Genomic DNA, 447,081 nt, shown 5'->3' with positions numbered 1-447,081 from the left:
CGTGGCCACTTACAGCGCGACCAAGTCCGCGGCCTGGTCGCTGAGCAACGGCCTGCGCAACGAACTTGCAGCGCAGGGCACGCAGGTCACAAGCTTGCACATGGCGCTGATGGACACCGACATGGCCGCGCATCTGCCCGGTGACAAGGTCTCGCCCGACAGCGTGGCGCGGCAGGCGCTCGAAGGCGTGGAAGCCGGCAAGGTCGAGGTGCTGGCCGACGAGGTCTCGCGCCAGCTGAAGCAGGGCTTGTCGAGCGCAACGCCGCCCTACGCGGGTGCGCCCGCCGCGGCCTGAAAAAAGAAACCGGGCGCGCGGCCCGGTGTCTCGAGATGAATGCCCGCGGGTTGCGGGATCAGTAGCGGTAAGGATTGTTGGGGCGGCGGTCGTAGCGGTTGGGCACGCCGTCGCCGTCGTTGTCCCTGCGGCCGTAGCGGCGGCCGTCGTCCCAGCGGCGGTCGCGGTAGTGGCGGTCGCCGTGGTAATGACGCGGCGGACCGTAGTAGCGCGGCGGCGGTGGCGGTGCGTAGTAGCGGCGCGGCGGCGGAGGCGGCACGACGTACACCTGCGCCTGGATGAACGGGCCGCCTGGCTGGGCCTGTGCCGGTGCGCTCAGTGCGGCCAGCGAGAGCAGGGCCGCGGCGCCGAATGCAAAAGTAAGCTTTTTCACTTGATCCCCCGGTATGTGGTTGGAAGCCTCATCCTCGCGGCCTTGTGTGAAGCTTCTGTAAGGCTGGAGCGAATTCGGATGAAGAGCTGTAAGCCCGTGCGCGGGCATGCCCCGATCCTAAAGGTTCGACACCCTGCAAGGCGCCCCGCCGGGCGCCATTGGTTGTAGGCCGTCGGCTCAACCGCGCGGCGGCGGCAGCATGCGGCGCAGGGCCTCGAAGAACAGGTCCGACTGTTCGCGCTCGCCCTGGATCTGCGCCGCCACGTGCGCAGCCAGCTTCGCATCCACCGGCACCAGCGGGCGCCAGGTCGACTGCGCGATCACCTGGTGCAGGCACGCGCGCTCGAGGTAGTAGAGGTCGTCGTAGGCATGCGCGATGGTGCCGCCCGCCACGATCACGCCGTGGTTCGCGAGAAATGCCACGTCCTTGCCGGTCATGGCGCGGGCGATGCGTTCGCCCTCGGCGTCGTCGAGCGCCAGGCCGTTGTATTCGGCGTCGATGGCGATGCGGTTCATGTAGCGCATCGCGTTCTGGCTTGCCGTCGGATCGAGCGCGCGGTCGACCGTGAGCGTGAGCGCCGTGGCGTACGGCATGTGGCAATGCAGCACGACCGCATGGCCCGTAAGGCGGTGCACCGCGCCGTGGATGAAGAGGGCGGTCGGCTCCACGCGGTGGCGTCCGGCCAGCACCTCGCCGTGCACGTCGATCAGCACGATGTCGTCAGGCCCGATCTCGCTCCAGTGCAGCCCGCGCGGGTTGATGAGGTAGCGGTCCTGGGCACCCGGCAGCATCACGCTGAAATGGTTGCACACACCTTCGGACAGGCCGTGGTGCGCGGCCGCACGCAGCGCGAGCGCGAGGTCTTCGCGCAGCTTGCGCACGGCGGGGCTGGCGTATTCGGAATCGGCGGACATCGTGGGGTTCTCCGTTGTTCTTGTGAAGGACGGGTCAGGACGGGATGGGGCTTGCAAGAAGCCGGCCGGGTCAGGCGAGGACGGTGCCGGTCCAGGCCGAGATGAATTTCTTCGCGTCTTCGCGCACCGCGCCGGCCTGCTTGCCGGGCTTGTAGAGCGCGGACCCGATGCCGAACCCGGCCGCGCCCGCGGCACGCCATTCGGCCATGTTCGTCGGCGTGATGCCGCCCACCGGCATCACCGGCGTGCCGGCCGGCAGCACGGCCAGCAGCGCCTTCACCACGGCCGGCGAGGCCAGTTCGGCAGGGAACAGCTTGAGCCCGGTGGCGCCCGACGCGAGCGCGCCGAAGGCCTCGGTGGGCGTCATGACGCCCGGCAGGCAGACCATGCCGAGGCGTGCGGCCTCGGCGACGACCTCTGCGTTGTAGTTGGGCGAGACGATGAGTTCGCCGCCGGCGGCGTGCACGTCGCGCACCTGCTGCGCGGCGAGCACCGTGCCGGCGCCGACCAGCGCCTGCGGAAAGCGCCGGCGCATCAGCGCGATGCTCTCCAGCGGCTGCGGCGAATTGAGCGGCACCTCGAGCAGGCGGAAGCCGGGCTCGACGATGGCGTCGCCCACGTCCGCAGCCTCGGCGGGCGTGAGGCCGCGCAGGATGGCCACCAGGGGCAGCTCGCGCATGGCGGCATTGAATCTGTCGAGAGGAGGCGTGGTCATGCGGGAATCCGGTCGGTATCGAGGAAGGCGGACAGCGCGTGCAGTCCGGCCCAGGTGGCTTCGGCGCCCAGCGTGCGCGTGGCAACGCCGGTGGCGCGCAGGGCGAGCGTGTAGCGCTGGGTGAGTGCGGAGGAGCCGATCAGCACCACCTCGCCGACCGCCTGCAGCGACTGCGTGCGCAGTTCCTCGCCGATCAGCAGCCCCGAGAGGTAGCTCGCCAGCTCTTTCTTCGGCATGCGGTCGAACAGCGCCAGCGTGCGTGCGCCGAAGGCGTTGTGCAGCAGGCCGTGCCCGTTTTCGGAGCGCGTCACGCCTTCGAGGAAGGCGGCCTCGTCGAGCGGCGCTGCCGCATCGAGCGTGCGCGAAAGGATCGAGTGCTGGCTCAGCAGCGCGTAGAACTCGCCCGTCATGTACGTGCGAAAGCCCGCGACGCGGCCCTTCTTCACCGTGACCCATTTGTTGTGCGTGCCGGGGAGCACGAAGACGCCGTCGTCCAGGCCGGTGATCGACATCGCGCCGAAGATCTGCACCTCTTCGCCGCGCATCACGTCGGGCACGCCCGCATGCTCGTCGCTCAGGCCAGGCACGATCGCGATGCGCGCACCCGGGATGGCGTCGATGTCGATGATCTTGCGGCCCACTTCGACGCGGCCCGCCGGGCATGCGCAGTACGGCGCTTCGACCCAGCCCTGCTTGCTGCCGGCCATGCCGGAGATGAGGCAGCGCGCGCCGTCGAGGCGCATCCAGTCGCCGAACAAGGTGTCGAAGACGGCAGGAAAGCCGCCTTCAGGCACCGTGAGGATGCCGCGCGCATCGCTGCGCTCTTCAAGTACCTTGCCGTCGGCGTCCAGCAGTGCGCCGCGCAGTGAACTCGTACCCCAGTCGATTGCTGCCAGTCTTGTCATTCAATGATTGTCGCGCGGCACGAATGCCCCGCGCCGGCCGCGCAGGAAAGCGAGGTCGGCTCCCTGGTCGGCCTGCAGCACCGTGTCGACGTACAGCTTCCAGTAGCCCGAGTCGAGCGGCGCGGCAGGCGCGACCCATTTCTCGCGGCGCTTCGCCAGTTCCTCGTCGCTCACGTGCAGGTGCAGCCTGCGGTTGGGCACGTCGAGCTCGACGATGTCGCCGTCCTGCACCAGCGCCAGCGGCCCGCCGGCCGCGGCCTCGGGCGCGGTGTGCAGCACCACGGTGCCGTAGGCCGTGCCGCTCATGCGCGCGTCGCTGATGCGCACCATGTCGGTGATGCCCTTGCGCAGCACCTTCGGCGGCAGCGGCATGTTGCCGGCCTCGGCCATGCCGGGGTAGCCCTTGGGGCCGCAGTTCTTGAGCACCATGATGCAGTGCTCGTCGATGTCGAGGTTCTCGTCGTCGATGCGCTTGTGCAGGTCTTCGGCGCTCTCGAACACCACCGCGCGGCCCTTGTGCACCAGCAGCTCGGGCGTGGCCGCGCTGGGCTTGATGATCGCGCCGTTGGGCGCGAGGTTGCCGCGCAGCACGCAGATGCCGGCCTTGTCCTTGAAGGGCTCGGCCTGTGTGCGGATGACCTGCGGGTTGTAGTTCTCGGCGTCCTTCACGTTCTCCCAGACGCTCTGTCCGGTGACGGTGAGGATGTCCTTGTGCAGGTGATCGGCAATCTCCTTGATGACCACCGGCAGGCCGCCCGCGTAGCAGAAGTCTTCCATCAGGAACTGGCCCGAGGGCTGCAGGTTGACCAGGCAGGGCAGTTCGGAGGCGAGACGGTCGAAGTCCTCCAGTGTGAGCTCGACGCCCATGCGGCCCGCGATGGCCAGCAGGTGGATCACGAAGTTGGTCGAGCCGCCGATGGCCGCGTTGACCTTGATGGCATTCTCGATGGCCTGGCGCGTGAGGATCTTCGACATGTTCATGTCTTCATGCACCATGCCCACGATGCGTCGGCCCGCCTGGCGCGCGAGCACGTTGCGGCGGCCGTCCACCGCGGGGTAGGCGGCATTGCCCGGCAGCCCGATGCCCAGCGACTCGACCATGCTGGCCATGGTGCTCGCGGTGCCCATCGTCATGCAGTGGCCGTGGCTGCGGTGCATGCAGCTCTCGGCCTCGAAGAAGTCCTGCAGCTTGAGCGTGCCGGCGCGCACCTGTTCGCTCATCTGCCACACGCCGGTGCCCGAGCCCAGCTCCTGGCCGCGCCACTTGCCCGAGAGCATCGGGCCGCCAGACACGCCGATGGTCGGCAGGTCGACGCTGGCCGCGCCCATCATCAACGCGGGGGTGGTCTTGTCGCAACCCATGAGCAGCACCACGCCGTCCAGCGGATTGCCCCGGATGCTTTCCTCCACGTCCATGCTCGCGAGGTTGCGGTACAGCATGGCGGTGGGGCGCAGCAGCGTCTCGCCGAGCGACATCACCGGGAACTCGAGCGGGAAGCCGCCCGCTTCGTACACGCCGATCTTCACCTGTTCCGCGAGCGTGCGGAAGTGCGAGTTGCAGGGCGTGAGTTCGCTGAAGGTGTTGCAGATGCCGATGACCGGGCGACCGTCGAACTGGTCGTGCGGAACGCCCTTGCCCTTCATCCAGCTGCGGTAGATGAAGCCGTCGCGGTCATGGCGGCCGAACCATTGCTGGCTGCGCAGTTCTCCGGGTTTCTTCTTGGGGGGAATGCTCATGGGGTGTCTCCGTCTTATGGGCTCCAGCAGCCCCGAACCTCAGGGTTTGTCCTGCCGAAGGTCGATTTCAATCATCATATGATAAGCGCGGATCGAACGCCGGAGCCTTAGTGTTTTCGAGCGTCGCGATACCGAAATCCACATCCCACATGATCAAGAACATCCACGGTCGCACGCTCGAGCTGCTCGGTGAAGCCGTGGTGGCGGGGCGCTATGCGATCGGTGCGTCGATCCCCGCGGAGCCCATCCTCGGCGAGGAGCTCGGCGTGAGCCGCACCGTGGTGCGCGAGGCCATCAAGTCGCTCGCGGCCAAGGGGCTCATCGTCACGGGGCCGAAGGTCGGCACGCGCGTGCTGCCCAAGGACAAGTGGAACTGGTTCGACCCCGACGTCATCACCTGGCAGGCGCGCGCCGGCCTCACGCCCGAGTTCCTGCGCGACCTGCAGGACCTGCGTCGCGTGGTGGAGCCTGCCGCGGTGCGCCTGGCCGCCGAGCGCGCCACGGCCAGGGATATCGAGGAAATCGAAAGTGCCTTCGCCGGCATGAAGGAGGCCGTGGAGAACGGCGGCGACTACGTCACCTTCGACCTGCGCTTTCACAACGGCCTGCTGAGTGCAGCGGGCAACCGGATGATCGCGCAGATGAGCAAGGTGCTCAACGCGCTGCTTCGCACCAGCTTCGAGATATCGACCACCAAGCCCGACGGGCCCGCGCTGTCGCTGCCGCTGCACCGCGCGGTGCTCGACGCGGTGATCGCGCACGACCCGGCCAAGGCCGAGCTCGCGATCATCCGGCTCATCGACGGCGCACGCCAGGACATCGAGGACGTGCTCGGCTCGCGCCGCCGCCTCCCGCGCCTGAGCAGGCCGCCGCCCAGGCTCAAGGCCAGCTGATCGCACGGAGTTTCGTGCTGGCCGTCTAAGCGTTTTTCCGCAGTTCGCATCCGGTCCTTTCAACCTACGCTCGCGCCCCGAGCAAATTCCACCAGAGAAGAGAAGGAGACAAACCATGAAACTTGCCAAATCGCTCATTGCACCGACGCTGGTTGCGCTGGGCCTCATCGCGTCGGGCAATGCCTTCGCGCAGGAGAAGCTCACCGTCTGGTGGGTCAAGGGCTTCTACAAGGCGGAGGACGACGCGCTGTTCGCCGCCATCAAGAAGTTCGAGGAAAAGCACAAGGACGTGAAGATCGAGCTGTCGCAGTACCCCGTGCAGGACATGATCCCCAAGACCGTGTCCGCGCTCGACTCGGGCAGCCCGCCCGACGTGGCCTATGCCGACGTGTACGACTTCCAGGTCACCGGCAAGTGGGCGTTCGACGGCAAGCTCGAGGACATCGGCAGCGTGCTCACGCCGATGAAGGACCGCTTCGCGACCAACACGATCGAGACCACCTTCCTCTACAACGACCAGACGAAGAAGAAGGCCTACTACGCCTTCCCGATCAAGCAGCAGACGATGCACATCGAGTACTGGATCGACATGCTGACCGAGGCGGGCTTCAAGGAGTCGGACATCCCGACCACCTGGAAGGAGTACTGGCCCTTCTGGTGCGAGAAGGTGCAACCCGCGAGCCGCCAGAAGAGCGGCAAGCGCACCTTCGGCATCGGCATGCCCATGGGCGTCGATTCGAGCGACGCGTTCTATTCGTTCCTGACCTTCATGGACGCCTACAACGTGAAGCTGGTCGACGACAACGGCAAGCTGCTCGTCGACGACCCGAAGGTCCGCACCGGCCTCATCGCCGCCATGACCGACTACACCAAGCCCTACCTGACGGGCTGCACGCCGCCTTCGTCCACCAGCTGGAAGGACCCGGACAACAACGTCGCCTTCCACAACAAGACGACCGTGATGACGCACAACGCGACCATCTCGCTGCCGGCCAAGTGGCTCGACGATTCCAACAACGCCTCGCTCACGCCCGAGCAGCGTGAAGAAGCGAAGAAGAACTACACCGAGCGCATCCGCACCGCAGGTTTCCCGAGCAAGCCCGATGGCGGGAAGATGGTCTACCGCACGGCCGTGAAGACCGGCGTGGTGTTCAAGGACGGCAAGAACAAGGCGCGCGCGAAGGAGTTCGTGTCCTTCCTGCTGCAGGAGGAAAACCTCACGCCGTACGTCGAAGGCTCGCTGGGCCGCTGGTTCCCGGTCACCAAGGCCGGACAGGCCAGCCCGTTCTGGCAGGCCGACTCGCATCGCAAGTCGGTGTTCAACCAGTACGCCGCCGGCACCGTGACCTTCGAGTTCACCAAGAACTACCGCTTCACCGTGATCAACAACGAGAACGTCTGGGCCAAGGCCATGAGCCGCATCGTGACCGACAAGCTGCCGGTGGACAAGGCGGTGGACGAGATGATCGCGCGCATCAAGACGGTGGCGGCGCAGTAGGCGCGGCGCGCTCCACGAACGCACAGCAGTTGATGCCATGAGCTCGACCGTTACCGTCTCCGACGCCGCTGCCGCGGCTCCCTCCGCGGCACCTGCGGCCAACCTGGGCGCGCGCCACGCGCGCTGGCAGTTCTGGGGCGCGGTGATGGTCGTGCCCTACCTGCTGGTGTTCCTGGTGTTCGTGCTGTACCCGGTGGGCTACGGGCTCTGGCTCGCCCGCCATCCGCAGAGCTACGTGAAGCTGGTCGAAGACCCAATCTTCTTCCGCTCCGTGATCAACACGGCCGTGTTCCTGGTCGTGGCCATCAACGTGAAGATGCTCGTGGCGCTGGTGCTGTCGGGCTTCTTCGTGACTTCGCGCTGGTGGATCAAGATCGTCTCCGCGATCTTCATCCTGCCGTGGGCGATGCCGTCGATCCCGACCATCCTGTCGTTCCGCTTCATGCTGAACCCGGAGTGGGGCGTGATCAACACCACCATCTTCCGCCTGACCGGCGCCGATGGCCCCAACTGGCTCAATGATCCGACGCTCGCCCTGGGCTTCGCGATGCTGGTGCACGTCTGGAAGTCGCTGCCGTTCTGGACGCTGATTCTCGTGGCAGGCCGGCTGGCCATTCCCACCGAGCAATACGAAGCGGCCTCGGTCGACGGCGCGTCGTCGTGGCAGAAGTTCCGCTTCGTGAGCTGGCCCGCGCTCAAGACGCTATACGTCACGTCGCTCATCCTGTCGATGATCTGGACGCTCGGCGACTTCAACAGCGTCTACCTTCTGACCGGCGGCGGCCCGGCCGACCTGACGCACGTGCTCGCCACGCTGGGCATCCGCTATTTGCGGCTCGACCAGGTCGACCTGTCGATGGCGTCCATCGTGGTGGCCATGCCGCTGGTGCTGCCGCTTGTCTACTTCATGATGAAGAGGCTCTCGAAATGAGCCCCCACGTTCATCACTTCGTGTATTCACTGCCCCCCGGGGAGGCGCTCGCCTCCCTGGAGGCGGCTCGTCGGAGGTCGATATGAAGCGCTGGACCCCCAAGGCCGTGCTGACCGAGGCCAGGCTGCTGCTGATCGGCATCCCGGTGCTGCTGTGGACGCTGATCCCGGTCTATCACATGGCGCTGTTCGCCTTCTCGACCAAGGACTCGGCCACCTCGGGCCACCTGTGGCCGACCACGCCGACGCTGGCCAACTTCAGCACGGTGTTCCACCAGAAGCACTTCTACCTCGATCACTTCTGGGTGCAGCTGGGCAACTCGCTGGTCATCGCGCTGTCGGTCGGCGTGCTGACGCTGTTCGTCGCGACCACGGCCGCGTTCGCCATCAGCCGGCTGCGCGTGCGAGGCGGCCGCACGGTGATGAACATGGCACTGTTCACGTACTTCATTCCGGCGGCCTTCCTGGCCGTGCCGATGTACAAGACCATGGGCAACTACGGTCTGCTCAACAGCCAGTGGGCGCTGATCCTGGCGATGGTGACCATCGCCTCGCCGTACTGCATCTGGGTGCTCAAGCAGGCGTCGGACAAGCTGCCCTACGAGCTCGACGAGGCGGCGCGGATGGACGGCGCGTCGCCGCTGCAGCTGTTCCGCCTGGTGTACCTGCCGCTGATGGTGCCGTCGCTGGTGGCCGTGGGCACCTACTCGCTGCTGCTGGCCTGGAACGAGTACCTCTATGCCTTCCTGCTGCTGTCGAACGACAAGAGCGTGACGCTGGCCGTGGCGCTCGGCAATTTCCTGTCGGCGGACGATTCGCCGTGGGAACTGCTGATGGCGACCGGGCTCATCTACGCGCTGCCGCCCGCCGCCATCTACTACGCATTCAAGCGCTACATGGTCGGCGGCATCACCGCCGGCGCGGTCAAGAGCTGACCCCAGGCTTCGCGCACTTCGTGTCGCTTCGCCAACCCCCTTGATAGGGGGCAACACCAGCGGCCCGGCAAAGCCGGTTCCGCGGTGTTCCGCGAAGGACCCCAAATGCAAACGACACACTGAAGAGAGATCCCCATGGCATCCGTATCCTTTCGCAATATCCAGAAGTCCTTCGGCAAGGTCGAGATCATCAAGGGCCTGGGCTTCGACATCACCGATGGCGAGTTCGTCGTGCTGGTCGGCCCCTCGGGTTGTGGCAAGTCGACGCTGCTGCGCATGCTGGCGGGCCTGGAGGACATCAGCGGCGGCGAGATCGTGATCGACGGCCGCGTGGTCAACGACCTCGAGTCGAAGGACCGCGACATCGCGATGGTGTTCCAGAGCTACGCGCTCTATCCGCACATGACGGTGGGCGAGAACATGGGCTTCAGCCTGCGCCTGCGCAACGCGGACAAGTCGGTGACCGAAGAGCGCGTGACGCGCGCAGCGAAGATCCTCAACCTCGACGCGCTGCTGGGCCGCTATCCGCGCGAACTGTCGGGTGGCCAGCGCCAGCGCGTGGCCATGGGCCGGGCCATCGTGCGCGACCCGAAGGTGTTCCTGTTCGACGAGCCGCTGTCCAATCTCGACGCGAAGCTGCGCGTGGCGATGCGCGCCGAGATCAAGGCGCTGCACCAGCGGCTGAAGACGACCACCGTCTACGTGACGCACGACCAGATCGAGGCCATGACCATGGCGGACCGCATCGTCGTGATGCATGACGGCATCGTCGAGCAGATCGGCACGCCGCTCGACCTCTACGACCGGCCCGACAACCTGTTCGTGGCCCAGTTCATCGGCTCGCCGTCGATGAACGTGATCGAAGGGACCGTGCGGCGCAGCGGCGGCGAGTGCTGGGTCGAGTCGCAAGGTGCACGCTGGCCGGTGCCATCGGCCACGTCGGTGGCCGATGGCCAGCCGGTGCACTACGGCATCCGTCCCGGCGACATGACGCTCGGCGGCGGCACGCACGGTGTGGAAGCCACCGTGGTCGTGGTCGAGCCGACGGGTGCGGAGACCGAACTGCTGGTGCGCGTGGGCGAAGCCAGGCTGGTGCTCGCGGTGCATGGCCGCGTCGATGCGCGTCCCGACGAGTCCGTCCGGCTTGCGATCGATGCCGAAAGCGTGCACCTCTTCGACCGGCAGACCGGCCGGCGCATGGGCTGAGCCTGGTCCTGCGTCAGTCCGTGCGCAGGCGCAGCAGCGCGCGCACGAAGCCGTGGTCCGAGCGCGAGCGGTCGCGCCCTTCGTGCAGGTGGTCGTTGAAATAATCGACGCGCCGCACGTCGCCCAAGCTGCGGCGGCTGGAGGCGACGAATTCCTCGCTCACCAGGATCTGGTCGAGCACGTCCGGAAAGCCCTGGTGGATGTGCGAGTACGCCACGTCCTTCTTGAGCGCCGACTCGCCCTGCATCTCGTAGGCGTTGAACAGCGCCACGTCGCGCGCCGACTTGTCGTAGGCGACTTCGGAGGTGGCCGCCACCAGCTGCGTGGTCACGCTGTGCGGGTTGTCGTTGAAGTCGCCCATCACCACCAGCGGCGTGTGGGTGCCCTGCAGCAGGTCGATGACGATGCAGCGCAGTGCGGCGGCCTCGGCACCGCGCATCAGCAGCGAGCGCAGCGAGGCCATCACGCCCACCTTGCGGTCGTCGCGGTCCTCGAGGTGGTTGCCCTGGGCGTCCTGCAGGAACTTCGGCCGCTTCGACTTCAAATGCGCGGTGAGCACGTGCACCTGCTGGCCGTGCTTCATGCGCACAGTGGCCAGCAGCGGCGGCCGCTCGAAGCGCGTGTGCGGGCCCAGGCCCGGCACGTCGACGCCGAAGCCCGGCGGGAAGTCGGTGAAGGAGCGCAGCTCGTCGACCTTCAGCCGCGTGGCGATGCCCACGCGCGGCGTGCCCTGCGCGCCGGGCAAGGACGGCGTGCCCGGCGGGCTGCCGGTCGGCGGCTTGTTCTCGGCGCCCGGCACCGAAACGAAGTCGTAGCGCAGTCCGCTTCGCGCAATGGCGTCCTTGAGCGCCGCCTCGTCCCACACCTCCTGCACCGCGAGCACGTCGGCATTGAGCGCGCGAAAGCGCTCGCCTGTCCAGTCGATCTTCCGTTCGTACTCCCGCTCCGTGTAGGCGTCCTGGTTCTCGTAGTACACGCGGTTCGGGTTCGCGAGGTTCAGCAGGTTGCAGGTGGCGACGAAGAGGGTGGCGTAGTTGGGTGGGATGTATTCCATGGCGACACGATTGTGGACTGCGTGACATTTGCAGCCGCGATGTTGCACAACGCGGTGCCGCATGGCGTCTGGACCCAAGGCCGGCCGCAACGAAAAAGGGCACCGAGGTGCCCTTTTTCATGTCTGTCGTGTGACGGGCAGCCGAGCTGCCCGAGGCCCTCAGCGGCCGAACGAACGACCGCCGCCGCCCGAGCGGTTGCCGCCGCCACCGCCGTAGCCGCCGCCACCCGAGCGGCCACCGCCGCCCGAACGGTTGCCGCCACCATAGCCGCCGCCGCCCGAACGGCCGCCGCGTCCGCGGCCGCCACCCATGTGGTCGACGCTCGTGCGCAACGGATCCGGCTGGCCTGCGCCGCCCGCGACCGCTTCGGCGCGCAGGTGCGCGACTTGGTTGGCTTGCGTCGGGCTGTGGCTGTTGCCGTGATGGCGCGGTTGGCGCTCGTCATGCGGCTGGTGCTGGTGAGGTGCGTGGTGCGGCGCGCGTGCCGGACCTTGCGGACCCCGGCCTTGCGGCGCGCGCGCACCGGACCGCGCGGTCCCTGGCCTGGCGCCTGGCCACCGCCGTTGGCGCTGCGGCCTTGGCCGCCGCCCTGGCTGCCGCCGCGGCGCTGACCGCCGCCGTTGCCGCCACCGCCATTGCCACCGCCCTGGCCGGCCTTGTTCTCGCGGATGCGCTGCAGCATCTCGGTGCGCGCAGCCTTGGCGGCGGCCTGCATCACGTCGCGGCTCGGCGGACGGCCGGCACCGCCCCAGATCGTCTGGCGACCCATGGCGATCGGCTCGGCGCGTTCGCCTTCTTCCGGACCGAAGCCCTCGACCACCTGAACCGGGATCGTCTGCTTGGTGAAGCGCTCGATCTCCTGCATGAAGCCTTCTTCGTCCAGGCACACGAAGCTCACGGCCTCGCCGCTCGAACCGGCACGGCCGGTACGGCCGATGCGGTGCACGTAGTCTTCGCTGACGTTCGGGATCTCGTAGTTCACGACGTGCGGCAGCTCGTCGATGTCGATGCCGCGGGCTGCGATGTCGGTGGCCACCAGCGCGCGGATGGCGCCGGTCTTGAAGCCGGCCAGCGCTTGCGTGCGCGCGCTCTGGCTCTTGTTGCCGTGCAGCGCCAACGCCTCGATGCCGTTCTTGGTGAGGAATTCGGCCACGCTGTTGGCGCCGAACTTGGTGCGCGTGAACACGAGCACCTGGCTCCACTTGTTCTCGTTGATGATGTGCGCGAGCAGCGCCTTCTTCTTGCCGCGGCCCACGGGGTGGATCACCTGCGTGATGCGCTGCACGGTGGTGTTGCGCGGCGTGACCTGGATGCTCTGCGGGTTCTTCAGCAGCGTGGCGGCGAGGTCGCGGATCTCGTCGCTGAAGGTGGCCGAGAACAGCAGGCTCTGCTTTTCCTTGGGCACCAGCGCCAGGATCTTCTTCACATCGTGGATGAAGCCCATGTCCAGCATGCGGTCTGCTTCGTCCAGGATCAGCATCTGGACCTGGGCCAGGTCGAGCATGCCCTGCTGCTGCAGGTCGAGCAGGCGGCCGGGAGTGGCCACGAGGATGTCGACGCCCTTCTTGAGCTTGCTGATCTGGGGGTTCATGCCCACGCCGCCGAAGATCACGGTCGATTCGAGCTGCAGATACTTGCCGTAGGTGCGGACCGACTCTTCGACCTGCGCGGCGAGTTCGCGCGTGGGGGTCAGCACGAGGGCGCGGATGCCGGTGCCGCCAAACTTGTTGGTGGCGCTGCGGCTCATGCTGAGCTTGTGCAGCATCGGCAGGGTGAAGGCCGCGGTCTTGCCCGTGCCGGTCTGCGCGCCGCCCAGCAAGTCATGACCTTCGAGCACTGCGGGGATGGCTTGCGCCTGGATGGGGGTGGGGGAGTCGTAGCCGTGCTCGTGCACAGCCTTCAAGATGGCGGGGGCCAGCTTCAGTTCATCAAAATTCATTGGAAACAATAAGCGCCATACACGGCGCAGTGGCATCGGCCCGCCAAGCGTCTTTTGGCAACGCGAGGCCAGTCAAGGCAGATGAAGGTCAGGGGTGGGAGCCGGAAAGTCCGCCCTCGCAAAAGGGTTGAAATGGCGCTTTCTTCGTCCCCGGCAGAGAGCCGGTGTCGCGGGCAACTGGACCCGGCAACGGTGGCCATTGTCGCATGAGTCGATAATCGGTGGTTTGCCGCGCCCGGACCCGCGTTCCGGCGGCCGCGCTTTCTGCCCACTTTCCGCTACCCGAGGTAACCACCCACACATGGCTCAATACGTCTATTCGATGAACCGTGTCAGCAAGACCGTGCCGCCCAAGCGGCAGATCTTGAAAGACATTTCGCTGTCCTTCTTCCCCGGCGCCAAGATCGGCGTGCTCGGCCTGAACGGCTCTGGCAAGTCCACGCTGCTCAAGATCATGGCGGGCGTCGACAAGGAAATCGAGGGCGAAGCGCTCCCGATGCCCGGCCTGACGATCGGCTACTTGGAACAGGAACCCAAGCTCAATCCCGAGCACACGGTGCGCGAGTCGGTCGAGGAATCGATGGGTGCCGTCAATGCGGCCAAGAAGCGCCTCGAAGAGGTTTACGAGCTCTACGCCGCGGAAGATGCCGATTTCGACGCACTTGCCGCCGAGCAGGCCGACCTCGAGGCCATCATCGCCACCGCCGGGACCGATTCGGAGCATCAGCTCGAGATCGCCGCCGATGCGCTGCGCCTGCCGCCGTGGGAGGCCAAGATCGGCCTGCTGTCCGGTGGCGAGAAGCGCCGCGTGGCGCTGTGCCGACTGCTGCTGAGCAAGCCGGACATGCTGCTGCTCGACGAACCGACCAACCACCTGGACGCCGAATCGGTCGAGTGGCTCGAAGTGTTCCTGCAGCGCTTCCCCGGCACCGTGGTGGCCATCACCCACGATCGCTACTTCCTCGACAACGCTGCCGAGTGGATCCTGGAACTGGACCGCGGCCGCGGCATTCCATGGAAGGGCAACTACAGCACCTGGCTCGAGCAGAAGGGCGAACGCCTGGCGCAGGAACAGAAGAGCGAAGAAGCCCACGCCAAGGCCCTGAAGAAGGAACTGGAGTGGTCGCGCCAGAACCCGAAGGCCCGCCAGGCCAAGAGCAAGTCGCGCCTGGCCCGCTTCGAGGAGCTGAGCGACGTCGAATACCAGAAGCGCAACGAAACGCTGGAAATCTTCATCCCGGTGGCCGAGCGCCTGGGCAGCCAGGTGTTCGAGTTCAAGAACGTCAGCAAGTCCTTCGGCGACCGCATGCTGATCGACAACCTGAGCTTCAACATCCCGGCGGGCGCGATCGTCGGCATCATCGGCCCGAACGGCGCCGGCAAGTCGACGCTGTTCAAGCTGCTGGCCGGCAAGGAAAAGCCGGATTCGGGCGAGGTCGTCATCGGGCAGACCGTGAAGATGGCCTTCGTCGACCAGTCGCGCGACGCGCTGGGCGACCAGAAGACCGTTTGGGAAGACATCTCGAACGGCCTGGACATCATCAACGTCGGCAAGTTCCAGATGGCCAGCCGCGCGTACGCGGGCCGCTTCAACTTCAACGGCGCCGACCAGCAGAAGAAGGTCGGGACGCTGTCGGGCGGTGAACGCGGCCGCCTGCACCTGGCCAAGACGCTCATCGCAGGCGGCAACGTGCTGCTGCTTGACGAACCGTCGAACGACCTGGACGTGGAAACGCTGCGCGCGCTCGAAGATGCGCTGCTCGAGTTCGCCGGCACGGTGATGGTGATCAGCCATGACCGCTGGTTCCTCGACCGCATCGCCACCCACATCCTGGCGGCCGAAGGTGACAGCCAGTGGACCTTCTTCGACGGCAACTACCAGGAGTACGAAGCCGACAAGAAGAAACGTCTGGGTGAAGAAGGCGCCAAGCCGAAGCGCATGCGCTACAAGGCGTTGAAATAAGGCTCGCCCCCAGGCTTCGCGCACTTCGTGTCGCTTCTCCTTCCCCCTACCGGGGGCAACACCTGAGGCCCGGCGAAGCCGGTTCCTCGGTGTTCTTGACTCGCCCCCAGGCTTCGCGCACTTCGTGTCGCTACTCCTTCCCCCTGCCGGGGGCAACACCTGAGGCCCGGCGAAGCCGGTTCCTCGGTGTTCTTGACTCGCCCCCAGGCTTCGCGCACTTCGTGTCGCTACTCCTTCCCCCTACCGGGGGCAACACCTGAGGCCCGGCGAAGCCGGTTCCTCGGTGTTCTTGACTCGCCCCCAGGCTTCGCGGCACTTCGTGTCGCTTCTCCTTCCCCCTGCCGGGGGCAACACCTTCGGCCCGGCAGAGCCGGTTCCTCGGTGTTTCTGGATTTGCTTCCTCGCCTGCCGGCGAGGGTCGCGTGGGGGTCCAGCGGTCTACGGGCGCGCGGTTTCGCAAGAGGCCGCGCGCTTTTTCATTGCGGGCGGCTCAGGCCCTTCGGGCTCGATGCTCTTGCGTGATGCGGCTGTCGCGCGTTACGCGGCTTTGGTGGCCGCCTCTGCCGGCCCGGTGTCCATCGGCGGCGTGGTCGGAGCGCCCCGCGCCAGCACGCGCTTGCGCACGGCATAGATGTTGTTGCGCAGCGCATAGAGCTCGTCCGCATACGACAGCGGCACCGCGACCTTGTTCACCGTGCGGTCGAGCTGGTCGAGGTCGTCGAGCAGCGCTTTCTGCTCGCTTTCCTTGATCTCGCCCTTGGCGTCGACCTTGGCCTCGATGTCGCGCAGCCGCGCATACCAGCGGAACACGCGACGGCGCACGCGGAACTGGTAGAGCGGGGGCACGACCCGGCTCAGGGGCAGCATGAGCACCAGCAGGCCGCCGAGCACCAGCCACATGCGCTCGATAAGGTTGCTGGCCCAGAACGGCAGGTAGCGCTTCCACACCGGCGGCGTGCCGTTGATGGCGCGATCGCCTTCGGGGCTCACGGGCAGTTCGCTGGTGCGGGTGTTCGGAAAATCGCGCGCGCGGTTGAACCAGCCGGCGCCGCTGTGCACCGACTGCGCCGTCTCGGCGAACAGCTGCCGCAGGGCCGGGTGCGTTTCCTCGCGCGACAGCAGCGAGGTGGTGGCTGCGAGCAGTGTCACATCGTGCGGCGGCAGGTCCTTCGACAGGTCGACGACGCCGCGCGGCAGCGTCACGGGCGACAGGAACGGAAAGCGCCGTGAATAGGCGTCGGCCTGGCCGAAGTCCATCAGCTTGATGTCGTCCGAGCGCAGCATGCGCTGCACCTGCGGCGACTGCGGCGCCGACGACAGCACGATCACGTCGAGCAGTCCGGCCTCCAGCGCGCCAACGGCCGCGCCCTGCTCGAGGTTCGACAGCAGCAGGTCGTCGGGCCCGAGCCTGTTGGCCTTGAACAGGCGTTCCATGATCTCGGGCAGCCCGCTGCCCTGCAGGTCGACGTTGACGCGCAGGCCGCGCAGTTGCGTGAGCGAGGTCAGCGTCGCGGTCTTGCGGTCGATCTGCTGGGCGGTGTCGGCGCGGTAGAACAGCCAGATCGGTTCGTAGAACAGGCTGCCCAGCGAATTGAGGCCGGCGTCGTCGTCGGCCTTCGGGTCGGCACTGCCGCCGCGCACGAAGCCCACGTCGGCGCCGCCGCTGCGCAGCAACTGGAGGTTTTCCGTCGAGCCGGAGGTGGCCTTCAGCTCGACCTCGATGCCCGTGTTCTTCAGCGCGGCCGCATAGCGCTTGCCGAACTGCGCATAGGCGCTGCCGGTGGGGCCCGTGGCCAGCGTCACGTGCTTGGGCGGCTGCGGCTGCAGCCACCAGTAGGCGGCGATCAGCAGGCCGATGACGATGAACACGATCGGGCCCGCCGAAGCAATCAGGTCCCGGATCGACAGCAGGATCAGCTTGAGTGTCTTGGGCATGGCCATGGTGTGTGTTCTCTCAGGCGCGCTGCGCCGCGATGTCTGCCGCGCAGGGAATGTGCAGCTCGCCCACCGTCACCGTGCGCGCTGCATGCACCGCGCGCAGCGTGGCGATGGCCACCGCTTCGGCCGCCATGGTGCTCAGCACCGTCATGCCCGGTGCGCTGCCTTCGAGCGGCACGCGGCCGGTGGCCAGTGCGAACAGCGTGTCGCCGTCGCTCATGGTGTGCACCGGGTTGATGGCGCGCGCGAGGCCGTCGTGCGCCACGGTGGCGAGGCGGTTGGCCTGCACCTTGGTGAGCACGGCGTCGGTGGCGATCACGCCGATGGTGGTGTTGGTGCCGGCCAGCAGGGGCTTGGGCAGCTCGCCGCGCAGCAGCGCGCGGCGCGTGTCGAGCAGTGCCTTGCCGTCCTCGGTGCGGGCGCCGGCCACGGGCTGGCCGGTGTTGTGGTCGATCACGTCGCCCAGCGAATTGACTGCGATGAGCGCGCCCACCGTGACCCCGCCGACCGTGACCGAGGCGGTGCCGACGCCGCCCTTCATCGCGCGATGCACGCCGAACAGCTTGCCGACCAGCGCACCGGTGCCTGCGCCCACGTTGCCCTCGGCGGGCGCCGCGTTGCTCGCGGCCTCGCATGCGGCGTAGCCGGCAGCGGCGTCGGGTCGGATGCGCGCGTCACCCATCGGCAGGTCGAACAGCACGGCGGCCGGCACGATCGGCAAGGTGCCGAAGCGCACGTCCATGCCGATGTTTCTTTCCTCCATCCAGCGCATCGCGCCTTCGGCCGCGGCCAGGCCCCAGGCGCTGCCGCCCGCGAGCATCACGGCGTGCACCTGCTGCACGAGGTTGCCGGGCGCGAGCAGGTCGGTCTCGCGCGTGCCGGGCGCTGCGCCGCGCACGTCCACACCGCCCACGGCACCGTCGCGGGCCATGATCACGGTGCAACCGGTGGGGCGGCGGGTGTCGGAGAAATGGCCGACCTCGATGCCTGCGACATCGGTGATGGCGCCGGCGGAAAGGGAGAGGTCGGAGGAGCGGGATGAATGAGGGGAGGCGGACATGGCGGCCGATTATGAGACCGCACCCCCTTCGGTCCGCCTCGCGACGGTTGCAAGAAGTTTCCCGGCGCGCCTCAGTTCGCGGGTGCGATCGAGATCACGGTCAGCGCCCCGTCGACCTTGTCCGCGGTGAACTGCACCTTGTCGCCGGGCTTCACCTGCGTGAGCAGTGCCGGGTCCTTCACGCGGAAGACCATGGTCATGCCGCTCATGTCGAGGTTGGGAATGTCGCCGTGCTTCAGCGTGATCTTCTTTGCGTCGGCGTCGACCTTGCGGACTTCGCCTTCGACGGACGGCAGTGCTGCCTGCGCGAACGCGGCGGCGCAGAGCAGGGCGGTGGACAGGGCGATGGCGAGCTTCTTCATGAGTGAGTTTCTTTCCTGGGTGGCGGTTCGGTTGTTCATCGGTAGGCTTGATAGACGCGCGTGCTGCCGTCGGCCAGCACGAGCAGCACGTCGTAGGGGTCGCGCCGGCCGCCATACGCCGGGCCGTCCATGCCGGGCGATCCGACCGGCATGCCCGGCACCGCGAGGCCCACGGCCCTGGGCTTTTCCTTGAGCAGCCGCTGCACTTCTCGCGCGGGCACGTGGCCTTCGATGGCGTAGCCGCCGACCAGGCCGGTGTGGCACGAGCCCAGGCTGGCCGGCATGGCCAGCCGCTGGCGCGTGGCGCCGTTTCCCTCGTTGTGCACGCGGGTGGCAAAGCCGCTTCTGTTGAGGTGCTTCACCCAGTCCTGGCAGCAGCCGCAGTCCGGGTCCTTCCAGATCTCGACCATCGGCGCAGCGGCCAGTGACGCTCCGGTAAAGGAGCCGATGGGCAGGCCGGCGGCCAACGCGAGCAGGGTTCTTCGTTGCATGTCGTGTTTCTCCTCAGTGGTTGTGTGCGCCGTGCCCGGCGGGCTTGCGCACGGTGGCGTCGGGGGTGCCGGTGGCATCGCGTGCGCCGTTCGCCGATGGCGCAGGCGCATGGCGGGCGGCCGGTGGCACGCCGGCGCCCGGAACTTCACGCGCCACCGTGCCGGCCGGGTGCCTGAACCAGCCCGGATCGCGGTAGTCACCGGGCTTCTGGTCGCGCCGCACCTTCAGCAGCGTGAACATGCCGCCCATCTCGGCCGCGCCGAACGGGCCGGTGCCGGTCATCATGGGCAGCGTGTTGTCGGGGATGGGCATTTCCATCCCGCCCATGTCCGCCATGCCCTTGTCGCCCATCACCATGTAGTCGGGCACGAGCTTGCGAATCTTCTCGGCCACGCCCTTGTGGTCGACGCCGATCATGGTCGGCACCTCGTGCCCCATCGGACCCATGGTGTGGTGCGCCTTGTGGCAGTGCAGCGCCCAGTCGCCTTCCTCGTCGGCAATGAACTCCATCTGCCGCATCTGGCCCACGGCCACGTCCACCGACACCTCCGGCCAGCGCGCGGTGCGCGGCACGGGCCCGCCGTCCGTCCCGGTCACCTCGAACTCGTGGCCGTGGATGTGAACCGGGTGGTTGGTCATCGTGAGGTTGCCCGCGCGGATGCGCACGCGGTCGCCCTTGCGCACATTGAGCGTGTCGATGGCGGGGAACACGCGGCTGTTGAAGCTCCAGATATTGAAGTCGGTCATGGTGTTGACCTTGGGCGTGGCGCTGCCGGGCTCCACGTCGAAGCTGCCGAGCAGGAAGCAGAAGTCGCGCTGCACCGGGTCGATCAGCGGATGGCTGTCCTTCGGGTGCGTCACCCAGAACCCCATCATTCCCATCGCCATCTGCACCATCTCGTCGGCATGCGGGTGGTACATGAAGGTGCCGGGCCGGCGCGCGGTGAACTCGTAGACGAAAGTCTTGCCCGGCGGAATGTGCGGCTGCGTGATGCCGCCCACGCCGTCCATGCCGTTGGGCAGGCGCTGGCCGTGCCAGTGCACGGTGGTGTGCTCGGGCAGCCGGTTGGTCACGTAGATGCGCACGCGGTCGCCCTCGACCACCTCGATGGTCGGGCCGGGCGACTGGCCGTTGTAGCCCCACATGTTGACCTTGAAGCCGGGCGCCATCTCGCGCACCACGGGCTCGGCGACGAGGTGAAATTCCTTTACTTGACCGTGCGGGCCGGCGTTCATGCGCCAGGGCAGCGTCCAGCCGTTGAGCGTGACGACGGGGTTGTAGGGGCGGCCGTTGGGAGGCGCCAGCGGCGGCGCGGTGGCGGTGGAGCTTTGCGAGACCGGCTCGGGCAGCGCGGCCATGGCCACGCGGCTGACGGTGGTGGCGGCGACCGCGGTGGCGGCGCCTGCGAAGAAGTTGCGGCGGTTCATGGTGTTTGCTCCTTCCCCCTCTGGGGGAAGGTTGGGATAGGGGCTCGGCTGCGGTTGGTTTGTTGGCGGTGCTGCCGGTGCGAAGGCCGCTGCCCCCACCCCAACCCTCCTGGAGGGAGCGAACGCGGATGCAGGGGGCTCATTCGGTGTTCCCTCCCGTGGCGGTCGCAGCCTGCAGCGCCGTCATGCCGCCGGGCGAACTGCCCGTCAGCACCAGTTGAAGGTCGGTGTCGGCCAGCCAGAAGTCGCGCTGCGCCTCGATACTGGCGCTCACCGCGAGCATGCTGGCGCGTGTCTCGCCCAGCAGTTCCCAGACGCTCGCGAGCATGCCGTTGTAGCGGAGCACCATTTCCTCGTTGACCTTCCTGCGCAGCGGCAGCACTTCGTCGCGGTAGCGCCGCGCGATGCCGTAGGCCGTGTTCCAGCCTTGCCAGGCTTCGCGCGCCTCGCTCGCGGCCAGCACGCCCACGTCGCGCACGCGTGCCGCCGACTGCAGGTACAGCGCCTCGGCGCGGCCGTTGCGCGCCTGGCCCCAGTCGAACAGCGGTATCGGCAACTCGAGCTCGAAGCCGCGCTGCGTGCGGCGCGATCGGTCGGGACCGTTGTCGAAAGTGGTGTTGCGCGCCACGCCCAGTTCCATCGCGTTCACGACACCCGTGGCGTGCGTGAGTCCGAGCGATCGGGCCGCGGCGGTGTTTTGCGCCTGCGCGGCGCGCACGTCGAGCCGGTCGCGCAGCGCGAGCGCCTGCACGTCGCCCGGTTCGGGCGCGGCGCCGGGCAGCGGCGGCAGGCGGTCGGGCAGCACATAACGGGCCGCACGCTCGCCGTTCAGGCCGAGCAGCCGCGTGAGCTGTTCGCGCGAGGCGACCGCGGACTGCTCGGCGCGTGCCAGTTGCGCGGCGGCATCGGCCAGCAGCAGCTGTTCGCGCGTGCGCTGAAGCGCGCTCCAGTTGCCGGCCTGCGCCATGCGGTGCGCGAGTTCGGCGCCGGCTTCGGCCGCCTCCTTCGCGTCACGCAGGTAGGCCACGCTCTGCTGTGCGGCCACCGCACGCACCCATGCGCGGCGCGTGTCGGCGGCCAGCACCAGCACGCTCTGCGCTGCCTGCAGCCTGGCCGATTCATGGCGCTCGCCGGCCCAGCGCGCCCGCCACGGCAGCGTGAGCAGGCCTATCACGTTGAAGCTGATCAGCCGGTCGATCTCGCGCTCGCTGCCTTCGGTGAGACGGCCAAAGGCGAACACCGGGTTCGGCAGGCTCGCGGCCTGCACGCGGTCGGCGTCGCTCAGTTGCAATGTGGCAAAGGCGTCCTGGACGCGCGGGCCGTTGACCAGCGCGATGCGCACGGCGGCCTCGGCGTCGAGCGGCCGGGCCAGCAGCTCGTCGATGCGCTGCTGCGAGGCCGCGTCGGGCATGCGTTGCGCGGTGGCCCCTGCGAGCAGCGGGTTGGCGCCGACCAGCGCCTGCACGTCGGTGCTGCCGCCGTCAGGCGAGAGGCTGGCGCAGCCCGCGAGCACGGCCGCCATGGCCAGCGCGGCCGCCGGCCTTGTCGTAAATGACGCGGGGTTCCGGCGCGCGCCGGAGGTACGCATGTCGCCATGTCCTGCATGGCGTGTGCGCATGTCGCCATGTCCTGCATGGCGTGTGCGCATGTCGCCATGTCCTGCATGGCGTGTGCGCATGTCGCCATGTCCTGCATGGCGTCGGATGCCGGCCCATGGCCAGCCAACAAAGGGGTTCACGCTCGATCTCCATGAGCAATACGACCAGCGCCGCGAGCCTGGACAGGCTCACTGCGGACGGACTACGGGCAGGGAGATCAGGAAATGGGTGGCTTCAGGCCCTGGGCGGGCTCTGCGCTGGCGAAGCGGGCCGTGCGTGCGGCGGGCGTCGCCTGGGGTACGCCGGGCACCGTATCGGCAAGGGGCAGGCCGCCGAGCGCCACCGTGTGGCAGACCTGGCAGGCGGTACAGGTGCCGCAGCCCTGATGATCGGCGCTGCCGGCAGTGGGGCTGTTGTCGTGGCCTGGCATGTCCATGGCCGTGTTCGTGCCCACGGCGTCGTCGGCGCCCATCGCGCTCATGTCGTTCATCGCGCCCATGGCATCGTGGCAATGGGCTTCAGCGGCCGCGCCGTCCGCCGAGGCCGCCGCGGTTGCCGGCAGCGAGTGCCGCACCATCTCCACCGCCATGGCATCGCCGATCCAGCCGCGGATGGGCAGCAGGGCGATCATGAGGGCGAGCAGCAGGGTGCGCATGGGGCCGGATGATAAACGCGGGTGCTAAGCCACCAGCTGCGCGCGGGCCTTGTCCACCCACACCTGCAGGTTGTCGAGCAGGTCCTTCTGGCTGAACGAACAGCTCTCCTCGCTGAAGAGGGCGCTCGACTCCAGCCTGTCGAGCAGGTTCAGCAGCACTTCGCCATAGCGCGGAGGCAGCGCGGCGAGCAGTTCGGCGCTCGCGCGCGCCTCGTTCGACAGCGCAGTGACGGTGTCGCCGCCGCCGCGCAGGGCCGACAGGCGCCCGGCGATGCCGTCGAGTTGCAGCGCCGCGCTCATGGCGAGCTCTTTCCGGGAGGTGGCAGCGACAGCTCGCGCTCGCGCATCAGGTCGCGCAGAACGTCGGGGTAGTCGGTGATGATTCCGTCCGCGCCCGCGTCCATCAGCCGCAGCATGTCGGCGCGCTCGTTCACGGTCCAGGGCAGCACCTTCATGCCGAGCTTCTGCGCTTCCTTGATGACAGCGGGCGTCAGGCCGGCGTAGGCCGGCGACCACGTCACCGCACCCGGCGCGTTGGCCGAAGCGGCCCGGACCATCTGCGGCACCGACGCGAAGCTGGCCGCGTCGAGCCCGGCCGTCCAGCGGCTGTCCTTCAGCGTGCGGGGCGTGGTGAGGTAGGCGCGCGGCAGCTGCGGCGCGAGCTGGCCGACCAGCGCCAGCGTGCGCCAGTCGAAGCTCTGGACGGTCACGCGATTCGCCATGCCCGCCTTGTCGATCTCCGCCAGCAGGGCGCGCACCATCGGCTCGGGCGCCGCAGTCTCGGCAGGCCGGGTCGGATCGATCTTGGTCTCGATGTTGAAGCGCACCGTGGCGGCTTCCGCACCGCGCGCCTGCACCCGCGCGAACAGCGCCGCCAGTGTCGGAATGCGTTCGCCGTCGCGACCGCGCTGCAGCGCGAACTGCTTGCCGTAGTTGCTCGACGGGTTCAGCCGGCCTACGTCGTAGGTCTGCAGCTGCGCCAGCGTGAGCGTGCGGATGGCCGCGCCGCTCTTCGGCGCGAGCCAGTTGCCGCTGGCATCGCGCGTGTGGTCGGGGTTGAGCGAGGTGTCGTGCGAGATCACCACCACGCCGTCGGCCGTGAGCCCGATGTCGAGTTCGAGCGTGCTCACGCCCAGGTCGATGGCATTGTCGAATGCCGCCAGCGTGTTCTCGGGCGCCAGCCCGCGTCCGCCGCGGTGGGCCTCGAGGTCGAAGTGCTGCTTGGCGGCGGGCGCGATGGACGCGCAGCCGGCGATGAGCATGGCGGCGGCGAGAAGAGCGGTTTTCATTTGAGTTGGACCTTGATGCCGTTGTCCTGCACCGTGATGTCGCCGATCTCGTAGGTCTTGCGGCCTACGGTGAGTTCGTCGGCAGTGAAGCTGCGAAGCACCTGGCCTTGCAGCAGTTCCTGCGCCACCACCGCGCCCACGCGCTGCAGCCGTTCGGCGTCGCGGCCCTCGACGCCCTGCAGCTCGAGCCGCTCGGCCTTGGGCTGGTCGAGCCGCAGCGCGCGCGCGGCTGCGTCGTACCTGAGCGCGCTGCTGACCGACACGATGCCCTGCACCGGCGAAGCCGCCAGCAGCGGGCTGGCGATGGTCAGCGTCGCCGTGATGGCCGCGCGGTTGTCCTGTGCGTTCAGGCCCAGCTGCGGATCGCGCAGGCCGACCATGAAGATCTCGGCATAGCGCTCGGCCACGGGAAAGCGCTTGGCGATCTGCGCCTGCAGCTCGTCGCGCGTGGCGGTGTATTCGCTGGTGAAGAAATTGAAGCCGGCGAGCGCGGCGAAGGGCGCTTGCAGGGCTGCGGCGCCCAGCAGCGCGCGCAGCACCCGACGGCGCGGAGGGTGGGTGAGACTGGGGCGGATGTGCATACCGCCCAGAGCTTGCCACAGCCGGGCAGTTTGCGGCGGTTCGCCGAAAGATGTCGCCGGCTGCCTCAGAGCGGCCGGCGCCGTGCGTACCGCACCACCGTCACGCCCGGCTTGGCCTGGCGCGTCGAGGGCATCACCAGCACGCAGTCGTCGTAGGGCGTGGCCACGGGTTCGCCGTCGTTCCAGCCGATGACGGTGCCGGCCTTCTCGATCACCTCGAGCCCGGTGAAGGGCCTGGCGAAGCGGAAGTCCTCGCTTCGCGCGACCACCGGGCCGGTCACGTCCAGCGCCCACTGGCGTGGCGCATCGGGCTGCAGCCAGCCGGGGAGCAGGCTCGCAATGGCCGCGTTGTCCAGTGCGCCGGCCGCGCGCAGGAAGCGCGCGCACTGGTCCTGCGCCACGGTGCGGCTGGCCGGGTCGCCGTGGAAGCCGCACTCCACCAGCAGCGCCATGGCGTCGGTCGCCGGGTCGGCGTCGGGTGCGCCGAAGCGGCCGAAGTCGCGCATGCGCACGCCGTCCTTGTGGCCGGCGTCGATCACGATGTGCTCCGGGCTGCGCAGCTGCCGCGCCAGCGCCAGGTTGCGCGGCTGCATGCCGGTGAGCGTCAGGGGCGCGGAGGGCTCGTGCATCGAATGCAGGTCGAGCAGCCAGTCGGCCTGTGCCACATGAGGCTGCAGCGCCGCGGCACGCCGCCGCTCGCGCGTGCTGCCGGCCGCGAGGCGGTCGGCGGACCATTGGCGGTTGAGGTCTTCGTCGACGAAGCGCGAGGCGTCATGGTCGTGCGGATCGAAGCGCCCGAAGGCCTCGAGGTTGCAGAACGCCAGGGTGAGGCGCCCGCGCTGCGGGCGCACGCCGGCTTCCAGCAGGCCCTTGAGCGCCCAGGCGCCGCAGACTTCGTTGCCGTGCACCAGCGCACTGATCATCACGTGGCGCCCGGGCCGTTCGGCCTCGAAATGCCAGACGCCCTCCGTGCCGGTATTGCCGGCGCGCCAGGCCGAGATGTCGGGCGGGGAAAGTTCGAATGCGGACACGGACAAGCTCATTCCTTGATGTTGGCGAATTGCACGATGTCCCGGTATTTGGCGGTCTCGGTGACGAGGAAGCGCTCGATGTCCAACGGCGCCAGTGGGACGACCGAGCTGGTGGCTTCCATCTTCTTGCGGAAGTCGGGCGACTGCAGCGTTTCATCCAGCGCCTTTCTCAACCGCGCCACCACCGGTTCGGGCAGCTTCGCCGGCCCCATCAGCGCGAACCACACCCCGATGTCCATGCGCTGCAGCGCGGGGGTCTCGCCGAGCGCGGGCAGGTCCGGCGTGATGGCCGATCGCTTCGCCTCTGTGGTGCCCAGCGCCACCATCTTGCCGCTGCGGATGTAGGGCAGCGCGCTCGAGAGCACGAACACGCCGAAGTCGATGTTGCCGCCCAGCAGGTCGTTGGTGAGCGGCGCCACGCCGCGGTAGGGCACGTGCGTCATGGCCACGCCGCCCTGCTGCTTGACCATCTCGCCGGCCAGGTGCAGCGAGGTGCCCACGCCCGAGCTGCCGTAGCTGTACTTGCCGGGATTCTTCTTCAGCAGCGCGATGAACTCGCCGGTGTTCTTCACGCCCGCGCCGGGCGCCGCCACCAGCACCAGCGGCTGCGACGCGATCAGCCCGATCGGCGTGAAATCCTTCGGCTCGTAGCGCACGCTGGCGTTGACCAGCCTGTTGATGGCGATCTCGTTGTTGGCGCCCGCCAGCAGCGTGTAGCCGTCGGGCGCGGCATTGGCCACCTTCTGCGCGCCGATCGCACCGCCGGCGCCGCCGATGTTGTCGATGATCACCGGCACGCCGAGCCGGTGCGACAGCTCCACGCCCAGCGCGCGCCCGGTCAGGTCGGTCGAGCCACCCGGCGGATAGCCGACCACCAGCGTGATCGGTTTGCTGGGATAGGTGTCGGCGAGCGCGGGCGCCTGTGCGGCAAGGCCGCAGAGGGCCAGCGCAAGGCAGGAAGAGAAAGCACGCGGGAAGATCATCGTGGCCTCGGGGTTTGGAAGTGAACCCCTGAATTCTGCGAAGCCGCTGCCCGGCTGGTGGTGCCTTGCCGGCACCAGGCCGTGCCGATTGGGCCAGGCAGGCGCGCGCTGGCTAGCGCGCCGCCATGGCGCGCCAGACGTCCTCGGCCAGCGTTCCCAGCCGGCGCTTGGGGCGGTACAACCGCACCTCGAAGCGCACTTCCATGCGCCGGCCGCCCGTGGGCACCAGCCGGCCGGCCTTGCAGTCGGCCTGCACCATCGACCACGGCAGCCACGCCACGCCGAGGCCGCGCAGCACATATTCGTAGAGCGCGTCCGCCGAATCGCATTCGATGCGGCGCTTCAGCCGCGGCGCGTGCGGGTTGTTGGCCAGCAGGTCTTCCACCAGCCGTCCCATGGCCAGCGTGCGCACATACGAGAGAAACGGCACGTCGCCGGGGCCGTCGAAGCTGTGCGCCGCTCGGCCTTGCGCATCGGCGCGCGAGACCGGCACCAGCTTGTCGGACGCCACCGTGACGTGCGCGAACTGCCGCCCGTCGAGCCGGAAGGTCAGTGCCGGGTGATGGAAGATCAGCGAGAAGTCGACCTCGTTGTGCTCGATCATGCGCACCGTTTCGGCCAGCGCCCCGGTCTGCACGCGGATCTCGCCGCCGCGCAGCACCGGCTGCAGCCGCACCAGCCAGTCGGCCATCACCGTGCGTGCCAGCGTGCGGCCCGTTACGAGCGTCACCGTGCGCACCTCGCGGCCGGCCACGGTGTGCAGTTCCTCGCGCGAGCTTTCCACGCCGCGCACCATCTGGCTCGCGTTCTCCAGGAAGCTCTCGCCGGCAGGTGTCAGTGCCACCGGAGAACTGCCGCGCTCGACGAGCGCCGTGCCGGCCCATGACTCCAGCGCACGGATGCGGCGGCCGAAAGCCGGGTGCGTCACATGGCGCAGTTCTGCTGCGCGCGTGAAGCTGCGCGTCTGCGCCAGCACGATGAAGTCTTCCATCCACTTGAATTGCATGGCGCGGGCGGGTGACGCAATTACCCGGCGAAAGTCGCCACGGGCAGTTCGAAGCGTGCGAAGGCGCGTTCGCCCTTGTGGATCACGCTGTGCAGCGAGAAGCCGTTGCGCTCGTACAGCGCGCGCAGCGGCGCGCGGTCGGCCACGCAGTCCAGACGCAGGAACCCGCGGCCCAGGCGGTGTGCGCGCTCGCGGGCGAAGTCCAGCAGCAGCGACGGCACACCGTGGCCTGCAAACGCGCGGCGCACTGCGAGCTTGTGCACGTAGAGCGAGCTGCCGCTTTCGATCTCGGGCCAGAAGTGCGGGTCTTCGAGGTCGAGCCGCACGACACCCGCCACCTCGGCGCGGCTGCGCGCGATGAAGTAGCCGCCGGCTTCGGTGTCGCGCCGGACGCGCTCCGGCGCGATGTCCGCCGGGGTCCACAGCGGTCGCCCTTCCGCGGCGATCCACCGGGCGGCTTCGTTCAATACGGCCGCGACGGTGGCGGCTTCGGAGGGCTGGGCTTGTTCGATCTGCATCTTGCCCGAGCATAGCGGCGGGCAGGCTCAGACATGTCGCAGCACGGCGAAGCCTTCGTGCGGCAATGGCGCCACGAAATGGCTGCTGATCAGGTCGAATTGCGCATCCGTCGTCTCGAACGGATGCTCCCCGCTCGCGTTGCGTGCGTGCAGACGTTGCTTGCAGACCGCGTCGGGCACGTCGAGAAAGTGCAGCGTGTGCGCCGCGCCAGCGGCCTCGAAGATGCCGCGCATCCAGTTGCGGTTGCTCACGGTGTTGGCGGGAAAGTCGAGCACCACCGACACGCCGGCCTCGAGCAAGGCCACCACATGGCCTGCCATGGCCTGCTTCAGCCGGCCCGCGCTGCGCACGTAGTCGGGCAGCTCGTGGATCTCGCCCGGGTACAGCGCGGCGAGCCACGTGTCCTCGTTGATCAGCACCGTGGCGGGTGCCTGGGCAAGTTGCCGCATGAGCGTCGACTTGCCGGCGCCGATCTTGCCGCAGACCATGTGAAGCATGGGGATGGATGTCAATTCGTTTCTCCTGTCGGATGGGTTTGGAAGAGAACCCCAGGAAACGAAAAACCCGCCTCGTGGGGCGGGTCGTGTGGCGTGTACTTCTGGAACCGCGCGCTAACCCACCATTTTTCGGAGGGTGCGAATGATCGGCGCGGTGTGCAGGCAAGCCATGGACCGAGGATAGCCCAGGCCGGCCACTTCAGTCATGCAGCGACGACAGGAACTGTTTCAACTCCGCCGTCTGCGGATTGCCGAACAGGTCCGCCGGCGGCCCCATCTCGTGCACGCGGCCCTGGTGCATGAAGATGACACGGTCGCTCACCTTGCGCGCAAAGCTCATCTCGTGCGTGACCATCAGCAGCGTCATTCCCTCGTCCGCCAGCGACTCCACCACGCGCAGCACCTCTCCCACCAGCTCCGGGTCGAGCGCCGAGGTGATCTCGTCGCACAGCAGCACGGCCGGCTCCATGGCCAGCGCGCGGGCGATGGCCACGCGCTGCTGCTGGCCGCCGGAGAGCTGGTCGGGCATGGCGTCGAACTTCTCGGCCAGGCCCACGCGCGTGAGCAGCTTGCGCGCCTGCGACGCGGCTTCCATGCCGCCGCGCTTCTTGACCAGCGTGGGCGCGAGCATCACGTTCTTGCCGACCGTGAGGTGCGGGAACAGGTTGAAGCTCTGGAAGATCATGCCCACGCGCTGGCGCAACTCGCGCATGGCCATGGCGCTCTCGTGCAGCAGCGGCTTGCCGTCCACGGTGAGCGCGCCTTCCTGGAACACCTCGAGACCGTTGATGCAGCGCAGCAGCGTGCTCTTGCCCGAGCCGCTCTTGCCGATGATGGCGATCACCTCGCCGCGCTTCACGTCCAGGTCGATGCCCTTGAGCACCTCGTTGGTGCCGTAGGACTTTCGCAGCGCGGTGATGCGCACGATGGGCGCGCCCACCGAGGTGGCGGGCTGTTGTTGCGATTCGTCAAGCACGGCGGCCATGGGTCTTCCTCTCGAGGGTCTTGGCGTACAGGCTCACGGGAAAGCACAGCACGAAATAAAGCAGGGCCACGCAGCTGAACACCACGAAAGGCTTGAAGGTGGCGTTCGAAATCATGCTGCCGGCCTTGGTGAGTTCGACAAAACCGATCACCGACGCCAGCGCCGTTCCCTTGATGACCTGCACCAGGAAGCCCACGGTGGGCGCAATGGCGATCTTCACGGCCTGCGGCAGGATCACATGGCGCATCTGTTCGCCGAAGCTCAAGGCCAGGCTGCCCGATGCCTCCCATTGGCCCTTGGGAATCGAAGCCACGCAGCCGCGCCAGATCTCGGCGAGAAACGCGCTGGTGTACAGCGTGAGCGCCACGCTGGCGGCCGTCCATGCCGACACGTCGATGCCGAACAGCGCGATGCCGAAGTAGGCCAGGAAGAGCTGCATCAGCAGCGGGGTGCCCTGGAAGAGCTGCACGTACAGGCCCACCGCCCTGTTCGCGGCCTTGCCGCCGCGCAGCCGCAGGAACAGCAGCAGCGCGCCCACGAGGCCGCCGCCTACGAAGGCGATGAGCGAGAGCACGACGGTCCAGCGCAGCGCCATCAGCAGGTTGCGCAGGATGTCCCAGAGAGAGAAATCGACCATGTCCACAGGCTCCGGTGTTCGCTCAACGGCCGAAGAAGAACTTCGGCCCCGCCCAGTCGAGCAGCCGGCGCAGCGCGACCGACAGCACGAGATAGATCAGCGTGGCGATGATGAAAGCCTCGAAGGCGCGGAAGTTGCGGCTCTGGATGAGGTTGGCGGCGTAGCTAAGTTCCTCGGTGGAAATCTGCCCGCACACCGCCGAGCCCAGCATCACGATGACGATCTGGCTCACCATCGCGGGCCACACCTTCTTGAGCGCCGGCGGCAGCACCACGCGCAGGAACACCTGCGCCTTGCTCAGCGCCAGGCTCACGGCGGCTTCGATCTGGCCCTTGGGCGTGGCCTCGATGCCGGCGCGGATGATCTCGGTGGAATACGCGCCCAGGTTCATCACCATCGCGATCACCGAGGCCACTTCCGGCGAGAGCTTCACGCCCGCGGCCGGCAGCCCGAAGAAGATGAAGAACAGTTGCACGATGAAGGGTGTGTTGCGGATCAGCTCCACGTACGTGCCCACCACGAGCCGCAGCCACTTCGGCCCGCCCGATCGCGCCCATGCGCAGAAGGTGCCCACGACCATGCCCAGCACCGTGCCCACGGCCGTGAGGCCGATGGTCCAAGCCACGCCGCGCAGCAGCAGCGGCCACTCGGAGAGCACCGCACCGAAATCAAACTCGATGTTCATAGGTCAGTCTGTTCGTGGAACGCCGCGGAACCGGCTTCGCCGGGCCGCAGGCGTTGCCCCGGCGAGGGGGTGTGCGCAGCGACACGAAGCGCGCGAAGCATGGGAAGTGCCCGTTCAGACGGGGAGGTCGCCGGCTGCCTTGCCGAGCCACTTCTTCGACATGGCATCGAGCGTGCCGTCCTTCTTGGCCGCCGCGATGATCTCGTTGACCTTGGTCTTCAGCGCGGTCTCGCCCTTGGCGATGCCGACGAAGCAGGGGCTGTCCTTCAGCAGCAGCTTGAATTCGGCGCTGACCTTCGGGTTCTTGGCGAGCATGTCGCCGGCCACGGCCGCGCTGGTTGCGATGGTCTGCGTCTGGCCGGCCACGAAGGCGGCGATGGTGGCGTTGTTGTCCTCGAAGCGGCGGTAGTCGACGTTCGGCGGCGCGACCTTGTTGAGCTCCTGGTCTTCCATCGCGCCGCGCGTCACGGCCACGGTCTTGCCTGCCATGTCGGCGAAGCTGGTGAGCTTCATGCTCTTGCCGGCGTACACGGCCTGGAAGAAGGGCGCATAGGCCGACGAGAAGTCGATCACCTTCTCGCGCTCCGCGTTCTTGCCGAGCGTGGAGATCACCAGGTCCGCCTTGCGGGTCTGCAGGTACGGGATGCGGTTGGCGCTGGTCACCGGCACCAGCTCGATCTTCACACCCAGCTTGGCGGCGATGAGCTCGGCCATCTCCACGTCGAGGCCTTGCGGCTTCATGTTCCTGTCGACCGAGCCGTAGGGCGGGTAGTCGGTGGGCACGGCGATCTTGATGGTCCTGGCCTTGAGCACGTTGTCGAGTGCGTTCTGGGCCTGGGCGGCACCGGCGGCGGCCAGCATGGCCAGCGAGGCCACTGCGAGCGCGAGGTGGCGTTTGGAAAGCGGGAAGGTCATAGCAGGGCTCCTAGGTAGGTCGAAGAGTCGGAATCGGAATCGGTGGACGGGGCTGCCTTGCGGCGTTTCGGTGCGGGCGATGGCGCAGCGGTGTCGGGCAGCGGCGCCAGCGCATCGCGCAACTGCGCCAGCGGGTCGGTGGGCGCTTGCACGCGCAGTGCCGACTGCACCGTGCCGATGTGCGCCGCCATCAGCGACTCGGCGGCGGCGTGGTCGCCGCGCTCCAATGCCGCGACGATCTGCACGTGGTCTTCGCACGACTGCACCGCATCGTGCGTGGACTGATAGAGCATGGCGATCAGCGTGGTGCGCGCCGTGTAGTCGCGCAGCGTGTCGGCCAGCAGCGAGTTTCCGAGGCATTCGGCCAGGCAGACGTGGAAGTCGCCCAGCAGGAAGCTGCGGTTGCCAACGTCGCTTTCCTTCAGGGCCGCCTTCTCGCGCTGCAGGTGCACCTTGAGCTGGCGCAGCGCGGTCTTCGCGAGCTTGCCCGCGCCTGCACTCCGGATGAGGCCCAGTTCGATGACGCGCCGCGCCTCGAAGGCCTCGCGTGCCTCGTCCTGCGACGGCTCGATGACGAACCATCCGCGGCGCGCGCTCACGGTGACGATGCCGCGCGCTGCCAGCCGGGTGAGCGCCTCGCGCACGATGGTGCGGCTGCAGTCGAAGAGCATGGCCAGCTGCTGCTCGCCCAGGCGCGAACCCGGCGCGAGCTTCTGCGCCATCACCGCTTCGACGATGCGTGCACTGATTTCGGATGCGGAGATGGCCATGGGCCTGCATACCAGCAGCTTCTGTGCCAACTGGTATGCAAGGCGTGTGCACCGAAATGGATCAGGCGTCCGGGTCCCGTCGCCCGGCGATGGGGAGCGCGCTCAGTGCCGTGCGCGGCCCAGTGCGCTGTCGGGCAGCGCCACGAGCATGAGCAGTGCCGACAGCACGAGCGCGCCGCTCAGCACGTACAGGCTTGCGGTGAACCCGCCGGTCATCGTCTTGAGTGCGCCGACCATCATCGGTGCCACCAGGCCCGCGCTCCCTCCGATGGTGCTGATGAGTGCGATGCCCGCCGCCGCCGCGCGCTTCGTCATGAAGCTGCCCGGCACCGACCACAGCACCGTGAAGGCGGCCGAAATGCCGATGGAGGCGAGTGCCAGGCACAGCACGGCGGCAAGGGGTTCGTGCATGAATAGCGTGGTCAGCGCCAAGCCGGCCGCGCCCGCCACCGCGCTCAGCGCGAAGTGCCAGCGGCGCTCGCGGCGGCGGTCCGAGTGCCTGCCGACGACGATGTTGGCCGCGATGCCCGCCACCGCCGGGATGACCGCATAGAAGCCGATCTGCAGCACGCTCAGGCCCATCGACTTCAGGATGGTCGGCTGCCAGAAGGACAGCGCATAGATGCCGAGGATGATCAGGAACGACATGAACCCGATCAGCCACACGCGCGCATCGCGCATGGCCGCGCCGAAGGTGTGGCGCCCGCCGGCGTCGTGCGCGGCATGGTCGTCGGCCAGCAGGCGCGCGACGCGCTGCTTCTCGGCGGGCGAGAGCCATGCTGCCTGCCCGGGCCCGTTGGACAGCCACGCGAAGGCCGCGATGCCCAGGAGCACGCTCGGAATGCCTTCGAGCAGGAAGAGCCACTGCCAGCCATGCAGCGACAGCGCGCCATCGAGGTAGGTCATGGTCAGTCCGGCGATCGGCCCGGCCACCACCGGTGCCGCGCCGAAGGCCATGAAGAACAGCGCCGTGGCCTGCGCCCGCCGGTGCGACGGGAACCACAGCGTCAGGTAGAACAGCACGCCCGGCGCGAAGCCGGCCTCGAAGACGCCGATGAGGAAGCGCAGCACGTAGAACTGCGTGGGCGTGGTGGCGAACATCATCGCGGCGGAGGCAGTGCCCCACAGGCCCATGATGCGCAGCAGCGTCGCCCGCACGCCGATCTTCGCGAGCATCAGGTTGCTCGGGATCTCGAACACCGCGTAGCCGATGAAGAAGATGCCCGCGCCCAGCCCGAACACCGCGTCGCTGAAGCCCAGTTGCTCCTTCATCTGCAACTGGGCGTAGCCCACGTTGGTGCGGTCGAGGTAGTTGAGCACGTAGCAGGCGCACAGCAGCGGCATCAGGCGCCAGGTGATCTTGCGGAAGAGCGCGGCGTCTTCCTGCGCGGCGGCATCGGCCTGCGGGCGCGCGGCGGTGTTGTCCAGGGCGGCGGTGTTCATCGTGGGTCTCCTTCTGCGTTCCTTGCCGGCGCTCAGGCGCACGTGGGCGTGCCGAAGCAGGTCTCGCCCCACAGGTGGCTGGTGGGCGCACCCGGAAACAGCCAGTGCGGCGAGCATTCGCTGGAGGGCACCACGTTGCTGAAGCCGTGCGTGGCCGAGGTGCCGGCCAGCGTCTTCTCGAGCACCATCGACAGGTACTGGTCGTTGCTGCCTTCCTGCGTGTTGCCGTTGAGGATCACTTCCGCGCCCGTGGCCTGCGCATGGCGGCGGATGCCGTTGTGCCGCGACTGCAGCGGCGACCAGCTGTCGGCCGACACGCCGTTCTCGCTGCTCACGCGCAGGCCGTCGGCGGTGCGGTAGACCAGCGAGTGGTTGCCCTCGGTGTGCCCCGGCGTGTGCACCAGCGCGACGCCGCGGCCGAGCTGGATGCTGCCGTCGAAGGCCACGATTCGTTCAAGAGGCACGCCGTCGAGCCCGTGCGGGCAGTACCAGTCGGCCTGCAGCGGCAGCAGGCCCTGCACGCTGGCGAGTTCCTGGCGATGCACCAGCAGCTTCGCGTTCGGCAGCAGGCCCGGTATGCCGGTGCTGCCGAGCCATCGGCGCACGTCCTGTGTGTGCAGGTGGTCGTAGGTGATGTAGTCGACCTGCTCCGGCGACACGCCGCAGCTCGCCAGTGCCTGCGGCACGGTCCGGTAGACCGGCGCAATGGTCTTGTGCAGGAACTTCGGCGTCTGTTCGCCCAGGCGCTTGAAGTAGGGCGTTTCGTTGCCTGCCTCGAAGTCTGCCGGCGTGAAGAGCAGGGTGCGAAGGCGGCCTTCGAAGTCGTCGTACTGGACCAGCGTGGTGCGTGCCAGCAGGTGCACCATGTGCGGCTTGAGCAGCTGCTGCGAGTACAGGCCGGTGAAGGCGAACCACGCGGGATACGGAATGCGCAGCAGGTCGAAGCTGCGCGCGTAGCGCACGGGCGGCGCGTCGAGCAGTTGTTCGCGCATCGCTTCCGCGCCTCGGCGGATGGCGCGCAGGCGGTCCTGCGGCACGGCGGCGGTGCGGGTGCCGTCGAAGTGGGCCAGCTGTGCGAAGCCGGTGGGCTCGGGGTCTCGTGTCATCGTCGTCTCCTGGAATTCGTCGTGATTGGATTCGTCGAGTGCGTCGTTCAGGGGCGTGCTTTCCGGCGCCGCAGGCGCGCGCTGTGCCGTGCACGCGCCCTGAACAGCCGCGCTCAGTACATCGACCGCCCGCCGGATATGTCGAACACCGCGCCGGTGCTGAACGAACAGTCGTCCGACGTCAGCCAGGCGGCCATGGCGGCCACTTCATCGACTTCGACGAAGCGCCCCATCGGCACGCGCGACAGGAGCGCCGTGCGCAACCGCTCGCGGTGCTCCGCGGGCACGGCCGCGAACACTTCGGTGTCGGCCGCGGACGGCGTGATGCAGTTCACCAGCACGCCTGCCGACGCCAGCTCCTTGCCGAGCGACTTGGTCAGCGCGATGAGGCCGGCCTTCGACGCCGAGTAGGCGGCGTTGAGGCCGTTGCCTTCCTTGCCCGCGACCGACGCGATGTTGACGATGCGCCCGCGCCGCTGCGCGAGCATCACCGGCGCCACCGCACGGCAGCACAGCCAGGCGCCGGTGAGGTTGACGTCGAGCACGTTGCGCCACTGCGCGGGCGTGTGCTCCCACGCCGGCACGGTCGGGCCGAGCACGCCGGCGTTGTTGACGAGGATGTCGATGCCGCCGAAGCGTTCCTGCGACCGGCAGGCGGCGCGGGCGACCTGTGCCTCGTCGCGCACGTCGACGACTTCGGCGGTCGCCGTGCCGAGCGGCGCGAGCGTTTGCTGCGTGTCCGCGAGCGTCGCGGCATCGAGGTCCCACAGCGCCACGCTCGCACCCGCTGCCAGACAGCGCCGCGCGATGGCGAGCCCGATGCCGCGCCCGCCGCCCGTCACGATGGCGTGGCGGCCGCCGAGCGCGTCGCTGCGCAGGGCCGTCATGCGGTGGCGGCTTCGGCGGCAGTGGCGGACGCGGGCTGGCCCAGCAGGCTGCCCACCAGCGCGCCGACCTGTGCCGCCGGCACGCCGGCCAGCAGTTGCCGCAGCATCGTGAGGGTGTCGAAGTACACGCGCTCGCATACCAGCCGGTCGCCCTCGAAGATGAAGAAGGCGTTCATGCGGCAGCGAAAGCTGTTGCCGGTGGGCGGAATGCCCTTGAGCGGACCGCGGTGCGTGCCGAGCAGCCAGAACTCGACGATCACCGAGTCCTCCGCGTGCCGCAGCTGGATGATCTCGTGGCGCTGGTCGGGGAAGGCGCGGCGCGTGTCGATGTAGTACTGGCGCACGTCGGCAACACCGTCGTGCACTTCGCCGCTGGGAATCAGCTCGTAGTGCGGATGCGGGAAGGTGCCGAGCACGGCGTCGAAGTCCTGGCGGGTTTCGTCGGCGAAGTGGTCGAGCACCAGGCGCTCGCGGCGGGCTTGAAGTTCGGTGTGGGCGTTCATCGGGGTGTGCTCCATGTGACAGTGAATGACCGGTCCCCGGGTTGCTGCGAATGCACCGCGCCGGGCTCGCTGCGTACTATCGGCAGGCCCCGAAAACAAGACTGTCCGGTGTTGGCAATCGCCGCTCCGGAGAAACCCGCGATGCCACGCACGCCCACTGCCCCGCGCAATCCCGAGCCGGACGTCCAGCCCTCACCCGTGCACAACGGCGACATGCGGCTGGCCGACGATGTGCAGCAGCGCCTGCTCGCCGTGGCGCACCGGCGGACGCTGGCGCGGGGCGAGTCGCTCTTTCACAAGGGCTCGTCGCCCGATGCGCTGTTCGGCGTGGTCGGCGGTTCGCTGCGCGTGAGCGTGGTGGCGCCCGGCGGGCGCGAGGCCGTGATCGCCATGCTCGAGCCCGGCCACTGGTTCGGCGAGGTGTCGCTGCTGGTGGGGCGCGAGCGGGTCTACGACACCTGCGCGGTCGACACCACCGAGATGGCGGTGGTGGCGGCGTCCGACTTCCACCGGCTGGTGGCCGAGCACGCGGACGTGCACATGGCCTTCACGCGGCTGGTGTGCCTGCGGCTGCGCCAGGCGCTGGCGTGGATCGACGACGTGATCCTGATGCCGCTGCCCGTGCGGCTCGCGCACCGCCTGCTCACGCTCGACGCGCACGGCTCGGCGCCGGGCGAGGGCGGCGGCACGCTGCTGGGCGTGTCGCAGGAAGACCTGTCGTTCATGCTGGGCGTGTCGCGCCAGAGCGTGAACCGGCAGCTGAAGCTGTGGGAGGAAGACGGCACGCTGCGCGTGCGCTACCGCAGCATCGAGCTGCTGAACCGCGCGCAACTGGAGCGGCACGCGGCCACGCCCAGCTGAGCGGCGGGCGTCAGTCCATCCGCGCGCCGGAGGCCTTCACCGCCTTTTCCCAGCGCGGCGTTTCCGTGGCCAGGAAGCGCGCGAAGTCCTCGCTGCCCAGGAAGGCCGGGTCGGCGCCCTGGCTCACCATGCGTTCGCGCACCTCGGGACTCGTGAGCACCTGCCTGAACGCATCGCTCAGCTTGGCGACCACGTCCCTATGGGTGTCCTTCGGCGCGAGGAAGCCGTAGAAGCCCACCACCTCGAAGCCCTTGAAGCCCGACTCGATGACGGTCGGCACGTCGGGCAGCGCGGGGTTGCGCTCGCGGCTGGTCACGGCCAGCGCGCGCACCTTGCCCTGCTTGTGGTAGCTGGCGGCCTGCGGGATCGACTCGGCCATGAACTGCACCTGCCCGCCCATCAGGTCGGTGAATGCCGGGGCGCTGCCGCGGTAGGGGATGTGCACCATGAAGATGCCGGTGGCGGTCTTGAACATCTCGGGCACCAGGTGGCTGATGCCGCCGTTGCCGGCCGAGCCGTAGTTGACCTGGCCGGGCCGCGCCCTGGCGTAGTCGACAAACTGCTTCAGATCCTGCACCGGCAGCTTGGGCGTGACGAGCAGCGCCAGCGGCTGCATGGCGGTGCGCGCGATGGGCACGAAGTCGCGCTGGGTGTTGTAGGGCAGCTTGCTGTAGAGCGCGCCGTTGATCACGGCCACGCCGGTGTTCGCCAGCATCAGCGTGTAGCCGTCGGCGGGGCTCTTGGCGACCGCGTCGGCACCCACCGAGCCGCCCGCGCCGGGCTTGTAGTCGACGATCAGCGGCTGGCCGAGCACAGCCTGCAGCTTGTCGGTGAGCAGGCGCGCATGCTGGTCGAGCGGACCGCCGGCCGGGAAGCCGATGACGACCTTGATCGGCTTGTCGGGGTAGGCCGCGGTGGCGGCCGGGCCCGCGGCCGCGCCCAGGGCGAAAGAAAGGACCGCGGCTGCGGTCCTGGCTGGCTTGTTCATGATCCGTCTCCTTTTTTATGAGGAGACGATCATAGGCAACGCGATCAGCTGGCCAGCGTGGCCTTCAGCGTGATCTCGGGCACGCTCGCCAGCGCCTTCGACAGCGGGCAGCCGGCCTTGGCGGCGGCCGCGATCTCCTGGAACTTCGCTTCGTCGAGGTTGGGCACCGCCGCGTCGAGCTCGAGCTGTATGCGGTCGATCTTGAAGCCGGCGCCGTCCTTGGCCAGGCGCACGGCGGCCTTGGTGTCGATGCGGGTGGCGGTCAGGCCCGCCGCCTCGAGCGCGAAGGCGAAGGCCATCGTCAGGCAGGCGGCGTGCGCCGCACCGACGATCTCCTCGGGGTTGGTCCCGCGCTTGTCGTCCTCGAAGCGGCTGGCGAAGCCGTAGGGATAGTCTTTCAGGGCGCCGGTCTCGGTGCTGATCTGGCCCTTGCCGGTCTTGCCGGCGCCTTCCCAGTGAACGCTCGCGTGCTTGTCTGCTGCCATGTCGATTCCTTCGGTCGGTTGGTGGTTGGAGGGAGCGACAGGTATCGCCGGTAAAGCGCCGGCTGTCTGTAGTCGCACGTCGCATGCGGGGTCGCCCGGAAGGGGGGGGTACCGCACCGCAAGAGCCGGAAGAAAGTGCGTCACCTAGGCGACGCCCCGGGGGCTTCCCCGATGGGAGCGGCGGCCCCGGCGGCTTAGGCTGGCGGGCAATCGCCTTGCGGCGCTTTTTCCTTTGTCTTTCCCTTTCCCCCGCCTGTTCCCACCATGCAACAACGCCCGCATTACAAGTTCTGGCCCAAACGCCTCCCGCACTCCATCACCGTGCCTGCGACGTCGCTCTGGCACAACCTGGCCACCTCGGCCGCGCGCTACCCCGACAAGCCCGCCCTGGTGTTCTTCGGCCGCGTACTGAGCTATCGCGAGTTCGCGGCGCAGGCCGAGCGCCTGGCCGGCGCGCTGCACGCGCTGGGCGTGAAGCGCGGCGACCGGGTGATCCTGGACATGCAGAACTGCCCGCAGCTGGTGATCGCGCATTTCGCGATCCTGCGCGCCAACGCGGTGGTGGTGCCTGTCAATCCGATGAACCGGGCCGAGGAGCTCAAGCACTACATCACCGACCCCGACGCCAAGGTAGCCATCATCACCGGCGACCTCGCCGGCGAACTCGCCAAGGCCAGCAACGCGCTGCCGCCCGAGCAGCGGCTCGCTCACATGATCGTGACCCAGTTCACCGATGCGTTCGATGCCGACGCGTCGGGCGACGACGCCCCGGCGCCCGCCTGGAAGGACTGGCTCGGCACCCGCCACCCGCTGCCCGCGCTCGAAGGCGGCCAGGCCATGGCCTGGACCGACGCCCTGGCCGCCGGCCACGCGCCGCCCGAGCACGTGGTGGGCGCCAACGACATGGCGCTGCTGCCGTACACCAGCGGCACCACCGGCCTGCCCAAGGGCTGCGTGCACCACCATTCGAGCCTCATGCACAACGCGGTGGCCGGCCAGATGTGGGGCGGCTCGACCTCCGAGGCGGTGGTGCTGGCCGTGGTGCCCATGTTCCACATCACCGGCGTGGTGAGCATGATGCACACGGCGGTGCTGGCGGCGGCCACGCTGATCATCATGCCGCGCTGGGACCGCGACGTGGCGGGGCGGCTCATCTCGCGCTGGAAGGTCACGGCCTGGACCAACATCCCGACCATGGTCATCGACCTGATGGCCAGTCCCAACTTCGCCAGCTACGACCTCTCGAGCATGAACTACATCGGCGGCGGTGGCGCCGCCATGCCGCAGGCGGTGGCACAGCGCCTGTTCGAGCAGTACGGCCTCAAGTACCAGGAAGGCTACGGCCTGACCGAGACTGCCGCGCCTTCCCACACCAACCCGTCGGACCATCCCAAGCAGCAGTGCCTGGGCATTCCGTTCATGAGCACCGACGCGCGCGTGGTCGACCCCGACACGCTGGTGGAGATGCCGGTTGGTGAATCGGGCGAGATCATCATCCACGGCCCCGAGGTGTTCCAGGGCTACTGGAAACGCCCCGACGCCACGGCGGCCGCCTTCGTCGAGTTCGAGGGCAAGCGCTTCTTCCGCTCGGGCGACATGGGCCGCATGGACGAGGACGGCTACTTCTTCATCACCGACCGGCTCAAGCGCATGATCAATGCGAGCGGCTTCAAGGTGTGGCCCGCCGAGGTCGAGCTGCTGATGTTCCGCCACCCGGCCATCCAGGAAGCGTGCGTCATCTCGACCCGGGACGACTACCGCGGCGAGTCGGTCAAGGCCGTGGTCGTGCTGCGCCCCACGCACAAGGACACCACCGAGCAGGAGATCATCGACTGGTGCCGCGAGAACATGGCGGTCTACAAGATCCCGCGCAAGGTGCAGTTCGTCGATGCGTTGCCCAAGAGCGGCAGTGGCAAGGTGATGTGGCGCCTGCTGCAGGAGGACGAGAACGCTGCGAAGTGAGCCTGCTCACTTCCGTCCGAGCGACTTCAGCAGCTTCCCCGCTTCCTTCCTGCCATCCTCGCTGACGCCCGACGAAGCCACCGCCTTCGTCAGGTAGTCGACCACCTTGCGGTGGTTCTGGTTCGGGCCTTCCCAGAGGAAGAGGCGGCCGAGCTCGAGGGCGGCGTCGCCGTCGCCCTGCGCGTAGGCGCGCTCGAACCAGAAGCGCGCCCATCGGAAGTTGCCTTCGTCGCGATAGCAGATGGCGAGGTTGGCACATCCGGCCACGTCGCCGGCCTTGGCGGCCTTGCGGTACCAGTCGCGCGCGGCGGTGCTGTTGCGCGCGACGCCGATGCCATGGTCGAGGAAGTAGCCGACGCTGTTGAGCGCGTGGGTCTCGCCCGCGGCCGCCGCCTTGAGGAAAAGCGACAGCGCCTTCTTGTGGGCGCCGGCGTCCCATGCGTCGTTTGCCGCGAAAAACCAGTCGTCCCGGGTGGGTTCCTGCATGGTGAGGTGTCTCCTTCGAAGCGCGGTTCGGAAGAAAGAAAAAAACTGTGTCCCGATCCCTCCCCGCGCGTGGATCCCTTAGCCTCGATCGGTCCGGCCATTCTGCCTATCTCCGGCTCTTTCATGCACTTTCGCGCGCTGTTGTCCCTGTCCTGCCTCCTGGCCTCTTCCCTTTCCCCCGCTCTTGTCCACGCCGCTCCCCGCTCATGCCTGGTCGTCGGCATCAGCGACGGTGACACGCTCACTGCCCGCTGCGGGCGCATCGGCGCTTACGAGCGCGTGAAGGTGCGCATCGCGGCCATCGACGCTCCCGAGAAGACGCAGCCCTACGGCCAGCGCAGCAGGCAGGCGCTGAGCAGCATCTGCTTCCAGGAAAAGGCGCTCATCACCGAGATCGATACCGACCGCTACGGCCGCACCGTGGCCGACGTGCGCTGCAACGGAGAGGACGCCGGCAGCCGCATGGTGGCCGACGGCTGGGCCTGGGTGTACGACTACAACCACCTCGCCACCAAGCGCGGCGGCGGGCTGTTCAAGCTGCAGGACGTCGCACGCGCACGGCGCGCCGGCCTGTGGTCGGACGCCGGCCCGACGCCGCCATGGGAATGGCGCAGGCAGCATCGCAGCGAACACCCACACTGGGGCGGCTTCTTCTGAGTCGCAGCGGCTGGCGCCGCGACCGTGTCACGGCGGATTCACGGGGCGGCGACACCATCGCGGGTCCTCGCAATCGCGGCGAGAAGAACATGGCCAAGGACTTCGACCGCACGGACGACTCCGACCTCCGCGGCGATCGTGGCCATCACGAAGAACGACGGCGGGGCGATCGGCCGCTGAGGCCTCGAGGCGCGCCGGTCGTCAGCAGCCGCCGCCGGCCCAGCAGCGCAGCCCTGGCACGAACAGGCCCGCGACGAAGCTGACGGCGCAGAACACCAGCAGGATCAGCGCCGCCATCTTCAGTCCTTCGGCGCTCCACCGCGGCGCGAAGCTGCCGAAGAGAACGCCCGAGGTGAAGGTGCCTTCGAGCCACTCGGCGCCTCCCCAGCGCAGCACCCAGAGGCACAACAGCCCTTCGGCAGCGTGCACGGCGATCCATGCGATCAAAGACACGGGGCTCGCCAGGCTGTCTGGCCGTGCTTTTGCATGACGCACGGTGCATGCAAGCGGCGCAGCCTGTTCGCGGGACACCTCGTAACCTGCTTCGCCGTGCCGCCGGTGCCGCCCCCGGCGAGGGGGTTGGCGAAGCGACACGAAGTGCGCGAAGCCGGGGGGCGTCTCATGATCAGGATTCGCTCCTGCCTTGCACGTCGGCGACCACGCGCGCATTGCGCTGGAAGCTCCAGTAGGCACCGGCCCAGTCCATCATCACGACGATGCGGTTGCGAAAGCCGATCAGGAAGTAGGCGTGCGCGAAAAGCCAGAACAGCCACGCCAGCCGGCCGCTGAAGCGAAGCGGCCCGAACGGCGTGCCCAGGTCGACCACGGCCGAGTTGCGCCCGATGGTGGCAAGGTTGCCGTAGTCGGCATAGCGGAAGGGCACCGTGGGCCGGCCCGCGATGCGGCGCAGGATGTTGGCGGCCGCGGCGCGGCCCATCTGCTTGGCGCCGGGAGACACGCCCGGTACCGGCCTCGGCGGCTTGCCGGGTGCATGGCTCATGGCGGCGGCAAGGTCGCCGACCACGCTGATCTCGGGGTGGCCCGCCAGACTCAGGTCGGGCTCGACCTTGATGCGGCCCGCGCGGTCGCACTCGACACCGGTGGCCGTGCCCAGCATTCGGCCCAGCGGCGAGGCCGCCACGCCAGCCGCCCAAACCACGCAGCTGCTATCGATTCGGTAGCTCTCGGGCGGCGCACCGTCCGTGCCGCCGCCGGCCTGCACCTCGAGCCCGGTGGCGTCGATGGCCGTCACGCGCGCATTGAGCCGCACCTCCACGCCGAGTCTTTCGAGCTGCTCGAGCGCCTTCTGGCTCAGCGACTCGGGCATGGCCTGCAGCACGCGCGGACCGCCTTCGACCAGCAGCACCTGCGAGCTGCCCGGATCGATGTGGCGGAACTCGCCCGACAGCGTGTGCTTCGCGATCTCGGCCAGCGTGCCGGCCATCTCGACGCCGGTGGGACCGGCACCGATCACCACGAAGGTGAGCAGGGCGCGCCGGCGTTCCAGGTCGGCGGTGATCTCGGCGGTCTCAAACGACAGCAGCACGCGGCGCCGGATCTCGAACGCATCGGCGAGGGTCTTGAGGCCCGGTGCCATCGGTGCCCATTCGTCGTGCCCGAAGTAGCTGTGGGTGGCGCCCGCCGCGACGATCAGGTGGTCGTAGGGCACGCGGTCGCCGTTGGCCAGGTGCACCGACTGGGCGGAGGGATCGATGCCGCTCACCTCGCCCAGCAGCGTCGTGATGTTCGGCTGCTTGCGGAACAGCGAGCGCACCGGCGCTGCGATGGATGGCGCCGCCAGTCCCGCCGTGGCCACCTGGTACAGCAGCGGCTGGAACAGATGGTGGTTGGTCCTGTCGATCACCGTCACGTCGACATCGGCGCGCTGCAGCTTGCGTGCGGCTTCGAGCCCGCCGAATCCGCAGCCGACGATGACGACCCGGGGCCTGCCCGAAGGGTTGGTCGTTTGCATGCGACGGATGATACGCAGCCGCTCTGCACGCCAGCGCATCTTGTGCCACAGTGGCTGCCCGCCGATCTTCGGTCGATGGCCGGCGGGACCTTGTCCTACGCACTGCCGCAGCCTTGATGGGCTACAACTTGCGGCTGACCCGACTGGAGATCCCATGACGCTTTCCCGGCCGACCTCACAGGCGGCAGGCGCACTGCGCGACAAATTTCGCGAGGTGCGCGCCACCAGCCTTGCACTGGCCGCCCCGCTGTCTGCCGAAGACCAGTGCATCCAGTCGATGCCCGATGCGAGTCCGACCAAGTGGCATCTCGCGCACACCACCTGGTTCTTCGAGACGGTGCTGCTGGAGCCGCACGTTGCGGGCTACGTGCCTTTCGACGTGCGCTTCCACTATCTCTTCAACTCCTACTACGAGGCGCTCGGCCCGCGCCATCCGCGCCCGCATCGCGGACTGCTCACGCGGCCGTCGATCGACGAGGTGCATGCCTACCGCAGGCACGTCGACGAGGCCGTGGGCGAACTGCTCGGACAGGCCGACGGTGCCGTCGACTGGAGCGTGATCGAGCCGATCGTCACGCTCGGCCTGAATCACGAGCAGCAGCACCAGGAGCTGCTGCTCACCGACATCCTGCATGCGCTGTCGTGCAACCCGATGCTGCCGGCCTACAAGCCCGCGAGCAGTCCCGCGCTGCGGCTGGCCGCCGTGCCGCCCGCCGTGCGCTGGATCGAGCAACCCGGCGGCGTCGTCGAGGTCGGCCATGCGGACGACGGCCTTTTCGCCTTCGACAACGAAACGCCGCGCCACCGTGCGCTGGTGCAGCCGCACGCCATCGCGGACCGGCTGGTGAACTGCGGCGACTTCGCGCAATTCATTGCCGATGGCGGCTACCAGCGGCCCGAGCTGTGGCTGTCGGACGGCTGGGCCGCGGTACAGGCCCACGGCTGGCGGCATCCGGCGTACTGGCTCGCGGCAGACGATCCACGGCTTGGCTTCGGCGGCGCGTCGCAGAACGCGAGCGGCTGGCATGTGTTCGGCCTGCACGGCGTGCGCCCGATGGAGGCCGACGCACCCGTCTCGCAGCTGAGCTTCTATGAAGCCGCCGCCTATGCCGAATGGGCCGGCGCGCGCCTTCCGACCGAGTTCGAATGGGAGGCCGCCTTCGACGCACCCGGCATCTCGCAGATGACCGGGCACGTCTGGCAATGGACGCGTTCGTCGTACGACCCGTATCCCGGCTTCCGTCCCATGCCGGGCATTGCGGCCGAATACAACGGCAAGTTCATGGTGGGGCAACTGGTGCTGCGCGGCGGCAGCGTGGCCACGCCCGCGGGCCACACGCGGCCCAGCTATCGCAACTTTTTTCCGCCGGCGGCGCGCTGGCAGTTCACGGGGCTGCGGCTCGCGAAAGACCTCTGATCATGCGCAATCCAACCTCTTCTTCCTCGCTGTCGTTCGTGCCTGCAAAGGGCCGCCAGAAGCCGAGCGTGTCGTCGGATTCGCCGTCGTCCGAGCGGGCCGTCGATGCCGCTGCGCCGCGCTCGGAGTTCGGGCGCGAGATGCAGGAGGGACTCGCGCGTTCGCCGCGCAGCATCTCGCCGAAGTTCTTCTACGACGCGGCAGGGTCGCAGCTGTTCGACCGCATCTGCGAGTTGCCGGAGTACTACCCGACGCGCATCGAGCTGAAGATCCTTGGCGAGTGCGCCGGGGAGATTGCCGGGCAGATCGGTCCGAACGCGGAGATCGTGGAGTTCGGGGCAGGGTCGCTGACGAAGGTCCGGCTGCTGCTGGACGCGCTCGAGTCGCCGAAGCGCTATCTGCCGATCGACATTTCCGGAGAGCACCTCGAAGCGGCTGCGCAGCGCTTGCGCACGGATTACCCGGCGCTCGCCGTTCAGCCCATTGCCGCGGACTACACCATGCCGCTGGTGCTGCCTGCGCCGATGGCTGGGGCAGGGCGCCGCGTCGGATTCTTTCCGGGTTCGACGATCGGCAATTTCGAACCCGACGAGGCGTTGGCGTTTCTTCAGCTGGCTGCGCGGATGCTGCGTGGAGGCGGGCTGCTGATCGGTGTGGACCTGGTGAAGGATCCGGCGCGCTTGCATGCGGCCTACAACGACGCGCAAGGCGTGACTGGCGAATTCAACCTCAACCTCCTGCGTCGAGCCAATGCCGAGCTGGACGCCGACTTCGACCTCGACGGGTTCTCGCATGCCGCGTTCTACAACGCGCCACGGCGGAGGATCGAGATGCACCTCGTGAGCCGGCGGGCACAGGTCGTTTCGCTGAATGGCGAGACGTTCGGGTTTGAGGAAGGGGAGACCATTCACACGGAGTACTCGCACAAGTTCACCGTGGAAGGGCTTCGTGCGCTGGCTGTGCGGGCGGGGTTTCGGCCGGGGGCTGTCTGGACTGATCCTGAGCGGCTGTTCAGCGTGCATTGGTTGTTGGCTTAGTTTTTTTGTTTTCCGGGGCCGGGTCTCGGCCCGGCGGCCGACCTGCTTTCTTTTGCTTCGCCAAAAGAAAGTAGGCAAAGAAAAGGCGACCCCACTGTCTGCGACCCTCCGCTTCGCTACGGGCAACCTGCGGTGCTCGCGTTTCGCGGGGTCCGCAGAACTCGCTTCGCTCAAACAGCTGCGGCCCTGATCCGCGAAACGCTGCGCTCCTCGGCGCAGCCAGAGGGGGTGGGAGCGGGAACCACACGGGCCATTGCTTCGCTCGGCCCGGGGTCACTGCAAGCGCTGTGCGCCTGCAGTGCTTGGGCCAAGGCCTCGGGTTTGCTCATGCGCGGACTCGATACGCTGCTACTGCTACTGCTACTGCTACTGCTACTGCTACTGCTACTGCTACTGCTACTGCTACTGCTACTGCTACTGCTACTGCTACTGCTACTGCTACTGCTACTGCTGCCACTGCCACTGCCACTGCCACTGCCACTGCCACTGCCACTGCCACTGCCACTGCCACTGCCACTGCCACTGCCATTGCCATTGCAATCTCCGCCGAGCAAAGCGAAGGCCAGTCTGGGCTGTTGAAAAGGCCGAGCGCAGCGATGGCCTGTTTGGTTTCCAACCCCTTCTGGCTGTGCCGAGGAGCGCAGACGCAGGAGGGATGAGGGCCGCAGCTGTTTGAGCGCAACGCAGTGGAGCGAGTTCTGCGGACCCCCTCCTGCGTCGAGCACCGCAGGTTGCCCGTAGCGAAGCGGAGGGACGCAGACAGCAGGGTCGCCTTTCTTTTGCCTACTTTTCTTTGGCGAAGCAAAGAAAAGTAGGTCGGCCGCCGGGCCGAGACCCGGCCCCAGTCCTCAATTCAAAAAACCGAAACCCGACCCAAAGAACCACCCCCCAAAAGGGCAGCTAAGACAACACAAAAAGCCGTACCGACAACCAGCGGCACAATACCCACGCCCCCCGCGGCAGCGCAAATACCCGCGCCCGCAACCCTCCCCCTGGAGACCAAGACATGAAAGCAACCTGGAACGGCGTCACCATCGCCGAAAGCGACGACACCGTGCTCGTCGAAGGCAACCACTATTTCCCGATGAGCGCGCTCAACCGCGACTACGTCACGTTCAGCAATCACAAGACCACCTGCCCCTGGAAGGGCACCGCGAGCTATTACTCGCTGCTGGTCAATGGCGAGCTCAACACCGACGCCGCCTGGTACTACGCCGACCCCAAGCCCGAAGCCGAAGAGATCCGCGACCGCGTCGCGTTCTGGAAGGACGTGAAGGTCAGCGCCCAGTGACCACGGCCGCCTTCACTCCTCCCTTCACGGCTCCCGCGGAACTCACCGCCGCATTGCGCGACCAGGGCTATGCGGTATTGAGCCCGCAGGGCGTTTCCGAGTGGCTCGGCGTGCCGCTCGCGGAGCTGGATGCGCTGCACGCGGACTGGAACGATCTCCCGCCCGACGAATACCTGAAAGACGGCGGCCGCTACCGCACGCGGCGCCACGCCTGCTTCACCGTCGAGCCGGACGAGCAGGCCACGCTGCAGCAGGTGCCGCACCGCGCGCACTGGCAGCCGGTCGAATACAACGCGCTGCACGGTGGCATGCAGCGCTGGTTCGCGCCGATGCTCGACGCCACGGTGGCAAGGCCGGCATGGCAACGCCTGCTGCAGAAACTGGGCAAGGCCAGCAGCGAGATGCGCGGAGCGCCGCAGCGCTGGTACGTGGAAGCGCACCAGTTCCGCATCGACACCGCCGGCGGCATCGGCCGCCCCACACCCGAAGGTGCGCACCGCGACGGCGTCGACCTGGTGGCGGTGGCGCTGCTCGGCCGCCACGGTATCAAGGGCGGCGAGACGCGCGTGTTCGAAGCCAACGGCCGCCGCGGCGAACGCTTCACCATGACCGAGCCCTGGAGCCTGCTGGTGCTCGACGATGCACGCGTCATCCACGAATCCACGCCGATCCAGCCGCTCGAGGAAGGCGGCGAAGGCTGGCGCGACACGCTCGTGATCACCTGCCGGGCCGAGGGTTTCCAGGGGGACTGAACCCCCGCCAGATCGGCCAGCCGCACGCGCGTGCAAGCGGCACGCGGTGGCTGGCCCGAGTCCTACAGTCCGGCTGCGCAACAGCGGTTAAATTCGAGGCCCGGTTCGATGTGCGACTCCACACCGGTCCGTGTCTGTCTGCGAACGAAAGCGAGGTCCCGCCATGTTCAATCACATCCTGGTTCCGATCGACGGCTCCGAAACTTCCATGCTCGCCGTCAGCAAGGCCAGCGGCCTCGCGCTGGCTTTCGGCAGCCGCATCACGTTGATCCACGTGATCGACAACTACCCCTTCATCGGCGTGGGCGCGGACTACGCGCTCGGCCAGAACGAATACCTTGCCGCCGCCACGGCGAGTGCCAACGCGGCGCTTGCACGCGGCGTGGCCGCGCTGGCGGCCGAGGGCCTGCACAGCGACCAGCGCGTGATCGACGGCCATGTGGTGCACGAAGGCATCGTCGACACGGCCATCGCCATCGCGGCGGACCTGATCGTCATGGGTTCGCATGGCCGCAGCGGCATCGAGAAGCTGCTGCTCGGCAGCGTCACGCAGCGCGTGCTGCAGGACGCGAACATGCCCGTGCTGGTGGTCAAGGGCGGCTTCAACTGACCGGCTGAACGCCGTCCGGGCGAGGGATCAGTCCGGCGCGAAGTCGGCTGGCCGCCGGAAGAAGAGCGCCTCCTGCGTCACTGGATGCACGAAGCCCAACTCGCTCGCATGAAGCAACAGGCGCGGTGCACGCGCCTGCAATGCCTCGTCGCCGTACAGCGCGTCGCCGAGGATCGGATGGCCGATCGACAGCAGGTGCACGCGCAGCTGATGCGAGCGGCCGGTCAGCGGCTCGAGCAGCACGTGCGTGGCCGCAGGTTCGCCGGGCCGCAGTGACATCGCCTTCCATCGCGTGACGCTGGGCTTGCCCTCGGCATCGATCTTCTGCAGCGGGCGGCGGGGCCAGTCGGGCATGAGCGGCGCGTCGATCACCGACCATTCGTCGCGCAGCGGCATCGCGCCGTCGACCACGGCTTCGTAGCGCTTGTGCACCCGCCGCTCGGCGAACGCCGCGCTGAGCGCGCGCTGCATCGCAATGTCGCGCGCCATCACCACCAGGCCGCTGGTGCCCATGTCGAGGCGGTGCACGATCAGCGCGTCGGGCCATTGCCGTTGCGCGCGTGCGCTCAGGCAGTCCTGCTTGTCGTCGCCGCGGCCGGGCACGCAGAGCAGGCCGGCGGGCTTGTCGAGCACCAGCAGGTACGGGTCGTCGTGAACAGGTTGCAGCTCGGGCAGGGCGGTCATGGATGCGCAGAGTTTAGAGAGCGCGACCAGGGGCGCTGTTCGGGCGCGCATGACCTGCTCACGGCCCGCTCATGCAGCCTCGGATATCCTCGAGCGAATGTCCGGCCCCGCTCCCGTATCCCCTTCCGCGGCTTCTCCCGCTACCGTTTCCGCTTCTCCTCCCAGCTTTTCCGACCTGACGCGAGAGCGCCCGTTCATGCAGATGTGGACGGCGCGCCTGTTCGGCACGGCCGCATCCCAGATGCTGCTGGTGGCCATCGGATGGCACATGTACGACCTCACCGGCAGCGCCTGGGACCTCGGCCTCGTCGGCCTCTACCAGTTCGTGCCGGCGCTGCTGCTCGCCTTGCTGGCGGGGCACATCGTCGACCGCCATCATCGCGGCCGCATCGTGGCGGCGTGCTTCGCCGTGCAGGGCCTCGTGGCGCTGGTGCTGCTGCTGGCGGTGCTGCAGAAGCAAGACACGCGCGGCCTGCTGCTGGGCCTGTCGCTGGTGCTGGGCGCGGTGCGCGCCTTCCAGATGCCTGCACAGCAGGCACTCACGCCGCTGCTGGTGCCTCCGACCATGCTGGCGCGCGCGATGGCCTTCAGCTCGGCCGGCATGCAGGGCGCGATCATCGGCGGGCCGGCGCTCGGGGGGCTCCTGTTCGTGGCAGGCATGGCGGTGGTCTACGGCGCCAGCGTGGCCTGCTTTGCCCTGGCCTGCGGCCTGGTGCTGCGGCTGCGCTATGCCTACACGCCGGCCGCGCGCGAGCCTGTCACGCTGGGCACGGTGTTCGCCGGCGTCGACTTCATCTGGAAGCGCAAGCCGGTGCTCGGTGCGGTCTCGCTCGACCTGTTCGCCGTGCTGCTCGGCGGCGCGGTGGCGCTGCTGCCGATCTATGCCAAGGACATCCTGCACACCGGCCCGTGGGGGCTCGGGCTGCTGCGCGGCGCGCCTGCCGTGGGCGCGCTGGTGATGTCGATCGCGCTCACGCGGCGGCCGGTGGAGCGCCACGTGGGCCGCACGCTGCTGATGGCCATCGCGCTCTTCGGGCTGTGCATGGTGGTCTTCGGCATTTCGAAGAGCTTCATCGTGTCGCTGATCGCATTGGCCGTTTCGGGCGGCGCGGACATGGTCAACGTGGTGATCCGCCAGACGCTGGTGCAGCTCGAGACGCCCGATGCCATGCGCGGGCGGGTGAGTGCGGTCAATTCGATCTTCATCGGCGCGAGCAACCAGCTGGGCGAGTTCGAGTCGGGCGCCACGGCCGCATTGCTCGGGCCGGTCGGCTCGGTGGTGGTGGGCGGCGTGGGCACGATGCTGGTGGCGCTCGCCTGGTTCAGGCTGTTCCCTTCGCTGGCGCAGCGCGACCGGCTGGTGGTGGCCGCGCCCTCGGCACAGCCCCTGCGGTCCTAGTCGTCGAAGAGCGAGCGCGCCCCCGGAGCCTCGAGGGAGAGATCGCCGAGCGCTTGCGCCACGCAGGGCAGAATCCATCCTTCGGCTTTTTCCTCGGCGCTCAGGCCGGGCCATTCGATGGTGTGGCGGGTCTCGCCGGACAACCGCAGGCAGATGCAGGTGCGGCAGGTGCCGTTGCGGCACGAACTCGGCAGTTCGATGCCGGCTGCCTCGGCGGCTTTCAGCAGGGTGGTGCCGGCATCGGTCTCGAAGTCGAGGCCCGAGGGCTCGAGTCGGACCTTCATGGGAGGGGCTGCCGGCCCTGTGGTTGCTGCTGCTCGCGGCGTTGCTCGCGCAGCATGAAGAGATACAGGCTTTCGACCTTCTCGCGCGCCCACGGCGTCTTGCGCAGGAACTTGAGGCTGGAGCCCACGCTCGGGTCGATCGCGAAACAACGGATGGGAACGAGTTCGCTCAGCTGCTCCCATCCGTAGTGGTCGGCCAGCGCGGTGACGATGGCCTCCAGCGTGAGCCCGTGCAGCGGGTTGCGCGGCTGGGCCTGCCTGGCCGGCTTTGCCGGCTGCGTGTCGGAGGTGGCCGCCGGAGCCGGGACCGGTGCCGGCGCGTCGTTCGTCACTTGTTCTTGAGCTTGCCGCGGGGAATGACCGCCGTCGTGATCGTGCGCACCGGCTCGATGCCACCGGTACTGACGGGCTTGGGCGGCGAGGTGTCCTTCTTCGGTTTCTTCGCTTCCTTGGTGCTGCGTTGCTGACCCTTGGCCATGTCGGTTACTCCTGTTGTTACGACGGATGCAGCGGGCAGTTTAGCGGTGCGGCGACAATACGAGGTCCCATTGATTTCCCCGCATTCATGTCAGATTACGAAGTTCGCCCCGCCACCCTGCGCGACGCCAAGGCCGTCGCCGAAGTCCATGCCCTGGCCGCCAAGGCCGCCTACCAGGGCATCCTCCCCGAAGAAGAACTGCCCGTGGTGGCCCCGGCCGCGCGCGAGGCCAAGTGGCGTGAAGCCATCGAGTACAGCGAACCGCAGGTTCGCGTGGCCGTGCTGGGCAGCGAAATCGTCGGCTTCGTGGGCTTCGACCGCTCGCGCGACCCCAAGACCCCGCCCACCACCGGCGAGATCTGGGCCATCTACGTCAAGCCCGAGCACTGGGACAAGGGTGTTGGCGTGGCCCTCTGGGACGCCGCCCGTGAAGGCCTGGAAGAAGAAGGCTGCACCACCGTCACGGTGTGGGTGCCCATTCGCAACGACCGCGCGCTGCGCTTCCACGAACTCGCCGGCTTCAAGCGCGAGATGAAGACCGCCAAGACGACCGCCATGGGCTCCGTGCGCGTCGAGGAGATCCGCCTCAAGCGCAACGTGATCTGAGCCCGGCATGAGCACCGAAGGCACCACCCTCGACCACGCCGCGCGCGTGCGCGCCCACCAGCGCCGCACGGCCGCGGTGCAGTGGATCCGCCGCACCCACGGCTGGTTCGGTCTGTGGGGCGCGGTGCTGGGGCTGCTGTTCGGTTTCAGCGGCATCTGGCTCAACCACCGCAACGTGCTGAAGCTGCCGCAGGCCCAGGAGCGCACCCGCGCCCAGCTGGCGCTGCCCGACCCCGTGCCGGAGACGCCCGAGGCCATGAGCCAGTGGCTGCAGGGCGCGCTGCGCATGAGCGGGCCGCCCAACAGCACGCGCATCGAGGCGGCCAGGCCCGTTGCCTGGGCCGACAGGAGCGACAAGACCGCCCCGGCGCTCACGCAGCCCGCGCACTGGGTGTTCAATTTCGGCGGTCCCAACGAAATCGTGCAGGCGGAGTACTGGCACGGCAACCGCTCGGTCGGCGTGGCCACCACCCACAACGGCTTCGTCGCCACGCTCACCAACATGCACAAGGGCGGCGGCATGCCGCTGCCCTGGATCCTGCTGGTCGACACGCTGGCCGGCAGCCTGATCTTCCTGTCGCTGTCGGGCGTGGCGCTGTGGATGCTCACGCACCGTCGACGCCGCGTGGGACTGGCCCTGTTCGGCGCGTCGCTGTTCGCGGTGCTGGCCCTGGCGCTGAGCGCCCTCTAGCCCCTCCGGGGTCCGATTCGAGAGACTGAAAGTTTGCATTCCGGCCGCGGCTCGCCGCGTTCGGGGCTCGTGCGTACGGGTATTGCAAGGGCGGCTGCCGGCTGCGGCTAAGCTCGCCGCTTCATTTTCAGCCCACCTTTTCCATGGCCACCAGCCTTCTCCTGCTGCTCGACGATATCGCGACCGTTCTCGACGACGTGTCGATCCTCACCAAAGTGGCCGCCAAGAAAACGGCCGGCGTCCTGGGCGACGACCTCGCGCTCAATGCGCAGCAGGTGACCGGCGTGAAGGCCGAACGCGAGATCCCGGTGGTCTGGGCGGTGTGCAAGGGCTCCTTCATCAACAAGGCCATCCTGGTGCCCGCGGCGCTGGCCATCGGCACGTGGCTGCCCTGGCTAGTGACGCCCCTGCTCATGGTGGGCGGCGCGTTCCTCTGCTTCGAAGGCTTCGAGAAGCTCGCCCACAAGTTCCTGCACAGGAAGGAACACGACGCCGGCACAGAGCGCCACGAGAAGGCCGTGGCCGATGCTTCGGTCGACGTGGTCGCGATGGAGAAGGACAAGATCAAGGGTGCGGTGCGCACCGACTTCATCCTCTCGGCGGAAATCATCGCCATCACGCTGGGCACCGTACAGGGCCAGCCTTTTCTGACGCAACTGAGCGTGCTGGTCGGCATTGCACTGATCATGACCATCGGCGTGTACGGCCTGGTGGCCGGCATCGTGAAGCTCGACGACGCGGGCCTGTACCTGAGCCAGCGCGCAAGCGCCGCATCGCAGGCTCTCGGCCGCGGCATCCTGTGGGCGGCGCCCTGGCTCATGAAGGCGCTGTCGGTGGCCGGCACCGCCGCCATGTTCCTCGTGGGCGGCGGCATCCTGGTGCACGGCGTGCCGGCGGTCGGCCATGCGGTGGAAGACTGGGCCAAGGCCACGGGCGGCGTGTTCGGCACGCTCGGCTCGATGGGCGTGAACGCCGGCGTGGGCCTGGTCGCCGGCGCGGTGGTGCTGGCTGTGGTGGAACTGGTCGGCAAGCTGCGCGGCAAGAAGGCCTGAGCGGGCCGGCCAGTCCGACGAAACCCGCCGAGAGGCGGGTTTTTCGTTTTCTACTGGCGCTTCCTGCCCAGCTTCAGCAGCTCGACCACAATCAGCACCGCGCCCAGCACCAGCGCGAACCAGCCCACCAGGTAGGCGCCAGCGACCATCTCGAACCAGCGCGTGCCCTGCAGGAAGCGCGGCCCCAGCAGCACGGCGGCGCCGATCACCAGGCAGAGGATGCCGCGCTCGAGCGTGCGGAGTTGTCGTTTGGGTTGCGCCATGGCTTCTTCGTTCGGGGGAAAGTGGATCAGTGCGTCATTGTCCCGCGCATTGCCGCGGGATGCCCCTGCAGCGGCACCGACTTGCCCGTGGGCACGAGCGTGTCGCCGTCGAGCCGCAGGATCGAGATGTCCTGGTCGATGAAGTTGCCTACGTAGAGGTACTTGCCGTCGGCGCTCCATACCGCGCCCTCCGGCAGGCCGCGCACCACCACCTCGTTGGCGCGCGTGACCTTCTTGCCGTCGATCTTCAGCAGCACCACGGAACCGTCGCGGTTGTAGAAGTAGGCGTTCTTCGCCGAGTTGCTGCCGCGCAGGATCACGGCCACCGCATGCCTGCCGGTCGGGCTCACCGCCAGGCCTTCGGGACCGTCGCCGACCACGACCTTGTCGACCACGCGCGGCGGCGCGGCTTCCATGTCGATCACGCTCACGGTGTCGACCTGCCCGTCGGACGCGCCCGAGTTGCCGTTGTCAGCCGTCAACGCCAGCTTGCCGTCGGGCGTCACGTCGACGTTGTAGGGCCACAGGCCCGCCGCGAGGTCGACCTTGTTGTAGCTGACCTTCTCGCCGTTCACGTCGAGCAGCGCGATCTTGTGGCTCGGAAACTTCGCGGCCAGGGCGCGTTTGCCGTCGGGCGTGAAGCGCACGTGCGCCACCGAGTCGCCCATGGCGACGGTGTCGATCGGCGTCACCTTCTTGCCCGCGATGCGCAGCACGCTCACCGAGTTGTCGGCGCGGTTGGCCACCAGTGCCAGCGTGCCCGCACGGTTGATCGACAGGCCCGACGGCTGCTTGCCGAGCTGCAGCGTGTCGAGCAGCTTCGGCGGCGTGGTGGTCAGGTCGATCACGAACAGGCGGTTGTCGGGCACCTGCTTGCGCACGCCGTTTTCCTCGATGACGTTGAGCGAATTGGCCACCAGGGCCAGCGTCTCGCCCGGCGTGATCGCGAGGTTGGTCGGCGGGCCGGCGATGGTGTTGTCCAGTTGCAGCGTGCCGAGCACCTTGGGCGCGAGCGGGTCGGTACCGATGTCGAGCACCTGCACCGTGTCGCGGCCCATCGGGCCGAGCATCACGCCGCCGGCGTCGTTCCACGACTGCTTCTCGTCGTTGGCGACCAGCATCAGCTGCCGCTGCGGCACGGTCGGGGTCATGTTCGTGCAGCCGGCGATGGTGGCGAGCGCGAGGGCCGCGAGCGCGGCAGTGCGGGTCTTCATGTGTCTGTCTCCGGTGTTGTTGTGTGGTGCGCATGGTAGCGAACGGCACACCCGGAGACCGGGCGCAGTTTCGTCGCCGGGCCCGCGCCCGGCACAATCGACCGACCGAACTCCTGAGGCACCGGAACCCATGACCATCGAGATTTCGAAGGAAGCGCGCCAGCAGGCGATCACGTCCATCGAGCGCTATTTCCGCGAGAACATGGAAGAGCCGATCGGCAACATCGCCGCGGGCGCCTTGCTCGGCTTCTTCCTCGAAGAGGTCGGCCCGCTGGTCTACAACAAGGCCGTGGCCGAGGTGCAGGAACGTCTGCAGTTGCGCATCTCGGAGATCGACCTCGAGGTGCACGAGGACGAATTCCAGTACTGGCGAAAGTTCGACAAGCAGAAGAAGGGCAGGTAGGCGCGTTGCAGGGGTGCGTCGCGTGCGCGCATCGCGGCGCATTCAAAAGTGCTTCAAAACGTTGCAAAATCCGTCGCCATGCATCTTCACCGCACGCCCCTTCGTTCCGCGCTCAACGGCGTCCTGCGCACCCTGGCCGCGTTGCCTCTTGTGCTTGCCGCATCGCAGGCCGGTGCACAGCAGAAACCGTCCGACTTCCCGCTCGATGCCGTCGGCTACCTGAACGAGGAGCTGCCGCGCATGGAGGCCGCCATCGCGGCGAAGGACCGCAGCTTCTTCCACGGCGCGATGGTCCGCACGGTGCAGTTCTCGGAGCGCTGGGGCTTCAAGGTCACGGCCAACCCCGACCTCGCGGCTTACCCGATGTGCACGGCCGCCGTGATGGACTACGCTGTGGTCGGCATGTGCAGGCTGGCGCCATCCGACGAATGCGAACCGGGGCTTCCCTCGCGCTTCGATGCGAACGTGCAGCGCTGCCGCGAAGTCGCCACCAGGAAATAGCCGAAAGACACAACCCGCCATGGACTACGCCGCCCGCTACCAGACCCTTGCCATCGAGCGCCGCGGTGCGAACGGCGCGGTGCTCGACATCCGGATGCGCGCGACCAACGGCAAGCTGCCCACCGCAGGCCACGACGGCCACAGGGAGCTCGCGGAGATCTGGCGCGACGTGTCGGCCGACGACACCGTGCGCTGCGCGGTGCTGCGGGGCGAGGGCATGGGCTTCTCGGGCGGCGGCGACCTGGCCATGGTGCAGGACATGACCACCGACGACGCGGTGCGCCAGCGCGTCTGGAAAGAGGCGCGCGACCTCGTCTACAACATCATCAACTGCGACAAGCCCATCGTGAGCGCCATGCATGGCCCGGCGGTGGGCGCGGGGCTGGTGGCGGGCCTGCTGGCCGACATCTCCATCGCCACGAAGAACGCGAAGATCGTCGACGGTCACACGCGCCTGGGCGTGGCCGCCGGCGACCACGCCGCCATCGTCTGGCCGCTGCTGTGCGGCATGGCCAAGGCCAAGTACCACCTGCTGCTGTGCGAGCCGGTGAGCGGCGAGGAGGCCGAGCGCATCGGCCTGGTGTCGCTCGCGGTGGACGAGGCCGAGCTGCTGCCGCGCGCCTACGAGGTGGCCGACCGTCTTGCGGCCGGCAGCCAGAGCGCCATCCGGCTGACCAAGTACGCACTGAACAACTGGCTGCGCCAGGCCGGCCCCACATTCGACGCCTCGCTGGCGCTCGAATTCATGGGCTTTGCTGGTGCCGACGTGCGCGAAGGCGTGGCCTCGCTGCGCGAGAGGCGCGCGCCGAACTTCGGCTGATTGCCGGAGGTTCTTCGCAGGACACCACGGAACCGGCTTGGCCGCGCCGCAGGTGTCGCCCCCTGAAAGGGGGCTGGCGAAGCGGCACGCAGCGCGCGAAGCCCGGGGTCAGCTCGACTTCAATCCCTGCAGGGTCTGCAGCAGCACGACGCGGGTCTGCCCGAGGATCATCCCCTTCCATTCGTCGTTGTCGCAGTAGAACGCGTCGCGCAATTGCTGGCGGATCTCGCGCTTCTGCGCATCGGGCGCCTCGGGATGGCGGCGCAGCCAGGTGTCGGCGCGCAGGCGCGTGAGCACCTCGAGGTCGGGCAGCGTGCCGAACTCCAGACCCATCGGCGCGATCTTCGCGTTCGGGCATTCGTCGTACGCGGTCGAGATCACCGGGCCCGACACGTCGGCCGAGGCCGAGTCGCCGGCGAACGGTGCGAACACGTCGGCGCCCCACCAGGCGTGCGCCCGCGCGAGGTCTTCGGGCGTGTTGCGGCCCGGGTAGATCTTCTCGCCGTGGCCGTAGGGGCCCAGGCCGGTGTGCACGTCGATCCAGCCGATGTGCGTCGCCGACGCCGCGTACTTGCGCAGGATCGCGCGGATCGTGCCGTTGCTCCACGACGGCGCAGTGCCGCCGTAGAACACGCCATCGGGCGAGGTGTACTGGCCCTTGGTCACGGCCGCGCGGAAGGCGCGCATGCCGTGCTTCTCGACATACGCGGCGACGGCTGCCTCGTCGGCGGGCGTCGGCGGCCAGGAGGCCGGCAGCACCAGGGGCTCGACGTCGGCGTACTCGGCGTTCACCGGCAGCGGTGCGCTGAAGTCGATGTGGTTGCGGTTGAGGTCGATGTTGTCCTCGTTCGTGCGGTGCAGGTGCGAGAAGCCGTGCGGGTTCACCGCGTGGACCAGCAGCAGCGCTACGCCCGCCTGCTCGAGCCGGGCGAGCAGGTCGGCGTCGTTCAGGGTGGCCACCTGCGTGCCCGAGCCGCAGAAGCCTTCGGGGCCGTGCGTGCCCGAGGTGACGAGCAGCAGCTTCTTCGCGTCCTTCGCGCCGATCAGCGCCACGTCGGTGGCGAGTTCTTCGCCGAGCGCACCGCGATGCGCGTCGAGCACGAACGACTCGACGGCCGCGCCGCGCTGGGCGGCGGCCTCGAGGAACTTGGCGCGGGCTTCGACGTACGTGCCCGAGAAATACCGCGCGGCGGCGGAACGTTGCGTTGGCATGGTGTGGGGTTCCAGTGTTTTCGTTGAACGGAAAAGTCGTCGGTGCGCGTCAGGCCGCGGCGTGCGCGCCGGCCGCATCGATGTCGCGCCCGGTGTGGTCGCGCAGCCAGAGCAGCCCGAGCAGCGAAACCACGGTCATCGCCACCAGGTACCAGGCGGGCGCCAGCTTGCTGCCGGTGGCGTTCAGCAGCCAGGTGCTGATGAAGGGGGCGAAGCCGCCGAACAGGGCCACGCCCACGCTGTACACGAGCGACATGCCGCTCGCGCGCACGGGTTTGGGGAACATCTCCGGCAGCATCGTGATGCCGGGCACGGTCTGCACCACCAGGCCCACGCTGAACACGCCGAGCACCACGAAAAGCACCGTGGGCGTGGGCGAGGCGTTGAGCCACAGGAAGCCCGGATAGATCAGCGCGGCCAACGCGATGCGGCTCCACACGATGAGCGGCTTGCGGCCGACCTTGTCCGACAGAGTGCCGACGAAGGGCGCGAACGCGAACGAGATGAGGCCGGTGAGCGCCGCACCGAACAGCGCCACCGACGGCGTGAAGCCGAGTTCGCGCACCGCGTAGGTCGGCATGTAGAAGGTCACCACGTAGGCCGCCGTGGTGCCGCCCACCAGCGAAAGAATGGCGGCCAGCACCGTCTTGCCGTGCCGCGTGCAGACGATCTTCAGGCTGCTCTCGCGCGGTGCGGCGGCTTCGGCCGGCGAGATGTGCAGCGATTCCTCGAGGTGGCGGCGGATGTACATGCCCACCGGCGCGATCAGCATGCCGATGACGAAGGGCACGCGCCAGCCCCAACTTTGCATCGCCTCGGGCGACAGCGCGGTCGTGAGCACGCCCACCACCACCGCGCCCATCAGCACGCCCAGGCCCTGGCTGGCGAACTGCCAGCTCGCCATATAGCCGCGGTTGGCCGGCGTGGCGTGCTCGACCAGCAACGTGGTCGATGCGCCCACCTCGCCACCGGCCGAGAAGCCCTGGATGAGCCGCGCCAGCACGATCACGATGGGGGCTGCCACGCCGATGGCCGCATAGGTGGGCGTGAAGGCGATCATGGCGCAGCCCAGCGCCATCAGGAAGATGGTGAGGGTCATGGCCTTCTTGCGGCCCGCGCGGTCGGCATAGGCGCCGATCACGATGCCGCCCAGCGGACGCATGATGAAGCCCACGCCGAAGCTGGCCACGGTCAGCAGCAGCTGGCCGTACGAGTTGAAGGTCGGGAAGAACAGCTTGCCGATCACCAGTGCCAGGAAGCCGTACACGGTGAAGTCGAAGAACTCCAGCCCATTGCCGATGGTGGTGGCAACGATGGTCTGGCGCCGCCGCGCTGGCGAGGAAGATGACGGCGAGGGCGGGTGGCTAGGAATGCTCATGTCTTTCCAGTTGTGCTTTTCGAGGGGTCTGTCAGGAAGAGGGTTCGGCCTGACCGCGCCGGATGCTAGAGACTCGATGCTGTCATGAAAAGACAATAATTGGGGCGGCAAGATAACTTTTGGTTGTCATGGAAAAAACCCTGTGACACCGCGCAGCAGCCGATGAAACCCAACCAGTTGCACGCCTTCGTGGCGGTGGTCGAGCAGATGAGCATCCGCGCCGCCGCGCGCGTGCTGGGCATATCCCAGCCGGCGGTGACCAAGATCGTGCGCGAACTGGAGCGCGAGGTGGGCGCGCCGCTGGTGGAGCGCAGCGTGAAGGGCGTGCGCCTCACCGAGTTCGGCCAGGCCTTCGCCCCGCGCGCGGCTGCTGCTGGCCGACATGCAGCGCGCCCGGGACGAGATCGCGCAGATCCGCGACGGCGCCACCGGCTCGGTGTCGCTGGCGGTGAGCGCCTCGTTCGCGCTCACCGTGCTGCCCGCGGCCTTCAAGGACTTCCACAGGCGACTGCCCGCGGTCGAGGTCCAGTTCAGCGAGGCCGTGCTGCCCTGGATGCTCGCGCGGCTGCGCGACGGCTACCTCGACTTCGCGGTGGCGCACGTGGTGCCGGGCACGCTCGACCCGCAGTTCGAGGCGCTCGAGCTGTTCCCGGTGCAACTGGTGGTGGGCATGCGCAACCGCCACCCGTTGCGCGGCGCCCGGTCGCTCCTCGACCTCTACGACGCCGAGTGGATCCTGCCGGGGGACGACCACCGCGGCCGCGATTCGGTGGCTCCGCTGTTCACCCCGCTGGGGCTGCCACCGCCCGCGCGCATCATCCAGGGCCAGTCGGTCACCGTGGCGCTGGCGCTGGTGGGCAACATGGACCTGATCGGCCTGTTCGTCGAGCCGCTCCTCAAGCTCACCTTCAAGCGGCACGGGATCCGCCGCGTCGAGGTCGAGGAACACCTGCCGATGCTCAACGTCTGCGTGGTGCGCCGGCGCGGGCAGCCGACGACGCCTGCGGCGCAGCACTTCATCGAGTGCATACAGCGGGCCTCGCTGGCGGCCGCGGCGCCGTAAGGCAATTCGGCAGGGCGGCTCAGGGCCAGTCAGGGCGGCGGAGGAAAACCGACACCCGGTTCGCCGCTCTTCCAGGGTGCGTACTTGTGCATGGCGCGCTCGAACAGCGCCGAGCCGGTCCATGCGGCCAGCCATGCCTGCAGGCGCGGCCAGGGCTGCGCACCGAACCATGCGGCGTCGACCATCGCGAACTGGCGCACGAAGGGCATGAGCGCCGCATCGGCCAGCGTGGCATGGCCGCCGGCGAGCTGCGGCGAATCGCCCAGCCGCGCTTCCAGCCCAGACAAAAAATGCGCGCCGCGCCCGCGCGCCAGCTCGCCGCCCTCGGCGTGGCGGTCGGGGTACTTGTAGCGGTCGAGCTGCCGCTTGAATTCGCCATCGCATTCGGCGACCAGCGCCAGCATGTCCTGCAGCGTGCCGCTGGCGGGCTGCAGCCAGCGCTGCGGGTCGTTGCGCTGCAGCGCCCACAGCATCACGTCCAGGCTTTGTTCGATCACCGAGCCGTCCTCTGCCAGCAGCACCGGCACCGTGCCCTTGGGCGATGCCGAAAGCATCTCGGCGGGCTTGTTCTTCAGCGCCACTTCGCGAAGCTCGCAGGCCTGTTCGCTCACCATCAGCGCGAGGCGGGCGCGCATCGCGTAGGGGCAGCGGCGGAACGAGTAGAGGACGGGGTGCGCGGCGGGCATGCGGTGGACCGGTGGGCGAAGCGGCCGATTTTCGGCGACCGTGCGTCGCTCGCGTCGCCTCGGGTTTTTACACACAATCGCCGCATGAGCGAACGCCTCTTCCTCCGGCTCGACGACGACCCGTTGCACGGGCCTGAATCGGGCGTGCCCGCCGGCACGCTGCGCGCGTTCCCGGTGCACGCGTCGCTGCGTGGCAGCGTCGCCCACATCCTGGCGTACCGCGAGACTTTTTCCGAAGGACATGAGACCGATGAGCGCGTGGTGCCCGACGGTGCGGTGCGGCTGGTCTTCAACCTCGGCGATGCACCGTCGGCCAATGGCGTGCCGGGCCGGGCGGTGGAGGCCATCGGTGCATCGGCCACGCCGGTGGTGGTGCGCATGCGCCGCAGGGTCGAGGGTCTTTCCGTCACCCTGAGAACCGGTGCCGCCGCGGCACTGCTGGGCGTGCCGGCCGGCGAGATCGGCGGCAGCGCGGTGCACCTCGATGCGCTGTGGCGCGGCGAGGGGGCGTCGCTGCTCGAGCGCATGGCCGATGCACCGGGCGACGCGGCCAGGGTCGCGGTGCTCCAGGCCGCGCTGCAACAGCGGCAACGCAGCGACGCGATCGCAGTCGGCGCTGTCGCCACGCATGCCGCACAACTCATCGTCGCTTCGGGCGGGCGGCGCGCGCTGCGCGAGGTGGCCGCTGCGGTCGGTGTCGGCGAACGGCGGCTGCAGCAGCTCTTTCGGGCACACGTCGGCCTTTCGCCGAGGGCCTGGAGCCGGCTCGCGCGAATGCACGCATGCCTGCGCGCATTGCGGACGCAGCCCTCGCCAGCCTGGGCCGAGGTGGCGCTGGAAGGCGGCTTCTACGACCAGCCGCACCTGGTCAACGAGTTCCGCGCGTTGTGCGGCGTCACGCCGACCGAGTTCGTGGGCCACACCATTTCGGGTTCTTCCAAGACGGTGGGCTGAAGGCGGCCTATCTTCGGCCGCTCCAGACCACATCCACCGAAGGAGCGACGAAGAAGATGCAGAACGACCAACCGGCAAGCCGCCCGCTGAAGGATCGTGTGGCCGTGGTGACCGGCGCGAGCCGCGGCGCGGGGCGCGGCATCGCGATCGAGCTCGGTGCCGCAGGTGCCACGGTCTACGTCACCGGCCGAAGCACGCGCGCGCAGCCTGCCGCGAGCTACGGGCAACTGCTGGCGCTGTCCGGCATGGAGGCATTGCCCGGCACCATCGACGCAACCGCCGACGAGGTCTCGCGCCAGGGCGGTCGCGGCATTGCGGTGCGGTGCGACCACGAGAGCTTCGACGGCGTGTTCGAGGCGCCGTTCTGGACGCACCCGCTGGCCCACTGGGATTCGATGTTCGATCGCGGCGTGCGCAACCACCTGCTGGCCAGCCGCTGCGCGGCGCCGCTGATGGTGCGGTGCAGGCAGGGGCTCATCGTCACCACCACCTTCTGGGACCGCGGCCACTACCTGCGCGGCAACCTGTTCTACGACCTCGCCAAGGCGTCGATGACGCGGCTGGCCTTCGGCATGGCGCAGGAACTCGCGCCGCACGGCGTGGCGTCGGTGGCGCTGTCGCCGGGTTGGATGCGGACCGAGTTCGTGCTGGCCGGCCACAAGACCGACGAGGCGCACTGGCAGGAGCGCCCGGAACTGGCGCGTACCGAGTCGCCGCGCTACCTGGGGCGCGCGGTGGCAGCGCTGGCGGGCGATGCGAAGGTGCTCGACAGGACCGGCGAGGTGCTGCGCGTGGCCGACCTGGCGCGCGAATACGGTTTCACCGACATCGACGGCCGGCAGCCTGCACCTTTCGAGATGGCGCAGGACGCCCCGTAGGACAAGTACGCGGCCGACTGGAGAAAACCGCGTACCGGCAATGGACCGCGCACGGGCGCACGATGGGTGCCGGTTTGTTGATCACTCAGGAGGTGACCTGCCATGTCCGCCACAGTCGCAAGCGCCGAACTGGCCTCTGCCAGCCGGCTCGCCCATGCCAACACCGTCCGGTTCCCCGGCGAGAGCGTGGCCTACCGGCGCGCGCGCACCGAGCTTCTGGCCGAGGAGATCGATCTGCGCCGCCGCATCGAGCGCGTGGCGGAAATGCGCCGTGCGCTGCCGCCGGGCGGCGAGGTGCCCGAGGACTACGAGTTCCAGGGCGTCCATGGGCCGGTCAGGTTCTCCGAGCTCTTCGGCAAGCACGACACGCTGATCACCTACAACTGGATGTTCGGTACGAAGCGCGAGCGGCCGTGTCCCATGTGCACTTCGCTGCTGAGCGCCTACGACGGCGAGATGCCCGACATTCTCCAGCGCGTGTCGTTCGCCGTGATCGCCACGTCGCCCATCGAGCGCATGAGCGCGTTCGCCGCCGAACGCGGCTGGCGCCACCTGCCGCTGTACTCGTCGGCCGGCAACGACTTCAACCGCGACTATGCCGGCGAGACCCCCGACAGCGGGGACAACGCGGCGTTCAACGTGTTCCGCCGGGACGGCCGGACGCTGCGCCACTTCTGGGCCGCCGAGATGGGTGCCGGCTCCGCCGACCCCGGCCAGGACCCGCGCGGCGCGCCCGACCCGATGCCGATCTGGAACCTGCTCGACATGACGCCCGAGGGGCGGGGCAAGGACTGGTATCCGAAGCTGAGCTACTAGCATCGGGCGGGGCTGCGCTCCGCAGCGAGAAACGTCGGTGTGCTCCATCAAACGCAACCGTGTTGCATTGGTTTCTATAATGCAATGCTGTTGCAATACATGGAGCCTGCCTCATGGCCGACCGCCTTCCCGTCACCGTGCTTTCCGGCTTCCTGGGCGCCGGCAAGACCACGCTGCTGAACCACATCCTCCACAACCGAGAAGGCCGCCGCGTGGCAGTCATCGTGAACGACATGAGCGAGGTCAACATCGACGCCGCACTGGTGCGCGACGGCGGCGCGAAACTGTCGCGCACCGAAGAGAAGCTGGTCGAGATGAGCAACGGCTGCATCTGCTGCACCCTGCGCGAGGACCTGCTGGTCGAGGTGCGGCGGCTCGCCAGGGAAAAGCGCTTCGACCAACTGGTGATCGAGTCCACCGGCATCTCCGAGCCGCTGCCCGTGGCCGAGACCTTCACCTTTGCCGGCGAGGACGGCAAGAGCCTGGGCGACGTGGCGCGGCTCGACACCATGGTGACGGTGGTCGACGCCTTCAACTTCCTGCGCGACTACAGCTCGGCCGACAGCCTCGGCCAGCGCGGGCAGTCGCTCGGCGACGAGGACACGCGCACCGTGGTCGACCTGCTGATCGAGCAGGTCGAGTTCTGCGACGTGCTGGTGGTCAACAAGACCGATCTCGTCAGCGCCGAAGAGCGCGAGCGGCTCATGGCCATCCTGCGCAGCCTCAACCCGCGTGCGCGCATCGAGGTGTCGGCGTTCGGCCGCGTGCCGCTCGACAGCGTGCTCGACACCGGCCTGTTCGACTTCGAGCAGGCCGAGCAGGCGCCCGGCTGGCTGGCCGAGCTGCGCGGCGAGCACGTGCCCGAGAGCGAGGCGTACGGCATCCGCAGCTTCGTGTATCGCTCGCGGCTGCCGTTCCATCCGATGCGCTTCTGGAAGCTCGTGCAGAGCGAATGGGAAGGCGTGGTGCGCTCGAAGGGCTTCTTCTGGCTCGCCAGCCGCGCGACGCGGGCCGGCTCGTGGTCGCAGGCCGGCGGTGCCTGCCGCTACGGCGCAGCCGGCTTCTGGTGGGCGGCGGTGCCGCGCGAACACTGGCCGACCGAGCCCGAGGCGCTGGCGCTGATCCACGCCAACTGGGACCCCGCGACCGGCGATGCGCGCCAGGAACTGGTGCTGATCGGCATCGGCATGGACGAAGCCGCGCTGCGCGCCCGGCTCGACGCCTGTCTGCTCACCGAGGACGAGATGCGCTTCGGCGCCTCGTGGTGGCAGAACTTCCCCGATCCTTTTCCATCCTGGAACCAATGAACGCGTGAATTGCGCGAATTCCGCGGAACCGGCTTCGCCGGGCCGCAGGCGTTGCCCCCTGCAAGGGGGTTGGCGCAGCGACACGACGTGCGCGAAACCTGGGGGTTGGTTCTATTTGCAGTCGCCGCACGTGCCGTGCAGCGTCAGGGCCGTGTGGCGGGTGTCGATGCCCTGCTTGCGCAGCGCCCGTCCCAGCCGGCCCATGACCTTGGGCAGTTCCGGGTCGGACGGCAGCGCCAGCACCTTGTGGCACTGGTCGCATTCGAAGGTGTTGCCCGACGCAGCCTCCACATGCCGCGAGAAGCGGTTGACCCGGTCGGCGCCCACGCGGCGGTCGCACAGCCCGGCGTCGACCAGCCGGTCGAGCACGCGGTAGACGGTGACCCGGTCGGGCGCCTCACCGGTGGCGGTGGTGTAGGCCGCGGCCACTTCCTCGTGCGTCAGCGGCTGCGAGGTGTACTCGAGCAGCTGCAGAACGGTCTGCGCCGCACGCGTCACGCGCAGGCCGGCGTCGCGCAGCAGCGATTCGCTGTCGAACGCAGCGGCAGGAGGGGGCTTCGGGTGCGAGGGCGTGGTCTTCATGCGAAACGCCATTGTGTTGCATCCGGCCGTGCCGCGGTGGGGCCGCGGGCAATCGCCCGGTTGCCGTGCCAGATAATCGGCCGCTTCCAGACAGACCACGACCACCGGGCGGCACGAACAGCATGGACACAGGGCGCGACGGCGACGTACTCAGCCATGTGCTTGCGACATACAGGTCCGAACGCGCGGTGACCGCGCGCTTCTCGCTGTCCGCGCCCTGGGCGCTGCACTCGACCGGCGTGGACGGCCCGCTGATCCGCCTGTGCACCGGCGCGCCCTATTGGATCGCGGTGGCGGGCGCCGAGCCGGTGCAGGTGGCGCCGCACGACATCGCCATGCTGCCGCAAGGCGGCGCGCACACCGTTTCTTCCGCACCGGGACTGGCGCCGGCGCCGTTCCGCACCCTGATCGAAGCGCATTCGGTCGGCCGCCACGGCGACCATCCGATCGTCTTCGCGCACGGCGGCGGCGGGGCCACGACCGAGCTGTTCTCGCTGCACCTGTGGATACCGGCGCAAGGGCTGGGTTCGATCATCGCGAGCCTGCCGCCGCTCATCGTGCTGCGGCAGGCGCAGATTCCCACGACCGCGTCGCTCGCCCAGGCCATGGAAACGCTGGTGAACCAGACGGTGGCGCAGCGGCCGGGCTGGCAGCTGTCGGCGGCGCGCATGGCCGACCTGCTGCTGGTGCACATCCTGTGCGAGCACCTGCATGCCGCGCCGCACGAAAGCTCGCCTGCCGACCCGGCCAGCCGGGTCGGCAGGCTGCGCGGGCTCGACGACGAGAGCATCGCCCGTGCGATGTCCCTGATGCACGAGCGACCCGGGCACCCCTGGTCGGTCGCCACGCTGGCGCAGGCGAGCTACCTGTCGCGCACCATCTTCAGCGAGCGTTTCCGCGCGCTGGTGGGCGTGACGCCCATGCACTACCTGGGCTCCTACCGCATGACGCTGGCTGCCGAGAAGCTCAGGAACCGGCAACTGAACCTGCACCAGGTGGCCGAGTCGGTCGGGTATGCGTCGGAGAAGGCGTTCTCGCGCGCCTTCCAGCGCTGGACCGGGCTCACGCCCAGCGCCTACGCGCGGCGGCACGGCGCAGGCTGACGCCGCCGCACCGCGCGTTCGCCTCGCCCGCTGCGGACGAACGGTGCCCAAATCCGGCGTGCCGGAGGTTGAGGCTGCCGCGCGCGAACCGAACAATCCGTGCATGCCCATCCCACGCCAACGCGTCATTCCCCAGGTCCGCGACCCGGCGCTCGAACTCTCGCTCGTGAAGCCGATCGCCACCGGCGACAACCGGCAGCGCGCCGCCACCGTGCAGGCGACCGACGGCGAGCCGATCGTGTCCTTCGAGGGCACCAGCAACCCCTATCTGGAGCACCAGCGCAACGACCTGCTGCTGAGCCTGCAGCACATGCGCAGCGAGGGCCACGACGAAATGGTCTTCATGTGCATCACGCACTGCAAGGAACTCACCTTCAAGGCCACGCACTACGAGCTGGCCAACATGCAGGCGCGCATCCGCGGCGGCGAGGTGGCCGGGGCGCTGCAGCTCGTGCCGCGCGTGCGTGCGCTGCTCGAGTTCCTGGGCAAGACCTGGGACGTGCTCTCGACCATCACGCCGCACGAGTTCAACCAGTTCCGCAACACCCTGGGCATCGCCTCCGGCCAGCAGTCGTACATGTACCGGCACGTGGAATTCATCCTCGGCAACAAGTCGATCGCGCTGGCGCGGGCGCATGCCAACAACCCCGACGTGTGGCCGTACATGGAGCGCGCGCTGAACTCGCCGAGCCTGTACGACGACGTGCTTGCGCTTTTGCACCGCAGCGGCGTGGCCATGCCGCCCGAGGCGCTGGCGCGCGACTGGTCGGCGTCGTACGCGCCCAGCGCGGGCGTCGAGGCGGCATGGCTGCAGGTCTATGGCGACCCGACGCCCGAGAACGACCTGTACCGGCTCGGCGAGGCGCTGATGGACATCGCCGACGTCTTCTCGCAATACCGGTGGCGTCATTTCGTGTCGGTCGAACGCATCCTGGGCTTCAAGCCGGGCACCGGCGGCTCGGCCGGCGTGGGCTGGCTGCGCAGCGTGGTCGACCACCGCTTCTTTCCCGAGCTGTGGTCCGTGCGGACGCGGCTGTGAGCCGTTCATTCATTTCTGGAGCCCGTGTGTTCGATCGATTGCCGGCGTACGCCGAAGACCCCATCCTCGGCCTGTTCGAGGCCTTCAAGGCCGACCCGCGCGACCGCAAGATCAACCTCGGCATCGGCATCTACTGCGACGAAGAGGGCTGCGTGCCGGTGCTCGCGTCGGTGCGCGCGGCCCAGGCTGCGGGTGCGGGTCTGCAAGGGCCCAGCACCTACCTGCCGACCGAGGGCGGCGAGGCCTATCGCCGTGCGGTGCGCGAACTGGTGTTCGGTGAAGCGGATGCGGCCGACATCGTGGTGGTGCAGACGGTGGCCGGCACCGGCGCGCTGAAGGCCGGCGCCGACCTGCTGAAGGCCCTGCAGCCGGACGCTGCGGTGTGGATGCCCGACCCGACCTGGGCCAACCACGCCGCCATCTTCGGCGGCGCCGGCCTGCGGGTGGAGCGCTATCCCTACTACGACAAGGCCACCGGCGGCTTCGACCTCGCGGGCGCGCTCGCCACGCTGCGGAAGCTGCCGGCCGGCAGCGTGGTGCTGCTGCACCCGTGCTGCCACAACCCGACCGGGGTCGACCCGTCGCAGGCCGAGTGGCATGCGCTGCTCGATGCGATCGGCGAACGCGGCCTGCTGCCGTTCTTCGACATGGCCTACCAGGGCTTCGCGCAGGGCGTGGACGAGGACGCCTGGGCGGTGCGCGAATGCGTGCTGCGCGGCGTCGCCTGCCTGGTCGCCAGCTCGTTCTCCAAGATCTTCTCGCTGTACGGCGAGCGCGTGGGCGCGCTGAGCGTGCATGCGCCGGCGGCAGACAAGGCGCGGCTGCTCGGGCAGATCAAGCGCGTGATCCGCCGCAGCTACTCGTGCCCGCCCGCGCAAGGCGCCGCGCTGGTGGAGGCGGTGCTGTCGAACCCGGCTTGGAACGCGCAGTGGCGTGGCGAACTCGACGGCATGCGCCGGCGGCTGCGCACGATGCGCATCCGGCTGCACGGCCTGCTTGCCGAGGCCCTCCCGCAGAAGGATTTCGGCTTTCTCACGGCGCAGAACGGCATGTTCAGCCATTCGGGCCTGCGGCCTTCGCAGATCGAAGCGCTGCGCACGCGTTTCGGCGTGTACCTGGTGGCGTCGGGGCGTCTCTGCGTGGCGGGGCTGAACGATGCCAACCTCGACCATGTAAGCACGGCGCTGGCCGAAGTGTGCGCGGGCGAGGTCGGGCCATGAGGGCCGCCGGCACGGTGCTGATCGTCGGCGCGGGCATCGCGGGCTGCTCCGCCGCCATTGCGCTGGCCGACCGGGGCTTCGAGGTCATGCTGGTCGAGAAGCAGGCCGAATGGCGCTTCCAGAGCTCGGGCATCTTCATCTACGGCAACGGGCTCGAGGCGCTGCGCAGGGTCGGCGTGCTGCCGCAGATCCTGGGCGCGGGCTTCGTGATCGAGGATGGGCGCAACGTCTACCTCGACCATCACGGCGCGCCCATCGTCGACGTGTTCTATCCGCGCTCCAGCGGCGGCGCGGCACCGATCGTGGGCATCAAGCGCGCCGAGATGCATCGCATCCTGGCCGCGCGGCTCGAGGCCGCGGGCGTCGAGATCCGGCTGGCGACCACGGTGGCGGCGATCAACGCGCCGGCCGGGGGCGCGCAGGCTGCGGTGGTGTTCTCCGACGGTTCGGCGCGGCGCTTAGACCTGGTCGTGGGTGCGGACGGCATCCGGTCGCAACTTCGCGAGGCCGTCTGCGGGCCTGTCGCGCCGCGCCACACCGGCTTCGGCGTGTGGCGCAGCGTGCACGAGCGCCCGCGCGCGCTCGTCGCGAAGATCATGCAGATGGGCATCGGCAAGCGGCTGGGCATCATGCCGATCAGCGACGACCGGCTCTACATCTTCGGCACGGTCAGCGAGCCGGCCGGCCACTGGCATCCGAAAGAGACCTGGCCGCAGCGCATGCGCGAGTGCTTCGCCGAGTTCGGCGGACCGGCGCGACAGTTCCTCGACGAACTCGGCACGGATTCGGAAGTGCTCTATACCGCCGTCGAGGAGGTGCAGGCGCCGCTGCCCTGGCATGCGGGCCGCTTGCTGCTGATCGGCGATGCGGCACATGCATCGACGCCGTTCATGGGGCAGGGCGGCGCCATGGCGGTGGAGGACGCGGTGGTGCTGGCGGAGATGCTGTCGGCGAACGGCATCTCCGGCGCCACGCTGCGCGCCTTCGGCGAACGCCGCTTTCCGGTGTGCCGCTTCGTGCAGGACGCCTCGCGCAGGGTGGGAGAGGCGGGCGCGCTGGAAGACGCCGCCAGCTGCGAGCGGCGCAACGGGGCGATGCGCGACGGTGCGCAGCAGCAGGTCGATGCCTTCTACCGCCAGATGGACGCGTTGCATATGCCCGAACGCGACTAAGCATCTGACGAATGAGTCGTTCGCTTGCCGCGGAAGGCGCGACAGAATCGCGCGCTTTGCCTCTTGCAACCGAAAGTTCACCATGCGCGTGCCCTCCCTTCCGAAGCTGCTGCAACTGTCCGGGCGTGTGCTTGCTCTCTGCGCCGGCGCTTCGTTCGCTTTCGCCGCGCTGGCCCAGCCTCAGAACCAGACCCAGGCCGCCTACCCGTCGAAGGCCGTGCACATCACTGTCGCCAACACACCGGGCAGTTCGCCCGACGTGCTCGCGCGCTACCTGGGCCAGCGCCTGTCGGAGCAGTGGAAGCAGCCGGTGGTGGTCGACAACCGCGCCGGCGCGGCCGGCATCCTCGCAGCCGACGGGCTGGCCAAGGCGCAGCCGGACGGCTATTCGCTGCTGGTGGGCGCGGACGGGCCGATCACCATCCTGCCCAACATCCAGCAGGGCCTGCCCTACGACGCGCGGCGCGACCTGGTGCCGGTGGTGTCGCTCGGGCAGATCGACTTCGTGCTCGTCGCCAACCCGAAGACCGGCTTCCACTCGGTTGCCGACTTCGTGCGCGCCGCCAAGGCGCACCCGGGCCGCATCAACTACGCCTCGGCCGGCAACGGCAGCCCGCAGCAGCTCAGCATGGAACTGCTCAAGCAGAAGGCGGGCATCTACGTGACGCACATTCCCTACCGCGGCGGGCCGCTCGGCATGCAGGACGTGATCGGCGGGCAGGTCGACGTGATGTTCATCGCAGTCGGCCCCGCGCTGCCGCACATCCGCAGCGGCCGGCTGGTGGCGCTGGGCACCAGCGGCGAGAAGCGCCACGCGCTGCTGCCCGAAGTGCCGACCGTGGGGGAGACCTATGCGGGGTACCGCTCGGGTACGTGGTTCGGCCTGTTCGCGCCGGCCCGCACGCCGCAGCCGGTGCTGGACGCCATCGCGGCCGATGCGGGGCGCATCGTGCAGGCGCCGGCCACGCGCAGCGAATTGGCGGCGCAGGGCATCGAGGCCACCGGATACCCGCAGCGGCAGTTCCAGGCGAGCGTGGCGGCCGAGTACGAGCGCTATGCGCAGATCGTGAAGGCGGTCGGCATCAAGGCCGAATGAGGCGGCCCGCCCGCATCACCTGAGCGATCGGCCCAGCGCCTTGGCAAAGGCCTGCACGTCTTCGTCGCGGCACACCTCCGCGGCCAGCGGGGCATGGCCCTGCGCCACCGCGGCCAGCGCCATCGCCTTCTTCGGGCAGAGGCCCAGGCAGCTGCACTGCACCACGCGCAGGCGCACCGGCAGGCCCGACAGCCCGTGCTTGAGTTCCTTGCGGACCTGCCTGGCCCGCAGCCTGGACGGCCCGTCCTTGCGTTCTTCGCACTCGCCGCAGACCAGCACGACGCCGGCCAGCTTGGTGTCGACCAGGGGAGGGGATTGGCTCACGCGGGTTTCCTTTTTTCCGACGGGCTCGATGCCCTTGCGGTCCATGTTGGGCGCGGCGCAACGATGTGCAAGTCAGCCAACCGGCCGTTTCCATGCCTCTGGCAGGCCTCGAATGCGCTAAGGTCCGGCCATCCGCGTTCCTGAATACCTTTGTCCGACCATGTCCCTTGCCACCAGCGCTCCCATCGAGATCGAAACCGCTCCCAACCCCACCGCCACGGTGATCGTGATGCACGGCCTCGGTGCCGACGGCAACGACTTCGTGCCGATCGCCAATGAACTCGACCTGTCGTCCGTGGGCCCGGTGCGCTTCGTGTTCCCCAACGCGCCCGTGATTCCCGTGACCATCAACGGCGGCTACCGGATGCCCGCCTGGTACGACATCGCCGTGCCCGACCTGGCCGCGCAGGAGGACGAGACCGGCCTGCGCCGCTCGCAGGCGGCCATCGAGGCGCTGATCGCCAGCGAGAAGGCACGCGGCATCGCGGCCGGCCGCATCGTGGTGGCGGGTTTCTCGCAGGGCTGCGCCATGGCGCTCATGACGGGCCTGCGCCACACCGAGCGGCTCGCCGGCATCGTCGGTCTCTCGGGCTACCTGCCGATCGCCGCCACCACCGCCGCCGAACGCCACGCCGCCAACCATGAAACGCCGGTGTTCCTCGCCCATGGCCGCCAGGACCCGGTGGTGCCGCTGGCCGCGGCCGAGCGCTCGCGCGACGCGCTGGCCGCGCTCGGGCACCCGGTCGAGTGGCACGAGTACACGATGGCGCACTCGGTGTGCATGGAGGAGGTCGCGGATCTCAACCGCTTCCTGCTGCGCGTGCTCGGCTGACGGCCGCCCGGCGACCGCTGCAACCTGAAGGAGACAAGAATGATCCTGGTCATCGGACACGCACTGGCCAAGCCCGACACGCTGCAGGCGATGCTGGCCATCAGCGTGGAGCACGTGCTGCGCTCGCGCGCCGAGCCCGGCTGCATCTCGCACGAAGTCACCACCGACGCGCAGCAGCCGCTGCGCCTGACATTCGTGGAGCGCTGGAGCGACATGGGCGCGCTGCAGGCGCACTTCCGCGTGGATGCGTCGCGCGCCTTCGGCAAGGCGCTGGCGGGCATGGCAGACGGCATGCCGGAGATCCACGTCTACGAGTCGCAGGAGATCGACCTGTCGGCGGGCCGCGCGAAGGCCTGATTTTCACAAGCCGTTTGCGGCCCTCACGAGCATGTCCTCTATGCGAACAGCTATCAAAAAAATAGCACTGGACAGGATGGAGAATGCCGGGATTCCCTGCGCGAGCAGTGCCCGCGCGCCCGTGCTACCTTCCAGCCCCTCAGAAGATTGATGGGTCATAACAATATGAGCAACAGATTGCAGGAGAGGTTGGGTGCACTTTCAGCCGCACGACTGAAAGGCATGCGACGCGGTATCGAGAAGGAAAGCCTGCGCGCGCTGCCGGACGGCAAGCTTGCGCTGACGCCGCACCCGATCGCCCTGGGCGCCGCGCTCACGCATCCGCACATCACGACCGACTTCAGCGAATCGCAGCTTGAACTCATCACCGGCGTGCACGCCGACGTCGACTCGGCCCTCGACGAGCTCACGCGGGTTCACCAGTTCACCTACCGCGTGCTCGACACGCTCGGCGGCGAGCGGCTCTGGGTGTCGAGCATGCCCTGCGGCCTGCCGACCGACGAGACCATCCCGATCGGGCGCTACGGCTCGTCGAACGTGGGCCGCGCAAAGAGCGTCTACCGCATGGGCCTGAGCCACCGCTACGGCCGCCGCATGCAGACCATCTCGGGCATTCACTACAACTGGTCGCTGCCCGATGTGTCGAGCGAGCAGTACTTCGCCCTGATCCGCAACTTCCGCCGCCACGCCTTCCTGCTGCTGTACCTGTTCGGCGCCTCGCCTGCGCTGTGTTCGAGCTTCGTGGCGGGCCGCCCGCACGAGCTGCAGCCGCTGGGCGACGGCAGCATGTTCATGCCGCACGGCACGTCGCTGCGCATGGGCCGCCTGGGCTACCAGAGCGAGGCGCAGGCGTCGCTGGCGGTGAGCTACAACAGCCTCGAGGGCTACGGCGCCTCGCTGCAGGACGCGCTCACGCGCCCGTGGCCCGCCTACGAGGCCATCGGCATCCGCAACCTTGGCGGCGACTACAACCAGCTGGGCACCAGCCTGCTGCAGATCGAGAACGAGTTCTACGGCACCATCCGCCCCAAGCGCGTCATCAACCCCGGCGAGCGCCCGCTGCATGCGTTGCGCGAGCGCGGCGTGGAGTACGTCGAGGTGCGCCTGATGGACCTCGACCCCTTCGAGCCCGTGGGCATCAATGCGCAGACCATGCGTTTCATCGATGTGTTCCTGCTGCACTGCCTGCTCAGCGACAGTGCCGACGACACGCCACAGGAAATCGCCGAACTCGCTCAGAACCAGCACCTCACCGCGGCGCGCGGCCGCGAGTTGGGGCTGCAACTGCTGCGCGGCGGGCGCGAAGTGGGGCTCGCCGAGTGGGGCGCCGAGCTGGTCGAGCAGTGCATGCCCATCGCGGCGGCGCTCGATGCGGCACAAGGCAGCGGCACGCTGCACGCCGATGCCGTGCTCGCAGCCAGGGCTGCACTGCAGGCGCCCGACAGCCTGCCCTCGGCACGCGTGCTGGAGGCCATCGAGAAGCAGCACGGCAACTCCTTCGTGAGCTTCGTGCGTGCCCGCTCGGAGCAGACCCGCACCGAACTGCTCGCGCTGCCGTTCGCGCCCGCGCTGCAGGCGCAGTTCGAGCAGATGACGGCCGAATCCATCCAGGAGCAGAAGCGCATCGAGGCGGCCGACACCATGCCCTTCGAGATCTATCGCGAGCAGTACGTATCGCCCGCGCGCCTGGGCATGGCCCGCGGCCGCATGGCGGTCGCGGCCTAAGGGCTGCAGCACAGTTCCGGCCGCCGGCGCCGCAGTGCTTCGCGCCGCGGCGCCTTCGCCAGCCGACAGGTGCGGGGGCCGATGGCCTACAGGCATTGGCCCGACTCGCCCACCGCGCGCCCGCGACGCCTCGCGACGATGGCGGACATGACATTCAAGGCCTACCTCGTCGAAGACAGTCCGGTGATCCGGGAAAACCTGGTGGGTTTCCTGGAGGACGTGGCTGACGCGCAGGTCGTGGCGTCGGCCAGCACCGAGGACGAGGCAGTCACGTGGCTGCGCATGCACACCGACGAATGGGACCTGACCATCGTCGACCTGTTCCTCAAGCGCGGCAACGGCCTCGGCGTGCTCCACGCCTGCCGCAACCGGGCACCGCACCAGAAGGTGATCGTGTTGAGCAACTACGCCACCCCCGACATGCGCGAGCGGTCCGAGCAGCTGGGCGCCGATGCGTTCTTCGACAAGTCGGCCGAACTCGACGAACTGGTGGCCTATTGCGAGCGGGTGGGAGCCTCGCACGGCTGACCCGCGAGGCCGGCCGGGGCTGACGCCAGGGCGACTTGTCCTCCCTGCGGTGGACTGCGCGCCGCTGCCGTTCTGGGTTAAAACGCCACGCTGCAGCCTTCGGCGCGGCAACGGAACAACGGCAACTCCCTAGGAAAGCGACAGAGAGACATGAGCAGCAGCAACAGCACCATCGACTTCAAGGGCCGCGTGGCCATCGTGACCGGCGCGGGCGGCGGCCTGGGCCGCCAGCATGCGCTGGCCCTGGCGGCGCGCGGCGCGAAGGTGGTGGTCAACGACCTGGGCGGCGCACGCGACGGCTCCGGCGGCTCGGTGAGCGCCGCGCAGGCGGTGGTCGACGAGATCAAGGCGGCCGGTGGCGAGGCCATTGCCAACGGCGCCTCGGTGACCGACTTCGAGGCGGTGCAGGCCATGGTGAAGCAGGCGGTGGATGCCTGGGGCCGCGTGGACATCCTGATCAACAACGCCGGCATCCTGCGCGACAAGAGCTTCGCCAAGATGGAACTGGCCGATTTCAGGCTGGTGGTCGACGTTCACCTCATGGGCGCGGTGAACTGCACCAAGGCCGTCTGGGCGCTCATGAACGAGCAGAAGTACGGCCGCATCGTGATGACCACGTCGTCGTCGGGCCTGTACGGCAATTTCGGCCAGAGCAACTACGGTGCCGCCAAGCTCGCGCTCGTCGGGCTGATGCAGACCTTGAGCCTGGAAGGCGCGAAGAACGACATCCGCGTGAACTGCCTGGCGCCCACCGCCGCCACCCGCATGACCGAAGGCCTGATGCCGCAGGAAGTGCTGGACGCGCTCAAGCCCGAGGCTGTGGTGCCCGCGATGCTGGTGCTGGCCGCGCAGGACGCGCCCAACCGCACCATCCTCTGCGCCGGTGCCGGCACTTTCGAGGCCGCGCACATCACGATGACGCAGGGTGCCTGGCTGGGCATCGGCCCCGATGCGCCGGAGCAGCTGGCCGCCCGTCTGGCCGAGGTGACGTCGCGCGAAGGCGAGACCGTGCCGCAAAGCGGCGCGGCGCAGGGCACCAACGAAGTCGGCAAGGCCATGGCGAACGCCAGGCGCGGCTGACCGGGCCGCCGTGTTCACGGCGCTTGACCTCGAGTGCACTCGAGCATTTCCAATGAATCCACCGCGGGCCCGATCGGGCTCGCGGGCCATTCAACCGAAGGAAACCAAGCCATGAACACGATCGACAACAAGGCCCTCGTCCGGCACATCCACGCCGAGCTGGACAAGGGCAACGGCAGCGTCTTCGTCGACAGCCTCGCGGAAGACGCCAGCTGGAAGCTGGAGGGCAGCACGGCGTGGTCGCGCACCTACGTGGGCAAGAAGGCCATCCGCGAGGAGCTGCTGGCGCCGCTCTTCGCACAGTTCGCCGGACCCTACGCCAGCAAGACCGAGCGCATCATTGCCGAGGGCGACCGGGTGGTGGTGCTGTTCAGCGGCGACGTGTCCACCAAGGCCGGCAAGCGCTACAACAACCGCTATTGCTACGTCTACCGACTCGAAGGAGGCAAGGTGAAGGAGCTGACGGAGTACTTCGACACCGCGCTGGTACAGGAGGCACTCGATGCGCCCTCCATGCAGTCGACACCTGCGGTCGTCGCAACCGCCCATGCCGGCTGAACGGGGAACCCCCTTCCACATCGGCGAGCTGGCCTCGCGCACGGGCCGCACGGTGCACGCCATCCGCTGGTACGAGACGCAGGGCCTCGTGCCCGGCGTGGCGCGCGACGACGGCGGCCGGCGGCTCTATGGGGAGATGCACGTGGGCTGGCTCGACCTGATGGAACGGCTTCGCCGCACCGGCATGTCGATCGCCGAGATGCGCGAATACACGGCGCTGGCGATGCAGGGCAAGGTCACGCTGCGCGAACGGCGCGACATGCTCGCCGCGCACCGCGAGCGGGTGAATGCGACCATCGCGCAATGGAAGCGTGCGCTCTCGCTGGTCGACCGCAAGATCGATTTCTATGACGCCTGGATGGCGAGCGGCCACAGGCCGCCGCTCATTGCTGAGGAAGCGCCCGCCGAACTGCCCGCACTGGATGCGCCGAAGGCGCGCCAGCGCGGACGCGGCCGCGGATCGGCAGCCGCCGGCAAGGCCCTCACTCGGCGATGAAGCCCGGGTCGGTGCGGATCGAGCCGCGATCGCGGTGGTTGTGAAGGCGCCCCAGCGTGTTGTCGAGCAGGCGCTTGAGCTTGTCGGCCGCGCCGCGGAAGGCCTCGTCCAGGCTTGCGGCGTGTTGCGTGACTGCCAGCGGCTGGTGGTGCGCGAGGCGCGCTTCCATGACGCAGCACTTGTCGGCGCCGCCGGTCTTGTCGTGGTTCTCGTCACTCAGGTGCACCTCGACGCGCGTCACGTCCTCGACGAAACGGCTCAGGTGCTGCTTGATCTCGGTGTCGGCCCAACGCTCCAGCGCGTCCTTGTTGGTGATGCCGTTGCTCGTGTTGACCTGAATCTGCATGTGCAATGTCCCTGCTGGATGGATGAACGAAGGCCCACTGTGCGCCCGCAACCCCCGCATTGCGCGTAGGTCGATTCCCTACCCATGCGCCGGGCAGGGTCCGCAATGCGCCGGACTTGCTCAGCTCTGGATGTACGTGGTCAACTGCTCGATGGTCGCCTCGTGGTCCGAGATGATGTCGTCCATCAGATCCTGGATGGAGATCATGCCGACCACCTTGTCGCCGTCGACCACCGGCAGGTGGCGGAACTTGCGCTGGCTCATGAGCGTCATGCAGGCGCGCGTGCGGGTCTGCGGGGTGACGGTCATGACGTCGGGCGTCATGATCTCGCGCACCTTCACTTCCTTGGAGTTCTTGCCCTGCAGCGCCACCTTGCGGGTGTAGTCGCGCTCGGAGAGAAAGCCCACCAGCTTCTCGCCGTCCATCACCATCAGCGCGCCCACCTCGAAGCGCGCCAGCGTGGACAGCGCGTCGAACACGCTGGTGTCGGGGGAGGTGCGCCATGCTGCGGAATCATGGCGCTTGAGCAGTTCGGAGACGGGTTTCATCGCGGGTAACTCCATCGAAGGGTTGTCGATTCGACCGACGCTCGGGCGCCGCACTCGGTCAAATGATAGGGGCGATATCCGCCACCGCGATGCAAAAACCTCTAGGGGATTGCATGTGTGTGCAACACATGCGCGATGCGCGAGAACTTAAGGCTGAGCCGCCGCGCCCCCCGGGGCCGCGAGCATGCGGCTGAGCGTCACCGGGTCGCCCACCACGGTCTTCACGAGGCCCTTGTCGTCGAAGCTCACCTGGAACTCCGACCAGCTGTCCCGCCAGTAGCGCCAAACGGGCGCGTCGAGGCTGGGGTTCTCGCTGGCCACGGGATAGCCGATGGCCATCAGCACCTGCTCGCGCGTCATGCCGGGCATCACCTTCATGGCGAGGATGGCGTCGCGCACGGCGGGCGCGAAAGCGGCCATCTTCTGCTTCGGATCTTCGGTGACCACGTAGCGCTGCGCGAACGCCGGCAGCGTGAGGTTGCGGCTGTAGTCGTTCTTGATGCGTTGAGGCTTGCCCGCGATGTCGGCGTCGAACCAGCGGAAGTCGTAGGCCGTGATGCGCGCCGGCGAGCCCACCGCCACGATGCGCGTGCCCTGCTCGTCGTAGTTGATGTCGCTGATCGAACTGCCGTACGTGCGCATGTTGCAGCACAGGTAGCCATTGGTCATGGGCCCGGCGGGCGCGGAGGGCCGCTGGGCATGGGCAACGGTCGCGGACACGGCGGAAGCTGCCAGCAGGGCGGCAGCGGCAAGGCGCTTGGACATGGATTCCCTCGATGATTTGTTGGAATGGCTGCGCGGGCAGCGCGCGGATTCTAGGGGGCGGATACGGTTCGACCGAAGGCAGAATGCCCGCTTTCAGCTATCAAAAGCGTAGCGCGCAGTGGCCGTTCAGGTTGCGGGGCCACAATGCGCACCCGTCCCCTGCGGATGGCATCCGATACCGCACACCAGCACAAGAACAGAAAAGGCACCCACCGATGGCGATCCAATGGTTTCCCGGTCACATGTATTCGACCCAGAAGGCCCTCGCCGAGCGGGTGAAAGACATCGACGTGGTCATCGAACTGCTCGACGCGCGTCTGCCCGGCTCGAGTGCGAACCCGATGCTGGCCGAGCTCACCGCGGGACGGCCCACGCTGAAGGTGCTCAACAAGCAGGACCTCGCCGACCCCGAGCGCACCGCGCGCTGGCTCGCGCACTACAACGCACTGCCGGGCACGCGCGCCATCGGTCTCGACGCGAGCCTCGCCACGCCCGCGCAGCAGCTCGTGAAAGGCTGCCACGAACTCTCGCCCAACCGGGGCGGCATGGCCAAGCCGATGCGCGTGCTGATCTGCGGCATTCCGAACGTGGGCAAGTCGACGCTCATCAACACGCTCACCGGCGGGCGCAAGGCCAAGACCGGTGACGAGGCCGGCATCACCAAGCTCGAGCAGCGCATCACGCTGGCCGACGACTTCTACCTGTGGGACACGCCCGGGATGCTGTGGCCGCGCATCATCGTGCCCCGGAGCGGCTACAACCTCGCCGCCAGCGGTGCGGTGGGCCGCAATGCCTTCGACGAGGAAGAGGTGGCGCTCGAGCTGCTCGGCTACCTCAAGGGCAACTACGCCGCAGGCGTCTCGGCGCGCTTCAAGCTGGTGGAACTCGACGACGAGGCCATGGCCGCCATGAAGGACGAAGACCTCCTGGACACCATCGGCCGCAAGCGCGGCGCGCTGCTCGGCAAGGGCAGGGTCAGCATGCAGAAGGCGGCGGAAATCGTGATGCACGAGTTCCGGGCGGGCAACCTCGGGCGCATCACGCTCGAGACGCCGGAAGAGTTCGCGCAATGGCTGGCCGACGGCCAGCGCGCCGACGCCGAGCGCGCCGCGAAGAAGGCCGCGCGCAAGAAGCGCAAGCCGGGCGGAGAGCCCGCGGGCGACGACGCCGCAGCCTGACCCGGGCTGTGGCTCAGTCCAGCGCGAACAGGGCGGCGGCTGCCTCGTTCAGCGCAGCGGTGCGGCGCGTGTCGGGGCGCGGTCCTGCGGCCGCCAGCGCGCGCTGGTACATCGCGATGCGCGTGGCCGACACCGGCCGGCACAGCGGACGCCCCACGGTCTGCGCGAAGCCCCGCTCCGGCACGACGTAGCGCCCCGGCCCCAGCCGCGCGAAGCGGATGTAGGCCTGCAGCGCGTAGAGCATGTCGGCGTGCAGGGCGTCCATGCGCTTCTCCGCGTCGCTGCCGATCTGCGCGTAGCCCTTCGCGTCCTTGGTGACCTTCAGGCCCAGGATGTCGGCCATGTCGATCTCGTAGTGCGTGAAGTCGCCGTAAGGGCGCTTGCAGTCGATCATGAAGGTGCGCCAGTTCGCATGCTGCAGCAGCCGGATGTGCTCGTCGGTCACGTCGAACGCGTTGCGCTTGCCAAAGGGCGGCAGGAAGCCGTAGTGGCCCGGCGCGAAGCTGGCATGCAGGAAGAAGGCTGCGCTGACCTTCACGAAGCGGTCGATGACCGGCGAGGCCGTCGTGTCGCCGGCTTCGAGCGCATCGCCGAACTGCTCGAGCGACAGGTCGGGCGGAACGATGCCGGGGGCACCCGATTCGCAGGGAATCCATTCGGCCGTGCTGCGGCGGAACCAGTCGATGTCTTCCTGCGTGATGGCCACGCTGCCGGGAGCCGGCGATGCCGCAGGGCCGGCCGTGGCCGGGGCGCCTGCGGACGCCGGTGCGCTGCGTTGCCCGCAGCCCGAGGCAGCGAGCAGGGCGGAAGCCGCGCTCGCGGCCGAGAAGGCCAGCGCGCCTCGCCGATGGATCCGTCTCACGTTCTTTTCTCCCATGGTATGCAGTCGATCGGGCTCCAGAGGATGCCACGCGGGCCTGACGTCCAACTGAGGACATCCGCGCCGTGTAGCCTTGCCCGTCCGATCCACCGCCCCCATCACTACAAGGAGCCGCATGACCGAAGCCACGCACGACCTGTCCGACGACGCCGAAGACCTGTCGCCGGGCTGGGACGCCATCAGCGCAGCACTCGACCGCCTCTACCCAGGACAGGAACCAAAGCACTATGCGACGCTCGTCAAGTGGATGCTCGGCGGCCCCGACCCGCTCGACGGCGTGAGCGCGTGGAAGCGCCTCTCGCCGGTGCCGCACTGGCACTTCGTGACCTACGGGTTGAGCGAGCTGTACGCGAAGGAGTCGGACGACGCGGACACCAGCGGCTACGGCTTCGAGCTGACCTTCCGCCTGGCCTGCGAACCCGGTGAACCCGCCGATGCCGAACCGCCCGCTTGGGCAATCAATTTCCTGCAGAACCTCGCGCGCTATGTGTTCAAGAGCGGCAACGTGTTCGACGACGGCCACTGGATGACGGCCAACGGTCCCATCGCGCTGGAGCGCGACACGCTGATCTGCTCGATGGGCTTCGTGTACGACCCCGAACTGCCCGCCATCGACACGCCGAACGGCCGCATGCACTTCCTGCAGGTGGTCGGCCTGACGCAAGAGGAGGAGCGCGCCGCCAAGCAGTGGCAGACGCGCAAGCTGCTCGACGCCCTGCTGCCGAAGATGCCGCTGTGGGTGACCGACCTCGCGCGCCCGTCGCTGCTCGGCGATCCGGAAGTGCGCGCCCGGGTGGACGAGGGCGCGCGGCGCGACGGCTCGTCGAGCGGCTTCCTGTTCACCGACGTGCTGGGGTGGAAGGTGCAGAAGCGGCTGCTGCGTTCGCCCGTCACCGACATCACGTTCGGCGCGCTGCAGGTCGATGAGCTCACCACGCTGCTGCCGCTGCGCCTGCCGTTCGGCCGCGGCTTCAGGCTGGCCGGCCGCGAGGGTTCCGTGCTGTTCGAGCGCGCCGATGCAAGCAGCGCGAGCGAAGGCGAGGACGGCCTCACGCTTCGGCTGACCGACGCCGCCGTGCACGAACTGGCCCGCACGCTCAAACCGCTGGCAGGCACCTACGTGCTGGGCAGCCTCGACAGCGTGCGCTTTCAGGTACAGCAGACGGTCATCAGGGACGCCGAGGGCAAGGTCGTTCGCACGGTCGGCTGATGCCCTGCGGGGAGGCCCACTATCATCGAACGATGCAACGTCTCACGCGCCAACGCAACGCCGTTTTCTCCGCCTTCAGCGACGCCGGTCGCGTCCTGACCGCTCCTGAAATCCTGGCGCACGCGCGCGAGATCGTGCCCGAGATCAGCCTGTCGACCGTGTACCGGCAGGTGTCGCTGCTGCTGGCGGACGGCGAGATCGCCAAGGTCGAGCTGCCGGGCGAGCCGGCGCGCTACGAGGTCGCCTGCAAGCCCGCCAGCCATGCGAAGCACGATGGCCGCGAGGCCGACCACCACCATCACTACTTCCACTGCTCGAGCTGCGGCCAGGTCTTCCTGCTGCACGCCTGCCCGGGTCCGATGACCGACCTCGTTCCGAAGGGCTTCCAGGTGAAGAGCCATGAGGTCACGCTGCACGGCGTGTGCGCGTCGTGCGCCGGCGCTTCGCCCAGGCGCAGCGCCGGCAGGGCGCACTGAGGCCGCCGCGCGGCAGGTCGGCTGCCGGTCAGTGTTCGGCGTTATTGAGAATGAATTTGCAATAACGTATAGTCGCGGGTCCCGAAACTCCGAGGCCCGTGTACAGCCATGCAAGTCCTTTCCTCGCTCAAGGAAGCAAAGAAGCGCCACCGCGATTGCCAGGTGGTGACGCGGCGAGGCCGCACCTACGTGATCTGCAAGTCGAATCCGCGCTTCAAGGCCCGCCAGGGCGGCGCGAAGAACAAGAACAAGCGCTGAGCTGAAGCGCTGCCGGCGCGCATTCCCCACGCACCGCGCCGGCTTTTCCCAAGAACACCGAACGAACGAATGCCACGGCGCACCCGCGCCGGCGCGAGCCTGCGCGCAGCTTTCTCCAACCTGGGTTTCCTCCATGCTCCGAGCCACCGGCCTCACCAAACAGTACGGCGCCCACACAGTGCTCGATCGCCTCGACCTCGACATCCGCGCCGGCGACATCTACTGCCTGCTCGGTGCCAACGGCGCAGGCAAGACGACCACCATCAACCTGTTCCTGAACTTCATCGCGCCGAGCGGCGGCACGGTCGAGATCAACGGCACCGACGTCACGCGCCACCCCGTGGCCACCAAACAGGACGTGGCGTACATCCCCGAGCAGGTCACGCTGTACGGGACGCTCTCAGGGCTGGAAAACCTTCGCTTCTTCGCCGGCCTCGCGCTGGGCCACGAACTGCCGCGCGAACGCCTGCTTGCGCTGATGAGCGAGGTGGGGCTCGACCACGCTGCCGCCGACAAGCGCGTGTCGGCCTACTCGAAGGGCATGCGCCAGAAGGTGTGGATCGCGGTGGCCATCGCGAAGCAGGCCAAGGCGCTGCTGCTCGACGAGCCGACCTCGGGGCTCGACCCGCACGCCGCCGCCGAGTTCTCCGACCTGCTGCGTCGCGCGGCCGACAGCGGCGTGGCCGTGCTCACCACCACGCACGACCTGTTCCATGCACGCCAGACCGCCACGCGCGTCGGGATCATGAAACGCGGGCGGCTCGTGGAAAGCCTCGACGGCGAAGCGCAGATCGCGCGCACCGACCTGCAGTCGCTGTACCTGCAGCACATGAGGAGCTGACATGGAACACCCCCTGTCTTCGCGCACTTCGTATCGCTTCGCCGACCCCCTCGCCGGGGGCGCGCACCGCATGGGAGTGTCGTCATGCTGACAAGCTGGATCGCACGACGCGAATTTCTCGAACGCCTGCGCGACGGGCGACTCTACTGGGCCGGCGGACTGGTCGTGGTGCTGCTGCTCACCGCGCTCGCGGTCGGCTGGGCGCACCAGCGCGATGCGCGTGCCGAACAGCAGGCGGCGCAGGCCATGGACTACCACGACTGGCTGCACCAGGACCGCCGCCATCCGCACGACGCGGCGCACCAGGGCATGCATGCCTTCAAGCCCGAGGCGGCGCTGGCCATGATCGATTCGGGCATCAACCCGTTCATCGGCAGCACCGTGTGGCTGCAGGCGCACCGCCAGAGCGAGGTGAAGTTCAATGCCGCGCAGGACGCCACCGGACTGCAGCGCTTCGGCAACCTGTCGGTCGGCTGGATATTGCAGGTGCTCGGGCCGCTGCTGGTGATCGTGCTGGGCTTCAATGCCTTCGCAGGCGAGCGGGAGCAGGGCATCCTGCGCCAGACGATGAGCCTGGGCGTGGCGCCGATGCGCCTGCTGGCCGGCAAGGCACTGGCACTCGCGGGCTCGCTGGCGGTGTTGCTGCTGCCGGCGGCCGTCGTCGCGGCCATCGCCGTGACCGCCGGGGCGGGCGAGGGCGAACGCATCGACGCGCTGCTGCGCTTCGGCACGTGGTCGTTCGGCTACGCGGTGTACCTCGGCATCTTCGTCTTCGGGGTGCTCGGCGTGTCGGCCGCGTCGTCGACATCGCGCATGGCGATCACGCTGCTGCTCGCACTGTGGATCGCGCAGGCCGTGATGGCGCCGCGCGTGCTTTCCGAGCTGTCGCGCGCGTGGTTCCCGAGCCCGACGCGGCTGCAGTTCAACCAGGCACTGGGCGCGGAACTCAAGGCCGTTTCCGACCGGACCTGGCAGGAGAACTTCGGCACCACCGAGCGCTGGGGCCGCGACGTGCCACTCGCCAAGTGGGGCCTTGCGCTGCGGCTCGACGACCAGGCTTCGTACCCCGTGTACGACCGTCACTACGGCCGCCTGTGGGACACCTGGGAGCAGCAGCAGGAGGTGCAGGAATGGAGCGGCCTGCTGCTGCCGCTGCTCGCGATCCGCAGCTTCTCGATGGGCATGGCGGGTACCGACTTCGCGCACCACCGCAGTTTCACGACCGCGGCCGAACTGCACCGCCGCCGCATCCAGGACCTGATGAGCGCGGACCTCGTGGCGCATGCCGACCCGATGGGCGACCGCCACTTCGCCTACCAGGCCTCGCCCGGCCTGTGGGCCACCGTGCCGCCCTTCGACTACCGCCCACCGGGTGCGGGATGGGCATTGACGCACCAGCTGCGCAGCCTGGCCGTGCTGTGCGCCGGGCTGCTGCTGTCGATCGTGTTCGCCGCTGTCGCCACGCGGCGGCAGCGCGCGCTGTGAGGAGCCACGCATGACCAAGATGCTTTCCGATCCTTCGCAGGGCCGCCGCCTGCTGGCGGTGATGCGCCAGGAGTGCCGCCTCATGCTGGCCGAGCGCGCGCTGTGGGCCGTGGGTGCGCTCTTCCTGGCGTTGGTGGCCTACGCCCTGGGCAACGGGCTCGTGCAGACCGCGAACCGCGACCGCGCGCAGGCCGCCGTCGCGCAGGCCGACCGCGACACCCGCGCCGCGCAGCGCGTGTTGCTCGAAGGCATCCTCGCGGGCACCGCACAGCCCACGCCGTTCGAGAACCCGGCCGATCCGTCGCGCATGGCGAGCGGCTACGGCGGGCATCACGCCATCCTGCCGACGGCGCCGCTGGGCCCGGTCGCGCTGGGCCAGAGCGACCTGTACCCGAGCCAGTACCGGGTCACCGGCCAGAGCCGCGTGGTGTTCATGAACCCGAGCGACATCGAGAGCCCCTGGCACCTGCTGAGCGGGCACTTCGACCTGGCCTTCGTCATCGTCTATCTGCTGCCGCTGCTGATCTTCGCGCTCAGCTACAACCTGCTGTCGGCCGAGCGCGAGAACGGCACCTTGCGGCTGCTGCTGTCGCAGCCCCTGCGCCTTCGCACGCTGCTCGCGGGCAAGCTCACGGTGCGCGCGGCGGTGCTCCTGGGGCCCGCGGTGCTGCTGCCCGTGGCGGTGCTGCTGGTGGCGCGGCAGGCGGGACTGGCCGGCGCATCGGGCGCCACGCTGTGGTGGACCTTGCTGGTCGGCGCCTATGCGCTCTTCTGGTTCGCGCTCGTGGTGGCGGTCAATGCCTTCGGCGCGTCGTCGGCGACCAATGCCATGGTGCTGGTGATCGCGTGGGTGCTGCTGGTGCTGGTCGCGCCGGTACTGCTGAACCTGGCCGTCACGCAGGCCAGTCCGGCGCCCTCGCGCACCGAACTCGCCACGCGCCAGCGCATCGTCACGGCAGAGGCCATGAAGACGCATGCCGCGCCGATGAGCACCGACTACCAGCACGTCGGCCGCGGCACGGTGCTCGTGCCGCAGAACGGCAAGATCGAGATCGCGGGCCGGCTGCTGGGCAGCTACCTGATCGAGAGGGACGTCGACGACGCCATCCGGCCCGAGCTCGACCGCTTCGATGCGCAGCAAGCCAGGCAGCAGGTGCTGCTCGGCCGCTTCAGCGCGGTTTCGCCCGCAGCCGTCGCCTATGAAGGCATGACCGCGCTCGCCGGTACGGGCAGCCGCCGGCAGGCACGCTTCGAAGCGCAGACCGTGGCGCACCACGAGGCGTGGAAGCGCTTCTTCTTCCCGCGCATCGATGCGCGCGATGCGCTCACCCCGGCGGCGTTCGACCGCATCCCTGCCTTCATGTGGCATGAGGAGCCGGCCGGTCTCGTGCGCGGCCACGCCGCCCGGGCCGTGCTGCAGCTCCTTGTGCCGAGCCTGCTGCTGTTCGGGCTGGCCGCATGGCGCCTGCGCCGTTTCTCGGTTTCCTAGCCGCGCTTCCCTTTTTCCTTTCGCAATCCAAGCAAGCAATCCAATGACCATGTTCATCCGTACGGCCATGGCGGTGGCCGCCGCCACCGCCTTCCAGGCGTCCTACGCGCAGGGCGATGCCGAGCTCGGCACCGTCACCGTCGAAGGCAGCCGCGACGCGAGCAGCCTGCATCTGGAGGAATCGAGCGGCACCGCGTCGCGCCTCGGCCTCTCGGTGCGCGAGACGCCGGCTTCGGTCGAGATCCTGTCGCAGGACGCCATCCAGCAGCGCGGTGCGCGCACCTTCAGCGAGGCCCTGCGCGGCGTGGCGGGGCTGTCGGGCGGCGGAGCGCCTTCCGCGCCCACCACCTTGTCGACGCGCGGGTTCAGCAACCTCATGTACCTGTACGACGGCGTGCGCAGCTCCGGCGCGGGCGTGACCAACCGCGTGCAGGACACCTGGAACTACGACCGCATCGAAGTGCTGAAGGGTCCGGCCTCGGTGGTGGACGGCGAGGGCGCGATCGGCGGCGTCGTCAACTTCGTGACCAAGAGGCCCGACCGCGACAACCCGCACAAGGAGGCCTTGCTTTCTTACGGCAGCTACGGCTCCACGCGAGCGGCCTTCGGCTTCGGCGGTGCGCTGGGCGATGCCAGCGCCTACCGCATCGACTACAGCCGCAACGACAGCAGGGTCGGCACCATCGAACGGAACGGCGAGCGCATCGACCACTTCACCAGCGGGTTGATGGTCGACTTCGGCGGCTCGGTGAAGCTGGACCTGTCCTTCGACTACCTGCGCGACGACAACCAGGCCTACTGGGGCACGCCGCTGGTGCCGGCGAGCTTCGCCACGCAACCGACGAGCGTGGTCAGCACGCCCGACGGCCGCGTGATCGACCGGCGGCTGGCACGCAACAACTACAACGTGCCCGACGACGCGAACAGCTCCGAGACCTACTGGCTGCGTGCGCGCCTCACGGGCCACGCCGGCGGTGGTTGGTCGTGGCGCAACGAGTTCTCGGCCAACAGGTCGAACCGCATCTTCCGCAACTCGGAAAGCGCGGTGTTCGTGGCACCGGCCAGCATCGCGCGCGACCAGACGCTCATCACGCACGACCAGGACTTCTGGCTCGACCGCTTCGACGCCACGCACAAGGGCAATCTCGGCGGCATGGACAACCGCTTCGTGGTGGGCGGCGAGTACAGCGAGACGCGCTTCGGCAGCCGGCGCCGCTTTTCCGACAGCAGCGCGGCCACCGCGAACCTGCTGCGTGTTCCGGTGTTCGATCCCTACCTGGCTCCGTTCGACGAGAACCCCGCGCTGAGCACCGGCGGCGGGAATCGCACCAACACCCTGTCGAACGTGAAGGTCACCTCGGTGTTCGTGGAAGACGCGCTGAAGCCGCTGCACAACCTCACGCTGGTGGGCGGCCTGCGGCACGACCGCACCGAGGTCGAACGCGGCATCGCCGACCTGAACCTGGGCAGCTACACGCGCTTCGGCACGAGCTACCGCGCGACCTCGGGCCGCATCGGCGCGGTGTACGACCTCACGCCGCAGTCGAGCGTGTACGCGCAATACACCAACGCCACGCTGCCGGTGAATTCGCTGTTCCTGCTGTCGGCCTCGAACGCGGCGTTCCCGATGTCGCGCGGCAAGCAGGCCGAGGTGGGTTTCAAGCAGAGCCTGCCCGACGCGAACCTCGAGTGGACGGCCGCGGCCTACAGGATCGAGCTGGGCAACGTGCTTTCGCGCGATCCGAACAACCCCAACAACACCGTGAACAACGGCAGCCAGTCGTCGCGCGGCATCGAGCTGTCGGCCGTGTGGCGGCCCGCGCGCGAATGGACGCTGGCCGGCAACCTCGCCGCGCTCGACGCGCGATTCGACACGCTGGTGGAAGCGGGCAACGTCTCGCGAATGGGCAAGACGCCACCCAACGTGCCCGAGCGCGTGGCCAACGTGTTCGCCACCTACCGGCCCGACGGATCGAAGTTCGAGTACTTCGCCTCGTTGAACCACGTGGGCCCGATGTACACCGACAACGCCAACCAGATCCGCATCAACGGCTTCACCACGCTCGACGCGGCCGTGAGCTACCGCATGCGCAACGCGCTGCTGAGCTTTCGCGTGCGCAACCTGACGGACAAGCTGTACGCCACCTGGGCCGGCCGCGCGACCAGCCAGGTGCTGCTGGCGCCGAGGCGCACCTTCGAGCTGTCGGCGAAGTTCGATTTCTGACCGGGCGTGTCGCCAAGGTAACCGCCGGCGCATCCGGGGTCGCACGCGCGACGACGGATGCAGGCGGTGCTTTCTAGAGTGGCTGCATTCACACCACCGAGGGATACCGCCATGCTCGACACCATCCAGGCCATCAACAAGACCGCCGGCTTCAACCGCTGGGCCGGCTTCGAGGTCACCAGCGCTGCCGAGGGCGAGGCCGAATTGCGCATGGACTTCCGAGAGGAAGACATGGGCCAGTACGCAGGCTTCCTGCATGCGGGGCTGATCGGTGCGCTGCTGGACACCGTGAGCGGTTTCGCGGCCGCCACGGTGGCCGGCCGCGTGCTGGCCTCGCACTTCTCGGTGAACTGCATCTCGCCCGCGGTGGGGCAGGCGTTCGTGGCGCGCGGACGTGTGGTGAAGGCCGGGCGCAAGCAGGTGTTCGCGGCGGCGGAGCTCTACGCGCAGGGCGAGGGTGCCGCGCTCAAGCTCGTGGCGACGGGGAACGCCATCCTGGTTCCGGTGGAAGAGGCTGCGGCGAAGGCCGCTTCGTAGCCTTCAGTCCGAACAGCGGCCGGAGGAAGCCGACGCGTCGGATCAGCCCGTCCGTCAGCAGCCAGCAGCCGGCCAGTGTCAGCGCCACCAGCAGCGCAGGCTCTGCGACCGGTCCCAGGGCCAGCGGCGCGAGCACGGTGATGGCCACGACGATCAGCGTCTGGTGCAGCACGTACCACGGGTACACCGATTCGTTGGCCCAGCGCAGCCATCGCCACGGGCGGTTCAGGTGGCGGTGGCCATGGCCGAGGATGGTGGCGACCATCAGCCACAGGTAGAGCACGCGCAAGGTGTCTGTCAGCGGACCTGGAGCCGGCCACCTGCCGCTCGCACGCAGCGCGAAGAAGACGGCGATGACCGCCACGGCCAGCGCGAGCGACACGCGGCGCAGGCGCTCCAGCTCCTTCCACACGCCGGTGTCCGTGCCCATCCAGTAGCCGTAGAGGAATAGCGTGAAGTAGATGCTGTGCAGATGGAAGTCGCGCACGAGGTTGTGCGTGGCGGGAAAGCGCGCGGCCAGCAGCATCGTCCACAGCAGCAGCGGCATGGCGGGCAACAGCAGCAGCTTCCAGCCGCGCAGGCCGTCGAAGGCGCGGCGCAGCCATTGGCCGGCGGCCGAGTTCCACAGCGGCAGCGTCAGCGCGACCAGTGCGGTGTAGGTGAACAGGTAGGGCAGGTACCAGAGGTGGTTCCAGGTGATGCCGAATTCCGCGCCGTCGAAGGCCTGCTTCGGCCAAGGCGCGCTCATCGACAGGTAGCGCAGCACAAAGGCGCCGAAGCCCGGCGCCACGTAGCCGCTGGCCACGCCCTGCGCGTAGGCCTGGTACGGCACGATCACCGCCATGCCGAACGCCAGCGGCAGCATCAGCCGCAGGCCGCGGCTTCGCAACAGGCCCCAGGTGCCCTGGCCCCGACTCAGGAAGCCGAGCGACACGCCCGAGATCAGGAACACCAGGTCCATGCGCCAGAGGTTCAGCGCCACCATCGGCCACTGCAGCCATTCGGCGGCGTGCGGACTCTTCAGGTGCCAGTGCCAGCCCGCCACGTAGTACATGCCCACGTGATAGAGGATGACGAACAGGAAGGCCAGCGCGCGCAGGGCGTCGATGTCGTGGCGGCGGTCGGAGAGGGTGGTGGTGCTCATCGCGGGCTCCTCGAAACAGGAAGGCCGCGATGCTCGTCCCGGCACGGCCCGCGTGGCGCAGCCGGGGGACGGATCGCCCCCGGTTTGTGACGAACGGTGGCCCCGAGGGACGAAAAAGCGCGAAAGCAGGCCGCCCCCCGGGCCTGTATTCGCGAGAATTCCCGCCATGGGCGACCCTCGCAAGAACCTCTACGAGCGCTACGAGCCGGTGCGCCGGTACGTCGAGGTGGGTTTCTGGATCGTCGTGATGGCGGTGCAGGCGGTGTTCAACACCACGGTGGCGCTGGTCGACGCGCGCACCCGCGCCGCACCGCCCGCCACCTGGGAGATCCTGGTCTGGGAGTGCTCCAGCCACCTGGTGCTGCTGGCGCTGGTGCCGGCCATCGTGGCGGTCGAGCGCCGGCTGTCGCCCCTGCCGCGCCTGCACCTGCTGCGCTACCTGGCCGGCCATGCGCTGGCGAGCGTCGCTTTCAGCGTGGTCCACGTGGTGGCCATGTTCGGGTTGCGCGCGCTCGCCTACATGGCCGTGGGCGAGCGCTACGACTTCGCGGGCTGGAGCGGGCAGTGGGGCTATGAATACCTGAAGGACGTGCGAGCCTACGTGTCGATCGTCTTCGGTATCTGGGCCTACCGGCTCTTCATGCTGCGGCTGCAGGGCGAGGCGCGCGTGCTCGATGCGCCGGAGGAACGGCCAGCGCCGCTGCCGCCGCCGGAGATTTCGCCGCAGCCGGCAGGCGTCGAGCCTGCAATGGCGCAAGCGCCTCCGGCGCCCCCGGCACCGCCCCCGGCGCCCGTTCGGCCCGAGCGTTTCCTGGTTCGCAAGCTGCGCCGCGAGTTCCTCATCGCCGCCACCGACATCGACTGGCTGCAGGCGGAGGGCAACTACGTCGGCCTGCACGTGAACGGCCACGACTACCTGCTGCGCGCAACGCTGACCGACTTCCTGACCCAGCTCGACCCCGCTGCCTTCGTGCGCGTGCACCGCAGCCATGCAGTCAACCTGGGCCGCATCAGGGAGATCGAGCCGCTGGACGGCGGCGACGCCCGCCTCCACATGCACGACGGCACCACGGTGCCCTGCAGCCGCCGCTACCGCGACGCGCTGCGCGCCGGCGCGGGCTGATCCGGTGCGCGAGAGGGCTCCGGCAGGCCCTTGTTTGGTTCATTCCGCACCATCAGCGAGCCTTGGGCACCATTTTTGCTTTCTTTGGCCGCCGCGCGACTGATTCGGGTGCGGCGCACCAATTCAAATCAAAAACTGCAAGAAGCTCCAATGGACGCACTCAAACAGGGCGCAGATGCGCTGTTCATCCTTCTCGGCGCCATCATGGTGTTGGCGATGCACGCCGGTTTTGCTTTTCTCGAACTGGGGACAGTGCGCAAGAAGAACCAGGTCAATGCGCTGGTGAAGATCCTCGTCGACTTCTCGGTCTCGACCATTGTTTACTTCTTGGTGGGCTATGGCGTGGCCTACGGCACGCATTTCTTCGTGAGCGCCAGCGAACTGTCGGCAAGAAGCGGCTACGAGCTGGTGAAGTTCTTCTTCCTGCTGACCTTCGCCGCAGCCATCCCAGCCATCATCTCGGGCGGCATTGCCGAGCGGGCCAAGTTCTGGCCGCAGCTGATCGCCACTGCGGTGATCGTCGGGTTCGTCTATCCCCTTTACGAGGGCATCGCCTGGAACGGGCACTTCGGAATCCAGGGCTGGATCGCCTCGCTCACGGGCCACGAGTTCCACGACTTCGCGGGCTCGGTGGTGGTCCACGCGGTGGGCGGCTGGCTGGCGCTGCCGGCGGTGCTGCTGCTGGGCGCGCGACGCAACCGCTACCGCGGCGACGGCTCGCTGAGCGCACATCCACCGTCGAACATTCCGTTCCTGGCGCTGGGTGCGTGGGTGCTGTGCGTGGGCTGGTTCGGCTTCAACGTGATGAGCGCGCAGAGCATCGACAAGATCTCGGGCCTGGTGGCCGTCAACTCGCTCATGGCCATGGTCGGCGGCACGCTGGTGGCGCTGGCCATGGGCAGGAACGACCCGGGCTTCGTCTACAACGGCCCGCTCGCCGGGCTCGTTGCCGTGTGCGCCGGCTCCGACCTGATGCACCCGCTGGGCGCGCTGATGGTGGGCGGTGTGGCCGGCGCCATCTTCGTCAGGATGTTCACGCTGGTGCAGAACAGATGGAAGATCGACGACGTGCTCGGCGTGTGGCCGCTGCACGGCCTGTGCGGCACCTGGGGCGGCATCGCCGCCGGCATCTTCGGCACCCAGGCACTGGGCGGCATCGGCGGCGTGAACCTGTGGGCGCAGCTCATCGGCACGCTGATGGGCGTCGCCTGGGCCGGGCTCGCCGGCTGGGCGGTCTACGGCGCGCTGAAGAAGGCGGTCGGGTTGCGCCTCACGCAGGAGGAGGAATACGACGGGGCGGACCTGTCGATCCACCATATTTCGGCGACGCCGGAGCGGGAGGTGAATTGGTAGCCGGCTCGCAGTGAACGTATTTGCCCCTAACGGGCGTGCGCGCGGTCCAGGGGCCGCCGGCGCAGTCACTTGAAGCACGAACGCGCGGCCTGTAGCAAACTCGCCGCACCGTTCCGCTCATTCATACCTGCAGGCCCCATGACCCAATCGCCCCCGCCCTCGAAGTCCTCCCCCGCGATCTCTCCGCCTACCGCAAAGGCAACACCGGCATCGACTACGTGCACCGGTTCGAGTCGGGCAAGCCCGGCCCGCACGTGCTGATCAACGCGCTCACGCACGGCAACGAGATCTGCGGCATGACGGCGGCCACGCATCTGCTGGACAACGACGTGCGCCCGCAGATCGGCACGCTCACCGTGTCCTTCGCGAACATCGACGCGTACGAGTCGTTCAAGGAAGAGTCGCCGTACGACAGCCGCCAGATCGTGCACAACCTCAACCGCATCTGGTCGCCCGAATGGCTGGACGGCAGCGAAGACAGCCCCGAGCTGCGCCGCGCGCGCATCCTGCGTCCGGTGGTGGACGCGGCCGACCACATCCTGGACATCCACTCGACCAGCCAGCCCGTGGTGCCGTTCTGGGTCTACCCGGCCTTCGAGCGCAACGCCAAGGTCGCGCTGGCCATCGGCCGTCCGTCGGTGCACCTCGTGATGCCCGACGGCCTGGGCTCGGGCACGCCGCTGATCCAGTACGGCAGCCACGGCGGCCCCGACGGCAAGGGCGTGGCGATGGTGGTCGAGTGTGGCCAGCATTTCCTGCGCTCCGCATCGGATCTGGCCACCGCCGTCACCTACGACTTCCTGGCGTACTTCGGCCTCGTCGAGAAAGACCCGGCCACGCCGGCGCCCGAGCCGCAACGCCGCTTCGAGCTGCTGCAGACCTTCGTCATCAAGTCGGAAGACTTCAAGTTCGTGCGCCCGCTGATCGGCTTCGAGACCTTCGCCAAGGGCGAGCTGATCGCGACCAACGGCGACGAGGAGATCCGCGCGCTGTGCGACGACTGCACCATCTTCATGCCCGCGCAGCGCCCGATCGTCGGGCGCGAGGCGGTGTACCTCACCAGGCCGCTCTGAGGTCCGAGGGTTGAACGAGGCACCCGCCATGAGCCGCTGGCGCGTGGCGGGCCTCGCGTTCGTCTTCCTGTGGTTCGCCATCGGCGGCGTCGCGCATTTCGCGTTGACCGAGACCGAGATGCGCATCGTGCCGCCGTACATCCCATGGCCGCGCGCCGCGGTGCTGGTGAGCGGCGTGCTCGAACTGCTGGGCGCGGCCGGGCTGCTGTGGCGCCCGACGCGGCGCGCCGCAGGCATCGGCCTCTTCTTGCTGACGCTGGCCGTGACGCCCGCGCATTTCTACATGCTGCAGCGCCCGGAGCTGTTCGCGGGCGTGCCGTACTGGGCCTTGGTGGTGCGGTTGCCGGTTCAGGTGGCGCTGCTGGCGCTGATCGCGTGGAGCACGTCGGCGGGGCCGAAGAACGCGGTCAGCAGATGAGCAGGTGGCGCGGCGCGTCGGCGGTGCTGTAGTCGGCGTGCCAGTAGTGCGGGTCGTCGCATGGGCTGAAGACGGCCTCGGCGCTTGCATGGCGGCTGTCGAATCGCCGCGAGAGCGTGACATGCACCGAGCCCGCGTCGGGCCAGTCGACGCCGGCGTCCGTCACGCGGTTGCCGGAGGCGACTTCCGCGGCGAGGATTTCCTGCAGGGCAGGGTGCAGGCGGGTGTTGAGCAGGGCAAGGATGTCGCTTCGCGAAGTGCGTGGAACGGAGGCGGCGACGCAGCTTTCGGTGAACGGCGGCTGATCGGGCATTTGCCTTCGGGATTCAGTCGGGGCTCGACAGATTGGAGATCTGTGTCCGCAATGGCTGCAAATCGTTCTGGACGGTTTGCCAGACGATGGTGTGATCGACAGAGAAGTAACCGTGCGACAGCGCGTTCCGCATTTCGTAAGCGATACGCCAAGGAACCTCGGGATGTGTTGCAGCGTATCCCGGGTGATGCTTGACGATGTTGTTGCTGGCTTCGCCAATGACCTCCAGATTCCGGACCACGGCATCCTGTGTCTTCCGGTCGATCAGGTATCCCGCCAGCGTTGCGCCAGCTGTGTATTCGAGGATGTTGTCGATGGCCTGAAGGATGTGACCCAAATAGTCCGCAATCCGACGCGGATCACCTCGACTCACAGAGGCACCGCTTCGCGCAGGACGCGGTCGCGAAACTTGAGTGGCAGTCCGGCCGGCGTGAGGACATCCACCTCTATGCCCAGCAGGGTCCTCAGCTCGTACCGGATGGCACCGATGTCCATCAACGTGGTTTGTGCGGTGGGCTCGACCAGCAGGTCCAGGTCGCTGTCGATACCGTCCTCACCGCGCGACGCCGAGCCAAACACCCGGACACCGCTGACGTGGTGGCTCAGCGCAATCTCGCGGATGCGGGCGCGGTGCATGGACAGGGCTTCGGAGGGGCGCATGGGCGCAGTGTAGTGCGGCAGCGTTGCGCGGTCTCAAGCCGCGATGAACAACGCCGGATCCACCATCGCCCGGTTCAGCATCACCGACCAATGCAGATGCGGCCCCGTCACCCGACCCGTCGCGCCCACCGCGGCCAGCGCTTCGCCGGGCTTGAGCACATCGCCCACCTTCACGTCGACACGGCTCAGGTGGCAGTACATCGTCAGCAGCCCGCCGCCATGGTCCATCCACACGGTGCCGCCATTGAAGAAGTAGTCGCCCGTGTCGATCACCTTGCCCGGCAGCGGTGCGAGCACCGGCGTGCCGGTGCCGGCGGCGATGTCCATGCCGCTGTGCGGATTGCGCGACTGGCCGTTGAACACTCGGCGCAGGCCGAAGGAACTGGAGCGGCGTCCCGGCACGGGCACGCGCATCTGCAGCGCGGCGTCGGGGCGCATGTCGCTGAGGGTGGCCATCACGCCGCTCAGGTGGTCGCGCTCCTTGACGTAGCGGGCCTCGTCTTCGGGCGAGAGGTCGACCGTGCGCGGCGCTACGGTCAGGCGCTGCTCGCGGTACTGCTTGGGCGACACGGTGTAGGCGACCTGGCGTTCGGGCTTGCCTTCGGCGCGCACCGTGATGCCGGCCTCGCCGGGTTCCGCCGCGAGCGGAATGCCGACCAGCGCGGTCCACTCGATCGGGTCGCCGACAACCAGCACCGGCACCTCGCCCGCGAAGGCCTGCGGCCGTCTGGCCGAAGGGCCGAGCGACAGGCGCGCCACGCCGCCGGGCACCTGCGAGGCGTGAGGCCAGACGTCGGGCGCAGCCGGCTTCTTCTTCGTCTTCGCGGGTGCTGCCGCGCCTGCGTTCGTGGCCGTCAGCGCGAGCCAGCCCAGGGTGCCGAGCACCGCGCCGCGGCGGCTCAGTGCGAGGGAGGAGAGATCGGAAATGGGAAGTGTCTTGTGCATGGGATGAGTTCGATGAGGGTTCTTTCGGTGGCGGCGTCGATGCCCGTCAGTCCAGCCAGGTTCCGGGCGCCAGTCCGTCGAGCGTATGCGGCCCGATGGCGGCGCGGATCAAGCGCAGTGTCGGCAGCCCGACGGCGGCCGTCATGCGCCGCACCTGCCGGTTGCGGCCTTCGCTGATCGCCAGTTCCAGCCACGCGGTGGGAATGCTCTTGCGTTCGCGGATCGGCGGCTCCCTGTTCCACACGGCAGGCGGTGGATCGAGCAGCCGGGCCCTGGCCGGACGCGTGGGGCCGTCGTTGAGCTGTACGCCGCTGCGCAGCGCTGCGAGCGCCTCTTCGGTGGGCACGCCTTCCACCTGCACCCAGTAGATCTTCTCCATCTTGAAACGCGGATCGGCAATGCGCGCCTGCAGCTTGCCGTCGTCGGTGAGCAGCAGCAGGCCCTCGCTGTCGGCGTCGAGCCGGCCGGCGACGTAGACGCCCGGGATGTCGATGAAATCCTTCAGGCCACGCCAGCGGCCCTCGGGGGTGAACTGGCTGAGGACGCCGTAGGGCTTGTTGAAGCGGATCAGGCGGGACGAGGTCGGCAGATTCATGGTTAGGTGGCATCGCGCGGCGCATTGGCCAACTGCGGCAGGTAGTCTCGCACCAGTTCTTCGACGGTTTCTGCCTGCAGCGTGTCGCGTCCCGACTTGAGCGGATCACGGTCGGGGCGATGCGCGAGCCACCGTTTGAAGCGTGCGAAGGCCAGCGGATGCACGGTGTTCATGCGCGCCATGTGCCCGGTAGCCCCGACCACGACGGCGGAGAAACGCGGGGCGCTCACCAGCTGTTCCGCGTTGCGTGCCTGCACGACCCAGAAATCGTCGGCGGCTTCGCTCAGCTGGGCAGGGTGAGGGTCTTGCTCCTGCACCTCGCGTCGCAGGATGTCGACCTCGAAGCCTTTGCTGTTGACCGCCGTGTAGCGCTGGTCGTCGATCAGCGAAAACGTCTTGTCGACCTTGCGCAGCAGTGCCAGCATGGAGGAGTCGAGGCGCTTGAGCTGGGTGGCCAGCCTGAAGCGCTTGCGCGTGTCCCAGAGCAGGTCGACATCGCGCGTTGCCACCGCTGCGCTTCGCAGGCGAACGCCCGCTGCCGTTTCGTAGGCATAGAGCGCATGGGTGCCCACCACTGTGAAATGCTCCGAGATGTCTGCGCGTTTCAGCATGTCGAGAATGTCGACGACGATGGTCGGAGTGCGCCCCACGAACAAGGCTCGGTTCATGCGCTGATGGCGTGCCACTGCCTCGCCCAGGTCCTTGACCCTGTGTTGAGCTGCTTCCTTTCTTTGGACGAAGCTGTTGTGGATGGCTTCGGTTTCAGGGCTTCGGGCGCCCAGGCTTTTTTGTGCGTTGCGGGTGCTGGTGCGGATGAGATAGTCGACACCGTTGACGGTTTTCCAGTACATGCCGCCGCGCACCCCCGCGGCCTGGGTTTCTGCGGCTTCGAGCGCTTCGAAGGTGGCCCTGGCGTCGATGTACTGGCGGCGCGCGTCATCGCCGATGTCGTGAAAATCCATTGGGTTTCCGTACAAATTCTATAAGTCCAAATTTATACGGAAAACTTATTCATATCAATGAGTTACGTTCCCTTCGACTCAAAGGTCGTCGCCTCGTTTTTCAAAAGGCGGCGACGAGCCACATGCAGGTGAGCGGCTGTCCTTCATCTCGACACCCGCGGACGAGCGCCAATGGATTGGCGAGCAAATACCAGAAAGCCGAAATGACAACGCGAAAACTGATCCAGATCGCAGGCATGGGAGTTGCATTCTTGCTGGCCGCATGCAACAGCACCTCCCTGCGCGTCGGCGGCGCGCCCGAGGCGAGCATCAAGAACTGCGTGACCGCGGCTTCACGCGAACTGCGGGTGCCGCCGGGCGCCATCGTTGTGGACAGCGGCTCGACGCCGCGAGACGGCGTCTACACGATCAACCTGAAGGTCGGGCCGCAAGGCCGGTCGGCCGTCTGCACGACCGACGAAAACAGCGCGGTGCTGGGCGTGGTCTACAAGCGCCCCGAATGACCCTGGGCTGAAAAGAAAAAGGCCGGCGCCATCATGGCACCGGCCTTTCGGATCACTGGATGCGGCTGCCTACTTGCCCCAGCTGTCCCGCATCCCCGCCGCGCGGTTGAAGACCAGCTTGCCATCGGCGCCGCCCTTCGAGTCGCGCACGAAGTAGCCGTGCCGCTCGAACTGGATGCCCACGCCGGGTTCGGCCTTGGCGAGCGAGGGCTCGACGAATGCCGAGCACACTTCCAGGCTGGTCTTGTTCAGTTCGTCCAGCAGCTCGCCGCTGCCCGGATTGGCCTCGGAGAACAGCCGCTCGTAGAGCCGCACTTCGGCCTGCACCGCGTCGGCCGCGGCCACCCAGGTGATGTTGCCCTTGACCTTGATCGCGTCCGCGCCGGGCGTGCCGCTCTTGGTGTCGGGCACCAGCGTGGCCTGCACCTCGACGAGCTTGCCGCTCGCGTCGCGCGTGGCGCCGGTGCACTCGATGACGTGCCCGTACTTCAGGCGCACCTTGTTGCCGGGGAACAGGCGGAAGAAGCCCTTGGGCTGCACGTCTTCGTAGTCGGTGCTCTCGATCCAGACCTCGCGGCCCAGCTTGAACTCGCGCTTGCCCATCTCGGGGTGGTGCGGGTGCACGGGCGCGGAGCAGTCGTCGAGCATGTCGTCGCCGCCCATGAGTTCGCCCCAGTTGGTGATGACGAGCTTGACCGGATCGAGCACGGCCATGGCGCGCGGGGCGACGGGGTCGAGGGTGTCGCGCAGCGCGGCCTCGAGGCTGGCGTAGTCGATCCAGCCGCCCGACTTGGTGGTGCCGCTGCGTTCGCAGAACAGGCGCAGCGCCTCGGGCGTGTAGCCGCGGCGGCGCAGGCCGGCAATGGTGGGCATGCGGGGGTCGTCCCAGCCGTCGACGTGCTTGTCTTCGACCAACTGGCGCAGCTTGCGCTTGCTGGTCATGACGTGGGTGACGTTCAGGCGTGCGAATTCGTACTGGCGCGGGTGCGGGCTGGCGATGAGGCCGCCTTCGGCCAGGCGGTCGAGCAGCCAGTCGTAGAACGGGCGCTGGTCTTCGAACTCCAGCGTGCAGATGCTGTGGGTGATCTGCTCGAGGGCGTCCTCGATGGGGTGCGCGTAGGTGTACATCGGGTAGATGCACCACTTGTCGCCGGTGTTGTGATGCGTGGCCCGACGGATGCGATAGAGCGCCGGGTCGCGCATGTTGATGTTGGGGCTCGCCATGTCGATCTTCGCGCGCAGGATGGCGGCGCCGTCTCCGAGCTTGCCGTCGCGCATTTCGCGAAAGCGCGCAAGGTTCTCTTCGGGCGTGCGGCTGCGGAAGGGGCTGTCGGTGCCGGGCGTGGTGAAGTCGCCGCGGTTGGCGCGCATTTCTTCGGGGGTCTGCTCGTCCACGTAGGCCAGGCCGGCGCCGATCAGGTATTCGGCCGCCTCGTACATGAAGTCGAAGTAGTTGCTTGCGAAGTACTCGTGCGGCTGCATCGTGCCGGGGGCGCTCGGGCGGTCGGCCAGGTAGGTCTCGTAGCCGAGCCATTTCACCGCGTCGCGGATGGAATCGACGTACTCCTGGTCTTCCTTCTCGGGGTTGGTGTCGTCGAAGCGCAGGTGGCACACGCCGCCATATTCCCTGGCCATCTCGAAGTTGAGCCAGATGCTCTTGGCGTGGCCGATGTGCAGGTAGCCGTTGGGTTCCGGCGGAAAGCGCATGCGGACCTTGGCCGGGTCGGCCATGCCCTCGGCGTGATGGGCGGCGTTGCCGGGCGATCCACCCCACTTGCGGCCTGCGTAGGCGCCTTGCGCGAGGTCGTTCTCGATCACGTGGCGCAGGAAATTGCTCGGTGCAACGGCCGTCTTGGCGCCGTTCTTGTCGGTCGGTGAGGTCATTGCTTCATTCTAGTTTGCGCCCCTCGAGCGTTACCTTTGGCAACGTTCTTCACATTGCCCGGTGCACCCCCTTTGCAATTGGCGCGTTCAATACACACATGGGCGGTCCAGACCGGACCGGGCCCACCGATTCAAGGAGTCCAACATCATGAGCCTTACACGTTCCAATTTCCTCAAATGGGCCGCCGCAGGTGCCGTGGCTGCCGGTGCACTGTTCGCCGCCACTTCCGCCAGCGCCCGCAGCGACGTGAGCTGGTCGATCGGTGTCGGTGTGCCGGGCGTGGCAGTGGGCGTCGGTGCCCCGGCCTACTACCCGGCTCCGGCTCCGGTCTACGTGCCGCAGGCCCCCGTGTACTACGCACCGCCGCCGCCCGTCTACTACCGCCCGCCGCCGGTGTATTACCGTCCGGCCCCGGTCTACTACGGTCCCCCGGCCTATTACGGCCCGCGCGGCTACTACCGCGGCCACGGCCACTGGCGCTGATCTGCCACACCGTTTGTGACTGAATGAAAAAGCCGGCTCCTGAGGGGCCGGCTTTTTTTATGGGCACTGCGCGCCCGCCATTTCACATGGCGCGAAACAGGTGGGCGTACAGCCGGCTCACCGGGATCTTCTCGGCCCGCCCGCGCAGCGCCAGGTGCATCTTGCCGGCGTCGTCGCGATGCACCGACTCGATGGCCGCGCTGCGCACCACCACCGCACGGTGCACCTGCCAGAAGGTGTCGGCGTCGAGCTGAGGCAGCAACTGCTTGAGCGGTGTGCGGATCAGGTACTCGTGCGCGGTGGTGAGCACGCGAAGGTATTTGTCGGCCGCCTCGAAATACAGCACTTCGTCGATCGGCACCATGCGCACCGTGCTGCCGCCGGCGTCGCTGGCCGCAATGATGCGCAGCGGCGCGGCCGCCGGTGCCGCGGCAGCCGCGCCGGCACCCGCAGCAGCCAGCACCTGGCGCCATTGGCCGAGTGTGCGTTCGAGTGCTTCGTCGGCCATGGCCGGCGTGGGCGAAGGCGCGTGGGCCGCCAGCGCCTGCTGCAGCCGCGCGACGGTCCTGCGCAGCCGCTCGGGCTGGACGGGCTTCAGCACGTAGTCGATGGCCTGGGCCTCGAAGGCCCGCGCGGCGTATTCGTCGTAGGCGGTGACGAACACCAGCTGCGGCATAGGCGCCTCGTCGGTGGGCCAGCTGTCGGCCAGTTCGGCTGCGGCCGCCAGACCGTCGAGGCCGGGCATCCGGATGTCGAAGAACAGCACCTGCGGCAGCAGGCGCAGCGCCTCGCGCACAGCGCTGCGGCCGTCGCCGGCGGTGGCCACGACCTGCAGTCCGGGCCAGGCGGCGGCCAGTTCGGCCTTGAGGGCCTGCGCGAGCAGGGGTTCGTCTTCGGCGATGAGGGCGGTGGCTTGCATTGGTGTGGATGGCTCTCTTGTTTCTTGTCACGCCGCCAGGGGAAAGCTCAAGGTCGCGCAGGCGCCGCCGTCGGGGCCGGGCGCGGGCGACAGGCTCATGCGTGCCTGGTCGCCGTACACCGTGGCGAGCCGCTCGCGCACCTGCTCCATGCCGAAGCCGCCGGTGTCGTCCGAGGGGGCGGACGCGTCGAGCCCCACTCCGGTATCGCTCACTTCGATGACCAGCCGGCCGCCGTCCCGGTGCGCGCGCACCGCGATCCGTCCGCCTTCCACCTTGGGCTCGAGCCCGTGGCGGATGCTGTTTTCGACCAGCGGCTGCAACAGCAGCGGCGGCACCGGCACGTCGCGCAGGTCGTCCGGCAATTCGAGCGTGTAGCGCAGGCGTTCGCCCATGCGCACCGACATCAGTTCCAGGTAGTCGCCGAGCCGGTCGAACTCCGCAGACAGCGGATGCGACAGCGCGCGCGAGCCGCTGAGCGTCATGCGCAGGTAGCTGTTGAGCCGGTCGAGCATGGCCACCGCACGCGGCGGGTCGACGGCGATCAGCACGCGCAGGTTGGCCAGCGTGTTGAACAGCATGTGCGGCTCGAGCTGGGTCTCGAGCAGCTTCAGCCGCGCCTCGGTGGCGTCGCGCTGGGCCAGGTCGATCTGGCTCTGCAGGTGCTTGCTCTTGCCCAGGCTGTAGAAGAAGAAGCACATGCCGACGGTCGCGGCGATGGTGATGACCACCGCGGTGGCCAGCTTGTGGCCGGTGAAGTCGAGAAAGTCGAAGGCCGGCGCGCCGATCCAGGCGTCGCCGATCAGGTTGCCGCCCATGAAGCCGAGGACCACGCCGATCACCACGATCAGATAGCCCCGCACGCCGAGCGGCCAGCGGATCTCGCGGTGGCCGGTCATCAGCAGCCGGGTGATGTCGATGAAGAGCCAGCTGATGAGGCCGATCGACAGCGAATAGACCAGGTGCGGCGCCCAGCCACCGCCTTCGGTGATGGTCAGGGCGATGGCGATCAGGCAGCAGAAGACGGCCGTGATCAGGCCGTGCCGCAGCATGTCCCGCAGGTTCTCGGAACGGAACCTCGGGCCGTCCGCGGTGGTGTCCAGGCTCATCCGCGGTCCCGGCCAGCCAGCGCGCGCCGCTCGCGTTCCACCAGCCGGTCGTAGAAGCCGCCGCCGGCCACGAACCAGATCACGGCGCCATGGATCAGCAGGCCCAGGCCCCAGCCCATGAGCGGGTACATGGCCCAGCTGTGGCCCCTGGCGGCCGAGAGGGTGACCAGGCCGAGGTTGACCACCACGTAGACGAAGGCGTGGATGTACCAGCCCATCTTGGCGCCGGCGCGGCGGCGGGCGAGGCGCTCGACTTCAGAGGGCGAGCGGGAGGAATTCAGCGTGGTGGGGTTCATGACAGTTCCTTGTTGTACTGCACGGGAATGAAATCGGAAGGGGCCTGCGCCGTCGGCGCGGCCGGCGGAGCCACCTGCAGCGCAGCGCGCTGCCGCAGTTCCTCGGTGGTGTCGCCTGGCCCGTCGGGCTTCCAGCCCGGCGGCTTCACGAGGTAGCCGGCGAAGGCGCGCAGCGAGCGGGCCGAGGCCAGGTCGCGCCAGAGGGCGCGCCACTGGCTGAACTCGATCTCCAGCAGGTTGTGCGAGGTGATCGGGTTCACCAGCCCGTAGCGGCAGGGCAGGTCGGCGCGCTCGGGGATGTAGGTGCCGAACAGGCGGTCGAACACGATGAGCACCCCGCCGTAGTTGCCGTCCAGGTACTCGAGGTTCGAGGCATGGTGCACACGGTGCGCCGAGGGCGTGTTCAGCACCCATTCCAGCGGGCCGAGGCGCGGAATCCAGGTGGCGTGGATCCAGAACTGGTACAGCAGGTTCAGCGTGAGCATCAGCAGGATCACCTTCGGCGGCATGCCCAGCAGCGGTGCCAGCATGAAGAAGGCCAGCGTGCCGGTGAGGCGCCCGGTCCAGCCGAAGCGGTAGGCGGCCGACAGGTTCAGCTGGTTCGGCGAATGGTGGATGGAATGCGTGCACCAGAACCAGCGCACCCGGTGGGCCGCGCGGTGGTACCAGTAGTAGCAGAACTCCTGGCCGATGAAGCAGGCAGCCCAGCCGCTCCAGTGGTCCATCGGCAGGGTGAAGAGGCGGTGGGCGTAGAACCAGTCCATCGCGCCGGTCCAGAACGCCAGGGGCAGCAACCAGCGCAGCGGGTATTCGCGCACCAGGAAGTCGACCACCGAGATGCCGGCCGCCTTCCAGTCGTAGCTGCGCCAGCCGTTGCGCAAGGACAGCACCAGCGCCTCGGCGATGGAGGCGACGAGCACCACCGTCACGGAGATCTTGAGGACCAGCAGGAGGGCGTTCATGGCGGCGGTTTCCTGGTTGGCTGGGGTCGGCCGCGGAATCTTAGGCGGGGCGGACGGCGGCCGACATGGCGTCAGTACGGATGGCCAGCTTCCACAGGCGCACGGCGCGGGCCGCGAACACGCCGCTGAAGGCGCCGTACAGGACGGGGGTGGCCAGGCCGAAGACCGCACCGTGGCGCAGCTCGGGGTGCATCGCCAGTGTGGCGCCCACCACGTACTTGGTCAGGAAGATGCCCATCATCAGCATCAGGGGCACCGGACTGCCGGCCAGGTGGAACTGCCGCTGCGCGGCGTCGTAGCGGGTGGTGGCGGGCAGCGGGCGTTGCAGCACCAGCGCCAGCATCGCGACCGCGGCGGCGGCCCAGCCCAGCAGGGCACCGAACGAGTCGCCGAAGACGGAGACCACGCCGTAGACCGACAGCGCGCCCATGGCAACGGGCATCAGCGTGACGCGGGTCAGGCCCACGCTGTTGGACAGCAGCTGCTTGGCGCCGATCCAAAGCAGCAGGAAGAACACGGCGAACACCCACTTGGGCGTGTGAAGGATGATTTGCATCAGCATGGTGGCGCTCCGTTGAAGTGAAGGTTGAATCGGGGGCAGGACGGGAATCGATGGGCAGACTGTGCCGCCGCCCGGGCACGCCGGCCACCGGCGTGCGACGGAATGCCTGAGGGCGGCGCGAATTGCAGCCGGGCGGCGTGAATGGCGGACGGTGGGGGGCAGAGATGGGCCGCCAGGGGGCCGGCCAGGGCGTCGGAGCAGGCAACATGTGACAGCTTTACCGCCGCTTTACGGCCCAGCAAACTGCCCGACTACCATTCCGCGTGTACTACGCTGGTTCGCACCCCTGCACCTGCACCTTCCGCAAGCACCGTCCATGGAACAAGAAAAACCGACCGAGCCCCTGCCATCCAACGTGTCTCCGACACCCCCCCCGGTGCGCAGGCGCCGGTGGGTGGGCGGCCTGCTGACCCTGGTTCTGCTGGCGGCGCTGGGCGGCAGCGCCTGGTACCTGATCCAGCGGTCGAAGACCCCGGTCGCCGGACCCGGCGCAGGGCCGGGGGGCGGCGCCCGGCCAGGTGGCCCGGGCGGTCCGGGTGGCCCCGGCGGCCGCGGAGGCGGCCCGGCGTCCAGCACGGTGGGCATCGCCACCGCCAAGCAGGCCGACATCCCGGTGCAGCTCGAGGCGCTGGGCACGGTCACGCCGGTGGCCAACGTGATCGTCCAGCCGCAGGTGTCGGGCGTCCTCACCGCGGTGCTCTTCCAGGAAGGGCAGATGGTCAGGAAGGGCGACGTGCTCGCCACCATCGACCCGCAGCCGTTCCAGAACGTGCTGGCGCAGGCGGCAGGCGCGCGCCAGCGCGACGAGGCCCAGCTGGCGGCGGCGCGCGTCACGCTGCAGCGCTACCAGACCCTGCTCGGGCAGGACTCCATCGCGCGGCAGGACGTCGACACCCAGGCCGCACTGGTCAAGCAGCTCGAGGGCACCGTCGCCATCGACCGCGCCAACGAGAACACCGCGAAGCTCAACCTCAACTGGAGCCGCATCACCGCCCCGGTGAGCGGGCGCATCGGCCTGCGGCCGGTGGATGCGGGCAACTACATCTCGACCGGCACCACGAACGGCGTGGCGACCATCACGCAGATCGCGCCGATCGACGTCGAGTTCTCCATTCCGCAGGACCGCGTGCCCGAGGTGCAGGAACGCCTGGCGCAGGGAGCGAAGCTCGATGCCACCGCCTTCGACCGCACGCGCACGCGCCGGCTCGCCGCCGGCATGTTCGCCACGCTCGACAACCTGGTCGACACCGCCACCGGCACCGTCAAGGCCAAGGCGCGCTTCGTCAATGCCGACAACGCGCTGTTCCCGAACCAGTTCGTCAACCTGCGGCTGCTGCTGCGCACCGTGAGCGGTGCTGTGGTGGTGCCGGTGACCGCGCTGCGACACGGCCCCAACGGCGACTACGTGTACGTGCTCAACAGCGACAGCACGGTGTCGCAGCGCACCGTGACGCGCGGCGAATCGAGCGTCGACAACGTCGCGATCATGTCGGGCCTGGAAGCCGGCGAGCAGGTCGTGACCGAAGGCGGCGACCGGCTCAAGGACGGCGCGCGGGTGCAGACCTCGGTCGACCGCCCGGCGGTGCCGGCGTCCGGCGCGGCCTCGGGTGCGCGGCGCGGCAACCGTGGCGAGCGCGGCGAGCGCGGTGCAGGCCGCCGTGAAGGCGCGGGCGGCCAGGGAACCCATGCGGGCCAGGGTGCAGCGGGTGCTGGAGGCGCCAACGGCGCCCGCAGCGCGCCGCCGGCCGAATCGCCCCAGTCGCCGCCGGCCACCTCGGTGCCGCCGGCCGCGCCCGACCTGAAGCCGGGCACCCCGCCACCCGCCCCGGGCGGCGCGATCCGCTGATCCTTTTTCCCGAGCGCCGCGCCCGATGAGTCCCTCTCGCCCGTTCATTCTTCGACCGGTGGCGACCTCGCTGCTGATGGTCGCCATCGTGCTGGCCGGCCTGGTGGCGTTCCGCTTCCTGCCGCTGTCGGCCCTGCCGCAGGTCGACTACCCGACCATCCAGGTTCAGACGCTCTACCCCGGGGGCAGCCCCGAGGTCATGAGCAACACCGTCACCGCGCCGCTGGAGCGCCAGTTCGGCCAGATGTCGGGGCTCGACCGCATGAGCTCGACCAGCGCCGCGGGCGTGTCGATCATCACGCTGCAGTTCTCGCTGGGCCAGACGCTCGACGTGGCCGAGCAGGAAGTGCAGGCCGCCATCAATGCCGGCGGCTCGCTGCTGCCGGCCGACCTGCCGGCGCCGCCCGTCTACGCCAAGGTCAACCCGGCCGACGCGCCGGTGCTCACGCTGTCGATCACGTCCGACACGCTGCCGCTCACCGAGGTGCAGAACCTCGTCAACACCCGTCTCGCGCAGAAGATCAGCCAGGTCTCGGGCGTGGGGCTGGTCTCGCTCAGCGGCGGGCAGCGCCCGGCGGTGCGCATCCAGGCCAATACGCAGGCGCTGGCCGCCAACGGCATCGGCCTCGACACGCTGCGCACGGCGATCAGCGCGGCCAACTCCAACGGTGCCAAGGGCAGCTTCGACGGACCGAAGCGCGCCTACACCATCAACTCCAACGACCAGCTGCTCACGGTCGACGACTACAAGAACCTGATCGTCTCGTACAAGAACGGCGCGCCGATCCGCATGGTCGACGTGGCGCAGGTGGTCAACAGCGCGGAGAACAACCAGCTCGCCGCCTGGGCCGGCAACAAGGCCGACGGCACGGCCCGGCTGTCGCCCGCGATCATCATGAACGTGCAGCGCCAGCCCGGTGCCAACGTGATCGCCACGGTCGACGCCATCAGGAAGCAGCTGCCCGAGCTGCAGGCCGGGCTGCCCGCCGGCCTGAAGATCGAGGTGCTGAGCGACCGCACCGCGGGCATCCGCGCGTCGGTGCAGCACGTCGAGATGGAACTGGTGCTGGCCGTCGTGCTGGTGGTGCTGGTGATCTTCGCGTTCCTCGGCAGCCTGCGTGCCACGGTCATCGCCAGCATCGCGGTGCCCATCTCGCTCATCGGCACCTTCGGGCTGATGTACCTGCTGGGCTACAGCCTGAACAACCTGAGCCTGATGGCGCTGACCATCGCCACCGGCTTCGTGGTGGACGACGCGATCGTCATGATCGAGAACATCGCCCGCTACATCGAGGAGGGCGAGAAGCCGCTGCAGGCCGCGTTCAAGGGCGCCACGCAGATCGGCTTCACCATCATCTCGCTGACCGTGTCGCTGATCGCGGTGCTCATCCCGCTGCTGTTCATGGGCGACGTGGTGGGTCGGCTGTTCCGCGAGTTCGCGGTGACGCTGGCCATCACCATCCTGATCTCCGCCGTGGTTTCGCTCACGCTGGTGCCGATGATGTCGGCGCGCTGGCTCAAGCACGAGCAGAGGAAGGACCCGGCGGCCCACGGATTCGGTGCGCGCGCGCAGCGCTTCTTCGACGGCGTGATGGTGCGCTACGACCGCTCGCTGCACTGGGTCATCGCGCACCAGCCGCTCACGCTGCTGGTCGCGCTGCTGACCATGGTGCTCACCGTGGTGCTGTACCTCACGATTCCCAAGGGGCTGTTTCCCACGCAGGACACCGGCCAGCTCCAGGGCCGCGTGCAGGCCTCGCAGGACGTGTCCTTCGACCGCATGGCTCAGCTGCAGCAGCAGGCGGCGAGTGCCGTCCTCGAAGACTCCGACGTCGAGAACCTCAGTTCGTTCGTCGGCGTGGACGCGGCCAACAACACCATGCTGCACACCGGCAGCATGCTCATCAACCTCAAGAAGGGCCATGACCGCCAGCAGGACGTGATGGAGCGCCTGCGCGAGCGCGTGCGGCAGGTTGCCGGCGTGACGCTGTACCTGCAGCCCACGCAGGACCTGACCATCGATGCCGAGACCGGGCCGACCGAGTACCGCGTGTCGCTCGAAGGCGTGGACAGCGCGGCCATCACCGAGTGGATGAAGAAGCTGGTGGCGAAGCTGCAGGACTCGGACAAGGTGCGCAACGTGAGCAGCGATGCCGGCGCGCAAGGCCTGGCCGCGTTCGTGAACGTGAACCGCGACACCGCGGCGCGGCTCTCGATCACGGCGAGCACGGTGGACGATGCGCTCTACAGCGCGTTCGGGCAGCGGATCGTGTCGACGATCTTCACCGAGACGAACCAGTACCGGGTGATTCTCGAAGCCCGCCCCGGCATGGTGAACACGCCGCAGACGCTCGGGCAACTGAACCTGATCGCGGGCTCCGGCACCGCCACGCCGCTGTCGGCGATTGCCGACATCTCCGAGCGGCAGGCGCCGCTGCAGATCACGCACGTTGCGCAGTACCCGGCGAGCACGCTGAACTTCGATACCGCGCCTGGGGTTGCGCTTGGGGCCTCGGTCGACGCGATCCGGGCGGCCGCGAAGGAGATCGGATTGCCCGGCAGCGTGACGATGACCTTCCTCGGGGCGTCCGGTGCGTATGAGCGGTCGCTGTCGAACCAGCTGTGGCTGATCCTGGCGGCGGTCGTTTGCGTCTACATCGTGCTGGGGGTGCTGTACGAGAGCTACGTGCATCCGCTGACGATCCTGTCCACCTTGCCTTCGGCCGGCGTCGGCGCGCTGCTGGCGCTGATGATCACGGGCAACGACCTCGGCGTGATCGGGATCATCGGGATCATCCTGCTGATCGGCATCGTGAAGAAGAACGCGATCATGATGATCGACTTCGCGATCGATGCTGAAAGGACGCAGGGGAAGTCGGCTCGCGAAGCCATTCACCAGGCGGCGCTGCTGCGGTTCCGGCCGATCCTGATGACGACGCTGGCGGCGCTGTTTGCTGCTGTGCCGCTCATGTTGAGCTTCGGGGAAGGGGCCGAGTTGCGGCGGCCGCTGGGGCTTGCCATCTTTGGCGGGCTGATCGTCAGCCAGCTGCTGACTCTGTTCACCACGCCTGTGATCTACCTGGCGTTTGATCGGTTGGGTGGGGGGAGTGCTCGGCGGGATGTGCTTGAGGAGGAGGCGGTTTGACCTGGTTCGCCTGTTGCCGTTTTGTTTTCCTTGGCCGGGTGTTGGCGCGGGTTAGCTGTTTTTTCCCGTGTCTTTATGGTGAGGGTGGAGGCCGGGTCTCGCCCCGGCGGGCGACTTACTTTCTTTTGCTTCGCCAAAAGAAAGTAAGCAAAGAAAAGGCGACCCTGCTGTCTGCGTCCCTGCGCTTCGCTCCGGGCAACCTGCGGTGCTCGGCGTGGAGGGGGGTCCGCAGAACTCGCTTCGCTCAAACAGCTGCGGCCCTGATCCCTCCTACGTCTGCGCTCCTCGGCGCAGCCAGAAGGGAGCGACACGCGCCATCGCTTCGCTCGGCTTCTGACGGGACTGGACAGGCCTTCGCTGCGCTCGGCGGTGAGGCAGGGTTCGACCGCCTGAACAAACATTGCAGCTCGGTCAAAGCACCGTACGCGCAACACGCACGACAGATGCAACAGGCATCGCAGATGCGGCAGGCACGGCGGGCACACCAGCTACAGCACACGCAGCAGGCACAGCACACACTGCAAGCCGTGCAAGCCGTGCAAGCCGTGCAAGCCGTGCAAGCACAGCAGGCACAGCAGGCACAGCAAGCCCAGCAAGCCCAGCGGGCGCTGCGCGCCTGCTGGGCATCGGTGGCCGAGCGAAGCAAAGGCCTGTGTTGTTCCCGCTCCCACCCCCTCTGGCTGCGCCGAGGAGCGCAGTGTTTCGCGGATCAGGGCCGCAGCTGTTTGAGCGAAGCGAGTTCTGCGGACCCCGCGAAAAGCGAGCACCGCAGGTTGCCCCGTAGCGCAGCGAAGGGGTCGCAGACAGTGGGGTCGCCTTTTCTTTGCCTACTTTCTTTTGGCGAAGCAAAAGAAAGCAGGTCGGCCGCCGGGCCGAGACCCGGCCTCTGCCCTCCGCAAGGAAAGCAAAAGCCAAGACCAGATCTCTGCCCTAAGCAAGCAGCGCAAAAGCCGAGACCAGATCTCTGCCCTCCGCAAGGAGCGCAGCAATGAACCTCTCCAGACCCTTCGTCCGCCGCCCCATAGGCACAGTACTGCTAACCATAGGCGTAGCCCTCGCCGGCATAGCCGCATTCTTCGTCCTCCCGGTCTCCCCGCTCCCCCAGGTCGACTACCCCGTCATCTCGGTCAGAGCCTCGATCCCCGGCGCAAGCCCGGAAACGATGGCCACCAGCGTCGCAACCCCGCTGGAGCGCCACCTCGGCACCATCGCAGGCGTCAACGAAATGACGTCCACCAGCTCCGTCGGCTCCGCCCGGGTCACGCTGCAGTTCGACCTCAACCGCAACATCGACGGTGCCGCGAGGGAAGTGCAGGCCGCGATCAACGCCAGCCGCGTGGACCTGCCCGCCACGCTCCGCAGCAACCCGACCTACCGCAAGGCCAACCCGGCGGCGTCGCCGGTCATCATCCTGGCCCTCACGTCCAAGACCAAGACCCCCGGCCAGATCTACGACGCGGTGTCGAACATCGTCAGCCAGCGCCTGTCGCAGGTGGACGGGGTGGGCGACGTGGAAATCGGCGGTGGCTCGCTGCCGGCGGTGCGCATCGAGCTGTTGCCGTTCGCGCTCAACCGCTACGGCATCAGCACCGACGACGTGCGCGCGGCGATCCAGGCTTCCAACGCCAACCGGCCCAAGGGTACGGTGCAGGGCGACGGCCGCAAGCTGCAGATCTACACGCAGACGCCGGCGCTGCGTGCGAGCGACTACGCCTCGATGGTCATCGCCTGGCGCAATGGCGCGGCGGTGCGGCTGCAGGACGTGGCCGAAGTGCTCGACGGCGTGGAGGACACGCGCACGCTGGGCCTGTTCAACGGCGAGCCCGCGATCATCGTGCTGATCACGCGGCAGCCTTCGGCCAACATCATCGAGACCGTCGACAGCGTGCGCGCGCTGCTGCCCGAACTGCAGGCGCAACTGCCGCCAGACGTCACGCTGCAGGTGGCGTCGGACAGCACGAACTCCATCCGCGGTTCGCTGCGCGAGGTCGAGCTCACGCTGGTCATCTCGGTGATTCTGGTGGTGCTGGTGGTCAGCCTGTTCCTGCGCAGCGTGCGCGCGACCATCGTGCCGGCGGTGGCCACGGTGGCGGCGCTGCTGGGCACTTTCGGGGTGATGTACCTGCTGGGCTTCAGCCTCAACAACCTGAGCCTGATGGCGCTCACCGTGGCCACGGGCTTCGTGGTGGACGACGCCATCGTGGTTCTCGAGAACACCAGCCGGCACATCGAGTCGGGCATGACGCGCATGAAGGCGGCGCTGCTCGGCGCGAAGGAAGTGGGCTTCACGGTGCTGTCGATCAGCGTGTCGCTGGTGGCGGTGTTCATTCCGCTGCTGTTCATGGGCGGGCAGGTGGGGCGGCTGTTCCGTGAGTTCGCGGTGACCTTGTCGGCGGCGGTGCTGATCTCGCTCGTCATCTCGCTGACCACCACGCCCATGATGTGCGCCTGGATGCTCAAGCGTGGCGGCGAACACGACAAGGACAAGCCGCAGGGCAGGTTCGGGCGCATGGCCGCGCGCAGCTACGACTGGGTGCTCAAGCGCTACGAGACCAGCCTCGACTGGGCGCTCGACAGCAAGGGCCTGGTCATGCTGATCCTGGTGGCGGTGGTCGGGCTGAACGTGTACCTGTTCAGCGCCGCGCCCAAGGGCTTCTTCCCGCAGCAGGACAGCGGGCAGCTCAACGGCGGCCTGCGCGCCGACCAGAGCATTTCGTCCCAGGCGCTGGCCGCCAAGCTGCGACAGGTTGTCGACATCATCCGCAAGGACGAGGCGGTCGACACGGTGGTGGGCTTCACCGGCGCCGGCCGGGCAGGCGGCGGCTTCATGTTCGTCAACCTGAAGCCGGCCAGCCAGCGCAAGGACAGCGGCATGGCCGTCATCGCGCGGCTGCGGCCGCAACTGGCCGAGGTGACCGGCCTGCGCGTTTTCCTGGGTACGGTGCAGGACGTGCGCTCGGGCGGCCGCTCGAGCAATTCCACCTACCAGTACACGCTCAAGAGCGACAGCCTGACCGACCTGCGGACCTGGGCGCTGAAGCTGTCCGACGAACTGAAGCTGCAGCCGGTGCTGACCGACATCGACACCGACCAGGATCAGAATGGCGTGGAGACGGTGGCCAAGGTCGACCCCGACAGCGCGCGCCGGCTCGGCCTGACCTCGACCTCCATCGACAACGCGCTGTACAACGCCTTCGGCCAGCGGCAGGTGGCCACCATCTACACCGAGCTGAACCAGTACCACGTGGTGATGGAGTGGGCGCCGCGCTACACGCGCAGCCCGAACTCGCTGCGCGACATCTACGTGCCGGCCACCAAGACCTCGGTGGTGGCCGGGCAGACGGTGACTATGCAGGTGGCGGCATCGGCCGCGACGGCTTCGACATCGTCGTCCTCGACCGCCAGTTCGAGCGCCGCCAGCACCGCGGTGCCCGTGTCCGCCAACCCCGCGCTGCGCAATGCCTCGTCGGGCAACGTGCTGAGCAACACGGCCACCAACCTGGTGCCGCTGTCGGCGGTGGCGAAGTTCGAGGAACAGTCGGTGGCCACCTCGGTGAGTCATGAAGACGGCGAACTGGCCACGACCATCTCGTTCAACCTGGCCGAGGGCGCGAACCTCGGGGACGCACGCGAGGCCATCGCCAAGGCCGAGGCCAACATCGCCATGCCGACCAACGTGCGCGGTGCGTTCGCCGGCACGGCGGCCAGCGCCCAGCAGTCGCAGAGCCAGCAGCTCATGCTGATCCTGGCGGCGCTGGTGGTGATCTACATCGTGCTTGGCATCCTGTACGAGAGCCTGGTGCATCCGATCACGGTGCTGTCGACGCTGCCGTCGGCCGGCGTGGGCGCGGTGCTGGCACTGCTGATGTTCCGCATGGAGTTCTCCATCATCGCGCTGATCGGCGTGTTCCTGCTGATCGGCATCGTGAAGAAGAACGCCATCCTGATCATCGACTTCGCGCTGGAGGCCGAGCGCTCGCGCGGGCTCACGCCGCTGGAGGCGGTGCGCGAGGCCTGCCTGCTGCGCTTCCGCCCGATCCTGATGACCACGCTGGCCGCCGCGCTGGGTGCGCTGCCGCTGGCCATCGGCTTCGGCGAGGGTGCCGAACTGCGCCGGCCTCTGGGCGTGGCCATCATCGGCGGCCTGATCGCGAGCCAGCTGCTCACGCTGCTGACCACGCCGGTGGTCTACCTGCTGCTCGACAAGCTGCGCCGCCGAGGCAAGAACGAACACGAACTGAGCCGTGCAACGCCCGTCTGAGAACCACACTGCCATGAACGCACTGCTTTCCACTTCCCGTTTTTCGCTTTCGGCACTGGCGCTGGCGGCTGCCCTTGCGGGCTGCGCCGTCGGTCCGCGCTACGAGCAACCCGCGACCGCCGCCTCCGCCGGCTGGAAGGAACAGAAGACTGCCGAGGGTTGGCTGCCGGCTGCGCCGGCCGACGCGCTGGACCGCGGCGAATGGTGGAAGCTGTTCGGCGACGCCACGCTCGACGAACTGGCCGGCCGCGTGCAGGTGTCGAACCAGAACATCGCCGCTGCGGTGGCCAACTACACGCAGGCCCAGGCGCTCGTGCGCGGCGAACGCGCGGCGCTGTTCCCTTCGGTGTCGCTCGACGGTTCGGGCAAGCGCACGGGCACCGTGGGCGGCAATGCAAGCGCCAATCCGTCGAATGCCTTCGGCGCCACGCTCGGCGCGAGCTGGACGCCCGACGTGTGGGGCCGCCTGCGCGAAGCGGTGAGCAGCGCACAGGCCAGCGCGCAGGCCAGCGAGGCCGACCTGGCCGCTGCGCGCCTGTCGGCCATCGGCGACCTGGCCATCAACTATTTCTCGCTGCGCGAGGCCGACGCCGAGATCGTGCTGCTCGACGAAACCATCCAGGGCTACCAGCGCGCCTTCGAGATCACCAGCAACCGCTACGCGGCGGGCATCTCGGCGCAGACCGACGTGCTGCAGGCGCAGACCCAGCTCGTGAATGCCAAGGCCGAGCGGGTGGGGCTGCAGCGCACGCGCACCACCTACGAGCACGCCATTGCCACGCTGCTGGGCGTGGCACCGGCCGACTTCAGTCTGCAGGCGGCGAAGTGGACACCGGTGGTGCCAGGCGTTCCGCTGGGCGTGCCGTCGACATTGCTGCAGCGCCGGCCCGACATCGCTGCCGCCGAGCGCACCGTGGCCTCGGCGAACGCGCAGATCGGCATTGCCCGCGCGGCGTATTTCCCCAACATCAACCTCACGGCCTCGGTCGGCAGCAATGCCAGCCGGGTGAAGGACCTGTTCGGCTCGGCGAACTCGCTGTGGTCGCTGGGCTTCTCGGTGGCGCAGGTGGTGTTCGACGCGGGAGCCATCGCCGCCAACGTCGACTCCGCCAAAGCTGGCTACGAGTCGAGCGTGGCGCGCTATCGCCAGACGGTGCTTACCGCCTTCCAGGCCGTAGAAGACCAACTCACTGCGAGCGCCGCGCTGGCCGAGCAGGAAGGGCTGCGCCGCGAAGCCTCTCTCGCGGCGGACAAGACCGAGCAGCAACTGCTGAATCGCTACCGCGCGGCGCAGGTGAGCTACACCGACGTGGTTACGGCGCAGGCCGCAGCGCTCAACGCGCGGCGCACGCTGGTGCAGCTGCAGGTGAATCGCCAGACCACCGCCATCGCCCTGATCCAGGCGATGGGCGGTGGCTGGCAGGCGGGGTGGATGGGGGCAGCATCGAACGCGGACCAGGCCACCGCACCCCGCACGCAGTGATCGGCTGATCTTGCGGATGAGCCGCGGGGCTCATCCTTTCGGCCCGGGCGCGCGGCGCCCCGGCCTTCTGGTGTCACGGCGCACCGGTGGTCAATGCGCCGGACGATCGATCGCGTGGCCCAGATAGTCCTTGTCGGTCACCAGCACCCACAGCGCGAGCACCAGGATCACCGCGGCCACGAGCACCGCGTTGACCAGCGCCGCTTCGACGCCACGGAAGCCGGCGACCCACGGAGAGACCGCGAGCCACGCGGCAAGTGCCACCTCGGTCCATTCTTCCCACTGTCGAGGCACGAAGGTCGCACCCAGCGCCACCGCACCGAGCACGATACCGGTGGCCACCATGGCCCACATGGCGGGTGTCATGTCCGAAAAGCCCAGGACCCAGGGCGAGACGATCAGCCAGGCGCCGGCGACGGCGTTGACGGGGTCTTGCCAGTGCTTCACTTGCTTCATGGTCATTACCTCCTGTCGCGGCAAGGCGCTGCGACAGCGGTTCGACTCGAGGTCCGGGGCCGGGGTTCCGTGGCTGGAAAACACGGCGCTTGCCGATGGCCGCGCCGTTCCGACCAGCAAGCAACTGCCCGTTCACGCTTTAGACGCGTTCAGCCGGTCTCGAAAATGCCGTTGGAGACTTGCAACGAAAAGTTGACAACTGTTAACGTAAGTTAGGAAATTTTGCGTATTTTTGCAAAAACTGCCGCTAATCCTATTTTTACGGAAATTGGGTATATGAAGTAACGATACGCCGCCGTACCATCGCCCGCGGCCTCTGTCGGGCCACCCCTGTTTTCCGACCTCGATGAATCCCCCAGATCCCTCCCGGACACGCGCGTTGTCCGTGGCCGAGACGCTGCGCAACCGCATCTTCGACGGCATCTTCTCTCCCGGTTCGCACCTGATGGAGATCACGCTCGCCAACGAGCTCGGCGTGTCGCGCACGCCCGTGCGCGGCGCGATGGCGCGCCTGGCCGACGAGGGGTTGCTGGTGTACGTGCCCAACAAGGGTTTTCAGGTGCGCCGCTTCAACGCCAAGGACGTGTTCGACGCCTTCAGCGTGCGGGCCAACCTCGAGGCGATGGCCTGCCGCCTCATCGCGGAACACGGCCTGGAGCGCGAGGCGCACGAGTGCCTGCAGGGCATGCTGGATGCGCAGCGCGCAGTGCTGAAGGAAAAGCAGTGGGACGACGACCGCGCGCTGTGCTGGCACGACCTGAACCTGGCGTTCCACCACAAGCTGATGATGCTGGCGGACAACCGCTGGCTGACCGAAGCGGTGCACCGTGCCCGGCAGTTGCCGATCATCTTCGACAGCAACCTGCGTCCGCACAACCGCGAGGCCTCGATGCTGCTCTACCGGCGCGAGCAGGCGCTGCTGGCCTTCGAGGATCACACCCGCCTGGTCGAGGCGCTGGGCCGGCGCGACGCCGCCGAAGCCGAGGCCATCATGCGCGAGCACATCACGTCCAACCGCGACCTGCTGGTGCTGCACCTGCGCAAGAACGCCGATCGCACCCGCACGCTGGCCTGAGCGGCCTGTTCCCCGCCGACAGGCTTGATTAGCTGCCGCGCACCGGCGGCGGCATGAGGTACGCGCCCGACTCGAACAGCTGCGCTTCCGCCTGGTCGATGCGGCGCACCACCGGCTTGCCCGCGCGGCTGGCAAGCAACTCGACCAGCGCCTCGGTCAACGCCACGCCCGCCGCGACCGATGGAAAGAACGACGGGCTGCTGATCGTGAACAGCAGCGTTTCGTCCGCCAGCAGCGACAGCGGCGAAGTCACGCTGTCGGTGATGGCCACGATGCGGCAGCCGGCGTCCTTGGCCGCCTGCGTCACCTGCAGCGCCTCGCGCGAGTAGGGCGCGAAGCTGGCGACCACCAGCGCGTCGCCCTTGGCGAAGGCACGCTGCTGCATTTCCAGCGATCCGCCCTGGCCGTCGACCAGGTGCACGCTGGCGCGGAAAATCCGGTACACGTAGACGAACGAGAACGCGATCGGAAAGCAGGCCCTGAAGCCCGCCGCATGCACGGCCGGCGCCTTCTCGATCAACGCGCAGGCCTTCTGCAGCGCCTGCTCGCTTTGCTGGTGCGTGGCCTCGAGGTTGCGTCGCTGCACCTCGAACATCTCGCCGGCCAGGCCGTTGTCCTTCGCGCGCCCCACGAGTTGCTTGGCGCGCCCGCCGTAGGTCGCACTGCCCAGCCCCATGTCCGCCGCGAAGGCTTCCTTGAGCTGCGGCCAGCCCTCGAAACCCAGGTGCTGCGCGAAGCGCACCAGCGTGGCCGGCGTGCTCTGCGAGCGCGTTCCCACGTTGCGCATCGAGCCGGTGACCACCTCGTTCGGATGGTCGAGCACGTAGCGCGCCACCTGCTGCAGCGCAGGGCTCAGGTCGTTGAAACGCTGGCGGATCTGGTCTCGGGCGCCCATGGCGTGTGCCTCTCTTGGGGGATGTCTGCGGTGCTGTCTGGAACAAATGTACCGGACGTGGTTTCGAAAGACAGTTGACGGAACAAATGTTCCAAACAATAATTCGATCGAAACGTTGGTTCCAGCACCGCAAGACCCGGAGCCGCGAGCACCGTCCCCAGCCGCCGTAACCGCACGAATTGCCCGAATCGCCATGACGCACGTCTTCCATCGCCACCTTCGCCAGACCCCGCCCGTTGCCGCCGGCTCGCACGGCATGTACATCCGCGACGCCGAGGGCCGCGAATACCTCGACGCGTCGGGCGGTGCGGCGGTGTCGTCGCTCGGCCATGCCCATTCCGAGGTCATGGCCGCCATGCACGCGCAGATCGACAAGCTGGCCTATGCGCACACCAGCTTCTTCACCAGCGAAGTGGCCGAACAACTGGCCGACGAGCTGGTCGGCGCGGCGCCCGAGGGCATGAGCCACGTCTACCTCGTCAGCGGCGGTTCCGAGGCGGTCGAGTCGGCGCTGAAGATGGCGCGCCAGTACTTCGTGGAAGTCGGCCAGCCCCAGCGCACGCACTTCATCGCGCGCCGCCAGAGCTATCACGGCAACACGCTGGGCGCTCTGGCGGTGGGCGGCAACGCGTGGCGGCGCGAGCCCTTCGCGCCGATCCTGGTGCCCGCCACGCACGTGTCGCCGTGCTACCCGTACCGCGAACAACATGACGGCGAAAGCGACGAGCAGTACGGCCTGCGCCTGGCCGCCGAGCTCGAGGCGGCCATCCTCGCGCAGGGCGCGGACCGCGTGATCGCCTTCGTGGCCGAGACCGTCGGCGGTGCCACCGCCGGCGTGCTGACGCCCGTGCCCGGCTACTTCAAGGCGGTGCGTGCGGTGTGCGACAAATACGGCGTGCTCCTGATCCTCGACGAGGTCATGTGCGGCATGGGGCGCACCGGCTCGCTGCACGCCTGCGAGCAGGAGGGCGTGGTGCCCGACCTGATGACTGTCGCGAAGGGCCTGGGTGGCGGCTACCAGCCGGTGGGCGCGGTGCTGGCGCAGCGCCGTATCGTCGAGGCGATGTCGGGCGGCAGCGGCTTCTTCCAGCACGGCCACACCTACCTCGGCCACCCGATGGCCTGTGCGGCGGCGCTGGCGGTGCAGCAGGTGATCCGGCGCGACGGACTGGTCGCCAAGGTGCGCGAGGACGGCGTCGCCTTCGGCGCGATGCTGCGCGAGGTGCTGGGCGCGCATCCGCATGTAGGCGACATCCGGGGCCGCGGCTTCTTCTGGGGCCTCGAGCTGGTGGCCGACCGCGCCAGCAAGGCACCGTTCGATCCGGCGCTCAAGGTCAATGCCGTCCTCAAGAAGGACGCCATGTCGCGCGGCCTGCTGTGCTATCCCTTCGGCGGCACCGTCGACGGCCGCCAGGGCGACCACGTGCTGCTGGCGCCGCCTTTCATCGCGACGCGCGACGACCTGCGCCTGATCGCCACGCGCCTTGCCGAATCGATCGATGCCGTGACGCGTGCCGCGGCGCGCTGAGCGCACTTTTTCCCTTTCGCGTTTCCCCCCCTCCACCGTCCTTCACAGGAGCGTTCCATGCCCAAGCCACGTCCGTTGTTTTCGTCTCTTGCCGCCGCGCTCGCCGTGGCCTTCGCGGCGCTGCTGCCGCATGCCGCACAGGCGCAGGAGAGCGACACGCTCGCGAAGATCAAGGCCAGCGGCGCCATCACCTTCGGCTACCGCGAATCGTCGTTCGGCTTCTCGTACCTCGACGGCAACCTGAAGCCGGTGGGCTACAGCATCGAGATCTGCAACCGCATCGTCGAGGCCGTGAAGAGCGAGCTGAAGATGCCCGCCATCGAGATCAAGTACCAGGCCGTCACCTCGGCCAACCGCATTCCGCTGGTGCAGAACGGCACGGTCGACATCGAGTGCGGCTCCACCACCAACCTGGTCGACCGACAGAAGCAGGTGGCGTTCTCGCCGGACATCTTCCGCTACAACGTGCGCATGCTGGTCAAGGCCGATTCGGGCATCAGGAGCATCGCCGACCTGCAGGGCAGGACCGTGGCGACCACCAGCGGCACCACCTCGTTCCGTCTGTTGCGCGAGGCCGACCGCGGCCGCAACCTCGATGTGACCAACCTTGCGGGCAAGGACCACAGCGACTCGTTCCTGCTGGTGGAAAGCGGCCGCGCGCAGGCCTTCGTGCTCGACGACATCCTGCTGGCCGGGCAACTGGCGAACGCGCGCAACCCGAAGGATTTCGTCATCACCGGCGAGAGCCTGCGCACCGAGAACCAGTCGCTCATGTTCCGCAAGGACGACCCGGCCTTCAAGGCGCTGGTCGACCGCGTGGTGTCGGGCATGATGAAGTCGGGCGAGATGGAGAAGCTCTACAACAAGTGGTTCATGGCGCCCATTCCGCCCAAAGGCATCAACATCAACTACCCGCTCAACGCCGAGACGAAGGACGCCTTCGCGAATCCCTCGTCGAAGGGCATCTGAAGCCGACACCGATGACCCGCATTGCACTGATCCACGCGCTCTCGCACTCCGTCGCGCCCATCAACGACGCGTTTTCGCGCGACTGGCCCGAGGCGCAACGCATGAACCTGCTCGACGACAGCCTGTCGGCGGACCTCGCGCGCAGCGGCAAGGGGCTCGACGACGCGATGCACGAGCGCTTCCAGCGGTTGGCGCAGTACGCCGTCGACACCGGCGCGCAGGGCATCCTCTTCACCTGCTCGGCCTTCGGGCCGTGCATCGAGGCGGTGGCGCGGTGGCACGCGGGCATTCCGGTGCTCAAGCCCAACGAGGCCATGATCGACGAGGCGGCCCAGGGGCAGGGGCGGCTCGGGCTCGTCGCCACGTTCGCGCCCACGTTGGCGTCGATGCCGCCGGAGTTTCCGGCGGGCACCGAGCTGGAGACTGCACTGGCCGACGGCGCGCTCGATGCGCTCAACGCCGGCGACACGCAGCGGCACGACGCGCTCATCGCCGCGCAGGCCGCGTTGTTGCGCGAGCGCGGCTGCACGCGCATTGCGCTGGCGCAGTTCAGCATGGCACGCGCGCGTACCGCGTGCGAGGCCGCCAGCGGCCTGCCGGTGCTGACCACGGTCGACAGCGCCGTGCGCGCGCTGCGGCGCCGGGCACGCCCGGGTTGAACACGCGCTTCAGCGCGAAGGCGAAAATTGAACGCGCCCTTCAGTGCGCGCGGGTGTTCTCGATGATCGCGAACAGCGCCGTGATCGCGATCTGCGCCGCATCGCCGCGGCCCAGCTGGCGCGTGAGCATGGTCTCGCGGTCGGTCCCCTGCAGGCCCTGCGACAGGCGGCGGTAGATGTCGGCCGACGGCATCGTCGCCGCGGTGCCGAGGGCGTCGCAGTAGGTGTCGGTGAGCGTGTTCGTGAGCTCCTCGCTCTGCGCGTTCGACAGCTTCATGGCGTTGCCCGGGAACGTGGCGGCGATGCAATGCATCAGGTAGGCCTGCGTCTCGAGCGAGAAGGACTGCTGCCGCACGTAGCACTCCACCGCCGCCCAGAACAGCGGCTCGGACGTGCGGCGCCAGCTTTCGAGCACCTTGCGTGCCTTGGCGACCAGGTCGGCATGCGTGTCGCCGGGCTCGCTCGGGCGCAGCGCCAGGCCCTGCAGGGTGAGCGCCGCGTCGGGGGCGGCGGCGCCGAGCATGAAGCTCCAGAACTTCCAGCGCGCGTACCACTTCTTGTCGTGTGCCGGGTCGAGCGGCTCGAGCAGCCAGAAGTCGATGCTCTGCACCGCGTCGGTCCGCTGCCCGGCGATGCTGCCGTTGCCCATGTCGAGCAGCGGCATGCCCGACTGCATGCGGTCTGCCGCGATGTGGCCCTCGGCGACGATGCCGGCGCTCGAGCCGGCGAGTTCGATGTCGAGCAGGCGCTGCATGAGCCGGCGAAGCTCGTGGGCCGAGGCGCCGGTGGCCTGGGCCACGCGCCGCATCGACTCGCACTGTTCGCGCTCGATGTCGTGCATGTCCTTGCGCCGATCCTCGCCGTGATCGTCGACGGTCGAGACATGCTCTTCGAGCCCGTTTCCAGGTAAGAAAGTTCGCGTTGGCAAGACGGTTCCTTTGAGCCCCGCGAGGGCTGCCGGCCACTATGTGCCAATGCGCCGGTGCCGAACATCACCGGAACTGGGTATCCTGAACGCGACCTGACGCGGGCCCTCGCGATAATTGCCGCTCTTTCAAGGAGTACGCGTGGACATCGTTTTGCTGGTCAAGGCCGCCATCATGGGCATCGTGGAGGGGCTGACCGAATTTCTTCCGATCTCTTCGACCGGCCACCTGATTCTTGCGGGCTCGCTGCTCGGCGGCTTCGGCGACAACCGGGGCAAGGTCTTCGAGATCGCCATCCAGACCGGCGCGATCTTCGCCGTGATCCTGGTTTACTGGCAGAAGATCCGCTCGACCGTGGTGGCGCTGCCGCGCCAGCCCAAGGCGCAGCGCTTGGCGCTCAACATCTTCATCGGGTTCCTCCCGGCGGTGGTGCTGGGCCTGCTGTTCGGCAAGGTGATCAAGGCGCACCTGTTCATCCCGACCGTGGTGGCGAGCACCTTCATCATCGGCGGCTTCATCATCCTGTGGGCGGAGAAGCGCCCGCCCGGCTCGGTGCGCGTCGAGCACGTGGACGACATGACGCCCTGGGACGCGCTCAAGGTGGGCCTGGTGCAGTGCTTCGCCATGATCCCGGGCACCAGCCGCAGCGGCTCGACCATCATCGGCGGCATGCTGCTGGGCCTGTCGCGCCAGGCGGCGACCGACTTCTCGTTCTTCCTGGCCATTCCCACGCTGATCGGTGCGGGCGTGTACAGCGTCTACAAGGAGCGCGCGGCGCTGTCGATGGCCGACCTGCCGCTGTTCGCGGTGGGCCTGGTGTTCTCGTTCATCAGTGCCTGGATGTGCGTGCGCTGGCTGCTACGCTACATCAGCAGCCACAGCTTCGTGCCCTTCGCCTGGTACCGCATCGCCTTCGGCATCGTGGTGCTGGCCACCGCGTGGAGCGGCGTGGTGGTCTGGGCCGACTGACCCTGCGCGCCAGAAAAAGTCAGGCCGAGGCGCCCAGCAGGGCGCTCGCAGCCCGGGCCTCCTGCCGCACCGCCACGGCAATGGGCCCGTCCACCGCGGGGTCGAACCCGCCCGTGGCGCCCAGCGCGGTGATCACCGCGCTCACCCGGCCCGCATAGTCGTACACCGGCGCCGCCACGGCGCTGATGCCGCGCAGGTAGGTGTCCTTCACGCTGGCGCAGCCGGCCTCGCGCACCGCGCGGCGCAGTTCGCCGATCGGGTCCGCCGCGTCGAGTTGCGCGCGCATGTCGGGCGTGGCGTCGCCCAGTTCCTGTTCGGCCAGCGCCAGCACGCGCGACTCGTCGAGCAGCCCCAGGAAGGCCCGGCCGGTGGCCGACCACAGCATCGACATCACCGAGCCGACGCGCACGTTCACCGTCACTGGCAGGCCGGGCTCCTCGAAGCGCACGATGGTCGGCCCCTTGTTGCCCATCACCGCCACGAAGCAGGTCACCTCGAGCGATTCGCGCAGCCGGATGAGGCAGGGCTCGGCCGCGCGGATCGGGTCGGCCTGGCGCATCGCCGCCAGTCCGATCTGGATGGCCTCCGTGCCCAGGTAGTAGTGCTGCGATGCGGCGTCCTGCAGCACCAGCCCTTCTTCCATCAGGCTGGCGAGGTAGCGGTGCACCTTGGCCGGGCTTTCACCGACATGGGCCGACAGCGCGGTGAGGCTGCTGCGTCCGCCCAGGTGCGCCAGCCCCTTGAGCACGGCCATGCCGGTCTCGGCGGCCTGCACGCGCTGCCGGCGCTCGCGGTTGGGGACGGGTGATTGTTCGGGGGATGAGCTCATGTCGGCTGGATGTTAGGCGCTCGGGTCGCGAACGCGGGTAAACCCGCGAGCAGTTGATTACGCAATGCGTATGATAATTACGCAATACACAACATCCAATCCGGAGACACCCCATGAAGAAGCAGATTGCCCGCGGCCTCGCCGTTCTTTCGTTCGTCGCAGTGGCGAGCACCGGTGCCGGCGCACAGACTTTCCCCGCCAAGCCGATCCGCTGGATCGTTCCCTATGCAGCCGGCGGCGGCTCCGACTTCCTGGCGCGCACGGTGGCGCAGACGCTGTCCACGCAGGTCGGCCAGCCCGTGCTGGTCGACAACAAGCCCGGCGGCAACACCGCGCTGGCCGCCGCAGAAACCGCGCGCTCGCCGGCCGACGGCTACACGGTGCTGTCGGCCGACAACGGCACGCTGGTCTTCAACCCCGCCCTCTACAAGTCGCTGAGCTACAGCCCCACCAAGGACCTCACGCCCGTCACGCTGATGGGCAAGTTCCCCATGATCCTGGTGGTCGGCACCAACTCGGGCTTCAACACCGCCAAGGACTTCATCGCGCAGGCCCGCGCCAAGCCGGGCGGCATCAACTACGCCTCGGCCGGCGCGGGCAGCCCGCACCACCTGGCGATGGAGCTGCTGAAGGTGGAGGCCAAGCTGTTCATGGTGCACGTGCCGTACCGCGGCGCGGCGCCCGCGCTGGCCGACGTGGTCGGCGGACAGCTGCCGGCCATGATGGTCGACCTGGCCGCAGGCTCGGGCTTCATCAAGGGCGGCAAGGTGCGCGCGCTGGCGGTGGCCAACCCCACGCGCCTGCCGCAGCTGCCCGACGTCCCCACCTTCGCCGAACTCGGCTACAAGAACGTCGAGGCCGCCGCGCTGGTCGGCGTGGTGGTGCCCTCGGCCACGCCGAAGGATGTGGTCGGCACGCTGAACCGCCAGCTGGTGGCGGCCATCAACGAGCCCTCGGTGCGCACGCGCATGATCGACTTCGGCGTGGAGCCCGTGGGCAACACGCCCGCGCAATACGCCGAGCTGCTCAAGAACGAAACCGTGCGCTGGCACAAGCTGATCCACGACCTCAAGATCACCCTCGACTGAGCCCCACGCCATGGCAGACACCGCACATCCCGCGCCAGCGCAGCGCACCTCCGGCTGCCCCGTCGCGCACGGCGCGCTGTCTTCCGAGCGCACGCCCACCGGTTGCCCGGTGAGCCTGCGCGCCGCCGACTTCGACCCCTTCGAGGACGGCTACCAGCAGGACCCGCCGGAGTACGTGCGCTGGGCGCGCGAGCAGGAGCCGGTCTTCTGGAGCCCGAAGCTCGGCTACTGGGTCATCACGCGCTACGACGACATCAAGGCGGTGTTCCGCGACAACATCACCTTCAGCCCGTCGAACGCGCTCGAGAAGATCACGCCCACCGGCGACGAGGCCAACGCGGTGCTGGCCTCGTACGGCTTCGCGCTGAACCGCACGCTGGTCAACGAGGACGAGCCCGCTCACATGCCGCGCCGCCGCGCGCTGATGGACCCGTTCACGCCCGAGGCGCTGAAGCACCACGAGCCCATGGTGCGCGAGCTGGCGCGCGAGTACGTCGACCGCTTCATCGACGACGGCCGCGCCGACCTCGTCGACCAGATGCTGTGGGAGATTCCGCTCACCGTGGCGCTGCACTTCCTCGGCGTGCCCGAGGAGGACATGGACACGCTGCGCAAGTACTCCATCGCACACACCGTCAACACCTGGGGCCGCCCCAGGCCCGAGGAGCAGGTGGCGGTGGCGCACGCGGTGGGCAACTTCTGGCAGTACGCCGGCAAGGTGCTCGACAAGATGCGCCAGGACCCCGACGCGCCCGGCTGGATGCAGTACGGCATCCGCAAGCAGGCGCTGCATCCCGAGGTGGTGACCGACTCGTACCTGCACTCGATGATGATGGCCGGCATCGTGGCCGCGCACGAGACCACGGCCAATGCCACCGCCAATGCGGTGAAGCTGCTGCTGCAGCACCCGCAGGTGTGGCAGGAACTGTGCGAGGACCCGGGCCTCATTCCCAACGCGGTGGAAGAGTGCCTGCGCCACAACGGTTCGGTTGCCGCATGGCGGCGCCTCGTCACCAAAAACACGCAGGTCGGCGGCGTCGACCTGCCCGCGGGTTCGCGCCTGCTCATCGTGACCTCGTCGGCGAACCACGACGACAGGCATTTCGACGATGCCGACCTGTTCGACATCCGCCGCGACAACGCCAGCGACCATCTCACCTTCGGCTACGGTTCGCACCAGTGCATGGGCAAGAACCTGGCGCGCATGGAGATGCAGATCTTCCTGGAGGAGTTCACGCGCCGCCTGCCGCACATGCGGCTGTCGCCGCAGCGCTTCACCTACGTGCCGAACACCTCGTTCCGCGGGCCCGAGCATCTGCTGGTCGAGTGGGACCCTGCTGCCAACCCCGAGCGCGCGAACAAGGGCCTGCGCGACGTGCAGGTGCCCGTTCGCATCGGCGAGCCGTCGGCGCATGCCATTGCGCGGCCGGTGGTGGTCGAGTGCGTCACGCCGGTGGCCGAGGGCATCGTCAGGCTGCGCCTGGCCTCGCCCGACGGCAAGCCGCTGCCGCGCTGGACGCCCGGCGCGCACATCGACGTGGAATGCGGCAGCCCCGAACGCTCGCGCCAGTACTCGCTGTGCGGCGACCCCGACGATGCCGGCGCATTCGAAATCGCCGTGCTGCACGAGCCCGAAGGCCGTGGCGGCTCGGCGTGGGTGCACGCCGGCGTGAAGGCCGGTGACCGGCTGCGCATTCGCGGACCGCGCAATCACTTCCGGCTCGACGAGTCCGTGCAGAAGGCGATCTTCATCGCCGGCGGCATCGGCATCACGCCGGTGAGCGCGATGGCGCGCCGCGCCAGGGCGCTGGGCATCGACTACGAGCTGCACTACAGCGGCCGCAGCCGAGCGACCATGGCTTTCCTCGACGAACTGGCGGTGCTGCATGGCGAACGCCTGCATGTGCACGCCGCCGACGAAGGCCGGCGCAACGACCTGCAGGCGCTGCTTGCGCATCCCGTGCCCGGTGCACAGGTGTATGCGTGCGGCCCGCTGCGCATGCTCGAGGCCCTCGAGGATTGCTGCGCCGCGTGGCCCGAAGGCGCGCTGCGCGTGGAGCATTTCGAATCGACGCTGGCCACGCTCGATCCGTCGAAGGAACACGCCTTCGAGGTCGAGCTGAAGGACTCCGGCCTGGTGCTCACCGTGCCGCCCGACCAGACGCTGCTGACCGCGCTGCGCGCCGCGAACGTCGACGTGCAGAGCGATTGCGAAGAAGGCCTGTGCGGCTCCTGCGAGGTGCGCGTGCTGGCCGGCAAGGTCGATCACCGCGACGTGGTGCTCACGCGCAGCGAGCGCGATGCCAACACCAAGATGATGGCCTGCTGCTCGCGCGCGTGCGAGGGCCGGCTGGTGCTCGAGCTTTAGCCAGCCGCAGGCCCGGCCGGCGCTCAGGCGGCCAGCGGCATGCGCAGCGCCACCTGCGTTTCGCCGGGGCGCGACTGCAACTGCAGCTCGGCCCCGAGGCGGCGTGCGCGCGCGCGCAGGTTGCGCAGGCCGGCGCCGCTGTTGCCGGCGGTGCCCGTCTGATCGACCACGAAGCCGCGGCCGTCGTCGCGCACGCTCAACTGCAGCTCGGCGCCGGCGCGCGCCACGGTCACGTCCACGCGGCGGCTGCCGCTGTGCTTGAGCACGTTCGTCAGCGCCTCCTGCAGGAAACGCATCAGGTCGAGGCTTTTCGACGGCGGCAGCTCGAGCGTGTCGATGTTCGACACCGTCCACCGGCAGTCGATGCCGTTGGCATCGAGCAGTTGCGCGCTGCGGTGGCGCATCGGCGCCAGCAGCTCGCCCAGCGCGCGGGCGCCGTCGTCCCGGCCGGTGGCGTCGATGATCAGCCGCAGGTCGTCGCGCAGGCTCTTGAGCATCGCCAGCAGCTCGGGCGCGCCGAGGTTGCCGGGCTGGCGCTCCAGCGTCGCGATGCTGCCCAGCAGCATGCCGCCCAGGCCGTCGTGCAGGTCGCTCACCAGGTTCACGCGCTCGCCGATGCGCGCATGCGCCAGCTCCAGCGCATGCTGCTGCGCCAGCGTGGCGGCCAGTTCGGCCTTGGCGGCGTTGACTTCCTCGATCAGCTCGGTGTTGAAGTTCTCGATGCGCCGCAGGCTCTGCGCGAAGCGCGCGGCCTGCGCCAGCGCCATGCCCAGCAGCAGCACGTACGACGACATGTTGGTGTAGTAGACGTTGCTGTCGATCACCTGCGTGAACACCAGCAGGTCGTGTGCGCCCATGGCCGCCGACAGCGCCATGAACGGCGCGATCGAGCGCAGCGGGCTCCCGCGGTGCCGCCACGCGTGGACGATGGCGGTGCTGTTCACCACGATGACCGTGAGTCCGCCCACCAGCGTCCACACGGCGCGGTGCGCGGCGAGCTCGGCCAGCGGCGCCAGCCACAGGTCGAGCACGCCGGCCGCCGCCACCAGCAGCGCCGCGACTTCCAGCCTCGGCATGCGGCGCCCGCCGTAGCGCAGCACGAACACGAGGTACGACACGCTGAAGGTCAGCAGCAGCGAGGTATTCAGCGCCTGCCAGCCATGGTTGGAGCCGAAGGGCCACGGGCTGGTCGCGATCTGGTTGTAGGCGAACAGCAGCCACAGCACCGACATCGCGGCGAACCAGCCATAGGCCGTCTCGCGCCGGCGCAGCCACCACCACGCCGCGAAGAAGGCCGCCACCGCCGCGCTGACCGCCAGGCCCAGCATCTGCAGGTCGCGGCGCACCAGCCGCTCCCGCTCGAAACGCGCTTGCATGGCAGCCGGCGTGCCGAGTTCGACCGGCCCGAGGCCCGCCTGGTAGGGCGCCAGGCCCGACACGCGCACCAGCAGCACGTTGGTGCCGCCGTGCAGCAGCGGCGGCGCCAGCAGCCAGTAGCGTGGCGTGTTCCAGGCGCGGGTGAGCGGCTCGACCAGGCTGTCGTCGCGCGAGATGACGGTGCCATTGAGCGACACCTCGCCGGCCATGTTGAGGTAGTTCAGCAGCAGGCCCGCCTCGCGTACCTGCCCGGGCTGCTGCCAGGTCAGCCGGTACCAGACCACGCCTTCGAACGCGGGCCAGCGCGTGTCCCAGCTGTCGGGCAGGGTGACGGGCGTCCAGCCCTCCGCGGGGGGGGCCGTGTCCTGCCAGCCGGCGGCGCGCACGGCCTCGACCTGCAGCGCTTGCGCGGCGGCCGGGCCGGGGGCGGCCGCGAGCAGGAGAAAAAGGAAGAGGAACGCCCCGGTCAGCGCAGCAAGCCGTGCCGCCGCGCCTGGAAGACGGCCTCGGTGCGCGAGTTGACGGCCAGCTTGCGGTAGATGTTCTTGGTATGGCATTCCACGGTCAGTCTGGAGATCGACAGCGACTCGGCCATCTCGCGGTTGCTGAGCCCCTGCGAGACGAGCTCGAGGATCCTGTTTTCGCGCCGCGTCAACGCGTTGGGCAGGGCGGTTTGCCGGGCGTCGGCTTCGTCGGTTGCCGCTTCGGTCCCTGGCGCGGTTTCTTCCGCTGGCTGCGGCGCGGCGGCCTGCGTCTGCGTGGTCGCCAGCCAGGCCAGGATGCGCCGCGCGATGGTCGGGTCGATCGGCGCGCCGCCTTGCTCGATGCTGCGCAACGCGATGCTCAGCTCCAGGTCGTCGCGTTCCTTCAGCAGGTAGCCGATGGCGCCCGCGCGCAGCGCCGCGAAGATGATCTCCTCCGTGCGCCAGGCCGAGATGACCACCGCCGGCACGCGCGGATGGTGCGTCTGCATCCAGCCGATGAGTTCCACGCCGCTGCCGTCGGGCAGGCCGATGTCCACCAGCATCACGCCGTAGGCGCGCTCGCCGAGCAGGTGCTGCGCGCCCGCCACGCTGTTGGTCACTGCGATGCGATCCTCTCCGCAGCCGAGTGTGGACAGCACATGGCGCAGCCGCTCCTGCATCGCCGGATCGTCCTCGACGATGAGTGCGGGAGAAAGCAGGACGGGCTCGGCGCCTTCGATCAGGGAAGAGGACATGGAGCGGAGTTGTCGGCCGATGAGGAAGGCCGGGGCCAGGACGAATCTACATATTTTCAGGGATTGTTGCCAAACATTGCCGGTTGTATCCCCGGCTCTTCCCGGGGCGGGTTGAGACCGGGCGCCGGGCCTGCGGTTCAGTCCGTGGCCGGCACGGGTGCAGAGGGCGGGCGGCACATGATGAGGTACTCGAACCGCCGACCGGCTCGCGGTGCGCGGCTTCGCGGCGGAAGCCCAGCCGCTCGTAGAAGCGCACGCTGGGCGGCGTGAAGGTTTCCAGGAAGCAGGGCACGCCGGCTGCATCGGCCTCGGCGAGCGTCGGCGCCAGCAGCCGCGTGCCCAGCCCGCGGCCTTGCGCGGCGGGCGAGATGGCGAGGATCGACAGGTACCACGCGTCCGCCGGCACCACCGCCGGTGCGCGCTGCGCCATGAACGCGACGATGCGGTGGTAGTTGGCGTGGCCCAGCGGCCCGAGCGTCGCCGCCAAGAACTCGTTCTTCGCCGCCGACTCGGCGGCATCGACCGGGTCCGCGCGCGGCAGCAGCCACGCCGCGGCGCCCAGCGCGGGGTCTTCCGGCAGCAGGCAGCGGCCGGTGCGCTCGGCCTCGCCCAGCGAATAGGCGAAGTACGCGGCCAGCACCGCCTTGCGCTGCGGCATGTCGTGCGCGAAGTCGGCGGAAATCGCGAGATAGAAAGGATCGACGATCAGCGCGTCGGCGAGGGCGAAGGTGGGCTGGGACAGGTGTTCGGTCGGCATGCGGGGCAGGGGAGAAGGCGATCCCGCGGGATTCTAGGGAGCAGGCCTTCCCGGCCGCGGCAAGCCGTCAGACCTGCGGCACCCGGGCCGGCAGCACGCCCGGGTCGTACCAGGTCACGGGCCGGATCTCGAAGATGCCGGTGTCGAAGGCCAGCCGGTGCGCGAGATGCGTGGCCTCCTCGGCCGACTCGCAATCGACCACGTAGAGGCCCATCAGCTGCTCGCGCGTCTCGGCGAACGGTTCGGTCGTGACCTGCGGATGCAGGTCGCCCGCATGGCGCACCGTGATCGCCGCGTCGGGCATCAGGTGCAGCACCGCGCCCAGCCGGCCCTGCGCCTGCAGGTCCTCGCGCAGGTCGGTCTCGCGCTCGAGCAGGTCTTCTTCGGCGTCGGGGTCCGCTGCTGCCATCGCAGCTTCGGAACCGTGGATGAGGATCGCGTAGAGCATGGTCTTCCTTCGAAGGTTCGCAGGCCGGCGGGAGGCGGCGGCGCAGTGCGGTGGTCGCTTGTCCCACGAATGCGCTCGCCCAAGCACGAACGAGTATGCGGCTGTCCGGCACGCTCGGCAAAATCGGCTGCGCAGTTTTCTAAATGTCCTTCAAAGAAATGGAACGCGCCAGATGACGCTCGCAATGAGTTGGGAAGAATGGGCCGCGCACGACGGCATCGGGCTGGCCGAGCGGGTCCGCAAGGGCGATGTGTCGGCCGCCGAGCTGGCCGCGCAGGCCGCCGCGGGCATTGCCAAGGTCAACCCGCAGCTCGACGCCGTGGTCGAGGTGTTCGACGACGTCGTGGCCGACCCGCTGAAGGACGGCATGAACCCCGAGGGCGTCTTCGCCGGCCTGCCGTACCTGATGAAGGACCTGGGCCCCACGCTCAAGGGCCGCCTGCAGGAGTTCGGCTCCGCGATGATGCAGGGCGAACGCCCGGCGGCCGACAGCTTTCTCACGCAGCAGCTGCGCAAGGCCGGCCTGAACATCGTGGGCCGCAGCACCACGCCCGAGTTCGGCGTGTGCAGTTCGGTGGAGAACGCGTTCAACGTCACGCGCAACCCCTGGGACCTCGACTACACCACCTGCGGTTCGTCGGCCGGCACGGCCGCCATCGTGGCGGCGGGCGTGCTGCCGCTGTCGCATGCCACCGACGGCGGCGGCTCCATCCGCATTCCGGCCGGCGTGAACGGCAACATCGGCCTGAAGGTGTCGCGCGGCGTGTTCTCGCTGGCGCCGGGGCTGTCTGACCTGTCGGGGCTGGTGTCGATCCAGGGCTGCCACAGCCGCACCGTGCGCGACACCGCGGCCTTCGTCGACCATTGCCGTGGCGGCGCGCCGGGCGAATTCATGCCGTTCTGGTCGCCGGCCGAGCCGTACAGCCAACTCCTGCGCAAGGACCCGGGCCGACTGCGCATCGCGCTGTCGCACGAGTGGGGGGACTTCCGCGCCACGCCGCATTTCGTGGCCGAACTGGAGCGCGTGGGCAGGTTCCTCGAGGGGCTGGGCCATCACGTGGAGTGGAAGCTGCCCGAGGTTGACTTCCAAACGGCCTTCGCCGCCCAGACCACCTGCTACATCAGCAACTTCGCACAGGTCATCGACGGGCACCTGCACCGCCTCGGGCTGGAGCGGCCGCCAGTCGAGCTGCTGGAGCCGATCAACATCAAGATCTGGGAAGCCGGCCTGCACACCTCTTACACCGAGCGCTCGAAGATGCAGGCGGTGTTCAACACCACTTCGCGCGCCTTCGGCAACTTCTTCCAGCAGTGGGACATCATCCTCACGCCCATCACCGCGCTGCCGACGCCCAGGGTGGGCACCAGCGAGTACCTCACGACCAGCACCAACCCCTCGGTCCACGACTGGTTCGCCAACCTCTGGCAGAACTTCGCGTATACGCCGCTGGCCAACCTGTGCGGCCTGCCGGGCATCTCGCTGCCGATGGCGAAGCAGGAGAACGGCATGCCGCTGGGCATCCAGGCGCAGGCGGCGCAGGCGAACGACGGCTTGCTGCTGCAGCTGGCCGCGCAGATCGAGCGGGCACTGGACGGCAAGTGGAACGCGGGCGAGCGGCCCGGGGTGCACGTCGCGAGCAAGTGAGGCGACGCGGGCTGAAATGAAGTGAGTGATGGGTGGCGGCCCGGCCGCCGCCCCTCACATCAGGTTGCGCAGCGCCGCTTCCACCGCCGCCGCGGTCGCCAGCGGCTTTTCCATCGGGAACAGGTGGGTGCCGTCCATCATCGTGATGCGCCCCTTGGTGACGATCTGCGTCATCGCCATGCCCACGCGCTTCATCTCGGCCGACTGGCGCCCGCCGATGAACGCGGCCTTGCACTTGAGCGGATGCGCGCGCAGCAGTGCGCCGAGGTTGTGGGGCAGGGTGTTGTAGATGGCGGTTTCCACGTCGCGGTCGAAGCTCAGCGCGCGGGTGTCGTCCGTGTCGAAGGTGCCGTGGTCGATGTAGTCGTGCAGCACCTGCTCGTCCCACTTCGCGAACGCCTTCTTGCTGCGGAAGTGCTCGAACACCGCCTCGCGGTGCTCCCAGCTGTTGCGACGCTTGCGGCTGATGGCGCCGGGCGAGATGCTCTTCATGAGCGGCGTGCGCTTCACCATGTTGAGCGTGTTCGCCCGCCAGCCGCCGAGGATGGGCGAATCGATCAGCACCACGCCGCGCGCGAGTTCGGGGTGCCGCGCCGCGCACATCAGGCTCAGGAAGCCGCCCAGCGAATGGCCGACCAGGAACACCGGGGCGCCCGCGCGGTCGGCGCGCGCCTTGGCGAAGTCGGCCAGCTGCTGCACCAGGTGCGGCCAGTTGTCGGTGACGGGGTACTTCGGGTCGTGCCCGAACTTCTCGATGGCGTCGACCTCGAAGCCACGGTTGCGCAGGCTGTCGAGAACGACGCGGTAGGTGCTGGCAGGAAAGCTGTTGCCGTGCGAGAAAACGACGGGAGGCACGGGATTCAGATGAGCTTTTCGTACGGGGTGGAAATCTTGCGCAGCGCCCCGTGGCGCGTGGCGGGCATCTTCAGGGGATGCTCGGTATGGCTGTCGTCCCATACCGGGTCCTCGATGCTGTCGAACACCTCGCGCAGCTTCTGGCCCCAGCTGTTGTGCATCATCCGGTAGTAGGGGTTGTCGGCATCGATGCAGATCACGCGGTCGGTCTCGAGCTTGTTGGCCTCGTACACCACCAGGTCGAGCGGCAGGCCGACCGAGAGGTTCGACTTCATGGTCGAGTCCATCGACACCAGCGCGCACTTGGCGGCCTCGTCCAGCGGGGTCTCGGGCGTGAGCACGCGGTCGAGAACCGGCTTGCCGTACTTCGACTCGCCGACCTGGAAGTAGGGCGTCTCGGTGGTGGCCTCGATGAAGTTGCCCGCGGCGTAGACCAGGAACAGGCGCATGCCCTCGCCCTTGACCTGCCCGCCGAAGATGAAGGACACGTTGAAGTCCAGCCCCGCATGCTTGAGCGCCTCGGCGTCGCGGTCGTAAACGTGGCGCACGGCCGAGCCCAGCACGCGGGCGGCGTCGAACATGCTTCTGGCGTTCCAGATGGTGATCGGGTCGCCCTGGGAGCCATCCTCGCGGGTCTCGCGCAGTTCCTCGATCTGCAGGATCTCGCGCACCGACTGCGAGATGCTCAGGTTGCCTGCGGACAGCAGCACCATCACGCGGTCGCCCGGCTGCTCGTAGACGATCATCTTGCGGAAGGTGCTGATGTGGTCCACGCCCGCATTGGTGCGCGAGTCGGACAGGAACACCAGGCCGGCGTTGAGTTTGATGCCTACGCAGTAAGTCATGAGTTCATCTCGCATGAACAGTGCCTGCTCAGCCGGCGGCCTGTTCGCGTTTGTTCAATTTTTGAAGGGCGTACAAGGCGTCGAGCGCCTCGCGCGGGCTCATGGCGTCCGGATCGAGTGCAGCCAGCGCGGATTCTACGGCGCTGGCCATGGGGGTCTCGGCCACTGGAGGCGGTGCGAACAGGTCGACCTGGGCACGTGTCTGCGCATGCTGCGACTCGAGCGCCTCCAGCGCCTGGCGTGCATGGTTGACCACCGCCGCGGGCATGCCCGCGAGGCGCGCCACCTGGATGCCGTAGCTCTTGCTGGCCGGGCCGGGCTGCATCTCGTGCAGGAACACGATGTCGCGGCCCGCCTCGGTGGCGCTCACGTGCATGTTCACCGCGCCGTGGTGCGTGGCCGGGAACTCGGTCAGCTCGAAGTAGTGCGTGGCGAAGAGCGTGAAGGCCTTGCTGCGGTCGTGCAGCTGGGCTGCGATGCCCGCGGCCAGCGCCAGCCCGTCGAAGGTGCTGGTGCCGCGGCCGATCTCGTCCATCAGCACCAGCGACTGGGCCGTGGCGCTGTGCAGGATCTGCGCGGCCTCGGTCATCTCGAGCATGAAGGTCGACTGCGCATTGGCCAGGTCGTCGGCCGCGCCGATGCGGGTGTGGATCGCGTCGATCGGACCCAGCCGGCAGGCCGCCGCGGGCACGTGCGAACCGATGGAAGCCAGCAGGACAATGATGGCCACCTGCCGCATGTACGTCGACTTGCCGCCCATGTTGGGGCCGGTGATGACCTGCATGCGCTGCTGGGGCCCGAGTTGCGTGTCGTTGGCGATGAAGCCGCCGGACGACTTCTCGGCCAGCCGCGCTTCCACCACCGGGTGGCGGCCCTGCGAGATCTCGATGCACGGGTGAGACACGAAGCTGGGTGCGCGCCAGTGCAGCGTGTGCGAGCGCTCGGCCAGCGCACACAGCGCGTCGAGCGTGGCGATGCCGCCGGCCAGCTGTGTCAGCGCGGCCACCGAGGGCTGCAGCGCGTCGAGCAGCTGCTCGTACAGCCATTTCTCGCGCGCCAGTGCGCGGTCCTGCGCGCTCAACGCCTTGTCTTCGAACGCCTTCAGCTCGGGCGTGATGAAGCGCTCGGCGTTCTTCAGCGTCTGGCGGCGGCGGTAGTTGTCGGGCACCTTGGAGAGCGCGCTCTGCGTCACCTCGATGTAGAAGCCGTGCACCCGGTTGAACTGCACCCGCAGGTTGCTGATGCCGGTGCGCTCGCGCTCGCTCACCTCGAGCTGCAGCAGGAAGTCGTCGCAGTTGTCGCTGATGGCGCGCAGCTCGTCGAGCTCGGCGTCGTGCCCGGTGGCGATCACGCCGCCGTCGCGCACCAGCGCCGACGGGTCGGGCTTGATGGCGCTCACCAGCAGGTCGGCGCAGCCGGGCGGTGGCGCCAGGCGCTCGGCTATGCGCGCCAGCAGCGCGGCGCCCCCAGGGAGCGCGGGTGCGAGCTGCTCTGCTTTCGATAGCGCCAGCCGCAGCGCCAGCAGTTCGCGCGGACGCACCTGGCGCAGCGCGATGCGCGCGGCAATGCGTTCCACGTCGCTCGTGTTCTTCAGTTGCTCGCGCAGCGTGCGCCAGGGCGCGGCGGTGCCGCCGAGCACCGTGGCCTGCAGCGCGCCGATGGCTTCGAGCCGCGCCTGCGCCTCGCTGCGGTCGCGCCGCGGCGACAGCAGCCAGCGCTTGAGCAGGCGGCTGCCCATGCCCGTCATGCAGGTGTCGAGCAGCGAGAACATGGTGGGCGACTCTTCGCCGCGCAGCGTCTGCACCAGCTCGAGGTTGCGCCGCGTGGTGGGCGGCAGCTCGATCAGGTCGCCGTCGCGCTCCACCGACAGGCGCTGCACGTGCGACAGCGCCCGGCCTTGTGTGTGCTCGGCATAGCCCAGCAGGGCGGCGGCGGCGGCATGGGCGTTGGCCAGCGACTCGGCGTTCCAAGCGGCGAGGCTGTTGCTGCCCATCTGCTCGCTGAGCTTGCGCTCGCCCAGTCCGCCGTCGAACTGCCACGCGGGCCGGATCGACAGCGTGAACGGCGTGGCGCTGCGCGCGGCCTTCAGGCGCTGCTCGAAGGCGGGCGTGACCTCGGCGCTGTAGAGCAGTTCGCTCGGCGCGATGCGGGCGATCCAGGCTTCCAGCGCATCGGCGGGGCACTCGGCCAGCCGCAGCTCGGCGCCGGTCACGCTGAGCCAGGCCAGGCCGCAGAAATTGCGCGCGCCCGCGTGCACCGCGAGCAGCAGCGATTCGCTCTTGTCGTTGAGCAGTTCGGAGTCGGTCAGGGTGCCGGGCGTGACCACGCGCACCACCTTGCGCTCGACCGGCCCCTTGCTCGCGCCGACCTCGCCCACCTGTTCGCAGATGGCGACCGACTCGCCCAGCTTGATGAGCCGGGCCAGGTAGGTATCGACCGCATGAAAAGGCACGCCGCACATCACCACCGGCTGGCCGGCCGACTGGCCGCGCTGCGTGAGCGTGATGTCGAGCAGCCGCGCGGCCTTTTCGGCGTCGGCCCAGAACAGTTCGTAGAAATCGCCCATCCGGTAGAACAGCAGGGTGTCCGGATGGTTGGCCTTCAGGCCGAGGTATTGCGCCATCATCGGCGTGTGGGCGGAATTCAGGGCGCCGCCAACAGCTTGATCTGATTCGACTTTTTTCATTAAGTCGTTGATCCCATTCCAAAATTTGGCGCATTCGCCGTTCTGACAGTCATCGCTTCACTTCTCTAAAACGCCTCTACACTCCGTTCGTCGGCGTAGGTTTTTGAAGCCTGTCCGGTGCGGGTTACGCCGAGGGGGCGTCCCGGCCATCAGGAAAGCTACGCCGCAGGAGAAGTGAATGCAATTCGACGCTCGAGCAGCCAAGCTGTTGAAGCCGGGCGAACACATTATGGTGGACGGGTGTCCGGGCCTTCGGCTTGTCGCTTCTGCCACTAGGCGGACATGGATCTACCGGTTCAAGTCACCCGTCGACGGCCGCATGCGCCAGAAGGCGATTGGTCAGTGGCCGGCGTTGAGTCTGGTTGCGGCGGCCGCAGCCTGGGAGGCGTTGCGCAGCCAGCGGGCAGCGGGCGGGGACCCGGCCATGGAGAAACGCGAATCAGCGGCGAAGCGAAGGCCTGCCGCTGCAGCAGGCTACACCGTCCGTCAGCTTTGCGACGACTACCTCGAGGGGCACATCCGAATGCACCGCGCGCCGGCGGGCATCAAGGAAACAGAACGGCTCTTTCGCAAGCGCCTCGATGACATCGCAGGCAAGCAGGCAGCCGCACTAACGCGGGCCGAGGCGTTCAAGCTCCTCGAGGACCAGTCTGGCACGCCGGTCAGTACCGGCCAGTTGCGTGGAGAACTTGCCGCGGCCTGGGACTACGCGCTGGACGCGGGCCGGTTACCAGAAAGCTCCCCCAACTGGTGGCGACTCATTATGCGGGGCCGGTTACGGAGCAAGGGGAAAGTCGTCGAGGGCAAGCATATTGGAGTAGTCAAGCGGGTCCTGTCGGGGGTGGAAACAGGGCAGCTCATCCGGTGGTTGCCGCACTTCACGAGCATTGTCGATGACGCTCTCACGCTATATCTGTGGACCTGCACACGCGGCGCGGAGATTTGCGCAATGGAAGCAAAGGAGATAACTCACGAAGCAGATGGAATGTGGTGGACCGTGCCGAAGGCGAAGACGAAAAACGCTAGGCACCCCCTAGCAACTGACCTCCGTGTGCCGTTAGTAGGCCGCTCAGCCGCTATCGTTCGGCGCCGCATGGCCGACTACTCCGGGTACTTGTTCCCAGCACGGGACAGCGGAGGCAAAACGCACACTCAGCAGGCAGTGATTCAGACGCAGGTCCATTACTACCAGCCCTACTCAAAAACGCGGCCGGAGCACGTGAGGCCGCGCTTGCCAGTCTCGCATTGGGCGCCTCATGACTTGCGACGGACGAGCCGCACTCTTTTGGCGTCGATGGGATGCCCGGATAGTGTGGCGGAGGCGATTTTGGGTCACGTGCAGCCCGGGATTCAAGGAACCTACAACAGGCATGGTTACGACAAGGAGCGCCGTCAATGGTTGGTGGCGTTGGATAAAAAGCTCGAGGAACTCGCGGCGATGCCGGCAAGTTCTCCGCGCTAGTCGAAAGCGCGTCAAGCCGCAGAAGGCCCGATGTCTACGGCGACTGAGCTGGCAGGCGCGCCTGATCCATACTTTTCCAAATTAGCAGCGTGCTTTTTAGACCGTTTTGCACTCTTATCTTCTGGGCCGTGAAAGAGTCGAACGCATACGTGCCAAAGCTTTAGCGGTAGACCTGATTCCTTGTGCGTATGAGAACTGTTGAAGCCAAACGGGCCAAGCAGCTCACAATCTTCCACGGCCGCATTAGTCGCCTGTTCAATCTCGGCAAAATGGCTTCGCCAGTCGTTCATGCACTCAGCCGCGTTCGGGCGTCGCAGGTAGCCGATCATGCCCCCATAGCATGAACCCTCGTTATCGTCGCCTGGTACGTATCGGGTCGAAAGTTGAACGAAGCCGTCTCGCATGCTGCCAATGTCGTCGAACTTTTTCGCCTCTGCTATCCAACGGAATCCTCGACGAATTTGACGCACCGTCACATCAATGTTTCCGCCTCCTGCATTGTTGTGATCGGCTGTGTACCCCATTCCTTTGAGGACAAGCAGGAGCCGCGCGGTAGTTGCGTCCTCAGATTCATTTAAGAAGAGCTGTGGATTTAAAGCAAGTTCTTGAACCGCTAATGCAATATCTGCGCGCAACCGTGCGAGAAACTCCGAATACGTCCGAGCGAGTCGCCGTTCCAGCAAACCCTGAATGTATATATCTTCTTCAATAAGAAATTGAAGCCTTTCAACGGTCAAAGGGCTAGTCAATTACGGCCCCTTGAAGGCGTTCGTTTGTGCCCTCTTCGGGGGCAAAATACATCAATATTTTGCTCCGTATGTCCACCTCTTCGTGGCCGGTAAGTGGATTGATTCCAAGTTCAATTGCAGCGCTCAGCTCGTCGTCGGTCAGGTCATGAGGAACATTCTCACTGTCGAACAATTCAAATCTAGTATCCAAAAGTCGCAGATGCTCGCCTGCCAAGACTTGCAACGTCTTAATGATCGCTCTATCTAATTCTCCGCGTTCTGCGCCAGGCGTGAGCTGTCGTACCAGTTGAATCGTAATGTGCTTCGTGTTGGGTTTCTCTTCGAGAAACCTGATAACTTCTTTTGCGATTCCACGCTCCGCTCCGCCTCCCAGCACTTGAGCGACGTATTCAAGAGCGTACTCTCTCAGAAGCATCAGGTTGAATAGCTAACCAGCTTATTTATGACTGAGACAATCGCAGCATCATCCTTCGCAGAAGAGATTCGAGCTGACCTCACAAAGCTACCTTCGACTGAAAGCGAACCGACTGGCGCTTGGATTCTGACGCTGGCGCCAGAAGAGGCGTTGATGAAGCTGTCCCAAACGATCGTTACATCGTAGGGGGTGATTGTGCCGACTGCCTTGATGCCCGCTTCGTGAAATGGCTCTTTACGCAAGTCGTCATCCGAAGAGACCGTCTCTCGTTTTAGAGACTTGGAGGGCGCACGAAAAGATAAGCGCTGTACTCGCCCCTCTCGAAAATTCGAGTAAAGCGAGTTTATACATGGAAAGAGGTTGACGGGAGTGTTTTGGTTGTACAGCGCGTCAATCGCGGGAGATTGACCGTGCAGAGCAGCGAAGAGCGCAAGTCCGCGATCCTCTACGGTCTCAGGCTCTCGAATTTTCTCTGGGTGATCTACGAGAATTTCAAGTCGGTTCAATGATTTTCGAATGGTTATTACATCGAAAATTTGATATTCATTCTTTTTGATTGCAATAAATTCTTCATAGCCTTGAAATGAGTTTCTGACTGCCTCGGTCACTTGGCCAAGGCTGAAGTGTTCTCTGTCAATCTCGGTTCGGCATGCGCAGAAAATAAGGCTGATATCCCCGTTTTGATGCGTCACTTTATGCGTCAGCAATAGCTCGGGCCCGGATGCGCGAAGTTGCGTGGAATTTGCAGCGAGGGGGAAAGCCGCGCGAAATGCAGACGCCACGGGTTCAATCGAGGAGAAGAAAATCGCAATCTGTTCACAATCCTCCGGCGTCAATACAAAGACTTGAGCATCTTTGCTGCCAGCCAAAACCAAATCGTTGTGGACTTTTAGTAGTACGGCATGAAACGCGTTAGCCGAGTCCATCGTGCCAGATTCAATTTTCTCTATGAGCTGTTTCCATCCCACAGCAGTTGCTAGATCGTTTCTCTTTAAGACTTCTCTCAATTCATGAAAGTTAATCTTGTGCTCAAGAGCTAAGAGCATCTCGTTAACTCTTGCGCGGTCTTTTAACGGTTCAGCTTTAACGGTAGTGCTAGGCATATACGCTCTTGTATCGCGGGCAACGGGGTACTCGCGATGTACGTCCGTGGGCGCGAGCACCGTGAATCGTAACCGGGCGCAACACTCGCGTGACCATCGACTTCCCTGAGATGCGCGGCTTTTCAAGAAGCCGCCGATGCGTTGCGTTTGCTGGCTCAAGCTAGAGCGCGTTCACCTCGGCCTTTCCGAGCGCTCGTATTCGGAGGTGGTGGCAAATTGGAAATCGGTCTACTTTCGGCCCAAACCTCGACCTCTCGCACCAGCCACGCCACGCGCCGCCCGGAGAGAATCCGTGGCTTCGGAAACCCGTCCTCGCGCACCAGGCGTTCTACTGTCGTCTCGGAAAGCGCGACAAATACTGCAACTTGTGACTTGTCGAGATACAACGGTCGCGCACTCATGGCCGGGCCTCCCGCGATTCTTTTCCTTCTTGCTGGTACCTGAAAGTCATGCGCTCACACTCGAGCCCGAACTCGCGAGCGATCATCAGCGACAGTACCTCGTCCCGCAGATGGTGCACATCGTGCCTGTTCACAATGACTGACTCAGGATCGAAGCGACTTCCGTCTGTCGCGCTGACGTGCTCTCCCTCTGCCGCACCGCTGTGACCTGGGCGCGTGACCTGCCAGAGCACGGCGCCGGCCATGCGAAGCGCATGGGCCTCGTTGTCGAAGCGCACGTCGGTGACGACGAAGCGCGTTTCGCCTTCGCGGCGGTAGTACGCGAGGCGCTTGATGAGCTGTTCGGTCCAGTAGCTGGGCTTCTGCGCGCGGCGGTACTCGGTCCCCCACCATTGCATGATCTGTCGCGGGGTGCGCGGCTCTTCGAGCCATTCGTCGCTGAGCGGCGTGCGGTGGTCGGGTGCGGCAGCGCTCAACGACAGCACGACGGCCGCGAGGAAGTCCAGCGGGGCGCGGCGCATGCGCAACGCAACGGTGGGCACGTGCTTGAGGTTCTGCGAGTTGAGGTCGTTGAGAGAAACGCCGAAGGCGTTGGAGATTTCGCCGCGCAGCGCGTCGGCGAAGGCGAGCTTGCGAAAGCGCGCGTGTGCCACCAGCACATCGGCGGCGGTGTCCTTGCCGGCGCCGGCGCGGCCGGTGAGGGCCACGAGGTGTTGAAGCGCAGGGCGCTTCACGGGGGATGCGAGAGTGTTCATGGTTGCGGGGCGTGCCTATGCGGCTTGGGGTGCAGCGGGCGCGCGGGCTGGCAGCAGCTCGCACGAGGTGATGACGGCGTGCGTTTCGGGCGACATGGCGCCGGGCATCGCGCGGGGGTTGGTGAGCACCAGGCGCAGCGCATCGCCGGCCTTCAGTGCGGTGTGGCTCGCGCGCCATGCAGCGGCGGCCGGGCCGGTCCACCGAGTCACGTAGACCTCGACGGCGCGCGGCCCTTGGTTGTCGATGAGGCGCATCTTCAGAACGAACTCGCCCGCATCGGACTTGTGCTCGGTGACGGCGGGCCGCCCGGGGCGGTCCTTGCTGACGAAGAAAACGCCGGTCGTTGTCGTTGTCATGGGGTGCTCCAGCCATAGACGCACATCGCGGCGAGCACGATGGGCAGGACGATGAAGACCGCCACGGCTGCGACGGTCGCGAGGGCGCGCGGGGAGGGCGCGACGGGCGATGTCCTCATGAGGCCAACGCCGGTTTCTTGGTGAAGGGGCGAGCGCACGGCCAGCCTTTCAGAAAGGGCAGTGCGCAGCGGCACGGCCCGGGGTGGTCAAGATGATTTCGAGCGCGATGTCGGTCACCTCTTCGTCGGAGGCGCCATATCGGCTCGCGAGCAATGCCGCGCTCATCGGGTTGCGTTCGCAGAAAGGCGAACCCGGCCGGTGCGCGTAGTGGTAGCCACCGCAGCGGCACGGGCGATGCCCGGATTCGCGCAGGTGCTGCGTGAACAAGGCATGGCTGTGGCGCCGCGTGCGGCATTCAGGGCAGCGAAACAGGAAGGCCATCACTCGCCCCTCTGTGCCGCGTCGAAAGAGGCCTCGATGAGCGCGATGGCCCGCTGCAGCCGCCGGGTGACGCCTGGCCCGTGGCCGATACGCTGGTAGTTGGCAGAGGCGAGGCGCAACTGCGCGCACGCCCGCGCAAGTGCGAGAGTCCCGAGCGTTTCGGCGAGGTTGTCCGCCTCGAGCGATGCGCTCACATCGAGGGCCGAGAGGCCTTCGGGCTGCTCTGCGAGCTTGACGGGCTGCGCAGCGCTCATGCCGGGATGACCTCCGCGCTCGGTGCTGCCGCGGGTGCGGCAGCCTTGCTCACGTCGATTCCCAGCACGAGGGAGCGACCAAACTTGAGGGTCACCATTTCCTCGCCTCGCCCCCAGTCGCGGCGCCCGATTTCGCGGAAGCCCACGGCGAGCAGGGCCTCATGCAGCGTGTTGTCGCGGGTCAGTGCGCAGGGAAGCATGCGCAGCGTTTTGCCGCCGTTGTACGTTGTGAAATCGCGATGGGCGAAGACGACACCGCGAGCGGCAAGGGCTGGCACGAGTTCATCGAGCAGCGCCAGCTTCGTGCTGATGGCTTTGATTTCAGCTACGCGGCGGTGGTAGTCGTAGCCGGCCTTCGCGAGGGCCAGCTCCTGAAGCGTGCGAGGCTCGCGGCCGTCGATCTTCAGATGCTTCTGCCATTGGCTGATGAGGCGAGGGCGAGTCGTCATGCGCCCCCCGTGGCTGCGAGGTTGAGGGCGTTGATTTCGCTGTTGAGTGCACGAGCGCGCTCGGCGAATTCGGCCGCGGCCGGGTGGGCGGGCTCGCCTTCGGTGTAGGCCGCGACGGTCGCGTCGGCGATGCCTGGCAGGCTGATGCTGCCGAGCTTCAGCGCCTTGTTGGCGAGCGGCACGCCGATGGCCTGCCAGTTCGCAACGCCGGCGGCGCTGCAGCGGTAGAACGCCTGGCGTCGGCCGCGGATCGTGCGGACCCAGATGTCTACACGCGCCGAGTTCACGGCTGCGTGGCGGGCGGCGGCGCGGCTGTCGCTCGCGTGGTTGATCTGCGCGCGTGCCACGCTTCAGCCTTCGATGCGGGTCGCTTCGATCACCGGGCAACCGGTGACTTTCTGCGCGAGGTCGGTGGCCTGCTCGGCGTTCGCCGCACGGAACTGCACAAAAGGTGCGGCGCCGGTGTCCGAGGGATTCAGGTGGCCGAGAGCATCGCGTGGCGTGTAGCTGCAGCGATAGCGGCGGTGGGTATCAGCCTTTGCGGCGGATGCGAGCGCGCCGCGGTGGGGCGTGCGCGAAGAGTGTTGACGTCCAGCGAGGTCCATTGCCATCTCCTAGTTGAGAGGGCTGGATTCTCACGAATGTGATTTCCTGTGTCAACACGAATGTGACAATTTCTCCTTTTCGTGATTGATGTGCGGTATCAGCTAAGGGCGCACTACCCGTCTTCCCATTTGCCAATCACGGTGCCGAGGACGCGGAAGGGCTGGCGGATGGGCTCGTGCGAGGGATTTAGAGGTTGCAGCCATTGCCTGCCGTCCTCATTCTTGTAAACCTTGAACGTGACTTCGTTTTCGCCTTCAAGCTTCGCGACGATGCGTTCGCCGTTCAAGGGTAGACGCTTCTCTGGGTCGACAAAAATAAGACAGCCCTCGGGATAGGTCCGTGTGTTCCCGTGCGGCGCAGTCATGCTGTCGCCCTTGACTCGCAACACATAGGTGCTGCTGCTGTGAGGCATTGGGCACCCGAGCCACGTCTCGGCTTCGCCTGGCAAAAAAGGATCGTTGGCATCGTCCCAGTTTCCCGCGCGCACCCACGAAATCAGCGGGACGCGACCGCGGATGTCGGGGCCGGACTCGACGTTCGCATCGTTGTCCCATGTGCCGCGCCCAGATTCGAGCCAATTTGCCGATGCCTGAAGAGCACGAGCAATCGAGTTCAGCTCGCGCGGCTTGTCGCGCAAGCCCGACTCCAGGTTTCCGATGGTGCTTGTGGAGACGCCGGCTGCCGCAGCGAGTTGCTGCTGCGTCATTCCGCGTTGCTGCCGTGAGTATTTGATTCGTTCGCCGATGGTGTTCACGTTTGTGATTGGAACGCTAGCTTGCATCACGTTGGTGAGAACGTCATAATCACGAAGGTGACAAAAGGAATCGAGCATGGAGCCTGTGCCTGAAGGAATCGTCGCGTTGAATGAAGCGATCGAAATCGCCGGTGGAGAACGCCGCTTAGCCGAGCGAGTCGGTGCGTCGCACAACGGCCCGTACATGTGGCGGCAGCGCAAAAAGGTGCCGGCGGACTACTGCCCTGGCATCGAGCGGGAAACGGGTGTGAGGTGCGAGCGGCTGCGCCGGGATGTCCCTTGGGGTGTCCTGCGCGGCACTGCTGTGCATGACTAACCGGCCGCGCGCGAGGGCGCGCACTACGAAATCCATCCATTCGCCGGCCGTAGCACGTCTACGGCGGGCGAGAGCACGCGCTCGCACAGTTGCTCCATCGCGGCGCGTTGACGCAGCGCCTGCAGCCCTTGGGCGCCTGCGCTTGCCGTCATTTCCTCCATCCATGCCGCGACGTTCTCGCGATTCAAGTCTGGTTCGACCTCCAGCAGTTGCAAGAGCTGCTGCAGGAATTGCTCGATGGCGTCGATGCGCTCCACCAGCGTCGGAGCAGGACTCGCAATCGCGAGGCTTTGGCTGTTTTTCTCTGAGGTCTGCATGAGAGCGACTATCTCAATCGATGAAGCGCACGGCTATGGCGCCGACGAGCCCGTGCCCGACAAGGTGCGCGGCCACGATGCCGCGGTCGCGGCCTACGACACCGCGCACGGTTACGAGGGTGGCATCGCCGCGCTTGCCAAACGCATGGGGCAGAACCCCAACACCCTGACTCACAAGGTCAATCTGCAAAACACAACGCATCACCTCACGCTGCGCGATGCCATTGAGCTGCAATGGCAGAGCCGTGATTTCCGCATCCTGCACGCGATGGCGGATGAGCTCGATCATGTGTGCATCCGTTCGACGCCAGCGCACTCTGAGGGCGACCCGCTCGACACCTTGATGCGTCTGCAAATGGACTTTGCCGACTACGTGCAGGCGCTGGGCGAGGCGTTGACACGTCGGCAGGGCGGCGTGTCGCGCAATCAGATGCGCAAGGCCGAACACCACGCGGCCGAGGTCGTCGCCAGCGTGGGGCACGCGCTGGCGATGCTGCGCGGCCTGATGCGCGAGGAACCGAAAGCATGAGCGCAGCGGTTCCACCTGGCGGGAGAGGGCGCGCGTCTCCATGAGCATCAAGGTTATGTCGATGGTCTTCGACCGCTACCCCTCAGGCGGTATGGAGCGCTTGCTCGCGCTCGCGATGGCCGACCATGCCAGCGACGACGGGCGCCGCATCTGGCCGTCCGTGGATGAGCTGGCGCGCAAGACCATGCAGAGCCGCAGCAGCGTGCAGCGGCAGATTCGCCGGATGGTCGCGACCGGGTGGCTGATTCAGGTCAAGACGGCGACTGGCCGGCCGGGCGTCACCAACGAATACCGCATCTGTCCCGAGTGGATCGAAGGCGGCGAAGTGCCCTCGCCTGAGACGGGTGTCAATTTGACACCCCTTGTCGATGAGCCTCCAGCCAAAGTTATCCACACGGGTGTCAATCTGACACCCCTCGAAAAGCCCGAGAGGGGTGTCACCGCAGCCGAGAGGGGTGTCACCAGAGACGAGAGGGGTGTCACAGCTATGACACCCGAATCTTCAGAACCATCAATGAACCATACCCCCCTACCCCCCGGCGGGGGGGCGACCGGGTTCGATGAGCTTTTCTCGATCTACCCGAACCACGACAACCGCCGGAAGGCCGAACGCCGATACCTCCGTCTGTTGCCGAACGCCGCGCTGCAGCAGACCATGCGCTCGGCCATCGAGGCCCAAAGGCTTAGCAAGAGGTGGACGAAGGATGGCGGTGAGTTCGTGCCCGAGTTCGCCACCTGGCTGCGCAACGAGCGTTGGCTGGATGAGCCTCGCGCTGTAGCCCCTGCTGCAGGGCCGTGGCATGAGACCCGGCAAGGCATCGATGCGAAGGCGCGTGAGCTGGGCATTGCGGCATGGGACGAAGCGGCGTTCAACCTCGGGCGCGGCCCGAGCTATCCGGCCTTCACCGAGCGGGTGCGCCGCGCAGCGGCAGCAGCAGGGGAGGCGGTATGCGCGTGACGGTGGGTTTCAATGGCAGCGGTCTCGCCAGCGTGCAGCAGCAGCTCGCGAAGCTGTCCGGCCAGCAGGCGAAGCAAGCCTATGCCGAAGGCCTGAGCGATGGTGGCTTTCGCACTCGGCGGGAGTGGCAGCGCGAAATGCGCGAGCAGTTCGACCGCCCCACGCCCTACATCCTCAAGAGCGTGTACGTGCGCAAGGCCACGCCCGAGCGGCTGAGCGTGGACATCGAGCCGACCTACTTTGGCGGCAAAGGTGTAGACCCGCAAAAGATTCTGCAGGCGCAAGAGTTCGGCGGTGCGCGCCGGGACAAGCGCAGCGAGGCGGCGCTGCGGCGCGTGGGCATCCTGCCCGCCGGCTACCAGACGGCCATTCCTTGGACGCCATTCCCGGGCAGTGACGACGGCCGCGGCAATGTGCGGGGTGGCTTCCTTGTGCGTCTGCTGTCCTACTTCCAAGCGATGGGAGAGCAGGGCTACAAGGCCAACATGACGGACAAGCGCAAGGCCCGTTTGCACAAGGGCACCAAGGACCGCGAGGGCGTGCGCTTCTTCGTGTCGTATGGGCGCTTGCGCAGTGGCCCGACACAGCACCTCGCACCTGGCATATGGGCGGCCACGGGCACGCAGGGCGGCGTGGTGCGGCCGGTGCTCATGTTCGTGCGCGATGGAAGCTACGACGCACGCATCAGCAGCGAGCGCGTGGCCGAGCGTGCAGACCTGCAGGCATACATCGAGCGACGCATTCGCTATCGCATTCGCAAGGCGGTGGGCGAATGACGGCGCATGCATCACAGGCTGAGCGCGCCCTCTGCCTGATGCCGCAGAAGAAGTACGAGGACCGGTCCTCGCGCCTCGCGTCCTTCATCGGTGCGCCGGCCGCGAGTGCCGCGGGTCCTTCCGCAGACCTGTGCTGTACGGGTAATTCGAACCCCGAACTTGGACTGTTCGGCGGTACTGCTAAGGGGGTTAAGTGAAGGCTGTTGAAGCAATGAGGCAGGCGATTTCGCAGGCCGAGTTTGGCGCGTGGGTCGGCGTCAGCGAAGCGCGCGTGAGCCAGCTCATGGCCGAGGGCGTGCTGACGCGCGGCGAGTCCGGCCATGAGTGGCTGATTGCTTACTGCGAGCGCATGCGCGATATGGCGGCCGGGCGCGCCTCGTCGGAGCTGGGCGGCCTCGACCTCGTGCAAGAGCGCGCGGCGCTGGCGCGCGAGCAGCGCCTCGGCATCGCGATCAAGAACGCGGTGGCGCGCGGAGAGTACGCGCCCATCTCGCTGTTGGCCGAGGTGCTTGCGACTGCGAGCCAGTCCGTGTCCGAGCGATTCGAGCAACTGCCCGGCCTGCTTCGCAAGGTGTGCCCTGAGCTTCAGGACACGGCGCGCGACAAGCTCATGTCTGCCATCGCCGATGCGCGCAACCAGTGGGTGCGCGCGACGGCTCGGCTCGTGTCGGAAGCGGTCTCGCCGCCAGAAGACGACGAGCCGGAAGAGGGCGAGGCAGCATGAGCCTGGCGCCCAGCGAAACACAGCGCGCCGTCATCGCGGCGACCGTGACCGGCCTCGGGCCGCTTAAGATGGAGCGCCCTCAGCCGCTGAGCGCATGGGCCGAAGACAACTTCTACCTGTCGCCCGAGGCAAGCCACACACAGGGCGAATGGAAGGCCTACCCGTTCCAGAAGGGCTGGATGGATGCCTTCAGCAATGACGACATCGAAGAGGTGACGGTGCGCAAAGCGAAGCGTGTCGGCTACACGAAGACGCTGCTCGCCTTCATCGCCTACAACGCGGCGCACCGCCGGCGCAAGCAAGCGCTGTGGATGCCGACCGACGACGACCGCGACAGCTTCGTGAAGTCCGAAATCGAGCCCATGCTGCGCGACGTGACCGCGCTCAAGGCCGTGACAGTGCCGGGCAAGGAAGACACCATGAAGCTGAAGAGCTTCTTCGGGTCGGTCCTGCACCTGCTCGGCGGCAAGGCAGCACGAGCCTATCGCCGCATCACGGTGGCCGTCGCGATCCTCGACGAAGCCTCTGCCTTCGATGCCAAGATTGAGAAGTCCTCGGACCCGATCACGCTCGCGCGCGGTCGCCTCGAAGGCGCGCCGTTCCCAAAGCTGGTCGCAGGCAGCACCGTGCGTATCAAGGACTTCGACCACATCGAGTACCGCGAGAAGAACGCCGACGTGCGCATGCGATACAACGTGGTGTGCCCGCATTGCGATGCCGAGCACCCGCTGCTGTGGGGTGGGAGGAAGGTGCGCCACGGCTTCAAATGGGACGGCTACGACCATGACACCGTGCGCCACGTCTGCCCGCATTGCCATGAGTCGATCACACAGGCCGACTACCTGCGCATCTGGGACACGAGGGCAATGTGGGTCAGCGAGTGCGGCCGGTATCGCTACGACCATGACCTGCACGTCTGGACGGACGCGCAGGGCGTTGTCATCCGCGCGCCGAGGCATGTGGCCTTTGTCGAGATGTGGAGCGGCTACAGCCCGCAGCGCGCGTGGTCCGACATCGTGCGCGAATTTCTGGAAGCTACAACCAAGGCCAAGGCCGGCGACACCGCGCCGCTCGAAGGCTTCATCAACGAGACGCTGGCGCAGTATTGGGAAGCCGTTGTCGAACGCGCCGACGAGCACGCGCTTTCACGCCGTGCCGAGGCCTATCGCCGCTTCACGGTGCCGTATGGCGGCCTCGTGCTGGTCACTGGCGTGGACGTGCAGGACAACCGCTTCGAGGTAGTGACCTGGGCGGTTGGCCGCGGCGAGGAAATGTGGTGCATCGACTACAGCGTCATCTACGCCAACCCGGCCGATGAACGCGATTGGGCGCACCTCGACGCTTACCGCCAAACAATCTTTCAGCACGCCAGCGGGCAGGCGATGAAGATTGAAGCCATGGCCGTGGACACCGGTGGCCACTTCACGCACCAGGCCTACAACTACTGCCGCCAGCGCGAACGCGAGCGCGTGTTCGCCGTGCGTGGCGACCCGCAGCCCAGCAAGATGGTGAAGAGCAAGGCCACTGTGCAGGACGTGAATTGGGGCGGCAAGATCATCAAGAAAGGCGTGCGCCTGTGGTACGTCGGCACCGACACGGCGAAGGACTTGATCTATGGCCGTCTGTGCGTCGAGAAGCCGGGCGCCGGCTATGTGCACTTCAGTAAGGACTTGCCCCACGAGTTCTACACGCAGTTGACGGCCGAGGCGCGCGTGCCGCAGCGCGTCGCCGGCGGCGAGGCCTATCGCTGGATCAAGGCACCTGGTGCGCGCAATGAAGTGTTGGACTGCACCGTCTATGCCGTCTTCTGCACGCACATGCTCGGCCTCCATCTCTACACCGGGAAGATGTGGCAGCGCCTGGAGTCCATCGTGCAGCCGCCGAACGGCGACCTGTTCGCGGGAAGCCAGCAACAAGAGACGGCGCCTGCTGATGTTTCACGCGAAACGCACGTGCCCGAGAGTGCTTCAGAAAATGTTCCACGCGAAACGCAATCGCTCGAAACCGCTCCAGTGGATGTTTCACGCGAAAAGCATCCAACTCAACTAGCACCCGCGCCCTCTGCTGTATTGCCGCCGGTGCCTTCGCCTGCTGCGGCGCCGCTGCCCTCATCGGCGCCCGCAAAGCCGGCATCCGTCCGCCGACCCATTCAACGCCTATCACGACAAGCCTTTTCCCCTAAATCATGGTGAGCAACACAAACAGAAATGACATCGTTCTCGACATCCTCGAGCGAGTGCGGGAAGCGCTTGCGGCAGCGAAGGGGGACCTGACGCCAGAGCTTGTAAAAAGCGTAGAGGCAGACGTTCGAGCCGATTGGGGCGGCGACCGGGTGTTTATCGCGAAGCGCCGCAGCGAGGGCCACAGCAACCGCAACAGCCGCATCTTCCGTGACTACCTGGCGGGCGAACGGGTCAAACTGCTTTCTCGTCGCTATGAGCTTTCCGAACGTCAAGTTTTAAGAATTGTCAAATCTATCTAAAAATGAAATGGCAATTGGCGCTCAAATAGATAGCTTTTTTTCAAATAGGTATCCGTACATTCTGTCGCCTAGTTCAGCGACCAATAGAGGCGCCGAATGGATGGTCTTGTAATCGTGAAATAAAACATTTCGGATCTTGTAAATCATGTCCGGGAACAGCATTTTAGTTCGATCAATGTTTAGTTCATCAAGCAGCAGTTCTGCGAGCGGTGCGGATTTCGAGCATATAGGCTGCAAGATCGCCCGTATTCTGGAGTCTTCCTTGACGCTAGATGTGAAATCTTGAATCCAATCCCTGACTTCGGTAGTTGAGGGGTCTTGGGCGGCGTTTAGCTTCACACGCAACTTTTCGAGGAATTTATCGAATTCCTCTGACATAAGGTGCTCAATGATCTGGTATAGGTAAAAAAACCGTAGAAACGGGTTTTCTGTGAAAGGGAAAAGCCTTGTTAGTAGTGTGCCAATATGCTCGGGATACTTTAGGGCAGAGTGAAGATTGATTTGCTCTGTGGCCGGGTCGTAAATAAGCGGAAGAAACAACGGGCGGGTCTGTTGTTCCGTGAGAATTAGGCCGCGTTTGGCAAAGCATAAGGAATATGCTGCGATGAAATTTTGTGAATCTGGGATTTTTTTGTCCCAAGTAACAAGGTAATAACAATCTTGTGCAAAGACCTTTTCGGCGGTTTGCGCATCTCGATATTTGGGATCGCATAGATCAAAGTTATTTTGCAAAGCTCGTGTGCAAACCAGATATGCGACGATTATGCGGTAAGCGGAGTAAACGCTGTTGGCGTTCTTTTTGTTTTCTTTAGATAAGATTGCCGCCCCAGGAATAAGATATCCCACGCCCCCGCCCCCATTTGGCAAACCAATTGAAGCGCATTCTGCTTCTGAGATGTCACGGTTTGGGCGCACTAATCGGATCGAATATTCATTGAAATTTATGCGACTGACGAATGATTGATCCATCGAGGCCGGAACCGGTAAGGCTATGACATTCCCATCGGGTCTTCGGAAGTCAAACCTTTTAAATCGAGCGATTCGCATTGCTAAATACCTATCCGGAGTGCGCCCTTGTAGCCTTCCTCTAGTGCCTTAGACAGGTTTAGGTAGCATCCGGATTGTTTCCAGAAAAGCATTCTAAAAAACTGCCTAAAAAATAGTCGCTGCGCGTTGCCAATTCTTTTGGCTTTTGAGTTTATGGCTTCAATGATTTGGTTAAAGTTGACCATAAATTCATCTGGCTCCGCCCCTATTACAATTAATTCGAGTTCGAGATTGTCGAGTGCTACTTCTGGATCGTCGTCGCGGAGCAAACCGATTGCGGCTCCAAATCCCGAAACAGCCTGCGCTTTCTTAAATATCTGCACCCCAGTTGCGCCCCAGAGCTGACGAATAGAATCCTCAAGTTCGTCTGAAGAGTCTTCGTCAGATTCGGGATACTCCAACCCAAGAGTGCCGATTTTCAGAATAAAGGCATGCCACGCAGAAAGGAAAATTCTAAAAATGTCTCTACCATCATTTTCTTTTGCTAGATTTTCAAGGCTAGCAATATTTTCAAGAACGTCACCGCGATCAAGTTGTGATTCGTTTCGATCGAGATAGGAATTGAAGCCTTCGATGATTTCCCTGAAGTTATAAGAATTGGGCTGTCGTGCTCTTCCTTCGTCAACTTCTCTTACTAAAGTAATTCCGTCGGGAGAAGTATGTAGAAAGTCTTGATACATGATCTCGATTTGATGTCGAACCGACATAGACGTTTGACCTGTATTTAAGGTGAGCATTCGATACAAGATGCCGATGCGATTGATCCCTTCATAGATTTCGCATCTAATCATCCTGTCTAGAAATTCGTTCTGAACGTTAGAGCCTTCAGTAGTTTCGGCTTCTATGTCCATTAGGGTATAGCTTCTTTGGAGGCCGTCTAACAAAACAAAGTGAGTGCCGTCGTTATTTATTGCTTGTTCTAGATCGCGTTCAAGTGTTCCTTTGTCCCGCGTGTAGGCCAAGACAATGGGCGGAATTACACATCCATGAAGGATGTCCCTTTTTAATAGCGAATAGACAGACTTGGAGTTTCTTACGCGCTTTCGCTGGAACTCGTTATTTTTGTAAATTTGCTTTGCGAGTTTGAGATAGTCTCTGATTGAAATTTCGATCAGCACGCTTTGCGCTGCGACTTTTCTATCTTCGAGAATTGATTTAATTTGCATGAGATGACAGGAAATGATCTACGTTTTTTGGCTTAAATGGTCTAAGGTTGGTGATCGCGTAAAGATTTCTACCTATCAAAAGATGGTAGGACTCTAGGGGCCAAGCTAGCTTCCGGCAACATCCGTAAGCGCCTCCTGCGAATCCAAGTGACATGCCTTGCCTTGTGAGTGTCGGCGTTTCTCTTCGATAGTCCGGTCAACACTGACCCAAGGTCTAGCCGTGACAATCGAAGCACCCAACACCGAACCCAACTCCATCATCCCTGGCGATACCGTCAAATGGGCACGAAGGCTCTCTATCTACCCGGCCTCGGCCGGATGGGCGCTGAGCTACGAGCTGCTCAACGCGATGCATCGCTACGAGATTCCCGCGACCGCTCACGGAGATGCTTTTCGCGTCGTCGTTTCGGCGCAGACCTCGCAGGGCTTCGTGCCTGGCTCCTATGACTGGCGAGCGCGCGTCACGAATGCTGATGAGGTTTACACGGTCGCCAATGGGCGTATGACTGTGGCGCCGTCCTTCGGTGCTGCTGGCGACGTTCGCTCGCATGCCCGCCGGACGCTCGACGTCATCGAGGCGGTGCTTGAAGGCCGGGCCACCAGCGCCACCGCCGAATACGAAATCAACGGCCGCCGCCTGAAGTACATCCCGCTCAACGAGCTTCACGCGATGCGCTCGAAGTATCAGAGGGAGGTTGCAGCAGAAGAGGGCAAGAGCGGGCCACGGGGCGTTTCGGGCCGCATCATGGTGAGGTTCGGCGTATGAAGGCCCCGGCATTCCTACGCAACCTCTTCGGAAGCAACTCCCTTACGAAGAAGAAGCAGACCCGCCGCTTTCAGGCGGCGCGCATCGACCGTCTCTCGGCCGACTGGATCGCCACCTATTCGAGCATCAATGAAGAGCTGCGCGGTGACCTCGACCGGCTTCGCGCGCGTGGGCGGGAGCTGCGCAACAACAACGACTACGCGCGCAAGTTCTGCGGCATGGTCGAAACCAACATGGTGGGGCCGGCCGGCTTCGTGATGCAGGCGCGCGTCGAGAACGCGCCGGGCAAGGCCGACAAACTGGCGAACGATGCCATTGAAGCGGCGTTCGTGCGCTGGCAGTCCGTGTGCGATGTCACCGGCCGGCAGTCGCTGCGCGACATGTGCGAGACGCTGGTCGGTGGCCTGCCGAGTGATGGCGAGTTTCTGGTGCGGCTGGTGCGCGGGCCTGACGCGCGAAACGAATTCAACTTCGCGCTGCAGCTCATCGACGTGGACCGGATCGATACCACGTTCAACGGCGTAGAGCACTCGACCGGTAACACCGTCATCATGGGCGTGGAGGTGGACAACTATCGCCGGACGGTCGCGGTCCACATCTTCGAGGCGCATCCGAACGATGGCCCGCGCACGTCGCGGCAGCGTGTGCGGCTGGCGGCCGAGGACATCATCCACGGGTTCAAGGTCGAGCGCGCGGAGCAGGTGCGCGGCATCCCGTGGATGGCGCCCGGGATGCTGAGCCTGCATCACCTGGGCGGCTTCATGCTGGCCGCCGTGCTGGCCGCCGAGCACGGCGCGAATCACTTCGGCTTCTTCACGCAGAACCAAGACGCCGCACCGGGCACGCTGCCCATTGGCGAGCGCGACGACGACGGGGCCACGATCACCACCAGTCAGCCCGGCGTCTACGACACGTTGCCGCCTGGCTACGACTTCAAACCGCACGAGAGCAAATATCCGAATGAGGTCTTCGGCCCGTTCGTGAAGACCGCGCTTCAGCGTGTTGCGAGCGGTTGGCGCGTGTCGTACCACGCCCTCGCAAACGACCTCGAAGGCGTCAACTTCTCCAGCATCCGCAGCGGCACGCTCGATGAGCGGGACCGGTGGTCATCGGATCAGCAATGGTTCATCGACATCCTGCTCAAGCGTGTGCGTGCCGAGTGGATGGTGATGTCCCTGCTGTCGAACGCGATCACCATGCCCAACGGTAGCCCCTTGCCCGCGGCGAAGGTCGCGAAGTTCGCGCCGCACGACTGGCTCGGCCGTCGCTGGGAGTGGGTGGACCCGCTCAAGGACATGAACGCGCGCATTGCCGGCGTGGGTGCAGGTCTCGTTGCGCCTCAAGACCTGAGCGCGCAGATGGGACGTGACTTCTACGACACCATGCTGAAGATCAAGGAAGCGCAAGACCTGGCGAAGCAGCTCGGCATCGTGCTGCCTGCCTATGCAATGAAGGTCGCGACACCGGCGCCGAAGGCTACATCGAGTGGTCGCCCTGCCAGTGTGGAGGAAGAAAACGAAGAGGAAGAAGTCGCCGCATAGTGACATCACTCGCCTTATAAATGTCAGTGCCGCGAAGTTGCAATAGCGGCATGACTTCAAGTCTTCCTCAAGCTCTTCGCGAGCATTTGCCCACCGGGCAACTCAAGCGCGCCTTCATCGTGGAGCGCGCTTCCATTGACGAAGAAGCGCGCACCGTGAAGCTCGCTTTCGCGAGCGAAACGCCCGTCAATCGCGGCTGGTTCACCGAGGTGTTGGACCTCAGTCGCAAGTCAATGCGCACCGGCCGCCTAACCGCCGGCGCGAACCTCCTTTGCGACCACGACACACGAGATGTTGTCGCGGTCGTTGAGTCTGTGGAAATCGGTTCGGACAAGGTAGCCCGTGCCGTAGTGCGCTTCGGTCGAAGCGTGCGCGCAGAGGAAGTCTTTCGAGACGTGATTGACGGCATCCGCGTCAACGTTTCGGTGGGCTACATCATTCACGAAGCCATTCTTGAAGGCACGAAGGACGGGTCTGACACCTACCGCGTGACCGACTGGGAGCCCTTCGAGCTGTCTCTGGTCAGCGTGCCAGCGGATGCGACTGTCGGTGTCGGCCGCAGTCTCCCCGCCGAGCTGCCGGCCGTTCCTTCTCTTCCTTCCCTTCCTCTCGTTACCCCATCTTCTACGGAGAACCGCGCCATGACGACGCCCGCAACCACGCCCGCCGGCACCCCGGCCCCCACCATCGAAACCACGGCGCAGCGCAACCACGCCGCCGAAATCAGCAAGATCGCCGCCGCCATGCCTGGCGGTGCCGAGCTGGCGATGCGCTCGATTCAGGCCGGCCACACGGTCGAGCAATTTCAAGCCGAGGCCATCCGCACGCTGTCGAACAAACCCGTGCCCACCGCCGACATCGGCCTGACCCCGAAGGAAACGCGCCGCTTCAGCATGGTGCGCGCTCTCAACGCGCTCGCGAACCCGGGCGATGTCACTGCACGCAATGCAGCCGCCTTCGAGTTCGAATGCTCGAATGCCACGGCGACGAAGCTCGGCAAGACCTCGCGCGGCATCCTGATTCCCTTCGAGGTGCAGAAGCGCGACATGGTGGTCGGCACGGCAGCGGCCGGCGGCAACCTCGTGGGTACCGACCTGATGGCCGGCGACTTCATCACCATCCTGCGTGATGCGATGGTGCTCAACACGCTCGGCGCCCGTTTCCTGTCGGGGCTGGTGGGCAACATCGCGATTCCGAAGCAGACGGGCTCGGGTAGCGCGTACTGGGTGGCCGAAGGTCAGGCGCCCGACGAAAGCAGCGCGGCCATCGGGCAAGTGGCGATGTCGCCGAAGACGGTCGGCGCCTTTACCGACATCAGCCGCAAGCTGCTGCTGCAGTCGAGCATCGACGTGGAGAGCTTCGTCTCGTCCGACCTGGCGATGGTGCTTGGCCTGGCAATCCAGCGCGCGGCCATCGCCGGCGGCAGCGTGGCGAACGAGCCGAGCGGCATCCTCGCGAAGATCGCGGCGAGTGTCCTCGGCGGCGCCAACGGTGGCGCACCGGACTGGGACAGCGTCGTGGACCTCGAAACCGCGGTGTCGGTCGCCAATGCCGACGTGGGCACGCTCGCCTACCTCACCAACGCGAAGGTGCGCGGCAAGCTGAAGAAGACCTTTGTCGATGGTCCCGGCACGGGCGAGCGTGTGTGGCAGAAGGGCAGCGAGCCGTTGAACGGCTACCGCGCGGCTGTCACCAACGGCGTGCCGAGCAATCTCACGAAGGGCACCGGCACCAACCTGTCGGCGCTTATCTTCGGCAACTTCGCCGACCTCGTGATTGCCATGTGGGGCGGCCTCGACCTGATGGTCGATCCGTACACGCACAGCACCACGGGCACGGTGCGCGTCACCGCGCTGCAAGACGTGGATGTCGGTGTGCGCAACATCGAGAGCTTCGCCACGATGGAAGACGCGGCCACCGTCTAAGCCCATGTTTGCCGAAGACCTGTCCGCCTTCTTCAGCGACTTCGCGGTGAGCGCTTCGTTCACCGTCGAAGGCGTGACGAAGACCGCGCGTGTCCTGTTCGACCGGCCTTATGCGGCGCCGTTCGGCATGCAGGCCGATGCGTCCGCGCCGGCCTGTCAAGGCGCGACGGCGGATCTGTCGGGCCTGCGCCGCGATGACGCGATCACCGTCGATGGCATTCGCTTCGATATCGATCGCGTCGAGCCGGACGGCACCGGCGTAACGAACCTCGTGCTTCGGGGGCGTTGATGCTTGCACTTGAACCCGCCATCGTTGAGCGCCTGCGCGGCGAGTTTCCCGAGACGTGGAACGTCAAGGGCATGTTCTCCGACACCGGCGAGCGCGAGCCCGACCTTCTGGGTTCTGTGCTGTTCATCGATGCCAACGTGCCGGTGAGCGAGGCGCCTGGCGCGCTCGTGCGTCCCTTCTGGGCCGTGACGTTCATGGCCCGACGCGGTGACCCCGGGGCCCTCGTGTTGCTCGATGACGCCTTTGCGCGTGCCGTTGAAGCGTTGCACGGATGGGCTCCGGGGCAGGTCGCCGGCCGGCGCTGGGAGCGGCTGCAACTGGTGAGCGTAAAGCCGCCGCCATATCCCGAAAACGGCCTCGTCGGCATTGAGCTTGTTTTCTCTACATCCGCCCGTTTCGACGGGCAACCCTGAAAGGAATTCTTGTGCCCATCGTGCATACCAAAACTGAACTGTCGGCTCCGCGTGGCCGCCTTCGCCTCGACATCTTCAACGCGCTCGAAGAGGTGACGGGCGAGGAAGAAATGGGCAACTGCCCGAGCTTCGTCCTCACCATCGACTCCGAGAAGGCCGAGGAATTCTCGGCAGAGACCGCCGGCAGCGAGCTTATCGGCACGCTGACGGGCAAGGTCAAGCGCACCGCAAAGATCACCTGCAACAACATGAGCATGGCGACCTATCAGCGCTTTCTCGCCGCAACGAGCGAGGTCGTGGTGCAGTCGGCTGTTGCCGTGACCGGCGAGCTGCGGACTGTCACGCCGGGCAAGATTTACCAGCTCGGCCAGACCGCGGCGAATCCCATCGGCGTGCGCAACGTCACCGCCGTGAGCGTGAAGACCGAGGACGGCACCACGCCCTATGTCGCAGGCGAAGACTTCAATGTCGATCCCGAAACCGGCGCCGTGCAGATCATCGCCGGCGGCGGCATCACCGCAGGCGTCGTGCAGTTCGGATACACGCCCGTCGCAGGCTCGTACACGCGGCTGAAGACCGGCGGCAACACGTCGTTCCTCGCGGCCGTGCGAGTGGTCGCCGACAACGCGTCGGGCAGTAACAAGGACTGGTACATGCCGCGCGTGAGCATGACACCCTCGGGCGACCTTCCCATCGTGTCGAACGAAGTCGAGTTCGTGAAGGTCGAGTTCGATGTCGATGTCCTGAAGTCGGCCAACGCGGAAGCGGTCTACGTGGGAGGCCGTCCGGTCGCCTGATGACCTTCTGCCTGGCCTTGCATCGCGGGGCCGGGCGGTGACGCATGCGGCTTCGCGCAGAGGCTGCATGCGCCTCCCTTCATTCCTTCCTCCCGATCCCCCGTGGCAAAGCCCATTCAGATTCTCATCAACGCCAAGGACGATGCGTCCAAGGTGTTCGACCGCCTGCAGCAGCGCGTGATTGCGTTCGCGGCCCTCGTGGCGGGCTACTTCGGTATTCAGCTCTTTGCCGGCTGGGTCAAGGGCGGCGCTGACTTCGAGCAGGCGATGAGCCGCGTGCAGGCGGCCACCGGCGCCAGCGCGGCAGAGATGCGCTCGCTGCGCAAGGCGGCGCAGGAAGCCGCGGCGGATGTGCGCTACGGCTTCACGGAGCTGCAGGCGGCAGGCGCGCTGGAGAACCTGGCGAAAGCCGGTCTCAACGTGAGCGACGCCATCGCCACGCTGCCGGCCGCGATGCAGCTCGCCCGCGCCGGCGACGTGGAGCTCGCAACCTCGGCGGAGTACCTGACGAAGATCGTCAATGGCCTGGGCTTGGCGTTCACGGACTCGGGCCGTGTGGCTGACGTGCTCGCCAAGGGTGCCAACGCCACGAACACCAGCGTGTCGGGTCTGGCGCAGGCGTTGAGCTACGCCGCACCGCTGGCGAACACCCTCGGTCTGAGCCTCGAAAGCACCGTCGCCATCATCGGCAAGTTCGCCGACGCCGGCATCGATGCGAGCCGTGCCGGTACAGCGTTGAACAGCATCCTTGCGCAGTTCTCCGACCCGGCCAGCAAGTTCCGCACAGAGCTGGCGGCGGCGGCCATCACGACGGGCAATTTCGAGACGATGCTGCACGAGCTGGCCGCGGCCGGACCGGCCGGGCAGCGTGCCATCGCTGCGGTGGGGCAGGAAGCCGGCCCGGCGCTGCGCGCGCTGCTCAATCAGGGTGTGGACAAGCTCGACGAACTGAAGAAGGCGCTACAGGGCGCCACGGGCAGCGCAGCCGAGACCGCCGCTGTCATGCAGGCGAATCTCAATGGTGCGCTCGCTGGCCTGCGCACCGCATGGGATTCAACCATCAACGCGCTCACCACGCCGATCCTTCCGGTGCTGAAGCAGGGCGTCGAGCAGTTGTCCGGCGCGCTGCGCGCGGCGGTGGCCGATGGCACGGTGGGGCGCTTCGGGGCGGCGCTGGCGACCGCCTTTCAGAACGGCATCAAGTGGGTGCAGGCTTTCGTCGCCAGCGTCGATGTGCCGGCCCTCGTGGCGAAGGCGCAGAACCTGGCCGACCGCGTGGGCGCGCTGCTCGACAGTTTCGGTCAGAAGGCGCAGAGCACGGGCAATATCGTGCAGACCGTCTGGGGCGTGGCGAGCGCAGGCGCGAACACGCTGATTGCCACCGTCTTCCGTGTCGCCGAGGCCTTCGCCGGCGTCACGCGCGACATCCTGAGCGGCACGGCGGCCATCATCGAAGGCTTGTCGAAGATCAGCTTCGGCAGCGTGTCGGCCGCGTTCAAGCAAGCCGCGGCCGAGGTGCGCGAGTCGGCGGCCGGCATGGAAGGCGTGACCGACGCTTTCGGGGAGAAGGCTGTCGAGGCCTTCGACCGCGCGACGGTGGGCGCGGAACAGGCGCGCGCCGGCTGGGCCGGCCTGACGGGCGCGGCCGACACGACGACGGCGGCAGCGGCCAGCGGCGCCGCTGCGTTCACGAACATGGCCGCAGAGATGAAGGCCGCCGGCGACGGGGCGCACGAAGCGGGCCAGAAGGCCGCCAGCGCGGCCGAAGCGCAGAAGGTGAAGGCAGAGGAAGCACGGGAGGCCGTGAAGCGCCTGCATGCCGAATACGACCAGGCCATCGCCACCGGGAATCTGGAGCTGGCGGCGCAGAAGCTCGAAGAGCTGAAGAAGGCCAATCTCGCCGCGGCCGATGCAGCCGTGACCAACAAGAAGGCGCAGGCCGACGCGGCGGCCGAGATCGACGCGGCCTTCCAGCGTGCCGGCGTGCAGACGAAGGCGCAGCTCGACACCATGGCGAAGACCGCGCTTCGCGACTTCGAGCTGATTCGCGACAGCGGGCAGGCCACCGCCATCGGATTGGGCGAGGCGTGGAAGCGTGCGGCCGATGCCGCCATCGCCGCGGGCAACGGCGTGGCGCCGGGCTGGGTGCAGGCGCAGGCGGCCATGCGCGGCTTTGAGGTCGTGCTCGACAGTGCAGGCCGCTCGACGCTGAAGCTCAAGGAAGTGCAGGGCGACGCCACGCAGGCTGCCTACGGCCTGGCCGGCGCGCTGCGCGAGGTCACCAGCGCGCGAGAGCGGGACATCGAGGCCCGTGAGAAGGCCATTCAGTTGCAAGAGCGCGAAATTGCGCTGGAGAACAAGCGCCTCGGCCGCGATGCCGCCGGCTTCTCCACCGACAAGACCGGCAAGACGGTGAACGCCGGTAGCGACCTGGGCACCCTCACGGGCATCGCCGCGTTCCTGAAAAACGCCGGCGTCAAGGACGATGAGACGGCGCGGCGCATCGCGCGCGAGTTCGCCGATGAGAAGGGCAATGTCCAGTTCTTCAACAACCCGGGCCAGAAGAAGTACGGCGGCGACACCCTGAGTTACGCGCTGCTCAAGGCGGCCGAGAAGGTGACCTTCTTCGGCGACGGTGGCACGCCCACCAGTATCCCGAAGCCCGAGTCAAACCGCACCGTCAATCTGCAGCTCAACCTCAACGGTCGCGATTACGGGCGCGTCAGCACGGACGCCGCCGGCGCCGATGCCATCGAGGGGCTGCTCGCGCAGCTCGGCGCCGCACGCGGCACGTCTTCCATTCGTCCGGGGGCATGAGCGTGGCGACACCCAAGTTTCACGCGCTCGGCGCGCTGCAGATTCCCCGCGGCATGGTCTGGGCCGATGAGTTCGGATGGAACCCGGTCGAGAAGAGCCTCGACTACTCGGTGACGGGCGCCGCCCTCATCGATGCCGCCGTGCGCCTGGCAGGCCGGCCGATCACGCTGCAGGGCGAGGCCGATGCCGGATGGATCGCGCGCGGCGGGCTCTTGGCTCTGCAGGCGCTCAACGCGGCCGACGCAGTGGGCGAGCACGTCCTTGTGCTGGCCGATGGCCGCTCGTTCGCTGTGCAGTTCGCCCCTGGCTTGGCTGTCGAGGCCCGGCCTGTCGCTCGGCCCGAGCTGCCCGTCGAGAAACACCCCTACGTCGCGACCGTGCGACTCATCACCGTTTGACCCTTCCGCCTCATGACCATCCTCGAGTCCGATATCAAGTTTGTTACCACACAGGTCATGGATGACGTGCCCGAAGGCGGCGGCGCACCGACCGCGAACGTCATCGCTGACGGCGCGAGCAATGCCGTGTTCAAGGACGTGTCCGCCGTGGACCGCGCGCGCGGCGACGTGTCGATCATGAAGATCGCGGCCACCATCCAGACCCTGAACACCGACACCGCCCTCGGCGGCCTCGTCATCATTTCGCGCGCGCCGGCGGACCCGAACGTGAGCCCGGCGCTGTTCTACACCGGCGACTTCTTCGACCGGCGCGCGAGCATCCAGAACCGGATCGAGGCCTACACCTCGCCCGGTGAAGAGTTCAACGGCTACATGCTGTCCAACCACGTGCAGGGACAGCGCTCGCTGCAGATCTTCCAGCGCCCCGGCGCCACGCCGCCGACCGTGAACGGCACCCTGCAGATCAGCGGCGGCGGCAAGACGGAGTACGTGCGCGTGTCCGATGTTTCCATCGAGCAGCGCACCTACAGCTACAGCAACGGCGGTGCCTTCGTGGACTATGCCGCGCAGGTCTGCGTGTGCGAGCTGGTGGACGGCCTGAAGAACGACTACACCGGCACGCCGGCGAATCGCCTCTTCGAGCGTTCCTCGACCGCGGCGGCGGTGAACAAGATGCTTGTCGCGAACGCCTCGAAGTTCTACGGAATCGCCAAGCTCGTGGCGCCCGTGAGCACGGGCGACCTGTCGGCGCAGGTCAACACGATCAATACCCAGCTCGTGCCGAGCGCGACCACGGAAATCCCGCTCACGGACATGTCGGCGGCCGGTTCCTCGACCACGCTCGTTGCGTCCGGCTCGGGCACGGTCTCACTGACCACGGGCGTTGCCTTCGGGCCGAATGCCATCATCGGCTTCGGCAACCCGGCCTATCCTGGCTCGCTGTCGGTGGCGACCTCGGCGGGCACGCTGACCGACGACGGCGGGCGCTTGAAGCTGGGCGCACTGACCATCGGCGCCGTCAACTACGCCGGCGGCTCGATGACGTTCGCCAGCGATGCGCCCGCCATCGGCGGAAACAAGACGATCACCTTCCGGCCGGCCGGCGCGCCCATCGAGCTGGCCGATTCGGCCTCCATCGCGGTGACCGTCGAAAGCCGGCGGATCAACTACCCGCTGACCATCCTTCCGCCGCCGGCGCCCGGCTCGCTGCGCGTGGCCTACCGCGCCGGCGGCAACTGGTATGAACTGGCCGACGACGGAGGCGGGCGCCTGTCGGGCACCAGTTCCAGCATCGGCAGCGGGACGGTGGATTTCGTGACGGGGACCGCGCTGCCCACGCTTGGCACGCTGCCCGATGTCGGCAGCGAAATCATCTTCACCTGGGCGGCGAAGTCGAACTACAAGGACCGCAGCGGCACGCTCACCGCCGCGGTATCCATCATGCTCGCCCTCGACAACCAGGCGGCGCAGTCGGGCACGGTGTCGGTGGACTGGAACGACGGCACGGCGCGCCACGCGAGCGACAACGGCAGCGGCGCTCACGGGCGACGCCACCGGCCCGGTGTCCTATACGGCGAGCACCATGGAGGTGAGGCCCAACGTGCTGCCGGCCTCGGCCGTGGCCTTCACGGTGGGCTACAGCCACGGCGAGCCGTCCTCGAAGGCCTTCCCGGCGCCGGCGCGCGATGTCGATGGTGCGATCACCCTCAACCTCGGCAAGACCAACATTGCGCCGCGGTCGCTCTCGCTCGACTGGAACCTCGTGCTGGAGTCCACCGGAGGCGTGCCGGCCGACCAGTGGGTGCCGCAGAACTTCGCGGCCACCAAGACGGTGACCGACAACGGCGCAGGCAAGCTGGTGGACGGGCTCAATGTGGAGTTCGGCACCATCGACTACACCACCGGCGTGGCGAAGCTGTTTCCTGAGGCCGTCGTCAGCGTGGCCGTGCCGCAGTGGGCCGTGAACCCGCTCGGCGTGCTCGGCACCGTGCTGTCGCCGAACCTGCCGGGCTTCTACCGCAACACGGTCACGGGCTACACCTATGCGGTGCTCGCGGCCTCGCTGCCCACCGACGCGACGGCGCTCGTGAATGCCAATTTCCGGGTGGTGGGCGCCGGCACGACGAAGAGCCAGACTTTCAATCAGCCCAAGCTCTCCATCAAGCTGCTGCCCAGCTTCAGCGAGGCCGGTGTGCCTGGCTCGGTCAACTTCACGATGGGCGGCAAGACCTACTTCGACCGCGCCGGCAGTCTCTACACCGACCTCGACCCGGCCACCGGCGCGGCCACGCTGGCGGGCACCTACGACTACGCCACCAACGTGGCGGCGCTCACGACCTGGCCGGCCGCGGCCTCGACCTCGGTTGTCGTCAGCAGCCTGTTGACCTCGCTCGACGGCCAGCCGGTGGAGTACGTCGTCTTCCGCACGCCCGTGGCGCCGGTCAGCCCGGGGACGCTGCAGCTTCTCGCAACGAAACTCAACGGCGGCACGGTCAACGTCACCGCGGACGGCTCGGGCCTCATCAACGGAGCGAACGTGCATGGCACCTTCGACGCGGCGACGGGTGTCGGCAAGGTGCGCTTCGGCGACTGGGTGACCGCGGCGGGCAACGAGGGCGCCATCTGGTATTCGGCCGACGCCGTGGGCAGCGACGGCAAGATCTGGAAGCCGGTCCCGGTGTTCGCCAGCACCATCCGGTACAACGCCGTGGCCTACACGACGTTGCCCGTCGATGCCACGCTGCTGGGTCTCGATCCGGTGCGCCTGCCGTCTGATGGCCGCGTGCCGATTTTCCGCAAGGGTGAACTCGTCGTCATCCACAACACGAAGCGTCTGCCGGCGGCCGTGGTCTCCAACGGCCAGACGCTCGACACCGGCCGCGTGCGGCTCTCGCGTGTGCGGATCGTGGGCGCTAACGGCCAGACCATCGAGACCGGCTATACCCGCAACCTCGATGCGGGCACCGTCACGTTCTCGGACGTGTCGAGCTACGCGCAGCCGGTCGTGGTCGAGCATCGCATCGAGGACTTGCTGACGGTCTCCGATGTGGGTATCGATGGCCGCCTCGCATTTGCGGGCCGCGTCACGCACGACTACACCGCGGGCGACACCTGCGTGAGCAGCGCGCTCCCTATGGGTGATGTGAAGGCACGCGTGTCGCTGCTGTTCGATCAGCAGACTTGGAGCGGTGTGTGGTCGGACAGCCTCATCGGCAACGCCGCGGACCCGACGTTCAACGACATCGACTATCCGATCACGGTCACGAACAAGGGCGCAGTCACCGAGCGGTGGCGCATCCAGATCAACGCAGGCGGCACCTCCTACAACCTCATCGGCGAGCACGTCGGGCAGATCGTGACGGGGCAGAGCCTCACGGCGGATTGCTCGCCCCTCGGCCCGTCTGGCGTGCCGTACATGACCATCCGCGCCGCTGGCTTCGGCTCGGGCTGGGCCGCGGGCCAGCTCATCCGCTTCAACACCGTGGCGGCGACGTTCCCCTTCGTGCCGATTCGCACCGTGCAAATGGGTGCTGAGACGGTGCTTGACGACAGCTTCGAAATCTCGGTCCTCATCGGCGTGGACCGTCCCTGAACACAGCGCAACAGAGAGCCAAAAGCACATGACTTCCGTAGTCGATACCAGCGTCAAATATTTTTCGAGCCTCATGCCTGGCGCACCCGCGCTGAGCGGCACCGTGGGCGCGCTCATCAACCTGCTCGATGCGTGTCTGAAGGATGGCTTCGACCTCAAGTCGCTCACCTCGCTCACCGTGGCGGGCGGCGTCGCGACAGCGGCATTCACGGGCACGCATTCGGCGCAGGTCGATGCCGTTGTGCTGATTGCCGGTGTGACCGGCGGCCCCAGCGGGTGGGCGGGTCTCAACGGCGAACAGAAGGTCACGGGCAAACCGGGCGCCACGTCCGTGACGTTTGCCACCAGCCTGCCGGACGGCAGCTACACCGGCGCCATCACCATGAAGATGGCGCCGCTGGGCTTCGCGAAGATTTTCAGCGGGACGAACCTGGCGGCCTACCAGTCGACGGACCCGCAGAGCACGAAGATGATTCTCAGGGTGGATGACACCGGCACGACCACCGCGCGTGTCGTCGGGTGCGAACAGATGAGCGACATCAGCACCTACTCGGGTCTGTTTCCCTCCGCTGCACAGATTGCAGGCGGTGGATACTGGCCCAAAAGCAACAGCGCGAACAGCACGGCCGTGCAGTGGCTGCTCGTGGGCGATTCGCGCGGCTTTTACATCCACGTGTGCACTGGCTATGGAGCCAATTCGCAGTTCATCCAAGGCTTTACGAAGGCCTTTGGCGATGTCGTGGTGTTCAAGCCGGGCGGCGATGCCTATGCATGCAGTCTGGCCTATTCGGCGATAACGACTGCCTCTTCGCAGGTCGATGGTCAACCGGAATACGCGCAGCAGGCCCAGAACGCGTTTCCCAGGGCGTACACAGGTCTGGGTTCATCGCAGTTGAGCTACTGCCTGCCCTACACCGGAACGACCAACTCGATGTCGGGCGCCGACACCAACTTCGGCAGCTTCCCGAATCCGGTCGATGGATCGCTGCGCATGTCCAAGCGCTACTACGCGACAGCGACAACGGGCAACGCGCCACGCGGCGAGGCGCCTGGCATCTTCTCGGTGCCGCACTCGATGGTGTTGGACTCCTTCAGGTTCAACGACCGCGTGGCGGGCAGCGGTCCGCTCGCGGGAAAGAACTTCATCGTGGTGAATCCGAGCAACACCAATACGACCGGCGTTCCGTCCACGACGAATGCAGGTGCGACGTTCTTCGACATCACCGGTCCTTGGACGCGCTGAGCAATGGCTGCACATCGCTACTGGCGAGCCATCGGGTTGGAGAGCTACGGCGAGGCGCTGGAGCTGACCGAGTTTCATCTGCTCGGTGCCGGCGTGCGCGTCGATGCGCCGGCGGTGCTCACGTCGAGCATCGCGCCGGCCGCCGGGTCGCCGGCAAACCTCAAGGACGACAACCTCTCGACGGGCGCCTCGTGGACGGGCGCGAGTGTGGCGGCGCTGGTGCTGTCGTGGGACTTTGGCGCCGGCGGCTCTGCGGATGTGACCGACATTCGCCTCGGCTCGGCAGTGGATGCAGCGAAGTTTCTGCTTGCGGGCAAGCTGCAGTATTCCGACGATGCAACCACGTGGGTTGACGCATGGACGCCGTTCGCCGGTGTCGCCTGGCCGGGACCGAGGGCGAAGACGACTTCGGAGGCCATCGGCGGTTGGCTGCGAGGATTCAAGAACGATGTGGACCTGAGCGCGGGCGGCAGCATCGCGACGCTGAAAACCGCCAGTGGCGTGAGTCCTCGCGTCGCGACGGCCGGACGGACGGCCGGTGTGCTGCAGGTTGAGTTTGAATGGCTCAACGTATCTCTCACAGGCGCTACGACAGCAGTCGGCGTCATGGGCGCGGCCTCCCTGCCAACGTCTGGCGCTACCGTCGTTGGTAACGCGCTTGATTCTTGGGCATACACGAATACGGGCACAAGGCGAACCAATTCCGTTGGGGTCGCTTACGGGGCGAGCTACACGCTGGCTGACGTGATCGGGATGGTGGTCGATTTCGCGGCGGGATCGATCACCTTCTACAAGAATGGTGTGAGCCAAGGCGTCGCGTACTCGGGCCTGTCGTTCGCGGAGCTGTTCGCGGCGGCGCAGATGTACAACTTCGGACAGAACTGGCAGGTTCGCATCCGCACGAAAGGCTTCATCTACCCGGTGGCGGGCGCGACGCCGTGGGAAGAGCGCGACTCGGCGATCACACAGAACGCCTTGAGAGGGAAGACCAGAGCTGCGGCGGTGGCGGTGGCGCCCACGCCAACGACGGTGCCGGTGGACTTCGGGAATATGCGGCTCTCTCCGGTCTACCAGGCGCGAGGGGACTACCTCACCGGCGTGATCGGCCGCGGCACGGGTCGCGTGCGCGGCTTCACGCTCGACTACGTGAACCCGCTGAACAAGCCTTACCGCTGCCGCGTGCGGCTGGTGCGCGAGTCGGATGGCCTGCAGTTGCGCGAAGCGTGGAGCGCGGCAGATGGCAGCTACGACTTCCAGTATGTCGATGAGCTGCAGAGCTACACCGTCATTGCCTACTATGAGGCGCATGGCAAGCGTGCCGTCGTGACCGATGGCCTGACCCTCGCCAATGGCAAGGTGGAGCTGATGGCATGAACGTGCTCGCCATCAACGCCATGCTGGGCGGCCTCGTGGGTTACCTGGGCGCGGGCGCGCGGCTGCTCGTGTACGGCGGTGTGCAGCCTGGCGAGGGCGGCGCTGGCACCACGCTGCTGGCCGCGGCCGTGCTCGCGCTGCCGGCGGGCGAGGTGACGGACGGGCAGCTCTCGCTCGTGCAGGCGGACACGGCCGGCGACCTGGCTGTCGCAACCGGCATCGCCACATGGGGCCGGCTCGAAGTCGCCGGCGGGCCGTGGGTCGCCGACTTCAGCATGAGCGGTCCCTCGGGCGCCGGGCAGGTCAAGCTCGTGGTGCAGAACCCGCCGGAGGGCGACCCGGAGGCAAAGCTCTATCAGGGCGGCACCTTCTTCATCGGCGAGGTGGTCATCGGTGGTTGACGATCTTCTCTTTCGTCAGCCGCCGCTCGATGGGCCGCCGAACATCCTCGTGTTCGGCGAGCCTGAAGAGCCCGCCAGCGGCGCGGCCTATGCGCTTGGGCGCATCCCGCTGCCGCTGTTCGGGGTGTCGGGCGCGGCGATGGTCACCATGCCGCCGCTCGCGTGGGCCACCGGCGCCATCGCGCTGCCGGGCTTCATGTTGCGCGGCGCGACACGGTATGCGAGCGCGGTCTCTCGGCCGCTCATGGGCAAGACCTCGGCCGCCTGGCAGCTTGCCGCGAAGGTCGAAGGCGGCGCCAGCATGAAGCATCAGAACGCGCTTCCCGCGCGAGTGGGTCGCGTGACGGCCTGGCAGAAGGCGACGCCACGCGCCTGCGCTGCCTCGGTGGTCTGGCAAGACGTGATGGCATCGCGCGCCGCGGCGGCGCTGCGCCACCAGGCCGCGCGCGAATTGCAGCAGGGCGCCGGCGTGCGCCATCAGGACGCAACCCATGCGCGCACGGTCGCTGCACTGTGCTGGCAGGAAGCGCAGCGCCTGGCGCCCGGCCCGGTGGGTGTGCGGTATCAGGAGGCCGAGCGCATGCGCCGCATGGTGCGTGCGCGGTGGCAAGAAGCGGCACGCGCGCAGGCGCTTCACCGCGATGGCTTCGGCGCCGCGCAGCAACTCGACATCGGCATGGTGTCTCGCTGGCAGGCGGCCATGTACCCGCTGCCCGGGCGTTCGGTCATCGGCCCGCCCGGCGGCGAGAACCCTTGCTACACGCCTTCGACAACGCTCGTCTTCCGCGAGCGGCAGCAGCACAGCACCACGCTGATTTTTGTTTGCGAGCGGCAGCAACTGCCGCCGGGCACCGGCGAAACCGTCGTCGTGCCGACTCTGGAGGTCTACACCGTGCAGAACAGCATCAGCCTCGTGCGCCTCGACAGCGGCGAGCCCTTGGAGGCGCTGGCCTTCTCCATGAGCCTCGATGCGGACTCGTGGACGTGGCGATGGAATGCGACGCTGCCGGGCGCGGCGTGGCCGATCATCCGCCGCGGCATCAGCGCGGCGCCCGTGGAGCTGCTGGCGACGGTCAACGGCGTGCCGTACCGCCTGAGCGCGACCGACTGCAGCCGTGACCGGCGCTTCGCCGATGGGAAGGTGCAGGTTCAGGGCAAGGGGCGCGCGGCGATGCTCGATGCGCCCTATGCGCCGACGCTCAACCACGCCGCACCGGCGGACCGCAGCATTGCGCAACTGCTCGACCTGGCGCTCACATACAACGGCGTCAACGTCGGGTGGGGCATCGACTTTGGCCTCACCGACTGGGCCGTGCCTGGCGGGACGTGGGCGTTTCAGGGGAGCTACATCGGCGCGGTGCTCGACATCGCGAGCGCGGCCGGCGCCATCGTGCAGCCGCATGCGACCGATGCCACGCTGCGCATCCTTCCCCGGTATCCGGCCGCGCCGTGGCACTGGGCCTCGATGGCGCCCGACTTCGTGCTGCCCGCCGCCGCGGTGGCGGTGGAAGGCATCCAGCTGAAGACGAAGCCCGACTACAACCGCGCGTTTGTCGCCGGGACCACCGCCGCCGGCGTGCTGGGCCAGATCACGCGCAGCGGCACCGCCGGCGACAGCGTGGCCACCATGGTGACGCACTCGCTCATCACGCACAGCGATGCGGTGCTGCAACGCGGCCTTCCGATCCTCTCCGACACCGGCGCGCAGGCCGACGTGACGCTGAGCCTGCAGGTGCGCCCGGAAACCGGCGTCATCGTGCCGGGCTCGCTCGTGCAGTACGAGGAAGGCTCCGAGACCTTCCTCGGCCTCGTGCGCAGCGTAGCGGTGAACTGGCAGCGGCCCGTCTTGCGCCAGTCGATCACCCTCGAAACCCACGCGGAGGCCTGAGGTGTCCACGAACCTTTTTACCGCCTTCGTCGCGTTGCTGCCGAGCTACCCGCTGCAGCTCGCAACCATCACCGCCATCGAGGGCGAAGTCGCGCAGCTCGTGCTGCCTGGCGGTGGCGTGCTCACGGCCCGCGGCGCCGGCGCCGTGGGCGATCAGGTCTTTGTGCGCGATGGCGTGATCGAGGGCCAAGCGCCCGACATGCCCTTCGTGCAGGTCGAAATCTAACCAGACAACGAAAGAGAGAGCACTTCATGGACATGGGCGACATCGCCGGCAATCCGATCGCACAGCTTGCGTTTCTGGTTCTGTCGGCGGCCGGTGGATACAAAGTCTGGCGCGCACAGCAGCCGACCGAAGCGAAAGAGCGCGCGGACAGCTCTGGCCAGATCGCGGCGCTTGCGACGTGGAAGGAACTGCTCGAAGGCGAGCGGGCCGCGCGTGTGAAGGCCGAAGAGCGCGCCGACAAGTTCGCGGCCGAGCGCAACGAAGCGCTTGAACAGGTCTGGGAAATGAAGGGCCAGCTCAAGGCCATGAACGAGAACCTTGCCACGCACATGGCCGAGCTGGGCTCGCTGCGCGATCAGGTTCGCCAACTTCAGGAGCAAATCCATGCGCAATGACAGCGCGCCGCTCGATAAGCAACCGCGCATGCGCGTGCCGCGCCAGTGGCGCCGCCTCTTCGAGACCGTGGGCGTGGTCGGGAGCCTGTTCCTCGGCGGCTTCGGCTCGGGCTACTTCTGGGCCACGCGCAGCGCGGAAGCGCAGATCACGCGCCAGCGTGATGACCATCTCGCGGAAATCGACCGGCTGCGCGATGCGTTCGGGGACCGCCTCAGTTCCCTTGCCGGCCGCGTCAACGAGGCGGCCGGCACCGCGGCGGGCGCCGCGCAGGCAGCGGGTGAGGCCGCCAGCACTGCACAGACCGCCGCACAGACCGCCAACCAGGCCGCGAAGACCGCGGCAAAGGAGTTCAAGAAACCATGATCGACACACAGACCCTCATCGACTGCACGGGCGCCGCGCGCGCCGACGCCGAACGCTACGTCCTGCACCTGGCGGATGGCATGAACCGTTTCGGCATCCACTCGGACAACGCTGTAGCGGCCTTTCTCGGGCAGCTCACCATCGAGTCGGATGCACTCGCGAAGGTGGAGGAAGGGCTCTACTACACAACGGCGGCACGCCTGCGCGAGGTCTTCCCGAGCCTGTTCGTGCAGGGCGGCTATCGGGCCGAGGACTACGTGCGCATCCCGAAGAGCTTGAGCGCGCTGCGCTACAAGGGCTTCCATGGCCGCGGCCTGATTCAGTTGACCTGGGAGGATGCCTACATCGCAGCGGGGCGCGCCATGGGCGTGAACTACCGCGACAACCCCGAGCTGCTGCTGCAGCCGCAGCATGCCGCGCTCTCGGCGTGCTGGTTCTTTGCCGACTTCAAGGGCTGTCTGCCGGCGGCCGAGCGTGGCGATGTCTACGAGATCACCGGGCGCGTCAACGGCCCGAAGCGGCTGAAGCTCGCCGAGCGCAAGGCGGCCACGGCGCGCGCTTACAAGGTGCTGACGAAATGAGCTTGATGCAAGCGCTGTTGGCTGCGCTCGGCGTCAGCTTGTCCGCGAACGCCGGCCTCGGCTGGGCATGGGTCGGCGCGCGAGAGAAGGCGGCCACATCGATCCTGCAGCGCGACGATGCGAGGGCGGCGGCCTCGGCCTGCAGCGATGCGACCGACGACCTTCGCACGCTGGCCGACAAGCGCGCCGCGGAGGCGAAGAAGGCGCAGGCGGCGGCGCGCGACAAAGCAGTAATCCATCAGCAGGCGGCCAACACGATCCTGAGCACGCCGGCGGCTGTACCGGCTGATGCCTGTGCAAGCGCACAGGTTCGCATCGACTCGTGGTTAAGAGGGAGGGTGCAGCCATGAGGTTGTGCGCGCAAATGGTGGCCCTCGTGGCACTTACTGCCTCGCTCGCTGCGTGCGGGGTGGCCCCGATCCAAGCCGTGAAGGTTCCCGTCCCGGTGGAGTGCCGCGTAGAGGTCCCTGCGCGGCCTGCAATGCCGACCGAGGCGCTTTCCCCGGGGGTAGACCTTGATCGTTTCAGCGCGTCGGCTCTTGCAGAGATTGAGCTGCGGGAGGGCTACGAAAGCGAACTGCGAGCAGCGCTAGCCGAATGCGCCAATCGGCGATGACCTAGGCGTTGTCGTTGGCTCGCCACTGGCTGGTGAGCTTCTCAGTCATCGCGGGGTAAAGGGTCGCCGTCCGGGGATTGCAACGCCGCGCTGAGGGCCATAAAATTCAGCCGCTCGGGTTCATGCCCGACCGTGCATTTCTTGAATGCACCCGCCGAAAGCTCTTTGCCCGGCGCCCGCACTGCAGCTCATGCAACCGGGGACTTCCAAAGTTCAACCTTAGGAGTTCCCATATGCGGAAATCCCACCTTCGACTTCAGTTTCTTCGTCGCTGCGCCTGCAGAAAGCAGGACGGCCGGTGCTTCTACTGTCTTAAGCCCATGGGCCGCGATGTCACCGCCGAACATCTGGTGGCTCGCATGGACGGTGGCAATGACACGCCTGCGAACATCGTCGCGGCATGCCGGCGATGCAACGCTGCGCGGCATCAGGAAGATCAGACCGACGCGCCAGACCCGGCCACGCACCAGACGTTCGTTTTGCTGATCGCTGCCGCTGGCCTCGACCTTGGTCTCCGCCGCCACGGCGCGAAAAAGAAGCCCGCCGAAGCGGGCTGATGCTCAATGCGCGGGAGGCCCGATCTCTGCTCGCAGCAGGTTCCGCTGCTGGATTACGTCCACCAGATTCGTGTGGAAACCCTCAACATCTGGAAGCCGGAACCCGAGCCACCCGAGCCCGGGATGACGGAAGTTGAGCACCAAGCTGCCGTCGCCCTCAATGGACCATTGCCAAGCCGGGCCGTTGACTTGCGGCGGGTCTTTGATAACCAACGGCAGTTTGGGCGGAAACGCCGGCTCCATCGTCTTCCTCGTCTCGGCCAAAACGCGGATGAGCCTATCGATCGCGTGGGCGGGCACGACTTCACCCGTGGTTGACCATGCGGCGAAGTCCGTTCCGTCCTCGTGCGTCAACTCGACTGTGATCAACTTCATGCCTGCGCCCTTTCTGGTGCGACCGTTGATGCTGGATGCTCGCGCGTTCGACACATTTTGGCAACGGAGCTTCTAGTCGCGCCCATGAAAAAGCCGCTTCGAAGCGGCTTGGGCTAGGTACTGGCGTGGAGACCAACCGGCGCTATTTGCCAAACTTGCCGGTACTCGGCAATGCCGCCATCCTGTGTTTCGATGCTTTCTTCTATCGAGTGTAGGTCGCTTTCAGCTCCCTCGCCATGACGGCAAATCCCGCGGATACATAGCCCTTCGGATATGGCACGTAGACGATGCCGGAGAGATTCGTCGGCACACTCACTCCGTCTTGGTGAAGCAAGATGACGTTGGCTCGCCCATACTTTCCGTGAAAGAAGCCGATCTCGTGCATCACGTTCTCTCGGGCCCGGACCTGACCTCCCTGGTCAACGTCATCGCCGCTCATGACGATGACGGCCGAGTTGCACCGAGCAGCATTCGCTTCCAGCTTCTCGATTATGGTGTTCCCAGTGCTTGCTTCCTGGGACAGTTCCAGCGTTTGAAGTGCTAGATCGCGCTCAATGTAGGCTTGGACTTCCAGCCAGTCTTTGGCATGGCCATGGGTAATGAAGACACGGTTAGGAGATTCGAGGGCCGATGAGTGGGCATGCTGACTGTTGGCACGGATCTCAAGGACCTGCTCGATATCGCGGGCAAGGCGAGTCATCTGGGCCCGAGAGTAAACGACGTGATCATTTATCAGTTTCTGGCTCGGTTGCTGAAGTAGCGGAGGAAAATCGTCGAAGAAATCAGGTGCTACCGCGCGCAGTACGTCCAACTGTTCGTCGGCCCGGTAGAAGTAGTTCCTGAAATGCTCTGGGTAAAACGACTGCCGTAGCTCAATCGCATTGGGGTTAGAGAGTCGCGAGGCGTTCTCGGAAAGCGCGCTGCGCACCGCGCCCAAGATTGCGGCGAGTTTTGCGAGAGCGACGGTTGCACCTTGCATTGAAACTTCCTGTAGTTGGCGTAGCTTTTGGCGTAGCTTTTATCGAGAGACCTAATATTTCCTTACGGAAGGCACTCCGCCATCATGGGCGTGTGGCCCGAGAAGTCGCTGGCGGAGGGTGCTTGGTCTTGCGTGGTTTTCACCGGCACGTCGTTGAATCCATGGGAGAGAGAAGATGCGCTCGGAAACACCGGGGCCGGCACATTATCGGGGACGCCCGCTGCAGGAGCAGGCCCATGGCACCATCGGATGTGTTCATCAATGTGAATTCCGCGGGGTACCGATGCTCATCAACTGCGTCGTCTATGAAAACGGCTCCAAGCTCGCCGACATTGCGGTCGACGACATCAGCGACTACATCACCCGGCCCGGTTGCTTCGTGTGGGTGGCGCTCAGCGATCCGACCAACGAGGAGCTGGACCACATGCAGATGGAATTCGGCCTGCACCCGCTGGCGGTCGAAGACGCCCACCACGGCCACCAGCGCCCGAAGGTGGAGGAATACGGCGATTCGCTGTTCGTGGTCATGCACCTGGTCGAGCCCTCGACCGAGGGGGAGCACTGCACCAACGTGGGCGAGGTCGACGTGTTCGTGGGCAGCAACTACGTGCTGTCGGTGCGCAACCGCAGCAAGCAGGGTTTCCTGGGGGTGCGCGAACGCTGCGAGCGCGAGCCCGAGTTGCTGCGCAATGGCGCGGGGTTCGTGCTGTACGCGCTGATGGACGCGGTGGTCGACCGCTACTTTCCCGTCATCGATGCGCTGGAAGTGGAACTCGAATCCATCGAGCAGCAGATCTTCGGCCAGGGCGGCACGGCGCGCAACAAGATCAAGCAGCTTTACGACCTCAAGCGCCGCAGCATGATCCTCAAGCGCGCGGTGGCGCCGCTGGCCGAGGCCGCGGGCAAGCTGCACGGCGGGCGCGTGCCGCAGATCTGCCTGGGCACGCAGGACTACTTTCGCGACGTGGGCGACCACCTGGGGCGCATCAACGGCTCGATCGACGCGATGCGCGACACCATCGGCACCGCCATCGCGGTGAACCTGTCGATGGTGACCATCGAGGACAGCGAGGTGACCAAGCGCCTGGCCGCATGGGCCAGCATCTTCGCGGTGTGCACCGCGTTCGCCGGCATCTGGGGCATGAACTTCGAGCACATGCCGGAGCTGAAATTCCACTACGGCTATCCGGTGGCGCTGGCGCTCATCGCCTGCACTTGCGGCTACCTGTATTACCGCTTCAAGCGCGCGGGCTGGTTGTGAGTTCGCCGCGCCGCGCGCCGATACACGGCGCCGACTAACCCGAAACTAATAAACATGTAGATAATCCAGTCCCTTATGAAAAGGGACTTCACCCAGCGTTTCGGCTTCCTCGTCAAGAGCGTGGGCAAGCTCTACAGCGAAGAGTTCGACCGTCTTTCGCGGGAGCGCATCGGCCTGTCCAGCGCTCAGTGCCGGCTGCTCGGCGCGCTCGCAATGCACGGCGACGAGGAGCCGCTGTCGCAGGCCGAGCTCGCCCAGCGCCTCGACCTCACCCCGATGGCCGTGGCCGGCCTGTGCGACCGCATGACGGCCGCCGGCTGGATCCGCCGCGAGCCCAGCCCCCGGGACCGCCGCGTCAACAATATCCTGCTGCAGCCCAGTGCCGAGAAAGCGCTCGACGCCGCGCTGAGCATCAGCGACGGCCTCAACGCGCGCGTCATGTCGGTGCTCACGCAGGCCGAGCGCGCGCAGCTCGTGGCGCTGCTCGGCAAGGTGCACGGCAGCCTGTCCGACATCGCCTCGGGCGGGGGCCAGAAACCATGAGCGTCGCGCCCGGAACGACGGTGCCGCACAAGGGCATGATCACCATCTCGATCATGCTGGCGACCATCATGCAGGCGCTGGACACGACCATCGCCAACGTCGCGCTGCCTCACATGCAGGGCAGCCTGCAGGCCTCGCAGGACCAGATCACCTGGGTGCTCACCTCGTACATCGTGGCCTCGGCCATCGCGCTGCCGCTCACCGGCTGGCTGTGCGGACACTGGGGGCGGCGGCGCGTGTTCATCATCTCGGTGATCGGCTTCACGGTGGCCTCGGCGCTGTGCGGGCTGGCGACCTCGCTGGTCGGCATCGTGGCGGCGCGGCTGCTGCAGGGCATCTTCGGCGCGGCGCTGGTGCCGCTGTCGCAGGCCGTGCTGCTGGACATCAACCCGCGCGAGAAGGTCGGCCAGGCCATGGCGATCTGGGGCGCGGGCATCATGGTCGGGCCCATCCTCGGGCCGCTGCTGGGCGGCTGGCTCACCGAGAACTTCGACTGGCGCTGGGTGTTCTTCATCAACCTGCCGGTGGGCATCTTCGCCTTCTGGGGCATCGCGCGCTACCTGCCCGAGAGCCGTCCGCAGGGCGAGAGGCTCGACATCTTCGGCTTCGTCACGCTCAGCCTGGCCATCGGCATGCTGCAGCTGTTCCTGGACCGCGGCGAGCAGCTCGACTGGTTCGACTCGTGGGAAATCAAGCTCGAGGCCGCCGCCGCGCTGGTGGCCTTCGGCTTCTTCGTGGTCCACACCTGGACGGTGCAGGGCGTGTCCTTCTTCGACCGCGACCTGCTGAAGGACCGCAACTTCGTCACCGGCCTGCTGTTCGCGTTCATCGTCGGCATGATCCTGTTCGCCACCATGGCGCTCCTGCCCAACTTCCTGCAGGGACTCATGGGCTATCCGGTGATCTACACCGGCGAGGTGACCGCGCCGCGCGGCGTGGGCACGATGATCGCCATGATCATCGTGGGCCGGCTGGTGCAGCGCATTGACGTGCGCGCGATCATGGCGGTGGGCTTCGGGCTCACCGCGTTCTCGCTCTACCAGATGACGCGGCTCACGCTGCAGATGGACAGCACGCTCATCATCGTCTCGGGCTTCATCCAGGGGCTGGGCATCGGCTTCACCTTCGTGCCGCTGTCGACCGCGACCTTCGCGACGCTGGCGCCGAGGCTGCGCAACCAGGGCACGCCCATCTTCAGCCTGCTGCGCAACATCGGCAGCAGCGTGGGCATCTCGATCGTGCAGGCGCTGCTGACCGAAGGCTCGAGCAAGGCGCATGCGCAGATCGCGGCGACCGTGGCGCCGGGCAATCCGGCGCTGTCGACCCTGCCGCAGATGATGTCGCCCGACTCGATGAACGGACTCGCGCTGCTGAATGCCGAGGTCACGCGGCAAGGTGCGCTGATCGGCTACCTCGACGACTTCGCCATCATGATGATCATCACCGTGCTGGCGATTCCGTTGCTGCTGCTGATACGCAGCCCCAAGCGCAACGCGGCGACCTCGGGCCCGGCCGAAGTCCCGCACTGACTTCGGTGTTTCTCCCTCCCCCGCCGGGGGAGGGCAGGGGTGGGGGCAAGCGGCGCGTATGTCGCTGGCTGCGGCTTTTCATGGGCCGTCTGCCCCCATCCCAACCTTCCCCAGAGGGGAAGGAGCATGGCCTCCCGCGACAGCAGGAGCAACTCAATTCACTCGTCGTGCGAATCGTGCGTGGCCGCCGCACCCTTGCGCCAGTAACCCGAGGCCCGCGTCCATTTCGGGTTGGCGCCGCGCTCGCCCACCAGGTGCGCGCGCAGCGCCTTGGCGATCGCCGATTCGCAACCCACCCACGCATGGAAGTCGCCAGCCGGCAGCTTCGCGGCCTTCAGCGCATCGACCAGCACGGGGCTCGTGCCCGGCTCGGCGCCGCGGCGGTGTACCCATTGCAGCGTGAGCTCGGCCTGCGTCTCGAACGGAATCTCGTCGGCTTCGCCGTCGACCTCCGCCAGCACCACCGCGCGCGCGCCGGCGGGCAGTTCGGCCAGGCGGCGAGAGATCGCGGGCAGCGCGGTGTCGTCGCCGATGAGCAGGTGCCAGTCGAACTCCATCGGCACGATGAACGAGCCGCGCGGGCCGCCCACGCCGATGACATCGCCAGGCTTGGCCTGCTCCGCCCATTGCGTGGCGGGGCCGGCGTCGTGCAGCGCGAAGTCGATCTCCAGCGTGCCGGCCTGCGCGTCGTGGCGGCGCGGCGTGTAGTCGCGCATGGTCGGGCGGCCGCTTGCGGGCCACACCGGGCCGTCGGGGCCGGCCGTGGGCAGCGTGAGCTTGCCGGTGGCGGCGTCGGGAAAGAAGATCTTCGCGTGGTCGTCGAAGCCGGGGCTGGTGAAGCCGGCGAGGTCGTCGCCGGTGAGCGTGACGCGAATCAGGTGCGGCGTCACGCGCTGCACGGTCTTCACCGTCAGTTGGCGAAAGCGAAGCTCGTGGCGCACCCGGCGCGGCGTGCGGTCGGGAGCGGTGGACGCAGATGAGGTGCTGAGGTCAGTCATTGCATGAATCCTGTGTGAGCAGGGCGGGTTGAGATTCGGAGCGCGCAGCGGCCGCGGCGGGCAGGCTGCGCAGGAAGTCGATGTCCAGCGGCTGCGGCGTGCCGAGCCACATCGCGCGGTGTACGTGGTCGCCGGCCTCGTCGCCCGTCAGCGGGTGCACGAGCACGTCGAGGCCTTGCCGGTTGAGCATGAGCCACGGCACCACGTGGTCGAACTGGCCCGGCGTGAAGCCGAGCTGGAACGAGCCGCTGGAATGCGGCCCGCCGGGCCCGTCGTGAAATACGCCCACCTGCACCGCGAAGCACCCGGTGAGCGCCTGTCGCACCGCGAGCGCAGTGGCGCGCGTCGAGGGGTCGAAGCAGACATGGGCGCGATAGCCCCGGATGACGGCGATGTTGTGGAACACGACGGTCATGGCGGCAGGCGGCGGCCGGATTCAGATCTTCTCGATCTGCTGCGCGGCGCTGTCGAGCACGGCCGCGAAGTCGTGCGCCTGCTGCTCGGTCAGCGGCGTGCCCGACAGGCGCATGCGCATCGCGAGCTTGAGGTTCTCGATGGCGCGCGTGACCTGCGGCGGACGGCCGCCGCGCGGGCCGGCACCGTCGACGCCGCCGCTCATGCGGGCCATCATGGCGTCGGCCATCTCGCGGTTGGCCGCCAGGAATTCCTGGCCGCCGGGCGTGATGCTGTAGCGCTTGCGCCCGCCACCATCGGCGGTTTCAACGCTGAGGTGGCCGAGCTCCTCGAGCAGCGTGAGCGTGGGGTAGACCACGCCCGGGCTCGGTGCGTAGCTGCCGCCAAGGCGGTCTTCGATGGCCTTGATCAGTTCGTAGCCGTGGGACGGCTTGTCCGCGATGAGCTGCAGCAGCACGAAGCGCAGGCCGCCGTGGCCGAACACGCGTCCGCCGCCACGCCCGCCGCGCGGGCCGCGGCCGCCGGAGAGACCGTCTTCATGCTCGCCGCGGGCGTTGCGGCAATGGTGATGTCCGAAATGGCCGAGATGGAAACGTCTCATGTTGGGCACCCTTTCTGATGTGTGTCGGAATTATTTTAGATATATCTAAAACAAAGTCAAACCGATACACCAGAAAAGGCGTGCCCGCCCAGGGCGGACCTGGGAAGCTGGAGGGGAAAAGGACGTTCAGTGCGCCGCGTTGACCGGCGCGTTCTTCTGGTCGGCGTCCGTCAGCGTGCGCAGGAACGCCGCCACGTCGCGGATCTCCGCCTCGGTCAGCGCCGGCTTGCCGCCGCGCTTCTGGCCGAAGGGCATGTCGGTGTTGAGGTTGGCGTGGTACTGCACGGGCAGGTCGTCGTACTGCTGCACCACGCCCTTGGCCGAGCGCCCATACCAGCGCTCGGGCGAGGTGTCGCGCTGCGCATAGAAGCGGATGGCTTCCTCCAGCGAATGGAACACGCCGTTGTGGAAGAAGCTCTGGCGCACCGCCACATTGCGCAGCGTGGGCGTGCGGAACAGGCCGCAGTACTCGGGGTGGTCCTTCATGTCGGTGCGGTACGGGCCGCACAGGCCGAGGTCGTGAAACGCCGGGTCGGCATTGGCCTTGAGCTTGCGGTTGCGCGGCACGCCGAGCGCGATCAGGCCGTAGTCGGTGAAGAACGGAAACGCCCCGTCCTGCGTGCGTTCGCTGATGTGGCAAGAGGCGCAGTTGCCCTTGTCCTCGTCGTTGAACACGCGCAGCCCGCGCGCCTCGGCAGGGCTGAGCTTCGCGGTGCCGCGCAGCACCTCGTCGTACTTGCTGGAGAACGGATAGAACTCTTTCGGCGACTGCTGGAACACTTCCAGCGCGAGGCCGGCGGCCTTGAAGGCAGCGCTCGGGTTCCCGAACAGGTCGTCGCCGAAGGCCTTGCGCATGTCGTCCGCATAGGGTGTGCGCGCCAGCTTGGCCGATACGTCCGCCTCGGATCCATTGGCCATTTCGGCGGCCGACAGCAGCGGCATGGCGGCCTGCTCGTGCGCCGAGCCGGCGCGGCCGTCCCACATGTGGCCGCCGGTGGGGCCGGCGTCGATGCTGTCGTCGCCGTCGTTGTCGTGGTGATGCTCGGTGAAGGCGACGAGCGTTTCGAGGTAGCGCAGCGAGGGCGCCGCGCGCGGGCCTTCCTGCTTGCCGTCGGCGCCGGCGAGCTGTACCGACAGCGCGTTCGGCGGCCCGAATGCATGCTGCGGATCGTGGCAGCTCGCGCACGAGGCCTTGCCGGAGGCCGAGAGGCTGGCATCGAAGAAGATGCGCCGGCCGAGCTCGGTGAGCTGCGCGGCACTCGGCTGCGGGCGGCCGGGCACGGGGGCGTAGGTGGCGCCCACGTAGGCGGGCTGCGCCGGCGGCGTCGAAGATGCGGCCTGTGCGGCCTGTGCGGCCTGCGCGGCCTGTGCGGCAGGCGCAGGCGCAGGCGTGGGCGCGGCCTGCGGTGCCGGCGCGGGTGTCGGGGCGGTCAGCGAATCGGGCGTGCTGCGTCCGCAGGCGGCGAGCACGCCGCAAAGCAGGGGAGCCGCGGCCAGCAGGGCCAAGCGGCGAAGGAGTCGGGTCGTCGGGGGCACGTGGAGAAGGGGTGTGCAGTACGGGCTGCGCCGCGGGGCGCCGACGAGGATCGGTTTCGCGCATGTCAGCGGCGTGACATGTGCCGGCGGATTTCTTAGCCCTGAATTAGCACGCCGCGATGTACGACGAATTGCAACGTGGCTGTCACGCGGCACGCAGAGCATCACGCCGCCCGACCACCGGTCTGGTTCATCCACACCTCATAACTCCACACATGATGACCCCCTCCCAACGTAGCAGCGTGTCCGCGCGCACACGCAATCTCGCACGCCACCTCACCCCCTGGCCCACCGCCATCGCCGCGGCGGCGATGATGGTTGCCTGCGGCGGCGGCGACAACAGCGGCCCGGGCTTCTTCGGGTTCCCCTCCGGCGGCGGCAACACGGCAACGACGACCACCTCGGGCGTGGTCACCGGCAGCTACTACCGCAACGCCAAGGTCTGCATCGACACCAACAACAACGGCCGCTGCGACACCGGCGAGGCCAGCACCACCACCGATGCCAACGGCGCCTTCACGCTCACCGGCCAGGGCGCCGTGGTGGCAGAGATCGGCACCTCGAGCAAGCGCTTCGACCCCGACACCAACACCGAGACCCCCGTTACCCAGCCGCTGGTGTTCCGCGCGCCGGCGGGCGCCAACGGCGTGGTCAGCGCCATCACCACCGAGCTCGTGGCGCTCATGGACGCCAACGGCGGCGACCTTGCCGCAGCCCGCACCGCGCTCGCCGCACGCCTGGGCGTGCCCGAGGCCCAGCTGCTGGCCGACCACAACAAGCAGACCGATGCGGCCGTGAAGACCGCGCTGCAGAACGAGATCGACCAGGCGATCGAGCGCATTGCCGAAGCCGTGGCCGAGGCCGGCGCGGGCGGCGACGTGATCGCCGCGCTGCGCAACCGCTTCGCGCTCGACCAGATCACCAACGTGGTCGTCATCTACGCGGAAAACCGCGGCTTCGACAACCTGTACGGCCTGTTCCCCGGCGCCAACGGCATTCCCGGCGTGAACCCGACCTCGTCGACCACCACGCCCGAGCCGCAGAAGGACTTCGACGGCGCCACGCTGCCGACGCTGCCGCCGGTGTGGGGTGGCGTTACGGCCGCCGGCCAGACCACCACCATCACGCAGGCGCAGACCGTGGGCATGCCCAACAAGATGTTCCAGATCGACGCCGAGGCGGGCTTCTTCAACACGGGAACCGTGGTGCCGCAGACCGTGATCTCGCGCGACCTGGTGCACCGCTTCTACAACAACCAGATGCAGATCAACGGCGGCAAGAACGACAAGTTCACCGCCTACTCCGACGCCGGCGGCCTCAGCATGGGCTACTACGACGGCAGCAAGATGCAGCTGTGGCAAGTGGCCAAGAACTTCACCCTGGCCGACAACTTCTTCATGGGCGCGTTCGGCGGCTCGTTCCTGAACCACCAGTACCTCGTGTGCGCCTGCGCGCCGCTGTACCCCAATGCCGACAGCGCCGACTCGCCGGCCAGGAAGTCGATCTCGGCCATCGACACCGATGCCAACGGAAACTTCGTGCGCCTCACGCCCGCTGCCGACGCGCCGACCTCGGTCCTCAACGCGGCTCCGAAGTACCTGAACGACAGCACCATCACGCCGAAGGACGCCGCCGGCAACTTCTACGCGGTCAACACCATGCAGCCGCCGTACCAGCCCAGCGGCAACGCACCGGCGTCCGCGGACAGCAGCAAGCTCTTCGCCGACCCCACGGCCGCGACCACGCTGCCGCCGCAGACGCAGACCACCATCGGCGACCTGCTCACCGCCAAGGGCCTGAGCTGGGCCTGGTACGGCGGCGCATGGAAGGACACCACCGCCATCGCCACCGGCGACCGCAAGTTCCCGGCTGCCGTGCCGCCCGCCGCGCAGACGCCGAACTTCCAGTTCCACCACCAGCCGTTCAACTACTACGCGGCCTTCGACCCGAGCGCCCATCCGGACGCCCGCGCCGCCCACCTGAAGGACTTCGACGCCGACTTCCTGAAGGACGCCGCCGCCGGCACGCTGCCCGCCGTGAGCTTCTACAAGCCGCAGGGCAACCTGAACCAGCACGCCGGCTACGCCAGCGTGGCCGACGGCGACGCGCACATCGCCAACGTGCTCGCCAAGCTGCAGGCCAGCCCGCAATGGAAGAACATGCTCGTGGTCGTCACGTACGACGAAAACGGCGGCTTCTACGACCACGCCACCGTGCCGAAGGGCGACCGCTTCGGCCCCGGCACGCGCATTCCCGCGCTCATCGTCTCGCCGTTCGCCAGGAAGGGCTTCGTCGACAAGACCCAGTACGACACCGCTTCCACGCTGCGCTTCATCACGCACCGCTGGTCGCTGCCGCCGCTGAAGGGCCTGGTCGACCGCGACGCCGCACTCGTCAAGAACGGCGGCCACCCCATGGGCGACCTGACTGGCGCGCTGGTCTTCAGCAAGTCCTGAGCGTGCAGGCCCTTCGGGGCTCGAACGAACCAACGGGGCGCCTCTTGCGGGGCGCCCCGTTTTTCATCGGGCAGCGTCAGCCCGCCACGACGTTCGCGCCGCGCGCGTAGTGGCTCGGCGCTTGCCCCACGTGCCGGCTGAACGCCGTGCTGAACGTGCTCGCCGAGGCATAGCCCACGCGCTGCGCCACTTCGCCGATCGCCAGGTCCTGGCGGCGCAGCAGGTTCCTGGCCAGCGCCATGCGCCATGCCAGCAGGTATTCCATCGGCGGCAGGCCCACCGCGCGCGTGAAGCGCTCGAAGAAGGCCGAGCGCGACAGCGCCGCCTTCTGCGCGAGCTGCGTCACCGTCCATGAGCGGGCAGGGTCCCTGTGCAGGTGGCGCATGGCCAGCGAGAGCCGCGCATCCGCCAGCCCGCGCAGCAGGCCCGGCGGCGCGTTCTCGTGCGACGACGAGCGCAGCGCCTCGATCAGCAGCACCTCCACCAGCCGCGTCAGCACCAGGTCGCGGCCCGAGCGGCTGTCGCGCGCTTCCTCGCCCACCAGCTTCACCAGCACCGACAGCCGCTCCACGCCGCGCACATGCACCAGCGCCGGCAGCAGCGACACCAGCAGCGCCGCGTCGGGCGAATCGAACATGAAGTAGCCGCCCAGCAGCCGCACGTCGGGCCGTCCGCCGCGCCTGCCATGGCGGACTTCGCCGGTGGGCGAGGGCGCGACCTTCGGGTCGATGTGCACCGGCGCGGCCGGCTCAAAGCCCGACATCGCGAAGCCTGGCGTGGCCGGCATCAGCACGAAGTCGCCCGCCTGCAGCGTGGCCGGCGCCTGCCCATCGACCGCCAGCAGGCAGCTGCCTTCGAGCACCGCGCAGAAGCTCGGCTGGTCGTAGTTCGAATAGCGCACCGCCCACTGGCCGGCGCCGCTGATGCACTTGGAGAACACGGCGCGCGGCTGCAGCAGCGCAATGACTTCGGACAGCGGATCGTTCATGCCGGACGCTCGCAAACGAATGGTGGACGCTGCATTGTAGAAAGTCCGGCCGCTGCCGAATATCGTTCCCGGACCCCTCCAACCACCAAGGACAAGTTCATGAAAACAGTGCTCATCACCGGCTGCTCTTCCGGCTACGGCCTCGAAACCGCGCGCCATTTCCTCTCGCAAGGCTGGAACGTCGTCGCCACCATGCGAACCCCGCGCGAAGAGCTGCTGCCGCGCTCCGAACGCCTGCGCGTGCTGCCGCTCGACGTGACCGATGCCGCCAGCATCGCCGCCGCGCTGCAGGCGGCCGGCCCCATCGACGTGCTCGTCAACAACGCCGGCATCGGCCTGCTCGGCGCCTTCGAGGCCACGCCCATGGCCACCACGCGCGAGGTGTTCGAGACCAACACCTTCGGCACGATCGCGATGACGCAGGCCGTGATTCCGCAGTTCCGCGCACGGGGTGCGGGCGTGGTGGTCAACGTCACTTCCAGCGCCACGCTCGCGCCGATGCCGCTGGTGGCCGTGTACACCGCGAGCAAGACCGCCATTGAAGGGTTCACCGCCTCGCTCGCGCACGAGCTCGAAGCCTTCGGCGTGCGCGGGAAGCTGGTGCAGCCCGGCTATGCGCCCACCACCCGCTTCACCAGCAACGGCCAGTCGCGCATGCAGGGCCTGATTCCGGAGGCCTACGCGCCGTTCGCGCAGAGCGTCTTCGCGTCGTTCGGCCAGTTGCAGGCCGTGACGGAGGCGTCGGATGTGGCGGAGGTGGTGTGGCGTGCCGCGAACGACACGTCTGCGCGGCTGCGGTATCCGGCGGGTGCCGATGCCGTGGCGCTGGCCGGAGCGAGCTGAGGCGCCGCAGGCCCGGGCAAAGCCTGGGTCAGGCGATCATCGATTCCAGGTCGGACGCCAGCTCGCGGGGGGCCGGCATTTCCTGCACCACGTCTTCCGTGATGCCGATGGCTTCGGCCGACTCGGCCGGCCACACGTGTTGCGCGTCGCCGATGCGAAGGCCTTCGCGCTCCAGCGCCACGCGCCACACCGCCAGGTGCAGCACATTGGCCAGCGGGTCGAGCTGCTCGGCTTCCATCGGGTTGGCGAAGCAAGACAGCGCGCTGATGAACTCCGGCGCGAACTCCCAGCGGGCGGCCAGCCGCGCGCTCACGTCGCCATAGTGAAAGCCGAACTTCTCGCGCTCCACGTCGAGCCGGCCCATCAGGTCGAACGGATGCGCCTCGTTGAGTTGCGCCATTTCTTTCTTCATGGCGCCGGACATGATCAGGTGGCCGATGGCATGCATGCTGCCCACCGTGAAGGCCAGGCTCTGGTCGACCCGGCGGGTCTTGCCCGCGAGGTAGCGCGCCACCGAGGCCACGCGCAGGCTGTGCGCCCAGAAGCTCGGCAGGTGCACGCCGTGCACCTTCTGGAACGTGCCCGTCAGCCCCGAGCTCACCACCAGCGAGCGGATCGACGAGAAGCCCAACATCTTGATCGCGTCCTGGATCGACAGGATCTTGCGGCGCACGCCGAAGTAGGGCGAATTGGCCATCCGCAGCACCCGCGCCGTCAGCACCTGGTCGAGCTCCAGCTTGCGGGCCACCAGGTTGATCGAGGCGTCTTCGTCGCGCAGCAACTCGATCAGGTCGAACACCACCTTGGGCACCGTGGGAAGCAAGTGGCTGTCGGCGAACAGTTCGTCCAGGGTCATGGCGATTTCGGGTGTGATTTTCTGCAGCCCGGCATTTTGCTGCAACAAGCCTGTTACATGTGGCCCGCTGCTCGAATCGGGCATCTTCGCCCTGCGGCCGTGCAGACTTCCCGCAACAGATGCTGCCGAATAGCCCGATCCCGGTATTGCGTTCCGGCGCAAGTGCGTCTACCTGTTTTCAGGTAGGCCGGGGCGAGCCGGCGCGGGTGGGATGCGGCATACTGCCCACCCCCTGCAACTCCCCAAAGCCCGCTGAATGGAAAACGAAGTCGACTCCCAGGTACTCGCTGTCATCAATGAGAAGCGACTGTCAGGACCACGGCTCACGCCCGTCGAAATCGTTGCCAAGATGGGTGTGTTCGACGCGCGCGACAAGCCCTTCGACCACGCCTGGCTCGCCACCGGCGACAACGTCATCGCCACCATCTGGGCCGAGTGGGTCAACGTGGGCTCGGGCGGCCGCTGGTTCTACCTGGAGTCGCTCGACATCCACCACCGCGCCGGCGGCGGCGAGCGCAGCGCCCAGCAAGTGCAGCGCGCCAAGGACCGCCTGTCGCTGCTCAAGCGCACCTTCGATGCCGGCACCGGCTTCCGCGCTGTGGTGCAGACCAACCGCATCGCCATCCTCGAGACCGAGAGCAACAAGGACGCCAAGGTGTCCACCCGCGTGCGCGACGACGAAGAGTGGCACGTTGCCAGGTGGGAGCCCGAGCAGAAGCTCGCCGTGCTCGTGCGCGGCCCGCGCGGCTGGACACCCACCGACGCCGAAGTGCTCGCCGCCCGGCAGCGCGGCAACGTGCCGCAGCCGCTCTCGGCCTCGGCTTCGGCCAATGCCGCGCCTGCAGGCGACGACAAGCCCTCGCCCGAGGCCGTGCAGGCCGCCGCGCTCGAATACGTCGTCAAGCACTTCACCGGCTACGGCTACAAGGCCGAGAACATGACCGGCAAGGGCTTCGACCTCGAAGTGTCCAACGCCAAGGGCCAGACCCTGCTGCGCGTCGTCGTCAAGGGCACCGCGCCCGGCGTGCCCAGCTTCAAGCTCAGCAAGGAAGAAAACGACTGCTCCAAGCGCGAGCCGCTGTGGCGCCTGCTGGTGGTGACCGATGCGGGCAGCGGCGTTGCGCAGCACAAGATCTACAAGCCGACGGAGATCAGTTCGGCGCCGGGGTTTGATCCGGCTTAACCTTCGCGCGGACTAAGCCGCGCCGGCCTGGAGAAGCACAACAACGACAGAGGGAGTCTCGTCAGCGTGCTCATCAAGCCTTCGACCACCTTCCCGGGCCGATTCGCAACTTCAGCTCCGTTGTATTTCCGTCGTTGAAGATCGATTTCGGAATCTGAGCCCGAGTGTCGTCACCATGCATCCGGGCATTCGGGCGGCCGGTTCTCCACTGGCACTTCGCCCGCCTTGCACTCCCAGGTCATGCCGGTTGATTGAATGGTGGGATTGAGAAAAAAGGTCCTTGTGGGTGACGGAGCCCATCCCATCAAGACGATCTTCAGGGCACCGCTTTCGGGGTTCACTCGAATGCTCTCGACGGGGTCTGGCAAGGGTGCATCGAAATGCGCGGCCGTCAAGCTAGACGGGAACTCCTTGTGCTCTTCGAAGTAGCTTTCGAGTGTCTTCGCCGCAACTTGTCCAAAGGCGATTCCAATCGTCGCGTCTGAACGTGACTCCGATGCGGTGGGACGTCTGACCTCAGGCTCGAACGCCGCATTGATCAGCTTCGAGCCGATCTTTGAAGCAGACGAAATGGCACAAAAGATGACCACCCAGCGCAACCACTTCCAGCGGGGGCGACTGGTCGATGATGCCTCGGACATGCTCCAACCTCCCTGAAGATCGTTGCGGCCACTGGCAACGATGACGATTGTTTTGTTACTCGCGGGCGATGGTAGCCGGTGTTGATAGCCAGCAGCTCGGACAGTCGACGGCGCACGCAATGTGCGCCCAACTGTCAGAGCTTTGTGTCTCGCCACAGCGCCCCTGCAGATATCTCGCTGATTCGAGAAATCCTCGACGAAATCTTTTCTCTTGCGCGGCTTCGCTTCTCTAAAGTGAATGCCCCTGCCGCAAGACGCCCTGCCTTGTGGGCGACGAACACCGTGAAAGGAGCGCTCCCCGAAACGACCAGCAAGTAGTGAACAGACAGGCCGCCCGCCTCACGGCGGGTTGTCGATGCGCTCATGCATCGATGCGAAGGTGAGGTATCAAAGGCGACGGCCAAGGTGCTGAAACACCCTGACCGTCTGACCACATGACGTGCACACACTTTGGAAAGAGAGCACACCACATGGCTAAGCGAATTATGGCCGGGCGTTCCACGCCCCAATCTCCCCGCCGCACCACCAGCGGCCCCGCCGTCCCCACCCCGGCCACCCTCGCGCCGGACGAAGCCAGGGACCTTCTCGAAATCAAACTGGCGCAGTTGAACTCATTGCTTTGGTGCTGCTATGGCGACGGCAATGGATGGTTCGAGGAAGCGGGGGAAAAGCACCGGGACTACATGCTCTGGATCGCTGCTGATTTGGCGAGGGAGGCGGAGATGTTGTTGGAGGTGAGTGGGAGGGGTAGGGCGGGCTGAGCCAGGATCGGCGGATGGCCGGGGCATCCCACAAAGTGGGGATGTCCCAAGCTTTGTCCTACGCTAACGTGGCGACCAGTACAAACTGCATCAGAAAGAAATAAGCGTCTCAGAAAGCGGCGAATTGCTAAGGACTGAATGCGTCGCCTGATAGCAGGAAAAACATACGCCGAGTTTCGTTTGGGGAAAATTCGAGAAATTCAGTCGCTTAGAAAATAGGCGGCGATGGCGGATCTTTTTTTTTAATTGCTGAGTGCGATTAAATGCAGCAGCCAATCCGAGGGGGCATTTGTGAGGCAGAGGACTTTGCTGTCCTTATCTTTCCTCAACAGCCAACTAAGCTTGTTCGGCTGTCGCCGAATTCGGCGGTATTCCATTGTATTGAGGTATGCGTATGTCGAAGCAACTGTCGCCGGCCGGCATCATGGCGCTTAAAGAGGCGCTTTGCTCAGTTTATTGGTACAAATCAGAGCTTCGAGGTTTTTTGCAGCTATGCCTGTCAAAGCCGGGCCTCCTAAATAACTTCAATTGGCAAAACTACAAGAGGCAAATTGCGTCGGACGTTGTCGACTACCTTGTCGAAAATCCTGAATTGCATCTAGGTGATTTAACAAAAATTTGCTATGAACTTTGCAAAATTGCCGATTTCTCGCATCTTAAGCCGCTGGATGACGGGCCTCAGAAAGTAGAAAAAGCCCGCAACGCTGTGAATCAACTAAAACAGCTCGTTCATTCGCATCAAGAAATAAAAAAGGACCAAGACGAAATTAAGTTGAGGCAGCAACTTGCCGCTAAAAAACTTCGTGAAAATTCTGCAGTACGACAAAAACTGGAAATCATTAAGACGCGGTACATGGCTTTGGTGGGTTCGGACAATGCGCAAAGCAGAGGGTTTGAGTTGGAGCGTGTAATGTATGAACTTTTTGAATTGTTCGATCTTGATCCAAAAGCGTCATTCAAGAATTTCGGAGAACAGATTGATGGTGCCTTTTCTCTCGAGGGCACTGAATACCTTTTTGAAGCCAAATGGCAAAAGGAGCTGGTTAACAAGGCCGATCTAGCAGTATTTTCCGACAAGGTCAGAACGAAGTTGGAAAACACGCTTGGCATCTTCCTTTCAATTAACGGATTTTCTGCTGACGGCGTCAACGCACATCAAGCTGGTGGTGCTTCAATACTTCTCGTGGATGGGGGCGATCTTATGGCTATTTTTGAAGAGAGAATTGATTTTATAAGTCTTGTGCTTCGGAAAAAGCGTCATGCGGCGCAAACGGGTAATATCTATCTTAGCTATTATCAAATGGTCGCCCCAGGCTCCAGCTAGTTAGGCCAAGGCCTACAATATTTCCAAAAACCGCGTCTTCGTACTTAACGTCAATTCAGAGTATGACTCCAGCGCAAATACAAGATTTGTCAGATCGCATTTGCAGTATTCTTATATCGCATGCTGCACATGGATTAGCCACCTCATCGCTGGAGGGTATGGGCGAAATCACTCTGCGCGACAGTTTAGTCGTGGCTGCTGCTGCGACCGGGGCGCAAGCAAAGCAAGCTTGGGTCCTCAAAAGGGAGGTTCTTCCAACTGGTTGGATGGAATCCGCAGTAGATCTCATGATCTATCGAGCGGGTAAAAAAAAATGCCCAACACTTGGTCGGAGGAGTCGAACTCAAGTGGTGGAGACATGATGACAAAAGTAATGCTTCTAATCGTAGAAGGGATTTGGTCAGAGATTTTATACGGGTCGCTGCGCTATATCCGGACGTAGAGGACTTTGCGTTCGTGGCTCTCTTATCAACTGAGGTTTCTTGGTCATCTACGACCTCGACTACGGCTGCTGATGCATCGGCAATGGCACTGGTGACTCCGCCTGATTCCAAAATTTGGAATATTAAATCCCTCCATGAATCGCCAGCAGTGAAAGGTGCAGTTAGATCACTTCATGGCAAGGTGCCAGTGCCTAATATATTTCACTCCAAACTTCTAAGCACCCTAGAGCTTCACTTTGCGTCAGGGCGGTCAGCCTTTGCTCGTGTATGGTCAGTGAAGAAGCCGCAAAACACTCATTTCTTATCTCCGCCAGAACTACAGGAACTACTTCAGTAATCCGAAGGTTGGCCTTTTGATGTGCGTATGCGTTGATGAAGAATTAAATTCGATCAAGACGCAAGTGAGGAAATTTGAAGGAGATTTCCCCCCGCGCGGTTCTGCGGATGCTTGTACGCTTCGCCCCTCACCTCTGCGGCATGTCCTTCACCGAATAGCCCAGGCTCACAGTCGCATCCTCCGGAATCGCCGGCATCGTCGTATTCCAGGCCTGCCAATCCGCCCGCATCGCGGCCAGCCGCTCCGGCTCCTTCTTCGCCAGGTTCGCCCGCTCGCGTTCATCGCCGGGGATGTTGAACAGGTACTCGTTGCCGTCCACCTTCAGGTACTTCCAGTCGCCGTCGCGCATGGCTTCCTGGCCGCGGTGGTTCATGCGCCAGTGCAGGGGGCGGCGGAAGCTCTTCGACGCGTCCTTGAGCACGGGCATGAGCGAGACGCCGTCCAGCGGGTAGTCGGGGTGCGCGGCCACGCCGGCGGCGTCGAGCATGGTGGCGGACCAGTCCATGGTCATGCACAGCTGGGTGCTCTCGCCGCCCTTGCCGATCACGGCGGGCCAGTGGGCGATCCATGGCACGCGGATGCCGCCTTCGGTCAGGTCCATCTTGCCGCCGACCAGCGGCCAGTTGTCGGAGAAGCGTTCGCCGCCGTTGTCGCTGGTGAACACCACCAGGGTGTTGTCGGCCATGCCGTGCTTCTCGAGCGCTTCCATGATCCAGCCGATGCCTTCGTCCATGTGATGGATCATGCGGCGGTACACGTTGATGTTGCCGCCGGCGAGGTCGAACAGGTTGTCCTTCACGAGCGGGGCCTTGGCGGCGTCGTCGCGGGTTTCCCACGGCCAGTGCGGGGCGGTGTAGTGCAGGCTCAGGAAGAAGGGTGCCTCCTGCTTCGACATGCGATCGACGTAGTCGACGGCGCGCTTCGACAGGATGTCGGTGAGGTAGCCCTCCTCCTGCTTGTCTTCCTCGCCGAACCACAGGTCGTGGCGGCCGGTGGAGTCGCAATGGGTGAAGTAGTCGACACCGCCCGACATGGGGCCGAAGAACTCGTCGTAGCCCGAGCGCAGCGGGCCGAAGGTGGGCGGGTAGCCCAGGTGCCACTTGCCGATGAGCGCGGTCTGGTAGCCGCCGGCCTTCAGCAACGAGGGCAGGGTGGGGTGGTCGGTGGGCAGGCCGAGCGTGGTGCTGCCGCGGCTCTTGCTGTTGATGGGCTCCTCGGCCGCGCCGCGCAGGCGGTATTGGTAGCGCGCGGTGATCATGCCGAAGCGCGTGGGCGAGCACACGGGCGAGTTCGAGTAGCCCTGCGTGAGCTTCAGCCCGTTGGCGGCCAGGCCGTCGAGCACCGGCGACACCGGGCCGAACGCGGCATCGCGGCCGCCGTAGCAGCCCAGGTCGGCATAGCCGAGGTCGTCGGCCACGATGAAGATGATGTTGGGTCTGGTCATGGCAACTTGCGCTCTTGAAACCTGAAAGAAGTTCTATCGTGAAACACCGCGGAACCGGCTTGGCCGGGCTGCGTGTGTTGCCCCCTGAAAGGGGGAAGGAGAAGCGACACGAAGTGCGCGCAGCCTGGGGGTGAGCTTGTTCCCACCGCGGAACCGGCTTGGCCGGGCTGCGTGTGTTGCCCCCTGAAAGGGGGAAGGAGAAGCGACACGAAGTGCGCGCAGCCTGGGGGTGAGCTTGTTCCCACCGCGGAACCGGCTTTGCCGGGCTGCGTGTGTTGCCCCCTGAAAGGGGGAAGGAGAAGCGACACGAAGTGCGCGCATCCTGGGGGTCAGGGTTGATACCCGGACTTCTGCACCACGGGCGCCCACTGCGCACGGTAGGCCTTCAGCATGGCGGCGGTCTGCGCGGGCGTGCTCACCACGGGGGTCATGCCCGAGTCCTTGAACTTGCGCTGCGTGTCCGGGTCCTGCATGACTTCGCGGATGGCCAGGGCCAGTTGCTCGACCTTTGCCTTGGGCATGCTGGTGGGCGCGAAGAAGGTGTTCCAGCCGGTGGCGGACAGATCGAGACCGGCTTCCTTGAAGGTCGGAATGTCGGGTGCGAAGGGCGAGCGCTTGGCGCCCGACAGGGCCAGCACGCGCAGCTTGCCGGCCGAGTGCTGCGGCAGCACCACGTCTTCGGTGTCGACGGCAATGGGCACCTGCCCGCCGATCAGGTCGTTCAGCAGCGGCGCGGAGCCGCGGTAGCCGATGACCTGGGTCTGCACTTTGGCCTTCTCGCCCATCATGAGGCCGAAGAAGTGCGGCAGGCTGCCGGTGGCGGGTACGCCCACGTTGGCCTGCGCGGGGTTGGCGCGCATCCACGCGAGCAGGTGGCTCAGCTCGCGCACGGGCAGGGTGGGCGAGACCGACAGCGCGAAGTTGTAGTCGTTGACGTGCGACACGGGCACGAAGTCGCGCTCGGCGTCGTAGTTGTTGTCCTTGAACACCAGCGGTGCCACGATCATCACGGCGGGGTTGGCGAGCATCAGCACGTTCTGGTTGGCGGGCGTGATCTTCACCTGCTGCGCGGCGAGGCGGCCGCCCGCGCCGGGCTTGTTGTCGACCACCACGGCCACGCCCAGCTTGGCGCCGAGCTTGTCGCCCACGATGCGCGCCACGCGGTCGGTGGCGCCGCCCGGGGCGTAGCCCACCACGAGGTGCAGCGGGCTGTCGAGCTTGGCCTGTGCGGCGGCGTTGGTGGCGAAGGCCGCCACGGCGCCTGCGATGGCCAGCAGGCCTGCGAAGCGGCGGGAGATGGGAGAGGTCGGCAGCATGATGGGCAGTTCCTTGTCGTCGTTCAGGCCGTGGGCCCATGGGTGTGGCCGCGAGGCTCGCGGTTGCCGACGATTCTGTAGACCCGGCATTCGATTGATCAAATCAACCATCCCCGGGGTTAACCCGAAGGCATCCATTGCAGGTCAGTCGACCTTCATGCCTGTTGCTTTCACGATGCGCCCGTAGCGCGCCAGGTTGCCGGCCAGGTGTTCGCTGGCGGCGCTGCCGGTTTCAGCCAGCGGCACCATGTCGAGCGAGGCCAGCCGCGACTTGATCTCGGGCAGTGCCATGGCCTTCTGCAGCGACTGGCGCAGGGTCTGCATCACCGGCTCGGGCGTGGCGGCGGGCACCATGGCCACGTAGAGCACCTCGAACTCCAGGCCCTTCAGGCCGAGTTCGCCCACGGTCGGCACTTCGGGCAGCAGCGGCGAGCGTTGCTTGCCGGTGACGGCCAGCGCGCGCAGCTTGCCCGACTGCACCTGCGGCAGCAGCCCCGGCGTGGCCAGGATGCCGGCCTGCACCTCGTTGCCCATGAGCGCCAGCACGGCCGGCGCGTTGCCCTTGTACGGCACGTGCGTGATCCTGGCGCCGGTGTCGCTCGCGAAGATCTCCGCGGCAATGTGGCCGGGGCTGCCGTTGCCGGCCGAGCTGAAAGTGGCGGGCTCGGCCTTGGCCTGCGCGATGAACTCGGGCAGTGTCTTCGCCTTCACGCTGGAGGCCACGCCGAAGCTCAGGCCCGAGGAGCTGAAGATCATCAGCGGCTTCAGGTCCTTGGCGGCGAAGGGCATCGACGCGTACAGGTGCGGGTTGATGGTGAAGGTGCTGTCGATGCCCAGCAGCACGGTGTAGCCGTCGGCCGGGCTCTTGGCCATGAGGTCGGCGCCGATGTTGCCGCCCGCGCCGGGGCGGTTGTCGACGATGAACGGCTGCTTCAGGTCCTTCTGCAGCGCGTCGGCGAGCGCGCGGCCCAGGATGTCGATGGGCCCGCCGGCCGGGAAGTTGGTGAGGAACTTCACGGCCTTGGTGGGGTAGGGCGCATCGGCCGCGATGGCGGGGCCTGCGAGCGACAGGGCGGCGCAGGCAGCCACGGCTGCAAGGGCGAGGCGGCGCGTGCGGCCGAAGGTGGTGCGGGGCAATGCGGCGGTCATGGGTTGTCTCTTGTCTCTCTGGTTCTGGTCCTGCAGGCAACTCTAGAAGGGTGGCGACGCGGGCACAACTGAAAGCTCTTCCGCCAGGTATTCCCGATCGTTATATTCCGGCGATGCCCGCTCAGAAGAAACCGCCATCTCAGCCATGAACTTTTCTCGCCTGAAGCTGAGGCACCTTCAGTGCCTGGTGACGGTGGCGCAGGAGCGCAACCTGGTGCGCGCGGCGAGCGCGCTGTCGCTCACGCAGCCGGCGGTGTCCAAGACCATCGCGGAGCTGGAGGAGATCGTCGGCCGCCAGCTGCTGCTGCGCCGCCGCCGCGGCGTGGAACTCACGCCCGCGGCCGAGGCTGGTGCGGCATGCGGTGTCGGCCTTGCGCGGGCTGCGCGAAGGCCTGGGCCTCGCCATGGACCAGCCCGAGGCCGACCAGCTGCGCGTGGTGGTGGGCGCGCTGCCCAACATGGCGGGCGAGCTGCTGCCCGAGGCCGTGGCGCGGCTGCACGCGGCCTACCCGTCGATGCGCGTGCGCGTGGTCAGCGGCACCAACGCGCAGCTCATGACGCAACTGCGCCAGGGCGAGATCGACCTGGTGCTGGGCCGCCTCGCGCAGGCCTCGGCCATGGCCGACCTGGCCTTCGAGCACCTGTACAGCGAGCCCTTGCGGCTGGTGGTGCGGCCCGGCCATCCACTGGCCGCACGGCGCAAGCCTTCGCTCGATGCGCTCGCGGCCTATCCGCTGGTGCTGCCCGTGTCGGGCACGCTGATCCGGCACACGGCCGACGCGTTCCTGATCGCACAGGGCCTGGCCCTGCCCAACCAGCTGGTGGAAGCGACCGACACCAGTTTCGCGGTGGGCCTGCTTCAGCGTTCAGAGGCGGTGTGGTTCGCGCCGCAGGGCGCGGTCGAAGGCCTGCTGGCAAGCGGTGAACTGAAGCGCGTGGCCATCGACACCGCGAACACCGAGGGGCCGGTCGGGCTCACGGTGCGGCGCACCGTGGAGCACAGTGAAGGCGCGCGGCTGCTGATCGAGGAAATCCGCGGCATCGTGCGCCAGCGCAAGGGCTGATGCCTCGCCGGATGCGTGCAGGCCCGGGGTCTTTTCAGGCGCGGCGGGGGCAGGCGCGATTAGAGTCTGCGCTTTCCCGCCGATCACATCGCTTGCGCACGGACCCCATGCAGGAGCCCCGCAATCTCGCCGACGCAGCGCGGACTCGCTGATGGACCCATCGACGCTCCCCACCGTGAACACCGCGCACGCCGCCAGCGCCGCACCGCCACGCGAGTCTCTCGTCGACGCGCTGCGCGGCTTCGCGCTGCTGGGCATCCTGGTCGTCAACATCGCGAGCTTCTCGTCGACGTACTACGGCGCGGGCGTGCCCGACCCCATGGCCCTGTCCTGGGTGGAGCGCTGCGCGTCGTTCGTGCGCACCTTCGTGTTCGAGACCAAGTTCTACCTGCTGTTCTCGTTCCTGTTCGGCTACAGCTTCAACCTGCAGATGCAGTCGGCGCAACGCGAGGGCCGGCGCTTCGTGCCGCGCATGGGCCGCCGGCTGCTCGCGCTGTGGGTGCTGGGGCTGCTGCACGCGGTGCTGCTGTACCACGGCGACATCCTCACCACCTATGCGGTGATCGGCACGGTGCTGCTGATGGTGCGGCGGCGCGGCGACGTGTTCCTGATGCGCAGCGCCATCGGGCTCGTGCTGGCGACCTCGCTGCTGTGGGCCGGCGTCGGCTACCTGCTGTCCTTTGCCGGCGTTCCGATGGACCTGCGCGGTGCCTACGCGGAAGCGGCCACGGCGCTCGCGGCCTATCGGGCAACGCCTGCCACGGTCATCGTTCAGCACGTGCGGGAGCTCACGCAGATCTGGTGGATCACCGGCCTGGTGCAGGCACCCACGGCATTGGCCATGTTCTTCGTCGGATTCATCGCAGGACGCCGTGGCGTGCTCGCGCATGCGGAGGCGCATCGCGCGCTGTTGCACCGGCTGCTGTTCTGGGGACTGGCGCTCGGCGTGCCCGGCGCCGCGCTCTACGCGTGGCCGTCGGTGCGGGTCGAGAACTCGATCCGCGAGCTCTATGGTTTGTCCGCCACGCTGCTGACCGCGCCGCTGCTGTCCGCCGCGTATGCGAGCGCGCTGGTGCTGTGGATGCTCGGCCCGCGCGGCCATGCGCTCGAAGCCTGGCTCGCGCCGGCCGGGCGCATGGCGCTGTCCAACTACCTGCTGCAATCGGCCGTGTGCGCGTGGCTCTTCCTGGCCTACGGGTTGAGATGGATCGGCACCATGGGCCCGCTCGCGGCCACGGGCATCGCGTTCGCGATCTTCGGCTGCCAACTGGTGCTGAGCCGCTGGTGGATGCGACGCTTTGCGTACGGGCCGGTGGAATGGCTTCTGAGGGCGTTCACCAACCTCGAATGGCCGCCGATGCGAAGGCCCGGCGAGCGCGAACGCGAGCGTTGACAGTCAGGCCGGTCACGTGCGTGCCCGAAGGGCGCAGACCGCCGACAGGCCAGCCACCCCGACCAGCCTGTAGTCATGCGCAACGGCAGCCGTGTGCCGGCCGTTGCCAGCCGGTCCATGCGACGAGGCCCGCGACCGCGGCGGATGGCGCGCGCCATCCGGCGGTCATCGTCCTAGGCGGATGGGGGCGGCGGGAAGGCGGCGGCGGCCGTGACCACAACCACGCCAGCACCGTCGCCATGCAGCCGATGGCCAGCAGCGCGAGCCACACGCGGTGCGCCGTGAACCACACGATCACCGCGCATGCCGCCATGGTCACAGTCGCGCTCCATTTGGCGCGGCGGCTCACGGTGCGGCCGTTTTCCCAGTTGCGCAGCAGCGGGCCGAAGATGCGATGGTTGAGCAGCCAACGGTGCAGGCGCGGCGAACTGCGCGCGGCGGCCCAGGCGGCCATCAGGATGAACACCGTGGTCGGCATGCCCGGCACCACGACGCCGATCAGGCCCAGCACCAGGCACAGCACGGCAAAGCCGTACAGCAAGGCCCGCGCGAGCGGGGAGGTTTGTCGGGGGTCTGGCTTCAACGCAGCGCTCTCAGGTGATCGGGCCTCGGCGATTGCCGCTCGGGTTCGGCATGTTCGCGAGCTCCGATTCTTCACCAGGTCGGGCCTGCGCTTCGCGGCCGGAGCGGAATTGCCCCGAGAGAAGGCCGTGCCTGCCACGTCACGCGGCCGGGCAGCGCGCGCATTGCGGCTGTCGGGGCTGTCGGAGAGCTGGAACACGGCGCTGCCGTTGCGGACGGAGCCGCGCTTGAACAGGAAGGCCGCACCCGGCGTGGAGCCTTCTTGCACATGCAACCGGCCGGGCGCGCCGGGTCGGCAAACGGTCCCGCGTTGCGCTGGAAAAGAAGGATTGCCGGCAGCGCCCGGCGGCCTTTCTGCGCAGGAGGTGTCAGGCCATTGCCGGCGGTGTGTCGGGCTGCGTGCGCTCCGGGCCGGGTTGCATGTCGCTCTCGATGCGCATCCTCGGCAGGAACTGCGGGTACTCGCGCCGCATGAAGTCGATCAGCCCTTCGCGCACGCTGCAGCGCAGGTCGAAGGCCAGCCCCGAGGTGGCGGCGGTGCAGAGCACGCGGACCTGCATGGTGCGTTCGGTGGCGTCGGTCACGCGCAGGTTGAAGAAACGGCCGTCCCATTCGGGCGCGGCCTTGACGATGCGCTCGGCCTCCGCGCGCAGCGGCGCGAGCGGCATGGCGTAGTCGATGTAGATGAACACCGCGCCCAGCAGCTGCGAGGAATGGCGCGTCCAGTTCTGGAACGGCTTTTCAATGAAGTAGGTGAGCGGCAGGATCAGCCGGCGTTCGTCCCAGATCTTGAGCACCACGAAGGCGCCGGTGATCTCCTCGACGCGGCCCCATTCGCCCTCGACCACCAGCACGTCGTCGATGCGGATCGGCTGCGACAGCGCGATCTGCAGGCCGGCGATCAGGTTGCTGAACACAGGCTTGGCGGCAAGGCCGGCCACGATGCCGATCACGCCGGCGGAGGCCAGCAGGCTCGCTCCGACCTGGCGTGCGCCGGGGAAGGTCATGAGCATCATCGCGCCGCCGGCCACCAGCACCACCGTGGCGGCGGTGCGCGCGAGCACGCGGGTCTGCGTGAGCACGCGCCGCGCGTGCAGGTTGTCGGCGATGTCGGCGGGGTTCTGCGCGAGCACGCCGTCGGCGAAGCCGCTGATGGCCTTCACCGCGAGCCAGGTGGTGGACGCGATGAGCAGCAGGCCGGTGAGATGGCGCACGTTGCCGATGTAGCGCAGGTCGTCGGGAGCGCCTTGCCACACCACGTTGAGCGCCACCAGCGGCAGCACGATGCGCGCTGCGGCATTGCAATTGACCACCATGGTGTGGATCGTCGGGGCCGGGCGGGTGATCCGCCTCAGGACAATGCCGCCGATGCGGTGCGCGAGAAGAGAGAGGGGGACTGCAATCAGGGCGGCAACCCATGTGCCGAACCAGGGGTGGGCAAGTATCTCTTTGATCATCAGGCGGTGGTCGTCTTTGCTGGTTCCGTTGTCTCGTTCAGAGGTTGAAGAATGCGCGCCGCGTCGTCGCGCAGCTGCGTGGCGAGTGCCGTGGCCAGGTCGAGCCGGCGCAGCAGCCAGGGGCTGATGTCGTTGTCGAACGGGTCAGGCAGGGGAATCGGTCCGCCGACGGTGGTCGATCCCGCGCTCTCGGGGTGAGAGGGGCCGGTGGTGGGCAGAGTTCCGATGGCGGCCTCGATTCGTTGCGAAGTCCGGCTGATCGGGCCTTCGACCTCGCCCGGCGTGAGGCGGTCGCGCCGCAGCACGAGCATCGACTTCACGGCGCTGAGCTGCGCGAGCAGCTGGTAGCTGTGGGCCTGCAGGTGTTCCAGCGGCTCCAGCGGCGGCTGCACCGCGCGCGGTTCGGACAGCGAACGCTGCGTGGCCTGCACCAGCGCCGACAGGCTGTCGTAGGCCTCGCGGCGCGCGAGGCGCCATTCGAGCTCGGGGCTGCTGTCGACGGCCTGCAGCTGGCCGAGGCCGAGCGCCAGCCGCGCATGCCGCGCCTGCGCGGTGAGCACGCGCGCCACCAGCGCCGGGATCTGCGTGCGCTCCCAGGACGGCAGCACGTAGCAGAAGCCCCAGGCCAGCGTGGCGCCGATGAGCGTGTCGGCAATGCGCTCGAACAGCGCGAAGATCGGCGCCACGCCCACGTTCAGCAGGTGCGCCTGCACCAGGCCCAGCACGGTGGCCGCCACGGCGGTGATGAGGTAGCGGCGCACCGCGAAGCTGTGCGCGATGGCCTGCGCGACGGTCACGATCACCAGCAGCATCAGCGCCGACGGATGCGCCGACAGCAGGCCCACCGCGAGCACGCAGCCCAGCAGCGTGCCGGCCACGCGCGCGTTGCGCCGCTCGAGCGTCTGCGACAGGCTGCCGCGCAGCACGACCACGATGGTCAGCAGGATCCAGTAGTCGTGCGAACCCCAGGGCATCGACACCGCGATGGCGTAGCCGGCGGCGATGGCCAGCGCGGCGCGGATGGCATGGCGCAGCGGCGGCTGGTCCCAGCTCCACAACGTGAGGAAAGGGCGCAGCGACCAGTCGGTCGGGCTCACGAACATCTGCCAGTTGGCGCGCACCACCGCGAGGTTGGGCTCGGCTTCGCCGCGCGCCATGGCCGACAGGCGCAGCACCTCGTCGTTGATGTGGCCGATGCGGCTGGCCAGCCCGCGCGCCAGCATGGCGGCCGTCGGGCCGATGTGGCTGCCGCCGGTGCGGCTGTCGGCGCCGTCGTCGGTCGCAACGTGGATGGCCGCGAGGCGGGGGCGGCGGTCCACCACGGCATCGGGTTGCCGGCGCAGCAGCAGGGCGTCGGCCAGCGCGACGGTCTCGTCGGCAAGCTCCTCGAGCACGCGGCGCATCTCGACGAGCGCCTGCGCATGCGCGGGGTGGGTGCGCAGGGTGTCGAGGTCGAGTTCGCTGGCCAGCAGCTGGTCGCGCATCTCGAGCACGATCACCAGCATGGCGGCCAGCCGCTGGCGCCGCGGCGTGCGCGGCGACTCCAGCACGATGTCGCGCGTGGCCTGCAGCTGGTCGGCCAGCGCGGCCTGTTCGCGCAGCAGCTGGCCCAGCAGCGGGGCAGGCGTGTCGCGCACGTCGCGCGTGTCGTCGTGCGGCAGGAACTGGCTGGCCTCGGTGCGCATGAGCGCGGCCAGCGAATAGAGCACGTCGGCCATCGACTGCGTGCGGAAGCGCCCGTTGAGCGCCAGGTTGGCCAGCGTGGCCCAGATGACGTACAGGCCCGCGCCGATACCGAACTGCCAGGTGCGCTCGAGCGCGTCGGCCATGCCCGCCGGTGCCGGCGTGGCCATGGAGAACACCATCGAGAACATCACGGCGATGGCGATCGGGATGCCGCGCTTGCCCCATGCCATGGCCAGGAAGGCCATGAAGGTGGCGGGAACCAGCAGCAATCCGAGGCGGATGGGCGCGGCGTGCAGCAGCTGCACCGCGAAGAACAGTGGCAGCCCGATCAGCGGCGCCGGCAGCATCTGCAGGAACTTGCCGCGGCGCGGCCCGGGCAGGTCGGGCGGCGCGGTGACGATCACGCCGGTGGCGGCGGCCGAGGCGGCGAGGGTGCCCAGCCAGAAGTGGATGCCGCCCGAGATGAACAGCAGGCCGAGCGCCACGGTCAGCCCGCTGGCGACGTAGTGGCTCAGCGCGACGCGCAGCGCGGCGCGCAACCGGGGCGCGGCGTTCGGCCCCAGCATGGTCACTTGGAGGAAGCGTCGCCCTCGAAGGGGCACCGTCACCGTGGCGGGGGCGGGGGCGCGTCGCGGCGCACACGCGTGAGCTTGCGCGGCGCGGGCGCTGCGGCGGGCGCGGGCGCTGCCGAGCCTTCGGCGGGCTCGTCGGCGAAGTCGACCACGGTGCTGCGGGCGTACAGGTCGACCGATGCGTCGTCCGTGCTGGCCTTGGTCGATGCCGACACGGCGCGCACGCGGTCGCTGGCGCGCAGCTTGTCGTCCACGTTGGCGAACTTGGAGTACTTGGCGAGCAGCGGCACCAGCTGGCCGTAGACGCGGGGGGCGCCGGCCAGGCATTCGCGCTGCTCGAGGAAGTCGGGCTCGCCCGTGAAGTTGCCGATGAGGCCGCCGGCCTCGGTGACCAGCAGCGAACCTGCGGCCACGTCCCAGGGGTTCAGGCCGGTCTCGAAGAACGCATCGGTGAAGCCCGCGGCCACGTAGGCCAGGTCGAGCGCGGCGGCGCCGGGGCGGCGCAGGCCGGCCGCGCGGGGCATCATGTCCGCCATGATGGCCAGGTACTGCTTGAAGTTGTCGCCGGTGCGGAACGGAAAGCCCGTGGAGATCAGGCACTCGTTCAGGCGGGTGCGCTTCGACACGCGGATGCGGCGGTCGTTCATGTAGGCGCCGCGGCCCTTGGTGGCCGTGAAGAGGTCGTTGCGGGTCGGGTCGTAGACCACGGCCTGCTCGATCTTGCCGCGCACCGACAGCGCGATGGACACGCAGTACACCGGGAAGCCGTGGATGAAGTTGGTGGTGCCGTCGAGCGGATCGATGATCCAGACGTAGTCGGAATCCTTGGCGCCGTACTCGGAGCCCGATTCCTCGGCCAGGATGCCGTGCCCCGGGTACGCGCCGAGCAGCGTCTCGATGATCGCTTTCTCGCTGGCGTGATCGACTTCGGTGACGAAGTCATTGACCTGCTTCTGGGAGATGCGCACGGCCTCGACGTCGAGGGCAGCGCGGTTGATGATCGCGCCGGCGGCGCGTGCGGCCTTGACGGCCACATTGAGCATGGGATGCAGGTTGGGGGACGACATTGGATTGTGAGAAGAACGGGGGAAGGGGCTTGGCGCCCCGTGAGCGGCCCGGCGATGCGGGCGGCGAGAATCGGGGGATTTTACCGGCTCCGCCCGTTCGTGTCTCCCCAACCCGCCATGCGCACCCGTTTCATCCTGATCCAGACCAGCCACGCCGGCAATGTGGGCGCAGCCGCCCGCGCCATGAAGACCATGGGTTTCACCGACCTCGTGCTGGTGGCGCCGCGCTGGGCGAACGTGCTGCGGCGCGAGGAAACCATCCAGCGCGCCAGCGGCGCGCTCGACGTGCTGGCCAACGCGCGCATCGTCGAGACGCTCGGCGAGGCCCTCGACGGCGTGACCCACCTGTGCGCCACCGCCATGATCCCGCGCGATTTCGGCCCGCCCACGCGCACGCCGCGCGAGCACCTGGTGCCGCTTGGCCAGCAGGACGACCAGCATGTCGCCTTCCTGTTCGGCTCCGAACGTTTCGGCATGCGAAACGAAGACGTTTACCGGTGCAACGTGGCATTGAGCATCCCGACCGATCCGAAGTTCGGCTCGCTCAACCTCGGCGCGGCGATCCAGGTCATTGCCTACGAATGGCGGCTGGCACTCGGCGGCTACGAGGTGCGCGAAGCGGTCAACCCGGTGCAGGCCGCCGATGCCCAGGCCGTGGCCGGCATGCTCGAGCACTGGGAACGCTCGCTGGTGGACATCGGCTTCCTCGACCCCGCCGCGCCCAAGAAGCTCATGCCGCGGCTGCAGCAGCTCTTCAACCGGGCGCAGCCCACGCCGGAGGAGATCCACATCCTGCGCGGCATCGCGAAGGCCATGAGCGATGCGACGAAGCCACCGCGCGGCAACGGCTCGCCGCAGCAGCCGGCACCCCAGGACCCCGACCAAGACCCCATTGCACGTATGCGATGACATCGGGCTATAGACTGCGCCCCCCGTCGACATAACCAAATAACGAGAAGTAGTCAGCGATGTTCTCTCGCGTGCGCGCCGATATCCGGTGCATCCTCGAACGCGACCCGGCCGCCCGCAGTGCCTGGGAAGTGATCACGGTCTACCCCGGCTTCCATGCCGTGGTGCTGCATCGCTGGGCGCATGCCTGTTGGACCCATGGCTTCAAGTGGCCGGCGCGCTTCATCGCGCACGTGGCGCGCGGGCTCACCGGCATCGAGATCCACCCCGCGGCCAGGATCGGCGAGCGGGTGTTCTTCGACCATGCCATGGGCGTGGTGGTCGGCGAGACCGCCGAGATCGGCGACGGCTGCACCATCTACCAGGGCGTGACGCTCGGCGGCACCTCGCTCTACAAGGGTGAGAAGCGCCATCCGACGCTGGGCCGCAACGTGGTGGTGAGCGCCGGCGCCAAGGTGCTGGGAGGCTTCGTCGTGGGCGACGGCGCCAAGATCGGCAGCAACGCGGTGGTCATCAAGCCGGTGCCGGCGGGCGCCACTGCGGTCGGCATTCCCGCGCGCATCATTCCCTCGAAGAGCGGGGAGAGCGCCGACGTGGTGGCCCCGCAGAAGTTTTCCGCATACGGCATCACGCAGGAAGACGACCCGCTGAGCCAGGCCATGCGCGGGCTGATCGACAACGCCTCGAGCCAGGAACACCAGATCGCGCTGCTGTGGCAGGCCATCGAGAAGCTCTCGGCGCAGCCGGGCAGCAAGGACTGCGTGCCGTGCGATGCGGCGCGCGACGAGAGCTTCGAGGCGGAGAAGCTCACGCAGCTCGTCGGCAAGTAGCGCGCCGTTTCGCGCCAGCTGGCTAGCCGCCCGGGTCGGCCAGGAAGTCGTCCTGCGGATGCCCCGCCCGCAGCACGCGGCGGGCGTACATCGCGAACGTCGCGTTGACGATGCTCGGCTTCAGCAGGAAGTCGTGCGACTCCTGCGCGAGCGCGTCCGCCACCGGATGCACCGTGCCGGCGGCCGCCGCCATCAGCTGGCGCCGCGCGGCCTGCTCCAGCAGCACCGCCATGTAGGTGGATTCCTCGAGCGTCGCGCACGCGGTCAGCAGGCCGTGGTGCGCCAGCAGGATGCTCCGCTTGCCGCCCAGCGCCGCGGAGATCACCACGCCTTCGTCGTCGGCGATCGGCAGGCCGGGCCACTCCTTGAGGAAGGCGCAGTCGTTGAAGAACGGCGTCTGGTCCATGTGCGCGACCACCAGCGGCTCCTCGATCATCGACAGCGCCGAAGTGGCTGGCGGATGCGTGTGGATGATGCAGGCCACATCGGGCCGCGCGCGGTACACCCACATGTGGAAGCGCGTCGCGGGGTTGGCCATGCCGCGGCCTTCGAGCAGCGCCAGCTCGTCGTCGACCACGAGGATGTCGCCGGGGCGCATCTCGTCGAAGGACACGCCGAGCGGCGTGGTCGCGAAGCGGCCCTCGCCCAGGCGCACGGTCATCTGGCCGGCCAGCGTCTCGCAGTGCTCCTGCTGCGCGAGGTAGCGGCAGGCGATGGCCATCTTCTGCGCAAGCGTCCATTCGGGCGCGGGACGCAGCGGCGAGCCGAGCGTGGCGTTGACGGTGTCGCGCAGCTGCGCGCGGTCGGGTGCGTTCATGGTGTCGTGCGTCATCACAGGTCGGGTGCGGGCGGCTTGCCCAGCAGTTGTTCGATGGCCAGGCCGATCGCGAGGAGGCGCCGGTCGCTGCCCAGCGGCCCGTCGATCTCGAGGCCGACCGGCAGCCCGCCACCGGTCATGCCGGCCGGTTGCGCGAGGCCCGGAATGCCGGCGTTGCTGCCCGGGTCGACATTGCGGATCAGCACCTGGAACAGCGCCGCGGGTCCGCCGGGCTGCGGCATGCCGTTGATCTCGACGCTGCCGGTGAATTCCGGATCGATCGGCGGCGGAGCGATGGGGCAGGTCGGGAACAGCACGCCCTCGACCGCGTGCTGCGCGAAGTGGTCCGCGTACGCCGCGACGAGCTTCGGCCGGTGCACCGCCATCGCCTCGTCGTACGCGGCCTTGGGCATGTCCTTCGCGATGCCGAAGATGCCCTGCACGTCGGGGCTCTTGACCTGCGCGATCACCTCGTCGAGCGTGAGCTGCAGGCCTTCTTCCTTGAGGTACGCCTCGAGGTCGCGGTAGTAGAACTCGTAGAGCGCCACCGGCATCGAGACCTGCGCATTGAGCTCGGGCACGCCCTGCAGGTCGGCCTCGACGAAGATCACGCCTGCCTCGCGCAGCCGCTGTACGGCCGTGTTCATCACGGCCTCGACCTCGCGGTCGAGGTTGTCCCAGAAGTACGCGCGCGGCAGGCCGAGCCTCAGCCCGGCGAGCGATGCCGGTGCGAGCGGCGCCGTGGATTCACCGGTGACCACGGCATCGAGCAGCGCCACGTCCGCCACCGTCCGCGCCATCGGGCCGGGCGTGTCGCGCGTGCGCGAGATGGGCACCACGCCGCCGCCCGCATAGCGCCTCTCGCCGCCGCCGTTGCCCACCGACGGACGCAACCCCACGATGCCGCAGAACGAGGCCGGATGCCGAACCGATGCACCGGTGTCCGTGCCGAGCCCGGCCGGCGCGATGCGCGCCGCGATGCCGGCCGCGGTGCCGCCGGACGAGCCGCCCGGAATGCGGCCGGTGTCGTACGGGTTCTTCACGAAGCCGAAGGCCGCGTTGCTCGACGTGCTGCCGAACGCGAGCTCGTGCAGGCTCGCCTTGGCCAGCACGATCGCGCCCGCCGCCAGCAGCGGCTCGAGCACCGGCGCATCGGCGCGCGGCACGAAGTCGCCGAGCGCCGGCGTGCCGCCGGTGGTGCGGATGCCGCGCGTGTCGATGTTGTCCTTGATGTACAGCGGCAGCCCCGCCAGCGCGCCGAGCCTGTCGCCGCGCGCCCGCGCCGCATCCACGGCGCGGGCCGCCTGCAGTGCGCCTTGCGCGTTGAGCGTGATCCAGCTGTTCAGCGAGCGCTGGGCCTCGGCGCGCGCGAGCAGCGCCTGCACGTAGGCCTCGGAGCTCAGCGTGCCATCGGCGAAGGCGGCCAGTGCCTCGACCGCGCCGAGTTCGAGCATTTCGGATTCCGTCATGAAAACCTCCGGTAGGGTGTCGATCGGTCCAGGGCGTCAGTCGAGCGTGATGCCGCGGTCCCGGACCAGCCTGGCATAGGCGACGCGATCTTCGCTCGCCAGCTTCGCGAACGCATCGGGTCCGTCCTGCAGCGGAACGAAGCCCAGCGCGGTGATCCTGTTGCGGGTGTCGGACTGCGCCATCACCTGCGCCAGCGCACCGGCCATGCGCGCCCTGGCGTCGGCCGTCAGCGCGGCGGGTGCGAGCAGCCCGATCCAGGGCGTGGCCTCGAAGGCCGGAAAGCCCGATTCGGCGAAGGTCGGCACGTCCGGCAGCGCGGGGTTGCGTTCGCGCGTGGCAATCGCGATGGGCTTGAGCGTGCCCGCGCGCAGGTGCTGGGCGCTGGTGTTGACGTCGATGAACATCAGCGGCACCCGGCCGCCGAGCACGTCCTGCACAGCCGGCGTGGCGCCCTTGTAAGGCACGTGCACCACGTCCACGCCGCTGGCCTGCCGGTACGCTTCCATCGCCAGGTGCAGCGGGTTGCCGATGCCGGCGGTGGCATAGGCGTAGGTGCCCGGGTTGGCGCGCAGCAGCGCCGTCAGTTCCCGGAGGTTGGCCGCCGGCACCGAAGGGTGCGCCACCAGCAGCAGCGGAATGCGTGCGACCAGCCCGATGTACGCGAAGTCCTTGCCTGCGTCGTAGGCCAGCCGCTTCTGCAGGACCGGGTTCACGGCCAGCGCGCCGACATCGAGCACGCCCACAGTGAGGCCGTCGGGCGCGGCCCGCGCCACTGCATCGGCCGCGATCATTCCCGAGGCGCCGGGCCGGTTGTCGACCACCACCGGCTGGCCCAGCACGGCGCCCAGGCGTTCGGCCACGGTGCGCGAGAGCGTGTCGACGGCGCCGCCCGCGGAGAAGCCGTTGATCAGGCGCACGGCGCGCGAAACAGGCGCGGCGGCGGGTGACGCAGCGGAAGAGGGCGAGGATGGCTGCGCCAGCGCGGTGCGCGCGCCCTGCGTGGCCATCGAGAGCGCGAAGAGCGCGGCGGGAAGCTGGCGTCGTTGCATGGTCGGTTCTTCGTGGGGTCGGGTCGGGGAGGCGCCATGGTCCGCCTTCGCCCCGGCCTGAGTAACCGCCCGCGCCGCATTCCAGAGATAACCCGTGGTTATCGCCAGCGGGTCTTTCACAATCAGCACCCGGCGCCGGATGCGCTAGCCTTGCCTTCCCATGGACACCCCCGACCACGCCTTGCGCCAGTTCGTGTTTGCCGCGCGCTCGCCGTCGCTGCGCAAGGCGGCGGAGACGCTGGCCATCTCGCAGCCGGCGCTGAGCAAGCAGATCCGCCGGCTCGAGGAGCATCTGGGTTTCGCGCTGTTCCGTCGCCACGGGCGCGGGGTCGCGCTGACCGCATCGGGCGCCGAACTGCTGGCGCGGCTGGAGCCGGCGTTCGAGCAGATCGACCATGCGATGGGAGCCGCGGCGGCGGCCGGTGCGTCCACCCATCACCTGGCCATCGCCACCGTCAACACGCTCGCGGCCTACCTGCTGCCGGACCTCGCCGTGGCCTTCCGCGCGCAGGGCGCCACAGCGCGGCTCACGCTGATGACCGCCAGCTCGCAGGACGTGGTCGAGGCGGTGGTGCGCGGCAAGGCCGACATGGGTTTCGTCTACGACGTGGCCATCGACTCCGAGGAGGTCGAGCGCGTGCTGCTGCACGACGAGCGGCTGGTGGGCTACCGGCTGGCGGGCCAGGGGCTGCCGCGCGAGATTCCCGTGGCCGAGCTTGCGGCGCAGACGCTGATCCTGCCGCCGCGGCCCTATGTGCTGCGGCGCATCGTCGAGCGCGAATGCGGCCGGCCGCTGCAGCCGGCCATCGAGAGCAATTCGGTCGAACTCACGCTCGACCTTGCCGCCGCGGGCTGCGGCATGGGCATCCTGCCGGCGCGGCTGGGCGCAGCGATGGTGGCGTCGCGCGGGCTGGAGCGGGTGCGCATCGTGGGCGGACGCTTCGAGCGCAAGGTGGCTGCCATCCGCCGGCACCACTGCGGCAACCAGTGGGTGGCGCAGGCCATCGCCATCGCGCAGCGGCTGTCGGAAGCGGGCGGCGAGCCGGAAGACCCCGCCTCGTCCTGAGGCTCAGGTGCCGCGCCGGGCCGGCGCGTGCAGCGCGCCGTGCACGTGCCCTGCATGGCCGGTGCCGGACCCGAAACCGTCGGGCGCGAGCGTGGCGGTGTCGAGTTCCTGCAGGATGCCGCAGGGGTGCGCCGATTCGGGGCCGCCGCACTGCAGGCGCAGCGCCTTCAGCTGCTTCTCGAGCGTCTTCAGCTCGGCAATGCGTGCGGCCACGTGGCCGATGTGGTCGTCCAGCAACTGGTTGACCTGCCCGCAGTCCTCTTCGGGCGCGTCGCGGAATTTCAGCAGGCTGCGGATCTCGTCGAGCGTCATGTCGAGCGAACGGCAGCGGCGGATGAAGCCCAGCCGCTGGGCATGGTCTTCATCGTAGATGCGGTAGTTGCCTTCGGTGCGCGCGGGCTCGGGCAGCAGGTGCTCGCGCTCGTAATACCGGATGGTCTCCACCGGCGTGTTCGTGACCTTGGCCAGTTCACCGATTTTCATGATGCGGCATCGAACGAGTGGAAATGAGCGTTTGACTCTACACCTGCTTCAGGGTTTCCAATCGATGGCATGACGAACGAGAACGCCCTGAAGCTCAAGGTTCCCCAGGCAGATCCGCACGACCATGCGCATGACCGCGCGCACGGCCATCAAGGGCACGACCACCATGCGCACGCTCGTGACGACGATGCCCACGGCCATGCGCATGCCGAGTCCGCCTGCTGCGGCAGTCCGGTCTGCGGGTCGACGGCTGCAGCCTCCATGCCGGCCGACTTGCCCAAGGGCGCATTGCTCTTTCGCATTCCCACCATGGACTGCGCGGTCGAGGAATCCGAGATCCGCCGTGCGCTTGAGCCCGTTGCCGGCGTGAAGGCACTGCGTTTTCGCCTCGGCGAGCGCACCATGGCCATCACCACCGAGGTCGGTGCGCTGCCGCAGGCGCTCGATGCGATCCGCAAGGCCGGCTTCAAGCCCGAGCCGGTCGATATGCAACCAGGCGCGGAGCCGGCCGCCGCGCCCGCGAAGATCGCCGGCATGAGCATCGGGCTCGCGCGCCTCGTGGCCGCGCTGTTGCTGGCCATCGCGGCAGAGTCGATTTCGTTCATGGGCCTGGAGAGCAGGGGCTTCATTGCGGTCGAAATGGCGCTGGCACTCGGCGCCATCGGACTCGCGGGGCTCGACACCTACAGGAAGGGCTTCGCCGCGCTCGTGCGCGGGCGCCTGAACATCAATGCGCTGATGGCCGTCGCCGTCACCGGCGCGTTCGTCATCGGCCAGTGGCCCGAGGCCGCGATGGTGATGGCGCTGTACGCCATTGCCGAACTCATCGAGGCGCGCGCCGTCGACCGCGCGCGCAACGCCATCCAGGGCCTGCTGGCGCTCGCACCGGAGCAGGCCGAGGTGAGGCAGCCCGATGGCAGCTGGCAGGCGGTGAAGGCTGCCGATGTCGCGCTCGACGCCGTGGCGCGCATCCGTCCCGGCGAGCGCGTGCCGCTCGACGGCATCGTCACGTCGGGCGCCAGCGCGATCGACCAGGCGCCTGTCACCGGCGAGAGCATTCCGGTCGACAAGACCGTGGGCGACCCGGTGTTCGCAGGCACCATCAACCAGACCGCCGCGCTCGAGTTCCGCGTGACGGCGGTGGCGTCGAACACCACGCTCGCGCGGATCATCCATGCGGTGGAAGAGGCGCAGGGTTCGCGCGCACCCACGCAGCGCTTCGTCGACCGGTTCGCGGCCGTGTACACGCCCACCGTCTTCGTGCTGGCGCTGGCCGTTGCGGTGTTCACGCCGCTGTTCATGGACTGGACCTGGACGCAGGCGCTCTACAAGGCGCTGGTGCTGCTGGTCATCGCGTGCCCGTGCGCGCTGGTGATCTCCACGCCGGTGACCGTGGTGAGCGCGCTGGCCTCGGCCGCGCGGCGCGGCATCCTGATCAAGGGCGGCACCTACCTGGAAGAAGCGCGCGGGCTGAAGGCGATCGCGCTCGACAAGACCGGCACCATCACCGAAGGCAAGCCGAAGCTGGTGGCCTCTTCGCTGCGCGATGCGTCGGCCGACGAGGCCGCGGTGTTCGCCACGGCCGCGAGCATCGCGCGCCGCTCGGACCATCCGGTGTCGAAGGCGATTGCCGAAGGGCTGAATGTCGTGCGGCCGGAGGAAGCGAGCGACTTCACCGCGCTGCCCGGCCGCGGCGTGCAAGCGGTGGTCGCCGGCCAGCGCTACGTGCTCGGCAATCACCGGCTGATCGAGGAACGCGGCCTGTGCACGCCCGAACTCGAAGCCGAACTCCAGTCGCACGAGGAGGCCGGCCGCACCGTCACGCTGCTGGCTTCCGACACTGCCGTGCTCGCGCTGTTCGCCGTGGCCGACACCATCAAGGCCTCGTCGCGGGAGGCGGTGGCCGAGTTGCGCGCGCTGGGCGTGGTGCCGGTGATGCTCACCGGCGACAACGCCGCCACCGCCAGGACCATCGGCACGCATGCCGGCATCGAGGAGGTGCGCGGCAACCTGCTGCCCGAGGAGAAGCTCGACGCCGTCAAGGCCCTGCAGCAGCGCTACGGCGCGGCAGCCATGACCGGGGACGGCATCAACGACGCGCCCGCGCTCGCGCAGGCCGACATCGGCTTTGCCATGGGCGGCGCCGGCACCGACACCGCGATGGAAGCGGCCGACGTGGTCATCATGAACGACGACCTGCGCCGCATTCCCGAGACCATCCGCCTGTCGCGTCGCGCGCACGCGGTGCTCTGGCAGAACATCACGCTGGCGCTGGGCATCAAGGCCGTGTTCTTCGTGCTCGCGGTGTTCGGCAGCGCCACCATGTGGATGGCCGTGTTCGCCGACATGGGCGCGAGCCTGCTGGTGGTTGCCAACGGCCTGCGCCTGATGCGCGCGAGCCGCGACTGAACCGAACGCGCTCCCCGGCCACGTTCCTTCGCACCCGGACGCGCCGCATTTCATCTGAAACCGCGCGCGCTTCATCTGAATCGGCCTGCGCCCGCGCGCAATGCCGTCGCAACGCGCCCTGACCACAGTAGAGGCCAGAGACAGGCAACGCTCCGAAACCAGGATGCGATGCCTGCCTCCCCGAGTGAACCCGGGGCGTGCCGGACGCGTGTCTGGCGGCATGGCCCTTCCACATTGCAGATGCGCGTGAAGGAAACGATCATGAAGAAACTCAATGCCGCGATGGCTGCGCTCGCCGCCTCCCTGTTGCTCTCCGCCGGCGCCGCCTCGGCGCAGGGCCTGTCCCGCGCCGAAGTCGTCGCGCAGCTCAAGGCCGCCCAGGCGAGCGGACAACTGGCTGCGCTCACTGGCGAGGACAGCGGTTCGGCCTACCTGGCGCAGCACTTCCACCCGAGCGAGACGCGCACCGAAGTGAAGACCGAACTGGCACAGGCCAGGGCCGACGGCACGCTGGGCGTGCTGGCCTCCACGGACAGCGGCTCGGCCTACCTGTCGCGCCATTTCATGTCGAGCGAGCCGCGTGCCGAAGTCAAGGCCGAGCTGGCCAGCGCCGAGAAGAGCGGCCACTTCGATGCGCTCTATGGCGAAGACAGCGGGTCGTTCTACCTGGCGCATGGCGGCCGCACGGCCGGCGCCGGCAGCGCGATGGCGATGGCCGGCGCCCGCACCGGCGGGCAGTGAGGCCGCGGCGGCCGCAGGGACCGCGAGGGCCGCAAGGGCCGGGAGGCGTTTGGCCGCGTCATCGAACGGCACTAACATGTGCCGCTTTCCTGCCGGCCACTGCGAACCGCCCATGTCCGCCACATCCCTCCTGCTGCAACTCATCGTCATCCTCGCCACCGCACGCGTGTGCGGCTGGGTCCTGCGCTATCTGGGCCAGCCCGCCGTGGTCGGCGAGATGGCGGCCGGCCTCATGCTGGGGCCGGTGGTCATGGGCGCGCTCTTTCCCTCGCTGCATGCGCAGCTGTTCTCCAAGGAATCGCTGCAGGGCCTGTCGGCGCTGTCGACGCTGGGCCTCGTGCTCTTCATGTTCGTGGTGGGCCTGGAGCTGCGCGCTTCGCAGGGCGTGCGCGCGCAACTGCGCTCGGCCGGCTTTGTGGGCGTGCTGAGCACCATACTGCCGGCCGCGCTGGGCGTGGCCATCTCGCCCGCGCTGCACCCGGCATTGGCGCCGGCCGGCGTGGGCTTCTGGCCGTTCGCGCTGTTCATCGCGGCGGCGCTGTCGATCACCGCGTTCCCTGTGATGGCGCGCATCCTGAAGGACCGCGGCATGACCCGTACGTCCTTCGGGCAGCTCTCGCTCGGTGCCGCCGCGGTGGTCGACGTGTTCGCCTGGATCCTGCTGGCCTTCGTGGTCGCGCTGGTCGGTGCAGGCGAGGGCTACCACGGCCTGCTGAAGACCACGATCGGGATGGCGGTGGTGCTGGCTGTGCTGTTCCTCGGCGCGAAGCCCGCCTTCGCCTGGCTGCTGCGCACCAAGGCACCCGGTGGTGAGCCCTCGACCACCGTGATGGCCTCGCTGATGCTCGGCCTGCTGGTCACGGCGCTGGTGACCGAGTGGCTGCACCTGCACGCAGTGTTCGGCGCATTCCTGTTCGGCGCGTGCCTCCCGCGCGACGACCGGCTGCTGAAGTCGCTCGCCGAGCGCATCGAGCCTGTCTCGATCGTCGTGCTGATGCCGCTGTTCTTTGCGCTCGCCGGTCTCGGCACCACCGCCGGCGCGTTCTCGGGCACGGGCCTCGGCGCGATGGTGCTGATCGTGGGCGTCGCCACCATCGGCAAGATCGCCGGCGGCGCCGCCGGTGCGCGCATGGCGGGCTACGGCTGGCGCGACAGCCTGGCCACGGGCTCGCTGATGAACGCGCGCGGGCTGATGGAACTCATCGTGATGAAGATCGGCCTGGACGCCGGCCTGATCGGCCCCGAGGTCTTCACGATGCTGCTGGTGATGGCGCTGGTGACCACCGCCATGACCGGGCCGATGATCAACCTGTGCCTCGGGCGCAAGGCCAGCGCGACGGCCGGCGAAGGCAGCGAGCACGATACCGCCGCACCCGCCAGGTCCTGAGGCATCGCCACCAGCTCCGGCGCTGCAGCAGGCGCCGGCAGACGGTGGGTCAGGCCCAGGAGCGGTCTTCGAGCACGTAGCCCATGCCGCGCACCGTGTGCAGCAGCTTCACCTCGAAGGGGTCGTCGAGCTTGCTGCGCAGGCGCCGTATGGCCACCTCGACCACGTTGGTGTCGCTGTCGAAATTCATGTCCCACACCTGCTCGGCCAGCGTGGTGCGCGACAGGATCTGCCCGCGGCGGCGCAGCAGCACCACCAGCAGCGCGAATTCCTTGGCGGTGAGTTCAAGGCGCGTGCGGTTGCGGAAGCACTTGCGGCTCACCGTGTCGAGTTCGAGGTCGGCCAGGCGCAGCACCGTCGACTCCTGCGCCTTGCCGCGCCGCAGCAGGGCCTGCACGCGGGCCAGCAGTTCGGAGAATGAAAAGGGCTTGACGAGGTAGTCGTCCGCGCCTTGCTGCAGGCCCTGCACGCGGTCCTCGACCTTGTCGCGAGCGGTCAGCACCAGCACCGGGATGTTCCTTGTCCGTCGGATGGATTGCAGCACGGCGAAGCCGTCGATGCCCGGGAGCACCACGTCCAACAGGATCAGCGCATAGTCGCCTTCGGTCGCAAGGTACTTTCCCTCGATGCCGTCACGGGCGATATCGACCACGTATCCGTTCTCTTCAAGGCTCTTTTTCAGGTAATCGCCCAGTTTGGGCTCGTCTTCGATGACAAGAATGCGCATTGCCAGATGGTAACCAAGGCCTTTCGATACAGTGATTACGATTTAGTAACTCTATTGACGGACAAGGTCGCGCGTCGCTGTCATACATCGCGCCCGGCCCTGCGGGCGCAAGGCCTTTGGCGAAGGGCGCGGCGCATGCCGCCGATATACTTTTTGCCTCCATGCGCCGCTGGCTTCTCATCTTCCTGCTTGCACTCCTGCCGCTCCAGCTGAGCTGGGCAGCGGCATCGGCGTATTGCCAGCACGAGCGGGACACGCAGCCCGAGCACTGGGGCCATCACGAAAGCGAAAGCCGCGGCACCGACCGCAGCCACAGCGGCGAGGGCGCCCAGAAGAACGCCAGCACCCAGCCCAACGCGGTGGTCGGCGACTGCGCCGTCTGCCATGCAGGCTGGGCGCAGCATGCGGATGCATCGGACGAGCCGGTGCCCGCTGCAACTCCCGTGGCGCAGCGCCTTCGCGCAACGGCAAACGAACGCTTCGCCTCGCACATCTCCGAAGTCCCGGTTCGTCCCGACTGGTCTCTCGCCCTCTGATTCGGCGAGAGAACCCATCCCACTTCTTCTGATCTTCACCGTCAGCTGAGCTCTCGCCGAATTCGTCCGTCCGTTGTTTCGCAACCCAGGAGAATTCGATGCGCACGCTCTTCGTGCCGCTGGCCGTGTTGGCCATGGCGGCGTTTCCCGCTCATTCCGAGCCATTCCCCCCAGCGGCTTCCGGGCAGGCCCGCATGGCCGTCCCCATTCGGGAGGCCGCGGCCCCGCTGACCTTGCAGGCCGCCGTTGCGATGGCGCTGCAGGCCAATCCGAACCTGTCCGCGGCGTCGCGCGAGCAGGACGCCACCGAGGCCGCCGTCGTGCAGGCCGGCGCCTGGCCCAACCCCACGCTCGACGCGCAGGTGGAAGACCTGCGGCGCGACAACCGCACCACCACGCTGCAACTGAGCCAACCCCTCGAGCTGGGCGGCAAGCGCGCCGCGCGCGTCACGGCGGCGGAGCGTGCGCGCGACCAGGCCGTGTCGGCACTCGAGGCGCGCCGCGCCGAGATCCGCGCAGCCACCGTCACTGCCTTCTTCGAGGTGCTGACAGCGCAGGAGCGCCTGCGCCTGGCACAGGATTCGGTCGGCCTTGCGCAGGCCGGCACCCGCGCCGCCGCCAATCGCGTGGCGGCAGGCAAGGTATCTCCGCTGGAGGAGACCAAGGCACGCGTGGCCGAGGCCGGCATCCGCGTCGAACTGCTGCAGGCTGAAGGCACGCTGCGGTCGGCACGGCAGCAGCTCGCGGCATCGTGGGGCAATCCGAGTCCGCGCTTCACGCAGGTGGACGGTGCGGTCGACGAACTGCCGGCCTCGGTCCCGCCGCAGGATGTGCAGGGCCGCATGGCCGACGCGCCCGTGCTGCGTCAGGCGCGGCTCGAGGTCGAGCGGCGCAGGGCGTTGTCCGACCTGGAGCAGGCCCGGCGCATCCCCGACGTGACCGTGTCGCTCGGTGCCAAGCGGGTGCCTTCCTCCGACGGCGATCCGGGAGGCGGGCGGCGCAACCAGGTGGTGGTGGGCCTGTCGGTGCCGCTGCCGATCTTCGACAGCAACCGCGGCAACGTGGCCGAAGCCCTGAGCCGTGAGGAGAAGGCGCGCGACGACCTCGCCGCCGCGGAACTGCAACTGGGCATCGACGTGGCGCAGGCCGCCGAGCGCCTTCGCTCCGCCCGCGCCACCGCCGAGACGCTGCAGCGCGACGCACTGCCGGGCGCGGAGAGCGCCTACAAGGCGGCCACCAAGGGTTTCGAGCTGGGCAAGTTCAGCTTCCTTGAAGCGCTGGACGCGCAACGCACGCTGTTCCAGGTGCGCGCGCAGTACCTGCTTGCGCTGGCCGATGCGCATCGCGCGGCCGGCGAACTCGACCGGCTGCTGGGCCGCCACGGCAATGACATTTCGCCCGCGACATCCGTTGCGCGCTGACAGGAAAGCTCACACACCATGAATGCACAACAACGCACATCCCTTGCCGAGCGCATCGGCAGGAAGCAGTGGATCGCCATCGCGGTGGTCCTGGCGCTCGGCCTCGTCGCGGGCGCGATGATCCTGCGCACCTCGCCGGCCAAGCCCGAGGCCGCCGGCCATTCCGAAGTCGCCGGGCACGGCGACGGCGATCACCCTGAAGAGGGCAAGGCCCACGGCAAGGAAGAAGGCCACGACCACAGCCACGGCGAAGCCGCCGGCCATGGCGACAAGGAGCACGACGCCGGGGGCAAGGCAGGGAAGGAGGAAAAGGAAGAGAAGGAAGAACACAGGGGCGATCACAAGGAGGAAGCCAGGGGAGAGCACCAGGAAGAAAAGATCGCCTTCACCGATGCGCAGATCAAGGCCGCCGACATCGCCATCGAAGGCGCGGGCCCGGCGCGCATCAAGCTGGCGTTGCAGCTGCCCGGCGAGATCAAGTTCAACGAGGACCGCACGGCCCACGTGGTGCCGCGCGTGGCGGGCGTGGTCGACGGCGTGTCGGCCGACCTGGGCCAGGAGGTCCGGCGCGGCCAGGTGCTGGCGGTGCTGTCGAGCCCGGCGCTGTCGGAGCATCGCAGCGCCCTGCAGTCGGCGCAGCGGCGCCTCGCGCTGGCGCGTACCACCTACGAGCGCGAGAAGAAGCTGTGGGAAGAAAAGATCTCCCCGCAGCAGGACTACCTGCAGGCCGAGCAGGCGATGCAGGAGGCGCGGATCGAGGTGGCCAATGCCAGCCAGAAGCTGCTGGCGCTCGGTGCCGCGCCCGGCTCGGCCGCGCTGGGCCGCTACGAACTGCGCGCGCCGTTCGACGGCATGGTGGTCGAGAAGCACATCGCGCTCGGCGAGTCGGTGAAGGAAGACGTCAACGTCTTCACCATCTCCGACCTGTCGAGCGTGTGGGCCGAGATCAGCGTGCCTGCCGGCAACCTGAACCTGGTGCGCATCGGCGAACCGGTGACCATCCGCTCCAGCGCGTTCGACCAGGCGGCCACGGGCAAGGTGTCGTACGTGGGCTCGCTGATCGGCGCGCAGACGCGCACCGCCACCGCGCGCGTCACGCTGACCAACCCGCAGCGCGTCTGGCGCCCGGGGCTGTTCGTGAATGTCGAGCTGGTGGCCTCGGAGGTCGATGCGCCGGTGACGGTGTCGGCCGAGGCGCTGCAGACGGTGGAGGACAAGCCCACCGTGTTCCTTCGTGTGCCCGGCGGCTTCGTGCCGCAGCATGTACAGACCGGGCGCAGCGACGGCAGGCGGGTGGAGATCGTCGGCGGCCTGGCGCCCGGCGCCAGCCATGCGGGCAGCGGCAGCTTCGTCGTGAAGTCGCAGCAGGGCAAGAGCTCGGCCACGCACACGCACTGAGGACGCGGCATGTTCGAACGCATCATCGGCTTTTCCATCGCGCAGCGCTGGCTCGTGCTGCTCGCCGTGCTGGGCATGGCCGCGCTGGGCCTCTACAGCTACCAGAAGCTGCCCATCGACGCCGTGCCCGACATCACCAACGTGCAGGTGCAGATCAACACCGCCACGCCCGGCTACTCGCCGCTGGAGACCGAACAGCGCGTGACCTACGCGATCGAGACCGTCATGGCCGGCCTGCCCGGCCTGCAGCAGACGCGCTCGCTGTCGCGCTACGGACTCTCTCAGGTGACGGTGATCTTCAGGGACGGTACCGACATCTACTTCGCGCGGCAGCTCGTGAACGAGCGCATCCAGTCGGCGCGCGAGAGCATGCCGGCCGGCATCTCGCCGGTGATCGGCCCGATCTCGACCGGCCTGGGCGAGATCTACCTGTGGACGGTGGAGGCGGAAGAGGGCGCGAAGAAGCCCGACGGCAAGCCCTATTCGCCGACCGACCTGCGCGAGATCCAGGACTGGATCATCAAGCCGCAGCTGCGCAACGTGACGGGCGTGACCGAGATCAACTCCATCGGCGGCCATGCCAGGGAGTTCCAGATCGCCCCCGACCCTGCCAGGCTGCTGGCGCACGGCCTCTCGATGACCGACCTGGTCACGGCGCTGGAGCGCAACAACGCCAACGTGGGCGCGGGATACATCGAGAAGCGCGGCGAGCAGTACCTGATTCGCGCCCCGGGACAGGTGAAGTCGGTGGAGGACATCGGCAATGTCATCCTTGGCAATGCAGGAGGCGTTCCGCTGCGCGTGCAGGACGTGGCCGAGGTCGGCATCGGGCAGGAACTCCGCACCGGCGCCGCCACCGACAACGGCCGCGAGGTGGTGCTGGGCACGGTGTTCATGCTGATCGGCGAGAACAGCCGCACCGTGTCGCAGGCCGTCGACAGGAAGATGCAGGACATCAACCGCACGCTGCCCGCGGGCGTGAAGGCGGTGACGGTGTACGACCGCACGGTGCTGGTCGACAAGGCCATCGCCACGGTCAAGAAGAACCTGTTCGAGGGCGCGGTGCTGGTCATTGCGGTGCTGTTCCTGTTCCTCGGCAACATCCGCGCCGCGCTCATCACCGCGCTCGTCATTCCGCTGTCGATGCTCTTCACCTTCACCGGCATGGTGAACCAGAAGGTCAGCGCCAACCTCATGAGCCTGGGCGCGCTGGACTTCGGCATCATCATCGACGGCGCGGTGGTGATCGTGGAGAACTGCGTGCGGCGGCTGGCCCATGCGCAGGCCAGGCTCGGACGGCCGCTCACGCGCAGCGAGCGCTTCCACGAGGTGTTCGCGGCCTCGCAGGAGGCGCGGCGCCCGCTGCTGTTCGGCCAGCTGATCATCATGATCGTGTACCTGCCGATCTTTGCGCTCACCGGCGTGGAGGGCAAGCTGTTCCACCCGATGGCCTTCACCGTGGTGATCGCGCTGCTGGGCGCGATGGTGCTGTCGATCACCTTCATTCCCGCCGCCGTGGCGCTGTTCATCGGCGACAGGGTCGCGGAGAAGGAGAACCGGCTCATGGCGTGGGCCCGCAAAGGCTACGAGCCGCTGCTCGCGCGCGTGATGCGCGCCAAACCGCTCGTCCTCACCGTGGCCGCGGTGGCCGTGGTGCTTTCAGGGCTGCTGGCGACGCGCCTGGGCACGGAGTTCGTGCCGAGCCTGAGCGAGGGCGACTTCGCCGTGCAGGCGCTGCGCATTCCGGGCACCAGCCTCACGCAGTCGGTCGAGATGCAGAAGCAGCTCGAGCGCACGCTGAAGGCGAAGTTTCCGGAGATCGAGCGCGTGTTCGCGCGCACCGGCACGGCCGAGATCGCGGCGGACCCGATGCCGCCGAACATCTCCGACGGCTACATCATGCTCAGGCCCGAGAGCGAGTGGCCGGCGCCCGAGGGCGCGTCGCGGCGCACGCGCGCCGAGCTGCTCGCGGCGGTGCAGCAGGAGGTGGAGACGCTGCCGGGCAGCAACTACGAGTTCTCGCAGCCGATCCAGCTGCGCTTCAACGAACTCATCTCGGGCGTGCGCAGCGACGTGGCGGTGAAGATCTTCGGCGACGACATGGCGGTGCTCGAGAAGACGGCGGCCGAGGTGTCGGAAGCGCTCGGCAAGGTCCCCGGCGCGGCCGAGGTGAAGGTCGAGCAGACCACGGGCCTGCCGATGCTCACGGTGAACATCGACCGCCAGAAGACGGCGCGCTACGGCCTCAACGTGGGCGACGTGCAGGACGCGGTGTCGATCGCGGTCGGCGGGCGCGAGGCCGGCACGCTGTTCGATGGCGACCGGCGCTTCGGCATCATCGTGCGGCTGCCCGAGAACCTGCGCACCGACCTGGAGGCCATCAAACGGCTGCCGGTGGCGTTGCCCAAGGGCGCGGGCGCCGAAGGCCAGCGCACCAGCTTCATTCCGCTCGGCGAGGTCGCGACGCTCGACATCGCGCCCGGCCCCAACCAGGTGAGCCGCGAGGACGGCAAGCGCCGCATCGTGGTCAGCGCCAACGTGCGAGGGCGCGACCTGGGCTCGTTCGTGGCCGAGGCCGGGGAGGCCATGCGCGGCGTGAAGATTCCCGCCGGCTACTGGACGGTGTGGGGCGGGCAGTACGAGAACCTGGCCTCGGCCACCGAGCGGCTGCAGGTGGTGGTGCCGGTGTCGCTGCTGCTGGTGTTTACACTGCTGTTCGCGATGTTCGGCAACCTGAAGGACGGCCTGCTGGTGTTCACCGGCATACCGTTCGCGCTCACCGGCGGCATCGTGGCGCTGTGGCTGCGCGGCATTCCGCTGTCGATCTCGGCCGCGGTGGGCTTCATCGCGCTGTCGGGCGTGGCGGTGCTCAACGGGCTGGTGATGATCTCGTTCATCCGCAACCTGCGCGAGGGCGGGCTGCCGCTGGACGCGGCCATCCGCGAGGGCGCGCTCACGCGGCTGCGGCCGGTGCTGATGACGGCGCTGGTCGCCTCGCTGGGCTTCGTGCCGATGGCCGTCGCGACCGGCACCGGCGCCGAGGTGCAACGCCCGCTGGCCACCGTGGTGATCGGCGGCATCCTGTCGTCGACGGCGCTGACCTTGTTGGTGCTGCCGCTGCTCTACCGCATGGCGCATCGGCGCGACGAGGACGAAGCGGCGCAGGCGAACGGCGACAGCCAGCACGGAGCGCCGCTGGTGCCTGCAACGCGAGGGTCAACCGGCGCATGACCGCTTCCTTGCCCGTGTCCTTTTTGCATGGCACTGGCAGGGGAAAGGAAAGCGCGCTCAGACCAGGCCGCGCGCCTTCAGCAAGGCCCAGCGCTCGGGCGCGAGAGCGACCTTCATGGCCTTCAGCGGATCGATCTCGCCCGTGTTGTCCGCGTGGGCGACAACGAAGTCGTCGGTCGTGTTCAGCAAGGCTTGCGATGCGGGCGCGTTGAAATGCGCCGCCAGGTTCTTCAGCACCCGCATCGCCGAGGCCGTGCTTTGCGCGATGTCCATGAACTGGGCATGCAGCAGGCAGGCCTCCTTCAGCACCGTGTCGTCGAACCAGCGTTCGTGGGCATCGCCCTGTACCGCGCGAATTTCGTCGGGCGCCCAGAGGTAGTAGCGCACTTCTTCGCCGGCTTCCACGATCGCGCGGCGGTAGGGCTCGCGGCCCCACACCAGAAAGGGCGGCCACGCGGCGCCGAAGTCTTCCTGCGTGTAGCAGATGAACAGGGCGTAGATCTTCTCGTCGCGGGGAACCTGCGCGAGCGCGTGCGTGATCGCGTCGACGAGCAGGGCCTCGACCCTGGCGGCCACGCTCGCCAGCGTCTCGCCCTTGCGCGGGCGGCGGTAGCTCAGGCGGGTCTCGCCGCTGGGCGTGCCGTCGTCATCGAGGTATTCGAGCGTGATGGTGTCCAGTCGGCCGGCTTCGTCGTAGCGGTAGACGTCCTGGCACAGCCAGGTCTTCTGGCCATCGGCCCAGTTGGAGGTGACGGCGCGCTGCAGCTGGCCGTCTTGCCATTCGTAGCGCGCGTCGAGGCCCTTGTGGCCGTGGCTGATGTGCTGCGCCACCAGCAGGCCGCCCGCATGGCGGTACCGGGTGACGGTGCTGACGGAGGGCTCGCCCTCGTACACCTGCAGGTCCACGCCGGTGCGGCCATCGGCCTCGTGGAGCCAGGCCGTGGCGCGACCGCGGCTCTGGCGCTGCAGCACCAGGCGGCCTTCGGCGTCGAAGCCGTGGTGCATGTGGCGCTCGGGGTCGGCCTTGTCGTCGGCCAGCCACCGGGGCTTGGGGCCGCCGTGGTGCTCCTGCATGAAGGGCGTCGGCTCGCCCATCGATTCGGTGGCCCAGCGCCACGTCACGGCCTGCGCGGTGCAGTCGGCCAGCAGGCGAGCAGCGTTGGCGCTATCGGCGTAAGTGCTGTAGGGGCTGTCGGAGGCGTAGGTGGGCGCCAGCATCGTTCCGCCGGCCTTCAGCGCGCCGGGCGAACGGCCGACTTGGGCCGGAAGGCCTTGCAGACGGCGTCGTCGGTCTCGAGGTACGGACCGCCGATCAGGTCGATGCAATAGGGCACGGCCGCGAAGATGCCGGGCACCACCTGCGCGCCGTCGGCATCTTTGAGGCCTTCGAGCGTTTCCGCGATGGACTTGGGCTGGCCGGGCAGGTTGATGATCAGGCTCCGGTCGCGGATCACCGCCACCTGGCGCGACAGGATCGCGGTCGGCACGAAGCGCAGGCTGATCTGGCGCATCTGCTCGCCGAAGCCGGGCATTTCCTTGTGGGCGACGGCCAGCGTGGCCTCGGGCGTCACGTCGCGCAGCGCGGGGCCGGTGCCGCCGGTGGTCAGCACCAGCGAGCAGCCGGCATCGACCAGCTCGATCAGCGTGGCGCTGATGCGTTCCGCCTCGTCGGGGATCAGGCGGGGCTCGAATTCGAGCGGATTCTTCAGCGCCCGGCCGAGCCATTCCTTCAGCGAAGGCAGGCCCTTGTCTTCGTAGGTGCCGCTGGAGGCGCGGTCGCTGATGGAGACGATGCCGATGCGGACAGGTTCAGGGGTGTTCATGGTGTTGCTCCTTCCCCTTCCCCCGGAAGGGGAAGGAGAACGACATGGGGCTCACGCGTCTTCTTCGCGGTCCTGGGCGGCCGCGGCGGCGGCATGGTCGTCGCTGCCGTGCACGGCCAGCTGGGCGCGCACGATCTGGAACACCTCGCGGTAGGCCTTGCCCTGGCGGGGCGCTTCGCCGGCCGGGCCGCTCTTCATGTCCTTGCGGGCCTGGCGCACCAGGGCGCGCAACTGCTGCGAGTCGGTGGCGGGGTGGGTCTCGATCCAGCCGCCGAGGGCGTCGTCGTCGGCGATCAGGCGGTCGCGCCAGCGCTCGGCCTCGTGCAGGGCGGCAGTTTCGGCGGCCGGCACGGTGTTCTGCTCGCTCAGCGCCCGCTTCACGGCCTCGAGCACTTCGGGCTCGAGCTTGCGCATCAGCTTGCCGACGTATTGCATCTGGCGGCGCTTACCCTCGAAGTTGGTGATGCGCCTGGCTTCGGCCAGCGCCTCGACCAGCTTCTCGTCGAGCTGCAACGCATCGAACAGGGCGGCACGCAGGGTCATCAGCTCGGCGCCGAGCTTCTGCAGTTCGTCGCTCTCGCGCTTGAGGTCGGTGCGGCTGGCCTCGTCGGTGCCCTTGAGCTCGCGCTTGAGTTCCAGGTCGAGTTCGCTGCCTTCGGCGACGAACTGGCCACGGACGAAATAGCCTTTTTTGGGTTTGCGGGACATGGGAGTGGATTCTGGGCCGCACCGTGCGGCGTTGCAACGCATGCCATGCGCTGCCTCGTGCAGTGGGAAGCTGGAGGGAAAACGGGAAATGGGGGGCGCAAGTATCATAGCCACCACATGACGACATCCTCCTCGCGCGCCGATTCCGGCTTCGCCTACAGCCGCTCCTTCTTCGAAAACCTGGTCGACACCGCCCTGGCGCACGCCAGGAAGCTCGGTGCCACCGACGCCGGGGCCGAGGCCTCTGAGGGCTGCGGCCTGAGCGTGTCGGTGCGCAAGGGCGAGCTGGAAAACGTCGAGCGCAACCGCGACAAGTCGCTGGGCGTCACGGTCTACGTGGGCCACCGCCGCGGCAATGCCAACACGTCCGACTTCTCCGAGGGCGCCATCAAGCAGACGGTGCAGGCGGCCTACGACATCGCCCGCTTCACGGCCGAGGACACGGTCGGCGGCCTGCCCGACGAGGCCGACATCGCCAAGGACCATCCCGAGCTCGACCTGTTCCATCCCTGGGACGTGACGAGCGAAGAGGCTGCGAGGCTCGCGCTCGAGTGCGAAGCGGCGGCGCTGTCCACCGACAAGCGCATCACGAACAGCGAAGGCGCGGGCGTCTCGGCACAGCAGAGCCACTTCTTCAGCGCCCATACGCACGGCTTCCGCGGCGGCTATGCCAGCTCGCGGCACTCGATCTCGGTGGCGCCCATCGCCGGCAAGGGCGACGACATGCAGCGCGACGCCTGGTACAGCTCGATGCGCTCGGCCGACGAACTGGCCAGTCCGCAGGCCGTGGGCCGCTACGCCGCGGAACGCGCGCTCAGCCGCCTGAAGTCGCGCAAGATCAAGACCACCGAATGCCCTGTGCTGTTCGAGTCGCCGCTGGCCGTGGGCCTGCTCGGGGGCCTGGTGCAGGCGGTGAGCGGCGGTGCGCTCTATCGCAAGAGCACCTTCCTGCTCGACTCGCTCGGCAAGCCGGTGCTGCCCGCGCATTTGGACGTGGCCGAAGACCCGCACGTGGTGCGCGGCAAGGGCAGCGCCCCGTTCGACGACGAAGGCGTGACCACGCGTGCGCGCAAGGTGGTCGACGCGGGACGCCTCGAGGGCTATTTCCTGTCGACCTACTCGGCCCGCAAGCTGGGCATGAAGACCACCGGCAACGCCGGCGGCTCGCACAATCTGACGCTGAGCTCGCGCCTCACGAAGCACACCGACGACCTCGACGCCATGCTGGCCAAGTTGGGCACCGGCCTGTTCGTCATCGAGCTGATGGGGCAGGGCGTGAACTACGTAACGGGCGACTACTCGCGCGGCGCCAGCGGCTTCTGGGTCGAGAAGGGCCGGATCGCCTTCCCGGTGCAGGAGATCACCATCGCCGGCAACCTCAAGGACATGCTGATGGGCATCGAGGCCATCGGCGCCGACGCCTACACCTTCGGCGCCAAGACCACGGGGTCGGTGCTGGTGAACCGTATGAAGATCGCGGGCAGCTGAGGCGCCTGCGGGGCCGGGCGCCCGCGTCGCCCAGGCCTGCGCTTCCCCTCTTTCAACCGCGATGCCGGGTGGCCGCCTACAAGCGGCAAGGCCGGCCGGTCACTCACTTCTTCCTGGCCTCGTCGGGCGGCGCGATCAGGTGCTCGAGCATGCGCCGTGCATTCAGCGGCAGGTCTTCCGACGAGCGCACGCAGGCCATCAGCGTGCGCTCGGCCCAGGCGTCCGCCAGCGCGGCGCGCGTGATCTTCATCGAACGGGCGCAGCGTTCGGCGGCGGTCTGCGGCACGATGCCCACGCCGATGCCGTATTCGACCATGCGGCACACCGCCTCGAAGTTGCGCACGCGCACCCGGTAGGCCAGGTGCTTGCCGAGCGCGCGCACGTGCTGCGTGATGAGCTGCTGCAGTGCGCTGTCCGCGGGCAGGCCGACGAATTCGCTGTCCACCACGTCGGCCAGCCGCATGCGCCGGCGTCCGGCCAGCGCATGGCCGCGCGGCATCACGAGCACGAGGTCGTCGCGCCGGAAGGGATGGCATTCGAGGCCTTCGCTGTCGATGGCGTCCGAGACGATGCCGATGTCGCACAGGCCGGCGCGCAGTGCTTCCACAGTGTCGGGGCTGGGGCGCTCCTCGAGATCGACCGAGATGCGCGGATGCTCCGCGAGAAAGCGGCTCAGCACCTCGGGCAGATGCTCGGTCAGCGCCGAGGTGCCGCACATGAAGCGCACGTGCCCCTTCAGGCCCTGGCCGTATTCGCCGAGTTCGCCGCGCAGGCGTTCCATCTGCTGCAGCACGACGCGCGCATGGTGCAGCAGCGTTCGGCCGGCCTCGGTGGGGCGCACACCCTGGGCATGGCGCGTGAGCAGCGGACTGCCCAGCGCGTCCTCCATGCCGCGCACGCGCTGGCTGGCGGAGGCCAGCGTCATGTGCGAGCGCGCCGCGCCGCCGGTCAGGCTGCCGGCTTCGACGACGTTGAGGAAGAGCCGCAGGTCGGTGAGGTCGAATCGCATGGTCGGCGCAGTGTGCACGAGGAGCCTCAGTCCCAGCCTGAGCCTCACTCTGCGAATGACGCATTTCCAGCGTCGGTCCGACCCGGCAGACTCGGCCGCGATGACGCATCCGCACTACGACATGGCAACTTTCTGGGCCGCCGCCACGGCGGTGTACCTGCTGGCAGGCGTCATCAAGGGCGTGGTCGGCCTGGGGCTGCCGACGGTGTCGATGGCGCTGCTGGCGCTGTGGATGTCGCCCGTGCAGGCCGCGGCCCTGCTGATCGTGCCCTCGCTGGTCACCAACGTCTGGCAGACCGGGCCGCGCGCGACCTTCATGCCAGTGCTCAGGCGCATCGGCGGCATGCAGGCCGGCGTCGTCGTCGGCACGCTGGGCGGGACGCTGTGGCTGGGCGTGCCCGAGGGCGCCTGGGCATCGGTGGCCCTCGGAGTGGCGCTGATGCTGTACGCGGGCTGGGGGCTGACCGGCCGGAAGCTGCACGTGAGCGATGCGCAGGCGCGCTGGATGGGACCGCTGGTGGGCCTCGTCACAGGGCTGGTGACCGCGGTGACCGGCGTGTTCGCCGTCCCGGCGGTGCCTTACCTGCAGGCCCTGGGCTTTGAGCGCGATTCGCTGATCCAGGCGATGGGCATCTCGTTCACCACCTCGACCGTGGTGCTGGCCATCGGGCTGGCGGGGAGCGGGGACTATCCGATGTCGGCGCTGGGCGGCTCGATCGCGATGCTGGTGCCGGCGATCGGCGGCATGGTGCTCGGCACCTGGCTGCGGCAGCGGCTGTCGGTGGCGGTGTTCCGGCGCTGCTTCCTGGGCGGGCTCGCCTTGCTGGGCCTGTACATGGTCGTGCGCGCGCTGGCGTGAACGACCGGGCGAGCCGGCAGGCTCAGGCTGCGAGCAGCAACGCGGCGCGCACGCGTTCGATGGTCTGGCGGTAGGGCAGTGCAAAGTCGTCGAGCGACTCGCCGGCTTCGAGCCAGCGGAACAGGAAGACCAGGCCTTCCTCTTCGGGGCTGCCTGTGGCGGTGTGCAGGAAGGTCTCGGGCAGCCTGCCTTCGGCGCGCATCAGGAACAGGTGCCACAGCTGCGGATGCCGGTGCGTGTTGCCTTCCACGCCCGCTTCGCATTCGCGGTCGAGCGTGCCGAGCGATTGCAGCGGGCCGGCATAGTCGATGCCCGATTCCTCGAGCAGCTCGCGCCGCACGGCGACCTCGGGCGACTCGCCGGGCTCGATGGTGCCCTTGGGGAGCTGCATGTTGCCGTCCTCGGGATGGCGGAACACCAGCAGCCGGCCCCGCGAGTCGACCATGCAGGCGCAGGCCTTGAGGATCGGGTCGGACGGGCTGCTGGCGGTCATCAGGCGCCCGTCAGAGCGGACTTGACCGCTGCGCTGACCTGGCCCATGTCGGCCTTCCCGGCGAGTCGGGTCTTGACCACGCCCATCACCTTGCCCATGTCGCCGGGGCCGCTGGCGCCGAGTTCAGCCACGATGGCCTTCACCGCGGCAGCCACTTCGTCGGCGCCCATGCGCTGGGGCTGGTAGACCTCGATCACCTTGATCTCGGCGGCTTCCTTGTCGGCGAGGTCGGGGCGGCCACCGGTGGTGAATGCCGCGATCGAGTCCTTGCGCTGCTTGACCATCTTGTCGACGATGGCGATGACCATGGCGTCGTCGAGCTCCACGCGCTCGTCGACTTCCTTCTGCTTCATGGCGGCGAGCAGCAGGCGGATGGTCGCCAGGCGTTCGGAGTCCTTGGCGCGCATCGCCGTCTTCATGTCTTCTGTGATTTGTTCTTTGAGCGTCATTCTTCGGCAACCTTTCGGAAAAAACAAAAGCCGCGGCAGGTTTCCCTGGCGCGGCTGAAGCAACGGGGCGACGGCGCCGACTGGAGTCGAATGCCTGCCGCCCGGGGCGTTGCTTAGTACAGCTTCTTGGGCAGCTGCATGCTGCGCACGCGCTTGTAGTGGCGCTTGACCGCGGCAGCCTTCTTGCGCTTGCGCTCGGCCGTCGGCTTTTCGTAGAACTCGCGGGCGCGCAGGTCGGTCAGCAGGCCGAGCTTTTCGATGGTGCGCTTGAAACGGCGCAGTGCGACGTCGAAGGGCTCGTTTTCTTTAACGCGGATGGTGGTCATTGATGAATCGTTGAAATGAATTTGGCCGGGGGAGATCGAGGCCCCAGGCCGGGGTTCCTCAACTGAAAATTTTTGCGGCCGTTGAGGGGAGGCCAAAGTTAGCCCGCGAGTATAGCACTGGATGTACAAATCTCCAGGGTTGGCCAACTTCGTGTCGATTCGCCCTTTCTGCGCTCGACCCAAGCAGGCAGGAGGCCGTCAGAGCGCCGTCGCGCACGCATGGGCACTCGCCCATGCCCACTGGAAGTTGTATCCGCCCAGCCATCCCGTCACGTCGACCACTTCGCCGATGAAATACAGGCCCGGCTGCTTCGACTCCATGGTCTGCGACGACAGGTCGCGGGTATCCACCCCACCTGCCGTGACTTCGGCTTTTTTGTAACCCTCGGTGCCGCTGGGCGTGATCTGCCATCGGGCGATGCGTTCCGACAACGCCATCAGCGCCTTGTCGGCTGCTTCGTTCACCGGACGCTGCAAGGCCGGGTCCTGCCCGACCCAGGCATCCGCCAGCCGGGAAGGCACCAGCGTGGCCAGTTCGTTGGCAATGCGTTTCTTCGACCGCAGCTTGGCTTCTCCGAGCGCTCCGGCCACGTCCACACCGGGCGCAAAGTCGAGCGTGAGCGGCGCCCCGGGCTTCCAGTAGCTCGAGATCTGCAGCACCGCCGGACCCGACAGGCCGCGATGGGTGAAGAGCAGGTCCTCGAGGAAGGCCATCCTGTCCTTCTTGGCCCCGGTCTCGATGCGCACCGGCAGCGCCAGCCCTGCCAGCTCGGCGTACGGCGTCCAGGCGTCGCCGCCGAAGGTCAGCGGCACCAGCGCCGGACGTGGCGCGACCATTCGCAGGCCGAACTGCTCGGCGATGCGGTAGCCGAAGTCGCTGGCGCCGATCTGCGGGATCGACAGGCCGCCCGTGGCCACCACGATCTTCGCCGTCTCGACGACGCCTCGACTGCTCTCGATCCGATAGCTGCCTGCGCCCGTCCCGTCTTCGCTTCCGGCAGAAAAGGTGATCGTTCCCACCCGGCAGGGCTGCCAGCGCTCGACCCCGCCCGCGGCGCATTCCGCCAGCAGCATGTCGACGATCTGCTGCGAGGAGCCGTCGCAGAACAGCTGTCCCTTGTGCTTCTCGTGGAAGGCGATGCCGTGCTTCTGCACGAGTTCGATGAACTGCTGCGGGGCGTAGCGCGACAGCGCGGAGCGGCAGAAGTTCGGGTTGTCGCCGATGAAATGGCGCTGCGGCGCGCGCACGTCGAGGTCGCGGTTGGTGAAGTTGGCGCGGCCACCCCCAGAAATGCGGATCTTCTCTCCCACCTTCTCGCTGTGGTCCACCACCAGCACCCTGAGCCCGCGCTGGCCGGCCACGCCGGCGCAGAACAGCCCGGCGGCGCCGGCGCCGATCACGACCACGTCGAACCGATGGGACATGCCGGCCGCGCTCAAGGGCCGTCCGCCGCCAGCAGCGGCGGGGGGTTGTACTTGAGGTGTCCCACGTAGCGCAGCGGCTGCGTGGCGGCGATCGAGGGCACGTCGCCCTCGCGCATGTGCAGCAGGTCGGCCGGGCTCACCCAGCGCGGGTCGGCGCTGGTGATCGGCAGGCCCGCGCGGTTGTAGGCCTCGAGCACGAACTGCGAGCAGAAGAACTGGTCGTCGCGGCTCGCGCCCAGTTGCACCATCGCCATGCCGCTCATGCAGTAATGGCTGACCGCGGTGGGCACCAGCGGCAGTTCGCACAGGCGGCGGTTCAGCACGAAGGGCGCGTTCAGCAGCACGCCCACGGTGTTGTAGCGCACGCCGACCTGCGACATGGCCCAGTCGCGCATGCGTCCGGCGGCGGCCGTATCCACGCCCGGCACCCTGAACGCCACCACCATCTGTTCTTCGTCGACCACCTCGGCCAGTGGCCGCGCGCGCACGCCTGTGCCCACGGCTTCGGCGATCTGGCCGTCGCCGAGGTACAGCACCGCGTGGCTCACCGGCGAGAAGGTGCCCAGCCGGATGCCGAACGAATTCACCGTGGCGATCGAGGTGAGGAGGATGTCGCCCGGCTCCAGTGCCTCGGCGGCGATGAGTTCGCCGCCGTTGCCCGGCGCGATCACCGAGCTCTGCACCCGCAGGCGCAGGCCGTTGTCCTTCGAAGGCAGGTCGAGGCGGGTGGCGCAGGCCGTGAGCAGCAGGGCGGCGCCCGCCGCGACGATGGCCGCGGCGGTTCGGGAAGCGATGCGCATCAGCCCTTCCAGACGAACGGGAACTTCAGCTGCTTGAAGAAGCCGTTGGGCACGTAGTCGCCCAGCACGCCGTACTTCTCGGGCCAGAGCTTGGTGCTCTTCACGGCCGTGCCGAAGATGTAGTCGAGGAACGCGTAGTGCGCCGCATAGTTCTTGTCGAGCGCCTCGATGTCCTGGCTGTGGTGCCAGTGGTGGAAGTTGGGCGTCACGACGATGTAGCGCAGCGGGCCGAGCCGCACGCTCACGTTGCAGTGGTTGAACACCGCCTGGAAGCCGACCACCACGATGTACGCGTCGATCACTTCCTTGCTGAAGCCCAGCACGTAGATGGGCGCCAGCACCAGCGTGCGCGTGATCAGCAGCTCCAGGATGTGCTGGCGCGAGCCCGCCATCCAGTCCATGCTCTTCACGCTGTGGTGCACCGCGTGCAGGCGCCACAGCACGGGCACCTCGTGGTAGGCGCGGTGCGTCCAGTACTGCACCAGGTCGGCCACCAGGATGATCAGCAGCAGACCCGCCCAGAACGGCAGGTTGCCCACCCAGCCGCGGATGCCGTCGTTGGCGGCCCAGCCGAACAGCTTGTGCACCATGAGGTTGGTGGCCAGCAGCACGAAGCCGACGATCATGTGGTTCACCACGAAGTGGTGGAAGTCGGTCTGCCACTCTTCGCGGAACACCGGCTGGTCCTTGCGCAGCGCGAAGAGCTTCTCGATGAAGATGAAGATCAGCGACGAGCCCAGCAGGTCCAGGATGAACCAGTCCAGCCCGATGTACGGCGTGTTGTCCGCGAAGTCGTGCACCGGCACCTTGTGGCCGCCCAGCAGCGCCGAGGCGGCCACCAGCAGGAACGCCGCCGAGGAGAGCCAGCGGGAGCGGTTGAAGATGATGTTCACCAGCGACAGGCCGCCGGAGATGACCAGCGCCGCCAGCAGAATGAATCGCATCACGTCCACGTTGTAGCTCTTGCGCAGCTCGGGCGTGGTGAGGTACTGGGGGAAGTGGAAGGCCAGCACGCCCAGGAAGCACAGGATGGCCAGGCTCAGCGCGATGGTGCCGGTGACCAGCCCCTGCCCGCGGCGCAGCTCGCCGTGGTTCTGGGTGAATTCGTTGAGTTTGTCGATGTCGAGCATGCCCACCTCTCTTTTTTGCTTGCGCTTTTGTTGGAGCGCGATTTTAGAGGGGGCTGTAGGAAAACGCTCACGGCCTGCGCACGGCGCGGCGCCGCAGCAGCGCCGCGGCGCCCAGCGCGAGCGCCATGACCAGCAGCGACACCACGGTCGTCACCGTGCCGAGGGCATAGATCGACGGCGTGGTCACGGTCGAGGTCAACCCCTGCAGCTCCAGCGGCAGCGTGTTGACGTCGCCGATGGCCTGCGATGTGCGGGCGATCTCGTCCCACGACAGCGTGAAGCCGAACATGCCGATGCCCACGATCGACGGCCCGATCAGCGGCAGCACCACGAAGCGGAACGCCTGCCAGGGCGTGGCGCCTAGGTCGCGCGCGGCTTCCTCGTAGGCCGGGTTGAAGCGGTTGAACACCGCGAACATGATGAGCAGGCCGAAGGGCAGGGTCCAGGTCAGGTGCGCGCCGAGCGCCGAGCTGAACAGGCCCAGCGCGGTACCGTAGCCCTCGAGCAGCGAGGTCGCATCCATGGCCGTGAGCACGCTCTTGATGCCGGTGTCGAGCAGGCGGAACTGCAGTCCGATGCCCAGCGAGATGATGATCGACGGCATGATCAGGCTCGCCACCGTCACGAAGAACAGCGCGTTGCTGCCCGCCAGCTTCTTGCGGAATGCGAGCCCGGCCAGCACCGACAGCACTACGGTGAAGCCCATCACCACGGCCCCGAGCGCCAGCGAGCGCCGGAACGCAGCGCCGATGTCCACCGTGCCCAGTCCCTCGGCCAGCTTGTGGAACCAGTGCAGCGACACGCCGCGCAGCGGGAAGGTCAGGCCGCCCTCGGGGCCCTGGAAGCTCAGGACGAAGATCGTGATCATCGGGCCGTAGAGGAACAGCACGAAGAGCGCGAACACCGTGGCCAGCGGCCAGAAGCCGGGGGCGCGCTGTGCGCTGATGGGCGTCTGCATGTCAGTGCCGCCCGGACGCCAGAAGGCACTGAGGCCCCTCTTCGGGGGGCCGCGATACGCGAAGCGACGAGCGAGGGGGGATCATTTCTAGAGTTCCTTGCGTATGTCGACCAGCCGGGTCAGTCCCCAGATGATCATCAGCACCACGGCCAGCAGGATCATCGCGTTCGCCGCGGCCAGCGGGAACTGCAGGTACGAGGTCTGAACCTGGATGATCTTTCCGATCGACGCGATCTGCTGCCCGCCCATCACGCCGATGGTCACGAAGTCGCCCATCACGATGGTGATGACGAAGATCGAGCCGATCAGGATGCCGGTGCGCGACAGCGGCACCACCACGTTCCACAGCGTCTGCCAGCCCGAGGCGCCCGCGTCGCTCGCCGCTTCGAGGAGCGAGCGGTCGATGCGCATCATGCTGTTGAAGATCGGCACGATCATGAACATGGTGTAGAGGTGCACGAAGGCCAGCACCACCGAAAAATCGGAGAACAGCAGCCATTCCACCGGCTGGTTCACGAGGCCCGTGCCCATCAGCGCCTGGTTGACCAGGCCGTTGCGACCCAGAAGCGGCACCCACGAGATCATGCGGATCACGTTCGATGTCCAGAACGGCACCGTGCAGAGCACGAACAGCACCGTCTGCACCGTCGACGAGCGCACATGAAACGCCAGGAAGTACGCCACCGAGAATCCGACCAGCAGCGTGATGCCCCACACCAGCAAGCAGAACTTGAAGGTGCTCAGGTAGGTGTTGAGCGTGACGCACAGGTCGCCGTTGTCGGTGAGGCGCGAGCATCCCTCGAACAGGCTCAGGTAGTTGCGCAGCGTGACGGCCGGGATCAGTTCGTACTCGTTGAAATTCCACAGGCTGACCATCGCGACCAGCGCCAGCGGAACCAGGAAGAACAACAGGAACACCAGCGCGAACGGCGCTGCCTGCCACCATGCGGCGATGCCTCCAGGCGATTTCTCGACGGCCGGGTTGCTGCTCACTTGTAGCTCTCTCCAGTGCGAGCGCAGCGAAGCATGTTCGGGAAACACCGCGGAACCGGCTTTGCCGGGCCGCTGGTGTTGCCCCCCTTGGGGGGGATCCGAAGCGACACGAAGTGCGCGGAGATTCGGGGGGTAGCCAACTTCACGCCGCCACAAACTCGTTCCACTTCCTGACCATGTATTCGTTCTCGTCCATCACCGCGTTCCAGCAGGCGATGCCGCCCATACGCTGCTCGTAGCTGCCGCCGTCGCGCACCGAGCCGGCCTTGGCGATCACGTCGCCCTGCGGGCTCTTGATGTCTTGCGCCGCGGCCTTGCCCTCCATCCAGTAGGCCCACTCGTAGGCTTCCATCTTCGTCTTGGCAGTGTCCAGCACGGCGCTGTAGTAGCCCTGGCGGTTCAGGTAGGCGCCCGCCCAGCCGTCCAGGAACCAGTTGATGAACTCATAAGCGCCATCGAGCTTCTTGCCGGAGAGCGTGGCCGGCAGGCCGAAGCCCGAGGCCCAGGCGCGATAGCCTTCCTTCAGGGGCTGGAAGGTGCAGTCGATGCCCTTGCCGCGTACGGCCGTGACAGCGGGCGACCACATCGACTGGATCACCACTTCGCCTGAGGCCATGAGGTTGACCGATTCGTTGAAGTCCTTCCACAGCGCGCGGAACTGGCCGGCCTTCTTGGCTTCGATGAGGGTCTTGATCGTCAGGTCGATCTCGGCCTTGGTCATGTTGCCCTTGTCGGCGTACTTGTGGATGCCCTTGGCTTCCACCACCATCGCGGCGTCCATGATGCCGATCGAGGGAATGTTCAGGATCGCGGTCTTGCCCTTGAACTCGGGGTTCAGCAGTTCGGCCCACGAGCCGATGGGGCGCTTGATGAGGTCGGGGCGGATGCCCAGCGTGTCGGCGTTGTAGGTCGTCGGGATGAGCGACATGTACTGCGTGGCCGCCTTGGCGAAGGCCTTGCTCTTCTCGCCCTCGAGGTAGATCACCTTCACCGGCGCCGTGCCCTGGTCGCCCACCTTCTTGCCGGCCACTTCGCCCTTGGTGAACAGCGAGGTGATCTTGTCCGCATTCTTCACGCGCTTCGTGTCGATGCCCTTGAGGTTGCCGGTCGGCACGATCTTCTTGAGCGAGAAGAACTCGGTATCGATCAGGTCGAAGCTGTTGGGCGCGGTCACGGCGCGCTTGGTCACGTCGTCGGTGGTCACGGCCACGTACTGGATCTCGATGCCGGTGTCGGCCTTGAACTTCTCGGCGATGGCCTTGTCCTGGTTCACCGCGGTGCCCAGGTAGCGCAGCACGATCTTTTCCTGTGCGTGCACGAAGGGCGCGATGCCCGTGGCCAGGATGCCGGCGGTGCCCTGCAGCAGCGTGCGGCGCTTGAAGCCGGGGGACGATTCGATGGGGTCGGTCATTGCAAAGTCTCCGTGAAAGAAGTGGCTGAAGAGTGGCTGGGAAGGGACGGGTGAAAAATCCTGTTCGGTGTCGCGCTGTGAGGCTGCTGCGCGCTCAGAGCGTCATGGCGATCGCGGCGTTGTCGTCGCGCCGCGCTGCGGGGGCGGGTGCCGTCGCGGGGGTGCGCTGCCCCGGCGGCTTGACGCCCGGGCCCAGGGGGCGTGCATCGGCATCGGCCCACGACAGGCGCACGGCATCGCCCGGCGCGTAGGGCTTTGCCAGAAAGGCCGCCTCGCCAAGCAGCACCGAGACGCCCTGGCGCGCCGGCGCTGCGGCATCCAGCGCCAGGCCGAGCAGCACGTAGGTGCCCTGGTATTCGACGTCGGTCACGGTGGCGGCAAGTCCGCCGGACTCGCCGGCGTCCGACGCGGGCGCGATCCGCATGTGGTCGCTGCGCACGGCGATGGCTCCGCCAGGGGTGTCGAACACGTTGTGCCCGCCCATGAACCGCGCCACAAACTCGCTGGCCGGGTGGTTGTAGATGGCGTGCGGCGAGCCGACCTGCTCGATCACCCCGTGGTTCATCACCACCATGGTGTCGGCCAGCGCCATCGCCTCTTCCTGAGAGTGCGTGACGTGCACGAAGGTCAGCCCCAGCTCCTTCTGCCAGCGCCGCAGCTCGGCGCGCATCTGGATGCGCAGGAACGGATCGAGCGCCGACAGCGGCTCGTCGAGCAGCAGCACGCGCGGCTCGGTGATGAGCGCACGCGCCAGCGCCACGCGCTGCTGCTGGCCTCCCGAAAGCTCGCCGGGCTTGCGCGCCGCCAGATGGCCCATGGCGACACGCTCCAGCAGATCGCTGGCGCGCTTCTGGCGCTCGGCCTTGCCGATGCCTTTCATCTTCAGGCTGAAGGCCACGTTGTCGGTGGCCGAAAGGTGCGGGAAGAGCGCGAAGCTCTGGAACATCATCGCCGTGCCGCGCGCGGCAGCGGGCAGGTTGGTGATGTTGCGGTTGTCCAGCAGGATGTCGCCGCTGCTCACCGACTCGTGGCCGGCGATCATGCGCAGCGTGGTGCTCTTGCCGCAGCCCGACGGTCCCAGCAGGCAGCAGTAGCTGCCGCTGGCGATGCGCAGATCGATCTGGTCGACGGCGGCCGGGGTACCGGGTGCGTAGCGCTTGGTCAGCGCGACGATCTCGACGGCGGCGGGGACGGGCGTGGCGACGGCATTCATTGCCGGTGGCTCAGCACGATCCATGCCACGCCGCACCAATCCGGGGTGCGGCCGGTCCGCGGCTGCGGGGGACGGCGGCGCGGCCGCCTCGGACTCAGGTGCCGAACCTGCCCGTGCTCGCCGGCAGCTCGGCCGCGGCGAGGCCGCGCAGCACGTCGCCCACGACGATCACCGCGGGGCTCGCCAGTCCGGCTTCGGCGATGCTGCTCTTCAACCGGCCCAGCGTGGTCGCGACGTGCCGCTGGTGCGGCAGGCTCGCATGCTGGACGACGGCCGCCGGCGTGTCCGCCGGCAGGCCGTGCAGCAGTTCGCGCTCGATGTGGGCTGCACCCGACACGCCCATGTAGATCACCAGCGTGAGCCGTGCGTCGTGCGCCATGGCGGCCAGCGCGCGCCAGTCGGTCGGCTCCTCGGCGGCGCCGGCGCCCGTCTTCGCGTGGCCGGTGACGAACACCACGCCCTGGGCATGGTCGCGGTGCGTGAGCGGCACGCCCAGCCCGCTCACCGCGGCCAGGCCGGCGGTGATGCCGTTGACCACCACGCATTCGATGCCGGCCTCGCGCAGGTGTTCGACCTCCTCGCCGCCGCGCCCGAATATGAACGGGTCGCCGCCCTTGAGCCGCACCACGGTCTCGCCTTCGCGCACCGCGGTGATCATCAGCCGCTCGATGAAGGCCTGTGGCGTGCTCTTGCAGCCGCCGCGCTTGCCCACGTGCACGATGCGCGCGCCGGGGCGGGCATAGGCCAGGATCTCGTCGTTCACGAGGTCGTCGACCAGCAGCACGGTGGCGGCCTGGATCGCCTTCACGGCCTTGACCGTCAGCAGTTCCGGGTCGCCGGGGCCGGCGCCCACCAGCGTGCAGCGTCCGGTGATGAAAGGCAGGGTGGGGTGGGCGTTGTTGTTCATGCGTGGGATGCCAGTTGCGTGATGTGCCCGACCTGCGTCGCGATGGCCTCGGGTACGGGAAGCTCGCCGGCCAGCACGCGGCGCGTGTAGTCGGCGGTGGTGGCGACGTCGATCTCCCTGGGCAGGCCGGGCACGTCCGCGGCGGTGCCGGGCTGCTGGGCCTGCAGTTCGGTGCGCACGCCGCGCACGAAGCCGTCGATCTGCGCGGTGCGGCGTGGGTCGGACACCACTTCGCCTTCGAGGCCGCGCGAGAGCAGGGCGGTCATGGCCGTGAGCTCGAAGGTCTCGCCCATGGTGCGTGCGTATTCGGGATGCGTGTAGCTGGCCACCACCACGCAGGAGCCGGCGCCGGGCTGCATCAGCTTCACCACGCTGTGGCCCGGATTGCGCAGGCCGACCACGCGGCGCACGTCGAGCAGGCGCTTCAGGGCGGGGTTCAGCAGCTCGGTGGGCGCGAAGGCCGCTTCGCCGCTGGCGACGGGGCGGATGGCGGTCATCGGCGTCACGCCGAGTGCGGCGAGCACGTTCGACGCCAGCACGCGGGAGGTTTCGCTGGCGCTGCCATGCACCAGCACCGGCAGGCCTTCGCGCGCCAGCAGCAGCGCCAGCAGCGGCGTGAGCACCGGGAGCTTGCGTGCGCCGTTGTAGCTGGGCAGCACCACCAGCGGGCGGTCACCGGGCGGGATTCGCTCCAGCCGCGCGTGGGTGGCGTCGAGGAAGCCGGCCATCTCCTCGGGCGTCTCGCCCTTGATGCGCATGGCCAGGCAGAAGGCGCCGAGCTCCAGGTCGGTGACGGTGCCGTCCAGCACCTGGCCGAAGAGATCGGTGGCCGCTTCGCGCGTGAGCGGCCTGGCGCCTCGCGCGCCGCGGCCGATTTCCTTGATGTATTGGCTGATTCCCATGGGTGGGTGGATTGTCCTGCAAGGCTTATGCCGGAACTTCATTCGGCTTATGCATCGGATTCGCTCCTTCTCCCGTTGGGGGAAGGCAGGGATGGGGCCTGGGCTCGGCGGCCTCGAAGGCTGCGCGGCGGTGGAGGCCGCTTGCCCCACCCCATCCCTCCCCCAGAGGAGGGGGCGAAGACCGGGGTCATGAGGCGGCCGTCTCCACCGCCTCCACCTCCACCGGCGTCGCCCGCACCATCCGCTTGAGTTCCGGAATGCACGAGCCGCAATTGGTGCCGCATTTCAGCGCTCCCTGCAGCCTGGCCAGCCGCTCGTCCGGCGTGCCGCTGCAGCGCACCAGTTCGGACTGGATCGCCGCGTCGGCCACGTCGAAGCAGGTGCACACCGTCCTGCCGCGCGACTGCACCGCCACCGGCGCGCGCGCGCCCGGCGACAGCAGCATGCGTCCGTAGGTCTGCGCGGGCAGCTCCTCGCGCAGCAGCGTTGCGATCCAGGCCTCGGCGCTGGTGTCGCCGCCCAGCAGGAAGGCCTCCAGCGCCGCGCTGCCGTCGACGCGGCGCACCAGCCGCGCGCAGCGGCGCTGGCCGCGGCGGCGGTCGGCATAGCGCAGGATGTCTGCAGCCTGCAGGCCGAGCAGCCCTTCGATCTTCTCTAGCAGCGCGTCATCGGGCGCCTCGTGGGCGGCGGCGCGAAAGAGCAGGCCGCTGCGCGCCTGGCCTTGCGTGCTGCCCGCAAACGGCACGCAGACTGCGAACGGGAACATTGCCATCAGCGGCTGCAGCGCGCGCTGCGCGGCAAGCGCCTCGCCCGCCGGCAGCCACGCCATGCCCAGCAGCGACCAGGGCAGTTCGGCCTTGAGGATCTTCACCGCCGTGTGCTTCAGCTCGGGTTGCTTCGAGCTGGGGCAGAAGGCGGGCGTCGTCAGCGCATTGATGCCCGCGAGCCGCGTGCCGGTCGACGAGCAGCCGCCCAGGTATTCCTCGCCCCAGTGCATCGCGATGAAGGCCTGGTTCAGCCCCACCTCGGCGCTGGCGCGCGCCGGCAGCAGGATCGAGCCGCGCTTCGAGGTGACATGCACCAGGTCGCCTTCGCCGATCTGGCGGCGCGCCATGTCCTGCGCATGCAACTGCACGGCGGGTTCGGGCACATGCCCGAAAAGCCGGCCGGCGGTACCGGTGCGGCTCATGCCGTGCCACTGGTCGCGCAGGCGGCCGGTATTGAGCGAGAACGGGTAGCGCGCCTCGCGGGCCTCGGCCACCGGCCGGTAGACGGTGTCGACGAAGCGCGCGCGACCGTCCGGCGTGGGAAACACGCCGTCTTCGTACAGGCGCACGCGGCCGACGGTGTCGCCTTCCTTCATCGGCCATTGCTGGGGGCCGGCGGTCTCCAGCATCGCGTAGCTCATGCCGGTGATGTCCAGGTCGCGCCCGCGCGTCGACTCGCGGTGCTCGTTCCACACCTGCTCGGGCGTCTCGTACGGAAACAGCGTGAAGCCGCGGCCCAGCTGCCGCTCGAGGCGGTGGGCGAAGGCCACCGCGATCGACCAGTCGTTGCGCGCCTCGCCCGGCGCCGGCACGGCAGGGCGCACGCGCGAGATGCGGCGCTCGCTGTTGGTCACGGTGCCTTCCTTCTCGCCCCAGGTGGTGGCAGGCAGGAGCAGGTCGGCGAAGGCGCAGGTGGCCGTGGTGGCGAAGGCCTCCTGCACCACGACGAACTCGGCGCGCTCCAGCGCGCGGCGCACTGTGGCCTGGTCGGGCATCGACTGCGCAGGATTGGTGCACGCGATCCAGAGGGCGCGGATCTCGCCATCGGCCGCGGCCTGGAACATCTCCACGGCCGTCCTGCCGGGCTTCCCGGGCACCGAAGGCACGCCCCACAGCGCGGCCACCTCGGCCCGGTGCGCGGGGTTGGCCATGTCGCGGTGCGCGCTCAGCAGGTTGGCCAGTCCGCCCACCTCTCGACCGCCCATGGCGTTGGGCTGGCCGGTCAGCGAGAACGGTCCCGCGCCGGGGCGGCCGATCTGCGCGGTGGCCAGGTGCAGGTTGATGAGCGACGCGTTCTTCGCGGTGCCGCTCGACGACTGGTTCAGGCCCTGGCAATACAGGCTCAGCGTGGCCGCGGAGGTGGCGAAGAGCCGCGCCGCTGCGAGCAGGTCGTACACCGGAATGCCGCAGACCTGCGCCACCTTCCCGGGTGTGCACTCGCGCACCGTGGCTTCGAGCGCCCCGAAGCCGCTGGTGTGCGCCGCGATGTAGGCCGCGTCGGTCCAGCCTTCGCGCAGCATCAGGTGCAGCATGCCGTTGAACAGCATCACGTCGGTGCCGGGCTGGATGGGCAGGAACAGGTCGGCGATCTCGGCCGTGTCGGTGCGGCGCGGATCGGCCACGACGATCTTCAGCGCCGGGTTCGCGGCTTTCGCGTCCTCGATGCGGCGAAAAAGTATGGGGTGCGCCCAGGCCGTGTTGCTGCCGACGATGAACAGGCACTGCGCATGCTTCAGGTCGTCGTAGCAAGTCGGCGGTGCATCGGCGCCCAGTGCCTGCTTGTAGCCGGCCACCGCGCTGCTCATGCACAGCCGCGAGTTGGTGTCGATGTTGTTGGTGCCCACCAGCCCCTTGGCGAGCTTGTTGAAGACATAGTAGTCCTCTGTGAGCAGCTGGCCCGACACATAGAAGCCTGCCGCGTCCGGCCCGTGCTCGCGCACAACCTGGGCGAACTTGCCGGCGGCGAGGTCGAGTGCGCTGTCCCACGAGGTTGCGACGGGCGCCTCGCCGCGTGAGAGGCGCTGCATCGGCTGCAGCAGACGCGTCTGCCGCGTGACCGTGGCGCTGGCCGTGAGGTGCAGTGTCGAGCCCTTGGTGCACAGGCGCCCGAAGTTCGCCGGGTGGTCGGGATCGCCGCGCACGCCGGTGATCTCGGTGCCGTCCGATTCGATGATGACCCCGCAGCCGACGCCGCAGTAAGGGCAGGTGGAGCGCGTCTCGCGCATCGTGGCGCTCGCGGGACTCACGCTGCCTCCACCCTGCCGTGGCCGGCATTGCCGGCAGCCGGTTCGCCGAACATCAGCCGGTCGCGGATGGCGTGCACATCGCGTCCTTCGCGCAGCAACCTGAAGTACCAGCTGCCGTCCGCCGTGTCGCCGTACAGGCACGCGCCTACCAGCCGGTCGTTCCTGATCACCAGCTTCTTGTAGACGCCGCCGAAGGGGTCGCTCATGACGATCTCCTCGGTGCCTTCCCCGCCCATGAACTCGCCGGCCGAGAACAGGTCGATGCCTGTCACCTTGAGCTTGGTGGAGGTGAGCGAGCCCAGGTAGCGGCCGATTCCGAACTGCGCCAGGTGGTTGGCCGCCACCTTGGCCTGCTCGAACAGCGGCGCCACCAGGCCGTAGGCGATGCCGCGGTGCGCCGCGCATTCGCCCACCGAGTAGATGCGCGCGTCGGTCACGGTCTGCATGGTGTCGGTGACCACGATGCCGCGGTTGCAGTGCAGCCGCATCTTCTCGGCAAGCTCCACGTTGGGGCGGATGCCCACGGCCATCACCACCAGGTCGGCCGCGACCTCGGTGCCGTCCTTGAAGCGGACGGCCTTTACGCGGCCACCCTTGCCGTCGTCACTGTCGCCGACCATGTCCTGCGTCTGCGCACCCATCAGGAACTTCAGGCCGCGGTCCTCCAGCGATTTCTGCAGCAGCTTGCCCGCCACGTCGTCGAGCTGGCGCTCCATCAGCCAGGGCATCACGTGCACCACCGTCACGTTCATGCCGCGAAGCATCAGTCCGTTGGCGGCTTCCAGGCCCAGCAGGCCGCCGCCGATGACCACCGCATTCCTGTGGGTGCGCGCGGTTTCGATCATGTAGCCGGTGTCGGCGATGTCGCGGTAGGCAATGACGCCCTGCAGGTCCTTGCCCGGCACCGGCAGCATGAAAGGGTTGGAGCCGGTGCACACCAGCAGGCGGTCGTAGGGCGCTTCGGTGACGGCACCCTGCGCGTCCACCGCACGCACGATGCGCTTCACACGATCGACCTCGACCACCTTCTTGCCGGCGTGCAGCGCGATGCGGTTGTCCGCATACCAGGCCCAGCTGTTGAGCACGATATCGTCGACCGTCTGCTCGCCGGCCAGCACCGGCGACAGCATGATGCGGTTGTAGTTGGGATGCGGCTCGGCGCCGAACACGGTGATGTCGTACAGGTCGGGCGCGATCTTCAGCAGCTCCTCGATCGTGCGCACGCCGGCCATGCCGTTGCCGACCATCACGAGTTTCATCTTCTTCATGGGGTCGCTGGGCACTGTGGCGATCCGTCAGGCCGCGGCTTTCTCCACGTGGGCCTGGCGCATGTAGAGGAAGTCGATCACGGCCTTGCGCGCGTGCACGTAGGCCGGGTCTTCCGCCAGGTCGACGCGGTTGCGGGGGCGCGGAATTCCCACGCTGAGCACCTCGCCGATGGTGGCGGCCGGGCCGTTGGTGAGCATCACGATGCGATCGCTGAGCAGCACGGCCTCGTCGACGTCGTGCGTGACCATGATCACGGTGCTCCGGGTCTTCTGCACGATGGCAAGAAGTTCGTCCTGCAGCCTGGCGCGCGTGAGGGCGTCGAGTGCGCCGAAGGGTTCGTCCATCAGCAGCACCTTGGGTTCCATCGACAGCGCGCGCGCGATGCCCACGCGCTGCTTCATGCCGCCGGAGATCTCGCCGGGCCGCTTCTGCGCGGCGGGCGCGAGGCCCACCAGCGCCAGCGCGGCGTCGGTACGCGCGCGCAGCTGCGCCTTGTTCTCGCTGCCGGCGAACACACGCTCCACGGCGAGGTACACGTTCTCGAAGCAGGTGAGCCAGGGTAGCAGCGAGTGGTTCTGGAACACCACCGCGCGTTCGGGGCCGGGCCCCTTGATTTCCTTGTTGGCGCACAGCAGCGCACCCTGGGTGGGCGTGGTGAGCCCGGCTACGAGGTTCAGCAGCGTCGACTTGCCGCAGCCCGAGTGGCCGATGAGCGTGACGAACTCGCCCTTGGCCACGTTCAGGTTGACGTCGCGCAGCGCGACGAAACGGCCCTTGGGAGTCTTGAACGCCTGCTCGACGCCGTGGATCTCGATGTACTTGCTGTCGTCAGTCATTGGAAACCTCCGCGCAGCAGCGCTGCGTTGTTCGCCTCGCGAGTGGTTGTGCGGCTCATGACTTCACCTCTTCGAAGGTGAATGCGGTCGCGAGCTTGATGAGCGCGAATTCCAGCACCAGGCCGACGATGCCGATCACGAAGATCGCGATGATGATGTTGGCGACGTTCAGGTTGTTCCACTCGTCCCACACCCAGAAGCCGATGCCGACGCCACCGGTGAGCATTTCGGCCGCCACGATCACCAGCCACGCGGTGCCCACGGCCAGCCGCACGCCGGTCAGCATGTATGGCAGCACCGCGGGAAACAGGATGCTGGTGAGGATCTTCCATTCGCTCAGGTTCAGCACCTTGGCCACGTTCATGTAGTCGGTGGGCACGCGCTGAACGCCCACGGCGGTGTTGATGATCATCGGCCAGATCGAGCAGATGAAGATGGTCCAGATGGCCGCCGGGTTGGCTCCCTTGAAGACCAGCAGGCCGATGGGCAGCCACGCGAGCGGCGACACCGGGCGCAGCAGGCTGATGAGCGGATTGAACATGCGCGACAGGAACTCGAAGCGTCCGATCGCGAAGCCCGCCGGGATGCCGACCAGCGCCGCGAGGCCGAAGCCCAGCGCCACGCGCTGCAGCGACGAGAGCACGTTCCAGCCCACGCCCTGGTCGTTCGGGCCCTTGCTGTAGAACGGATCGCTGAAGACCGTCACCGCCTGCTGCCATGTGGCCAGCGGCGTCGGAAAGCCGGTGGTGCTGCTCGCGGCGACGAGCTGCCACACGATGAGCAGGAGCCCGAAGCCTGCGAACGGGGGCAGCACGCGCATCCAGAATGCACGCAGGTCGAGTTGCCTGCGTTCCTTCTGCGCTCGGGGAAGCGCGGCGGGCCGAGGGGCGGCCTCCGCACGGGGCACACTTTCAGTCCGGCCCTCTCCCGCATGCGGCACAGGGAGCGAGGCATCCAGGGGCGAATGAAAAACAGCGCTGACCATGGTGTTCTCCTCAGGCTTGCAACTTGAACGATTCGGCGTATTTCTTCGGGTCCTTGCCATCCCAGACGGAGCCGTCGAAGAGCTTGCTGCTGCGCATCGCGTCCTTGGGCACCGGCGTCTGCGTGGCGGCGGCGGCCTGCTTGTAGATGTCGATGCGGTTGATCTCGGTGGCCACCTTCAGGTAGTCGGGGTGCTCCTTGAGCAGGCCCCAGCGCTTGTGCTGCGTGAGGAACCACATGCCGTCCGACAGGTACGGGAAGTTCACCGCGCCGCCGTTGTAGAACTTCATGTGGTTGGGGTCGTCCCAGCTCTTGCCCAGGCCGTTGGTATAGCGGCCGAGGATGCGCTGGTTGATGGCGTCCACGCTGGTGTTGACGTAGCTCTTGTCGGCGATGGTCTCGGCCATCTTGTTCTTGTTCTGCAGGCCGGTGTCGATCCACTTGCTCGCCTCGAGGATCGCGGCGGTCACGGCGCGTGCCGTGTTGGGGTACTTCTTCGCGAACTCGGCGGTGGTGCCCAGCACCTTCTCGGGGTGGTCCTTCCAGATGTCCTGCGTGGTGATGGCCGTGATGCCGATGCCGTCCATGATGGCGCGCTGGCCCCAGGGCTCGCCCACGCAGTAGCCGTCCATGTTGCCCACGCGCATGTTGGCCACCATCTGCGGAGGCGGCACGGTGATGTTCTTCACGTCCTTGAACGGATCGATGCCGGCCGATGCGAGCCAGTAGTAGAGCCACATGGCGTGCGTGCCGGTGGGGAAAGTCTGGGCGAAGGTGTATTCGCGCTTCTCGCTGGCGATGAGCTTGGCGAGCGAGGCGGCATCGACGGCGCCCTTGTCGGCGAGCTTCTTCGACAGCGTGATGGCCTGGCCGTTGTTGTTCAGGGTCATGAGCACGGCCATGTCCTTCTTCGGGCCGCTCAGGCCGAGGTGCATGCCGTAGACCAGGCCGTAGAGCACGTGGGCGAAATCGAGCTCGCCGTTGGCGAGCTTGTCGCGCACGCCGGCCCAACTGGCTTCCTTGCTGGGCACGATCTTCACGCCGTACTTCTTGTCGATGCCCAGCACCGAGGCCATCACCACGCTGGCGCAGTCGGTCAGCGGAATGAAGCCGATCTTCACTTCTTCCTTCTCGGGCTTGTCGGAGCCCTGGGCCCAGACAGCCGCGCGCAGGGCGGGGTCGATGCCCACGGCGCCGATGGCGGCGGCTTGCAGGACGCGGCGCCGGCTGAGGCGGGCTTTGAGCAGATCGGTCATGGGCGGTGGCTCCGGTTGAAAACGAACAGAAGAGGAAAGACAAAAGCAAAAAAGGCGTCCGCACCGCGCAGGGGCTGCTCGAAACGAGCCCTTGCGGGGTGGGGACGCCTTTGTCCGGTCGGTGGGAAGCACCCGCCATTGGGTGCCGCCTGCCTGAAGGCCCGTTGCGGGGCCTGCAGGCAGCTTGCTTGCAAGCGGTGTGCCAGCTTGCTGCGGGTTGCGCCGCCACTGATCGAGGGGCTCGATGCCGGAATGTCGGTGTGCGCGGAAGGCCGGGAGGCCACACCGCACCGCTTGCAGGCACGCTTGTTGTGCGCTGCACCAAGTTGAGCGGGTCGCCAGGCTCAGCGCGGCGGTGCGCGGTCGAGCATCGGGAGGTAGTCCGCCATGGCGAGCATCGACTCGGCCACGTCCACCAGCCGACGGTTCTGGTTCATCGCGGTCTGCCGCAGCATCTTGTGCGCCTCGTCCTCGCTCAGGCGGCGGTGCGCCATCAGCAGGCCCTTGGCGCGCTCGACGACCTTGCGCTCGTTGAGCGAGGCGCGCACGGTCTCGAGTTCGTCGCTCATGGCCTGCAGGCGGCGCGACTGCTCCTGGACCATGTCGAGCACCGAGCGTTCAAGATGCCGGCCGAAATGGGCCGGCGCCGTGGCCTGGGCGTCGGCGTCGTCGAAGAACAGCGCGCCGGCCTGCGGCGCCAGCACGTCGAGCAGCTGGCGGTATTCCTGCAGCTCGCTGCGGGCCTGCGCGGTCTTGCGGTCGCACAGCGCGCGCAGGTCGGCTGCCAGGCGGTCCTCGACGGTCTTCATGGCGTCGATGCGGCGGGTGCAGCAGTCGAACCAGGCGTGGCTGAGGGCCGGGTCCGCCGGTGCGGACGTGGTGCCGCGGCGGCGCATGCGTTCGAGCTCGGCCAGCGTGGCGTCGGGCTGGCTGTCGCGCCACAGCGCGAGCACGGCGTCGCCCGAGAAGTCGGTGAATACCTGGAAGCAGCGTTCCTGCGACTCGATGAGATGCAGCCACTGCAGGCGCTGCGCCTCGTCGCTTCGGCCCAGCGCAAGTGCCGCGGCACCGAAGGCCCGCTCCTGGCCGGCGAATTCCTTGCCCTGCATGAAATTGAACATGGCCACCAGCAGCCGCGAGATCTCGGGGTCGGAGGCGCCGTCGGCCGCCTCGAACACCACGGACAGCAGGCCGGCCACCAGCTTGGCGAAGGCGGCCACGGCCTGTGCCGGCTTCAGCTCGAGCGCGTCGATGCGGCTGCGCAGCGCGGGCAGGGCGTCCAGCCCCGGCAACACCCAGGCGATGCGGCTGAACAGGCGTGCGCCGTTGCCCGTGCCGGCGCCGCGGTGGGTGTCGGCCTGGAGCTGGTCGAAGCCGGCGCGCACCTCCTGCTCGAGCGCCAGGCATTCGGCGATCTGAGGGGCACGCTGTTCGGCGAAACGGCTGCCGCGCGTGGCCAGGAAGATGTTCGACATGCCGCGCTCGCGCTGCAGCGCATGCACCAGCCGGCCGATGAGGCCCACCAGCTCGCTGGTGCGCGCGAGCTGGTCCAGCTCGTCGATTTCGCAGCGGCGGGCGGCGATGAGGAAGTTCAGTCCGGATTTCATTCGTGGAGGCAGGAAGCCAGCGTGGTGCTGCAACATTCGTGCCGCTTGTCCCTTCGCGGGCATCCGGCGCAGGTGCCACCTACACTCGGCGGCATGCTCTTGTTGGGAATCGAATCATCCTGCGATGAAACCGGCGTGGCGCTGGTCGAGTCGCACGGCGACGCGCTGCCGCTGCTGCGTTCGCATGCGCTGCACAGCCAGATCGCCATGCACCAGGCCTACGGGGGCGTGGTGCCCGAGCTGGCCAGCCGCGATCACATCCGCCGTGTGCTGCCGCTCACCGAAGCCGTCATGGCAGAAGCCGGCCGCTCGCTGGGCGAGATCGACGTGGTGGCCTACACGCGCGGCCCCGGCCTTGCCGGCGCGCTGCTGGTGGGCGCGGGTGTGGCCTGCGCGCTGGGCGTGGCGCTGGGCAAGCCGGTGCTCGGGGTGCATCACCTCGAGGGGCACCTGCTGTCGCCGTTCCTGAGCGCCGATCCGCCGGAGTTCCCGTTCGTCGCACTGCTGGTGTCGGGCGGCCACACGCAGCTGATGCGGGTGGACGGCGTGGGCCGCTACGAACTGCTGGGCGAGACCATCGACGATGCGGCCGGCGAGGCCTTCGACAAGAGCGCCAAGCTGATGGGCCTGCCGTACCCCGGCGGTCCGTGGCTCGCCAAGCTGGCCGAGGGCGGCGACGCCGCGGCCTTCAAGCTGCCGCGTCCGCTGCTGCACAGCGGCGACCTCGATTTCTCGTTTGCCGGCCTGAAGACCGCCGTGCTCACGCAGGCCAGGAAGCTCGGGGACCAGCTCGAAGCGCGCAAGGCCGACCTGGCCGCATCCACGCAGGCGGCGATCGTCGAGGTGCTGCTGAAGAAATCGCTCTCGGCGCTCGACCAGACCGGGCTCAAGCGCCTGGTGGTGGCCGGCGGGGTGGGGGCCAACAAGAATTTGCGCGAGCAACTGAATGCCGCATGCGCGAAGCGCAATGTGCGCGTGCACTACCCCGAACTGCACCTGTGCACCGACAACGGCGCGATGATCGCCATGGCCGCAGCCATGCGGCTGCAATCGGGTCTATCGCAGGCGAGCGAGCGCTACGCCTTCGACGTCAAGCCGCGATGGCCCATGGGGATGCTGTCGGCTGCTGCTGGGGCTGCCTAGCGGCCTGGCGTGCGCGGCCGAGCGAAGGCAGCGGCAGCACGTCGAGCACATTTCGCCAGAGCTGGCGCCATTGCGGCCAGTCGTGGCCGCCTTCGGTGGTGAACACCTGGCCCGGTGGCAGCGCGTCGGCCAGCAGCTTGTGGTTGCTGACGAAACGGTCCTCGAGGCCGAAACCGAGGTACAGCGGCGGCAGGTTCTTCGAGGTCTGGTCCTTCAGGTATTGCTGGAAGAAGGGCCAGAGCTTGCGGTCGGGTTCCTCGTCGGGCTGCGGGCCCGTGGGGGCCTGCCACATGCGCAGGCCGCCGGCCTTCTTGATCTCCGCGCCAAGCACGCGCCGGCCAAGGTAGGGCGCGAGCGCCACGATGCCGTCGACCGAGCCCGGCCGTGCCAGTTCGTGGATCAGCGCACCGAAGCCGCCGATGGAGATACCCACCAGCCAGATCGACTTGTAGCCCTTGGCGCGCTGCGGCTCGATGACATCGGTGTGCAGCCGCTCGCTGAGCGTCTGCTCGTAGTAGTAGGACACGTCCGCGTCCACCAGCAGCGCATCGGCTGCCAGGTGGCGCTCCCGCACCGCGCTGATGAAACCCTCTCGCTCGAACTCGTCGGGCTTGAGGTAGGCACCCGGCAGGAAGACCAGCAGGGCGTCGGATTGCTCGTTGGGATTGGCGGGCTGAAGGTGTGTTTGCATGGTGCCGTGAGAGGGCACCCGACCCGCACCGTCATGGAACTCGATGCGTTTACGAGACGCCCACGAAGAAGAAAGTTCTAAGAAAACGTCACATCATGTGACGTTATGCGGCCCTATTGTGAATAGGGAGCACGATCAAAGTCAAAAAGAACCTTTGCTGACACTTTCTTCTTGTGGGCTTAAGCAGAACTAGTTGATTTGCAACGTCGCTGCCTGGCTCACGGGTACTACTTTTCCGAGCTTCAGCGTGAGCACGCCGTTCTCGAGCTTGGCCTCGCTGGCGGCCACGTCGATGTCCTGCGGCAGCTCGTAGGCGGCCTTGAACTGGCGCTTGGCGTCGGCCTTGCTGTCAATGCGCACCACGGCGCCTTCGATGCCGATGACGAGCTCTTCACGCGCGAAGCCCGGCACGTCGAGCGAGAGCGTCCAGCTCTTGTCGTCCTGCTCCACGAGCGGGGAGCGGCGGGCACCGGCGAAGGCCTCGCTGGCGAAGCGTTCGAATGCGCGGTCATAGGCGCGGGGAGCGAAGCGGGCGGTGCGGACGTTGGGGGCGAAAAACATGATGAGGAACTCCTGAATCAACACAATGGGGACAAGAAATGTGTGTCCCTTACACTGCGCGGCCGTTCAATCGTGAGTGCCGCTTGAGACCTCATCTAGGCGCGTCGGCACGCGTTTCAAGACAATGAATCCCCGCTTTATTTGGCGCCGCGAGGCCTTGAAATTCGCGGCGCTGACGCTATGCGCGAGGCCGTTCGCCGCGCTGGCGCAGGCCGTTCCTGCGGCTCCTGCAGCCCCTCCGGCACCGATTCGCCTGGCGCTGATCGAGAGCATGAGCGGCCCGTTCGCCAACACCGGCGAGGCCGTATTCCGCAATCTTCTTTGGGCTGTGGAGCGGGTGAATGCGCGCGGCGGCGTGAAGCTGCCGGGCGTTCCCGGCGGTGCGAGACCGCTGCAACTCGACCGCTACGACAGCAAGGGCCAGAACGAGGAGGCGCTCTCCGCGCTGCGTGCGGCGATGGACGACGGCGCGCGCGTCGTGCTGCAGGGCAACTCGTCGGCCACTGCCGCGGCGCTGATCGATGCCATCGACAAGAACAACGAGCGAGACCCGTCGCGGCGCGTGATCTTCCTGAACTACGCGGCGGTCGATCCGGTGCTGACCAACGAGCGCTGCAGCTTCTGGCACTTCCGCTTCGATGCGCATGCGGACATGCGTGTGGCGGCGCTGATGGATGCGGTGAAGGACGACACTTCGCTCAAGCGCGTGTACCTCATCGGGCAGGACTACAGCTTCGGCCAGGCGGTGCTGCGCGAGTCGCGCCGGCAACTCGGCGCGCGGCGGCCCGACGTGGAGATCGTAGGCGACGAGCTGCATCCGATGGGCAAGGTGAAGGACTTCGCGCCCTACGCCACCAAGATCATCGCGAGCGGCGCGCAGGCCGTGGTCACCGGCAACTGGGGCAACGACCTCACGCTGCTCGTGAAGGCCGCGCGCGAAGCGGGTTTCAACGGCACCTTCTACACGTTCTATGGCAACGCGCTGGGTGCGCCCGCCGCCATCGGCGACGCAGGCATCGGCCGCGTGATCGCCGTGGCCGACTGGCTGCCCAACGTGCAGACGGCGCAGTCGGAAGCGTTCTACCGCGCCTTCCACGCACGCTTTCCGAAGCCCGCCGACGACTACGTGCACATGCGCCTGCAATTGATGATCGAGGCGCTCGTGCAGGCGATCGAGCGCGCAGGCAGCGCCGATGCCGTGCCCGTCGCGCGCGCACTCGAGCAGGCCGACGTCACCCTGTACGGACAGCGCGGGCGCATGCGCGCCGCGGACCACCAGTTCCAGCAGCAGCTGGTCGTCGGCGTGATGGACAGGCAGGGCACGCCGGGCGTGCAGTTCGACGTCGAAGGCTCTGGCTATGGCTTTCGCGTGGTGAAGACCATTGGCCCGGAGCGTGCCGAGCTGCCCACTTCGTGCAAGATGAAAAGACCTTGAAGATGAACAACAGGACCCCAGCCATGCGTGAAGCCATCCACAACCTCGAAGCCTCGAAGATCCGCGAAGTCGCCAATGCCGGCATGGGCCGCGACGACGTGCTGGCCTTCTGGTTCGGCGAGAGCGACGAAGTCACGCCCGAGGTGATCCGCCAGGCGGCCATCGAGTCCCTGCAGCGTGGCGAGACCTTCTATGCACACAACCTCGGCCTGCCCGAACTGCGGGCGGCCATCGCGCGCTACACCAGCGCGCTGCATCCGGCGGTGGACGCGTCGCGCATCGCCGTCACTTCGGGCGGCGTGAGCGCGCTGATGCTCGCGGTTCAGGCGCTTGTCGACGCGGGCGACGAAGTGGTCGCCGTGACGCCGGTGTGGCCGAACCTCACGGCGCAGCCCGCCATCATGGGCGCGCGGGTGCGCACGCTGCCGCTGGTGCCGGTGAACGGCGAGTGGACGCTCGACCTTCCGGCGCTGCGTGCGGCAGTCACACCGAAGACGAAACTGTTGATCGTCAATGCACCGAACAACCCCACGGGCTGGACCATGACGCGCGACGAGCAGCAGGCCGTGCTCGACCACTGCCGCCAGACCGGCACGTGGATCCTGGCGGACGAGGTGTACGAGCGCCTCTACTTCGAGCCGACCGCGAACGGCTGTGCGCCGAGCTTCCTCGACGTCTCGAAGCCCGACGACCGGCTCGTCGTGACGCACAGTTTCTCGAAGAGCTTCCTGATGACCGGCTGGCGCCTCGGCTGGCTGGTGCTTCCGCCGTCGATGGTGGAAGGCATCGGAAAGCTGATCGAGTTCAATACCTCGTGTGCCAGCGTGTTCACGCAGCGCGCGGCGATCGCCGCCATCGAGCACACGGGCGAGATCACGCCGCGCGTGGTGGCTCACCTGAAGCAGTGCCGCGACACGCTGGTGCCGCTGCTGGCCGCCCTGCCGGGCGTGCAGGTGGCGCCGGCCAAGGGCGGCATGTATGCCTTCTTCCGGCTCGAGGGCTTCGACGATTCGTTCGAAGTGGCCAGGCGGCTCGTGGCCGAGGCCGGCCTGGGGCTCGCGCCCGGCAACGCCTTCGCCCCCGAGGCGCAGGGCTGGCTGCGCTGGTGCTTCGCCTCGAAGGACCCCCAGCGGCTGGTGCAGGGCGTGGAGCGGCTGCGCGGCTGGCTGGAGGGGGCGGCAAGGGGAGGCTGAAGCCCTCCGAAAGTACCCGGGCTATAATCCCGAGGCTTTGCATGCCGCAAGGCGCACGGTGGGCGCAGTTCCAGCGCTCACCGCAAGTCAAACATCCCGGAACAAGGAAATCAACATGATCGCAGCCTCCATCAAGGCCGAAGTCGTCAAGGACAACGCCCGCGCCGCCAACGACACCGGCAGCCCCGAAGTGCAAGTTGCACTGCTGACCGCCCGTATCAACGAGCTCACCCCCCACTTCAAGACCCACGCCAAGGACCACCATGGCCGCCGCGGCCTGCTGCGCATGGTGAGCCGCCGCCGCAAGCTCCTCGACTACCTCAAGTCCAAGGACGCCGACCGTTACACCGCGCTGATCGCCAAGCTGGGTCTGCGCAAGTAAACCGAATCGCATGAAAAAACGCCTGGGTTAGTCCGCTAGCTCAGGCGTTTTTTACTTCGCGATCCACTTTTCGGAGTGCCCAAACAGAGCGAAGCTGTGTCATTCCAATGAAGTTCGATCGATCTTCACTGGAATGGCATCGTGTTCTGAGAAGCCTCCGGCCCCTGCGGATCCTGAGTGGTTCGCTATCAAAACAGGAGCAAACATGAGCCTTTTCAACAAAGTCACCAAGTCATTCCAATGGGGTGACAAGACCGTCGTCATGGAAACGGGCGAGATCGCCCGCCAGGCCAGCGGCGCCGTTCTCGTCGACATCGACGGCACCGTTATCCTCGCGACCGTCGTCGCTTCCAAGAACGCCAAGCCGGGCCAGGACTTCTTCCCGCTGACCGTCGACTACATCGAGAAGACCTACGCCGCAGGCAAGATCCCTGGCAGCTTCTTCAAGCGCGAGGCCAAGCCCAGCGAACACGAAACGCTGACCAGCCGCCTGATCGACCGCCCGATCCGTCCGCTGTTCCCCGAAGGCTTCCTGAACGAAGTGCACGTGGTCATCCACACCATCTCGCTCAACCCCGAAGTCGATGCCGACATCGCAGCCATGATCGGCGTGAGCGCTGCACTGTCGATCTCCGGCGTGCCATTCAACGGCCCGATCGGTGCCGCCCGCGTGGGCTACATCAACGGCCAGTATGTGCTGAATCCGGGGCAGACCGCCCGCAAGGATTCGCAGATGGACCTCGTTGTCGCCGGCACGCAAGCCGCCGTGCTGATGGTCGAATCCGAAGCCCTGCAACTCAGCGAAGAAATCATGCTGGGCGGCGTGGTGTTCGGCCACGAACAGGCCAACATCGCCATCGATGCGATCCATGACCTCGTGCGCGACGCCGGCAAGCCGGTGTGGGACTGGAAGGTTCCGGCCGAAGACGAAGCCTTCGTTGCCAAGGTCAAGGGCCTCGCCGAAGACAAGCTGCGCGCCGTCTACCAGATCCGCAGCAAGCAGGCCCGCACGCAAGCCCTGCGCGAAGCCAACGCCAGCGTCCTCGAGGCCCTGAAGGCCGAAGGTGCCGACTTCGACAGCGGCAAGGTCAGCGACCTGCTGTTCGCCATCGAATCGAAGATCGTGCGCAGCCAGATCCTGTCGGGCGAACCCCGCATCGACGGCCGCGACACGCGCACCGTGCGCCCGATCGAAATCCGCAACTCGGTGCTGCCCCGCACCCACGGCTCGGCCCTGTTCACGCGCGGCGAAACCCAGGCGCTGGTGATCACCACGCTGGGTACCGAGCGCGACGCGCAGCGCATCGACGCGCTGGCCGGCGAATACGAAGACCGCTTCCTGTTCCACTACAACATGCCTCCCTTCGCCACCGGCGAAGTGGGCCGCATGGGCTCGACCAAGCGCCGCGAAATCGGTCACGGCCGCCTGGCCAAGCGCGCGCTCGTCGCCGTGCTGCCGAACAAGGAAGAGTTCCCGTACACGGTTCGCGTGGTTTCCGAGATCACCGAGTCGAACGGTTCGTCGTCGATGGCTTCGGTCTGCGGCGGCTGCCTGTCCATGATGGACGCCGGCGTGCCCATGAAGGCGCACGTGGCCGGTATCGCCATGGGCCTGATCAAGGAAGACAACCGCTTCGCGGTGCTGACCGACATCCTGGGTGACGAAGATCACCTCGGCGACATGGACTTCAAGGTGGCGGGCACCACCAACGGCATCACCGCGTTGCAGATGGACATCAAGATCCAGGGCATCACCAAGGAGATCATGCAGGTCGCATTGGCGCAGGCCAAGGAAGCGCGCATGCACATCCTGGGCAAGATGCAGGAAGCCATGGGCGAGGCCAAGGCCGAAGTCTCCAGCTTCGCACCGCGCCTGACCACGCTGAAGATCAACCCCGAGAAGATCCGCGACGTGATCGGCAAGGGTGGCGCAGTCATCCGCGGCCTGCAGGAAGAGACCGGCACGACGATCAACATCGACGAAGACGGCACGATCACCATCGCCTCGACCGACCCGGAAAAGGCCGAGATGGCCAAGAAGCGCATCGAGCAGATCACCGCCGAAGTCGAAATCGGCAAGGTGTACGAAGGCCCGGTCACCAAGATCCTGGACTTCGGCGCGCTCATCAACCTGCTGCCGGGCAAGGACGGCCTGCTGCACATCAGCCAGATCGCGCACGAACGCGTCGAGAAGGTGACCGACTATCTGAGCGAAGGCCAGATCGTGAAGGTCAAGGTTCTTGAGACTGACGAGAAGGGCCGCGTCAAGCTGTCGATGAAGGCCCTGACCGAGCGTCCGGCCGGCATGGAGTACAGCGAGCGTCCGCCGCGCGAAGACCGTGGTGACCGCGGCGAGCGCCGTGAACGCGGCGACCGTGGTGATCGCGGTGGCGACCGTGGTGGTGACCGCGGCGAGCGCGCACCGCGCTTCAGCAACGAGCAGCAGCAACAGCCGCGCAACGAGCAGTCGCAGGCCCCGGCCGGCGAGCAGCCGCAAGCCCCGCGCGAGCCTCAGGAGTAAGAAAGGGCGCAGCGGCGGCCGCGGGCCGCCGCTGCTATCTTTTGAACAGCTAGCTTCGCCCCATCTGCGGGCGTTGGAGGCCGAAAGATCATGAAAGCCATTGAAATCACTTCGTACGGTGCCCCCGAGGTGCTGCGCGTTGCGCAACGTCCCGACCCCGTCGCGGGCACGGGCGAGCTGCTGATCCGCGTGGCGGCAAGCGGCGTCAACCGTCCGGACGTGCTGCAGCGCAAAGGTCACTATCCGGTGCCGCCGGGCGCTTCCGACCTGCCGGGCCTCGAGGTGGCGGGCGAGATCGTGTCGGGTGATGCCGCGGCATTGGCCCAGGCGGGCTTCGAGATCGGCGACCGTGTGTGTGCGCTCGTCGCAGGCGGTGGCTATGCGGAACTCTGCGTGGCGCCTGTCCTGCAGTGCCTGCCGGTGCCCAAGGGCTGGAGCGATGTCGATTCGGCTGCTCTGCCCGAGACCTTCTTCACCGTCTGGAGCAACGTGTTCGAGCGCGGCCGCCTGCAAAAGGGCGAGACGCTGCTCATCCAGGGTGGTTCGAGCGGCATCGGCGTCACGGCGATCCAGATTGCCAAGGCGCTCGGCGCGACCGTGATCGTCACGGCCGGCAGCGACGACAAGTGCGAAGCCTGCAGGAAGCTCGGCGCCGACCACGCCATCAACTACCGCACGAGCGACTTCGCCGAAGAGGCCAGGAAACTGACGGGCGGCAAGGGTGTGGACGTGGTGCTCGACATGGTCGCCGGCGACTACGTGGCGCGCGAGATCGAGTGCCTGGCCGAAGACGGCCGGCTGGTGATCATTGCTGTGCAGGGTGGCGTGAAGAGCGAAATCAATGCGGGCCTCGTGTTGCGCAAGCGCCTCACGATCACCGGCTCGACGCTGCGTCCGCGTCCCGTCGCCTTCAAGGGCGCCATCGCCAAGGCGCTGCGGGAGAAGGTCTGGCCGCTGCTTGAGAGCGGCGCAATCAAGCCGGTGATCCACAGCACCTTTGCGGCTGTGGGTGAGCCAAGCGGTGCGGCCCAGGCCCATGCGCTGATGGAATCGAACCAGCACATCGGCAAGATCGTGCTGACGTGGTGAGGACAACGCGATGACAACCAACAAGAAGCTGATCGCCGGCAACTGGAAGATGAACGGAGGCCTGGCCGCCAACGAGGCGCTGGTGAAGGCCTTGCAGCGGGGCCTGGCTGCCAGCCCCGCGGCGTGCGACGTGGCGCTCTGCGCGCCTGCGCCGTACTTCGCGCAGGTGCAGTCGCTGCTGGCGGGTTCGCCTGCAATGGCGCTCGGTGCGCAGGACATCTCTGCGCACCCGCAAGGGGCTTTCACCGGCGAGCAATCGGCCGCGATGCTGAAGGAGTTCGGCGTGCGCTATGCGATCGTCGGTCACTCGGAGCGTCGCCAATACCACGGCGAAACCGACGAAGCGGTGGCTGCAAAGACCGCCGTAGCGCTGGCGAACGGCATCACGCCGATCGTCTGTGTGGGCGAGACGCTGGCGCAGCGCGAAGCAGGGCAGACCGAAGAGGTCGTCAAGCGCCAGTTGGCTGCGGTCATTCATGTGAATGGCCATTGCATCAGCGAAATCGTCGTGGCCTACGAGCCGGTCTGGGCCATCGGCACGGGCAAGACGGCGACACCGGAGCAGGCGCAGGCGGTGCATGCGGTGCTGCGTGCGCAACTGCACCACGCGGCGAGCGAGCATGCGGCGGGCATCAAGATCCTTTATGGCGGCAGCATGAACGCGGCGAATGCCGCGGAGTTGCTGGCGCAGGCCGACATCGACGGTGGCCTGATCGGTGGCGCGTCGCTCAAGGCCCCCGACTTTCTGCAGATCATTTCCGCCGCTGCGCGCTGAATGCGCAACGGCTGTATCACTTAGGAGTAAGAACGAATGAACCTGGTCCTCAATCTATTGGTCGGCGTGCAGATGCTGTCGGCGCTCGCGATGATCGGCCTGATCCTGATCCAGCACGGCAAGGGCGCCGACATGGGCGCAGCCTTCGGCAGCGGTAGCGCGGGCAGCCTGTTCGGCGCCAGCGGCAGTGCAAACTTCCTGTCGCGAACCACCGCGGTGCTTGCCGCCGTGTTCTTCGCGTGCACGTTGCTGCTGGCCTACTTCAGCCATGCGCGTCCTGCAGGCGGTGGCAGCCTTCTCGAGCGTGCGGCAGTGGGTGCTCCGGCTGCGCCGGCAGCTCCTGGTGCAGCCAACGAAATCCCAGGTGCGGCGGCTCCCAGTGCGCCTGCGTCGGCTCCTGCTGCCCCTGTTTCGGGTGCTGGCCAGATTCCTTCGAAGTAATCATCTCGTTTTCATGAGTCACCTGTGAAAAATGGCTTCATTTCAGGGTAAACTCTAAATCTGTTCGGAAAGCCAAATACCTGTTTCAGGTACCTCATGCCATCTGAACAGCAAAAACCGCGGTCGTGGTGAAATTGGTAGACACGCTATCTTGAGGGGGTAGTGGCGAAAGCTGTGCGAGTTCGAGTCTCGCCGACCGCACCAAATCTCATCGGCAGAAAACCTCATCCAGAGGTTCTTCTTGCCGGTGGCAAGCGGTGAAAAACTCTCGATGAATCTCGACTCCTACCTCCCCGTCCTTTTGTTCATTTTGGTCGGAGTCGGCGTAGGCGTCGCACCTCAGGTCATCGGATACATTCTCGGCCCCAATCGGCCCGACGCCGCAAAGAACGCTCCCTACGAGTGTGGCTTTGAAGCCTTCGAGGATGCGCGCATGAAGTTTGACGTGCGCTACTACCTCGTTGCGATTCTCTTCATCCTGTTCGACCTCGAGATTGCCTTTCTCTTTCCGTGGGCCATTGCGCTCAAGGAGATCGGTGCTGTCGGCTTCTGGGCCATGATGATCTTCCTCGCCATCCTCGTCGTGGGTTTTGCCTACGAGTGGAAAAAAGGCGCGCTCGACTGGGAATGACAAGGAAAGCACACGATGGCCATTGAAGGCGTTCTCAAAGAAGGTTTCGTCACGACCACCTATGACTCGGTGGTGAACTGGGCGAAAACCGGATCTCTCTGGCCGATGACTTTCGGTCTCGCATGCTGTGCGGTCGAGATGATGCACGCGGGCGCCGCCCGCTACGACATCGACCGTTTCGGCATGCTGTTTCGGCCCAGTCCGCGTCAGTCCGACCTGATGATCGTGGCTGGCACGCTGTGCAACAAGATGGCTCCCGCTCTGCGCAAGGTCTACGACCAGATGCCTGAGCCGCGGTGGGTGCTCTCGATGGGCTCGTGCGCGAATGGTGGTGGCTACTACCACTACAGCTATTCGGTCGTGCGCGGCTGCGATCGCATCGTGCCGGTCGATGTGTACGTGCCGGGCTGCCCGCCCACTGCGGAAGCATTGCTCTATGGCGTGATCCAGCTGCAGCAGAAGATCCGTCGCACCAACACCATTGCCCGCGCCTGAGAGATTGCCGAAGATGACTGACTTTGCAATTTCGCCGGAAGCTCTGCGTGCCACCGTCGCCGAGACGCTCGGCGTCAAGGCCAGGAGCGTGACCATTGCGCTCGACGAGGTGACCGTGGTGGTGGGGGCTGCCGACTACATCGACGCGGCCTTGCTGCTGCGCGATGCGCCCGGCTGCCGCTTCGAGCAACTGATCGATCTCTGCGGAATGGATTACTCCGATTACCGCGAAGGCGAGTGGCAGGGTGAGCGCTATTGCGTCGTCACGCACTTGCTGTCGGTGAGTCTGAATCAGCGCGTGCGTCTGAAGGTTTTTGCGCCGAACGAAGACCTTCCTGTGGTCGATTCGCTTCAGCCCGTCTGGAATGCCGCGACCTGGTTCGAGCGCGAAGCCTTCGACCTCTACGGCATCGTGTTCGACGGCCATGACGACCTGAGGCGCATCCTGACCGACTACGGCTTCATCGGCCATCCATTTCGCAAGGACTTCCCGGTGTCGGGGCATGTCGAGATGCGTTACGACGAAGAACAGAAGCGCGTGGTCTACCAGCCGGTATCGATCGAGCCGCGCGAAATCACCCCGCGCGTGATCCGCGAAGACAACTACGGCGGCGGTTTGCACTGATATGGCCGAAATCAAGAACTACACACTCAACTTCGGTCCCCAGCATCCTGCGGCGCACGGCGTGCTCCGATTGGTGCTCGAGCTGGACGGCGAAGTGATCCAGCGCGCCGATCCCCACATCGGCCTGCTGCACCGCGCGACCGAGAAGCTTGCCGAATCGCGCACCTTCATCCAGTCGCTGCCTTACATGGACCGTCTCGACTACGTGTCGATGATGAGCAACGAGCACGCGTACTGTCTCGCCATCGAGAAGATGATGGGCTTGGAAGTGCCGCTGCGCGCACAGTACATCCGCGTGATGTTCGCCGAGATCACCCGCCTGCTGAACCACTTGTTGTGGCTCGGCGCGCACGGTCTGGACTGCGGCGCGATGAACATGCTCATCTACTGCTTCCGCGAACGCGAAGACCTGTTCGACATGTACGAGGCCGTGTCCGGTGCTCGCATGCATGCGGCCTACTTCCGTCCGGGTGGCGTCTATCGCGACCTGCCGGACGTGATGCCGCAGTACAAGGTGAGCAAGATCAAGAACGCCAAGGCGATCGAGAAGCTCAACGAAAATCGCCAGGGTTCGCTGCTCGACTTTGTCGACGACTTCTGCAAGCGCTTCCCGAAGATGGTCGACGAGTACGAGACGTTGCTCACCGACAACCGCATCTGGAAGCAGCGCACCGTGGGCATCGGCGTGGTCACGCCGGAGCGCGCGCTGAATCTCGGCTTCACGGGGCCCATGCTGCGCGGCTCAGGCATCGAATGGGACCTGCGCAAAAAGCAGCCCTACGACGTTTACGGCCAGATGCAGTTCGACGTGCCGGTCGGCAAGACCGGCGACTGCTACGACCGCTACCTGGTTCGCGTGGAAGAGATGCGCCAGGCCAATCGGATCATCCAGCAGTGCTCGGCTTGGCTGCGTGCGAATCCCGGCCCGGTTATCACCAGTAACCACAAGGTCGCCGCACCTGCGCGCGAATCGATGAAGGCGAACATGGAGGAGTTGATCCACCATTTCAAGCTCTTCACCGAAGGCTTCCATGTGCCCGAAGGCGAGGCGTATGCCGCCGTCGAGCATCCGAAGGGCGAGTTCGGCATCTATCTGGTGAGCGACGGCGCCAACAAGCCGTACCGCCTGAAGATCCGTGCCCCCGGTTTTCCGCACCTCGCCGCCCTCGACGAAATGTCGCGCGGTCACATGATCGCCGACGCTGTCGCGGTGATCGGCACGATGGACATCGTGTTCGGCGAGATCGACAGGTGAGAAAGAGCGAATGACTTCCTCGACCCACCATGAAACGGCGCCTACGGCGCCTTCTTCCCCTCTGAAGCCGGCGATTCTCGAGCGCTTTGCGCGTGAGGTGGCCAAGTATCCCGAGGCAGGCAAGCAGTCTGCCGTGATGGCCTGTCTGTCGATCGTCCAGCAGGACGAAGGTTATGTCAGCCTGCAGCGCGAGCGCGAGATTGCCGAGTACCTCGGCATGGCGCCCATCGCCGTGCACGAAGTGACGACCTTCTACAACATGTACAACCAGCATCCGGTGGGCAAGTACAAGCTCAACGTGTGCACCAACCTGCCTTGTCAACTGCGTGACGGCGTCACCGCCCTCGTGCATCTCGAGAAGAAGCTCGGCATCAAGATGGGCGAAACCACGGCCGACGGCCTGTTCACGCTCCAGCAGAGCGAGTGCCTGGGCGCGTGCGCCGACTCGCCCGTGATGCTGGTCAACGATCGCACCATGTGCAGTTTCATGAGCAACGAAAAGCTCGACCAGCTCGTCGACGGCCTGCGCGGCGCCACGTCCGCTGGCAAAGGGGAGGCTTCCTGATGTCGCCCGAACAAGTTCTCCAGCAATTCCAGGCAACGGGCGTTCAGACCTGTTTCCATGATCGCCACATCGAGCCGCAGATCTATGCGGGCCTCGACGGCACGAACTGGCGCCTTGCCGACTACGAAGCGCGTGGCGGCTACAAGGCCCTGCGCAAGATCCTGACCGAGGGCCTCACGCCCGACCAGGTGATTGCCGAGGTGAAGGCCTCGGGCCTGCGCGGCCGTGGGGGCGCGGGTTTCCCGACCGGCCTGAAGTGGAGCTTCATGCCCCGCCAGTTCCCGGGCCAGAAGTACCTCGTCTGCAATTCCGACGAGGGCGAACCGGGCACGTGCAAGGACCGCGACATCCTGCAGTTCAATCCGCACATCGTGATCGAAGGCATGGCCATCGCCGCGTATGCGATGGGTATCAGCGTCGGTTACAACTACATCCACGGCGAGATCTTCCAGAGCTACGACCGTTTCGAGGAAGCCCTCGAGGAAGCTCGCGCCGCCGGCTACCTCGGTGACGGCATCATGGGCAGCACGTACAACTTCCAGTTGCACGCAGCCCATGGCTTCGGTGCCTATATCTGCGGTGAGGAAACCGCGCTGCTCGAGTCGCTCGAAGGCAAGAAGGGCCAGCCGCGCTTCAAGCCGCCGTTCCCGGCGAGCTTCGGCCTGTACGGCAAGCCGACCACCATCAACAACACCGAGACCTTCGCGGCGGTGCCCTGGATCATCAACAACGGTGGTCCGGCGTATCTCGAATGCGGCAAGCCGAACAACGGCGGCACCAAGATCTACTCGGTGAGCGGCGACGTCGAACTTCCCGGCAACTACGAAGTGCCGATGGGCACGCCGTTCTCGAAGCTGCTGGAGCTGTGTGGCGGCGTGCGCAAGGGTCGCACGCTGAAGGCGGTGATCCCTGGCGGCTCGTCGTCGCCGGTGCTCCCGGCCGACATCATGATGGCCTGCACCATGGACTACGACTCCATCGCCAAGGCTGGCTCGATGCTCGGTTCGGGTGCGGTGATCGTCATGGACGACAGCCGCTCGATGGTCGAGTCGCTCAAGCGCCTGTCGTACTTCTACATGCACGAGTCCTGCGGCCAGTGCACACCTTGCCGCGAAGGCACGGGCTGGCTCTACCGCGTGGTGGAGCGCATTCACAACGGTCAGGGCAGGGCGACCGACATGGACCTGCTGAACTCCGTGGCCGACAACATCCAGGGCCGCACGATCTGCGCGCTCGGCGACGCTGCGGCCATGCCTGTGCGCGCCATGATCAAGCACTTCCGTCATGAGTTCGAAGCCCTGATCCCGGGCTACGTTCCCAAAGCGCCGGTCCAGGCCTGAGCGCGAGAAACACACATATGGTTGAAATCGAACTCGACGGCAAGAAGGTCGAAGTGACCGAAGGCAGCATGGTGATGCATGCTGCCGACAAGGCGGGCACTTATATCCCGCACTTCTGCTATCACAAGAAGCTCAGCATCGCGGCCAACTGCCGCATGTGCCTCGTGGACGTGGAAAAGGCACCCAAGCCGATGCCGGCCTGCGCCACGCCAGTCACGCAAGGCATGATCGTTCGCACCAAGAGCGAGAAGGCCATCAAGGCGCAGCAGTCGGTCATGGAGTTTCTCCTGATCAACCACCCCCTGGATTGCCCTATCTGCGACCAGGGCGGCGAATGCCAGCTGCAGGACCTGGCGGTGGGGTACGGCGGTTCTTCTTCGCGCTACGAAGAGGAAAAGCGCGTCGTGTTCCACAAGGACGTCGGCCCGCTGATCAGCATGGAAGAAATGAGCCGCTGCATCCATTGCACGCGCTGCGTCCGCTTCGGCCAGGAAGTGGCTGGCGTGATGGAGCTCGGCATGACCCAGCGCGGCGAGCATTCCGAAATCGAGACTTTCCTCGGCGATTCGGTCGACTCCGAACTGTCGGGCAACATGATCGACATCTGCCCGGTCGGCGCGCTCACGAGCAAGCCGTTCCGCTACAGCGCCCGCACGTGGGAGCTGTCGCGCCGCAAATCGGTGAGCCCGCACGACTCCACCGGTGCCAACCTGATCGTCCAGGTCAAGAACAACCGCGTCATGCGCGTGGTGCCGCTCGAGAACGAAGACGTCAACGAATGCTGGATCGCCGACCGTGACCGCTTCTCCTACGAAGCGCTCAACGGACCGGAGCGCCTCACGCAGCCCATGCTCAAGCAGGGCGGCCAATGGCAGCAGGTCGACTGGCAGACGGCGCTCGAGTACGTGGCCAACGGCCTGCGCCAGATCAAGGCCGACCACGGTGCCCAGAGCATCGGCACGCTGGTCAGCCCGCACAGCACGCTGGAAGAGCTGCAGCTTGCCACCATGCTCACGCGTGAGCTCGGCAGCGACAACATCGACTACCGCCTGCGCAATGCCGAGTTCTCGGCGTTCGAAGGCGTGCGCTGGCTCGGTACGTCGATCGCCTCGCTCACGCAAGTGCAGCGCGCGCTCGTCGTCGGCTCGAACCTGCGCAAGGAACACCCGCTGTTCGCGCAACGCATCCGCCAGGCCGTGCGCAAGGGCGCGGCACTGTCGGTGATCACCTCGACCGGCTTGATGGCCGACCGCGATGCCTGGGCCATCGATGTGGCGCAGTCGTCGATCGTCGAAGCCGACCAGTGGGTCGAAGCTCTGGCTGCCGTGGCCGCTGCCATCGGTGAGACCAACGGCGCAACCGCGCCGCTCGCACCCCAGAACGCACCAGGCGAGTCGGCCAAGGCCATCGCCGCGTCGCTGCTGAGTGGCGAGCGCAAGGCCGTGCTGCTCGGCAATGCCGTCGCTCACCACGCTCAGGCCAGCAGCCTGCTGGCGTTGGCGAACTGGATCGGCGCGCAGACCGGTGCCACCGTTGGTTTCCTGACTGAAGCCGCCAACACCGTGGGTGCGCAGATCGTCGGCGCGTTCCCGAAGAACGGCGGCCTCGATGCCGGCCGAATGCTCGCCGCCGGCTCCGGCCTGAAGGCCGTGATGCTGGTGAACACCGAACCGGTGTTCGACTCGGCTGCCGGTGCTGCTGCAGCCGATGTCATCGGCAATGCGCAAATGGTCGTCACGCTGAGCCCCTTCAAGGCCAACCTCGCATTCAGCGACGTGCTGCTCCCCATCGCTCCGTTCACCGAAACGCCGGGTACCTTCGTCAATGCCGAAGGCCGCGTGCAGGGCTTCCATGCCGTCGTGAAGCCGCAGGGTGAGACGCGTCCGGCGTGGAAGGTGCTGCGCGTGCTCGCGAACCTGCTGGGCCTTCCGGGCTTCGCGTTCGAATCGACCGCCGAGGTGCTGGCCACCATCGGCGACAAGGGCGCGGTGCCGGCGGATGCGCTGAACAACGCCACCTCCGCCGCTGTCGTGGCTGCCAACGGTGCCGTCGCGGCGCCGGTTGTCGCGAGCATCTACCAGCTGGATTCGATCGTGCGCCGTGCACCGTCGCTGCAACTGACCGCCGATGCGCGCAATGCGTCGGCAGCATCGAGCATGGCCACGCGCGCCGAGGAGGCACTGGCATGATCGTCGACACCATTCATGGCTTCGGCCAGGGCCTGGTGGCCGCAGGCTGGTGGACCGGCGTGGTCTGGCCGGTGATCTGGACGCTGATCAAGATCATCGTCGTCGTGATTCCGCTGATGCTGGCCGTGGCGTACCTCACGCTGTGGGAACGCAAGGCCATCGGCTTCACGCAGATTCGCATCGGCCCGAACCGCATCGGCCCGCTGGGCCTTCTGCAGCCGATCGCCGACGCGCTCAAGCTGATGACCAAGGAAATCATTCTTCCGACGGTCGCCAACAAGGGCCTGTTCCTGCTGGGCCCGATCATGACCATCATGCCGGCGCTCGCCGCATGGGCCGTGATTCCCTTCGGGCCCGACGTGGCGCTGGCCAACATCAATGCCGGCCTGCTGTTCGTGATGGCCATCACTTCGCTCGAGGTGTATGGCGTGATCATTGCGGGCTGGGCCTCGAACTCGAAGTACGCGTTTCTCGGCGCGCTGCGCGCCTCAGCGCAGATGGTGAGCTACGAAATCGCGATGGGCTTCTGCTTCGTCGTGGTGCTGATGGTCACCGGCAGCCTGAACATGAGCGAGATCGTGAACGTGCAGGGCAAGGGCATGTTCGCCGACATGGGCGTGAGCTTCCTGTCGTGGAACTGGCTGCCGCTGCTGCCGATCTTCGTCGTCTACTTCATCTCGGGTCTGGCGGAAACCAACCGCCACCCGTTCGACGTGGTCGAAGGCGAATCCGAAATCGTGGCCGGCCACATGATCGAGTACTCGGGCATGAGTTTCGCGATGTTCTTCCTGGCCGAATACGCCAACATGTGGCTCGTGTCGATCCTCACCGTGGTGCTGTTCCTCGGTGGATGGCTGCCGCCGTTCGACTTCCTGAGCTTCATCCCCGGCTGGATCTGGCTGGGCGCGAAGACCTTCTGCGTGGTCACCATGTTCCTGTGGGTGCGCTCGACGTTCCCGCGCTTCCGTTATGACCAGATCATGCGTCTGGGCTGGAAGATCTTCATTCCCGTCACCCTCGTGTGGCTGGTCGTGGTCGGTGGCTGGATGCAGACGCCGTTCAACATCTGGAAATAACAGGAAGCGCCAACATGTCTGCTGCGCACACCGCAACGCCGTCCGCGCCGTTCTCGCTCAAGGACTTCCTGAGCAGCTTCATGCTGTTCGAGCTGTTCAAGGGCCTGGCGATCACCGGCAAGTACGCCTTCTCCCGCAAGATCACGGTGCAGTTTCCCGAAGAGAAGACGCCGCTGTCGCCGCGCTTCCGTGGCCTGCATGCGCTGCGCCGCTATGAAAACGGCGAAGAGCGCTGCATCGCATGCAAGCTCTGCGAAGCCGTCTGCCCGGCGCTGGCGATCACCATCGAGTCCGACGTCCGTGACGACGGCTCGCGCCGCACGACGCGCTACGACATCGACCTGACCAAGTGCATCTTCTGCGGCTTCTGCGAAGAAAGCTGCCCGGTCGACTCGATCGTCGAAACGCACATCTTCGAGTACCACGGCGAGAAGCGTGGCGACCTGTACTTCACCAAGGACATGCTCCTTGCCGTGGGCGATCGCTACGAAAACGAAATTGCAGCGAACAAGGCGGCCGACGCCAAGTACCGCTGACTCCGACCAGCCCGAACCCCGTACCAATTCGAATTCCAATGGACGTCAAGACCGGTCTGTTCTATCTGTTTGCCGCGGTGCTGCTGTTCGCAGCGTTCCGCGTCATCACCGCCCGCAACCCCGTGTACGCCGCGTTGTACCTGGTGCTGGCCTTCTTCCAGGCATCGGCCATCTGGCTGCTGCTGCGCGCCGAGTTCCTCGCGATCTCGCTCGTGCTGGTGTATGTCGGCGCCGTGATGGTGCTGTTCCTGTTCGTCGTGATGATGCTGGACATCAACGTCGACAGTTTGCGTGAGGGCTTCTGGAAGCACTTCCCGCTGGCTGCCGGCGTGGGCGCTCTCATTGCGCTCGAAATGGCGGCCGTGCTCATGGGTGGTTTCCGCCTCGGCGAGGCGCCACGCGCCGTTGCCGGTGCAGCGGCCAACACCTCCAACACGCTCGAACTGGGCAAGCTGCTTTACTCCGAATATCTCTACCCGCTGGAAATCGCCGCGGTCATCCTGCTCGTGGCCATCGTGGCCGCCATTGCACTGACGCTGCGCACCCGCAAGGACAGCAAGTACGTCAACCCGGCCGACCAGGTGCGCGTGAAGGCGCGTGACCGCGTGCGCATCGTGCAGATGCCGGCAACGCGTCCGGCCGAACCTGTGGCTGAAGCTGCAGCTGCGGACGCTGCAAAGGAAAACAAGGCATGACGCTCACGCTCGGACACTTTCTTTCGCTCGGCGCGATGCTCTTCGCGCTGTCCGTGATCGGCATCTTCCTGAACCGCAAGAACCTGATCGTTCTGCTGATGGCCATCGAGCTGATGCTGCTCGCCGTCAACATGAACTTCGTGGCCTTCTCGCATTTCCTGGGCGACATGCACGGCCAGATCTTCGTGTTCTTCATTCTGACGGTGGCCGCGGCCGAGTCGGCCATCGGGCTGGCACTGCTGGTTCTGCTGTTCCGCAACAAGTCGAACATCAACGTGGACGAACTCAACTCGCTCAAGGGTTGACAGCAACATGAGCGCAACCCTTTCCGCATCCACCCTGCTGGCCGTGCCGCTGGCGCCCCTGGTCGGCGCCGCCCTGGCGGGCCTGTTCGGCACGAAATTCGGCGGCAACCACATCGGCCGCAAGGTCACGCATTCGCTGACGATTCTCGGCGTGCTGGTCGCCTTCGTCATCTCGGCGATGACGCTCAAGAGCGTGATCGCCGACGGCGCCCGCTTCAACCAGACCATCTACGAATGGATGGTCGTGGGCGGCCTGAAGATGGAAGTCGGCTTCATGGTCGACGGCCTCACCGCGATGATGATGTGCGTCGTGACCTTCGTGTCGCTGATGGTCCACATCTACACCATCGGCTACATGGAAGAAGATGACGGCTACAACCGCTTCTTCGCGTACATCTCGCTGTTCACCTTCTCGATGCTGATGCTCGTCATGAGCAACAACATGCTCCAGCTGTTCTTCGGCTGGGAAGCGGTAGGTCTGGTGTCGTACCTGCTGATCGGCTTCTGGTTCAACAAGCCGACCGCGATCTTCGCGAACATGAAGGCCTTCCTGGTCAACCGTGTGGGCGACTTCGGCTTCATCCTCGGCATCGGCCTTATCGCCGCCTACGCTGGCACGCTGAACTACACCGAAGCCTTCGCCAAGGCGAACACGCTGGCCGGCATCACGTTCCCGGGCACCGAATGGATGCTCATCACGGTGATCTGCATCTGCCTGTTCATCGGCGCGATGGGCAAGAGCGCGCAGTTCCCGCTGCACGTGTGGCTGCCGGACTCGATGGAAGGCCCGACGCCGATCTCGGCGCTGATCCACGCGGCAACGATGGTGACCGCGGGCATCTTCATGGTGGCGCGCATGTCGCCACTGTTCGAGCTGAGCGACACGGCCCTGAGCTTCATCCTCGTGATCGGTGCCATCACCGCGCTGTTCATGGGCTTCCTGGGCATCATCCAGAACGACATCAAGCGCGTGGTCGCGTACTCGACTCTCTCGCAGCTCGGCTACATGACGGTGGCGCTCGGCGCCTCGGCGTACTCGGTCGCGGTGTTCCATCTGATGACGCACGCGTTCTTCAAGGCGCTGCTGTTCCTCGGTGCCGGTTCCGTGATCATCGGCATGCACCACAACCAGGACATCCGCTGGATGGGCGGCGTACGCAAGTACATGCCGATCACCTGGATCACCTCGCTGCTGGGTTCGCTGGCGCTGATTGGCACGCCGTTCTTCTCGGGCTTCTACTCGAAGGACAGCATCATCGAGGCAGTGCACGAAAGCCACCTGTGGGGCGCGAATTTCGCGTACTACGCGGTGCTGGCCGGCGTGTTCATCACGGCGTTCTACTCGTTCCGCATGTACTTCCTGGTCTTCCACGGCAAGGAGCGCTACGACCAGAACCCCGATGCGCACCATGACGATCATGGCCACGACGACCATGGACATGGCCATCACGATCACAAGCCGCACGAATCGCCCCTGGTGGTCTGGCTGCCCCTGGTGTTGCTGGCCATTCCGTCGGTGGTGATCGGCTTCATGACGATCGACCCGATGCTCTACGGCGAGTTCTTCAAGAACGCGATCTTCGTGGACGGTGCGAAGCACCATGCCATGAAGGAACTCGAAGAAGCCTTCCACGGCCCGGTGGCGATGGCGATCCACGGCCTGACGGCTGCGCCGTTCTGGCTGGCACTGGCTGGCGTGGTGCTGTCCTGGTACATGTACATGATCAATCCGGCGCTGCCGGCCGCGATCAAGCGTGCCTGCGGCCCGATCTACCGCCTGCTCGAAAACAAGTACTACATGGACTGGATCAACGAGAACATCATCGCCCGCGGTACGCGTGCGCTCGGTACCGGTCTGTGGAAGGGCGGCGACCAGGCCCTGATCGACGGTGCCGTCGTGAACGGTTCGTGGAAGTTGGTCGGCCGGATTTCGGGTGTGGTGCGCTGGATGCAGTCGGGCTACATCTATCACTACGCCTTCGCGATGCTGCTCGGCATCTTCATCCTGATGACGTACTTCGTCTGGTTCAAACGCTGAGCCTAAGCGCTGGAGAAAAAGAAAAATGGGTTTGTTGAGCCTTGCCATCTGGGTGCCGATCGCATTCGGCGCCGCGCTGCTGGCGTTTGGCCGTGACGAGCACGCCAGGGGCGTCCGCTGGGTCGCGCTCGTCGGTTCCATCGTGAGCTTCCTGGTCACGGTGCCGTTGTTCACGGGTTTCCAGAACGGTACCGCCGCCATGCAGTTCGTCGAGAAGACGAGCTGGATCGCGCGCTTCAACGTCAACTACCACCTCGGGATCGACGGGCTGTCGCTCTGGCTGGTGCTGCTGACGTCGTTCATCACCGTCATCGTCGTGATTTCGGCATGGGAAGTGATCACCGAGCGCGTGAACCAGTACATGGGCGCGTTCCTGATCCTGTCGGGTTTCATGATCGGCGTGTTCGCGTCGCTGGACGGCATCCTGTTCTACGTGTTCTTCGAAGCCACGCTGATCCCGATGTACCTGATCATCGGTATCTGGGGCGGCCCGAACAAGATCTACGCGGCGTTCAAGTTCTTCCTGTACACCTTGCTCGGCTCGCTGCTGATGCTGGTGGCGTTGATCTACCTCTACAACAAGTCGGGCGGCAGCTTCGACATCCTGGCCTGGCACAAGCTGCCGCTGGGTGCGAGCGCGCAGACCTTCCTGTTCTTCGCCTTCTTCGCAGCCTTCGCTGTGAAGGTACCGATGTGGCCGGTGCACACCTGGCTGCCCGACGTGCACGTCGAGGCCCCCACCGGCGGCTCCGCCGTGCTGGCCGCGATCATGCTGAAGCTGGGCGCCTACGGTTTCCTGCGCTTCTCGATGCCGATCGCGCCGGATGCCTCGCACGAATGGGCCTGGCTCATGATCGCGCTGTCGCTGATCGCCGTGATCTACGTGGGCCTCGTGGCGCTGGTGCAGCAGGACATGAAGAAGCTGGTGGCTTACTCGTCGGTCGCCCACATGGGCTTCGTGACGCTCGGCTTCTTCATCTTCAACGAACTCGGCGTGTCCGGCGGCATCGTGCAGATGATTGCCCACGGCTTCGTGTCGGGCGCCATGTTCCTGGGCATCGGCGTGCTGTACGACCGCGTGCACTCGCGTCAGATCGCCGACTACGGCGGCGTGGTCAACACCATGCCCAAGTTCGCCGCGTTCGCGCTGCTGTTCGCCATGGCCAATTGCGGGCTGCCGGGCACCGCAGGTTTCGTGGGCGAGTGGATGGTCATCCTCGGCGCCGTGAAGGCCAACTTCTGGATCGGCCTCGGCGCAGCGACCGCGCTGATCTTCGGTGCGGCCTATACCCTCTGGATGTACAAGCGCGTGTACCTGGGCCCCGTCGGCAACGACCACGTCAAGGAACTCACCGACATCAACGCTCGCGAATTCCTGATGCTGGCGTTGCTGGCCATCGCCGTGCTGTGGATGGGCCTGTTCCCGAAGCCTTTCACCGATGCCATGGATGCGTCGGTGACCGAGCTGCTGCGCCACGTGGCAGTTTCGAAGCTGCCCTCCTGATGCCACGCTGAAGAAGAGAACGAGATGATTGACAAACTCAGCTGGGTCACGATCTACCCTGAAATCGTGCTGCTGGTCATGACCTGCATCATTGCACTGGTCGACCTGTCCACCACGAGCCACCGCCGTACCCGCACCTATGTGCTCACGCTGCTCACGCTGGCCGTGGTCGCCGTGCTGTCGGGCCTGCAGGCCCTCGACGCCAAGACGATCTACGGCTTCGGCGGCATGGTCGTCAGCGACCCGATGGGCAACTGGCTCAAGTGCTTCGCTACCGTCGCCCTGATGGTCACCCTGGTCTACGGCCGTCCCTATGCGGCCGACCGCGAGATGCTGCGCGGCGGCGAGATGTTCACCATCAGCATGTTCGCGCTGCTGGGCATGTTCGTGATGATCTCGGGCAGCAACTTCCTGCTGATCTACCTGGGCCTGGAACTGCTCACGCTGTCGAGCTATGCGCTGGTGGCGCTGCGCCGCGACAACGCGGTGGCCAGCGAAGCTGCGATGAAGTACTTCGTGCTCGGCGCCATGGCCAGCGGCTTCCTGCTGTACGGTCTGTCCATGATGTATGGCGCGACCGGTTCGCTCGACGTCAACGAGGTGTTCAAGACCATCGCGAGCGGCAAGGTGAATCACCAAGTGCTGGTGTTCGGCCTCGTGTTCATCGTGGCAGGCCTGGCATTCAAGGTGGGCGCTGCGCCGTTCCACATGTGGGTGCCCGACGTCTACCAGGGTGCTCCGACGGCGATCACGCTGCTGATCGGCGCCGCGCCCGAGCTGGCTGCCTTCGCCATCATCATCCGCCTGCTGGTCGACGCGCTCCAACCGCTGGCCATCGACTGGCAGCAGATGCTGGCGGTGCTCGCCATCGCTTCGCTGCTGGTTGGCAACCTGGCCGCCATCGCGCAGAGCAACCTGAAGCGGATGCTGGCGTATTCGACCATTTCGCAGATGGGCTTCATGCTGCTCGGCCTGGTGGCAGGCTCGGACCAGCAGGGCACCTACAACGCCCAGTACGCGTACAGCGCCTCGATGTTCTACATCGTGACCTATGTGCTGACGACGCTGGCGAGCTTCGGCATCATCCTGCTGTTGGCGCGCGAAGGCTTCGAGAGCGAAGAGATCACCGATCTCGCAGGCCTGAACCAGCGCAGCCCGCTGTACGCCGGCGTGATGGCCATCGCGATGTTCTCGCTGGCCGGGCTGCCGCCGCTGGTGGGTTTCTATGCCAAGCTGGCAGTGCTGCAGGCGCTCATCGCGTCCGGCCATGCCATCTACATCGGCTTGGCAGTGTTCGCGGTGATGATGTCGCTGATCGGCGCCTTCTATTACCTGCGCGTGGTCAAGGTCATGTACTTCGACGCGCCGGTGACGGCCACCACCGTGTCGGCACCGCGCGACGTGCGCACCGTGCTCACGATCAATGGCGCGCTGATCCTGATCCTGGGCATTGTTCCTGGCGGGCTGATGAGCCTCTGCTACGACGCGATCGTGGCGACGCTGGCCCACTGACGCGGCGCCGGCCCCGTCGATCAAGGTGTCGCAAACCGCGTCGGTCTGGGTCGTCCTGCTGGTGGCCCTGGTGGCTGCCAATCTGCCGTTCTTCAACGACCGCCTGTTCGGGGTCGTACCGCTTGCGACGAGACCCAAGTCGCTGGCGGTGCGCCTCGCCGAACTGGTGGTCTTGTACTTTCTGGCCGGCGGCGTCGGGCTGCTGTTCGAGCGCAGGGCAGGGCAGATCGCTTCCCAGGGGTGGGAGTTCTATGCGGTGACCGGGGCGCTGTTCATCGTGCTGGCCTTTCCCGGGTTCACCTGGCGCTATCTGATGAAACACAGGCACTGAAGACATGACTGCACCGACCACTTCTCCCGTTGCCGACGTGCACTTGCGCGAAGAGCTCATCAGCAGCGAAGAGCTCGTCAAGGGCAACTTCCTGCAGGCCAAGCGCGACACCATCCGCCTGCCCGACGGCCATACGGCCACGCGCGAGTACGTGGTGCACCCGGGCGCCGTGGTGGTCATTCCGTTGCTGGACGACGGCCGTGTGGTGCTCGAGCGGCAGTTCCGTTACCCCATCGGTCACGTGATGGTCGAGTTTCCGGCAGGCAAGATCGACGCCGGCGAAGATCCGTTCGTGTGCGGGCGGCGCGAACTGCTCGAGGAAACCGGCTACACCGCGCGCGAGTGGGCGCACGCGGGCGCCATGCACCTTGCGGTGGCGTACTCGACCGAGATCATCCACATCTACTTCGCGCGTGGCCTTTCGCTCGGCGAGCGGCAACTCGACCATGGCGAGTTCCTCGACGTGTTCACCGCCACCCCCGAGGAGCTGGCCGGCTGGTGCCGCGACGGCACGGTGACCGACGCCAAGACGCTGACCTGCACGCTGTGGCTGCAGAACGTCCTGTCGGGCGCGTGGGCTCTGGACTGGAAGGCCGTCCCTCCGGAAGGCAGCGCGGGATAATTCCGCGCATGAAAGTTCTCGATCTCCGCTGCGCACACGGCCATGGCTTCGAGGGCTGGTTCGCTTCCAACGAGGCCTTCGACAGCCAGTTGGCCGGCGGACTGGTCGAGTGCCCGGTGTGCGGCGACACCGCCATCGTCAAGCTGTTGAGCGCACCGCGCATCAACCTGGGCAATGCCAGGGCGCCGCAGCAGGCGGCAGCGGCCGGCGCAGCCCCATCCGTTTCTTCTTCCGGCATTTCGGCCGAAAGCTCACCCGAGGCCCGCTGGATGCGCGCCGTGCGCGAGGTGCTCTCGAAGACCGAGGACGTCGGAGACCGCTTCGCCGACGAGGCGCGCAAGATGCACTACGGCGAAACCCAGGAGCGTGGCATCCGTGGTCAGGCGACGCCCGAGCAGACCGAAGCGCTGCTCGACGAAGGCATTGCCGTGATGGCGCTGCCGATTCCCGCAGCGCTCAAGGAAACGCTGCAATAAGCAGCAGGGCAGCAGGGCAGCAGGGCACTCGGCGCTCAGGCCGCGAACTGCAGTGCCGCCAGCCTGGCGTAGACGCCGCCCTGCGCGACCAGCGTCGCGTGCGTGCCTTGCTCCACGATGCCGCCGTGGTCCAGCACCACGATGCGGTCGGCCTTCTGGACGGTGGCGAGACGGTGGGCGATCACGACCGTGGTGCGGTTTTCCATTGCCGATTCCAGTGCCGCCTGCACCATGCGTTCGCTTTCCGCGTCGAGCGCGCTGGTGGCCTCGTCGAGCAGCAGCAGCGGCGGGTTCTTCAGGATCGCGCGTGCAATCGCGATGCGCTGGCGCTGGCCGCCCGACAGGCGCACGCCGCGCTCGCCGAGGAAGGTGTCGTAGCCCTCGGGCAGTGCCTGCAGGAAGTCGTCGGCGAAGGCTGCGCGCGCGGCGGCGTGCACTTCGTCGGCCGTGGCTTCGGGGCGTCCGTAGCGGATGTTTTCGAAAGCGCTGGCCGAAAAGATCACCGCGTCCTGCGGCACGAGGCCGATGCGGGTGCGCAGGTCGGGCAGCGCGAGGGTTGCGAGCGGAGCGCCGTCGAGCGTCAGGCGGCCCGATTGCGGGTCGTAGTAGCGCAGCAGCAGCTGGAACACCGTGCTTTTTCCGGCGCCGCTCGAACCGACCAGCGCGACGGTTTCGCCGGGAGCGACGTCGAGGCTGAAGTCGCGCAGCGCCGGCGTGCCGGGCCGCGACGGATAGTGGAAGGTGACGTTCTCGAACCGGATGGCGCTGCCCGCGACGGGAACGGGCGTGACCGCCGGAACCGCCGGCGAGACGATGGCGGCCGGCGCATGCAGCAGTTCCATCAGTCGCTCGGTTGCGCCGGCGGCGCGCAGCAGGTCGCCGTAGACCTCGCCAAGCACCGCGGTCGCGCTCGCCAGGATCGCCACGTAGACCACGGTCTGCCCCAGGTGGCCGGCAGTGATGTCGCCGCGCAGCACCGCCTGCGTGCCCTGGTACAGGCCCCAGAGCAGGGCGGCGGAGGTCGCGATGATGATGAATGCCACCAGCACCGAGCGCGCCTTGGTGCGGCGAACGGCGGTACGGAAGGCGTTCTCGGTCGAGCCGCTGAAGCGGGTCGCCTCGCGGCCCTCGGCGGTGTAGCTCTGCACCACGGGGATGGCGTTCAGTACCTCGGCAGCGATGGCGCTCGAGTCGGCCACGCGGTCCTGGCTGGCGCGCGACAGCTTGCGCACGCGGCGGCCGAACCACATGCTCGGCAGCACCACCAGCACCAGGATGCCCAGCACCTGCACCATCACGTAGGGGTTGGTCCACACCAGCACGGCCAGTGCGCCCACGCCCATGACGGCATTTCGCAGGCCCATGCTGAGCGAAGAGCCGACGACGGTCTGGACCAGCGTGGTGTCTGCCGTGAGGCGCGACAGCACCTCGCCGGTCTGCGTGGTCTCGAAGAACGCCGGGCTCTGCTTGAGCACATGGCCGTAGACCGCATTGCGGATGTCGGCGGTCACGCGCTCGCCGAGCCAGCTCACGGTGTAGAAGCGCGCGGCGGAGAAAAGCCCCAGCGCCACGGCGACCGCGAAGAGGGCGCCGAAATGCTCCCGCAGCGCCATCGTCTGTGCGCCCTTGTCCGGATTGATCAAGCCGCCGTCAATCAGGCTTCTCAAGGCGATAGGAAAAACCAGGGTGGTGACCGCTGCCATCACCAGAAAGATGGCCGCCAAGACGATCTGGACCCGGTACGGGCGGAGAAAAGGGCTCAGGCCCGACAGCGAGCGGGGAGAGCCCTTGGCCATGGAAGACGGTGGGATAGAAGCCATCGGGCGATTCTAGCGATCCCTTGCCTTCGCAAAGGTAGCCTTGACAATAACTGCCGAGGCAACTAATATTCAGGCCCATGAGCGATGCAAACACTCCCCATGCCCCGTCGGCCGAGTCCGACGCCGGCCGTCGCGTGCCCGTCGACTTCTACACCCCGGAAACCTATCGGACGGAAGAGAGCATCGGCTACCTGATGCGCCGCATCGTGGCTGCCGTCGGCCAGTCGGTCGAAACGCGCATCTGCGAACCTGGCAGCCCGACGTATCCGCAGTGGGTGCCCCTCTACAAACTCAACATCGGCGCCGCCACCACGGTCGCCGAACTGGCGCGCGCCTGCGAACTCGACACCGGCGCCATGACGCGCCTGCTCGACCGCCTCGAGGCCAAGGGCCTGTGCCGCCGCGTGCGCTCGCTCGAAGACCGCCGAGTGGTCAACATCGAACTCACCGACGAGGGCAGGGCTGCCGCCAAGGAAGTGCCGTACGTGCTCAGCCGCGTCCAGAACGAACATCTTGCTGGTTTCAGCAAGGAGGAATGGGAGCAGCTCAAGGGTTACTTGCGCCGCATCCTCGACAACGCACAGGCCCTCGCGGTCCGTGGAGATAAAAATGACTGATTCCCTCGCCGTGCGCGCGCAGCGTCGCACTCCCATCGTGGCCGCCGCACTGCTGGTGGTCGCATTGGCCGGCTGTGCCGACATGGCCGGCATCGGGCCGCAGGCCAAGCTGCGCGACGCCGCGTCGCTGGGCATCGCGCCCGACAGCGCCGCCGCCCCGGCGTCCCGGCTTGACACCCAATGGTGGGTCGCGTTCGGCGATTCGCAGCTCAACGCGCTGGTCGATCAGGCCGTGGCCGGCAATCCGAACCTGCAGGTCGCGCAGGCCCGCCTTGCGCGCGCGCAGGCCTCGGCGGACATCGCCGGTGCGGCGCTCAAGCCGCAGGTCAAGGGCGATCTCGACCTGAACCGCCAGAAGTTCAACAGCAACTACATCTACCCGGCGCCGTTGGGCGGCTCCACGCAGAACATCGGCCTGCTGCAACTCAGCGCCAGCTGGGAACTCGACTTCTTCGGCAAGAACCGCAGCGCGCTCGACACCGCCATCGGCGCGGCCAATGCGGCCGCGGCCGATGCCGACGCGGCCCGGGTGCTGCTGGCCAGCAACGTCACGCGCAGCTACTTCCAGTGGGCGCGCCTGAACGACCAGCTCACGGTGGCACAGCGCACGCTGGCGCAGCGCGACGAGACCCTCAAGCTGGTGCGCGACCGCGTCTCCGCCGGGCTCGACACCCGGCTCGAACTGCGCCAGAGCGAAGGCGGCCTGCCCGAGGCTCGCCAGCAGATTGAAGCGCTCAACGAACAGATCTCGCTGCAGCAGCACGCGCTCGATGCGCTCGTGGGTCAGCCCAACGTGACGCAGTCGCTCAAGCCGCCGCTGCTCGAGAACGTCAAGCCGATGGCGCTTCAGGCCAACATCCCGGCCGACCTGCTCGGCCGCCGTGCCGACATCGCCGCCGCACGCTGGCGCGTCGAAGCGGCCACCAGCGACGTGAAGAACGCCAAGACGCTCTTCTATCCCAACGTGAACCTCACGGCCTTCGCCGGCTTCCAGAGCCTGGGCTTCGGCAAGCTGCTGAAGTCGGGCAGCGAGCAGTGGGGCGTGGGCCCGGCCATCACGCTGCCGGTGTTCGAGGGCGGCAAGCTGCGCAGCAACCTGCGCGGCAAGTCGGCCGACCTCGACGTGGCCATCGAAAGCTACAACGCCACCGTGCTGGACGCCGTGCGCGACGCAGCCGACCAGGTCTCCAGCGCGCAATCGATCGTGCGCCAGCAGGCCGAGCAGCGCGCTGCGCAGACCGCCGCCGAAGGCGCCTACGACATCGCCGTGCAACGCTACCGCGCGGGCCTGGGCAATTACCTCAACGTGCTGACCGCGGAAACCTCCGTGCTGGCGCAACGCCGTCTGGCGGTCGACCTCGCCGCGCGCGCGCTCGACACCCAGGTGGGCCTGGCGCGTGCTCTGGGCGGCGGCTGGCAGCCCCCGGCCGGCGATGCCACCGCTTCGGCTGCCGCACCGGCCGCGGTGAACTGAACCGGCTCACCGGCCTGACCTGAACATTTCGTCTTCGGAAAGAACTTCATCATGAGCGACAACAACACTCCGACGCCCGCTGCTGCCACAGCTTCCGCAGCCCCCGAGGCTCCCGCCGGCAACGGCAAGCGCCGCCGCGCACTCACCGCGCTCGCCGCGGTCGTCATCGTCGCCGGCGGCGGCTGGGGCCTCTACGAATGGCTGGTCGCCAGCCATTACGAGGACACCGACAACGCCTACGTGCAGGGCAACGTGATCCAGATCACGCCGCAGATCGGCGGCACCGTGATGGCCATCAACGCCGACGACACCGATTTCGTCAAGGCCGGCCAGCCGCTGGTGCAGCTCGATCCGGCCGACGCCAAGGTGGCGCTCGAGCAGGCCGAGGCCGCGCTCGCGCAGGCCGTTCGCCAGGTGCGCACGCTGTATGCCAACAACGGCTCGCTGGCCGCGCAGGTCACGCTGCGCCAAGCCGACATCGTCAAGGCGAACAGCGACATCGCCAAGGCGCAAGACGACCTGCAGCGCCGCCGCGCACTGTCGGGCAACGGCGCCGTGTCGAAGGAAGAACTCAACCATGCCGAGACGCAGCTCGACAACGCCAAGAGCCAGCTCGCTGCCGCGCAGGCCGGCGTGGTCGCCGCCAAGGAAGCGCTGGCCAGCAACCAGTCGCTGACCGACGGCACCAGCGTGGCGCAGCACCCGAGCGTGCTGGCCGCCGCCGCCAAGGTGCGCGAGGCCTACCTGGCCACGCAGCGCGTCGCCATGCCCGCGCCGGTCGACGGCTACGTCGCCAAGCGCACCGTTCAGCTCGGCCAGCGCGTCTCGGCAGGCACGCCGATGATGTCGATCGTGCCGCTCAACCAGCTGTGGGTCGACGCCAACTTCAAGGAAGTGCAGTTGCGCAACATCCGCATCGACCAGCCCGTGAAGCTCACGGCCGACGTCTACGGCAAGAAGGTCGAGTACGACGGCAAGGTCGCGGGCCTCGGCGTGGGCACCGGCAGCGCGTTCGCGCTGCTGCCCGCGCAGAACGCCACCGGCAACTGGATCAAGGTGGTCCAGCGCGTGCCCGTGCGCATCGCGCTCGACCCCGAGCAGCTCAAGGCCAACCCGCTGCGCATCGGCCTGTCGATGGACGCCGAGGTCGACATCTCCGCCAAGGGCGGCAAGATGCTGGCCGACGCGCCGCGCGCCACCGCCGTGACGCAGACGGCCGTCTACAGCCAGCTCGACCGCGGCGCCGATGCCGAAGTCGACCGCATCGTTGCAGCCAACATCGGCCGCAGCGCATCGGCGCCGGTCGCCGCACCGGCGAAGGCGCCGGTAGCGCACGGCGGCGCCTCGGTCGCCGTGCAGGGCCAGCCGGGCTGATCGCCCGCAGAGCTCGCCACCAGTAAACAGTTCGCGCGACCGCAATGGCCACCGCCGCTCCTGCTTACGTTGCGCATCCACCGCTCGAGGGCGCAGCCCGCGTCTGGGGCACGGTTGCGCTGTCTGCGGCAACGTTCATGAACGTGCTCGATTCGTCGATCGCGAACGTGTCGCTGCCGGCCATCTCGGGTGACCTCGGCGTGAGCACCACGCAGGGCACCTGGGTCATCACCAGCTTCGCGGTGGCCAACGCCATCGCGGTGCCGCTCACCGGTTTCATGACGCAGCGCTTCGGACAGGTGCGCCTGTTCATGGCCAGCGTGATCCTGTTCATGGTCAGCTCGCTGCTGTGCGGCCTGGCGCCGAACATGACCACGCTGATCCTGTTCCGCGCGCTGCAGGGCTTCGTCGCGGGGCCGATGATCCCGCTGTCGCAGACGCTGCTGCTGTCGAGCTATCCCAAGGCCAAGGCCGGCCTGGCAATGGCGATGTGGTCCATGACCACGCTGGTCGCGCCGGTGATGGGGCCGCTGCTCGGCGGCTGGATCACCGACAACATCTCGTGGCCGTGGATCTTCTACATCAACATCCCGGTCGGCATCGTCGCGGCCTCGATCACGTGGGCGCTCTATCACAAGCGAGAGAGCGTCACGCACAAGGTGCCCATCGACGCCATCGGTCTTGCGCTGCTGGTGCTGTGGGTGGGCTCGCTGCAGCTCATGCTCGACAAGGGCAAGGAGCTCGACTGGTTCCACTCGGCCGAGATCGTCATCATGGCCGTGGTCGCGGTGGTGGGCTTCGCGTTCTTCCTGGTCTGGGAGCTGACGGACAAGCATCCCGTGGTCGACCTGTCGCTCTTCAAGCGCCGCAACTTCTGGTCGGGCGCTGTGGCGACGGCGGTGGCCTACGGCCTGTTCTTCGGCAACGTGGTGCTGCTGCCGCTGTGGCTGCAGCAGTGGATGGGCTACACCGCCACGCAGGCGGGGATGATCATGGCGCCCGTGGGGCTGCTGGCGATCTTCTTCTCGCCGGTGGTGGGCCTCACGGTGTCCAAGATCGACCCGCGCCGCTATGCGACCTTCTCGTTCCTGGTGTTCGCGCTGGTGCTGTGGATGCGGTCGAACTTCAACACGCAGGCCGACTTCGTCACCATCATCATCCCGACGGTGATCCAGGGCATCGCGATGGCGTTCTTCTTCATCCCGCTGGTGACCATCACGCTGTCGGGCCTGACGCCCGACCGCATTCCGGCCGCTTCGGGCCTGTCGAACTTCCTGCGGATCACGGCCGGCGCCATGGGCACTTCGCTCACCACCACGCTGTGGGACAACCGCGCCACCTTGCACCACTCGCAGCTGTCGGAGTCGATCAGTCACGGCAACAACGCGGCGACCAGCGCGATGTCCGGGCTCGCGAGCAGCGGCTTCAGCACCGACCAGGTAATGGGCCAGATCAACCGTTTGGTCGACCAGCAGGCCTACATGCTGGCCACGAACGACATCTTCTATGCGTCGGCGATCCTGTTCCTGCTGCTGATCCCGCTGGTCTGGCTGGCGCGGCCGCAGAAGGGCGGTGCCGGCGGAGACGCTGCGGCAGGCGCACACTGACCGACCGCCCTCCGGCACGGCATTCGTCAACCCCCAGGCTTCTTCATGAAGACCTGGGGGTTTTCACATCTGCGGCCGTGCATGCATGAGCGAAAGCCGGCCGCCCGGACCTGTCGTGCCTCTCAGGCTTCGAGCACCCGCAGCACGTCGTAGCAGGCGCCCATCGTGTGGTAGTCGGTCTTGCCGGCCGGGCTCTTCTCGTCGCTGAGTTTCGCGTTCGACGGCGAGAGGATGCGGTACCAGGCGCCATGGCGATGGTCCACGAAGTGCGCCCAGCTGTAGGTCCAGATGCTGTCGTACCAGTCCCAGTAGCTTTCGTCGCCGGTGCGCACCGCCAGCAGCGCGGCGGCGGCGAAGCTCTCGGCCTGCACCCAGAAGTACTTGTCGCCGTCGCACACGCTGCCGTCGGGCGCGAAGCCGTACACCAGTCCGCCGTTGTCGGCGTCCCAGCCGCGGAACATCGCGGTGTCGAAGAAGTGGCGCGCGCGTGGCACGATCCAGTCGGCCGTGCGATCGACCGTGCCGAGATGGCGCTCGAGCTGCAGCAGCAGCTTGGCCCACTCGGTCAGGTGCCCGGTCTGGAAACCCCAGGGTCGGAAGATGTCGGTGTTGTCGTTGCGGTTGAAGTCCCAGTCGATCGACCAGTCTTCCCGGTAGTGCTCCCACACCAGCCCGTCGGCCTGCGAGGCCAGCCGGCCGGTGACCGATTCGGCCAGTGCCAGCGCGCGGTCGAGGTAGCGCGCCTGCTGCGTGGCCTCGAAGGCGGCGAGCATCGCCTCGCAGGCGTGCATGTTGGCGTTCTGCCCACGGTATGGCCCGACCTTCCAGCCGGTGGTGGCTTCGTCGGCATACAGCTGGTGGCGCGGCTCCCAGAAGTGCCGCTCCATCAGTTGCCAGGTGTGCTCGAGGCCCGCATGCGCTTCTTCGACGCCTGCCATGAGCGCATGCGCGTAGGCCAGCAGCACGAAGGCCAGGCCGTAGCAGTGGTGGGTGCCGTCCTGCACCGTCTGGCGTTGCTGGTGCCAGTCGACCTGCCAGGCGTAGCCGCCTTCGGCTTGCGCATGGCCGCGATGAAGAAAGGCTAGGCCGTGCCGCACGGCGGCGAGGTGGTCGGGGTTGCCGAATCGGCGGTGCGCCATCGCATGGTTGAACACGAAGCGCGTGCTGCTCACCAGGTGGCGTGTGCGCCGGTCGTACACCGTGCCGTCGTCCTTGAAGAAATGAAAGAAGCCGCCCGAGGCGTCGATGCAGCGCGGTTCGTAGAACGCGAGCGTGTGGAGGATGTGGTCCGTCAGGAAGTCGGGCGATCGAAAGTTCGGCATGGAATGCAGGTTTGGCGCGCGGGTCGCCGGTCCAGTGTAGGCAGGCGCGACGTGTGCGCGCGCTTGTGGTTTCCCCGGGGAGACACGGCATCGACGGCGCAGCATGGAGCCGGCTGCAAACTGCAAGCCGCCGCGCCGGCTGTGTCGCCGGCGCCTGCGCAACCGCAGCACCAACGCTGCAGTTCGACGCGCAGCAACGGCGAAAGGCCGGTGGCCGTGTCCGTCAGGATGCCGTCGAAAGCCGCCGCCGCCACGCACTGCGGCAAACCGGCGGGAGGGCAGCGCTCGCGCTGCCTGTGACCATGCACATCCGGCGCGGCGCGATGCCGCGCGACATCTGGCAGTACCGGCCATGACTGCGGACCGCGGCTCGCTTGGACGACAACCGATGCGCCGCAAAAAGGTGCGTGCCGCGCGGCAATGTCGTTGCGACGACAGTCCCCTGAACGAGGGCGCGGGCAGCGCCGCGATGGTTGCACTGCAGCATAGGCATTTGCCCCAGTATGCAACTGCAACCCGCCCACCAACAATCGGTCCGCGCCCGCTGGTGGCGATCGAGATGGACCGCATGACTCACTTTCCTATTCAGAACACGGGCGACCTCGCGAGATGAGCGACGTCATTCTCGAAACACGCCAGCTCACCAAGGAATTCAAAGGGTTCACCGCGGTCAGCAAGGTCAACCTGTCGGTGAAGCGCGGTTCGATCCATGCGCTCATCGGTCCCAACGGCGCCGGCAAGACGACCTGCTTCAACCTGCTGACGAAGTTCCTCGAGCCGACCACCGGCACGATCCTCTTCAACGGCCAGGACATCACGCGCGAGCGTCCCGCGCAGATCGCGCGGCGCGGCATCATCCGCTCGTTCCAGATCTCGGCCGTGTTCCCGCACCTCACGCTGCTGGAGAACGTGCGCCTCGGCCTGCAGCGGCGGCTGGGCACCTCGTACCACTTCTGGAAGAGCGAGAAGTCGCTCAAGCCGCTCGATGCGCGTGCGCGCGAACTGCTCGCCGAGGTGGGCCTCGAAGAGCTTGCCGAAGAGCAGACCGTGAACCTGCCGTACGGCCGCAAGCGCGCGCTCGAGATCGCCACCACGCTGGCAATGGAGCCCGAGCTGATGCTCCTCGACGAGCCCACGCAGGGCATGGGCCACGAGGACGTGCATCGCGTGGCCGATCTCATCAAGCGCGTCTCGGCCGGACGCACCATCCTGATGGTGGAGCACAACATGAGCGTGGTCTCGACGATCGCCGACACCATCACCGTGCTGCAGCGCGGCGCCGTGCTGGCCGAAGGCCCATACGCCGAGGTCTCGAAGAACCCGCAGGTCATGGAGGCCTACATGGGCACCACCGACGGTCAACTGCAAGGGGCTCATTGATGACCGCCGCATTGGAAATCAAGGGCCTGCAGGCCTGGTACGGCGAATCGCACGTGCTGCACGGCGTCGACATGGTCGTGCAGCCGGGCGAGGTCGTCACGCTGCTGGGCCGCAACGGCGCGGGCCGCACCACGACGCTGCGCGCCATCATGGGCCTGACGGGCGCACGCAAGGGCAGCATCGAGGTCAACGGCAAAGAGACCATCGGCATGCCGACGCACCGCATCGCCCACCTGGGCATCGGCTACTGCCCCGAAGAGCGCGGCATCTTCGCGAGCCTGTCGTGCGAGGAGAACCTGATGCTGCCGCCCGAGCTCAAGGGGCGGGGAGCGGGTGCATCGCAGGGCATGTCGATCGACGAGATCTACACCATGTTCCCCAACCTGGCCGAGCGCCGGCACAGCCAGGGCACCCGCCTGTCGGGCGGCGAGCAGCAGATGCTGGCGGTGGCGCGCATCCTGCGCACGGGCGCCAGGCTGCTGCTGCTCGACGAGATCTCCGAAGGCCTCGCGCCGGTCATCGTGCAGGCGCTCGCCCGCATGATCACCACGCTGCGCGCCAAGGGCTACACCATCGTGATGGTGGAGCAGAACTTCCGCTTCGCCGCACCGCTGGCCGACCGCTTCTACGTGATGGAGCACGGCCGCATCGCACTGACATTCGGCGCTGCCGAACTCGAGGCCAGGATGCCCGTGCTCACCGAGCTGCTGGGCGTCTGAGAGCGCACGCACCCGTCCACAAGACCTTCACTTCCATCCCACAAAGATTCTTCCAGGAGACAACGCCATGAACAAGAAACTCGGCCTCATCGCCACCGCCATCGGCATCCTCGCCATGACCGCAGGCGCCGCGCAGGCGCAGGAGAAAGTGAAGATCGGCTTCGTCACCGACCTGTCGAGCCTGTACGCCGACCTCGAAGGCAAGGGCGGTGCCACCGCCATCCAGATGGCCATCGACGACTTCGGCGGCAAGGCGTTGGGCCAGCCCATCGAACTGCTCACGGCCGACCACCAGAACAAGGCTGACATCGCCGCCTCCAAGGCCCGCGAATGGATCGACACCGCCGGCGTGACGATGGTCTTCGGCGGCACCAATTCGGGCGTGGCGCTGGCCACGGCCAAGGTGGCCGAGGAGAAGAAGCGCGTGTACTTCAACAACGGCGCGGGCAGCTCGGTGCTCACCAACGAGCAGTGCAGTCCCTACACCGTGCACTACGCCTACGACACCGTGGCGCTGGCCAAGGGCACCGGCGCGGCAGTGGTCGACCGCGGCGGCAAGAGCTGGTTCTTCCTGACGGCCGACTATGCCTTCGGCCATGCGCTCGAGGCCGACACCACCAAGGTGGTGAAGGAGAAGGGCGGCACCGTGGTGGGCGCGGTGCGCCATCCGCTGAACGCATCCGACTTCTCGTCGTTCCTGCTGCAGGCGCAGAACTCCAAGGCGCAGATCCTGGGCCTGGCCAACGCCGGCGGCGACACGATCAATTCGATCAAGGCCGCCAAAGAGTTCGGCATCAACAAGACCATGAAGACCGCCGGCCTGCTGGTCTTCCTGAGCGACATCCACAGCCTGGGGCTGAAGAACACCGAAGGCCTGCTGCACACCACCAGCTGGTACTGGGACCTGAACGACGAGTCGCGCAAGTTCGCCAACCGCTTCTTCGAGAAGACCAAGCGCATGCCCACCGACGTGCAGGCCGCCGACTACTCGGCCACCATGACCTACCTGAAGGCCGTGGCCGCCGCCAAGACCACCGACTCCGACAAGGTCATGGCGCAGCTCAAGAGCATGAAGATCGACGACTTCTACGGCAAGGGTCAGATCCGCGCCGACGGCAGCTTCATCCACGACATGTACCTGGTCGAAGTGAAGTCGCCCGCCGAATCGAAGAAGCCCTGGGACTACCTCAAGGTGCTGAAGACGCTGCCGGGCGACCAGGTCTTCACGACCAAGGCCGAGACCAAGTGCGCTGCCTGGAAGTGATGCTCGCCCCCAGGCTGCACGCACTTCGAGTCGCTTCGCCAACCCCCTGCCGGGGGCGGGCCGGCTGCCTAGGGCGGCCGTGCGCGGCGGCCCTCACGACTTTCCGTTCCTCTATCAGGAGTTCTTGACCATGAAAAAGACGTTCGTGCTCTCCGGCCTGTCCCTTGCCATCGCGCTCGCCGCGGGCGCCGCGCAGGCGCAGGACAAGGTCAAGATCGGTTTCATCACCGACATGTCGAGCCTCTATGCGGACGTGGAGGGCAAGAACGGCGCGCTCGCGATCCAGATGGCCATCGACGACTTCGGCGGCAAGGTCAACGGCATGCCCATCGAGCTGCTGCAGGCCGACCATCAGAACAAGGCCGACATCGCGGCTTCCAAGGCGCGCGAGTGGATCGACACGCAAGGCCTGACGATGCTGTTCGGCGGCACCAGCTCGGGCACCGGCCTGGCCATGGCCAAGGTGGCGCAGGAGAAGAAGCGCGTGTTCGTCGTGAACGGCGCGGGCAGCTCCGCGCTCACCAACGAGCAGTGCAGCCCCTACACCGTGCACTACGCCTACGACACCGTGGCGCTGGCCAAGGGCACGGGCAGCGCCGTCATCGCGCGCGGCGACAAGAGCTGGTATTTCCTCACGGCCGATTACGCCTTCGGCCAGGCGCTGGAAGCCGACGCGACCAAGGTCGTGAAGGAAAAGGGCGGCACCGTGCTCGGCAGCGTGAAGCATCCGCTCAACACCTCCGACTTCTCCTCGTTCCTGCTGCAGGCGCAGAACTCCAAGGCCCAGGTGCTGGCGCTCGCGAATGCGGGCGGCGACACGCAGAACGCGATCAAGGCGGCACGGGAATTCGGCATCGCCAAGACCATGAAGATGGTCGGCCTGCTGGTGTTCGTGACCGACGTGCACAGCCTGGGCCTGAAGAACACCGAAGGGCTGCTGCTGACCACCAGCTGGGACTGGAACCTCGACGACAAGTCGCGCGCCTTCGGCAAGCGGTTCTTCGAGAAGACCAAGCGCATGCCCACCGACATCCAGGCCGCCGACTACTCGGCCACCATGACCTACCTGAAGGCCGTGCAGGCAGCCAAGACCATCGATGCCGACACGGTCATGGCGCAGATCAAGAAGACGCCGATCGACGACTTCTACGCCAAGGGCTACGTGCGTGCCGACGGCCGCTTCGTGCACGACATGTACCTGGTGCAGGTCAAGTCGCCGGCCGAGTCGAAGCAGCCGTGGGACTACTACAAGGTGGTCCAGAAGCTGAACGGCGAAGAGGTCTTCACGACCAAGGCCGAAAGCAAGTGCGCGCTCTGGAAGTGAGCCCCTTCCGGGCTGCGCGCACTGCGTGCCGCTTCGCCACTCCCTTGCAAGGGGGGCGTGCCGGCCGCTTCGGGCGGCCGTGCGCGGCGGCACCCGCGGAAAAAGAAAAGACGGCCAGTGGCTTCCTGAAATCTTTATGAACATTTCCCTTCCCGCCTTGTTGAGCCAGCTCCTCCTGGGGCTGGTCAACGGCTCCTTCTACGCCATCCTGAGCCTCGGGCTGGCGGTGATCTTCGGCCTGCTCAACGTCATCAACTTCGCGCACGGCGCGCTGTTCATGCTCGGCGCCGTCCTGACCTGGATGGCGATGGAGTATTTCGGCATCAACTACTGGGTGATGCTGATCGCCGCGCCCATCGTCATCGGCATCTTCGGCGTGCTCATCGAGCGGCTGCTGCTGCGCTGGATCTACAAGCTCGACCATCTCTACGGGCTGCTGCTTACGCTGGGCCTCACGCTGCTGATCGAGGGCGTCTTCCGCTCGATCTACGGCGTGTCCGGTCTGCCCTACGACGCGCCCGAGGCGCTGTCGAGCGCCACCGACCTGGGCTTCATGGTGCTGCCCAACTACCGCGCGTGGGTGGTCGTCGCCTCGCTGGTGGTGTGCTTCGCCACCTGGTACGTGATCGAGAAGACCCGCCTGGGCGCCTACCTGCGCGCCGGCACCGAGAACCCCCGGCTGGTGGAAGCCTTCGGCGTCAACGTGCCGCTGATGATCACGCTGACCTACGCCTTCGGCTGCGCGCTCGCGGCCTTTGCGGGCGTGCTGGCCTCGCCGGTGATCCAGGTGTCGCCGCTCATGGGGCAGAACCTCATCATCGTGGTGTTCGCCGTGGTCGTGATCGGCGGCATGGGCTCGATCATGGGCGCCATCCTCACCGGGCTCGGCCTGGGCGTCATCGAAGGCTTCACCAAGGTCTTCTATCCGGAAGCATCTTCAACGGTCGTGTTCGTGATCATGGTCATCGTGCTGCTCATCCGCCCCGCCGGCCTGTTCGGCAAAGAGAAATAAGGCGAGCGGCATGAACACGAAAAAAATCTCCCTCGTCGTCTACGCGCTGCTGTTGCTCGCGCTGGTGCTGGCTCCGTTCTTCGGCGCCTATCCGGTGTTCGTGATGAAGCTCATGTGCTTCGCGCTGTTCGCCGCGGCCTTCAACCTGCTGCTGGGCTACACCGGGCTGCTGTCCTTCGGCCATGCGGCCTTCCTCGGCGGCTCCGCGTACGTCGCTGGGCACGCGATGAAGGTCTGGGGCCTCACGCCCGAACTGGGCCTCATCGCGGGCACGCTCACCGGCGCCTTCCTCGGCTGGATCTTCGGCGTGCTGGCCATCCGCCGCCAGGGCATCTACTTCGCGATGATCACGCTGGCGCTCGCGCAGATGATGTTCTTCGTCGCGCTGCAGGCCAGGTTCACGGGCGGCGAGGACGGCCTGCAGGGCGTGCCGCGCGGCAAGCTCTTCGGCCTGATCGACCTGTCGAGCGACCTCACCATGTACTACGTCGCGCTGGTGATCGTGGTGGCCGCGTTCCTGCTGATCGTGCGCACCATCCACTCCCCGTTCGGCCAGGTCCTCAAGGGCATCAAGGAAAACGAACCACGCGCGCTGTCGCTGGGCTACGACGTGAGCCGCTTCAAGCTGCTGGCCTTCGTGATCTCGGCGGCGCTGTCGGGCCTTGCAGGTTCGCTCAAGACGCTGGTGCTGGGCTTCGCCACGCTGTCGGACGTGCACTGGACCGCCTCGGGCCAGGTCATCCTGATGACGCTGGTGGGCGGCCTCGGCACGCTCTCGGGTCCGCTGGTGGGCTCCGCGGTGGTGGTGCTGCTGGAGAACAAGATCGGCGAACTCGGCAACCTGCTGGCGCGCATCACCACCGTCGACTGGTTCAACACGCTGGGCGAGTCGGTGACCATGGTCACGGGCCTGATCTTCGTGATCTGCGTGCTGGCCTTCCGCAAGGGGATCATGGGCGAGATCATCGCCTTCGTCGACCGGCGGCGCGCGAAGTAGGGCGAGCGGTTCGCACCATTAAAAAAAGGGGAGCCTCGGCTCCCTTTTTTTCGTCGTTGCCCGGCGGCTCAGCAGTTGCCGCGCTTGGCTTGGCCCGGCGGGCAGAACTCGCGTCCGCGGTCATGGCTCTGCCAGTGGTTGCGGTCGTGATCGCGGTCGTGGCGGCGGTGGTCGTCCCACTCGCGCTCGCGCTCCCATTCCCGCTCCCGGCGCGCCTCGCGGAAGGCTTCGCGCCGCCGCCAGTCGCCTTCGGCCCAGCGCCATCCGCCGCGGTCCTCGATCCAGCGTCCCGGCGCATACGCATACCCCGCGCGCTCCCGCTCCCAGCCGCCCGGACGCCATGCATAGGCGCGGCCGTCCCAGGCCCAGCGGCCCGGCACCCACACGAAGCCGCCGCGCGGCGGCGGGAGCGGCTCGTAGCGCGGCGGGGGCGGCGCCGTCATCACCAGGCCGGGCACGTCGATGTGGACCGAGACCTGCGCGTTGGCCGCCATCGGGCTCGCAAGGGCGGAAAGGACGCTGGCCACGGCCAGCATGGCGAATCGAATCTTCATGGGTTCCTTCTGTTTTTTCGATGGGGGTACGACACGCTTCCCCAACGCGCGCGGCGGGGCTACGGTTGTCGTCGGGTTCTCATTGCCGCTGTTGCGGCAACCGTTCTACAGCTTCAGCGGCGCAGCGTAGCCGGTCATCTCCAGGTAGCCGCGGCCGACGCGCCGGCCCTGCGCATCGAGCAGATCGCTCAGGCCTTCCCAGTACACGCCGCCGGTGGAGCCGCGGCTGTCGAGTTCCTGGTCGTCGAGCAGGGCGCGCACCTCGAAGCTGCCGGCAGGCGTTCGAACGCGCCATTGCGTCGGGTACTTCGCCTGCGTGCGCGGACTGTCCCAGGTCTTCAGGGACTCGAAGCGCACCTCGTCGTTGCCGAAGATGCGCGCCGTGCCGTCGCGCTGCCGGAACGATCCCCCGCCCCACAGCGCGCTGCCGTCGCGGCGGCGCAGGTGAAAGGCGGTGAGCGCGCTGCCGTCGTGGAGGTTCATGCCGATCCAGTCCCAGCCCACCGCCTCGGGGTGCATCAGCGCCTCGCTCCATTCGTGGTCGAGCCACGCCGTGCCGCCCACGTCGAAGCCCTGGCCCTTGATCATGAGCTTGCCCTGGGCCCTGAGCTGGGGCTCGCTGTAGTAGTAGCTGGCCTGCGATTCCTCGGGCCCCTTGCGCGACAGTCCGGCCTTGCCCTGCAGCAGCACGGGCTGGGTCGGCGTGAAGCGCAGGTCGAGCGTGAACTCGCCGGCGGGAATGCGCGCCACGTAGATGCCGTTCTCGCGCGCCAGCGACCAGTCGCGGATGCGCACGTCGGTGTCGTTCGCGCTCGCCTCCGCCACGCCGAAGCCCGCGCGCGCGATGCGCTGGTCGTGCAGCAGCACGCGGCCCTCGAGATCGCTGACCGCCGCGTGCGCAAACACCAGGTGCTTCGCCGCGAAAGCCGAGCGCATGCCCAGCGCGGCCTCGACGCGCGAGCGGAAGAAGGTCACCTGGAAGCCGAACTCGCGGCCTGCCTGCGTCTTCGCATGGCCGGTGATGTACCACCACTCGGTGTGCAGGTCGGGGTGGCTGCCGAAGTCGCGTGGAAACTCGAGCCGGCGCTCGGGCAGCGCCCACGCCGCGAGCGGGCCCGCGGCGAGCGCGGCCAGCAGCAGGCTGCGCCGCGACGGCATGAACGGCATGAACGGCATGGAAGGCATCGAAGACATCGAAGACATCGAAGGCACTCGGGACGCCATCACGCTGCCACCAGTGCGTCGATGCGCTGCTGCGCGGGCGCGATGTCGCCGAAGGCGTTGCGCACCCACGCGGCATCGTGGTAGCTCGGCAGGTAGCGCTCGCCCGCGTCGCACAGCAGCGAAAGGATCGAACCCTGCTGTCCGGCCGCGCGCATCTCGTGCGCCAGTGCCAGCATGCCGGTGAAGTTGGTGCCGGTGGAAGGGCCCACCCTGCGGCCGATCAGCGCCGACAGCGCGTGCATGGCGGCCACCGAGTCGAGGTTGGGCACCTCGATCATCCGGTCGACCAGCGTGCGGATGAAGCTCGGCTCCACCCTCGGCCGGCCGATGCCTTCGATGCGCGATCCCGCTGCCGTGAGCGTGGCGTCGCCCGTGCGGTGGTAGGCCGAGAACACCGAGCCTTCGGGGTCGGCCACACACACCTGCGTGTCATGGCAGCGAAAGCGCAGGTAGCGCCCGATGGTGGCGCTGGTGCCGCCCGTGCCCGCGCCTACCACGATCCACTTCGGCACCGGATGGCGCTCTCGCGCCATCTGCTGGAACATGCTCTCGGCGATGTTGTTGTTGCCGCGCCAGTCGGTCGCGCGCTCGGCGTAGGTGAACTGGTCCATGTAGTGCCCGCCGGTGCGTTCGGCCAGCGCGCGGGCCTCTTCGTAGACCTGCGCGGCATGGTCGACGAAGTGGCAACTCGCGCCGTAGAAGGCGATCTGCGCGATCTTCTCGGGCGAGGTGCTGCGCGGCATCACCGCGATGAAGGGCAGGCCCAGCAGCCGCGCGAAGTAGGCCTCGCTCACCGCGGTGGAACCGCTCGAGGCTTCGACGATGGTCGTGCCTTCGCGCACCCAGCCGTTGCACAGTGCATAGAGAAAGAGCGAACGTGCGAGCCGGTGCTTGAGGCTGCCGGTCGGATGGGTCGACTCGTCCTTCAGGTACAGGTCGATGCCGCTCGCGGCCAGCGAAGGCAGCGGCAGCGGAATCAGGTGCGTGTCGGCGCTGCGCTGGTAGTCGGCCTCGATGCGGCGGATGGCGCCGTCGAGCCAGCCGCTGCACGAGGCTGGAGACAGTGAAGAGGAGGGTTGCTGCTGCATATCGGCGCCAGTCTACAAGTCATGCCTTGTAACCCCTGCACCGCGCGCAAATCGGGATACTGGGCGCGCCATTCAACAAGGCAGGAGACGAGACACATGACAAGAATGAACCTGCGCCCGGCATCGCGGCGCTCGTTAGGTCAAAGGCATTCCTCCGGCGCGCTGGCGCTTGCAGGCATCGCGGCTTTCTCGGCCTTCGGGCTCGCCGGTTGCGCATCGAACCCGCCGTCATCATCCGACACGCCCGCGCGTCCTTCCTCTTCGTTCACGGTGCCCGGCCTCGAGAAGCCGGCCGAGGTGCTGGTCGACCGCTGGGGCGTGCCGCACATGTACGCGGGCACGCTCTACGACGCCTTCGTGGCGCAGGGCTTCATCGCCGCGCGCGACCGGCTCTGGCAAATGGATTTGTGGCGCAAGCGCGGGCTCGGCGAGATGGCGAAGGACTTCGGCCCCGCGTGGGTCGACAGCGACCGCGCCGCGCGTGCCGTGCTCTATCGCGGCGACATGTACCGCGAGTGGCTGGCCTACGGCTCCGATGCCAAGCGCGTGGCCGAGGCCTTCACGGCAGGCGTCAATGCCTACGTGGCGCAGGTGCGCGCGCAGCCCGCGCTGCTGCCGCCGGAGTTCGCGCTGCTCGGCTACCAGCCGGCCATGTGGTCGCCGGAAGACGTGGTGCGCATCCGGCACCACGGCCTCACGCTGAACTTGACGTCGGAGATCGACCGCGCGCGTGCGTTCTGTGCCGGCGGTGCCGGCGTCAAGGCCGACTGGCTGCGCCGCGAACTCGATCCGCCCGTCAATCCGCGCGTGCCGCAGGGGCTCGACCCTTGCACCATTCCTGCGGCCGAACTGCGCGCCGCCTACCTGCGCGCGACCGAGCCGCCGCAGTTCACCAAGGCCAACACGCGCATCGCCTCGGTGGTGGCGCGCGTGCCGGGCGACGTCGGCGACGAGCTGGCGCAGCAGGCGCCCGAGGGCGACCCGACCGGCGCCTACGGCAGCAACAACTGGGTGATCGCGCCGAAGCTGACGTCCACCGGAAGGCCCATTCTTGCCAACGACCCGCACCGCGCGCACGGCGCGCCGAGCCTGCGCTACATGGCGCACCTGAGCGCGCCGGGCATGGACGCGATCGGCGCGGGCGAGCCCTTCCTGCCGGGCCTGTCGATCGGCCACAACGGCACCATTGCTTTCGGCCTCACGCGCTTCTACATGGACCAGGAAGACCTGTACGTGTACCAACTCAACCCGCGCAATGCCAACGAGTACCGCTACCAGGGCCGATGGGAGCCGATGGTGCGCGTCACCGAGCGCATCGCGGTCAAGGGCGAGAGCGCGCCGCGCGAGGTGGTCAACACCTTCACCCGGCACGGCCCGGTGCTGCTGGCCGAGCCGGGCAGGCAGCGCGCGTTCGCCTTGCGCGCGGCCTGGCTCGAGCCCGGCATGGCGCCTTACTTCGGCTCCATGGACTACATGCGCGCGCGCAACTGGGACCAGTTCCGCGCGGCCATGAATCGCTGGGGCGCGCCGGGCGAGAACCAGGTCTATGCGGACACCGGCGGCAACGTCGGCTGGATCCCCGGCGGCCTGACGCCCATCCGGCCCAACTGGGACGGCCTGATGCCGGTGCCGGGCGACGGCCGCTACGAGTGGTCGGGCTTTCGCAACGGCGACGAGCTGCCCTTCGAGTTCAATCCTGCGCGCGGCTACGTGGTGACGGCGAACGAGAACAACATTCCGCCCGACCATCCCGCGGCGAAGAAGGGCGTGGGCTACGAGTGGAGCGACGCGGCGCGCGCGCGGCGGCTCAAGGAGCTCTTCGCCGCCAAGGTGGCAGCGGGCTCGCGCTTTTCCATCGAGGATTCGGAGCGCATGCAGAACGACATCGTCGCGACGCCGGCTCAGCGCGTGCTGAAGCTGCTGGCAGGCCTGCGCAGCGACGATGCGCAGACGGCCGCGGCACTGCGCATGCTGCAGGGCTGGGACGGCACCATGGACCGCGACAGCGCGCCGGCGGCGCTGTACGAGGTGTGGAGCAGCAAGTTCCTGCGCCCGGCCGTGCTGAAGGCGGGCGCGGGGGACGCGGGTGCGGCGCTGGCCGCACCGGGGGACAACACCCGCATGGTGCTGCTGCTGGAGAACCCCTTCGGCTGGGTGTCGAACGAGCAGCGCGATGCGCTGCTGCTCAAGACGCTGCCGGCCGCGATGCAGGAACTCGGCGCCAGGCTCGGCTCCGACACCGCGTCCTGGAAGTGGGGCGCGCTGCATCGTGCGGAGTTCCGGCATCCGCTGGCGGGTGTGGTCGATCCGGCCACGCGCAGGAAGCTGGACGTCGGCGACTGGCCGATGTCGGGTTCTTCCTTCACACCGATGGCCGCGACCTATCGCGCGAGCGACTACAAGTTGACCGCGGGTGCCTCGTTCCGCATGGTGCTGGACGTGGGCAACTGGGACGCCTCGCGGGTCGTCAATGCGCCGGGGCAGTCGGGCAACCCGGACAGCCCCAACTACCGCGACCTCGCGCCGCTGTGGCTCGACGGCAAGTACGTGCCTTTGGTCTACAGCAGGTCGGCGGTCGAGAAGGAGACGCTGGAGAGAATCCAGCTGACGCCGGGCAAGTGAGTCCTGCCCGAGGCTGGCGATGAAAAATCCCTGATCCTTGGGATTTTTCATTCATGGCGCCGAAGCTAGAGTCGCTCGCAAGGACTCACCGAGGAACAGGCCGCCATGCCAACGCTTGCCCAAACCCTGAACCTTGCCAGCAACGGCTTGTGGGCGTTCGATACGCCCGCGAAGAAACTGACCGCGCTGCTGGACGGGGCCAACGAGGTGGATGTGTCCCCCGCAATCGGCGAGGTGGGCGCGTTCGTCGAGTTGCTGAAGAACCACTGGACGCCCGGTGCCCTCCAGCAGCTTGCGCTGGACCGCGTCATCGGTACGCACCGGCTCTATCAAGGCTATGACGGCGGCTTCCTGCAGGCGCAGGCCCCGCTGCCCTGGCGCCACTTCTCGCGCGAGCTGATCGCGCTGCAACTGGTCGTGCGGATCGTCCAATGCAAATACATCGAACAGAAGAACCATCCGATTTGCGGGCCGGTCACGTTCATGCAGGGGATCGCGCGGCGCAACATCGAGGAATACGTGCTGTACGTGATGGGCCTGGCCGAGAACCGAAGGGGCGATCTCGGAACCCATACGGTGAAGGTCAAGTCGGGCTCCAACCTGCTGGGCAAGCGTCCCGGGGTCAACGACGTGCACAGCATCAGGGAGGCCGACTACATCGCGCTGGCCAGCCTGCGCGAAAGCAGCAACCTCTTCGCCTATCGCTCGGCTGCGACCAACACGACGCTCGAAGGCATGACGACGCCCGCTTCCATGATGCAATGGATGCGCGATGCCGGTTACACGAATGTCGAGGACCATGTCCATTCCGGGTGGCGCGTGCACGGCCTGCGCATGAAGGCCGACCGTACCCATCTGGGCCGCAACCTCATGGGGCCGCATCTGCTGAAGATGCAGCAGCGCCTCGCCAACGGGCACACCGTCATGCTGGTCGGCTCCGCCAGCCTGGCCCAGATGGCGCAGGGAGAGCGCTACGGCCAGTCCGCGCTGATGCGCGTCTTCGGCGGCCATTTCATGCTGGCGCTTTCCGTCGATGTGAGGCCGAACGGTGCGGCGTTCGGTCTCATCACATGGGGCGAGGAGATCGCGCCGAACATCGAGATCCCCTGGAGCAAGATCGCGAGCTGGTACCAGGGCTTCATCTGCGGGCAGCCCTGAAGCGCGAGGTTGCCGCCGCAGTGGTGGCGGCGCCTACCAGTCTTCCTTCACCGCCAGCACCACGTCCTTGCCCGCGGCGGCGCGGCCCGCGAGCCAGGCCGTGACGGTGCCGGCGGCCACCACCGCGCCGCACAGCACCAGCAGGCGCTCCCACGGCACCAGCAGGTCCATGCTCCAGTGGAAGCTCTGCGGGTTGACCACCTTCACCAGCACCACCGACACGGCCAGCCCGAGTCCCAGGCCCGCGACGGCGCCGATGGCCGTCCATGCCGCGCCTTCGCCCGCCACCACCGCCAGCACCTGCCGCCGCGTGAAGCCCAGGTGCGCGAGCAGGCCGAACTCCTTGCGCCGGGCGAGCACCTGCGCGCTGAAGCTCGCGGCGATGCCGAACAGGCCGATGGCGATCGCCACGGCCTGCAGCCAGTAGGTGACGGCAAAGCTGCGGTCGAAGATGCGCAGCGAGGTCACGCGGATCTGGCCGACCGATGCGATCTCCACGGACTCGGCAGAGCCGTCGCCCTGCTTCGCCGCCAGTGCGCGCACCGATGCCTGCACCTGGCCTTCGGAGGCGCCTGGCGCAAGCCAGAGGGCCACGTCGCTCACGTTGCGCTCGCCGGTGATGCGTTCGTAGTCGCGCGCGTCCATGGTGATGGCGCCGAACTGCCGTGCGTAGTCGCGCCACACGCCGGCGACGAAGAACACCTGCGGCTTCCCCGACGACGCCGGCAGGCCCATCGCATCCGACAGCGGCGCGAACGCGGTGCCGGGCTTCGCGCCGTACAGCTCGACCATGGGCTCGCTCACATAGATGCCGATCGCGCCCTCGGGCACGGGCACCGCGTCGCCGACCAGCGGCAGCGACTGTGTGGCGCCGCCTTCGAGGCTGCGCGCGATGAGCGCCACGGCGGGCCGCGCGGCGTCGAGCTGCAGCGACTGCGCGCGCAGCGTGCCGGTGCGCGCCACGCCGGGCAACTGCGACAGCGCCTGCACGAAGGCCGGTGCGAAGGTGGCGGTGTCGGTGCTGCTGCTGCTGCCGGTGTTGCTGCTGCGGCCGCCCGATGTGGCGCGCACGTACAGGTCGGCGGGCAGCACGACGTCGAGCCACTGCGTCACGGAGTCGCGAAAGCTCGCGACCATCACGGTGAGCGCGACGGCCAGGCTCAGGCTGGCCACCACGCCGCTGACCGCCACGGCCGCGGTGCCGCGCATGCGCCGCGCGCGCTCCACGGCGAGCATCGGCAGCACGCGGTGCGCGAACAGCGGGGCGATGCGGTCGTACAGCAGCGCGATGAGCCAGGGCAGGGCAGTGATGCCGCCCACCAGCAGGCAGGCCACCGACAGGTACGCCGCCACCGGAATGCCGCCGATGGCGGGTACGTTGGCCAGCAACGCGCCGAGCGCGATCAGTCCGAGGGCCAGCCACTGGCTGTTGCCTTGCGTGGGCGCGGCGCCCAGGCCCTTGAGGGTCTGCGCCTCGGGCAGCGCCTGCGCGGCGCGCGCGGGCCACCAGCCGCCGACCAGCGCGGCGACGACGCCGAGGCCGCCGTAGAGCAGCGCGGCGCCCGCGCTCCAGTGCAGGGTGGGTGCGACGCCTTCGAAGTAGCCGCCGCCGAGGTCGCCGCCGAGCACCTTCAGTGCGAAGGCCGCCAGCGCGGTGCCCAGCGCCAGGCCGGCGATGCTGCCGATCAGGCCCAGCACCAGCGATTCGGCCAGCACCAGCCGGAGCCGCTCGTGCGGCGTGAGGCCGAGCACGCCGAGCAGCGCGAACTGCTGCGCGCGCTTGGCCACGCTGAGCGCGAGCACCGAGAACACCAGGAACGCACCCGTGAACAGCGCCACCAGCGCCAGCACGGTGAGGTTGACGCGGTAGGCGCGCGACAGGTTGCTCACGCGCTCGGCCGCATCACCCGGCTCGGCGAACTGCACGCCGGCAGGCCAGCCGGGCGACTTCTGCAGCGTGGCCATGAAGGTGGCGCGGTCGGTGCCGGGCGCGAGGCGCAGGTCGATGCGGCTGAGCCGACCGCCCTGGCCGAAGAGGTCCTGCGCGGCCGCGATGTCCATCACCGCGAGCGCCGTGCCGCCCGCGGCGACGTGACCGGCCACGGCGAGCCTGTGCCACGCATCGCCGCTGCGCAGCTGCACGGTCTCGGCCGTGCCGCCGCCGGCCGTGGGCGCTTCCGCCGGCAGGCCGAGCGCGCTGCGCGCCGCGGCGTTGAGGAACACCTGGTCGGGCGCGAACAGCGCGAAGCGGTCGGCGCCGGTCGCCGCCTGCGGCATCAGTGCGGGCGCGATGGTCGGCAGCACCAGCGCATCGATGCCGATCACGCGCATCGGCACCTGCCGCTCTCCGGCCAACGCCAGGCCCTGGAACTCCACCACGGGGCTCGCCAGCGTCACCTGGGGCTGCCGTGCCAGTGTCGCGAACACGGCCTCGTCGAAGCCGCCCTGCACGGCGCGCACCTCGAGGTCGGGCTGGCCGTTCACCGAGCGCACGGCGCTCGAGAACTCGTCGAGCGCGGAGGCGTTGATCAATTGCACCGAGAACGCCAGCGCCACGCCCAGCATCACCGCCAGCACGGCCGCTGCATTGCGCCAGGGATGGTGACGGAGTTCCTGCCAGGAGAAGGTGGTGAGCAATGCGCGCATGGGGCTGATTGTGGCGGTGCGCGAAAGGTCGCACAGGCGTGGCACCATGGCGCCTCTGCGATGCCCGAGGAATCCGACGATGAGGCTGCTGCCCTCCGACCTGTACCGCCGCGGCCTTGCGGCCTGGCTCACGGCCTCCCTCTGCGCGCCGCTGCTGGCCGGCAACGTGGCCGCGCAGCCGCAGCAATCGCAGCAATCGCAGAAGTCCCTGACGCTGGCCACCGAGCCCGCGGTGCTGGCCAGGGCCGCGCTGGGCGCCGAGCGCGGAACGCTGGTGGTGGGCACGCTGCGCAACGGGCAGGCGAGCTTTGGCGCCGCGTACAACCCCGAGCCGCCGGCCGCGCCGCGACCGCTGGCTGCCAGCAGCGCCGAGCAGCCCATGTTCGAGATCGGCTCGGTCACCAAGGTGTTCACCGGCCTGCTGCTCGCGCAGGCAGTGGAGCGCGGCGAACTGAAGCTCGATGACACCGTGGGCCGGATGCTGGCCGGCAAGGCCGACGTGCAGGCCGACTTCAAGTCCGGCGGGCTGTCGCCTGCGGTGGCCTCGGTCACGCTGCGGCAACTGGTCACGCACACCGGCTGCATGCCCGTGATGGCGGACGGCGTGACAGGTGGCGCGCCGCTGGCCGAGCAGTTCCGCACCTTCGACAAGCCCATGTTCTGGGCGGCGCTCGCGCGCATCAGGCTCACGGCCGCTGCGCCGCCTTGCGAGGCCGCCTACAGCAACTTCGGCATGGCCTTGCTCGGCCAGCTGCTGGCCGAGCGCTACGGCACGTCATGGGGCGAACTGGTGCGTGCGCGCATCACCGAGCCGCTGGGCATGAACGACACCGTCATCCCGCTCGGCGACAAGGCCTCGCGGATGGCGCCGGCCTTCGCGGGCGACCGCCGGCAGCCGCTGTTCGACATGCTGGCCTACGCGCCGGCCAGCGCGCTGCGCTCCACCGCCGCCGACATGCTGACCTTCAGCCGCGCGGTGCTGTCGGGTGCTGCCGGCCCGCTGGGCCCTGCCGCCGTGCGCATGCTCACGCCGCTGGCGCGCTACGAGGGCGCGCAGATCGGCTACGCGGTGATGGTGCGCGGCGCCGAGGGCGGGCGCCGCACCTACTGGCACGCGGGCCTGACCGAGGGCTACCGCACGCTGTGGCTGCTGGCGCCGGACACCGGCGAGGCGCTGATCGTGCTCAGCAGCAATGCGCGCGCGCCGATGCAGTCCGTCATGCTGGCCATCGGCAAGAGCCGCTATCCGGTGGAGACGACCGAAGTGCAGCTCGATCCCGCGCGACTGGACGACTACAAGGGCGAGTTCCGCGTCGGCAGGAACAAGGCGCTGGTCTTCAGCGTGCGCAGCGGCAGGCTGCTGGTGCGCGAAACGGGGCGCGGCTACAACGCGCTCACGCCCACCGGCAACGACCGCTTCGCGGTGGCGGCCATCGGCGCGCAGCTGCAGTTCCACCGCGACGCGCGCAATGCGGTGGTCGGCGTCACGCTGGCGCAGGGCGGCAGCCAGCTCGAGGCGCGGCGCACCGGAGAACCGGCTGCCGTGCAGCCGCAGTAGGCTGCTGGCGCCATCAACCGCCGGCGAGCGCCAGCAGCCGGTCGGCCATGCGCTGGATCTCGCCGTGCATCGCGAGCTTGTCGCGCCAGTCCTGCGGAATGCCGTCCACCCCGTAGAAGGCGCCCGCGAGCTGGCCGCAGATGGCCGCGGTGGTGTCGGCGTCGTCGCCCAGGTTGGTGGCGGCCAGCACGGCTTCCTCGAACGAGCCGGTGTGGGCGAAGCACCAAAGCGCCGCTTCGAGCGACTCGACGCAGTAGCCCGAGCCCTTGATCTGCGCAAGCGGTTTCGCGGCGTGGTCGCCGCGCGCCAGCCCGGCGACCTTGCCGCTCAACGGGGCCAGCGGTGCGGTCGAGAGAATCGCCGACTTGCTTTCGCCGTGCAGCGCCGCGCGCAACTGCAGCGCGAAGAGTTGCGAGCACTCGATGGCTTCGAGCGCACCGTGCGTGGTGCGCGTGCTCTCACCGGCCTGCCGCCAGGTGGCCTGGGCATCGGCCGCGTAGAACATCGGCACGGGCGCGAGCCGCATCAGCGCGCCGTTGCCTGCCGTGCGCGGGTGAGGGTCTCCCGCGAACGGACCGCCGGACGCGAGGTAGCGGGTGAGCGCACCCGACACCGTCGTGCCGATGTCGAAGCAACTGCCCGTGCTGCTCATGTAGCCCACGCTGCGCCAGTTGCAGTAGCGGTTCATCTGGTCGACCGCATCGAAGCCTTCGCAGTGGATGAGGCTGGCCGCGAGGCACAGCGCCATCGAGGTGTCGTCGGTCCATTCGCCCGCCGTCAGGCCGAACGGCCCGCCGCCGTGCATGCCGGTCACGGGCGCGAAGCTGCCGCGCGGGCTGAACTCGACCGTGGTGCCCACGGCGTCGCCGCAAGCCAGGCCGAGCAGACAGCCGCGATAACGATCGATGCGGTTCATTGCGGCTGCCCCAGCGCATCGCGCGCGGCCATCAGCGCGAAGCCGAGCAGGTTCAGGCCTTTCCACTCGCGCGGGTCCTGCGCGGCAGGGTCGGTGGCGGCGAGGCCGATGCCCCAGATCGGATCGACCGGGCTGGCTTCCACCAGCACCTGGTCGCCCGTGCCGAGCAGGAACGCGCCGAGCGCGGGGTTCTGCGCGAACTTCGCGATGTTGCCGCGCGTGACGATGTCGAGGCGCGCGTCCACCCATGCGGTTTCGTCGAACCCGCGGATCTGGCGGCCGAGCTTCTTGGCTTCGCCGGGCGTGCGCGCCGCGAGGATGCGTTCGCAGGTTTCCTGGTCGCCGAACAGGCGTGCCTTGCCGGCCATCATGAAGTGCTCGGCCGTGCGGTAGCCGACGCCGGCGACCTTGAACCCGGCCTCGAACCACTGGCTGAAGCAGCTCTTGTTCACGCCGGTCTTCGGCGCCTGGTGGCCCCAGAAAAGCAGGTATGCGGGGCGGTGGCCTTGCGCGAAGTAGGCGGGCAGGTCGCGCGTGCTGCGCGGCGTGCCGGCCTGGTGCGGTGCGTTCGTCGTCGTCATTTCTTCTCTCTCCTTCTCTCCGGTGTCTCAGGCGCCGATGTCGAGCACATGCTCCACCGGCAGTTGCAGCGCGGGGTCGTCGTCGTCGTTCGCGAGCGGGCGCTGTGCGTCCACGAAGGCGCGCATGTCGATGACCTCCAGCAGTTCCTCGTGTGCGAAGGCCGCCAGGGTGCGCCCGCGCAGGCCCAGCTGGATCGCGCGGCGCTCCAGCTTGCCGCCGCGCGGCGAATGGTCGGGGTCCCACTGCAGCCGCACCTCGGAGCGGCCGACGGCTTCCTGCCATGCCTCGCGGCTCGGGTAGTCGAGCGCATCGAAAGTCGACGGCACGGCCTCGCGCACCAGGCGTTCGAAGAACGCGCGGCGCAACCGCAGGCCCAGCGTGACCTCCTGGCCTTCCTTGGTGCCCCAGCCGGAGCGATACATCATCCAGAGGAAGTTGGGCTTGATCCAGCTCATCCGCGAAAGGCTGAAGTCGGGCCCGTCGAGCCGGCCGTGGCGGATGGCGTACTCGCCGATGGCGGGGCGGTAGGCCTGGTACACGACGACCGAACTGGCGTCGTGGTGGGCCAGGATGTGTTGCCCGCTCCGTGGCCAGCGCGCGCGTTGCGCGATGTGCCGCTCGGTGGGAAGAGGTGTGACAGCAATGCTCATTGGCTTTCCTTCTTTGTAATTCTTGTGGTCTTGCTCTCGATGTAAGTTGTTCTGTACAACTAATCGAGGGTTGTATAGTACAACTAATCAACCGCGAGTCAAGCCATTCCGTGAACACGCCACTGCCCAGCTTTCATCCCCTGACCTTTCCCCGCCCGCTGGTCACGGTCGACGTGGTCATGTTCACCGTGCTCGACGACGCGCTGCAGGTGCTGCTGGTGAAGCGCCCGGCCGATAGAAGGGAGCCCTTTCCGGGCAAGTGGGCCCTGCCGGGCGGCTTCGTGAACATCGATGAGGACGCCACGCTGCTCGACTGCGCGTTGCGCAAGCTGCACGAGAAGACCGGCGTGGCCGCGCCCTACCTCGAGCAGCTCGGCAGTTGGGGCGGGGCGCATCGCGACCCGCGCGGCTGGTCGGCCACGCACTGCTTCTACGCCCTGATCCCGGCGCAGGCGATGCAGTTGCGCAGCGGCGCCAACGCCGCCGAGGTGGCGTGGTTCGAGGTCGATGCCGCCTCTCGCAAGCGCCTGGCCTTCGACCACGGCGAACTGCTCGGCGCGGCCGTCGCGCGGCTGCGCAGCAAGGTCGAGTACACATCGCTGCCGGCCTTCCTGCTCGAGGAACCGTTCACGCTGCCGGCCCTGCAGCACACCTACGAGGTCGTGCTGGGCCGCGACATCGACAAGAGCGCCTTTCGCAAGCGCATGCTCGACGGCGACTTCATGGAGGAGGCCGGCATGGCCGGCGGCAGCCTCGGGCGGCCGGCCATGAGCTACCGGCTGCGCGACCGCTCGCAGGCGGCGCTTTTTCCGCGCACCTTCAACGCGAAGTAGCGCGGGCCCGGCCCGCGCTCAGAGGCGGGCCGACATGGCGTGCAGGTAGGCCCGCACCACCGCGCTGGTGCTCAGACCGATCGCGCGCTCGCTGCGAGGCGGCGTCCTCGCGCTGTTCGAATTCGGAAGCGGGCTGGTAGAACATCAACATGTACTGCATGGTGTCTCTCCGTCAGGTAGAAGCTGAGCAGGATCGTTCACCACAATGACGGCCCGCCGGCGGTCATTTCGACACGGACGCGCCGTGCCGGGCAGAATATTTTTTCGCTGTTGGCCGCCGCGCGCAATGGCGCCTTTCCCTGCGGCCCCGGTGGCTCGGCAGGCCGGCGCTCAGGCGGCCCTGGCCTGCACCGCCGGCGTGAACATCGCCTCCAGCTCCTGGCGCAGCCTGTAGGCACCTGTGCCCGTGTCGATCGCCACGTCGGCCCAGCACAGGCTCTGCCCCTTCTTCACCGGCCGCACCAGCTTCACGTTGTGCGCCAGCCCGAGCGGCAGGCCGCCCAGGCGCAGCGAGCGCTCGGCGGGCAGCAGCTTGCCCCAGACCGTGTAGCCGCCTTCGCCGTCGAGCATCTCGCCCGCGGCCAGGTCGCGCTTGGCGGTGGCCACCACGTCGGCGTTCCAGCAGGTGGCCACGCCGGTCGCCTCGCCGCGCAGCGCCACGCTGGCGACCGACACGCCCACTTCGAGCCCGATCAGGTGCCAGCGCTTGTACAGCGTGAAGTAGCGCCCGCTCGGATCGGTGTGGGCGTTGTATTCCTCAAAGCAGTTCCGGATGTAGTCGGTTTCGCCCTCGACCGTGACCCATACGCCCATGCGGATGTCGTACGGGATCCTGCGGCCGTCGGCCTCCAGCGACGACACCACCTCGACCATGCCCTTGCGCTCCAGCATGCCGCCTTCGCTCCTGGGGCGCGTGACGAAGGGGATGTCTTCCACGCTCGCCGGCGGATACAGCAGGCCGTCCGAGGGCACCGTGAGGCCGGTGGCGTTGGCGACGGCCGAGCTTTCGATCGACGGCTTCGAGCCGTCGAGGAAGCTGTTGAACATCTTCGGGTTGAGTCCGCCGCGCTTCGCCTGCTCGGGCGTCAGGCCGTAGTTGCCCCATACCGTCTCGGGCGTCGACTCGGTGAAGTGCGGCAGCCACTTGTGGCCGCGCCCGGCCGCCACCACCGGAAAGCCGCAGGTGCGCGCCCAGTCGACGAGGTCGCAGATCAGCGCCGGCTGGTCGCCGAAGGCCAGCGAATAGACCACGCCGGCCTGCTGAGCCTTGTGCGCGAGCAGCGGACCGCAGAAGGCGTCGGCCTCCACGGTCACGTTCACCACGTGCTTCCCGTGCGCGAAGGCGTCCAGGCAATGGTCGACCGCGGCGATGGGGTTGCCGGTGCACTCGACCACGATGTCGATGGCGGGCTCGCGCGTCACCGCCTGCCAGTCGTCGGTGATCCAGGTGGTGCCGTTTTTCAGCGCCTCCTGCGCCGAGGCGGCTGCTGCTCGTTCGGGCTGCCAGCCCACGCGCTCGAGGTTGACGCGGGCCGCGTCGGGCGAGAGGTCGGCGATGGCCACCAGCTGGACGCCGGGCGTGCGCGGGATCTGCGCGAGGTACATCGCGCCGAACTTGCCGGCGCCGATCAGGCCGATGCGGATGGGGCGGCCTTCGGCGGCGCGCTGTTGCAGGCGGGTGTGCAGGCTCATGGGGTCAGGCCTCCGCCGCCGCGCGCGCGCCGAGAACGTCGAGCGAGGTCTGCAGCGCGCTGTCGGGCAGGCCGTTCTTCCACGGCACGTCGACCGGGTAGGGCTTCAGCAGGCAGTCGTCCGGCAGCATCTCGATCGGGGTGAAGTCGCGGTGCGCGATGTACTCGGGCCGCTTGTGCCGGCGGATGTGGTTGCTGACCGCGCACAGGCTCAGGTACACCGCCACGCGGTTGAAGGGCGACAGGTTGCTGCCCGAGGCATGCACCAGGCAGCTGTGGAAAAGGATCATCGAGCCGGCCGGCCCCTTGGGCGAGACGATGCCGCCGTGCTTGCCGCCGGCGCGGTCCACCAGCTGGCCGATCAGTTCGTTGTCGACCGTCCACAGCGGGTAGCTGGTGGTGGTCAGATCGTGCTTCGCGTCCACCACGCCCTTGCGGTGGCTGCCCGGGATGAACATCAGCGGGCCGTTGTGCTCGTTCACGTCGTCGAGGAAGATCGCGACGTTCATCGCGCGCTCGGTGGGCATCAGGTCGTCGTTGAGCCAGGTGCCGTAGTCCTGGTGCCATTGCCACACGTCGCCTTCGAAGGCCATCTTGCCGTTGATCTTGAACTGGTGCATGTAGACCTCCTCCTCGAAGAGGTCGGTCACCGGGCCCACCATGCGCGGATGCCGCGCCAGCCGCGCGAAGGGCTCGCTGATGAGGTGCGCCGCGAAGTTCGTGCGCACCGCGTCGGAGCCTTTTTCGCGCACATTGAAGGCTTCGCGCCTGGCGTACAGCGCGGGCACCGCGTCTGTCAGCACCCTGGTTTCTTCGGCCGAAAAGTGGCCGGGAAAGAACAGATAGCCATCGCGCTCGAACTGCGCGCGTTGCTCGGGGGTCAGCTTCATGCCTTGTCTCCTTTTTTTCGCGGGGTGGTCTGCGGGGTGGACCGGGACGCAGCGGACGCAGCGGACGCAGCGGACGCAGCGCTCGCGAGTTGCTGCGAAAGCCTTTCGCTCAGTGCCTCGCTGGCCTGCGAGACGTGCTCCTCGCTCAGGCGCGCGGCGCGTTCCACGTGGCCGGCGGCAATCGCCTCGGCAATGGCTTCGTGTTCGTCCCACAGCGACTCGCGCTGCGGCTCGGCCTGCAGCACCGCGCCCATGGCCCTGCGCAGGTGGCGCCAGTGCAACGCGGCGCTCTGGCCGATCAGCGGATTGCCGGAGGCCTCGTAGATGGCCTGGTGGAAGGCCACGTCGGCATCGATCATGGCCTCCACGTTGCGCCCTCGCGCGGCGCGCCGGCCGCGTTCGATGAGTCTGGCGTCGATGCGAAAACGCTGCTCTGCTGCCAGCCGTGCGGCCAGCACGTCGAGCGCGCCGCGAACCTGGTAGACCTTGCGCATCGCCTCGGCCTCCAGCGGCGCCACCAGCACGCCGCGGCCCGGCGCATCGCGCACGAAGCCGTCCTTCTTCAGCAGCCGCAGCGCCTGCAGCACCGGCTGGCGCGACACCGAGAGACGCTGCGCGATGTCTTCCTGGGTGATGCGCTCGCCCGGCGCGAGCGCGCCGCTGCTGATGGCGCCGAGCAGGACGCGGTGGACCTGGTCGACCAGGTCGGGAGCGACTTCGATGCTGACGAGCTGCGCGGGCATGGCTGTCTCCTTGCGGCGGCTTTTCTGAACTCTGTATACAGAGTACGGAGTTCGGCGCTGCGGCGCATACCGGGTTTTTACGCATCGGGGGTGCAAAAAATTGCAAGCCGCCGCTAAGCTCGACGCATGCAACTACCTACCTACGACGACGTCGTCGCCGCGGCCGCGCGGCTCGAAGGCCATGCCCACCGCACGCCGGTGCTTCGATCGACCACCGCCGACGAGCGCTGGGGCGCCAGCTTCTTCTTCAAGTGCGAGAACTTCCAGCGCATGGGCGCATTCAAGTTCCGCGGCGCGTTCAATGCACTGTCGAAGTTCGACGCCACGCAGCGCAAGGGCGGCGTCATCGCCTTCTCGTCGGGTAATCACGCGCAGGCCATCGCGCTGTCGGCGCGCCTGCTGTCGATGCCGGCCGTGATCGTCATGCCCAAGGACGCGCCGGCCGCCAAGGTGGCCGCCACCAAGGGCTATGGCGCAGAGGTCGTGATGTACGACCGCTTCACCGAGGACCGCGAGGCGCTGACGAAGAAGCTGGCGCAGGAGCGCGGCATGACGATGATCCCGCCCTACGACCACCCCGACGTGCTCACCGGCCAGGGCACGGCGGTGAAGGAGCTGATCGAGCAGACTGCGGAGGGCGGCCCGCTCGACCACCTGTTCGTGTGCCTCGGCGGCGGCGGGCTGCTGTCGGGCTCGGCGCTCTCGGCGCGCGCGCTGTCGCCGGACTGCAAGGTCTACGGCGTGGAGCCCGAGGCCGGCAACGACGGCCAGCAGTCGCTGCGCAGCGGGAAGATCGTGCACATCGCCACGCCCAAGACCATCGCCGACGGCGCGCAGACGCAGTACCTGGGCGAGTACACCTTCGGCATCATCCGCCGCGACGTGGACGACATCTTCACGGTGACCGACGAGCAGCTCGTGGAGGCCATGCGCTTCTTCGCCGAGCGCATGAAGATGGTGGTGGAGCCCACCGGCTGCCTCGCGTTCGCGGGTGCCATCGCGGCGGCGCAGGCGATCCGGGGGAAGCGCGTGGGCATCGTCATCAGCGGCGGCAACGTCGACCTGTCGCGCTTTGCCGCACTGATCGCGCCGCAGCAGTAACCGGCAGGCTCAGGCGCGGATTCCGCCGGCCGTCAGGTGCAGCAGGCGGTCGGCCTGCGCCGCTGCGCTCTCGGAGTGCGTCACCAGCACCAGCGAGGCGCCATGCTCGCGGGTCTGGCCGATGAGCAGGTCCATCACCTTCGCGGCGGTCGTGGGGTCGAGGTTGCCCGTGGGCTCGTCGGCGAGCAGCAGGGCGGGGCGGTGCACCAGCGCCCGCGCGATCGCCACGCGCTGCAGCTGGCCGCCCGACAGCGTCTGCGGCAGCCGTGCGCCCATGCCGGGCAGGCCGACGGCGTCGAGCATCTTCGCCACGCGGCCCTCATCCTGTCGGCCCTGCAGCATCAGCGGCAGCGACACGTTCTGCGCCACGTCCAGGTGCGGCAGCACGTGGAAGGCCTGGAACACGAAGCCCACATGGCGCCGGCGCCAGAGCGCGCAGGCTTCGCCGTCGAGCGCGCCGATGTCGGTGCCGTCGTGCGTCACCGTGCCCTGGTCCCAGCTGTCGAGGCCGGCCATGCAGTTCAGCAGCGTCGATTTGCCGACACCCGATTCGCCCACGATGGCGACGAACTCGCCGGGCTCGACCGTGAGCGTGACGTTCTCGAAGACCGGTGCTTCGCCATAGTGCTTGCCGAGGTTGGTAATGCGCAGCGTCATCCGGTGTGCCTGGCTTGTGTGGCATGGGCCATGAGTTGAACGGCGGTCTGCACCGCATCGGTGGCGTCGCAGGCGATCACTGTGCGCTGCGGCATGCTGCGCAGCCAGGTGATCTGCCGCTTGGCGAGCTGGCGCGTGGCGGCGATGCCGCGTTCGCGCAGCCCGGCCATGGCCTTCGCGTCGGGCTCGGCGTCTTTGGCGGCATCGAGCGTTTCCCAGGCCTGCCGGTAGCCGACGCAGCGCATCGAGGGCAGGTCGGTCGACAGGTCGCCGCGCGCGCGCAGCGCACGCACCTCGTCGAGGAAGCCGGCCGCGAGCATCGCGTCGAAGCGCTCGGCGATGCGGCCGTGCAGCCAGGCGCGATCGGCGGGTTCCAGCGAGAACAGCATGCCGCCTTCGACGGCACCGGCCGCCTTGTTGCCGCTGGCATGGAAGCTCGACAGCGGCTTGCCGCTGCTGGCCCACACCTCGAGCGCTCGCTGGATGCGCTGGCTGTCCTGCGGTGCGAGCCGCGCGGCCGTGACCGGGTCGACCTGCGCGAGCCGCGCATGCATGGCGGGCCAGCCGAGCGCGGCGGCATCGGCGTCGATGTGCGCCCGCACGGCAGCGTCGGCTGCGGGCATGGCGTCGATGCCGTCGAACAGCGCCTTGAAGTACAGCATCGTCCCGCCCACCAGCAACGGCAACGCGCCGCGCGCGTTGATCTCCTCGATGAGCCGCGCCGCGTCGGCCACGAAGGCTGCGGCGTTGTAGCTTTCGGCAGCGTCGAGGATGTCGATCAGGTGGTGCGGCGCCACCGCCTGCTCGGCGGCCGTGGGCTTGGCGGTGCCGACGTCCATGCCTCGATAGACCAGCGCCGAATCGACCGAGACGATCTCCACCGGACGCAGGCGCGCCAGGGCGAGTGCGGCAGCGGTCTTGCCGGAGGCGGTGGGTCCGGCCAGCGCGATGTAGCGGGGTGGGGAAGAAGGCGCGGACGAGGGCGCAGCGCCCGGCGATGCCAGGGTGGCGGCCCCGGCGGCCGGAACGGAACTGGGAGACATGGTGCGCCGAGGGTAGCAAATGGCGCGAGGGCGGCCACCGGCCCGGGTCTTGCGGTCGCTGAACCTGATGAACTCATTGCCCGCGGCCATCGCGGGTCGCATGGCAGTCGCGATCCGCGGCAAAGGGTTGGCGTCGGCGATGGAGGCGTTTCGCGCACCGTACGGCCAAACGTCGGCCTCAAGCGTGCAAACCCGGCGCCCGGCCGGCCCCGGTCCAGCGAGAGAGCTCAGATCGCAGCGGGGGCGGGTTGCTCCACCTTGCCGCTCACGTCCTGCGGCGTGAGCGCACCGACGGCCGGCGGTGCGAGGCGCGGGGTCGGGCGCGAGGCGCCGCCGTTGCTGGCGACCATGTTCTCCGGCTTCATGCGGAAGAGTTGCGTGAGTGCAGCGCGGTACTGCGTCTCGCCGACCGAGTTGGTGTTGTGGTGCGAGCCGCCTTCGACCAGCACGAACAGCTTGGGCACCGTGGCCGCGTCGTAGAGCTTGCGGCCCAGCGTCGGGTTGATGAGGCTGTCGGCCGTGCCGTGCACCACGAGCAGCGGCGCGCCGATGTCCTTGACCTTGTTGATCGCCTCGAAGCGCTGGGTGATGAGCGGCGCGAAGGGCAGCCAGCCCCACTTGAAGCCGCTGACCACGTCGGCGATCGACGTGAAGGTGCTTTCGACAATCGTGCCGCTCTCGTCGTTCACATGCGCCGCCAGGTCGATGCCGATGGCGCCGCCGAGCGAATGGCCGAAGATGTAGCGGTGCTGCTTGGGGTGGCGCGCGGCCAGCCAGGTCCAGGCGGCGCGGGCGTCCTCGCGCGCCGATTCCTCGGAGGGCAGGCCCTTCGAGCTCTTGCCGAAGCCGCGGTAGTCGATGGCCAGCACCGAGAAACCCAGCTCGTGCATGCGCTGGATGCGCGGCGCCGAGCCGGCCACGTTGTAGCGGGCCCCGTGCAGGTACAGCAGCACGGGCGTGTCGGTGGTCTCGGGCGCGCCGCCCAGCCACAGGCCGTGCAGGCGGGCCGGCTCGCCCGTGAGGGACGACTGGAAGTCGATCCATACGTCTTCCATGCCCTGGGCCATGGAAGCGGTGTTGCCCCAGCTGCGGTCGCTGGGCTGGAAGATCCATTCGCGCTGCTGCTCGTCGAACGTCGAGCAACCGGCGGCCAGCAGGGCACAGAGCGAGAAGACAGACGCGAGGAGAGTCCAGCGTTTCATCATGGGGTTGAGGGACAGCGAAGTCGGCCGAAAAGTTTCACTAGCACTCACCGTGGTGCGCCGACGTTGCACCCTGGTTACCCCCCGAAACAGCGCTCGTTGGCGCTTTGACGAAGCTATGCAACGTGCGTGCCCGCCGTCCCGATGACGCGAGAAGCCCTGCGGAAAACCCTGAAGAAAACGACCGAACGCGCCGGGATGGCAGCTGAAAAACGCTAAAAAACGTGCGAAATCGGCTGTTTACAGCCCGAAATCGACCCCAAACACGCTCTAAACAGGCCCGGAACAGGTCTGCCGGGGCTCAGCGGCCTCGCATGAACAGCGAATCAAGTTCCCGGATCGACAGCTGCCGCCACGTCGGCCGGCCGTGGTTGCACTGGTCCGAACGTTCTGTTGCTTCCATCTGGCGTAACAGTGCGTTCATCTCGTCGATGGTGAGCTTCCGGTTGGCCCGCACTGCGCCGTGGCAGGCCATGGTCGACAGCAATTCGTTCTGGGCGCGCTGAACCACGGTGCTGGCGTCGTGCTGGCCCAGTTCGGCCAGCACGCTGCGCGCCAGCTCTACCGGGTCGCCGTCTGCCAGCGTTCCGGGCACGGCGCGCACCGCGAGCGTGCGCGGCGAGAACGGGGTGATTTCCAGCCCCAGCGTCGTCAGCACCGCCGCACAGGCCTCGGCCGTGGCCACTTCCTGCGGCGTGGCGGCGAAGGTGGCCGGGATCAGAAGCGGCTGGCTGCTGATCGCCGCGCCGTCGAGCTGCGTCTTGAGCCGCTCGTAGACGATGCGCTCGTGCGCCGCGTGCATGTCGACGATCACCAGGCCCTGGCTGTTCTCCGCCAGGATATAGATGCCCTGCAACTGCGCCAGCGCGCGGCCCAGCGGCCAGGCTTCTTCGTTCGTAGCGAGGGGCACAGGGCCTGCGACCGGGCTGGAGGGCGAGCCGGCCGCGGAACTGAAGGCTGCCGGCGCAGAACTGGCGGAACCCGATGCCGGGGAGGACCACAGCGCGGGCCCGGCCTCCTGAAGAAATCCGGCGGAGTCCGTGCGGCCTGTGTACTGGGGCCACATGGCGTCGGCATCGCCCGCGCCGCGTTCCCGCGCCACGAAATTCATCGCCGGCTGCGACCAGCTCGCGTTCGACGGGAGCGGGGTTTCCTTGAAGAACGGCTGCTGCGCGGCCGATGGCAACACCGCGTCGCCGGCGCGTGGCGCCGCCAGCGCATCCTCGATGGCGTGGCGCACCGCCTGATGCACCTCGCGGCCGTCGCGAAAGCGAACCTCGATCTTGGTCGGGTGCACGTTCACGTCCACACGCGCGGGGTCGATCTCGAGATACAGCGCGTAGATCGGCTGGCGCTGGCCGTGCAGCACGTCCTCGTAGGCGCTGCGCACCGCGTGCGACAGCACCTTGTCGCGCACGAAGCGGCCGTTGACATAAAAGAACTGCTGGTCGCCGCGCGAGCGCGCCGCATCGGGAATGCCGGCGCGGCCCACCACGCGCACGGCACCGCCGGCGCGGTCGACGGGCACGCTCTGGGAAACGAAGTCGTCGCTCAGCGCGTCGGCCAGGCGCTGCTCGCGCACCGTGGCGGCGCGCCACTGCTCGACCAGCTTGCCGTCGTGCCAGACCGAGAAGCCCACCTCGGGCCGCGCCAGGGCGTGGCGGCGCACGGCTTCGATGCAATGTGCCAGCTCCGTCGCGTCGGTCTTCAGGAACTTGCGGCGCGCGGGCGTGGCGAAGAACAGCTCGCGCACCTCGACCGTCGTGCCGGTGGCGCGTGCAACCGGCCGCAGTTCGCCGGTGCGGCCGTCGAGCGCGAACGCCGTGTCGGCGCCGGTGAAGCGCGACTGGATGCTGAGTTCGGCGATCGCGTTGATGGCGGCGAGCGCCTCGCCGCGGAAGCCCATGGTGCCGACCGTCTCGAGGTCGTCCAGGCTGGCGATCTTGCTGGTGGCATGGCGGCGCAGCGCCACCGTGAGCTCCTCGCGCGGAATGCCCAGGCCGTCGTCCTCGACGGAAATGAGCCGCACGCCGCCCGAAGCCAGCCGCACCGTGATGTGGCTGGCGCCCGCGTCCAGCGCGTTGTCGAGCAGTTCGCGCACCACCGAAGCGGGCCGCTCGACCACTTCACCGGCGGCGATCTGGCTGATCAGCTCGTCGGGAAGCTCGCGGATCGGGCGGCGTTGAACGGGGGCGAGGGAAGTGGGGAGGGCGCTCACCGGGGGCATTCTAGAAGCGGCATGTCCCCGGCGCTCAGGCAGGGCGTTTGTGCGCGGGTGGTGCTCAGGCCTGCAACTGCTTGAACATCACGTACGCATCGACGAACCCGTGCTGCGGATGCCTGAACGCACCGGGCAGCGTGCCGACGATGGCGAAGCCCAGCTTGCGCCACAGGCGCACCGCGCCTTCGTTGGTCGACACCACGAAGTTGAACTGCATGGCGCGAAACCCCATGCGCAGCGCTTCCTGCTGCGAGTGTTCGCACAGCGCGGACGCCACGCCCAGGCCGCGGGCCGCTTCGGACACCACGTAGCCGCAGTTGCTCACGTGCGCGCCGTGGCCCGGTTGGTTGGGCTTGATGACGTAGGTTCCGAGCACCGCGCCCTGGTCGTCGCAGGCAACGAAGGTGCCGGCAGGCAGCGTCATCCAGGCATGCCGGACCTCGGGCTCGGTGACGTCGGTGGCGAAGGTGTAGGTGTCCCCGCGGCGGAAGGTGGGTTCGAGAAAGGACCAGAGGGCCGGCCAGTCGGCCTCGGTGGCGGCGCGTATGTGCAGCATGGGGTGATTCAGGAAGCGTTCGGGTCGAGCAAGGATAATCCGCGCCCATGGAAATCATCAGCTTTCTCGTCGACTTCATCCTTCATGTCGACAAGCACCTCGAGGCCTTCGTCATTGCCTACGGCCCCTGGGTCTACGCGCTGCTGTTCCTCATCGTCTTCGTGGAGACCGGCGCGGTCGTCATGCCGTTCCTGCCGGGTGACTCGCTGCTGTTCATCGTCGGCGCGCTGTGCGGCGCGGGGCTCATGAACTATCCGCTGGCCTGCGGCATCCTGATCGCGGCGGCCATCCTCGGCGACCAGTGCAACTATTCGATCGGCCGCTACTTCGGGCCGAAGGTGTTCCAGTGGGAGAGCTCGCGCTTCTTCAACCGCAAGGCCTTCGACCAGGCGCACGGCTTCTACGAGCGCTATGGCGGCATCACCATCATCCTTGCGCGCTTCATGCCGTTCATCCGCACGTTCGCGCCCTTCGTGGCCGGCGTGGCGGAGATGAACCGCGCGAAGTTCACCATGTACAACGTGGTGGGCGCGCTAATCTGGGTGCTCGGCATCGCGACCGCGGGCTACTTCTTCGGCAACCTGCCGTTCGTTCGCCAGCACCTCGACAAGATCATTTGGGCGCTGATCTTCGTGCCGGGCCTGCTGGCCATCTATGGCGCATGGCGCGCGTCGAAGGCCGAGAAGGCGCGCGCAGCGCAGGCCTGAGGCCGTTGCCTTCCCCATGAAAAAAGCGCGCCCGAGGGCGCGCTTTTTCGTTGGGCGAGAGCTGATCGAGCAGGCTCAGTAGTTCGGGCCGTTGCCCGGGTAGTAGCCGCTGCCTCGCGGATAGCGCTGCTGGTTGTAGTAGTTGCGCTCGTCGGCGTTGCGGCCGACCTGATTGCCGATGATGCCGCCAATGGCTGCACCACCCACGGTGCTCGCCGTGTTGCCGCCGATGGCATTGCCCACCAGCGCTCCGCCTACCGCACCCACACCAGTACCGAGGTTCTGGTTGGGGCCGCTGGCGCAGCCTGCAATCGTCATGACTGAAGTGGCTGCGGCTGCAGCGATCCAGAGACGTGTGTTCATGATGTCCACCTTTCGAAGAGTGATGGGTCATCATGTGCAGCCGGCCTGCGCACCCGGTGTAGGAGCCTGCCGCGCCTGCCTGTGCGGCCTCACGGGCTGCCGTTCGTGGGACAGAAGGGCCTGCTCTGGCTTTACAAAGACCGCAGGCGCAGCCTCAGAGCTGGCGGCTGCGGGCCAGCGGCGGGTTCTGCGCAAAGTAGCGCTGGATGCCGCGCATCAGTGCATCTGCCAGGCTCTCCTGGTAGTCGACGCGGCGCAGGTTCGCTTCTTCTTCCGGGTTGCTGATGAAGGCCGTCTCGACCAGCACGCTGGGGATGTCCGGCGCCTTCAGCACCGCGAAGCCCGCCTGCTCGACCTGGCCCTTGTGAAGACGCGCACCGATGCCCTTGATCTCGCCCAGCATCGCGCCGCCGAGCTTCATGCTGTCGTTGATCTGCGCCGTGGTGCTCATGTCGAGCAGCGCGCGCTGCACCTGCGCCTCGTGGTTGCCCACGTTCACGCCGCCCACCTTGTCGGCGTCGTTTTCCTTGTTGGCCAGCCAGCGTGCGGCGCTGCTCGATGCGCCGCTCTGGCTCAGCGCGAACACGCTCGCGCCGCGCGCGGCCGGCGTGGTGAAGGCGTCGGCATGGATGCTCACGAACAGGTCGGCCTGCACGCGGCGGGCCTTCTGCACGCGCACGCCCAGCGGCACGAAGAAGTCGGCGTCACGCGTGAGAAAGGCACGCATCGGATTGCCGTTGACGCTGCTCGCGTTGATGCGGTCGCGCAGGCGGAACGCCACCTGCAGCACGATGTCCTTTTCGCGCGTGCCGCTCGGGCCGGTGGCGCCGGGGTCTTCGCCGCCATGGCCCGGATCGAGCGCGACGATGATGATGCGGTCGGTGCGGCTCGCGGTGGCAGGGCCGTTTCGCGTCGTGGCCACGGCGGGCGGCGGCACGGGCCTCGAAGGTGTCGTTGCCGCCACTGGCGGCAGCGGCGCCGGCGCCACGAGCACAGGCGGTGCCACCGGACGATCGGGGCCGGCCGAAACCGGAGGCGCCGGTGTCGTCGGGCCGGGGCGCATCGACTGCTGCGCCATCAGGTCGCCCAGCGGGTCGGCCGCGGGTGCGGTGGGGCGCGCCGGCAAGATCGGCGTGCCGGGCGCGGCGCCCGCCACCGACGGGCCACTGTTGCTGCCATTGCTGCCGTTGCCTGCCGCCGTGCGCGGCGCGTCGCGCAGACGCTCGGCAATCAGCGCTTCCATCGGGTCGATGGCCTGCTCGGGGTAGAGGTCAAGCACCAGCCGGTGCTTGTAGGCGGCCACGGGCGCCAGCGAGAACACCTGCGGCACCACGGACTGCTTCAGGTCGAACACGATGCGCACCACCTTCGGTGCGTTCTGCCCGACGCGCAGGCCGTTGATGTAGGGGTCGCCCGGCTTGATCTTGCCGACCAGCTCGCGCAGCTCGGGGTTGAGGTCGATGCCCTCGATGTCCACCGCCAGCCGCGGCGGGCTGCCCACCACGAGCTGCTGCGAGTTGAGGCGCGCGTCGGATTCGATGGTCACGCGCGTGTAGTCGGCCGCGGGCCACACGCGCACGGCGAGGATGGTGGCGCCGCGCGCGATCTGGTGCACGCCGAGCATCAGCGCGATGCTGCCGCCCTGCAGCAGCACGCGTCGTTTCAGGCCCGCCGCCTTCATGCGGCGATGCGCGCCAGCAGATCGCTGCCGCGAGCGGTGTTCGCCAGGAGGGTCACGCTGCGTGTGTCGTCGGTCATTGCTTCAATTTTAATAGCGAGGTCGGCCTGCGGCATACGGCCGGCGGCGTTGTCCGGCCACTCGGCCAGCTTGAGCCCGGGGCCCGCGAAGATGTCGCGGAAGCCGGCGTCGTCCCATTCGCGCGGATCGCTGAAGCGATAGAAGTCGAAATGGAAGATCTGCAGCCCGTCGGGCGCCTCGTGCGGTTCGACCACCGCGTAGGTGGGGCTCTTGATGCGCCCGGCGATGCCGAGCGCGCGCAGCAGATGGCGAACGAAAGTCGTCTTGCCGGCACCGAGGTCGCCGTGCAGCGCGATGAAAGCATCGCGGATCGCGGGCGAGGCCGCGAGCGCGCGCGCGAAGGCATCGGTGTCGTCCTCGCTGCGCCAGCACAGCGCGCGGGCGCTGTTCGTCGTTTCTACAATCGGCAAGTGATCGTCAGCCATCCACTCGTTGTGCGTATTCAGGCCTTGGCCCGGGAACTCGGATTCTCCCAAATCGGAATCGCGGGCGTCGATCTGTCGAGCGCCGAGGACGGTCTGATGCAATGGCTGGCCCATGGGTTCCATGGCGAGATGCAATACATGGCAACACACGGCACCCGGCGCGCGCGCCCGGCCGAGCTGGTGCCCGGCACGGTGAGCGTGATCACTGCGCGCATGGACTACCTGCCGCGCGACACGTCGCCCGAGTGGCAGGCGGTCGAATTCGAGCGACTCACACGGCCCGGCGAAGCCATCGTGTCGGTCTATGCCAGGGGCCGCGACTATCACAAGGTGCTGCGCAACCGGCTCGCAAAGCTGGCCGAGCGCATCGCCGAAGAGGTCGGCCCCTTCGGCCACCGCGCCTTCACCGACTCGGCACCCGTGCTCGAAGCCGAGCTGGCCTCGCGCAGCGGCCAGGGCTGGCGCGGCAAGCACACGCTGGTGCTCGACCGCAATGCCGGCTCGATGTTCTTCCTGGGCGAGATCTACGTCGACATGGAATTGCCGCCCAGCGATCCCGTCAGCCCGCACTGCGGCAGCTGCAGCGCCTGCATCGACATCTGCCCGACGCAGGCGATCGTCGCGCCGCGGCGGCTGGACGCGCGGCGCTGCATCTCGTACCTCACCATCGAGCACAGCGGTCCGATCCCGGAAGAACTGCGCCCGCTGATGGCCAACCGCATCTACGGCTGCGACGACTGCCAGCTGATCTGCCCCTGGAACAAGTTCGCGAAGAAGAGCGAGCTGCCCGACTTCGATGCGCGCGAAGGCCTCACCGGGCGCACGCTGGCCGAGCTGTTCGCCTGGACCGAGGAAGACTTCCTGCGCCGCACCGAGGGCAGCCCGATCCGCCGCATCGGGCATGAACGCTGGCTGCGCAACATCGCCGTGGCCCTGGGCAACGCGGCGCGCTCGGGCGAGGGCGGGGCGCACGAGGCGCTGGCCACGCGCGCCGCGCATGCGAGCGGACTCGTGCGCGAGCACGTGGCCTGGGGCCTGGCGCAACGGCCTGCGGCCTGAGCCTCAAGCCCGGTTTCAGGCCGGTGCGGGTCAGTATCAGGCCGGTTTCAGGCCGGCAAAATCTCGCGCACGCGCTCCCACGGACGGCACATCAGCGTGCCGCGCGGCGACACCACGATCGGGCGCTGCAGCAGGATCGGGTTCTCCACGATGGCGTCGAACAGCTGGTCGTCCGTCAGTGTCTCGTCGGCCAGCTTCAGCTCTTCATACGGCGCTTCCTTGGTGCGCAGCAGGTCGCGCGGGCCCATGCCCATGGCCTTGGCAAGCTCGCGCAGCTTCGTCTTGGAGGGCGGCGTTTCCAGGTAAAGCATGATCTCAGGCTCGACCCCGCTTTCGCGGATCAGCGACAGCACGTTGCGCGACGTGCTGCAGTTGGGCTTGTGATAGATCGTCATCGGGTAGGCGGTGGTGGGGGTGCGTGCAGTCATGGCGTGGATTATCGAAAAGAGAGAGCCTTCAGCTCTGGCCCTGTTCCCAGCCCGCCACGAAAGGAAAGCGTGCCGCCCAGAACGCGGCGAGCCGCGGATCGGCGTCGACGCGCTTCACTGCCTCGGCCATGCGCGGCGCCTCGCGATAGAACCGCTCGCGGGTCGGCGTCCAGCGCGACATCACCGCCACATACAGGTCGAGCATGCTCAGCCGTTCGCCGAGCAGGTAGGGCGAGGGGTTTCCGATCTGCTCGTCCATCAGATGCCAGCAGTGCGCGATGCGCTCCGCGCTGCGCTCGAGCATCGCGGGCTGCGATGCGGCGTCGGGCACGAGGCGCGAGGGGTCGTCGCGCACCCAGTAGATCGAATAGATGGCGGCCGGCAGGTAGACCATCCAGCGCAGGTAGCGCGCACGCAGCGGGCTGTCGGGCGCGGGGCACAGGCCGGCTTCGGGATGGCGGTCGCCCAGCCAAAGCAGCATGGCCGCGCTCTCGGTCATGAGTTCGCCCGAAGGCAGGCGCAGCGCGGGCACCTGCCGCATCGGGTTGACGCCGGACACGCGCTCGCGCTCGGCATCGCCCTCCCACGGGGCGATATCGACCGTGTCGACCTGCGCGCCGATCAAGGTGAGCGCGGCATGGACGGGCGTGGCGCCCGAGCCGGGCGCGCCGTACAGAACGTAGCGGTCTTCGGAGGCGGACGTGGCGGGCATCCGTCCAGATTACTGCAGCCTTGCGGCCGTTGTCACGCGGCCAGCAGCGTGTCGACCTGCTTCAGGGCTTCCAGCGTCTTCACGCAGGCCTCGGCCACCTCGGTGCCCTTCACCGCGAAATGGCGGTGGAAATACTTGCGGTGCTCCACGTGCTCGTGGAAGTGATGCGGCGTGAGCACGGCCGAGAAGATCGGCACGTCGGTCTCGAGCTGCAGCGACATCAGCGTGCTGACCACCGTGTTCGCGACGAACTCGTGGCGGTAGATGCCGCCGTCGACCACCAGCGCGCAGCCGACGATGGCCGCGTACTTGCCCGAGTTGGCGAGCCGCTTGGCGTGCAGCGGGATCTCGAAGGCGCCCGGCACGTCGAAGATGTCGATGAGCTCGCGGGCCACGCCCTGGCGTGCCATCTCTTCGAGGAAGGCGTCGCGGGCCTGATGGACGATGTCGGAATGCCATTGCGCCTCGACGAATGCGATGCGCGTGCCGCGCGGCGAACCGGACGCGGAGCCCGAGCCGGGAATGGCGGAAAGGGGAAGGTCGTTGATCTGACTCATGGTGTGCCTCTGGAAGCAGGTTTCCTGAATCAGGGCGCACGAAACCACGGGCCCGCTCACGCGCCTGGCACCATGGCAAAGCACGCGGGCCGACCCGCATTTCGCGCTCTCTTTCATCCGGACTGTGACCGTCGGCTTCGGAATCGCACCGAAATCTGCTGACCCCGGAACCCTTTGCGGGCTCCAGGCGCTCGCGGGCTTGTGCAGCTTTCGCCGCCATCACCGCCGGTGGGGAGTTTCACCCCGCCCTGAGAACGCTTGCCGTCCGGCGAACCGGACAGCGGGGCGATTCTAGGAGCCCGTCGGGGCACCGGCCTGTCGCCCGCGCGGCAGACCTTCGCCCGAGCGGGGATTTTCTTCAGAAGCGATACGTGGCCGTCGCAGTCACGGTACGGCGCTGGCCGTAGAAGCAGTCGCCGCGCGCCAGGCAGGTGGTGAGCTGCACCTTGTCGGTCAGGTTGCCTACGTTGAGCGCGAGGCGCAGCGGGCCGTTGTCCCACGCGAACATCGCGTCCAGCAGTGTCACCGAGGGCACCGGGTTGGCGTCCATGCCGTCCCACGACTTGCCCAGGTAGCGCACGCCGCCGCCCACCGAGAAGCCGGGCACGCCGCCGATGGAGAAGCGCCGCATCAGCCAGGCCGAGGCCGTGTGCTTCGGCACGCCCGAGATGCGCTTGCCCAGGTCGGTGCCGTTGCTGCGCGAAACGCGCGCGTCGGTGTAGGCGTACGAGGCGATCCAGTCCCAGTCGCGCCCGATGCTGCCCTTGTATTCGAGCTCCAGCCCCTTCACGTGCACCTCGCCGAGCTGGATGCTGTTGAGCGGGTTGGTCGGGTCGGTGGTCTTGCGGTTGGTGTCGCGCAGGTCGTACACCGCCGCCATGAGCGAGGTACGCTGGCCTTCGGGCTCCCACTTCACGCCGGCTTCCCATTGCTTGCCGCGCTGCGGCTTGAAGGGCGTGTTGTTCACGTCCACGCCGCCCAGCGGCAGGAACGATTCGGCATAGCTCAGGTAGGGCGCCCAGCCGCCGTCGGCCAGGTAGACGAGGCCGGCGCGCTTGGTGGTGGCCTTGTCGTCGGCGGCAGCGGCGGGGCGGCCTTCGGTGTCGGTGGTGGCCTTGTCGTGGCGCAGGCCCAGCAGGCCGATCCAGCGGCCGTACTTGACCTGGTCCTGCACGTAGATGCCGGCCTGCTTCTGCAGCACCGAGGGCTGCCGCGTGAGGAAGGCGGGCGGCGTGTAGTTGCCATACACCGGCGCGTACACGTCGAGTGCGCCCGCGCTGCCGCGGCCGGTGGACTGCGAGGTCTCGTTGCGCTGGAAGTCCGCGCCGACGAGCAGCGTGTGGTCCACCGCGCCGGTCTTGAAGTGCGCCTCGGCCTGGTTGTCCAGCAGCACCATCTTGCCGCCGTTGAGCTGCACGATCAGGTCGCGCTCGATGGTGCGCTGGTCTGCGTTGAACACCGGTCGCGCCGGGCGCCCGGTGAGCCGGTCGGCAGTGAAGCTGGTGTAGGAGGAGTTGTAGAGCACCTTGCTCTCGGTCGAGCGCAGGTTCTGCCTGAAGGTCCAGGTGTCGTTGAAGCGGTGGCTGAACAGGTAGCCCAGCGAGGTGTTGCGCGTGTCGTAGCGGTCGAAGCCGGGCTCGCCGGTGAAGGTCGAGGTGGGAATCTGCCCGTAGAGCGACGGCAGCAGCGTGCCCTGCCACGGGAAGAAGCCGATGAGCGAGCCGCTCTTGTCCTTCTGGTACAGCGCCTGCAGCGTCAGCGAGGTGTCGGCGCTCGGGCGCCAGGTGAGCGAGGGCGCGAGCAGGATGCGGTCGTCGGGCACGTGGTCGACCTGCGTGCCGCTGTCGCGGTTCACGGCCACCAATCGATAGAGCCACTTGCCTTCGGCGTCCAGCGGCCCGGTGAAGTCGGCCGCGACCTGCTTGCGGTTGTGGCTGCCCGCCTGCACCTGCACTTCGCGCTGCAGCTCGGGCTGCGGCCTCTTCGACACCAGGTTCAGCACACCGCCGATGCCCCCTTGGCCGTAGAGCACCGAGGAAGGCCCGCGCAGCAGCTCGACGCGCTCCAGCGTGTATGGATCGGCCCGCGTGGTGTTGTAGGTGCCGTAGCTGCGCTGCAGCCCGTCGAGATACTGGATCGCGTCGCCGCCGCGCACCTTGAACGAGTCGACGCGGCTGTCGAAGTAGCTCGACACCACGCCGGCTGTGTAGTTGGTGGTTTCGCGCAGCGTGAGCGCGCTCTGTGCCTCCATCTGGTCGCGCGTGACCACCGAGATGGCCTGCGGCGTTTCGATCAATGGCGTGTCGGTCTTGGTGGCGGTGCCGCCGCGCCTGGCGACGAAGCCCGTCACCGGGCCGGTCGCGGTTTCTCCGGCGTCACCCGATACGGTGACCGTGGGCAGGGCGCGGCGGGGCTCGCCCGCTTCGTCCTTCTCGTCGGCGTAGGCGCCCGGTACGGCGGCGCTCAGCGCCACGGCGGTGGCCGCGAGCGTGGCGCGGCGGGTATGCGAAAGGCGCCAGGTGGGGCGTCCAGCCGGGCGGCGATGCTTCTTCGATGTCATGTGCAGCTTCTCCTGTGTCCTGCGTTTGAGGGGAGTGGCTGAGGCATGCGCCCGGTGCGGGCGTGCCATGGCTTCTCTGATCCGTTTCAATCCGGACGAGCGCAACCGGCGGCTCGCTTCGGGCTGGCTGCCGGTGGGTTTTATGGGTTCTTGTTGCGTCGTCGCGGGCAGCCGTTGCGGCTGCGGTCTTCGTTCCTTCGAAGACGGCTTGCGCGCCCGTTGCGGGCGGCTGGCTGAGCGGCGCGATTATAGAAAGAAAGGCATCAGCGTCCGCCGAGAAACTGCGTCATGCGCTGCAGTTCGTCGTCGAGCGCCGCGCGGAAGGCCGCATCGCGCGGCCTCTTGCCGGCATAGCCGAAGGCCGGCTGCAGCCTGCCCTCGGGCGCGCTCACATTGGCCCAGCCGATCACGCGGTCGTGCATGAGCATCGGCAACGCGTAGTAGCCGAACTGGCGTTTGGGCGCGGGCGTGTAGGCCTCGAACTTGTACGTCCAGCCCCAGAGCAACTCGAAGCGGCGGCGATCCCACACCACCGGATCGAAAGGTGCGAGCAGGCGCACTTCGTCGTCGGGCGCATGGCGGCGCGAGGCCGGGTTCTCGTCGGCCGGCCAATACCAGGTCGTGCCGTCGATGCTGCAGCTCGCGAGTTCGTCGCGCGCGATGTGCAACGCCGCCTGCGTCTGTGCTGCGAGATGCGGCGCGCCGTAGCCGAGCAGGCGCACGAGGTAGGTGAGGCTCGAAGCCGGCAGCGGCGCGTATTTGCGCACCACCAGTTCGATGAGCGCAGCCGCGCGAAGCGCGCGCCCGGCGGGGCTGTCGTCGGCGGGCTCGTGCGTCACCGCCTCGTAGACGCGCGTGCCGCTGTCGCGCCGCACCACGCGCAGCATGCCGCGGTAGTGCATGCCGTCGAGCAGATGCGTGGTCGCGTTGCTGGAGCCGCCCCAGTAGTTCTTGATGCGCCCGTGCGCGAAGTGCTGCTCCACCTGCCGCGGATGCACCGGGCCGTGCTCCTGCACGTAGGCGAGCACGTCGGCCGCCTTGCGCCGCGTGTCGGCGTCCCATGCAAGCTTGGCTTCGCGCGGATGCATCAGCGCCAGGTGCTCGCGCGGCAGGAAGCCGTAGTTGACCAGGCAGTCCTCTTCCACGGCGAGGCGGGTGTAGCGGCTTTCGAGATCGCCCGCGTGGTAGTCCTTCACGCGGTGGCGCAGCGTCAGGTCTTGTGCGCGTGCAGGGGCTCGGATCGGGTCGGCCTGCACAAAGCCGAGTTGGCGGATCGCCGCGGGCAGCGTGGTCGGCTTGAAGAGCGTGCGCGCCACCGCATAGCGGCGCAGGTCGTCGAGGGTCGGGTCAGCCATGGGGCGGATTGCAGCACAGGCGGCGGCTTTTCGCTTTGCTGCATTCGCTGCGAAAGCCACCCCCTTACAGCGTGAGCGTTCAGCGCCGCTGCGGAAGTTGCATTTGTTGGCGGTCGGCGCGACTTCATGCCGCATGAAGCCGTGATCTCGCCGGGTTCTTGCCTAGAGTGGATGCCCCTGTCACTCAACACCCCACCAAGGGAACAAGGAAAGGCGCAACACACACAGCCACTGAAATGTTCGAAGGCTGCTTGCCTCGCGGCAGGTTGTCGGTGCGAAAGCAGCGATGCAGATGCGAGGTATCAAAGGCGACGGCCGGGGCGTTATCAGCACCCCGACCGTCTAACCAAGTTCGTGCAACACCCTCTAAAGGACCGCACAAAAATGGCTACCAAGACTATAGCCCGGCCAACTACGCCGGTAGCTTGCGAAGACAACGCCCAAGACCCGGCGGATCTTCTCGAAAACACCCTCTCTCAGCTCGAAGCTCTACTGTGGGTTTGCCATGGGGAAGACATCGATTGGTGCAGCGGTGATGGACCTCGGCAACTGAACAACCTGCTCTGGCTTGCGGCTGAACTGGCGCGCAAGGCTGGGGCGCTGTTTCAGAAGAACGAGAAGGCGCGATGTGGGGCGCCTGAAACCGGCGGTTAGTGGCTGGTTTGCGGGCTGCGGATTTCGTGGCCCGCCTAGAGTCTTCGTGGTGAAGGGAATCCGGGTCGATTGAAGCTTGCGGAGCAGGCCTTGAGGGCCGCTACGTGCTCAAGGCCGATCGTCGGCGGGCAATACAAGCATCTGCTTTGCAACGATGCCGTTGTTGGCGCTGGCGAGGTGGGTCGGTACTATCAGTCAAGAGCGGACGTTTAAGTTTCGAATGAGATGCCCGCTTCAGACTGCAGCGCGATTTCTCGCAGTTGGGGCTTGAACGGCTGCATGCCACCCGAGGTGGGCAGTCCTCGACCGAGAAGGGTTTCGCGGTTGGCCCCTCACGACTTTCCGCTTCTGCATTGCCGATAACTCCGTTGGTTAACCCGAACGTGTGAACCAAGACTCGCTGCATCGGCGCAAAATGGCTTTTCCTCTGGAGGAGTGAGAGTTGGAAGTCCTGGAAAACGATGAAGCCTTGCCGATGGGGTCCAAGGGAGGCATGGAGCCAAGCGTTCCGCTGGAAGCAGTCCTCATTGACATCGAAGCGGATGGAACCCTGGGGTATGCCTCGATTCAGAACGCTGTGCCGGTCATACGGTCCCTGCGACTGACCAACAATGGACCGGAGGCTCTCGAAGGCTTGGAGGTGCTTGTGAGCTGCAATCCGCGGTTTGCCGAAGGGACCAGACTGCGGTTCGACCGTTTGGCACCCGGTGAGTCGCGCCGAATTTCGCCGCTCGACCTGCGCCCGGACCATACCTTTCTGGCCGAGCTTTCTGAAGCCGCTCAGGCAACGATTACTGTAGCGGTGACGGCGGGCAACACGGAGCTGACGCGCAATACCCAAGCGGTTGAGATCCTTGCCTATGACCAATGGGCAGGCACCCGCGCGCTGCCGGAACTGCTCGCGGCCTTCTGCACGCCGAACAATCCGGCCATCGATGTGCTGCTACACAAGGCATCTGTACTCCTGCGGGAGGCCCACAACGAGCTGTCGATGAACGGCTACCAGTCCAAAAGCCGGGATGTGGTCTGGAAGCAGATATCTGCCGTCTATAGCACCATTGCGGCCGCCGGGCTGCACTACTCGGAGCCTCCCGCATCGTTCGGAGCCGACGGCCAGAAGATTCGCACGTCGGACCGCATCCTCGAAACCGGCGTCGCCACCTGCCTCGACCTGGCCATGCTTTTCGCATCGTGCTTTGAGCAGGCCGGTCTGCGACCCGTGGTCTTGGTCAAAGAGGGCCATGCGTGGGTCGGTGTGTGGCTGCACCAGGCGTGCTTCGCAGACCCCCTGACCGATGACGTACAGGCTGTGCGTAAGCGTGTCGACAGCGGGGAGCTTCTCGTCTTCGAAACCACGGGCATTGCGCTGCATCACAACCACCGTCCCACTTTGCGGATTGCTATGGAGCAGGGTAGTGGACACCTGCTTGACGAGGAGTCGTTCCGGTACGCAGTGGACATTCACCGCGCGCGCCAAGTCCAGATCAAACCGCTGCCTTCCAGGGCGACGCAAGTCCGGCGAGCAGAAAGCGAAGAGGAGGGACCGCCGGTTGGCATCGAACCGACCCCGCGGCTACCCGATCTGGACGTGGCCGCGATCACCCCGCTGGACTTGTCCTTTGACGACACGCCGGAGGGGCGCCTGTCGAAGTGGAAAGCCCGCCTTCTGGACTTGACGCTGCGCAACAAGCTCCTGAACTTCAAGGCCACGAAGACGACCCTGAAGCTCGTTGCGCCTGATCTGGCGCGCCTTGAAGATGTTTTGGCTGATGGCAAAGACTTCAAGGTCCGGCCGCTGCCCGGCATCATGGAGGGCGCTGACCCGCGCATGGCTGAAGTCCACGCCGGCCGCAGTGGCAGTTCGCCGCTGGATGACATGGCGCTTGAGGCGCTGGCGAACAGAGATTTGCTTGCCGAAGTGAAAGCGGACGAACTGGACGGACGCCTGCTCGCCATCCATACCGCCGCGCGCACCGGCCTCGAAGAAGGCGGCGCCAACACGCTGTACCTTGCCATCGGCCTGTTGAGGTGGACGGAAGACGAGAAGTCTGAGCGCCGGAACCTCGCTCCGATTCTTCTGGTTCCTGTCACGCTCCAGCGCCAGTCCGTGCGTTCCGGTTTCCGGCTGGCGAGGCACGACGACGAAGCCATCGTCAATCCGACGCTCCTGCAGTTCCTCAAGGCCAACTTCGAACTGCGTGTTCCCGCGCTGGAGGTCTTGCCCAACGACGAGAAGGGCATTGACGTGGGCCGCGTGCTGCAGGCGTTTCGTCTTGCCGTCGCTGAAATCAAGCACTGGGAAGTCCGTGAGGAGGCCCACCTGGGCCTTTTCTCTTTCACGAAGTACCTGATGTGGAAGGACCTGCAGGACCGCACCGAGCAACTGAAGGCCAACCGCGTGGTGAAGCACCTCATCGACCGCCCGGGTCAGGCATTTGAGCGCGATGGCGAGGTCGGCGAGTTCGAGCAACTGGACCTGAGCCACAAGCCGCAGGACATCCTTGCACCGCTTTTGTCCGACTCTTCGCAGCTGAAGGCCATCTGTTCCGTTGACACGGGCCGCGACTTGGTGCTCGAGGGGCCACCGGGTACGGGCAAGAGCCAAACCATCACCAACATGATCGCCCATGCGCTTGGGCGCGGAAAGACCGTCCTGTTCGTGTCGGAAAAGATGGCGGCCCTGTCGGTCGTCCATCGACGGCTCGAAGCCATCGGGCTGGGGCCGTTCTGCCTGGAGCTTCACTCCTCGAAGTCGAAGAAGTCGGAGGTCTTGCAGCAATTGGGCAGTGCGCTGGACATGGCCGGCCAGCGCACGGCCGATGATTGGTCTCGGGAGGCCGAGCGCCTCGGGCAATTACGCCAGGAACTGAACGGGCTCGTCGGCTCGTTGCATCAGGCCTATCCCAACGGTCTCACGGTCTTCGATGCCATCGGCACCTGTATTGGCAATAGTGGGCAGCAGCCGTCCTCGATGCCGTGGGCCGACGCCATGACGCACAAGCGCGACGAGCTCGACAGGCTCAGGGAAACGTCGCGCAGCATGGCCACCCTTGCCGGGGCCATCGGCGGATTGAACGGCCACCCGCTCAGCCTCATCGGCATGACGCAATGGAGCCCTACCTGGGGAGACGATCTTCTTGTCGCCTGCCAGGACCTCGCCCGCGTGGCCGCGGTCTTCCATGCCAAAGCACAAGGCCTCGAGCCCCTCCTCGGGCAGAGCCTGGCTGGGGCGAGCATAGATACCTTTGCGCACGCGGACGCGCTCGCCGACATGCTGCTCGCGGCACCCAGGGTACCCATTGCAGTGGCACGTCAGGCTCATGACCCCGCGACGCATGCGCGCCTCCAGGCGCTGGTGAAGCACGGCACCGCGCGGGCCGCGCACTGGGAGAGCGTCGGTCCCGGGTGGATGCCGCCGCTGGCGAAGCTCAATGGCGCTGAGCTCCTTTCGAGCTGGTCTCAAGCGAACGAATCATGGTGGCTGAAAGCGGTATGGGGTAGACGTGCCATCACGGCGAAGCTCGCCGCCTTCCGTGAAGACAAGAAGCGCCCTTCTGCGGGCCAGGTCGACGCAATGCTTCACCCGCTGATGGAGCTGAACGAGGAAGACCTGGTGCTGCGCGCTATGCACGCCGAAGCGCAGGCCTTGCTTGCTGACGCCTACGACGGCCTGAAAACCGATTGGAGTGCAGTGGCGGTTCACGATGATTGGGCCATGCAGTTCTCGCAGGCGGTGGCACGAGTCGCCGCAGGCGACGATGCACGCACGCAGGCGTTGCGAGGTGCCTTGCAGCCACTGGTTGCGGAGAACCGCGTCGCGCTCGAGTCAAATGGCAAGGTGGGGCAGACGCTCATCGAATTCCGCAGCGCTTGGCGCGATCTGCGCCAGAAACTTGAAGCGCTGAACAATGCTGCCAAGCCAATTGCGCCGATTGCCGGGCCGAGCAACGCTGATGGGGCGTTGGAGCGCATCCAAGGCGTCATTGCTGGCTGGCAAGCCTCCAAGCAGCGGTTGCAAGCATGGTGCTTGTGGCGGAATGTGCGAGACCAAGCCGTTGCGCAAGGGCTTCAGGGGCTCGTGTTAGACCTTGAGCAGGGGGGCATCGGCCTGAGCGAGGTGGGTGAGCACTTCGAGTTCAGCTACCGCAATTGGTGGGCAAAGAAAGCCATCGACGTAGACCCCGTTCTCCGGAACTTCGCGAGCGCCGAGCATGAACGCAAGATCCGGGAGTTTCGGGCTGCCGATGCGAGCTTCCAGAAGCTGACGGAGCGCTACCTGGCCGCGACACTCGCGGGGCGGATTCCTTCCGCGACCGGCGTGGCAGCCAAGGCGAACCCAGAGATGGGGCGTCTCCTGCGCGAGCGTCAGAAGCAGCGTGCCCATATGCCCGTGCGCCAGCTCGTTCAGGCCATGCCCACGCTTCTCCCCAAACTCAAGCCGTGCCTCCTGATGTCGCCGCTTTCGGTGTCGCAGTACCTGGATGCAGGCTTCTCACAGTTCGACTTGGTCATTTTCGACGAAGCATCGCAAATTCCTGTATGGGATGCGGTGGGAGTGATTGCCCGCGGCAAGCAGTTGGTGGTGGTGGGCGACCCCAAGCAGCTGCCTCCCACCAACTTCTTCAACAAGTCCTCCGAGAGCGACGACGAAGGCTTCGGCGATGACGCAAGGGTCGAGGATCTTGAGAGCATCCTCGACGAATGCCTGGGCGCGGGCATGAACAAGCTCAGCCTCAAGTGGCACTACCGCAGCCGCCACGAAAGCCTCATCACTTTCAGCAACCACCGCTACTACGACGACTCCCTGGTGACTTTCCCATCGCCGGTGACCGATGACCTGGCCGTCAAGTTCCAGCGGGTCACGGGTGTCTACGACCGTGGTGGCAGCAGGACGAACCGCGCAGAGGCGGAGGCCGTCGTCGCGGGCATTGAGGAGCATTTCCTGAACCCGAAAAAGCGGGACCTGACCCTCGGTGTCGTCACGTTCAATCAGACACAGCAATCGCTCATCGACACGTTGCTGGATGCGCGGCGCCGAGCAAATTCGGACCTTGATCGTGCCATCGCGGCGCAGACTCGCGAGAAACTGTTCGTCAAGAACCTCGAGAACGTTCAGGGCGACGAACGCGATGTCATCTTCTTCTCTATTACCTATGGCCCTGACGCCGCTGGTAAGACCACCATGAATTTCGGGCCACTGAATGGCGAAGGGGGACATCGTCGGCTGAATGTCGCCATCTCGCGGGCGCGTGAGGCAGTGGTCATCTACAGCTCGCTCATGCCCGAGCAGATTGACCTCGCGAGGGTACGTGCCGCCGGCGTACGCGATCTGAAGCACTATCTCGAATTCGCCATCCGCGGCGCGCGGGCTCTTGTCGAGCAAAGCTCCCCAACCGGCTTGGACCCCGAGAGCCCGTTCGAACTTGCGGTCATCAAGGTCCTGCGCGAAATGGGCTGGATCGTGCATCCTCAAGTCGGCTGCTCGGGCTATCGCATCGACATGGCCGTTGTGGACTCGCGCGCCCCGGGCCGCTACTTGGTCGGCATCGAATGCGACGGCCGTGCATACCATTCAGGAGCCACGGCTCGCGACCGCGACCGCCTGCGCCAGTTGGTGCTCGAGGGCCTCGGCTGGAGAATTCACCGTATCTGGTCCACGGACTGGTGGGTCAACCCCGAAGGAGAGGTGCAGAAGATATCGGCGTTGCTTCAGTCGTTGGTGACGAAAGAGGAAGACGAGGACGATGGAGAGGCGCTGGATGACTCCCCGCCCGAACCGCCACTCGATATGGGAGTGGCTGATACCACCCCCGAGCCAGGAAGTGCGGCAGAAGCACCTGTGACGAGTCCGCTTGCAGCGCAGGTAACCACGGCTGGCTCGCAAAGTCGCAGCCTGCAGATTTACGCGCCGGCCGCTGTCGGGCCTGGCGACCCGCTCGCGTTCTATGAGCCGCAATCGAGACGCCAGCTTTCGGACCAGCTTCAGCGAGTAGTCGAGGCCGAAGGACCGATTCCCGAGTCAGCTCTTCTCAAGCGGGTTGCGAGAGCGTGGGGCCTCGAGCGCACGGGCGCCAGGATTGTCGAGCGGCTCAGGTCGCTTATTCCGGCCAACTTGCCGCGGACTGAGGAGGGGCATGAGACCTTCTATTGGCCGGCCACGGTAGAACCCAGAACCTGGAACGAGTTTCGCATCGCCGACGCGAGCGAATCGTCCAAACGGCACATTACCGAAGTCTGCGTCGAGGAAGTCGCAGCCCTGGTACTGCATGTCGTTCGCGAAGCAGGGCGCCCTGCTCGGTCTGATACCGCGAGGGCGGTATGTCGCCTGGTAGGCATGGCTCGTACGCCAGCAGATGCTGAGCGACGTGTCTTGGATGCGGTCGACGCGCTCGTCGCGGCAAAGCGCCTGAGCGACTCAGGCTCCCTTCGCATTTACGAGGGCGACTAGTTTCATGTGGGCACTTCGTTCAGTGGTCGGTAGTCCAGGTTCCACAAGTGGTGCCGCCCGAAGCCGGGGACGTGCCCGGTGGCCTGTGCACGCGCCCCGCACAACGAGCCGTTCTAGACAGCCTGCTTGTGCCGCTCGATGCAGACGTCCAGCGTCTCTGCACCAGTCCTCTGCCACCAGTCGAGATTCGAAAAAATCTCCACCTCGCTGAACCCCGCGAAGCCCGCGTCCTCCACCCACCCGCGGATCTTTTTCAACTCGACCACGCCATCACCCATCATCCCGCGATCACTCAGCAGATCGCGCGTAGGCGTGAGCCAGTCGCAGACGTGGTACGCCAGCAGGCGCTCGCGGCCGGCGCGGGCGATCTGCTGCTGCAGCTTCGGGTCCCACCACACGTGGTAGATGTCCAGCGCCACGCCAAGCATGCCGCTCTTGCCCGCGTCGAGTTCGTCGCACAGGTCGAGCGCATGTTCGAGCGTGTTGATGCAGGCACGGTCGGCCGCCTGCATCGGATGAAGGGGCTCGATGGCGAGCGGCATGCCGACCTCGCGGGCGTATTCGAGCGAGGCGGCGATGCCGTCGCGCACCTCGCTGCGGGCACGGCCAATGTCCTTGTAGGCGGCCTTGCCGTCGAGCGCGCCGGGCAGGGCGCCGACCACCAGCACGAGGCAGGGGGCGTCCAGAGTCCTCGCCTCGTCGATGGCGCGGCGGTTGTCTTCCAGCGCTGCTTTCAGGCCGGCTGCGTCAGGTGCGGGAAAGAAGCCGCCGCGGCAGTAGCCCGAGAGGCCGATGCCGTGCGCCTTCAGCTGGCTGGCGACCTCGTCGAGGCCGACGGCCGCCACCTGGTCGCGCCAGGGGCTGATCGCGCGGATGCCGCGTTCGGCGCACTGGTCGATGATGCGGTCCAGCGGCACCTCGGCGCCCGACTGCTTGCGCACCGTCGCGGTGTTGATCGACAGCCAGTCGTGGTTCTGCGAGAAATCGCGCATGCTCGTCTTCAGCCTTCCACGCCGTGCAGGGCCAGCAGCGTCTTCATGCGCCGCACCGCCAGCTCGGGCTGCTCCAGCAGGTTGGCCGCATCGGCCAGCCTGAACAGCTCGGCGAAGTGCTGCAGCGAGCGCGTGCTCTGCTGGCCGCCAACCATGGTGAAGTGCTTCTGGTGGCCGTTGAGCCAGGCCATGAACACCACGCCGGTCTTGTAGAAGCGCGTGGGCGCCGCGAAGATGTGGCGCGACAGCGGCACGGTGGGGCCGAGGATGTCGTGGAACTTCTTTTCGTTGCCCTGCGCCAGCGCACCGAGGGCGGCACTGGCGGCGGGCGCGATGGCGTCGAAGATGCCCAGCAGCGCATCGCTCTTGCCGTGCGTGGGTTCGCTGCCGAAGCCGTCGCCCGCGATCAGCTCGGCGTAGTTGAAGTCGTCGCCGGTATACATGCGCACGCCCGGGGGCAGGCGGCGGCGCATCGCGATTTCCTTGTCCTTGTCGAGCAGGGAGATCTTGATGCCGTCGACCTTGTCCGGGTGCGCGGCGATGATGCCCAGCGCAGTGCCCATGGCCGCGTCGACGTCCTTGGTGCCCCAGTAGCCCGCCAGCGCGGGGTCGAACATGTCGCCGAGCCAGTGCAGCACCACCGGCTGCTTCGCCTGGCTCAGGATGCGGTCGTACACGCGCTCGTAGTCGGCGGGGCTCTTCGCCACGCGGGCCAGCGCGCGGCTGGCCATGACGATGAGCTTGCCGCCCAGCTTCTCGATGGCCGCCATCTGCTCTTCGTAGCCGCGAATGACGTCGTCGACGCTCTTCACGTCGTCGATGTTCAGGTGGTCGGTGCCGCAGCCCGAGGCCACGAGCGCGCCGGGCACGTCCTTCGCGGCATCGAGCGAGCGGCGGATCAGCTCGAGCGAGGTGGGCCAGTCCAGGCCCATGCCACGCTGCGCGGTGTCCATGGCCTCGGCCACGCCCAGGCCCAGCGAGAACAGGTGGCGGCGGTAGGCGATGGTGGTGTCCCAGTCGACCGCACACTGCAGCCACGGGTCGATGGCCGCCAGCGGATCGGCCACCACGTGCGCGGCCGAGTAGGCGATGCGGTTGAATTTCACGCCCGCATCGGGCCTGGCCGGCGCGATGCCGCGCAGTGCGTAGGGCGCGAGCGTGCCGCCGGAGGTGGGAAGGGTCAGCGAGAGAGCCATGGCGCGGGCCTCAGATCTTCAGCGTGGGCACGTCGACCCAGCGGCGGTCCTGCCACGATTCGAGCGCGGCCTCGACCAGCTGCACGCCCTTGGCGCCTTCGGGCAGCGTCCACTTGTAGGGCGCGTTCTCGACCACGTGACGAATGAAGTGTTCCCACTGGATCTTGAAGCCGTTGTCGTAGACCTGCGAGTCCGGAATTTCCTGCCACTGGTCGAAGAAGTTCATGGTCTGCTTTTCGTCGGGGTTCCACACCGGGCGCGGCGTGGCCACGCGCGACTGGGCGCGGCAGCTCGACAGGCCGGCCACGGCGGAGCCGTCGGTGCCGTCGACGTGGAAGGTCACGAGGTCGTCGCGGCGCACGCGCGTGACCCAGCTCATGTTGATCTGCGCGATGACCGGCTCGCCGTTGTGGCCGGTGAGTTCGCAGGTGGCGTAGGCAGCGTCGTCGGCCGTGGCCTCGTAGGCGTTGCCGGCCTCGTCCCAGCGCTTGGGAATGTGGGTGGTGCCCAGGCACGACACCGATTTCACCTCGCCGAACAGGTTGTCCAGCACGTAGCGCCAGTGGCACATCATGTCCAGGATCATGCCGCCGCCGTCTTCCTTGCGGTAGTTCCAGCTCGGGCGCTGGATGGGCTGCAGGTCGCCCTCGAACACCCAGTAGCCGAACTCCAGGCGCACGCTGAGCATGCGGCCGAAGAAGCCGGCGCGGCGCAGCATGTCGAGCTTGCGCAGGCCGGGCAGGAAGAGCTTGTCCTGCACCGCGCCGTGCTTCAGGCCCGAGCCTTCGGCCAGGCGCGCGATTTCCACCGCCTCGTTCAGGTTGGTGGCAATGGGCTTCTCGCAGTACACGTGCTTGCCGGCGCGGATCGCCTTGGCCAGCAGGGTGGGGCGCATCTGCGTGGTGCCGGCGTCGAAGAAGATGGTGTCGTCCTTGTTCTCCAGCGCCTTGTCGAGGTCGGTGCCCCAGCGCGGGATGTTGTGCGCCTTGGCCAGTGCTTCCATCTTCTCGGCGTTGCGGCCGATGAGGATCGGGTCGGGCATGACCTTGTCGCCGTTCGACAGCGTCACGCCGCCCTGCGCGCGGATGGCGCAGATCGAGCGGATCAGATGCTGGTTCATGCCCATGCGGCCGGTGACGCCGTGCATGATGATTCCGAGACGTTGGGTGGCCATGGTTTTCTTCCTTGAGATGCGAGAGAGATAGATCGAGAGAGAGAAGGCAGCGGGGTGCTGTGCTTCAGTAGACGGAACGCATGGCGTCCCACGAGATGCCGGCGCCTGGCTTGCCGGTGGCGAAGCCGGGCGCGGCGGCGAGCGAGGACAGGTCGAGCTGCCCTTCGCGGATGGCGAGGCGCACGGCGCCGTCGCTGTGTTCGTACAGGCCGGGGTGCAGCGCCATCAGCGCATGCTGCTCGGCCTGCGGAGCCGCGGCCAGCCCGTTCACGTAGTGGTGGCCGTTGCGCTCGACGTGCGACAGCCCGAGCCAGGCGACCAGCGCCAGGTCCTGCTGCACGCCGAGGCCGGCCTGCATGGTCAGGTCTTCGCCGGAGAGGAAGTAGCGCGGCTTCTCCACCGCTGCGTTCCATTGCTCGCAGCGCGCGGCGTTGAGCACCGACTTGTAGAAGCCCTTGCAGCTCTTGCTCGACACGCCCGTGTAGCCGAGCGCGCGGGCCTGCACGAAGGCATCGAGCGTGGCGTCGGACTCGTCGATGAGCAGCGGAATGCGCTTGCCCAGCGCCGACACGTCGCGCTGCAGCGCGGCATCGCGGCGGATCGGCTGCTCGACGAACGCGGTCTTCTGCGCGAGCTTCCACAGCACGGGCGTCGACAGCATGCGGTCGAGGAAGGTGGCGAAGTCGTCCGCGTCGGCGTACTGCTCGTTGCCGTCGAGCGTCACGAGTTGGGCGTGGCCGTCGATGATGCGCGCGATGCGCTGGAGCCGGTCGATGTCCTGCGCGGTGTTGCCGCAGAGCTTGATCTTGAAGTGGGTGAGGCCGTAGCGGCGCACGGCGGCGGCGAGCGTGGCGGGCAGGCCGTCGTCGGGGGCGTCCGGCAACGCGTCGTCGTCGTCGATGGCGTCGGCCAGTCCTACCGTGTGCCGCGCGGCGATGCGCGAGCGCGGCGACTGCCGTGCGAGGAAAGAGGGCATGTCGAAGCCGGCGAGGTCGTCGGCCAGGCCGCTGCCGGCGATGTCGATGCCCGCGAGGTTGCCGCTCATGGCCGACGCGAAGCTCGCGCCATGGTGCAGGCACAGCGCGTCGAACAGGGCGCGGTCGATCAGCGCCGGGCCGTAGCCGGCCACCAGCGGCTGCAGGCCCTTGGCCCTGGCGCGCGACTGCAGCGCGGTGCAGTTCGAGGCGAAGTGCGTCCAGGCGGTCTGCGCGTCGGGCTCGGCCGTGTAGGCCTCGCGCGCGTCGCGCAGGGCGAAGCGAAGCTGCTCGAAGTTCTGCTCGTTGGTGAGCGCGGGGCTCTTGTCGAACCACTTGGGCACCATCATCTCGGCGGCACAGCCTTCGGCCGTGCGGCCGTCGGCCATCCGGATGCGCGCCTTCACGTAGACCTGCGGGCATGCGGTGACGGTGGCGGCGCCGAAGCGGAACGGCAGCCGCAGCGTCACGTTGCGCTCGGCGAAGCGGATCTCCTCGACGTGGAAACGGGTCGCGTCCATGGGAATGCCGTTCAGTGGTCCAGGATGCCCTGCGAGAAGAAATGCGCGCGCACCAGCTTGGTGTAGGCGCCGAACTCGGGCGACGCCATCATGTCGAGCGTGCGGGCGCGCGGCAGGTCGATGTCGTACACCGCCGCGATCGAGCCGGGGCGCTCGCTCATCACGATCACGCGGTCCGACAGGAAGATGGCTTCGGGAATGCTGTGGGTGATGAGCATCACCGTCTTCTTCGACGCCATCCAGATGCGCTGGAGTTCCAGGTTCATCTTCTCGCGCGTCATCGCGTCGAGCGCGCCGAAGGGCTCGTCCATCAGCAGCACCGAGGGGTCGTGCAGCAGCGCGCGGCAGATCGATGCGCGTTGCTGCATGCCGCCCGACAGCTGCCACGGGTACTTGCCGCCGAAGCCCTTGAGCCCGGCCATCTCCATCAGCTCGCGGGCGCGCGCCCTGGCGGCATCCATCGGCAGGTGGCGCATCTCGGCCTGCAGCAGGATGTTGTCTTCCACGCTGCGCCAGGGCAGCAGCACCGCGCTCTGGAACACGATGCCCACGTCCTTCTGCGGACCGGCGATCGGCTTGCCCGCCAGCGTCAGGCTGCCGCCGCTGATCGGCAGCAGGCCCGCCACCATCTTCAGCAGCGTGCTCTTGCCGCAGCCCGAGGGCCCGACGACGGAGACGAACTCGCCTTGTGCGATGGCGAAGTCGAGCGGCCTGAGCGACTCGACCGGGCCGTCCTTGCTTTGGTAGATCTTCGAGACGCCGCGCGCTTCGATCAGGGCTTCAGTGGACATGGCTTGAGAGAGGGCGACTGCGGACTGTCTGGGAACAGGGCTGGAGGTGGGTTTCGGGAAACACCGCGGAACCGGCTTCGCCGGGCCGCAGGTGTTGCCCCCGGCAGGGGGAAGGCGCAGCGACACGAAGTGCGCGAAGCCTGGGGGCGAGCCAGTTACGGAAGGAAGTCGAGCGTCACGTAGTCTTCGGGCTTGCCGCGCGTCGACGCATCCATGCCGCCGTACTGCACCAGCAGGTCGAGCGAGTCGCTCACGTTCTTCATGGTCACGCGGTATGGGCGCTGGTTGGCCGTTTCCTTCGTGTGATAGAGCGCCACGCTCTGCTTCATGCCCACGATCAGCGTGTCGCGCACGCCGGCCTTGGCGTTGGCCTTGAGCATCGCGTCGACCGCGGCTTCGGGGCTCTTCTCGGCGGCCTCGGCGGCCTTGGTCGAGGCGCGCATAAAGCGCTTCACCAGGTCGGGGTTCTCGGTCAGCAGGTTCTTGTTGGTGATGATCCCGGAGCTGATCTGGTTCACGCCCGAGTCGGCGAAGCGGATCGGCGTGACCGGCTTGCCGGTGGCGTCCTGCAGCTTGATGGCCTGGTCCATCACGTAGCCCAGCAGCAGGTCGGCCTGGCCGTTGGTCACCGCATTGAGCTTGGTCTGGCCGTCGCCGGAGACGATCTTCACCTGGTCGGCCTTGATGTCGTTCACCTTCAGGAACAGCGGCCACATCTGCGACATCGAGTCGCCCGGCGTCACGGCCACGGTCTTGCCGATGATGTCCTTCGGCGTCTTGATGTTCTTCTCGGAGAAGCCCATGACCGACATCGGGCTCACCTGGAACAGCACGCCCGTGGACTTCAGCGGCGCGCCCTTGGCGGCGGCCTTGATCATGGTGGTGACGTCGATGTAGCCGAAGGTGGCCGACTTGGCGGCCACCGCCTGGGCGGTCACGGCGGAGCCGCGGCCTTCCTGGATGTCGAGGTCGATGCCTTCCTCTGCGTAGAAGCCCTTTTCCTTGCCGAGGAAGAAGGGCGCGTGCTCGCTGTACAGGTACCAGTTGAGCATCAGCGTGACCTTGTCCTTGGGCTTGTCGCCCTGCGCGTGGGCGGGCGCGACGGCGAAGGTGGCGAGCGCGGCCGCGGCGAGCAGCGTGGGAAGCAGTTTCTTCATGGTCTTGTCTCCGGGAGTTGTTGGCTTGGCGAAGGAACTTGAAAAAGAGAAGAGTTCAGTTCGTGTGGCGCTGCGAGGCATGCCAGGGAATCATCACGCGCTCGACCAGGTCGACGGCAACGAACAGGATCACGCCGATGCTCGACAGCACCACCAGCGCGGCGAACATCAGGGGCAGGTCGAAGTTGCCGTTGGCCACCTGCAGCACGTAGCCGATGCCCGAGTTGGAGCCGACGAACTCGCCGACCACCGCTCCCACCACGGCCAGCGTGACCGACACCTTCAGGCCGCTGAAGATCTGCGGCAGCGCTTGCGGCAGGCTGATCTTGAAGAAGGTCTGCAGCCGGCTCGCGCCCATGGAGCGCGAGAGATCGAGCATGTCGGGCTCGACCGACTTGAAGCCCATCACCGTGGACACCACCACCGGGAAGAAGCCCAGCAGGAAGGCGCTGATCACCTTCGGGAGGATGCCGAAGCCGAACCACACCACGAACAGCGGCGCGATCGCCACCTTGGGAATGCTCTGCGAGAACACCAGCAGCGGGTACACGTACGACTCGACCACGCGCGAGTAGGCGATGACCATCGCGATCGGGATGCCGATGAGGATGGTCAGGCCGAAGCCGCCCAGCGTGGCGAGCGTGGTCTTCCAGCTTTCGGAAAGCAAGCGCGGCCATTCGGCCACCAGCTGCTTCACCACCTCCCACGGCGGGGGGATCAGGTAGGCCGGAATCTTGAAGAGGCGGATCGCCAGGTCCCACAGCACCAGCAGCAACAGGATCAGGATGAAAGGGCGCAGGGCCGGAGAGAGCAGGAGCTTGCGGAGCATGGCGGGAGCCGGGGCTTTCTTGGGAGCGGCAGGTTTACTGTTGGACCGAGAGGCCGGCGGCCTTCACGAGCTGTGCGTTGCTCGCGATCTCTTCCTTGATGTAGGCGTCGAACTGCTCGGGCTTGAGCGTCCAGGCGTCGGCGCCGAGCTTGGCGAAGCGCTCCTTCACCTCGGGCGAGGCCAGCGCCTTCGCCACTTCGGCGTTCAGTCGCTCGACGATGTCGCGCGGCGTCTTCGCGGGCGCCATCATTCCGATCCAGAAGTTGAATTCGGAGCCCGGCACGCCGGCCTCGGTGGTGGTGGGCACGTCGGGGAGGGCGGCCGCGCGCTTGGGCGAACCCACGGCCAGCGCCAGCAGCTGGCCTTCCTTGATCTGGCCGATGACCGGAGCGATGGGCGAGAAGTAGTAGTCGACGCGGCCCGAGAGCACCTCGGTGACGGCCTCGCCCGATCCCTTGAAGGGGATGTTGGTGGCGTCGATCTTCGCGGCCATCTTGAACTTCTCGGCGTTCAGGTGCGTGGCGCTGCCCTGGCCGGCGGAGGCGAAGTTCATGCTGCCTGGCTTGGCGCGTGCAGCAGCCAGCAGCTGCGGCAACGTCTTGATGTTCTTCGTGGGCGAGATCACCAGCGCGTTGGGCAGCGACGAGATCGGCGTGACGCCGGCGAAGTCGTGCACCGTGTCGAATGGCAGCTTGGCGAAGGTGGAGGGGCTGACGGTGTGCGACGACGAATGGATCATCACCGTGTAGCCGTCGGCCGCGGCCGTGGCCACCGCCTGCTGGCCGATGGTGCCGCTGGCGCCGCCGCGGTTGTCGATGACCAGCGTCTGGCCCATGCTGACGCTCATCTTGTCGGTGATGGCGCGCGCAATGATGTCGGTGGTGCTGCCGGCCGCGAACGGAACGATCACGCGGATCGGCTTGGTCGGGTAGCCGTTCTGCGCGGCGGCCAGGTCCGGCACGGCAGAGAGCACGGCGGCGATGCATGTCAGCGAGGCAAGGACGGTCGTTCGTGCAAGTTGCTTCAAGGTTGTCTCCGCGCGGTCGGGCCGCTTTTTCTGGATCGATCAATTCACCATCGAGTGAATTACAGATTCTAGAAACGGCTGCGCCGCGGCGTCAACGGCGGCCGCCTAGTGAATACCCGGAGAGAGAAAGCGTGCGCGTGTGCCCGAGGCGGGCGCGCGGGAATCAGTGCAGGACGTAGCCCAGCACGAGGTCCGTCATGTGCGACAGGCGTTGCGCCATCGCCTTGGGTGCACGCAGGTCGCGGCCGAAGATGGCCGACAGCGTGTGGTTGTTCGACAGGTAGAAGTAGCACAGCGAGGCGATCGAGATGTACAGCTGCACCGGGTCGACGCCCGCACGGAACAGCTTGTCGCGGCGGCCGCGCTCGAGCACGGTGTCGAGCATCTGCACCAGCGGGGAGTTCATCTCCTGGATGCGCTCGGAGCGCTTGAGGTGCGCCGCGCCGTGCAGGTTCTCGCTGTTGAGCAGCGTGATGAACTCGGGGTGCTCGAGGTAGTAGTGCCAGGTGAAGGACACCAGCTGGCGGATGGCCTCGACCGGGTCGATCTCGTCGAGGTGCAGGCGCTGCTCGGCCTCGCGGATGTCGGCGTACACGCGCTCGAGCACGGCGAGGAACAGGTCGTCCTTGCTGCCGAAGTAGTAATAGATGAGGCGCTTGTTGAGGCCTGCGCGCTCGGCGATGCTGTCCATGCGGGCACCGGCGAGGCCGCGTGCGGAGAACTCGTCGCGCGCCGACGCGAGGATCGCGAGTTGCGAGCGGTCGGCGTCGCGCGAGCGTGGCTCGAGCGTCTCGGTGGCGTCGCCGCTGTCGTGTGGGGAGTCCTTGGGGGCCTTCATGGCGCGAATTTAACCAGTTGGGGAATTAAAGCAAGGCCTGGGCGGTGGACGCACAATCGGCAACGGCGAACGCCAACACATCTGCAGCTGAGGTTCTTCTTCTCATGAGTACATCACAACCCGCGGGGCACCTGATCGTGGAGTGCCTGATCGAGCAAGGCATGGAAATGGCGTTCGGCGTGCCGGGCGAAAGCTTTCTGGCGGTGCTCGACGGCTTTCATGCGTACGGCGACCGCGCGCGTTTCATCGTCAACCGGCAGGAGGGCGGCGCGGCCTTCATGGCCGAGGCGCACGGCAAGCTCACCGGGCGGCCGGGCGTGTGTTTCGTCACCCGCGGTCCGGGCGCGACCAACGCATCGATCGGCGTGCACAACGCTTTCCAGGATTCGACGCCGATGGTGCTCTTCGTGGGCGACGTCGGCAGCGACTTCCGCGACCGCGAGGCCTTCCAGGAGGTCGACTACGGCAGCTTCTTCGGACCGAGCACCAAGGGCTTCGCCAAGCGCGTGGAACGCATCGACGACGCGGACCGCATTCCCGAATACATTGCGCGCGCCTTCGCCACCGCGATGAATGGCCGGCCGGGTCCGGTGGTGCTGGTGCTGCCCGAGGACATGCTGCGCAGCGAGACCGCCGCGCGTCCGCTGAAGCGCGTGGAGGCGGTCGAGCCCTGGAGCGACCCGGGCGCGCTGCGCACATTGCGCGAACTGCTGCTGAAGTCGCAGCGTCCGCTGGTGATCGCCGGCGGCGGCGGATGGACCACGCAGGCCGCGCAGGCGCTGCAGCGCTTTGCCGAGAACTGGCGCCTGCCGGTGGCGAACGCCTTCCGATTCCAGGACACCTTCGACAACCACCATCCGCTGTATGCGGGCGACGTCGGCATCGCTATCAACCCGAAGCTCGGGCAGCGCGTGAAAGAAGCAGATCTGATCCTCGCGATCGGCCCGCGCCTCGGCGAGATGACGACCGGTGGCTACACCCTGCTGGAAGCGCCCAAGGCAAGGCAGACGCTGGTGCATATCCATGCGAGCGCCGAAGAGCTCAACCGCGTGTACCAGGCCGACCTGGCCATCAATGCCGGCATGAGCGCCGCCGCGCGCAGCCTCGAGGTGCTGAGCGCGCCGCCGACGCTGCCCTGGGAGGACTGGACGCAGCAGGCGCATGCCGACTACGAGGCGAATTTGGTGCCGCAGGCGCTGGCCGGCATGCCGGCGGAGTCGCCACGCGGGGCGGTCGACATGGCGGAGGTCGTCGCGCTGCTGCAGAAGCACCTGCCGGCCGATGCCGCCATCACCAACGGCGCGGGCAATTTCGCGAGCTGGGTGCACCGCTATTTCCGCTACCACGGACTCACCAAGGGCGTGAAGACGCAGCTGGCGCCGACCAGCGGCGCCATGGGCTATGGCGTGCCCGCCGGCATCGCGGCCAACCTGGCAACCGGTCGCGTGGCCTTCACCATCGCTGGCGACGGCGATTTCCTGATGACGGGGCAGGAGCTGGCGACGGCGTCGCAGCATGGCGGCAAGAGCATCATCGTGCTGCTGAACAACGGCATGTTCGGCACCATCCGCATGCACCAGGAGCGCGAATACCCCGAACGCACGAGCGGCACGGCGCTGCGCAACCCCGATTTCTGCGGCCTCGCGCGCGCCTACGGCTATGCCGCCGAGCGCGTGACGGAAACCGCGCAGTTCGAAGCCGCGCTGCTGCGGGCGCTGGCGGCCGATACGGGCACGCTGATCGAGATCCCGCTCGATCCCGAGGTGATCACCACGCGGGGCACGCTGGGCGCGATCACGCGTTCGGCGAAGCAGCAGCCGGCGCAGGGTTGAGCGCGGCGCGATGGCGGGCCTGTTCAACCTCGTCGCGCAGCGCGGGCGAGCGCAGCTCGAACACGTCGAACAGCCCCAGTGCGTCGAGCGTGGGAACCAGCGCGTGCAGGTCCTGCTGCGCGGTGTGCCTGTCTTCGGCGGACGCGCGCGCGTCCTCGAGGACTCGCGCATTGGCGAGAAAGGCGCCGACCGAGCCCTTTCGCACGGTGCGGCCGCCGATGACGGTGAAGTCCTGGCCGTCGGCAATGATGTCCTGCGCTTTCATGGATGCTCCTTGGATGGCTTGTTGAAGATGGACTCGATGCTAGGCCGCAGGGCATCGCGCGGCTTGCGGCACGGGGCCGATCGATGTCGCCGGCGGGCCGGCCATGGCGGCTGAGATGCCGGCGCAGCTCTGGGTCCATGCGTACGAGGCGCCGCGCGTGACGGGCTATCACGCGCACGAGACGGGGCAGCTCTTCGCGTTGCGCGAGGGGCTTCAGGTCATCGAGACGCCGTCGGGCCGCTGGGTGCAGCCGCCGGGTTGGATCGGCTGGATTGCGCCGCGCTGCGCCCACGCGGCGCAGAGCTTCGGTGCCACCGCGGGCTGGAGCCTGCACATCGGAGCGCACGCCGCGGCGGCCTTGCCGGACGGACCGCACGTGTTCGCATCTACGTCGCTGCTTCAGGGGCTGCTGGAGCGGCTGATCTCGCTGGATGCATCCGATGCCCTTCTGGAGCCCCGCCGTGAGCGGCTGGTGGCCGTTCTGATCGACGAGCTGGCAGCGAGCGGTCCGCAGTCGCTGCACCTGCCGATGCCGCAGGACAAGCGCCTGGCTGCCATGGCGGCCGCGCTGGCTGGCGATCCGGCGCTCACCGATGGCATCGACGAGTGGGCTGCTCGCATCGGCATGGCGCGACGAACATTGACGCGCCGCTTCGCCGCCGAGACCGGCCTGAGCTTCGCGCAATGGCGCCAGCAGGCGCGGCTTCTCAAGTCGGTGGAATTGCTGAGCCTGCGAGAGAGCGTCACCGCTGTGGCGCTGACGGTGGGCTACAGCTCGATCAGTGCCTTCATAGAGGCCTTTCGCAAGCACTTCGGCTGCACGCCGGCGCGCTTCTTCGAGGTGGAGAACGGCGTGTCGCAGACGAAAAAAAAGCCCGCATGAAGCGGGCTTCCTGATTCGGGAGCACAAGGCCCCCGAGGGCTTACTTGACGTGCTTGCCGATCAGCGCGGCCAGTTCGAACATCGACACTTGGGCCTTGCCGAAGATTTCCTTCAGCTTGGCGTCGGCGTTGATGTTGCGCTTGTTGGCCTTGTCCTGAAGGTTATTCTTCTTGATGTAGTCCCACAGCTTGCTCACGACGGCGGTACGCGGCAGCGGCGTCGAGCCGACCACAGCGGCGAGTGCCGGGCTGGGGGTCAGGGCCTTCATGAACGCGGCGTTGGGCGTGCGCTTCTTGGCGGGAGCAGCCTTCTTTGCGGGAGCGGCCTTCTTTGCAGGAGCAGCCTTCTTCGCCGGTGCGGCCTTCTTGGCGGGAGCAGCGGCCTTCTTAGCCGGTGCAGCAGCCTTCTTCGCAGGAGCCGCCGCCTTCTTTGCGGGAGCGGCCTTCTTTGCCGGAGCTTTCTTGGCCGGAGCCTTCTTTGCAGTTGCCATGGTTGATTTCCTTTTTTGGTTGAACGTTCACCAATGAAAAACTTGCGTCTCCAGTGGCATTGCGGATGCTAAAGGAGAAAAAACGCGTTTCCAAGGGAAAAAGCGCTTTTTTCATTGGGGGCTGTTGTTTTTTCAGAGGGGAGAAGCTCTCTTTTTCACGTTCTGCGCCCGGGCCACGTCGCAAGCACCACGCCGACGAGTGCGATGACGAACGCAAGCAGCTGTGGCGAGGAGAGGTTTTCACCCAGCACGAGCACACCGACCAAGGCCGCACTGACGGGCAGAAGCACGGTGAAGACACTCGCTTGAGCCGCTGGTACGTGGCGAAGTCCGTTCATCCAGAGCCACACGGTCCAGATGCTCGCGGCCAGTGCATAGGCCACCAGCAGCGCCCAGATGCCGAGGCGCACAGCGCTGAAATCGAACTGCAGCGCAAGCCAGATGCCGAAGGGCATCGACAGCACGAAGCCCCAGAGGTTGATGAGCGAAGCGATGCGCTTCGGGCCGAGGCGCCCGGTGAGCGACTTGCCGATCACCGCATAGGCCGTCTCGCAGAGCACCGCGCAGAACACGAGCAGGTTGCCGAGCCAAGGAATCGACGAACGCATGGCGCCCGGCTCGGGAGCATGCGCCGGTGTGTGCGCTGGCGCGAGTGCCAGCAGGCCGATGCCGAATGCTGCGCACGCGATGGCCAGTGCGATGCGCATGGTGATGCGCTCGCGCAGAAAGAGCCAGCTCGCGACGGCCACGCAGGCGGGAATCGACGCCATGATCACGCCGGCCGAAACCGCGCTCGTCAGGCTCACGCCGTAGAGCATGCAGATCGAGAACAGGAAGTTGCCGAGGAACGATTCAAGGAACACGAGGCCGCGCGTGCGCGGCGTCATCGGCGGCTCGTCGGGCGCGCGCTTGAGCCAATGCGGCATGGCCAGTGCGGCAATGCCGAATCGCAGCCACGCCAGCAGCAGCACCGGAAAGGCAACCACGAGAGGCTTGGAAAGGGCGACGTAGGCGCCGACGAGCGACATGCTCAAGGCCAGGCAGCCATAGGCTACGAGGCGGCCTGGTGCGGGGGCAGCGGAGTTCAATAGACTGAAGTTCTGTTGTTTCGGAGAAGGCGGTTCGATGATGCCCCACGTTCTTGTTTACGGCACGCTGCGGCGCGGCGGGCACAACGACATCGCACGCTATAAGCCGCTGCCGGTGTGGATCGGGGAGGCGAGCATCGCTGGCACGCTCTATGACCTCGGTGCCTATCCGGGTCTGGTGCTCGGCGGAACAACGCGCGTGAAGGGCGAGGTCTATGCGATCGAGCCTTCCGTCGAAGCGGCGCTCGACGTACTCGAGGAAGTCGCGGACGACGACTCGGGCGAGTACATCAAGCGGCGAGTGCAGGTGGAAGTCGGCGGGCAGTTGCTCGACTGCCTGGTCTACGAGATCCATTCATCGCGAATCGTTGGCCGAAGCACCGTCGACAGCGGCGATTGGATCGCGCACGCCGCGGGCGGGGGGGCGGCGTTTTCACAACCGAAAGATTGATTGCGTATTGCGAAATCATCGAGTGTTGCGCTGCAATATTTTTTCTCGATATGAGAAAAATAATTTTGTATTGAGAAATATCGATCTAACTTATTGATTTTGCTGAGTGAAAAATATGTCTTCTATAAGACATAAGAGTTTGAGGCCGGATTAAAGTAACTCCACGGCTGAAACGCCAGACCCTCAACCAACCTCACGGAGTGACCATGCCCCAGACCCTCACAGAACAACTGAGCCGCGAACAGCAGATTGCCGCACTCGAAAAGGAGTGGGCGACAGATCCCCGCTGGAAGGGCGTCAAGCGCGGCTACAGCGCTGCCGACGTCGTGCGTCTTCGCGGCTCTTTCCCTATCGAGCACACGCTGGCAAAGCGCGGCGCTGAAAAACTGTGGGACAAGATCAACGGCGGCGCGAAGAAGGGCTACGTCAACGCCTTCGGCGCGATCTCCGCGGGGCAAGCCATGCAGCAGGCCAAGGCGGGCCTGGAAGCGGTGTACCTCTCTGGCTGGCAGGTTGCCGCCGACGGCAATACGTCGGAAACCATGTATCCCGACCAGTCGCTCTACGCGTACGACTCGGTGCCGACAATGGTCCGCCGGATCAACAACACCTTCCGTCGTGCCGATGAAATCCAGTGGGGCCGCGGCGTGAATCCCGGCGACAAGGAGTTCATCGACTACTTCCTGCCGATCGTGGCCGACGCCGAGGCTGGTTTCGGCGGCGTGCTGAACGCCTTCGAACTCATGAAGAACATGATCACCGCTGGTGCCGCTGGCGTGCATTTCGAAGATCAGCTGGCTGCCGTGAAGAAGTGCGGACACATGGGTGGCAAGGTTCTCGTGCCCACGCAGGAAGCCTGCGAGAAGCTGATCGCGGCGCGCTTTGCCGCCGACGTGCTGGGCGTGTCGACCATTGTTCTGGCCCGCACCGATGCGGAAGCCGCCAACCTGATCACCTCCGATCACGACGCCAACGACAAGCCGTTCCTGACCGGCGAGCGCACGCAGGAAGGTTTCTACCGCGTGAAGAATGGCCTGGAGCAGGCCATCAGCCGTGGCGTGGCCTATGCGCCCTATGCCGACCTGGTGTGGTGCGAAACCGGTGTGCCGGACATCGGCTTTGCCCGTGAATTCGCCCAGGCCGTGCATGCTGCATGCCCCGGGAAGCTGCTGTCGTACAACTGCTCGCCTTCTTTCAACTGGAAGAAGAACCTCGACGACAAGCAGATCGCATCGTTCCAGGAAGACCTGGCGGCGCTGGGCTACAAGTACCAGTTCATCACGCTGGCCGGCATCCATGTCAACTGGTTCAACACCTTCCAGTTCGCCCACGCATATGCCCGTGGCGAAGGCATGAAGCACTACGTGAACATGGTGCAAGAGCCCGAGTTCGCAGCGCGCGACAAGGGATACACCTTCGTTTCGCACCAGCAGGAAGTCGGCGCAGGTTACTTCGACGACGTCACCACGGTGATCCAGGGCGGTTCGTCCAGCGTCAAGGCGCTGACGGGCTCGACCGAAGAAGAACAGTTCCACTGATCCTCGCGGATCGGTTCCTTGGCAGCGGCTTCGCTGCCACTTCAAGCCCAGCCAGGTGCTGGGCTTTTTTCTGTGCATGCCGGTTCGCGGAGCTGCAGGAATCTTGCTTCTGCACCGTGCGGTCGTGGCGCGCTCGCGCGCCCGAGGGATGCTTTTGGCATCCCAAGCGATCTGTTTGCCTTGCGGAAGGTCCGGTTCGCGTGGCCCCTTGCCGGCGTTGTAGGTCTGTGTTCGATGTGCCCGAAATCGAAACAGGGCATAGGCTCGTCGAGAGTGTTGGCTCCCGAGAACAGTGCAGCCCGCTGGGCGAAGCCATAGAGGCTAGAATTGTGAACTCTGCACTCAACAAGAGCGAGAAAGGCACCTTGGTTATGACACCGCGAACTACTCCGCAAGGACGCAGCGGCTTTTTCTTCTTCGAAGGAAAAGGCCGGTAACCCCGCGCTCGCTGGTTTCTACCAGCTTCAGAACCAAGCAAAGCGCGGCCATCCACCGCGCTTTTTTGTTTTTCTCGCCGAGGTTTTCACATGATCCAGATCACGCTTCCCGACAACTCGCGCCGCGAGTTCCCCGGCCCGGTTTCGGTGGCCCAGGTGGCCCAGTCCATCGGCCCCGGCCTCGCAAAGATGACGGTAGCCGGCAAGATCGATGGCCGGCTCGTCGATGCGAGCGACGTCATCGACCATGACGCCAAGCTCCAGATCATCACGCCCAAGGACGATGAAGGCCTGGAGATCATTCGTCACTCGACGGCCCACTTGGTCGGCCACGCGGTGAAGCAGCTCTACCCGACAGCCAAGATGGTCATCGGCCCGGTGATCGACGAAGGCTTCTATTACGACATCGCGTACGAGCGTCCGTTCACGCCAGAGGACATGGCCGCGATCGAGGCGCGCATGCGCGAGCTGATCGCGCAGGACTACGACGTCGTGAAGAAGATGACGCCTCGCGCCGAGGTGATCGAGGTGTTCAAGTCGCGTGGCGAGGACTACAAGCTGCGCCTCGTCGAGGACATGCCCGACGAGCAAGCCATGGGCCTGTACTACCACCAGGAATACGTCGACATGTGCCGTGGCCCCCACGTGCCGAACACGCGCTTCCTGAAGGTCTTCAAGCTCACGAAGCTGGCCGGCGCCTATTGGCGCGGCGACGCCAAGAACGAGCAGCTGCAGCGCATCTACGGAACGGCGTGGGCGGACAAAAAGCAACTGGATCAGTACATCCAGCGCATCGAGGAGGCCGAGAAGCGCGATCACCGCAAGCTGGGCAAGGAACTCGACCTGTTCCACATCGACGAAGTGGCGCCGGGCGTGGTCTTCTGGCACCCCAAGGGCTGGGCGGTCTGGCAGCAGGTCGAGCAATATATGCGCGGCATCTACCGTGACACGGGCTACTGGGAAGTGAAGGGCCCGCAGATCCTGGACAAGAGCCTGTGGGAAAAGACGGGCCACTGGCAGAACTATCGAGACAACATGTTCACGACGGAGTCGGAAAAGCGCGAGTACGCGCTCAAGCCGATGAACTGCCCGGGTCACGTCCTGATTTTCAAGAGCGACCTGCGCAGCTACCGCGACCTGCCGTTGCGTTACGGCGAGTTCGGCCAGTGCCATCGCAACGAGCCCAGCGGCGCACTGCACGGCATCATGCGCGTGCGGGGTTTCACGCAGGATGACGGGCACATCTTCTGCACGGAAGACCAGATTCTCGACGAATGCATCGCGTACACGGAGCAGCTTCAGAAGGTCTACGCCGACTTCGGCTTCACGGACATCCTCTACAAGGTCGCTACGCGTCCCGAGAATCGCGTCGGTTCGGACGAACTATGGGACAAGGCCGAGCATGCGGTGATGGAATCGCTGCGCCGTTCGGGTGTCGACTTCGTCATTGCGCCCGGTGACGGTGCCTTCTATGGCCCGAAGATCGAGTACACGCTGCGCGATGCCATTGGGCGCCAGTGGCAGTGCGGAACGATGCAGGTCGACTTCAACACGGCAGAGCGCCTTGGCGGCGAATACGTGACGGAGTCGAGTGGACGCGCGCATCCAGTGATGCTGCACCGCGCGATCGTCGGCAGCCTGGAGCGCTTCATCGGCATGCTGATCGAGCACCACTCGGGCGCATTGCCCGCGTGGCTGGCGCCGGTGCAGGTGGCGGTGCTCAATATCAGCGAAGGACAGGCCGACTACGCTCGGGACGTGGCGAAAGCGCTGCAAAATCAAGGGCTTAGGGTTCAGCTCGATCTGCACAACGAAAAGATTACGTATAAAATACGGAAGCATTCGTTGCAAAAGCTTCCCTACATCGTTGTCGTGGGTGACAAGGAAAAGGAAGCAGGTGCCGTCGCAGTGCGCGCCCGGGGCAATCAGGACCTCGGTGCAATGTCCCTCGAATCGTTCACGCAGCGGCTCGTCCAGGACGTTGCTGGCAAGCGTTGATTTGTCTCTGAAACGTCCTATATGTTTCGCAGCCAACTCGTGCCGCTTGTCCGCGAAGACTGAGCGGCGTTCGCTACAGATTTTGTAGCAAATTTTGAAGGATTCTGACCATCGCTACTGCATTTCGCGACCGCCGCCACCGCGAGGAACGCCAACACCGCCTGAACCGGGAAATCATGGCCCCGGAAGTCCGCCTGATCGGCCCGGATAACGAGCAATTGGGTGTCGTGAGTCTTGCCGAGGCCTTGCGCTTGGCCGGAGAACAGGACGTGGACCTGGTGGAGGTTGTCGCGGCCGCCAACCCGCCCGTGTGCCGCCTCATCGAATACGGCAAGTTCAAGTACCACGAGCAGAAGAAGGCGGCCGAGGCGAAGTCGAAGCAGAAGGTCATCGAGGTCAAGGAAATCAAGTTCCGACCCGGTACCGACGACGGCGACTACAACATCAAGATGCGCAACATCAAGCGCTTCCTTGAGGACGGCGACAAATGCAAGATCACGCTGCGCTTTCGCGGTCGCGAGATCACGCACCAAGAGTTGGGTCTGGCACTGTTGCAGCGCATTCGCGATGAACTGGGCGACCTGATCATGGTCGAGCAGTTCCCGAAGCTTGAAGGCCGGCAGATGATCATGATGATCGCGCCGGGCCGCAAGAAGGCTGGCGGTGGTGCACCGAAGCCGGCGGCAGATGCTGCGGCTCCGGCCGCATCGCCCGCAGCGGCTTGAGAGCCAGGGTCGCCTCAGTAGCGAGGTTTTGAAGGGATTTCGCCGTTGCCGGCGTTTCGAAAGAAGCGCAGGCAAGGGCGAGATAAAGAAGTGTCTCGGGGCCAACAAGTCCGTGGAGCATCCATGGCGCCTCACGAGCACAAACTAAAGGAGCATTCACATGCCCAAAATGAAGACCAAGAGCAGCGCGAAAAAACGTTTCCGCGTTCGTCCCGGTGGCACCGTCAAGCGCGGTCAAGCCTTCAAGCGTCACATCTTGACGAAGAAGACCACCAAGAACAAGCGTCACCTGCGTGGTGCAGTTGCAGTGCATGAGACCAACATGGTTTCCGTCGCCGCGATGCTGCCCGGCCGTGGCATTTAACTCAGACGAACAAGGAGTACACACATGCCTCGCGTCAAACGTGGTGTAACGGCTCGCGCCCGCCACAAGAAAGTTCTCGCACTCGCCAAGGGTTTCCGCGGTCGCCGCGGCAATGTCTTCCGCATCGCCAAACAGGCGGTGATGAAGGCAGGCCAATACGCCTACCGTGACCGCCGTACCAAGAAGCGCGTGTTCCGTCAGCTGTGGATCGCGCGTATCAACGCCGCTTCGCGCGAACTGGGCCTGACCTACAGCCAGTTCGCCAATGGCATCCGCAAGGCCGGTATCGAGATCGACCGCAAGATGCTGGCGGACATCGCCGTGCATGACAAGGCCGCTTTTGCCGGCATCGTGGAGCAGGTCAAGGCCAAGCTGGCTGCTTGATTCTGCACAGCAGGCTGCTGCTTCCGGGCGGCTTCCTGCGCCCACGGCTCAAGGGCTGGCGCTTGAAAAGGCTCCAGCTCTTTTTTATTTCCCCTCGAAGATTTTTGTTGCTATGAACGAGTTGGACTCCCTGGTCGACACCGCGCGCGCCGCGTTCGCCGAAGCGAAGACGCCCGCTGAGCTCGAGAACGCCAAGGCGCAGTTCCTCGGCAAGTCGGGCCGCATCACCGAGCTGATGAAGGGCATGGCCGCGCTGAGCGTCGAAGAGAAGAAGTCCCGCGGCGCCGCGATCAACGTCGCCAAGCAGGCCATCGAGGCCGCGTTGACCGATCGACGCCAGCAACTGGCCGATGAAGAACTCTCGCTGCAGTTGCGCGCCGAGGCGCTCGACGTGAGCCTGCCCGGCCGTCGCCGCATTCCTGGCGGCCTGCACCCGGTGAGCCGCACCCTGGAGCGCATCGAGGAGATCTTCTCGAGCATGGGTTTCGACGTGGCCGATGGCCCCGAAATCGAGAGCGACTGGCACAGCTTCACGTCGCTCAACAACCCGCCGAACCACCCGGCGCGTTCGATGCAGGACACCTTCTACGTCGACCTGAACGGCGACGATGGGATTCCTTACAACCTGCGTCCGCACACCAGCCCGATGCAGGTGCGCTATGCCCACCAGCACATCAAGAAATACGCCGCCGAGTTCGCAGCCGCCGCCGCAGACACCACGGGCACCGTGAAGGCGCCCGAGATCCGTGTGATTGCGCCGGGCCGTACCTACCGCGTCGACAGCGACGCGACCCACTCACCGATGTTCCACCAGTGCGAAGGCCTGTGGCTCGGCGAGAACGTCAGCTTCAAGGACTTGAAGGTCGTCTTCACCGACTTCTGCCGCACTTTCTTCGAGCGCGACGACCTCGTGCTGCGCTTCCGGCCGAGCTTCTTCCCGTTCACCGAACCCAGCGCCGAGATCGACATCCAATTCCAGACCGGACCCCTGGCCGGCCGCTGGCTCGAGGTGTCGGGTTCCGGCCAGGTGCATCCGAACGTCGTCCGCAACATGGGTCTCGACCCGGAGCGCTACATCGGCTTTGCCTTTGGCATGGGCCCCGACCGTCTCACGATGCTGCGCTATGGCGTGAACGACCTTCGCCTCTTCTTCGACGGCGACCTGCGTTTTCTTTCGCAGTTCCAGTAAGCCGCAGGCACCCATCCATAGATAAAAAACAGATCGAGATCGAAGAGATGCAATTCCCGGAATCCTGGCTGCGCGAGTTCTGCAACCCGCCGCTCGACAGCGCCGCATTGGCCGAAACCCTCACGATGGGTGGTTTCGAGGTCGAAGAGCGCCGTCCGGTGGCGCCGCCTTTCACGCGCATCGTGGTCGGCGAAATCAAGGAAGCCGTGCAGCACCCGAACGCAGATCGCCTGCGCGTCTGCCAGGTCGACGCGGGGCAGGGTGCTCTGCTGAACATCGTGTGCGGTGCGCCCAATGCGCGCGTCGGCATCAAGGTGCCGTGCGCGCTCGTCGGCGCGGAACTGCCGCCGGGCGAAGACGGCAAGCCCTTCCTCATCAAACTCGGCAAGCTGCGCGGCGTCGAAAGCCAGGGCATGCTGTGCTCGGCGCGAGAGCTGCACCTGAGCGAAGATCATGGCGGGCTGCTCGAGCTCGCATCCGATGCGCCGATCGGCGCCGATGTGCGCGAGGTGCTCAAGCTCGATGACTCGCTGCTCACGCTCAAGCTCACGCCCAACCTGGCGCATGGACTCAGCGTGTACGGTGTGGCGCGCGAACTGTCGGCGCTCACCGGCGCACCGCTCAAGACGCCGGCCATCGCACCGGTGGCAACGTCGTTCTCCGATGTGCTGCCTGTCAAGGTCGAAGCCCCCGAACTCTGCGGCCGTTTCTCAGGCCGCATCGTGCGCGGCGTGGACACCAAGGTTGCCACGCCGGGCTGGATGGTCGAGCGCCTCGCGCGCTGCGGCCAGCGCAGCGTCACCCCGCTGGTCGACATCTCGAACTACGTGATGTTCGAGTACGGTCAGCCCAGCCACATCTTCGACCTCGACAAGATCCACGGCGGCCTCACCGTGCGTTGGGGCAAGGCGGGCGAACAGCTCAAGCTGCTCAACGGCACCACCATCACCGTCGACGACAAGGTCGGCGTGATCGCGGACGACCGCGAAGTCGAATCGCTCGCGGGCATCATGGGTGGCGATGCAACCTCCGTGTCCGACGACACGCGCAACATCTACGTCGAGGCCGCCTTCTGGTGGCCCGAAGCCGTGCAAGGTCGTTCGCGCCGCTTCAACTTCTCCACCGATGCGGGCCATCGCTTCGAGCGCGGCGTCGATCCGAGCCGCACGGTGCAGATCATCGAGCGCATCACGCAACTCATCGTCGAGGTCTGCGGCGGCCAGGCCGGCACGATCGACGACCAGAAACTGCATGTGCCCGAAGCCTCGCCCGTCACGCTTCGCGTGGCGCGTGCTTCGCGCGTGATCGGCATGCCGCTGACGCAGGCGCAGTGCGCGGATGCGCTCGGCCGCCTCGGTTTCTCGATCACCGAAGGCGAAGGCACGCTGACCGTCGCACCGCCGCCGCACCGCTTCGACCTGTTGATCGAAGAAGACCTGATCGAGGAGGTTGCGCGCCTGATCGGCTTCAACAACCTGCCGACCGTTGCACCGCTCGCGCCCATCACCGCCCGCGTGCGGCCCGAGGCGCAGCGCAGCCGGTTCGCTGTGCGTCGCAGCATCGCCGCGCTGGGCTACCAGGAAACGATCAACTTCAGCTTCGTGGAAGCGCATTGGGAGCAGGACCTGGCGGGCAACACTGACCCCGTCAAGCTGCTGAATCCCATCGCAAGCCAGATGAGCGTCATGCGCTCGTCGCTTCTCGGCTCTCTGCTGCAGGTGCTCAAGTTCAACCTCGACCGCAAGGCGCCACGCGTGCGCGTGTTCGAGCTGGGCCGGGTGTTCATGCGCGACGACAGCGTTGCGACCACCGACAGCACCGTGCGCGGCATCGACCAGCCGATGCGCGTGGCCGGGCTCGCCTGGGGCGATGCCGATGAGGCGCGCTGGGACGGCAAGTCGCAGCGCATCGACTTCTACGACGTCAAGGGCGATGTCGAGGCGTTGCTGTCACCGCTTGTGCCGACCTTCGAGGCGGCCGAGCATCCCGCGCTGCATCCCGGGCGTTCTGCGCGTGTGCTGGTCGACGGAAAGGCCATCGGCTTCGTCGGCGAGCTGCATCCGCGGTGGCGCCAGAAGTGGGACTTCGCGCAACCGCCGGTGCTGTTCGAACTAGACCTCGATGCCGTCATCGCGCGTCCCGTGCCTGTGGCAAAGCCGGTGCCCAAACACCAGGCCGTGGAGCGGGACATTGCCGTCGTCGTGGCCGAGGCCGTGACGCACGACGCACTCATGCACGCCATTCGCGGTGCGACTGCTGCCACGGGTCTGCTGCGCGACGCGACGCTGTTCGACATCTATCGTCCGCAGCCATTGCGCGACGGCGCCGTGGCCGCGCCCGGTGCACTGGCGCAAGGCGAGAAGAGCATGGCGGTGCGCCTGAGCTTCCAGAGCGACAGCGGCACGTTGACGGACGAGCAGGTCGAACCCGCTGTGCGTGCGATCGTCGAACAACTGGGCGCCCAGGTCGGCGGCCGCTTGAGGGGGTGATGAGAATGAACGCTGCCGAATTCACGCTCGAGGCTCTCGAGACGCCTGCGCTCACCAAGGCGCATCTGGCCGACCTGCTGTTCGAGCAGATCGGCTTGAACAAGCGTGAGTCCAAGGACATGGTCGAAGCGTTCTTCGAGCTCGTGGCAAACAGCCTCATCGAAGGCACCGACGTGAAGATTTCCGGCTTCGGCAACTTCCAGATTCGCGTCAAGGCACCGCGGCCGGGGCGCAATCCGCGCACCGGCGAGGCCATTCCGATCGGCGAGCGCCGCGTGGCCACTTTCCACGCGAGCGCCAAGCTGAAGGAACAGATCCAGGGAAGCGCCGAGCAGGGCGCCGCGCCGGAAGTCGAGTGGAGCCTGGGCGCCGAATAGTGCTTGGTGCTGTGCGCCTGCGTGGAGTAATCTCTAAGGTTTCCCGCGCACGGTCTTGATTTCAATGGAGAAAACGCTCCCGCCGATTCCTGTCAAACGCTACTTCACCATTGGTGAGGTCGGCGAACTCTGTGGCGTCAAGCCCCACGTGCTTCGCTATTGGGAGCAGGAGTTCACGCAGCTGCGCCCCATGAAGCGGCGCGGCAACCGCCGCTATTACCAGCATCACGAGGTGCTGATGATCCGTCGCATCCGCGATCTGCTCTACGACCAGGGCTTCACCATCAGCGGCGCGCGCAACAAGCTGCAGGAATTGGTGCAAGGCGATCGCGATCGCCGCAAGGCTGGCGAGGTGCCGCTCGAAGGAATGGAAGCCATCGAGATCGACCAGGAAGAATTCGACGCGGCCATCGTGCAGGACTCGCCCGAACCGGTCCACGTGAGCACGGAAAAGGCCGTCCGGGAACCTGACCTGTCCCAGTTGTTGCACTTGCGCCGCGAACTCTTTGAAATTCGTGAGCTGTTGACTGTCGGACGCTGAATTTCAACGGCTATAATCGAGAGCTTCGGTGTGTGGCGCAGCCTGGTAGCGCACTTGCATGGGGTGCAAGGGGTCGAAGGTTCGAATCCTTTCACACCGACCAAAAACAAGAAATGAAATCAACGGCTTAGGTCCACAAGACCTAAGCCGTTTTTCTTTGTGCGGGTGGTTGGCAGGCCTTCTTCGGTCGTGCCCAAGCGACCGCGACGCCGAGCTTTCGGTGTGCAACATCCGCGTGTGCCGTCTTTCATCCTGCCTATCTTCCGAATGAAGATTGCCAACCCCCCACCCGAAGCGATTCGCGGCACCATGAACTCCTCGACGCATTCCAAGGAGAACATTCATGAAGGTACTCAGGCAAATCATCGGCGGTGCGATTTCCGTTGCCGGCGCGGTCGTGCTCGTGGCACAGCACGTCTGATCGGACATTCGTCCAATGGCGCGTCGGGCCCTCGAAGCGGACAGTACGGGTTCTCCCATTCCTCCCGTCACTTCCGCAAGAAAGCCCTCATGAAAACCATCCAGCGCTTCAAGCTCGCCGCCGCTGCCGCCGTCATCGGCCTGTCGTTCTCCGCCGTTGCCGCAACGGCTGCAACACCCGTCGCGCCCGACACCTCCAGGCCCAGCGTCGTGATCGTCCACGGCGCCTTCGCCGACGGTTCCGACTGGGCCAAGGTGATTCCACTGCTACAGGCCAAGGGTGTGCACGTGGTGGCGGTGCAGAACCCGCTGACCTCGCTCGAGGACGACGTGGCCGCGGCCAAACGCGCGATCGATGCGCAGCCGGGCGAGGTCGTGCTGGTCGGCCATTCCTGGGGCGGCTCGGTCATCACGGAGGCGGGTGCGAACGACAAGGTCGCCTCGCTGGTCTATGTGGCCGCCTTCGCGCCCGATGCGGGCCAGACCTCCGCGGAACTCGGTAAGGACTATCCGCCCGCGCCAGGCTCGGCGCACATCGTGGCCGACGCTTCCGGCTTCCTGTCGCTCACGAAGGAAGGCATGAGCCGGCATTTTGCGCAGGACCTGCCGGCCTCGGCCACGGCGGTGATGACGGCCACGCAAGGCCCGATCCTGGGCAAGTCCTTCGAGCAGAAGCTGCCCATCGCGGCCTGGAAGACCAAGCCTTCGTGGTATCTGGCCGCCACGTCCGACCACATGATCCAGCCGGCGCTGCAGATCGAGATGGCGAAGAAGATCGGCGCGCATCTCACACGCGTGAACAGCAGCCACGTGCCGCAGCAGTCGCAGCCGGCCAAGGTGGCCGAGGTGATCCTGGACGCTGTGCGTCAATCCAAGTAAGGTCCCACGTGCCGGCGGCGGGCGCTCCGTCGCGGCACGCTCTTCACTTCGCCGTCGTTTCCCGTGCAGCCTCCTTCTCCGATCCAGGTCTTCGACGCCATCCGCGCGCTTGCATTCGTCGGCGATCTCAGCATGGGACAGCCGATCGACCAGTCGGTGCGCACCGCGTGGCTCGCGTCGCGCCTAGCGGCAGCGACCGGTGGCGACGAGGCGGTGCAGGGGCACGCGGCATGCGCGTCGCTCCTGCGTTGGTCGGGCTGCACCGCGAACGCGCCCGAATTCTCCGATCTGCTGGGCGACGACGTGGGCGGCCGGCGCGCCATGCTCGCGACCGCATCCGCGCGCGCGGCAGCAGACTTCGCGGGCTCGATCAGCCCGCTGGCCGAGATCCACTGCGAAGTGTCCGGCGACATCGCGCGCACGTTGGGCATGCCCGCGGCCGTGGAACTGCCGCTGCGCCACATGTTCGAAACCTTCGACGGGCAGGGCAAGCCGCTGGGCCTCGAGGCCGCGCGCATTCCCGCCGAGGTGTTCATCGTCACCGTGGCGGGCGACCTCGAGATCTTCTCGCGCGTGCACGGGCTGAACAATGCGTTGCGCTACATCGCGGAGCGCGCCGACGCGCGTTATCCGGCGTTCCTCGTCGACGCTGCGCAGCGCCACGCGGTCGACTGGCTGCACATGCTGGAGCAGGGTGCGTCCACCGAACCGATGCCCACGCCCGTCGCGCTGCGCGACATCACCGCGCCGCTCGAACTCATCGCCGATGTGATCGATCTCAAGCTGCCATGGATGACGGGTTACTCGCGCCGCGTGGCCGAAGCTGCGCAACGCTGTGCGGCAGGGCTGGGGCTCGATGCGGCGCAGCAGCAGCGCATCTACCGCGCGGGGCTCATCCACGGCATCGGCCGCGCGTCGGTGCCCAATGCGGTCTGGGATTCGCCCGGCGTACGCAGCGAGGCCGATGCCGAGCGCCTGCGCCTCGTGCCCTATTGGACCGAGCGTGCGGCGCGACGCATCGACACGCTTCGCGACGAGGCTGGCATCGCATCCTTCGTCGACGAGCGGCTCGACGGCTCGGGCTTCTTCCGCGGCGTAAAGGGCGCGGCCATCGACACCGAAGGCCGCGTGCTGGCCGCTGCCGCGCACTGGGTGGCGCTGCGCACCGCGCGGCCCGGCAAGCCTGCGCTGACGGAGGTCGAGTCGATCGCGGCGTTGCGCGCGGAAAGCGATGGCGGCCGGCTCGACGCGCAAGCCGTCGCCTTGCTCACCGGCCATCCGCAACCTGCCGCCGAGGCGTCGTCCGCCGATGCAGCTGCGCTGCTGTCGGGCCGCGAAGTCGAGGTGCTCGGCCGCATCAGCCTCGGCGAAAGCAACAAGGAAGCGGCAAGGTCGCTCGGCATCAGCCCGAGCACCGTGCGCGCCCATCTCGAGAACATCTTCCGCAAGCTCGGCTGCACCACGCGCGCCGCCGCCACGCTGAAGGCGATGACGCTCGGGTTGCTCTGACGCCCGGTGCGCGGCCGTGCCGCATCATTGAGCCGCCGCCACCGCCTCTTCGAGGAAGTCGAGCCGGTCCTGTCCCCAGAAGAGTTCACCGCGGTACACGTACGACGGCGAACCGAAGACGCCCGCCGCCACCGCGCGATCGGTGAACGCGGCATAGGTCCGTGCGACTTCGCCGGTGGGCGCATCGCGCATCAGCGCGGGCGCGTCGAAACCGCAGTCCGTCACGATGCCTGCGAGCGTGTCTGCATCCGAGATGTCCTTCTCCTCGCACCACTGCGCGCGGAGGATCGCCTTGCAGAGCGGCACCACGTCATGCCCGCGGTCGGTGGCAGCGATGACGATGTGCGAGGCCAGCGTCGCATCGGGACACATGAACTTCGGGCTCGGGTTGACGTGGATGCCCAGCCGCTTGCACCAGCGCCGCAACTCGGCCACGCGGTATTGCTGCCGCTCGGGTGCGCGCAACGGCAGCAGGATGCCACCGGTGCGCGCATACACGGCGGGCAGGTCCACCGGCATGTAGCGCACCGTGACGCCATGCCGCCGCGCCAGCGCATCGAGGCGGTCGGCGCCCAGGTAGGCCCAGTCGGAGTTCATCCACAGGTAGCAGTCGATCGACTTCGCCATCGCGCCAGCCTCCTGAGTCATGGCGCAGCCTTGGCCAGCGGCTTCGGAATCGGTGCGAAGCGCTCGCTGCCGTGCATCTTGAAGGCGCTGATGCACGCCACCACGCCCAGCGCGCCGAGGTACCAGGCCACGTAGGCTGGATTGCCATCGCCCCGGGCCAGCAGCCAGGTCGCCATGATCGGCGCGAGCCCGCCGCCGATGGCGCCCGAGACCTGCACCGCCAGCGAGATGCCCGTGTAGCGCACCTCGGGCGGGAACTGGCTGGCAAACAGGCTGCCTTCGGGACCGTACAGGCAGGCATACACGACGCCGATGGCCATCACCGCCGCCACGTTGATCCAGAACACCTCGCGGGAGTGCAGGAAGTCGAAGAAGAGCGGAGCGCATGCCACGATGCCGACCGTTCCCAGCATGAACACCCACTTGTGGCCGATGCGGTCGCCCAGGATGCCGCACAGCGGCATCATCACCAGCGCCGCCACCGCGCCCCAGATGGTGGCGTCCAGCATCACGGTGCGCGCGATGCCGAGCGTGCCGGTGGCATAGGCCAGCGCGAAGGTCACCGTGGTGTAGAACCACGTCACCTCCGCCAGCCGCGCACCCACCACGACCAGCGTTTCGCGCGGGTACTTGCGCAGCACTTCCATCACCGGCAGCGCAACCTTCCTGCCGCGGGTCTCCATGCGCTCGAAGTCCGGCGATTCGGCCACCTTCACGCGGATGAACCAGCCCACCAGCAGCAGGATCACGCTGGCCACGAACGGAATGCGCCAGCCCCACGACAGCATGTCGGCCTCGGGCAGCTTCGCCACGGCGCCCATGGCCAGCGACGACAGGATCAGCCCCGGCGCCACGCCTGCCTGCGGCAGGCTGCCGAAGAAGCCCTTCTTGCCCGCCGGCGCATGCTCCACCGCCATCAGCACCGCGCCGCCCCATTCGCCGCCGACCGCAATGCCCTGCAGGAAGCGCATCAGCACCAGCAGCACGGCCGCCCAGTAGCCGATCTTCTCGTACGACGGGATCAGCCCGATCAGGATGGTCGGTACGCCCATCATCAGCAGCGTGATGAGCAGCATCGACTTGCGTCCCACCTTGTCGCCGAAGTGCCCGAACACGATGCCGCCCAGCGGCCGCGCGAAGAAGCCGACCGAGTAGGTGGCGAACGCGGCCATGGTGCCGGTGATCGGATCGAACGAGGGAAAGAAGATCTTGTTGAAGATCAGCGCCGCCGCCGTGCCGTAGAGGAAGAAGTCGTACCACTCGATGGTGGTGCCCATCATGCTGGCAAGGCCGGCCGTCACGTAGCCTTTCCGCGCCGCCCTTGTCTCGTCGCCCGTGGGGAGTTCCTGTGCGTTCATCATCTGTACCTCGTGCCGCGTTCAGCGCACCGCGGAAGGCATGGCCTTCGTCTGGCGGCACCAGTAGTTGAAGGTGCCGTTCACGATCGACGGCTTCAGCAGGTAGTCGTGCGCCTCTCGCGCCAACGCGTCGTTCACCGGTGTCAACGCGCCATAGGCGGCCTGTGCGCGCAGCTGCATGCGTGCGGCGCGTTCCAGGTACACCGAGAGGTAGGTGGCTTCCTCGATGCTGCAGCCCGCAGTCAGGTAGCCGTGGTGCGCCAGGATGATCGAGCGCTTCGTGCCCAGCGCTTCCGAGATCAGCACGCCTTCCTGGTCGGCGATCGGCACGCCCGGCCAGTCGGCCAGGAACGCGCAGTCGTCGTGCAGCGGCGTCATGTCCATCTGCGCGATCACCAGCGGCTGGCGCGCAGCGGCCAATGCCGAGGCCCAGGGCGAGTGCGTATGCACGATCGAGTTCACGTCCTTGCGCGCGCGGTACACCCACAGGTGAAAGCGCGTGGCCGGGTTTGCCATGCCTTCGCCGGTGAGCGTGTTCAGGTCCTGGTCGACCTCGATGAAGTCGTCGGGCGTGGCCTCGTCGAAGCCGAGGCCGAAGCGCAGCGTCCAGTAGGCGTCGGGTCGTTCCGAGCGGGCGCTGATCTGGCCTGCCAGCCCGGCTTCCTGTCCGGTCATGGCCAGGATGCGGCAGGCGTACGCCAGCGTTTCCTTCATGCTGCGCGGCGCGTCCTTCAGGTGCTGCGCCATCTCGCGCGTGGCGCGCTCGTCGAAGTATTCCTTCGTGCGGAGGTCGTCTCTCATGTGCTCTTTCCTCGTGGTCCGGCGGCCGCCGGCGAGGGCACGTTTGCCCGCGCCGCGGCTGCTGCGGGCGAGTATGGAGAGGCAGTGCCGCGCGAGCCATGCACCCATGTGCATAGCTGCTATGCGGCGCCGGACGCTAACCGGCGATGTCCACCGCGGTGGCGATCAGTTCCTCGACCAGCGGCGGCACCGGCCGGTCGCATCGCACGATCGCGACCACCCGGCGGCGCAGCACCGGCTGCACGATCGACACCTTGCGCAGGCGGTGGTCGCCCATGAGCTTGTCGGGAATGCGCTGCGGAAGAATGCAGGCGCCGATTCCCGAGGCCACCAGTTCCAGCAGCGCATCGACCGTCTCGGCCTCCGCCACGAACGACGGCTCCAGGCCGCTGCTGTGGATCATGCGGCGCAGCACGTAGTGCGACGGAAAGCCCACCAGCCGCGGCAGCTCGCTCGACAGGTCGATGCTGTCGCCGATGGCGCTGGCCTCCTGCACCACCAGGCACATGTCGTCGTCGAAGAGCGGCGTGGACGCCAGGGCCTGCGAGGCCACGGCCGAGTCGTAGACGAAGCCCGCATCGGCCTTGCCGCTCTCGACCAGCTCCACCACCTCGGGCGAGCTGCGGCCCATGAGCGACAGGTTCACGCTGTCATGCTGGCTCACGAAGCGCGCGACCACGTCGCCCATGAAGTAGTAGCTCAGCGTGTGCACCGTGGCCAGTCGCACCGTGCCGTGCGTGACGCCTTCGCGCGTTCGCACCGCGTCGAGCGCGGCATCGATGGTGCGGTAGCTGCCCTGCGTCAGGTCGCGCAGCTTGCGGCCGGCTTGCGTCAGCTCGACGCCGCGGCCGGTGCGCAGGAACAGCGGCTTGCCCAGGTGGGCTTCGAGCGAGGCCAGCTGCCGGCTCAGGCCCGACTGCGTCTGGTCGAGGTCCTCCGCCGCACGGGACAACGACCCCAGTTCGGCGATCCTGAGGAAGTAGCGAAGCTGGCGGTCGAAGCTGTCCATTCGGGTTCCGTGTCGGAGCCCGAAGTTAACACCTTGGCTGCCCCGGGGCGCTGCCGGCTGCGGTGGTCAGCCGAAGGTGAACACGAAGGCCTGTGCGCCCGGATCGAGGAACTCGATCTCGAACAGCCTGTCCTTCTCGTCCGCCTTCCGCCGCACCAGCTGGTAGAGCCGCTGCGCATCGACGACGCCGTTGCCCTGCGCGTCGGTGTCGTCGCCGTGGTCGGCCAGCGGCGGCTTTCCGTCGATGCGCACGCGGAAGCGCACCGGCTTGCCGTTGGCAGCGGGTCCGATCACCAGGTGCAGGTCGCGTGCATGAAAGCGGTAGGCGATGCGTCCGTCCGGGCGTTCGAGCCGGGCGCGCTCGGCGTCGACCGTCCATTCGCCGTCGAGCGCCCACTGGTTCAGGCGCAGCGATGCAGGCGCCTGGTAGGTGCGGGCACGGTCGCTCGCGATGCCGCCGGGCGACGCGAAGTTGTTCGCACGCTCGTAGCCGAGGTAGGTCTCTCCCGACTCGGGCAGGGTCTCGGCCGCGGCCGCCTGCGTGCCCTGGCCGACCGGCGCCACCAGCTGCCCCGGCACCGCACCGTGTCCGGCCTCGGCCAGCAGCTGCTGGATGACCTGTTCAGACTTCTCGTACATGCCCTCGCCGAACTGGTGATGGCGGATGCGCCCCTGCGCATCGACGAAGTACAGCGCGGGCCAGTACTGGTTGCCGAAGGCGCGCCAGATGGCGTAGTTGCTGTCCACCGCCACCGGGAAGCCCACGCCCAGGTCCTTCGTGGCGCGGCGCACGTTGGCCGGCAGCTTCTCGAACGCGAACTCCGGCGTGTGCACGCCGAGCACCACCAGGCCCGCATCCTTGTACTTCTCGGCCCAGGCGCGGATGTAGGGCAGGGTGCGCAGGCAGTTGATGCAGGAGTAGGTCCAGAAGTCGACCAGCACCACCTTGCCGCGCAGGCCCTCGGCCGTCAGGGGCGGGCTGTTGATCCATTCGATGGCGCCCGCGAGGGGCGGGATGGCGCCTTCGTCGCGCAGCGCGAGCGCGGGCTTCCTCGGCGCCGGTGCCTCGGGTTGCGCGGCGGTCAGCATCAGGCCGCCGCGGTCGACGCCGGCATCGGCCTGCGATGCCGGCAGCGACGGCTTCGCATCGATCTTCTCCACCAGCGCCTTCTCCAGTGCCGACGTGGTGCCGAACGAGATCCGGCTCAGCAGGCCGGTGTCCAGGCCGAGCGCGATGGCGCCCACGCCGGCCAGCACCGCCACACCGGCCACGCGCCGCAGCCATTCGCCGGCATGCAGAGAGCCCTTCATTGCAGAGAAGACCCGCCCGCCGAACAGCAGCGCCGCCGCCAGCGAGGTACAGGCGCCCGCTGCGTAGGCCAGCAGCAGCAGCGACGTGCCGAAGCTCGCGCCGTTGAGCGCCGCACCGGTGAGGATCAGGCCCAGGATCGGCCCCGCGCAAGGCGCCCACAGCAGCCCCGTGCCCACGCCCAGCATCAGCGCGGAGAACACCGACGCCTTGGCCTGTCCCTGTGCCTGTTCCTGCCCCGACAGCCGCATGCCCAGGCTCACCAGCGGCCGCGTCAGCCGGTCGGCGACCGAGGGAAACAGCAGCGTCACGCCGAACAGCGCCAGCATCGCGATGGCGGCGTAGCGCCCGTACTGGTTCAGCGTGACCACCCAGTTGCCGCCCACCGCGGCGAGCGTGGCAATCACCGAGAACGCCAGCGCCATGCCGGCCAGCATCGGCAGGCCGTGCGAGCGGAACGGGCGGTCGGCCCGTGCGAACACGAAGGGCAGCACCGGCAGGATGCACGGGCTCAGGATGGTGAGCACACCGCCCAGGTAGGCAACGATGAGGATGAGCATGGCGTCAGTCTCCGCTTGGGTTGATGACAGTGGAAGGTCGGAAAGAAGGAGCGAAAGGGGACCCCTCGCGGTCTCGCACTGCGAGCCGCGTCCGTGGGGTGGATCGGTGGATGAGAGGCGCTGGCCGGTGCGGCGGGCTCAGCCCGGCGCGGGGGCGGTGGTGTCCAGCGTGAGCCTGGCTTCGAGGCCGCCTTCGTCGCGGTTGCGCAGTGCCAGCTCTGCCCCCATCGCCACCGCCAGTTGCTGCGCGATGGCCAGGCCCAGGCCGGTGCCGCCGGTGCTGCGGTTGCGCGAGCCTTCCACGCGGTAGAAGGGCTTGAGCACGTTGTCGAGCTGGTCGGGCGGAATGCCCGGGCCGTTGTCGATCACCGCCAGCACCAGCTTGCCGTCGCCCGCCTGCACCTGCAGCCGCACCTGGTCGCCGAACTTGAGCGCGTTGTCGATCAGGTTCGTCAGGATGCGGCGCAGCGCATTGGGCCGCGACACGATGGGTGCGCCCGCGCGTCCGTCGAGCAGCACCTGCTGGCCCGCGTCCTCGTAGTCGGCCACCATGCTTTCGAACAGCGCGTCGGCGTCGATGCGGCAAGGCGGCTCGGTGGCGCCGTGCAGCGTGCGCGCGTAGGTCACGCCTTCGCGCACCAGCGCATGCATCGCGTCGAGGTCCTGGCGGAACTTGTGGCGGTCATGGTCGCTGTCCATCAGGTCGGTGCGCAGCCGCATGCGGGTGATGGGCGTCTGCAGGTCGTGCGAGATCGCCGCAAGGATCTCCACGCGCTCCGACATGTAGCCCGCGATGCGCTTCTGCATCGCGTTGAAGGCGCGCGCCGCGTGCTTCACCTCGGTGGGGCCTTCCTCGGCCAGCTCGGGGCCCTTCAGGTCGGGGCCGAGCTCGTCGGCCGCGTCGGCCAGCTGCGCCAGCGGGCGCGTCACCAGCCGCACCGCGTACCAGGCGCACACGGCCAGGACCGTCAGCTGCAGCCACAGAACCCACATGACCCAGGCCGAGACCGGCATGTCGACGCGGCGCGCATGAACCAGCAGCGACGAGCCGTCGCCCAGCCGCACCTGGATCTGCAGCTCCTGCGCCGGGCTCGACACCTGGCCGATCTTCACGATCTCGAACGGCCGCATCGCGTCCGCGATGGCCGTGGCGAACTGCGCCAGCACCAGCGTCTGCGGTGCGGTTCCCTCGGCCGCGCCGCCGAGCGTGAAGTGGTAGTTGCGCCGCTCCAGCCGCGCGAGCCAGCCGGCGCGCTCGGCGGCGGGCAGCCGGTCGAGGATGGCCACCGAGCTGGCGATGTCGCGCTCGATGCCGGTCATCATCAGCTCGCGCATCGCGATGCCGCGTTCGTAGCGGATGGCGGTGAAGGTCAGCAGCTGTGCGATCGCCAGGCCGACGACGATGATCAGCGTGACCCGCGAGAACAGCGTGCGCGGGACCAGCCGGCGCCAGCCTTCGAGGGGCACGGGCGCCGCGGTGGCGACCGGTGCGGGGGGCGCGGTGGATGCGGTCGGCATGGAAAGGCTCGCTGAGGTGGGCATGGACAGGTTTATAGCCCCGGCTTCGCCCCCGGCGCCGGCGGTTTGTATTCCAGTGTGTAGCCCCGTACAACCGCACATAGAACATTACCTGCCTGCACCTGCCCGGCGCGCCGGGCGAGGGCCGTGCCTACCTGGACAGCTCGATGCGGCGCACGAAATCCAGCGTCTCGTCCGGGCCCGGCCCGGCGATGCGGTTGCGGTTCGGCTCGCGGCGGTGGTCGAGCGTCACCTGCCGGCCGATCAGCGCCTTCTTCAGCCGCGAGCCGCCCGATTCGGCGTCTTCGTCGAACCAGTCGCCGCAGTGCCCGTCGCAGTACGCCGTGATCCGCTGGCCGGTGGCCGACTGCACCACCACGTGCAGGTCGTCGATGCCTCCGCCGCCGCGCAGGGTGCCCGAGAGCGTGGCGGCCAGCGCGGCACCGGGGAGCACGGCGGACAGCAGCGCGACGGACAAGGCGAAGGAAAGCGAGAGGGAGGGAGCGGTCTGGCGATTCATGGCGGCCGCCATGATAGGCGCCGGTCGTGTCCGCTCGTTCCTGCCGCGCCGCGCAACTTAGTGTGGCCGCCGTGCGCTCCGGATACACAGGCATACAAAGCCGCTTGCTGGCTTCGCCAGCCGGGCTACATTGCGGGCTTCCGCTTTTTCACACCGCGCGCGCCGCGCCGCAAGGCCATGAATTCCAAGACCTCCGACCACATCCTCATCGTCGACGACGACCGGGAGATCCGCGAGCTGCTCACCACCTACCTGGTCAAGAACGGCCTGCGCGTGGTGGCGGTGCCCACGGGGCGGCACATGCGTGCGGCGCTGGAGGAGTCGGGCCCGTTCGACCTCATCATCCTCGACCTGATGCTGCCCGGCGAGGACGGCCTCACGCTGTGCCGCGACCTGCGCACCGGCAAGTGGAAGGCCACGCCGATCCTGATGCTCACCGCGCGAAGCGAGGAGGCCGACCGCATCCTGGGCCTCGAGATGGGCGCCGACGACTACCTGGCCAAGCCCTTCTCGGCGCGCGAACTGCTGGCACGCCTGCGCGCCGTGCTGCGCCGCACCCGCATGCTGCCGCCGAACATGCGCTCGACCGAGTCGGCCTCGAAGCTGGCCTTCGGCGAATGGCAGGTCGACACCACCGCGCGCCACCTGCTGGACGAAAGCGGCACCATGATCGCGCTCAGCGGCGCAGAGTACCGCCTGCTGCGCGTGTTCCTCGATCATCCGCAGAAGGTGCTGAGCCGCGACCAGCTGCTGAGCCTCACGCAGGGCCGCGAGGCGGAACTGTTCGAGCGCTCCATCGACCTGCTGGTGAGCCGGCTGCGCCAGCGCCTGAACGACGATGCGCGCGAGCCGCGCTACATCAAGACCGTGCGAAGCGAGGGCTACGTCTTCGCTTCGGCGGTCGAGGCGCTGGACTGAGTCGTTTCAGCCCGGCTCGCCGTGACGCTTGCGGCGCGTGCCGGGGCCGGCGGGCTGCCGCGCCGAGATGCACTGGCAGTTCACCGGGTTGCGCACTTCGTGCGCGATGCCGCCTGCGAAGAAGAGCAGGGCAAACCAGAGCTTCTTCATCTCACGAACCCCTGGTGGCGGAAGCCGGCGTTGCGGCTGACGTGGCTGGGACCGGTGATGGCGCTGGCGATGGCTCGGCCAGCAGCGCCTGGATCTTCTTTTCCGTCGTGCCGTAGCTGCCCTCGCCGAAGTGCGAGTAGACGATCTTTCCCTGCTTGTCGATCAGGTACACGGCCGGCCAGTACTGGTTGCGGAACGCCTTCCAGGTGCCGTAGCTGTTGTCCTGCGCCACCGCGTGCCCGATCTGCAGGCGCTGGATTGCGTCCTTCACGTTCTGCGTCGACTTCTCGTAGGCGAACTCCGGCGTGTGCACGCCGACCACCACCAGACCCTTGTCCTTGTACTTCTCGTTCCAGTCCTTCACGTAGGGAAGGTGGTTCAGGCAGTTGATGCAGGTGTAGGTCCAGAAGTCGACCAGCACCACCTTGCCGCGCAGCTGTTCGATCTTGAGCGGCGGCGAGTTGAGCCAGGTGTCGATGTTCTGGAACTCCGGCGCGGCCTGCGCCTCGGCGGCCGGAACGTCGCCGCCGCCGAACGAGGGCGCGGCGAATGTCAGCGTCAGCGCGGCCGCCGAAGCCGTGAGCGCCACGGCGAAGAAGGCGGCGGGGGAGCGGGCAATGGATCGGGCGATGGAGGGGAGTGCCATAGTGAGGTCCTTCGGAAGAAAGTGACCCGATTCTTCTTTGCGCGACCCCCTGCCAGCGCGTTCTGCGTATGCCTCTGTATCCGCGGGACGAGGCAAGCACACTACGTTGCACGAAAAAGCGTTTGCAGGTGCCTGGCCTCACAGCATCCGCGGCTGCCTGGCGTAGCGCACCAGGTCGTCGCCGAGCCGCAGCGCCAGCGCGGCCAGCGGGCCGGTCGGGTTGTAGCCCGCGTTGTGCGTGTACACCGAGGCACCCACCACGAACAGGTTCTGCGCGTCCCAGTGCTGCAGGTGCGGCGACACCACGCTCGTCGCGGGCTCCGCGCCCATGATCGTGCCGCCGGTGGTGTGCGTGGTCTGGTACAGCCGCGCGTCGAAGTCGCCGCGCCGCGGCTGCGGCGTGCCCACCGTCGTGGCGCCCATCGCACGCGCGATGCCGGCGGCCTTGTTCGTCACGTACTCGCTCATGCGGTGATCGTTCTCGCGGAAGTTGAACGTCATGCGCAGCAGCGGCATGCCGTAGGCGTCGCGGTAGGTCGGGTCGAGATCGAGGTGGTTCTCGCGGTGCGGATAGTTGCTGCCGTGCACCGCCACATTGAAGGCATGCGCGTACCAGTCGGCATTCGCCTGCTTCCATGCCGACCCCCAGCGCGGCGTGCCGGCCGGCAGCAGGCGCGAATTGATGGGGCGCCCGTTCGTCACGTTCGAGTAGATGTACCCGCCGCCGAAGAAGCCCAGCCCCGCGTGGTCGAAGTTGTCGCCGTTGAACTCGTCCACCACCATCTGCGACGCGCCGGAGGCCATGAAGGGGTTGATCCACCTGTCCTTGAAGAACACCGGCACCGACGACATCACCTGGTAGCAGAAGTTCTTGCCGACCACGCCCTTGCCGCTCTTCGGGTCGTAGGGCCGTCCGATGCCGCTCGCGAGCAGCAGCCGGGTGTTGGTCATCGTGAAGCCCGAAAGCACGACCACGTCGGCCGGCTGCTCCCATTCCTGCGCGGTCTGCAGGTCGATGAAGCGCACGCCCGTCACCCGCCTGGCGTGCCGGTCGTAGTCGATGCCGGTCACCTGCGAATGCAGCCGGATCTCGAAGTCGCGCTGCTTCTGCAGCATCGGATACAGCAGCACCGCCGGACTGGCCTTGGCGTTGGCCTCGCAGAAGAAGCGCTCGCAGTGGCCGCAGTACTGGCACGGCGCCAGCTTCGCGCCATCGGGGTTGGTGTAGGCGCGCGGCGAGTTCGCGGCCGGCAGCGGAAAAGGCTTGTAGCCCAGGCTCTGCGCGGCGGCCTGGAAGATGCGGCCCGACTCGAGCATCTCGAGCGGCTTCTGCGGAAAGTCGCGCGTGCGCGGCGCCTCGAACGGGTTGCCGCCCTCCACGATCCGTCCGCCGATGTTGCCGGCCTGGCCGGCGATGCCGAAGAGCCGCTCGAACAGGTCGTGGTACGGCTCCATCTCGGCGTAGCCGATGCCCCAGTCCTGCACGGTCATGTCGCGCGGAATCGCGGCCTTGCCGTAGCGTGATTCCAGCCGCGTGCGCAGCGCCGGGTCGTATTCCGCCCAGCGCCAGGTCTGGCCGTTCCAATGGTTGGCCGCGCCGCCCATGCCTTCGCCGGGCAGGAAGGCCTCCATGCGGCGCACGGGCAGGGCCTGCTCGCCGACGGCATGGCGCAGCGTGTAGGTTTCGCTGGCCCAGTTCTGGACCAGGCTGTTGTGCACGCCCCAGCGCAGTTCGTCGCGCTGGTTGGGCAGTGTGGCGGCGGCGCTGCCGGCCAGGTCGCCGCCGCGCTCGAGCACCAGCACGTCGATGCCCGAGTTCATCATCTGCCGCGCGGCGAGTGCGGCGGTGAGTCCGCCGCCGACGAAGACGACCGAGCGCCTGGGAAGTTTCCGGATCATGGGGGGCCTTCTTCTTTCCTGTTCAGCTGAAGTCGCCGATCGATTGCGGCGAGGCCGCACCGGGAAACGCCCGGCCGCGGAACTCGACGACATTGCGCGCATGCAGCGCCGGCAGGCCGGGAAAGCCCACCGAACGCCAGAAGACCTTGTCCCGGTTGCCGCCGTACATCGGGTCGGCGAAGCAGGCCTGCACGAACAGCGGATAGAACGCGTCGTTGAACCACGCGCCGAGCGCGAAGCGCGGGTCGTCCCATTGGTCCGCCGCCACTTCCTGCAGCAGGGTGTCGATCCGCGCGGCGTCGAGCTGCTCGATGGGCTTGCCCGTGCGCTTCTGCGTCTCGCGGCGCAGCGCCGCAATGCCGGCCTTGAAGTGGTCCTCGGGCGTGAGCGGCGACTGGTAGCCGTGCTGCGGCTTGCCCGGCTGCCAAGGCCCTTGCCGGTAGAGCCGGTCGCCGCGGCCCCAGGCGCCAGCCAGCTGGCGGTCGATGAACACATGCAATCCGCAGTCGACGCCGCCGGGCGTCAGCGCGTCGGCCGGGCACATCGCATCGACCAGCGCCTCGACGCACGCGGCCTCCTGCGGGCCGAGCGAGAGATAGCTCGCACGCTGCGGCGCCACGGCCCCGGCTGCGGCCCCTTGTGCCCCGGCCAGCGCAGGCGCCAGGCCGCCGAACAGCGCCGGCAGGGCCAGCGCCGCGCCGGATGCGCCGCCGACCCGGCTCAGGAAGATGCGCCGCGCGGGCGGTGCGTTGTCTTTGTTGGACATGAGGTCTCTCTTCAAGGAACGAAGGCTGCGTGGACAGCTTGCAGGCTGTCGTGCAGCCTTGAGACTCATGCTATTGAGCGATGCCTGGCGCCGGAAGACCGCGCGCGTGAACCATCGGGGTGAGCGATCGGCATCAATGGCGCCGTGGCCGGCGCGATGGATCAATACGGCGTGCCGTATGCCGCGATGCCGAGCAGTTGCCGCGCGCCTTCGGTGACGAGGCCGGCGCGTCTCACGATGCGCTCCTTCCCGGCGCGTCGTGCCCTAGGCTCACGAGGTAGGCGCAGAACATGTCGGCCATCGCGTTCGAATACGCCTTGATCTGCGCGTCGGTGCGCGGGCTTTCCGAGAAGCTCTTGCCCACCGCACTGAAGGTCGTGGTGATGAGCTCGCTGGCCAGCGCGCGCCTGGCCTTCGAGGCCTTGGGCAGCACTTCCCGCATGAAGGCCTGCATGGCGCGGGTGCCGGTGGCCCGCGCTTCCTGCGCTTCGGGCGCGTCGCGGTAGAGCGGCGCGGCGTCGCTGAGCGCGCCGCGCACCTCGGCCTCCTCGCACTCGGAACGCACGAAGGCGTGCACCAGCAGCCGCAGCCTTGCGAGCGGCGGCTTCGCGGTGTCCTCGAGGATGCCGCCCAGCATGTCGCTGGTGTGGCGCCATTCGTCGCTCTGCAGGCGAAACAGGATCGAGGCCTTGTTCGGAAAGTACTGGTAGACCGAGCCGACGCTCACGCCGGCTCGCTCCGCCACGCGCGTGGTGGTGAAGCGGTGCGCGCCTTCCTTCGCCAAAACCTGAACAGCGGCTTCGAGAATCGCCGCGACCAGGTCGTTCGACCGGGCCTGCTTGGGCTGTCTTCTAGAGGAGAACGGGGTGCTCTTTCGTTCGGTCATGGGTGGGGTTCGCAACGCGAATGGAAAACATGAAGGGTTCTTCATATTATTGCAGCCATGGCTCCCGCAGCCGCTTCGCTCTTCCAACCGTCCCGTTCATCCATCCCGAGGAATCTTCCATGACAACCCTGACCCAGGCCCCATTGGCGCCCCTGCTGGAGCGCCTGTTCGAAGAAGCCGCCGCCACGTCGCCGGCCATGAGCGCATCGTTCGCCGGCCTGTCCGGCGAAGAGCGCACGCGCCTGATGCGCAGCAAGACCGGCTACGCAGAGCTCTACGCACAGCTGAAGGATTTCGCGCTGCCGGTCTCGCGCGAGACCGGCGCCTTGCTCTACATGCTGGCGCGCAACGGCAACGCGCGCAGCATTGTCGAGTTCGGCACCTCGTTCGGCATCTCGACGCTGCATCTGGCCGCCGCACTGCGCGACAACGGTGGCGGCCGTCTTCTCACCACGGAGTTCGAGCCGTCGAAGGTGGCGCGGGCGCGCGCGAATCTCGAGGCAGGCGGACTCCACGACCTGGTGGAGATCCGCGTGGGCGATGCGCTGCAGACCCTGGCCGCCGACCTGCCCGAGCGCATCGACCTGTTGCTGCTCGACGGCGCGAAGGCGCTCTATCCCGAAGTGCTCGCGCTGGTCGAAAGCCGCCTGCGGCCGGGCGCGTTCATCGTGGCCGACAACGCAGACTACAGCCCCGAGTACCTCGCGCGCGTGCGTTCGCCTGCGGCCGGCTACCTGTCCACGCCGTTCGGCGACGACGTCGAACTGTCGATGCGGCTCGGCTGATGCCGCTTGCCCAGGAGAAACTGCAATGAACATATTCGTGACCGGCGCGACCGGTTGGGTCGGCTCGGCCGTGGTGCGCGAACTGATCGATGCGGGCCATCGCGTCGCGGGGCTCGCACGTTCCGATGACAAGGCGGCCGCGCTCGCCGCGGCGGGCGCACAGGTCGTGCGCGGCACGCTCGACGACCTCGGCACGCTGCACGGCGCAGCCGATGCCGCCGACGCGGTGATCCACACCGCCTTCGACCACGACTTCTCGAAGTTCGCCGAGAACGCGCAGCAGGACCGCCGCGCCATCGAGGCGCTGGGCAACGCGCTGCTGCACACGCAGCGGCCGCTGCTCGTGACCTCGGGGCTGGCGCGGCTCGCATCGGGCCGCGCCGCGACCGAGGCCGACATGCCCCCTGCGTCGTCGCTGCGGCAGTCGGAAGCCGCTGCACAGGCGATGGCCGCGCGCGGCGTGCGCGTGTCGACGGTGCGGCTCGCGCCTTCGGTGCACGGGCTCGGCGACCATGGCTTCGTTCCGATGCTGGTGCGCCTGGCGCGCGAGAAGGGCGTGTCCGCCTACCTCGGCGAAGGCCTGAACCGGTGGGCCGGCGTGCATCGGCAGGACGCCGCGCGCGTGTTCCGGCTCGCGGTCGAGCAGGGCGCCGGCGAGCCGGTGTTCCACGCGGTCGCCACCGAAGGCGTGCCGTTGCGCCACATCGCCGAAGTGATCGGCCGGCGCCTCGGCCTGCCGGTCGAGCCGCGCGACCGCGAGCATTTCGGATGGTTCGCCGATTTCGCGGGCGCCGACATGTTCGCCTCGAGCGCTCGCACCCGGGCCGTGCTGGGGTGGCGGCCGTCCTGCCCCGACCTCCTCACGGACATCGACCAGCCCGGCTACTACGGCGTGTAGCCGTGTAGCGCAATTCCCGCCGCGCCAGTCGCACTGGCCGTAAGCGTCTGACGTCAGGCAACGCACTCGACGATCCTCATCGATCGGGTGCGCTCGCCTGTGGCGCGCACCGGTCGATGGAGGCAACCGGAACTTCCCATGTCACATCCATCGACACCCTCTGCATCTTCGCCAGCTTCTGCGCCTGCTTCCGCGCCAACCTCCGGGCGCCACCCGGCGCAGGGCCGCCTGCTGCTCCTCGCGGCCGTCCTCTTCATTTCGTATCTCTGCGTCGGCATGTCCCTGCCCGTCGTGCCGGTCTTCGTGACGGGACGGCTCGGGCTCGGCAACGCCTGGGCGGGACTCGGCGTGGGCATCGCCTTCCTTGCCACCGTGGCCACGCGCGCGCATGCGGGCAACCTGTCGGACCGCCGCGGCGCCAAGCCCGCGGTGGCGCGCGGGCTGCTCTTCTACGTCGCCGGTGCGCTGGTCTCGCTGTTCGCGGGCCTTCCGTTTCTCGCGCCCTGGACGGGCTTCGCCGTGCTGCTCGCGGGCCGGCTGCTGATCGGCCTCGGCGAGAGCCTGGTCGCCGTCGGCGTGATCGGCTGGGGCATCGGCCTCGTCGGTCCCGCGCGCTCGGGCCATGTGCTGGCGCTGGTGGGCGCGGCCATCTACGGCGCGCTCGCCGTCGGAGGACCCATCGGCCTCGCATTGTTCGCCCGCTTCGGATTTGCCGGCACCATGGCCTTCGGCGCCGCGCTGCCCGCCCTCGGCCTGCTGGCGATCTGGCGCCTCGACGGCGTGCCCGTGCACGCGGGCGCGCAGCGTCCGTCGTTCTGGCGTGTGGTCGGCAGCATCGGATGGCATGGCGCGGTGGTCTGCCTGCAGGGCATCGGCTTCGCGGCGATCGGCGCGTTCTTCGCGCTGCATTTTCTCGATCGCGGCTGGGGCCACGCAGGACTCGGGCTGACGGCCTTCGGCAGCGGCTTCGTGCTGGTGCGCGTGCTCTTCGGCCACCTGCCGGACCGCGTGGGCGGGCTGCCCGTGGCCATCGGATCGCTGGTGGTCGAGACACTCGGACAGGCGCTGATCTGGCGCGCGGACGGGCCCGTGCTCGCATTGGCCGGCGCGTTCCTCACGGGCCTCGGCTGCTCGATGATCTTTCCAGCGATGGGCCGCGAGGTAGTGCGGCTCGTGCAGCCTCACCTGCGCGGCGCTGCGCTCGGCGGCTTCTCGGCCTTCCAGGACATCGCCTACGGCCTCACCGGGCCGCTCGCCGGCCTGCTGGCCGACCGGGCCGGATACGGCAATGTGTTCCTCGTCGGCACGGGGTCTGCGGGGCTGGGCTTGCTGGTTGCCCTGTTCCTTCGTCGTGCACAGCGCAGGGACGGCGCGGGCCGGTCCTGAAGGGGGCGGGCCGCGTCGCTGTGTCCGGTTCGGCGCCTCCTCGCGAGCACTTCAGGGCCGCCTGTGGCCGCGCGGCGCGCGTGCGAAGATTCCTTCCATTCGGCCGCGGCGCCGATGGCCGGCAGCGCTTCCCGATCACAGGCCAGCGCCATCACAAACAACCCTCCTGAATGCTCGACACCCTCATCGCCTACCGCCTCGACACGCCGGCCCCCGGCACGCTGCGCGTGCGCCTGCGGCATGTGCCGCTGACCGCGATCCTCGTCATCGCGTGCGTTGCGCTCATGGGCATTCCGCTGGGCTTCGCCTGCGACATGGCCTCGGGCCACGATCCTTTCGGCAACCTGAATGGACAGAACGGCATGGCGAAACTGCTGGGCCTGCTGGGCCTGCTGGGCCTGCTGGGCCTGCTGGCGCTGGCCATGGTGTGCATGGCCGGACCGGCGGGCCTGTGGTTCTGGCCGATTCGCGAGACGCTGGTGCTGTCGCGCAGCGACGCGCGCGGCTGGCGCATCACGCGCAACGTGTTCGGCCTGCGCCGCAGGGTTGCGGAGGAATTCGACGTCGATGGCATCCGGGGGTTGTGCCTGCGCGAAGTCACGCTCAACGGCCGCGCGCATCTGTTGCCGGTGATGATCGACCGCGACGGCGAACCGCACTGGCTCAACTTCGGTTCGGCTATCCTGCCTGCGGGCTCGGCGCGCGCCGACGGCTACCTGCGCGCGCTCGCCGGCTTCTTCGAAGACATCTGGCCGGAACCCGTGAAGGACGCGGACGAATGGACGCGGCTGCTGCAGGCGTTCAAGGAAGGCAAGCGCCCGCCGCGTGCCGGCGAGGTGCCGTATGCCGGCATGCCGCCGCTTCGCGCGCGCCGGCCGGCGCCGGCGGCGAAGGTCGCCGCAGACGTGAAGCCTGCCGGCGGGACGGACGGGCCGCTGCAGCTGTCGATGCCTGCGCGCGTCACCGTGGGCGTGGTCGGACTCTTCTTCGGGCTGCTGGCGCTCAACAACTTCATCGCGGTGCTGAGCGGACTGTTCACGGGCCGCCTCGCCAGCAGCGGCAGCCGTTTCTCGAGCGGCACCCACATCGTTCGCTTCGCCACCGAACCCACCTGGTTCGTGGTGAACGTGGGCATGGAGAGCTTCGGCGTGCTGTTCCTCGCGTTGCTGGCCTATGGCTGCGCGAAGGCCGCGATGCTGTCCCCCGCCTGGAAGCGCGATCGCGCGAGCGAACGCAGGAGCGCGTCCGCGGTGAGAGGCAAGGCGGCGCGAGGCAGGAAGTAGTCACGGCCCGGGTCGCGCGCAGCTTCTCGCGCGCAGCCGAAGCTGGGCGACGACACTCGCCAGCCGTGGTGCCTCGTGTCCGGCCTGGGTACGGGTTCGTGCAGAGCAGGATGGTGACGGTGATCGGCACCGCTGCCGTCGATCCGCTGGACGCCGTCTCCGTTCAACTCGACAACCTGGGCTTCGAGACGCAATCCTGGGCGTTCTCTCCGGTGCACGAGTCGCGCTGACATTCGGATTCGCTCGCCTGCACCGGCGGCGCATTCATACGGGCGGCCCCCGATGGCTTCCGCGGCCGGCCGGATGGGGCGCCGTCCGACGCGGACCCGCGGCGCTGCACCGTAGGGTGGAATCTCCAAATACCGGGAGATCAGGCCATGCAGAGAACCATGCGAAACCGTGTCGCCAATCCGCCGTGGTCGCCGTTGTACATGGCGCTTGGCGTCGCGGCGGTCCTGATGATGCACGGCTGCGCCGTGTCGCCGCCGACCATCAAGCCCGTGAAGCAGGTCGACCTGCAGCGCTTCATGGGCGACTGGTACGTCATCGGCAACATCCCCACGCGGCCGGAGCGCAACGCCTTCAACGCGGTGGAGTCGTACAGCCTGAAGCCCGACGGCACGATCGACACGCGCTTCCGCTACCGCGACGGCGGCTTCGACGGGCCGTTGAAGACGATGAACCCCACGGGCACGGTGGTGCCGGGCACCAGCAACGCGGTGTGGGGCATGCAGTTCATCTGGCCGGTGAAGGCCGAGTACGTCATCGTCGACATCGACCGCGACTACCAGCTGACGATCATCGGCCGCAGCGATCGCGACTACGCGTGGATCATGGCCCGCACGCCGAGCGTTCCGGAGCCGGTGTACCAGGCGGCCGTGACGCAACTGAAGACGCTGGGCTATGCGGTCGACAAGCTGCGCCGCGTGCCGCAGCAGTGGCCGGAGGATGCCGGCACGGCGGCGGGCCGCTAGCGCCTCGGCGGCGCGTGCGCCCTAGAGGTGCAGCGCAGCCAGTGCGCCGATCGCCAGACCCGCCACGGCCACGCCGTACATCGCACGCTCGAGCCACTTCCTGCGGGTGAGCAGGGCGATGGCGGCCAGCGCGATCGACACCTGCAGCACGGTGGTGGCCTGCGCCCAGCGGTGGTGCTGGTGCATCTGCTCGTCGGACTGCGCATCCCAGCGGCCGGACTCGTCCTCGAGCTTCTTCGCGGCGGCCTGGATCTCGGTCTTCTCCTGCTCGTAGCGCGCCACCTTCGCCTGCCATTGCTGGCGGCGGGCGTCATCGGTGGCCGTGTCGCGCGCGAACTCGGCGAGCGCCTGCTTGGTGCTCTTCGACTGGAAGTAATTCCACTGGTTCGACGCCTCGGTCTTCTTGATGGCGGCGTTGTTCTTGTAGATTCCGGCATTGGCCTGCGTGGCCCCTCCCATGTACGCGAAGATCGCGCCCACCGTCGCGATGGCGGCGGTGCACACGGCGATCTTGCCGGTCATGCTCATGCCGCCGCCTGGCGTGCCGGAGGCGCTGCCGTGGGCGTCGTGCGCGTCATGGCCATGGGCGCCGCCGCTGGCGGCATGTTCGAGTTCGTGGTCGTGCGGGCCGTGCACGTGGAAGCCGTGTCCTGACATGGGGTCCTTGGGTCGCTGGGAAGTTGGGTCGATCGGAAATTCCGGGGGCGCGCGAGTATGCCCGGTCTTCATGACCGGCCCGCCTGGGGATTTGCACCCGGTTGTCGCGACCCTGCAACGCCCGGCCGGCCCGGGCCGGTGCTCAGCCCGCGGGCCGCACGGTCAGGTAGAACGGCGTCAGCGTGCCGGCCACGGGCCGCAGCAGCTTCAGCAGCAGCGGGCGGCCGTAGCCTTCGCCGGCGAGGCGCTTCAGCAGGTCCGACAGCTGCGCGAGCGGCGTGCCGTCGCAGCCGACCAGGATGTCGCCGCTGCGCAGGCCGTCGCGTGCCGCCACCGAACCGGCGACCACCTCGACCACGCGCACGCCGGTGGCCACGGGCCAGTCGTTCTCGCGCACCCAGCGCCGGGGCAGGGCGACGGCGGCGCACTGGACGCCGAGCTTGCCGCGGCGCACCGCGCCGTGCCGCATCAGCTCGCCGGCCACCCAGCGCGCGGTGTCGATGGCCACCGCGAAGCTCAGGCCCTGCGCCGAAGGAATCACGGCCGTGTTCACGCCGATGACGTTGGCCGCGCTGTCCAGCAGCGGCCCGCCGGAGTTGCCGGGGTTGAGCGCCACGTCGGTCTGGATCACGTCCTCGATCATGCGGCCGCCGCGCGAGGGCAGGCTGCGGCCCAGCGCGCTCACGATGCCGGCGGTCACGGTGAAGTCGAAACCGAGCGGATTGCCCACGGCCACCGCGAGCTGGCCCGGCTGCAGCGCGGCCGAGCTGCCCAGCGGCAGGAAGGCGGCGGGATGCGACTCGATGCGCAGCACCGCGATGTCGGTCGACGCGTCCTGCCCCACGAGGCGGGCGACGCCTTCGGTGCCGTCGGCGAAGGCCGCGCGCAGTTCGCTCGCGCCTTCGACCACATGGGCGTTGGTCAGGGTGAAACCGTCGGGCGTGAACAGAAAGCCCGAGCCGCTGCCGTGCGTGTCGCGGGCGGGGCCGTTGCCGCGCTGGCCGGCCTTTCGCACCTTGATGTGCGCGACGGCCGCGCTGGCCGTGTGGGCCACCTGTGTGACGGTGGAGGAGTAGGAATCGAGGAGGAATTCGTCGCGCGCGCCCATGGAGCACCTTTCAGTCGCCGGATTCCTTCGAAATGGCGGCGGCGCGAAGGGTTTTCAAGCGGTCGGGGGTGGCGGCCCATCCGGCACCGGCTGGGCGCTGCCGGTGCGGAACGGCTGGCGCAGCCTGCGCAGCGTTGCGCGCACGCGCACCCGCCAGGCCGCGCCGCGGGCTTTCGGCGGCGCGAACCGGGGCGGCATCGTGGCAGCCAGCGCGGTGTACTGCGAGCCCAGCAGGCCCGAGCCGAACGGGTCCTGGTGCTGCTTCAGCGCATGCCCGATCTGCACCAGGCGCATCGACGCGCCGGGTTCCCGGCGCCGCAGCGCCTCCACTTCTTCCGCATACCTCTCGGTCAGGCGGGCCCACTTCGAGAAGTCATGTCCGAATGCCGAAGCTTCGCCGTTCATCCTGAACCTGTCCTTTCTTCCTTCACATTCGCGCCGTCGGGGCGCTTGATGTCTTATCGGAAGCTGTGGCCGGATGTTTAGTACGAAGCCCTTATTTTTCTGTTACCCCGGTGCGGTGGGCCTGTCGGGCGCTCAGATCTTGAGCGGCGGGAACGACTTGACGAGGTCGTCCAGCGCCTTCACCTGCGTCAGGAAGGGCTCCAGCTTGTCGAGCGGCAGGGCGCTCGGGCCGTCGCACTTGGCCTGCGCCGGATCGGGGTGCGCCTCGAGGAACAGGCCGGCCAGCCCCACCGCCATGCCGGCGCGCGCCAGGTCGGCCACCTGTTCGCGGCGGCCGCCAGAAGCGGCTGCGCCCGACTCGCGCTGCTGCAGCGCATGGGTCACGTCGAAGATCACCGGCAGGTCCTGCGTGATCTTCTTCATGACGCCGAAGCCCAGCATGTCGACCACGAGGTTGTCGTAGCCGAAGCAGGTGCCGCGGTCGCACAGGATGAGCCGGTCGTTGCCGGCTTCCTTGAACTTCTCGACGATGTTGAGCATCTGCGACGGGCTCAGGAACTGCGGCTTCTTGATGTTGATGACGCGGCCGGTCTTTGCCAGCGCCACCACCAGGTCGGTCTGGCGTGCGAGGAAGGCGGGCAGCTGGAGCACGTCGACCACCTCGGACACCGGCGCAGCCTGCGCGATCTCGTGCACGTCGGTGAGCACCGGAACGCCGAAGGCGTCCTTCACGGCCTGCAGGATCTTCAGGCCTTCGTCGAGCCCGGGGCCGCGGTACGAGTGGATGGACGAGCGGTTGGCCTTGTCGAAGCTGCCCTTGAACACATAGGGAATGCCGAGCTTCTGCGTGACGCGCACGTACTCTTCGGCGCTGCGCAGCGCGAGGTCGCGCGACTCCAGCACGTTGACGCCGCCGAACAGGACGAAGGGGCGGTCGTTGCCGGTGCTGACTTGGGTGGTGATGGTGACGATGGACACGGGGGTTCTCCAGCTGCTGGTTTGCCCCCTATTGTCTGCTCGCGCCCGCCCGTGCCGGCGCGTCCGGTTTCCGGGTCAGCCGTTCGACACCGCCGGGGCCGCCGCAGCCGCCGTGGGCGAATGCTGCAGGGCTGGCGGAAGCCGGTCGTCGAGCCAGTCCATGCGCCACGCCAGCACCGCCACGGCCAGCACCAGCACCGCCGCTGCGGCAAAGCCGGTTGCACCGTGCCGTTCGCGGTACGGATCGCGCGCGATGCGCCGCGCACCCGGCGGCACGTGGGCGGTCTGCGAGAGCATGCCGCCCAGCCGCACATTGACCTTCATGCGCCCGTTGACGGCCCAGCCGCTCGCGTCCAGCAGCGGTCCCAGGCTGCGCTGGCGCAGCTTGAGCCATGCGATCAGCATGCTCGGCCCTGAAATGGCGAGCACGATCCCCAGCAGCGCGACCGGAATCCACTGACCCAGGTCGATGAACTTGCCGAAGATCGCGACCAGCACCGCGCTGATGCTCCCCAGCGCTACGCCGATGGCCGCGACCGTGCCCACGTCGACCCGGCCCGCGGGGCGCGGCACCGCGGTGGGCACCTTCGCGGCATCCGCCGACGCGGCCTGGTCGGCCGTGGTGAGCCGCGTCGCCAGGCTCGTGAGGCCGGTCTGGCCCGCGGCTTCCTGCGCGGCGGCGCGCTTGGCCACCTGTTCCTCGATCACGCGGACGAATTTCTTGTACGGCGCGAAGAAGGCCTGCGCCACGCTCGTCGGGTTTTCGATGAGCTTGGTGATGGTGGCGTCCCAGTCGCGGCCCTGGCGGTCGTAGAACACGCCGTTGCGGCCGACGAACAGGAAGTCGACGTCGCCGGCCGTGAAGGCCGCGACGATGCTCATCTTCTGCCCCTGGCGCGTGCAGTCGCAGTAGGCCAGGCAGGTTTTCGCCAGACCGGCGAGCACCGCGTGCTTGGCCGTGTCCTGCACCTGCACGGTGAGTTCGCAGCTGCGCCCGTCGAGGTACAGCATGCCGGCCTGGAAGATGGCGCCTTCGCGCTGGTAGAAGGCCTTGAACGACACGAAGTTGTTCAGCAGCACCACCAGGTCGCGCCGCAGACGGATCAGCTTTTCGAGATCGACCAGCAGCTTGTTGTGTTCTTCCGCAGCCTCGTCGTCCGCGATGAGCGCGAGCAGCGGCTCGCGCGTGCGCAGCAGGGCATCGAGCCTGGCGAGCGGGAGTTCGGCGGCCCAGTTGGCCGGGCGCCTGGCCATCAGCGCGCGCAGCGGCGCGAGCCGTTGCTTGATGGCGGTCCAGTCGTCTTCCGACAGGTCGTCGCGCGCGCCCAGCAGCGGCGCCACCGTGCGCGCGGCGAACACCGCGATGGCCTCCGCCCATGCGGGGTTGAGGCTGGTGCCCTGCAGCGGCAGCACGCAGCGCGGCGTAACCGGGGCCAGCGGCAGGTCGGCGATCGGGTCGGCCTGCAGGTCGAGCGTACCGGCGCCGAGCTGGTCGTAGGCCTTGTACGAGGGATTGAGCGCGCTCACGGCCTGCCGGTCGAAAGCGGCGACGCGGCAGCGCGCGAAGAAGTCGTCGAGCTTGGCCTGCACCTTGTTGGCCGCATCGGCGGCGGCCAGCGTGGCGTCGCCCAGGGGCATCAGCGTGCGGTCGCCTTCGTCGGCCTGCGCGTGCCAGTCGCGCGCCACCTGCACCTCGCGGAAGTAGGCCTCGGTGCGCGCGCGGTCGATGCCCGGCGTGGCCTTGTGGCGGTCCGGCACGCTGCCGTGCACGCGCATCACGTCCTCGACGGTGGCGCGCACCGCATCGTCCTGCGCGGTGGCGGGCGTGACGATGCCGTCGCCGTTGAAGCGCATGGCGGCCAGCAGTTCGCCGCGGTCGGCGATGTCGGCCAGCGTGAGGGCCTCGGCGTCGGGCTTGCCCTGGATCTGCAGCAGGCGGCGCGCCTCGTCGCGCAGCCGCGCCCCGTCGGGCGTGTCGTCGGCGAGGTCGTCGAGCGTCAGCACGTCGCTGCCCTGCAGCAGCACGTCGGGGTTGCGCAGCCGCGCGCACACCCATTCGCAGGCGGCCACCACCTCGGGTGGCCGCACGCGTCCGTCGCGGTCGGCGTCGATCAGGTCGAGCGTGCGCGGGTCGAAGTCGATGCCGCGCGTCGGACAGGCGAGCGCGACCCAGAGCTTCTGGTCGAGTTCGCGGATGCGGGCGATGTCCTCGCCCGAGCGGAACACGACCTGGTCGGTGCCGCCCGCGCGAATGAACTGCCACTTGTGCGCGGCAGGGGAGGTGGCGTGCGTATCGGCGGCCGAGGCGGTGGGCGTCAGGGTCGTCGCTTGGGTCATCGTCGGCGGTCCTCCGCTCAGACCGCGACCTTCTTGTGTTCGCCGAGGTTCTTCGGCGGCTCGCCGGTGATGGCGGCCTTCGCCATCTTGTAGAGCTGCACCATCTTGCTGTCGTCGACGTCCCAGTATTCGGCGCCGACCACGGTCACTGCGAGCAGGCCGAGGTTGGGGTCGGTGGGGCCATTGGGAAACCAGGCCTGCGCCATCTTGGTGAAGAGCGCTTCCTTCTTCGCCTGGTCCTCGACCAGTGCGCCGCGGCCGGAGACCGACACGTAGCTGTCGTCGTCGGTGTTGGCATACGCGATGTTCACCACGGGGTCGGTGGCGACGTGGCGTGCGATGTCGCCGTCCTTCGGCACGAAGAAGTAGAGCGTGCCCACGTCGTCGCCGTCCTTGTTCTGCGTGGTCAGCGGATGGCTGTGCAATTGCCCGTCGTCATGGCGGTGCGTGAGCATGCCGTAGCGGGTGTCCTTGATGAGGTCCCAGAGCTTGCCTTGGTCGGTGGTGGTGGTCGTCATGTCGGAACTCCAGAAAGTGATGAGTGGAAGAGAAGAAGGGAAAAGATCGATTGCGATGGGATAAGAGGTTCCACCGTAAGCGCGCGGCACGGCGATCCATGAGGACACACGGCGCACAGCCGTGTGGTCCCACGCCGACACGGCATGCATCGCAGTCCGGACTTCGTAGGCGCTGTCCGTCCGGCGGAGGCGGCATTGCCCTTGCACCGCACGCACGCGGCATCGCTAGCTTGGGAATCGACGGTCGGCTCCGTCCCTCGTATCTCCTCCCTTTGCGAGGGCTTCGCTGCATGACTGCAACGAGGCTTGAACCCGGCTTGCCGCCGGGTTCTTTTTTGCGGCGGCCTTCATGAGGCCTTCAGCCGACGCTCAGCGAATCTTCAGCCGCGCTGCCGACACTGGACGCCCTGCAAGACTCTTCCGCCCAGCGGCCCCACTCGCTTGAAATCTCCGAAGTTCTCCAGCCGGCCGATGCAGCTCGCGCTGCTGTGCGCCGTTGCCGTGGTCGCCGCCGGGTGCGCCCACGATCACCATCACCGCAACCGGGACCGCGACCGCAACGGCGTTCCCGACCGCTACGAGCGAGGCCGCGACAGCGATGGCGACGGCGTGCCTGATCGCTTCGACCGCAGGCCGGACAACCCTCGGAAATACTGAGGGCGCATCACGCCACACGCCGGCATCGCGCCGGCGTCGCGCCGGCATCACGGCGCCTTCGGCTTCGACGAGGGCTCCCACGAATCCGGCGTGGTCGCCACCAGCGACTTGAAGTCCTTCCATGGCCGGGCGCCAGAGATGCTGCGCCCGCCGACGATCACGGCCTTCGCGAAGACCACCATGCGCTGGCGCAGGTAGTCGCGGTCGGATGCGGGCCAGGTCTCGATCGAATGCGGCCCGCGCGCCAGCACGATCTCCTTCACGCCGCGGATGCGGTTGTAGGCGGCGACGGTGCCCTCGAGCGTCTCGGCGCGGTCCCAGAGTCCTTTGCCGAAGAACGCGGCGGGCCAGCGGTCCATGCCCGCGAGGGTGGACGAGTTCGGATAGAACACGATGTGGTGGTCGGCCGCCATCCCGCCCAGGAACAGGTTGCGGTCGGCCAGGTCGGGCGAGTCGCCCACGTAGCCCGCGCCGCTCGCGAACGACGACAGCAGGATCGCGCCGCGGATGTTGCGCATGTTCTTCGGCGGCGTGCAGCTGGGCTCGGGCATGTCGAAGCTGCACTGGGCCACGTAGTTCCTGGTCATGGCCCAGGCGGTGGACATCGAGCCGCGCGAGTAGCCGCCGAGCACCAGCGGAATCTCTCCGGCCGGCATGCCCGCCAGCAGACGGCCGCGCGTGGCCTCGCCTTCGAGCAGCTCGCCCGTCGGCGTGAGGATGCGCAGGCCGCGCCCGCTTTCCAGCGCGGCGAGCGCGCGGAACACGTCCTCGCCTTGCTCCAGCGTGTTGGTGTCGCTGAAGCCGCCCGACAGCCCCTCGCCGCGGCGGTCGTAGGCCAGCACGTCGAAGCCTGCCTGGTTCAGCGCATGCAGGTTCTCGCGCCACCAGCGCTGCCCCATGGTCTCGGTGGTGGCGTTGGGGAAGCTGACGGGCACGGTCTTGCCCGTCTTCTCGTCGATTCGGTAGGACGCTTCGTCGGGATGCTGGATCGCGGTGAGCTGCCCCCCGCCGCCCGGCGCCATGATGGCCAGCGCGCGCACCTTCCTGCCCTTGCCGTCGTCCACGCCGGCGCCCTCGATGTACCAGCCGCGCAGCTTGATGTCGCCGGTCATCTTCAGGTCGATGCGCTCGAAGGTGTCGCGCGGCGCGGTGAACTCGACGATGTAGGTGCGCGCGTCGGCCTCGGCAATGCCTTCGCGGTACGGCGCCTTCGCGAAGAAGGCGGGCCGGCGGATCTGCTTCAGGTCGACCTGGCCGTCCGGGTCGATCCTGCCCGACGGATCGACCGTGCCGGTCGAGCGCGTGGCGCGCTCCTTGTTCGGCGGCAGCCAGCGCTGCATCTGCGCGTCGATGCGCTTGAAGCAGGCCGGGTCTTCCTTGCAGGCGCGCCAGCGGGCCTTCAGCCTGTCGTCGGTGAATTCGGCGATGTGGTAGTCGCCACCCGCATAGCCGGCGGGGGCGCGGTTGGCCGTCATGAGCACCGGCACGCAGACCTTGGCGCCGACGCCGGCCGACTTCTGCGGCAGCAGGTAGCCGCCCATCATGGCGTTGCGGTCGGTACCGACCCAGGCGGTGCAGTCGGTGGGCGGCACCACACTGGCAGCGGCCTGGCGCTGTGCTTCGCTGGCGCCGCTGCAGGCGGTGAGCGACAGCGCCGCGGCGATGACGGACGCGGCGGCGCGCCATGGGAACAGTGGGGCGAAGCGCGAAGTGGGGGAGGTCATCGTGCGGCGTGTCGGAGTCTCGAAGGCCTGATCTTCGCCGTTTCCCGGAGGCAGGATCGAGGCCGAAGCCTCGCCCGGGTGCAGGCGCGCCGCTCGCCCGATGTAGGACGCGTCCTGCATGCACACGCGGCGATGTCCACTCTTGGGCCGCTCCGCCTGCGCGCTGAATCGCCGCCGACCCCGCAGGGGCAACAAGGAGACAGACAGATGAATTTCGAAGGCATCTATTGCTTCGACACCGCATGCGTTCGCTTCGCCTTTTATCCCGAGGGCCCCACGGGTCCGCGCGTTCTCGCGCAGATCTCCGAGGAAACGCTGCACGACGAATTCGGTGCACGCGAGATGGGCGACCGCCTGCTGGAGACGTGCCGCCAGCATTTCCATGCGATCGAGCCCGCCGCAGTGGCCCGCTACCGCAGCACGTCGTGCCAGCCGATCACGCTCACCCTCGAAGACTTCTCGCTGCACGCCTGACGTGCCGAAACGGCGGCGTCGCCTGGATGCCACCGAACGGTCACGAAAGGTACGTGGAAAGGACACGGGCAACTCTCCGACAAGGCGAGTAGCTTCAGACCGTATCCGCGGCACACCGGCTCCCCCGCAAATTGCGGTCTAGCCAGACGAACTACGCAGGCGTTCCTTGAACCGCCCCGTGTGAGCCGTGCATCTGGCTTTCTCTATCAAGGAACGCCGGTGCCTCTGAACCATTCACTCCCGGGCGAGCGAGACGCCTATCTTTTTCACGAGGGCACACACGCCCGCCTGTACGACCTGCTGGGCTGCCACCCGCAGGCTGGCGGGGGTGCCCGCTTCGCGGTGTGGGCGCCCAATGCCGAGTCGGTCTCGGTCGTGGGCGACTGGAACTACTGGTCGGGCGACGCCGACCCGCTGGTGCCCGACCACGACACCGGCATCTGGCAGGGCCACGTGCCCAACGCCGCCATCGGCCAGACCTACAAGTACCGCATCCGTTCGCGCTTCGGCGGGTACACCGTCGACAAGGCCGATCCCGTGGCCTTCAGCGCCGAACTGCCGCCGGCCACCGGCTCGCGCATCTGCGAACTCTCCTACGAGTGGAACGACGACGAGTGGATGGCCACGCGCGGCGTGCGCAACGCGCTCGATGCGCCGATGTCGGTCTACGAAGTGCACATGGGCTCGTGGCGGCGGCATGACGGCCAGTTCCTGGGCTACCGCGAACTGGCGCACGAACTCGCCGACTACGTGAACAAGATGGGCTTCACCCACGTGGAGCTCATGCCGGTGACGGAGCATCCGTTCTACGGCTCGTGGGGCTACCAGACCACCGGCTACTTCGCGCCCACCTCGCGCTTCGGCACGCCGCAGGACTTCATGTACCTGGTGGACCACCTGCACCAGCAGGGCATCGGCGTGCTGCTCGACTGGGTGCCTTCGCACTTCCCGACCGACCAGCACGGGCTGGCCTTCTTCGACGGCACGCACCTCTACGAGCATGCCGATCCGCGCCAGGGTTTCCACCCCGAGTGGAATTCGAGCATCTTCAACTACGGCCGCTCGGAGGTCCGCAGCTTCCTGGTGTCGTCGGGGCTGTTCTGGCTCGACCTGTACCACCTGGACGGCCTGCGCGTGGACGCGGTGGCTTCCATGCTCTATCTCGACTACGCACGGAATCACGGCGAGTGGATTCCCAACCGCCACGGCGGGCGCGAGAACCTCGAGGCCATCGACTTCCTGCGCACGCTCAACCGCGCCGTCTACCGCGAGTTTCCCGACACGCTCACCGTGGCCGAGGAATCGACCGCGTGGCCGCGCGTGTCGCGCCCCACCGACATGGACGGCCTGGGCTTCGGCGAGAAATGGAACATGGGCTGGATGCACGACGCGCTCGACTACATGAAGGAAGACCCGGTCAATCGCAAGTACCACCACCACAAGCTGACCTTCTCGCTGGTGTATGCCTTCAACGAGAACTTCGTGCTGCCGCTCTCGCACGACGAGGTGGTGCACGGCAAGGGCTCGCTCATCAACAAGATGCCCGGCGACAGCTGGCAGCAGTTCGCGAACCTGCGTGCGCTGTTCGGCTTCATGTGGGCGCACCCCGGCAAGAAGCTGCTCTTCATGGGCGGCGAATTCGGCCAGCGCCGCGAATGGACCCATGACGGCGAACTCGAATGGTGGGTCACCGGACAGCACCATCACGGCGGGCTGCAGAAGCTGGTGGCGCAGCTCAACCGCGTGTACCGCGAATCGCCCGCGCTGCACCAGCTCGACTTTTCCGCCGCCGGCTTCGAGTGGCTCGCCGCGGACGAGGCCGAGACCAGTGTGTTCGCCTTCCTGCGCAAGGCCGGCGACGGCAGCCCGCCGCTGCTGGTGGTGAGCAACATGACGCCGGTGCCGCGCACCAACTTCGTGCTGGGCGTTCCCGCCGGCGGTTTCTGGCGCGAAGTCATCAACACCGACGCGGCCGAGTTCGGCGGCGCGGGCTGGGGCAACCTCGGCGGCGTGGAGGCCGCCCCGGTGCGCTCTCACGGGCGCATGCAGTCCGTTTGCCTCACGCTGCCGCCGCTTTCGACGCTGATCCTGGAGCAACGTCCGACACCATGAAGAACATATTCGCGACCACCCGCCACGCACCCGTGGCCGACGAGATGAACCCCCATGGCAACGTGCGCGCAGTGATCGATGCCGTGCTGCCCGCGGTGGACAACGGCCGCTTCGCAGTGAAGTGCGTGGCCGGCGAGCGCGTGCGCGTGCGCGCGCACTGCTTCACCGACGGCCACGACGTGCTGCGCGTGATGCTCTGCTGGCGCGCGCAGGACCAGGGCGAGTTCCGCGAGGTGCCGATGAAGCCGCTGGGCAACGACGTGTGGGAGGCCTCGTTCTCGCCGCCCGCGCTCGGCCGCTACGTCTACACCGCGGTGGCATGGGTCGATCCTTTCGAGTCGTGGCGCAGCGAGATGACGCGCCGCGTCGATCCCGACGACGTTCGCATCGCCTCGCAGGTCGGTGCGCTGGAGATCGCCGCTGCCGCCGAACGCGCCGACGGCGTGGACCGCACCGCGCTGCAGCGCTGGGCCACCGAGCTCGATGCCGTGGCCGCCACGCCCGGCGCCGATGCGGTGGCGCTGAAGGCGCTGGCGCTCGACGAGGAACTGGCCGAGACCGCGCGCCGCCACCCCGACCGCCGTCACGCCGTGCGCCATCCGGTCGAGCTGCCGCTCGTGGCCGACCGTGAACGCGCGCGCTTCAGCACCTGGTACGAGCTGTTCCCGCGTTCGGCCGGCAAGGAGCGCGGCGTGCACGGCACCTTCAAGGACGTGGAAGCGCGGCTGCCGGCCATCGCCGCGATGGGTTTCGACGTGCTGTACTTCCCGCCCATCCACCCCATCGGACGTACGCAGCGCAAGGGGCCCAACAACAAGCTGGTGAGCGGCCCCGAGGACGTGGGCAGCCCCTGGGCCATCGGCGCGGCCGAAGGCGGCCACAAGGACATCCTGCCCGCGCTCGGCACGGCGGAGGACTTCCGCCACCTGGTCGCGCGCGCCGCCGAGCACGGCATGGAGATCGCGCTGGACATCGCCTTCCAGTGCGCCCCCGACCACCCTTACGTGAAGGCGCATCCGGACTGGTTCCGATGGCGGCCCGACGGCAGCGTGCAGTACGCCGAGAACCCGCCCAAGAAGTACCAGGACATCTACCCGTTCAACTTCGAGAGCGAGGACTGGCGCGGCCTGTGGACCGAGCTGAAGAGCGTGTTCGAGCACTGGGTGGGCGAGGGCGTGCGCATCTTCCGGGTCGACAACCCGCACACCAAGGCGTTCCCGTTCTGGGACTGGGTCATCGCCGAGATCAAGCGCACCCACCCCGAAGTGATCTTCCTGGCCGAAGCTTTCACGCGGCCCAAGGTGATGCACCGGCTGGCCAAGGGCGGCTTCTCGCAGAGCTACACCTACTTCACCTGGCGCAACACGAAAGAAGAGCTGGTCGAGTACTTCACCGAACTCTCGACCGCGCCGGGCATCGACTACTTCCGCCCCAACGTGTGGCCCAACACGCCCGACATCCTTCATGAGCAGCTGCAGGGTGGCGAGGTGCCGGTGTACATGTCGCGGCTGGTGCTGGCAGCCACGCTGTCGGCCAGCTACGGCATCTACGGCCCGGCGTACGAGCTGCGCGAGCACCTCCCGCGCGAGCACGGCAGCGAGGAATACCTCGATTCCGAGAAGTACCAGCTGCGCCACTGGAACCACGACGACCCGCAGAGCCTGGCGCCCTTCATCGCGCGGGTGAACCGCATCCGCCGCGACAATCCGGCGCTGCAGTGGGACCGCACGCTGCGCTTCCTGCACATCGACAACCCGCAGCTGCTGGCCTACGCCAAGAGCTCGGCAGACGGCAGCAACGTGGTGGTGACGGTGGTCAACCTCGACCCGCACAACGTGCAGTCGGGCTGGGTGGGCCTGGAGCCTGCCAGCGTGGGCGTTAGCCCGCCATCGCGCGCTTTCCAGATGCACGACCTGCTCAGCGGACAGCGCTTCATCTGGCAGGGCGACTGGCATTACGTGCGGCTCGATCCGCACAGCGTGCCTGCGCACATCTTCGTGGTCCGGCGGCGCCATGGCGACGAGCGCGACTTCGACTATTTCCTCTGAGGCCGCCCACCCATGAATGCACCCGTTTCTCACATCGCGCTTGAAACCGTCGAGATCGACAACAGCGACGATCCGCTGTGGTACCGCGATGCGGTGATCTACCAGCTCAACGTCAAGGCCTTCTTCGACTCCAACAACGACGGCATGGGGGACTTCCAGGGGGTCACGGCCAAGCTCGACTACGTGAAGGAACTGGGCGTCAACACGATCTGGCTGATGCCGTTCTATCCGTCGCCGCTGCGCGACGACGGCTACGACATTTCCGAATACGAGGACGTCCATCCGCAGTACGGCTCGCTGGACGACTTCCGCGTGATGCTGTCGGAGGCGCACAAGCGCGGCCTGCGGGTCATCACCGAGCTGGTCATCAACCACACGTCGAGCGAGCACCCGTGGTTCAAGGCCGCCCGCCTGGCGCCGCCCGGTTCGCCGGAGCGCAACTTCTACGTGTGGAGCGACACCGACCAGATCTACCAGGGCACGCGCATCATCTTCACCGACACCGAGACGTCGAACTGGACCTGGGATCCGGTGGCCAAGCAGTACTACTGGCACCGCTTCTTCAGCCACCAGCCCGACCTGAACTTCGACAACCCCGCGGTGATGGAGGCCATCTTCAAGACGATGCGCTTCTGGCTCGACATGGGCGTCGACGGTTTCCGGCTCGACGCCATTCCCTACCTGGTGGAGCGCGACGGCACCAGCAACGAGAACCTGCCCGAGACGCACGCGGTGATCAAGCGGCTGCGCGCGGCCATCGACGCGCAGTACAAGAACCGCTTCCTGCTGGCCGAGGCCAACATGTGGCCCGAGGACGTGCGCGAGTACTTCGGCGACGGCGACGAGTGCCACATGGCGTACCACTTTCCGCTGATGCCGCGCATGTACATGGCCATCGCGCAGGAGGACCGCCATCCGATCGTGGAGATCATGGCGCAGACGCCCGACATTCCCGAGGGCTGCCAGTGGGCGATTTTCCTGCGCAACCACGACGAGCTCACGCTCGAGATGGTGACGAGCAAGGAGCGCGACTACATGTACACCATGTACGCGGCCGACACGCGCGCGCGCATCAACCTGGGCATCCGCCGGCGCCTCGCGCCGCTGATGGAGAACGACCTCGACCGCGTGAAGCTCATGAACGGCATGCTGCTGTCGATGCCGGGCTCGCCCATCATCTACTACGGCGACGAGATCGGCATGGGCGACAACGTGTTCGTGGGCGACCGCAACGGCGTGCGCACACCGATGCAGTGGAGCCCCGACCGCAACGCCGGCTTCTCGCGCGCCGACCCGCAGCGCCTGTACCTGCAGCCCATCATGGACCCGATGTACGGCTACGAGGCGCTCAACGTGGAGACGCAGGCGCGCGACGCGAGCTCGCTGCTCAACTGGACCAAGCGCATGCTGGCGGTGCGAAAGACCAGCCATGCCTTCGGACGCGGCAAGCGGCGTTTCCTGAAGCCCGGCAACCGCAAGATCCTGGCGTACCTGAGCGAATACGACGGCGACGTGATCCTCACCGTGTTCAACCTTTCGCGCGCGGCGCAGCCGGTCGAGCTCGACCTGTCGGAGTTCAAGGGACGCGTGCCGATCGAGATGCTCGGCCGCTCGGCGTTCCCGCCGATCGGCGAACTGCCGTACCTGCTCACGCTGGCTTCGTACGGCTTCTACTGGTTCAAGCTCACGGCCGAGGCCGACGCGCCGAGCTGGCACGACCAGGGCGTGGCGCTGCAGGAGTGGCCCACGCTGGTGCTGTTCGACGGGTGGACCAGCTTTTTCCGCGACCGCGTGATGCCGTGGCGCATCGGCATGGCCGAGCGCATGCGCAACCAGTTCGAGCTGGACACGCTGCCGCGCCACATCGAGATCCAGCGCTGGTATGCGTCCAAGGCCGTGACCATCGACCGCGCCCGGCTGGTCGACCACGCGGTGTGGGAGGCCAACGGCCTGAGCTGGATGCTGCCGCTGCTCGAGCTCGACGGACCGCCCGGCGGCGCCACCTACTTCATGCCGCTCGCGCTCGCCTGGGAAGAGCGCGACGAGGAACGCATGGCCGGCGTGGCGCAGGCCGCGCTCGCCAAGGTGCGCCAGCAGGCGCAGGTCGGCCTCATGGGCGACGCCTTCTACGACGAGGCCTTCTGCCGCGAACTGGTGCGCGCCATCGGCCAGGGCGCCGAGCTGCAGACCGGCAAGGGCAAGCTGGTGTTCAGGCCCACCGCGGCGTTCGCCGCGCTCGCGGTCGACATCGACGCGCTGCCCGTGGGACGGCCCAGCGGCGTGAGCAGCAACACGGCGGTGACGCTGAACGAAACGCTGTTCCTCAAGGGCTACCGCCACGTGCGCGAAGGCATCAACCCCGAGCTGGAGATGGGCCGCTTCCTCACCGAGGTGCAGTATCCGAACTGCGTGCCTGTGCTGGGTGCGCTGGAATACATCGCGGCCGACGGCCGCACCATGACGCTGGCCATGGTGCAGAGCTACGTGGCCAACCAGGGCGACGGCTGGGACTACACCATGGGCTACCTCGAGCGCTTCCTGCGCGACGTGGCCACCACCGACGGCGCCACCGAGGCGCCCGACGTGCTCGCGGTGCACGGCGGCTTCCTCGCGCTGATGGCCACGCTGGGACGGCGAACGGCCGAGTTGCACCGCGCGCTGGCCAGCCGGACCGGTGCCGCCGCCTTCGACCCCGAGCCCCTGTCGGCGACCGACGTGGCGGGCTACCGCACGCATACGGCGCAGGACGCGACGGCCACCATGGCGCTTCTGCGCGAGCGCATCGGTGCGCTGCCGGCGGGCGCGCAGGCCGACGCCGAGACCCTGCTGGCCGCCGCCGATGCGCTGCAGGCGAATATCGCCGCGCGCCGCTTCGTGGGCGAGGGCGGCGGCGGTGCGGCGCTGAAGAGCCGCTACCACGGCGACTACCACCTGGGCCAGGTGCTGGTGAAGGACAACGACTTCGTCATCATCGACTTCGAGGGCGAGCCGGCGCGCAGCTTCGAGGAAAGGCGCAGCAAGAGCTCGCCGCTGCGCGACGTGGCGGGCATGCTGCGGTCGTTCAACTACGCGCGCTGGTCGGCGCTGCGCCGCGTGGCGCAGAGCCCCGAGGAGGCCGAGAAGCTCGCGCATCCCGCCATCGCATGGGAGCGCGCCACGCGCGAGGCCTTCCTGAAGGGCTATGCCGAGACGCTGGCCGCGCCCGACGGCGCGCCGATCGATACCGAGCTGCTCTCGCTGTTCGAGCTCGAGAAGGCGCTCTACGAGTTGCGCTACGAGCTGAACAACCGCACCGACTGGGCGCAGGTGCCGCTGCACGGCGTGCTTGCGCTCATCCGCACGCCGCAGGCCTGACGCCGGCCGCCTGGCTCCGGCCGCCTTCGCCACTCACTTCGGAAGAAACTCATCATGGAAAACTTCGGCATTCACCTGGAGCCGCTGCGCGCCATCCTGTACCAGATCGGCGCGTTCATCCCGCGCCTGCTGATCGCGGTGGTCGTCGTGGTCGTCGGCTGGCTTGTCGCGAAGGCGGTGCGCTTCGCGGTGACCAAGGCGCTTCGCGCGATCAACTTCAATGTGCTCACCGAGCGCGCCGGGCTCGACAACTTCCTGCGCCAGGGCGGCTGGGCGGGCGACACCTGCAGCCTGTTCGGCGTGCTGGCGTACTGGCTGGTGATACTGGCGTCGCTGCTCATCGCCTTCAACGGCATGGGACTGAGCTACATCGCCGACCTGCTGGGACGCATCGTCTGGTTCGTGCCCAACGTGTTTGTGGCGCTGCTGGTGCTGGCCTTCGGCTCGTACTTCGCGCGCTTCGTGGGCGAGGCTGTGGGCAGTTACTTCCGCAGCGTCAAGATGCAGGACGCCATGCTGTTCGCGAAGGTCGCGCAGTACGCGGTGATGGCCTTCGTGATCCTGATCGCGCTCGACCAGATCAAGGTCGGCGGCGACATCGTGCGCGAGAGCTTCCTGGTGATCCTCGCAGGCGTGGTCTTTGCTTTGGCCCTGGCATTCGGCCTGGCAGGCAAGGACTGGGCGAAGGCGCAGATCGAGCGCTGGTGGCCGCGGCAGGCGATGCGCCCGCCGGTCCAGCCGCTCGCACCGCCTCCGCCGCCGCCCATGTCCCAGCAACCCGCACCGCACCGGTTCGACGACCGGCCACCCCGCTGACAGGCTTCCAGCTCCGCGCCGCAGACGGCCACTGAATGACACGAAAAACCAATCCGACGATCACGGCCGTCTGGCCCGGAAAGCCTTATCCGCGCGGCGCCACCTGGGATGGAGAGGGCGTCAACTTCGCTCTTTTCTCGCAGCACGCCCACAAGGTGGAGCTGTGCCTGTTCGACGAGCGCGGGCGCCATGAGCTGCAACGCATCGTGCTGCGCGAGCGCACCGACGGCGTGTGGCACTGCTATCTGCCCGAGGCCCGCCCCGGCCAGGCCTACGGCTATCGCGTGCATGGGCCGTACAAGCCCGAGGAGGGGCACCGCTTCAATCCGAACAAGCTGCTGGTCGATCCCTACGCCAAGGACCTCGTCGGCGAACTGCGCTGGGGCGACGCGCTGTACGGCTACACGGTGGGCGGCAAGCGCGAGGACCTGTCGTTCGACCGCCGCGACAGCGCGCCCCTGATGCCCAAGGGCCGCGTGCTCGAGACCGCCTTCACCTGGGGCGACGACCGCCGCCCCTCCGTGCCGCGGCAGGACATGGTGATCTACGAGATGCACGTGCGCGGCTTCACCATGAACCACCCCGACGTGCCGCCCGAGCTGCGCGGCACCTACGCCGGCCTGGGCTGCGCGCCGGTGGTCGACTACCTCAAGCGCCTGGGCGTGACCACGGTCGAGCTGTTGCCGGTGCACAGCTTCCTCAACGACCGCCACCTGGCCGAGAAGGGCCTGCGCAACTACTGGGGCTACAACACGCTGGCCTTCTTCGCTCCGGAGACGCGCTACAGCGCGTCCGGCAAGGTGAAGGAGTTCAAGACCATGGTGAAGACGCTGCATTCGGCCGGCATCGAGGTCATCCTGGACGTGGTCTACAACCACACCTGCGAAGGCAACCAGCTCGGGCCGACGCTGTCGATGCGCGGCGTGGACAACGCCTCGTACTACATCGTGAACGCCGACAACCGCCGCTACTACGACGACTTCACCGGCTGCGGCAACACAGTGAACCTGGAGCATCCGCACGCGCTGCAGCTGGTGATGGACTCGCTGCGCTACTGGGCCGAGGAGATGCACGTGGACGGCTTCCGCTTCGACCTGGCCTCGGCGCTCGCACGCGAATCGGGCAAGGTGGAAAACCTGGGCGGCTTCTTCGATGCGATCCGGCAGGACCCGACCCTCAACCGCGTGAAGCTCATCGCCGAACCGTGGGACCTGGGCCACGGCGGCTACCAGGTGGGCAACTTCCCGCTCGGGTGGGCCGAGTGGAACGACCAGTACCGCGACGGCATGCGCGGCTTCTGGAAAGGCGACGGCGGTCTCGTCGGCGAGGCCGCAAGGCGGATCACCGGATCGGAGGACCTGTACGGCTGGTCCGGCAAGCAGCCCACCGCCAGCATCAACTTCGTGACTGCGCACGACGGCTTCACGCTGCACGACCTGGTCTCGTACAACGACAAGCACAACGAGGCCAACGGCGAGGACAATCGCGACGGCAACAGCCACAACGTGTCGTGGAACTGCGGCGTGGAGGGCCCGACCGACGACCCCGAGGTGGTGAACCTGCGCGAGCGCCAGAAGCGCAACCTGCTGGCGACGCTGCTGCTGTCGCAGGGCGTGCCCATGCTGCTGGCCGGCGACGAGCGCGGCCACACGCAGCAGGGCAACAACAACGTCTACTGCCAGGACAACGAACTCGGCTGGCTCGACTGGACCCCCACGCCCGAGCGGCTCGCCCTGGCGACTTTCGTCGAGCGCATGGTCGCGCTGCGCCGCGCGCATCCGTCGTTCCGTCGCCGCTCCTTCTTCGCGGGCAAGCCGGCCGAGCGCGAGACCGTGACGGACGTGCACTGGCTCAGGCCGGACGGTGCCGAGATGCGCACCGAGGACTGGAGCGACGCCAACGCGCGCTGCATCGCCATGTTCATCCCCGGCGGCGGCATTGCCGACCGCGGGCCCCGCGGTGAGACGCAGCACGACGACGACTTCCTGCTGTTGCTGAACGCGCACCACGACCAGATCGATTTCACGCTCCCCGCCATGCGGCACGGCGCGTGGCGCCTGCTGGTGGACACCGCCAGCACCACGCCGCCGCCCAGCGAGGATGCCGCCGCACTCGCACCCGCCTGGGCAGAGCCCATTTATCCACTTCAATGCCGCTCGCTCGTCGTGCTGAGCCGGCCGGACGTCAGGCCATGAACACACCTTCGCAACATCACGTGCACGCGATGCCCTTCGGTGCCACCGTGCACGACGGCGGCGTCGCCTTCGCGCTCTGGGCACCGTCGCAGGACATCGTGCATCTCGAACACCGCCCGATGGGCGGCGAACATGCCTCGCACGCCATGGCCCGCGACGCGGACGGCTGGCACCGGCTCGACCTGGCCGGCGCGACGCATGGCGACGGCTACCGGTTCCAGCTGCCCGACGGCACCGCGGTGCCCGACCCCGCCTCGCGCTTCAACCCCGGCGACGTTCACGGTCCGAGCGTGGTGACCGACCCGTGCCGCTACGCGTGGCGAGACGGTGCATGGCGCGGCCGCCCGTGGGAAGAGGCGGTGGTGTACGAGCTGCACGTGGGTGCGTTCACCGCCGAAGGCACCTTCGACGCGGCGCGCGAGCGGCTCGTGGAGCTGGCGGAACTGGGCGTGACGGCGGTGGAGCTGATGCCGCTCGCGGACTTTCCGGGCAAACGCAACTGGGGCTACGACGGCGTGCTGCAGTTCGCGCCCGATGCCTCCTACGGCACGCCCGACGAACTCAAGGCGCTGGTCGACGCGGCGCACGGCCTCGGGCTGATGGTGCTGCTCGACGTGGTCTACAACCACTTCGGACCCGAGGGCAACTACCTGCACGGTTACTGCCCCGAGTTCTTCAACCCAGCGCACCGCACGCCGTGGGGCTCGGCCATCAACTTCGACGGCCCGGGCGCGCGCACCGTGCGCGACTTCTTCGTGCACAACGCGCTCTACTGGGTGGAGGAGTTCCGCTTCGACGGCCTGCGCATGGACGCCATCCACGCGGTGCGCGACAGCTCGCACCCGCACATCGTGCAGGAGATCCGCGAGGCGCTGTCGGCCGGACCGGGCCGGGAGCGCCACGTGCACCTGGTGCTGGAGAACGATGCCAACCAGGCCTCGATGCTCGCGCGCGACGGCCACGGCCTGCCGGTGGCCGGCACCGCGCAATGGAACGACGACCTGCATCATGCGGTGCACGTGCTGGCCACCGGCGAGCGCGACGGCTACTACGCCGACTATGCCGACGACCCGGTATGCCGGCTGGCCTGCGCGCTCGCCGAAGGCTTCATCTACCAGGGCCAGCCCTCTGTCTTCCGCAACGGCGAACGCCGCGGCGAGCCCAGCACGCGGCTGCCGCCGCAGGCCTTCGTGTCGTTCCTGCAGACGCACGACCAAGTCGGCAACCGCGCCTTCGGCGAGCGCATCCATGCGCTGGGCGACCCGGTGCGCCTGCGCGCGGCCATGGCCTGCCTGCTGCTGTCACCGCATGTGCCGATGCTGTTCATGGGCGACGAGTTCGCGGCGTCCACGCCCTTCCTGTATTTCTGCGACTTCGGGCCGGAGCTGGCGGAAGCGGTGTCCAAAGGGCGTCGCTCGGAATTCGGCGGCTTTGCCGGCTTTGCCGACGAAGCGGCGCGCGCGCGCATTCCCGATCCGAACGCCGAGTCGACCTTCCTCGCGTCCAAGCTCAACTGGCGCGAGCGCGGTGCGCGCAAGCACTTCGAGCAGTTCAGCGAAGTGCAGCAGCTGCTGGCACTGCGGCGGCGGCTGATCGTGCCGCGCCTGGCGGGTTCGGCCGGCGCCGGCATCTTCCTGTGCGAGAACGGCACGCTGCGCGTGCACTGGGACCTGGGCTCGGGCCGGCTGCACATGCTGGCCCATTTCGGCGAAGCGCCTTCGGAGCCTGTCGCGGCAACGCCGGGCACCGGCGTTTACAGCCACGGCGCGCATGCGGAAGGTGCCACCTTGCGGCTGGACAGCGGTGCGGTGCATGTCACGCTGGAGGATGCGCACGGTGCATGACATGAACGACGGGATCTTCCGCGACGACGCCGCGGGCGTGCTGGTGTCGCTGTGCGAGCACTTCGGCATTGCCACCGCCTACAACGATGCCTTCGGCAACCGGCGCGAGGCCTCGCCGCGCAACCTGCTGCCGCTGCTGGCCGAGTTCGGCGTGCAGATCGACGACGTGGCGCAGGCGCACCGCGCGCTGCAGGCCGTGCATCACGCGCGCTGGGCCGAGGCGCTGCCGCCGGTGCGCGTGGTGGCCACGGGCGCCGGCGAATGGCAACTGCCGCTGCGGCTGCCGCTTTCCATGCGGACGCTGCGCTGGCAACTGACCGACGAGGCCGGCCGCACCTTGCAGGGCGAGGCCGATGCGGCGGCGCTGCACGAGGTGGCGCGCGCCGAGCGCGACGGCGTGTGGCTGTGCGAGCGCACGCTGCACATGACCCATGCGCTGGAGTCCGGCTACCACAGGCTGCGCATCGACGGCCTGCCGGGCGAGACGCTGGTGCTGGCCACCCCGGGCCATTGCTATCGCCCGCCTGCCGTGCGCGACGGCGGCAGGGTGTGGGGCCCGGCGGTGCAGCTGTACAGCCTGCGCTCGGCCCGCAACTGGGGCATCGGCGACTTCGGCGATCTCGACGAACTGGTGGTCCGCATGGCGGCGCAGGGCGCCGACATCGTGGGCCTGAACCCGCTGCACGCGCTGTTCGCGGCCAATCCGGCGCATGCCAGCCCCTACAGCCCGTCGTCGCGCCAGCAGCTCAACGTGCTGTACATCGACGTCGAAGCCGTCGACGGCTTTGCCGATTGCGAACCGGCGCGGCACCTGGTGCTTTCGCCGGCGTTCCAGTCGCGGCTCGCGGCGCTGCGTGCGGCGCCGCTGGTCGACCTGCCGGGCGTGGCGGCGGCGAAGTTCGAGGTGCTCGAGCTGCTGTTCGAGCACTTCCGCGAGCGCCACCTGTCCGAGCTGGCGCAGGCGGACGAGACGGGCCTGGCCTTCCTCGCCTTCGTGGCCGAGCGCGGCGAGGGGCTGCGGCAGCATGCGCTGTTCGAGACGCTGCACGCGCACTTCCTGGCCAGCGACCCCGCGCTGTGGGGCTGGCCCGTGTGGCCGGTGGCCTACCGCGACCCCGATTCGGCCGAGGTCACGGCCTTTGCCGTGCAGCACGCGCAGCGCGTGCAGTTCCACCAGTTCCTGCAGTGGCAGGCCGTGCGCCAGCTGGCGCGGGCGGCGGCGCGCTGCGAGGCGGTCGGCATGGGCGTGGGCCTGTACGTGGACCTGGCGGTGTCGGTCGACCGCGCAGGCTCCGATGCGTGGACCGGGCAGCGTGTGCTCGCGGCGGGGGCGAGCATCGGTGCGCCGCCGGACGAGTTCAACCCCGCCGGCCAGAACTGGGGCCTGCCGCCGCTGCGGCCCGACAGCCTGCGCGCCGACGGCTACCGCTTCTTCATCCAGACCTTGCGTGCCGGCATGCAGGGCGCCGGCGCATTGCGCATCGACCACGTCATGGGGCTCATGCGGCTGTTCTGGATTCCGCCGGGGCGTGGTGCGCACGACGGCGCCTACGTGTACTACCCGCTGGAAGAGATGCTCGCCATCGTCGCCATCGAGAGCCATCGCCACCGTTGCATGGTGGTGGGCGAGGACCTGGGCACGGTGGAGAACTCGGTGCGCGAGGCGCTGGCGCGCGCGGACGTGCTGTCCTACCGGTTGCTGTACTTCGAGCGCCTGCTGCCGCACGAGGCCGCCGGATTCAAGCCGCCGCAGGCCTATCCGGGCGCCGCGCTGGTGGCGGTGAGCACGCACGACCTCGCGACCTTCGCGGGCTGGTGGTCCGCGCACGACCTGCGCATGCGGCTGGAACTCGGCCTGTTTCCCGACGAGCGCGTGTTCGACAAGCAGTTGCTCGACCGCGCGCAGGAGCGCGTCGAATTGATGCTGGCCTCGGAGCAGCTCGGGCTGTTGAGCCGCGAGGACATCGCCGAGGCCGCGGGGCAGGCCCTGCCGTCCGCGCGCATCGTGGAGGCGGTGCACGCCTACCTCGCCGCCGCGCCTTCGGCGCTGATGATGGTGCAGCTCGAGGACGTGGCCGGCATGGTCGAGCAGGCCAACATGCCCGGTACGGTGGGCGAGCAGCCCAACTGGCGGCGCAAGCTGCCCCTGGCGCTGCGCGAGCTGGCCGGGAGCGAGCGCATGCTGGGCCTGGCGGCGCGCCTGCGCGAGGCACGGCCTTCGCCGAGGCTGCGCCGCGACCCGAGCGAACCGCAGGCGCTGCAGGCTCGCGTGCCGCGCGCCACCTACCGGCTGCAGTTCCACAAGGACTTCGGCTTCGACGACGCGATCCGCGTGCTGCCGTACCTGGCCGAGCTGGGCGTGAGCCACGTGTACTGTTCGCCGATCCAGCGCGCCCGTGCGGGCAGCATGCACGGCTACGACGTGGTGGCGCACGACGAGATCAATCCCGAGCTCGGCGGCGAGGAAGGTTTTTCGCGCTTCGTGGCGGCGCTGCAGGCGCACGGCATGGGCCAGCTGCTGGACATGGTGCCCAACCACATGGGCGTGTTCGGCGCCGACAACGCGTGGTGGATGGATGTGCTGGAGAACGGCCCGGCCTCGCTCTATGCGCAGCATTTCGACATCGACTGGCAGCCGCTGAACGTCGAGCTGACCGGCAAGGTGCTGCTGCCGGTGCTCGGAGGCCACTACGGCGAGGTGCTGGCCAGCGGCGAACTGGTGCTGCACTTCGAGCCCGAGCAAGGCGCCTTCGCGCTCATGTACTTCGACCACCGCTTTCCGCTGGCGCCCGAACGCTACCCCGCGGTGCTGTCGCGCGCCCTGGCGCAGCTCGATGCGTCGGCCGACGATGCCGCGAGCCTGGCGAGCATCGCCACCGCCTTCGGCCACCTGCCGGGGCGTGACGCGGACGAGCCCGAGAAGCGCCTGGAGCGGGCGCGCGACAAGGAGCTGCTGAAGGCGCGCCTGGCCCGGCTCGCGCAGCGGCATCCGTCGGTGGCCAAGGCGCTGGCCATGGCGGTGGCCGAACTGAACCTGCCCACGCCCGAGGCACGCGATGCGCTCCATGCGTTGATCGAGGCGCAGGCCTACCGGCTGGCCCACTGGCGCATGGCGGCGGACGAGATCAACTACCGCCGCTTCTTCGACATCAACGACCTTGCCGCCGTGCGCATGGAGCGCGACGACGTGTTCGAGGCCACGCAGTCGTTCGCGCTCGATCTTGCGGCGGCCGGCAAGGTGGACGGGCTGCGCATCGACCATCCCGATGGCCTGTACGACCCTGCGCGCTACTTCGAGAAGCTGCAGCAGGGCTACGCGCGCCGCGCCGGGCTGGTGCTGCCGGGGCAAGATGCGCAGGGCCGGCCGGCGCGACCGCTCTACGTGGTGGCCGAGAAGATCGCGGCCAACGACGAGGAGGTCCCGGAGAGCTGGCATGTGCACGGCACCACCGGCTACCGCTTCGCCAACGTGGCCAACGGCGTGCTGGTCGACACCACGGCCGCAGAGACCATCGGCCATGCGTGGCGCCGCTTCACGGGAGAGACGCAGGGCTTTCACGCGCTCTCGCAGGCCGGCAGGCGCGAGGTGATGCGCAACGCGCTGTCGTCGGAACTCAACGTGCTGTCGAGCGAGCTGCTGCGCATCGCGCGGGCCGACCGCGGCACGCGCGACTACACGCTCAATGCGCTGCGCCGCGCACTGGCCGACGTGGCGGCCTGCATGCCGGTGTACCGCACCTACATCGTGGATTCGGCGTCGGAACAGGACGAGCGCTTCATCGCGGAAGCCACCGCCGCAGCCGAGCGCCAGAGCAGCGACGCCGATCGCTCGGTGTTCGGCTTCGTGCGGCGCGCGTTGCGCGGCGAGGCGGTGGAGGGCGCATCGCCGGCGCTGGCCGAGCGGGTGCGGCGCTTTGCCGTGCGCTTCCAGCAGTTCAGCGCGCCGGTCACGGCCAAGGGCGTGGAGGACACGGCCTTCTATCGCTACTTTCCGCTGAGCTCTCTCAACGAGGTCGGCGGCGAACCGGACCGCTTCGGCATCGAGGTGGACGCGTTCCATGCGCTGAGCGCCGACCGCGCGCGGCGCTGGCCGCACACCATGCTCGCCACGTCGACGCACGACAACAAGCGCTCGGAAGACGTGCGCAACCGCATCGACGTGCTCTCCGAGATGCCCAACGACTGGGTGCTGGCGCTGACGCGCTGGCACGGCCTGTGCCGCGACACGCGCCGCAGGCTGGAAACGCCCGACGCGCCTTCGCACGCCGACGAATACCTGCTGTACCAGACCTTGCTGGGCACGCTGCCGCCGGGCGGAATCGATGCGACCACCGGGCCGGAGTTCACCGAACGCATCTGGCAGTACATGCAGAAGGCCGCGCGCGAGGCCAAGCTGCGCACGCGCTGGACGCAGCCCGACGCCGACTACGAAGCCGCGCTCGAAGGCTTCGTTCGCGGCATTCTTTCCGACCTGGGCGAGGGCGGCTGCCTGTCGGACCTGCAGAAGCTGGCCGACCGGCTCTCGTGGTTCGGTGCCTGGAACGGCCTCACGCTCACGCTGCTGAAGTACGCGTCGCCCGGCGTTCCCGACCTGTACCAGGGCAGCGAACTCGTCGAGCTGAGCCTGGTCGACCCCGACAACCGGCGTCCGGTCGATTACACGGTGCGGCAGCGGCGGCTGCGCGAATTGCGCGCCATGGCCGGCGCCGCGGACGGCGAGGTACTCGCCAAGCGCGTGCAGGCGCTGGCCGCGGCGCCGCACGACGGCCGCGCGAAGCTGTGGTTCATCTGGCGACTGCTGTCGCTGCGGCGCGAGAATCCCGCGCTGTTCAGCGAAGGCGGCTATGAGGGGCTCGCCGCCGAAGGTGCGCTCGCGCGGCATGTGGTGGCCTTCGAACGGCGTCTCGGCAGCGATGCGATGCTGGTGGTGGCGGGGCGGCTGTTCGTCGGGCTCGCACCGGGAGCGGGCACCGTGCCTGCGCTTGCGGGCGGCGACACCTGGCGCGGCACGTCGGTTCGCCTGCCTGCGGACTGGGCGCCGGGCACGGTCATGGAGAACCTGCTGACCGGAGAGCGCATCACGGTGGACGGCGAAGCGCTGCAATTGTCGGAGGCGCTTCGCCATGTTCCGTGGGCGGCATTTCGACGGGTCGAGCACACAACACGCCCGTCGTGGTGATTTGCTCCTATGCGGATGCGCAGGTTTCCTACGCGGGCCGTGCGCAGCCGCGCCGAACCTGTGGTCGACGCAGAAGCCACTCAAACACCCGAAGAATGTCTGCGGCGTTGCTTCTTTTACTTTTTTGCCCAACGTTGGCGCTCGCCGCCAGGAGTTCCCGATGAAGAAACTTGCGAAACTTGCACCTGTCCTCATGGCCGCCATGCTCGTGGCCGCCGGTTCCGCCGCGGCGCAGTCGAATCCGCCCGGCGCGGCCGTGCCGCCCAACACGCCCGGCGTGGCGACCGGCAAGTCGGAGATGGCGGGTGAAGCCCGGAAGGACCGTCGCGCACCGGGAATGGTGCGCGGGCAGCCGGGCGACGAGGCCCGCACGCCCGAAGGCGGCGCCATCGGCAACGACCGTGCTGCGCAGGCGGGCGAGCGGCGCGCAGAAACGCGCGACGAACGCCGTCCTGGCAAGCCGAAGCCGGTACCCGGCGGCACGCCGAAGTAACCGACGCTGCTTCGCTGAGGCTCGAAAGGGCTAAGGGCGAACGGTCGAACGGGCGAAAGGGCCACCCGGCCAGGCAAACGACAAACCCGTTGCCGCATACGGCCGTTCAGGCGGTGCGGCGCATGTGCAAGTCATGCAGGCAGGAGATGCTCATGGAGTCTCTCGTCACGATCGATGGGCAGGTCAGACGCGTCGTCATGCCGGGAGTGCCCGGCACCGCGCCGCCCGACGCCGCTGTCCGAGACGACATCAGGCCGCACGGGAGCACGGTGACCTGGAGCGCCGACCCGAGCGCCTACTGCAGCGACCACGAGCGCGCCACGCGACGCAATTTCGCGGAGAGGCTCGCGGCGCTGAAGGGCTTCGATTTCGCCGGCGAGCATGACCCGGCGGGTATCTACATGCGGCCGCTGTACGTGGTGCCCAGCGACACCCTCCCCAGCACGGACGTGGCGCAATCCCTCGGCATCTCGTCGCTGCACGACCTGTTCGGCGGCGTGGTGCCGCGGCCCTTCGTGGCGACCAAGGCGATCACGCACGGCGTGGCGGGGCCGTCGGCAGCGCGGCCCGAGGGCTGGGACCCGTCGTTTGCGGCGCGCGTGCCGCAGGCGGTGCTCCAGGGCTTTTCCGCCTTCTCCCGTGACGATGCGCGCCGTGCCGGTCGCACGCTGCTCGAAGCCGGCCCCGTGCGCGTGAAGCAGGTGCGCGCCACTGGTGGCAGGGGCCAGCGCGTCGCCGCCGACGCTGCAGCGCTGGACGCGTGTCTCGAAGGCATGGACGCCGCCGAGCTTGCGGCACATGGCGTGGTGCTCGAGGAGAACCTCGACCGGCCCCTGACCTTCAGCGTGGGACAGGTCACGGTCGGCCCCACCACGCTGAGCTACCACGGCAGCCAGCGGCTCACGCGCGACAACGCCGGGATCGAGGTGTACGGCGGCTCCGACCTCACGCTGGTGCGCGGCGGCTTCGACGTCCTGCTGGCAGACAGCGGCCTCGCGCCCGGACTGCGCCTGGCCATCGACCAGGCCATGCGCTATCACCAGGCTGTGATCGACTGCTACCCCGGCTTCTTCGCTTCGCGCATCAACTACGACGTGGCGCAGGGCATGGGTGCGGGCGGCATCTGGCGCTCGGGCGTGCTCGAGCAGTCGTGGCGCCTGGGCGGTGCGAGCGGCGCGGAGCTTGCGGCCCTCGAGCACTTCCGCGCGGACCCCGCCTGCTGGCGCGTGCAGGCTTCGACGCACGAGGAATACGGCGAAGGCGTGCTTGCGCCGCCGGGCGCCATCGTCCATTACCAGGGCATCGACAGCCGCGTCGGGCCCCTGACCAAATATGCCTTGCTGACACCGCATGCCAACGCGACATAACACCATCGACATTCCCGTGGACGGACAGCACATCGACGGCACGCTGGTGGCCGCCTCGAACGTCGTGCCCGGCGTGCTGCTGGTGCATGGATGGGACGGCAGCCAGGAACAGTACATCGCGCGCGCGCACGAGATCGCGGCGCTCGGGTGCGTGTGCCTCACTTTCGACCTGCGCGGCCACGCGCGGCATGCGGCACAGCGCCTTGAGGTGACCCGGGAAGACAACCTGCACGACGTGCTCGCGGCCTACGACACGCTGGTGGGGCATCCGTCGGTCGACCCCGCCTCGATCGCCATCGTGGGCAGCAGCTACGGCGGCTACCTTGCGGCACTGGTGAGCGCGATGCGGCGCGTGCGATGGCTTGCGCTGCGAGCGCCGGCGCTCTATCGGGACCGCGAATGGGACAAGCCGAAGGGAGAGCTCAGCCGCTCGGACCTGCTTGCGTACCGCCGCTCGCTGGTGGGGCCGAAGGACAACCGTGCGCTCGCTGCCTGTGCGGCATTCCGCGGCGACGTGCTCATTGTGGAATCGGAGCACGACCAGATCGTGCCGCATCCCGTGATCACCAACTACCGGGCGGCGTTCCAGAGCGTGCGGTCGGTGACCTACCGCGTCATCTCCGACGCCGATCACGCACTCTCGAAGCAGATGTGGCGCCAGGCCTACGGCCAGTTGCTGGTGTCGTGGATGACCGAGATGACGCAGGGCGCGCGCTCGGAGGGCGCCAAGTCGCCCGGCGCACTCACGCGGCCGGTGTCGGCAAACCCTGCGTAGGCGCAGGCGGTATAGGCAAACCCCTGCGCAGGCGCAGGCGCAGGCGGTGTCGGCGAACCCTGCGCAAACGCAGGGTGTGGGAGGCGATCAGCCCGGTGCGGCCTGCACACGGTCGCGGATGGCGCTCTTCAGCGCGCGCTGGCCGGCAGACAACGCCAGCTCGTAGCTCTCCGCGGCGTCGTACGCCTTGCTCAGCACGCGTGGGTGCGTGCCCTTGTCGTCGGTTTCGAGCAGCTGCCAGACATAAGCACCCGGCAGCGGCTCCTCGATGGTGAGTTCGATGGGATGTGTCATGCCTTCACCATGGCGCAGCGCGCGGCACTTGTCTGTAGGCCATCTGCGACGACTCCCGCTTCTCCTACAGCGCGCGGTGCCGCGTACTGACCGGGCGCGGCAATGCCGCTGGCTAACGTCGTTGTCACCATGGATGCAGGCGACTCCGATCACAGCAACAACAGTTCGCGCGACGACGCGTCGGGGCGTTTCGTGCGCGTGCGCGGCGCGCGCGAGCATAACCTCAAGCAGGTGAACGTCGACATCCCGCGCGATGCGCTGGTGGTGTTCACCGGCATCTCGGGCTCGGGCAAGTCGTCGCTCGCATTCGGCACGTTGTATGCCGAGGCGCAGCGGCGTTACCTCGAGTCGGTGGCGCCTTATGCGCGCCGGCTCATCGACCAGGTCGGCGTCCCGGCGGTCGACAGCATCGACGGCCTGCCGCCCGCGGTGGCGCTCCAGCAGCAGCGCGGCACGCCGGGCGCGCGCTCGTCGGTGGGCAGCGTGACCACGCTGTCGAACCTGCTGCGCATGCTGTATTCGCGCGCTGGCGACTATCCGGCGCGCCAGCCCATGCTGCACGCCGAGGACTTCTCGCCCAACACGCCGCAGGGCGCCTGCCCGGTGTGCCACGGCATCGGCCGCGTGTTCGAGGTCACCGAGCGGTCGATGGTGCCCGACGACTCGCTGAGCATCCGCGAGCGCGCCATTGCCGCATGGCCGCCGGCCTGGCACGGGCAGAACCTGCGCGACATTCTCGTGACGCTGGGCTACGACGTCGACAAGCCCTGGCGCGACCTGCCGAAGAAGGCGCGCGACTGGATCCTGTTCACGGACGAGCAGCCGACGGTGCCGGTGTACGCCGGCTTCACGCCCGCCGAGACGCGCGCCGCGCTGCGCAGCAAGATGGCGCCGAGCTACCAGGGCACCTTCACGGGCGCGCGCAGGTACGTGCTGCACACCTTCGCGACCACGCAGAGCGCGCTCATGAAGAACCGCGTCTCGCGATTCATGACCGGCGCGCTGTGCCCCTCGTGCAAGGGCAAGCGGCTCAGGAAGGAATCGCTGTCGGTGCGCGTGGCCGGGCTCGACATCGGCGAGATCGCGCACATGCCGCTGGGCGAACTGGTGCGCGTGCTGAAGCCGATCGCGGCGGGCCGCCTGCCTCGCCAATCGGAAGAAAAACGCATCGCCGCGCAGCGGCTGGCACACGACATCGTGGAGCGTCTGGGCATCCTGCTCGGCCTGGGCCTGGGCTACCTGTCGCTCGACCGGCGCACGCCCACGTTGTCGCCGGGCGAGCTGCAGCGGCTGCGGCTCGCCACGCAGATCCGCTCGAACCTGTTCGGCGTGGTGTACGTGCTCGACGAGCCATCGGCAGGCCTGCACCCGGCCGATGGCGAGGCGCTGGTGGTGGCGCTCGACATGCTCAAGGGCGCGGGCAATTCGCTGTTCGTGGTCGAGCACGACCTGTCGCTGATGCGCCATGCCGACTGGCTGGTCGACGTGGGTCCGGATGCCGGCGAGAAGGGCGGCGTGGTGCTCTACAGCGGGCCGCCCGACGGCTTGCGCGGCGTGGCGGGCTCGCACACGGCAAAGTACCTGTTCGCAGAACCGAAGCCGCGCAGCGGCGCACCGCGCACGCCGTCGGGCTGGCTCAGGCTGGCGGGCATCTCGCGCAACAACCTCGACCGGCTGGCCGCGGAGTTTCCGCTCGGCGTGCTCACAGCGGTGACCGGCGTGTCGGGCTCCGGCAAGTCGAGCCTGGTGACGCAGGCCCTGGTCGAGCTGGTGTCGGCGCACCTGGGGGATGAGCCGCCCGAGGCCGAGGAGGAAGCCGGCGCCGCGCCTGCTGTTTCGGAGCGCACCGCAGGGCGCATCGTGCAGGGCGCCGAGCGCATCCGCCGGCTGGTGCGCGTCGATCAGAAGCCCATCGGCCGCACGCCGAGGTCGAACCTCGCGACCTACACCGGCCTGTTCGACGACGTGCGCAAGCTGTTCGCCGGCACGCCGGCCGCGCGCAGGCACCGCTACGACGCGGGCCGTTTTTCCTTCAACGTGGCCAAGGGGCGCTGCCCGGCCTGCGAGGGCGAGGGTTTCGTGAGCGTGGAGCTGCTGTTCATGCCGAGCGTCTACGCGCCGTGTCCCACCTGCCACGGCTCGCGCTTCAATCCGCAGACGCTGAAGGTGACGCTGCGCGGCAAGACCATCGCCGACGTGCTCGGCCTCACCGTCGACGAAGCGCATGCGTTCTTCGAAGGCGATGCGGTCGTCGAGCGGCCGCTGGCGCTGCTGCGCGCCATCGGGCTCGGCTACCTGCGGCTGGGCCAGCCGGCCACCGAACTGTCGGGCGGCGAGGCGCAGCGCATCAAGCTCGCGACAGAGCTGCAGCGCGCGCAGCGCGGCGACACGCTCTACGTGCTCGACGAGCCCACCACCGGCCTGCATCCGGCCGACATGGACCGGCTGATGGCGCAGCTCGACGGGCTGGTCGATGCAGGCAACACGGTCATCGTGGTGGAGCACGACATGCGCTGGGTGGCGGCCTGCGACTGGGTGATCGACATGGGGCCGGGCGCGGGCGGCGAGGGCGGCCGCATCGTCGCCACCGGCACGCCCGCTCAGGTGGCGAAGGTGCCCGATGCGGTCAGCCGCACGGCGCCCTACCTGCGGCAATGGATGAACGACGGGCGCGGCACGCCGCGACCCGGCAATGCAAGAAAGGAGCACAGGAAATGATCCGTCGACCACGCCAGGGCAATGAAGCCTCCGCGCAGCTTGCCGAGCGCCTGGGTTGCACGCTGGTGGAGGCCGTGCCGCGGCACGGCCATGCACGGCCCGCGCTGGTGGGTTGCGACCCGGTGCTGTCGCAGCGCATGAAAGCGCTGGGTGCACGCTGGGATTCGTTCAACCACGCACTGGCCTTCGCCGGCTGGCCTGCGCTGCAGGCGGCGCTGCGCTATGCGCTGGACCAGCAGGGCAAGCCCGACGCGGCCGGTGGCGGGACGCCGCGCGCCGACGAAGCTCGGCCGGGTTGAGCGCTTCGCAGGCGCTCAGCTTTTCTCGGTCTTGAACAGGCCGCGGATGTTCAGGGCTGCCAGGCACACCTGCAACGCGGTCAGCGCCCAGGCGCTCGTGTGCAGGCCCCACGCCACCCATAGCACGTTGCTCAGCAAAAAGATCCAGAAGCCGATGTTGCGGCGGTGCTTGTCGGTCGATGCGACGAGCCATGCGGCCGCCAGTGAGGCGGCGAACGCCGGCCATTGGATGAGTGAGAGCAGGTCTTGCATGCGGCCCACATTAGCGCGGCATGCGCGCCGGGCAGGTTGCCTGCTTGCCGACGCCGGGCGTGGGCCGGGTCTCACACGGGCCGCCGGTTTCGGGTCGCAGATTGAAATCGAACCTCTATCTTCCGGAAATTCAAGGACCACGCCATGGACGCCACGACCCCCGCCTTCGACGAGCGCCTCGTCACCTTCAGCTACCGCGGCAGGCTCTTCCTGTGCCGCGCGGAGCGACTCGACGACCGGACCTACCGGCCCGTGGTGATCTGCCGCGGGCAGTCCGCCGGCCAGCCCGATATCGAGCTGCCCGCCGACACCGACAACGCCTCGTACGGCACCGAGGCCGAAGCACTGCGCCATGCCGAGCAGCAGGCCATCCGCTGGGTGCACGATCGCACCGGCGACGGGCAAGGGCAGGCGTGACGAAGGGCGGGCGTGAGGGCCCTCAGGCCCGCGCCGCGGCCTGTCGGCGTGCACCTCGCTCCACGTTGATGCCGAGCAGCAGCGCAGCGGCCAGCAGTGCACCGGTGAAGCCCGCGACAGCCGGCCAGCCGCCGTGCGCCCAGGCCCAGCCGCCCACCGAGCCCATCAGGCTCGAGCCTGCGTAGTACGCGAGCAGGTAGAGCGAGGACGCGTGCCCCTTGGCCTGCGCAGCCATGCGCCCGACCCAGCCGCTGGCGACCGAGTGCGCAATGAAGAAGCCGATGGTCAGCAGCACCACACCGGCTGCCACGCCGGCCAGGGCGTGCAGCAGTGTCGTGAGCACGCCCAAGCCCGCCACCGCGATGCCTGCCACCAGCACCGGGCGGCGTCCCAGCCGGTCGGCCATCGCGCCCGCCGCCGACGAGGCGACGATGCCGAAGATGTACACCGCGAAGAGCAGGCTCACCTGCGTCTGGTTCAGGTCGTAGGGCGGCGCCATGAGCCGGAAGCCCGCGTAGTTGTAGACCGTGACGAACGCGCCCATGAGCAGGAAGCCGATCATGAACAGGGAAGCCATGCCGCTGTGGCGCAGGTGCCCCAGCCAGTGTCCGATGTGACGGCGCGGCGAAAGGCCCTTGTGGCGCACGAAGTTGCGCGACGCCGGCAGCAGCAGCACGAAGCCGATGGCCGCCAGCAGGTCGATCGCGCCGAGCGTGGCCATCGCGAGGCGCCATGAGCCGAGCTCGGTCAGCACGCCGATGCCCACGCGTCCCACCATGCCGCCGAAGGCCGTGCCGGCCACGTAGAGGCCCATCGCGAAGCCGAGACCGCCGGGCTCGATCTCTTCGGCGAGGTAGGCCATGGCGACTGCCGGCACGCCGCCGAGCACCAGGCCTTCCACGGCGCGCGCCGCCAGCAGCGCATGCCAGTCGGGCGTGATCGCCACCACCACCGTGAGCACCGACGCGCCGCACATCGACGCGAACATCAGGCCGCGCCGGCCCAGGGTTTCGGACAGCGCGCTCGCGCACAGGATCGCGAAGGCAAGAAAACCGGTGCTCAGCGACAGGGCCAGCGAGCTCGCGGCCGGGCTCACGCCGAACTCCCGGGTGAAGGCTGGCAGCAGCGGCTGCACGCAGTACAGCAGCGAGAACGTGGCGAAGCCGGCAAGGAAAAGGGCGATGCTGATGCGGCGATAGGTGGAGGAGCCGCGGGAAACGAGGGACGACGAATCAGGAAGGGACATGCGCCGATTTGACGCTCTGGCGATCTGCCAGTCCAATATATGGCACTGCCAATCTCGATATGTTCGACAGATACCTATGGAACTGCGCCACATCCGATACTTCATGGCCGTTGCAGAAGAACGCAACTTCACGCGTGCGGCCGCCCGCATCGGCATCGGCCAGCCGCCGCTGAGCCAGCAGATCAAGGACCTCGAGGCCGAGATCGGTGCCCAGTTGTTCCGCCGCGTGCCGCACGGCGCCGAACTGACCACCGCAGGCCAGGCCTTCCTGGAAAGCGTGCGTGCGATCCCGCTGCAGGCCGAGAAGGCGATGCAGGCCGCGCAGCGCGGCGCGCGCGGCGAGCTGGGTGCCTTGCGCATCGGCATGACCGGCTCGGCCATCTTCAATCCGGCGGTGCCATCGGCCATCCGTTCGTTCCGCCGCGCCTACCCGGCCGTCGACCTCACGCTGGAGGAGTCGAACACCACGCGGCTGGGTGCCGGCGTGCGCGACGGCGACTTCGATGCCGCGTTCCTGCGGCCCGGGGCGGCCGGCAGCGAGGGGCTGCAGATCAGGCTGCTGTCCGAGGAGCCGATGGTGGTGGCGCTGCCCGCGCGCCATCCGGCGGCGGCGTCGGAGGCGGTCGACCTGCGCCGCCTGCGCGGCGACGCGTTCGTGATGACGCCCCGCGCCGTCGGGCCCACGCTGTTCGACACGGTCGTGTCGGCATGCCGCAAGTCGGGCTTCGAGCCGGTGCTGGGGCAGTCGGCGCCGCAGATCGGCTCGGTGGTGACGCTGGTGGCGGCGGAACTGGGCGTGTCGGTGGTGCCCGCGTCGATGGCGCAACTGCAGGTGAACGGCGTGGTCTACCGGCCGATCGAGGGGAAGCCGCCGGTGACACGGCTGACGCTGGCCTATCGCAGAGGGGAAACGTCGAGCATCGTGCGGAATTTCATCGCACACGCGGTCGGGGGCCGTGCGGCGGTGTGACGCGAACCGGCGCGCGCCGGAATTCTTGACGAATGTTGACGGCGGGGCTTTCAGGCGCCGGTTCGATCGTGCCGGTTGCGTTGTCGCCGAAGAGTGCGCACAAGTTCCTTGAGAACCGACCCGGCTCTTTGATAATCCCGCTCCCGCGGCTTCGTCTTGTCACATGAGGCCGCGCGCCGACAACCGGGAGAAGGCCCGACCGCTTCCCGCACCCGATCGGCACCACATCAACACCAGGAGGAACCCAACCATGAATTGCCGCACCCTCTGCGCCATCATGCTCGCATGCGTCTGTCTCGCCGCATGCCAGTCCGCCCCCTTGTACGAACCCACCCGGCGCGCACTGGTCGCGGCCGATGAAGACGAAGAGCGCCCCGTCGTCGGCCAGCCGGCAGCCGGCACCGCCTTCGCGCAGCTTCGCCCCGGCATGACCTACGCGGAGGCCGTCAGGATCGCGGGCAAGCCGAATGCCGAGACGGTGCGCAACACGGGCAAGGCCTGGGTGCCGACCTACAAGGGCACCGACCGCTGGCGCCACTACCTTGCCTACAAGGGGCAGGGCGTGCTGGTCTTCGCAGGTGCGGAGGGCGGCGAAATCGCGGAGATCTCGCGCACCAGGGCCTACACGCCCGATGTGCTGATCCAGGTCGTGCACAACCCCAAGGACACGGGGAAGCTCTGACGCACAGGCATTCGGGCCGGTTCAGGCGGGGTCGCCATGCACCAGGCGCTCGAACACGTCCTCCGTGCCCATCTGACCGCCCTTCAGCATGATCTCCATGCCATCGAGCGCTGCGCTGTCGCTGTGCACCCTGCACAGCGACGCGCCGGCGCCCATGTCGGCGACGTAGCCGAGGCCCCACGCGTCGAGCGCCTGCACGCCGTGGCTCGAGGTGTCGCCGCCCGCGATGCCGACGCGTTTCAGCGGCGTCGCGGCCAGCACCTTCGCCAGCAGGTCGCCGCCGGCGCGTGCGAGGGCTTGCGCATCCAGCGGCGCGCTTGAAGAAGAAGCCGCATTCGGCGTGCGCGTGCAAGCCAGCACGTTGTGCCCACGTGCGAGGGCCTCGGTGATGGCATCGGCATGCGTTGCCAGTGCCGCGGCGTCGCGTTGCGCGAGCTTCGCGGCGTCGAGCCACACGATGTCGAACGACGATGCGGCCGCCACCTGCCGGGCCGTGACCGGCGACAGGCTGCCGGCGAGCACCAGCACCGGTCCCTGCGCGGGCGGCACGCGCGTTCGCGCAGCAGGTGCACCGCCGCGCGACTCGCGCAAGGCGGGCAGCGCGCTCGCCAGTGCATCGACCACGCTGCTGGGGCCCACCGCGAGCAGGGTCGAGCCCTGCGCGCGCGACCACAGCACGTCGCCGATGGCCGCAAGCTGCGATGCATCCGCCACGTCGAACAGCACTGCGTCGGCCGGCGGCGAATGCAGCGCCTGCCGCAGCGCGGTGTCGAGGGCATCGCTGCCGCGCGACGCCGCGGTGAACGGCACGGAGCACACGTCCGCGAGCCCTTGCTTCGACAGATGCAGCCGCAGGTCGGCCTCGTCCATCGGCGTCACCGGATGGCGGCTCATCGTCGGATGGCGATCGATGCGGAACACCTCGCCGCCGCTGCCGGCCGCCGCGAACAGGTTGCCGAAGAGGCAGTAGCGGCCGATGTTGGGCTGCCCGCCGACGATCGCGGTCCACGGCTGCTGCACGGCGGAGCGCAGCACGCGCACGGCGGCGCCGATGGAGCCGATGTGTGGTGCGCTGTCGAAGGTCGAGCAAGTCTTGTAGTGCAGCACGCGCGCACCGAGCGTGCGGAAGAGCGCGGCCACGGGCCGAAGCTCGGCCTGCATTTCTTCGGGTGTCATGGCGCGTGCGGCGCCCGCGATGCCGAGCACGTCGAGTGCGCCCGCGCGTTCGAGGTGCGCGGCGTCCGGCGTTTTCAGGAACAGCAGCGCGCGCAGCCCGGCGCGTGCGGCGGTGCCCAGCGTGTCGGTGGCGCCGGTGAAGTCGTCGCCGTAGTAGACGACCGCCGGAGACGGCCTCATGGCTTGCCGAAGAAGGCGAGGGCGTGCGCCAGCTCGGGCTGGTCCCTGGCGGCGTCCGCCAGCGGCACGCCCGCGCGCGCGGCCGACCAGGCCTGCCGGATGCTGGTCACGCCCGCGGCTGCGCCATCGGGATGCGCGAGGATGCCGCCGCCGGCCATGAAGAGCAGGTCGTCGCTGCCGATGGCCTGCCACGTCGCCGGCACGGTGCCGGCCCACTGGCCCGACGAGAACGCCGGCATCACGCGGTCGTCGGCCGCATCGGTGAGCGGCGTGTAGCAGTCCTGTGCCGACTCGATGACTTCGCTGTCGGGCTGCGAGAACTTGCCCTGCAGCCCGTGCACGTGCATGTGGTCGACGCCCGCCAGGCGCCACAGCGTCTGGTAGGCCTGGAAGGAGATGCCCAGCAGCGGATGCCGCGACAGCGCGCCGTAGCCGTTGCGGTGCCCGTGCAGCGCCAGCGGGGTGTGCCGGCGCAGCGTCTGGATGCCCGAGTGGCCGCACCAGTTCAGGCTGGCCATCACGCACGAGCCGCCTTCGCGCTCGACCAAGTCGGCGTGCCGCTTCATCGCGTCGGTCTCGTCGGTGATGTTGAAGGCCACCATCACGTGCTTGCCGGTGCGCTCCTGGTGGGCACGCACCACCGCCATCACGGCCGGCACGCGTTCGGCGAGCGGGGCATGCGCGGGGTCGGCGCACACCTCGTCGTCCTTGATGAAGTCGACGCCCGCGGCGCAGAGCCGGCCGACCAGCTCGGCCGTGTCCGAGGCGGAGAGCCCGACGTTCGGCTTGATGATGGTGCCGACCAGCGCACCGCCGGCCACGCCGGTGGCGCGGCGCGTGCCGGCGATGCCCACGCGCGGCATGTCGAACCGGGCGCGGTAGGCGGGCGGCACCTGCAGCGATTCGAGCCGCAGTCCGGTCACCTCGCCCAGGTCGTAGAGGTTGCCCGAGACGGTGGCCGCAAGCGTGGGCAGGTTCGCGCCGATGTTGGCCACCGGAAATGCGATGTCGACATGCGCGCGACGCCATGGCCCCTTCGCGCCCTTGCGCTCGAGCAGCGCGTTGGGCAGCGAGGGCGTGCTGGCCGCGTCCAGCTCGGTGATCGCCTCGACCGTGCCACGCGCGCGCTCGCGCAGCGCATCGGTCTCGCCCTCGACGCGTGTGAAGGTGCCGCACGATTGCTCGCCGGCCATCACTTCGGCCACCGCGGCCAGGTCGTGCGGCGTCTCGATGAGGTAGCGCGCGCGGATGCGTTCGGTGCGTTCAGCCGCCATCGTGCTCACAGCTTGCTCAGGTCGGGGAAGGGGCGCACCGGCTCGCTGCCGTCCCAGCCTTCGGACGCGCTGCGGATCAGGTCGAACATCTTGCCCTTGGGCCCTGCCACTTCCGACAGCTCGATGACGGTGCCCGGGTGGTACTCGGTGTCGAAGTAGATGAAGCGGCCGCGCTCGCCTACCTCGCCGCTCATCACGGGCTTGAAGCCCTGCGCGGTGAGGCGCGCGAGGTCGGCGTCGTAGTCGGCGGTCCAGTAGGCGACGTGCTGCAGCCCGGTGCGCCCGGCCTGCAGGAAGTCGCGGTACATCGAGGGCACGTCGTTGCGCGTCTGGATGAGCTCGACCTGCACGTAGCCCGAGTTGGCCAGCGCGACCGAGTTGTGCGGCTCGTGCGCCTCGCCGTTGTAGCGGTAGTTTTTGATGGGCACCTTGGGGTTGTAGAACCAGGGGCCCACGCCGAGCTTGGTGCTCCAGTAGTCCATGGCGGCTTCGATGTCGTGCACGACATAGCCCAGCTGGCGGATCTCGCCGAGGAATCGACTCATTGCAATTGGCTCCGGTGATGTGAGTGTGTTGTTGTGTTCAGAATTTCAGGAACCCGGTCGAGAACCACGGGAACGCGGCCACGATCACCAGGCCGACCAGCATCGCGCCGATGTAGCCCCAGATGTGCTTGATGCCTTCGTCGGGGTTGACCTTGCTCACCGCGCACGCGCCGTAGTAGCCCACGCCGAACGGCGGCGCGAACAGGCCGATGCCCATCGCGAAGATGACCACCATCGCGTAGTGCACCTCGTGCACGCCCGCGGCCTTGGCGATGGGAAACAGCAGCGGGCCGAACAGCACGATGGCCGGAATGCCTTCGAGCACGCTGCCCAGCACGATGAAGGCGACGATCGACACCGCCAGGAAGCCATAGGCCCCGCCGGGCAGCGACCCCATCACCCGCGCCAGGTCCTGCGAGAAGCCCGACTGCGTGAGGCCCCAGGCCATGGCGGTGGCGCAGCCCACGATGAAGATGATGGCGCCCGACAGCGACGCGGTGTCGACCAGCATCGGCTTGAGCCGCTTCCAGTCGAACTGCCGGTACACCACCAGGCCGACGATGGCCGAGTAGACGATGCCGATGGTCGACACCTCGGTGGCGGTGGCCACGCCCTCGACCACGGCCGCGCGGATCACGAAGGGCAGCAGCACCGCGGGCAGCGCGACCATCAGCAGCTTGCCGATCTCGCGCTTGCTGTAGCGCTGCACGCCGCTCAGGTCTTCGCGGCGGTAGCGCCACCACACGACCACGCACAGCGCCGCGCCCAGCACCACGGCCGGCAGCAGCCCGCCCGTGAAGAGCGCGGCAATGGAGATGCCGGTGACCGAGCCGATGGTGATGAGCACGATCGACGGCGGAATGGTCTCGGTCTGCGCACCGGTGGCCGACAGCAGCGCCACCAGGTCGCCGGGCTTGGCGCCGCGCTTGACCATCTCGGGGAACAGCACCGGCGCGATGGCCGCCATGTCGGCGATCTTGGAGCCCGAGATGCCCGACACCAGGTACATCGCGCCGATCAGCACGTACGAGAGGCCGCCGCGCACGTGGCCCAGCAGGCTGGCCAGGAACTGGATCATGGCGCGCGCCATGCCGGTCATCTCGATGAGCGCACCCAGGAAGATGAACAGCGGCACCGCCAGCAGGATCAGGTGCGACATGCCTTCGTCGAGCCGCCCCACCATGACCAGCAGCGGCGTGCGCGTGGTGAGCGCCAGGTAGCCGAAGGTGGCCAGCGCGAACGAGAACGCGATGGGCACGCCCGACAGCACCGTGGCCGCCACGATCACCACGAAGAAGATCACCAGGTTGAACTTGCCGAGCGTCGCGAACACAGGCGCCGCGAGCCAGAAGGCGCCGACCAGCGCGGCCATGCCGACGAGGGCGACGGCGATCTGCCGGCCGGTGCACACGCGCAGCAGCCGAAGCAGCGCCATCGCCAGCATGATGCCGATGCCCGCCGGAATGGCCGCGGCGCGCCAGGCGTTGCTGACCTCGAGTGCGGGCGTGACGATGAACGACTCCTCGTGCGCGTAGTCGATCGACGGCCAGATGATGAGCACCAGGAACGCCACCGACGCGGCGATGGCGAAGGCGTCGAGCATGGCGCGGGTCTGCGGCTGCACCTTCTGCACCAGCGCCGTCATGCGCATGTGCTCGCCGCGGCGCAGCGCCACCACGGCGCCGAGCATCGACAGCCACAGGAACAGGATGGACGCGAGCTCGTCCGACCACACCAGCGGCGCATGGAAGACATAGCGTGCGACCACGCCGGCGAACAGCACGCAGATCTCGGCCAGCACCAGCAGCGCGGCCACCGCCTCCACCGCACCGCCGATCACCCGGTCGGCGCGCGTGGCCAGTGCGCTCAGCGGGTTGGCCGACGGGCCGGCGCCCGCGAAGGCGGCCGCCTCGAAAGTCGATTCATGCGCCATGGCGGATCAGGCCAGCTTGCCGACCGCGCCTTCGAGCAGCGCCCAGGCCTCGGGGCCGAAGCGGCCCTTCCATTCGCCGTAGAAGCCCGACTCGCGCAGCTTGGCGCGGAAGCTGTCGGCGGTGGGGCGGTTGATGGTCAGGCCCTTGGCCTGCAGGTCGCCGACCACGGACTCGTTGAGCTTCTTGATGTCCTCGCGCTGCTGCATGCCGGCGTCGTTGATGGCGCGCGCCACGATGGTCTTCAGGTCGTCGGGCAGGGCGTCCCAGGCGCGGCCGTTGGCGATGAACCAGTAGCCGTCCCAGATGTGGTTGGTGAGCGAGCAGAACTTCTGCACCTCGAAGAGCTTCGCCACCTGGATGATGGGCAGCGGGTTCTCCTGCGCGTCGACGATCTTCGTCTGCAGCGCGGAGTACACCTCGCTGAACTGCAGGCTGGCGGGCGCGGCGCCCAGGCCCTTGAACATCGAGATCGACAGCGGGCTCACGGGCACGCGGATCTTCAGGCCGTCCATGTCCTTCGCATTCGCGACCGCGGCCTTGCTGCTGGTGGTCTGGCGGAAGCCGTTGTCCCACATCTTCTCGAAGGCATAGAGGCGCGACTTGGCGATGGCGCCGCGCACGTGCGCGCCGAGCTTGCCGTCCATGGCGGCCCACACCTGGTTGTAGTCGCTGAAGGCGAAGCCCACGGCGTTGATGGCGGCCACCGGCACCAGCGTGGCGATGACCAGCGCCGAAGGCGTGAAGAACTCGATGCCGCCCGAGCGCACCTGCGCGAGCATGTCGGTGTCGCCGCCGAGCTGGTTGTTCGGGAAGATCTTGATCTCGACCCGGCCCTTGGTTTCCTTGGCGATGCGGTCGGCCGCCTCCTGCGCGCGGATGTTCAGCGGGTGCGTCAGCGGCAGGTTGTTTCCGTACTTGTACGAGAACTCGGCGGCGCGCGCGAGGCGCGGCACGGCCGACACGATGCCGGCGGCGGGGAGGGCGGAAAGCGTGCGCAGGGCACTGCGGCGGGTCAGCGAGGTCATGTGTGTCTTGTCTCCGTGATCTTCTGAAGCGGTGAGTGCGGTTGATGCAATCTGATGCACCATTGAAATCAAGCCACAGCGAAGATAAAAGCCTGCATGATCCGGGTCAAACTTCTGGCTGATGGTTTTTGATGTATGCGGGAAAACCCTTCATTCGCTTCCGTACCTGCGCCCGCGCCTGCAGCGGCCTCGCTGCCTGATGCGCGGCGCGCCCGCGTGGTCGACATCGCGCGCGCCGCGCAGGTCTCGACGGCCACGGTCGACCGCGTGCTCAACCGCCGCCCCGGCGTGCGCGACGCCACGGTGCAGCGCGTGCTCAAGGCGGCCGGCGAGCTCGACTACCTGCCGGGCCCCGAGCTGTACGCGGCGCTCACGCCGCCGCCGCTGCGGCTGGTGTTCCTGCTGCCGGCCGGCACCAACCGTTTCATCCGCATGCTGGGCGACATGGTGGGCTATTCGCAGGAGCACTGGGCGCCGTTCAACGTGCAGTGCCGCACGGTGTTCATCGAGAGCTTCAACCCGCACGAACTGGCCGACGCCTTGCGCCGCCACGGGCAGCGCTGCGACGGCATCGCGATGATGGCGCTGGAGCACCCCGCGGTGCGCGAGGCGGTGGCCGCGCTGGCGGCGCGCGGCCTGCCGGTGGTCACGCTCATTTCCGACCTGTCGAACTCGGAGCGCGCGGCCTTCGTGGGGCTGGACAACCGCGCGGCCGGGCGCACGGCGGGCTACCTCATCGGACGCTTCATCGGTGCGCGCACGGCCAAGGTCGCGCTCATCGCGGGCAGCCTGAGCTACAAGGCGCACGAGGAACGCGAGGCCGGGTTCCTTCACGTCATCGACGAGATGTTCCCGCGGCTGGAAGTGGTGGGCCTGCGCGAAGGGCAGGACGACGCGGACAAGAACTACCGCCAGACGCGCGCGCTGCTGGAGCAGCATCCCGACATGGGCGGCATCTACAACATCGGCGGCGCGTCCGACGGCGTGGCGCGCGCGCTGAAGGAAGCGGGGCGCGAGCAGAAGGTGGTCTTCATCGGCCACGGGCTCACGCCCGACACCCGCGCGCTGCTCATCGACGGCAGCATGGACGCGGTGATCACGCAGAGCCCGCACACCACGCTGATGAGCTGCGTGCGCATCTTCACCAACCTGCGCGACAAGCGCGAGGCGCTGGTCGGCGTGGAAACCACGCGCAGCCAGGTGATCTTCCGCGAGAACCTTCCGTAGCCTTCAGGCGTGCGGGCCGGCCGGCGCGGCCATGCGCTGCAGCAGCGGCTGGCGCGCCAGCACCGCGTCGCGCGGACCGTGGTCGAGCACGCGGCCGGCCTCCATCAGCACCACGGTGTCGAAGCGATCGAGCAGGCTCAGCCTGTGGATCGATGCGATCACGCAGGCGTCGGGAAAGGCGCCCGCGATGCGCTCGAGCACGCGCGCCTCGGTGCCGGCGTCGAGCGCGCTGGTGGGCTCGTCGAGCAGCAGCAGCGAGCTGCCCTGGGCCGCGAGCACGCCGCGCGCCAGGCACAGCCGCTGGCGCTGGCCGCCCGACAGGTTGAAGCCGCGCTCCGACACGGCGGTGTCGAGGTTGCCGTTGCTGGCTTTCAGCACCTCGTCGAAGGTGCTGGTGTGCAGCGCGGCGAGCAGCATCGCGTCGTCGCGCGGCTGGCCGAAGGCCAGGTTCTCGCGGATGCTGGCCTCGAAGAGCTCGGTCTCCTGCGGGATCAGCGTGGCCACGCGGCGCAGCTGCGGCCAGTCGATGGGTTGCCCGTCGAACATCAGCGTGCCGCTGTGCGGCGGATACAGCCCGGCCAGCACGCGCAGCAGCGTGCTCTTGCCGCCGCCGCTCGGGCCCACCAGCGCCACGCGCTGGCCGCGGCGCAGCGTGAGGGCCACGTCGTGCAGGCCGTTGCGCGCGGGTTCGGTCGGGCTGGAGGCAGACGCGCCGTCGACGGGATTCGCGCCGGGCGCCGTGTCGCGCATGGCGTAGCGCCACTGCAGCGACTGGATATCGAGCTGCCGCCAGGGCGCGTCGGCCATGATGCGATCGCGCTCGGGCATCTGCTCGGGCGGCGTGGCGAGCACATCGCCCGAGGGCGCGTGCCAGATCGGCTCGGCGCTGCTGTAGTCGGTGTGCATGCGCGCGAAGAAGCTGAAGTTGGCGGCCACCGAACTGACCACGCCCGCCGCCTGCTGCGCGTACTGGTAGATCATGAACACCGCGCCCAGCATCACAGCCTGCCCCGGCAGCCGCGACTGCCACACGTAGACCACCACCAGCCCCCAGGTCAGCGCCAGCCCCATCAGGTCGACCGAGAACCACTTGCCTTCGTTCAGCACCACGGTGCGTTTCAGTGGCAGCGAAATGGCCGCCATGCGCCGGCGCAGCAGCAGCCGCGACGCGCCCTGCAGGCGCAGGCCGATCACCGTCGAGGCATTGCCCAGGAAGTCGAGCAGCGTGGCCACGTAGCGGCGGTCGGCGTCGTTCTCGGCGCGCGCGAGCGTCATCAGCGCGCGGTCGATGCGCACGATGACCAGCCCGATCAGCACGTAGCCTGCCAGCGCCGTCACGCCGCTGGTGCGCGACAGCAGGGCCAGCGCCACCAGCGGACCGACGAAGTTGACGGCGTTGGTGAGCCAGATGAACTGGTTCTGCGCGAAGTCCGACAGCGCGCGGCTGGCCTGGTGCACGCGGTGCTGCAGTTCGCCCGAGTGGTGGCCGTCGTGCCAGGCCAGCGGCGCGGAGGCGATGCGCGCATAGAGCTCGTCCGCCAGCCGCTCGCGCACCTTCATGCCGACGTTGCGCTCCAGGATGCGCCCCGGCCCGTGCAGCACCCAGGCGCCCATCGACACGCCGGCCAGTGTCGCGATCCAGCGGCCGGCGCCGCCGAGCTCGCCGCGCTGCAGCGAGTTGATGGCCTGGCCGGCGAGGTAGGGCAGCGTGAGGCGGATGAGCTGTGACGAAGCCAGCAGGGCGGTGGCGCCCAGCAGCTGGCCGCGCGCGCCTTCGGCGAAGTGCCAGAGCGCCACGTAGAGCTGGCGGATGGCGTTGCCGGGGTCGAGTTGCTTGTCGGGCGTCTGCATGCGGGTCAGGCCGCTTTCCGGAATGTGAGGTTGATGCGGATGGGGCCGAGCTGCGAAAGAAGCGGGTGGGGTGCCTCCTTCAGCGGCAGCACGCCGTGGTAGCGCAGCCGGTCTTCGCCGCCCCAGACCACCACGTCGCCGTGCGCCAGCGGCACGCGCGCGGCCTTGTCGCCCCGTGCCAGCCCGCCGAACAGGAACACCGCCGGCATGCCGAGCGAGACCGAGACGATGGGCGCGCCGTGGTCGCGCTCGTCCTTGTCCTGGTGCAGCGACAGCCGCGCGCCGGGTGCGTAGCGGTTGACCAGGCAGGCGTCGGGCGCGAAGTTTTCGAAGCCCGCCGCCCCAGCCGCCTCGCGCGCCAGGCGTGCGAACGATGCGGGCATGGGCGGCCATGGCAGGCCGGTGTCGGGGTCGGTGGCGCTGTAGCGGTAGCCGCGCCGGTCGCTGGTCCAGCCCAGCGCGCCGCAGTTGGTGAGCGCCACGGACATGGTGAAGCCGCCCGGCGTGACGAGATGGCGAAAGGGCGCGCGCCCGGCCACCGCGTCGATCGCCGGCAGCAGCTCGTTCACGAAGGGCAGCGCGAAGCCGGGGAGCACGAACGCACCGGGGCCGAGCGGCTCGCGGGCTTCGCGGGGCAGGTCGTCGAACAAGGAGAGGCTGGAAGACCCGCCGGTGTGCGCCCGTCCGGAGTCCGTCGCGGCCGCCGTGTTCTTCATGGTCGTTTTCATTCCCCCGATCTTTGCTGAAAACTCGCGCCCCCCGCCGCGCGCCTGCACCGACCTACGCGTCGGCCGACACGCCGCATCCCATATTCAGGTGATGCCGTCGTGCAAGGCCATCGCTAGCCTCTGCGCCTTGGCTTTAAGTAGTGCTTAGGGTTTAAATTCTTGGCACTGCGTAACTGAAGGGTTATGGTGTATTCATCATGGACAGCACCCGGCTCGATCTCAGCGTTCCAGATGGCTGGACGGGTTGGTTCGAGCTCATGCGCACGCCGAGCGGCACCTACGCCGGTATCTGCGAACTGAGCCTGCGCGGGATTCCGCGCTGCGCGCTCGTGATCACGCAGCAACTTTCCTGGGACGCGGCCGTGGAACGCGCCACGCTGCGCGCCGACCATTTCGTGCGGCAATGGGGGCCGGCGCGCGGGCACTGAACCGACGAACCGTTTGCGGCGGCGCAGCAGAACCGGCGAGGGCGTGGTAGAAACCGCGAGCCTTTCCGACCCACGCTCCAACCCACGCGCCGCCGACATGCCGAATCCTCCGTGCAGGAACGCAGACATCCCGCACATCCGGTGGCTGGCGTGGCTGCTGCTGGCGTTCGCGGCGTTCTTCCTTGCCGGCTGCGCCAGCCTGCCCGGCGAGGACCAGGTGCATCGCAAGCCTTCGACCGCCATCGCGGACGGCGCCGACACCACGCTCGGCCGCCTCGTGAAGGCCACCGCACCGCCCGGCGAGCCGCTCAGCGGGTTCCGCCTGCTGCCGATGCCGCAGTTCTCGCTGCACGCGCGCATCGAGCTCGCGCGCCGTGCGCAACGCTCCATCGACGTGCAGTACTACCTCGTGCAGAACGACGAGACCGGCCGCTACCTGCTGCGTGCCTTGCGCGACGCGGCGGACCGCGGCGTGCGCGTGCGGCTGCTGGTGGACGACCTCTACACCGCCGGCGCCGACCCGCTGTTCACCAGCTTCGCCTCGCACCCGAACGTGGAAGTGCGCCTGTTCAACCCGTTCCCGGCCGGGCGGGACCGCTTCGGCACGCGCTGGGCGTGGTCGATCCTCGATTTCGACCGCGTGCACCGCCGCATGCACAACAAGCTCTACGTGGTGGACAACAGCGTGGGCGTGATGGGCGGGCGCAACATGGCCAACGAGTACTTCCTGCGGGACGGCGGCTCGAACTTCATCGACATCGACACGCTGGTGGCCGGCGCCGTGGTGCCCCGGCTGTCGTCGCTGTTCGACATGTACTGGAACAGTCCGTACGTGTACCCCATCGAGTCGCTGGTGCCCGCCACCGGCGAGAGCCCGCAGCAACTGCGCGAGCGCTTCGACCGGCTCACCACCGGGCCCGCCCAGTTGCACCCCGAGGAGCCCGAGTCGACCGACCTTCTGGGCAACAACCCGCTGGCCAAGGACCTCGACGCCGGCGCGCTGAAGCTGGTGTGGGCCCGCGCCGAGGCCTATGCCGACGCGCCGGCCAAGGCGCTGGGGCCCGAGGAAGCGCGCGGCCTGCCCGCCGACGAGTCGCGCGACAGCGTGCTCTACAACGTGCGCCGCTACCTGCGCGGCGCGCAGAACGAGGTCATGCAGACCACGCCCTACCTGATCCCGGGGCGCGGCGGCATGGAAACCATCCAGATCGTGCGCGGCAACGGCGTGGCCTACAGCATCGTCACCAACTCGCTCGCGGCCACTGACGAATCGCTGGTGCACATCGGCTACCGCCGCTACCGCGCCCAGATGCTGCGCCTGGGCGTCGAGCTGTACGAACTGAGCCCGAAGCGGGTGGAGCAGACGAAGCGCTTCGGCATGTACGGCTCGGCGGCGGGCCGGCTGCACGGCAAGTCGGCGGTGATCGACCGCCACACGGTGTTCATCGGCTCGATGAACTTCGATCCGCGCTCGATGCTGCACAACACCGAGATCGGCATCTTCATCTTCAGCCCGCAGATCGCACAGCAGCTCACCAGCCTGATCGGTTTCATCCGGCTGGACGGCGCCTACCAGCTGCAGCTCGGGCCGACCGGGGCCATCGAATGGGTCAGTCCGGCCTCGGGTGACGCTGCCGACACCATCCTGCACCAGGAGCCCGAGACGGACTTCTGGGCCCGCTGGCGGCTGGATCTGCTGGCACCGCTGGTGGCCGAGAGCCTGCTCTAGCCGAGGCACAAGCGCCGCCGGGCCGCATCCACAAAACAGAGGATGGCGAGGGGGAGGGGGGCACACAAGAATCGCATCACTCGTGTTACGAGTTGATTCTTTTGTTTGCCCTAACCCCCTCAGAAGCCTCATGAAAACAGACTACGCAACCCCGGCATCGGGCCAGTTCTTCAGGACGACGCGTTCCGCATGCGCGGTGGCGCTCCTTGTTTCCCTCGCGGCCTGCGGGGGCGGCGGAGGTGGCGGCGGCAGTGGATTCGTCGGGTTTCCCACCTCCGGCGGCGGTACCACCGTGCCGCCGGCCAGCGATCCGCCGGCCGCCACCGCTGTTACGTTTTCGGGCACCGCGGCCTCCGGTTTGCCGCTGTCGGGTACCGTCACCGTCAAGGACGCCAAGGGCGCGACCAAGACCGAACCGCTGGTCGACGGCAACTACAAGATCGACGTGACCGGCATGACCGCGCCCTTCGTCTTCCGCGCCGAAGGCACGGTGGGCGGCGTGCGCACGGTGATCCACTCGGCCGCCACCGCGGCGGACGCCAACGGCACCATCAACATCACGCCGCTGACCGATCTGGTGGTGGCCAACATCGCCGGCCGGCTGGCCGCGCAGTATTTCGAGGGCGGCGAGTTCGCCTCGCTCACGCCGGACGAGCTCAAGGCCGAGTCCGACGCACTGAAAGCCAAGCTGCTGCCGGTGCTGCAGGCGCTGGGCGTGGACTCGAGCATCGACCTGCTGCGCACCGCGTTCACGCCGCTGTCGAGCGCGCTGGACAAGGCGCTCGACGTGCTGCGCGTGAGCGTCGACCCGGCCACCAACGTGGCCACCATCACCAACATCGTCACGCAGCAGCAGATCACCGACGACCTGGCGGTGAAGGCCGCACAGGACGCCGGCACCACGCCGATGAGCGGAGCCGGCATGGAAACCGCGGCGGACGACATCACGTTGATCCGCAAGGCGCTGACCGACTACGTCGCCAAGTTCGCCACCGGGCTGCCCACGGCCGGCGAGCTGACGCCGCTGCTCGCGACCAGCAGCAACAGCCCCTACAACTTCCGGTTGTCGGACCTCAGCGCCGCCGAGTTCGCCAACGAAGAGGCCGCCGATACGAGCATGGTCGGCGCGAGCTTCACCGAGGTGGTGATCAACCGCATCAACTACACCATCGACCCGGTCAACAACCCCGGGCCCCGCGCCTACGTGGAGTTCACGCACCGCGACAAGAACGGCGTGGCCTTCAGCAACAACAAGGGCATGCAGGTGGTCAAGGGCAACGACGGCGTCTGGCGTTTCCGCGGCGACGGCCGCGTCCTGGACATCAATCCGCACGTGCAGGTCAGCAAGGACGCCGTCACGGGCTGCGTGACCACGGCGCTGCAGTTCTCCATCCGGGATTCGAATCCCAACAACAGCAACGCGGCCGTGTCGGTCGTGGTCACGGGCCCGGGGTTGCCGCCGAACGGGCTGCGCCACGTGCGCCCCGCGCTGGCCGGCGACTACTGGCCCATCGAGAACGGCGACGGCAGCAACCTGTACCGGCTCACCTCGAATTGCGCCAACCTGCCGACGGCGGGCTTGACCGACAGCGCGATCGCGGCGATCCCCGCCACGCCGGAGTACGTCTTCACGGCCTACACCAGCGGCGGGCAGGTCGCGCAGATCACGAACAGCACGACGGACATCGTGTACCGCCAGAGCTTCAACGCCCGCCCGATGACGCTGGCGGAAGCCGCAGCCGCCGCCTACCCGTCGTTCACGACCACGCCGGCCTTCGCGTCGTACAACGGCGGCAGCGACTTCACGGTGAGCGCCACGGGCCTGAACCCAGGCTTTGCCGCCGAGTTCTTCCTGAACCTGTTCGCCAGCCTTTCCGACAACGCACAGGAGCAGGCCGACGTGGCGCCGTCGAGCGGCGGCACCGCGTCGAAGACCTTCAACCTCTCGGTGGGCAGCACCCCGGTGTTCCGCAACATGTATGTCAGCACAAGGGACGCGACATGGCGCGACGTGGTCCTGCGCGACAGCCGCATCCTCCCTCCCTGAAAGCAGAAAAGCCCCGAGAGGGGCTTTTTTTCATGGGGCCTCGGATGAGCCTCGGGCAGCGCGCGAGGCGCCGCGGGCCTACTGTTGCAGCAGTCCGTTGAGGTAGGGCTCGGGATTCACGGCGGTGCCGTTCTTGCGGATCTCGAAGCGCAGCTTCACGCGGTCGGTGTTGCTCTTGCCCATCTCGCCGATCTTCTCGCCCTGGCGCACGACCTGGTTCTCCTTCACGAGGATGGTCTGCAGGTGCGCGTAGGCGGTGAGGTAGGTCTCGTTGTGCTTGACGATGATCATGTTGCCGTAGGCCGGCAGTTCGCCGCCCACGTACACGATGCGGCCGTCGGCCGAGGCGACGACCGCATCGCCGAGGTTGCCGGCGATGTCGATGCCCTTGTTGCGCACGCCGTCGAAGCGCGCGATCGTCGCGCCGGCGGCCGGGCGCACGAACAGCGCGGCGGGTTTCTGCACGGGCGGCGTGACCACGGGCGCGGGGCGCGGTGTGAGGTCGGTGGTGGTGCAGGCCGCGAGGCTTGCGAGGACCAGCGCCAGGGCGGCGGTACGGGAAACAATGGTCTGGAGTTGCATGGCGCTGTATGGGAACGGATTCGTTGCGGAGGGTTCCTGCGTTCTGGCGCGCCGGGCGCGCCACGCGGCGGGGGCGATGCTAGCAAACTGCCGCGACGGCGCTGCGTGAAAGAGCAACCGCCACGGAAGGGGCCTTTGTGCGGCCAGGGGCTTGCAGCCGGCTACTTGAGCGGGATCGGCGTGCCGCGGTCGATCGGCACCGCGGTGATGCTGTTCTTGGGCGAGCCGTCGATCAGCAGGTCGGAGTAAGTCAGGTAGACCAGCGTGTTGCGCTTGGGGTCCACCATGCGCACCACGCGCAGGCGCTTGAAGAGAATCGACAGCCGCTCGCTGTAGACCTCCTCTCGCTTGGGCAGCGGCTGCGTGACCGAGACCGGGCCGACCTGGCGGCAGGCGATGGAGGCCTCGGCCTTGTCCTCGGCCAGGCCCACCGCGCCCTTGATGCCGCCGGTCTTGGCGCGCGACACGTAGCAGGTCACGCCGCTCACCTTGGGGTCGTCGTAGGCTTCCACCACGATCTTGTGGTCGGGGCCGATGAGCTTGAAGGCGGTGTCGACGTCGCCCACGACTTCCGCGTGCGCCGAGGCGGCCAGGGCGAGCCCGAGGCCGCATGCTGCGTGGAGAAGAATGCGGGGGCGGAGGGTCATGGCGGCTTGTTGCGGGTTCAAACGATGTCGATGGTGTGGACGCGGTCGAAACTGCCGCGCCGCCGGTCTTCGAAATAGTGCTCGAGCGTTTCGCGCACCGTGCGGAAGGCGATCTCGTCCCAGGGAATTTCTTCCTCGGTGAAGAGCTTCGCCTCGATGGTCTCGTGGCCGGGGTCGAACTTGTCGTCGAGCAGCCGGGCGCGGTAGAACAGGTGGACCTGGCCCACGCGCACCACGCTGATGACGGCGAACAGGCCCTCCATCACGTAGTTGGCTCCGGCCTCCTCGTCGGTCTCGCGGGCCGCGCCCTGGGCGGTGGTTTCCTCGAGTTCCATGAAGCCGGCCGGCAGCGTCCACTTGCCCCAGCGCGGCTCGATGTTGCGCTTGCACAGCAACACCTTGTCGCCCAGGACCGGGATCGTGCCCACCACGTTCAGCGGGTTCTCGTAGTGGATGGTGTGGCAGGCCGGGCACACCGCGCGCTGCTTGGTGTCGCCGTCGTCGGGCACGCGGTAGACCACCGCGGTGCCGCAGTTCTTGCAGTGCTTGATGGGAACGCGCAGGAGCATGAAACCGGCCGCCGTCTTCAGACGACCTTGACGGTCAGCGTGGGCAGGCCCGCCACTTCGCCCACGAGCGTGTCGCCTGCAACGACGGCAGCCACGCCTTCGGGCGTGCCGGTGAAGATCAGGTCGCCGGGCTGCAGCTCCCAGGCGGCAGAGAGGTGCTCGATGGTCTCGGCCACGTTCCAGATCAGCTTGCTCACGTTGCTGCGCTGGCGGTCGGTGCCGTTCACCTGCACCGAGATCTCCGCCTTCTCGGCATCGCCGGCCTGTGCCACGGGCACGATCGGGCCGATGGGCGCGCTCTGCTCGAAGCTCTTGCCGATGTCCCAGGGGCGACCCTGCTTCTTCATCTCGTTCTGGAGGTCGCGGCGCGTCATGTCGAGGCCGACCGCGTAGCCGTAGATGTGCTTGTGGGCGTCGGCCGCCAGGATGTTCTTGCCGCCGGTGCCGATGGCCACCACGAGTTCGATCTCGTGGTGCAGGTTCTTGGTCAGCGAGGGGTAGGCCATGGTGCCGGTCTGGCCGGCGTCGACCACCACCAGCGCGTCGGCCGGCTTCATGAAGAAGAAGGGCGGCTCGCGGCCGGTGAAGCCCATTTCCTTGGCGTGCTCTTCGTAGTTGCGGCCCACGCAGTAGATGCGGTGCACCGGGAAGCGGGCGGGCTGGCCGGCCACGGGAACCGAAACGGTGGCGGGCGGGGCGAAGACGAACTCGGAAGCCATTGCGACGTGTCCTTTTTGAACGAAACGAGAGCGGGAAGCCGGCAGTGTGCCAGAGGCGGCAGGCTCACAATAGACGCCCTGCGCATCTCATCGTTTCCACCATGCCCATCCGATTCGGCAAGGCCGGCAAGGCCACCGCCCTCAATGAACTCGGTCGCCAGCGCGACGACGACGGCGACCAGGACGGCGCGCTCGAGGCCTACGCACGGGCCAGCGCCGTCCATCCGTACTGGGCCGTGCCCTGGTACAACGCCGGCCTGATCCACAAGTACCGCGGCGACTGGGCCGCCTCGCTGCAGGCCAACGCCCGCGCCGTCGAGTGCGATCCGCAGAACCAGGGCGCCATCTGGAACCTGGGCATCGCCGCGACCGCGCTCGGCGACTGGGCCACGGCGCGGCGCGCCTGGCGGCAATACGGCATCGGCGTGCCCGACGGCGACGGCCCGGTCGACTACTTCGTCGGCCTCACGCCGATCCGCGTGCATGGCGGCGAGGCCAGCGAGGTGGTGTGGGCCGACCGCATCGACCCGGCCCGCGCCATCCTGCGCAACGTGCCCACGCCGGCCAGCGGCCACCGCTACGGCGACCTGGTGCTGCACGACGGCGCGGCCAACGGCTACCGCCAGCGCGGCGACCGCGAAGTGCCGGTGTTCGATGCGCTCGAACTCATCGCGCCGTCGGACTACTCGACCTACGAGGTGTCCATCGGCAACGCCGTCAGCGACGACATCGATGCGCTCATCCGGCGCCTCGAGGCGGGCGACGCCGGCGCCGAGAACTGGAGCACCAGCATGCAGCTGCTGTGCCGCGCCTGCTCCGAGGGCCGTCCTTATGGGGAGGGCCAGCACGACCATGGTCCCGAAGAGATTCCGGGCGCGATGGGCCCGTGGCGGCTCGGCATCGCCACGCGCGACGAATCGGCCGTGCGCCGCGTCCTCGACGAATGGCGCGCAGGCGTCTCGACCGATGCCTCGCTGCACGACTTCCGCTGCGTGCTGCAGGCTTCACCCCGGTGCTGAAGCCCGAGCCAAGGAACGCTATGCTTGGAAAATCATGAAGCTGCATAACTATTTCCGCTCCTCTTCCTCGTTCCGCGTGCGCATCGCCCTGAACCTGAAGGGCCTCGACTACGAGTACATCCCGGTGCACATCGCACGCGGCGAACACCGCACCGGCCCTTACTCCGCCATCTCGGCCGACATGCTGGTGCCGCTGCTCGAGGACGAAGGCGAACGCTTCTCGCAATCGCTGGCCATCATGGAGTACCTCGACGAGACGCATCCCGAGCCGGCACTGCTGCCGGGCGACCCGGTGGGCCGCGCCCACGTGCGCGCGCTGGCGCAGTCCATCGCCTGCGAGATCCATCCCCTGAACAACCTGCGCGTGCTCAAGTACCTCGTGAAGGACCTGAAGCTCGACGAAGAGGCCAAGAACACCTGGTACCGCCACTGGGTGCGCGACGGCATGCTGGCCTTCGAGCGCCAGCTGGCGCAGCACCCGGCCGGCAGGTTCTGCTACGGCAACACGCCGACGCTGGCCGACTGCTGCCTGGTGCCGCAGATCTTCAATGGCCGCCGCTTCGACTGCGACTTCAGCGGCCTGCCGCGCAGCATGGCCGCCTTCGAGGCCTGCATGGAGCTCGACGCCTTCCAGCGCGCGCAGCCTTCCCAGGCACCCGACGCGGAAGCCTGAAGCGCATGAACGAGCGCTGGCTCGTGCCGCAATGGCCCGCACCGCCGAACGTGCGGGCCGTGTGCACCACGCGCGAGGGCGGCGTGTCGCAGGGGCGCTACGAGAGCCTCAACCTCGGTGACCATGTGGGCGACGACCCGGCGCATGTCGCCGCGAATCGCGGCCGCCTGCGCACCGCCATCGCTGCGCGTCCCGTCTTCCTGCAGCAGGTCCACGGCGTCGGCGTGGTGGCGCTCGATGCCGCACACGACGCAGTGCACGACGGCACTGCGGCCGATGCCTGCACCGCCACGGCCGCCGGCCTGGCCTGCACGATCATGGTGGCCGATTGCCTGCCCGTGCTTTTCACCGACGAGGCCGGCCACCGCGTGGCCGCAGCGCACGCCGGCTGGCGCGGCCTGGCCGGCGGGGTGCTGGAGCAGACGGCCAGGGCATTCGCAGCGGAAGAGGGCGCGCCGCGCGTCATCGCATGGCTGGGGCCCTGCATCGGCCCCGAGGCCTTCGAGGTCGGTCCGGAGGTCAAGGCCGCGTTCGAGGCGCATGCCCCCGAGGCCGCGTCCTGCTTCAAGCTGGCACGCGCCCCCGGCAAATGGCTGGCCGACCTGCCCGCGCTGGCGCGACAGCGGCTGAATGCCGTGGGCATCGCGTCGGTGCATGGCAACGACGGCAGCGACGCGTGGTGCACCGTCGCCAACCGTTCACGGTTCTTTTCGCACCGGCGCGACGGCGTCAGCGGGCGCTTCGCCGCCCTGGTCTGGAAGGCCTGAGGCGGCAACGCCTGTGCCCGGCTTGCGTGCCGCCTGCGCTGCGGCCTCACGGGCGGCCTCCTGCGCCTCGGCCTCGCGCTGCTTCGCCGCGCGGCGGCGCCCCGGCGCACCCATCAGGTAAACCACCAGTGCGACCGGACCCAATCCGTACAAAAGAAATGTGAAGATGGCGCCCAGCACCGTGCCCGTGGTGTTGGTGGCTTCGGCAACGGCCATCATCACGACGACATACAGCCAGCCGATGACGATCAGATGGATGAACACGAGAAGTTTCAGTTGGTAAGTGAACGGGCGGGTCTGCGGGACGAAGCGTTGTGAGTGCCTTGTGAATGCAGGATACTCAAAACACGCAAGCCATCCGGATCGATTCAGGCGAGGACCAGGAGACATGATGAAGCAACCCACGGGGGCCGATGCGTTCGCGCCCTTCCAGCAGGCACTGACCGAGGGATGGAGCAAGGCGCTGGAGTCGTTCCAGCAGTCCGCCGCACGAGGGGCTTCGGCCTTCAGTCCGGGCGGTACGCCGCTGTGGGAAATGCCCTCGATGCCCGGGCTTGCCAACGGCATGAAGATGCCCGAGCTGCCCAGGTTTTCGATCGCCCCCGAGAAGCTCCAGTCGATCCAGCAGCAGTACATGGCCGACGCCACCGAACTCTGGCGCCAGGGCTTCGGCGCCAGGCCCGAGGGCGACAAGCGCTTCGCCGGCGAAGCCTGGGGCAGCAACCCGCTGTCGGCGTTCTCGGCCGCCGTGTATCTGCTCAACGGCCGCACCGTGCTGAGCATGGCCGAGGCCGTCGACGCCGACGAGAAAACCAGGGCTCGGCTGCGCTTCGCGGTCGAGCAGTGGATGGCCGCCTCGTCGCCGAGCAACTCGCTCGCCCTCAACGTGGAAGCCCAGAAGAAGGCCATCGACACGCAGGGCGAGAGCATCGCCAGGGGCATCCAGAACCTGCTGAACGACGTGAAGCAGGGCCACCTCAGCATGACCGACGAGAGCGCCTTCGAGGTCGGCCGCAACGTGGCCACCACCGAGGGTGCGGTGGTCTTCGAGAACGACTACTTCCAGCTCCTCGAGTACAAGCCGCTCACTGCCAAGGTGTACGAGCGGCCGTTCCTGCTGGTGCCGCCCTGCATCAACAAGTTCTACATCCTCGACCTGCAGCCCGAGAACTCGCTGATCCGCTATGCGAACGAGCAGGGCCACCGCGTGTTCGTCGTGAGCTGGCGCAACCCCGACGCGTCGATGGAGCAGGCCACCTGGGACGACTACATCGAGAACGCCGCCATCAAGGCGATCCACACGGTGCAGGAAATCACCGGGAGCAAGCAGATCAACACGCTGGGCTTCTGCGTGGGCGGCACCATCCTGAGCACCGCGCTGGCCGTGCTCGCGGCGCGCGGCGAGAAGCCGGCCGCATCGGTCACGCTGCTGACCACCTTCCTCGACTTCAGCGACACGGGCATCCTCGACATCTTCGTCGACGAGCAGATGGTGGCCTACCGCGAGATGCAGCTCGGCAAGGGCGGCCTGCTGCCCGGCGGCGACCTGGCCTCGACCTTCAGCTTCCTGCGGCCCAACGACCTGGTGTGGAACTACGTGGTGGGCAACTACCTGAAGGGCGAGACCCCGCCGCCCTTCGACCTGCTGTACTGGAACAGCGACGCCACCAACCTGCCGGGTCCGTTCTACGCCTGGTACCTGCGCAACACGTACCACGAGAACAAGCTGGCCAAGCCCAATGCGCTCACCGTGTGCGGCCAGAAGGTCGACCTGGGCAGCATCGACATCCCGGCCTACATCTACGGTTCGCGCGAAGACCACATCGTGCCCATCGGCGGCGCCTACGCGTCCACCCAGTTGCTGCCGGGCAAGAAGCGCTTCGTGATGGGCGCGTCGGGCCACATCGCCGGCGTGATCAACCCGCCTGCCAAGAAAAAGCGCAGCCACTGGATCCGCGAAGACGGCAAGTTTCCCCGCTCGCAGGCCGAATGGCTGAGCGGCGCGCAGGAGCATCCCGGCAGCTGGTGGACCGACTGGGCACAATGGCTCAAGGGCAATGCGGGCAAGCAGATCCCGGCGCCCAAGGGCTACGGCAACGGCAAGGCCTACAAGGCCATCGAGCCGGCGCCGGGCCGCTACGTCAAGGCCAAGGCCTGAAGAACATGGCACACCCCAGGCTTGCGCACGGCGTGTGGCCGCCAACCCCCTTGCAGGGGGCAACACCAGCGGCCCGGCAGAGCCGGTTCCGCGGTGTTTACGGGCCGGGCTCTTGCTGAATAAGACTCGCGCCTGAACCTGGGTGCACACTTTTTAAATCAGTCACTTCAACGGAGAACCTCATGGAAGACATCGTCATCGTTTCGGCTGCGCGCACGGCGGTTGGCAAGTTCGGCGGCTCGCTCGCCGGCATTCCGGCCACCGAGCTCGGCGCCATCGTCATCAAGGAAGTGATTGCGCGTGCCAACCTCACCGCCGACCAGGTCGGCGAGGCCATCATGGGCCAGGTGCTTGCGGCAGGTGCCGGCCAGAACCCCGCGCGCCAGGCATGGCTGAAGGGCGGCGGCACCAAGGAAACGCCGGCGCTCACCATCAACGCCGTGTGCGGCTCGGGCCTGAAGGCCGTGATGCTGGCCGCCCAGGCCGTGGCCACGGGCGACAGCGAGATCGTCATCGCCGGCGGCCAGGAGAACATGAGCATGGCGCCGCACGTGCTGCCCAACTCGCGCAACGGCCAGCGCATGGGCGACTGGAAGATGGTCGACACCATGATCGTGGACGGCCTGTGGGACGTCTACAACCAGTACCACATGGGCATCACCGCCGAGAACGTGGCCAAGAAGTTCGGCATCGACCGCGCCGCCCAGGACGAGCTCGCCCTCGCCAGCCAGACCAAGGCCGCCGCCGCGCAGGACGCCGGCAAGTTCAAGGACGAGATCGTCTCGGTGAGCATCCCGCAGAAGAAGGGCGACCCGGTCGTCTTCGACAAGGACGAGTTCATCAACCGCAAGACCAGCGCCGAAGGCCTGGCCGGCCTGCGTCCCGCCTTCGACAAGGCCGGCGGCGTGACCGCGGGCAATGCCTCGGGCCTGAACGACGGCGCCGCCGCCGTGATGGTCATGACGGCCAAGAAGGCCGCCGCGCTCGGCCTGAAGCCGCTGGGCCGCATCGCCAGCTACGCCACCGCCGGCCTCGACCCCGCCATCATGGGCATGGGCCCGGTGCCCGCGTCGACGAAGGCGCTGCAGCGCGCCGGCTGGAAGGCCGCCGACCTCGACCTGCTGGAAATCAACGAAGCCTTCGCAGCGCAGGCCTGCGCCGTGAACAAGGAAATGGGCTGGGACGTGAACAAGGTCAACGTCAACGGTGGCGCGATTGCCATCGGCCACCCCATCGGCGCGTCCGGCTGCCGCATCCTGGTGACGCTGCTGCACGAAATGCAGCGCCAGAACGCCAAGAAGGGCATTGCGTCGCTGTGCATCGGCGGCGGCATGGGCGTGGCGCTGACCATCGAGCGCTGAGAAGGCGCGAATAAAGCTGCTGCGCACCCCGATCTCGCATCTGCGGTCCTCACCGTACCTGGGTACGGTTCCGGTCCTCGATACGACCTCGGGGCGCTCGCGACGCTTTCTTCGCACGTTCTCCAAGCCGCCTATCGCGACATCGACGGTCGCTGCGCCATCGCCGCGCGCCAGCGCAGCAGCTCGGGGTGCTGTTCCCCGGGCTTGACCCGCACCACGCGGGCGAAGTCCACCGCCACCACCGCGGTGATGTCGGCAATGCTGAACCGGTCGGTGACGATGAACTCGCGGCCGGCCAGCTGCTCATTCAGCGTCTCGAAGAATTGCTCGACACGCGCCCGTCCGCGCTGTGCCAGCTCGGGGATCTGCGCGTAGTTCACCGGGCCGGGCAGCGCACGGTCGGCCATGGCCGGCGAGCCGTTGCGCAGCGTCTCGGCAATCGCCAGCAGGCCCTCGAACTCGATGCGCCAGTTCCAGCTGGCAACCTCCGCTTTCTCGCGCGGCGTGATGCCCATCAGCGGCGGCTCGGGATGGCGTGCTTCCGCCCAGGCCGCGATGGCGGCGTTGTCGGTCAGCAGGCCGTCTTCTTCCGTGCGAAGCGCGGGCACCGTGCATTGCGGATTGATCTCGCGGTAGGCGTTGCCCAGTTGCTCACCACGGACGAGGTCGACCTGCACGGTCTCGTGCGCAATGCCCTTTTCGGCAAGCAGGATGCGCGCGCGCCGCGGACTCGGCGCCGTGGCGCAGTCGTAGAGAATGTTCATCGCCTGTTCAACTCCTGGAACGCATTGCATGAATGGCACGACCCCCGATGGCGTCTACACGCCGCCCACCGTCTGGTCCTGGAACAAGGAAAGCGGCGGCCGTTTCGCGAACATCAATCGCCCGATCGCGGGTGCTACCCACGACAAGGATCTGCCGGTGGGAAAGCATCCGCTGCAACTCTATTCGCTTGCCACGCCCAACGGCGTGAAAGTGACGGTGATGCTCGAGGAACTGCTGGCGCTGGGCCACGCCGGCGCCGAGTACGACGCCTGGCTGATCCGCATCAGCGAGGGCGACCAGTTCGGCAGCGGCTTCGTGGCGGTGAACCCGAATTCCAAGATCCCCGCGCTGCTCGACCGCAGCGAACCCACGCCCGTGCGCGTCTTCGAGTCCGGCGCGATCCTGCAGTACCTGTCCGAGAAGTTCGGCGGTGCCTTCCTGCCGGCCGATCGTGCGAAGCGCGCCGAGTGCCTGTCGTGGCTCTTCTGGCAGATGGGCAGCGCGCCGTACCTGGGCGGCGGCTTCGGCCACTTCTATGCCTATGCGCCCAGCAAGATCGAATACGCCATCGATCGCTTCGCCATGGAGGTGAAGCGACAGCTCGACGTGCTCGACCGCCGCCTCGCGCAAAGCCGCTACCTTGCTGGCGACGACTACACCATCGCCGACATGGCGGTGTGGCCCTGGTACGGGACGCTCGCCAAGGGCCAGCTGTACGAAGCGGGTGAGTTCCTGCAGGTGGGCGAGTACAGGAACGTGCTGCGCTGGACCGACGAGATCGCGCAGCGCCCGGCGGTGCAGCGCGGTCGCATGGTCAACCGCGCCTGGGGGCAGGAGTCGAGTCAGCTGCGCGAGCGGCACGACGCAAGCGACTTCGAGACCCGCACGCAGGACAAGCTCGAGACACCGACCTGAACGAACCGCGAGGAGCCGGCCCATGAGCGACAGGATCCTGGTCTTCTACGGTTCCTACCGCTCCGGCCGCATGGGCGTGCGCCTGGCGGACTACATCGTCGCCGCGTTGCGCGCGCGCGGCGATGACGCGGAACTCATCGATGCGAAGGAGGTCGGCCTGCCGATGCTCGACCGCATGTACAAGGAATATCCGAAGGGCACCGCGCCCGCGGCCATGGAAGCCCTGGCCGGGAAGATTCGCGCGGCCGACGCCTTCATCTTCGTCACCGGCGAATACAACTGGGGCCCGCAGCCGGGCTTGAAGAACCTCACCGATCACTTCCTCGAGGAGTGGTTCTGGCGGCCGGCCGCGGTGGCCAGCTATTCGGCGGGGCGCTTCTCGGGCGTGCGCTCGGGCACCGTGTGGCATTCGATCCTCTCGGAGATGGGCATGGTCGTGGTGTCGAGCACGCTGGCCGTGGGACCCATCTCGCAGACGCTGGACGCCGATGCCAATCCGACCGGCGCCGCTGGCGAGTCGCTCGAGCGCTCGTTCGGCCGCTTCGCTGACGACCTGGCCTGGTGGACCGAGGCGGCGCGCGCGCAGCGCGAGCGCAATCCACCGCCGTATTGAAGGATGCGACTTCAGGGTCGAGCGTGACGCGTTGTTCACCGCCCAAATTTTGGGCAACGTAATTAATTCCTTTGTAAAACAACGACTTGCGGCGCTTTTACAAGGCTTCTCATGAGTTATCCCCAAAGTTGTGCACTGAAAGTGGGGACGACATGGGGTTTTCCATGATTCAAGGCCAAGTGGCTGAGCCGACGCTGCTTTTTGCCGCTTGAATATTGCGAGAAAGTATTCCTTGCAGGGCTTGCCACCCCGAATCGCATCATTTCGGCCGCCTGGGTTGTTCACCGCTCAAAATTTGAGCAAACTAAGGAATACCCTTATGAAACAACAACTTATGTGTGTTTTACAAGGCTCCTCATGAGTTACCCCCAAAGTTGTCCACGGGAAATGGGGATGGACAGGGAGTTGTTCAGCAAACAGCCCCAAGTGCCTGTTTTTATGTAGCAGCGGCTAGTTCCACGCTTCGGCCTGCTGCCCGGCGTAGTGGCGGCACAAGGTGTCGACCAGCGCCTGTGCATAGACCGGCAGCGAGGCCCGGTTGCGCACGAGCAGGTAGCGCTCGCGCACGCACCATGCATCGCCGAGGTCGATCAGCGCAAGCTGCATGCTTTCCTGGTTGCGCCGCGCCGCCGACTCCGGCACCACCCCGATGCCCACGCCGCTGCCGATCATCCGGCACATGGCGTCGAAGCTGCCGAGCTGGATGCGCAGCTTCTGCCGCTTGCCCAGGTTGTCGGTGATCTGCGCCAGGAAGGCCTGCAGCGTGCTGCCCTGCTGCATGCCGATGGCGTCCTCGTCGAGCGTCTCGGCGAACGAGATCTGCCGGCGCTTCGCGAAGCGATGCCTGCGCGACGTGACAAGCACCAGCCGGTCGGTGCTGAAGTGGATCGACTCCAGCCCCAGCGTGTCGACCCGGCCCGCGACGATACCGATGTCGGCGCGCCCGTCGAGCACGCCGCGCGGGATCTGAGCATTCGGTTTTTCCTGAAGGTCGACATTGATGCGCGGGTTGTGCGCCAGAAAGCCCGGCAGGATCTCCGGCAGGAAGTCGGTCACTGCCGTGGTGTTGGCGAACACGCGCAGGTGGCCGCGCAGGCCGCCGCCGTACTCGAGCAGGTCGGCGCGCAACTGCTCGGTCTGGTGCAGCACCAGCCGCGCGTGATGCAGGAACGCCTCGCCGGGTGGCAGCAGCCGCACGCCGCGCGCCTCGCGCTGCAGCAGCTGCAGTCCGGCCTGCGACTCCAGCGCCTTGATGCGCGCGCTCGCCGCGGCCAGCGACAGATGCTGGCGCTCCGCGGCGCGCGTGAGGTTGCCGAGTTCGGCTGCGGCCACGAACAGGCGAAGGTCGGTCAGGTCGAAGAGCATCGGGCGATGGTAGGCCGCGGGCAGACCGGAGCCTTCGGAATTGCGGAAGACGGGGTTCTGAAATCGCAGATTGCGCGATGGGGGAGGGCGCTCGACCATGCAGCCATGGAGACACGACACAGAACAGCAAGCACCGGATTGAAAGTCCGTTGCCCGTCCGGCAAAGCACTGCGGACCTTCGCGCTCGCGGTCCTGGCCGCTGCGGCGGCGCTGGTGCAGGCCGCCCCCGCACGTGCCGACACCTATCCCTCGCGCCCCGTCACGCTCGTGGTGCCGCAGGCCGCGGGCGGCACCAACGACATCGTCGGGCGCCTCGTGGGCCAGAAGCTCGGCGAGGTGATGCACAACGCCAGCGTCGTGGTCGACAACCGTCCCGGCGCTGGCGGCAACATCGGCACGCAACTGGTGGCCAAGGGTCCGAAGGACGGCTACACGCTGCTCATGACCATCAGCAGCAGCCAGGCGATCAACCCCGCGCTCTACAGGAACCCGGGCTTCGACCCGGTGAAGGACTTCAAGCCGGTGGGCCTCGTCGGCGCGGTGCCCAATGTGCTGCTGGTGAACCCCTCCTTCCCGGCGAAGGATCTCGCCGGGTTCCTGAAGCTCGCGCGGCAGAAGGGCGCCGACTACCAGTACGCCTCGGCCGGCAACGGCACGCTCAACCACCTGCTCGGCGAAATGCTGAACAGCATGGCCGGCCTCTCGCTGCAGCACGTCCCGTACAAGGGCGTGGCGCCTGCGCTCAACGACGTGCTGGGCGGTCAGCTGCCGATCGTGTTCGCGAGCCTGCCGTCGGCGCTGGCGCACATCAAGGCCGGCAAGCTGCGCGCGCTGGCCGTGAGCGGCGACAGGCGCTCGCCCGTGCTGCCCGACGTGCCCACCATCGCCGAGGCCGTGCCCGGCTACAACGGCACGCTGTGGATCGGCCTGTTCGCACCCGCCGGCGTGCCGGCCGACGTGCTGGCCACCCTGCAGGACGCCACGCGCAAGGCGCTGGCCTCGAAGGACCTGCGCGACAAGCTCGACCAGCAGGGCGTGGAGATGGCCGCGCCCGCCACCCCCGAACAGTTCGCGGCGCTGCTGCAGGACGACCTCGCCAAGTGGGCGCGGATCGTCAAGGCCTCCGGCGCCGCGGTCGACTGAACGACGACGAAGCACCCCATGAACGAGAACACACCCGCAACCCTGATCGACACGGAAGCGCTGTCAACGCTTCAGGCCTGGCAAGGCCGCCGTGAAACGCTGGCCGACGACATCACCGCCGCGCCCCTGCGCGCGCTGTCCGCCACGCTGGACCGCGACGATCCGCTGCCGGCCGCCGGCACGCCGCTACCCGCGCTGTGGCACTGGCTTTATTTCCTGCCGCATCACCGCCAGTCGGAAATCGGCGAGGACGGTCACGCCAGGCGCGGCGGCTTCCTGCCGCCCGTGCCGCTGCCGCGCCGCATGTGGGCCGGCGGGCGGCTCGCGTGGGAGCCGGGCAACCCGCTGCAGGTCGGAGACAAGGTCGAGCGCACCTCGACCATCGCGTCGGTGAAGCACAAGGCAGGCCGCACTGGCGAACTGGTGTTCGTGCTGGTGCGCCACGAGGTGCGCAACGAGCGCGGGCTGGCGCTGACCGAGGAGCACGACATCGTCTATCGCGCCGCGGCGCAGCCCGGCGAATCCGGGCCGCCACCCACGCCCGCGCCGAAGGATGCGGCCTTCAGCCGCGACATCGTGCCTGACGACGTGCTGCTGTTCCGCTATTCGGCGCTCACTTTCAACGGCCATCGCATCCACTACGACCGCCGCTACGTGACGCAGGTCGAGGGCTATCCGGGCCTGATCGTGCATGGCCCGCTGATCGCGACCTTGCTGGTCGACCTGCTGCGGCGCCACGTGCCGGGCGCGCGGCTCACGCGCTTCGAGTTCCGCGCGGTGCGGCCGACCTTCGACATCGCGCCGTTCCGCGTGCACGGCAAGCCGGCCGAAGGAAGCTCCGACGGCAAGACCTTCAGCCTGTGGGCCGAAGACGCCGATGGCTGGCTCACGATGCAGGCCACGGCGGTGGTCTGAGGCTCGCCGCAGGATGAGGCTCGCCCCCAGGATGCGCGCACTTCGTGTCGCTTCTCCTTCCCCCTACCGGGGGCAACACCTGCGGCCCGGCGAAGCCGGTTCCGCGGTGTTTCTGGACTCGCCCCCCGGGGTGCGCGCACTTCGTGTCGCTTCTCCTTCCCCCTGCCGGGCGCGACACCTGCGGCCCGGCAAAGCCGGCTCCGTGGTGTCCCTGGCTCGCCCCCGGGATGCGAGGCCCGGCCATGGCGGTTTCTTGCGTCGTGGCTGGTGAAGAAAGCAATGGATCACTGAGAGGAAAACCCAAGGCATGACCAGACCGCTCGACGGCATCACCGTCATCTCGCTCGAACACGCCATTGCCGCGCCGTTCTGCACGCGCCAGCTCGCCGATCTCGGCGCGCGCGTCATCAAGGTGGAGCGCCCCGGGGCGGGCGACTTCGCGCGTGCCTACGACGCTCGCGTGGCCGGCGAGGCCTCGCATTTCGTGTGGGTCAACCGATCCAAGGAAAGCCTGACGCTCGACCTGAAGCAGCCCGCTGCGCTCGACGTGCTGCAAGAGTTGCTGGCCGATGCCGACGTGCTGGTGCAGAACCTCGCACCCGGCGCCGCAGCGCGCATGGGGCTCGGCGCGGAGGCGCTGCAGGCGAAGCATCCGCGCCTGATCGTGTGCGACATCTCGGGCTATGGCGACGACGGCCCGTACCGCGACAAGAAGGCGTACGACCTGCTGATCCAGAGCGAGGCCGGATTCCTCTCGGTCACGGGCACGCCCGGCGACCCGTGCAAGTCGGGCAACTCCATCGCCGACATCGCGGCCGGCATGTACGCGTACACCGGCATCCTGGCCGCGCTGCTGCAGCGGGGCAGGACGGGCAAGGGCTCGCACATCGACGTGTCGATGCTGGAGTCGCTCGCCGAGTGGATGGGCTACCCGATGTACTACGCCTACGACGGTGCGCCGCCGCCGCCGCGCAGCGCGGCCTCGCACGCCACCATCTACCCGTACGGACCGTTCCCGGCAGGCGACGGCGGCACGGTGATGCTGGGCCTGCAGAACGAGCGCGAATGGCGCGTCTTCTGCGACAAGGTGCTGCTGCAGGCGGGGCTCGCGACCGACGCGCGCTTCGACAGCAACGCACGGCGCAACGAGCACCGCGAGGCGCTGCGCGCGATCATCGTGGAGACCTTCGGCGCGCTGAGCACGGCGCAGGTGCTGGAGCGGCTCGACGCGGCGCAGATCGCCAATGCGCGCATGAACGACATGGCCGGGCTGTGGGCGCATCCGCAGCTGCAGGCGCGCGAGCGCTGGCGCCAGGTGGGCTCGCCGGCAGGCGAAATCCCGGCGCTGCTGCCGGCGGGGCGCCAGAGCGCCTTCGACTACCGCATGGACCCGATCCCGGCGGTCGGCGAGCACACCGAGGCCATCCTGCGCACGCTGGGCCGCAGCGACGCGCAGATCGATGCGCTGCGCAAGGCGAAGGCAGTATGAGCGTTGCACCGCTGGCTGGGCTGGCCCTGGCACGCGCGTTTCTCTTCGTTCCCGCCGACCGCCCGGAGCGCCACGCCCGTGCGCTGGCCACCGGCGCGGACGGCGTGATCGTCGATCTCGAGGACGCCGTGGCGCCCGAGCGCAAGACCGCGGCGCGAGCGCAGCTTGCGGCCTCGTTCGCCGCGCTGGCGCCGCCCCAGCGTGCACGCCTGCTGGTGCGCGTGAATGCCGCCGGCACGCCGTGGCACAACGACGACTGCGCGCAAGCCGCCGCGCTCGTGGCGCAGGGCCTGATCGCCGGCGTGGTGCTGCCCAAGGCCGAGCGCGCGTCGGATCTGGCGCGCGTCGCGCAGGCCCTGGGGCCGACGGGTGTGCTCGTGCCGCTGGTCGAGTCGGCCGCCGGGTTGGCCGCGGTGGACGCGATGGCGGCGGCGCCGCAGGTGCTGCGGCTGGCCTTCGGCAACCTCGATTTCCAGGCCGACCTCGGGCTGGCCTGCGGGCCCGACGAAGCCGAGCTCGTGCCGGTCCGCCTCGCGTTGCTGCTGGCCTCGCGCCGGGCCGAACTGCCGGCGCCCATCGACGGCGTCACCCCCGACTGGCGCGACGCCGCGCGGCTTGCTGCCGACACCGCGCGCGCGCGTCGCGGCGGCTTCGGCGCCAAGTTGTGCATCCACCCCGACCAGGTCGCACCGGTGCAGGCCGGCCTGGGGCCAAGCGTGCAAGAGCTGGCCTGGGCTCGCCGCGTGGTCGAGGCGATCCGCGTCTCGGGTGGCGGTGTCGTCAGCCTGGACGGCCGCATGGTCGACGCGCCCGTGGTGCGGCTGGCCGAACGGCTGCTCGCGCTCGATGGCATTCCGCCTGGTCGATGAACGAATAGATAGGTAGACAGAAGACAGCCCAGAACCCAAAGAAGGAGACAAAGAAGTGAAAGCATCGAAGAACTGGAAATCGAAGACCCTGCTGGCCGCCGCGGCCAGCGCCGGCCTGCTGGTCGTCCAGGCGCCGGCGTCCGCGCAGGCCGCATGGCCCGACAAGCCCATCACGATGGTGGTGCCGTACTCGGCAGGCGGTCCGACCGACGTGGTGGCGCGCATGCTCGCGATTCCCATGGGCAAGTCGCTGGGCCAGACGGTGATCGTCGAGAACACGGTGGGCGCGGGCGGCACGATTGCGCCCACGCGCGTGGCCAAGGCGGCGCCCAACGGCTACACGATCCTGATCCACCACATGGGCATGGCCACCGCGCCCGCGCTCTACAAGAAGCTCAACTACGACCCGCTGAAGGACTTCGAATACGTCGGCCAGGTGCTGGACGTGCCGATGACGCTGCTGTCGCGCAAGGACTTTCCGGCCAGCACCTACCCCGAACTGCTGGCCTACGTGAAGGCCAACAAGGACAAGGTGACGCTGGCCAATGCGGGCGTGGGCGCGGTGTCGCAGCTGTGCGGGCTGCTCTTCATGAACCAGATCGGGGTGCAGCTCACGACCGTGCCCTACAAGGGGGCGGGCCCGGCGCTCAACGACCTGATGGGCGGCCAGGTCGACCTGCTGTGCGACCAGACCACGCAGACCGCGCCGGTCATCAAGGACGGCAACCGCGTGAAGGTGTTCGGCGTGACCACGCCGAAGCGGCTGTCGAGCATGCCGAACATTCCCACGCTCGACGAGCAGGGTCTGAAGGGCTTCGACGTGAAGGTGTGGCACGGGATCTATGCGCCCAAGGGCACGCCGCCGGCGGTGATCGAGAAACTCAACGTCGCCTTGCGTGCCGGCCTGCAGGACGAGATGGTCAAACATCGGCTGGCCGAGCTCAGTTCCGAGATCGTGCCGATCGACAGGCAGACGCCCGAGAGCCTTCGCACGCACCTTGCGGCGGAGGTCGACAAGTGGGGCAAGGTGATCCGCGCGGCCGGGGTGCAGGCGGACTGAGCGCCCCGGTGTGTCCGGCGCGTCAGGCGGGCGATGCCCGCAGTGTCTCGTCGAACAGCGCGAGCAGCTGCCGCGCGAACACTTCCATGTTTCTCGGGCGGTCGGTGTCGCCGTTCTCGATGGTGCGGCTCACCGTGACCGCGCCGACGACCGCCAGGCACACATGGCCCGGCGCGTCGCCGTACGGACTGCCCGCTGGGCCGGCCGCGCCGCTCTCGCTGATGCCCCAGGTCGTGTGGTGGGTGTCGCGCACCCGGCCCGCGACGAGGCGGGCGTAGGGTTCGGTCTCGCCGCGCAGGCCGGCCATGTCCTCGGCGGTCAGGCCGAGCAGCGCACGGCCCGCGCGACGCGAATAGACGACCGCGCCACCGCGGAAGTAGGCCGATGCACCCGGCACGGCGAGCAGCGCGGCCGACACCAGGCCGCCGGCCGACGATTCGACCACCGACACCGTCTGCCCGCGCGCGCGCAGCGTTTCGCCCACGCGGGCGGCGAGTGCGGCGAGCGGCTCGAGCGCGGGCACGGGCAAGGTGCTCATGCCGCGCTGCCGGAAGCCTGGCTGGGGCGCTTCACGTACGCCGGCGCGCGCTCGTGGCTCGCGGTACTGCCGTATACCGTGTCGGCCGGGTAGTACTCGGCCTGCAGCTGCACCTTGGCGGCGGCTTCCTCGCCGGCGGTGTGGGCGATGAAGGCGAGCATCAGATCGGTGCCGGCCGAGACGCCCGCCGAGGTCCAGACGTTGCCGTCCTGCACGAAGCGCTGCTCCACCACCTTCACGTCGCCGAGCGCGCGCAGCCGATCGAGCGACGCCCAGTGCGTGGTGGCGGTGCGGCCCGAGAGCAGGCCGGCCGCGTGCAGCACGAACGCGCCGGTGCACACCGACAGCAGCGCCTTGCAGCCGGGTGCCTGGTCGGCCAGGAAGCGCGTCATGGCCGGGTTGTCGACCTCGCGGCGCGTGCCCATGCCGCCGGGCACGAGCAGGTAGTCCAGCGGCGGGCACTCGGCGAACGAGACGTGCGGATTGATCGACAACCCCTTCGCGCAAGACACCGGCTCGCGCTTCTCGGCGACGATGAGGCAGTTCGCAGGGCCGCCGGCCAGCTTGCTCCACATGGTCAGCATTTCCCAGGGGCCGACGAAGTCGAGTTCCTCGACCTCGGGAAACACGATGATTCCGAAACTCATACTTTCGAACTCCTTGGTCAACGGTCGTTGCAACGACGGGCAGATGGCGCCGTGATGACACCTGCAAGAGCGTACACGCGAGGTGGAACCCGGGCCGAAGTGGGAGTACAAACGAGAAGACAGAGGCCGGATGCGCGGGCCGCTTCGTGACAGCTGGTTGCAAGCTTGGCTCAGTGTTTTCCTCAGAGGGGCCGTGGCTCGAAACTCGCTAGAGTGAAGGCGGCCGTTCAGGCTTTTGCTATGTACATAAAGGAAATCTCATGAGCAAGAAAGTTGCATATGTCACCGGGGGCATGGGTGGCATCGGAACAGCCATCTGCCAACGCCTGCACAAGGACGGGTTCACCGTGGTCGCCGGTTGCGGCCCGACGCGCGACTACACCAAGTGGCTCGCCGAACAGAAAGCCGCAGGCTTCGAGTTCCACGCGTCCGTCGGCAATGTCGGCGACTGGCAATCCACCGTCGAAGCCTTCTCCGCCGCGAAGGCCGCGCACGGCGCCATCGACGTGCTGGTGAACAACGCAGGCATCACGCGGGACCGCATGTTCCTCAAGATGACGCCCGAAGACTGGAGCGCGGTCATCGAGACCAATCTCAACAGCATGTTCAACGTCACCAAGCAGGTGGTGGGCGACATGGTCGAAAACGGCTGGGGCCGCATCATCAACATCAGCTCGGTGAATGGCGCCAAGGGCCAGGCCGGCCAGACCAACTACTCGGCCGCCAAGGCCGGCATGCATGGCTTCACCATGGCCCTGGCACAGGAGCTCGCCAGCAAGGGCGTCACGGTGAACACCGTGAGCCCGGGCTACATCGGCACCGACATGGTCAAGGCCATCCGCCAGGAAGTGCTCGACAAGATCGTGGCCACCATCCCGGTCAAGCGCCTGGGCGAGCCGAGCGAGATCGCTTCGATCATTTCGTGGCTCGCCACGGACGAAGGCGGCTACAGCACCGGTGCCGACTTCTCGGTCAACGGCGGCCTGCACATGCACTGAGCATGCTGACCCGAACCTGAACACGAAACCCGCCACGGCGGGTTTTTTTGTGCCCGAAATGTGGCAGCTACGAATGGAAAGAACGCACGGCCGGCTTAAAGTTTTCAATCTTCTCCGGAGGCACTCATGGAACACACAACAAGCACACCTGCCAGGAAACTCCCCCTCTATCGCTCCCTCTACGTCCAGGTGATCACCGCGGTGATCATCGGCGTGCTGCTGGGCCATTTCTACCCGGCGGCCGGCGAGGCCATGAAACCGCTGGGCGACGGCTTCATCAAGCTGATCAAGATGATCATCGCGCCGATCATCTTCTGCACGGTGGTGGTGGGGATCGCCGGCATGGAGGACATGAAGAAGGTCGGCAAGACCGGCGGCCTGGCGCTGCTGTACTTCGAGGTGGTCAGCAGCATCGCGCTGGTGGTCGGCCTAGTGCTGGTCAACGTGCTGCAGCCCGGCGCGGGCATGAACGTCGACCCGGCCACGCTCGACACCAAGTCGATCGCCTCGTACACCGGCCCGGGCAAGATGACCGGCACGGTCGACTTCATCCTGAACATCATTCCCAACACGGTGGTCGATGCCTTCGCCAAGGGCGAGATCCTGCAGGTGCTGCTGATCGCGGTGCTGTTCGGCTTCGCGCTGCACCGCTTCGGCGGCCGCGGCACGTTGGTGTTCGACGTGATCGAGAAGGGCTCGCACGTGCTCTTCGGCATCGTCAACTACATCATGAAGCTGGCACCCATCGGTGCCTTCGGCGCCATGGCCTTCACCATCGGCAAGTACGGCCTGGGCAGCCTGTTCTCGCTCGGCAAGCTGATGGGCACGTTCTACCTGACCTGCCTGCTGTTCATCTTCGTGGTGCTGGGGCTCATCGCCAGGTTCCATGGCTTCAGCATCTGGAAGTTCATCAAGTACATCAAGGAAGAACTGCTGATCGTGCTGGGCACGTCGTCCAGCGAAT

The 447,081-nt window shown here is 67.5% G+C and carries 426 protein-coding genes, 2 tRNA genes, 5 pseudogenes and 1 riboswitch (2 of these 434 only partly in view); of the genes and pseudogenes, 219 read left to right on the top strand and 214 right to left on the bottom strand.

Annotation, left to right across the window (positions count from 1 at the left end; translation table 11 throughout):
- Window positions 1-295, top strand: the 3' portion of a protein-coding gene (locus tag AACL56_RS21225; RefSeq protein ID WP_339091775.1) for an SDR family oxidoreductase. It extends 419 nt beyond the left edge of the window; 295 of the gene's 714 nt are visible here — the last part of the coding sequence; the start codon falls outside the window, past its left edge; its stop codon occupies window positions 293-295.
- A gap of 58 nt (window positions 296-353) precedes the next feature.
- On the opposite strand, the gene AACL56_RS21220 is transcribed toward AACL56_RS21225, so the two are convergent.
- The 5 genes from AACL56_RS21220 to AACL56_RS21200 form a co-directional block, all read right to left on the bottom strand.
- Window positions 354-668 carry a hypothetical protein gene (locus AACL56_RS21220; protein ID WP_339091774.1) on the bottom strand — a complete coding sequence of 105 codons (315 nt, stop codon included), beginning with the start codon at window positions 666-668 and terminating at the stop codon, window positions 354-356.
- 177 nt (window positions 669-845) lie between these two features.
- A complete protein-coding gene (locus AACL56_RS21215) occupies window positions 846-1,583 on the bottom strand; it encodes an aldolase (protein WP_339091773.1) in 738 nt (245 codons plus the stop codon).
- A gap of 70 nt (window positions 1,584-1,653) precedes the next feature.
- On the bottom strand, window positions 1,654-2,298 hold the full coding sequence (locus tag AACL56_RS21210) for a 2-dehydro-3-deoxy-6-phosphogalactonate aldolase (protein ID WP_339091772.1): 645 nt from the start codon (window positions 2,296-2,298) through the stop codon (window positions 1,654-1,656).
- The gene (locus AACL56_RS21205; protein WP_339091771.1) at window positions 2,295-3,203 is read right to left on the bottom strand and encodes a 2-dehydro-3-deoxygalactonokinase; all 909 of its coding nucleotides are present in this window, start codon (window positions 3,201-3,203) and stop codon (window positions 2,295-2,297) included. The genes AACL56_RS21210 and AACL56_RS21205 overlap by 4 nt, the downstream gene beginning before the upstream one ends.
- The gene (locus AACL56_RS21200) at window positions 3,204-4,940 is read right to left on the bottom strand and encodes an IlvD/Edd family dehydratase (RefSeq protein WP_339091770.1); all 1,737 of its coding nucleotides are present in this window, start codon (window positions 4,938-4,940) and stop codon (window positions 3,204-3,206) included.
- A gap of 149 nt (window positions 4,941-5,089) precedes the next feature.
- Between AACL56_RS21200 and AACL56_RS21195 the strand changes: the two genes are divergently transcribed.
- The 5 genes from AACL56_RS21195 to AACL56_RS21175 all read left to right on the top strand — a co-directional run bounded on the left by AACL56_RS21195 (window position 5,090) and on the right by AACL56_RS21175 (window position 10,402).
- Entirely contained in the window at window positions 5,090-5,833 is a 744-nt protein-coding gene (locus tag AACL56_RS21195) for a FadR/GntR family transcriptional regulator (protein WP_339091769.1), read from the top strand.
- A 115-nt stretch (window positions 5,834-5,948) separates the two neighbouring features.
- Window positions 5,949-7,331, top strand: coding sequence for an ABC transporter substrate-binding protein (locus AACL56_RS21190; RefSeq protein WP_339091768.1), 1,383 nt, complete (start codon window positions 5,949-5,951; stop codon window positions 7,329-7,331).
- A gap of 37 nt (window positions 7,332-7,368) precedes the next feature.
- Window positions 7,369-8,262: a carbohydrate ABC transporter permease gene (locus AACL56_RS21185; RefSeq protein WP_339091767.1), complete on the top strand. Its 894-nt coding sequence runs from the start codon at window positions 7,369-7,371 to the stop codon at window positions 8,260-8,262.
- Between the two features lie 82 nt (window positions 8,263-8,344).
- Window positions 8,345-9,196 carry a carbohydrate ABC transporter permease gene (locus AACL56_RS21180; protein ID WP_339091766.1) on the top strand — a complete coding sequence of 284 codons (852 nt, stop codon included), beginning with the start codon at window positions 8,345-8,347 and terminating at the stop codon, window positions 9,194-9,196.
- 135 nt (window positions 9,197-9,331) lie between these two features.
- Window positions 9,332-10,402, top strand: a complete 1,071-nt coding sequence (locus tag AACL56_RS21175) for an ABC transporter ATP-binding protein (RefSeq protein WP_339091765.1) — start codon at window positions 9,332-9,334, stop codon at window positions 10,400-10,402.
- Between the two features lie 13 nt (window positions 10,403-10,415).
- On the opposite strand, the gene AACL56_RS21170 is transcribed toward AACL56_RS21175, so the two are convergent.
- Both AACL56_RS21170 and AACL56_RS21165 read right to left on the bottom strand, forming a co-directional pair.
- Complete coding sequence (locus tag AACL56_RS21170) at window positions 10,416-11,456, bottom strand: endonuclease/exonuclease/phosphatase family protein (protein ID WP_339091764.1); 1,041 nt, start codon at window positions 11,454-11,456, stop codon at window positions 10,416-10,418.
- 159 nt (window positions 11,457-11,615) lie between these two features.
- Window positions 11,616-13,396 (bottom strand): annotated as a pseudogene (locus tag AACL56_RS21165) (DEAD/DEAH box helicase).
- Window positions 13,397-13,697: 301 nt separating this feature from the next.
- Here AACL56_RS21165 and ettA point away from each other — a divergent pair.
- A complete protein-coding gene (gene ettA / locus AACL56_RS21160) occupies window positions 13,698-15,359 on the top strand; it encodes an energy-dependent translational throttle protein EttA (protein WP_339091763.1) in 1,662 nt (553 codons plus the stop codon).
- Between the two features lie 537 nt (window positions 15,360-15,896).
- Here the strand turns inward: ettA and AACL56_RS21155 are convergent.
- From AACL56_RS21155 to AACL56_RS21040, 24 genes are all read right to left on the bottom strand, one after another.
- Entirely contained in the window at window positions 15,897-17,300 is a 1,404-nt protein-coding gene (locus AACL56_RS21155; RefSeq protein WP_339091762.1) for a TAXI family TRAP transporter solute-binding subunit, read from the bottom strand.
- Between the two features lie 13 nt (window positions 17,301-17,313).
- Window positions 17,314-18,357 carry a P1 family peptidase gene (locus tag AACL56_RS21150; protein ID WP_339091761.1) on the bottom strand — a complete coding sequence of 348 codons (1,044 nt, stop codon included), beginning with the start codon at window positions 18,355-18,357 and terminating at the stop codon, window positions 17,314-17,316.
- A 71-nt stretch (window positions 18,358-18,428) separates the two neighbouring features.
- Complete coding sequence (locus AACL56_RS21145) at window positions 18,429-18,719, bottom strand: copper-binding protein (RefSeq protein ID WP_339091760.1); 291 nt, start codon at window positions 18,717-18,719, stop codon at window positions 18,429-18,431.
- 35 nt (window positions 18,720-18,754) lie between these two features.
- Entirely contained in the window at window positions 18,755-19,210 is a 456-nt protein-coding gene (locus tag AACL56_RS21140) for a DUF411 domain-containing protein (RefSeq protein ID WP_339091759.1), read from the bottom strand.
- A 13-nt stretch (window positions 19,211-19,223) separates the two neighbouring features.
- Window positions 19,224-20,639, bottom strand: coding sequence for a multicopper oxidase family protein (locus AACL56_RS21135; protein WP_339091758.1), 1,416 nt, complete (start codon window positions 20,637-20,639; stop codon window positions 19,224-19,226).
- Window positions 20,640-20,778: 139 nt separating this feature from the next.
- Entirely contained in the window at window positions 20,779-22,227 is a 1,449-nt protein-coding gene (locus AACL56_RS21130; RefSeq protein ID WP_425337038.1) for a TolC family protein, read from the bottom strand.
- A gap of 227 nt (window positions 22,228-22,454) precedes the next feature.
- Window positions 22,455-22,892, bottom strand: coding sequence for a hypothetical protein (locus AACL56_RS21125; protein WP_339091756.1), 438 nt, complete (start codon window positions 22,890-22,892; stop codon window positions 22,455-22,457).
- 24 nt (window positions 22,893-22,916) lie between these two features.
- Window positions 22,917-23,192, bottom strand: coding sequence for a hypothetical protein (locus AACL56_RS21120; RefSeq protein ID WP_339091755.1), 276 nt, complete (start codon window positions 23,190-23,192; stop codon window positions 22,917-22,919).
- Window positions 23,189-24,181 (bottom strand): glycerophosphodiester phosphodiesterase, encoded by a 993-nt coding sequence (locus AACL56_RS21115; protein WP_339091754.1) that lies wholly within the window; start codon window positions 24,179-24,181, stop codon window positions 23,189-23,191. Before AACL56_RS21115 ends, AACL56_RS21120 begins: the two co-directional genes overlap by 4 nt.
- Window positions 24,178-24,762, bottom strand: a complete 585-nt coding sequence (locus AACL56_RS21110; protein WP_339091753.1) for a DUF1439 domain-containing protein — start codon at window positions 24,760-24,762, stop codon at window positions 24,178-24,180. The genes AACL56_RS21115 and AACL56_RS21110 overlap by 4 nt, the downstream gene beginning before the upstream one ends.
- Before the next feature lie 65 nt (window positions 24,763-24,827).
- Window positions 24,828-25,793, bottom strand: a complete 966-nt coding sequence (locus AACL56_RS21105; RefSeq protein WP_425337037.1) for a succinylglutamate desuccinylase — start codon at window positions 25,791-25,793, stop codon at window positions 24,828-24,830.
- 8 nt (window positions 25,794-25,801) lie between these two features.
- Window positions 25,802-26,776 (bottom strand): Bug family tripartite tricarboxylate transporter substrate binding protein, encoded by a 975-nt coding sequence (locus tag AACL56_RS21100; protein WP_339091751.1) that lies wholly within the window; start codon window positions 26,774-26,776, stop codon window positions 25,802-25,804.
- A 112-nt stretch (window positions 26,777-26,888) separates the two neighbouring features.
- Window positions 26,889-27,782 (bottom strand): LysR family transcriptional regulator, encoded by an 894-nt coding sequence (locus AACL56_RS21095; protein ID WP_339091750.1) that lies wholly within the window; start codon window positions 27,780-27,782, stop codon window positions 26,889-26,891.
- A 20-nt stretch (window positions 27,783-27,802) separates the two neighbouring features.
- Window positions 27,803-28,300 (bottom strand): GNAT family N-acetyltransferase, encoded by a 498-nt coding sequence (locus AACL56_RS21090; protein WP_339091749.1) that lies wholly within the window; start codon window positions 28,298-28,300, stop codon window positions 27,803-27,805.
- Window positions 28,301-28,327: 27 nt separating this feature from the next.
- Window positions 28,328-28,798 carry an ATP-binding protein gene (locus AACL56_RS21085; protein WP_339092915.1) on the bottom strand — a complete coding sequence of 157 codons (471 nt, stop codon included), beginning with the start codon at window positions 28,796-28,798 and terminating at the stop codon, window positions 28,328-28,330.
- A 199-nt stretch (window positions 28,799-28,997) separates the two neighbouring features.
- Window positions 28,998-29,783 carry an amino acid ABC transporter ATP-binding protein gene (locus AACL56_RS21080; RefSeq protein ID WP_339091748.1) on the bottom strand — a complete coding sequence of 262 codons (786 nt, stop codon included), beginning with the start codon at window positions 29,781-29,783 and terminating at the stop codon, window positions 28,998-29,000.
- Entirely contained in the window at window positions 29,767-30,420 is a 654-nt protein-coding gene (locus AACL56_RS21075; RefSeq protein WP_339091747.1) for an amino acid ABC transporter permease, read from the bottom strand. Before AACL56_RS21075 ends, AACL56_RS21080 begins: the two co-directional genes overlap by 17 nt.
- 22 nt (window positions 30,421-30,442) lie before the next feature.
- Window positions 30,443-31,105 (bottom strand): amino acid ABC transporter permease, encoded by a 663-nt coding sequence (locus AACL56_RS21070; protein ID WP_339091746.1) that lies wholly within the window; start codon window positions 31,103-31,105, stop codon window positions 30,443-30,445.
- 114 nt (window positions 31,106-31,219) lie between these two features.
- On the bottom strand, window positions 31,220-32,020 hold the full coding sequence (locus AACL56_RS21065) for a transporter substrate-binding domain-containing protein (protein WP_339091745.1): 801 nt from the start codon (window positions 32,018-32,020) through the stop codon (window positions 31,220-31,222).
- Window positions 32,017-32,790, bottom strand: coding sequence for a GntR family transcriptional regulator (locus AACL56_RS21060; RefSeq protein WP_339091744.1), 774 nt, complete (start codon window positions 32,788-32,790; stop codon window positions 32,017-32,019). The genes AACL56_RS21065 and AACL56_RS21060 overlap by 4 nt, the downstream gene beginning before the upstream one ends.
- A gap of 102 nt (window positions 32,791-32,892) precedes the next feature.
- Window positions 32,893-34,233, bottom strand: coding sequence for an MFS transporter (locus AACL56_RS21055; protein WP_339091743.1), 1,341 nt, complete (start codon window positions 34,231-34,233; stop codon window positions 32,893-32,895).
- Between the two features lie 32 nt (window positions 34,234-34,265).
- Window positions 34,266-35,339 (bottom strand): hypothetical protein, encoded by a 1,074-nt coding sequence (locus AACL56_RS21050; protein WP_339091742.1) that lies wholly within the window; start codon window positions 35,337-35,339, stop codon window positions 34,266-34,268.
- Between the two features lie 113 nt (window positions 35,340-35,452).
- The gene (locus AACL56_RS21045) at window positions 35,453-36,226 is read right to left on the bottom strand and encodes an SDR family NAD(P)-dependent oxidoreductase (protein ID WP_339091741.1); all 774 of its coding nucleotides are present in this window, start codon (window positions 36,224-36,226) and stop codon (window positions 35,453-35,455) included.
- The gene (locus AACL56_RS21040; RefSeq protein ID WP_339091740.1) at window positions 36,223-36,729 is read right to left on the bottom strand and encodes an ester cyclase; all 507 of its coding nucleotides are present in this window, start codon (window positions 36,727-36,729) and stop codon (window positions 36,223-36,225) included. Before AACL56_RS21040 ends, AACL56_RS21045 begins: the two co-directional genes overlap by 4 nt.
- A gap of 141 nt (window positions 36,730-36,870) precedes the next feature.
- Here AACL56_RS21040 and AACL56_RS21035 point away from each other — a divergent pair, with 141 nt between their 5' ends.
- Window positions 36,871-37,590, top strand: a complete 720-nt coding sequence (locus AACL56_RS21035) for a Crp/Fnr family transcriptional regulator (RefSeq protein WP_339091739.1) — start codon at window positions 36,871-36,873, stop codon at window positions 37,588-37,590.
- 10 nt (window positions 37,591-37,600) lie between these two features.
- Here the strand turns inward: AACL56_RS21035 and AACL56_RS21030 are convergent, their stop codons facing one another.
- Together AACL56_RS21030 and AACL56_RS21025 are read right to left on the bottom strand one after the other, a co-directional pair.
- The gene (locus tag AACL56_RS21030; protein ID WP_339091738.1) at window positions 37,601-38,578 is read right to left on the bottom strand and encodes a Bug family tripartite tricarboxylate transporter substrate binding protein; all 978 of its coding nucleotides are present in this window, start codon (window positions 38,576-38,578) and stop codon (window positions 37,601-37,603) included.
- A gap of 44 nt (window positions 38,579-38,622) precedes the next feature.
- The gene (locus AACL56_RS21025) at window positions 38,623-39,063 is read right to left on the bottom strand and encodes an OsmC family protein (RefSeq protein WP_093239017.1); all 441 of its coding nucleotides are present in this window, start codon (window positions 39,061-39,063) and stop codon (window positions 38,623-38,625) included.
- Window positions 39,064-39,327: 264 nt separating this feature from the next.
- On the opposite strand from AACL56_RS21025, the gene AACL56_RS21020 reads away from it, so the two are divergent.
- The gene (locus AACL56_RS21020; RefSeq protein WP_339091737.1) at window positions 39,328-41,025 is read left to right on the top strand and encodes a long-chain fatty acid--CoA ligase; all 1,698 of its coding nucleotides are present in this window, start codon (window positions 39,328-39,330) and stop codon (window positions 41,023-41,025) included.
- Window positions 41,026-41,031: 6 nt separating this feature from the next.
- Here AACL56_RS21020 and AACL56_RS21015 read toward each other — a convergent pair whose 3' ends face one another.
- A complete protein-coding gene (locus tag AACL56_RS21015; protein ID WP_339091736.1) occupies window positions 41,032-41,511 on the bottom strand; it encodes a tetratricopeptide repeat protein in 480 nt (159 codons plus the stop codon).
- 123 nt (window positions 41,512-41,634) lie between these two features.
- Here AACL56_RS21015 and AACL56_RS21010 point away from each other — a divergent pair, with 123 nt between their 5' ends.
- Window positions 41,635-42,168, top strand: a complete 534-nt coding sequence (locus tag AACL56_RS21010) for a thermonuclease family protein (protein WP_339091735.1) — start codon at window positions 41,635-41,637, stop codon at window positions 42,166-42,168.
- Between the two features lie 201 nt (window positions 42,169-42,369).
- Here AACL56_RS21010 and AACL56_RS21005 read toward each other — a convergent pair whose 3' ends face one another.
- Both AACL56_RS21005 and AACL56_RS21000 read right to left on the bottom strand, forming a co-directional pair.
- Entirely contained in the window at window positions 42,370-42,621 is a 252-nt protein-coding gene (locus tag AACL56_RS21005; protein WP_339091734.1) for a hypothetical protein, read from the bottom strand.
- Window positions 42,622-42,793: 172 nt separating this feature from the next.
- Window positions 42,794-44,140, bottom strand: coding sequence for an NAD(P)/FAD-dependent oxidoreductase (locus AACL56_RS21000; protein WP_339091733.1), 1,347 nt, complete (start codon window positions 44,138-44,140; stop codon window positions 42,794-42,796).
- A gap of 154 nt (window positions 44,141-44,294) precedes the next feature.
- On the opposite strand from AACL56_RS21000, the gene egtB reads away from it, so the two are divergent.
- The 5 genes from egtB (at window position 44,295) to AACL56_RS20975 (ending at window position 49,247) form a co-directional block, all read left to right on the top strand.
- The gene (gene egtB / locus AACL56_RS20995; RefSeq protein WP_339091732.1) at window positions 44,295-45,557 is read left to right on the top strand and encodes an ergothioneine biosynthesis protein EgtB; all 1,263 of its coding nucleotides are present in this window, start codon (window positions 44,295-44,297) and stop codon (window positions 45,555-45,557) included.
- A 140-nt stretch (window positions 45,558-45,697) separates the two neighbouring features.
- Entirely contained in the window at window positions 45,698-46,594 is an 897-nt protein-coding gene (egtD, locus tag AACL56_RS20990; RefSeq protein ID WP_425337073.1) for an L-histidine N(alpha)-methyltransferase, read from the top strand.
- 1,006 nt (window positions 46,595-47,600) lie between these two features.
- Entirely contained in the window at window positions 47,601-47,885 is a 285-nt protein-coding gene (locus AACL56_RS20985; protein WP_339091730.1) for a DUF427 domain-containing protein, read from the top strand.
- A complete protein-coding gene (locus AACL56_RS20980) occupies window positions 47,882-48,637 on the top strand; it encodes a 2OG-Fe dioxygenase family protein (RefSeq protein WP_339091729.1) in 756 nt (251 codons plus the stop codon). The genes AACL56_RS20985 and AACL56_RS20980 overlap by 4 nt, the downstream gene beginning before the upstream one ends.
- Before the next feature lie 163 nt (window positions 48,638-48,800).
- On the top strand, window positions 48,801-49,247 hold the full coding sequence (locus AACL56_RS20975) for a universal stress protein (protein WP_093128323.1): 447 nt from the start codon (window positions 48,801-48,803) through the stop codon (window positions 49,245-49,247).
- 27 nt (window positions 49,248-49,274) lie between these two features.
- Here AACL56_RS20975 and AACL56_RS20970 read toward each other — a convergent pair whose 3' ends face one another.
- Window positions 49,275-49,931, bottom strand: coding sequence for an RluA family pseudouridine synthase (locus tag AACL56_RS20970; protein WP_339091728.1), 657 nt, complete (start codon window positions 49,929-49,931; stop codon window positions 49,275-49,277).
- A 196-nt stretch (window positions 49,932-50,127) separates the two neighbouring features.
- On the opposite strand from AACL56_RS20970, the gene AACL56_RS20965 reads away from it, so the two are divergent.
- Window positions 50,128-51,330, top strand: coding sequence for an MFS transporter (locus tag AACL56_RS20965; RefSeq protein WP_425337036.1), 1,203 nt, complete (start codon window positions 50,128-50,130; stop codon window positions 51,328-51,330).
- On the opposite strand, the gene AACL56_RS20960 is transcribed toward AACL56_RS20965, so the two are convergent.
- From AACL56_RS20960 to AACL56_RS20950, 3 genes are read right to left on the bottom strand one after another with little or no spacing between them, the layout of a single operon-like run.
- The gene (locus AACL56_RS20960; protein ID WP_339091726.1) at window positions 51,327-51,614 is read right to left on the bottom strand and encodes a 2Fe-2S iron-sulfur cluster-binding protein; all 288 of its coding nucleotides are present in this window, start codon (window positions 51,612-51,614) and stop codon (window positions 51,327-51,329) included. The genes AACL56_RS20965 and AACL56_RS20960 overlap by 4 nt on opposite strands.
- Complete coding sequence (locus tag AACL56_RS20955; protein ID WP_339091725.1) at window positions 51,611-51,946, bottom strand: VF530 family protein; 336 nt, start codon at window positions 51,944-51,946, stop codon at window positions 51,611-51,613. The genes AACL56_RS20960 and AACL56_RS20955 overlap by 4 nt, the downstream gene beginning before the upstream one ends.
- A complete protein-coding gene (locus AACL56_RS20950) occupies window positions 51,943-52,092 on the bottom strand; it encodes a hypothetical protein (RefSeq protein WP_339091724.1) in 150 nt (49 codons plus the stop codon). Before AACL56_RS20950 ends, AACL56_RS20955 begins: the two co-directional genes overlap by 4 nt.
- 87 nt (window positions 52,093-52,179) lie before the next feature.
- On the opposite strand from AACL56_RS20950, the gene AACL56_RS20945 reads away from it, so the two are divergent.
- The 3 genes from AACL56_RS20945 to AACL56_RS20935 all read left to right on the top strand — a co-directional run bounded on the left by AACL56_RS20945 (window position 52,180) and on the right by AACL56_RS20935 (window position 54,441).
- Window positions 52,180-52,698, top strand: a complete 519-nt coding sequence (locus tag AACL56_RS20945; RefSeq protein WP_339091723.1) for a GNAT family N-acetyltransferase — start codon at window positions 52,180-52,182, stop codon at window positions 52,696-52,698.
- Window positions 52,699-52,705: 7 nt separating this feature from the next.
- Window positions 52,706-53,389, top strand: coding sequence for a PepSY-associated TM helix domain-containing protein (locus tag AACL56_RS20940; RefSeq protein ID WP_339091722.1), 684 nt, complete (start codon window positions 52,706-52,708; stop codon window positions 53,387-53,389).
- Window positions 53,390-53,532: 143 nt separating this feature from the next.
- Entirely contained in the window at window positions 53,533-54,441 is a 909-nt protein-coding gene (locus AACL56_RS20935) for a DUF808 domain-containing protein (RefSeq protein WP_339091721.1), read from the top strand.
- A 50-nt stretch (window positions 54,442-54,491) separates the two neighbouring features.
- On the opposite strand, the gene AACL56_RS20930 is transcribed toward AACL56_RS20935, so the two are convergent.
- On the bottom strand, window positions 54,492-54,704 hold the full coding sequence (locus tag AACL56_RS20930; RefSeq protein WP_339091720.1) for a hypothetical protein: 213 nt from the start codon (window positions 54,702-54,704) through the stop codon (window positions 54,492-54,494).
- Window positions 54,705-54,730: 26 nt separating this feature from the next.
- Window positions 54,731-55,918, bottom strand: a complete 1,188-nt coding sequence (locus AACL56_RS20925) for a lactonase family protein (protein WP_339091719.1) — start codon at window positions 55,916-55,918, stop codon at window positions 54,731-54,733.
- 130 nt (window positions 55,919-56,048) lie between these two features.
- Here AACL56_RS20925 and AACL56_RS20920 point away from each other — a divergent pair, with 130 nt between their 5' ends.
- The 3 genes from AACL56_RS20920 to AACL56_RS20910 all read left to right on the top strand — a co-directional run bounded on the left by AACL56_RS20920 (window position 56,049) and on the right by AACL56_RS20910 (window position 57,642).
- Window positions 56,049-56,321 (top strand): DUF2164 domain-containing protein, encoded by a 273-nt coding sequence (locus AACL56_RS20920; protein WP_339091718.1) that lies wholly within the window; start codon window positions 56,049-56,051, stop codon window positions 56,319-56,321.
- Window positions 56,322-56,399: 78 nt separating this feature from the next.
- Window positions 56,400-56,822 (top strand): hypothetical protein, encoded by a 423-nt coding sequence (locus AACL56_RS20915; protein ID WP_339091717.1) that lies wholly within the window; start codon window positions 56,400-56,402, stop codon window positions 56,820-56,822.
- A gap of 19 nt (window positions 56,823-56,841) precedes the next feature.
- On the top strand, window positions 56,842-57,642 hold the full coding sequence (locus AACL56_RS20910; protein WP_339091716.1) for an enoyl-CoA hydratase/isomerase family protein: 801 nt from the start codon (window positions 56,842-56,844) through the stop codon (window positions 57,640-57,642).
- Window positions 57,643-57,750: 108 nt separating this feature from the next.
- Here AACL56_RS20910 and AACL56_RS20905 read toward each other — a convergent pair whose 3' ends face one another.
- Window positions 57,751-58,854 carry a M14 family metallopeptidase gene (locus AACL56_RS20905; RefSeq protein WP_339091715.1) on the bottom strand — a complete coding sequence of 368 codons (1,104 nt, stop codon included), beginning with the start codon at window positions 58,852-58,854 and terminating at the stop codon, window positions 57,751-57,753.
- Between the two features lie 49 nt (window positions 58,855-58,903).
- On the bottom strand, window positions 58,904-60,232 hold the full coding sequence (locus AACL56_RS20900; protein WP_339091714.1) for an MFS transporter: 1,329 nt from the start codon (window positions 60,230-60,232) through the stop codon (window positions 58,904-58,906).
- Window positions 60,233-60,394: 162 nt separating this feature from the next.
- Between AACL56_RS20900 and AACL56_RS20895 the strand changes: the two are divergent.
- Window positions 60,395-60,520 (top strand): annotated as a pseudogene (locus AACL56_RS20895) (helix-turn-helix domain-containing protein); the annotation flags it as partial.
- Window positions 60,521-60,614: 94 nt separating this feature from the next.
- A complete protein-coding gene (locus tag AACL56_RS20890; protein ID WP_339091713.1) occupies window positions 60,615-61,295 on the top strand; it encodes a LysR substrate-binding domain-containing protein in 681 nt (226 codons plus the stop codon).
- A 29-nt stretch (window positions 61,296-61,324) separates the two neighbouring features.
- Here AACL56_RS20890 and AACL56_RS20885 read toward each other — a convergent pair whose 3' ends face one another.
- A complete protein-coding gene (locus AACL56_RS20885; protein WP_339092914.1) occupies window positions 61,325-61,981 on the bottom strand; it encodes a glutathione S-transferase in 657 nt (218 codons plus the stop codon).
- Between the two features lie 84 nt (window positions 61,982-62,065).
- Here AACL56_RS20885 and AACL56_RS20880 point away from each other — a divergent pair, with 84 nt between their 5' ends.
- The 4 genes from AACL56_RS20880 to zigA all read left to right on the top strand — a co-directional run bounded on the left by AACL56_RS20880 (window position 62,066) and on the right by zigA (window position 65,936).
- The gene (locus AACL56_RS20880) at window positions 62,066-62,935 is read left to right on the top strand and encodes a helix-turn-helix domain-containing protein (protein ID WP_339092913.1); all 870 of its coding nucleotides are present in this window, start codon (window positions 62,066-62,068) and stop codon (window positions 62,933-62,935) included.
- 56 nt (window positions 62,936-62,991) lie between these two features.
- Complete coding sequence (locus tag AACL56_RS20875; RefSeq protein WP_339091712.1) at window positions 62,992-63,813, top strand: SDR family oxidoreductase; 822 nt, start codon at window positions 62,992-62,994, stop codon at window positions 63,811-63,813.
- A gap of 102 nt (window positions 63,814-63,915) precedes the next feature.
- The gene (locus AACL56_RS20870) at window positions 63,916-64,629 is read left to right on the top strand and encodes a DUF899 family protein (protein ID WP_339091711.1); all 714 of its coding nucleotides are present in this window, start codon (window positions 63,916-63,918) and stop codon (window positions 64,627-64,629) included.
- A 113-nt stretch (window positions 64,630-64,742) separates the two neighbouring features.
- Window positions 64,743-65,936 carry a zinc metallochaperone GTPase ZigA gene (gene zigA, locus AACL56_RS20865; protein WP_339091710.1) on the top strand — a complete coding sequence of 398 codons (1,194 nt, stop codon included), beginning with the start codon at window positions 64,743-64,745 and terminating at the stop codon, window positions 65,934-65,936.
- A 111-nt stretch (window positions 65,937-66,047) separates the two neighbouring features.
- Here the strand turns inward: zigA and AACL56_RS20860 are convergent, their stop codons facing one another.
- A complete protein-coding gene (locus AACL56_RS20860; RefSeq protein WP_339091709.1) occupies window positions 66,048-66,518 on the bottom strand; it encodes a Fur family transcriptional regulator in 471 nt (156 codons plus the stop codon).
- Window positions 66,519-66,640: 122 nt separating this feature from the next.
- Between AACL56_RS20860 and AACL56_RS20855 the strand changes: the two genes are divergently transcribed.
- From AACL56_RS20855 to AACL56_RS20835, 5 genes are all read left to right on the top strand, one after another.
- Window positions 66,641-67,621, top strand: a complete 981-nt coding sequence (locus AACL56_RS20855) for an AraC family transcriptional regulator (protein WP_339091708.1) — start codon at window positions 66,641-66,643, stop codon at window positions 67,619-67,621.
- A 103-nt stretch (window positions 67,622-67,724) separates the two neighbouring features.
- Window positions 67,725-68,660 (top strand): tryptophan 2,3-dioxygenase, encoded by a 936-nt coding sequence (locus AACL56_RS20850; RefSeq protein ID WP_339091707.1) that lies wholly within the window; start codon window positions 67,725-67,727, stop codon window positions 68,658-68,660.
- 26 nt (window positions 68,661-68,686) lie between these two features.
- The gene (locus tag AACL56_RS20845; protein ID WP_339091706.1) at window positions 68,687-69,880 is read left to right on the top strand and encodes an amino acid aminotransferase; all 1,194 of its coding nucleotides are present in this window, start codon (window positions 68,687-68,689) and stop codon (window positions 69,878-69,880) included.
- Entirely contained in the window at window positions 69,877-71,052 is a 1,176-nt protein-coding gene (locus AACL56_RS20840) for an FAD-dependent oxidoreductase (protein ID WP_339091705.1), read from the top strand. Before AACL56_RS20845 ends, AACL56_RS20840 begins: the two co-directional genes overlap by 4 nt.
- Window positions 71,053-71,134: 82 nt before the next feature.
- Complete coding sequence (locus AACL56_RS20835; RefSeq protein ID WP_339091704.1) at window positions 71,135-72,148, top strand: Bug family tripartite tricarboxylate transporter substrate binding protein; 1,014 nt, start codon at window positions 71,135-71,137, stop codon at window positions 72,146-72,148.
- A gap of 15 nt (window positions 72,149-72,163) precedes the next feature.
- Here the strand turns inward: AACL56_RS20835 and AACL56_RS20830 are convergent, their stop codons facing one another.
- On the bottom strand, window positions 72,164-72,472 hold the full coding sequence (locus tag AACL56_RS20830; RefSeq protein WP_339091703.1) for a hypothetical protein: 309 nt from the start codon (window positions 72,470-72,472) through the stop codon (window positions 72,164-72,166).
- A 160-nt stretch (window positions 72,473-72,632) separates the two neighbouring features.
- On the opposite strand from AACL56_RS20830, the gene AACL56_RS20825 reads away from it, so the two are divergent.
- The 7 genes from AACL56_RS20825 (at window position 72,633) to AACL56_RS20795 (ending at window position 78,048) form a co-directional block, all read left to right on the top strand.
- Entirely contained in the window at window positions 72,633-73,304 is a 672-nt protein-coding gene (locus AACL56_RS20825; RefSeq protein WP_339091702.1) for an alpha/beta hydrolase, read from the top strand.
- Window positions 73,305-73,343: 39 nt separating this feature from the next.
- Entirely contained in the window at window positions 73,344-73,661 is a 318-nt protein-coding gene (locus tag AACL56_RS20820) for a putative quinol monooxygenase (protein WP_339091701.1), read from the top strand.
- 165 nt (window positions 73,662-73,826) lie between these two features.
- Window positions 73,827-75,386 carry a glutamate--cysteine ligase gene (gshA, locus tag AACL56_RS20815; RefSeq protein ID WP_339091700.1) on the top strand — a complete coding sequence of 520 codons (1,560 nt, stop codon included), beginning with the start codon at window positions 73,827-73,829 and terminating at the stop codon, window positions 75,384-75,386.
- A gap of 147 nt (window positions 75,387-75,533) precedes the next feature.
- Window positions 75,534-75,914: a response regulator transcription factor gene (locus AACL56_RS20810; protein WP_339091699.1), complete on the top strand. Its 381-nt coding sequence runs from the start codon at window positions 75,534-75,536 to the stop codon at window positions 75,912-75,914.
- Between the two features lie 150 nt (window positions 75,915-76,064).
- Window positions 76,065-76,994: an SDR family NAD(P)-dependent oxidoreductase gene (locus AACL56_RS20805; RefSeq protein WP_339091698.1), complete on the top strand. Its 930-nt coding sequence runs from the start codon at window positions 76,065-76,067 to the stop codon at window positions 76,992-76,994.
- 111 nt (window positions 76,995-77,105) lie between these two features.
- The gene (locus AACL56_RS20800; RefSeq protein ID WP_339091697.1) at window positions 77,106-77,552 is read left to right on the top strand and encodes a nuclear transport factor 2 family protein; all 447 of its coding nucleotides are present in this window, start codon (window positions 77,106-77,108) and stop codon (window positions 77,550-77,552) included.
- Window positions 77,542-78,048: a MerR family transcriptional regulator gene (locus AACL56_RS20795; RefSeq protein WP_339091696.1), complete on the top strand. Its 507-nt coding sequence runs from the start codon at window positions 77,542-77,544 to the stop codon at window positions 78,046-78,048. Before AACL56_RS20800 ends, AACL56_RS20795 begins: the two co-directional genes overlap by 11 nt.
- Here AACL56_RS20795 and AACL56_RS20790 read toward each other — a convergent pair.
- The 3 genes from AACL56_RS20790 to AACL56_RS20780 all read right to left on the bottom strand — a co-directional run bounded on the left by AACL56_RS20790 (window position 78,035) and on the right by AACL56_RS20780 (window position 79,708).
- The gene (locus AACL56_RS20790; RefSeq protein ID WP_339091695.1) at window positions 78,035-78,394 is read right to left on the bottom strand and encodes an HPF/RaiA family ribosome-associated protein; all 360 of its coding nucleotides are present in this window, start codon (window positions 78,392-78,394) and stop codon (window positions 78,035-78,037) included. The genes AACL56_RS20795 and AACL56_RS20790 overlap by 14 nt on opposite strands.
- 120 nt (window positions 78,395-78,514) lie before the next feature.
- Window positions 78,515-78,943 carry a CBS domain-containing protein gene (locus tag AACL56_RS20785; RefSeq protein ID WP_130422069.1) on the bottom strand — a complete coding sequence of 143 codons (429 nt, stop codon included), beginning with the start codon at window positions 78,941-78,943 and terminating at the stop codon, window positions 78,515-78,517.
- Window positions 78,944-79,090: 147 nt separating this feature from the next.
- Entirely contained in the window at window positions 79,091-79,708 is a 618-nt protein-coding gene (locus tag AACL56_RS20780) for a cell envelope protein SmpA (RefSeq protein ID WP_339091694.1), read from the bottom strand.
- Between the two features lie 215 nt (window positions 79,709-79,923).
- Between AACL56_RS20780 and ylqF the strand changes: the two genes are divergently transcribed.
- A complete protein-coding gene (gene ylqF, locus AACL56_RS20775; protein WP_339091693.1) occupies window positions 79,924-80,886 on the top strand; it encodes a ribosome biogenesis GTPase YlqF in 963 nt (320 codons plus the stop codon).
- 13 nt (window positions 80,887-80,899) lie between these two features.
- Here the strand turns inward: ylqF and AACL56_RS20770 are convergent, their stop codons facing one another.
- Window positions 80,900-81,748: a hypothetical protein gene (locus AACL56_RS20770; RefSeq protein ID WP_339091692.1), complete on the bottom strand. Its 849-nt coding sequence runs from the start codon at window positions 81,746-81,748 to the stop codon at window positions 80,900-80,902.
- Between the two features lie 133 nt (window positions 81,749-81,881).
- On the opposite strand from AACL56_RS20770, the gene AACL56_RS20765 reads away from it, so the two are divergent.
- From AACL56_RS20765 to AACL56_RS20730, 8 genes are all read left to right on the top strand, one after another.
- Window positions 81,882-82,976, top strand: coding sequence for a suppressor of fused domain protein (locus AACL56_RS20765; protein WP_339091691.1), 1,095 nt, complete (start codon window positions 81,882-81,884; stop codon window positions 82,974-82,976).
- 32 nt (window positions 82,977-83,008) lie between these two features.
- The gene (locus tag AACL56_RS20760) at window positions 83,009-83,452 is read left to right on the top strand and encodes a transcriptional repressor (protein ID WP_339091690.1); all 444 of its coding nucleotides are present in this window, start codon (window positions 83,009-83,011) and stop codon (window positions 83,450-83,452) included.
- A gap of 108 nt (window positions 83,453-83,560) precedes the next feature.
- Entirely contained in the window at window positions 83,561-83,710 is a 150-nt protein-coding gene (ykgO, locus tag AACL56_RS20755) for a type B 50S ribosomal protein L36 (RefSeq protein WP_013542562.1), read from the top strand.
- 133 nt (window positions 83,711-83,843) lie between these two features.
- Window positions 83,844-84,551 (top strand): ABC transporter ATP-binding protein, encoded by a 708-nt coding sequence (locus AACL56_RS20750; RefSeq protein ID WP_339091689.1) that lies wholly within the window; start codon window positions 83,844-83,846, stop codon window positions 84,549-84,551.
- 84 nt (window positions 84,552-84,635) lie between these two features.
- Complete coding sequence (locus AACL56_RS20745; RefSeq protein ID WP_339091688.1) at window positions 84,636-86,036, top strand: ABC transporter permease subunit; 1,401 nt, start codon at window positions 84,636-84,638, stop codon at window positions 86,034-86,036.
- A 10-nt stretch (window positions 86,037-86,046) separates the two neighbouring features.
- A complete protein-coding gene (locus AACL56_RS20740; protein ID WP_339091687.1) occupies window positions 86,047-87,525 on the top strand; it encodes an ABC transporter permease subunit in 1,479 nt (492 codons plus the stop codon).
- Window positions 87,526-87,568: 43 nt separating this feature from the next.
- Entirely contained in the window at window positions 87,569-89,749 is a 2,181-nt protein-coding gene (locus AACL56_RS20735; protein ID WP_339091686.1) for a TonB-dependent receptor, read from the top strand.
- Window positions 89,750-89,860: 111 nt separating this feature from the next.
- On the top strand, window positions 89,861-90,286 hold the full coding sequence (locus tag AACL56_RS20730; RefSeq protein WP_339091685.1) for a PaaI family thioesterase: 426 nt from the start codon (window positions 89,861-89,863) through the stop codon (window positions 90,284-90,286).
- Here AACL56_RS20730 and AACL56_RS20725 read toward each other — a convergent pair.
- Complete coding sequence (locus AACL56_RS20725; RefSeq protein ID WP_339091684.1) at window positions 90,216-91,430, bottom strand: acyltransferase family protein; 1,215 nt, start codon at window positions 91,428-91,430, stop codon at window positions 90,216-90,218. The two genes, AACL56_RS20730 and AACL56_RS20725, sit on opposite strands and share 71 nt — an antisense overlap.
- 166 nt (window positions 91,431-91,596) lie before the next feature.
- On the opposite strand from AACL56_RS20725, the gene AACL56_RS20720 reads away from it, so the two are divergent.
- The 4 genes from AACL56_RS20720 to AACL56_RS20705 all read left to right on the top strand — a co-directional run bounded on the left by AACL56_RS20720 (window position 91,597) and on the right by AACL56_RS20705 (window position 95,397).
- On the top strand, window positions 91,597-92,553 hold the full coding sequence (locus tag AACL56_RS20720; RefSeq protein WP_339091683.1) for a LytTR family DNA-binding domain-containing protein: 957 nt from the start codon (window positions 91,597-91,599) through the stop codon (window positions 92,551-92,553).
- A 150-nt stretch (window positions 92,554-92,703) separates the two neighbouring features.
- Window positions 92,704-93,906 carry an ammonium transporter gene (locus AACL56_RS20715; protein ID WP_339091682.1) on the top strand — a complete coding sequence of 401 codons (1,203 nt, stop codon included), beginning with the start codon at window positions 92,704-92,706 and terminating at the stop codon, window positions 93,904-93,906.
- A 209-nt stretch (window positions 93,907-94,115) separates the two neighbouring features.
- Window positions 94,116-94,979 carry a succinylglutamate desuccinylase gene (locus AACL56_RS20710; RefSeq protein ID WP_425337072.1) on the top strand — a complete coding sequence of 288 codons (864 nt, stop codon included), beginning with the start codon at window positions 94,116-94,118 and terminating at the stop codon, window positions 94,977-94,979.
- A 28-nt stretch (window positions 94,980-95,007) separates the two neighbouring features.
- Window positions 95,008-95,397 carry a DoxX family protein gene (locus AACL56_RS20705; protein WP_339091681.1) on the top strand — a complete coding sequence of 130 codons (390 nt, stop codon included), beginning with the start codon at window positions 95,008-95,010 and terminating at the stop codon, window positions 95,395-95,397.
- Here AACL56_RS20705 and AACL56_RS20700 read toward each other — a convergent pair.
- Genes AACL56_RS20700 through AACL56_RS20675 form a run of 6 tightly spaced genes read right to left on the bottom strand, consistent with a single transcriptional unit; the run spans window position 95,387 to window position 98,872 of the window.
- Window positions 95,387-95,710, bottom strand: coding sequence for a hypothetical protein (locus AACL56_RS20700; RefSeq protein ID WP_339091680.1), 324 nt, complete (start codon window positions 95,708-95,710; stop codon window positions 95,387-95,389). The two genes, AACL56_RS20705 and AACL56_RS20700, sit on opposite strands and share 11 nt — an antisense overlap.
- Window positions 95,711-95,723: 13 nt before the next feature.
- A complete protein-coding gene (locus AACL56_RS20695; protein ID WP_339091679.1) occupies window positions 95,724-96,047 on the bottom strand; it encodes a HepT-like ribonuclease domain-containing protein in 324 nt (107 codons plus the stop codon).
- A 32-nt stretch (window positions 96,048-96,079) separates the two neighbouring features.
- On the bottom strand, window positions 96,080-96,370 hold the full coding sequence (locus AACL56_RS20690; RefSeq protein ID WP_339091678.1) for a nucleotidyltransferase family protein: 291 nt from the start codon (window positions 96,368-96,370) through the stop codon (window positions 96,080-96,082).
- 33 nt (window positions 96,371-96,403) lie between these two features.
- Entirely contained in the window at window positions 96,404-97,315 is a 912-nt protein-coding gene (locus AACL56_RS20685) for a M23 family metallopeptidase (RefSeq protein WP_339091677.1), read from the bottom strand.
- A 46-nt stretch (window positions 97,316-97,361) separates the two neighbouring features.
- Window positions 97,362-97,910 (bottom strand): pseudouridine synthase, encoded by a 549-nt coding sequence (locus tag AACL56_RS20680; RefSeq protein ID WP_339091676.1) that lies wholly within the window; start codon window positions 97,908-97,910, stop codon window positions 97,362-97,364.
- A 2-nt stretch (window positions 97,911-97,912) separates the two neighbouring features.
- Window positions 97,913-98,872: a GSU2403 family nucleotidyltransferase fold protein gene (locus AACL56_RS20675; RefSeq protein WP_339091675.1), complete on the bottom strand. Its 960-nt coding sequence runs from the start codon at window positions 98,870-98,872 to the stop codon at window positions 97,913-97,915.
- Window positions 98,873-99,075: 203 nt separating this feature from the next.
- On the opposite strand from AACL56_RS20675, the gene AACL56_RS20670 reads away from it, so the two are divergent.
- The gene (locus AACL56_RS20670) at window positions 99,076-99,375 is read left to right on the top strand and encodes a hypothetical protein (protein WP_339091674.1); all 300 of its coding nucleotides are present in this window, start codon (window positions 99,076-99,078) and stop codon (window positions 99,373-99,375) included.
- A 69-nt stretch (window positions 99,376-99,444) separates the two neighbouring features.
- Here the strand turns inward: AACL56_RS20670 and AACL56_RS20665 are convergent, their stop codons facing one another.
- Window positions 99,445-101,259 carry a glutamine--tRNA ligase/YqeY domain fusion protein gene (locus AACL56_RS20665; protein ID WP_339091673.1) on the bottom strand — a complete coding sequence of 605 codons (1,815 nt, stop codon included), beginning with the start codon at window positions 101,257-101,259 and terminating at the stop codon, window positions 99,445-99,447.
- A gap of 148 nt (window positions 101,260-101,407) precedes the next feature.
- Between AACL56_RS20665 and AACL56_RS20660 the strand changes: the two genes are divergently transcribed.
- The gene (locus AACL56_RS20660; protein WP_339091672.1) at window positions 101,408-101,743 is read left to right on the top strand and encodes a hypothetical protein; all 336 of its coding nucleotides are present in this window, start codon (window positions 101,408-101,410) and stop codon (window positions 101,741-101,743) included.
- An 82-nt stretch (window positions 101,744-101,825) separates the two neighbouring features.
- On the opposite strand, the gene AACL56_RS20655 is transcribed toward AACL56_RS20660, so the two are convergent.
- The 5 genes from AACL56_RS20655 to AACL56_RS20635 are packed head-to-tail and all read right to left on the bottom strand — an operon-like array spanning window position 101,826 to window position 105,589.
- Window positions 101,826-102,662, bottom strand: a complete 837-nt coding sequence (locus AACL56_RS20655) for a LytR/AlgR family response regulator transcription factor (RefSeq protein ID WP_339091671.1) — start codon at window positions 102,660-102,662, stop codon at window positions 101,826-101,828.
- Between the two features lie 27 nt (window positions 102,663-102,689).
- Window positions 102,690-103,769: a sensor histidine kinase gene (locus AACL56_RS20650; RefSeq protein WP_339091670.1), complete on the bottom strand. Its 1,080-nt coding sequence runs from the start codon at window positions 103,767-103,769 to the stop codon at window positions 102,690-102,692.
- Window positions 103,766-104,065 (bottom strand): 2TM domain-containing protein, encoded by a 300-nt coding sequence (locus tag AACL56_RS20645; protein ID WP_339091669.1) that lies wholly within the window; start codon window positions 104,063-104,065, stop codon window positions 103,766-103,768. Before AACL56_RS20645 ends, AACL56_RS20650 begins: the two co-directional genes overlap by 4 nt.
- Window positions 104,062-105,027, bottom strand: coding sequence for a sterol desaturase family protein (locus tag AACL56_RS20640; protein WP_339091668.1), 966 nt, complete (start codon window positions 105,025-105,027; stop codon window positions 104,062-104,064). The genes AACL56_RS20645 and AACL56_RS20640 overlap by 4 nt, the downstream gene beginning before the upstream one ends.
- 40 nt (window positions 105,028-105,067) lie before the next feature.
- Window positions 105,068-105,589 (bottom strand): DUF6622 family protein, encoded by a 522-nt coding sequence (locus AACL56_RS20635; RefSeq protein WP_339091667.1) that lies wholly within the window; start codon window positions 105,587-105,589, stop codon window positions 105,068-105,070.
- A 355-nt stretch (window positions 105,590-105,944) separates the two neighbouring features.
- Here AACL56_RS20635 and AACL56_RS20630 point away from each other — a divergent pair, with 355 nt between their 5' ends.
- The 4 genes from AACL56_RS20630 to AACL56_RS20615 all read left to right on the top strand — a co-directional run bounded on the left by AACL56_RS20630 (window position 105,945) and on the right by AACL56_RS20615 (window position 116,324).
- Window positions 105,945-107,435, top strand: coding sequence for an efflux RND transporter periplasmic adaptor subunit (locus AACL56_RS20630; RefSeq protein ID WP_425337035.1), 1,491 nt, complete (start codon window positions 105,945-105,947; stop codon window positions 107,433-107,435).
- 25 nt (window positions 107,436-107,460) lie between these two features.
- Window positions 107,461-110,580, top strand: coding sequence for an efflux RND transporter permease subunit (locus AACL56_RS20625; protein WP_339091665.1), 3,120 nt, complete (start codon window positions 107,461-107,463; stop codon window positions 110,578-110,580).
- Window positions 110,581-111,568: 988 nt separating this feature from the next.
- Complete coding sequence (locus AACL56_RS20620; RefSeq protein WP_339091664.1) at window positions 111,569-114,841, top strand: efflux RND transporter permease subunit; 3,273 nt, start codon at window positions 111,569-111,571, stop codon at window positions 114,839-114,841.
- A 13-nt stretch (window positions 114,842-114,854) separates the two neighbouring features.
- Window positions 114,855-116,324 (top strand): efflux transporter outer membrane subunit, encoded by a 1,470-nt coding sequence (locus AACL56_RS20615; protein WP_339091663.1) that lies wholly within the window; start codon window positions 114,855-114,857, stop codon window positions 116,322-116,324.
- 90 nt (window positions 116,325-116,414) lie between these two features.
- Here AACL56_RS20615 and AACL56_RS20610 read toward each other — a convergent pair whose 3' ends face one another.
- Window positions 116,415-116,780, bottom strand: a complete 366-nt coding sequence (locus AACL56_RS20610; RefSeq protein ID WP_339091662.1) for an SPW repeat protein — start codon at window positions 116,778-116,780, stop codon at window positions 116,415-116,417.
- A 346-nt stretch (window positions 116,781-117,126) separates the two neighbouring features.
- Here AACL56_RS20610 and AACL56_RS20605 point away from each other — a divergent pair, with 346 nt between their 5' ends.
- Complete coding sequence (locus tag AACL56_RS20605; protein WP_339091661.1) at window positions 117,127-117,855, top strand: GntR family transcriptional regulator; 729 nt, start codon at window positions 117,127-117,129, stop codon at window positions 117,853-117,855.
- A 28-nt stretch (window positions 117,856-117,883) separates the two neighbouring features.
- Here the strand turns inward: AACL56_RS20605 and AACL56_RS20600 are convergent, their stop codons facing one another.
- Window positions 117,884-118,750: a MurR/RpiR family transcriptional regulator gene (locus AACL56_RS20600; protein ID WP_339091660.1), complete on the bottom strand. Its 867-nt coding sequence runs from the start codon at window positions 118,748-118,750 to the stop codon at window positions 117,884-117,886.
- 193 nt (window positions 118,751-118,943) lie between these two features.
- Here AACL56_RS20600 and AACL56_RS20595 point away from each other — a divergent pair, with 193 nt between their 5' ends.
- Genes AACL56_RS20595 through AACL56_RS20585 form a run of 3 tightly spaced genes read left to right on the top strand, consistent with a single transcriptional unit; the run spans window position 118,944 to window position 121,906 of the window.
- On the top strand, window positions 118,944-120,278 hold the full coding sequence (locus AACL56_RS20595; protein ID WP_339091659.1) for an aspartate aminotransferase family protein: 1,335 nt from the start codon (window positions 118,944-118,946) through the stop codon (window positions 120,276-120,278).
- 57 nt (window positions 120,279-120,335) lie between these two features.
- Window positions 120,336-121,247, top strand: a complete 912-nt coding sequence (locus AACL56_RS20590; protein WP_339091658.1) for a transporter substrate-binding domain-containing protein — start codon at window positions 120,336-120,338, stop codon at window positions 121,245-121,247.
- Between the two features lie 11 nt (window positions 121,248-121,258).
- Window positions 121,259-121,906, top strand: coding sequence for an aspartate/glutamate racemase family protein (locus tag AACL56_RS20585; protein ID WP_339091657.1), 648 nt, complete (start codon window positions 121,259-121,261; stop codon window positions 121,904-121,906).
- A 40-nt stretch (window positions 121,907-121,946) separates the two neighbouring features.
- On the opposite strand, the gene AACL56_RS20580 is transcribed toward AACL56_RS20585, so the two are convergent.
- A complete protein-coding gene (locus tag AACL56_RS20580) occupies window positions 121,947-122,747 on the bottom strand; it encodes a hypothetical protein (RefSeq protein ID WP_339091656.1) in 801 nt (266 codons plus the stop codon).
- Window positions 122,748-122,973: 226 nt separating this feature from the next.
- Between AACL56_RS20580 and AACL56_RS20575 the strand changes: the two genes are divergently transcribed.
- Complete coding sequence (locus AACL56_RS20575; RefSeq protein WP_339091655.1) at window positions 122,974-123,801, top strand: undecaprenyl-diphosphate phosphatase; 828 nt, start codon at window positions 122,974-122,976, stop codon at window positions 123,799-123,801.
- A gap of 19 nt (window positions 123,802-123,820) precedes the next feature.
- On the opposite strand, the gene AACL56_RS20570 is transcribed toward AACL56_RS20575, so the two are convergent.
- A complete protein-coding gene (locus AACL56_RS20570) occupies window positions 123,821-124,630 on the bottom strand; it encodes an IclR family transcriptional regulator (RefSeq protein ID WP_339091654.1) in 810 nt (269 codons plus the stop codon).
- 113 nt (window positions 124,631-124,743) lie between these two features.
- On the opposite strand from AACL56_RS20570, the gene AACL56_RS20565 reads away from it, so the two are divergent.
- Window positions 124,744-125,718, top strand: coding sequence for a Bug family tripartite tricarboxylate transporter substrate binding protein (locus AACL56_RS20565; RefSeq protein WP_339091653.1), 975 nt, complete (start codon window positions 124,744-124,746; stop codon window positions 125,716-125,718).
- Between the two features lie 10 nt (window positions 125,719-125,728).
- A complete protein-coding gene (locus tag AACL56_RS20560) occupies window positions 125,729-128,086 on the top strand; it encodes a cytochrome P450/oxidoreductase (protein WP_339091652.1) in 2,358 nt (785 codons plus the stop codon).
- Window positions 128,087-128,109: 23 nt separating this feature from the next.
- On the opposite strand, the gene AACL56_RS20555 is transcribed toward AACL56_RS20560, so the two are convergent.
- From AACL56_RS20555 to AACL56_RS20540, 4 genes are all read right to left on the bottom strand, one after another.
- Window positions 128,110-130,020, bottom strand: a complete 1,911-nt coding sequence (locus tag AACL56_RS20555) for a sensor histidine kinase (RefSeq protein WP_339091651.1) — start codon at window positions 130,018-130,020, stop codon at window positions 128,110-128,112.
- Window positions 129,930-130,682: a response regulator transcription factor gene (locus tag AACL56_RS20550; protein WP_339091650.1), complete on the bottom strand. Its 753-nt coding sequence runs from the start codon at window positions 130,680-130,682 to the stop codon at window positions 129,930-129,932. The genes AACL56_RS20555 and AACL56_RS20550 overlap by 91 nt, the downstream gene beginning before the upstream one ends.
- Window positions 130,683-130,728: 46 nt before the next feature.
- Window positions 130,729-131,439, bottom strand: a complete 711-nt coding sequence (locus AACL56_RS20545; RefSeq protein ID WP_339091649.1) for a GNAT family N-acetyltransferase — start codon at window positions 131,437-131,439, stop codon at window positions 130,729-130,731.
- Between the two features lie 67 nt (window positions 131,440-131,506).
- Window positions 131,507-131,887: a YciI family protein gene (locus tag AACL56_RS20540; RefSeq protein ID WP_339091648.1), complete on the bottom strand. Its 381-nt coding sequence runs from the start codon at window positions 131,885-131,887 to the stop codon at window positions 131,507-131,509.
- A gap of 172 nt (window positions 131,888-132,059) precedes the next feature.
- On the opposite strand from AACL56_RS20540, the gene AACL56_RS20535 reads away from it, so the two are divergent.
- Complete coding sequence (locus tag AACL56_RS20535; RefSeq protein ID WP_339091647.1) at window positions 132,060-133,532, top strand: amidase; 1,473 nt, start codon at window positions 132,060-132,062, stop codon at window positions 133,530-133,532.
- A gap of 54 nt (window positions 133,533-133,586) precedes the next feature.
- On the opposite strand, the gene AACL56_RS20530 is transcribed toward AACL56_RS20535, so the two are convergent.
- From AACL56_RS20530 to mutS, 3 genes are read right to left on the bottom strand one after another with little or no spacing between them, the layout of a single operon-like run.
- The gene (locus tag AACL56_RS20530; RefSeq protein WP_339091646.1) at window positions 133,587-134,387 is read right to left on the bottom strand and encodes an alpha/beta hydrolase; all 801 of its coding nucleotides are present in this window, start codon (window positions 134,385-134,387) and stop codon (window positions 133,587-133,589) included.
- A gap of 5 nt (window positions 134,388-134,392) precedes the next feature.
- Window positions 134,393-135,232 (bottom strand): proteasome-type protease, encoded by an 840-nt coding sequence (locus AACL56_RS20525; RefSeq protein WP_339091645.1) that lies wholly within the window; start codon window positions 135,230-135,232, stop codon window positions 134,393-134,395.
- A gap of 28 nt (window positions 135,233-135,260) precedes the next feature.
- Window positions 135,261-137,918, bottom strand: coding sequence for a DNA mismatch repair protein MutS (mutS, locus tag AACL56_RS20520; protein ID WP_425337034.1), 2,658 nt, complete (start codon window positions 137,916-137,918; stop codon window positions 135,261-135,263).
- Window positions 137,919-138,096: 178 nt separating this feature from the next.
- Between mutS and AACL56_RS20515 the strand changes: the two genes are divergently transcribed.
- A complete protein-coding gene (locus AACL56_RS20515) occupies window positions 138,097-139,380 on the top strand; it encodes a tyrosine-type recombinase/integrase (protein WP_339091643.1) in 1,284 nt (427 codons plus the stop codon).
- An 11-nt stretch (window positions 139,381-139,391) separates the two neighbouring features.
- On the opposite strand, the gene AACL56_RS20510 is transcribed toward AACL56_RS20515, so the two are convergent.
- The 13 genes from AACL56_RS20510 to AACL56_RS20450 all read right to left on the bottom strand — a co-directional run bounded on the left by AACL56_RS20510 (window position 139,392) and on the right by AACL56_RS20450 (window position 145,742).
- Window positions 139,392-140,129 carry a hypothetical protein gene (locus tag AACL56_RS20510; protein WP_339091642.1) on the bottom strand — a complete coding sequence of 246 codons (738 nt, stop codon included), beginning with the start codon at window positions 140,127-140,129 and terminating at the stop codon, window positions 139,392-139,394.
- Window positions 140,122-140,544, bottom strand: a complete 423-nt coding sequence (locus tag AACL56_RS20505; protein WP_339091641.1) for a hypothetical protein — start codon at window positions 140,542-140,544, stop codon at window positions 140,122-140,124. The genes AACL56_RS20510 and AACL56_RS20505 overlap by 8 nt, the downstream gene beginning before the upstream one ends.
- Window positions 140,544-141,647 (bottom strand): hypothetical protein, encoded by a 1,104-nt coding sequence (locus AACL56_RS20500; RefSeq protein ID WP_339091640.1) that lies wholly within the window; start codon window positions 141,645-141,647, stop codon window positions 140,544-140,546. Before AACL56_RS20500 ends, AACL56_RS20505 begins: the two co-directional genes overlap by 1 nt.
- Before the next feature lie 155 nt (window positions 141,648-141,802).
- Complete coding sequence (locus tag AACL56_RS20495; protein ID WP_339091639.1) at window positions 141,803-142,048, bottom strand: helix-turn-helix transcriptional regulator; 246 nt, start codon at window positions 142,046-142,048, stop codon at window positions 141,803-141,805.
- On the bottom strand, window positions 142,045-142,755 hold the full coding sequence (locus AACL56_RS20490) for a hypothetical protein (protein ID WP_339091638.1): 711 nt from the start codon (window positions 142,753-142,755) through the stop codon (window positions 142,045-142,047). Before AACL56_RS20490 ends, AACL56_RS20495 begins: the two co-directional genes overlap by 4 nt.
- Before the next feature lie 63 nt (window positions 142,756-142,818).
- A complete protein-coding gene (locus AACL56_RS20485) occupies window positions 142,819-143,160 on the bottom strand; it encodes a hypothetical protein (protein ID WP_339091637.1) in 342 nt (113 codons plus the stop codon).
- The gene (locus AACL56_RS20480; protein ID WP_339091636.1) at window positions 143,157-143,279 is read right to left on the bottom strand and encodes a hypothetical protein; all 123 of its coding nucleotides are present in this window, start codon (window positions 143,277-143,279) and stop codon (window positions 143,157-143,159) included. The genes AACL56_RS20485 and AACL56_RS20480 overlap by 4 nt, the downstream gene beginning before the upstream one ends.
- 49 nt (window positions 143,280-143,328) lie before the next feature.
- Complete coding sequence (locus AACL56_RS20475) at window positions 143,329-143,601, bottom strand: hypothetical protein (RefSeq protein ID WP_339091635.1); 273 nt, start codon at window positions 143,599-143,601, stop codon at window positions 143,329-143,331.
- Complete coding sequence (locus AACL56_RS20470) at window positions 143,601-143,855, bottom strand: hypothetical protein (protein ID WP_339091634.1); 255 nt, start codon at window positions 143,853-143,855, stop codon at window positions 143,601-143,603. The genes AACL56_RS20475 and AACL56_RS20470 overlap by 1 nt, the downstream gene beginning before the upstream one ends.
- The gene (locus tag AACL56_RS20465; RefSeq protein ID WP_339091633.1) at window positions 143,852-144,304 is read right to left on the bottom strand and encodes a hypothetical protein; all 453 of its coding nucleotides are present in this window, start codon (window positions 144,302-144,304) and stop codon (window positions 143,852-143,854) included. Before AACL56_RS20465 ends, AACL56_RS20470 begins: the two co-directional genes overlap by 4 nt.
- Window positions 144,301-144,651 (bottom strand): hypothetical protein, encoded by a 351-nt coding sequence (locus AACL56_RS20460; protein ID WP_339091632.1) that lies wholly within the window; start codon window positions 144,649-144,651, stop codon window positions 144,301-144,303. Before AACL56_RS20460 ends, AACL56_RS20465 begins: the two co-directional genes overlap by 4 nt.
- A gap of 3 nt (window positions 144,652-144,654) precedes the next feature.
- Entirely contained in the window at window positions 144,655-144,909 is a 255-nt protein-coding gene (locus AACL56_RS20455) for a hypothetical protein (RefSeq protein WP_339091631.1), read from the bottom strand.
- A 113-nt stretch (window positions 144,910-145,022) separates the two neighbouring features.
- Window positions 145,023-145,742 carry an XRE family transcriptional regulator gene (locus AACL56_RS20450; protein ID WP_339091630.1) on the bottom strand — a complete coding sequence of 240 codons (720 nt, stop codon included), beginning with the start codon at window positions 145,740-145,742 and terminating at the stop codon, window positions 145,023-145,025.
- Here AACL56_RS20450 and AACL56_RS20445 point away from each other — a divergent pair.
- Entirely contained in the window at window positions 145,741-145,980 is a 240-nt protein-coding gene (locus AACL56_RS20445; protein WP_339091629.1) for a transcriptional regulator, read from the top strand. The two genes, AACL56_RS20450 and AACL56_RS20445, sit on opposite strands and share 2 nt — an antisense overlap.
- A 23-nt stretch (window positions 145,981-146,003) precedes the next feature.
- Here the strand turns inward: AACL56_RS20445 and AACL56_RS20440 are convergent, their stop codons facing one another.
- Window positions 146,004-146,297 carry a hypothetical protein gene (locus AACL56_RS20440; protein WP_339091628.1) on the bottom strand — a complete coding sequence of 98 codons (294 nt, stop codon included), beginning with the start codon at window positions 146,295-146,297 and terminating at the stop codon, window positions 146,004-146,006.
- On the opposite strand from AACL56_RS20440, the gene AACL56_RS20435 reads away from it, so the two are divergent.
- The 6 genes from AACL56_RS20435 to AACL56_RS20410 all read left to right on the top strand — a co-directional run bounded on the left by AACL56_RS20435 (window position 146,296) and on the right by AACL56_RS20410 (window position 151,766).
- Window positions 146,296-146,826 (top strand): phage regulatory CII family protein, encoded by a 531-nt coding sequence (locus tag AACL56_RS20435; protein WP_339091627.1) that lies wholly within the window; start codon window positions 146,296-146,298, stop codon window positions 146,824-146,826. The genes AACL56_RS20440 and AACL56_RS20435 overlap by 2 nt on opposite strands.
- Before the next feature lie 40 nt (window positions 146,827-146,866).
- Window positions 146,867-147,784 carry a helix-turn-helix domain-containing protein gene (locus AACL56_RS20430; protein WP_339091626.1) on the top strand — a complete coding sequence of 306 codons (918 nt, stop codon included), beginning with the start codon at window positions 146,867-146,869 and terminating at the stop codon, window positions 147,782-147,784.
- Window positions 147,775-148,560, top strand: a complete 786-nt coding sequence (locus AACL56_RS20425) for a hypothetical protein (protein WP_425337033.1) — start codon at window positions 147,775-147,777, stop codon at window positions 148,558-148,560. Before AACL56_RS20430 ends, AACL56_RS20425 begins: the two co-directional genes overlap by 10 nt.
- 211 nt (window positions 148,561-148,771) lie before the next feature.
- Window positions 148,772-149,284, top strand: coding sequence for a hypothetical protein (locus AACL56_RS20420; protein ID WP_339091624.1), 513 nt, complete (start codon window positions 148,772-148,774; stop codon window positions 149,282-149,284).
- Window positions 149,281-151,476, top strand: a complete 2,196-nt coding sequence (locus AACL56_RS20415; protein WP_339091623.1) for a phage terminase large subunit family protein — start codon at window positions 149,281-149,283, stop codon at window positions 151,474-151,476. Before AACL56_RS20420 ends, AACL56_RS20415 begins: the two co-directional genes overlap by 4 nt.
- Window positions 151,473-151,766: a Mor transcription activator family protein gene (locus AACL56_RS20410; RefSeq protein ID WP_339091622.1), complete on the top strand. Its 294-nt coding sequence runs from the start codon at window positions 151,473-151,475 to the stop codon at window positions 151,764-151,766. The genes AACL56_RS20415 and AACL56_RS20410 overlap by 4 nt, the downstream gene beginning before the upstream one ends.
- Window positions 151,767-151,787: 21 nt before the next feature.
- Here AACL56_RS20410 and AACL56_RS20405 read toward each other — a convergent pair whose 3' ends face one another.
- Together AACL56_RS20405 and AACL56_RS20400 are read right to left on the bottom strand one after the other, a co-directional pair.
- Window positions 151,788-152,735, bottom strand: a complete 948-nt coding sequence (locus AACL56_RS20405) for a hypothetical protein (protein WP_339091621.1) — start codon at window positions 152,733-152,735, stop codon at window positions 151,788-151,790.
- An 80-nt stretch (window positions 152,736-152,815) separates the two neighbouring features.
- Window positions 152,816-153,979 (bottom strand): hypothetical protein, encoded by a 1,164-nt coding sequence (locus AACL56_RS20400; RefSeq protein WP_339091620.1) that lies wholly within the window; start codon window positions 153,977-153,979, stop codon window positions 152,816-152,818.
- A gap of 220 nt (window positions 153,980-154,199) precedes the next feature.
- On the opposite strand from AACL56_RS20400, the gene AACL56_RS20395 reads away from it, so the two are divergent.
- From AACL56_RS20395 to AACL56_RS20305, 19 genes are all read left to right on the top strand, one after another.
- Window positions 154,200-154,745, top strand: coding sequence for a hypothetical protein (locus tag AACL56_RS20395; protein WP_339091619.1), 546 nt, complete (start codon window positions 154,200-154,202; stop codon window positions 154,743-154,745).
- Entirely contained in the window at window positions 154,742-156,286 is a 1,545-nt protein-coding gene (locus tag AACL56_RS20390) for a phage portal protein (RefSeq protein ID WP_339091618.1), read from the top strand. Before AACL56_RS20395 ends, AACL56_RS20390 begins: the two co-directional genes overlap by 4 nt.
- 50 nt (window positions 156,287-156,336) lie before the next feature.
- Complete coding sequence (locus AACL56_RS20385) at window positions 156,337-158,211, top strand: phage major capsid protein (RefSeq protein ID WP_339091617.1); 1,875 nt, start codon at window positions 156,337-156,339, stop codon at window positions 158,209-158,211.
- Window positions 158,212-158,215: 4 nt separating this feature from the next.
- On the top strand, window positions 158,216-158,500 hold the full coding sequence (locus tag AACL56_RS20380; protein WP_339091616.1) for a head-tail joining protein: 285 nt from the start codon (window positions 158,216-158,218) through the stop codon (window positions 158,498-158,500).
- Window positions 158,500-158,913: a hypothetical protein gene (locus AACL56_RS20375; RefSeq protein ID WP_339091615.1), complete on the top strand. Its 414-nt coding sequence runs from the start codon at window positions 158,500-158,502 to the stop codon at window positions 158,911-158,913. Before AACL56_RS20380 ends, AACL56_RS20375 begins: the two co-directional genes overlap by 1 nt.
- A 20-nt stretch (window positions 158,914-158,933) precedes the next feature.
- Window positions 158,934-159,710: a hypothetical protein gene (locus tag AACL56_RS20370; RefSeq protein WP_339091614.1), complete on the top strand. Its 777-nt coding sequence runs from the start codon at window positions 158,934-158,936 to the stop codon at window positions 159,708-159,710.
- 102 nt (window positions 159,711-159,812) lie between these two features.
- Window positions 159,813-162,527, top strand: coding sequence for a phage tail tape measure protein (locus AACL56_RS20365; RefSeq protein ID WP_339091613.1), 2,715 nt, complete (start codon window positions 159,813-159,815; stop codon window positions 162,525-162,527).
- On the top strand, window positions 162,524-162,925 hold the full coding sequence (locus AACL56_RS20360) for a hypothetical protein (protein ID WP_339091612.1): 402 nt from the start codon (window positions 162,524-162,526) through the stop codon (window positions 162,923-162,925). Before AACL56_RS20365 ends, AACL56_RS20360 begins: the two co-directional genes overlap by 4 nt.
- 1,582 nt (window positions 162,926-164,507) lie before the next feature.
- On the top strand, window positions 164,508-166,517 hold the full coding sequence (locus tag AACL56_RS20355) for a hypothetical protein (RefSeq protein WP_339091611.1): 2,010 nt from the start codon (window positions 164,508-164,510) through the stop codon (window positions 166,515-166,517).
- 28 nt (window positions 166,518-166,545) lie between these two features.
- Window positions 166,546-167,760, top strand: coding sequence for a hypothetical protein (locus tag AACL56_RS20350; protein WP_339091610.1), 1,215 nt, complete (start codon window positions 166,546-166,548; stop codon window positions 167,758-167,760).
- A 3-nt stretch (window positions 167,761-167,763) separates the two neighbouring features.
- Complete coding sequence (locus AACL56_RS20345) at window positions 167,764-169,134, top strand: SPRY domain-containing protein (RefSeq protein ID WP_339091609.1); 1,371 nt, start codon at window positions 167,764-167,766, stop codon at window positions 169,132-169,134.
- Window positions 169,131-169,535 (top strand): hypothetical protein, encoded by a 405-nt coding sequence (locus tag AACL56_RS20340; protein ID WP_339091608.1) that lies wholly within the window; start codon window positions 169,131-169,133, stop codon window positions 169,533-169,535. Before AACL56_RS20345 ends, AACL56_RS20340 begins: the two co-directional genes overlap by 4 nt.
- Window positions 169,528-171,423: a hypothetical protein gene (locus AACL56_RS20335; protein WP_339091607.1), complete on the top strand. Its 1,896-nt coding sequence runs from the start codon at window positions 169,528-169,530 to the stop codon at window positions 171,421-171,423. Before AACL56_RS20340 ends, AACL56_RS20335 begins: the two co-directional genes overlap by 8 nt.
- Window position 171,424: 1 nt before the next feature.
- Window positions 171,425-171,649 carry a hypothetical protein gene (locus AACL56_RS20330; protein ID WP_339091606.1) on the top strand — a complete coding sequence of 75 codons (225 nt, stop codon included), beginning with the start codon at window positions 171,425-171,427 and terminating at the stop codon, window positions 171,647-171,649.
- 26 nt (window positions 171,650-171,675) lie between these two features.
- Window positions 171,676-172,044, top strand: coding sequence for a hypothetical protein (locus tag AACL56_RS20325; RefSeq protein WP_339091605.1), 369 nt, complete (start codon window positions 171,676-171,678; stop codon window positions 172,042-172,044).
- Entirely contained in the window at window positions 172,034-172,408 is a 375-nt protein-coding gene (locus tag AACL56_RS20320; protein WP_339091604.1) for a hypothetical protein, read from the top strand. The genes AACL56_RS20325 and AACL56_RS20320 overlap by 11 nt, the downstream gene beginning before the upstream one ends.
- Window positions 172,405-172,989, top strand: a complete 585-nt coding sequence (locus tag AACL56_RS20315; protein ID WP_339091603.1) for a glycoside hydrolase family 19 protein — start codon at window positions 172,405-172,407, stop codon at window positions 172,987-172,989. The genes AACL56_RS20320 and AACL56_RS20315 overlap by 4 nt, the downstream gene beginning before the upstream one ends.
- A gap of 5 nt (window positions 172,990-172,994) precedes the next feature.
- Complete coding sequence (locus tag AACL56_RS20310) at window positions 172,995-173,339, top strand: hypothetical protein (protein ID WP_339092911.1); 345 nt, start codon at window positions 172,995-172,997, stop codon at window positions 173,337-173,339.
- A gap of 388 nt (window positions 173,340-173,727) precedes the next feature.
- Window positions 173,728-174,162 (top strand): HNH endonuclease, encoded by a 435-nt coding sequence (locus AACL56_RS20305; protein WP_339091602.1) that lies wholly within the window; start codon window positions 173,728-173,730, stop codon window positions 174,160-174,162.
- A gap of 3 nt (window positions 174,163-174,165) precedes the next feature.
- Here the strand turns inward: AACL56_RS20305 and AACL56_RS20300 are convergent, their stop codons facing one another.
- On the bottom strand, window positions 174,166-174,537 hold the full coding sequence (locus tag AACL56_RS20300) for a hypothetical protein (protein WP_339091601.1): 372 nt from the start codon (window positions 174,535-174,537) through the stop codon (window positions 174,166-174,168).
- Window positions 174,538-174,739: 202 nt separating this feature from the next.
- Window positions 174,740-175,516 (bottom strand): nucleotide-binding protein, encoded by a 777-nt coding sequence (locus tag AACL56_RS20295; RefSeq protein WP_339091600.1) that lies wholly within the window; start codon window positions 175,514-175,516, stop codon window positions 174,740-174,742.
- Between the two features lie 283 nt (window positions 175,517-175,799).
- On the opposite strand from AACL56_RS20295, the gene AACL56_RS20290 reads away from it, so the two are divergent.
- The 3 genes from AACL56_RS20290 (at window position 175,800) to AACL56_RS20280 (ending at window position 178,849) form a co-directional block, all read left to right on the top strand.
- Window positions 175,800-176,777 (top strand): magnesium and cobalt transport protein CorA, encoded by a 978-nt coding sequence (locus AACL56_RS20290; protein WP_339091599.1) that lies wholly within the window; start codon window positions 175,800-175,802, stop codon window positions 176,775-176,777.
- 75 nt (window positions 176,778-176,852) lie between these two features.
- Window positions 176,853-177,320, top strand: a complete 468-nt coding sequence (locus tag AACL56_RS20285; RefSeq protein ID WP_339091598.1) for a MarR family winged helix-turn-helix transcriptional regulator — start codon at window positions 176,853-176,855, stop codon at window positions 177,318-177,320.
- Window positions 177,317-178,849, top strand: a complete 1,533-nt coding sequence (locus AACL56_RS20280) for a DHA2 family efflux MFS transporter permease subunit (RefSeq protein WP_339091597.1) — start codon at window positions 177,317-177,319, stop codon at window positions 178,847-178,849. The genes AACL56_RS20285 and AACL56_RS20280 overlap by 4 nt, the downstream gene beginning before the upstream one ends.
- A gap of 158 nt (window positions 178,850-179,007) precedes the next feature.
- On the opposite strand, the gene AACL56_RS20275 is transcribed toward AACL56_RS20280, so the two are convergent.
- The 4 genes from AACL56_RS20275 to AACL56_RS20260 all read right to left on the bottom strand — a co-directional run bounded on the left by AACL56_RS20275 (window position 179,008) and on the right by AACL56_RS20260 (window position 182,368).
- Window positions 179,008-179,847: a siderophore-interacting protein gene (locus tag AACL56_RS20275; protein ID WP_339091596.1), complete on the bottom strand. Its 840-nt coding sequence runs from the start codon at window positions 179,845-179,847 to the stop codon at window positions 179,008-179,010.
- Entirely contained in the window at window positions 179,840-180,262 is a 423-nt protein-coding gene (locus AACL56_RS20270; protein WP_339091595.1) for a DOPA 4,5-dioxygenase family protein, read from the bottom strand. Before AACL56_RS20270 ends, AACL56_RS20275 begins: the two co-directional genes overlap by 8 nt.
- A gap of 21 nt (window positions 180,263-180,283) precedes the next feature.
- The gene (locus AACL56_RS20265; RefSeq protein ID WP_339091594.1) at window positions 180,284-180,862 is read right to left on the bottom strand and encodes a PadR family transcriptional regulator; all 579 of its coding nucleotides are present in this window, start codon (window positions 180,860-180,862) and stop codon (window positions 180,284-180,286) included.
- Window positions 180,863-180,988: 126 nt separating this feature from the next.
- Entirely contained in the window at window positions 180,989-182,368 is a 1,380-nt protein-coding gene (locus AACL56_RS20260; protein WP_425337032.1) for a cytochrome-c peroxidase, read from the bottom strand.
- Between the two features lie 344 nt (window positions 182,369-182,712).
- On the opposite strand from AACL56_RS20260, the gene acpA reads away from it, so the two are divergent.
- The gene (acpA, locus tag AACL56_RS20255; protein ID WP_425337071.1) at window positions 182,713-184,854 is read left to right on the top strand and encodes an acid phosphatase; all 2,142 of its coding nucleotides are present in this window, start codon (window positions 182,713-182,715) and stop codon (window positions 184,852-184,854) included.
- A 76-nt stretch (window positions 184,855-184,930) separates the two neighbouring features.
- On the opposite strand, the gene AACL56_RS20250 is transcribed toward acpA, so the two are convergent.
- Window positions 184,931-185,842: an AraC family transcriptional regulator gene (locus AACL56_RS20250; RefSeq protein WP_339091593.1), complete on the bottom strand. Its 912-nt coding sequence runs from the start codon at window positions 185,840-185,842 to the stop codon at window positions 184,931-184,933.
- Between the two features lie 99 nt (window positions 185,843-185,941).
- On the opposite strand from AACL56_RS20250, the gene AACL56_RS20245 reads away from it, so the two are divergent.
- Window positions 185,942-186,685: an SDR family oxidoreductase gene (locus tag AACL56_RS20245; protein WP_339091592.1), complete on the top strand. Its 744-nt coding sequence runs from the start codon at window positions 185,942-185,944 to the stop codon at window positions 186,683-186,685.
- A gap of 28 nt (window positions 186,686-186,713) precedes the next feature.
- Here AACL56_RS20245 and AACL56_RS20240 read toward each other — a convergent pair whose 3' ends face one another.
- A complete protein-coding gene (locus AACL56_RS20240; RefSeq protein ID WP_339091591.1) occupies window positions 186,714-187,541 on the bottom strand; it encodes an HDOD domain-containing protein in 828 nt (275 codons plus the stop codon).
- 256 nt (window positions 187,542-187,797) lie between these two features.
- Between AACL56_RS20240 and AACL56_RS20235 the strand changes: the two genes are divergently transcribed.
- Complete coding sequence (locus AACL56_RS20235; RefSeq protein ID WP_339091590.1) at window positions 187,798-188,724, top strand: protein NO VEIN domain-containing protein; 927 nt, start codon at window positions 187,798-187,800, stop codon at window positions 188,722-188,724.
- Window positions 188,725-188,894: 170 nt separating this feature from the next.
- On the opposite strand, the gene AACL56_RS20230 is transcribed toward AACL56_RS20235, so the two are convergent.
- On the bottom strand, window positions 188,895-189,365 hold the full coding sequence (locus tag AACL56_RS20230) for a hypothetical protein (protein WP_339091589.1): 471 nt from the start codon (window positions 189,363-189,365) through the stop codon (window positions 188,895-188,897).
- 470 nt (window positions 189,366-189,835) lie between these two features.
- Here AACL56_RS20230 and AACL56_RS20225 point away from each other — a divergent pair, with 470 nt between their 5' ends.
- Window positions 189,836-190,126 carry a hypothetical protein gene (locus tag AACL56_RS20225; protein WP_339091588.1) on the top strand — a complete coding sequence of 97 codons (291 nt, stop codon included), beginning with the start codon at window positions 189,836-189,838 and terminating at the stop codon, window positions 190,124-190,126.
- 394 nt (window positions 190,127-190,520) lie between these two features.
- Window positions 190,521-191,450, top strand: a complete 930-nt coding sequence (locus tag AACL56_RS20220) for a hypothetical protein (RefSeq protein WP_339091587.1) — start codon at window positions 190,521-190,523, stop codon at window positions 191,448-191,450.
- Window positions 191,451-192,357: 907 nt separating this feature from the next.
- Here the strand turns inward: AACL56_RS20220 and AACL56_RS20215 are convergent.
- The 3 genes from AACL56_RS20215 to AACL56_RS20205 form a co-directional block, all read right to left on the bottom strand.
- Window positions 192,358-193,674 carry a sulfatase family protein gene (locus AACL56_RS20215; RefSeq protein ID WP_339091586.1) on the bottom strand — a complete coding sequence of 439 codons (1,317 nt, stop codon included), beginning with the start codon at window positions 193,672-193,674 and terminating at the stop codon, window positions 192,358-192,360.
- Window positions 193,675-194,003: 329 nt separating this feature from the next.
- A complete protein-coding gene (locus tag AACL56_RS20210) occupies window positions 194,004-194,990 on the bottom strand; it encodes a Bug family tripartite tricarboxylate transporter substrate binding protein (RefSeq protein WP_339091585.1) in 987 nt (328 codons plus the stop codon).
- Window positions 194,991-195,134: 144 nt separating this feature from the next.
- A complete protein-coding gene (locus tag AACL56_RS20205) occupies window positions 195,135-196,139 on the bottom strand; it encodes a Bug family tripartite tricarboxylate transporter substrate binding protein (RefSeq protein ID WP_339091584.1) in 1,005 nt (334 codons plus the stop codon).
- 145 nt (window positions 196,140-196,284) lie between these two features.
- Between AACL56_RS20205 and AACL56_RS20200 the strand changes: the two are divergent.
- The 3 genes and pseudogenes from AACL56_RS20200 to AACL56_RS20190 all read left to right on the top strand — a co-directional run.
- Window positions 196,285-196,425 (top strand): annotated as a pseudogene (locus tag AACL56_RS20200) (LysR family transcriptional regulator); the annotation flags it as partial.
- A 76-nt stretch (window positions 196,426-196,501) separates the two neighbouring features.
- Window positions 196,502-197,203 carry a LysR substrate-binding domain-containing protein gene (locus AACL56_RS20195; RefSeq protein ID WP_339091583.1) on the top strand — a complete coding sequence of 234 codons (702 nt, stop codon included), beginning with the start codon at window positions 196,502-196,504 and terminating at the stop codon, window positions 197,201-197,203.
- A gap of 175 nt (window positions 197,204-197,378) precedes the next feature.
- Window positions 197,379-198,596 carry a DUF418 domain-containing protein gene (locus tag AACL56_RS20190; protein WP_339091582.1) on the top strand — a complete coding sequence of 406 codons (1,218 nt, stop codon included), beginning with the start codon at window positions 197,379-197,381 and terminating at the stop codon, window positions 198,594-198,596.
- Between the two features lie 199 nt (window positions 198,597-198,795).
- Here AACL56_RS20190 and AACL56_RS20185 read toward each other — a convergent pair.
- From AACL56_RS20185 to AACL56_RS20170, 4 genes and pseudogenes are all read right to left on the bottom strand, one after another.
- Window positions 198,796-199,179, bottom strand: a pseudogene (locus AACL56_RS20185) (YbaN family protein); the annotation flags it as partial.
- Between the two features lie 367 nt (window positions 199,180-199,546).
- Window positions 199,547-200,635, bottom strand: coding sequence for a mechanosensitive ion channel family protein (locus AACL56_RS20180; RefSeq protein ID WP_339091581.1), 1,089 nt, complete (start codon window positions 200,633-200,635; stop codon window positions 199,547-199,549).
- On the bottom strand, window positions 200,635-202,887 hold the full coding sequence (locus AACL56_RS20175) for an FUSC family protein (RefSeq protein ID WP_339091580.1): 2,253 nt from the start codon (window positions 202,885-202,887) through the stop codon (window positions 200,635-200,637). The genes AACL56_RS20180 and AACL56_RS20175 overlap by 1 nt, the downstream gene beginning before the upstream one ends.
- Window positions 202,888-202,925: 38 nt before the next feature.
- Window positions 202,926-203,960: an inositol monophosphatase family protein gene (locus AACL56_RS20170; protein ID WP_339091579.1), complete on the bottom strand. Its 1,035-nt coding sequence runs from the start codon at window positions 203,958-203,960 to the stop codon at window positions 202,926-202,928.
- Between the two features lie 117 nt (window positions 203,961-204,077).
- On the opposite strand from AACL56_RS20170, the gene AACL56_RS20165 reads away from it, so the two are divergent.
- Window positions 204,078-204,869, top strand: a complete 792-nt coding sequence (locus AACL56_RS20165) for an RNA methyltransferase (protein ID WP_339091578.1) — start codon at window positions 204,078-204,080, stop codon at window positions 204,867-204,869.
- 59 nt (window positions 204,870-204,928) lie between these two features.
- Window positions 204,929-205,699: a serine O-acetyltransferase gene (cysE, locus tag AACL56_RS20160; RefSeq protein WP_339091577.1), complete on the top strand. Its 771-nt coding sequence runs from the start codon at window positions 204,929-204,931 to the stop codon at window positions 205,697-205,699.
- A gap of 22 nt (window positions 205,700-205,721) precedes the next feature.
- Here cysE and AACL56_RS20155 read toward each other — a convergent pair whose 3' ends face one another.
- From AACL56_RS20155 to AACL56_RS20145, 3 genes are read right to left on the bottom strand one after another with little or no spacing between them, the layout of a single operon-like run.
- A complete protein-coding gene (locus AACL56_RS20155; RefSeq protein ID WP_339091576.1) occupies window positions 205,722-206,516 on the bottom strand; it encodes an aldolase in 795 nt (264 codons plus the stop codon).
- Window positions 206,517-206,530: 14 nt separating this feature from the next.
- Window positions 206,531-207,985 carry an indoleacetamide hydrolase gene (gene iaaH / locus AACL56_RS20150; protein WP_339091575.1) on the bottom strand — a complete coding sequence of 485 codons (1,455 nt, stop codon included), beginning with the start codon at window positions 207,983-207,985 and terminating at the stop codon, window positions 206,531-206,533.
- 36 nt (window positions 207,986-208,021) lie between these two features.
- A complete protein-coding gene (locus AACL56_RS20145) occupies window positions 208,022-209,035 on the bottom strand; it encodes a Bug family tripartite tricarboxylate transporter substrate binding protein (protein WP_339091574.1) in 1,014 nt (337 codons plus the stop codon).
- A gap of 160 nt (window positions 209,036-209,195) precedes the next feature.
- Here AACL56_RS20145 and AACL56_RS20140 point away from each other — a divergent pair, with 160 nt between their 5' ends.
- On the top strand, window positions 209,196-210,101 hold the full coding sequence (locus tag AACL56_RS20140; RefSeq protein ID WP_339091573.1) for a LysR family transcriptional regulator: 906 nt from the start codon (window positions 209,196-209,198) through the stop codon (window positions 210,099-210,101).
- Between the two features lie 3 nt (window positions 210,102-210,104).
- Here AACL56_RS20140 and cadR read toward each other — a convergent pair whose 3' ends face one another.
- On the bottom strand, window positions 210,105-210,584 hold the full coding sequence (gene cadR, locus AACL56_RS20135) for a Cd(II)/Pb(II)-responsive transcriptional regulator (RefSeq protein ID WP_339091572.1): 480 nt from the start codon (window positions 210,582-210,584) through the stop codon (window positions 210,105-210,107).
- 48 nt (window positions 210,585-210,632) lie between these two features.
- Window positions 210,633-210,791, bottom strand: coding sequence for a hypothetical protein (locus AACL56_RS20130; RefSeq protein WP_339091571.1), 159 nt, complete (start codon window positions 210,789-210,791; stop codon window positions 210,633-210,635).
- A 54-nt stretch (window positions 210,792-210,845) separates the two neighbouring features.
- Here AACL56_RS20130 and AACL56_RS20125 point away from each other — a divergent pair, with 54 nt between their 5' ends.
- From AACL56_RS20125 to AACL56_RS20115, 3 genes are all read left to right on the top strand, one after another.
- On the top strand, window positions 210,846-212,993 hold the full coding sequence (locus tag AACL56_RS20125; RefSeq protein ID WP_339091570.1) for a heavy metal translocating P-type ATPase: 2,148 nt from the start codon (window positions 210,846-210,848) through the stop codon (window positions 212,991-212,993).
- Window positions 212,994-213,254: 261 nt separating this feature from the next.
- Window positions 213,255-213,734, top strand: coding sequence for a DUF4148 domain-containing protein (locus tag AACL56_RS20120; protein WP_339091569.1), 480 nt, complete (start codon window positions 213,255-213,257; stop codon window positions 213,732-213,734).
- A gap of 112 nt (window positions 213,735-213,846) precedes the next feature.
- Entirely contained in the window at window positions 213,847-215,121 is a 1,275-nt protein-coding gene (locus AACL56_RS20115; protein ID WP_339091568.1) for a cation:proton antiporter, read from the top strand.
- 49 nt (window positions 215,122-215,170) lie between these two features.
- Here the strand turns inward: AACL56_RS20115 and AACL56_RS20110 are convergent, their stop codons facing one another.
- Window positions 215,171-215,848, bottom strand: coding sequence for a heavy metal response regulator transcription factor (locus AACL56_RS20110; RefSeq protein WP_339091567.1), 678 nt, complete (start codon window positions 215,846-215,848; stop codon window positions 215,171-215,173).
- Window positions 215,849-216,009: 161 nt separating this feature from the next.
- Between AACL56_RS20110 and czcI the strand changes: the two genes are divergently transcribed.
- The 4 genes from czcI to AACL56_RS20090 all read left to right on the top strand — a co-directional run bounded on the left by czcI (window position 216,010) and on the right by AACL56_RS20090 (window position 222,434).
- Window positions 216,010-216,384, top strand: coding sequence for a cation efflux protein, CzcI family (gene czcI, locus AACL56_RS20105; RefSeq protein WP_339091566.1), 375 nt, complete (start codon window positions 216,010-216,012; stop codon window positions 216,382-216,384).
- Between the two features lie 98 nt (window positions 216,385-216,482).
- Entirely contained in the window at window positions 216,483-217,805 is a 1,323-nt protein-coding gene (locus AACL56_RS20100; protein ID WP_339091565.1) for a TolC family protein, read from the top strand.
- An 18-nt stretch (window positions 217,806-217,823) separates the two neighbouring features.
- The gene (locus AACL56_RS20095; RefSeq protein WP_339091564.1) at window positions 217,824-219,203 is read left to right on the top strand and encodes an efflux RND transporter periplasmic adaptor subunit; all 1,380 of its coding nucleotides are present in this window, start codon (window positions 217,824-217,826) and stop codon (window positions 219,201-219,203) included.
- Between the two features lie 9 nt (window positions 219,204-219,212).
- Window positions 219,213-222,434: a CusA/CzcA family heavy metal efflux RND transporter gene (locus AACL56_RS20090; RefSeq protein WP_339091563.1), complete on the top strand. Its 3,222-nt coding sequence runs from the start codon at window positions 219,213-219,215 to the stop codon at window positions 222,432-222,434.
- A gap of 57 nt (window positions 222,435-222,491) precedes the next feature.
- Here AACL56_RS20090 and AACL56_RS20085 read toward each other — a convergent pair whose 3' ends face one another.
- From AACL56_RS20085 to yjgA, 3 genes are read right to left on the bottom strand one after another with little or no spacing between them, the layout of a single operon-like run.
- Entirely contained in the window at window positions 222,492-223,652 is a 1,161-nt protein-coding gene (locus AACL56_RS20085; RefSeq protein ID WP_339091562.1) for a hypothetical protein, read from the bottom strand.
- A gap of 14 nt (window positions 223,653-223,666) precedes the next feature.
- Entirely contained in the window at window positions 223,667-224,257 is a 591-nt protein-coding gene (gene mog, locus AACL56_RS20080; RefSeq protein ID WP_339091561.1) for a molybdopterin adenylyltransferase, read from the bottom strand.
- Between the two features lie 51 nt (window positions 224,258-224,308).
- Entirely contained in the window at window positions 224,309-224,965 is a 657-nt protein-coding gene (gene yjgA / locus AACL56_RS20075; RefSeq protein WP_339091560.1) for a ribosome biogenesis factor YjgA, read from the bottom strand.
- 117 nt (window positions 224,966-225,082) lie between these two features.
- Between yjgA and pmbA the strand changes: the two genes are divergently transcribed.
- Entirely contained in the window at window positions 225,083-226,453 is a 1,371-nt protein-coding gene (gene pmbA, locus AACL56_RS20070; protein ID WP_339091559.1) for a metalloprotease PmbA, read from the top strand.
- Window positions 226,454-226,556: 103 nt separating this feature from the next.
- Here the strand turns inward: pmbA and AACL56_RS20065 are convergent, their stop codons facing one another.
- The gene (locus tag AACL56_RS20065; RefSeq protein WP_339091558.1) at window positions 226,557-227,462 is read right to left on the bottom strand and encodes a LysR family transcriptional regulator; all 906 of its coding nucleotides are present in this window, start codon (window positions 227,460-227,462) and stop codon (window positions 226,557-226,559) included.
- A 100-nt stretch (window positions 227,463-227,562) separates the two neighbouring features.
- On the opposite strand from AACL56_RS20065, the gene AACL56_RS20060 reads away from it, so the two are divergent.
- On the top strand, window positions 227,563-228,321 hold the full coding sequence (locus AACL56_RS20060; protein WP_339092908.1) for a sulfite exporter TauE/SafE family protein: 759 nt from the start codon (window positions 227,563-227,565) through the stop codon (window positions 228,319-228,321).
- 22 nt (window positions 228,322-228,343) lie between these two features.
- On the opposite strand, the gene AACL56_RS20055 is transcribed toward AACL56_RS20060, so the two are convergent.
- The 18 genes and pseudogenes from AACL56_RS20055 to AACL56_RS19970 all read right to left on the bottom strand — a co-directional run bounded on the left by AACL56_RS20055 (window position 228,344) and on the right by AACL56_RS19970 (window position 248,293).
- Window positions 228,344-228,814, bottom strand: coding sequence for an NUDIX domain-containing protein (locus AACL56_RS20055; RefSeq protein WP_339091557.1), 471 nt, complete (start codon window positions 228,812-228,814; stop codon window positions 228,344-228,346).
- Window positions 228,814-229,263, bottom strand: coding sequence for a GatB/YqeY domain-containing protein (locus AACL56_RS20050; protein WP_339091556.1), 450 nt, complete (start codon window positions 229,261-229,263; stop codon window positions 228,814-228,816). Before AACL56_RS20050 ends, AACL56_RS20055 begins: the two co-directional genes overlap by 1 nt.
- Before the next feature lie 113 nt (window positions 229,264-229,376).
- Complete coding sequence (rpsU, locus tag AACL56_RS20045) at window positions 229,377-229,589, bottom strand: 30S ribosomal protein S21 (protein ID WP_007833691.1); 213 nt, start codon at window positions 229,587-229,589, stop codon at window positions 229,377-229,379.
- A gap of 198 nt (window positions 229,590-229,787) precedes the next feature.
- The gene (locus AACL56_RS20040) at window positions 229,788-231,014 is read right to left on the bottom strand and encodes an NAD(P)/FAD-dependent oxidoreductase (RefSeq protein WP_339091555.1); all 1,227 of its coding nucleotides are present in this window, start codon (window positions 231,012-231,014) and stop codon (window positions 229,788-229,790) included.
- 11 nt (window positions 231,015-231,025) lie between these two features.
- A complete protein-coding gene (locus AACL56_RS20035) occupies window positions 231,026-231,814 on the bottom strand; it encodes a YaeF family permuted papain-like enzyme (RefSeq protein ID WP_339091554.1) in 789 nt (262 codons plus the stop codon).
- Window positions 231,814-232,944: a sterol desaturase family protein gene (locus tag AACL56_RS20030; RefSeq protein ID WP_339091553.1), complete on the bottom strand. Its 1,131-nt coding sequence runs from the start codon at window positions 232,942-232,944 to the stop codon at window positions 231,814-231,816. The genes AACL56_RS20035 and AACL56_RS20030 overlap by 1 nt, the downstream gene beginning before the upstream one ends.
- 67 nt (window positions 232,945-233,011) lie before the next feature.
- On the bottom strand, window positions 233,012-233,902 hold the full coding sequence (locus tag AACL56_RS20025) for an ABC transporter permease (protein WP_339091552.1): 891 nt from the start codon (window positions 233,900-233,902) through the stop codon (window positions 233,012-233,014).
- An 87-nt stretch (window positions 233,903-233,989) separates the two neighbouring features.
- Window positions 233,990-234,895, bottom strand: a complete 906-nt coding sequence (locus AACL56_RS20020; RefSeq protein WP_339091551.1) for an ABC transporter permease — start codon at window positions 234,893-234,895, stop codon at window positions 233,990-233,992.
- 142 nt (window positions 234,896-235,037) lie between these two features.
- Entirely contained in the window at window positions 235,038-236,306 is a 1,269-nt protein-coding gene (locus AACL56_RS20015; RefSeq protein ID WP_339091550.1) for an ABC transporter substrate-binding protein, read from the bottom strand.
- Window positions 236,307-236,400: 94 nt separating this feature from the next.
- The gene (locus AACL56_RS20010; RefSeq protein WP_339091549.1) at window positions 236,401-237,519 is read right to left on the bottom strand and encodes an ABC transporter ATP-binding protein; all 1,119 of its coding nucleotides are present in this window, start codon (window positions 237,517-237,519) and stop codon (window positions 236,401-236,403) included.
- A 94-nt stretch (window positions 237,520-237,613) separates the two neighbouring features.
- Window positions 237,614-238,426 (bottom strand): uroporphyrinogen-III C-methyltransferase, encoded by an 813-nt coding sequence (gene cobA / locus AACL56_RS20005; protein WP_339091548.1) that lies wholly within the window; start codon window positions 238,424-238,426, stop codon window positions 237,614-237,616.
- Complete coding sequence (ybiB, locus tag AACL56_RS20000; protein WP_339091547.1) at window positions 238,423-239,328, bottom strand: DNA-binding protein YbiB; 906 nt, start codon at window positions 239,326-239,328, stop codon at window positions 238,423-238,425. The genes cobA and ybiB overlap by 4 nt, the downstream gene beginning before the upstream one ends.
- A gap of 187 nt (window positions 239,329-239,515) precedes the next feature.
- A complete protein-coding gene (locus tag AACL56_RS19995; RefSeq protein WP_339092907.1) occupies window positions 239,516-242,320 on the bottom strand; it encodes a nitrate reductase in 2,805 nt (934 codons plus the stop codon).
- Window positions 242,321-242,340: 20 nt separating this feature from the next.
- A pseudogene (locus AACL56_RS19990) lies at window positions 242,341-243,609 on the bottom strand (NAD(P)/FAD-dependent oxidoreductase); the annotation flags it as partial.
- Between the two features lie 27 nt (window positions 243,610-243,636).
- Window positions 243,637-244,446 (bottom strand): ABC transporter ATP-binding protein, encoded by an 810-nt coding sequence (locus AACL56_RS19985; protein ID WP_339091546.1) that lies wholly within the window; start codon window positions 244,444-244,446, stop codon window positions 243,637-243,639.
- A 55-nt stretch (window positions 244,447-244,501) separates the two neighbouring features.
- Entirely contained in the window at window positions 244,502-245,431 is a 930-nt protein-coding gene (gene ntrB, locus AACL56_RS19980; protein WP_339091545.1) for a nitrate ABC transporter permease, read from the bottom strand.
- 10 nt (window positions 245,432-245,441) lie between these two features.
- On the bottom strand, window positions 245,442-246,686 hold the full coding sequence (locus tag AACL56_RS19975) for a CmpA/NrtA family ABC transporter substrate-binding protein (protein ID WP_339091544.1): 1,245 nt from the start codon (window positions 246,684-246,686) through the stop codon (window positions 245,442-245,444).
- A 344-nt stretch (window positions 246,687-247,030) separates the two neighbouring features.
- Complete coding sequence (locus tag AACL56_RS19970; RefSeq protein ID WP_339091543.1) at window positions 247,031-248,293, bottom strand: nitrate regulatory protein; 1,263 nt, start codon at window positions 248,291-248,293, stop codon at window positions 247,031-247,033.
- A gap of 93 nt (window positions 248,294-248,386) precedes the next feature.
- Here AACL56_RS19970 and tsaD point away from each other — a divergent pair, with 93 nt between their 5' ends.
- Window positions 248,387-249,436 (top strand): tRNA (adenosine(37)-N6)-threonylcarbamoyltransferase complex transferase subunit TsaD, encoded by a 1,050-nt coding sequence (tsaD, locus tag AACL56_RS19965; RefSeq protein WP_339091542.1) that lies wholly within the window; start codon window positions 248,387-248,389, stop codon window positions 249,434-249,436.
- On the opposite strand, the gene AACL56_RS19960 is transcribed toward tsaD, so the two are convergent.
- Window positions 249,384-250,127, bottom strand: a complete 744-nt coding sequence (locus AACL56_RS19960) for an alpha/beta hydrolase-fold protein (protein WP_339091541.1) — start codon at window positions 250,125-250,127, stop codon at window positions 249,384-249,386. The two genes, tsaD and AACL56_RS19960, sit on opposite strands and share 53 nt — an antisense overlap.
- Window positions 250,128-250,316: 189 nt before the next feature.
- Complete coding sequence (locus tag AACL56_RS19955; RefSeq protein ID WP_339091540.1) at window positions 250,317-250,688, bottom strand: Hsp20/alpha crystallin family protein; 372 nt, start codon at window positions 250,686-250,688, stop codon at window positions 250,317-250,319.
- A gap of 124 nt (window positions 250,689-250,812) precedes the next feature.
- Here AACL56_RS19955 and AACL56_RS19950 point away from each other — a divergent pair, with 124 nt between their 5' ends.
- The 25 genes from AACL56_RS19950 to AACL56_RS19830 all read left to right on the top strand — a co-directional run bounded on the left by AACL56_RS19950 (window position 250,813) and on the right by AACL56_RS19830 (window position 274,719).
- A complete protein-coding gene (locus AACL56_RS19950) occupies window positions 250,813-252,123 on the top strand; it encodes a branched-chain amino acid ABC transporter substrate-binding protein (RefSeq protein WP_339091539.1) in 1,311 nt (436 codons plus the stop codon).
- 2 nt (window positions 252,124-252,125) lie between these two features.
- Window positions 252,126-253,316, top strand: coding sequence for a pyridoxal phosphate-dependent aminotransferase (locus tag AACL56_RS19945; protein ID WP_339091538.1), 1,191 nt, complete (start codon window positions 252,126-252,128; stop codon window positions 253,314-253,316).
- 115 nt (window positions 253,317-253,431) lie between these two features.
- Entirely contained in the window at window positions 253,432-253,698 is a 267-nt protein-coding gene (gene rpsO, locus AACL56_RS19940) for a 30S ribosomal protein S15 (protein WP_007837783.1), read from the top strand.
- A 205-nt stretch (window positions 253,699-253,903) separates the two neighbouring features.
- Window positions 253,904-256,219 (top strand): polyribonucleotide nucleotidyltransferase, encoded by a 2,316-nt coding sequence (gene pnp, locus AACL56_RS19935; RefSeq protein WP_339091537.1) that lies wholly within the window; start codon window positions 253,904-253,906, stop codon window positions 256,217-256,219.
- Window positions 256,220-256,309: 90 nt separating this feature from the next.
- Complete coding sequence (locus tag AACL56_RS19930) at window positions 256,310-257,308, top strand: NAD(P)H-quinone oxidoreductase (protein ID WP_339091536.1); 999 nt, start codon at window positions 256,310-256,312, stop codon at window positions 257,306-257,308.
- A gap of 10 nt (window positions 257,309-257,318) precedes the next feature.
- Window positions 257,319-258,083 carry a triose-phosphate isomerase gene (tpiA, locus tag AACL56_RS19925; protein WP_339091535.1) on the top strand — a complete coding sequence of 255 codons (765 nt, stop codon included), beginning with the start codon at window positions 257,319-257,321 and terminating at the stop codon, window positions 258,081-258,083.
- Between the two features lie 36 nt (window positions 258,084-258,119).
- Window positions 258,120-258,524, top strand: coding sequence for a preprotein translocase subunit SecG (gene secG / locus AACL56_RS19920; RefSeq protein ID WP_339091534.1), 405 nt, complete (start codon window positions 258,120-258,122; stop codon window positions 258,522-258,524).
- 119 nt (window positions 258,525-258,643) lie between these two features.
- Window positions 258,644-258,728, top strand: a tRNA-Leu gene (locus tag AACL56_RS19915).
- A gap of 67 nt (window positions 258,729-258,795) precedes the next feature.
- Complete coding sequence (locus AACL56_RS19910; RefSeq protein ID WP_012748607.1) at window positions 258,796-259,155, top strand: NADH-quinone oxidoreductase subunit A; 360 nt, start codon at window positions 258,796-258,798, stop codon at window positions 259,153-259,155.
- Window positions 259,156-259,170: 15 nt separating this feature from the next.
- Window positions 259,171-259,650, top strand: a complete 480-nt coding sequence (locus AACL56_RS19905) for a NuoB/complex I 20 kDa subunit family protein (RefSeq protein WP_007837763.1) — start codon at window positions 259,171-259,173, stop codon at window positions 259,648-259,650.
- 13 nt (window positions 259,651-259,663) lie between these two features.
- Entirely contained in the window at window positions 259,664-260,275 is a 612-nt protein-coding gene (locus AACL56_RS19900) for an NADH-quinone oxidoreductase subunit C (protein ID WP_339091533.1), read from the top strand.
- A gap of 1 nt (window position 260,276) precedes the next feature.
- A complete protein-coding gene (locus AACL56_RS19895; protein WP_339091532.1) occupies window positions 260,277-261,530 on the top strand; it encodes an NADH-quinone oxidoreductase subunit D in 1,254 nt (417 codons plus the stop codon).
- Between the two features lie 10 nt (window positions 261,531-261,540).
- Window positions 261,541-262,095 (top strand): NADH-quinone oxidoreductase subunit NuoE, encoded by a 555-nt coding sequence (gene nuoE / locus AACL56_RS19890; protein ID WP_339091531.1) that lies wholly within the window; start codon window positions 261,541-261,543, stop codon window positions 262,093-262,095.
- A complete protein-coding gene (gene nuoF / locus AACL56_RS19885) occupies window positions 262,095-263,435 on the top strand; it encodes an NADH-quinone oxidoreductase subunit NuoF (RefSeq protein WP_339091530.1) in 1,341 nt (446 codons plus the stop codon). The genes nuoE and nuoF overlap by 1 nt, the downstream gene beginning before the upstream one ends.
- 17 nt (window positions 263,436-263,452) lie before the next feature.
- A complete protein-coding gene (gene nuoG, locus AACL56_RS19880; protein WP_339091529.1) occupies window positions 263,453-265,624 on the top strand; it encodes an NADH-quinone oxidoreductase subunit NuoG in 2,172 nt (723 codons plus the stop codon).
- Window positions 265,621-266,700 (top strand): complex I subunit 1/NuoH family protein, encoded by a 1,080-nt coding sequence (nuoH, locus tag AACL56_RS19875; protein ID WP_425337031.1) that lies wholly within the window; start codon window positions 265,621-265,623, stop codon window positions 266,698-266,700. The genes nuoG and nuoH overlap by 4 nt, the downstream gene beginning before the upstream one ends.
- Window positions 266,701-266,714: 14 nt before the next feature.
- The gene (gene nuoI / locus AACL56_RS19870) at window positions 266,715-267,236 is read left to right on the top strand and encodes an NADH-quinone oxidoreductase subunit NuoI (RefSeq protein ID WP_339091528.1); all 522 of its coding nucleotides are present in this window, start codon (window positions 266,715-266,717) and stop codon (window positions 267,234-267,236) included.
- 38 nt (window positions 267,237-267,274) lie between these two features.
- On the top strand, window positions 267,275-267,931 hold the full coding sequence (locus AACL56_RS19865; RefSeq protein WP_339091527.1) for an NADH-quinone oxidoreductase subunit J: 657 nt from the start codon (window positions 267,275-267,277) through the stop codon (window positions 267,929-267,931).
- Window positions 267,928-268,236 (top strand): NADH-quinone oxidoreductase subunit NuoK, encoded by a 309-nt coding sequence (nuoK, locus tag AACL56_RS19860; RefSeq protein ID WP_019653383.1) that lies wholly within the window; start codon window positions 267,928-267,930, stop codon window positions 268,234-268,236. The genes AACL56_RS19865 and nuoK overlap by 4 nt, the downstream gene beginning before the upstream one ends.
- 7 nt (window positions 268,237-268,243) lie before the next feature.
- Entirely contained in the window at window positions 268,244-270,274 is a 2,031-nt protein-coding gene (gene nuoL / locus AACL56_RS19855) for an NADH-quinone oxidoreductase subunit L (protein ID WP_339091526.1), read from the top strand.
- Between the two features lie 25 nt (window positions 270,275-270,299).
- Window positions 270,300-271,778, top strand: coding sequence for an NADH-quinone oxidoreductase subunit M (locus AACL56_RS19850; protein ID WP_339091525.1), 1,479 nt, complete (start codon window positions 270,300-270,302; stop codon window positions 271,776-271,778).
- A 24-nt stretch (window positions 271,779-271,802) separates the two neighbouring features.
- Window positions 271,803-273,290, top strand: a complete 1,488-nt coding sequence (nuoN, locus tag AACL56_RS19845) for an NADH-quinone oxidoreductase subunit NuoN (RefSeq protein ID WP_339091524.1) — start codon at window positions 271,803-271,805, stop codon at window positions 273,288-273,290.
- Between the two features lie 25 nt (window positions 273,291-273,315).
- Entirely contained in the window at window positions 273,316-273,621 is a 306-nt protein-coding gene (locus AACL56_RS19840) for a DUF2818 family protein (RefSeq protein WP_339091523.1), read from the top strand.
- Between the two features lie 4 nt (window positions 273,622-273,625).
- Entirely contained in the window at window positions 273,626-274,243 is a 618-nt protein-coding gene (locus tag AACL56_RS19835; RefSeq protein WP_339091522.1) for an NUDIX domain-containing protein, read from the top strand.
- 8 nt (window positions 274,244-274,251) lie between these two features.
- A complete protein-coding gene (locus tag AACL56_RS19830; RefSeq protein ID WP_339091521.1) occupies window positions 274,252-274,719 on the top strand; it encodes a DUF1178 family protein in 468 nt (155 codons plus the stop codon).
- Window positions 274,720-274,754: 35 nt separating this feature from the next.
- Here the strand turns inward: AACL56_RS19830 and AACL56_RS19825 are convergent, their stop codons facing one another.
- On the bottom strand, window positions 274,755-276,539 hold the full coding sequence (locus AACL56_RS19825; protein ID WP_339091520.1) for an ABC transporter transmembrane domain-containing protein: 1,785 nt from the start codon (window positions 276,537-276,539) through the stop codon (window positions 274,755-274,757).
- A 77-nt stretch (window positions 276,540-276,616) separates the two neighbouring features.
- On the opposite strand from AACL56_RS19825, the gene AACL56_RS19820 reads away from it, so the two are divergent.
- The 4 genes from AACL56_RS19820 to AACL56_RS19805 are packed head-to-tail and all read left to right on the top strand — an operon-like array spanning window position 276,617 to window position 281,611.
- The gene (locus AACL56_RS19820; protein ID WP_339091519.1) at window positions 276,617-277,156 is read left to right on the top strand and encodes a MarR family winged helix-turn-helix transcriptional regulator; all 540 of its coding nucleotides are present in this window, start codon (window positions 276,617-276,619) and stop codon (window positions 277,154-277,156) included.
- Window positions 277,149-278,630 (top strand): efflux transporter outer membrane subunit, encoded by a 1,482-nt coding sequence (locus tag AACL56_RS19815; RefSeq protein ID WP_339091518.1) that lies wholly within the window; start codon window positions 277,149-277,151, stop codon window positions 278,628-278,630. The genes AACL56_RS19820 and AACL56_RS19815 overlap by 8 nt, the downstream gene beginning before the upstream one ends.
- 51 nt (window positions 278,631-278,681) lie before the next feature.
- Window positions 278,682-280,004, top strand: a complete 1,323-nt coding sequence (locus AACL56_RS19810) for an efflux RND transporter periplasmic adaptor subunit (RefSeq protein WP_339091517.1) — start codon at window positions 278,682-278,684, stop codon at window positions 280,002-280,004.
- A 44-nt stretch (window positions 280,005-280,048) separates the two neighbouring features.
- On the top strand, window positions 280,049-281,611 hold the full coding sequence (locus AACL56_RS19805; protein WP_339091516.1) for a DHA2 family efflux MFS transporter permease subunit: 1,563 nt from the start codon (window positions 280,049-280,051) through the stop codon (window positions 281,609-281,611).
- 122 nt (window positions 281,612-281,733) lie between these two features.
- Here the strand turns inward: AACL56_RS19805 and AACL56_RS19800 are convergent, their stop codons facing one another.
- Complete coding sequence (locus tag AACL56_RS19800; RefSeq protein ID WP_339091515.1) at window positions 281,734-282,933, bottom strand: AGE family epimerase/isomerase; 1,200 nt, start codon at window positions 282,931-282,933, stop codon at window positions 281,734-281,736.
- A 609-nt stretch (window positions 282,934-283,542) separates the two neighbouring features.
- Here AACL56_RS19800 and AACL56_RS19795 point away from each other — a divergent pair.
- The 6 genes from AACL56_RS19795 (at window position 283,543) to AACL56_RS19770 (ending at window position 289,629) form a co-directional block, all read left to right on the top strand.
- On the top strand, window positions 283,543-284,313 hold the full coding sequence (locus AACL56_RS19795; RefSeq protein WP_339091514.1) for an ABC transporter ATP-binding protein: 771 nt from the start codon (window positions 283,543-283,545) through the stop codon (window positions 284,311-284,313).
- Window positions 284,313-285,032 (top strand): ABC transporter ATP-binding protein, encoded by a 720-nt coding sequence (locus tag AACL56_RS19790; protein ID WP_339091513.1) that lies wholly within the window; start codon window positions 284,313-284,315, stop codon window positions 285,030-285,032. Before AACL56_RS19795 ends, AACL56_RS19790 begins: the two co-directional genes overlap by 1 nt.
- A 67-nt stretch (window positions 285,033-285,099) precedes the next feature.
- The gene (locus AACL56_RS19785) at window positions 285,100-286,296 is read left to right on the top strand and encodes an ABC transporter substrate-binding protein (RefSeq protein ID WP_339091512.1); all 1,197 of its coding nucleotides are present in this window, start codon (window positions 285,100-285,102) and stop codon (window positions 286,294-286,296) included.
- A 130-nt stretch (window positions 286,297-286,426) separates the two neighbouring features.
- On the top strand, window positions 286,427-287,620 hold the full coding sequence (locus AACL56_RS19780; protein ID WP_339091511.1) for an ABC transporter substrate-binding protein: 1,194 nt from the start codon (window positions 286,427-286,429) through the stop codon (window positions 287,618-287,620).
- A gap of 136 nt (window positions 287,621-287,756) precedes the next feature.
- Entirely contained in the window at window positions 287,757-288,632 is an 876-nt protein-coding gene (locus AACL56_RS19775; protein ID WP_339091510.1) for a branched-chain amino acid ABC transporter permease, read from the top strand.
- Window positions 288,633-288,642: 10 nt separating this feature from the next.
- Complete coding sequence (locus AACL56_RS19770) at window positions 288,643-289,629, top strand: branched-chain amino acid ABC transporter permease (RefSeq protein WP_339091509.1); 987 nt, start codon at window positions 288,643-288,645, stop codon at window positions 289,627-289,629.
- Between the two features lie 68 nt (window positions 289,630-289,697).
- On the opposite strand, the gene AACL56_RS19765 is transcribed toward AACL56_RS19770, so the two are convergent.
- From AACL56_RS19765 to AACL56_RS19755, 3 genes are all read right to left on the bottom strand, one after another.
- The gene (locus tag AACL56_RS19765; RefSeq protein ID WP_339091508.1) at window positions 289,698-290,183 is read right to left on the bottom strand and encodes a YXWGXW repeat-containing protein; all 486 of its coding nucleotides are present in this window, start codon (window positions 290,181-290,183) and stop codon (window positions 289,698-289,700) included.
- 105 nt (window positions 290,184-290,288) lie between these two features.
- A complete protein-coding gene (locus AACL56_RS19760) occupies window positions 290,289-291,377 on the bottom strand; it encodes a lipocalin-like domain-containing protein (RefSeq protein ID WP_425337070.1) in 1,089 nt (362 codons plus the stop codon).
- 29 nt (window positions 291,378-291,406) lie between these two features.
- Entirely contained in the window at window positions 291,407-292,495 is a 1,089-nt protein-coding gene (locus AACL56_RS19755; protein WP_339091507.1) for a PLP-dependent cysteine synthase family protein, read from the bottom strand.
- 96 nt (window positions 292,496-292,591) lie between these two features.
- On the opposite strand from AACL56_RS19755, the gene AACL56_RS19750 reads away from it, so the two are divergent.
- Both AACL56_RS19750 and AACL56_RS19745 read left to right on the top strand, forming a co-directional pair.
- Window positions 292,592-295,117: a penicillin acylase family protein gene (locus AACL56_RS19750; protein WP_339091506.1), complete on the top strand. Its 2,526-nt coding sequence runs from the start codon at window positions 292,592-292,594 to the stop codon at window positions 295,115-295,117.
- 105 nt (window positions 295,118-295,222) lie between these two features.
- On the top strand, window positions 295,223-296,275 hold the full coding sequence (locus tag AACL56_RS19745) for a hypothetical protein (RefSeq protein WP_339091505.1): 1,053 nt from the start codon (window positions 295,223-295,225) through the stop codon (window positions 296,273-296,275).
- A gap of 33 nt (window positions 296,276-296,308) precedes the next feature.
- Here the strand turns inward: AACL56_RS19745 and AACL56_RS19740 are convergent, their stop codons facing one another.
- Entirely contained in the window at window positions 296,309-298,921 is a 2,613-nt protein-coding gene (locus AACL56_RS19740) for an FtsX-like permease family protein (protein ID WP_339091504.1), read from the bottom strand.
- Window positions 298,922-299,000: 79 nt separating this feature from the next.
- Here AACL56_RS19740 and AACL56_RS19735 point away from each other — a divergent pair, with 79 nt between their 5' ends.
- Entirely contained in the window at window positions 299,001-300,479 is a 1,479-nt protein-coding gene (locus AACL56_RS19735; protein WP_339091503.1) for a serine hydrolase domain-containing protein, read from the top strand.
- A gap of 13 nt (window positions 300,480-300,492) precedes the next feature.
- On the opposite strand, the gene AACL56_RS19730 is transcribed toward AACL56_RS19735, so the two are convergent.
- Genes AACL56_RS19730 through AACL56_RS19720 form a run of 3 tightly spaced genes read right to left on the bottom strand, consistent with a single transcriptional unit; the run spans window position 300,493 to window position 302,627 of the window.
- Entirely contained in the window at window positions 300,493-301,395 is a 903-nt protein-coding gene (locus tag AACL56_RS19730; protein WP_339091502.1) for an ADP-ribosylglycohydrolase family protein, read from the bottom strand.
- Complete coding sequence (locus AACL56_RS19725) at window positions 301,392-301,976, bottom strand: NADAR family protein (RefSeq protein ID WP_339091501.1); 585 nt, start codon at window positions 301,974-301,976, stop codon at window positions 301,392-301,394. The genes AACL56_RS19730 and AACL56_RS19725 overlap by 4 nt, the downstream gene beginning before the upstream one ends.
- Window positions 301,977-302,003: 27 nt before the next feature.
- Window positions 302,004-302,627 (bottom strand): DUF4291 domain-containing protein, encoded by a 624-nt coding sequence (locus tag AACL56_RS19720; RefSeq protein ID WP_339091500.1) that lies wholly within the window; start codon window positions 302,625-302,627, stop codon window positions 302,004-302,006.
- Window positions 302,628-302,737: 110 nt separating this feature from the next.
- Here AACL56_RS19720 and AACL56_RS19715 point away from each other — a divergent pair, with 110 nt between their 5' ends.
- Window positions 302,738-303,460: an NUDIX hydrolase gene (locus AACL56_RS19715; RefSeq protein ID WP_425337030.1), complete on the top strand. Its 723-nt coding sequence runs from the start codon at window positions 302,738-302,740 to the stop codon at window positions 303,458-303,460.
- Here AACL56_RS19715 and AACL56_RS19710 read toward each other — a convergent pair.
- The 4 genes from AACL56_RS19710 to AACL56_RS19695 all read right to left on the bottom strand — a co-directional run bounded on the left by AACL56_RS19710 (window position 303,447) and on the right by AACL56_RS19695 (window position 306,784).
- Entirely contained in the window at window positions 303,447-303,620 is a 174-nt protein-coding gene (locus AACL56_RS19710; RefSeq protein WP_339091499.1) for a hypothetical protein, read from the bottom strand. The two genes, AACL56_RS19715 and AACL56_RS19710, sit on opposite strands and share 14 nt — an antisense overlap.
- A 170-nt stretch (window positions 303,621-303,790) precedes the next feature.
- On the bottom strand, window positions 303,791-305,152 hold the full coding sequence (locus tag AACL56_RS19705; RefSeq protein WP_339091498.1) for an NAD(P)H-dependent oxidoreductase: 1,362 nt from the start codon (window positions 305,150-305,152) through the stop codon (window positions 303,791-303,793).
- A 4-nt stretch (window positions 305,153-305,156) separates the two neighbouring features.
- Window positions 305,157-306,041 carry a phytanoyl-CoA dioxygenase family protein gene (locus AACL56_RS19700; RefSeq protein ID WP_339091497.1) on the bottom strand — a complete coding sequence of 295 codons (885 nt, stop codon included), beginning with the start codon at window positions 306,039-306,041 and terminating at the stop codon, window positions 305,157-305,159.
- Complete coding sequence (locus AACL56_RS19695) at window positions 306,038-306,784, bottom strand: GntR family transcriptional regulator (protein ID WP_339091496.1); 747 nt, start codon at window positions 306,782-306,784, stop codon at window positions 306,038-306,040. Before AACL56_RS19695 ends, AACL56_RS19700 begins: the two co-directional genes overlap by 4 nt.
- 126 nt (window positions 306,785-306,910) lie before the next feature.
- Here AACL56_RS19695 and AACL56_RS19690 point away from each other — a divergent pair, with 126 nt between their 5' ends.
- The gene (locus AACL56_RS19690; RefSeq protein WP_339091495.1) at window positions 306,911-307,885 is read left to right on the top strand and encodes a threo-3-hydroxy-L-aspartate ammonia-lyase; all 975 of its coding nucleotides are present in this window, start codon (window positions 306,911-306,913) and stop codon (window positions 307,883-307,885) included.
- Between the two features lie 9 nt (window positions 307,886-307,894).
- On the opposite strand, the gene AACL56_RS19685 is transcribed toward AACL56_RS19690, so the two are convergent.
- The 5 genes from AACL56_RS19685 to AACL56_RS19665 form a co-directional block, all read right to left on the bottom strand.
- Complete coding sequence (locus AACL56_RS19685) at window positions 307,895-308,542, bottom strand: ABC transporter ATP-binding protein (RefSeq protein WP_339091494.1); 648 nt, start codon at window positions 308,540-308,542, stop codon at window positions 307,895-307,897.
- A complete protein-coding gene (miaA, locus tag AACL56_RS19680; protein WP_339091493.1) occupies window positions 308,539-309,585 on the bottom strand; it encodes a tRNA (adenosine(37)-N6)-dimethylallyltransferase MiaA in 1,047 nt (348 codons plus the stop codon). Before miaA ends, AACL56_RS19685 begins: the two co-directional genes overlap by 4 nt.
- Before the next feature lie 227 nt (window positions 309,586-309,812).
- Window positions 309,813-310,790, bottom strand: coding sequence for an alpha/beta hydrolase (locus tag AACL56_RS19675; RefSeq protein WP_425337029.1), 978 nt, complete (start codon window positions 310,788-310,790; stop codon window positions 309,813-309,815).
- A 298-nt stretch (window positions 310,791-311,088) separates the two neighbouring features.
- The gene (gene mutL, locus AACL56_RS19670; RefSeq protein WP_339091491.1) at window positions 311,089-313,005 is read right to left on the bottom strand and encodes a DNA mismatch repair endonuclease MutL; all 1,917 of its coding nucleotides are present in this window, start codon (window positions 313,003-313,005) and stop codon (window positions 311,089-311,091) included.
- 64 nt (window positions 313,006-313,069) lie between these two features.
- On the bottom strand, window positions 313,070-313,564 hold the full coding sequence (locus tag AACL56_RS19665; protein WP_339091490.1) for a GNAT family N-acetyltransferase: 495 nt from the start codon (window positions 313,562-313,564) through the stop codon (window positions 313,070-313,072).
- Window positions 313,565-313,611: 47 nt separating this feature from the next.
- Here AACL56_RS19665 and AACL56_RS19660 point away from each other — a divergent pair, with 47 nt between their 5' ends.
- Window positions 313,612-314,271: a DedA family protein gene (locus AACL56_RS19660; RefSeq protein ID WP_339091489.1), complete on the top strand. Its 660-nt coding sequence runs from the start codon at window positions 313,612-313,614 to the stop codon at window positions 314,269-314,271.
- Between the two features lie 75 nt (window positions 314,272-314,346).
- Here the strand turns inward: AACL56_RS19660 and AACL56_RS19655 are convergent, their stop codons facing one another.
- The 3 genes from AACL56_RS19655 to tsaE form a co-directional block, all read right to left on the bottom strand.
- A complete protein-coding gene (locus AACL56_RS19655; RefSeq protein ID WP_130422407.1) occupies window positions 314,347-314,634 on the bottom strand; it encodes a glycine zipper domain-containing protein in 288 nt (95 codons plus the stop codon).
- 154 nt (window positions 314,635-314,788) lie between these two features.
- Window positions 314,789-316,315, bottom strand: coding sequence for an N-acetylmuramoyl-L-alanine amidase (locus AACL56_RS19650; protein WP_339091488.1), 1,527 nt, complete (start codon window positions 316,313-316,315; stop codon window positions 314,789-314,791).
- Window positions 316,312-316,818: a tRNA (adenosine(37)-N6)-threonylcarbamoyltransferase complex ATPase subunit type 1 TsaE gene (gene tsaE, locus AACL56_RS19645; RefSeq protein WP_339091487.1), complete on the bottom strand. Its 507-nt coding sequence runs from the start codon at window positions 316,816-316,818 to the stop codon at window positions 316,312-316,314. The genes AACL56_RS19650 and tsaE overlap by 4 nt, the downstream gene beginning before the upstream one ends.
- On the opposite strand from tsaE, the gene queG reads away from it, so the two are divergent.
- Window positions 316,804-317,877 carry a tRNA epoxyqueuosine(34) reductase QueG gene (gene queG, locus AACL56_RS19640; protein ID WP_339091486.1) on the top strand — a complete coding sequence of 358 codons (1,074 nt, stop codon included), beginning with the start codon at window positions 316,804-316,806 and terminating at the stop codon, window positions 317,875-317,877. The genes tsaE and queG overlap by 15 nt on opposite strands.
- 47 nt (window positions 317,878-317,924) lie before the next feature.
- Here queG and arsC read toward each other — a convergent pair whose 3' ends face one another.
- From arsC to AACL56_RS19615, 5 genes are all read right to left on the bottom strand, one after another.
- Window positions 317,925-318,305 carry an arsenate reductase (glutaredoxin) gene (gene arsC, locus AACL56_RS19635; RefSeq protein ID WP_339091485.1) on the bottom strand — a complete coding sequence of 127 codons (381 nt, stop codon included), beginning with the start codon at window positions 318,303-318,305 and terminating at the stop codon, window positions 317,925-317,927.
- Window positions 318,306-318,333: 28 nt separating this feature from the next.
- Window positions 318,334-319,017: a glutathione S-transferase family protein gene (locus AACL56_RS19630; protein ID WP_339091484.1), complete on the bottom strand. Its 684-nt coding sequence runs from the start codon at window positions 319,015-319,017 to the stop codon at window positions 318,334-318,336.
- A 32-nt stretch (window positions 319,018-319,049) separates the two neighbouring features.
- Window positions 319,050-319,574 carry a 6,7-dimethyl-8-ribityllumazine synthase gene (locus AACL56_RS19625; RefSeq protein ID WP_339091483.1) on the bottom strand — a complete coding sequence of 175 codons (525 nt, stop codon included), beginning with the start codon at window positions 319,572-319,574 and terminating at the stop codon, window positions 319,050-319,052.
- Between the two features lie 101 nt (window positions 319,575-319,675).
- A riboswitch (FMN riboswitch) is annotated at window positions 319,676-319,834 on the bottom strand.
- A gap of 98 nt (window positions 319,835-319,932) precedes the next feature.
- Window positions 319,933-322,134: a TonB-dependent siderophore receptor gene (locus AACL56_RS19620; protein ID WP_339091482.1), complete on the bottom strand. Its 2,202-nt coding sequence runs from the start codon at window positions 322,132-322,134 to the stop codon at window positions 319,933-319,935.
- 263 nt (window positions 322,135-322,397) lie between these two features.
- Window positions 322,398-323,489 (bottom strand): DNA glycosylase AlkZ-like family protein, encoded by a 1,092-nt coding sequence (locus AACL56_RS19615; RefSeq protein ID WP_339091481.1) that lies wholly within the window; start codon window positions 323,487-323,489, stop codon window positions 322,398-322,400.
- Window positions 323,490-323,873: 384 nt separating this feature from the next.
- Between AACL56_RS19615 and AACL56_RS19610 the strand changes: the two genes are divergently transcribed.
- Window positions 323,874-324,143: a hypothetical protein gene (locus tag AACL56_RS19610; RefSeq protein WP_339091480.1), complete on the top strand. Its 270-nt coding sequence runs from the start codon at window positions 323,874-323,876 to the stop codon at window positions 324,141-324,143.
- 475 nt (window positions 324,144-324,618) lie between these two features.
- Entirely contained in the window at window positions 324,619-330,591 is a 5,973-nt protein-coding gene (locus tag AACL56_RS19605) for a DUF3320 domain-containing protein (protein ID WP_425337069.1), read from the top strand.
- Between the two features lie 113 nt (window positions 330,592-330,704).
- Here AACL56_RS19605 and AACL56_RS19600 read toward each other — a convergent pair whose 3' ends face one another.
- The 9 genes from AACL56_RS19600 to AACL56_RS19560 all read right to left on the bottom strand — a co-directional run bounded on the left by AACL56_RS19600 (window position 330,705) and on the right by AACL56_RS19560 (window position 340,090).
- On the bottom strand, window positions 330,705-331,583 hold the full coding sequence (locus AACL56_RS19600; RefSeq protein WP_339091478.1) for a sugar phosphate isomerase/epimerase family protein: 879 nt from the start codon (window positions 331,581-331,583) through the stop codon (window positions 330,705-330,707).
- Between the two features lie 8 nt (window positions 331,584-331,591).
- Window positions 331,592-332,779 carry a dihydrodipicolinate synthase family protein gene (locus AACL56_RS19595; protein WP_339091477.1) on the bottom strand — a complete coding sequence of 396 codons (1,188 nt, stop codon included), beginning with the start codon at window positions 332,777-332,779 and terminating at the stop codon, window positions 331,592-331,594.
- Between the two features lie 10 nt (window positions 332,780-332,789).
- Entirely contained in the window at window positions 332,790-333,953 is a 1,164-nt protein-coding gene (locus AACL56_RS19590; RefSeq protein ID WP_339091476.1) for a Gfo/Idh/MocA family protein, read from the bottom strand.
- Between the two features lie 64 nt (window positions 333,954-334,017).
- Window positions 334,018-335,448: an enolase C-terminal domain-like protein gene (locus AACL56_RS19585; RefSeq protein WP_339091475.1), complete on the bottom strand. Its 1,431-nt coding sequence runs from the start codon at window positions 335,446-335,448 to the stop codon at window positions 334,018-334,020.
- Window positions 335,449-335,459: 11 nt separating this feature from the next.
- Window positions 335,460-336,239, bottom strand: coding sequence for an ABC transporter ATP-binding protein (locus AACL56_RS19580; RefSeq protein ID WP_339091474.1), 780 nt, complete (start codon window positions 336,237-336,239; stop codon window positions 335,460-335,462).
- Window positions 336,240-336,394: 155 nt separating this feature from the next.
- Window positions 336,395-337,396, bottom strand: a complete 1,002-nt coding sequence (locus AACL56_RS19575) for an ABC transporter substrate-binding protein (protein WP_339091473.1) — start codon at window positions 337,394-337,396, stop codon at window positions 336,395-336,397.
- 55 nt (window positions 337,397-337,451) lie between these two features.
- The gene (locus tag AACL56_RS19570) at window positions 337,452-338,225 is read right to left on the bottom strand and encodes an ABC transporter permease (protein ID WP_339091472.1); all 774 of its coding nucleotides are present in this window, start codon (window positions 338,223-338,225) and stop codon (window positions 337,452-337,454) included.
- A gap of 34 nt (window positions 338,226-338,259) precedes the next feature.
- Complete coding sequence (locus tag AACL56_RS19565) at window positions 338,260-339,252, bottom strand: tripartite tricarboxylate transporter substrate binding protein (RefSeq protein ID WP_339091471.1); 993 nt, start codon at window positions 339,250-339,252, stop codon at window positions 338,260-338,262.
- A 163-nt stretch (window positions 339,253-339,415) separates the two neighbouring features.
- Window positions 339,416-340,090 carry a TetR/AcrR family transcriptional regulator gene (locus AACL56_RS19560; protein WP_339091470.1) on the bottom strand — a complete coding sequence of 225 codons (675 nt, stop codon included), beginning with the start codon at window positions 340,088-340,090 and terminating at the stop codon, window positions 339,416-339,418.
- Between the two features lie 104 nt (window positions 340,091-340,194).
- Between AACL56_RS19560 and AACL56_RS19555 the strand changes: the two genes are divergently transcribed.
- On the top strand, window positions 340,195-341,922 hold the full coding sequence (locus tag AACL56_RS19555) for a thiamine pyrophosphate-binding protein (protein WP_339091469.1): 1,728 nt from the start codon (window positions 340,195-340,197) through the stop codon (window positions 341,920-341,922).
- Here the strand turns inward: AACL56_RS19555 and AACL56_RS19550 are convergent.
- Window positions 341,885-342,187: a hypothetical protein gene (locus AACL56_RS19550; RefSeq protein ID WP_339091468.1), complete on the bottom strand. Its 303-nt coding sequence runs from the start codon at window positions 342,185-342,187 to the stop codon at window positions 341,885-341,887. The genes AACL56_RS19555 and AACL56_RS19550 overlap by 38 nt on opposite strands.
- A gap of 103 nt (window positions 342,188-342,290) precedes the next feature.
- Here AACL56_RS19550 and AACL56_RS19545 point away from each other — a divergent pair, with 103 nt between their 5' ends.
- Window positions 342,291-343,070 (top strand): AraC family transcriptional regulator, encoded by a 780-nt coding sequence (locus AACL56_RS19545; protein WP_339091467.1) that lies wholly within the window; start codon window positions 342,291-342,293, stop codon window positions 343,068-343,070.
- Window positions 343,071-343,110: 40 nt separating this feature from the next.
- Here AACL56_RS19545 and AACL56_RS19540 read toward each other — a convergent pair whose 3' ends face one another.
- The 3 genes from AACL56_RS19540 to AACL56_RS19530 are packed head-to-tail and all read right to left on the bottom strand — an operon-like array spanning window position 343,111 to window position 344,648.
- Window positions 343,111-343,560 carry an SWIB/MDM2 domain-containing protein gene (locus tag AACL56_RS19540; RefSeq protein ID WP_339091466.1) on the bottom strand — a complete coding sequence of 150 codons (450 nt, stop codon included), beginning with the start codon at window positions 343,558-343,560 and terminating at the stop codon, window positions 343,111-343,113.
- Window positions 343,457-343,675, bottom strand: a complete 219-nt coding sequence (locus AACL56_RS19535) for a hypothetical protein (RefSeq protein WP_339092960.1) — start codon at window positions 343,673-343,675, stop codon at window positions 343,457-343,459. Before AACL56_RS19535 ends, AACL56_RS19540 begins: the two co-directional genes overlap by 104 nt.
- Before the next feature lie 40 nt (window positions 343,676-343,715).
- On the bottom strand, window positions 343,716-344,648 hold the full coding sequence (locus tag AACL56_RS19530; RefSeq protein ID WP_339091465.1) for a DMT family transporter: 933 nt from the start codon (window positions 344,646-344,648) through the stop codon (window positions 343,716-343,718).
- A gap of 37 nt (window positions 344,649-344,685) precedes the next feature.
- Here AACL56_RS19530 and AACL56_RS19525 point away from each other — a divergent pair, with 37 nt between their 5' ends.
- The 13 genes from AACL56_RS19525 to AACL56_RS19465 all read left to right on the top strand — a co-directional run bounded on the left by AACL56_RS19525 (window position 344,686) and on the right by AACL56_RS19465 (window position 357,949).
- Window positions 344,686-345,099, top strand: a complete 414-nt coding sequence (locus AACL56_RS19525; RefSeq protein ID WP_339091464.1) for a gamma-glutamylcyclotransferase family protein — start codon at window positions 344,686-344,688, stop codon at window positions 345,097-345,099.
- Window positions 345,100-345,305: 206 nt separating this feature from the next.
- Entirely contained in the window at window positions 345,306-346,637 is a 1,332-nt protein-coding gene (gene aceA, locus AACL56_RS19520; RefSeq protein ID WP_339091463.1) for an isocitrate lyase, read from the top strand.
- A gap of 527 nt (window positions 346,638-347,164) precedes the next feature.
- A complete protein-coding gene (gene thrS, locus AACL56_RS19515) occupies window positions 347,165-349,072 on the top strand; it encodes a threonine--tRNA ligase (protein ID WP_339091462.1) in 1,908 nt (635 codons plus the stop codon).
- Window positions 349,073-349,173: 101 nt separating this feature from the next.
- The gene (infC, locus tag AACL56_RS19510; RefSeq protein ID WP_339092903.1) at window positions 349,174-349,797 is read left to right on the top strand and encodes a translation initiation factor IF-3; all 624 of its coding nucleotides are present in this window, start codon (window positions 349,174-349,176) and stop codon (window positions 349,795-349,797) included.
- A gap of 160 nt (window positions 349,798-349,957) precedes the next feature.
- Window positions 349,958-350,161 carry a 50S ribosomal protein L35 gene (rpmI, locus tag AACL56_RS19505; protein ID WP_007832497.1) on the top strand — a complete coding sequence of 68 codons (204 nt, stop codon included), beginning with the start codon at window positions 349,958-349,960 and terminating at the stop codon, window positions 350,159-350,161.
- Between the two features lie 24 nt (window positions 350,162-350,185).
- Entirely contained in the window at window positions 350,186-350,545 is a 360-nt protein-coding gene (gene rplT, locus AACL56_RS19500) for a 50S ribosomal protein L20 (RefSeq protein WP_012747009.1), read from the top strand.
- Between the two features lie 112 nt (window positions 350,546-350,657).
- On the top strand, window positions 350,658-351,734 hold the full coding sequence (gene pheS, locus AACL56_RS19495) for a phenylalanine--tRNA ligase subunit alpha (RefSeq protein ID WP_339091461.1): 1,077 nt from the start codon (window positions 350,658-350,660) through the stop codon (window positions 351,732-351,734).
- 47 nt (window positions 351,735-351,781) lie between these two features.
- Window positions 351,782-354,223: a phenylalanine--tRNA ligase subunit beta gene (pheT, locus tag AACL56_RS19490; RefSeq protein WP_339091460.1), complete on the top strand. Its 2,442-nt coding sequence runs from the start codon at window positions 351,782-351,784 to the stop codon at window positions 354,221-354,223.
- A gap of 5 nt (window positions 354,224-354,228) precedes the next feature.
- Complete coding sequence (locus tag AACL56_RS19485) at window positions 354,229-354,600, top strand: integration host factor subunit alpha (protein ID WP_339091459.1); 372 nt, start codon at window positions 354,229-354,231, stop codon at window positions 354,598-354,600.
- Window positions 354,601-354,664: 64 nt separating this feature from the next.
- Window positions 354,665-355,141 carry a MerR family transcriptional regulator gene (locus AACL56_RS19480; RefSeq protein ID WP_339091458.1) on the top strand — a complete coding sequence of 159 codons (477 nt, stop codon included), beginning with the start codon at window positions 354,665-354,667 and terminating at the stop codon, window positions 355,139-355,141.
- A 26-nt stretch (window positions 355,142-355,167) separates the two neighbouring features.
- Window positions 355,168-355,244 (top strand) — tRNA-Pro (locus AACL56_RS19475).
- Between the two features lie 407 nt (window positions 355,245-355,651).
- Window positions 355,652-356,440, top strand: a complete 789-nt coding sequence (locus AACL56_RS19470) for an alpha/beta fold hydrolase (protein WP_339091457.1) — start codon at window positions 355,652-355,654, stop codon at window positions 356,438-356,440.
- 63 nt (window positions 356,441-356,503) lie between these two features.
- Window positions 356,504-357,949: an HD domain-containing phosphohydrolase gene (locus AACL56_RS19465; RefSeq protein WP_339091456.1), complete on the top strand. Its 1,446-nt coding sequence runs from the start codon at window positions 356,504-356,506 to the stop codon at window positions 357,947-357,949.
- Window positions 357,950-357,973: 24 nt separating this feature from the next.
- On the opposite strand, the gene AACL56_RS19460 is transcribed toward AACL56_RS19465, so the two are convergent.
- The 7 genes from AACL56_RS19460 to AACL56_RS19430 all read right to left on the bottom strand — a co-directional run bounded on the left by AACL56_RS19460 (window position 357,974) and on the right by AACL56_RS19430 (window position 365,651).
- The gene (locus AACL56_RS19460; RefSeq protein ID WP_339091455.1) at window positions 357,974-358,597 is read right to left on the bottom strand and encodes a 2-hydroxychromene-2-carboxylate isomerase; all 624 of its coding nucleotides are present in this window, start codon (window positions 358,595-358,597) and stop codon (window positions 357,974-357,976) included.
- Window positions 358,594-359,937 carry an MFS transporter gene (locus tag AACL56_RS19455; RefSeq protein WP_339091454.1) on the bottom strand — a complete coding sequence of 448 codons (1,344 nt, stop codon included), beginning with the start codon at window positions 359,935-359,937 and terminating at the stop codon, window positions 358,594-358,596. Before AACL56_RS19455 ends, AACL56_RS19460 begins: the two co-directional genes overlap by 4 nt.
- Window positions 359,938-359,955: 18 nt before the next feature.
- Window positions 359,956-360,735 (bottom strand): aldolase, encoded by a 780-nt coding sequence (locus AACL56_RS19450; RefSeq protein ID WP_339091453.1) that lies wholly within the window; start codon window positions 360,733-360,735, stop codon window positions 359,956-359,958.
- Window positions 360,736-360,871: 136 nt separating this feature from the next.
- The gene (locus tag AACL56_RS19445) at window positions 360,872-361,744 is read right to left on the bottom strand and encodes a LysR family transcriptional regulator (RefSeq protein ID WP_339091452.1); all 873 of its coding nucleotides are present in this window, start codon (window positions 361,742-361,744) and stop codon (window positions 360,872-360,874) included.
- Window positions 361,745-361,810: 66 nt separating this feature from the next.
- On the bottom strand, window positions 361,811-363,613 hold the full coding sequence (locus AACL56_RS19440) for a cytochrome c biogenesis protein DipZ (RefSeq protein WP_339091451.1): 1,803 nt from the start codon (window positions 363,611-363,613) through the stop codon (window positions 361,811-361,813).
- A 138-nt stretch (window positions 363,614-363,751) separates the two neighbouring features.
- Window positions 363,752-365,131 (bottom strand): ATP-binding protein, encoded by a 1,380-nt coding sequence (locus tag AACL56_RS19435; RefSeq protein WP_339091450.1) that lies wholly within the window; start codon window positions 365,129-365,131, stop codon window positions 363,752-363,754.
- A gap of 151 nt (window positions 365,132-365,282) precedes the next feature.
- Window positions 365,283-365,651 (bottom strand): hypothetical protein, encoded by a 369-nt coding sequence (locus tag AACL56_RS19430; protein WP_339091449.1) that lies wholly within the window; start codon window positions 365,649-365,651, stop codon window positions 365,283-365,285.
- A gap of 177 nt (window positions 365,652-365,828) precedes the next feature.
- On the opposite strand from AACL56_RS19430, the gene AACL56_RS19425 reads away from it, so the two are divergent.
- The gene (locus tag AACL56_RS19425; RefSeq protein WP_339091448.1) at window positions 365,829-366,569 is read left to right on the top strand and encodes a response regulator; all 741 of its coding nucleotides are present in this window, start codon (window positions 365,829-365,831) and stop codon (window positions 366,567-366,569) included.
- A 6-nt stretch (window positions 366,570-366,575) separates the two neighbouring features.
- Here the strand turns inward: AACL56_RS19425 and AACL56_RS19420 are convergent, their stop codons facing one another.
- The 5 genes from AACL56_RS19420 to AACL56_RS19400 all read right to left on the bottom strand — a co-directional run bounded on the left by AACL56_RS19420 (window position 366,576) and on the right by AACL56_RS19400 (window position 370,961).
- Window positions 366,576-366,719 (bottom strand): hypothetical protein, encoded by a 144-nt coding sequence (locus AACL56_RS19420; RefSeq protein WP_339091447.1) that lies wholly within the window; start codon window positions 366,717-366,719, stop codon window positions 366,576-366,578.
- Between the two features lies 1 nt (window position 366,720).
- On the bottom strand, window positions 366,721-367,365 hold the full coding sequence (locus AACL56_RS19415; RefSeq protein ID WP_339091446.1) for a thioredoxin family protein: 645 nt from the start codon (window positions 367,363-367,365) through the stop codon (window positions 366,721-366,723).
- A gap of 138 nt (window positions 367,366-367,503) precedes the next feature.
- Window positions 367,504-369,264 (bottom strand): GMC family oxidoreductase, encoded by a 1,761-nt coding sequence (locus tag AACL56_RS19410; protein WP_339091445.1) that lies wholly within the window; start codon window positions 369,262-369,264, stop codon window positions 367,504-367,506.
- 22 nt (window positions 369,265-369,286) lie between these two features.
- Window positions 369,287-370,030, bottom strand: coding sequence for a gluconate 2-dehydrogenase subunit 3 family protein (locus AACL56_RS19405; RefSeq protein ID WP_339091444.1), 744 nt, complete (start codon window positions 370,028-370,030; stop codon window positions 369,287-369,289).
- 232 nt (window positions 370,031-370,262) lie between these two features.
- A complete protein-coding gene (locus tag AACL56_RS19400; protein ID WP_425337028.1) occupies window positions 370,263-370,961 on the bottom strand; it encodes a TetR family transcriptional regulator in 699 nt (232 codons plus the stop codon).
- A gap of 74 nt (window positions 370,962-371,035) precedes the next feature.
- On the opposite strand from AACL56_RS19400, the gene AACL56_RS19395 reads away from it, so the two are divergent.
- From AACL56_RS19395 to AACL56_RS19370, 6 genes are all read left to right on the top strand, one after another.
- The gene (locus AACL56_RS19395) at window positions 371,036-371,701 is read left to right on the top strand and encodes an O-methyltransferase (RefSeq protein WP_339091442.1); all 666 of its coding nucleotides are present in this window, start codon (window positions 371,036-371,038) and stop codon (window positions 371,699-371,701) included.
- 25 nt (window positions 371,702-371,726) lie between these two features.
- Window positions 371,727-372,599: an SDR family oxidoreductase gene (locus tag AACL56_RS19390; RefSeq protein ID WP_339091441.1), complete on the top strand. Its 873-nt coding sequence runs from the start codon at window positions 371,727-371,729 to the stop codon at window positions 372,597-372,599.
- Window positions 372,600-372,737: 138 nt separating this feature from the next.
- The gene (locus tag AACL56_RS19385; RefSeq protein WP_339091440.1) at window positions 372,738-373,985 is read left to right on the top strand and encodes an arabinose transporter; all 1,248 of its coding nucleotides are present in this window, start codon (window positions 372,738-372,740) and stop codon (window positions 373,983-373,985) included.
- Between the two features lie 170 nt (window positions 373,986-374,155).
- Window positions 374,156-375,268, top strand: coding sequence for a hypothetical protein (locus AACL56_RS19380; protein ID WP_339091439.1), 1,113 nt, complete (start codon window positions 374,156-374,158; stop codon window positions 375,266-375,268).
- Between the two features lie 98 nt (window positions 375,269-375,366).
- Window positions 375,367-375,498: a hypothetical protein gene (locus AACL56_RS19375; RefSeq protein ID WP_339091438.1), complete on the top strand. Its 132-nt coding sequence runs from the start codon at window positions 375,367-375,369 to the stop codon at window positions 375,496-375,498.
- Window positions 375,499-375,657: 159 nt separating this feature from the next.
- The gene (locus AACL56_RS19370; RefSeq protein WP_339091437.1) at window positions 375,658-376,242 is read left to right on the top strand and encodes a lipocalin family protein; all 585 of its coding nucleotides are present in this window, start codon (window positions 375,658-375,660) and stop codon (window positions 376,240-376,242) included.
- A 21-nt stretch (window positions 376,243-376,263) separates the two neighbouring features.
- On the opposite strand, the gene AACL56_RS19365 is transcribed toward AACL56_RS19370, so the two are convergent.
- From AACL56_RS19365 to AACL56_RS19340, 6 genes are all read right to left on the bottom strand, one after another.
- Window positions 376,264-376,899, bottom strand: a complete 636-nt coding sequence (locus AACL56_RS19365) for a DUF4337 domain-containing protein (protein WP_339091436.1) — start codon at window positions 376,897-376,899, stop codon at window positions 376,264-376,266.
- 142 nt (window positions 376,900-377,041) lie between these two features.
- On the bottom strand, window positions 377,042-378,007 hold the full coding sequence (locus AACL56_RS19360) for a S1C family serine protease (protein WP_339091435.1): 966 nt from the start codon (window positions 378,005-378,007) through the stop codon (window positions 377,042-377,044).
- Between the two features lie 54 nt (window positions 378,008-378,061).
- On the bottom strand, window positions 378,062-378,412 hold the full coding sequence (locus tag AACL56_RS19355) for a hypothetical protein (protein WP_339091434.1): 351 nt from the start codon (window positions 378,410-378,412) through the stop codon (window positions 378,062-378,064).
- A 132-nt stretch (window positions 378,413-378,544) separates the two neighbouring features.
- Window positions 378,545-379,390, bottom strand: a complete 846-nt coding sequence (kdsA, locus tag AACL56_RS19350) for a 3-deoxy-8-phosphooctulonate synthase (protein WP_339091433.1) — start codon at window positions 379,388-379,390, stop codon at window positions 378,545-378,547.
- Between the two features lie 75 nt (window positions 379,391-379,465).
- Window positions 379,466-381,727 carry a hypothetical protein gene (locus AACL56_RS19345; RefSeq protein ID WP_339091432.1) on the bottom strand — a complete coding sequence of 754 codons (2,262 nt, stop codon included), beginning with the start codon at window positions 381,725-381,727 and terminating at the stop codon, window positions 379,466-379,468.
- A gap of 17 nt (window positions 381,728-381,744) precedes the next feature.
- Complete coding sequence (locus AACL56_RS19340) at window positions 381,745-382,245, bottom strand: pyridoxamine 5'-phosphate oxidase family protein (protein WP_339091431.1); 501 nt, start codon at window positions 382,243-382,245, stop codon at window positions 381,745-381,747.
- A gap of 471 nt (window positions 382,246-382,716) precedes the next feature.
- On the opposite strand from AACL56_RS19340, the gene AACL56_RS19335 reads away from it, so the two are divergent.
- Window positions 382,717-382,902 carry a hypothetical protein gene (locus tag AACL56_RS19335; protein WP_339091430.1) on the top strand — a complete coding sequence of 62 codons (186 nt, stop codon included), beginning with the start codon at window positions 382,717-382,719 and terminating at the stop codon, window positions 382,900-382,902.
- A gap of 47 nt (window positions 382,903-382,949) precedes the next feature.
- On the opposite strand, the gene AACL56_RS19330 is transcribed toward AACL56_RS19335, so the two are convergent.
- Window positions 382,950-384,626 (bottom strand): hypothetical protein, encoded by a 1,677-nt coding sequence (locus AACL56_RS19330; protein ID WP_339091429.1) that lies wholly within the window; start codon window positions 384,624-384,626, stop codon window positions 382,950-382,952.
- A gap of 207 nt (window positions 384,627-384,833) precedes the next feature.
- Between AACL56_RS19330 and AACL56_RS19325 the strand changes: the two genes are divergently transcribed.
- From AACL56_RS19325 to AACL56_RS19275, 11 genes are all read left to right on the top strand, one after another.
- On the top strand, window positions 384,834-385,100 hold the full coding sequence (locus tag AACL56_RS19325; protein WP_339091428.1) for a hypothetical protein: 267 nt from the start codon (window positions 384,834-384,836) through the stop codon (window positions 385,098-385,100).
- A 219-nt stretch (window positions 385,101-385,319) separates the two neighbouring features.
- The gene (glgB, locus tag AACL56_RS19320; protein WP_339091427.1) at window positions 385,320-387,212 is read left to right on the top strand and encodes a 1,4-alpha-glucan branching protein GlgB; all 1,893 of its coding nucleotides are present in this window, start codon (window positions 385,320-385,322) and stop codon (window positions 387,210-387,212) included.
- A complete protein-coding gene (locus AACL56_RS19315) occupies window positions 387,209-389,260 on the top strand; it encodes an alpha-1,4-glucan--maltose-1-phosphate maltosyltransferase (RefSeq protein ID WP_339091426.1) in 2,052 nt (683 codons plus the stop codon). The genes glgB and AACL56_RS19315 overlap by 4 nt, the downstream gene beginning before the upstream one ends.
- A 12-nt stretch (window positions 389,261-389,272) precedes the next feature.
- Window positions 389,273-392,614, top strand: coding sequence for a maltose alpha-D-glucosyltransferase (treS, locus tag AACL56_RS19310; RefSeq protein WP_339091425.1), 3,342 nt, complete (start codon window positions 389,273-389,275; stop codon window positions 392,612-392,614).
- 54 nt (window positions 392,615-392,668) lie between these two features.
- Window positions 392,669-393,430 (top strand): mechanosensitive ion channel family protein, encoded by a 762-nt coding sequence (locus AACL56_RS19305; protein WP_339091424.1) that lies wholly within the window; start codon window positions 392,669-392,671, stop codon window positions 393,428-393,430.
- A gap of 35 nt (window positions 393,431-393,465) precedes the next feature.
- Entirely contained in the window at window positions 393,466-395,625 is a 2,160-nt protein-coding gene (glgX, locus tag AACL56_RS19300; protein ID WP_339091423.1) for a glycogen debranching protein GlgX, read from the top strand.
- Entirely contained in the window at window positions 395,622-397,469 is a 1,848-nt protein-coding gene (gene treZ, locus AACL56_RS19295; RefSeq protein WP_339091422.1) for a malto-oligosyltrehalose trehalohydrolase, read from the top strand. Before glgX ends, treZ begins: the two co-directional genes overlap by 4 nt.
- A gap of 1 nt (window position 397,470) precedes the next feature.
- Window positions 397,471-402,648, top strand: coding sequence for a malto-oligosyltrehalose synthase (locus AACL56_RS19290; protein ID WP_339091421.1), 5,178 nt, complete (start codon window positions 397,471-397,473; stop codon window positions 402,646-402,648).
- 160 nt (window positions 402,649-402,808) lie between these two features.
- Window positions 402,809-403,141 carry a cell envelope biogenesis protein TolA gene (locus AACL56_RS19285; protein WP_339091420.1) on the top strand — a complete coding sequence of 111 codons (333 nt, stop codon included), beginning with the start codon at window positions 402,809-402,811 and terminating at the stop codon, window positions 403,139-403,141.
- Window positions 403,142-403,293: 152 nt separating this feature from the next.
- A complete protein-coding gene (locus tag AACL56_RS19280; protein ID WP_339091419.1) occupies window positions 403,294-404,508 on the top strand; it encodes a DUF3182 family protein in 1,215 nt (404 codons plus the stop codon).
- A complete protein-coding gene (locus AACL56_RS19275; protein ID WP_339091418.1) occupies window positions 404,492-405,283 on the top strand; it encodes an alpha/beta hydrolase family protein in 792 nt (263 codons plus the stop codon). Before AACL56_RS19280 ends, AACL56_RS19275 begins: the two co-directional genes overlap by 17 nt.
- A gap of 87 nt (window positions 405,284-405,370) precedes the next feature.
- On the opposite strand, the gene AACL56_RS19270 is transcribed toward AACL56_RS19275, so the two are convergent.
- Window positions 405,371-405,577 carry a hypothetical protein gene (locus tag AACL56_RS19270; protein ID WP_339091417.1) on the bottom strand — a complete coding sequence of 69 codons (207 nt, stop codon included), beginning with the start codon at window positions 405,575-405,577 and terminating at the stop codon, window positions 405,371-405,373.
- A 129-nt stretch (window positions 405,578-405,706) separates the two neighbouring features.
- Between AACL56_RS19270 and AACL56_RS19265 the strand changes: the two genes are divergently transcribed.
- Complete coding sequence (locus AACL56_RS19265; RefSeq protein WP_339092902.1) at window positions 405,707-408,295, top strand: excinuclease ABC subunit UvrA; 2,589 nt, start codon at window positions 405,707-405,709, stop codon at window positions 408,293-408,295.
- Window positions 408,292-408,594: a hypothetical protein gene (locus tag AACL56_RS19260; RefSeq protein WP_339091416.1), complete on the top strand. Its 303-nt coding sequence runs from the start codon at window positions 408,292-408,294 to the stop codon at window positions 408,592-408,594. Before AACL56_RS19265 ends, AACL56_RS19260 begins: the two co-directional genes overlap by 4 nt.
- Window positions 408,595-408,609: 15 nt before the next feature.
- On the opposite strand, the gene AACL56_RS19255 is transcribed toward AACL56_RS19260, so the two are convergent.
- Window positions 408,610-408,846 carry a hypothetical protein gene (locus AACL56_RS19255; protein WP_339091415.1) on the bottom strand — a complete coding sequence of 79 codons (237 nt, stop codon included), beginning with the start codon at window positions 408,844-408,846 and terminating at the stop codon, window positions 408,610-408,612.
- A gap of 144 nt (window positions 408,847-408,990) precedes the next feature.
- Between AACL56_RS19255 and AACL56_RS19250 the strand changes: the two genes are divergently transcribed.
- On the top strand, window positions 408,991-409,263 hold the full coding sequence (locus AACL56_RS19250) for a hypothetical protein (protein ID WP_339091414.1): 273 nt from the start codon (window positions 408,991-408,993) through the stop codon (window positions 409,261-409,263).
- Between the two features lie 22 nt (window positions 409,264-409,285).
- Here AACL56_RS19250 and AACL56_RS19245 read toward each other — a convergent pair whose 3' ends face one another.
- Entirely contained in the window at window positions 409,286-410,509 is a 1,224-nt protein-coding gene (locus tag AACL56_RS19245; protein ID WP_339091413.1) for an MFS transporter, read from the bottom strand.
- A gap of 76 nt (window positions 410,510-410,585) precedes the next feature.
- Between AACL56_RS19245 and AACL56_RS19240 the strand changes: the two genes are divergently transcribed.
- Together AACL56_RS19240 and AACL56_RS19235 are read left to right on the top strand one after the other, a co-directional pair.
- Window positions 410,586-411,479, top strand: a complete 894-nt coding sequence (locus AACL56_RS19240) for a LysR family transcriptional regulator (RefSeq protein ID WP_339091412.1) — start codon at window positions 410,586-410,588, stop codon at window positions 411,477-411,479.
- A 319-nt stretch (window positions 411,480-411,798) separates the two neighbouring features.
- Window positions 411,799-412,161 carry a hypothetical protein gene (locus AACL56_RS19235; RefSeq protein ID WP_339091411.1) on the top strand — a complete coding sequence of 121 codons (363 nt, stop codon included), beginning with the start codon at window positions 411,799-411,801 and terminating at the stop codon, window positions 412,159-412,161.
- A 21-nt stretch (window positions 412,162-412,182) separates the two neighbouring features.
- Here the strand turns inward: AACL56_RS19235 and AACL56_RS19230 are convergent, their stop codons facing one another.
- The 5 genes from AACL56_RS19230 to AACL56_RS19210 are packed head-to-tail and all read right to left on the bottom strand — an operon-like array spanning window position 412,183 to window position 418,295.
- Complete coding sequence (locus AACL56_RS19230; RefSeq protein ID WP_339091409.1) at window positions 412,183-413,517, bottom strand: four-carbon acid sugar kinase family protein; 1,335 nt, start codon at window positions 413,515-413,517, stop codon at window positions 412,183-412,185.
- Complete coding sequence (locus tag AACL56_RS19225; protein ID WP_339091408.1) at window positions 413,514-414,791, bottom strand: ribulose-bisphosphate carboxylase large subunit family protein; 1,278 nt, start codon at window positions 414,789-414,791, stop codon at window positions 413,514-413,516. Before AACL56_RS19225 ends, AACL56_RS19230 begins: the two co-directional genes overlap by 4 nt.
- Before the next feature lie 5 nt (window positions 414,792-414,796).
- On the bottom strand, window positions 414,797-415,336 hold the full coding sequence (locus AACL56_RS19220) for a VOC family protein (RefSeq protein ID WP_042581441.1): 540 nt from the start codon (window positions 415,334-415,336) through the stop codon (window positions 414,797-414,799).
- Window positions 415,337-415,373: 37 nt separating this feature from the next.
- Entirely contained in the window at window positions 415,374-417,269 is a 1,896-nt protein-coding gene (locus tag AACL56_RS19215; RefSeq protein ID WP_339091407.1) for a TRAP transporter large permease subunit, read from the bottom strand.
- A gap of 6 nt (window positions 417,270-417,275) precedes the next feature.
- The gene (locus AACL56_RS19210) at window positions 417,276-418,295 is read right to left on the bottom strand and encodes a TRAP transporter substrate-binding protein (protein WP_339091406.1); all 1,020 of its coding nucleotides are present in this window, start codon (window positions 418,293-418,295) and stop codon (window positions 417,276-417,278) included.
- 135 nt (window positions 418,296-418,430) lie between these two features.
- Here AACL56_RS19210 and AACL56_RS19205 point away from each other — a divergent pair, with 135 nt between their 5' ends.
- Window positions 418,431-419,522, top strand: a complete 1,092-nt coding sequence (locus tag AACL56_RS19205) for a LacI family DNA-binding transcriptional regulator (protein ID WP_339091405.1) — start codon at window positions 418,431-418,433, stop codon at window positions 419,520-419,522.
- A 3-nt stretch (window positions 419,523-419,525) separates the two neighbouring features.
- Here AACL56_RS19205 and AACL56_RS19200 read toward each other — a convergent pair whose 3' ends face one another.
- Entirely contained in the window at window positions 419,526-421,373 is a 1,848-nt protein-coding gene (locus tag AACL56_RS19200) for an ABC transporter ATP-binding protein (protein WP_339091404.1), read from the bottom strand.
- A 5-nt stretch (window positions 421,374-421,378) separates the two neighbouring features.
- Complete coding sequence (gene alkB, locus AACL56_RS19195; RefSeq protein WP_339092901.1) at window positions 421,379-422,089, bottom strand: DNA oxidative demethylase AlkB; 711 nt, start codon at window positions 422,087-422,089, stop codon at window positions 421,379-421,381.
- Between the two features lie 209 nt (window positions 422,090-422,298).
- On the opposite strand from alkB, the gene AACL56_RS19190 reads away from it, so the two are divergent.
- The 3 genes from AACL56_RS19190 (at window position 422,299) to AACL56_RS19180 (ending at window position 426,305) form a co-directional block, all read left to right on the top strand.
- On the top strand, window positions 422,299-422,529 hold the full coding sequence (locus AACL56_RS19190; protein WP_339091403.1) for a hypothetical protein: 231 nt from the start codon (window positions 422,299-422,301) through the stop codon (window positions 422,527-422,529).
- 97 nt (window positions 422,530-422,626) lie between these two features.
- A complete protein-coding gene (locus AACL56_RS19185; RefSeq protein WP_339091402.1) occupies window positions 422,627-424,258 on the top strand; it encodes a phospholipase D family protein in 1,632 nt (543 codons plus the stop codon).
- 130 nt (window positions 424,259-424,388) lie between these two features.
- On the top strand, window positions 424,389-426,305 hold the full coding sequence (locus AACL56_RS19180; RefSeq protein WP_339091401.1) for a hypothetical protein: 1,917 nt from the start codon (window positions 424,389-424,391) through the stop codon (window positions 426,303-426,305).
- 78 nt (window positions 426,306-426,383) lie between these two features.
- On the opposite strand, the gene AACL56_RS19175 is transcribed toward AACL56_RS19180, so the two are convergent.
- The 4 genes from AACL56_RS19175 to AACL56_RS19160 form a co-directional block, all read right to left on the bottom strand.
- On the bottom strand, window positions 426,384-426,887 hold the full coding sequence (locus AACL56_RS19175; protein WP_339091400.1) for a murein hydrolase activator EnvC family protein: 504 nt from the start codon (window positions 426,885-426,887) through the stop codon (window positions 426,384-426,386).
- A gap of 161 nt (window positions 426,888-427,048) precedes the next feature.
- A complete protein-coding gene (locus AACL56_RS19170) occupies window positions 427,049-427,534 on the bottom strand; it encodes a CreA family protein (RefSeq protein WP_339091399.1) in 486 nt (161 codons plus the stop codon).
- 17 nt (window positions 427,535-427,551) lie between these two features.
- On the bottom strand, window positions 427,552-428,103 hold the full coding sequence (locus AACL56_RS19165) for an NUDIX hydrolase (RefSeq protein ID WP_339091398.1): 552 nt from the start codon (window positions 428,101-428,103) through the stop codon (window positions 427,552-427,554).
- Window positions 428,104-428,120: 17 nt separating this feature from the next.
- The gene (locus tag AACL56_RS19160) at window positions 428,121-428,822 is read right to left on the bottom strand and encodes a fumarylacetoacetate hydrolase family protein (protein ID WP_339091397.1); all 702 of its coding nucleotides are present in this window, start codon (window positions 428,820-428,822) and stop codon (window positions 428,121-428,123) included.
- Between the two features lie 101 nt (window positions 428,823-428,923).
- Here AACL56_RS19160 and AACL56_RS19155 point away from each other — a divergent pair, with 101 nt between their 5' ends.
- The 3 genes from AACL56_RS19155 to pgeF are packed head-to-tail and all read left to right on the top strand — an operon-like array spanning window position 428,924 to window position 431,281.
- Window positions 428,924-429,841 (top strand): tetratricopeptide repeat protein, encoded by a 918-nt coding sequence (locus AACL56_RS19155; protein WP_339091396.1) that lies wholly within the window; start codon window positions 428,924-428,926, stop codon window positions 429,839-429,841.
- Between the two features lie 34 nt (window positions 429,842-429,875).
- Window positions 429,876-430,514 (top strand): maleylacetoacetate isomerase, encoded by a 639-nt coding sequence (gene maiA, locus AACL56_RS19150; RefSeq protein WP_339091395.1) that lies wholly within the window; start codon window positions 429,876-429,878, stop codon window positions 430,512-430,514.
- A 5-nt stretch (window positions 430,515-430,519) separates the two neighbouring features.
- Complete coding sequence (gene pgeF, locus AACL56_RS19145) at window positions 430,520-431,281, top strand: peptidoglycan editing factor PgeF (RefSeq protein ID WP_339091394.1); 762 nt, start codon at window positions 430,520-430,522, stop codon at window positions 431,279-431,281.
- On the opposite strand, the gene AACL56_RS19140 is transcribed toward pgeF, so the two are convergent.
- Complete coding sequence (locus AACL56_RS19140) at window positions 431,213-431,545, bottom strand: hypothetical protein (RefSeq protein WP_339091393.1); 333 nt, start codon at window positions 431,543-431,545, stop codon at window positions 431,213-431,215. The genes pgeF and AACL56_RS19140 overlap by 69 nt on opposite strands.
- Before the next feature lie 124 nt (window positions 431,546-431,669).
- Between AACL56_RS19140 and phaC the strand changes: the two genes are divergently transcribed.
- Window positions 431,670-433,439 (top strand): class I poly(R)-hydroxyalkanoic acid synthase, encoded by a 1,770-nt coding sequence (phaC, locus tag AACL56_RS19135; protein WP_339091392.1) that lies wholly within the window; start codon window positions 431,670-431,672, stop codon window positions 433,437-433,439.
- 182 nt (window positions 433,440-433,621) lie between these two features.
- Window positions 433,622-434,800 (top strand): acetyl-CoA C-acetyltransferase, encoded by a 1,179-nt coding sequence (locus tag AACL56_RS19130; protein WP_339091391.1) that lies wholly within the window; start codon window positions 433,622-433,624, stop codon window positions 434,798-434,800.
- Window positions 434,801-434,931: 131 nt separating this feature from the next.
- Here the strand turns inward: AACL56_RS19130 and AACL56_RS19125 are convergent, their stop codons facing one another.
- The gene (locus AACL56_RS19125) at window positions 434,932-435,564 is read right to left on the bottom strand and encodes a glutathione binding-like protein (RefSeq protein ID WP_339091390.1); all 633 of its coding nucleotides are present in this window, start codon (window positions 435,562-435,564) and stop codon (window positions 434,932-434,934) included.
- A 28-nt stretch (window positions 435,565-435,592) separates the two neighbouring features.
- On the opposite strand from AACL56_RS19125, the gene yghU reads away from it, so the two are divergent.
- Window positions 435,593-436,480, top strand: a complete 888-nt coding sequence (gene yghU, locus AACL56_RS19120) for a glutathione-dependent disulfide-bond oxidoreductase (RefSeq protein ID WP_339091389.1) — start codon at window positions 435,593-435,595, stop codon at window positions 436,478-436,480.
- 22 nt (window positions 436,481-436,502) lie between these two features.
- Entirely contained in the window at window positions 436,503-437,093 is a 591-nt protein-coding gene (locus tag AACL56_RS19115; protein WP_339091388.1) for an NADPH-dependent FMN reductase, read from the top strand.
- Between the two features lie 450 nt (window positions 437,094-437,543).
- On the opposite strand, the gene AACL56_RS19110 is transcribed toward AACL56_RS19115, so the two are convergent.
- A complete protein-coding gene (locus AACL56_RS19110; protein ID WP_339091387.1) occupies window positions 437,544-438,458 on the bottom strand; it encodes a LysR family transcriptional regulator in 915 nt (304 codons plus the stop codon).
- 168 nt (window positions 438,459-438,626) lie between these two features.
- Between AACL56_RS19110 and AACL56_RS19105 the strand changes: the two genes are divergently transcribed.
- From AACL56_RS19105 to AACL56_RS19085, 5 genes are all read left to right on the top strand, one after another.
- A complete protein-coding gene (locus tag AACL56_RS19105) occupies window positions 438,627-439,601 on the top strand; it encodes a tripartite tricarboxylate transporter substrate binding protein (RefSeq protein WP_425337068.1) in 975 nt (324 codons plus the stop codon).
- 18 nt (window positions 439,602-439,619) lie between these two features.
- Window positions 439,620-440,516 (top strand): FAS1-like dehydratase domain-containing protein, encoded by an 897-nt coding sequence (locus tag AACL56_RS19100; RefSeq protein WP_339091385.1) that lies wholly within the window; start codon window positions 439,620-439,622, stop codon window positions 440,514-440,516.
- 307 nt (window positions 440,517-440,823) lie between these two features.
- Complete coding sequence (locus tag AACL56_RS19095; RefSeq protein ID WP_339091384.1) at window positions 440,824-442,005, top strand: CaiB/BaiF CoA transferase family protein; 1,182 nt, start codon at window positions 440,824-440,826, stop codon at window positions 442,003-442,005.
- A complete protein-coding gene (locus tag AACL56_RS19090) occupies window positions 442,002-442,874 on the top strand; it encodes an HpcH/HpaI aldolase/citrate lyase family protein (RefSeq protein ID WP_339091383.1) in 873 nt (290 codons plus the stop codon). The genes AACL56_RS19095 and AACL56_RS19090 overlap by 4 nt, the downstream gene beginning before the upstream one ends.
- Before the next feature lie 55 nt (window positions 442,875-442,929).
- Window positions 442,930-443,934: a tripartite tricarboxylate transporter substrate-binding protein gene (locus tag AACL56_RS19085; RefSeq protein WP_339091382.1), complete on the top strand. Its 1,005-nt coding sequence runs from the start codon at window positions 442,930-442,932 to the stop codon at window positions 443,932-443,934.
- 22 nt (window positions 443,935-443,956) lie between these two features.
- Here the strand turns inward: AACL56_RS19085 and AACL56_RS19080 are convergent, their stop codons facing one another.
- Complete coding sequence (locus AACL56_RS19080) at window positions 443,957-444,472, bottom strand: CinA family protein (protein WP_339091381.1); 516 nt, start codon at window positions 444,470-444,472, stop codon at window positions 443,957-443,959.
- Window positions 444,469-445,119, bottom strand: coding sequence for a DJ-1/PfpI family protein (locus AACL56_RS19075; RefSeq protein WP_339091380.1), 651 nt, complete (start codon window positions 445,117-445,119; stop codon window positions 444,469-444,471). Before AACL56_RS19075 ends, AACL56_RS19080 begins: the two co-directional genes overlap by 4 nt.
- Window positions 445,120-445,379: 260 nt before the next feature.
- Between AACL56_RS19075 and phbB the strand changes: the two genes are divergently transcribed.
- The gene (phbB, locus tag AACL56_RS19070; protein ID WP_339091379.1) at window positions 445,380-446,117 is read left to right on the top strand and encodes an acetoacetyl-CoA reductase; all 738 of its coding nucleotides are present in this window, start codon (window positions 445,380-445,382) and stop codon (window positions 446,115-446,117) included.
- 126 nt (window positions 446,118-446,243) lie between these two features.
- On the top strand, window positions 446,244-447,081 hold the 5' portion of the coding sequence (locus tag AACL56_RS19065; protein ID WP_339091378.1) for a dicarboxylate/amino acid:cation symporter. The gene runs 506 nt beyond the window's last position; the window shows 838 of its 1,344 coding nt (coding positions 1-838); the start codon lies at window positions 446,244-446,246; its stop codon lies off the right edge, out of view.

This window comes from Variovorax paradoxus, from assembly GCF_902712855.1.
Lineage (GTDB): Bacteria > Pseudomonadota > Gammaproteobacteria > Burkholderiales > Burkholderiaceae_C > Variovorax > Variovorax paradoxus_Q.
The sequence above is the reverse complement of the archived record's forward strand: the minus strand, read 5'-3'. Positions and strand labels throughout refer to the sequence as shown.

Excerpts from the sequence above, each read along its gene's own strand:
- AACL56_RS20555 (WP_339091651.1), bottom strand. The coding sequence starts at position 130,020 with ATGCCATACCAAGAACATCTACCGCAAGCTGGCCGTCAACTCGCGCAC.
- AACL56_RS19725 (WP_339091501.1), bottom strand. The coding sequence starts at position 301,976 with ATGACGACGACGAACGCACCGCACCAGGCCGGCACGCCGCGCAGCACG.
- AACL56_RS20965 (WP_425337036.1), top strand. The coding sequence starts at position 50,128 with ATGCAGATGTGGACGGCGCGCCTGTTCGGCACGGCCGCATCCCAGATG.
- AACL56_RS19370 (WP_339091437.1), top strand. The coding sequence starts at position 375,658 with ATGCGAAACCGTGTCGCCAATCCGCCGTGGTCGCCGTTGTACATGGCG.
- AACL56_RS19690 (WP_339091495.1), top strand. The coding sequence starts at position 306,911 with ATGCAACTACCTACCTACGACGACGTCGTCGCCGCGGCCGCGCGGCTC.
- nuoK (WP_019653383.1), top strand. The coding sequence starts at position 267,928 with ATGACGCTCACGCTCGGACACTTTCTTTCGCTCGGCGCGATGCTCTTC.
- AACL56_RS19785 (WP_339091512.1), top strand. The coding sequence starts at position 285,100 with ATGAACAAGAAACTCGGCCTCATCGCCACCGCCATCGGCATCCTCGCC.
- yghU (WP_339091389.1), top strand. The coding sequence starts at position 435,593 with ATGAATGGCACGACCCCCGATGGCGTCTACACGCCGCCCACCGTCTGG.
- AACL56_RS19165 (WP_339091398.1), bottom strand. The coding sequence starts at position 428,103 with ATGCTCCTGCGCGTTCCCATCAAGCACTGCAAGAACTGCGGCACCGCG.
- AACL56_RS19755 (WP_339091507.1), bottom strand. The coding sequence starts at position 292,495 with ATGCAGCAGCAACCCTCCTCTTCACTGTCTCCAGCCTCGTGCAGCGGC.
- AACL56_RS21025 (WP_093239017.1), bottom strand. The coding sequence starts at position 39,063 with ATGGCAGCAGACAAGCACGCGAGCGTTCACTGGGAAGGCGCCGGCAAG.
- AACL56_RS19700 (WP_339091497.1), bottom strand. The coding sequence starts at position 306,041 with ATGAAGCTGACCCCCGAGCAACGCGCGCAGTTCGAGCGCGATGGCTAT.
- AACL56_RS19440 (WP_339091451.1), bottom strand. The coding sequence starts at position 363,613 with ATGCTCATCCTCATCGTTGCCTACCTGGGCGGTGTGCTCACCATCCTG.
- AACL56_RS20345 (WP_339091609.1), top strand. The coding sequence starts at position 167,764 with ATGGCTGCACATCGCTACTGGCGAGCCATCGGGTTGGAGAGCTACGGC.
- AACL56_RS19830 (WP_339091521.1), top strand. The coding sequence starts at position 274,252 with ATGAAAGTTCTCGATCTCCGCTGCGCACACGGCCATGGCTTCGAGGGC.
- AACL56_RS20350 (WP_339091610.1), top strand. The coding sequence starts at position 166,546 with ATGACTTCCGTAGTCGATACCAGCGTCAAATATTTTTCGAGCCTCATG.
- AACL56_RS20595 (WP_339091659.1), top strand. The coding sequence starts at position 118,944 with ATGACGCACGTCTTCCATCGCCACCTTCGCCAGACCCCGCCCGTTGCC.
- AACL56_RS20110 (WP_339091567.1), bottom strand. The coding sequence starts at position 215,848 with ATGCGCATTCTTGTCATCGAAGACGAGCCCAAACTGGGCGATTACCTG.
- AACL56_RS19790 (WP_339091513.1), top strand. The coding sequence starts at position 284,313 with ATGACCGCCGCATTGGAAATCAAGGGCCTGCAGGCCTGGTACGGCGAA.
- AACL56_RS20720 (WP_339091683.1), top strand. The coding sequence starts at position 91,597 with ATGGGCGACCCTCGCAAGAACCTCTACGAGCGCTACGAGCCGGTGCGC.
- AACL56_RS20645 (WP_339091669.1), bottom strand. The coding sequence starts at position 104,065 with ATGAACCCCACCACGCTGAATTCCTCCCGCTCGCCCTCTGAAGTCGAG.
- AACL56_RS20810 (WP_339091699.1), top strand. The coding sequence starts at position 75,534 with ATGACATTCAAGGCCTACCTCGTCGAAGACAGTCCGGTGATCCGGGAA.
- AACL56_RS19480 (WP_339091458.1), top strand. The coding sequence starts at position 354,665 with ATGGAGAAAACGCTCCCGCCGATTCCTGTCAAACGCTACTTCACCATT.
- AACL56_RS21010 (WP_339091735.1), top strand. The coding sequence starts at position 41,635 with ATGCACTTTCGCGCGCTGTTGTCCCTGTCCTGCCTCCTGGCCTCTTCC.
- AACL56_RS20210 (WP_339091585.1), bottom strand. The coding sequence starts at position 194,990 with ATGCTGCCGACCTCTCCCATCTCCCGCCGCTTCGCAGGCCTGCTGGCC.
- AACL56_RS20325 (WP_339091605.1), top strand. The coding sequence starts at position 171,676 with ATGGACATGGGCGACATCGCCGGCAATCCGATCGCACAGCTTGCGTTT.
- AACL56_RS19850 (WP_339091525.1), top strand. The coding sequence starts at position 270,300 with ATGGGTTTGTTGAGCCTTGCCATCTGGGTGCCGATCGCATTCGGCGCC.
- AACL56_RS20060 (WP_339092908.1), top strand. The coding sequence starts at position 227,563 with ATGACGCATCCGCACTACGACATGGCAACTTTCTGGGCCGCCGCCACG.
- AACL56_RS20655 (WP_339091671.1), bottom strand. The coding sequence starts at position 102,662 with ATGCAAGCCACCGCCCTCATCGCCGAAGACGAACCCCTGCTCGCGCAG.
- acpA (WP_425337071.1), top strand. The coding sequence starts at position 182,713 with ATGGTTGCCTGCGGCGGCGGCGACAACAGCGGCCCGGGCTTCTTCGGG.
- AACL56_RS20010 (WP_339091549.1), bottom strand. The coding sequence starts at position 237,519 with ATGAATGCCGTCGCCACGCCCGTCCCCGCCGCCGTCGAGATCGTCGCG.
- AACL56_RS20270 (WP_339091595.1), bottom strand. The coding sequence starts at position 180,262 with ATGACCGTCGTGTTCCACAACATCGCCGTCATCCGGGGCTATCGCGCC.
- AACL56_RS20320 (WP_339091604.1), top strand. The coding sequence starts at position 172,034 with ATGCGCAATGACAGCGCGCCGCTCGATAAGCAACCGCGCATGCGCGTG.
- AACL56_RS19795 (WP_339091514.1), top strand. The coding sequence starts at position 283,543 with ATGAGCGACGTCATTCTCGAAACACGCCAGCTCACCAAGGAATTCAAA.
- AACL56_RS19805 (WP_339091516.1), top strand. The coding sequence starts at position 280,049 with ATGGCCACCGCCGCTCCTGCTTACGTTGCGCATCCACCGCTCGAGGGC.
- AACL56_RS20480 (WP_339091636.1), bottom strand. The coding sequence starts at position 143,279 with ATGAGGACATCGCCCGTCGCGCCCTCCCCGCGCGCCCTCGCGACCGTC.
- AACL56_RS19455 (WP_339091454.1), bottom strand. The coding sequence starts at position 359,937 with ATGATGAACGCACAGGAACTCCCCACGGGCGACGAGACAAGGGCGGCG.
- pheS (WP_339091461.1), top strand. The coding sequence starts at position 350,658 with ATGAACGAGTTGGACTCCCTGGTCGACACCGCGCGCGCCGCGTTCGCC.
- AACL56_RS21175 (WP_339091765.1), top strand. The coding sequence starts at position 9,332 with ATGGCATCCGTATCCTTTCGCAATATCCAGAAGTCCTTCGGCAAGGTC.
- AACL56_RS19895 (WP_339091532.1), top strand. The coding sequence starts at position 260,277 with ATGGCCGAAATCAAGAACTACACACTCAACTTCGGTCCCCAGCATCCT.
- AACL56_RS19400 (WP_425337028.1), bottom strand. The coding sequence starts at position 370,961 with ATGAAGAACCCTTCATGTTTTCCATTCGCGTTGCGAACCCCACCCATG.
- AACL56_RS19550 (WP_339091468.1), bottom strand. The coding sequence starts at position 342,187 with ATGAAAGCGCAGGACATCATTGCCGACGGCCAGGACTTCACCGTCATC.
- AACL56_RS21035 (WP_339091739.1), top strand. The coding sequence starts at position 36,871 with ATGCCACGCACGCCCACTGCCCCGCGCAATCCCGAGCCGGACGTCCAG.
- AACL56_RS20485 (WP_339091637.1), bottom strand. The coding sequence starts at position 143,160 with ATGACAACGACAACGACCGGCGTTTTCTTCGTCAGCAAGGACCGCCCC.
- AACL56_RS19325 (WP_339091428.1), top strand. The coding sequence starts at position 384,834 with ATGAATTTCGAAGGCATCTATTGCTTCGACACCGCATGCGTTCGCTTC.
- phaC (WP_339091392.1), top strand. The coding sequence starts at position 431,670 with ATGATGAAGCAACCCACGGGGGCCGATGCGTTCGCGCCCTTCCAGCAG.
- AACL56_RS20700 (WP_339091680.1), bottom strand. The coding sequence starts at position 95,710 with ATGCCCGATCAGCCGCCGTTCACCGAAAGCTGCGTCGCCGCCTCCGTT.
- AACL56_RS19825 (WP_339091520.1), bottom strand. The coding sequence starts at position 276,539 with ATGGCTTCTATCCCACCGTCTTCCATGGCCAAGGGCTCTCCCCGCTCG.
- AACL56_RS19930 (WP_339091536.1), top strand. The coding sequence starts at position 256,310 with ATGAAAGCCATTGAAATCACTTCGTACGGTGCCCCCGAGGTGCTGCGC.
- AACL56_RS21040 (WP_339091740.1), bottom strand. The coding sequence starts at position 36,729 with ATGAACGCCCACACCGAACTTCAAGCCCGCCGCGAGCGCCTGGTGCTC.
- AACL56_RS19975 (WP_339091544.1), bottom strand. The coding sequence starts at position 246,686 with ATGACCGATCTGCTCAAAGCCCGCCTCAGCCGGCGCCGCGTCCTGCAA.
- AACL56_RS20085 (WP_339091562.1), bottom strand. The coding sequence starts at position 223,652 with ATGCTGGCGCCCACCTACGCCTCCGACAGCCCCTACAGCACTTACGCC.
- egtD (WP_425337073.1), top strand. The coding sequence starts at position 45,698 with ATGCAGGAGGGACTCGCGCGTTCGCCGCGCAGCATCTCGCCGAAGTTC.
- AACL56_RS20570 (WP_339091654.1), bottom strand. The coding sequence starts at position 124,630 with ATGAGCTCATCCCCCGAACAATCACCCGTCCCCAACCGCGAGCGCCGG.
- AACL56_RS20050 (WP_339091556.1), bottom strand. The coding sequence starts at position 229,263 with ATGACGCTCAAAGAACAAATCACAGAAGACATGAAGACGGCGATGCGC.
- tsaE (WP_339091487.1), bottom strand. The coding sequence starts at position 316,818 with ATGGCTGACGATCACTTGCCGATTGTAGAAACGACGAACAGCGCCCGC.
- AACL56_RS20725 (WP_339091684.1), bottom strand. The coding sequence starts at position 91,430 with ATGAGCACCACCACCCTCTCCGACCGCCGCCACGACATCGACGCCCTG.
- AACL56_RS20935 (WP_339091721.1), top strand. The coding sequence starts at position 53,533 with ATGGCCACCAGCCTTCTCCTGCTGCTCGACGATATCGCGACCGTTCTC.
- AACL56_RS19600 (WP_339091478.1), bottom strand. The coding sequence starts at position 331,583 with ATGCGCGATTTCTCGCAGAACCACGACTGGCTGTCGATCAACACCGCG.
- AACL56_RS20580 (WP_339091656.1), bottom strand. The coding sequence starts at position 122,747 with ATGCACGACATCGAGCGCGAACAGTGCGAGTCGATGCGGCGCGTGGCC.
- AACL56_RS20425 (WP_425337033.1), top strand. The coding sequence starts at position 147,775 with ATGCGCGTGACGGTGGGTTTCAATGGCAGCGGTCTCGCCAGCGTGCAG.
- AACL56_RS21125 (WP_339091756.1), bottom strand. The coding sequence starts at position 22,892 with ATGCGCACCCTGCTGCTCGCCCTCATGATCGCCCTGCTGCCCATCCGC.
- AACL56_RS20680 (WP_339091676.1), bottom strand. The coding sequence starts at position 97,910 with ATGAATCTGCCGACCTCGTCCCGCCTGATCCGCTTCAACAAGCCCTAC.
- AACL56_RS19810 (WP_339091517.1), top strand. The coding sequence starts at position 278,682 with ATGAGCGACAACAACACTCCGACGCCCGCTGCTGCCACAGCTTCCGCA.
- AACL56_RS19305 (WP_339091424.1), top strand. The coding sequence starts at position 392,669 with ATGGAAAACTTCGGCATTCACCTGGAGCCGCTGCGCGCCATCCTGTAC.
- AACL56_RS20280 (WP_339091597.1), top strand. The coding sequence starts at position 177,317 with ATGAGCGTCGCGCCCGGAACGACGGTGCCGCACAAGGGCATGATCACC.
- AACL56_RS20240 (WP_339091591.1), bottom strand. The coding sequence starts at position 187,541 with ATGACCCTGGACGAACTGTTCGCCGACAGCCACTTGCTTCCCACGGTG.
- AACL56_RS21180 (WP_339091766.1), top strand. The coding sequence starts at position 8,345 with ATGAAGCGCTGGACCCCCAAGGCCGTGCTGACCGAGGCCAGGCTGCTG.
- AACL56_RS19185 (WP_339091402.1), top strand. The coding sequence starts at position 422,627 with ATGCCGAATCCTCCGTGCAGGAACGCAGACATCCCGCACATCCGGTGG.
- AACL56_RS20875 (WP_339091712.1), top strand. The coding sequence starts at position 62,992 with ATGCAGAACGACCAACCGGCAAGCCGCCCGCTGAAGGATCGTGTGGCC.
- AACL56_RS19255 (WP_339091415.1), bottom strand. The coding sequence starts at position 408,846 with ATGCAAGACCTGCTCTCACTCATCCAATGGCCGGCGTTCGCCGCCTCA.
- AACL56_RS21195 (WP_339091769.1), top strand. The coding sequence starts at position 5,090 with ATGATCAAGAACATCCACGGTCGCACGCTCGAGCTGCTCGGTGAAGCC.
- AACL56_RS20610 (WP_339091662.1), bottom strand. The coding sequence starts at position 116,780 with ATGAAGCAAGTGAAGCACTGGCAAGACCCCGTCAACGCCGTCGCCGGC.
- nuoE (WP_339091531.1), top strand. The coding sequence starts at position 261,541 with ATGACTTCCTCGACCCACCATGAAACGGCGCCTACGGCGCCTTCTTCC.
- AACL56_RS19345 (WP_339091432.1), bottom strand. The coding sequence starts at position 381,727 with ATGACCCAAGCGACGACCCTGACGCCCACCGCCTCGGCCGCCGATACG.
- AACL56_RS19160 (WP_339091397.1), bottom strand. The coding sequence starts at position 428,822 with ATGGCTTCCGAGTTCGTCTTCGCCCCGCCCGCCACCGTTTCGGTTCCC.
- AACL56_RS19955 (WP_339091540.1), bottom strand. The coding sequence starts at position 250,688 with ATGTTTTTCGCCCCCAACGTCCGCACCGCCCGCTTCGCTCCCCGCGCC.
- cysE (WP_339091577.1), top strand. The coding sequence starts at position 204,929 with ATGTTCTCTCGCGTGCGCGCCGATATCCGGTGCATCCTCGAACGCGAC.
- AACL56_RS20390 (WP_339091618.1), top strand. The coding sequence starts at position 154,742 with ATGAAGGCCCCGGCATTCCTACGCAACCTCTTCGGAAGCAACTCCCTT.
- AACL56_RS20765 (WP_339091691.1), top strand. The coding sequence starts at position 81,882 with ATGACCGAAGCCACGCACGACCTGTCCGACGACGCCGAAGACCTGTCG.
- AACL56_RS20600 (WP_339091660.1), bottom strand. The coding sequence starts at position 118,750 with ATGGGCGCCCGAGACCAGATCCGCCAGCGTTTCAACGACCTGAGCCCT.
- AACL56_RS20215 (WP_339091586.1), bottom strand. The coding sequence starts at position 193,674 with ATGACCAGACCCAACATCATCTTCATCGTGGCCGACGACCTCGGCTAT.
- AACL56_RS20835 (WP_339091704.1), top strand. The coding sequence starts at position 71,135 with ATGCGCGTGCCCTCCCTTCCGAAGCTGCTGCAACTGTCCGGGCGTGTG.
- AACL56_RS21185 (WP_339091767.1), top strand. The coding sequence starts at position 7,369 with ATGAGCTCGACCGTTACCGTCTCCGACGCCGCTGCCGCGGCTCCCTCC.
- AACL56_RS20430 (WP_339091626.1), top strand. The coding sequence starts at position 146,867 with ATGAGCATCAAGGTTATGTCGATGGTCTTCGACCGCTACCCCTCAGGC.
- AACL56_RS19820 (WP_339091519.1), top strand. The coding sequence starts at position 276,617 with ATGAGCGATGCAAACACTCCCCATGCCCCGTCGGCCGAGTCCGACGCC.
- AACL56_RS20960 (WP_339091726.1), bottom strand. The coding sequence starts at position 51,614 with ATGAAGGTCCGACTCGAGCCCTCGGGCCTCGACTTCGAGACCGATGCC.
- pnp (WP_339091537.1), top strand. The coding sequence starts at position 253,904 with ATGAGCCTTTTCAACAAAGTCACCAAGTCATTCCAATGGGGTGACAAG.
- AACL56_RS19180 (WP_339091401.1), top strand. The coding sequence starts at position 424,389 with ATGAAAACAGACTACGCAACCCCGGCATCGGGCCAGTTCTTCAGGACG.
- egtB (WP_339091732.1), top strand. The coding sequence starts at position 44,295 with ATGACGCTTTCCCGGCCGACCTCACAGGCGGCAGGCGCACTGCGCGAC.
- AACL56_RS21075 (WP_339091747.1), bottom strand. The coding sequence starts at position 30,420 with ATGGTCGATTTCTCTCTCTGGGACATCCTGCGCAACCTGCTGATGGCG.
- AACL56_RS19865 (WP_339091527.1), top strand. The coding sequence starts at position 267,275 with ATGGACGTCAAGACCGGTCTGTTCTATCTGTTTGCCGCGGTGCTGCTG.
- AACL56_RS19245 (WP_339091413.1), bottom strand. The coding sequence starts at position 410,509 with ATGTCCCTTCCTGATTCGTCGTCCCTCGTTTCCCGCGGCTCCTCCACC.
- AACL56_RS20140 (WP_339091573.1), top strand. The coding sequence starts at position 209,196 with ATGGACACCCCCGACCACGCCTTGCGCCAGTTCGTGTTTGCCGCGCGC.
- AACL56_RS19190 (WP_339091403.1), top strand. The coding sequence starts at position 422,299 with ATGGACAGCACCCGGCTCGATCTCAGCGTTCCAGATGGCTGGACGGGT.
- AACL56_RS20015 (WP_339091550.1), bottom strand. The coding sequence starts at position 236,306 with ATGACCGACCCCATCGAATCGTCCCCCGGCTTCAAGCGCCGCACGCTG.
- AACL56_RS20525 (WP_339091645.1), bottom strand. The coding sequence starts at position 135,232 with ATGACTTACTGCGTAGGCATCAAACTCAACGCCGGCCTGGTGTTCCTG.
- AACL56_RS21030 (WP_339091738.1), bottom strand. The coding sequence starts at position 38,578 with ATGAACAAGCCAGCCAGGACCGCAGCCGCGGTCCTTTCTTTCGCCCTG.
- AACL56_RS20620 (WP_339091664.1), top strand. The coding sequence starts at position 111,569 with ATGAACCTCTCCAGACCCTTCGTCCGCCGCCCCATAGGCACAGTACTG.
- AACL56_RS20640 (WP_339091668.1), bottom strand. The coding sequence starts at position 105,027 with ATGAACGCCCTCCTGCTGGTCCTCAAGATCTCCGTGACGGTGGTGCTC.
- AACL56_RS19970 (WP_339091543.1), bottom strand. The coding sequence starts at position 248,293 with ATGAAATCCGGACTGAACTTCCTCATCGCCGCCCGCCGCTGCGAAATC.
- AACL56_RS19775 (WP_339091510.1), top strand. The coding sequence starts at position 287,757 with ATGAACATTTCCCTTCCCGCCTTGTTGAGCCAGCTCCTCCTGGGGCTG.
- AACL56_RS21045 (WP_339091741.1), bottom strand. The coding sequence starts at position 36,226 with ATGACGGCCCTGCGCAGCGACGCGCTCGGCGGCCGCCACGCCATCGTG.
- AACL56_RS20465 (WP_339091633.1), bottom strand. The coding sequence starts at position 144,304 with ATGACGACTCGCCCTCGCCTCATCAGCCAATGGCAGAAGCATCTGAAG.
- AACL56_RS19175 (WP_339091400.1), bottom strand. The coding sequence starts at position 426,887 with ATGCAACTCCAGACCATTGTTTCCCGTACCGCCGCCCTGGCGCTGGTC.
- AACL56_RS21145 (WP_339091760.1), bottom strand. The coding sequence starts at position 18,719 with ATGAAGAAGCTCGCCATCGCCCTGTCCACCGCCCTGCTCTGCGCCGCC.
- AACL56_RS19115 (WP_339091388.1), top strand. The coding sequence starts at position 436,503 with ATGAGCGACAGGATCCTGGTCTTCTACGGTTCCTACCGCTCCGGCCGC.
- AACL56_RS19130 (WP_339091391.1), top strand. The coding sequence starts at position 433,622 with ATGGAAGACATCGTCATCGTTTCGGCTGCGCGCACGGCGGTTGGCAAG.
- pmbA (WP_339091559.1), top strand. The coding sequence starts at position 225,083 with ATGACGACATCCTCCTCGCGCGCCGATTCCGGCTTCGCCTACAGCCGC.
- cobA (WP_339091548.1), bottom strand. The coding sequence starts at position 238,426 with ATGAACAACAACGCCCACCCCACCCTGCCTTTCATCACCGGACGCTGC.
- AACL56_RS19765 (WP_339091508.1), bottom strand. The coding sequence starts at position 290,183 with ATGAAGATTCGATTCGCCATGCTGGCCGTGGCCAGCGTCCTTTCCGCC.
- AACL56_RS19100 (WP_339091385.1), top strand. The coding sequence starts at position 439,620 with ATGAACGAGAACACACCCGCAACCCTGATCGACACGGAAGCGCTGTCA.
- AACL56_RS19665 (WP_339091490.1), bottom strand. The coding sequence starts at position 313,564 with ATGCTGCACATACGCGCCGCCACCGAGGCCGACTGGCCGGCCCTCTGG.
- AACL56_RS20560 (WP_339091652.1), top strand. The coding sequence starts at position 125,729 with ATGGCAGACACCGCACATCCCGCGCCAGCGCAGCGCACCTCCGGCTGC.
- AACL56_RS20635 (WP_339091667.1), bottom strand. The coding sequence starts at position 105,589 with ATGCTGATGCAAATCATCCTTCACACGCCCAAGTGGGTGTTCGCCGTG.
- nuoI (WP_339091528.1), top strand. The coding sequence starts at position 266,715 with ATGTCTGCTGCGCACACCGCAACGCCGTCCGCGCCGTTCTCGCTCAAG.
- AACL56_RS19625 (WP_339091483.1), bottom strand. The coding sequence starts at position 319,574 with ATGAGTCAGATCAACGACCTTCCCCTTTCCGCCATTCCCGGCTCGGGC.
- AACL56_RS21210 (WP_339091772.1), bottom strand. The coding sequence starts at position 2,298 with ATGACCACGCCTCCTCTCGACAGATTCAATGCCGCCATGCGCGAGCTG.
- AACL56_RS20285 (WP_339091598.1), top strand. The coding sequence starts at position 176,853 with ATGAAAAGGGACTTCACCCAGCGTTTCGGCTTCCTCGTCAAGAGCGTG.
- AACL56_RS20825 (WP_339091702.1), top strand. The coding sequence starts at position 72,633 with ATGTCCCTTGCCACCAGCGCTCCCATCGAGATCGAAACCGCTCCCAAC.
- AACL56_RS19555 (WP_339091469.1), top strand. The coding sequence starts at position 340,195 with ATGAGTACATCACAACCCGCGGGGCACCTGATCGTGGAGTGCCTGATC.
- AACL56_RS20375 (WP_339091615.1), top strand. The coding sequence starts at position 158,500 with ATGCTTGCACTTGAACCCGCCATCGTTGAGCGCCTGCGCGGCGAGTTT.
- ybiB (WP_339091547.1), bottom strand. The coding sequence starts at position 239,328 with ATGGGAATCAGCCAATACATCAAGGAAATCGGCCGCGGCGCGCGAGGC.
- gshA (WP_339091700.1), top strand. The coding sequence starts at position 73,827 with ATGAGCAACAGATTGCAGGAGAGGTTGGGTGCACTTTCAGCCGCACGA.
- AACL56_RS19730 (WP_339091502.1), bottom strand. The coding sequence starts at position 301,395 with ATGAACCGCATCGATCGTTATCGCGGCTGTCTGCTCGGCCTGGCTTGC.
- tpiA (WP_339091535.1), top strand. The coding sequence starts at position 257,319 with ATGACAACCAACAAGAAGCTGATCGCCGGCAACTGGAAGATGAACGGA.
- AACL56_RS20930 (WP_339091720.1), bottom strand. The coding sequence starts at position 54,704 with ATGGCGCAACCCAAACGACAACTCCGCACGCTCGAGCGCGGCATCCTC.
- AACL56_RS19205 (WP_339091405.1), top strand. The coding sequence starts at position 418,431 with ATGCGGGAAAACCCTTCATTCGCTTCCGTACCTGCGCCCGCGCCTGCA.
- AACL56_RS20065 (WP_339091558.1), bottom strand. The coding sequence starts at position 227,462 with ATGCGATTCGACCTCACCGACCTGCGGCTCTTCCTCAACGTCGTCGAA.
- ettA (WP_339091763.1), top strand. The coding sequence starts at position 13,698 with ATGGCTCAATACGTCTATTCGATGAACCGTGTCAGCAAGACCGTGCCG.
- AACL56_RS21000 (WP_339091733.1), bottom strand. The coding sequence starts at position 44,140 with ATGCAAACGACCAACCCTTCGGGCAGGCCCCGGGTCGTCATCGTCGGC.
- thrS (WP_339091462.1), top strand. The coding sequence starts at position 347,165 with ATGATCCAGATCACGCTTCCCGACAACTCGCGCCGCGAGTTCCCCGGC.
- AACL56_RS20245 (WP_339091592.1), top strand. The coding sequence starts at position 185,942 with ATGAAAACAGTGCTCATCACCGGCTGCTCTTCCGGCTACGGCCTCGAA.
- AACL56_RS20385 (WP_339091617.1), top strand. The coding sequence starts at position 156,337 with ATGACTTCAAGTCTTCCTCAAGCTCTTCGCGAGCATTTGCCCACCGGG.
- AACL56_RS21055 (WP_339091743.1), bottom strand. The coding sequence starts at position 34,233 with ATGAACACCGCCGCCCTGGACAACACCGCCGCGCGCCCGCAGGCCGAT.
- AACL56_RS19720 (WP_339091500.1), bottom strand. The coding sequence starts at position 302,627 with ATGAGCATTGCTGTCACACCTCTTCCCACCGAGCGGCACATCGCGCAA.
- AACL56_RS21015 (WP_339091736.1), bottom strand. The coding sequence starts at position 41,511 with ATGCAGGAACCCACCCGGGACGACTGGTTTTTCGCGGCAAACGACGCA.
- AACL56_RS21060 (WP_339091744.1), bottom strand. The coding sequence starts at position 32,790 with ATGGCCATCTCCGCATCCGAAATCAGTGCACGCATCGTCGAAGCGGTG.
- AACL56_RS21170 (WP_339091764.1), bottom strand. The coding sequence starts at position 11,456 with ATGGAATACATCCCACCCAACTACGCCACCCTCTTCGTCGCCACCTGC.
- AACL56_RS20920 (WP_339091718.1), top strand. The coding sequence starts at position 56,049 with ATGACCATCGAGATTTCGAAGGAAGCGCGCCAGCAGGCGATCACGTCC.
- AACL56_RS19240 (WP_339091412.1), top strand. The coding sequence starts at position 410,586 with ATGGAACTGCGCCACATCCGATACTTCATGGCCGTTGCAGAAGAACGC.
- secG (WP_339091534.1), top strand. The coding sequence starts at position 258,120 with ATGAACCTGGTCCTCAATCTATTGGTCGGCGTGCAGATGCTGTCGGCG.
- AACL56_RS20040 (WP_339091555.1), bottom strand. The coding sequence starts at position 231,014 with ATGTCCCATCGGTTCGACGTGGTCGTGATCGGCGCCGGCGCCGCCGGG.
- AACL56_RS20780 (WP_339091694.1), bottom strand. The coding sequence starts at position 79,708 with ATGTCCAAGCGCCTTGCCGCTGCCGCCCTGCTGGCAGCTTCCGCCGTG.
- AACL56_RS19125 (WP_339091390.1), bottom strand. The coding sequence starts at position 435,564 with ATGAACATTCTCTACGACTGCGCCACGGCGCCGAGTCCGCGGCGCGCG.
- AACL56_RS19110 (WP_339091387.1), bottom strand. The coding sequence starts at position 438,458 with ATGCTCTTCGACCTGACCGACCTTCGCCTGTTCGTGGCCGCAGCCGAA.
- AACL56_RS21080 (WP_339091748.1), bottom strand. The coding sequence starts at position 29,783 with ATGGCCGCCGTGCTTGACGAATCGCAACAACAGCCCGCCACCTCGGTG.
- AACL56_RS19415 (WP_339091446.1), bottom strand. The coding sequence starts at position 367,365 with ATGGCACTCCCCTCCATCGCCCGATCCATTGCCCGCTCCCCCGCCGCC.
- AACL56_RS19570 (WP_339091472.1), bottom strand. The coding sequence starts at position 338,225 with ATGCTCCGCAAGCTCCTGCTCTCTCCGGCCCTGCGCCCTTTCATCCTG.
- AACL56_RS19675 (WP_425337029.1), bottom strand. The coding sequence starts at position 310,790 with ATGATGAAACGCTGGACTCTCCTCGCGTCTGTCTTCTCGCTCTGTGCC.
- AACL56_RS20165 (WP_339091578.1), top strand. The coding sequence starts at position 204,078 with ATGCGCACCCGTTTCATCCTGATCCAGACCAGCCACGCCGGCAATGTG.
- AACL56_RS19420 (WP_339091447.1), bottom strand. The coding sequence starts at position 366,719 with ATGAAGAAGCTCTGGTTTGCCCTGCTCTTCTTCGCAGGCGGCATCGCG.
- AACL56_RS19740 (WP_339091504.1), bottom strand. The coding sequence starts at position 298,921 with ATGCGCGCATTGCTCACCACCTTCTCCTGGCAGGAACTCCGTCACCAT.
- AACL56_RS19080 (WP_339091381.1), bottom strand. The coding sequence starts at position 444,472 with ATGAGCACCTTGCCCGTGCCCGCGCTCGAGCCGCTCGCCGCACTCGCC.
- AACL56_RS20675 (WP_339091675.1), bottom strand. The coding sequence starts at position 98,872 with ATGGATTTTCACGACATCGGCGATGACGCGCGCCGCCAGTACATCGAC.
- AACL56_RS19155 (WP_339091396.1), top strand. The coding sequence starts at position 428,924 with ATGCCCATCCGATTCGGCAAGGCCGGCAAGGCCACCGCCCTCAATGAA.
- AACL56_RS20540 (WP_339091648.1), bottom strand. The coding sequence starts at position 131,887 with ATGCTCTACGCGATCCTCATCCACGGTTCCGAAGCTGCGATGGCAGCA.
- AACL56_RS19425 (WP_339091448.1), top strand. The coding sequence starts at position 365,829 with ATGAATTCCAAGACCTCCGACCACATCCTCATCGTCGACGACGACCGG.
- ylqF (WP_339091693.1), top strand. The coding sequence starts at position 79,924 with ATGGCGATCCAATGGTTTCCCGGTCACATGTATTCGACCCAGAAGGCC.
- AACL56_RS19220 (WP_042581441.1), bottom strand. The coding sequence starts at position 415,336 with ATGAGTCGATTCCTCGGCGAGATCCGCCAGCTGGGCTATGTCGTGCAC.
- AACL56_RS21050 (WP_339091742.1), bottom strand. The coding sequence starts at position 35,339 with ATGACACGAGACCCCGAGCCCACCGGCTTCGCACAGCTGGCCCACTTC.
- AACL56_RS20950 (WP_339091724.1), bottom strand. The coding sequence starts at position 52,092 with ATGGCCAAGGGTCAGCAACGCAGCACCAAGGAAGCGAAGAAACCGAAG.
- AACL56_RS19760 (WP_425337070.1), bottom strand. The coding sequence starts at position 291,377 with ATGTCTTCGATGCCTTCCATGCCGTTCATGCCGTTCATGCCGTCGCGG.
- maiA (WP_339091395.1), top strand. The coding sequence starts at position 429,876 with ATGAAGCTGCATAACTATTTCCGCTCCTCTTCCTCGTTCCGCGTGCGC.
- AACL56_RS20925 (WP_339091719.1), bottom strand. The coding sequence starts at position 55,918 with ATGAAGACCCGCACTGCCGCGCTCGCGGCCCTCGCGCTCGCCACCATC.
- AACL56_RS19290 (WP_339091421.1), top strand. The coding sequence starts at position 397,471 with ATGAACGACGGGATCTTCCGCGACGACGCCGCGGGCGTGCTGGTGTCG.
- nuoL (WP_339091526.1), top strand. The coding sequence starts at position 268,244 with ATGAGCGCAACCCTTTCCGCATCCACCCTGCTGGCCGTGCCGCTGGCG.
- AACL56_RS20290 (WP_339091599.1), top strand. The coding sequence starts at position 175,800 with ATGCTCATCAACTGCGTCGTCTATGAAAACGGCTCCAAGCTCGCCGAC.
- AACL56_RS20750 (WP_339091689.1), top strand. The coding sequence starts at position 83,844 with ATGCTCCGAGCCACCGGCCTCACCAAACAGTACGGCGCCCACACAGTG.
- AACL56_RS20735 (WP_339091686.1), top strand. The coding sequence starts at position 87,569 with ATGACCATGTTCATCCGTACGGCCATGGCGGTGGCCGCCGCCACCGCC.
- AACL56_RS20795 (WP_339091696.1), top strand. The coding sequence starts at position 77,542 with ATGCCGGCTGAACGGGGAACCCCCTTCCACATCGGCGAGCTGGCCTCG.
- AACL56_RS21085 (WP_339092915.1), bottom strand. The coding sequence starts at position 28,798 with ATGCTTCACATGGTCTGCGGCAAGATCGGCGCCGGCAAGTCGACGCTC.
- AACL56_RS19615 (WP_339091481.1), bottom strand. The coding sequence starts at position 323,489 with ATGGCTGACCCGACCCTCGACGACCTGCGCCGCTATGCGGTGGCGCGC.
- nuoH (WP_425337031.1), top strand. The coding sequence starts at position 265,621 with ATGATCGTCGACACCATTCATGGCTTCGGCCAGGGCCTGGTGGCCGCA.
- AACL56_RS20055 (WP_339091557.1), bottom strand. The coding sequence starts at position 228,814 with ATGACCGCCAGCAGCCCGTCCGACCCGATCCTCAAGGCCTGCGCCTGC.
- aceA (WP_339091463.1), top strand. The coding sequence starts at position 345,306 with ATGCCCCAGACCCTCACAGAACAACTGAGCCGCGAACAGCAGATTGCC.
- iaaH (WP_339091575.1), bottom strand. The coding sequence starts at position 207,985 with ATGACGGAATCCGAAATGCTCGAACTCGGCGCGGTCGAGGCACTGGCC.
- AACL56_RS21155 (WP_339091762.1), bottom strand. The coding sequence starts at position 17,300 with ATGGCCATGCCCAAGACACTCAAGCTGATCCTGCTGTCGATCCGGGAC.
- AACL56_RS20130 (WP_339091571.1), bottom strand. The coding sequence starts at position 210,791 with ATGCGCATGGCCGTGGGCATCGTCGTCACGAGCGTGCGCATGGTGGTC.
- mog (WP_339091561.1), bottom strand. The coding sequence starts at position 224,257 with ATGAACACCCCTGAACCTGTCCGCATCGGCATCGTCTCCATCAGCGAC.
- AACL56_RS20615 (WP_339091663.1), top strand. The coding sequence starts at position 114,855 with ATGAACGCACTGCTTTCCACTTCCCGTTTTTCGCTTTCGGCACTGGCG.
- AACL56_RS21120 (WP_339091755.1), bottom strand. The coding sequence starts at position 23,192 with ATGAGCGCGGCGCTGCAACTCGACGGCATCGCCGGGCGCCTGTCGGCC.
- AACL56_RS21135 (WP_339091758.1), bottom strand. The coding sequence starts at position 20,639 with ATGAACCGCCGCAACTTCTTCGCAGGCGCCGCCACCGCGGTCGCCGCC.
- AACL56_RS20910 (WP_339091716.1), top strand. The coding sequence starts at position 56,842 with ATGGACTACGCCGCCCGCTACCAGACCCTTGCCATCGAGCGCCGCGGT.
- treS (WP_339091425.1), top strand. The coding sequence starts at position 389,273 with ATGAATGCACCCGTTTCTCACATCGCGCTTGAAACCGTCGAGATCGAC.
- AACL56_RS20880 (WP_339092913.1), top strand. The coding sequence starts at position 62,066 with ATGAGCGAACGCCTCTTCCTCCGGCTCGACGACGACCCGTTGCACGGG.
- AACL56_RS20295 (WP_339091600.1), bottom strand. The coding sequence starts at position 175,516 with ATGCAAGGTGCAACCGTCGCTCTCGCAAAACTCGCCGCAATCTTGGGC.
- AACL56_RS19900 (WP_339091533.1), top strand. The coding sequence starts at position 259,664 with ATGACTGACTTTGCAATTTCGCCGGAAGCTCTGCGTGCCACCGTCGCC.
- AACL56_RS21205 (WP_339091771.1), bottom strand. The coding sequence starts at position 3,203 with ATGACAAGACTGGCAGCAATCGACTGGGGTACGAGTTCACTGCGCGGC.
- AACL56_RS20095 (WP_339091564.1), top strand. The coding sequence starts at position 217,824 with ATGAATGCACAACAACGCACATCCCTTGCCGAGCGCATCGGCAGGAAG.
- AACL56_RS20975 (WP_093128323.1), top strand. The coding sequence starts at position 48,801 with ATGTTCAATCACATCCTGGTTCCGATCGACGGCTCCGAAACTTCCATG.
- AACL56_RS19270 (WP_339091417.1), bottom strand. The coding sequence starts at position 405,577 with ATGACACATCCCATCGAACTCACCATCGAGGAGCCGCTGCCGGGTGCT.
- ykgO (WP_013542562.1), top strand. The coding sequence starts at position 83,561 with ATGCAAGTCCTTTCCTCGCTCAAGGAAGCAAAGAAGCGCCACCGCGAT.
- AACL56_RS20515 (WP_339091643.1), top strand. The coding sequence starts at position 138,097 with ATGCAATTCGACGCTCGAGCAGCCAAGCTGTTGAAGCCGGGCGAACAC.
- AACL56_RS19395 (WP_339091442.1), top strand. The coding sequence starts at position 371,036 with ATGACAACCCTGACCCAGGCCCCATTGGCGCCCCTGCTGGAGCGCCTG.
- AACL56_RS20760 (WP_339091690.1), top strand. The coding sequence starts at position 83,009 with ATGCAACGTCTCACGCGCCAACGCAACGCCGTTTTCTCCGCCTTCAGC.
- AACL56_RS19945 (WP_339091538.1), top strand. The coding sequence starts at position 252,126 with ATGAACAACAGGACCCCAGCCATGCGTGAAGCCATCCACAACCTCGAA.
- AACL56_RS19650 (WP_339091488.1), bottom strand. The coding sequence starts at position 316,315 with ATGAAGGCGGCGGGCCTGAAACGACGCGTGCTGCTGCAGGGCGGCAGC.
- AACL56_RS20400 (WP_339091620.1), bottom strand. The coding sequence starts at position 153,979 with ATGCAAATTAAATCAATTCTCGAAGATAGAAAAGTCGCAGCGCAAAGC.
- AACL56_RS20220 (WP_339091587.1), top strand. The coding sequence starts at position 190,521 with ATGTCGAAGCAACTGTCGCCGGCCGGCATCATGGCGCTTAAAGAGGCG.
- AACL56_RS19385 (WP_339091440.1), top strand. The coding sequence starts at position 372,738 with ATGTCACATCCATCGACACCCTCTGCATCTTCGCCAGCTTCTGCGCCT.
- AACL56_RS20125 (WP_339091570.1), top strand. The coding sequence starts at position 210,846 with ATGCCGGCCGACTTGCCCAAGGGCGCATTGCTCTTTCGCATTCCCACC.
- AACL56_RS20545 (WP_339091649.1), bottom strand. The coding sequence starts at position 131,439 with ATGCCGACCGAACACCTGTCCCAGCCCACCTTCGCCCTCGCCGACGCG.
- nuoG (WP_339091529.1), top strand. The coding sequence starts at position 263,453 with ATGGTTGAAATCGAACTCGACGGCAAGAAGGTCGAAGTGACCGAAGGC.
- AACL56_RS19525 (WP_339091464.1), top strand. The coding sequence starts at position 344,686 with ATGATGCCCCACGTTCTTGTTTACGGCACGCTGCGGCGCGGCGGGCAC.
- AACL56_RS19710 (WP_339091499.1), bottom strand. The coding sequence starts at position 303,620 with ATGCAGTACATGTTGATGTTCTACCAGCCCGCTTCCGAATTCGAACAG.
- AACL56_RS21070 (WP_339091746.1), bottom strand. The coding sequence starts at position 31,105 with ATGAACATCGAGTTTGATTTCGGTGCGGTGCTCTCCGAGTGGCCGCTG.
- AACL56_RS19545 (WP_339091467.1), top strand. The coding sequence starts at position 342,291 with ATGGCGGCTGAGATGCCGGCGCAGCTCTGGGTCCATGCGTACGAGGCG.
- AACL56_RS20340 (WP_339091608.1), top strand. The coding sequence starts at position 169,131 with ATGAACGTGCTCGCCATCAACGCCATGCTGGGCGGCCTCGTGGGTTAC.
- AACL56_RS19285 (WP_339091420.1), top strand. The coding sequence starts at position 402,809 with ATGAAGAAACTTGCGAAACTTGCACCTGTCCTCATGGCCGCCATGCTC.
- AACL56_RS20790 (WP_339091695.1), bottom strand. The coding sequence starts at position 78,394 with ATGCAGATTCAGGTCAACACGAGCAACGGCATCACCAACAAGGACGCG.
- AACL56_RS20225 (WP_339091588.1), top strand. The coding sequence starts at position 189,836 with ATGGCTAAGCGAATTATGGCCGGGCGTTCCACGCCCCAATCTCCCCGC.
- AACL56_RS20180 (WP_339091581.1), bottom strand. The coding sequence starts at position 200,635 with ATGATCAAAGAGATACTTGCCCACCCCTGGTTCGGCACATGGGTTGCC.
- AACL56_RS19540 (WP_339091466.1), bottom strand. The coding sequence starts at position 343,560 with ATGGCAACTGCAAAGAAGGCTCCGGCCAAGAAAGCTCCGGCAAAGAAG.
- miaA (WP_339091493.1), bottom strand. The coding sequence starts at position 309,585 with ATGTCTCCCAGTTCCGTTCCGGCCGCCGGGGCCGCCACCCTGGCATCG.
- AACL56_RS21190 (WP_339091768.1), top strand. The coding sequence starts at position 5,949 with ATGAAACTTGCCAAATCGCTCATTGCACCGACGCTGGTTGCGCTGGGC.
- AACL56_RS21140 (WP_339091759.1), bottom strand. The coding sequence starts at position 19,210 with ATGCAACGAAGAACCCTGCTCGCGTTGGCCGCCGGCCTGCCCATCGGC.
- AACL56_RS21215 (WP_339091773.1), bottom strand. The coding sequence starts at position 1,583 with ATGTCCGCCGATTCCGAATACGCCAGCCCCGCCGTGCGCAAGCTGCGC.
- AACL56_RS19655 (WP_130422407.1), bottom strand. The coding sequence starts at position 314,634 with ATGAACACACGTCTCTGGATCGCTGCAGCCGCAGCCACTTCAGTCATG.
- AACL56_RS20840 (WP_339091705.1), top strand. The coding sequence starts at position 69,877 with ATGAGGGCCGCCGGCACGGTGCTGATCGTCGGCGCGGGCATCGCGGGC.
- treZ (WP_339091422.1), top strand. The coding sequence starts at position 395,622 with ATGAACACACCTTCGCAACATCACGTGCACGCGATGCCCTTCGGTGCC.
- AACL56_RS20785 (WP_130422069.1), bottom strand. The coding sequence starts at position 78,943 with ATGAAACCCGTCTCCGAACTGCTCAAGCGCCATGATTCCGCAGCATGG.
- AACL56_RS20715 (WP_339091682.1), top strand. The coding sequence starts at position 92,704 with ATGGACGCACTCAAACAGGGCGCAGATGCGCTGTTCATCCTTCTCGGC.
- AACL56_RS19630 (WP_339091484.1), bottom strand. The coding sequence starts at position 319,017 with ATGCCCGCCACGTCCGCCTCCGAAGACCGCTACGTTCTGTACGGCGCG.
- AACL56_RS20805 (WP_339091698.1), top strand. The coding sequence starts at position 76,065 with ATGAGCAGCAGCAACAGCACCATCGACTTCAAGGGCCGCGTGGCCATC.
- AACL56_RS19705 (WP_339091498.1), bottom strand. The coding sequence starts at position 305,152 with ATGAGCCTGCACACCCGCCTGCAACAGCGCGCCGCCGAAGGCCGCCCC.
- AACL56_RS20435 (WP_339091627.1), top strand. The coding sequence starts at position 146,296 with ATGAGAGCGACTATCTCAATCGATGAAGCGCACGGCTATGGCGCCGAC.
- AACL56_RS19835 (WP_339091522.1), top strand. The coding sequence starts at position 273,626 with ATGACTGCACCGACCACTTCTCCCGTTGCCGACGTGCACTTGCGCGAA.
- AACL56_RS20100 (WP_339091565.1), top strand. The coding sequence starts at position 216,483 with ATGCGCACGCTCTTCGTGCCGCTGGCCGTGTTGGCCATGGCGGCGTTT.
- AACL56_RS20625 (WP_339091665.1), top strand. The coding sequence starts at position 107,461 with ATGAGTCCCTCTCGCCCGTTCATTCTTCGACCGGTGGCGACCTCGCTG.
- ntrB (WP_339091545.1), bottom strand. The coding sequence starts at position 245,431 with ATGGTCAGCGCTGTTTTTCATTCGCCCCTGGATGCCTCGCTCCCTGTG.
- AACL56_RS19430 (WP_339091449.1), bottom strand. The coding sequence starts at position 365,651 with ATGAATCGCCAGACCGCTCCCTCCCTCTCGCTTTCCTTCGCCTTGTCC.
- AACL56_RS20905 (WP_339091715.1), bottom strand. The coding sequence starts at position 58,854 with ATGCCAACGCAACGTTCCGCCGCCGCGCGGTATTTCTCGGGCACGTAC.
- pgeF (WP_339091394.1), top strand. The coding sequence starts at position 430,520 with ATGAACGAGCGCTGGCTCGTGCCGCAATGGCCCGCACCGCCGAACGTG.
- AACL56_RS19560 (WP_339091470.1), bottom strand. The coding sequence starts at position 340,090 with ATGAAGGCCCCCAAGGACTCCCCACACGACAGCGGCGACGCCACCGAG.
- AACL56_RS20275 (WP_339091596.1), bottom strand. The coding sequence starts at position 179,847 with ATGACTGACCTCAGCACCTCATCTGCGTCCACCGCTCCCGACCGCACG.
- rpmI (WP_007832497.1), top strand. The coding sequence starts at position 349,958 with ATGCCCAAAATGAAGACCAAGAGCAGCGCGAAAAAACGTTTCCGCGTT.
- AACL56_RS20915 (WP_339091717.1), top strand. The coding sequence starts at position 56,400 with ATGCATCTTCACCGCACGCCCCTTCGTTCCGCGCTCAACGGCGTCCTG.
- AACL56_RS20705 (WP_339091681.1), top strand. The coding sequence starts at position 95,008 with ATGAGCCGCTGGCGCGTGGCGGGCCTCGCGTTCGTCTTCCTGTGGTTC.
- AACL56_RS19215 (WP_339091407.1), bottom strand. The coding sequence starts at position 417,269 with ATGGCGCATGAATCGACTTTCGAGGCGGCCGCCTTCGCGGGCGCCGGC.
- AACL56_RS19815 (WP_339091518.1), top strand. The coding sequence starts at position 277,149 with ATGACTGATTCCCTCGCCGTGCGCGCGCAGCGTCGCACTCCCATCGTG.
- AACL56_RS19225 (WP_339091408.1), bottom strand. The coding sequence starts at position 414,791 with ATGGCGGCTGAACGCACCGAACGCATCCGCGCGCGCTACCTCATCGAG.
- AACL56_RS20590 (WP_339091658.1), top strand. The coding sequence starts at position 120,336 with ATGCCCAAGCCACGTCCGTTGTTTTCGTCTCTTGCCGCCGCGCTCGCC.
- AACL56_RS19695 (WP_339091496.1), bottom strand. The coding sequence starts at position 306,784 with ATGCCCGCGCAGCTCGTCAGCATCGAAGTCGCTCCCGACCTGGTCGAC.
- AACL56_RS20660 (WP_339091672.1), top strand. The coding sequence starts at position 101,408 with ATGAGCCTTACACGTTCCAATTTCCTCAAATGGGCCGCCGCAGGTGCC.
- AACL56_RS20250 (WP_339091593.1), bottom strand. The coding sequence starts at position 185,842 with ATGAACGATCCGCTGTCCGAAGTCATTGCGCTGCTGCAGCCGCGCGCC.
- AACL56_RS20740 (WP_339091687.1), top strand. The coding sequence starts at position 86,047 with ATGACCAAGATGCTTTCCGATCCTTCGCAGGGCCGCCGCCTGCTGGCG.
- AACL56_RS19075 (WP_339091380.1), bottom strand. The coding sequence starts at position 445,119 with ATGAGTTTCGGAATCATCGTGTTTCCCGAGGTCGAGGAACTCGACTTC.
- AACL56_RS19905 (WP_007837763.1), top strand. The coding sequence starts at position 259,171 with ATGGCCATTGAAGGCGTTCTCAAAGAAGGTTTCGTCACGACCACCTAT.
- AACL56_RS19365 (WP_339091436.1), bottom strand. The coding sequence starts at position 376,899 with ATGTCAGGACACGGCTTCCACGTGCACGGCCCGCACGACCACGAACTC.
- AACL56_RS20235 (WP_339091590.1), top strand. The coding sequence starts at position 187,798 with ATGGAAAACGAAGTCGACTCCCAGGTACTCGCTGTCATCAATGAGAAG.
- AACL56_RS19355 (WP_339091434.1), bottom strand. The coding sequence starts at position 378,412 with ATGAACGGCGAAGCTTCGGCATTCGGACATGACTTCTCGAAGTGGGCC.
- AACL56_RS20230 (WP_339091589.1), bottom strand. The coding sequence starts at position 189,365 with ATGTCCGAGGCATCATCGACCAGTCGCCCCCGCTGGAAGTGGTTGCGC.
- AACL56_RS20535 (WP_339091647.1), top strand. The coding sequence starts at position 132,060 with ATGACGCTCGCAATGAGTTGGGAAGAATGGGCCGCGCACGACGGCATC.
- AACL56_RS19360 (WP_339091435.1), bottom strand. The coding sequence starts at position 378,007 with ATGGGCGCGCGCGACGAATTCCTCCTCGATTCCTACTCCTCCACCGTC.
- AACL56_RS19535 (WP_339092960.1), bottom strand. The coding sequence starts at position 343,675 with ATGAAAAAAGCGCTTTTTCCCTTGGAAACGCGTTTTTTCTCCTTTAGC.
- nuoF (WP_339091530.1), top strand. The coding sequence starts at position 262,095 with ATGTCGCCCGAACAAGTTCTCCAGCAATTCCAGGCAACGGGCGTTCAG.
- AACL56_RS20470 (WP_339091634.1), bottom strand. The coding sequence starts at position 143,855 with ATGAGCGCTGCGCAGCCCGTCAAGCTCGCAGAGCAGCCCGAAGGCCTC.
- AACL56_RS21200 (WP_339091770.1), bottom strand. The coding sequence starts at position 4,940 with ATGAGCATTCCCCCCAAGAAGAAACCCGGAGAACTGCGCAGCCAGCAA.
- AACL56_RS19750 (WP_339091506.1), top strand. The coding sequence starts at position 292,592 with ATGACAAGAATGAACCTGCGCCCGGCATCGCGGCGCTCGTTAGGTCAA.
- AACL56_RS20970 (WP_339091728.1), bottom strand. The coding sequence starts at position 49,931 with ATGACCGCCCTGCCCGAGCTGCAACCTGTTCACGACGACCCGTACCTG.
- AACL56_RS19660 (WP_339091489.1), top strand. The coding sequence starts at position 313,612 with ATGGAAATCATCAGCTTTCTCGTCGACTTCATCCTTCATGTCGACAAG.
- AACL56_RS20730 (WP_339091685.1), top strand. The coding sequence starts at position 89,861 with ATGCTCGACACCATCCAGGCCATCAACAAGACCGCCGGCTTCAACCGC.
- AACL56_RS19485 (WP_339091459.1), top strand. The coding sequence starts at position 354,229 with ATGAACGCTGCCGAATTCACGCTCGAGGCTCTCGAGACGCCTGCGCTC.
- AACL56_RS20665 (WP_339091673.1), bottom strand. The coding sequence starts at position 101,259 with ATGACCTCACCGACCGACAAGAACGGCGCCAAGACGGCCGTTGCACCG.
- yjgA (WP_339091560.1), bottom strand. The coding sequence starts at position 224,965 with ATGTCCCGCAAACCCAAAAAAGGCTATTTCGTCCGTGGCCAGTTCGTC.
- AACL56_RS20360 (WP_339091612.1), top strand. The coding sequence starts at position 162,524 with ATGAGCGTGGCGACACCCAAGTTTCACGCGCTCGGCGCGCTGCAGATT.
- AACL56_RS19445 (WP_339091452.1), bottom strand. The coding sequence starts at position 361,744 with ATGGACAGCTTCGACCGCCAGCTTCGCTACTTCCTCAGGATCGCCGAA.
- AACL56_RS20030 (WP_339091553.1), bottom strand. The coding sequence starts at position 232,944 with ATGCTCGACATCGACAAACTCAACGAATTCACCCAGAACCACGGCGAG.
- AACL56_RS20310 (WP_339092911.1), top strand. The coding sequence starts at position 172,995 with ATGCAAGCGCTGTTGGCTGCGCTCGGCGTCAGCTTGTCCGCGAACGCC.
- rpsU (WP_007833691.1), bottom strand. The coding sequence starts at position 229,589 with ATGACCACCATCCGCGTTAAAGAAAACGAGCCCTTCGACGTCGCACTG.
- cadR (WP_339091572.1), bottom strand. The coding sequence starts at position 210,584 with ATGAAAATCGGTGAACTGGCCAAGGTCACGAACACGCCGGTGGAGACC.
- AACL56_RS19095 (WP_339091384.1), top strand. The coding sequence starts at position 440,824 with ATGACCAGACCGCTCGACGGCATCACCGTCATCTCGCTCGAACACGCC.
- AACL56_RS19610 (WP_339091480.1), top strand. The coding sequence starts at position 323,874 with ATGGCTACCAAGACTATAGCCCGGCCAACTACGCCGGTAGCTTGCGAA.
- AACL56_RS20820 (WP_339091701.1), top strand. The coding sequence starts at position 73,344 with ATGATCCTGGTCATCGGACACGCACTGGCCAAGCCCGACACGCTGCAG.
- AACL56_RS20380 (WP_339091616.1), top strand. The coding sequence starts at position 158,216 with ATGTTTGCCGAAGACCTGTCCGCCTTCTTCAGCGACTTCGCGGTGAGC.
- AACL56_RS19470 (WP_339091457.1), top strand. The coding sequence starts at position 355,652 with ATGAAAACCATCCAGCGCTTCAAGCTCGCCGCCGCTGCCGCCGTCATC.
- AACL56_RS19410 (WP_339091445.1), bottom strand. The coding sequence starts at position 369,264 with ATGATCCGGAAACTTCCCAGGCGCTCGGTCGTCTTCGTCGGCGGCGGA.
- AACL56_RS21130 (WP_425337038.1), bottom strand. The coding sequence starts at position 22,227 with ATGCGTACCTCCGGCGCGCGCCGGAACCCCGCGTCATTTACGACAAGG.
- AACL56_RS21095 (WP_339091750.1), bottom strand. The coding sequence starts at position 27,782 with ATGCAATTCAAGTGGATGGAAGACTTCATCGTGCTGGCGCAGACGCGC.
- AACL56_RS19330 (WP_339091429.1), bottom strand. The coding sequence starts at position 384,626 with ATGACCTCCCCCACTTCGCGCTTCGCCCCACTGTTCCCATGGCGCGCC.
- AACL56_RS20475 (WP_339091635.1), bottom strand. The coding sequence starts at position 143,601 with ATGGCCTTCCTGTTTCGCTGCCCTGAATGCCGCACGCGGCGCCACAGC.
- AACL56_RS20420 (WP_339091624.1), top strand. The coding sequence starts at position 148,772 with ATGAGGCAGGCGATTTCGCAGGCCGAGTTTGGCGCGTGGGTCGGCGTC.
- AACL56_RS21110 (WP_339091753.1), bottom strand. The coding sequence starts at position 24,762 with ATGCACATCCGCCCCAGTCTCACCCACCCTCCGCGCCGTCGGGTGCTG.
- AACL56_RS20495 (WP_339091639.1), bottom strand. The coding sequence starts at position 142,048 with ATGAGTGCGCGACCGTTGTATCTCGACAAGTCACAAGTTGCAGTATTT.
- AACL56_RS20500 (WP_339091640.1), bottom strand. The coding sequence starts at position 141,647 with ATGCCTAGCACTACCGTTAAAGCTGAACCGTTAAAAGACCGCGCAAGA.
- AACL56_RS20025 (WP_339091552.1), bottom strand. The coding sequence starts at position 233,902 with ATGCAGACGCCCATCAGCGCACAGCGCGCCCCCGGCTTCTGGCCGCTG.
- AACL56_RS20745 (WP_339091688.1), top strand. The coding sequence starts at position 84,636 with ATGCTGACAAGCTGGATCGCACGACGCGAATTTCTCGAACGCCTGCGC.
- AACL56_RS21100 (WP_339091751.1), bottom strand. The coding sequence starts at position 26,776 with ATGATCTTCCCGCGTGCTTTCTCTTCCTGCCTTGCGCTGGCCCTCTGC.
- AACL56_RS19800 (WP_339091515.1), bottom strand. The coding sequence starts at position 282,933 with ATGCCGAACTTTCGATCGCCCGACTTCCTGACGGACCACATCCTCCAC.
- AACL56_RS20585 (WP_339091657.1), top strand. The coding sequence starts at position 121,259 with ATGACCCGCATTGCACTGATCCACGCGCTCTCGCACTCCGTCGCGCCC.
- AACL56_RS20145 (WP_339091574.1), bottom strand. The coding sequence starts at position 209,035 with ATGCAACGACGCCAGCTTCCCGCCGCGCTCTTCGCGCTCTCGATGGCC.
- AACL56_RS19780 (WP_339091511.1), top strand. The coding sequence starts at position 286,427 with ATGAAAAAGACGTTCGTGCTCTCCGGCCTGTCCCTTGCCATCGCGCTC.
- AACL56_RS20885 (WP_339092914.1), bottom strand. The coding sequence starts at position 61,981 with ATGCCCGCCGCGCACCCCGTCCTCTACTCGTTCCGCCGCTGCCCCTAC.
- AACL56_RS19995 (WP_339092907.1), bottom strand. The coding sequence starts at position 242,320 with ATGCGCGAGACGCGCTCCACCTGCCCTTACTGCGGCGTCGGCTGCGGG.
- AACL56_RS20120 (WP_339091569.1), top strand. The coding sequence starts at position 213,255 with ATGAAGAAACTCAATGCCGCGATGGCTGCGCTCGCCGCCTCCCTGTTG.
- nuoN (WP_339091524.1), top strand. The coding sequence starts at position 271,803 with ATGATTGACAAACTCAGCTGGGTCACGATCTACCCTGAAATCGTGCTG.
- AACL56_RS19200 (WP_339091404.1), bottom strand. The coding sequence starts at position 421,373 with ATGCAGACGCCCGACAAGCAACTCGACCCCGGCAACGCCATCCGCCAG.
- AACL56_RS20650 (WP_339091670.1), bottom strand. The coding sequence starts at position 103,769 with ATGAGCCTGGACACCACCGCGGACGGCCCGAGGTTCCGTTCCGAGAAC.
- AACL56_RS20315 (WP_339091603.1), top strand. The coding sequence starts at position 172,405 with ATGATCGACACACAGACCCTCATCGACTGCACGGGCGCCGCGCGCGCC.
- AACL56_RS19460 (WP_339091455.1), bottom strand. The coding sequence starts at position 358,597 with ATGACTCAGGAGGCTGGCGCGATGGCGAAGTCGATCGACTGCTACCTG.
- AACL56_RS19735 (WP_339091503.1), top strand. The coding sequence starts at position 299,001 with ATGAGGCTGCTGCCCTCCGACCTGTACCGCCGCGGCCTTGCGGCCTGG.
- rpsO (WP_007837783.1), top strand. The coding sequence starts at position 253,432 with ATGATCGCAGCCTCCATCAAGGCCGAAGTCGTCAAGGACAACGCCCGC.
- AACL56_RS19275 (WP_339091418.1), top strand. The coding sequence starts at position 404,492 with ATGCCAACGCGACATAACACCATCGACATTCCCGTGGACGGACAGCAC.
- AACL56_RS19595 (WP_339091477.1), bottom strand. The coding sequence starts at position 332,779 with ATGGCTCTCTCGCTGACCCTTCCCACCTCCGGCGGCACGCTCGCGCCC.
- AACL56_RS20455 (WP_339091631.1), bottom strand. The coding sequence starts at position 144,909 with ATGGACCTCGCTGGACGTCAACACTCTTCGCGCACGCCCCACCGCGGC.
- AACL56_RS19390 (WP_339091441.1), top strand. The coding sequence starts at position 371,727 with ATGAACATATTCGTGACCGGCGCGACCGGTTGGGTCGGCTCGGCCGTG.
- AACL56_RS19315 (WP_339091426.1), top strand. The coding sequence starts at position 387,209 with ATGAAGAACATATTCGCGACCACCCGCCACGCACCCGTGGCCGACGAG.
- AACL56_RS19250 (WP_339091414.1), top strand. The coding sequence starts at position 408,991 with ATGGACGCCACGACCCCCGCCTTCGACGAGCGCCTCGTCACCTTCAGC.
- AACL56_RS19605 (WP_425337069.1), top strand. The coding sequence starts at position 324,619 with ATGGGGTCCAAGGGAGGCATGGAGCCAAGCGTTCCGCTGGAAGCAGTC.
- AACL56_RS20115 (WP_339091568.1), top strand. The coding sequence starts at position 213,847 with ATGTCCGCCACATCCCTCCTGCTGCAACTCATCGTCATCCTCGCCACC.
- AACL56_RS20985 (WP_339091730.1), top strand. The coding sequence starts at position 47,601 with ATGAAAGCAACCTGGAACGGCGTCACCATCGCCGAAAGCGACGACACC.
- AACL56_RS19210 (WP_339091406.1), bottom strand. The coding sequence starts at position 418,295 with ATGACCTCGCTGACCCGCCGCAGTGCCCTGCGCACGCTTTCCGCCCTC.
- AACL56_RS20440 (WP_339091628.1), bottom strand. The coding sequence starts at position 146,297 with ATGCAGACCTCAGAGAAAAACAGCCAAAGCCTCGCGATTGCGAGTCCT.
- AACL56_RS19685 (WP_339091494.1), bottom strand. The coding sequence starts at position 308,542 with ATGACGCTGCGCATTACCAACCTCGGCAAGCACTATGGCGAAGCACCG.
- mutS (WP_425337034.1), bottom strand. The coding sequence starts at position 137,918 with ATGAAAAAAGTCGAATCAGATCAAGCTGTTGGCGGCGCCCTGAATTCC.
- AACL56_RS19265 (WP_339092902.1), top strand. The coding sequence starts at position 405,707 with ATGGATGCAGGCGACTCCGATCACAGCAACAACAGTTCGCGCGACGAC.
- pheT (WP_339091460.1), top strand. The coding sequence starts at position 351,782 with ATGCAATTCCCGGAATCCTGGCTGCGCGAGTTCTGCAACCCGCCGCTC.
- AACL56_RS20035 (WP_339091554.1), bottom strand. The coding sequence starts at position 231,814 with ATGCGCATCGCTTCCCGAACCGCCGCGGCCATCGTCGCGGCGGGCGCC.
- AACL56_RS20685 (WP_339091677.1), bottom strand. The coding sequence starts at position 97,315 with ATGCACAAGACACTTCCCATTTCCGATCTCTCCTCCCTCGCACTGAGC.
- AACL56_RS20090 (WP_339091563.1), top strand. The coding sequence starts at position 219,213 with ATGTTCGAACGCATCATCGGCTTTTCCATCGCGCAGCGCTGGCTCGTG.
- AACL56_RS21020 (WP_339091737.1), top strand. The coding sequence starts at position 39,328 with ATGCAACAACGCCCGCATTACAAGTTCTGGCCCAAACGCCTCCCGCAC.
- AACL56_RS21115 (WP_339091754.1), bottom strand. The coding sequence starts at position 24,181 with ATGAAAACCGCTCTTCTCGCCGCCGCCATGCTCATCGCCGGCTGCGCG.
- AACL56_RS21065 (WP_339091745.1), bottom strand. The coding sequence starts at position 32,020 with ATGACCTTCCCGCTTTCCAAACGCCACCTCGCGCTCGCAGTGGCCTCG.
- AACL56_RS20265 (WP_339091594.1), bottom strand. The coding sequence starts at position 180,862 with ATGAGACGTTTCCATCTCGGCCATTTCGGACATCACCATTGCCGCAAC.
- AACL56_RS19910 (WP_012748607.1), top strand. The coding sequence starts at position 258,796 with ATGAATCTCGACTCCTACCTCCCCGTCCTTTTGTTCATTTTGGTCGGA.
- phbB (WP_339091379.1), top strand. The coding sequence starts at position 445,380 with ATGAGCAAGAAAGTTGCATATGTCACCGGGGGCATGGGTGGCATCGGA.
- AACL56_RS20355 (WP_339091611.1), top strand. The coding sequence starts at position 164,508 with ATGGAGGTGAGGCCCAACGTGCTGCCGGCCTCGGCCGTGGCCTTCACG.
- AACL56_RS19580 (WP_339091474.1), bottom strand. The coding sequence starts at position 336,239 with ATGTCCACTGAAGCCCTGATCGAAGCGCGCGGCGTCTCGAAGATCTAC.
- AACL56_RS20945 (WP_339091723.1), top strand. The coding sequence starts at position 52,180 with ATGTCAGATTACGAAGTTCGCCCCGCCACCCTGCGCGACGCCAAGGCC.
- AACL56_RS20405 (WP_339091621.1), bottom strand. The coding sequence starts at position 152,735 with ATGGATCAATCATTCGTCAGTCGCATAAATTTCAATGAATATTCGATC.
- arsC (WP_339091485.1), bottom strand. The coding sequence starts at position 318,305 with ATGACTGCACGCACCCCCACCACCGCCTACCCGATGACGATCTATCAC.
- AACL56_RS20415 (WP_339091623.1), top strand. The coding sequence starts at position 149,281 with ATGAGCCTGGCGCCCAGCGAAACACAGCGCGCCGTCATCGCGGCGACC.
- AACL56_RS20940 (WP_339091722.1), top strand. The coding sequence starts at position 52,706 with ATGAGCACCGAAGGCACCACCCTCGACCACGCCGCGCGCGTGCGCGCC.
- AACL56_RS19340 (WP_339091431.1), bottom strand. The coding sequence starts at position 382,245 with ATGACGACCACCACCACCGACCAAGGCAAGCTCTGGGACCTCATCAAG.
- AACL56_RS19770 (WP_339091509.1), top strand. The coding sequence starts at position 288,643 with ATGAACACGAAAAAAATCTCCCTCGTCGTCTACGCGCTGCTGTTGCTC.
- AACL56_RS20445 (WP_339091629.1), top strand. The coding sequence starts at position 145,741 with ATGGAGCCTGTGCCTGAAGGAATCGTCGCGTTGAATGAAGCGATCGAA.
- AACL56_RS19335 (WP_339091430.1), top strand. The coding sequence starts at position 382,717 with ATGCAGCTCGCGCTGCTGTGCGCCGTTGCCGTGGTCGCCGCCGGGTGC.
- AACL56_RS20870 (WP_339091711.1), top strand. The coding sequence starts at position 63,916 with ATGTCCGCCACAGTCGCAAGCGCCGAACTGGCCTCTGCCAGCCGGCTC.
- AACL56_RS20170 (WP_339091579.1), bottom strand. The coding sequence starts at position 203,960 with ATGTCGTCCCCCAACCTGCATCCCATGCTCAATGTGGCCGTCAAGGCC.
- AACL56_RS19575 (WP_339091473.1), bottom strand. The coding sequence starts at position 337,396 with ATGAAGAAACTGCTTCCCACGCTGCTCGCCGCGGCCGCGCTCGCCACC.
- AACL56_RS19090 (WP_339091383.1), top strand. The coding sequence starts at position 442,002 with ATGAGCGTTGCACCGCTGGCTGGGCTGGCCCTGGCACGCGCGTTTCTC.
- AACL56_RS19380 (WP_339091439.1), top strand. The coding sequence starts at position 374,156 with ATGCTCGACACCCTCATCGCCTACCGCCTCGACACGCCGGCCCCCGGC.
- AACL56_RS20605 (WP_339091661.1), top strand. The coding sequence starts at position 117,127 with ATGAATCCCCCAGATCCCTCCCGGACACGCGCGTTGTCCGTGGCCGAG.
- AACL56_RS19620 (WP_339091482.1), bottom strand. The coding sequence starts at position 322,134 with ATGACATCGAAGAAGCATCGCCGCCCGGCTGGACGCCCCACCTGGCGC.
- AACL56_RS19745 (WP_339091505.1), top strand. The coding sequence starts at position 295,223 with ATGCCAACGCTTGCCCAAACCCTGAACCTTGCCAGCAACGGCTTGTGG.
- tsaD (WP_339091542.1), top strand. The coding sequence starts at position 248,387 with ATGCTCTTGTTGGGAATCGAATCATCCTGCGATGAAACCGGCGTGGCG.
- AACL56_RS19960 (WP_339091541.1), bottom strand. The coding sequence starts at position 250,127 with ATGCAAACACACCTTCAGCCCGCCAATCCCAACGAGCAATCCGACGCC.
- glgX (WP_339091423.1), top strand. The coding sequence starts at position 393,466 with ATGACACGAAAAACCAATCCGACGATCACGGCCGTCTGGCCCGGAAAG.
- AACL56_RS19985 (WP_339091546.1), bottom strand. The coding sequence starts at position 244,446 with ATGACTGACGACAGCAAGTACATCGAGATCCACGGCGTCGAGCAGGCG.
- AACL56_RS20550 (WP_339091650.1), bottom strand. The coding sequence starts at position 130,682 with ATGTCCTCTTCCCTGATCGAAGGCGCCGAGCCCGTCCTGCTTTCTCCC.
- AACL56_RS20505 (WP_339091641.1), bottom strand. The coding sequence starts at position 140,544 with ATGCTTCTGAGAGAGTACGCTCTTGAATACGTCGCTCAAGTGCTGGGA.
- AACL56_RS19450 (WP_339091453.1), bottom strand. The coding sequence starts at position 360,735 with ATGAGAGACGACCTCCGCACGAAGGAATACTTCGACGAGCGCGCCACG.
- AACL56_RS19260 (WP_339091416.1), top strand. The coding sequence starts at position 408,292 with ATGATCCGTCGACCACGCCAGGGCAATGAAGCCTCCGCGCAGCTTGCC.
- AACL56_RS19170 (WP_339091399.1), bottom strand. The coding sequence starts at position 427,534 with ATGACCCTCCGCCCCCGCATTCTTCTCCACGCAGCATGCGGCCTCGGG.
- AACL56_RS20300 (WP_339091601.1), bottom strand. The coding sequence starts at position 174,537 with ATGAAGTTGATCACAGTCGAGTTGACGCACGAGGACGGAACGGACTTC.
- AACL56_RS19950 (WP_339091539.1), top strand. The coding sequence starts at position 250,813 with ATGAATCCCCGCTTTATTTGGCGCCGCGAGGCCTTGAAATTCGCGGCG.
- AACL56_RS20305 (WP_339091602.1), top strand. The coding sequence starts at position 173,728 with ATGCCCGACCGTGCATTTCTTGAATGCACCCGCCGAAAGCTCTTTGCC.
- AACL56_RS20890 (WP_339091713.1), top strand. The coding sequence starts at position 60,615 with ATGCAGCGCGCCCGGGACGAGATCGCGCAGATCCGCGACGGCGCCACC.
- AACL56_RS20205 (WP_339091584.1), bottom strand. The coding sequence starts at position 196,139 with ATGACCGCCGCATTGCCCCGCACCACCTTCGGCCGCACGCGCCGCCTC.
- zigA (WP_339091710.1), top strand. The coding sequence starts at position 64,743 with ATGGCCGACCGCCTTCCCGTCACCGTGCTTTCCGGCTTCCTGGGCGCC.
- AACL56_RS19230 (WP_339091409.1), bottom strand. The coding sequence starts at position 413,517 with ATGAGGCCGTCTCCGGCGGTCGTCTACTACGGCGACGACTTCACCGGC.
- AACL56_RS20155 (WP_339091576.1), bottom strand. The coding sequence starts at position 206,516 with ATGAACGCACCCGACCGCGCGCAGCTGCGCGACACCGTCAACGCCACG.
- AACL56_RS21150 (WP_339091761.1), bottom strand. The coding sequence starts at position 18,357 with ATGTCCGCCTCCCCTCATTCATCCCGCTCCTCCGACCTCTCCCTTTCC.
- AACL56_RS20175 (WP_339091580.1), bottom strand. The coding sequence starts at position 202,887 with ATGCTGGGGCCGAACGCCGCGCCCCGGTTGCGCGCCGCGCTGCGCGTC.
- AACL56_RS20850 (WP_339091707.1), top strand. The coding sequence starts at position 67,725 with ATGCCCATCCCACGCCAACGCGTCATTCCCCAGGTCCGCGACCCGGCG.
- AACL56_RS20800 (WP_339091697.1), top strand. The coding sequence starts at position 77,106 with ATGAACACGATCGACAACAAGGCCCTCGTCCGGCACATCCACGCCGAG.
- AACL56_RS20900 (WP_339091714.1), bottom strand. The coding sequence starts at position 60,232 with ATGAGCATTCCTAGCCACCCGCCCTCGCCGTCATCTTCCTCGCCAGCG.
- czcI (WP_339091566.1), top strand. The coding sequence starts at position 216,010 with ATGCGCCGCTGGCTTCTCATCTTCCTGCTTGCACTCCTGCCGCTCCAG.
- AACL56_RS20450 (WP_339091630.1), bottom strand. The coding sequence starts at position 145,742 with ATGCTCGATTCCTTTTGTCACCTTCGTGATTATGACGTTCTCACCAAC.
- AACL56_RS21090 (WP_339091749.1), bottom strand. The coding sequence starts at position 28,300 with ATGCAGATCGAACAAGCCCAGCCCTCCGAAGCCGCCACCGTCGCGGCC.
- AACL56_RS20860 (WP_339091709.1), bottom strand. The coding sequence starts at position 66,518 with ATGAAGACCACGCCCTCGCACCCGAAGCCCCCTCCTGCCGCTGCGTTC.
- AACL56_RS20565 (WP_339091653.1), top strand. The coding sequence starts at position 124,744 with ATGAAGAAGCAGATTGCCCGCGGCCTCGCCGTTCTTTCGTTCGTCGCA.
- alkB (WP_339092901.1), bottom strand. The coding sequence starts at position 422,089 with ATGAAGAACACGGCGGCCGCGACGGACTCCGGACGGGCGCACACCGGC.
- AACL56_RS19280 (WP_339091419.1), top strand. The coding sequence starts at position 403,294 with ATGGAGTCTCTCGTCACGATCGATGGGCAGGTCAGACGCGTCGTCATG.
- AACL56_RS20690 (WP_339091678.1), bottom strand. The coding sequence starts at position 96,370 with ATGCGCCCCTCCGAAGCCCTGTCCATGCACCGCGCCCGCATCCGCGAG.
- AACL56_RS19585 (WP_339091475.1), bottom strand. The coding sequence starts at position 335,448 with ATGGACGCGACCCGTTTCCACGTCGAGGAGATCCGCTTCGCCGAGCGC.
- AACL56_RS19405 (WP_339091444.1), bottom strand. The coding sequence starts at position 370,030 with ATGTCCAACAAAGACAACGCACCGCCCGCGCGGCGCATCTTCCTGAGC.
- rplT (WP_012747009.1), top strand. The coding sequence starts at position 350,186 with ATGCCTCGCGTCAAACGTGGTGTAACGGCTCGCGCCCGCCACAAGAAA.
- AACL56_RS20670 (WP_339091674.1), top strand. The coding sequence starts at position 99,076 with ATGACAACGCGAAAACTGATCCAGATCGCAGGCATGGGAGTTGCATTC.
- AACL56_RS19435 (WP_339091450.1), bottom strand. The coding sequence starts at position 365,131 with ATGCCGACCGCATCCACCGCGCCCCCCGCACCGGTCGCCACCGCGGCG.
- AACL56_RS19590 (WP_339091476.1), bottom strand. The coding sequence starts at position 333,953 with ATGGCCACCCAACGTCTCGGAATCATCATGCACGGCGTCACCGGCCGC.
- AACL56_RS20855 (WP_339091708.1), top strand. The coding sequence starts at position 66,641 with ATGGACACAGGGCGCGACGGCGACGTACTCAGCCATGTGCTTGCGACA.